Below are 452,936 nucleotides of genomic sequence, written 5' to 3'. Positions count from 1 at the left end.
AGGCCCCGGCACCGCGGACCGACCCGGCCGTGCCGCGCAACCGACCGGCACGAAGCCACTGCAACAGCCACTCACCGCCGAGCAGTGCTGCCGCCAGAAGGGCCAGCGTGAGAACGGAGACCCAGGGACCGGTGAACGGCGTGATGAGCGTCGACGAGCCGACCGCCGTCACCACCAACGAGCTGCCGAGGCTGCCGAGAAGCGCCAGCAGCGCCAGCACCCACAGCACGCGCGCAGCTGCCCGGCTCTTGCCGGGCAGGAACAGCGCCGTCGCGGCAAGCAGGAGCACCGGCAGCCCGACAAGCAGCGCAACAACAAGCGGCCAGGGCCCGTCGAACAGTTGAGGGAACGCGGCGAGCCGTCCGAAGGACGGGAAAGAGACCGGGTAACCCAGCAATTGCTGCCACAGCGGCGCGGCATCGGAAGGCAGCGGAAGGCCCGGATCCCCGAAGACTCCGTGCGGGCGCTCAACGGTGGACGCCGCGAACGGTATGAACAGCGCCAGCGGAGGGAGCAACGACCACCAGACGGTCTTGGCGCGGCGTCGGGCCACGAGGGTGATCATTACTACCGCGAGCACGAAAAACAGCAGCAGTGACGGTGCTGAAGCAACGACGACGGCGAGCAGCAGTCCTGCGGCGGCCGCCGCGGTCCAGCTCGGAACACCGTTGATGCCCGGCTTCAACATCAGCTGAAGCGAACGCTGGCGCGTGGAGGAGTCCACGGGATCGTTGCTCTGCGCGCCCGGGCGACCGGGAGCCTGGCCGACAGCACGAATGAGGGCCAGCGCCACGAACGGCAGGAGGATGTGCACCAGCAGAGCACCGAGCCTGCCGCTGCCCGTAGCCACCTGCAGAACGGGCAGGGATCCCCAGTAGAACGCGGCCCACAGCCGGAGGGACCGGCTGCGTATAAACGCGCCGGATCCGAACCACGCGCTGAGCCCCGCGAGCGGGGCAGCACACAGCATCAGTATGACGACGGCCGCGTTGCCGTTACCGAAGCCCAGTACTGACAGAAGCCACAGCACATAACTGAAGGGATCCCCGTGGCCGGCGAAACCGGCGCCGAGGTCGATCCACCACCGTGAGGCGTTGGACCAGATCTCCGCCAGGTCGGTCGACAGGGGCAGAAGGGATCCGCCGGCAAGCGCCGAGGCACCGACGAACCGGTGCAGCGCGACCAGCGAGACGCCGAGCAGGACAAGGGCCGCCGCTATGGCGCCCCACCCGAGCCAGATCCTCGACGGCCCGTCGAGCGCAGCGAAATCATCGTTGGCATCCCCGGAGGGAACATCGGCAGCAGTGCTCTGCGCATAGGACTCGTCCTCGAGCCCGCGCGCCGAGAACGCCTCCACGACTGATTTGCGGTGTGACCAGACCTCACGGCGCTCGGTACGCAGGGCGTTCACCACCGAGCGCGGCAGGCGCCGGGTCTGCGCTGCGGAACGCCGCGACCGGTACAGGTCGAAGGGCTTCAGCACCGCAGCGACACTGGCGGTCAGCTGCGCGACACCGTACCCCGGGTCCTTGGCGAGCAGGCCGAGGACAAACCGGGCGAGACCACCAAGAACGGCCCCTGCCGCGAGGAACGGTACCGTCCAGAGCGGTGAGTGCTTCAGGCGCAGATACACTTCAGCGCGCCGGGCAGCACCCAGGGTGGCAGCGTGATTGTCGCGTGAGCCTGCGTGCCGCATGACCGCGCGGGGTACCACTACCACGCGGTGGCCGGCGAGGCGGTTGCGCCAGCAGAAGTCGACGTCGTCGCCCGTTCCGGGCAGTGCCGGATCGAAACCGCCCAGCTTGTCCCAGATATCGCGGCGGATCAGGATGCCGGCCGAGTTGACTGCGAACATGTCGCTTCGGACGTCGTACTGGCCCTGATCCAGTTCATCCACGTCGATCAGCGTGAGCCGCTCCGCCCAGCGGCTGATGGACAGCCCCACGTCAACCAGTTTCCGACGGTGCTCCCACTCCACCTGCTTGGCGCCGGCCACGGTCACCGACGGGGCGAGCTCAACCGCGTGCAGGAGCTCCTGGAGCGCGGTGGGCTCCGGGGCGGAATCGTCATGCAGGAGCCAGATCCAGTCGTGGACACCGCTGTCAGGGTCTGCCCGGCGGCTGGCCGGAATCTCCGCGAGACCGGTTCGGACGGCGGCACCGAATCCGCCGCGGCCGGCTGCGCCCACTACGGGCGAACCCACCGGAAGCTGCAGTTGCAGCAGTGACGCCGATTCATCAGTTGAACCGGCGTCGACTCCTACATGGAAATCCGGGGGTCGGGTCTGCTGACCGAGTGCCTCGAGGGTGTCACGAAGATACTCGGCGCCGTTGTGGGCTACTACAACAGCTGTGACCCGTTGTTGGTGGTGAATCAGACCGCTCGCTTTCGCAGGCGGCGACGCTCACGCTCGGAGAGACCGCCCCAGATACCGAAGCGCTCATCATTTTCCAGTGCGTACTCAAGGCACTGCGCCTTGACGTTGCAGGCGCCGCAGACCTTCTTCGCGTCCCGCGTGGAACCGCCCTTCTCAGGGAAGAACGCCTCAGGGTCAGTCTGTGCGCAGAGTGCGTCCGCCTGCCAGCCAAGCTCGCCTTCGTCGTCGAAGTCGGAGCCGATGCCCGGAAGACCGATCCATACTGCCTGCTCAACGCGCTCCGGAGCAGCCTGTCGGCGGGGAGCCGACTTGGGGTCGGCGTCAAGGAAATTCTCGACGCCGGCACCCTCGCTCAGTGCCTCATGCGCTGCAAGGAAGGCTGTTGCCTCATCTTCCAGCGGCTGTGTCTGCTGCCTGTACCTTTCGGCAGCGTCCGGGTCTGCCGGATCTACGAACCAGTCCTGCGGAACGCCGCGCGATCCGTAGCGCGCAGACGCCTGGGCCGCGATGGACCTGCGGTCCTGAATGTGCTCTGCTTGCCCCATACCAGCCTCCCGGTGTTGCAGCTTCGGCCAGAAACTAGTGTGGGAGATGCGCTCCCAGCAAGTCGCCGAAAACCCCGAAATCCCGTCCGCCGAAGCAAATCCGATGACCTAATTACACGTGTGTAAGTCGCATCCAGTCAAGCGGCGAACGGAATCTTATAGAGTGAGTTTCTCGGATTGCGGCACGCCACGCGCAGCGCGCCTCACAATTGTGCAACTGAATCCGCAGGTCAGCGCGATTACCACCCGAAAGGCAGGCACCCGGTGGCCGTATCCACATCCATTGCAGGATTGCTCGACTCATTCCGGTCAGCCACCGGCGCGCCCCGCCTCATTTGGTACGGGCCCGGTCATGAACGCGTGGAACTCTCCGGCCGGGTGCTCGAAAACTGGGTCGCCAAGACGTCGAACATGCTCGTGGAGGAGCTCGACGCTGCGGCCGGCACCGCCGTCGCGGTCGATATGCCGCCGCACTGGAAGACGCTCGTCTGGGCGCTGGCGTGCTGGCAGGTCGGCGCAGTGACTTTGCTCGACGGCGACGCCCCCGCCGATGTGAGGCTCGCCCTGGAAGCGCCCGACGACGTTATCGAACGGGACGCTGAGGTGCTGGTCCTGGTAGCTCCCGGCGCGCTTGACATGCGCTGGTCCGGCACCCTGCCCGGCGAAGCCGTCGACTATGCGGCGACGGTTCGCTCGTTCGGTGACGTCTACCTGGACGAACCCGCGGCTGGAGGAGCCGAGCTCCTTCGGGCAGACGGCGCGAGCCACACCTTCACGAGCCTGATGGGTGAAGAGGGCGAACACGCGCCCGGCATCTGGCTGGTCCCGGCGTCGCTGCCGCTCCTGACCGTGCTGACGGCTTCCGTCCGCATCTGGGCCAACGGCGGAACCGTGGTTCTCGTCCACCCCAGCGTTGAGGTGACCGACCGGTTGCTGGAGGGCGAGCGCGTTACTGGTCGGTTGGCTGCTTAGCTGACGGAGCCCCGTCAGTGCCCAGCGGACCGGGCACGGCCGGCTTGGATGAACCGGCGCCTGCGGAGGTTCGTGCGTGCGGGTGGATAAGTTCATGGTCGTGAGCGAACGCGGGCTCTGCGTCGAGTTCCTCGTTGAAGACCCAGAACCGGTAGGCGACAAACCGCACAGCCGTTGCCAGCACCGTCCCCATGACCCCGGCGACGAACAACCCCGTACGGTCTGAAATGTCGAGCGGATACTTGGCCAGCCACACAAAGCCGGCTGCGATGCCGAGACCGATCGCGTTGATCAGCAGGAACATCACAAGTTCGCGGAGGACATTGGCCTGGCGACGGTGACGGAACGTCCAGTAACGGTTGGCAATCCAGGAAAAGACCGTGGCTATGGCAGCCGATACTACCTGGGCCTTGACCTCGCTGTTCGCCATTGTTCCGTGGATAAGCAACCAGAACAGGCCCTTGTCGATGACAAACGCCACACCGCCCACGGCACCGAACTTCGCCAGCTCCCTCCAAAAGAGAGATGCGAGAGCCCGCGACCGGTCGACAAGCGTGGTGATCATGACCCTCCGGTCTCTAGGACGATTCGCCGTAGCAGGACATCGCCGGAGCGAAGCTGATCAGCAGGTACTGCGGTTGCAGAACCCCACCGGCCAGCATAAAGACATTCCGAAGAACACTACGCCTGCAGGGCAGGCATCCTGAAACATCAGCACCTCAATTTCAGCACGACAGCCAAGGGTCCATTTTATCGAGCGACACTGGTTCTTTCCTAGGAAATCGCCGTTGCGAACGGGTCACGTCCAAGGGACCCCATCGGCAATAGGTACCCTGAAGGGGTGACTTTTCCCGTGATCGGTGTTGTGGGCGGTGGCCAGCTGGCCCGCATGATGGCACCCCCCGCTGTCGAACTTGGCCTTGAACTGCGTGTACTGGCGGAGGGTCCCGATGTCTCGGCAGTGGCCGCCGTCGCGACTTCCACGCTGGGTGACTACACCAGCCTTGAGGATCTGACCGCCTTCGCGAAGGGTGTGGATGTTCTCACTTTCGATCACGAGCACGTTCCCGAACAGCACCTCCGCACTCTTGTGGATGCCGGAGTGAACGTTCAGCCCCACCCGGACGCGCTGCGCCACGCACAGCACAAGCTGGTGATGCGGGCGGCCGTGGACCGGCTCGGGCTCCCGAATCCCCGCTGGAGCGCAGTCTCGTCCGTGCAGGACCTGCGGACCTTCGGCGAACAAATCGGCTGGCCAGTAGTCCTGAAAACTCCACGCGGAGGCTACGACGGCAAGGGCGTGCGGATCATCGATTCACCCGACGACGCCGCGGCGGCCGCAGACTGGTTCACAGGCTCCGCGCTGCTCGCCGAAGAGAAGGTGCCATTCACGCGCGAGCTGTCGGCACTCGTTGCCCGCTCCCCCAATGGCGAAGCACGGGCCTGGCCTGTGGTCCATTCGATCCAGGTCAACAGTGTCTGCGACGAAGTGATCGCACCGGCGCAGGACCTGCCTGCCGGCCTGGCCCGGGCCGCAGCCGAAGCCGCCCTGCGTATCGCCGAGGAGCTCGGGGTCACCGGTGTCATGGCGGTGGAGATGTTCGAAGTCCCGAACAGCGATGCCGGATTCCTCATCAACGAACTGGCAATGCGGCCGCACAACTCCGGCCACTGGACCATGGACGGTGCTGTGACAGGCCAGTTCGAGCAGCACCTGCGCGCCGTTCTGGGTCTTCCCCTGGGAGACACGTCCCTCACCTCAGGGGTGGTGGTCATGAAGAACATCCTCGGTGGAGAGAACGCAGAGCTGTATAGTGCCTATCCGACGGCGTTGGCGGCAGAGCCCGCCGCGAAGATCCACACCTACGGCAAGAGCGTGCGACCGGGCCGGAAGGTCGGCCATGTCAACGCCATCGCCCTACCAGGTGACACGACGGCACAGGTCAGGGAGCGCGCCGAGCGCGCTGCGGCAATCCTGCGGGACGGTCGCGATCCCCGGAAGGAAACATTGTGAATAACTCACCCACCGGTGCCCTCGTCGGCCTGCTCATGGGCTCCGACTCCGACTGGCCGGTCATGGAAGCTGCCGCTCTCGCCCTTGAAGAGTTCGGCATTCCCTACGAGGCCGACGTCGTCTCCGCACACCGGATGCCCGAGGACATGGTGGCGTACGGACGCGAGGCCGCGAGGCGCGGCCTGAGGGTGATCATCGCCGGCGCAGGCGGTGCCGCCCACCTGCCAGGCATGCTGGCATCGCTCACATCGCTGCCCGTCATCGGCGTTCCGGTGCCGCTCAAGCACCTCGACGGCATGGATTCCCTGCTCTCCATCGTCCAGATGCCCGCGGGCATTCCCGTAGCCACCGTCTCGGTCGGCGGTGCACGCAACGCAGGACTCCTGGCCGTCCGCATCCTCGCCTCCGGTGAAGGGCAGCACGCTCAGCAGCTCTCCGACAAGCTCTACGAATTCGCACAGGGCCTGCGGCAGACAGCGCTCGACAAGGGCGCCAAGCTGCGGGCGCGGGCCGGGACCCGCGATTCCCTCCGTGAAGGCGGCGCATGAGCCGGGCAATCCACCCCGGCAGGCCCTCCCAACGGACCATGCTCACCGATCCGGTGCGATACCCGGAGTCGGCGCCTTCCGACGTGCGTACCAAGCGTGCCTTCCTGCTCCTCCTGCTGACCCTGCTGATCCCCGGAGCCGCACAGGTTGTCGCCGGGGACCGCAAGCTCGGCCGCCGCGCGCTTCGCGTCACGTTCACCGTCTGGCTCCTGGTGATTGCCGCCGTCGTCATTACACTAGTGAACCGGCAACTGCTGGTGAACCTGCTTGCCAACGAGCTGTTCTCCCTCCTGCTGATCGTGGTGCTCGTGGCACTTGCAATCGGCTGGGCGCTGCTCTTCCTCAACACCCTCCGGGTCATCCGCCCGCCGTTGCTGGACCGCGGAATGCGTCCCGTTGTCGCCGCGTCCCTGGCAGTGCTGATGCTCCTGACCAGCGGCAGCCTGGGCTACGCCGCCTACCTGCTCAACGTCGGCCGCAGCACGTTCGGCAACATCTTCCAGACCGGCCCCGCTTTCGATCCGGTTGACGGGCGCTACAACTTCCTTCTCATGGGCGGCGACGCCGGCGAGGACAGGACCGGCCGCCGTCCCGACAGCATCTCCGTTATCAGTGTGGACGCCGACAGCGGCGCCACCGTTACCTTCAGCATCCCGCGGGACTTCCAGAACGCACCGTTCTCCGAGGACTCGCCGCTCTGGCAGGTCTGGCCCGACGGCTACAACTGTGGCGACGCCTGCATCATCAACAGCCTCTACACCGAAGTCACCGAGTCCCATGCCGACCTGTATCCGGAGTCCCAGGACCCGGGAGCCGAGGCCATGATGGACGCCGCCAGCGGCATCCTAGGCATTGAGGTACAGGCCTACGTCCTGGTGGACATGCAAGGCTTCGAACAGCTGATCGATGCCATGGGAGGCATCACGATCAACGCCGGCGGGTGGGTTCCGATTACCTCCACCGAAATTCCGGGCACGAGTCCGAAGCGGTTCTACCCGCCGTCGGAATGGATTGCCCCCGGCGTCCAGAAGCTCGACGGGTATCACGCGCTCTGGTACGCCCGTTCGCGCGAGTACGCCACCGACTACGCGCGCATCCAGCGCCAGCAGTGCGTGCAGGCGGCGATGATCGCCCAGCTCGACCCCGCAACCGTTCTGACCCGTTTCCAGGAGATAGCCGCTGCAGGGACGGAGATAGTCGAGACCGACCTCCCCCGGGACCAGCTCGGCAGCTTCGTGGACCTTGCCATGAAGGCGAAAGAGCACGACGTCGCGCGCCTCACCATTGGAGCGCCTGACTTCGGCGAGCCAGGCGACCTGTTCTCGACATTCCCCGACATCCAGCTGATTCACCAGCGGGTTCAGGAGACGCTTGCCGCCGCCTCCGGTGATGCCGAGGCCGCGCCCGCCGGCGTACTGAACCTGGACCATGCCGGGCTGATCGAGGCTCTACCCGCGCAGACCGTTCCGGGCGAGATCACCGAAGAGTACCTTCACCAGCTCGCGGTGAACCAGGACTGGACCACGCTCGAAGCACTCTTGGCCGACAACGGGGAATGCACCCCCGCCTAACGAACGGACACCTCCCGATGTACCAGCTGGACAACCCCTTGCGCCCCTACGAGTGGGGATCCACCACGGCCATCGCGGAGCTGCTGGGCCGCACTCCGTCCGGCGGTCCGGAGGCTGAACTGTGGATCGGCGCACACCCCGACTCCCCGTCGACGGTGCTGGGCCACGGGGACTCGGGTACTCCGCTGGACGCCCTGATCGACTCGGATCCTGACCGCGCGCTCGGCGTTCTCACCCGCGAGGCGTTCGGCGACCGCCTGCCGTTTCTCATGAAGGTCCTCGCAGCCGCGGCGCCGCTCTCCCTGCAGGTTCACCCCAGCCCGGAGCAGGCGCGCGCAGGGTTCGACCGTGAGAATGCCGCCGAGGTCCCCCAGGACACTCCGAACCGGAACTACCGCGACGCGTTCTCCAAGCCCGAACTGATCTTCGCCCTCACCGACTTCGACGCTTTGTGCGGCTTCCGTGCGCCGGGTGAAGCCGCACAGGTCTTCACCGCACTCGCCGGACTGGTCGAGAAGCAGAAGGAGTGGGCACCGGCCATCCTGCAGTCCGTCATCGCCGACCTCGGCATCCCCGACGAGGCAGCAGCGCTGCGCGAGGCTTTCACCCGGCTCCTGACCGGCGGAGCTGAGACACGGGCGGCCGTCGAGACCGTAGTCGAGGTTCTCGAGGGCGATAGCTCGACAGTCTCAGAGGACAACCTGCTCAGCGCAGCGGCCGCAACGGTCCTGCAGCTCAACGGACACCACGAGGGCGATCCCGGCGTATTGGTTGCGCTCCTTCTCAACCGGGTGACCCTGCAGCCGGGCCAGGCGCTGTACCTGCCGGCAGGCAACGTTCACGCCTACCTGGAGGGTCTCGGCATCGAGGTCATGGCGTCCTCGGACAACGTGCTGCGCGGCGGGCTGACCACGAAACACGTAGACACCGGCGAGCTCCTGAAAACAGTCGAGTTCGCGCCCCTCGCCCTCCCGCTGCTGGACCCGGAGTCGACGCCGCTGGGTCAGGAGCTGTATTGCCCGCCGTTCGACGAGTTCCAGCTGCAACGGCTGGAACTTCCCGTTTCCTTCGGTGACGACGCCGTCTCAGCAGACATTCCGCTCGCGCAGAACGGACCGACGGTGATCCTGGTGGTGTCAGGAACGGTGGTGCTGGACTCCCCCAAGGGCGACCTGATCCTCCACCGCGGCCAGAGCGCCTTCATCCCGGCGAACGAATCACCCGTGATGGCGCGGCTCGCGTCGGACACCACGGACACCTCAGACGACGACGGCGGCACCGCCGTCGCCTTCGCGGTGACCGTAGGTGCCGCCGGAGACGCTAATCCTGACGGATTAGGGCCTGTGCGCGGCCGGCACGAAGAGACGCAGCCTTAGCACGGAGGGCCGGCACCACCTTGGTTCGGACGGCGTCCACGGCGACGCGCGCCCCGGACACTCCGCGGCGGGCCAGCGGCATCGCCGTGGCGTAGGCGGGGTAAAGCGGCGAGAGTGGCTTGTCCCAGGTGCCCATCAGCTGGTTCTCATGCTTCGCCCAGCCCATCTTGAACTTCGAGACGCCGTCGTTCAGGAGCCCGTTGAAGTCATACCGCTGGACTCCGCGTTCCTTCATCGAGCGGATCGCGAGCCACTTCAGCGCGTAGTTGGCGCGTAGCCTCTCGCCCTCCTCAGTCATTCCGCCGTAGAGCTCAAACGCGGTGGAGTCGCTGGCCGACAGCCAGAGGAACGCCACCACCGATTCGCCTTGGAAGGCCGCGTAGACGGGTGAGGCAGCCTCGAGGTTGTTGTAGATGTCGAGGTAGTACCGGTCCTCATGGATTCCGAACCCTGCACGCTGGGCGGTTTCCCTGTAAACCGAGAGGCAGGCCGCCAGTTCGTCCCTGGTCACCTCGCGGAAGTCGAGCTCTTCCCGTCCGGACTTGCGGATGTACTGGCGGTGCTTCTTTGACATGTCCGCTAGCAGCTCATCCTCGGTGCGCGTCAGGTCGAGGATGAGGGTGCGCGGAATGAGGATGGTGTTCCGGGTGGGACGGAACCCTGCTTCACGGACCGCGCCGGCGAAGTCGGACTCTGCGTCCCAGTCAGGCTCGATGCTGAGCACGGTGCCTGCGTACGCGTCACGGGCGTAACGACCGAGTTCCTCGAGGACCTCCCGGGCATCCTCGGAACGGCACACCGGTCCGCGCGGAACGTAGACCAGGGCACGGAATGGCACTGGCAGCCGGCGGATCAGGATCTGTGCACAGGCTATGGTCTCGCCGTCCCGGTTCAGGAGAAGCCGTTCGGTCCGCCAGCCGTGGTCGCCCTTCGTCTGTCCCCAACCCCAGAGCTGCTGCGGGTGGCCGTTCAGGCGGTTGACTACGGAGTCCCATTCGGGCGCGTTCCAACACGGAGCAATGACGAGGTTCATGGTGACAAGCCTACTGGCCGAGGGACCCGCGCCGAGCGCTAGCGAGGGGTGGGAGGCCAGGAGGCGCTATCGGCCGGGAGCGGCGTTGCGTTCTGCGGCACCCCCGCGCCCACCGCCCACTGGGCAAGCCTGCGTGGACATTCCTCATCGAGGGACGGTCCGCTGCGCTCAGGATTGCCGGGAGGTTCACAGGTATTTACGCTGTCGCCCGGCGCATGGGCGCGCGACGCAAGGCGCGGGGTCTGTGGATAAGCCAGGTGGCGGCGTCGTACTGGGATGCCGTGTGCGTCCTCACCGGATAGCAGTTCGGCCAGGCGATAGGGGTTAACCGCTATCGCCTGGCCGAAGTGCTATCCGGGCGCAACGAACCTAGCTGAGGCGGGCGTAGCTCTCCCACTTGTGGGCCTGGTGTTCGCCGTCGACCACGCGGATGGTGCCCGACTTCGAGCGCATCACGATCGACTGGGTGAGCACCTTGCCGCCGTGGTAGCGGACGCCGCGCAGCAGGTCGCCGTCGGTGATGCCCGTGGCGGCGAAGTAGCAGTTGTCGCTGGTCACGAGGTCATTGGTGGACAGCACGCGCTCAAGATCGTGGCCGGCGTCGACTGCCTTCTGCTTCTCGTCGTCGCTGGTGGGCCACAGCCGACCCTGAATTACGCCGCCGAGCGACTTGATGGCGCATGCCGCGACGATGCCCTCCGGAGTGCCGCCGATCCCCATGAGGGCGTCAATGTCGGTGCCCTCACGGGCGGCCGCGATGGCGCCCGCGACGTCGCCGTCCATGAGGAACCGGGTGCGGGCACCGGCGTCGCGGATCTCCTGAACCAGCGGGCGGTGCCTGTCGCGGTCGAGGATCATGACGTTGATCTGGTTGACCTTCTTGCCCTTGGCCTTGGCGATCAGGTGCAGGTTCTGCTTCACGGGAAGGCGGAGGTCAACCATGTCTGCGGCTTCCGGACCGGTGACCAGCTTCTCCATGTAGAAGACGGCCGAGGGGTCAAACATGGTGCCGCGCTCGGCCACAGCCAGGACCGCGAGCGCGTTGTTGATGCCCAGCGCGGTCAGGCGGGTGCCGTCGATCGGGTCAACCGCGACGTCGCACTCGGGGCCGCTGCCGTCGCCCACATGCTCACCGTTGTAGAGCATGGGCGCTTCGTCTTTCTCGCCCTCACCGATGACCACGACGCCGTTGAAGTGCACGGTGGAGAGAAGGGAACGCATGGCGTCAACGGCCGCGCCGTCGGCCTTGTTCTTGTCGCCGAAGCCGACCCAGTGGCCGCCGGCGATGGCTGCGGCTTCGGTGACGCGCACCAACTCCAGCGCTAGGTTACGGTCCGGTTCGTCGTCTCCCACGGCGAGTGCGGGTGAAAGGGTGGAGTACTGCGCATTTTTAGCGTTGTTGGACACGTTTACCTCATCGTTGAATTAGCGGTTCCTTCTACGGGCAATCATAGTGCGGAGCGGCTGTCCGGCCATTTCCGTGACGCGACCGGCGTGAGGGACAATGGAGGGGTGAGCAGCACCCAGGAGAACCAGCAGGACGCACCGTCAACCCCGGTGCTCACCGCCAAGCAGGCAAAGCGAGCCAACGCCTCGTCGATCGGCATGTTCATTGCCACCGCCGTCACTCTGGGACTGGTTCTCTTTGTGGTACTGCTGAATCCGACCCACACGGCTGAGACCTATACCCGGGACATCGACGTCTCCACCGTCGCCTCGCAGGCCGAAGACGCCGCCGGATACTTGCCCGTCGCGGCTGACCTGCCGGACGGCTGGACGTCCAACTACGCCCGCTGGAACGGCTCCGCTTCCGACGGCGTGGCCTTCTGGGAAGTGGGCTATCTCACGCCTGAGCGCGAATTTATCCAGGTGACACAAACCAATAATTCGAACCCCACCTGGCTCTCGCAGCGCCTCGACGGCGCAGAACCGTCCGGACAGCGAGTGATCGACGGCGTCACCTGGGAACTGCTCGACAGCACTTCCGGCGATGCTTTCCTCACCACCGAGCAGGATGGCTTCACGCTCATCCTCAACGGCACGGCCGACCTCGCTCAGTTCGATGTTCTCGGCAGCGCCGTACTCGGGGAACTGAAGTAGCACTCCTCAACGTAGAGTCACCAAGCGGGCCGACTGGCCCGGGGCGCAGTACAGTGACACACGTGACAAAGCAACTGACTCCCGCTGAAGCATGGCAGAAACTGTGTGATGGAAATGCGAGGTTCATTTCCTCGACATCGTCGCACCCGAACCAGGACGCCTCCCGGCGCGCATCGCTGGTAAACACGCAGGATCCGTTCGCCGTTATCTTCGGCTGCTCGGACTCCCGCCTCGCTGCCGAGATTATTTTCGACGTCGGTCTGGGCGACATCTTTGTGGTGCGTACGGCCGGCCAGGTGATCGACGACGCCGTACTCGGCTCGCTCGAATACAGCGTGGGCGTCCTCAATGTGCCGTTGATCGTGGTCCTCGGACATGACTCCTGCGGTGCTGTCACCGCAACCGCCAATGCCATTGACTCCGGCACCATGCCGGCGGGCTTCATCCGCGACCTCGTCGAACGCATCACCTCGTCAGTGCTCACCTCGCGCCGCAACGGCTCCACCGACATCAACGATGCCGTCGAGGAACACATCCGGCAGACCACACAGCGGCTGGTCGATTCGTCCCGCGTCATCTCGAGCGCCGTCGAGAACGGATCCACCGCCGTCGTCGGCGTGACCTACCGGCTGGATGAAGGCAAGGCGGACCTCGTTTCGGAACTCGGCAGTCTCTGATTTGTGGCGCCCCTGATTTGTGGCGCCTAGCGCCACAGGTGAGAATTGGCGCATGACAATTGATTCCCAGGAGAACGTCGACTACCGCATAGAACACGACACCATGGGCGAGGTTCGCGTTCCCGCGAACGCCCTCTACCGCGCACAGACGCAGCGCGCCGTGGAAAACTTCCCGATCTCCGGCAAAACGCTGGAGCGGACGCACATCGAAGCCCTGGCACGGATCAAGAAGGCGGCCGCCACGGCCAACGCTGAACTGGGTGTGCTCGACGAAGAGCTCGCACGCGCCATCGAGTCCGCTGCGGATGAGGTTGCCACCGGGAAGTACGACGGCGACTTCCCCATCGATGTGTTCCAGACCGGATCCGGAACGTCCTCCAACATGAACACCAACGAGGTACTCGCCGAACTCGCCACCCGTGCGCTGAAGGACGGCGGCAGCGACAAGGTGGTCCACCCCAACGACCACGTCAACGCCTCGCAGTCCTCGAACGACGTCTTCCCGACGTCGGTCCACGTCGCCGCGACGTCCGCGCTGATCAACGACCTGATTCCCGCGCTGGAGTACCTGGCGGAGTCACTGGAGCGCAAGGCCGAGGAATTCAAGGGCGTGGTGAAGTCCGGCCGCACGCACCTCATGGACGCCACCCCCGTCACCCTCGGACAGGAGTTCGGCGGTTATGCGGCGCAGGTGCGCTACGGCGTCGAGCGCATCAATGCCTCGCTCCCCCGTGTGGCCGAGGTTCCCCTGGGCGGCACCGCCGTCGGGACCGGCATCAACACTCCGGCCGGCTTCTCGGCGCGGGTCATCGAGCTGCTCGCCGAAGATACCGGCCTGCCGCTCACCGAGGCGCGCAACCACTTCGAGGCGCAGGCCAACCGGGACGGGCTCATCGAGGCATCCGGGCAGCTGCGCAACATCGCGTACTCGTTCATGAAGATCAACAACGACCTGCGCTGGATGGGCTCAGGCCCCAACACCGGCCTCGGCGAGATCGCCATCCCCGATCTACAGCCGGGATCCTCGATCATGCCGGGCAAGGTCAACCCCGTGATCTGCGAGGCCGCGATCATGGTTGCCGCCCAGGTCATCGGCAATGACACGACGATCGCGCTGTCCTCGACGAACGGCGCGTTCGAGCTCAACGTCGGCATCCCGGTCATGGCTGCCAACCTGCTCGAGTCCATCCGCCTCCTCTCCAACACCAGCCGGGTCATGGCGGACAAGATGATCGACGGTCTCACCGCCAACGAAGAGCGTGCCCGCTTCCTCGCCGAGGCATCGCCGTCGATCGTGACGCCGCTGAACAAGTACATCGGGTACGAGAACGCGGCGAAGATCGCCAAGAAGGCCGTGGCCGAGGGACTCACCGTCCGGGAGGCCGTCGTCGCACTCGGGTACGTGGAGCGCGGCGAGCTGACGGAAGCGCAGCTGGACGAGGCACTCGACGTGCTCTCCATGACGCGCCCGCCGCAGTAAGCGCGCAGCCTTCCAGAAAGAGCGAGGGCCCGGACGGTACAACCGTCCGGGCCCTCGCTCGTTCTGGAAAGTCATCCTCCGTGAGTTGTCAGGACACGCCCCTTATGACGGAGCATTCGGGGCGTGTCCTGCCAACTCAACGGGGGTTAGCGGCCCGGTCCCACCACCTTCAGGCGGTCCCAGCCCAGCAGCTCCTCACCGGCGGTGTGGATCACCAAACGGTTGTCTCCCGGCCGGGTGTCTTCCGGCGTCGTGACGGTGACAGCGCCGTCGTCATTAACCAGGTGCCAGCCGAGCGCTGCTTCGCCGAGGTAGACGTGCACCCACTCACCTGCGGGCAGGTTCGAGAGGACAACCTCTGAAGCTCCACGGGGGAACTTCTGCTTCCCCAGGCCGAGATCGAGCTGGTTCTCGTCCGTCAGGTCATCCTTCACCGGTGCCTCCGGAGTGACCGACGGCTTGACGAGCTCACCCGGTGCCGGTTCCTCACCGGTGTAGGCGATGCTCGGCGCCTTCGGCTGCTCCATGCCTTCCCCGAGGAAGTACGAGGTGTGCGGAGGCTGGTTGTAGGAGGTGTTCTGCCAGGCAACCCCCAGGCGGTAGACCGGGTCCGACTGCAGGGTACGCAGCCGATGGTCCGTGACGTTCACCGTGGTGGCGATGCGCAGGGCGGTCGAATCATCGGTGCGGGTAACGATCTCCTCGCGCCAGTCTCCGAACAGGTCCGCCTGCAGTGCCGGCGTGCCCTTGGTGTCGTTGTTCGTCAGCGTCTCGTCGGCCCGGTAGATCTCCTCCTCGGTACTGGTTTCGTAGTTCCACTTCGAGATCGTCGGTACGCCGGTCCGTGTTTCTTCGGTCCAGTCGTGGTCCGTGATCTCACGCAGCAGGTCCCCGTCCCACCAGGTCAGGAAGTTCGCCGCCGGGATCTGCTCAGCGATCAGCTCGCCGTTGCTCGCCCGCAGCTGACCCACCGGCGAGTTCCACGCAGCGTCGCCGCCGACGGCCCAGCCCTCGGCGCCGGAATGCCGTGGGTCGATATCACCCATGGCAGCCCGGCCGGTGTCCTTGGTTGCCGGGATGGACCAGATCAGTTCGCCGGTAGCAGCGTCGCGGAAGGTGGCACCGGTGTTACCCGACGCACCCATGTCCTCATGCGCTGCGAACACCTCGAGGCCCTCGCGTGCCGGATCAAAGTCCGACACGTGCAGGGAGTCACCGTGGCCGAGGCCGGTGTTGTAAAGCGCTGTGCCGTCGTCGTCGATAGTCATTGACCCGAAGATGATCTCGTCCTTCTGGTCATTGTCGACGTCGGCAACCGAGAACTGGTGGTTGCCCTGTCCGCGGTACTCGTCCCCTGCCTCGTTCGAGTCGAAGGTCCACCGTGGAGTCAGCGTGGAGCCGTCGAAGTCATACGCGGCGATCACGGCCCGCGTGTAGTAGCCACGGCTGAAGATAACGCTCGGCTTCTCGCCGTCGAGGTACGCCACACCGGCCAGGAACCGGTCAACCCGGTTTCCGTAGGTGTCGCCCCACGAACCGACGTCACCACGCGCCGGGATGTAGTCGGTCGTGTCGACCGCCGCACCCGTGGCACCGTTGAACACCGTGACGAACTCCGGACCGGTCAGGACGTACCCGCCGGAGTTCCGGTAGTCAGCGCGGGCGTCGCCGATGACAGCGCCCGTTCCATCCACGGTCCCGTCGGCGGTCTTCATGGTGACTTCGGCTGTGCCGTTGCCGTCCAGATCGAAAACCTGGAACTGCGTGTAGTGCGCGCCGGCCCGGATGTTCTTGCCCAGGTCGATCCGCCACAGGCGTGTGCCGTCCAGCTTGTAGGCGTCAACGTAGACGTTCCCGGTGTAACCGGCACGCGAGTTGTCCTTCGAGTTGGTCGGATCCCACTTGAGCACGATCTCGTACTGCCCGTCGCCGTCGAGGTCGCCAATGGAGGCGTCGTTTGCCTGGTAGCTGTAAGGCTGACCGTCCTTGGTGACACCATCGGCGGGCTTGTCCAGCGGAACGTCCAGGGTCTGTGAATCCCAGACAGTGAACTCTTCCGTGGCCCAGCGTTCCGTTCCATTCACCACGGTGCTGATGCGGTATGTGGAATCAGCGGCACCTTCGGCGTCGAGCAGGTTGGTGCTCGAGGTAACCGGCTCAGCGGTGATGCGCTCGCCGTTGCGGTAGACGTGGAACCCGATCTCTTCGGGATCAAGGCCCAGCAGGCGCCAGCCAAGGTACACACCGCCGTCGGACACGACGGCCACCGGTGAACGGTCGAGGCGCTCGGCCTGGCGCACCAGCGTCGTGACGGCCGGCGAGGTAACGGTCTCCGACTTCGCCGAGACACCGCCCGCGTTGACGGCAGCCACCGCGTACACATACTCGACAGTGGTGAGCACGTCGGTGTCGGTGAAGGTTGGTTCCTCAGCCCGTCCCACCAGCTGCAGCTCGCCAACCGAACCGTCCGCCAGCGGATCGGCACGGAAGACATGGTAGAAGAGCGCGCCCTCGGAGGGCTCCCAGCTGATCGTGACGTCGTTCTTGTTCACTGCGCCCAGCGTCAGGCCGTTCGGGACCGGCGCCTTCTCGACGTCGGGATCCACTGTGGTCAGTTCGACGGCGTTGGAGGGCACGGACTCCGCCCCTGCCGCATCGAGCGCGACGACGGTGTAGGTGTACTCGAGCCCGATATCGGCCGTCGTATCCACGAAGGAGGTGCCATCGACGTCGCCAAGAGCCTCAGCCTTAGTGGCACCGGCGGACTGCCGGAAGACACGGTAGCCAACGGCGTCGTCATTGCCGGTCCAGCTCAGTGACACGGCCACGTCGCTGCCCTCGATTGTGACGTCGTCAGCGGCAAGCGCGGTGGGCGCAAGCAGCAGCGGGGTGATCTCGATGCCGTTGAGGCGCGACGAGCTGCCCGTCATCACGAGGTTGATCTGTCCGTCCGTCACCTGAACGGGCTGGCTGATCTTCTCGGATACCGAACCGCGTCCGGCGTTCGAGGAACCGAAGTCCTTGCCCTCGATCTGCACGTTGGAGCGGCTGGTTCCGATCCAGTCACCGTTGTACGTCTTGACGGCGTAGGTGCCGTTTGCGACGTCGACCGCGAACACGTGGTCAGGAGTCGGTAGAAGGAAGTCCCGCTCCAGGTCGTTCGGCGCAGGGTCGAAGTTGATACCGCGGTCACGGCCGGCCATGCCATCGGAGGCGAGCCAGCCCCAGCCGATCTCCGGAGTGTAGACCGAGCCCACGCTCACCTCGGTGTAGCCCGGCATGAGCGGATTTCCCGCCAGCTGCACGTCGAACTTGAACAGCGGCGCCTTGGTGGTGATCCGGACAGCGTCCGACGGCGCGGAGTCGCCTCGCCCGTTCACAGCCACCACGCGCAGGTCGTATGACTTGCCCTCTTCGAGGCCGCCGACCGAAGCCAGCGGCAGCGTGGAAGTGGTGATGAGCGCGTAGGCGTCCTCACCAGCCTCTGCGTCCTTGCCGAACACCTTGTAGATGTCAGCGCCCTCTACTGCGTTCCAGGTCAGCTGCGCTCCAGCGTTGGACACACTGCCGGCCACGACGCCGGTCGGTGCGGCCGGTACCTCGGCCGGCGGTTCGACGGACTGGACTTCCGAGGCAAGGGGGATGTCCAGCTTTGCGACATCGGTTGCCACGAGCCGCGCCATCTGGATGGCTCCGTACTCCTGGAAGTGGGTGTCGTCCACGGTGCCGTTCGGTCGGTTCGGGTAGACACCGGCCGGTACGTGCAGGAAGACGGACTTTGCTGCTTCCGGCCCAATCTCCGTGAGGTAGGCGCGGCTGGAAGCGGAAAGGTCAACGAGCGGGGTTCCGGTGTCGGCAGCGAGCTTCGATGCTGCTTCCACGTAGGCCGGGAAGGAAACGTTCGCCTCGCCCGTCTGTTCGTTGTAGGACCGGCGCGACACCGGCGTCACAATGACGGGCGTGGCACCGCGTTGGGTTGCGCCGTCGACGAAGGTGCGCAGGTACTCGTAGTAGTCACCCGGTGCTGCCCAGCGGTCGTCGACCCCGTAGCTGTTGTCGTTGTGGCCGAATTGAACAAAGAGGTAGTCCCCGGGCTTGATGTTGAGCAGTACCTCGTCCAGCCGTCCTTGGCTGATGAAGTTTTTGGAACTGCGTCCGCCGATGGCCTTGTTCTCGACGGTCACATCATCCGAAAGGAAGCGCTCGATCATCTGCCCCCAGCCGGCCTGTGGCACGTAGTCGGCGGTGTAGGTCTGGACGGTCGAGTCACCGGTGATCCACGCCGTCGGCTCGGTGCCTGCCTGGTTGGGCGTCTTCTGGGTGATGACGAGCGAGTTCAGGTTCGCCGCGGCGCCTGCGAACTCGAGGTTCAGCTGACCGTCCACAATGGCAATGTTGAAGGCCATCTCCAGGTATTCGCCGGCAACCTTCTCGGTGCGCTGCACCTTTGTCATCTGTTCTGCGGTGACCGCTATGTCGGTGCCGCCCTCGGCGTCACCGGCAATGAGGTCGACCGTGTAGTTGCCGTTCGGCAGGTCGACTACGAGTTCGGTGTCCCCGACAGTGACGAAGTCCGCCTTCGCGGCGTTCTCGCCACCCCGATCGGTGGCGGTGACCTGTGCAACGTCGACAAAGCCCACGCGGTTCCCGGTGGTGTATGTCGTCGTCTCGTCAATGCGCACTGCACCGGCGGCGGTCTGTCCGTTTCCGAGATCGAGCGAAAGCACGCCATTGTCGGGCAGTGCCGGCGCTTCGGTGCTCAGGCTTGAGACCGCAGCCGCCGACGGCGCTGAGAGGCCGTCCGCCCCGCGTGCCCGCACCTTGTAGTAGTGAGCTTTGGTGGTGTCCACGGGATCGGTGACGTGCACAACCCGTTCCGCTGTTTCGGCGACCTTCGTGTAGGTACCGTCGACGGTGTCGGACCGGCTTACAACGTAGCCCGTTGCTCCGCTGACTTCATTCCAGCGCAGCGTTACCGCTTCCGAAGTCACATGCGTCATACGCACGGACTGGGGGGCGGCGAGCGTGGAGACCGGCTCCTCCGGTTCAGGCTGTGGCTCCGGTTCAGCCGGTGGTTCAGTTTCCGTGATGACGATGCCGTTCACATAGGCGCCGGCTCCGTCTCCGGTGAGGTCTACGGTCAACTGGCCGTCCTCGACGGTTGTCTGCCAGGTCTGCTCCGATACAGCCTGGCGGGACTGGATGGTTCCCGCAGGAACTCCTTCGAGGCTCACGCTGGTTTTGGTGGTGCTGGTTCCGGTGAGTTCGTCACCCGACAGCACGCGCACGCTGTAGCTTCCGTTGGGAACGTCTGCAACAAATCCCCACGCCGTGCCGAGGACGAAGTCGTTGGCTACGGGGTCAGCTGCAGCGGATGTCCGGTGGCGGGATATGGGGGCTACTCCTTCGACCGGCACAATGCCGTATCCCGCCTCAGCGGAGTAGTTGGTGGTTTCAGAAACGCCGGTCCAGCCGTCCGCAACGGGACTGCTGGAGGTACCGAAGTCGAAGGATCGGGAGAGCGGCTCCTCAGCCGCTATAGCCGGCGTCGTCGCCGAGCAGAGACCGACAATAGCGGTTCCTGCGATGAGAGCGCGCACCGGATGCGGGCGCAAATTTCCGAGGGTCATGGCATCACACCTTGTAGTTTCGACGGTGAAATTCGGGGTGGTTCATGGGCCGACCGAGAGATAACAAGCTCAAGGACACATGGGTAATCCAAACGAGACAATGAAACGATTCACGGAGACCAACGAAGTCAGCCTAATGGTGAGAACGGTCACATTCAAGGGGTTTGGACATATTTCGGAAAGCGTTTCCCCATTGTGACTTCGCATTCGGCGGTTCTCCCCCCGAAAGGAGAAGACCGTACCGGGGTTTTTACCGCTCGAAGTCCGGCACACCCGTCGAGTAGCGGGCGTTCTCAGCATGGCGGCGGTGCAGCGGATTCAGCTCCGGCAGATCGTCGGGACTGAACCACCGCACATCCATGGACTCGTCGTCATTCACGCGGGCGTCACCCGAGACGTAACGGCACCGGAACACCAGGCTCAGGAAACTGCACACGTCCCGGTTCGGGAAGGTCATGGGCCCGACGACGTCGACACTCACAAGGTGCTCAACCTCGACCAACACTCCGGTCTCCTCCTGCACCTCGCGCACAATAGCCTGGGCGGGGTGTTCGCCGGGATCGATGATCCCGGTGATGAGCGCCCATCGGCCGTTGTCGACGCGGCGTCCGAGCAGGACGCGGCCGTCGTCGTCGTACACCACAGCCGCCGCTCCGGGGAGCCAGAGCGGATCGTGGCCGATCCTGGAACGGAGGGACTGGACGAAGTCTGGAGTGGGCATGATTCTCAGCCTAACGCGAGGACCAGGCCCGCCCCGATGATCATGAACGGCCCGAACGGGATGGCGGATTTGGCGGTGGCCCGGCGGCTGACGATGAGGATGACTCCCCACAACCCGCCGAGGAGGAAGGCTGCGAAGGTGCCCCACAGCAGGAATGACCATCCCACGAAGCCGAGGTACAGACCGAGCACACCGGCCAGTTTCACGTCCCCGAAGCCCATGCCCGCGGGGTAGATAAGCCGAAGGATGAAGTAGAAGACCCACAGCGCCGCCGCTCCCCCGGCAAGCGACACCAGCCGGCCCCAGTCCCCGGCAGCGAGCGCCGCAGCGATCAGGAGCATCCCCGCCGCCGGGTAGGACGGAAAGATGATGCGGTTGGGCAGGCGATGGGTCAGGATATCGATCACGCTGAGCCAGATCCCGACGACCCCGAGCAGCGTCAGCGCAACCGCACAGAGCCAGAATGCGACGGGCGCGGTGTCCCAGTACTCCCCCATCAGCGCCAGCATGTGCCTACCGTAGCCGAATCCCCGGCTGGGAACTCACATGCCGGGCTTACACTGTGGATATGTCCGCTTCCAGCGGTTCTAATCCCGCGAGCCTCTTTCGATCCCTGTGCCGTTCCTCGCCGTGGCGTTGGGAAACGGTCCGGTTCTCCGTGTTTTGGATCAGCACTGATGGAGAGTCTGATCCCCTGCGTGCCTGGGTGCGCCGCCCGGCAGCGCTCAGGGTGGAAACGATCGACGGTGCCCTCCTCCACAGCAGCACCGGTAACGAGCACTCCCGTGACTCCTTCTACGTCAGCGCGAGCAAGAACTCGTGGCTCGTGGCACCGAGCCTGGTCACCCCCGTCTACAACGAAGTGGGCTACGTCCATCGCCGCCCGAAGGCGGCCTATGGTGAACCGGCCTTCGGCGATCCGCGATGGGCAGCGATGCTCGACCCCGTGGAACTCGCCGGGGATGCACCGGTCCCGTACGAAACACCGTTCGCGAACCGCGTCGAACTCGAGGACATCGCAGAGGAGGTCCATGAGGGCCGCCGGGTACTTGCCGCCACCGCCACCCCGAACGTTTCCTATCAGCCCTTCACGCCCGGGCGCCCCCTCATCGGGTCAGGGCGCACGCGGGTGATGGTCGATGTCGCCACCGCCATTTGCGTTGCGACGACGGCGCTGGACGGTGAGCTTGAAGGGTGCGGTCACCGGCTGGCCATCAGCGGCGTGGACGAGTACATGGTCGATGATCTGTTCACCGATGCCCCGCCCACGCTCACTGATGTGCGTGACCATATCCCGTGGCAGGTCGGGTGACCCGCTAGATTTCAGCGCCCTCCAGCAGTTCAGTGACGAGTGCCGCGATCGGCGAGCGCTCGGAGCGCGTCAGCGTGATGTGCCCGAACAGCGGATGGCCCTTAAGCGTCTCGACGACGGCGGCAATGCCGTCGTGACGGCCGACCCTCAGGTTGTCCCGCTGTGCCACGTCGTGGGTGAGGACAATCTTGGAGTTCTGGCCGATCCGGCTCATGACGGTGAGGAGCACATTCTTCTCGAGCGACTGCGCCTCATCAACGATCACAAAGGAGTCGTGCAGTGACCGTCCGCGTATGTGGGTGAGCGGGAGCACCTCCAGCATGCCGCGGTCCATGACTTCCTCCACAACCTCCTGCGAGACCAGCGCGCCGAGCGTATCGAAGACGGCCTGCGCCCAGGGGTTCATCTTCTCGCTCTCGCTGCCCGGGAGGTAGCCGAGTTCCTGCCCACCCACCGCGTACAGCGGCCGGAACACCACAACCTTGCGGTGCTCGCGCCGCTCGAGGACCGCCTCGAGGCCCGCACACAGCGCCAGCGCCGACTTGCCCGTGCCGGCACGGCCACCGAGTGACACGATCCCCACCTCGGCGTCCAGCAGCAGGTCGATCGCAAGCCGCTGTTCTGCCGATCGCCCGTGCAGACCGAAGACGTCGCGGTCTCCCCGTACCAGCCGCACCTGCTTGTCTGCTCCCACGCGGCCGAGCGCCGAGCCCTTCCCGGAGTGGAGGATGACGCCGGTGTTGGCGGGCAGTTCCGCGGCGGCGGGCATGAAGACCGGTTCATGCGCGTAGAGGGTGTCGACGTCGTCGTCCAGGGTGTCCAGCTCAGCAACGCCCGTCCAGCCGGAATCCTTCACGAGCTCGTTGCGGTATTCATCGGCCTGCAGCCCCATCGCGGAGGCCTTCACGCGCATCGGCAGGTCCTTGGACACCACGGTGACGTTGCGGCCCTCGTCGGCGAGGTTCTTCGCGACCGCGAGAATCCGGGAGTCATTGTCCCCGCTGCGGAAACCAACGGGCAGCACCTCGGTGGAGACGTGATTGAGCTCAACGCGCAGCGTGCCGCCCTCGGGACCCAGCGGAACGGCCTGGTTCAGCCCGTTGTGTTTCACCCTCAGGTCATCGAGGAGTCGCAGGGCCTTGCGGGCAAAGTAGCCCAGCTCGGGATCGTGGCGCTTGCCTTCGAGCTCGGTGATGACCACGATCGGCAGGATCACCTCGTGTTCGGCGAAGCGGGTGATGGCCCGCGGGTCCGACAACAGCACGGAGGTGTCCAGAACATAGCTTCGGCTGCCGAGGCTTTCGACAACAGAAAGGCCCGCCGCTGCGAGAACTTGTTCGTCCTGCGCTGCCGGGCGGGCCTTGTTGGTGTCGGTTGCGGGTCGCTGGGTTGGGCGAGATGTGGCCACTTCAACTCCACTTCCCCGGGCGACGCGCGCCCGAGAATCATCTAGGGCTTGGGTGAGGCGGGCCGGCCAGAAGGCCGCGCACGGCCTCCCCTGTTCAGTGCATGTGCTGTTGGGCACGTTGCCTGCATAGGTGGCCTCCCCGATCAGCCGGCGGGTGCCAACTGATGCAACAGACATTACGCCCGGACGACGACGGCGGCACCTTGAGTGGGTGCGTGTCGCGTGAACTTCCGGTGACGGGAAGGAGGCCAGGTTCTAGCAGCCGAAGCGCCGCTGCCTGCGTCCGTAATCGCGAAGGGCGCGCAGAAAATCGACCCGCCGGAAATCGGGCCAGAGCGCCTCGCAGAAATAGAACTCGCTGTACGCGCTTTGCCACATCAGGAAACCGGAGAGCCGCAGTTCCCCGGAAGTACGGATCACGAGGTCCGGGTCGGGTTGACCGCGCGTGTACAGATACTCGGAGATCTGCCCCACCGAGAGGTTCTCGGCGACATCCGCGAGCGAGGATCCTTCAGAGTCCGCATGCAGCAGCAGTTCCTTGACGGCGTCGACAATCTCTCGGCGCCCGCCATAGCCCACGGCGACATTGACGTGGAGCCCTTCGATGCTCGCTGTGCGCTCGGCAAGCTCGGTGACCTTGGACGCCAGGTGCTCGGGAAGGAGGTCAAGTGCGCCGACCGGCTGCACCCGCACCTTGCGCGTTTCACCGAGGCGGTCGAGCGTGTTCCCGATGATGTCCAGAAGCTGCTCGATCTCCTCCGCCGAGCGGTTCATGTTGTCGGTGGAGAGCATGTAGAGCGTGACCATTTCGACGCCGAGCTCGCGGCACCAGCCAAGAAACTCGAGGATCTTGTCCGCACCGGCCTGGTGTCCGTGCTGCGTCGGGGCGCCGGCGAGTTTGGCCCAGCGCCGGTTGCCGTCCACCATGACCCCGATGTGGTGGGGGATCCGGTCAGCTGCCAGGGTTCGCTGGAGTTTGCGTTCGTAGAAGTTGTAGGCAAACCACGGAAACTTCACGGCAGCGCCCACCTGTCCTTCCGATCAGTAGCAGGGATTCATGTCCTACCGTACCGGCACCCATCCCGGGATAAAGCGTAAGCCTTTGTTACCCATTAGTAACTTATACGCGCGTCCATTAGAATTCCGGTCATGAGCCGAAGCGTTTCCCCACCGCCCGGTGCGCCCAATTCCCCGCGAAATCCGGACGAATCGGCTCGTGTTGACGGCCCGCTGGAATCCGCCGTCGAACGCGCTGCGGATGCACTGAACATCAAGCCCAAGTGGCGCGGATGGATCCATCTCGGAGCCACGCCGCTGGCCATCATCGCCGGAATCCTGTTGATTGTCCTCGCGCCAACCGCCGCGGGAAAGATCACCTCGGCCATCTACGCGTTCACCGGTACCCTGCTCTTCGGCGTCAGCGCCGTCTATCACCGCGGGAACTGGCAGCCGCGCACCAAGGTGGTTCTCAAACGGCTGGACCATACCAACATCATGCTGGTCATCGCCGGCAGCTACACGCCGCTCTCCTGGGCGCTGCTCCCCCAGGACAAGGCCGTCTTCCTGCTCTGGCTGATCTGGTGCGGCGCCATCGCCGGAGTCCTCTTCCGGGTGCTGTGGGTCAATGCGCCGAGATGGCTCTACGTTCCCATCTACATAGCACTCGGTCTCGCCGCGCTGCTGTACCTGCCCGATTTCCTTGCCGCCAGTGTTCCGGCCACCGTACTGATCTGCGTCGGCGGCGTGTTCTACATTGCCGGCGCAGTGATCTACGGGCTCAAGCGGCCGAACCCCAGTCCCCAGTGGTTCGGCTTCCACGAACTGTTCCACGCGTTCACCGTCGCCGCGTTCGCCTCCCACTTCGCGGCGATCGTGATCGCGGTCCTGAACCCGGTCCGCTGACCGCCCGCTGTCACCCGCGCAGCAGCGCGGTCAGCTCTTCGACGTCCGCGACCGGCCGCCGGCATACCATCGCCTCGCACACATAGGCCAGCGGGGCGCCGTCGTTCCCTGCCCTCCGGTCGGCCAGCAGCGGCACGACGACGTCGCCTGCCTCCCCGGCATCCGCCACCGCCAGCACAACGCCGGCCTTCGCCTCACGCCGCACGGTCGCGACGAGCGCGGCCCGTTCAGGCCCCCGGCGCCCGACGACTGCAACCTCCTGCGGACCGTTGACCACGGCCTGCATGACGGCGAGCGCCCAACCCGCCACCTGCGGGACCCGGGGTGCCAGCAGCGCGACGTGCGCGAGAAGGGCTTCGGCGCGGGCACGCCGCTCAGCCGACCCGGTGTAGGCGGCGGAAGTCACCAGCGCTCCGGCCAGCAGCGCCACGCCGGAGGGCGACGCGTTGTCGAACGGGTCTGCGGCGCTCTGATCGGCCTGCGCCAGACGCAGCGGCGCGTCCAGGTCCGCAGCGTCAACCACAGTGCCGTCCGCCCGGACGAACTTTTCGAGCGTAACCACCAGGATCTCCTCGGCCGCCTGGAACCAGTCCGCGTCTCCGGTCGCCGCGTAGAGCGCCTGCAGTCCGTCGACGACGCCGGCGTAGTCCTCCAGCAAGCCGTCCAGCTTGGCGGTACGTCCGTCGTGGGAAACCCGGCGCAGCACGGCGCCGTCCCAGTGGACCTGCAGCAGGTAGTGTGCGGCGCTTTCAGCCATCGCCAGCATTCCGGCGTCATCAAGAAGCGCACCGGCTTCCGCGAGCCCGCCGATGGCGAGGCCGTTCCAGCAGGCCACCACCTTGTCATCGCGGGCCGGCTGCGGCCGCTCCCGGCGCGAGGCCAGTAACGACGGCGCCGTCTCCCCCCAGAGAGCCTGTTCCGGAGCTGTCCACGGGCGGCCGGCATGCAGCGTGAAAGCACCGTCCTCCACGTGGCCCGTCTGCGGATTGAAGAGCTCCACTACAGCCTCGGTGCGGTCGCCCAGCACAGCCCGTAACTCCTCGACGGTCCAGGTGTAGGTTCCGCCCTCGACCCGCCTGCCGTCCATCACAGTGTCCGCGTCAAGCGATGAGGCGAACGCGCCGCCCGGCACCGTGAGTTCCGCTCTGAGCCACTCCGCAATGCCGCGCGTGGCCCGCTCTGCCAGTATCCGATCACCGGGCTCCTCAGCCTGGACCGCCCAGTGCGCGTAGACGCGGATCAATTGGGCGTTGTCGTAGAGCATCTTCTCGAAGTGCGGCACTGCCCAGGCCGCGTCGACGGCATAGCGGGCGAATCCCCCGCCCAGGACGTCCCGCATTCCCGAGACCGCCATCGATTCCAGGGTGCGGGCAGCCAACCCGGCGGAGGCGCCGCCGTCGTCGGTTGAGCGCGCTCTGGCAAGCAGGAAGGAAAGAACCGACGACGGCGGGAACTTGGGTGCACCGCTGAACCCACCGTAGGTGGGGTCCTCCTGCGATTCGAGCGCGGCCACCGCGGTGGCGAGAGTTTCCTCAAACGCGGGGCCGCCGTCGTCGATTTTGACAAGCAGCAATTGTGCGCTGCGGTGTTTGGCATCGCCCAGACTCTGGGCGATGTGTGCAGCGCTGCGTTCAACTTCCGCACGGTGTTCCGTCCAGGCTGTGGTGATCGCTTCAAGGAGCTGGACGAAGGATGGGCTGCCCCGGATCGGGATCGGCGGATAGTAGGTCCCCGCGAAGAAGGCACGCCCGTCGGGGAGCGTAAAGATGCTCATCGGCCACCCGCCCTGTCCGGTCATTGCCTGCGTGGCGGCCATGTAGACGGCGTCGACGTCGGGGCGTTCCTCGCGGTCCACCTTGACGGAGACAAAGTGACGGTTCAGGTATTCGGCGGTAGCGGCGTCCTCGAATGACTCGTGCGCCATGACGTGGCACCAGTGGCACGCGGCGTAACCCACCGAGATGAACACCGGGACGTCCCGCCGGGCGGCATCCGTAAAGGCCTCCTCGGTAAACGGCCACCAGTCGACCGGATTGTCGGCATGCTGACGCAAATAGGCAGAGGCCTCGGTGCGCAGCCGCTCAGCCATGGCCTATGGCGCGTCCGGGCCGTACTTGCCGCCAGGGGTCCGGCGCTGCGCCGGGTCTCCGTCTCCGGGCGGTGTTTCCGCCGTGTCGTTGCGAGCGGCACCCCGGTCCGCTGTTTCTTCACCGGCTGCCGCCTGCTCAGCCTCAAGGTTCGCCATCTCGCGGTAGCGCACCCGACGGATCCGGCGGGTCATGTCGCGAATCAGGAAGATCACGGCAATCACGAGGAACAGGGTTGCGAGGAATCCGAGGAGTCCGGGAGTAACCTGCGTGGGGTCCAGCCCGGGGCGCAGTGAGGCGTCATCACCCGGCGTGGGCGTCACGTTCGCGGCCAGGTTCAGCAGGGAGAACACTCCAGTGCACCACTTTCAGGATGATCTTCACGCGGATATTCACGAGGATTTATGGCGCAAATTCGCCATGGATCTATTCTATGCCCGCGAAGAAGTCCGTTTCAGGCAGTTGCTGCGGCACTCGGGACTGGATCAGGGAGTAGTCCTCCCACGGCCACACCTTGCGCTGCAGGTCTGAGGAGACAGCGAAGAAGAAACCGCCAGGCTCAACCTGCGTGCGGTGGGCCAGCAGCGCGCGTTCCCGGACTTCAAAGAAGTCGCCGCAGTCGATCTGCGTCGTCGTGGCATGGGTTGGCCGCGCAGGCTGGTGACCTTCGGCGTCGGCTTCCAGCCAGGCGGCGATCCGCTCAGCGTAAGGCGACTGCAGGCCCGCTTCCTCCAGCGCAAAGTGCAGGGCGCGGAACCGTTCCGGATTGAACGCTCGGTCATAGTAGAGCTTCGATGGACTCCACGGCTCGCCGAGGCCAACGTAACGGTCGGGGTCACCGGCGGCCTCGTAGGCTTCCACCGCTACCCGGTGCGCCATGATGTGGTCGGGGTGCGGGTAACCGCCGTTCTCGTCATAGCTGAGGATTACGTGCGGCCGGTATTCGCGGACCAGCCGCACCAGCGGCGCGGCGGCACGCTCAAGCGGCTGCAACGCGAAGCATCCCGGCGGCAGCGGCGGCAGCGGATCCCCCTCGGGAAGGCCCGAATCGGCGAAACCGAGCCAGCGGTGTTCAATGCCGAGCGCAGCGGCCGCCTCGGCCATCTCCAGCCGGCGCAGCCCGGGGAGGTCGCGGCGGGCGTGCGGGACTCCGGCCATCTGCGCGTTCAGGATGTCGCCGCGTTCGCCGCCGGTGCAGGTTGCCACCATGACGGACACTCCTGCCGCAACGTAGCGGGCCATCGTCGCCGCACCCTTGCTCGACTCGTCATCCGGGTGTGCATGCACTGCGAGGAGGCGGTAGCCGCCACCGTCCGCTGCGCGTGCTGAAGGAGTGTCGGGAATGTTCTCCGGGCTGGGCACTGAATGCTCCTGAATCTTTCCTGGTCTGACGAGACCCACGGTCCCGGCGGGGACACTGGCCATTGACTAAAGTACCGGTTGGTAAACTGGAACCGATGAGCACCGACCGCGCGCCAGTACCAAGAGTAGCCAATCGCTACGGTGCCCCCAAGCCGAAGCAGTCCGCCCCAGGGGGTCGCCGCTGGCTGATCTGGGCGGTGCTTACGGTCGCCGTCGTCGCCACCGGTATCTTCAGCCTCTTCGCCGGGACCCCGGAGGTTTCATCCAAGGACGTCGGCTTCAGCATCGAAGGTCCCGCCGTGGCCCGGGTGGACTATGAAGTCACCAAGGATCCGGCCGCAACAGCGCAGTGCGCCGTGCAGGTCCTGAGCGAGTCCTACGCCGTCGTCGGCTGGAAGGTCGTGACTATTCCCCCTGCCGGTGCAGGAGCGGACGGAGACGGCCGCACCACCTCCCACAGCACCACGGTCCGCACTGAATCCCAGGGCGTGAGCGGCGGGATCAACGCCTGCTGGATCGAAGGGGAATCCTGACCGTCCCCTGCCCCTGACCCGCGCCGTTATTGGGTTATTGAGGCATGCTGACTATAATGGACTGATACGTTCCGCCCCGCCCCGCCATTGGTTCTTTCTGGAACACTCCAGAACTGAGGCCATCACGCAGGCGGGGTCTTTGCTTGTTGATGCGTACATCACGGGCGAAGACCGCAGCCGAATCCCGCACAGGGCTTCGACGTCCCTAAGGAGATACCGTGTCCACGAACAGCGCATCAGTCGCCTGGCTCACCAAGGAGTCCTACGACCGCCTCAAGGCTGAGCTGGACCACTTGTCCGGCCCGGGCCGCACCGAAATCATTGCCCGTATTGAGCAGGCACGCTCGGAGGGCGATCTCAAGGAGAACGGCGGCTATCACGCAGCCAAGGAAGAGCAGGGCAAGGCCGAGGCCCGCATCCGGCAGCTCACCGAGCTGCTGAACAACGCACACGTCGGCGAGTCACCCGCGGACGATGGCATTGTTGAGCCCGGCATGCTGGTCGAGGCGAATATCGCCGGAGACAAGGAGACTTTCCTTCTCGGCAGCCGGGAGGTTGCGGGCGACACAGACATGGACGTCTACAGCGAGAAGTCCCCCCTTGGTGCAGCGATCCAGGGCCACAAGGCCGGAGACACCGTGAAGTACACCGCACCCAACGGCAAGGAAATCACCGTCGAAGTCCTGTCGGCCAAGCCGTACGCGGGCTGACGCGTATAGAGTCCCTAACGCTGATGCGGTAGACGGCGGTCGGTCCCGGCAGGGCCCGGCCGCCGTCTCAGTATCAGGGCCGCGAGCACTCCCCCGAGTGCGCCGAAAAGGTGGGCCTGCCAGGAGATGTTCGTTCCGAACTGGGGCAGCACACCCCAGAGCAGCGAGCCGTACATCAGGAACAGCAGAACGGCGAGCAGGATCTGCTTCCAGTCCCGGTTGTAGAAGCCGCGGACGAGGAGATAAGCAAACAGTCCGAAGACCACGCCGGACGCTCCGATGGTCACCCCGCCGCCGAAGATCCACACGCCGAGACCCGAGGCGAGCCAGCTCATGCCCACGGCGATGGCGAAACGCTTTGCGCCCTCGAGGAACGCCAGGAATCCCAGCACCAGCAGCGGCAGGGTATTGCTGAAGAGGTGGCCCGCATCCGCATGCAGCAGCGGCGCGAAGATCACGCCGTCGAGCCCTTCAACCTCCCGCGGCACAATGCCCAGCAACCGGATCAGGAAGAAACCGCTGAGCACGTTGACCAGGTGCACGGCCCAGAGCACAGCAGTGAAGACGACGACCGTCGTCAGCGCACTCTTTGCCCTCTTCGCCAGCATGTCAGCCCTGGATGACTACCGGCTGGAAACCCTCCGCGCGCAGGTTGTTGAGTACCTGCTCGCAGTGCTCCTCGCCCTTGGTCTCCATGTTGATCGTGATTGCCACGTCTCCCATGCTGATGGATCCACCCACCCGGGTATGGTCAACGCCGGTCACGTTGGCGTCGGACTCCGCGATGATGCGTGAAATCGTGGCCAGTGAACCCGGGCGGTCATCGAGCAGCATGCGCACAACGAGGTACCTGCCTGCCGCTGCGAGACCTCGCTGGATCACCTTCAGCATCAGCATCGGGTCGATGTTGCCGCCCGAAAGCACGACGGCGGTGTTCCCCGGGTTGGCACCGTTCTCGGTGAGCTTGCCGTCCAGCAGCGCCGCAACGCCCACCGCGCCAGCGGGCTCCACCACCATCTTGGACCGCTCCAGGAGGAAGATCAGGGCGCGTGCCAGCGAGTCCTCGCTGACGGTGACGACGTCGTCAACCAGTTCACGGATGATCGAGAACGGAAGCTGCCCGGGCCGGCCCACCGCAATGCCGTCGGCGATCGTGGAGACCTTCTTCAGTGGAACCAGGGCATCGGCGGCAAGCGACGGCGGGTAGGCGGCCGCATTCTCGGCCTGCACGCCGATGACCCGGATTTCCCGGCCGAGTTCACGCGCACGCGCCTTCACCGCGACGGCGACGCCGGCCAGCAGCCCACCGCCGCCCACCCCCATGAGGATGGTGTCGACGTCGGGAACCTGCTCGAGGATTTCCAGGCCGATGGTCCCCTGCCCTGCCACGACATCCACGTTGTCGAACGGGTGCACAAATACTGCACCGTGCTCATCCGCGTACCGCTTGGCCTCGGTCAGTGCTTCATCAACGTTGTGGCCGTGGAGCACCACCTCAGCGCCGTGCCCGCGGGTTGCCGCAAGCTTCGGCAGCGCCACACCGAGAGGCATGTAGATGCGCGCCTTGATCCCGAGCCTGCTGGCCGCCACGGCGACACCCTGTGCGTGGTTACCGGCCGAGGCGGCCACAACGCCGCGGGCGCGCTCCTCCGCGGAGAGCCGGGCCATCCGCACGTACGCGCCGCGGACCTTGAAGGATCCGGCGCGCTGCAGGTTTTCGCATTTGAGCGAGACTTTGGCGCCCGTCAGCCGGCTGAGGGCGCGGGAATCCTCGATCGGCGTGTACGCAATGACGCCGTCGAGCATTTTCTGTGCTTCGAGGACGTCCTCGAGGGTCACTGCCAGCTGGGCGAGATTGGTGGTCACGTTGAGGCTTCTTTCATGGAGGGTACCGGTTCGGTTGGTTCACCGGCCGGTGGAGGGTTGGAGGAGGCGGTGGCGCCGGACTCGGGTTGTCGGTCAGGCGCGCCGAGGGCGGGATCGGTTTCCCACCCCCGGGCCGCGATATAGCGCACCACGGTGTTGAGGATCGCCAGCACCGGCACGGAGAACAGCGCACCGGCGACACCGGCCACCAGTGAGCCGCAGGCAACCGCCAGCACCACGGCGAGCGGGTGCAGCGACACCGCCCTGCCCATGATGAATGGTTGCAGGATGTGCCCTTCCACCTGCTGTACAAACAGCACGATGGCGAGCATCACCAGGGCATTGACCCACCCGTTGGCTACCAGCGCCAGCAGGACGGCGACCAATCCGGTGAACAGCGCGCCGAGGATCGGAATGAAGGAGCCGAGGAACACCAGGACCGTCAGTGGAAGAACCAGCGGGACGCCGATGATAGCGGCTCCAAGGCCGATGCCCACTGCGTCGATGAAGGCTACGAGAATCTGCACGCGGACGTAGTTCGCCATGGAGGTCCAGCCCTGCTGGCCGGCGCCCATCACGGCCGCACGTGCACGCCGCGGCGCCAGGCCGGCGACGAATCGCCAGATCCTCTCGCCGTCGTGCAGGAAAAAAACCAGCGCGAACACCGTCAGCAGGAGTCCGGCCAGGAAGTAGCCGGCGCTGCTGCCGAAGGAGATGGCTCCGCTGACAATCATGCCGCTGTTGTTCTCCACGGCAATGACGACCTCGTCAACGAAGGTGTCAATCTGCGACGCCGTGAGATCCAGCGGGCCCTGGGAAAGCCAATCCTCCGCCGCGTCGAACTCCGCGCGCGCCTGGTCCCAGAGGGACGCGAAGCCGGCGGCGAGCTGTTGCCCGACGAGTGAAAGGGTAGCTGCGACGGCGAGCAGGAACCCGAGGACGACCATGGCCACCGCCAATCCGCTGGGAACCTTCAAGCGGCACAGGAACGTCACTGCCGGTGTGAGGAGACTGGAGAATAGACCGGCGATCATCAGGGAAATGACGAGCAGCGAGATGGGGCTCAGCATCCACACCAGCGCGACCGACACCACAAGCACGAGTCCCACCCGCCATGCCCAGGCGGCAGTGATGCGCAGCGCGTAGGGGACATCCTCGCTCATGGAGCGCCGCGTGGGCGCAACAAAATCACGCTGCAAGGCCTGGTGCGTTTCCCGCCGCGAGGGTGGCGTCATGAACCAATCTTTTCACAAGACGCTGGGAGTCCGACCTACGGCTCCTGTTTGAATATGTTCGAAAGCGTTGTATTTTGTTAAGCGTCAGTTGCCGCGCCTTCCAGACCGGAGTCCACCATGCTCGCCGCCGACCGGCATGCCGCGATCCTCGCCAAGCTCGGCGTTCAGCGCACCGTGCGTGTCGGTGAGCTGGCCGAGAGCCTCGGCGTCTCGGAAATGACGATCAGGCGCGACATCGACGGACTCGACGCGGCCGGCGCGCTCACCAAGGTTCACGGCGGCGCAGCCTCCCGGACGGCCCTCAGCGCACTCGAGCCCGGATTCGGCGCCAACGCGGACCAGCGCACCGATGCGAAAGAGTCCATAGCGGCGATAGCTGCAGCACTCATAGAACCGGGGATGACACTGGCACTTACCGGGGGCACCACCACCTACCGCCTTGTCGACCACCTGACCGGACCACTGACGGTGCTGACCAACTCCCTGCCCGCGGCGGAAAAGCTGCACCGCACCTCCCGGCCCGGCGTGACGGTCCTGCTGACCGGAGGCGAGCGTTCCCCCTCCGAGGCGCTGGTGGGGCCCATCGCCACATCAACCGTCCGGTCCTTCAACGTGGACCTGTGCTTCATGGGTGCCCACGGCGTCGATGCCGACGCCGGAATCACCACGCCCAACCTTGCCGAGGCCGATACCAACCGGGCATTCGCCGAGCAGTGCGGCCGACTGGTCGTCCTCGCGGACTCCACCAAGTTCGGCACCGTAAGCCTCGCCCGGATCGCCGGGCTCGACCAGGTTCACTGCATAGTTACCGACTCCCGGCCCGCTGACCAGCGCTACCCCCGCACCACCGGCATTCTCACCCCCACCGCAACCCACCTCCAGGACAGCCCATGACCCAGGTAACCCCGACCCGCCTCTCAGACGGGCGTGAACTGATCTACTTCGACGCCACCGCGGAAGCGGCTGCACTGCACCGCGACGCGGCCGCCGTCGTCGACCACCGCGGCCTGCCGCCGCGCGGCGGCACCGGCGACGTACGCTACGACCCGCTGACCGGTGAATGGACTGCCGTTGCCGCCCACCGGCAGACGCGCACCCACCTCCCGCCGGCCAACCAGTGCCCGCTATGCCCTTCCACCCCGGACAACCTGTCCGAAATACCCGCCTCCGACTATGAGGTGGTGGTATTCGAGAACCGCTTCTCCTCCTTCGGGCCGGACCTCGGCGGACTGCCCCGCCTCCAGCCCGCGAACACCGGCTGGGGTACGACGACGACGGCCTTCGGGCGGTGCGAAGTGGTCGCCTTTGACTCCTCCCACGAAGGCTCCTTCGGATCCCTGCCGCCGGAACGTGCGCGCACAGTCATCGACGCCTGGGCGCAGCGGACCGAAGCGCTCTCGGCGATGGACGGCATTCGTCAGGTCTTTCCCTTCGAGAACCGGGGCGAGGACATCGGCGTGACCCTCCTTCATCCGCACGGGCAGATCTACGCCTATCCCTTCGTCACGCCGCGAGCGGCGGTGATGGGCCAGGCGGCCCGCCGGTACTTCGACGCCGTGGACGGGCGGGAAACGCTCATGGGATCCGTGCTGAAGTCGGAGCGGGATGCCGGCGAACGCATGGTGCTCGAGGGCGAACACTTCAGCGCGTATGTGCCGTTCGCTGCGCGCTGGCCGCTCGAGGTGCATCTGGTGCCGCACCGCCATGTACCCGACATCGCCGCACTCACCGGTGAGGAAAAGGACGAGCTGACCATGCTCTACCTCGACCTGCTGGCCCGCGTTGACGGCATCTACAGCACGCCCACCCCATACATCGCAGCCTGGCACCAGGCGCCCCTGGTCCCCGAACTGCGTGAGGCCGGCTACCTCCACTTGCAGCTGACTTCACCTCGCCGGGCCGAAGATAAGCTCAAGTTCCTTGCCGGTTCGGAAGCAGCGATGGGCGCCTTCATCAACGACACCACTCCGGAGCAGGTCGCCGCTACCCTGCGCGCCGTGACACCCGCAGGTAAGGAAACACAGCATGACTCTCGCACAGCAGTTTGAGGATCGATTCGGGCACGCACCCGTCGGCATCTGGGCAGCACCCGGCCGTGTGAACGTGATCGGCGAACATACCGACTACAACGACGGGTTTGTCCTGCCCTTCGCGATCGACAGGGCCACCGTCGTGGCGGCGTCAGTGCGGGCGGATTCCACCGTCCGGGTCGGCTCGACCTTCTCAGACTCAGGCGAAATTGTTGTGAGCGACCTGGACGAACTGGCTGCCGGCGACGTGGACGGCTGGGCCGCCTATCCCGTGGGAGTGCTCTGGGCCCTTCGGCAGTCCGGCCACTCGATCCACGGCATGGACCTTCTGATCGATTCGCAGGTACCGGTGGGAGCAGGACTCTCGTCCTCCGCGGCCATCGAGTGTGCGGTGGCTGTCGCAGCCAATGACCTGTTCGAGCTAGGCCTGACCGGCTCCGAGCTTGCGCTCATTGGCCAGCGGGCCGAGAACGAGATGGTCGGTGCACCCACCGGCCTGATGGACCAGTCGGCGTCGCTCCTCGGCAAACACGGCCACGCTGTCTTCCTCGACTGCCGTAGCCAGCACGCCGAGCTAGTTCCCCTGCCGCTGGAGGAGAATGGCCTTGCCCTCCTGGTCATCGATACCCGGGTCAGCCATTCACACGCTACCGGCGGCTATGCTTCGCGTCGGAGTGCATGTGAGGTCGGAGCAGATGTGATGGGCGTTTCGGCGCTCCGGGACCTGACCGAGAATGATCTTGAAGAGGCTTCGGGACTGCTGGATGACGAGACTTTCCGCCGTGTCCGGCATGTGGTCACAGAGAACGCCCGGGTGCAGGCCGCCGTCCAACTTCTCCGCACTGAAGGCCCGCAGGCCATTGCACCGCTGCTGGACGCCAGCCACGTGTCCATGCGGGACGATTTCGAAATCTCGTGTCCCGAGCTCGACCTCGCCGTCGAGTCCTCCCGCGAGGCCGGTGCGCTGGGGGCGCGCATGACAGGCGGCGGCTTTGGGGGCTCGGCCATAGCCCTGGTGGAAGTCGAGGACCTTGACCGCGTGGCCTCAGCGGTGACAGCGGCGTTCGCCGAAGCAGGATTTACGGAGCCCGCCGTCTTCGCGGTGTCGCCGGCTGACGGGGCTGCCAGGGTTTCCTGAGGAACATCTTCTGAGAAGAACGGACTTAACCCAGCAAAACGATGAAGGCCCCCGGCAATCGCCGAGGGCCTTCATCATGCATACGTTCGAGCGACGGTTACTCGCTGCCGCGCAGGATGGCGATGAGACGGAGGAACTCGATGTACAGCCAGATCAGGGTGACAGTGAGCCCGAACGCCGCAGTCCAGGAGTACTTGCGTGCAGCGCCGTTGCGGACGCCCTCGCTGATCATCGTGAAGTCGATGACCAGGGAGAAAGCGGCGAGGCCGATGGCGAAGATACCGATCACCACGCCCCACGGGATTGAGGTGCCCGGAATCATCTCACTGCGGACACCAAACATGCTGTCCGTTACGCCGAAAAGCATCAGGCCCAGGTTCACGAGACTGAAGAGCGCGTAGCCGATGATCGCAATCATGAAGATCTTCATTGCCTTGGGCGTGGCGCGAACCTTGCCGCTCTTGAACAGCAGCAGGGTCACAGCGAACACCGACAGGGTGCCCAGGAGCGCCTGCATGGCAATGTTCGGGTACAGCGCCTCAAGGAACATCGTAATGCCGCCGAGGAACAGGCCCTGAAGGAAGCCGTAGGCGAGGATCAGCGCCGGAACGGGTTCACGCTTGAAGGCGTTCACCAGACCCAGCACAAAGCCGCCGATCAGGCCGACGATCATCAGGAGCGGCGCCAGCCCCGGGAACAGGAACACCGGAACCGCTGCGCCGATCAGCACCATGCCGATAGTGGCGATGGTCTTGACGATCACGTCGTCAAAGGTCATGCGCCCCGTCTCTGCGGGACCTGCCGAAGGCTGGTTGTAGAGGTGCTCCAGCTGCTGCTGGTTCATGACCGTCTGACCGGCCAATGCTGTTGAACCGTACGCTGCCGGATTGTTGCCGCGGGCAGCGGTACGGAAGTTTTTACCGTTGAAAACCGGGTTACCGCCGATTGCCATGTGTTGTAGTCCTCCATCTGGGGGCTGAGATGTTTCAACCCTACCAATATCAACGCATTTGGAGCTGTTTTGTTCCTGCTGCGTTGACACCGGTACCACCGGAAACGGCGCGTGCCGACGGTAGACTGTCCGGGTGCCGAAATCACCAGCCACCCTGCCCGACGCGCTGCCACTGAAGATGCTTCATGACCGCCTCCTGGTGATCCTGGACAAGGACAGCAGCGAGCGGCGGTCGTCGTCGGGCATTGTCATTCCCGCCACCGCGGTGATGGGCAAGCGACTGGCGTGGGCCGACGTCGCCGCTGCCGGTCCCAGCGTCCGTCAGGTTTCGCGCGGTGACCGGGTGCTCTTCGACCCGGAAGACAAGTCCGAGGTCGACGTCGGCGGCACGGACTACATCCTCCTCCGCGAGCGGGATATCCACGCCGTGGCGCAACCGGAGACCGACGACGCCGGCACCGGACTTTACCTCTAGTGGCATCCTGCGAGGCGATTTTCACGAGCCGGCGGGCCTGCGCTACCCGCCGGTAACCCGACCTGACCAGATGTTATGCAATCGCTATCTTCGAGCTTCCATATGGCGAAAAGTGGTAACACGGCGCAGGTAACATGATCTCCACACTGCGTGACTTCGATCACAGGCTATAGGGCCGTCGTAACCTCGACGGACAAGCCACCATCGTGGAGGTTCATAACTTGATAACCAAGCCGACGCCGGCATGGCACAGGAGGCTACTCCTCCTGACCGCCGGCCTCATGGCCGCACTGTTCATAGGCGCACCCGCAGCAGGAGCCTCAATACATGCTGTAGGAACCGCCGTGAACATGCAGGCGCCCGCCTCCGTCCAGGCCGGGGAATTCGAGAACCGGATCAGCGGCGTACTCAGGGGCGCCGACGGTCCACTGGAAGATGTCCGAATCACCGTCACGGGTGAAGGATTCGAAGGCGAAACCACCTCGAACGAGAACGGCTCCTGGACCATCGGGGTGCCGGAGCAGGGTACCTACGAGGTAGAGCTCGACGAGTCCACGCTTCCCGAAGGCGTTGAACTGGCTGAAGGCCAGCAGAATCCCCGCGATGTCACGTTCGCCGGAACAACCAACATCACCACGCTCTTCCTGTTCGGCGAGGGAATCGTCACAGGGACCAGCAACTTCGTCGACGTCCTGGTCGACCGGGCCGTCGCAGGGCTGAGCTTCGGACTGCTCCTGGCGCTCAGCGCTGTGGGCCTGTCCCTGATCTTCGGCACAACCGGCCTGACCAACTTCGCCCACGGCGAGATGGTCACCGCAGGCGCGGTCTTCGCATTCGGGTTCGCCGCTCTGGGGCTGCCCGCAATCGCTGCCATCATCCTCGCCGTCCTGGGCGGAGCTGCACTGGGCTTCGTCCAGGACGCCGGTCTCTGGAAACCCCTGCGCAAGCGCGGCACCGGCCTCATCCCGATGATGATCGTCAGCATCGGCCTCGCCCTTGCCCTGCGCTACATCATCCAGTTCAATTTCGGCGGCGCAACCCAGCAGTTGCCCGGAGCTCAGGGTCAGATGCTGAACTTCGGACTCGTGTCCATTACCCGGAACAACCTGACGTCGCTGGTCACAAGCCTCATTGTGATTCTGCTGATCGCGTTCCTTCTCCTGCGGACGCGTATCGGAAAGGCGACCCGCGCGGTCGCTGACAACCCGGCCCTTGCAGCGGCGTCAGGTATCGACGTTGACCGCGTCATCCGGCTGGTCTGGGTGATCGGCGGCGCACTGGCAGCCCTCGGCGGCATCCTGTGGGCGTACTACCGCCCAGGTGTTTCCTTCAACATGGGCCAGCAGATCCTGCTCCTGATCTTCGCCAGCGTTGTGCTCGGTGGACTGGGCACCGTCTTCGGCGCTTTGCTCGGCGCCATCATCGTGGGACTGTTCGTCGAGGTCTCCACTATCTGGCTGCAGGCGGACCTCAAGTACGTCGGCGCGCTGCTCATCATGATTCTTGTACTGCTTTTCCGGCCACAGGGCATCCTGGGCCGCCGAGAGCGCGTAGGTTAGGGGCCAACTGATATGGACTTCGGAAACATTCTTTCCCTCGCTTTCGGCGAGATGATCAGCCCGACGACGGCGGCCTACGCACTCGCCGCGCTCGGCCTGGCCGTGCACTTCGGCTACACCGGCCTCCTCAACTTCGGTCAGGCCGGATTCATGGCGATGGGTGCCTACGGTTACGCCATCTCGACCCTGACCTTCGGTGTCCCGGTTCCGGTGGCCATCCTGGTGGCGCTGACCGCCTCGGTGATTTTCGCCGTGATACTGGGTATTCCCACCCTCCGGCTGCGAGCCGACTATCTGGCGATCGTGACTATCGCGGCTGCAGAAATCATCCGCTACATCGTCACAACCAACGGTCTCACCGAGGTCACGGGATCAGCCAACGGCCTTGCCGGCGGCTTCGAGCGCGGCTTCTTCGCGCTGAACTTCGTCCCCGAGGGGACGTACAACATCGGCCCGGTCAGCATGAACCAGAACGGGCTCTACATCCGCATTGTGGCGTGGACCGTCGTCGCACTCGCCTGCCTGACCGTGTGGCTGCTCATGCGCAGTCCGTGGGGGCGCGTACTCAAGGGCATCCGCGAAGACGAGAACGCAGTCCGGGCACTCGGCAAGAACGTATACGCCTACAAGATGCAGGCACTCATCATCGGTGGTCTCATGGGCTCCATGGCCGGGATGATCTTCACGATCCCGCGAGGCGCTGTCCAGCCGGCCAACTACGCTACTGAACTCACGTTCTTCCTTTACACGGTCCTGCTGCTCGGCGGTATGGCCACGGTACTGGGCCCGGTCATCGGGGCGATGATCTTCTGGGTTGTCCTCTCGCTGACCCAAAGCCTGCTGTTCGGCGCCATCGAGACCGGCGCCATCACATTCCTCACCAACGTCCAGGCCGGTCAGCTCCGGTACATCCTGGTGGGTGTTGCGCTCATGCTGCTCATGATCTTCAGGCCGCAGGGCGTTCTCGGTAACAAGAAGGAGTTGGCGTTCGCATGAGTGACCCTACTGCGGAACCTGCAGCACAATCCCAGGGAAAGCCAGCCGGACGGCGTGCAGCTCACGCTGTTTCCCATTCAACGGAACCGGCCCCCGGCCGGACGGCTGACAGCATCGACTACATGACCGATTCACGGCCCATCACCGAGGACACCCCCGGACCGGGCTGCCGCAAGCGTGATCCCATTGTCACGGTCAAGAAAGTCACACGGAGCTTCGGCGGCGTCAACGCCGTCGATGTCGACTACCTCGAAATTCCCCGGAACAAGATCACCGCGCTCATCGGTCCCAACGGAGCGGGAAAGACCACCCTGTTCAATCTGCTCACCGGATTCGATACGCCTCAGAGCGGCGAGTGGGACTTCGATGGCAAGTCCCTGACCGGCGTCGCGCCCTACAAGGTTGCACGCCTCGGCATGGTTCGCACGTTCCAGCTGACCAAGGTCATGGGCAAACTCACGGTCATGGAGAACATGCGCCTGGGCGCTACCGACCAGCCCGGCGAAAGCCTGGCACGCGCCCTGTTCAAAGGTCTGTGGGGACGCCGCGAGAAGGAAATCACCGAACAGGCAGAGGTCCTGCTCAGGAAGTTCAAACTCGACACGAAGACCGATGACTACGCAGCCTCGCTCTCCGGTGGACAGCGCAAGCTCCTGGAGATGGCGCGGGCGCTGATGGTCAAACCACGCCTGGTGATGCTCGACGAACCGATGGCCGGCGTCAACCCGGCGCTGACGCAGTCCCTGCTCGACCACATCAAGAACCTCAAGTCGGAGGGCATGACCGTCCTCTTCGTCGAACACGACATGCACATGGTCCGGCATGTTGCCGACTGGGTGGTGGTCATGGCGGAAGGCCGCGTGGTGGCGGAGGGAACTCCCGACGTCGTCATGAAGGACAAGGCGGTGATCGACGCCTACCTCGGGGCGCACCACGACGTGGACCTCGGCGACTCGCACGGCTACGAGGACCTAGAAGCCGAACTCTCCCACGACAAGCAATCTGCCGCGGGAACCAGGGACACGGGTCTCCCGGACCATGCCAGGATCACCGAACTTGAGGGCACCCAGCCGGACAGAGGAACAGAGGAGAAGCGGCCATGAGCGAAGCATCGGAAACCGCAGGATCACACCGCGCCACCGGGGCCGGTGTCACGGGCTCGCCTGCGGCGCCGGGAAAGTCCGTCGTGAAGGTCACCGACCTGGTGGCCGGTTACCTTCCCGGGGTGAACATCCTGAACGGCTGCTCGATTGAAGCGCGGTCGGGTGAACTGATCGGAATTATCGGCCCCAACGGTGCCGGCAAATCGACCCTGCTCAAGGCGATGTTCGGACTGGTGAAAGTACACTCCGGCACCGTGGTGGTGCGGGACCAGGACATCACCGGCCTCAAAGCGAACAAGCTGGTCAGCAGGGGCGTGGGCTTCGTCCCGCAGAACAACAACGTCTTCGCTACCCTGACCATCGAAGAGAACCTCCAGATGGGCATGTACCAGCGACCGAAGGACTTCAAGGAACGCTTCGACTTTGTCACGAGCCTCTTCCCTGAACTCGCCAAGCGGCGTGCCCAGCGCGCCGGATCCCTCTCGGGCGGCGAGCGCCAGATGGTCGCGATGGGCAGGGCGCTGATGATGGAACCGGCGGTGCTGCTCCTTGACGAGCCGTCCGCGGGCCTCTCCCCCGTCAAGCAGGACGAGACGTTCCTGCGGGTGCACGAGATCAACCGGGCAGGAGTCTCGGTCATCATGGTGGAGCAGAACGCGCGCCGCTGCCTGCAGATCTGCGACCGTGCCTATGTCCTGGACCAGGGCAAGGACGCCTACACCGGGACCGGACGCGAGCTCATGAAGGACCCGAAGGTCATTCAGCTCTACCTGGGGACCCTCGCCGACACGGCGTAGGTGTAGACGCAGCAGGAACACCGTAGAGGCCCTCTCCGCTCAGGAGAGGGCCTCTACGGTGTCCAGGGCCCTGCACAACGACGACGACGTTCCCCGGACACAGAGGAGCCCCTCCCGGCTGGGAGGGGCTCCTCTGGCTGTGCGGGTGACTCAGATGGTGCTGAAGTTCCTAGAGCTGTCCTGACTCGGAGCGGTAAGGCTGCGGGACATTGTTCTCGTCGAACTCGTAGATGCCGATGAAGGCCTCGGTCGGGTCACCGTTCTCATCGAAGGTGATCGGGCCGGAAATGCCCTGGTAATCGATATCTTCACCGTTGCGCTGCAGGGTGACACAGCCCGCGTAGTCGAAGCACTCTGTGCCTTCCTTGGAAACTGCCTCGAGTTCCTCAGCGATTGCGGGTCCCTCAACACTGCCGGCTTTGTCTGCAGCCAGGGCGATGAGGTTGACGGCGTCGTAGCTTTCACCCGCGTAGTTCCAGACGTTCAGGCTGTCGTCGATCTCGGCGAGGTCTTCCTTGAACTGATCGCCGGCGAAGGAACCGGGCTGAGTGCCCTGCGCGCCTTCAAGGGTGCCTGGATCCAGGTCCGCGCTGTAGTCGGCGGTGTTGCCGTCAACGAAGAACATGGCGGACGGGTCAACGCCCTGACCGGTCATCAGCGGGATGATGCTGTTGGCCTGGTCGAAACTGATGACCACGTAGGCGTCAGGGTCAGCTGCGACGAGCGCGTCCACCTGGCTGCTGAACTGCGAGTCGCCCTCGTTGAAGAGCTCCTCGGCCACAACCTGGCCGCCAGCGCCCTCGACGGCTTCCTTGATGCTGGACTGGAGCCCGGTACCGTACGCGTCGTTAAGCACGATCATGCCCACGGTCTGTGCGCCACAAGCCATGATGTAGTTGCCGAGCACTCGACCCTGCAGTACATCGGAGGGCGCGGTACGCCAGTACAGACCGTCGTCGTCCCAGTCGGTGAAGTCCGGTGACGTGTTGGCCGGCGACATCTGGATAACGGCTGCACCGGTGATCTGGTTGATCACGGTCTGCGATACGCCCGACGACGCCGCACCGATGATCGCGCTCACGTCCTGGGACAGGAGGTCGGTGACGGACTGGGTAGCGATGTCAGTGGTTGTGTCGCCCGAGTCGCGGTGGATGATTTCAACGTCCTGGCCCAGCACGCCGCCGGCCTCGTTGATTTCCTGGACTGCCAGGTTGACGCCCGCGATTTCAGGGGGACCGAGGAACGCCAGAGCGCCCGTGGTGGGCAGGAGGGATCCGATTACAAGCGGTTCTTCGGATGTGGTTTCCGCCTCGGGTACTGCGCTCGGGTCGCCCTTCTCACCGGGCTCGGGGGCTTCGCCACCCTGACTCTCCGGACAGGTCAGTCCCGACGCTGCCGCTGCCGAAGTTGTTTCGCCGCCTTCTCCTTCGGGTGTGGGATTGCCACCGCAGGCAGATGCGAAGAGTGCGACACCCAGGCTGAGGGCGGCAATCTTCGCTGCGCGCGGAGCATTCTCCCCGATGCTGAGCCGCGCGGAGGTACGTGTTGCTGTCATGAAATTTATCTCCTCGATCGAAAGGCTCGGTCAGCCTTTGATGCGATCACCAGGTGTTCCTGATATACGAAAAAGCTAGTGCAAAAACGTGTCTAAGATAAGCAAATCTGGTTACATCCTTGTAACGCTGATCACACGGTTATCTCCGGGCCTGGCCCAGATCGGTTCGGCGTGCGTGGGGTTCGCGTATTCTTGATGGGACGCTCAGGCGGAGCACCCGCCCGTCGGCCGCGTCAGAAGTTACGCCCCAGTAGCCCAATGGCAGAGGCAGGAGACTTAAAATCTTCACAGTGTGGGTTCGAGTCCCACCTGGGGCACCGCTGCAGAAGGGATTCAGTTCGTCCCGAAGTACAGGTGCTTATGGAGCCGGCAGCCCGGGTTGAAGGGCGCCCCGCACGAGGAGCAGCAGTCGGCGTCGAGGTAGTTCAGGATCGTCATGGTTCCACCGCAGACGCCGCAGAGAATCGCATGCGTACCCTGCTCCCCCAGTGGCCACACGGACGCCTCATGGTCGGCCGTTTCCTCATGACAGAGGTGGCACGGGTAGAACTCGCCGCAGCACTTGAACCGGATGGCGACGACGTCGAGCTCGGTTTGGTAGTGCACACAACGAGTCTGGTCGTCGACTGTCTTGCCGAGGACGTTGATCACGATCCAGAACTATAGCCGCTTAAACCAGCGACGGCGGCACCCTTCGGGGTGCCGCCGTAGCTGTTCGAGGGCCTGGGCAGATGCTAGGCCTTTGCGTTGATCTTCTCGGTGTCCTCGGAACGATCCGCGTCGAGGGACGGGGCTACCTGCTTCCTCGGTGGAGGGGTAGCAGCCTCACGGAACTGGCGACGCGGGGTCTGCAGGTCCATCAGCTGCGTGGTGTCACGTCCGAAGACGAAGCTGATGAGCCAGTTGCCCACGACGCGCGCCTTGCGCTCGAACATAGGCATTGCCATGCCGTGGTAGCCGCGGTGTGCGAGCCACGCGGGTAGGCCGCGCATACCGAAGCCCATGATATTCGCGACGCCCTTGTACTGGCCGAACCCGGCAACCGCACCCAGGTTCTTGTGCTTGTACTCGCGGACGCGGCCCACACCGTACCGTTCGGCGTAAATGTTATCGGCGAGAAGCTTGGCCTGGCGTACTGCGTGCTGTGCGTTCGGGACGCAGAAGCCCCCCACACCGCCACCGGAGAGGTCAGGCACGGCAGAGACGTCGCCGGCGGTCCAGGCGCCGTCCAGCGGGCCGTCGTCGCCGGTGATACGCAGTTCAGCGCTGGCGCGGACACGGCCGCGCTCGTCGATCGGGAAGTCGGTGTTGCGGACCACGGGGTTGGCCTGCACGCCGGCGGTCCATACGAGGGTGTCGGTCTCGAACTCATCGGCCGCGGACTTGTCCGGCATGTTGATGAGCTTGAGCTTGCCGTCCTTGGCGCTGGCGAGCGAGGTGTTCAGCATGACCTGCACGCCGCGTGCACGCAGGTGCTCCACAACCCACACTGCCTGCTCTTCAGTGACCTCGGGCATGATACGGCCCATTGCCTCCACGAGCACGAAGCGGATGTCGGAACGCTTGAGGCGGGGGTTCTTCTTGACGGCAGCACGTGCCAGGTCTTCCATCTCGGCGAGCGCCTCGATACCGGCGAAACCGCCGCCGACGACGACGAAGGTGAGTGCGCGGTCGCGCTCGGGGCCGGGCTCCATCAGCGAACCGGTTTCGATGCGCTCCAGCAACTGGTTGCGCAGTGCGACGGCTTCCTCAATGGTCTTGAGGCCGATACCCTCCTCCGCGAGTCCCTCGATGGGGAACGTGCGGGTGATAGCGCCGGCCGCGATGACGATGTCGCGGTAGGTGAGCTCGAACGGCGCGCTGCCGTCGGAAGGTTCAACGGTTGCCGTGCGAGAGGAATGGTTCACGCCGGTCACCTTGCCCGTGATGAGCTCGGTGTCCGTCAGGTGCATGCGATGGGAGACGACAGCGTGACGCGCCTCGATGTTTCCACCGGCCACCTCGGGGAGGAAGGGCTGGTAGGTCATGTAAGGCAAAGGATCCACGAGCGTGACGATGCCGCCATGATCCTTCACCTTCTTCTGCAGCTTGTGGGCTACGTAGAGACCAACGTAGCCGCCGCCGACAACAAGGATCCGGGGACGATCAGAAAACTTGGAGGTTAGAGCCATAAGGCCAGCGTACCGGACTTTGTGAAAATCTTCACTAGCGCGGGTCGGAGGTTGCCGATCCAGTACTGTGCGAGTCTGGCGAGGCAGGATCCGCACCCGTGGAGCCGCCCGTTCCCGTCCCGTCCGACGGGTGAGGGCCGTGACCGTTTGCCGCACGGCCGTCCCGGTAAACGCGGACCACCTGATACGTCCCGCCAAGCAGGATGAAGAGGATCAGCACCCCGAATCCGACCACGATGACGGCAGGCAGCGAACTGGCGGTCGCGGCCCGCTCCTGCGCTGCCGGCACGGTGGGCTCGGGGATATCGGGCAGCGGCTCCTCGGCGGGGGCAGGTTCCGGCGGCGGAGGCGGAGGCACCTCACCACGTCGGTACGTCTCGATGTACTGCGCCATGCTCACCACCCCCCCGGCGCCCAGGAGACGCTCCTCCGGTACGGCCAGTTCCGCGTTGACCGCGGCATCGGCGTCGAGTATTCCGTGGCCGTAGATGGTGTCCTTGCCCGGTATCCCGGCGTCGTGCGCCGTCATGATGATCCGGTTGATCACCTGTGCGGCCGTCAGCTCCGGGTACTTGGCGCGGATGAGCGCTGCGACCCCGGAGACCAGTGGCGCAGCGCCCGAGGTTCCTGACCACTTGCTTGCGTAGAGTCCGCCCGGCAGATCGCCGACGAGGTTCTCGGCCGGTGCCGCAATGCCGATGCTGATGCCCTCGGAGGAGGACTCGCGGCTCGCCACTCCCGTGGTGTCGAGGCCGCCCACCGCGAGAACACCGGGCATGGTGGCCGGCGCGCCGACCTGCACTGATCCTCCGGCGCGGTTGCCGGCAGCGGCGACGATAACGACGTCGTGCTGTTCCGCATAGAGGAACGCCTCGTCCCAGCTTTCCGGCCAGGTGGGCGACGTGCTGCCCAGCGACATGTTGATCACTGAGGCACCGTTGTCCACAGCCCAGCGAACCGCGTTGGGGATTTGTTCGTCGATGCTCACTCCGGCCGGGTTGGGGCCGCTGGACTCGCCGCCGATCCAGAGCGAGACCGCGAGCAGCTCAGCTTCAGGGGCAACGCCGACGACGCCGTCCGGTCCGCGTCCCGCGGCCTGAACAGCGGCCTCCGCTGCTTCTTCCGCTTCCCTGGAAGCCTCAACCACGGACTTCTCCGGCGAGGCGGACTTGGTCGGCGAGGCGGCAGCGGAGGGAGAAGCGGACGGGCTCTCAACCGGTTCCTCTGCTTCATGTCCGCGGCCGGCAAGCAGGCTGGCCACGAGCGTGCCGTGTTCGGGCACCTCACCGATCCCACGCTGCCCGTTGGGCGCACCGGCACCGGAGACATCCGTGCCACCCGTAACCACTCCTCCCAGGTCGGGGTGGCTTCCGTCGACGCCGCTGTCGATCACCGCGACCGTCACACCTGCACCTTTGGTGTCTTTCCACGCTTCGGTGACGCCGAATTCCTCAAGCCAGTATTGACTGTCCCGGATCTCCGCGCCGTGCGCGCCGGCACTGTCAGCCGGACCGACGACGGCGGTTGCAAGCCCCAGCGACACCGCTACGAGGGCGGCGACGGACCTGGGGACGAGAGCGCGGTGATGCACGGAGGAAACTGTCATGGCGTCACTTCCGGGAGGCGGCGCTGAGGGCAATGCCGTCGAGAATGTCGTGTTCGCTTGCGACCGCACTGCTCACGCGTCCTTCAGTGGCCTCCGCGACCCGCCGGACGATAGTGCGCCAGATCAGGGCGCCCGCGCCGATGACATCCACGCGTCCGGGGTGCATGTAGGGCAGGGCCTTGCGTTCGGAAGGCGGCAGGTGCAGCAGCGAGGTGGCGGCGCCGTCGATCTCTTCAACACTGAGCTCAGAGCCGTGGATACGCTCGGACTGGTACTCGGGAAGCTTCAGCGCGTGTGCCGTAACGGTGGTGATGCTGCCCGCCACACCGATGATGCCGTGCACAGAGGCAAGGTTCACCTCGGCGTCCGCCTTCTCAATCATCCTGCCGATCTCTTCCTCGGCAGCGGCGACTTCCTCCTCAGTTGGCGGGTCAGAGAGAAGGAACCGCTCGGTGAAACGCACACACCCCATGTCCAGGCTCCGCCCAGCGATGACCTGGTTGCCGGTACCCACGACGAACTCCGTGCTTCCGCCTCCAAGATCCACCACGAGCACGGGAGCGTCGCTTTCCCCGGCCAGGACGCTGACGGCTCCCGAGAACGACAGTTCTGCTTCCTCGCTGCCGCTGACGACCTCCGGTTCAATTCCCAGACGATCCCGCACGCCGGAGACAAAGACTTCGCGGTTGCTCGCGTCCCGTGTGGCCGAGGTCGCCACGAAGCGGATGCGCTCGGCGCTGTGCTCCCTGATCAGCGCCGCGTATTCATCCACGGCCCCGAACGTCCGCTCGAGCGCCGCGTCGGAGAGCCTGCCTGTCGCGTCCACGCCTTCGCCGAGGCGCACCACGCGCATCAGGCGGACGACGTCGGTGAGACCGGCCCCGTCCTCGACATCCGCGATCAGCAGACGGATGGAGTTCGTTCCGCAATCGATGGCTGCAGTACGCATGTCAGGCCTTCCCTTCGCCCGTTCGGCGTTCGGCACGTTTTTTGTCCAGTTCTTCGGGGCTGAGTCCCTGGGTCTTCACATGGCGACTGAGGTCGCGGTTCGGCGCGTTCCCGCTGACGTCCCACGCGCCTTCGCAGCGGCACTCGTCTGCCGTCCACCACTCCGAGATGTCCGACAGCGCCTCATCGCCCAGCGGGTTCACTCCGGGACCCGCTGCGAGGGAATGGCCCACCAGAACATGGAGGCATTTCACCCGGGTAGGCATTCCGCCTGCGGACACGCCGTCGATCTCCGGCACCGGACCGATGCCGCTGCGTTCCCCGATCTCCAAGCGGGCACGCAGATACGCCTCGTGCGCCCGGCGATAGCGGGCGGCAAGATCGGCGTCGCGCTCAAGCCGCTCCGTCATGTCAGTCATGGTCCCGCCGGCTTCGAGGCGGGAAACCGCAGCGGTGATGACCGGGTGCGTCAGGTAGTAGGTAGTGGGAAAGGGGATGCCGTTGCTGAGCCGCGGGGCTGTGGTTGCCACCAGCGGATTGCCGCAGACACACCGGGCGCCGATTTCGACGACGTCGCGAACCGGGCGCCCCAACTGCCGGCTGAGCGTCTCCAGATCAGCTGGTGTGGGTGCAAGCGGGTTGCCTTCCGTCACTGTGGTCCTTCCTTTTCGAGTTTTTGTCGCCTATCTGTTGTCAAAACCGGGCTATAGCAGCAGATAGGCGGCAAAAACTTCCCGGGAACCAAGGTTAGTCGGTGGCAGCGCGCTCCACTGATTCCCAGAGCGCATCTGCCCACGGCAGGTCCTCCGGAGAAGCGGCTGACTGCTGGTCTTCGGAGGTCTCGACGGCTGTTCCACCCTTGACCAGGTACCGGGTTTCGCCGGGCATCACCAGGAAGAGCCGGTCCCGCGCCTGCTGCTTGATGTAGGCGGGATCCTCCCACCGGGCGATCTGCGTTTCCAGGGCGTCCTGCTCCTGCTGCAGTGCGATGATGCGGTCCTGCAGGGCAGCGGTCTCCGCCTGCTGCTGCAGGTAAGTGCGGATGGACGGCGCCAGCAGCACCGTGATGGTGACGAGCACGACGGCAAGTGCCAGCAACCGCCCGGAGAAGGCCTTGGCGGGGATCGGCTCTGCGTCTTCCGCCGGAACGATGAAGCGCTCCGATGACCGACGGAACGGAGAGCTCGCGGTTCGGATGGCTCCGGCCAACTGGGAGCGTTCCGCTGCCCGGGCCTCGGACGGGGACGTTTTCTTCCGTGGCGGAGTTGCCGCGGAGGACTGCGTCCGGGGAGCGTCCTGCTTTTCCGTCTTGTGGCTTGCGCTGGAGGGCGTCGGACGCGCTGAAGCGCCCTGGGTACCAGGGCGCTTCAGCGGCGGTGTCGGCTGCCTCTGCCCGTCCGTACGCGCTCGTGTTGTGCGCGGAACGCTAGGGCGTCGGGTGGACATCGGACTCCTCGCTCAAGCTTCGTTAGGCCGCCGGGCCGGGCGAAAGCCCACGGCCGGCGGTTACCTGCTTAACGAGGGTAACGCCCTAGCCCGGCGATCAGGCAGTGAAACGCGGGAAGGCGGAACGACCGGCGTAACGTGCGGCGTCGTCCAGTTCCTCCTCGATACGCAGCAGCTGGTTGTACTTGGCAACACGCTCGGAACGCGCGGGTGCGCCCGTCTTGATCTGGCCGGCGTTCGTTGCCACGCAGATGTCCGCGATTGTGGTGTCTTCGGTCTCACCGGAGCGGTGAGAGGTGATCGTGGTGTAGCCGGAGCGCTGGGCCAGCGAGATGGCGTCGAGCGTTTCCGTGAGCGTACCGATCTGATTCACCTTCACGAGCAGCGAGTTGGCCGTGTCCGCCTTGATGCCGCGCTCGAGACGGACCGGGTTGGTGACGAAGAGGTCATCGCCGACGAGCTGGACCTTGTCACCGAGGGAGTCGGTGAGTGCCTTCCAGCCGTCCCAGTCTTCCTCGTCCAGCGGATCCTCGATGGAGACCAGCGGGTAGTCGCGTACGAGCTCTTCGTAGTAGGCACGCATGGCCGCGGAATCGAGTGCCTTGCCCTCGAAGTGGTAGGCGCCGTCCTTGTAGAACTCGGAGGCGGCAACGTCGAGCGCGAACGCGATGTCGGTGCCGGGGGTGTAGCCGGCGCGCTCGATGGCGGTGGTGATGAGGTCGAGTGCATCCCGGTTGGAGGGCAGGTTGGGGGCGAAGCCGCCCTCATCGCCGAGGCCCGTTGCGAGGCCCTTTTCGTTCAGGACCTTCTTGAGCTCGTGGTAGACCTCAACGCCCCAGCGCAGGCCCTCGGAGTAGGACTCCGCGCCCAGGGGAACGATCATGAATTCCTGGATGTCGACGTCGGAATCGGCGTGCGATCCGCCGTTCAGGATGTTCATCAGCGGAACGGGCAGAACGTGCGCGTTGGGTCCACCCAGGTAACGGTAGAGCGGCAGCGCGGAAGACTCGGCGGCTGCGCGGGCGATCGCCAGGGAAACGCCGAGCATGGCGTTCGCTCCCAGGTTGGACTTGTTCTCGGTGCCGTCCAGGTCGATCATGGCCTGGTCAATGGCGCGCTGGTCGCCGGCATCGAAGCCGAGCAGTCCGGGCTGGATCTGCTCGATAACGGCTTCAACAGCCTGGAGGACGCCTTTGCCGAGGTAACGGTCCTTGTCGCCGTCACGGCGTTCGTTCGCTTCGAAGGCGCCGGTGGACGCACCGGAGGGGACGGCGGCGCGGCCGAAGGTGTCGTCGTCGAGCAGTACCTCGACCTCAACCGTGGGGTTGCCGCGGGAGTCAAGGATTTCACGTGCGTGGATGGCATCAATAATTGCCATGGAATGCTCCTGTTCATCAAGGGTGTATGCAGGTTCTGCATACGGACAGCGGAAAACGTGCTCAGCCCGGACGGGCTGATGCGTCTACGCGGGGATTCGTACTCAGCCTAATTCAAAGCGGCGCTCAATGACCGTCCGTGACGGCACTCTTTCCTTCCGGAATGCCGTGAGGAGCGTCGACCGTCGTCTCGGCGGGGACGCCCTCACCGGGGTGCGCCAGATGTGCATCCTGGTACTTGCGCACTGCAACGCGGAGCGCCCGCTCCGGATCCAGTCCGGCGTCGACAGCCTGTCCGACGACGGCAAGCAGCACCTCACCGAGCTCTTCCTCCGATGCCGGGCGCGCCTCACCGGTACGTACGACGCCGGCAGCCTCCCGTCGGACTGCTCCGTCGCGTTTTGCCCGCTTGAGCGTTTTCGCGGCCTGAGCGAGCGCCGGAAGACCCTGCGGGATGCTGGCGAACGGCGTCGAATCCGACGGCTGTTCCCGCCGCTTGATGCTGTGCCATGCCGCCTCAATCTCCTCGACGGACGCCGGAAACACCTCCCGCAGTCCGCCGTCGGCAGTGAAGACGTGGGCATTGCGCCGGATCATCTTGTCGGTGAGACCGTCAATGACCTCGGCCATCCCAAAGAAACCGTGTTCCTCCTGCAGGCGTGCGTGAAGCACTACCTGCAGGAGTACGTCGCCCAGTTCGGAGCGCAGTTCGTCGGCCCCTGCCGGCTCCTCCAAAGCATCGAGGAGTTCGTAGCACTCTTCGACGAGGTACTCGGCGAGCGACTCATGCGTCAGCGCGCCCATCCAGGGGCAATGCTCACGCAACTGGCGGGTCACCTCAAGCAGCCGCTCGAGAGAAGCTCCTGCGTGCTGCGCTCTTCCGGTCATGCTCCGCCGGTGCCGTCGTACCCCTGCGCAATGAGCTCGGCGAGCGCGGTGCGGCTGTCGAGGGGCAGGAACGCAGCCTCCACGGCGTTGAGGGTGAGCTCAAGGAGATCATCGAGATCGTAGTCGAAAGTCTCAACGAGAAGCTCGAATTCGTCGGTGAGCGTTACGCCGCTCATCAGCCGGTTGTCCGTGTTGACTGTGACGTTGAAGCCGAGCTGGTAGAGCAGGTCGATCGGGTGGCTGGCGATGTCCTTACCGAACGCCTCGATCGCTCCGGTCTGCAGGTTCGACGACGGGCAGACCTCCAGAGGAATCCCGCGGTCACGGACCCAGGCGGCCACCTGGCCGAGGCTGGCCATTCCGACCGGGGAGTCGGAGCCGCCGTCGTCATCGAACTCCACGGTGATGTCCTCGGCGATGCGCACGCCGTGGCCCAGCCGCTGTGCCCGCCCATTCACGAGGGCGTCCACGATGCTCTCGACGCCGGCAGCCTCGCCCGCGTGGACGGTCGCCGGGAACTGGTGCTGGGCGAGGTAGGTGAATGCGTCGGCGAACCGGGCGGGCGGGAAGCCGTCCTCGGCGCCTGCGATGTCGAAACCGACTGCGCCGCGGTCGCGGTGACGGACAGCCAGTTCGGCGATTTCCTGGCCGCGGTCAGCGTGCCTCATGGCCGTGATGAGCTGACCCACCTGGATGGTGCCTCCGCGTACTGCGACGGCCTCTACGCCCGCGTCGAGACCTTCCTGGACTGCCTCGACCGCCTCGTCGAGGGACAATCCCCTGGTCAGGTGTTGCTCAGGGGCCCAGCGCACCTCGCCGTAGACGACGCCGTCGTCGGCAAGATCCTCCACGAACTCCTGCGCAACGCGGGAAAGCCCTTCTCGGGTCTGCATGACCGCAATGGTGTGGTCGAACGTTTCCAGGTAGCGCACCAGGGAACCGGAATCGGCCGAGTCGCGGAACCACTGGCCGAGCGCAACCGGGTCCGTCGAGGGAAGCTGGTGGCCAACCGCTTCGGCGAGCTCAATGATCGTCGCGGGCCGCAGGCCACCGTCGAGGTGATCGTGCAGGGACACTTTCGGCAGGGCGCGAATGTCGAAGGAGATATCGGTGGCAAGGGAAGTCATTGGTTCAGTCACAGGCCAAGACTACGCGAGGCCAGAGGCTCCCCTGCGGGTTCCATAACGCTGTCCAGTTTCACGACCTGTGGTTGCAGCGGCTCCGGCCGCGGCCGCGTTGGGGGCGATCCCCGGACGGCGCTGATGACGCGGTCCACGATGAACCCGAGGATCACGGCCACTGTGATCGCGACGGTGACACCGAGCAGGTGATTGTCCGCGAACCAGGCTCCGGCAAGGGCACCGATGCCCACGGAGTAGCTGCCCCAGGCTATTGCCGAGATGCAGGTCAGCGCGAGGAACCGCCGTCGTGAATATCCGGTTGCGCCGGCGGTGAGGTTGACTGCAACCCGCCCGAACGGGACAAACCGCGCAACCAGGATCAGGGACGCCGCCCGTTTCTCCAGCTCGTACCCGGCCCACTCGAAAGCCTTCTGCGAGCGCGGGCGGCGCATCCACCGGAATCGCTGGGTGCCCACACCGCGGCCCATCGCGTAGGCCACGTTGTCGCCGATGAAGGCTCCGAGGGCAGAGACGAGCATCAGCAGCCAAACGTTGGGCACTCCCTGGGTGATCACCAGCGAGGCGAGACCCACCACCACTGACTCGCTCGGGAAGGGCGGAAAGAATCCGTCTACGGTGCAGCAGATGAACACCAGCAGGTAGACCCACGGCTGTTCGGCGGTACTGAGGATGAACTCACTCAGTCCATTCGTGACAGCATTGATGGCGTCCACTACCTGCGCTCCTTGGATTGTACGGATCGGCTCCCGAATGCCGCCGTCTCAGGTGGGTCAGTGACCACTTCAACCATGCCAGCAGCGAATCAAAGGGGTCCATGGGGTATACCCCTGTTGCTCCCCTGATCCAAGCTTTTTACAAGGTTAGGGTGCGGCGGGTCCCGAACGCGTCGCCCGAAGGGCTGATCTTCCCCCGGGGCCTCTCCGCCCCGGGTACTAGGGGATGCCCCTCCGTTGGTAGGGGATGCCCCCTACGGGTCAGGCGATGCGGTCGATAATGAGCTGTTGCGCCGGGCGTGAACCTTCCGGGGCAATGACGACGGCGGTTTCCAGTGCCTCGCGCGCGCGATCGAACTTCTCGGGGGTGTCGGTGAGCAGGGTCATCAGCGGTTCACCGGCACGCACCACCGCTCCGGGCTTGGCGTGTAGCCGGACACCGGCCCCGGCCTGGACCGCGTCCTCCTTGCGGGCCCGTCCGGCTCCGAGGCGCCAGGCGGCTACCCCAACGGCGAGGGCGTCAAGCTCAACCAGGACGCCGTCGGCCGGCGCGTAGACGGTCTCCGATTCCCTGGCCACGGGAAGCGCTGCGCGCGGATCCCCGCCCTGCGCCTCGATCATGCGGTTCCAGACATCCATGGCCCGACCGTCCTTGAGTGCCTGCGCGGGGTCCGCATCGTTGACCCCGGCGGCGCCCAGCATCTCTTCCGCGAGCCTGACGGTCAGTTCAACCACATCCTGCGGGCCTCCGCCGGCGAGTACCTCCACGGATTCCTCCACCTCGATGGCGTTGCCGGCGGTCAACCCGAGCGGCGTGGACATGTTCGTCAGCAGCGCTACCGTGTTCACTCCGGCGTCCGTTCCGAGTGCCACCATGGTCTCTGCAAGTTCACGGGCCTGCGCTTCGTCCTTCATGAACGCGCCGCTGCCGACCTTCACGTCGAGGACGAGCGCGCCAGTGCCTTCCGCGATCTTCTTGCTCATGATCGACGAGGCGATCAGCGGAATTGCCTCCACCGTTCCGGTGACGTCACGCAGCGCGTAGAGCTTCTTGTCCGCGGGAGCCAGCCCGGCACCGGCTGCGCAGATGACCGCGCCGACGTCGGCCAGCTGCGCCATCATTTCGTCATTCGAGAGCTGCGCCCGCCAGCCCGGGATCGATTCGAGCTTGTCCAGGGTTCCCCCGGTGTGGCCGAGGCCGCGTCCGGAGAGCTGCGGCACGGCGACGCCGAAGACGGCGACAAGCGGCGCGAGCGGGAGGGTGATCTTGTCGCCCACTCCCCCGGTGGAATGCTTGTCACTGGTCGGCTTCCCCAGGGACGAAAAGTCCATCCGCTCGCCGCTGGCGATCATGGCCGCCGTCCACCTCGAGATTTCCTCACGGTCCATGCCGTTGAGGAGGATCGCCATGTTGAGGGCGGCCATCTGCTCGTCGGCGATCGCGCCGCGGGTATACGCGTCGATGGTCCAGTCGATCTGCTCCGGGCTCAGCGTGCCTCTGTCCCGCTTGGTGCGGATGATGTCGACGGCGTCGAACTGCTCGCTCATGTGGTTAGTCCCGTCCGGGCACTGCCCGTCTCTGCGAGATCCTGCGGACCGAACGCGTCCGGCAGCACCTCGTCCATGGTTTTGATCCCGCTCACCGTCATCAGCAGCATCCCCGGAGCGCGGAATTCGTAGAGCAGCTGCCTGCACCGGCCGCACGGCATCAGCGCGTCACCGTTCCCGTCCACGCAACTGAATGCAACCAGCCGGCCGCCACCGGTCATCTGGAGCTGGCTCACCAGCGAGCATTCGGCACAGAGAGTGAGCCCGTAGGACGCGTTCTCCACGTTGCAGCCGGATACTATCCGTCCATCCTCCGTCATTGCCGCAGCCCCTACGGGGAAATTGGAGTACGGCACGTACGCCTTCCGCATGGCTTCGATAGCGGCTTCCGCGAGGCCCGCCCACGGGATCTCCCCGGCCTTGCCTGCGGTGGCGGCCGCCGTCATCGTCGTCGTGGGAGTTGTTGTTTTTGATTCATCCGATGCGCCCATGGTGCTACTCCTTGACGTACGGGATGCCGCCGGCGGCCGGCGGACGGGACCGCCCCACCAGGCCTGCGACAGCCAGGATCGTCACGATGTACGGCAGCATGGCCAGGAACTGGCTCGGGACATCCGTACCGATGATGGAAAGGACAAAACGCAGGTTCGTAGCGAAGCCGAACAGCAATGCGGCGAAGAACGCCCCGATCGGGTTCCAGCGTCCGAAGATGAGCGCAGCAAGGGCAATGTAGCCCTGGCCCGCCGTCATGTCGCGGGTGAACGTGCTCACCGAGACGAGTGTGAAGAACGCCCCGCCGAACCCCGCGACAGCACCGCCCAGGAGGACGTTCCAGAACCGGGTGGCGTTGACCTTGATGCCCATCGTGTCCGCGGCCTGCGGGTGCTCACCGACGGCCCGCACCCGCAGCCCCCACTTGGTGCGGAAGAGCCCGAGCCAGATCACGATCACGGCGATGTACATGAAGTACCCGACGATGGTCTGTTGGAACAGGATCGGCCCGATCACGGGGATATCCGCCAGGAGCGGGATGCGGATGTCCGGCAGCCGCGGTGGAGAGTTGAACGTTGCCGAGTCACGGCTGAGCAGCGTGGACGCGAGGAACCCGGTCAGTCCGGAAACCAGCACGTTCAGAACCACGCCGACAATAATCTGGTTCACGAGGTACTTGATGCTGAAGATCGCAAGGATGAGCGAGACCAGCATGCCCGCAAACGCAGCCGCGAACAGTCCAACGTAGACGTTGCCCGAAACCGATGCGGCGACGGCGGCTGCGAAAGCACCGGAGAGGAGCTGGCCCTCGATAGCGATATTCACGACGCCGACCCGCTCACACAGCACACCCGAGAGCGATCCGAAGATCAGCGGGATGGCCAGCGTGACCGAGCCTGCCACGAGGCCTGCTAGGGAGATGGACGGCCGATCGGCGATCCCTACCACCCAGGTCAGGAACCCTGCAACGAAGAGCACCGCATAGGCGATGCCGGCCCAACGGTTGATTTTCTCACCGCGACGAACCTGCAGAAACGCGTAGACCGTGATCGCAATCAATGCGAGGGCTACGACCCAGCCCACCACGTTTGCCGGCAGCTCAATGTCCGCGAGCCGGAAGCGGTCGGAATCATCCGAGACCCGGAAAATAGCGGTGGTTGCCGGTCCCCCGAGTGCGAATACAAGCAGCGCAACGAGTGCGCCGAAACCGAAGCCGATCGGTGCCTTCCAGTTCCGCCCGGAGGGTGCTGTTTCCCGTGTATCGGTCACGGTTGTCGCGATGCTCATGCTGCACCTCCCGATGCGGTGACCTTCCGGTCTTTGGCCGTCCTGCGCTCTTTGCGCGGCGTTTTCTTCCGGTCAATTCGGAAGATTGCCTTCACAAGCGGCGGCGCCGCGATGAAGAGGACGATGAGGGACTGGACCACAAGGACGATGTCAATCGGGGTACCGGTCAGGGTCTGCATCTGCACGCCTCCGGCACGGAACGCACCGAACAGGACCCCGGCGAAGAACACGCCCCACGGGTGGGAACGTCCCAACAGCGCAACGGTGATCGCATCGAACCCGAAGCTCGCGGCGATGCCGCTGGTAAGTACGCGTTCCGTTCCTGCCACCTGCGCAACACCGGCCAGTCCGGCGAGGCCGCCTGCAAGCATCATGACGATGACGTAACCCTTGGTCACGCTGATACCCGCGGTGCGTGCCGCGAACGGGTTCGCCCCCACGGCGCGCAGCTCGAAACCGATCGTGGAGCGGTTGAGCAGCCACCACACCCCGTAGGTCGCAGCGATCGCCACAAGGAAGCCGAGGTGCAGCCGGAACTGCGGACCGAGGATCTGCGGGAATACCGCCGTTTCGTACAGGCGGGGACTGATGGGGTTCGATGACCCGGGGTTCTGGAACGTGGGGGTGGTGAGGAGGTAACCGACCAGGTAAATGGCGATGTAGTTGAGCATGATGGTCACAATGACCTCATGCGCGCCGGTGCGTGCCTTCAGGATGCCGGGGATGAAACCCCACAGTGCTCCGCCCACGAACCCGGCGATGACCACGAACAGCAGGTGCAGGCCGAACGGCAGCTGCCAGGAGAAGCCGATCCACCCCGCGAACATGGCGCCTAGGATGATCTGCCCCTGGGCGCCGATGTTGAACAGTCCCGCGCGGAAAGCCACCGCCACGCCCAGACCGGCGAGGATCAGCGGCGTGGCCACGGTGAGCGTTTCAGTCAGCGGCCGGAACATCAGTGCGAGGGAGTCGGCGCGCGGGTTGAACACTGCCCCCTGGAACAGGGCCACGTAGGCCCCGCTTGCCGCTTCCCATGCCGCTGCGAGTGTGTCCCCCGGTCTGCTGAAGAAGTACGACGATGCTGCAGCCACGTCCTCGTCAGTCAGGGCAATCAGGATGCCGCCGAGAATTATTGAAAGCACGATGGCGAGGATCGCCACGAGCGATGATCCGGTGGCAATGCTCTTCAGGATGCCGCGGCCACGGTCCTCATGGTCTTCGGGCGCCGGCGTTGTGTCGCCCGTACCCGGGCTGGGCGGCGGGGCTGCTGACTCAGCTTCCGGCCTGTCGACGGCGCTCATCGGCTTTCCTCCCCGGCAACCCGGTCCTCGTGGGTGGTCCGGCCGCGTTCTCCCTGGACGGCTGTGTTCTGCCCCGGGCCTTGCCGCAACGCTTCCTCAGCGGTCGTGCCTGCCATCATGAGACCGAGCACGTCGCGGGACGTGTCTCCGGGGACCACACCCATGAGCTCTCCTCCGTGCAGGACCGCAATGCGGTCCGCGAGTTCACTGATTTCATCGAGTTCTGTGGACACAATCATGACCGGTGTGCCGCCGTCGCGCTCGGTGACGATGCGCTTGTGCAGGAATTCGATCGATCCCACGTCCACACCACGGGTGGGCTGCGAGGCAATGAAGAGGTTCAGCGGCCGTGAGAGTTCGCGGGCGAGGACCACCTTCTGCTGGTTGCCGCCGGAGAGCGTGCTGACAGGCGCTTCCGCGCTCTGCGTTCGAACATCGAACTCCGCGACCTTTGCACGCGCATTCTTGAGAACCACCGACGGTTTCATGGCGAGTCCCTTGGCGTAGGGAGGCTCGTTGTACCAGTTGAGGATCATGTTCTCAGCGATCGAGAAGCTGCCGACCAGTCCGTCCACTTTGCGGTCTTCGGGCACGAATCCCACGCCTTCGCGGATGATGTCCTTGACCTTCATCCCGAGGAGTTCCTTACCGTTCAGCTGAATCGATCCGGATGCGTGCGGGTGCAGTCCGAGGATGGCCTCGGTGAGCTCGGTCTGGCCGTTGCCCTGCACTCCGGCAACTGCGAGAATCTCCCCTTTGGATATCTCGAAGCTGACGTTGTCCACAAGGTTCTGGCCGCTGGGTCCGGGCACCGTCAGGTTTCGGACCTTGAAGGTCGTTTCACCGGGGGTGGCCGGCGCCTTATTGAGGTTGAGGCTCACCTGCCGGCCGACCATCATGGAGGCCAGATCACCTGTGCTGGCTGTGGGATCAACGGTTCCGACGACGGCGCCCCGGCGGATCACCGTGATGACATCGGACACTGCCTTCACTTCGCGCAGTTTGTGGGAAATGAAGACGATTGCAGTGCCGCCGGTCTTCAGTTCTTCGATGATCTGGATCAGCTCGTCGGTTTCCTGCGGGGTGAGCACGGCGGTGGGCTCATCCAGGATCAGCACTTCGGCCTTTCGGACCAGCGCCTTGATGATCTCCACACGCTGTTGCACGCCGACGGGAAGATTCTCCACGAGAGCATCGGGGTCGACGTCGAACCCGTAGCGGTCGGAGATCTCGCGGATACGTGCGCGGGTCTTGTCGAGGTCCAGGATTCCGCCCGCTTTGGTGTGCTCATCACCGAGCGCGACGTTCTCAGCGACGGTGAAGACCGGGATAAGCATGAAGTGCTGGTGCACCATGCCGATTCCCGCAGCCATCGCATCACCGGGCCCGCGAAAGGTAACGGGCCGTCCGTCAACGAGGATGCGCCCGTCGGTCGGTTCATAGAGTCCGTAGAGGACGTTCATGAGTGTCGACTTGCCGGCACCGTTCTCGCCGAGGAGGCAGTGCACCTCACCCGGATTCACAACCAGATCAATATTGTCATTGGCAACAAGAGAGCCAAATCTCTTGGTGATTCCCTGCAGTTCGAGCTTCACAACCCCAACCAACCTGTCCTTTGTGGGAGCCGGGAGTCCAGGATCCGGGCAGTTTCACCTGCCGGTTCGCGGACCGCCCGCGGATACAGATTTCTTCAACCGTAACGCGAACACGCCGCCCGCTCCGTAGGACGGTGGAACCATCCTGGGAGCGGGCGGCGCGTTACGCCGGGCTATTGCTGGGGACTGGCCTCAGACTCGACTGTGATATCGCCGGAAATGATGCCTGCCTTGATTTCCTCAAGTTCGGCCGCCATCTCGTCCGAGACGGCTTCTTCCTGATCGTGGAACGGCGCAAGCGCAACACCGCCGTTCTCCAGGGTGCCGACGTATGGCTCGTTGCTGAAGTTGCCTTCAACGTCTTCGGTGATGACCTGCTCCACTGCCTCGCCCATGAGTTTCATGACGGAGGTGAGGATGTACTCGGTTCCGCTTTCGACTGTCTCGAAGCCGTCGGAGTCAACCCAGATCACCTTGTTGCTGCCACCGTCTGCGTTGGCTTCCGCAACGGCCTCGATGGTGCCGAGCCCAACGGGACCGGCAACCGGCATGATGATGTCGGCGCCTTCATTGATGAAGTTCTGGGTGTTGGTTTTGCCCGCAGCCTGGTTCGAGAAGTCACCGACGAAGGTGCCCGTCTGTGCTTCCTTGTCCCAGCCGAGCAACTGGACGTCGGCGTCCTTCTGCTCGTTGTAGTAGGCGACGCCGTCCGCAAAACCATCCATGAAGATGGTCACGGTGGGAATCTGGATACCGCCGTAGGTAGCAACCCTGCCGGTTTCCGAGGTGCCGGCGGCCAGGTAGCCGGCCATGAAAGCAGCCTGGGCCGTGTCGTAGATGATCGGCTTCACGTTGGGAAGATCAATCTGGTTATCATCGACGATCGCGAAGTTGGTGTCCGGGTTGGCTTCCGCAGCTTCGGCCGTGGTGGCTGACAGCAGGAACCCGACGGTGACAATCAGGTCGCAGCCGGCAGAGACCATGGAATTGACGTTCGGCGTGAAGTCGGTCTCCGCCTGGGACTCGGCCTGCTTGACTTCAATCCCGAGGGACTCCTCCGCAGCCTGGATTCCCTCATAGCTGGACTGATTGAATGACTGATCGTCGAACCCGCCCTCATCGGAAACAATGCAGCCGGTGTAGTCGGTCCCTTCGGCAGCGGGATCGGATCCGCCACCGTCCGTCTCGGCCGGCGGCGCCCCGCAACCGGCGAGGATAAGGGCTGCTGCTCCCAGTGCTGCAACGGACATGCCGGTGCGGCGCCCTATCAAGCTCCGTGAATTCTTCAATGTTCCTCCGATAAGAAGTAAGCCCACGATCAAGAGATCAATGAGTGTCCGTTTGCGATCCCTTACCCGGAATACAAGCTCTGTTTTCATTGATGTTCGTGGCGCCGGTCCCGCCTCAATTCGGGACTCGATGACGATGCTTACTCTAGCGCCGGAGTGACCGGGCACACTACCAAAGCGCCGACCAGTTTCCACATTGTTCAGGTTTTGTTACCAACGGGTAGGTTGACCTACCGGACGGCGGAGGCGTCAGGCGTCGAAGCTTCCTGCAACTGCCCCCAGGCACCCGCGAGGTGAGCCAGCGAATCAATCCGGGAGCCGACGTCGTACGTGGTTCCTGTGACCATAAGTTCCTGCACCCCGGTGAGTTCCACCAGCTCCTCCAGGCGTGCGGTCACCTGGTCAGGCGTCCCGACGGCCTTGATCGCCGGCAGGTGCTCAAGCATCAACTGCTCCTGCTCCGTGAACAAACGCCCCGCAGCCTCCTCGGGTGACACGATCGGCGCGAGTCGGCCGGACCGCAGCGACAGGGCCATCACCTTTGCGGGGCCGGCGAGGTACTCGGCTTCCTCCGCCGTGTCTGCCGTGAGGGCGGAGGTGGCCAGCATGGCATAGGGCTCGGCGAGCGCAGGCGAGGCCTGGAAGTTGGAGCGGTAGAGGCGCATGACGGCCGCCGGGTCCTCGTTCCCGAAGTGGTGTGCGTAGCTGTACCGCAGGCCGAGCATCCCGGCCAGCTGAGCCGAGTAGCTGCTTGAGCCCAGCAGCCACACATCAGGGAACGACGACGGCGACGGCGTCGCCGCCAGCCGCACCGTACGGTCGGGTGTCCGGTTGTCGCCGAGGAGCGCGAGCACTTCGAGGACGTGCTGCGGGAACTCTTCCACGCCGAGCCCGTCGACCTGCCGGCGCAAGGCCATGGCGGTCATCTGGTCGGTTCCCGGCGCGCGGCCGATGCCGAGGTCAATCCTGCCCGGATGCAGGGCCTCGAGCAGAGCGAACTGCTCAGCGACCACGAAGGGCGCGTGGTTCGGGAGCATCACGCCGCCCGAGCCAAGGCGGATCTGTGCGGTGTGGGCGGCCAGATGTGCGATCAGCACGGCAGGACTGGTCGATGCGACGGCGGGCATGTTGTGGTGCTCGGCAACCCAGAAACGGGCCAGTCCCAGCCGGTCGGCGGCCTGCGCGAGCCTGGCGCTGTCGGCGAGCGCATCCGAACTGGTGCGGCCGGACCCAACAGTGGCGAGATCGAGGACGGACAGGGGTACGCGGGGGTTATTGGAGCTGCTCACGGAGATTTGCAACTGCCGCGGACGCGCCTGCATTCCCTGCTGCTCGCGGGCCGGCCGCTAGCGGGCCGGTTCTGACCGTGAAACTTCGGCCCTGGCCACTCCCAGTTAGTGTCTCAGGCCGAGAACGGCGCGCATCGCGGCAGCGGCCATCACGCGCACGCCGCATCCGATTGCCTGCTCATCGGGGTTGTAGTCGCCACGGTGGAGGTCATAGGTTTCCCCGCCAGGGGTGCGCGTGCCGAGCCGCATCATCGCCCCGGACACCTTCTGCGTCATCCAGGCGAAGTCTTCACCGCCCATGGACTGGGGAGTGAGGACTACGGCGTCCGGTCCGAGTTCGGCCCGGGCTGCGGCCTCGATCAGTCCGGTCTCCGCTTCGGTGTTCACCACGGGCGGCACTCCCCTGGTGTGCTCGAGCTTGACGTCGACACCGAACGGCGCGGCGAGCTGACGCACGGTCTCATCCATCAGGTCGCCAGCGGCTTCCCACGCCTCACCGTCGAGGCAGCGCATGGTGCCGGACATGAAGCCGTGGGCCGGGATGGCGTTCGGAGCCGACCCCGCGTGCATCTGTCCCCAGACCACGGAGACGGCGCTGCGCACGTCGATGCGGCGGGACAGGACTGCCGGGACGTTGGCCGCAATATGGGCCAGCGCGAACACCAGGTCTTCGGTGAGGTGCGGACGGGACGTGTGCCCGCCGCGCCCGCTCAGCTCCACGCGCACGGTATCGGAGGCGGAGGTGATGGCGCCGATGCGGGTTCCCACGAGGCCGACGTCGATGCGCGGATCACAGTGGAGGGCGAGGATGCGCGGAACCTCATCGAGTACGCCCTGGGCGATCACGTCCAGGGCCCCGCCCGGCATGGTTTCCTCAGCGGGCTGGAAAATGATCCGCACCCGCCCGTGAAGGGGAGATTCGGCGTCGATATTGGAGAGCACGAGGGCAACGCCGAGCATCACAGTGGTGTGGATGTCATGACCGCATGAATGCGCTATGCCCGTGGACGTTGAGGCATAGGGCAGCCCGGTCTCCTCGAGAACGGGGAGCGCGTCTATGTCCGCCCGGAGGGCGATCCTGATGTCGCCGTCTCCAACGTCCACGTACAGACCCGTGTTCTGGAGACGCTTGGGCTTCAGCCCTGCCGCTTCCAGCTGCTCCACAAGCCGGTCGGTGGTGCGGTATTCCTTGTGCGACAGTTCCGGATGTGCATGAATATCGCGCCGAAATCTCGTCAGCTCATCCAGCAGCGGAGCGACCCACACACCGATATGTGGGACGACCGGAGCTTCGGTGGTAGTTTTCTGCACGGCACAAGCCTAACGAACCTGTCCGCGGCCGCTCTAACCGGACGTCATTGAGCGACTCGCGGGCCCGCGGGCGCGCTCCTAGAGGACGTCGACGTCACCGCTTGCCCGCAGCGATTCAACGGCCTTTTTCACTTCCTGGGCATGTTCCTTGGTGGTGACCAGAAGCGCGTCGGGAGTATCCACAATTACGACGTCGTCAATCCCGATCAACGCGATTACCCGCTTGGTATCGGACACCACAATGCCCGAGGCATTCTCCGAGAAGACGCGCGCACCCTCCCCCATCACCGTGAGTTCAGAGTTTTCCATGGCTGGGTTCAGCCGGCCGATCGCAGCGAAGTCCCCGACGTCGTCCCAGCTGAAGTTTCCGGGAATCATGGCGACATCACCGGCTGCGGCCGCCGGTTCGGCGACTGCATAGTCGATCGCAATCTTCGGCAGGGTGGGCCACACCCGACGGGCCACCTCATTGCGGGAGCGGGTGTTCCAGGCGGCAGCGATCTCCATGAGTCCCGCGTAGAGGACGGGCTCGTTGGCTTCGAGGTGCTTGAGCATGAGTGCCACCGGGGCCACGAACATGCCGGCATTCCAGCTGTACTTCCCACTGTCGATGTATTCGCGGGCGACCGCTACCGACGGCTTCTCCACGAACTCGATGACCGAGTTCGCGCTGGGAGCCCCTGCGATATCCAGCGGCTCGCCGGCGCGGATATAGCCGAAGCCGGTGGACGGGTGGGTGGGCAGGATACCGATGGTCACGATGTAGCCTTCGGCCGCCGTATGGACTGCCTCGCGCACCGCTGCCTGGAAGTCCTCCACCGGGGCAATCACCTGATCCGCGGCGAATGACCCCATGATGATGTCCGGATCGCGGTGGTAAAGGATTGCCGCGGCGAGGCCGATCGCCGCACCCGAGTCCTTAGGTTCGCTCTCCAGGACGAGGTCGGAATCCTTCAGCTCCGGAAGCTGCGCCAGCACAGCCCGGCGGTGCGCCTTGCCGGTGACCACCATGATCCGCTTGCCGCTCAGCGGATGGAGCCGCTCGTATGTTGCACGGATCAAGGTGCTGCCGGAGCCGGTCAAATCATGCAGGAACTTCGGGGCTGCCGCACGGGACAGCGGCCATAGTCGGGTGCCTGTTCCACCGGCCGGGATCACGCCGTGAAAGCGGTCCAGGGGGCTTTGCTCTTGAGTACTCATCGCTCCCACATTAACAGCAGAGATTAATGCAGCGGTGTTACGTGGCCTGCCAAAGCCACAGGTTTCGGACAGAGGGGTTCGGAAACCGGGCCATCCGGACTAACATGAGGCCATCCGGATGGCCTCATGTTAACAAGGTCACAGTGAAGGGCGCCCTAAATTGAACCCCCCAACAGCCGCACCTAGATTAGGCTTGTTGAAAGAGTGCTCTCGCGGGGCGACATTCCAGCGTTGAAGACGCGCTAACGCCTCCGCGACACAGGGAGGTTTTTCAGTGTCGAAGACACCAGCAGGCACCCTCTACCGTGGCCGTGAAGGCCAGTGGTCCTGGGTAGCGCATCGTATTACCGGCGTCGTGATCTTCTTTTTCCTACTGGTGCATGTACTCGACACCTCGCTGGTTCGGGTATCCCCGGAGGCGTACAACATCGTCATCGAGTCCTACAAGAACCCCATCATGGGTCTCGGAGAGCTGGGACTGGTAGCCGCAATCGTCTTCCATGCCTTCAACGGCCTCCGCGTTGTCCTCGTTGACTTCTGGAAGAAGGGTCCCAAGTACCACCGGCAGATGCTGTGGGCCGTCATTGGACTCTGGGCAGTCACCATGATCGCTTTCTCCATCCGCCATCTCTCTGTTGTTTTCGGAGGTCACTAAGCCATGGCTACTCCCACTGTTGAATCTCCCCGCTCCGGCCGCATCTCACCGCAGTACCTGCGCAGCGGCGGCTCCAAGGGCAACTTCGAGATGTTCGCGTGGCTGTTCATGCGGCTCTCCGGCGTGGTCCTGGTTGTACTGATCTTCGTGCATCTCTGGACCAGCATGATCGCCGGTGAAGGCATTGAAGGAGTTGACTTCGGCTTCGTCGCCGGCAAATGGGCGAGCCCGCTGTGGCAGGCATGGGACCTCGTGATGCTCTGGCTGGCCATGCTGCACGGGACCAACGGCGTCCGCGTGATCATCAATGACTACGCCGAGAAGGACTTCACCCGGTTCTGGCTCAAGAACATCCTCTACCTTGCGGCGACCGTCATCATTGTGCTCGGCACGCTGGTGATCTTCACCTTCGATCCCTGCCCCGTAATCGACGGCGTTCCGCACGTCGCGGACTACTGCCCCGCACCCTAGGTCTCAAGGCGGCTAGTCGCGCGAGCAACAGATTCGGCTAGGTACATCTTTAGATTCAACAGAAAGAGCACAGTATGCAGGTCCATAAGTACGACGTCGTTATTGTGGGCGCAGGTGGCGCCGGCATGCGCGCCGCGATTGAATCCGGCCAGCGCGCGAGGACGGCTGTACTGACCAAGCTCTACCCAACCCGCTCGCACACGGGTGCGGCGCAGGGCGGCATGTGTGCTGCCCTCGCCAACGTCGAGGAAGACAACTGGGAATGGCACACCTTCGACACCGTGAAGGGCGGCGACTACCTGGTTGACCAGGACGCCGCCGAGGTCATGGCGAAAGAAGCGATCGACGCTGTGCTGGACCTCGAAAAGATGGGTCTGCCGTTCAACCGCACGCCCGAGGGCCGCATCGACCAGCGCCGGTTCGGCGGTCACACCCGCGACCACGGCAAGGCCCCCGTCCGCCGGGCCTGCTACGCCGCTGACCGCACCGGGCACATGATCCTCCAGACCCTGTACCAAAACTGCGTGAAGCACAACGTCGAGTTCTTCAACGAGTACTACGTGCTCGACATGATGTCGTTCGACGAAGAAGTGACCGTCGACGGCGTCACCCGCATCCAGAAGCGGGTTGCGGGCGTCGTCGCCTACGACCTCGCCTCCGGGGAACTGCACGTCTTCCAGGCCAAGTCGGTTGTGTTCGCATCCGGCGGCGTCGGCAAGGTGTACAAGACAACCTCCAACGCGCACACACTGACCGGCGACGGCATGGGCATTGCCTTCCGTCGCGGTATCCCCCTCGAGGACATGGAATTCTTCCAGTTCCACCCGACCGGCCTCGCCGGCCTGGGTATCCTGCTCTCCGAGGCCGCCCGCGGTGAGGGCGCGATCCTGCGTAACTCCGAGGGTGAGCGTTTCATGGAGCGGTACGCCCCCACCATCAAGGACCTCGCCCCGCGTGACATCGTTGCGCGCTCGATGGCCAACGAAGTACGTGAGGGACGCGGCGCCGGGCCCAACAAGGACTACGTCCTTCTGGACCTGACCCACCTGGAGCCGGCGCACATCGACGCGAAGCTGCCGGACATCACCGAATTCGCCCGCACTTACCTCGGTGTGGAGCCCTATACCGAGCCGGTGCCCGTTTTCCCGACGGCGCACTACGCGATGGGCGGCATCCCCACCAACATCAAGGCTGAGGTGCTGCAGGACAATGACACCGTTGTCCCGGGCCTCTACGCCGCAGGTGAAGTTGCCTGTGTCTCCGTCCACGGCTCCAACCGCCTCGGCACCAACTCGCTGCTGGACATCAACGTTTTCGGCAAGCGCGCCGGCATCGCAGCAGCCGAGTACGCCGTCACGGCGGATTTTGTCGAGATTCCGGAAAACCCGCTTGTGGAGACGCAGCGTCTTCTGGACACGATGCGCAGCTCCGAAGGCGGCGAGCGTGTGTCCCAGATCCGCCAGGAGCTGCAGGACGTCATGGACGCCAACGTCCAGGTGTTCCGCACTGAGCAGACCCTGAAGGAAGCCCTCGAAGTCATTGACAAGCTCGAGGAGCGCTACACCCGCGTTACCGTCCAGGACAAGGGCAAGCGTTTCAACCTTGACCTGCTTGAAGCCGTTGAGCTCGGCTTCCTGCTGGACATGGCCAAGGTCATGACGGCAGCTGCCCTGCACCGCAAGGAATCCCGCGGTGGCCACTTCCGCGAGGACTACCCCGAGCGTGACGACAAGAATTTCATGACCCATTCCATGGCCTACAAGGATCCCTCCGCTACTGAAACCAGCGGCGTGCGCCTTGAGACCAAACCGGTAGTCTTCACCCGTTACCAGCCCATGGAGCGTAAGTACTGATGAGCACCCCAACTGTCGAAAAAGAACCGGCCTCCAAGATCGACCTCGCGCCCGGAGTAGGCGGCGGTGGTGAGATTCCCACCTTCGACATCACCCTGAAGGTACGACGCTACAACCCTGAGGTCTCTGACGAGGCTCACTGGGATGAGTGGAAACTCACCATGTACGGCACGGACCGCGTGCTCGATGCCCTGCACAAAGTGAAATGGGAGCATGACGGCACCGTGTCATTCCGCCGCTCGTGCGCTCACGGTGTGTGCGGCTCCGACGCGATGCGCATCAATGGCCGCAACCGCCTGGCCTGCAAGACCCTCCTGAAGGATCTTGACACGTCCAAGCCCATCCTGGTGGAACCCATCAAGGGCCTGCCGGTGGAGAAGGACCTCATCGTCGACATGGAGCCGTTCTTCCAGTCGTACCGGGAGATCATGCCGTTCCTCGTCAACCGCGGCCACGAGCCCACCCGGGAGCGGGTGCAATCAGCCGAGGAGCGCGAGCGTTTCGACGACACCACCAAGTGCATCCTGTGCGCGGCATGTACCTCGTCCTGCCCGGTCTTCTGGACCGACGGACAGTACTTTGGCCCGGCCGCGATCGTCAACGCGCACCGTTTCATCTTCGACTCACGTGACGACGCCGGTGACATGCGCCTCGAGATCCTCAACGACAAGGAAGGCGTATGGCGCTGCCGTACCACTTTCAACTGCTCGGAAGCCTGCCCCCGTGGCATCCAGGTCACCCAGGCAATCGCCGAGGTCAAGCAGGCCATCCTGTCGCGCAAGCTCTAATATCCTGAGTTTCAGCACTACCGCACGAAAAACGGCGCGCGGCTATCGGAAGGTGGCCGCGCGCCGTCGTCGTTCTCTTCTCCCCCTTCGCAGGAAGGTCAAGGGGAGTTACTGGGCTGCCCTGCTGCGCTGGCGCAGCGACCGTGCACGGCCTCCACGCGCTTTGGAACGGGCGGTTTCGGCGTCGGCTGCGCCGATCGCGCCCCACGCCGTCGCCAGCAGGTAGATCTGGCTCAGCAGAAAGAACCAGACGAACAAACCGAGGATAACGGCGAAGGGCGCGAGCAGCGGGTTGCGGTCCACGCCCCCCAGCAGGACGGTGCTGAAGGTGCGAAGGACCGTGCTGCCCACTCCTGCGATCAGTGCAGATTGCACCAGAACCATCCGCGGCATCTGCACTGCAGACGCCGCCCGGAACAGGATCACCGCCACAAGCGTGTCAAGGAGGAGGGTTACCACGCTGCCGGCGATCTGCGTCAGCGGTCTGGCGGCGCTATCCAGGCCCAGCCACGGGAGAACCAGGTCAAGGATCGTGTTGGCCACGACCCCCACCACGGTGGTCACGATGAGAGTCACAGCGAGAACCAGCAGTATCACCAGGTCCTTGAGCTTCATCAGGATCGGATTCGTCTCGACGGGTGCCACGTTGAAAATACCGCGCATCCCTTCACGCACCCCGCCGATCCATCGCAATGAAGTGAACAGCATGATCGCCGTGGAAATGAGCAGCGTGACACTGAGGCTGGCTTCCAGATCGAACAATTCCTCAGGTGTGACTAAACCGTTTCCACCGCTTTCCCCATCTGTGTCGATGAGACCGGGGGTGGTTGAGTCCACCGAACGGACAATCATCTGCTGCAGATCCGTGTTCCCGGCGATGATCAGCCCGACGATCGAGAACCCGACGACCAGCAACGCAGCAACGGCGAAGAACATGTAGTACGCGATGCCGGCGGCCATCAGCGGCCCGTGGCGCCTCGTGTAGAGCTGGATCGCCCGCACGGGACGGAAGGCGTTCAGCTTGGCGATCAGGTACTGGACAGTAGCCAGGAGAACGGGAACTCCCCCGCCCTTTTCGCGCCTGGTGCGGCCAAGATTGCGGCGGGCCCGCAGCACCTGCAGTTTGAGCTTTACCCGTTCCGTGGGAAACGGTGTATCAGGCCCCTGCGTCTTCGCCGGCGGCAGCGTTCTGGCCAAATGTGAGCTCTTCCCGTAGTTTCCACACGCCGGTGACGTCGTGCTCGTACAGTCCCATGGTACGTACGGAGAAGGTGGCCTCGAAGTCATCGAGTTGCTGCTCGGCCGAATCCATGTTGGCTTCGCTGACGTCGTGGGCAACGGTGACGTGCGGATGGAAAGGGAACTCGAGTTCACGGGCGAGTGGTCCTGCCTGCAACCGGCGGTGCAGGTCCACGCAGGAATCAAACCCTTCGGTGACGTTCACGAAGACCACCGGAGTGAGCGGCCGGAACGTGCCCGTGCTTTTCAGGGTCACCGTGAACGGGCACTGGGCAGAGGCAACCTCGCGTACATGGCGAATAGTGGAGTGCCAGTCGGTTGAAGGGGTAGTGGTGATCAGCGTGATGTGGGGCGGAACGAGGGCAGCCATCGGATCTCCGAAGGAGGCACGCCAGCTCTCGAGTTCTCCGGCGATAGGCTCCGGGATTGCGATGACCACTCCCACGAGCTTGCCCTCGACAGCACGCCGACCCACTACGTAGGTCGGTTGACGCTGCTCGGTGTCGCTGATGGGCCGGCTCATGATTCTAGAGGGCACCCGCCGGTCCGCGGCCCCGCGCCGGGAGAAACCCTACTTTTGAAAACACATCAGCCAGCGTAACCGACGCGATCTCCTGCGCCTTGTCGGCGCCGACGGCGAGCAAGCGGTCGAGCTCCGCAGGGTCATCGAGCAGCTCCAGTGTCCGTGCCCGAACCGGCTCCAGACGGTCAACCACGATTTCCGCCAGCTCAACCTTGAGATGCCCGTACATGCGGCCCTCAAAGTGCCCGACGACGTCAGCCATGTCCTTGCCCGTCATGAGCGAATAGATGGAGAGGAGGTTGGATACGCCAGGCTTCTCCTCGCGATCGAAGCGGATCTCGGTGCCGTCATCCGTCACAGCGGACTTGATGCGCTTGGCGGTGACCTTCGGTGCATCCATGATGTTGATCAGGCCGGCGGCAGAACTCGCAGACTTGGACATTTTGGCGGTGGGGTTCTGCAGATCATAGATCTTCGCCGATTCCTTCTGGATGAAGGGCTTGGGCACAACGAACGTCTCGCCGAAACGGGTGTTGAACCGCTGTGCGAGATCCCGGCTCAGCTCGATGTGCTGGCGCTGGTCCTCCCCGACGGGAACGCCTTCCGGCTGGTACAGCAGGATGTCCGCAGCCTGCAGGATCGGATAGGTGTATAGCCCGACGGAAGTGGAATCGGCGCCCTGCTTGAGCGACTTGTCCTTGAACTGGGTCATGCGGGAAGCCTCACCGAAACCGGTGATGCAGTTCAGGACCCAGGCCAGCTGGGCATGTTCGGGAACGTGGGACTGCACGAAGAGAGTGCACTTATCCACGTCCACGCCGCCCGCAATGTATTGGGCGGCAGTGAGCCGCGTACGCTCCGCGAGTTCCGCTGGATTCTGCGGAACCGTGATGGCGTGCAGGTCCGGAATGAAGTAGATCGCGTCATAGGTGTCCTGCATCTTCACCCACTGCACAAGGGCGCCCAGGTAGTTCCCCAGATGAAGGGAACTGCCCGAGGGTTGCATACCGGACAGGACTCGCTGGCGAATTGTGGTGGAGGTGGTCATATCAATCCTGGGGTTGGAAGAGCTTGTAGTCGACGACGAGCGGTGCGTGATCAGAGAAACGCGCTTCCCATGAATGCGCGCGGTCGACGACGGCGGAGGTGGCGGCTGCTGCCAGTTCCGGGGTGGCAAGGTGGTAGTCGATGCGCCAGCCGGCGTCATTGTCGAAAGCCTTGCCGCGCCAGGACCACCAGGTATACGGGCCATCGAGTTCTCCGGCGAGATCGCGGTGCACGTCAACCCACCCCACGGCGTCGCTGAAGAAGTGGTCGAAGTAGGCCCGTTCCTCGGGCAGGAAACCGGCCTTCTTGAGGTTGCCCTTCCAGTTCCGGATGTCCAGGGTGGTGTGGCCGACATTCAGGTCCCCGACCACCAGTGCATGGTCCCGGGTGCTGCGAAGTTCGGTGAGGCGTGCCGTCATCAGTTCAAGGAACCGGTACTTGTCATCCTGCTGCGGCGAGCCGGCCTCGCCCGAGTGCACGTACGCGCTGACGACGCTCAGCGTGGTCCCGTTGAGATCGAAATCGGCTTCCACCCAGCGTCCTGATGACGCGAAGTACTCGTCTCCGATGTGCTCACGGGTTTCGGTGGGCGCTATGCGGGAGGCGACGGCGACGCCGGCACGACCCTTCGCCGACGCCTCAGCGTGCAGGATGTGCCATGAATCACCGAGGAGGTCGCGGACCACCTCGTCCGGCGCACGCACCTCCTGCAGGCACAGGATGTCGACGTCCCTGCCCACCAGCCACTCCTGCATACCGCGCCGGTAAGCGGCGCGGATACCGTTGACGTTCACGGTGGCGATACGGAGTGCTTCGGGGTGCTTGCTGCTTATCAGGGTTGGTGCCGAACTCACCCGATCAACCTTACCGGAGCCCTAATCGACGACCGTGCCTTCGACCGGGCCGTCGTCATTGTTTTTCATCATGCTTCTGGCGTTGTGGGAGGTGATTTCGATGGTTTCCAGTGCACGGTCCACCATGTCCTGGTCCTTGCCGAGGTGATCGCGGATGACACGCGCCTGCACCTGGACGATCTTGAAGCTGTGGTCGAGCTTCTCATCCCGCATGGCGGAACTGGTACCTGCCGGCCCCCGGCCGGCCATGCCGCCCCCCGCGGACCGGTTGAACTCCTCGATCCGGGCGCTGGCCTTCCGTGCCGCAGAGCGCACCGTGAAGACCACGAAGCTGAAAACCAGCAGCCAGCCAAGGGAGATAATCACTACGAGCCAGCCGACGACGTCGTTCTCATTGGCCGCGAACACCACGGCTACAAGGAATACGACCAGCATGATGGCCATCCCGACGCCGCCCATCCGCAGGCTCAGGCCCTTGCCCGCGGTTTTTCCAGAAGTTCCCAGTGGTTGCATTCCTCTATTGTCGCAAACCGCCAGAGCCGGCCGGACTGCTTCCACCACCGGCGAAAAGCTGAATGGGACACCAATCGAAGCCCGGAAAAAAATAAATCAATCTCACACCCATCCGTGACGTACCCCACGGCGAACTAGGGTTATGCGTGCCTCTCCGGCCCGCGTCCCATTCGCTCCATGGAGGAATCATGAACAAGAAAGCTCTTTTCGCAGTCCCCACTCTCGCTATGGGTTTGCTCGCAATGGGCGGCGCTCCCGCCATGGCTGATGGTGCCGACGGCACCTACTCGACCAACCTCGGCCAGATCAACGGCAGCTCCGGCGCCGGGTCGGTCTCGGTCACCCTTGAGGGCAACCAGGCGACAGTCGACCTGCAGGTTTCCGGCCTGGCCGAGACCTTCATGGACGCTCCGTACCCGCACGTCCAGCACATCCATGGTGGCGCTGAGGGTGTTTGCCCGACGCCTGCCGCTGATGCTGACGGCGACGGCGTCATCAGCACCACCGAGGGTGCTCCCGCCTACGGTGGCATCCTCACCACGCTGACGACCAGCGGTGGAACCAGCCCGGAGGAAGGCCTGAATGTTGAGCTGGGCGGCCAGGGTGGCAGCTACACCATCCAGCGCAGCTTCGACATCAGCCAGGAGACCCAGGATGCTCTCAAGGCCGGTACCGCGGTTGTCGTAGTTCATGGTCTGGACCCCGCGACCCTCTCCCCCGAAGCTCAGGAGAAGAACAGCGACCTGACCGACACCCTTCCGTTGGCAGCAACCTCACCCGCTCTCTGTGGCACCCTTGTCGCACAGCAGATGGGTGACATGCCTCAGGGTGGCGCTGACACCGGTGTCGAGCAGCAGACCGGCTCCAACCTGGGCATGATTGCCCTCGGTGGCGGCCTGGTTCTGGTAGCAGCAGCAGGCGGCACCTACGCCGTCCGTCGCTCAACCACCAAGTAGGGACTGACCTGATCTCATGATCAGCTCCAACTCCGGCCGCCGCAGAAACTTCGCAGTTTCTGCGGCGGCCGCCCTTCTGATCCTGACCGGTTGCGGCACTGGAACCGGCAGCGAGGGCGCTCAGACCCCCACTACGACGACGGCGCCCTCAACTACCGCGCCGGCCTCACCAACTGCTTCCCCAAGCCCAAGTGTTTCGGCGTCCGCGACGGCTGAACCCGCGCCCAAACCGTCGCTCCCGCCAGTTCTTGAAGCCTCTGCACCGGTTTCATTTACGATCCCGGCCATCGGTGCGGGATCCGAGTTACTCTCGCTCGGCCTTCGGGAAAACGGCAGCCTGGAAGTACCACCCGATGGTCCAGGTGCTCCAGCCAGCTGGTACAACCAGTCCCCCACTCCCGGCGAGCGCGGACCGTCAGTCCTGCTGGGTCACGTCAACGCCACCGGCGGCGGACCTGGCGTCTTCGCTGATCTGCGGAGCCTCAAGCCCGGTGATCGTATCGAGGTCATGCGCGCAGACGGGTCGTCTGCCACATTCGCGGTGACTGTCGGCGAACAGTATCCGAAGGACGAATTCCCAACCCAGAAGGTATACGGCAACACCGACGGCGCGGAGATCCGCCTCATCACCTGCGACGGCTACGACCCGGCAACCGGAGAGTTCGACGACAACTACGTGATCTTCGCGCAGCTCGTTCTCTAAGCGTTCGTCCCGCGATCGGGGTGCTAGACCTCACCTGTCGTGGTGAGAATCTGTGGCCCGTACTCTGTAATGGCTATGGTGTGCTCTGAGTGTGCTGTGCGTCCGCCGTTCGCGCTACGCAGCGTCCAGCCATCTGCGTCCATCCTGAGGTTCTTGGTGCCCGCCATCACCCACGGCTCAATTGCCAGGAGCATGCCCGGCCTCAGCGTGAATCCCCTGCCCGGGCGCCCGATGTTCGAGATGTGCGGGTCCTGGTGCATGGTGCTACCCACACCGTGCCCGCCGAACTCGGTGTTGACCTCGTATCCGGCGTCGGTCAGGACGGTTCCGATCGCGTAGGAGATGTCACCGATCTTGTTGCCCGGCTGCGCTGCTGCGATTCCGGCGGACAGCGCCGCCGTCGTTGTGTCAATCAGGTGTTGGTCCTGCTCGTTGACCGGCCGCCCCACAATAAAGCTGACAGCCGCATCGGCTACCCAGCCGCCCAACTCCACAGCGAAGTCGAGGGTGAGGAGGTCGCCCTGCCGGAGCGCATAGTCGTGCGGCAGGCCGTGCAGCACCGCGTCGTTCACCGAGGTGCAGACGACCTTGCCGAAGGGGCCGCGCCCGAAGGAGGGCGCGTAGTCGACGTAGCAGGAACGTGCGTGTGCCTCGTCAATCATTGCCCGCGCCCACGAATCGAGCTCCAACAGGTTGGTACCCGGCTGAGTGCGTCGCTCGAGCTCCTGTAGGGCCCGCGCCACCAGTTGTCCCGCGGGACGGGCTGCCTCGAGCTCGCGCGGGGTGAGTATTTCGATCACCACGACACGAGACAAAACGGGTGCCCTGCGGGATCGAGGTAGACCCTGAAGCTCCCGGTTCCCGAATCCATGCTGATGGCCCCCAGCGCGAGCACCTTCTGTTCGGCCACGTCCAGGTCGTCCACCCGAATATCGAGGTGCATCTGCTGGGGGATGTCCTGCCCCGGCCATTTGGGCGGCGTGTACCCGTCGACCTTCTGGAAGGCAAGCGCCGGACGGTCCGGGGCATCACCAATGGTGATCCACCCATTGTCCTCCTGCTGGACACGGATCATGCCCAACAGGTCCTCGTAGAAGGACGCCAGCTGGTCTGGATTTGAACAGTCGAACACGGTCGCATGCCATTTACCGATCATGGTTCCAGTATCTTCCCGGAAGTGCAGCGCAGGAAAGGAGACCAGGTCAACGGCTGTCCTACTTCAGGAACAGTTTCCGCAGACGCGTAGTGGTCAGGACCATCCCCACGAGGATCATCACGAGGTAATAGGCGACGTGAATCATCGTCGCCGGGGTGAAGATTCCGACGCTGAGCTGTCGGAGCAATTCGACTCCGTGCCAGAGCGGAAGCGCCTGGATGAACCACTGGATGGCCTGCGGGTACACGCTGAGCGGGTAGAAAGTCGCCGAAAACAAGAACATGGGCAGCATGACGAAATTGATCCAGTCCATCTGCTGGAAGGTCTTCATATAGCTGGTGATACCCATGCCGAACGAGGCAAACCCAAACGCGATCAACACCGACGCGGGCACCATCAGCAGCGCCCACGGCGTAGTGATCAGACCCATCAGTCCCATCACGGCCGTGAAGCCGGTGGCATAGAGCGCTCCGCGAAGCAGCGCAAGGAAAATCTCCCCGATTGCGACATCCAACGGCCCAAGCGAGGTGTAGAGCATGCCCTGGTACAGCTTCGCGAAGTTCATCTTGAAGAAAACGTTCCAGGTGGAGTCGTAGACCGCGCCATTCATGGCGGAGACCGCGAGGAGAGCCGGCGCAATGTAGGCGGCGTAACTGATTTCCTGCCCGCCGGGCCCGACGACGGTTCCCACCAGGGCGCCAAGTCCCACTCCCATTGAGATGAGGTACAGCACCGGCTCGAAGAATCCGGACACCATGACCAGCCAGTTGCTGCTCTTGGTCGCCCGGAGGCCACGGGCGATCACGGCTCTGGCGTTGCGGGCGTACAGCGCACTGAACGGGCGGTCTTTGACCTGCACCCGGTAGTCCTGGTCGGTCAGCACGTTGTTGCTCACTGACCCAGCCTCCGTTCATACACGCGGCGGGCCAGAATCCAGCCGAGAAGCGCGAGCCCTACGAGGTACAGCACGTGAACCGCCGAGAGCCAGAAGGGCTCGGCGTAGCCGTAGGTTAGCACCCGCCCGAGCTCCGTGCCGTGCCACAACGGGGAGATCCAGCCGATCCAGCGCAACCCCATCGGGAGAGTTTCCAGCGGGAAGAAAGTACCGGAGAACAGAAACAGCGGTGTCACGATGAAGCGCATGACCATCGCGAACTGGCCCTTGTCCTCGGTGATGCTCGCCGAGTAGGCCATAAGCGGAAGGCCGAAGGACAGTCCGCAGACCACGGCGACGACGATTGCCACCGAGCCCCATGCCGACGGGGACGCGCCAAAGGCTGCAACGATCGCGAAGTAGATCGCCGACATCAGGAAGAGCCGCAGGGAGATGGCGATGATGTATCCGTTGACGATCTGGTGCACGCCCAGCGGTGAGGCGTGCGGACCGTAGTACACGCGCCGCCACTTGAACCCGTCCATCACCGGGTACGTGAACTCGGTTGCCGCCGCCATGATCGTCGCAGAAGACAGGAGCGCCGGAGCGATGAAGACGAGGTAGCTGACACCGCCGAACGCACTCTCAGCGCTGTTCCTGTCCACGAGCGTGGCCAGGCCGACTCCCATCGCAAAGAGGTACATGACCGGGTTTCCCACGCTGTAGGCGAGGAGCGTCCACCGGTAGCCGTTCATCACCCTCAGAGCGTGCTCGGCGTAATACCAGGAGCCATACTTCCGGGCCCGCTGCGCCGAGACCAACGGTGAGTGGGCGGCAAGGGTGCCCGACGTCGTCCGTTGCGTTGTCTTGTGGCCGGTCGCCGGTTGGCCCGGCGTGCCGGTGTGCTGGCTAGTCAACGAGGCTCCTGCCGGTCAGGCGCAGGAAAACGTCCTCGAGCGAGGACCGGCGCACCAGGGATGTGATGGGATGCAGCCCGCGGGCAGTGACCTGCTCGAGGGCAGACTCGCCGTCGTGGGTGTAGATCAGGACACGGTCTGGCAGGGGCTCAAGACGTTCACCGATACCGGCGAGGTCTGCTGCCACGGTTGTGTTGCGCTCGGACCCGAAGCGCAACTCAAGCACCTCGCGGGTTGAGTGCTCGCGGATGAGCTTGGCGGGAGAACCCTCAGCCATGATCTGTCCCTTGTCAACGACGACGAGGCGGTCGCAGAGCTGTTCGGCCTCATCCATGTAGTGGGTCGTGAGGATCAGGGTAACCCCGGACTCCTTCAGGCGGAACAGACGGTCCCAGAGAATGTGCCGTGCCTGTGGATCGAGACCGGTGGTGGGCTCGTCCAGGAGGAGGATCTTCGGTTCGTTGATGAGCGACCGGGCGATCGTAAGGCGCCTCTTCATGCCGCCGGACAGCGAGTCCACCTTCGCCTTTGCCTTATCCGTGAGCTGTGCGAATTCAAGCAACTCGTCCGCTTTGGGCTTGAGGTAGCTCATCGGCAGCCCGAAGTAGCGGCCGTATACCAGGAGGTTGTCCCGGACCCGGAGTTCCTCGTCCAGATTGTCCTGCTGGGGCACGACGCCCAGGTGCGCCCGCACCTCAGGGCCGTGCTGTTCCGGGTCCAGCCCCATGATTGTCAGCTTTCCGGAGGTGCGCTGGGAGACGCCGCCGATCATCTTCATGGTTGTTGACTTGCCGGCTCCGTTAGGGCCGAGCAGGCCGAAGGATTCACCCGCGGGTACGTCGAAGGAGATGCCGTCTACGGCGGCGAAATCACCGTAGTGCTTGGTCAGCCGGTCGGCAGAAATAACGTAGCTCGGATTAGTTTGGTTGGGCACCAGATTAGCCTAGAGGATTTCTCCAATTGGCAAAAGCCAATCACTGTCATGTGAGGACAGCAGATGTCCGCGTCCATCCCCGTACCCATAATGCAGCCGACCGCCACCCTGATGGGCAGCGGCCGACAGACAAGCCGCCGCAAGGACTAGGAGCCGGCGATGCCCGCCTGCCGCTCTGCCGCCTCAACCACGTTGGCCAGCAGCATGGCGCGCGTCATGGGTCCCACTCCCCCCGGATTGGGCGAAAGCCAACCCGCGACATCGGACGCGCCCTTCGCCACATCACCGCGCAAAGTGGCCTTGCCCGTATCGGGGTCGACCACCCGGGTCACACCGACATCGAGGACGATGGCACCCGGCTTGAGATCTTCAGCCGTGATCATGCCCGGCATGCCGGCAGCTGCGACGACGACGTCCGCCTCGCTGAGATGCCTCGGCAGGTCCACCGTGCCGGTGTGCGCGAGCGTGACCGTTGCGTTGATTGAGCGCCGGGTGAGCAGGAGTCCGAGCGGCCGGCCCACGGTCACGCCACGGCCGACGACGAGGACGTTCTTGCCTTTGAGCTGAATGTCGTGACGCAGCAGCAGTTCAACGATGCCGTGCGGGGTGCAGGGCAGCGGCGAATCCATCGTGGCGTTGACGTTCAGGACGAGCTTGCCGAGGTTGGTCGGGTGCAGCCCGTCGGCGTCCTTTTCCGGCGCCATCCTTTCGAGGATGGCGTTCGCGTCAAGATGCGCCGGGAGCGGCAGCTGGACGATGTAGCCGGTGGTGGCGGCGTCGTCGTTCAGCTCGTCAATGACCTTCTCAAGATCCTCCTGGGTAATGTCGCCCGGGAGGTCGTGGCGGATTGAGTTGATACCGACCTGCTGGCAGTCGCGGTGCTTTCCGCCTACGTAGGAATGACTCCCCGGGTCGTCGCCGACCAGCACCGTACCCAGCCCGGGCGTGACCCCCCGGGCCTTCAACGCGCTCACGCGCTCTGTCAGTTCGCTGCGGATTGCGGCCGCTGTTGCCTTGCCGTCAAGAATCTGTGCGCTCATCTACGCGGCTCCTTTGTCGAGCTGTCCTGCATCCAGCTGTTCTGCGTCCAGCTTTTCCAGCAAATACGCCTTCCCGCGTTCACAGCACCCTGTGAAGCAGCATTCGTCCGTGGGTATCTCATATTCATCGGAGCGGGCTGCTTCCGATTCCAACGCTCCCGGCGGGAGGTCTTCTACCATTCCTCATGTCCGGGGTAGAGAGGGAAGTCGGCGGCGAGGCGGGATACGCGCGCACGCAGCGCTTCGATGTCGGATCCGGGCTTCAGCACCGCTGCGATGATCTCGGCGACCTCGGTGAACTCGGTGGCTCCGAATCCGCGGGTAGCCAGCGCAGGCGTACCGATGCGGAGGCCGGAGGTGACCATCGGCGGGCGCGGGTCGTTCGGAACAGCGTTGCGGTTGACCGTGATGCCGACCGAATGCAGGAGGTCTTCCGCCTGCTGGCCGTCCAGCTCAGAGTTGCGGAGGTCGACAAGCACCAGGTGTACGTCGGTGCCTCCGGTCAGAACCGATACGCCGTGTTCGGTGACGTCGTTGCCCATGAGACGCTCCGCGATGATGCGTGCACCTTCGAGGACGCGCTCCTGGCGCTCCTTGAACTCTTCCGTTCCGGCGATCTTGAATGCCGTTGCCTTCGCCGCGATGACATGCATCAGCGGTCCGCCCTGCTGACCCGGGAAGACGTTCGAGTTCAGCTTCTTGGCCCACTCCTCCTTCGCGAGGATCACACCCGACCGCGGCCCGGAGAGGGTCTTGTGCACGGTGGAGGTGACAACGTCGGAGTGAGGAACCGGGCTTGGGTGCAGGCCGGCTGCAACGAGGCCCGCGAAGTGCGCCATGTCGGTCCAGAGCAGCGCGCCGACCTCGTCGGCGACTGCGCGGAACGCCGCGAAGTCAAGGTGGCGCGGGTAGGCGGACCAACCGGCGATGATGACCTGGGGCTTTTCAGCAAGAGCCTGCTCGCGGACGCGGTCCATGTCGAGGCGGTGGGTATCGCTCTCCACGCCGTAGGCGGCGACCTCGTACAGCTTGCCGGAGAAGTTCAGTTTCATGCCGTGCGTAAGGTGACCGCCGTGGGCCAGCGAGAGGCCCATGATCTTCTCGCCGGGCTTGATCATCGCAGCGAGGGCGGCGGCATTTGCCTGGGCACCCGAGTGAGGCTGCACGTTGGCGTATTCCGCGCCGAAGAGGGCCTTGACCCGCTCGATGGCAAGGCTTTCCGCAACATCAACGTGCTCGCAGCCGCCATAGTAGCGGCGGCCGGGGTAGCCTTCCGCATACTTGTTGGTCAGGACCGAGCCCTGCGCCTCGAGGACTGAGCGCGGCGCGAAGTTCTCCGACGCGATCATCTCGAGGGTGTCGCGCTGCCGGGCCAGCTCATTGTCGAGGACCGCAGCGATTTCCGGGTCCACCTCGGACAGCGGTGCGTTGGTGACGGACTGGGTCACAGAGGGAGAGGATGAAGTCACGGGAGGCTCCTGGTGATGAGAGAGGGCGTTCTACAGGTCAGGCTACCTGTTGACCCGGGCGCACCCGAAGTTCCGGGTACGGGCAACAGAGAGGGGACATGACCCACGGCCCAGGCGTGCGATCCGTGGTCGGCGCTGCGCGCCGTCGTCGTACTTCCTTCTTTCAGTGAAGCCGCCCGACAGCGCATGCCGCTTCCTGGTGGTTGCCCACCTAACGCCAGTCGCGACTCAAGCCATTCTAGACGGTGACCGGCCGGTGCTTTCGACTGTGTCGGAGGGTGACGACCACGCGGGCTTTCGCCGCTTGCCAGCCCGGTAACCTTGGAGCGTGATTGAAGCTGTACAGGCCGGTGTTCCCGGCAACGAGCCGTCGTCGTTCATTCTGACCCTTTCGTGTGATGACCAGCCCGGCATTGTCCACGCCGTATCGGGCGCACTGGTGGCGGCTGACTGCAACATCACCGAATCTCAGCAGTACGGCAGCCCCGATTCCGGGACGTTCTTCATGCGCGTGGCCACCACTACCCGGTCCGATCGGAGCGCAGTTGAGGCACACCTTGCGCCGGTTGCCGAAGCGTTCGGTATGACCTGGGGACTGCACATCGAAGGGACTCCCGCGCGCACGCTGATCATGGCGTCCAAGTCCGCCCACTGCCTCAACGACCTGTTGTTCCAACAACGGGCGGGGATGCTGCCGATCGAAGTTCCCGTCATTGTCTCGAACCACACCGATCTGGCTGACCTGGCTGAGTTCTACGGCATTCCCTTCCAGCACGTTCCGGTGACGGGTGATGGAAAAGCCGCTGCAGAAGAACGCCTCCTTGAGCTGGTTGACGAGCACCAGATTGAGCTCGTGGTTTTGGCCCGCTACATGCAGGTGCTCAGTGACCGCCTCTGCTCGCAACTCATGGGACGTGCGATCAACATCCACCACTCGTTCCTGCCGTCATTCAAAGGTGCACGTCCTTACCACCAGGCGCATACCCGTGGCGTGAAGCTGATCGGCGCGACCGCCCACTATGTGACGCCCGCGCTGGATGAGGGCCCGATCATCGAGCAGGAAGTCATCCGGGTGGATCATGCCCGGACCGCCCCTCAGCTGGTTGCGATGGGCGCCGACGTCGAGAGCCGCACGCTGGCGCAAGCCGTGAAGTGGCACGCTGAACACCGCGTCCTGCTCGACGGAACGCGGACGGTCGTCTTCAACTGACATTGTCCATTTACAGGAGAGACCCATGAGTGATGAAGCACCCCTGCGCTACCGCGTACTGACCGGCCCCGACGACCGCGCCTTCTGCGCCCGGGTCAGCGAGGCGCTGGAGAGCGGATACAAGCTCCACGGCTCCCCTACCGTGACGTACAACGGCGAACGGGTGATCGTGGCGCAGGCGGTAGTGCTGGAGGACTGACAGGCTCCCCCTATACGCCGCGGAAGATTGAGCAATCCGAACCGTAAAGCGCGACTTCGCGCCACTCCGCCCGGTGAGCATTCGGTACCTGCCCTGGTCCGTCAACGCGTGCCAGGCTCCTGCGTTGACGTAGCAGCCCTGACGGGTACAACTAGCGCGCCAGTACGGGCGGCGCGAAATTCGCTCTCGGTGGGCAAGATTGAGCAATTTTCGGGGACTAGGCTGGACAGATGGGCCACATTATCGAGTTCGGCGGCCATATCCCCTCGATCCCGGAGTCGGTGTTCGTCGCACCAACGGCGTCCGTCATCGGCCACGCAACGTTCGGGGAGAACTCAAGCGCCTTCTACGGCGTGAGCGTGCGCGCCGATACCGAGGCTATCTCCATCGGCGAGGGGACGAACCTGCAGGACAACGTCGTCGTGCATGCCGATCCCGGCTACCCCGCCACGGTAGGAAACCGCGTCAGTGTCGGGCACAGCGCCGTCGTTCACGGATGCACGATCGAGGACGACTGCCTCGTCGGCATGAGCGCCACCATCATGAATGGGGCAACCATCGGGTCGGGTTCGCTCGTGGCGGCCGGCGCCGTCGTGCTCGAAGGAACGCAGGTGCCGCCGGGTTCACTGGTGGCCGGCGTGCCCGCGAAGGTGCGCCGCGAGCTGAGCGAGGACGAACTGCAGGGCGTCCGGGATAACGCTTCGCGCTATCAGGAATTGGCCGCACATCACCGCACTGCGTTTACTTCTTGACTACAACTGCCTTCATGTAGGAATCTGTAGGCATGCCCGTTGACTCTGCCGCTCCGTCGCGGCCCGCCCCGACCCGGGGCTCCCCCAAACCGGGCTCGCAGTCCGCGCTTCGGAAGCTGAATGAACAGCGCCTTGTTCAGGCTCTGGCCACCGGCGGCCCGCAGACCCAGGCCGAACTGGCCCGCCAGACCGGGCTTTCGACGGCGACCGTGTCCAACATCGTCCGCGGAATGGCCGATTCGGGCGTCGTGACCACCAGCCCCACCACCAGCTCGGGCCGAAGGGCCCTCTCCGTTGCGCTCAACGACAACGGCTCGGTTGCGGTGGGCATCGACATCGGCCGAAGGCACCTGAGGGTTGTCCTGACCGGACCTGACTACCGCGTTCTGCGTGAGGAAGCCATCCCCCTTACACCGGGGCACACCGCCAAAGAAGGACTCGACGCCGCTGCGAATCTCCTCGATCAGCTCCTCACCGATTCCGGTACTTCACGAAGTGCGGTCCTAGGTGCGGGCATCGGCATTCCCGGACCGATCGACCGCCGGACCGGCACCGTCGTACAGGGAGCCATCCTCCCCGAATGGGTAGGGATCAACATCCTCGAGACCTTCGGCGAGCGGCTGGGAATCCCCGTATTCATTGACAACGACGCCAATCTCGGGGCTCTGGCGCAGGTCACCTGGGGTCCGCACAGTTCGGTCGACAACCTGATCTTCCTCAAAGTCGGATCGGGCATCGGTGCCGGGCTGATCCTCAACGGCGCCCTGTTCTACGGCAACGTCGGAATCACCGGAGAACTGGGACACACCACCATTGACGAGCACGGTCTTATCTGCCGGTGCGGCAACCGCGGCTGCCTTGAAACCGTCGCCTCGGCATCGACCATGATCAGCCTGCTGGAACGCACCAGCGACCGTCCGCTCACCGCGCCAGACATTGTGCGGTTGGCCCTGCGCGGCGACACAGCCACGCTTCGCGTAGTTGACGACGCCGGCCTGGCCATCGGACGGGCCGTCGCCCATGTCGCGAACCTGATCAACCCGGAACTGATCGTCATCGGCGGCTCCCTCACCGGGCTCGGGGACATTCTCCTCGACCCGATCCGCCGCGGACTGCTGCGGCACGCAGTTCCCGTGGTCGGAGAGTCAACCACCGTCTGTATGGGATCCCTCGGGGACCGTGCGGAGGCACTCGGAGGCGCCGCCGTCGTCCTTTCCCAACCCAACCTGATCTCAAGATGACTCCTGATTTCCCGGTTAATTTGCGTCAAATTTGCGTTCAAGACTTGACTGCAACACACTGCAGAGAGTTAACTTTTTCTCCGGGGCCACTAATGGCCTGCAGACAGCGCAGTCAGTTGCGGGAAGGCCTCCATGGATAACCACATCATCCTCGAGATGCAGTCGATCACTAAGGAATTCCCCGGCGTGAAAGCGTTGGACAACGTCTCCCTCTCCGTTATGGCGGGCGAGATCCATGCGATTTGCGGCGAGAACGGCGCGGGCAAGTCCACCCTCATGAAGGTCTTGTCCGGCGTGTACCCTCACGGGACCTACGAGGGCCGGATCGTTTTCCAGGGCAAGGAAGTCCAGTTCAAGGACATCCGCTCCAGCGAAGCTGCGGGGATCGTTATCATCCATCAGGAACTCGCTCTCGTTCCCGAACTGTCCATCGCCGAGAACATCTTTCTTGGCAACGAGCCGACACGCTTCGGAGTCATCAACTGGGACAAGGTCAACCGAGACACCCTTGAGCTAATGGCGCGCGTGGGTCTGCGCGAGGAACCGACCACCAAGATCAAGGACATCGGCGTTGGCAAGCAGCAGCTGGTCGAGATCGCCAAGGCGCTGAGCAAGTCAGTTAAGATGCTCATCCTCGACGAGCCCACGGCGGCGCTCAATGAATCCGACTCCCAGCATCTCCTGGACCTGATGGCAGGGCTCCGTTCCAAGGGGATCTCGTGCATCATGATTTCCCACAAGCTCAATGAAATCGAGCAAATCGCCGACTCCATCACCATCATCCGCGACGGCAGATCCATCGAAACCCTCCATGTGAAGAACGACGGCGTGGACGAGGACCGCATCATCCGCGGCATGGTTGGGCGTTCGCTGGAGTCACGATTCCCCGAGCACACGCCGAAGATCGGCGAGGTCTTCTTCGAGGTCCGTAACTGGACCGTCGGCCATCCCGCCGTCGCGGATCGTCTGGTCTGCAAGAACTCGAATTTCACGGTCCGCCGCGGGGAAATCGTGGGAATAGCCGGCCTCATGGGCGCCGGACGCACGGAGCTCGCCCGATCGGTGTTCGGGCGGTCCTACGGGAACTTCAAGTCGGGACAGATCTTCAAGGACGGCAAGGAGATCCAGCTCCGCAACGTCGCGAAGGCCATCGACCACGGCCTGGCGTACGTCACGGAGGACCGGAAGTCGCTTGGACTGAACCTGCTCGATGACATCAAAGCCACTACCGTGGCCGCCAACCTGCAGAAAATCACCAAAGGTCTTGTCGTCGACCGGGACCAGGAATTCGCAGTTGCCGAGGAATACCGGAAGTCGCTCCGGACCAAAACTCCGAGCGTGAACGAGGGCGTCGCCAAACTGTCCGGTGGCAACCAGCAAAAAGTGGTTCTCGCCAAGTGGATGTTCACAGATCCAGACTTGCTGATTCTGGACGAGCCGACCCGCGGCATTGACGTCGGCGCCAAGTACGAGATTTACGGCATTATCCAGAAGCTCGCGGAACAGGGTAAGGGCGTGATTGTCATCTCCTCCGAACTTCCCGAGCTGCTGGGCCTCTCGGACCGCATCTACACCATCTTCGAAGGCTCCATCACCGGTGAGCTGACCCGCGAGGAAGCCAACCAGGAATCCCTGATGAAACTCATGACCGCCAGCAGAAAATCTGCCTGACCGAATCCCCTAGGACGCACCATGAATTCTCTCAAGCGAATGTTCGGCGGTAACACCCGGCAGTTCGGTATGATTTTCGCCCTGATCGCCCTGATTCTCTTCTTCCAGTGGCAGACCGGTGGCAACACCCTCACGCCGACCAACGTCATCAACCTGTTCAACGGCAACGCGTACATCCTGATCCTGGCAATCGGCATGGTGCTCGTCATCATCGCCGGCCATATCGACCTCTCGGTGGGCTCCGTGGCAGCCTTCGCCGGCGTCGCCGTCGCCATCGTCATCCGCGACTGGGGTATTCCCTGGTACCTCGGAATCGTGATCGGGCTTCTCCTCGGCGCACTGATCGGGGCATGGCAAGGCTTCTGGGTCGCCTACGTGGGTATACCCGCCTTCATTGTGACCCTCGCGGGCATGCTCCTGTTCCGCGGGGCAAACCAGTATGTGGGCGAATCGAACACCATCCCCGTGCCTGAAGCCTTCCAGTTCATCGGTGCTGGTTACCTCCCCGAGGTGGGACCCGTCACTGGTTACAACAACCTCACGGTGCTCCTCGGGCTACTCGCCGTAGCATTCTTCGTGTACCAGGAGTTCAGCAACCGGCGGCGCGCCGCGCAGATCGGCTCCGAGGTGCCGCCGCTGTGGACGTCCGTAATCAAGCTCGTCATTCTTGCCGCCGCCATCCTGTACGTCACGTCCCTGTTCGCCACCGGCCGCCCGGGAACCTCATTCCCCATCCCCGGACTCATCCTCGCCGTGCTGGTAATCATCTTCGCCTTCATCTCCAACAAGACCGTCGTCGGTCGCCACGTGTATGCGGTCGGCGGCAATCGCCACGCGGCGGAACTCTCGGGGGTGCAGAGCAAACGCGTGAACTTCCTGGTAATGATGAACATGTCTATCCTGGCCGCACTCGCCGGAATGATCTTCGTCGGCAGGTCCACCGCCTCGGGCCCCTTCGACGGCGTCGGCTGGGAGCTCGATGCCATTGCGGCAGTGTTCATCGGCGGTGCAGCAGTGACCGGTGGCGTGGGAACGGTGATCGGCTCCGTGATCGGCGGGCTCGTCATGGCTGTTCTCAACAACGGCCTGCAGCTGATGGGCATCGGCGCCGACATGACACAGATCATCAAGGGCCTCGTGCTGCTGATCGCAGTCGCGTTTGATGTGTACAACAAGAGCCAGGGCAAGCCCTCCATCACCGGTCTGCTCACCCGCAACTTCGGCGGCGGCCGGAACAAACCCGACGCGCCTGCCGCCGCGCCGGAGGAAAACCCCGCTGCCCGGGAGACAGTCGGCACCAAGCAGGTCCTCTAAACAGACGCCGCTGGTTCTGATCAGAACTTTCACTGACCAACAAAGCAAGATGCTAAAGAAAGAGAAATCGAATGCGCAACTTCGGAAAATCCCTTGCAGCACTCACTGCAATTTCAGCATTGGCGCTGACCTCTTGTGGCCGTGAGGATCCCGGCACGGCAACCGGGACCGGCGGCGGCACCGAGAGCACCTGCGAAGGCTTCGAGGAAGGTGCGGCCATCGGCGTAGCGCTCCCCCAGAAAACCTCGGAGAACTGGGTCCTGGCCGAGCAGCTGTTCAACGACGGGCTCAAGGAGTCCGGCTACGCGCCGTCCGTCCAGTTCGCCAACGGGGGCGTGTCGGAGCAGCAGGCCCAGATCAGCTCGATGATCACCAACGGCGTTGAGGTCCTCGTGGTCGGAGCGATCGACGGCGCTCAGCTGGGCAACCAGCTGCAGCAGGCCAAGGACGCCGGCATCACGGTCCTCGCCTATGATCGCCTGCTCACCAACACCGAGAACGTGGACTACTACGTGGCCTATGACAACTTCGAGGTGGGTGAGCTGCAGGGCCAGGCCCTGCTCGACGGGTTGGCGGAGCGCAAGGGTGAGGCTCCATACAACATCGAGCTGTTCGCCGGCTCCCCCGATGACGCGAACGCCCAGGTCTTCTTCGACGGCGCAATGAGCGTCCTCCAGCCCAAGATCGACGACGGCACGCTCAATGTCGTCTCAGGTCAGACCTCCTTCGATCAGGCGGTGACCCAGGGCTGGAAGGCCGAGAACGCTCAGCGCCGCATGGATACGCTCCTCAGCGGTAACTACGCCTCCGAGGAACTGCACGGTGTGCTGTCACCGAATGACACCCTGGCCCGTGCCATCCTCACGTCGGTCTCAGCTGCCGGCAAGGAAACCCCGGTCGTCACCGGCCAGGACTCCGAGGTGGAGTCGGTCAAGTCGATCATGGCCGGTGAGCAGTACTCGACCATCAACAAGGACACCAGCAACCTGGTGGAACAGACAATCACGATGGTCGAAGCCATGGGCGCCTGTGAAGAGGTCGAGGTCAACGACACCGAGTCCTACGACAACGGCGTGAAGGTTGTTCCGGCGTACCTGCTGGAACCGCAGATCGTCACCGAGGCGAACGCCGCCGAGGCCTACGCGGACGATCCGACCCTGTCTGAGATCGTTAAGTAACCAGCTCGATAAAGGATCCCCGGCCGCAATACTGCGGCCGGGGATTCTCTTTTGGTGCACAGCTCCCGCCGTAACGGGTGGACTGGCCCTTCTTCATTGGGAAGTATGAGGGAATGACGACAAACCACCGCTTCCCTGTGCCCCCCTGCGTCGCGCCGGACGCACCTTCACCATTCACCGCCACCGGTGCCCCCCTTCGCTGGGGCGTGGTCGCCACCGGCAGGATCGCCCAGAAGGTGACCGAGGACATCGCCCAGCTGGAGGATGCCGTCCTGCAGGCGGTGAGTTCGCGGCTGGAGGAGCGTGCACGCGCGTTCGCCGACACGTACGGCTTCGCCACCGCTCATTACGACGACGGCGGCGCCCGCGGGTTCGAGCTGCTGGCCCAGGACCCCGATGTTGACGTCGTCTACATCGCGACACCGCACGGTCAGCACTACGAGGTGTGCAAGGAAATGCTTTCGGCCGGGAAGCACGTCCTGTGTGAGAAGGCGTTCACCGTCAACGCGCGTGAAGCGGAAGACCTTATCAAGCTGGCGCGGGAAAAGGGTGTCTTCCTCATGGAAGCCGTATGGACCCGCTTCCTGCCGAGCGTGAACCGGGCCTGGGACATCATCCATTCGGGCGAACTCGGCGAAATCCGCTGGGTACAGGCGGACCTCGGATTTCCTGCCGTCTACAGTCGGGAAGCCCGCCTCTGGGACCCGCTCGCCGGCGGCGGTGCACTTCTGGATCTCACCGTCTACCCGTCCACGTGGGCGCTGGGCGCCCTCGGCTTCCCCACCTCTGTCGTTGCTGAAGGCACATTGAACGGTGACGGCGTCGATGCCCAGAACGCGCTGACCCTCACCTACACAAGCGGCGCTCACGCCCAGCTGTCGTCGTCGTTATTGGCCGCCGGACCGAGCCACGCTACGGTCGCCGGCACCAAGGGCTGGCTGCGCACGTCGGCTCCGCTGCACAATCCGCGGGAACTGTACGTGCATCCTCATGGCGGCGAAGCGCGCGTTGAGGAGTTCGACCAGGCTGGCAACGGGTACTCCTACGAGCTGCGCGAAACAACCCGCTGCATCCAGGAAGGCCTGACGGAGAGTCCGACCATGCCGCTGCAGCACACGCTCGACACCATGAGGATGTTCGACGGCGTCCGGGCGCAGCTTGGCGTGCGGTACGCCAACGACGACCGGTAAGCGGACGCCCTGAGGGCGGCCGCCTGGCCGCCGGGCTAACTGGCGACGTTCGCTTCCGGTGCCGACTGCGCTACATCGGCCAGGCCGCGGCGTCGCCAGTAGGCTGCCAGGAGCGCACCGGAGACGTTGTGCCAGACCGAGAAGATGGCCGCGGGAAGAGCTGATTCGGGCGTCATGTGCGTCCGTGCCAGACCGGCGGCGAGGCCGGAGTTCTGCATCCCGACCTCTACTGAAGTGGTACGACGGGACCGAATCGGGAGCTTGAAGAGCCGGGCTGCTGTGTACCCGAGGGCGAAACCGAGGCCATTGTGAAGGACCACTGCCAGCAGCACGAGCAAGCCGGCCGAGAAGATGGCCTCAGCGCTCAGGCCTACTACAGCTATGACTACGAGCGTAATCGCAGCGACCGATACCCAGGGCAGAACGGGCAGCGCAGCCGCCACCAGGCGAGGAAGGAACAGTCTGGCGGCCAGTCCGAGCGCCACCGGAATCAAAACGATCTGGACGATGGAGAATGCCATCGAGCCGGCGTCGACCGGGAGGTACTGGCCGGCAAGCCACAGGGCCAGCAGCGGCGTCAGCACCGGAGCAAGCAGCGTCGACACAGTGGTCATCGCGACAGACAGCGCTACGTCCCCCTTCGCAAGGTAGGACACCACGTTCGACGCGGTACCGCCGGGGCAGCAGCCGACCAGAATGACGCCGGCTGCAAGAGCTGCCGGAAGTCCGAGGATGGAAGCGATGAGCAGTCCCAGCAGCGGCATCACCAGGTACTGCGCAACAACTCCGATCACCACGGGGACCGGTCTCTTCGCAATCACCGCGAAGTCCGGCGGGGTCAGTGTGAGACCCATCCCGAACATAATCACTCCCAGAAGGGGGTTGATCGCTGGAGCCAATCCCGTAAAGGCTGTCGGCATCATCAGTGCTATGGCGCCACCGCCCAGAATAAGCAGCGGAAATATCGTGACTGCGATGCGGGCGTTACGTTCCTCCGAGGATGCAGCGGGGTGTTGCGATTTCATGCCTCCAGGAGTAGCACGAGCGCTTCTTCCCCGCTGCATCCAGCCCGGAACTGTTACAAAAGGTACCTATTCGGTGCCCCCCATGGGCGACCCTTAAACAGCTCATTGGCGAATCAGCGATGCGTTTCACCGACAAAAAGGCCCCGGACCCGCGCCGTGCGGGCGGGTTCGGGGCCTCTCAGCAGGAGACGCTTAGCCCAGAGTCGACAGAACCTCGGTGAACTTCTTCGACGGGCGCATCACGGCGACGACCTTCTCGATGTCAGGGTGGTAGTAGCCGCCGATGTCCACAGGAGATCCCTGGACTGCGAGCAGCTCCGACACGATGGTGTCTTCGTTGGAGGTCAGCTGCTCCGCAATATCGGAGAATGCGGACGCCAGTTCGGCGTCCCCGCTCTGCTCGGCAAGCTCCTTCGCCCAGAACTGCGCAAGGTAGAAGTGGCTTCCGCGGTTGTCGATCTCGCCGACCTTCCGGCTCGGCGACTTGTTCTCCAAAAGGAAGGTTGCCGTGGCGCGGTCCAGGGTGTCCGCGAGGATCTGCGCGCGAGCGTTTCCTGCGGTGGTGGCCAGGTGCTCGAAGCTGACGGCGAGTGCAAGGAATTCACCCAGGCTGTCCCAGCGCAGGTGGTTCTCGCGGACAAGCTGTTGCACGTGCTTGGGAGCGGAACCGCCCGCGCCGGTCTCGAAGAGCCCGCCGCCGTTGATCAACGGAACGATCGAGAGCATCTTGGCACTGGTCCCGAGCTCGAGGATCGGGAAAAGGTCGGTGAGGTAGTCGCGCAGAACGTTGCCGGTGACGGAGATGGTGTCCTCGCCCCGACGGATTCGCTCCAGGGTGAACGCCGTTGCCTTCACCGGAGAGAGGATCTCGAGCTGGAGGCCATCGGTGTCATGCTCCTTGAGGTACTCCTGCACCTTGGCGATGAGATTGGCGTCATGCGAACGCTCCTCATCCAGCCAGAACACGGCCGGCGTTGCGGATGCCCGCGCGCGGGTCACCGCAAGCTTGACCCAGTCGCGGATAGCGATGTCCTTGGTCTGGCATGCGCGCCAGATATCTCCCGGCTCTACGTCGTGCTCGATCAGGACGTTTCCGGAGCCGTCGACAACCTGGACCTTGCCCGGCGCGTCGATTTCGAAGGTCTTGTTGTGGCTGCCGTACTCCTCTGCCGCCTGGGCCATCAGGCCGACGTTGGGCACGGTTCCCATGGTGGTGGGATCCAATGCACCGTTTGCACGGCAGTCATCAATCACTACCTGGTAGATGCCTGCGTAGGAGCTGTCCGGCAGTACCGCAAGGGTATCCGCCTCTTCTCCGTCCGGGCCCCACATGTGGCCGGAGGTGCGGATCATCGCGGGCATGGAGGCGTCCACGATGACGTCGCTGGGCACGTGCAGATTGGTGATTCCCTTGTCGGAATCAACCATGGCCAGCTTCGGGCCGTCCTCGATGCCCTTGCGGATGGCCGCTTCGACCTCTTCACGGGTGCCGGACGGCAGCTTTTCGAGGCCGCTCAGAATGGAGGCAAGACCGTTATTCGGGCTGAGGCCCGCGGCCTGCAACTGCTCGCCGTAGGCCGAGAAGACCTCGGGGAGGAACGCGCGAACGATGTGGCCGAAGATAATGGGGTCAGAGACCTTCATCATGGTGGCCTTCAGGTGTGCGGAGAACAGGACGTCCTCGTTCTTTGCCCGCTCAACCTGCGCCGAGAGGAATTCATCCAGCGCCTCCGCCCGCATGACTGTTCCGTCGATGACCTCACCGGCCAGAACGGGGAAAGCCTTCTTCAGCACGTTCGCGGTGCCGTCCTGGCCCACATGCTGGATGGTCAGCGACTCATCCGAGTCCATGACGACCGACAACTCGTTAGACCGGAAGTCGCCGTCGCTCATGGTCGCGACGTTGGTCTGCGAATCCGGTGACCAGGCGCCCATGGAGTGCGGGTTCTTGCGGGCGTAGTTTTTCACCGACTGGGGCGCACGACGGTCGGAGTTGCCTTCGCGAAGCACCGGGTTGACCGCTGAGCCCTTGATCTTGTCATACCGCGCACGGACGTCGGCTTCCTCGTCGCTTGAGGGGTTGTCCGGGTAATCGGGAAGGGCGTAGCCCTGCTCCTGAAGCTCCGCCACAGCCGCCTTCAGCTGCGGAACGGAGGCGCTGATGTTGGGGAGCTTGATGATGTTGGCTTCGGGCTTGGTGGCCAACTCCCCCAGCTCGGCCAGCGCGTCACCGATGCGCTGCTCCTCGGTCAGATAATCGCTGAACGTCGCGATGATGCGTCCGGCCAGCGAAATGTCGCGGGTTTCCACCTCCACACCCGCCGTCGATGCGAAAGCCTCGATGATCGGCAGGAACGAATACGTGGCCAGCATTGGCGCTTCGTCGGTGTGGGTATAGATGATTTTAGCCATTGTTAGGCGTCTCCCTGGGGCTCTTCTTGTGCTGAATCTGTTGGTGCTTCAACGTCTCTAACGTACCGGTTTAGTGGAAGAAGTGGCGCGCACCGGTGAAGTACATGGTGACACCCGCGGCATTCGCGGCGTCGATTACTTCCTGGTCGCGTACGGACCCTCCCGGCTGGACAACCGCACGTACACCGGCGTCGATCAGGATCTGCACGCCGTCAGCGAACGGGAAGAACGCGTCCGACGCCGCCACGGAACCGCGGGCGCGCTCGTCACCCTCACCCGCGAGCGTGTTGGCCCGCTCCACCGCGAGCTTGCAGGAATCCAGGCGGTTCACCTGTCCCATTCCGACGCCGACGGCGGCACCATCGCGGGCGAGCAGGATCGCGTTGGACTTCGCAGCCCGGCACGCGGTCCAGGCGAAGGCCAGATCCGCCAGCGTTTCAGGATCCGCTGCCTCCCCTGCGGCGAGCGTCCAGTTCTCCGGATGGTCGCCGTCGGCGTTCACGGTGTCGGTGACCTGGATAAGGACACCGCCGGAGACCTGGCGGATCTCGGTCGGGTAGCGGTCATAGCCCTCGGGAAGGGCCAGCAGGCGGATGTTCTTCTTCTGGGAGAGGATCTCCACGGCTTCGGGCTCGAATCCGGGAGCGATGACAACCTCGGTGAAGATGTCCTTCACCGTCTGCGCCATCCCTGCCGTCACGGTGCGGTTGGCTGCGATGACCCCGCCGAACGCGGATACCGGATCGCACGCGTGCGCTTTGGCGTGGGCATCAGCGATGGGGTCAGCCGCGGCCGATGAACCGATAGCCACACCGCACGGGTTGGCATGCTTGATGATGGCGACGGCCGGCTCACTGAAATCGAACGCGGCACGCAGGGCGGCATCGGCGTCGACGAAGTTGTTGTAACTCATTGCCTTGCCGTGCAATTGGTCAGCCTGCGCGATTCCAACGGGTGCGGCCTGGTCAACGTACAGCGCTGCCTGCTGGTGCGGGTTCTCGCCGTAGCGCAAAACCTCGGAGCGCTCCAGCGCCAGGCCGGCGTAGGCAGGCCAGTCGATGATGCCGTCGTCGTCCTCGTCCTGGAACTGGGTTGCCGTCCAGGTGGCCACCGCGTTGTCATAGGCAGCGGTGTGCGCGAAGGCGCGGGCAGCCAGCCGCTGGCGGGTCTTCAGATCGAAGCCCCCCTCCCCGGCGGCACGGACAACGTTTTCGTAGAACGACGGATCCACCACGATGCTTACCGCGGCGTGGTTCTTCGCGGCCGAGCGAACCATGGCCGGACCGCCGATATCAATCTGTTCGACGACGTCGTCCGCTGAGGCACCGGACCGCACCGTCTCCACGAACGGGTAGAGATTCACCACGACCAGGTCGAAGGCTTCGATATCCATCTCGGTCAGCGTGTCCATATGGGCGGCGACGCGGCGGTCAGCGAGGATTCCTCCGTGCACCCGCGGGTGCAGGGTCTTGACCCTGCCGTCGAGCATTTCGGGAGAACCGGTGACTTCCTCGACCTGCTGCACGGGTATGCCTGCTGCAGCGATGGTCTTTGCTGTGGACCCGGTGGATACAATCCGCACGCCGGCGCCATGCAGCCCCTGAGCGAGTTCCTCCAACCCGGTCTTGTCATAGACGGAGATCAGCGCGCGGCGGATCGGAACACGGTCAAGGTTGGTCAGTGTCACGCAGGTCTCCAGGGGAATAAGTGCTGTGGGATCGTCCCCAGTCTAAAACACCGCGGCCTTGAGACCTCCGGACGCACAGCTCGGTTACGGTCCGTTCTGCATCGGGACCGGCCGGACATGGCGGCGGCGGTAAGGTGTTCGAGTTATTCGCAACGGGCGAGCTCGCGCCAGGCGGCGCTGTCAGGACGGAATTGTGAGCACTTCTACCGATCTTCCCACCGGCGACCAGGTGGTTCAGGACCTGCCGTGGCGGTGGCGTGTGCAGGGCAAGATCTTCCTGATCGGCGGTCTCGGGTTCATGTTCGACGCCTGGGACGTCACGCTGAACGGCTACCTCATCCCGCTGTTGTCCGAGGAGTGGGGACTGACGCGGGGCCAGGCTGCGTGGGTCGGCACCTCCAACCTGATCGGCATGGCCGTGGGTGCTTTCGCGTGGGGCTCGATTGCAGACATCATCGGCCGGAAGAAAGCCTTCACGGCAACGCTCCTGATCTTCTCCATCTTCACCGTGCTCGGCGCTCTGTCCGGGGACCTCGTGTGGTTCTGCATCTTCCGTTTCATCGCGGGCTTCGGCCTGGGCGGGTGCATCCCGGTGGACTACGCCCTGGTGGGCGAGTTCGCGCCGCGGAAGCACCGCGGCCGTGTGCTTACCGCCATGGACGGATGGTGGCCCATCGGAGCAGGACTGTGCGGTGTGGTCTCAGCGCTCCTGATCGGGGCGTTCGGTGACTGGCGCTACCTGATGCTGGTCATGGTGCTGCCCGCCCTGCTCGTATTCTGGGTGCGCCGTTCGGTTCCTGAGTCGCCGCTCTACCTCGTGCAGCGGGGACGCACCAAAGAGGCGAAGCTGGTGATTGACCGGCTGGTTGAGAGCACCGGCGCAACCGTACGCGAGTGGCGGCTGCCTGCCGCCGCTGATGATCCGCAGCTAACGCTCGGTGGACTGACAGGCCAGTTCACGGCACTCTGGCGCTTCAACTGGCGCATCACCCTCGCCGCGTGGGGCCTGTTCCTGTCAATCCTCCTCGTCTACTACGGCGCCCTGACGTGGATGCCGCAGATCCTCATCGCCTCGGGCTACCGCCAATCCGTCGCCTTCCTGACAACGGCAGGCATGACCGGGATCGGGTTCCTCGGGGTCGTTGCTGCCGCACTGCTCGTTGAACGGGTGGGACGGAAGTGGATCCTCGCGGTATCGGGCCCGCTGTCCGCCGTCGTGCTGGTGATCTTCGCCCTGACCGTCGATCTTCCTGCCGTAGCGACCGCGTGGCTGCTGGCATTCGGCTTCACCATCCAGGTGGCGATTCCGGTGCTCTACACGTATGTATCCGAGCTGTATCCCACGGAGCTGCGGGGCTCGGGGTTCGGCTGGGCATCGACAGTGTCGAGGGTGGGTGCAGGGCTGGTGCCGCTGATCTTCGGTTCCCTGCTGTGGCCCTATCTCGGACTGCCGCTGACCTTCGCGGTGACCGGTTTGCTGGTGCTTGTCGCCGTGCTGTGGATGGCCTTCAATGCACCCGAGACCCGCGGCGCCCAGATTTGATTTGAACCCTGATGTGGTCTGTGCCCAGTCATTTCCGCCGGCTCGACGGCGTTAAGGCGAGCTCGCGGAGAGTCTCGATGAGCAGGGCCCGCTCCTGGACCTTTATGCGTTCGTGGAGAGTGTCCTCGGTATCGTCATCGAGAACCGGCACCGCCACCTGCGCGAGGATGGGACCCGTGTCCACGCCGGCGTCGGCGATCATCACGGTGCAACCGGTCACCTTCACACCGTAAGCGAGCGCGTCGCGTACCCCGTGGGCGCCGGGAAAGCTGGGAAGCAGCGCGGGGTGCGTATTGAGGTACCGGTTGGGGAAACGGTCGAGGAAGCTCTGATCCACGATGCGCATGAACCCCGAGGATATGACGTAATCGGGTTCGAAGGCCGCCGTGCACTCGGTAAGTTCCGCGTTCCACTCCTCGCGGCTGCCGTACTGCTTGAAATCCACGACGAAGGTGGGGATGCCGGCGGCGGCAGCCCGTTCCACCCCGTAGGTATCAGGCCGGTCTGCGCCGACGGCAGCAATCTCCACCGGCAGATCCCCGGCCTTTACGGCGTCGATCACCGCCTGCAAATTGGAGCCTGTACCGGAAACGAGGACAACGATGCGCATGCATCCAAGCCTACTGGCCGAGGGGCCGGCGCCGAGCGCAACGAGGTGTGGGAGGCCGGCAGCCGCTACCGGGCGGTGTGGACGCGGTGGCACTGCCACTGTTCTAGGGTTGAAGCATGAAGAAACGCCCGTCCTCCGATCCTGCGGCAAGGCCTGCAAAGCCGTCGCAGCAGTCTCCACCGCCGTCGGAGAAGGAGATTGCATCCACCCGCACCCAGTTGCGTGCCTTCATGCTTCTGCTGCTTGGCGCCCTCCTCGGCGCCAACTTTCCCCTGCCGTGGAAGGTGCTCGGGCTCGTCTTTGCGCTGGCTGCCCTGACTGTCGGCATCATCGCGATGGTGGGAGTAGTCCGGCAGAAGGCCCCGGCCCTGGTTCGGATGTCGACGACGGTAGGCCTGATTGCCTCGCTCATGCTCACCATCGGAACCGGTGCCGCCATTGCGCTCTGGCCCCTCACGGAGCGCTACGAGGAATGCATGGCAACAGCGCTGACGTCCAAGGCGCAGCAGCAGTGCGAAGACGACCTGCGTAACCTCAGCGGTCTGCTGGAGCCGCGCTCCAGCCAGGAAAGCTAAGAGCCGACGTCGTAGCTTCCCATCAGCGCCAGCCGTCGCCGTCCGAACCGGTGGGCGGCTACCGCCGCTCCCGCTCGAGCAGCGGACCTGCTGCGTAACCGATGACGACGCCGGCCCCCACTTCCGCAGCGATCCACAGTCCCACCCACAGCGGGTCGGGACCGATATCGACGAAGCGGCCGACGCCCACCGAGGCGCGGGAAAGGAGTGCGAGCACGGCGGTGCCTGCTCCGGCCAGCACTCCCACGAACAACCCGAGTGCCAGGGTTGAAGCCGCCGCCGTGAACCAGCGCGTATCAACCTTCAGTTGCAGCCACTCATCGAAATGGTTCTCACCCTCACGGAAGAACCACCAGCCGGCCAGTATGCCCGCCACGACCGGCAGGGCGAGCGCGGCCATCCCGTAGTCGAGCGCTCCGGAAGGAACGGCTCCGAGGATGGGCAGCGCCGGCAGCGGTCCCGCCGTGGTTGCAAGCGGGCTGATGGAACTTCCGGTTCCCAGGGCGAACCCCGCGCCGGAAGACCACGCAAGCGTCCAGACCGCGAGGTTGGGAATGAACCCCAGTTGACCGATGGTGACGACGGCGCCGCCCACTATGCCCGCATCCAGTCTTTGGTAGATGGTGGCGATGGCGGCCCAGTGAATCGCCAGCGTTACCGCGAGCAGGAGCGCCGACAGGCCCAGCGCGGAAATTACGGCAAGGCACGCCGCACGCACCGCGGACCACACATAGGATCCCGCCCACCGGGAGTGCTGGCTTGTGGTGGCGATCCACTCCGCCAGATCCACGCCGATCAGACGTCCCCAGGATCCCGCCTCCCGGTACGCGCCGATGATCAGGCCCGTCCCGGCCGCGATGAGCGGCACACAGGCGCCGGCCACGAGCGGTGCCGAGGTGGCGCCGTCGTCCGCCAGGTAGGCGGCGCCGAGGCCGACGAGGGCATACACCGCGAGGGCGCCGAGGAGTGCCTGCCACAGCTGGTCCGTGTAGGAAGCGCGTGCCAGCCGCCGGCCCGCGCGCCAGGCAAGGAGGAACGGAATGAGCGTCAGTCCGAGGGGAACCGCCCACAGAAGGCCGGTACCGCCGTCGGGAAGTGCGAGCTGAAGCGGCGCACCGTGCAGCACCAGCCACGCCTGGGCAGCGAGCTGCAGCGTTCCCAGCGCGTCACGTCCGGCGAACCCGCCCGTCAGCCACACTGCGCCGAGGGGGACCAGGACAATCAGCGCGGAAATCGTCGCTGCCTGTCCCAGTTCGAAGGCGCCCTGCAGCCACAGGGGCATAGGCAGCGCTCGGAGCTTTGTGGGGAGTTTCATCCCCTCCATGGTGCCATCGGCGGCGGCATCAGCCTCTGAACGACTCGGCGAGGTAGCTCACGCTCGCACCCGGCGGCTCCGTGAGGCTCAGGCGAGCAGCTCAGTGAGGCCCTTGATCAGTGCCGTCGCCGCACCGAGAAAGGCAATGACGATGACGGCGAAGCGGGCGTGGCGATCATGGATGTACCGGGCGAGCCGCTCCGCCGTGAAGATTCCGATGACGATCGACACCGGGATGAGAAGCCACATCCAGGTCTCCAGCGGGGGCACCTGGCCGGGGTCAATGAGCAGCTTCACGAGCACCGTGACGGAATTGACCACGGCGAAGAACGGCTGCAGCGTGGCGGCGAACGAGCGCTGCGGCCACCGGGACATCAACGCATACGCGCTGATGGCCGGCCCGCCGACGCCGGCCATGGAGTTGGTCAGGCCCGCTGTTAGCCCAGCGATGACTTTGGAGCGGTTCCCGGTGGCCACCACCGAGGAGCGCTGGAGCAGGAGCGAGGCAGTGAGTCCGGTGAGCACGACGGCGCCGACCGTCGCCGCGAGCGGTGCGCTCGGCAGCCCGGCGGCTGCGAATGAGCCGCCCACTGATCCGAACACTGCTGAAGCGGCGAGCCAACGGAACATCGCCCAGTCAATGTCCTTCCACACGCGGGGCATGATGAGGGTGGCGGACACCACACTGCAGATGTTGACCAGGAGGACGCCTTCATGCGGGCCGAGGATCAACACCAGAAACGGCGAAACCAGCAGCGCAAATCCCAGCCCGGCGATGCGCTGGGCGACGGCACCCACCACAATGAGGCCGAGCACCAGGATGAACAGCGCGATTGTCACCCTAGATACAGTACGTCGGGCAACAGTTACGCTGGTGTCCATGTCGCATGCAGCAACGGCCCTGGACACCGCTGACTGGCGCCGGCAGGTGTTCACGCTTTACCAGGAAGTCCGCGATGCGGCGGCTTCTGGTTCTCCCGCGCTGGCCCACGCCCACTGGCGAACCGGCCGCGACAGGCTCTTCGCCGGCCACCCGGCGTCACCCCTTTCTCCCTCGGTGCAGCAAAACTTCGCCGGCCTGAACGTCGCCCCTTACAACTCGGACTTCCGCTTCGAGGCTGACATTGACGACGACGGCGCCGGCCAGCTTATGGAGGTGACCTCCGGTACCGACGGAGTGGTGCCGTTCGAGCGGCTCGGCACTGTGTCGCTCGACGGCGTCGGCCGCCTCGCGCTGTGGCGGCTGAAGTCCTACGGCGGCGGGCTGTTCCTCCCCCTCCGTGATGGTTCGTCCGGTGCAGAGGGTGGAAGCTACGGCGGCGGCCGGTACGTGCTCGACACGATCAAGGGTGCGCATCTCGGCGAGCGCGGCGGACGTCTGATCGTGGACCTGAACTTCGCCTACAACCCGTCGTGCGCCTATGACGAGGCGTGGGCGTGCCCGCTCCCCGGCACCGACAACCGGCTCGAGGTTTCCCTGCCGGTCGGCGAGCTGTACACCGCCTACTGAACCAGAGTTCACTCAGGCGCAACCTGCCGCTCGCCGGGTGCACAGACCGCGGTGCCAATATCGGTGTTGTGAGAGTTGCTGTGGTTGCCGAATCGTTCCTTCCGCACATGAACGGGGTGACCCACTCCCTGTTGAAGGTGCTGGCCCACCTCCGAAGCCGCGGTGATGACGTGCTGGTGATTGCGCCGTCGTCGTCGTGGCTGGACAAACCCGGCTCCTCGGCACATGAGGCACCTGCCTCCGTGGAGGGCTTCCCCGTCGTCACTCTGCCGTCGGTTCCGCTGACCGGTTACGCGAATGTTCGGCTCGCGGCCGGGACTGTGGCCAGGGTGCGGCGGATCCTCACCGACTTCTCGCCCGACATCGTCCACGTGGCTTCCCCATTCGTGCTCGGTTGGCGTGCGGTGCAGGCGGCTGCGCAGCTCGGCTTGCCAACCGTGTCCGTGTACCAGACTGAGATTCCTGCCTACGCCGCCCGGTACGGTGTGCCGTGGCTGGAGAACATGCTGTGGCAGCGCGTCGAGAACATCCATCAGGCATCGACGCTGACGCTCGCGCCGTCGTCGTTCGCGCTGAATCAGCTCGACTCCCGGGGTATCCCCCGGCTGCGGCTCTGGCGCCGCGGTGTTGACACCGCCCGGTTCACGCCCGCCAAGCGCAACGGCGACTGGCGCCGCAGCGTCCTGGCGGGACGGCCGCCCCGCTCGAAGATCATCGGGTACGTCGGCCGCCTTGCAGCCGAGAAACAGGTCGAGGACCTCGCCGGCCTCGACGCCATCCCGGGCACGAAGCTGGTGATCGTCGGCTCGGGGCCGGCGAAGGAGTCGCTGCAGCAGAAGCTTCCCGGCGCGCACTACGCAGGGTTCCAATCCGGGGAGGCGTTGGCGCGGATGATGGCGTCCTTCGATATCTTCGTCCACCCGGGCGAATCGGAGACGTTCTGCCAGACCATCCAGGAGTCGATGGCCTCGGGAGTTCCGGTTGTCGCCGTGGGGCGCGGCGGTCCACTGGACCTGGTGGATTCGTCCCGAACCGGCTGGCTGTACCCGCCGGGTGAATTGGACCAGCTTCACGCCGGGGTGATGGACCTGCTCGGTGATGACACGAAGCGCCGTGCGTTCGGGCGCGCGGCGTCCTCCGCGGTCCAGGGGCGCACCTGGCCGGTACTGTGCGAGCAACTCATGTCCTATTACACGGAGGCAATCGAGGTGCACCGCCGGACGCCGGTGAGCCGGCGGGGCACGTACGCCGTCCACTAACCGAACCGGCACCCGGACCGGCGGAGCAGGCAACTGAGGCCTCCCGAGCCGGGGAGCAGGCTCGGCGGATGTGGCACACTGGCCGCATGCAGACCTTCCTGCCCTATCCCGACTTCGCAGCCAGCGCCGCCGTCCTCGATCAGGCCAGGCTCGGCAAGCAGCGGGTTGAGACACTGCAGATCCTGCGTGCGCTGGTTCTGCCCGACTACGGCTGGCGCAGCCATCCGGTTACCCGGATGTGGATGGGATACGTACCCGCGCTCACCGTCTATGGGCTGGCGATGGTCCGGGAGTGGGTCTCGCGCGGGCACGCGGACAGCACGGCGGCGCTGATCAGCGAGTTCGCGCCCGATTCCGCTGCCGCGTTCGAGGCGGGCACCGGACCCGAACCTGCCCTCCCGCCGTGGATCGGAAACCCGGAGGTCCATCTCAGCCACCAGTCGAACCTGATTCAGAAGGCGCCCGAGTTCTACCGGGAACGCTTCCCGGGCGTCCCGGAGGACCTGCCCTACTCCTGGCCTGAGCCGGAGCTTGAACTCATTCCGGTCGAGCCGATCGGTGAACGGCTCTGGATCTGGCACGGTCCCCTCGACACTTCCGACGGCGATGCGCTGCTGCTTCCCGGACACCCGCCGGCCGGCCGCGCCGTGCCGAAATGGTCCCGCCAGTACGCCGCGTTCACTGAACTTGCCCGCGAAGGTGATGCAGCCGCCGTCGTGGTGGAGGGCGGTGCCCGCCTGCAGCGGGGCACGCTCGGTCCGCTGGCCATCGAGAACGCCGCGGACGACGACGACGTTCCCGGCACGGCGCGTCGCCCCATCTCCCTCTCGGGCTGGCTGCGGCGCAGCGACTTCGAGTATCCGGCCCTGCTGCAGGATCCCCGGCGGTTTTATGCGGTCGAAGCGCTGGCAACAAGGGGTTAGCTGTACTACAGCCCGTAGAGCTCCAATCCGACCGCGGGGCCCCCTTTGCCTCCGGAGTTCCGGCTGGTGGCGGAGCGGACCTGTTCGGTGGCCTGTTCCTCCACGGGCCGGCTGTCCAGTGCTTGCAGGTACTTCGAATGCGCGGCAAGGGACAGGATCGCTTTCTCAACGCTATCCTCGCTGACCGGCATGGCGTGCGTGGGGTTCATGCTGAGAATGGCCGTCCATTTCACCTGGTGCCGCGGGCCCTCAAGGTCCGGGAAGATCCATTCATTGGCTGCGTCGGAGACGGCGTTCAGGACCGACCGGCCCAGTGCCCGGTGATCCTCGGAGTTCCACATTCCCGGCCCCCACGTGTCGCCATGGTTCAGCGTCACGATGCCGTCGGGCTGGTGCCGGCGAATGGCCCGCGCCAGGTCGCGGCGAAGATCGAGGGACTCCGTCAGGCGTCCGTCCGGGTAGTCAAGGAATTCCAGAACGTCGACACCCACGCGGTCACACGCCGTGCGCTGCTCGCCCTCACGCAACGGCCCGCTCTCCTGCGGCGGGAGCCCCGCGATCCCGGCCTCACCGCGTGTTGCCAGCACGTAGCGGACCTCCTTGCCCTGCGAGATCCATTCGGCCACCGCGGCGGAGGTGCCGTACTCAGGGTCGTCCGGGTGTGCCATGAGCACCAGCGCACGCTGCCAGTCCGTGGGGAACGGTTTCAGAGTCACAGGGCGCCTCCGGCCGTGGGCGGCATGTTCGGGTCCTTGCCGGCGTCGCCAACGGTTTCGCGGGCAAGGAAGTTCTCGACGTCGAACAGGTTGTCCGCCCGCTCAACGATAGCCAGGAGGGTGGACATGGAGGCGACCTCCTCCACCTGTTCCTTCAGGAACCAGAGCATGAACTGTTCCCCGAGCGCGTCGGTCTGCGCCCGGGCCTGGGCGAACATCGCCTCGATGTCGGCGGTGACCTGCTTCTCCTGGGACAGCGCTAGCGCGATCGGTTCGACGACGGACGTGAAGTCATTCTTCACCGGTTCCACGCCGGGGATCTGCACATCCTGACCCCGGTCAAGCATGTACTGAACCATCATCAGAGCGTGATTCCGCTCTTCCAGTGACTGCCGGTAGAAGTGCGTGGCGAGACGCGGCAGGTCCTGGCCGTCGAACCACACGGCGATCGCCAGGTACTGTTGCGAGGCCGCAAACTCGTTTCCAATCTGCCGCCTCAACAGTGCAGTGAAACTCACGTCTGCCATGGTGTCCTCCGTTGCAAGGCACCCGCATGGGGTACGTCGGGATGGGTCGGGGTCCTTCTAGGCAGGCTTATCATTGGAGCAGCAGCCGTGCAAGCAATCTGCGAGTGCACCGGCACCACCGCCTTTGGAACAACCGTTGGAGGATCCCATTACAGATACTGCCGCCCAGCATGATGTGTATTTCGGCGCCCCGGAGGTCGAGAACGACACCGAGCTGCTTGAGTCCGCCTCCAGCGCTGCCGTTGCCAGACTGAGCGACCGCGATGACATCACCACGGTCAAGCGTAGGTTCGCCCTCATCAACATGCATACAACGCCGCACCAGGCGATGGTGGAGGACCTGTTGTTTGTCCGGGAGGCGCTTGAGCGTGCCGGTATCGAGTACTTGCTGGTCCGCGGCAATGATGAACGCCCCGTCGTCGCGGTTGACCTGAAGCACCGTGAACGGCTCCGGGAGGCGCTAGTGGAGGCGTGCCGCAACGAGCCGTTCTACTCGCGGACCGTGGACACGAAGCGGCGGACAACGCTGCTTGTGGCCGACGGCGCCCTTTCCCCGAGCGAGAAGGCCCGGATCTTCCGGTTGTTCCGTCCCCGCATCGAACCGATCGGCGGACTGACCTTCGGTCCTTCTGCCGGTGTGCAGATCGAGCTCTGGTCCCTCGACGGTGACCGCATCGAGCTCCCCATGGAGAACTCCCTCACGCGGCGCACCCTGCCCTCGAACGAAGTGGTGCGCGGCTCCGTGACCCGCCATGGGCTGGTCTGGCCGACGATCGACAACATGTTCGCGGACCATGCGACGGATATCGATTTCGAGATCGACCTGGTGTTCACGTGGGTTGACGGAAGTTCACCGGAATATCTGGCAGCACGCGCTGCCCGAATGAAGAACGCCGTCGTGGGCGAGGGGGATGATCACGAGGCGCGGTACCGCCAGATCAACGAGCTCAAGTACGCGCTGCGCTCCGTTTACATGTTTGCGCCGTGGATCCGCCGCATCTTCATCGCCACGGACTCGGAGCGTCCGGAATGGCTGGCTGATCACCCATCCGTGACACTGGTTCGTTCCGAGGAGCATTTCAAGGACCCCTCCGTACTGCCGACCTACAACTCACAGGCGGTCGAGTGCCAGCTGCACCATATCCCGGACCTGTCCGAGCACTTCCTCTACTCCAATGACGATATGTTCTTCGGCCGCCCGGTGGGACCGGACATGTTCTTCTCCCCCGGCGGCATCACGAAGTTCATCCAGGCGGACACCCGCATTGGGCTCGGCGAGAACGACGCCGAACGTAGCGGATTCGAGAACGCTGCACGTGTGAACCGTCGGCTCCTCCACAAGCGCTTCGGCCGGATCACCACACGCCATCTCGAGCACACGGCCGCTCCGCTGCGCAAGAGTGTCATGATCGAGATGGAGAACGAGTTTGAAGCGGAGTTCGCTGCGACGGCCGCGTCCAAGTTCCGTGCCAAGGACAACATCTCCGTCACCAATTCGCTGTACCACTACTACGCCCTGTTGACCGGCCGCGCCGTGACACAGGAATCGGCGAGGGTGAAGTACATCGATACCACCATGCGCTCCGGACTGCGCAAGCTTCACAAGCTGCTGGACAAGCGCAACATGGACCTTTTCTGCCTCAATGACGGCAGCTTCCCGGAGATTCCGGCCGAGGAGCGCGCCCGTGCTGTCACCGACTTCCTGGAGAAGTACTTCCCGGTGAAGGCTCCCTGGGAAAAATAGCCGAAGCAGCCGGTCAGACGCTCGTGAAGGCTCTCGCCGGCGATGCCTCCGCGATCTGCACACCGGCCGCTGCGAGGCGGCGGCGGGTTTCCTCGCGGGGGACGGTCTCGCCCACGGCGGTGTGCGTCCCGACGGGGACCACCGAGTGCACCACGGTGTCCTCGTACACGTGGACCAGGTTGTAGGCTTGGGCGCCGTCTCGACCGCGTGTGCCGCCGTCGTCGTACGTGAGGTCCTGCGTGTAGCAGGTGGCGGACGCCACCGACACCGGGATGCCCGCGAAGAGCGCGCTGGTTGAGTAGTGCAGATGCCCGGCGAGGATCGCACGGACATCGGTGCCGCGGATGACGCCGGCAAGCCGGTTCTGATCACGCAGTTCCACCAGGACCGCCAGGTCCTGGACACATGGGACCGGCGGATGGTGCAGAGCGAGGATTGTTCCGTATGGCGCCGGGGTGAGGAGTTCATCGGCGAGCCAGACGAGCTGCTCATGGCTGATCTCGCCGTGGTGGTGGCCCGGCACCGTTGAGTCGAGCGTGATGATCCGCAAGCCGTTGATCTCGTAGCTGCGGTCAAGTGGAGCGGTGTCCGCGGGCTCGTTGAGCAGCTCCGTTCGGAGAGTGGCGCGGTCGTCATGGTTGCCCATGGCCCAGATGACCTCGGCGCCGAGTTTTTGAGCTGCGGGGTCAACGATGTCCCGGAGCTTTGCGTACGCTTCAGCTTCGCCTTTGTCCGCGAGGTCGCCGGTGAAGACGATTGCGTCAGGTCGCGACCCGGACGCCTCCAGATCGGAGAAAATCTGCTGGAGCCGAGCCTCGCTGTCCACTGCCCCATACAGGGGTTCCGGACCGCCCACCAGGTGGGTGTCGCTCATGTGCAGGATGAAATGTTGCGGCCGTGGATGCTCGGCCGTCCGGAAGTTCATGATCGCCTTTGTCGATAGCTCGAATAGCTTTCACTTCATTTAACCCTCATCAAAGCAGAGGCATTCCTACCTTGAGATGAACGTCACACGGCGAGTCTGTTAAAACTTCCTCGTCCGTGACGGGACTCGATGAAGGGGATTCGTTGCCGCCTCAGGCGAGGATGGCCCTGTAGCATCCCAAGGTGGAATTAGTAGCGCAGTGGTGGGACCGGATCGTGGCCGGCTTCAGCAGGAGTCAGCCGCCGGAGCTGACGTTGACCGAGGTCGTGATCATCCTGCTGGCGGCCGCCGCCCTGTCCGTACCCAACGCAACCTGGCGCTACTTCGGACTCTTCAGCACGATCGTCCACGAGCTCGGCCACGCCTTCGCCGCGCTCGTCACCGGGAACCGGCTAGCCGGCATCCGGCTCAACTTCGACCATTCCGGCCTCACGACGTCGTTCGGTCGCCCCGGCTGGAGAACGGCGTGGACAACGTTCTGGGGGTACCCGGTTCCGGCCGTCGTCGGGTCCGTTCTGGTCTGGGCCGGTTTCGCGGGCTGGGCACAAGCAGCTCTCTCCGTCGGTGCGCTTGTGCTGCTGCTCTCCCTGCTGTTCATCCGCAATCCCGGCGGTGTGCTCATCCTGCTGGGCACGGTGGCGGTCTCTACCGTCCTGGTGGTCGCCGTTCCTGCCGAGTTCGCCGGGCACACGGTGGTTGCCCTCGGGATTGCACTGCTGGTGGGGTCCATCCGCGACCTCGGCAAAGTGGCCGCAGTCCACCTCCGACGACGGCGGAACCGCGGCCAGTCCGATGCCTATCTCCTGTATCGCTCCACCGGAATCCCGGCGGTAGTCTGGCTGACCCTGTTCACTGCAGTGATCGTGGGTTCGTTCGCCTGGGCGTGGACGGTCGTCAGTGCAGGGCTGGGACTGCCCTCCGCTGCCTAATTGCTTAGTCCGTGGCAGCGGACAATTGCGGCGGACAGTTGTGGCGGCGGACACGGGAATGGACGTAGGCTCGAAGCGGTCCATCCACTGTTCTCAAAGGAGCTCCGATGAAACTCAGCCACATTCCCCTCCGTCTCAGCACCGGCGCATTCATCCTCAATTCCGGCCTGAACAAGCAGGAGATCGACAGGGATACGGCTGCCTACCTGCAGGGAATGGCGGCCAACGCATTTCCGCAGGTCAAGGAGCTGGATCCCAAGAAGTTCGGCAAGGTGCTCTCCGCCGTCGAGATCGGGCTTGGCGCCGCGCTGCTGCTGCCCTTCATCCCGAGCCGCCTCGCCGGTCTGGCCCTCGCAGGGTTCTCCGGGGGACTGCTGGCCATGTACGTCCGCACACCCGGGATGACCAAGGAGGACGACATGGACATCCGCCCCACCCAGGAGGGCACTCCCGTTGCCAAGGATGTGTGGATGCTCGGAATCGCGCTCTCGCTCATCATGGACAGCCGTCGGAAGCGCTGAACCGAACGAATTGAGCACCGCTCACAACTCGCCATAGTCTTGCTCCTATGGAATCTCCAATTGAGGGCTATCTTTCGCGGATTCATCGGGAGATTTCGGAGCTGAAGGACGGAAAGCCGTACAGCACTATTCCGGCCATGGCCAACGTCAATCCGGACAATTTCGGGATCTGTCTCACAACTGTGGACGGGTACATCTACGAGATTGGGGATACGCGGGAAGAATTCAGCATCCAGTCCATCTCGAAGCCCTTCACCTACGGCCTGGCACTTGCGGACCTCGGCCTGGACAAGGTGGATGAGAAGGTCGACGTCGAGCCTTCGGGGGATTCCTTCAACGAGATTTCCCTCGCCCAAGGAACAGGACGGCCGGCGAACGCAATGATCAACGCGGGCGCCCTCACGGCGACCTCCCTGATCAAGGCATCGGGCGGCAACACCCGCATCAAGCGCATCGTCAATACGTACTCGGCCTTCGCGGGCAGGCAACTGTCCATCGACGAGGAGATCTTCTCCTCCGAGCTGGAGCATGGTCACCGGAACCGCGCCCTGGCGTACCTGCTGCGGTCCTTCGACATCATCGAGCATGATCCGGTGCCGGTCATCGAAGACTATTTCCGCCAGTGTTCCGTCCTGGTGAATTGTCTGGACCTCTCCCTCATGGCGGCAACCCTTGCCAACAGCGGCCGGAACCCCATGACAGGGAAGCAGGTTATGGAGATCGTGCCCGTGGAGCGGGTCCTCTCGGTCATGACCACCTGCGGAATGTATGACGACGCCGGATCCTGGATCAGTACCGTCGGGATGCCCGCGAAGAGTGGAGTAGGGGGCGGGACCATCTCCGTGCTCCCCGGACAGGTTGGCCTGGCCGTCTACTCCCCGCCGCTAGACGAGCACGGCAGCAGCGTGCGAGGCATGGCCACCAGCCAGCGGCTCTCGCAGGATATGGAGCTTCACTTTGTCCGCGCGGCCCGTGTCGGCAAGTCCGCGATTCGCTCGACCTACGACATCTCGGCGGCTCCCTCGGGTATCCGCCGCGGCGACGAGGCTATGGACCTCCTCCGCGACCATGGGCACCGCGCCCGCGTGGTTGAGCTGAACGGTGACCTCCTTTTTGCGGGCACGGAGTCGATGGTCCGGGAACTGAGCTCCCTTACCGATGAGGTGGAGCTCATCATCCTCGACCTGCGTCGTGTGGATGAGGTTGCGGACGTATCGATGCGCCTCCTCGCCGAGGTTCGCCAGAACCTGGTCGATGATGGCCGGGAGCTGGTGCTGATAGATGCGGAAGGCACGCTCGCCGATACTTTCCGCGACGTCGACCGTGAGGTCCCCACTTTTGATACGCGGACGGCGGCTGTCGAATGGTGTGAGAACCGACTGATCGAGACCTACGGCAGCGAGCTGGATCTGCCGAGCCGCGTCGACATCTCGCAGTGCCCTGCCCTGAGTCCGCTCAGCAATGAGGACATCCAAAAACTCGCAGAGCGGATGGAAGACCGAACCTACAACGACGGCGACGTCATCCGCCGCATCGGTCAATCCTTCGGCGGAGTGTTCTTCATCCTGTCCGGCGGCGTCACCACGTCGGTGGTCGGTCCCGCCGGGCACCGGGTGAAACTGACCACGCTGAGTGCGGGGATGACCTTCGGGGAACTCGCGCTGGGCAGCGATGATCGTCAGGAAACCACTGTGAAGGCCACAGGGAAGGTCACCATCAAGCTCCTCACTGCCGACGCGATAGCGCGGTTGGAGTCGGAGGACGAGCGGCTTGCGCTTGAACTATGGAAAGCCCTGACCCGTGACGCCTACACCCGGGTGGATCTCTATCTCAGGGAAACGGCGGTGCGAGTCCGGGACTGATTCCTGCGGCTATTGACGCCGATCCGAGGGGAGCATTCCCATCACTATGGCGTCAATCCACTCACCGTCCCAGTGCAGGGCGTCCCGCAGCCGTCCTTCAACCTGGAATCCGCACTTCTCGTAGACCCGTTGAGCGCGCTGATTGAATGCGTACACCTCAAGGCTGATGCGGTGCACCCCGATCACATCGAAAGCATAATCGACGACGGCGCGGGTCGCCTCGGTCCCATAGCCCCGCCCGAATCTTGAATCCGCGTTCAGACCAATCCGAAAGCCGATGGAGCTGTTGTCTGCGTCGTAGTCGTTGAGCACCACTTCGCCGATGTGGATCCCGCCGGAGTCCAGGATGATCGCCCAGTCGGCCCGCCCGTCCGCGGTCGCCAAGCCCGCAAGCCAGGCCTCGATCTGCGGTCGGGTGAACTGGGCGTGGGTCCCGGTCAGGCGCATTGACTCGGGATTCTGCAGCGCCGACCAGGTTCCCTCGAGGTGTTCCGGACCCAACGGTTCGAGCCGCAGGCTCGGTGTGGTCAGGACCTGCGGGGGCGTGAAGATCGACACTGGGCGGCCCTAGTGTGCCAAGGGAGCGGCAGCTACGTCGTCGCCGTCCTGCTGCGACGGTGACTTCGATGACGGTGATGATGAGGACACCGGCTCGGCGGGTGCCGGCTTGCGGATGAAGAGCGCCGCGACGACGGCGAACAGGAAGATTACTGCCCCACACATGAACGCCATGCGGATGCCGCCTGCCAGCGCAGGAACTTCTGCAGCACCGGCGGCCATGAGCGCGCCGGTTTGCAGCGTCATAACGGACACGAAGAGAGCAATGCCCGCAGCTCCTGCCAGTTGCTGCATGGTCCCGACCACCGCACTCGCGTGGGAGTACAGGTGCGGGCGGACAGAGCCGAGCGCGGAGGTGAAGAGCGGAGTGAACATTCCGGCCAGTCCAATGCTCAGCACCACGTGGCTGGCAAGCACCAGCGGAACCGGAGTGGCCGCGTCGACGAGCGTGAGCGCCCAGAACGCGGAGGCAACCAGTATGGATCCCGGAACTACGAGGATGCGGGGGCCGTGCCGATCGAAGATCCGGCCCACCACCGGTCCAAGGAGTCCCATTGCCAGTCCCCCGGGCAGCAGCATCAGTCCGGCGGCCGCAGGTTCGAGACCGAGCACGTTCTGCAGGTAGATGGGGAGCAGAATAATTGTTCCGAACAGCGCCATCATGCTGATGGCCAGCACGAGGATTGACACGGTGAAGGTGCGGGATTGGAAGGTCCGCAGGTCAAGCAGCGCCCGGTCACGGCGCTGCAGCACGATCTGCCGTGCAATGAAACACGCCAATCCTGCAAGTCCGACGGCAAGCGGAAGCCATCCTGGAATGCCTGAACCGCTTGCGGCAGCCTCACCGAACTGGCTCAGGCCGTAGACAATCCCACCGAACGCAAACGCGGAGAGGATGACGGAGAGTACGTCGATCGGTGTGCGGCGGGGCGTTGTCACGTTCTGGATCCGGATGCCGCCGAGCACCAGCGAACCGACCGCGATGGGAAGCACCAGCCAGAACATCCACCGCCAGTCCAGCACGCTGAGGATGACGCCTGAGATCGTGGGACCGATTGCGGGCGCCACTGAGATGACAATCGAGATGTTACCCATCGTCTTGCCACGGGACGACGGCGGCACAAGGGTCATGACGGTGGTCATCAGCAGCGGCATCATGATTGCAGTTCCGCCGGCCTGGATCACGCGGCCGACGAGGAGCATGCCGAACCCGGGCGCCATCGCGGAGACAAGGGTGCCGATGCTGAAGAGTGTCATCGCGGCGAGGAAGACCGGCCGCGTGTTGAAACGCTGAATGAGGAAGCCGGTGATGGGGATGACAACCGCCATCGTGAGCATGAACGCCGTCGTCAGCCACTGGCCGGCGGAGGCAGTGATCTGCAGGTCATCCATGAGGCGGGGCAGCGCCACGCCCATGATGGTTTCGTTGAGGATGACAACGAAAGCCGAGACCAGAAGCAGGGAGATGACCAGCCTGTCCCGGGGTGAGATGTAACCGGGATCGTTCGGAACGGTGCCGTCGTCTGCCTGTGTGCTTTTGTCCGTCTTGTGCGGCACGAAAATCCCCCTGAAGGTACTGAAGGGCGCGCAGAAACGTGCGCAGCCAGAAGTAAAAGCACCCGGCGCCGCTGCTTATTCCCGACCCGCCTTCTCGGGCGTACTGTTGCTCATGAGCCCCACTGATGGAGAGGAAGCTGGAATGTCTATCCCGCCGCCCCATGAACCGCATCCCGATCCTTCTCAGCCACGGCCCCCGGGTGAACCTGCACCGGAACCGCAGCCCTCGCCGTCCCCGTACCCTATCCCCGACCCGGGACCCGACACTCCGAACATTCCGCCGGAGCCCGGCCCCGGGCCCTCCCCCGACCGGCCCATCCCGGAACCGGGGCCGACCATTCCGCCCCTGCCCTGATCCTTGCGTGCGTCGGCGGTACTGTTGCTCCTGAGCGCCCAGTGAACGCCGGTCGCGCGGCGTGCAGGTCCGCGTCGGCTGACTGGACATCGTAGCCCGCCGACCAAATGGAGCCTGTTTCCCAGTGTCCGACCTCGCCGACATCGCGTCCGAGCTCTACTCGCGGCCCCTGGACGAATTCACTGCAGCCCGGAATGACCGCGCGAAGAGCCTCGACGACAAGGCGCTGGCCAAGGAAGTCCGTGCTCTACGCAAACCGTCGGCTTCAGCGTGGCTGCTCAATATGATGACCGCCCACCGCGGCTCGGAGCTGCGGAAAGCGCTGGAGCTCGGGGCAGCGATGCGCGAGGCGCAGGAACAGCTCGATCGGAGCGAGCTGAAGAAGCTCGGAACACAGCGCCAGCAGCTTATTTCGGCGCTGGTCAAGGACGGCGTCGCTCTCTCCGAGGAACTCGGACATCCGGCAAGCACGGCGGCGGCCCTGGAGGTGGAACAGACCCTGCGGGCGGCGATGGCCGACGCCGGTGCCGCGGCTGCCGTCTCTTCCGGCCGCCTCATTCGGCCACTGGAAGCCACCGGCTGGGAAGCCGTGGACCTCACGGGCGCTGTGGGCGGCCCCTTCGAGGCCGGCATTGACGGGGCGGGGTCCGATGCGCACGAAGGCGGGCACACTAAACCTGAGCCGGACCCGGCTGCCGAAGCGCGTGCCGAGTTGGAGGATGCCGAGGACAGGTCCGAGGAAGCTGAATCGGCCCTCAAGCGTGCCCGTGCCCGGGTGGACCAACTTGAGCGCGACCGCGAAGCACTCGTCTCCCAGGTGAGGGAACTGCGGAAGCGGATCCGCGCGCTGGAACAGGACATTGACGTCATCGATGACGACGCCGATGACGCTGTTCGCGAGCGCACGGAAACCGAGCGCACGGCGAGGGAGGCCACCCGCGAAGTTGAGCGGGCCCGGAAGACGGTCGAGAAGCTCCGCCGGTAACGCCGCGATAACGATCGGTACAGCCCAAAAAGGAATGACGCTCAGGAAGTGTTCCGTCGCCGTGAGGGATTCTGGCCCGGCAAGCGATTTCCTCGGGGGCTCCCCCAGAACACCTGCCGGTTCCTTCACCGACCGTTAGATCACGGAGGCATTACGGAACGTTGCGGGTTACGCGGGCCCGGTTTAGCGTCGAAGTTGGCGCTGGCGGTTACGGCCGCCGGCGGCCGCCACTCATACTGTCAAAACAATTGAGCCTGAACATTTGGGAGCGGGAAAAATGGCTAAGGTTCGAGCAGACAAGCGCAGGCACGCCGCAGCAAGCGGTCAGGACGACAGCAAGTCGCGCCGCCGTAATACCTGGCTGATCGTCGTGGCAGCCGTCGTGTCCGTGTTGTCACTCGCGCTCGGTTGGCTGCAGTTGCAGTCAGTGCAGCGTGCCATCGGCATGCCGGTCCCAGACCTGATGGTCGGAGGGTACGACGCCGCGTACCTCGAGTCAGTCCGTGCGGTCATGGACGAGCCGGTGATCGAGCGTTACCAGGCCGCGCACTACCTGTGGGACCTAATTTTTCCCGTGGCGTTCGCCGCTTTCATCATCCTCCTGGTCCACCGATTCGGCCGGCGCTCACCTCTCCGCTGGCTGTTCTACGCCGTCGCCGTTCTGTACGCTGTGGTGGACATCGCGGAGAATTTCGTGATCGAAGCCGCCTTTGCCTCCGCAGAGGTCACGGCCTCCCTAGTGATGTTCGCCAGTTTCCTGACGACGGCGAAGTTCGTGCTCTTCGCCGCTGCCATCCTGGCCTTTGTGCTGTCCTTCCTGTTGATCCCTACCTCAAGCCGGCAACGCACCGACCACTGACGGTCAGCCGGCCTGCGCGGGCCGCTCGGCGAGGGTGATTTCCACTTCCGCTATCGTGCTGTGACTTTGTGGAGGCGCACGTCCGTGAGGGCGCCGTCGTCGGCTTGAGCGGTGAGGAACGTACACGCGGGTTGCCTGCGGCGGTCCGTCGGCGAGCCGGGATTCACCAGCCGCATTCCCTTGGGTGTGGTGGTGTCCCAGGGAATGTGGGAGTGCCCGAACACCAGCACATCCACCTCGTCGAACGCGGCATCCATGCGCTTTTCCCGGCCGGGGGCTGCACCGGTTTCGTGGATCACGGCGAAGCGCACACCCTCCAAGGTCACCCGGGCGATTTCCGGCAGACGCTCCCGCAGGTCCGCGCCGTCGTTGTTCCCAAAGACGCCGATCACCCGCTGCGCGCGGCGCTCAAGCTCGTCGAGCAGCTCAACGCTCACCCAGTCGCCCGCGTGAACGACGACGTCGGCGGCCTCCGCCGCGTCCCAAACCTCCGGCGGGAGGTGCCGCGCACGCTTCGGCAGGTGTGTGTCGGCGATGATCAGTAACCGGGTGGCCATGGCCCCAAGTCTGGCACGACCCTTCGGGCCGGTCCTGTGTGGGAAGCTCGGAGGATGACTGTATTGATTGCGGGATGCGGGGACCTCGGCACGCAGGCGGGACTCTATTTTGCGGGCGCCGGGCAGCGGGTTGTGGGGTGGCGGCGGTCCGCTGAGAAGCTGCCGCCGCAGATCGAGGGCGAATCCGTCGACCTCAAGGGCGAACTCCCGTCCCTTCCCGAGGACACCGACGTCGTCGTCATTGCGTTGACGGCTGATGGGCGAAGTGAGGCCGCCTACCGGGCCACCTACTACGACGGCACAGCGAACCTGCTCGACGCCCTTGCCCGGGACGGGGTGACGCCGCGGAGGATCGTCTTTGTCTCCTCGACGGCTGTGTACGGCAACGACGACGGCGGCTGGATTGACGAAGGCACCCCGCCCTCACCCTCGACCGCCACCGGCGCGGTACTGCGGGAAACGGAGAAACTGCTGAGCAACCGCGCGCCCCAGGCGGTTCTGCTGAGGCTCTCCGGTATCTATGGACCCGGTCGCACACGGCTGATCGACCAGGTGCTGAACGGGATGGTACGAGCAGGCAGTGCACCGCACTGGACCAACCGGATACACCGGGATGATGCGGCGGCGGCCATCGTACACATCGCAGGGCTCGAAGCCCCCGCCGAGGCTTATCTCGGCACAGACCGTGAGCCGGCAATGCTTTCCCATGTGCAGGAATTCCTTGCGACGGAACTCGGCGTACCTGTTCCTCCTGCGAGTGCCGCTGACGATGCGCAGGCCACGGGAAAGCGCTGCAGCAACGCGCGGCTGACCGCGAGCGGATTCGAATTTACGTACCCGACCTACCGGAAAGGGTACCGGGCAGTTCTGCAGGGAACCGGCGTCCGGTACCCCTGACTACCTCCGGATCGGTTCGACCAGGCTCCGAAAAAGAAATACTAAGCATCCTTTCTATTTTCTCGATGTGTGCTTACTGTTGGAAGCGTGCAACCCGGCGGACAGCCGTCCCGCCGCCCTGACAGCTTCGTGAAGCCATATTGATGGAGGTTCCATGGAAGAAACACTGAGAAGCGGTCTCGCCTCGGTCATCGAGTTCCTACCAAAACTGTTGCTGTTCCTCGTCATCCTGGTGGTCGGGCTACTCATAGCGAAAGCGATCTCCAAGGCGCTGGACAAACTGCTCGAACGCCTGGGCTTCGACCGGGTCGTAGAACGCGGCGGCGTCAAGAAAGCACTCGCCAAATCGTCGCTGGATGCCAGTGACATCATCGCGAAGATTGTCTACTACACACTGGTGCTGTTCGTGCTCCAGTTCGCCTTCGGAGTCTTCGCGCCTAATCCAGTCAGCGACCTGCTCGAAGGCATCATCGCCTTCCTCCCGAAGATTATCGTCGCAATCATCATCGTCATCATTGCCGCTGCCATCGCAGCAGCGGTCAAGAGCCTGATCCAGAACACCCTTGGCGGGCTTTCCTACGGGAACATCCTCGCGAATATTGCAAGCATCTTCATTCTCGGCATCGGCATCATTGCGGCCCTCAACCAGGTGGAGATTGCAACCACCGTAACTACGCCGATCCTCATCGCCGTACTGACCGCGGTTGTCGGCGTCATTGTGGTGGGCGTCGGTGGCGGGCTCATCAAGCCCATGTCCCAGCGCTGGGAGCACTACCTCAACAGGGCAGAAGAAGAAGCGCCGCGCATCAAAGCTGAGGCCCAGTCCTCGCCGTCGGCCTCGGAACAGCTCAAGGGCGCAGCTCAGGGAGCCAAGGCGCGCACCCAGACCACGGAGACCGCCGGCAGCACCCAGGTGAACCGTGCAGACGATCCCGCCGCGCCGCGGTTCCGCTAGTCCATCCCCTCGTAACGAAGTCACCAATAGATAAGGAACACCTCATGAACATCGACAAGCAGCAGATCATCGACCTCCTGAAGAACCAAGGCAACCACGACAAGGCACAGCAGGCTGAGCAGGAACTGCCGAACCAGGTGGACACCGAGCGCGACTCCGGCCTGCTGGAAAAGCTCGGCATCAACCCGGCGGACCTCCTCGGAAAGCTCGGCGGCGGCGGCGGTCTGGGCGGCCTGCTCGGCTGATTCCCTGGACCGTCATGGAGGGTGCGCGTCGCGCACCCTCCATTTTTTGAGAGTTCGCACGCCGTCCTCTGGAGGTGGGAGTGTCATCAAAACCTGACGACCTACCTTGAGCCGGCGCTTTCATGAAGAGGACAGTGCACTTTCATGAATGGACGGCGACAACGGAGAATGAGGAGGTGCCTGACATGCAGCTACCCCCTCCGCCCGACAGAATGCCCACCCCAGCCGCCGGACCGAAACCTGGCTGGCAGGTCGCAGATGCCGCCGGCGAAGTACTCGACGGACGATACCTGGTTGGGGACCTGCTCGGCAGCGGTGGCATGGCGGAGGTCCGCAGAGGTCACGACCAGCTGCTCGACAGGGACGTTGCGATCAAGCTCTTCCGCGGTCAACCCGGGGCCCGACTCACAGAACGGGAGCGCGTCGAAGCGCAGCTGTTGGCCAGCCTGGATCATCCGGGCCTGGTCAAGGTGCACGACGTCGGCAACTCCGCCACCGCCGGCTGGGTGGTTATGGACCTGGTCGATGGGCCCGATCTTCACCGGTTGCTGCGCAACGGGCCGCTGGAGGCCGAGCAGATCTGGGCCATCGGACACGACGTCGCCCGGACCCTCGCCTACGTCCATGCGAAGGGAATCACTCACCGCGACGTCAAACCGTCCAACATCCTGACCCGCGATGCCGAGCCTTCGTCGGGCCGCTTCGGGTACGTCCTGACGGATTTCGGCATCGCCCGGCGCGCGGACGGCGACCGGCTCACCGCAACGGGTGAAACGATCGGCACCGCCGCATACTTCAGCCCCGAACAGGCACGGGGCGAAGCGGTCGGGGCAGCGACTGACATCTACGCCCTCGGCCTGGTACTGCTGGAGTGCCTGACGGGTGAGCCCGCCTTCGAGGGCCGCGGAATAGAGACCGCGCTTGCACGCCTGCACCGGGCCCCCGCAATTCCCGCCTCCGTCAATCCGGCGTGGCGCGACCTTATCGCTGACATGACCGCGGGCACGGCCAACGCCCGCCCCACCGCGGCGGAAGTCGCGGGGCTACTGGCCTCCGGACGGAATGCTTTTCTAGCTGACCACCACCCGGCCGAGGACACGGGTCCCGAGACCACTGTGCTGCCGGGTGCTGCCTATACTTCCCACTCCACCCGCCGCGCTTTCGTTCTCGGACTCAACGACGACGACGACGGCAGCAGCGGTGCAGCGGGAAGAGGCGGCGACCGCCGGACGTCCGTGGTCGGCTCCGGCTCAACCTCCGAGCGGGAACCGACGAAACGGTCTGCGCAGCCGCACGGTCCTGCCACGTCCGTGACCAGGGAGCCTTCACAGCGCAGGCGGCTCTGGTGGGTGGCGGCCGCCGTCGTCGTGGTGCTGGCACTGGTGTTGCTGGGTGTGATCCTGTCGGGCATCCTTACGCCGGCGCCCACTCCGGAACCGCTGCCGTCCGTGCCCGGGGTACCCGGGGAAAGACTGTCCGAACTTTACGAAAGTGTGCAGCCATGAGTTCGAAGCGATGGATTCTTGTACTGGCGCTCGCTGTTCCGGGCCTGGCAGCATGCGGCGGGCCCGAAGCCATTGAGCCGGGCACCGCCAAAGCACTTCAGCAACAGGTGAGGGACCTTGCCGCGGTGACGCAGGAGGGGAACTTTGAGCTCGCGCTTGAACGGGCCGAGGCACTGAAGGCCAACGTGCAGCAGGCTCAGGACGCCGGCACTGTGACACCCGGGCGGGCAGACCAAATCCAGGGCAACATCACCGCCTTCATCGAGTCCATCCAGCCGGAGGAGGCACCCGTGCCGGAGGAAACGCCTGCGTCAGTCACACCCTCGACCGAGCCCGCACCCGCTCCCCCTGCAGCCACGGTGCCGGGCGTAACGGAAGACAGTGCGGACCCGGAGAACACCCAGACGGACGTTGAGAGAGAAGCCGCGGAGGATGCGGCCAAGGAAGCACAGAAGCAGGCCGAAAAGGAAGCTGAGGAAGCCCAAAAACAGGCGGAGGAGGAAGCCGAGGAACAGCAGAAGCAGGAAGAGGAGAACCGCGAGCGCGAGGAGGACTAGCCTCAGCGCGATCGGTTGGGTCTGCCCTGGGCACAACCCGACGACCCGGGTTGCGGGCCTCTCCTGAAACACTTGCCATAAATCTGTCCGCCCAGGCGGCTGTGGGACTACGCTCATCTCACACCGAAACATGGAGCCGGTTGGACCGGCCAGGGCCAGAAGGGTGACGCTCATGTCAGAGCAGCAGATTTCCAGGGGCGCAGAGGACACGTCACTCCTGAAGGTCCTGGGAAACTGGGACGCCCTGGCGCTGGGGTTCGGGGCAATGATCGGTTTTGGCTGGGTGGTGCTGACCGGCGGCTGGATCGGTTCTGCCGGAACCATGGGTGCGGCGTTGGCCATGGTAACCGGCGGCATCATCATGGGAGTGGTCGGCCTGACGTATGCGGAGTTGACAGCCTCGATGCCCAAGGCGGGCGGTGAACATAACTTCCTCCTCCGCGGAATGGGGCCCCGCTGGTCCTTCATCGGTTCATGGGCGATCACCGGCGGGTACGTCACGATCGTTGCGTTCGAGGCTGTGGCCCTGCCCAGAACTGCGCTGTACCTGTTCCCGGGTCTGAACCAGATACCGCTGTGGGAAGTGGCCGGAAGCCAGGTGTACCTCACCTGGGCCCTTGTCGGTGCGATCGCCGCCGTCGTAGTTACCGCGATCAATATCCTCGGCGTGAAACTCGCCGGCGTCGCGCAAACCTTTGTGGTGCTGTTCCTCCTGCTCATCGGCCTCATCCTTATCTTCGGGTCCTTCACCGGTGGTTCCACAACCAACATGGAGCCGTTCTTTGCGGGCGGACTCGGTGGGTTCTTCGCCGTGCTCGTTGTGGTGCCGTTCCTTTTCGTCGGTTTCGACGTGATCCCCCAGTCGGCGGAAGAGGTGAACATCCCCGCCCGCCAGATCGGCAAGCTGGTTGTAGTCGCTGTACTGCTCGCAACTATCTGGTACGTCATGACTATCCTGACCACGTCCTCGGCCATGCCCGCGGACGATATTGCCCAGGCAGACATCGCCACCGCGGATGCGATGGGAGCCCTCTTCGGAAGCGACCTGATGGCCAAGGTACTGATTGCCGGCGGCATCGCCGGGATCCTCACCTCCTGGAACTCGCTGCTGCTGGGCGCCTCACGGCTCATGTATTCCATGGCCCGCTCCGGTATGCTTCCCTCCTGGTTCGGCAAGTTGCATCCGAAGTACCGCACGCCCGCCAATGCTCTGATGTTCATCGGCGCGTTGTCCTTCCTGGCACCATTTTTCGGCGTATCGATGCTCGTCTGGCTGGTTGACTCCGGCGCACCCAGCATTGTGATTGCGTACATTCTGGTGGCAGTGGTTTTCGTGATCCTGCGTCGGCGGGAACCTTCCATGGAACGGCCGCTTCGCGTCGGCGGACCGGGCAACGGCGGCCTGGTCATCGGGGTCGCCGCTGTAGTTCTCTGTCTTGCCCTCCTGAGCCTGTACCTGCCCGGAATGCCGGCGGCGCTCACTCCTCCGCCGTGGATCCTGTTCGGCCTTTGGTGGCTGCTCGGAATGTTCTTCCTGTTCCGGATCCCGCGCGGAATCGAACCGGGTGAGGACGCCGAGCACCGGCTCCTGGCGGCGCTGAACAAGCGTTAGGGGCGCAGCAGCCGGCGCCGGCGCCCTCCGGCGCCGGGTTCAGGTTCCGTCGCCTACTAGGCTTACCTGCATGCGCACTCTCCGCCGCCTTCAATTGCTCGACCTGACTCGTTCGCTGCTCTCCCGGGCGGCCATGGCGTTCGCAGCCGTGCAGGCGATGGTGATTGCCGTCATCGTTCTTGTTGATGCAGTGCAGAAGAAACGGCGCAGCAAACGTCCAGGGTTCCCCCACCCGGGCATCTTCGAATCCGAAGTGGCTGGGTCTGCGACCACGGTCTTCACCTATGGGCACGACCTCTACGAAGACATGCTCGCCTCGATCCGGAACGCCCGGCACACAATCATGCTGGAGACTTTCATCTGGAAGGGCGACGCCCTTGGACGCCAGTTCAAGGAAGCGCTCAACGAGGCCGCCGACCGGGGCGTGAACGTGTACGTGATCTATGACGGCTTTGCGAACCTCGTTGTACCGCCCACCTTCTACCGTTTCCACCCCAACGTGGCGGTGTTCCGGTTCCCGGTGGTGCGCCCCTCCATCGTGTTCACCAATATCCGGGGCACCGGGTTCGACCACCGGAAGATCCTGGTCGTTGACGATTCCGTTGGATACGTCGGCGGTTACAACATCGGCTCCGTTTACGCGTCCAAGTGGCGGGACACGCACCTGAAGCTTGAGGGAAGGTCGGTCTGGGAACTCCGCCAGGCATTCGTGTCGTTCTGGAACGCCGCACCCAACAAGCGCCACCGCCCGCTTGAGGAAAAGAGCGCAGAGTTCTGGGAACCGCGGTTGCGGGCCGTCAACAACGTCCCTGCGAACCTTGTCTTTCCGATTCGCGGCGTTTATCTGGATGCCATCAACCGCGCGCACAGCCACATCTACATCACCACGGCCTATTTCATCCCCGACCAGCAGATCCTGGACGCGCTCCTGCGGGCCAGCAAACGCGGTGTCGATGTGCGGGTCATCCTGCCCGAGGACTCAAACCACGTGGTCTCTGACTGGCTGTCACGTGGTTTCTACTCGTCGCTACTGCGCGAGGGCGTCAAGATCCTCCTCTACCAAAACGCCATGATTCATGCCAAGACCGCCACAGTCGACGGCAAATGGTCCACCGTGGGAACGGCGAACATCGACCGCCTTAGCCTGACCGGGAATTACGAGATCAACATTGAATTGTTCGATGAGGATCTTGCCGCCATCATGGAGCGCATCTACGAGATCGACAGCAGCAACTGCCGGGAACTCTCCCTCAGGGAATGGGAGAGCCGCCATATTGTGGCGCGGGTCAGCGAAGCGATCCTCGCACCGCTGCGTCCGTTCCTCTAACCTCGCGCAACGTCTTGCTCAGCGACGCCTTACTCAGCGGCCGGCTGCGTAACCCTGCGCTCCGCGCGGGTTAGCGGCGGCCATCAGGACGCCGGTCGAGGGGTCGCGAACAACCGACGACAGGCGGCCAAGTGCCCAGTCCCCCGCCCGAGTGATGATGTGTCCGCGCTTTTCGAGATCCGCGATCACGTCCTCCCTGAGCCGATCCTCCACGACGGCGCCGCCCGGTTCCCAGATGCGCGGGAAAAACGAGCCCGGGATCGACGTCGTATGCAGGGACGGAGCGTCAATGGCCTGCTGCGGCGAATACCCGCCGACGATCGTGCGGAGTATGTAGAGCAGCTGCCACTGATCCTGCTGATCGCCGCCGGGTGAACCGAGGGCGACAACCGGCTTGCCGTCCTTGAGGATCAGGGTCGGCGTGAGTGTGGTGCGGGGCCGCTTCCCGGGCTGCAATGACGACGGCGCACCCTCTTCAAGCCAGGTCATCTGCAGCCGGGAGCCCAGGCAGAATCCCAGTTCAGGGATGGTCGGGGACGACTGGAGCCAGCCACCCGAGGGCGTCGCGGAGACCATGTTGCCCCACTGGTCGACGACGTCGATGTGGCAGGTGTCGCCGCGTGTCTCACCGCTGCGGGAGACGGTCGGCTCCCCTACGCCGGCGAAGCCGTCCTTGCCTGCCAGCGCGGGCGGCGTGTATTCGGTGCGCAGCGGCGGCGTGAACGGCGTGTGTCCGGGAACCGTGCCCGGGCGGAAATCGGTGGACGCCTGGTCTGTGATGAGCGCCCGGCGCTCCGCAGCGTACTCAGCGGACAGCAGGTAATCCATGGGAACCGAAGCATCACCGTAGTAAGCCTCGCGGTCGGCGATGGCCAGTTTCTGGGCTTCCAGGATGGTGTGCGCTCCGAGAGCAGTGGACGGGTCCAGGCGGTCGTCGTCGAACCCGTCCAGGATGGCAAGAGTCTGCAGCAGGGCGGGGCCCTGGCCCCAGGGGCCGGTTTTGGCGATGGTGTATCCGCGGAATGTGAGAGTGGTCGCTTCCTCGTAGCCCGCCTGGAAGTTCGCGAAGTCCTCCAGGCTCATAACCCCCACGTGGTCCTGTCCTGAGGAGTGTCGGTGGGGGGCCTTGATAAATTCGACAGCGGCCTGCGCAACGAAGCCCGCGCGCCATTCGCGCCGCGCAGCGTCAATGCGCTGTTCGCGTCTGGATAAGGCACCATCAGCACTTCCGGCGTCAATGAGCCGGTCGAGGACAGAGGCATACGCCTCGTTTCGAACGATGTCACCGTTCTCGGGGATCTTGCCGTCCGGCATCCAGAGCGCCGCGGAGGTGGGCCAGTGGTCAGTGAACAGATCCTTCACTGCGTTGATGGTCGCTCCAACGCGGCCGACGATGGGGTGCCCGTTACGGGCGTAACCGACGGCGAAGGCCAGCACATCATTCAGTTCCCATGTGCCGTGGTCGCGCAGCAGCAGAAGCCAGGCGTCGACGGCGGCCGGGACGGCTGCAGCCAGCGCACCGGCGCCGGGGACCAGTTCAAGACCCTCGGCGAGGTAGTGCTCCCGGGTCGCAGCCGCGGGTGCGGGGCCCTGGCCCATCAGGATCACGGGCTCGGAAGGGTTCTCAGCGGTCGCGAAGACACCGGTCATGTCACCGCCGGGTCCGTTGAGATGCGGTTCAACCACGTGCAGAACAAACGCACCCGCGACTGCGGCGTCAAACGCGTTGCCGCCGCGTTCCAGGACAGCCTGTGCTGACGCCGTTGCGAGCCAGTGGGTTGAGGCCGTCATGCCGAAGGTGCCCTGAAGGGTGGGGCGCGTGGTGAACGAATCCGGTGTAACGAAAGCAGTCATCGAGGTCCGTTCATGGTGGCGTTGAGTGTGGTCCCGTTCTAGGCGTCGAAGTGCGTTGTCGGGGTCGTCTGATTGACCGATTCGACGACGGCAGCCGCGACGGCGTGGAGCTTGACGTTTCGTGCGCTGGAAGCTGCCTTGAGAATGTTCACGGCTTCTTCCTGCGTGCAGCGGTTCTGACCCATGACAATTCCGACTGCGAGGTCGATTGTGGTGCGGGTTTCCATCGCGGCGGTGAGATCGGCCCGGTGGTCCATCAGACCGGCGATCCGGACAGCGAGCCGAAGCGCGTTGGACGCATTGGCCGCAAATCCTTCGGCAGCCGCGATCACCTCGGGAGTGAAGACCATCGGCTTCTCGCAGTACAGGTTGAGTCCGGCGTCCGCATTGTCCTGAAGCAGTATGGGGACGCCGAGCGTCGAACGGATGCCGTGCTGTTCGATGGCCTTGCGGTAGTCACCGAACCGGCCCTCTTTTTCGTAGTCCTGGATTACTACCGTGTAATGCTCACGGGCGGCACGCAGGCAGGGGCCGTCGTCTAACGCGTACTGCACCTCGTCCATGTTTTTGGCTTGTTCGCTGCTGCTGGCGACGGTCGCTGCGCGTTTTGGACGCAGGAGTGTCACCGCGGAATAGACGGTGCTTCCGGTGGCTTGAGTGAGTTCGCGCGACGCGATTTCCACCATGCCGTTGAGGAAGACGTCGATCTCTTCACCGTTGAGGATCAAGTCCTGCAATTCGCTGCGGACTGAATCCTCACCGATATCACTACTCACGCCCGCACCCGTCTCTAAACTCGTGATGTCTCTGCACATTAGCAGAGCAGAAATCGCGCACAATCCTTCTGGCAGGATGAGTCGCTTGTGGCCCCGAGTCCAGCCCCGTAGCCTGAGGTGATAAACAGTCTACTTACTGTTGGAGGCCGATCTTGAATATCAGCGACGTCAAGTGGAACGAGCAGGCCCGCGAGAAGATCCTTTCGGACGCGGACAAGGCGCTGCAGGAAGCAGTGAAAGAAGCTGCGGCAACGCAGTCCGGTGCAGACCGGGACAAGGTTTATAAGTTCCTGTATGAAAAGCTTCAGCCCCAGTTCGTCGACTTCGAGCCCGGCCCCGACCTCAGCAAGTATGCGGATGCAATAGCCGACGGCGAATTTTCCGCGGAGTAGCAGCCAGGAGGCTAACGACGACGGCGCCACCACGGTGAGCGCCTGGCCTCCTCCTGCGGGGTGGCTTCCTCCTCAGCCCGGGCGGTTCGTGCCGCCCGGCGTTTGCGCCAGCGTTCGAGTTCCTTCTCCACGTCCCGGGTCTTCGTCACGACGGGCGGTCCGCCAAGAAGCTGCCTGCGGGCGTCGATGACCTGCCGGTTGAAGTCCTCGAGTATCTCCCGCGCCCTGCTTTCCATGTACTGCTGGTCGAGCTTGTCGTCGAGTTCGGCGTCTTCCTTGCGGAGGCGGAAGGGTGCCGGTGCGATGCCGGAGAGCTGCTCGCGTTCGATCAGTCCTTTGACCCACCAGTCAGGGTCAAGCGTTGCGCCAAGGCCGGGGATCGGTTTGCCCGCATACTTCAGGTTGTCGAAGTCACCTCGGGCGGTGGCCTGCCGGATCTCGAAATCGGCCTTGGCAGCGAAATCGGTGATTAAGTGCTGTTCTTCTTCATCATCCTCGACCTGCTCGATGGCCTCCGAAGCGCTGCTTCCGGACCGGCGGGCGGCACGGTACTCAGAGACCCGCTGCATTCGTCGGCCGCGCTCGCTTCTGTCGTTCATCGGTACCCCGCTCTCCCTGCTTCTGCTTCCAGTATTCCGACGTTCCGGAAGGCAGGGCAAGCGGCTTCCTTGCCGTTGAGGGGCGGTTGAGAGCTAGTCGCGCAGCCTCCGCAGGCGATACGTCAGCTTTGCGCGCCTGTTGCGGTCGTGGCCCAGTGGCTGGGTTTTGTCGATGTGCTCCTGGCCGTAGCGGACAAGCAGCAGATCGTCCGCGGCTCGGACGTGGCCGGGCGCAAACTTGTACTGGACCTTGCGGGCAATGTCATCCCAGTCGGCCGAAGCGATCAGCTCTGACGCCTGGGCAACCGTTGTGATGCCATGTGTCTCCAGCACTCCGCGCAACCATGCATACTGTTCGACGCGACTGCGCGGGTTGTTGGGGAGGGCCTGCTCGAGGATGCGTTCAAGCGCCTCGCTCGTGAGGTTCACCGGCAGAAGGTTGGCTGATTCCTCGGGGTTGGCTTTCTCCATCGCGACCACGTCGCTGATGGTGCTGAACTGGTTGTCGGCCAATTCGATCAACCCGGAGGCCAGCGTGAATGCGCGATTCACTTCGGGTGGCACGGGGCCGGCGCTCTTGTAGCGGATGTCATGCTCGAACTCCGCCCAGGCATGCTGCAGGATGGTCCGGAACTGCACTTCGAATCGTTCGCCGATGTGGTTACGGCACCCGTTCGGGGCAGCATCCTCGCTGATTTTCAGGATCAGGTGCTGACCGGAGTAGCCGAACTCGCCCTTCTCACGCTGCTCAGCGGTCTTGTCCACGTGGGTGATGACCTCGAATGAGTTGCGTAGCGCCGTGATTGCCCGTTCAACATCCAGCTGAAGGTAGGTGATGACCCGGACACCGATGACGTCGTCGATGTCGTTCAGTCCCTCCGCATACTTCAGGGTTCCATCAGGATTGCAACGCCGGAGCTTCTGTTCGAGCGACTGGTGGTCTTTCACCCGGTACTCGATGGCATGGTAGTTGAGGCCGTCGTCGTCGAGGCGTGCGGCGATGGAGTCCTGTATTGCATTCGCGGCTGCCCGCTTCTGGTGCTGGGACGCGGCATACTCTTCAAGCCATCGGTTGATGAGCCGGTCATGAGTGGGATCCGGGTCCATACGCCTCCTGCCTCCCCGCGGGTCGGTGAGTGCTTCCAATGTAGTGCTGACGGCCGGTCAGCGGGCGGGTGAACTGACGCTACTCGCAGCCGACGCCGTCGCCGTCCCTGTCCAGATGAGTTCCGTAGCCGGGCTGCCCGACATGGACCGGTGCCGCACCGGCCGCGCGGGCGGCTGAACAGTTCTGGTAATAGACCGCCGCCGGAGCGGGCGCGGGTGCGGGAGCGGGTGCGGGAGCGGGTGCGGGAGCGGGAGCGGGTGCGGGTGCGGGGGCTGGCGCTGGTGCTGGGGCAGGAGCAGGTGCCTGTGCCGGCTCGGGTTCCGGAGCTGGGGTGGGCGAAGGCTGACTGGTCGGCGCGAGCGTATCCGCGCAGTTGGACAGGACCTTGGCCATGGCGTCGTGCTCCGCCTGGGTGACCCAAAGGCTGTAGGTCGCCTTCACCGAGATTTGCCGGGCAACGTATTCGCACCGAAAGGAGCGGTTCGGCGGGAGCCAGGTTGCGGCGTCGCCCGCGCCTTTTTGAGCGTTTGTCGGTCCGTCCGTCGACTGAAGGTTCAGCGGGTCGTTGGCGAAGGCGACTCGCTGATCGTACGTGAGCTGCTGGGCGCCCTTTTGCCATGCGTCCGAGAGCGCAACCATGTGGTCGATCTGAACATCGCTGCTGGTGTCCTGGCCTCGGAGGAAGGGAATCGCGGTGCCAGTGTAGGGATCGTCGAGTGTGCCGGAGCGAACCTTGCACGGTACGGAGTTGGTGTGGACTATGTCCCGAAGGTCCCGGTTGAGCATGTCATTTCGCGTGTCGCAGCCGTTGCGGTCGACGTCGAGCCATGCCTGTCCGAACTGGTCGCGGTCGTAGCCGGTCTTTGGGGCGCGGCCCTTGACAGGCAACGTCTCGAGCAGCGCAAGTGCCCTGATGCCGTATTCCGGCTGTTCCCGGGGAGCGTCCGGGTCGCCTTCTGCCGGTGCAACTGTTTCACTGTCGACGGGGGCGACGTCGGGACTTGCTGACGGTTTGGGCGTAGCGGAGGGTGAAGGCTTGGGCGTTTCCGACTCAGTGGGCTGGGCAGACAGCGCCGGGGTAGCGTCTTCGGTTTGTTCGGCGGTCGCTGTCGGGACAACGTCTCCTGTGGGAGGCAGTAGAGCGCCACCCACGGTCACGGCGACAAGGCTGGCGGCCGTGACGATGGATCCGGCCTTTCGGCCGGCGAGTCGAGCCCAGGACGGGCGACCCGTCACAACCGTGTAAATCCCGGTAAGTAGCGTGAGGAAAGACGCCATAACGAGCGCGACGCCGACGCCGCCCGAAATCAGGCCGACGGCGAGAAGAAACAGACCGAACCCGCCCACGATCAGCGTTGATTTGTGGGCCTTGCCCTGCTTCTGACCCGGTACAGGGTTTTGGGCAGGCGGTAGCGGTGGCTGATTCAAGAGAGTCCCCAGAGAAGTGCGAGTAATGGTCGTTTCATCGTATCCGGGGCAAATAGCACACTGCGAAGGGTTTGTGCAGTCCTTGGACAAAGATGTGGATATCCTTGACGGCCTCTGAGCCACCTGCCTAGTCTCGTGTGACCCGCGTCTCATCACTCGCGGTATCTACATGAGGGGAAACCATGAAGAAGACAACAGCAGGACTAGCAGTAGCAGCAGCGGCAGGTTTCGTCGCACTGTCAGCGGCACCGGCAGCGGCGGTGACTCTGCCGTTCCAGAACTGCACAGAGGCAGCTTCGGTCGGTGTATACAACATCCCTCGAGGCACAGCGGGGTATGGACAATGGCTGGATCGTGACAATGACGGCTACGGTTGTGACGCAGCCGGAACGCCTGCGTACGACGCCGACATCGTTGCCGGCCTCGTGGGACAGCAGGTCACCGACGTCCCCACGGGAGGCGCCGAGACCGGCGTCGAGGTAACCGGCACCGACAACACGGCGGCCCTGGCATTGGGTGGAGGACTCGTGTTGGCCCTCGCCTTGGGCGGAACGTACGTCGTCCGTCGTCGCGCGGCGTAGCAAGGCGGGTTATCGAAAGTGTGGAGTGATCGGATACTTTCCTACACATGACTAGCCTTGTCCGGGACCGTTGCGGGAGCTTGCTGGCTGCTGCAACGGTCCCACTGCTGCTCCTCACCGGCTGTGCCGCACCGAGTCCTTCTGACGCCGCGGGAGCCCAACCCACTTTCACTGTCGCCGCGCCGTCTGCCGCCCCGGAGGACGAGCCGACGACGGCGCCCGCCCAATCCACCGCGCCTGCCGAGGCGGTGCCAGCTGAGCCGGTTTCACCGGAACCAGCCGACCCAGAAACACCGTCCGCTGAACCCGCGTCTCCCCCCGAGGCAAAGCCGCAGGTGTTCGAGCGTTCTTTGCCTGTCACGCTCTCAATCCCGACCCACGGGGTCCAGTCCGGGCTGTTGTATCTCGGGCTCCAACCGAACGGGTCGCTCGAAGTGCCGCCCGGACATCCCGGTGCGCCAGCAGCCTGGTACCGGAACTCCCCCACCCCCGGTGAACCCGGGCCTTCTGTCTTCCTCGGGCACGTCAACGCCAGCGACGGCGGCCCCGGTGTCTTCGCCTGGATCAAGCAGCTCAATCCGGGCGACACCGTTGAACTGACCCGTGAGGACGGCACTGTGGCGGTGTTCGTCGTCGAACGGGGTGAACAGTATTCGAAGCACGCCTTCCCAACCCAAGCCGTCTATGGGAATACCGAAGGTCCCGAGCTGCGCCTCATCACGTGTGACGGCTACGATCCGGCGACCGGCACCTTCAACGACAACTACGTGGTCTACGCCAAGCTCGTCGTGTAGCGGATATTCCTCCTCATTCACCGGCTTTTTGCAAGAACGACGGCGGCACGTCACCTAAGCCCCATAGCGTCGCCGATGGCGCCCCGCACTGAATGTGCAAGCGCCTGCTGTCCTACATGGCAGCCATCGAATCGCTATCGAGGAGAATCCGTGATCAAGAAATTGATGTCAATGTGCGCTGTCGCCGCCCTTGCTGCATGCGTGGGAGCAGCGCCGGCTACCGCAGCGCCCGAAGACACGGACGTTCGTGTCATGTCGTTCAATATTCACCACGGCGCTGACCCTGCCGACAACCTTGATCTGGAGCGCATTGCAACAGTCATCGAGGACTCGGGTGCCGAGATTGTGGGACTGCAGGAAGTCGACAACCACTGGTCTTCCCGCAGTGACTTCCAGGACCAGGCAGCATTGCTGGCCGAACGGTTGGGCATGCACTATGCCTACGCAGCCAACCTGGATCGCGAACCCGCCGCAGGACAAACCGAGCGCCGCCAGTACGGTACCGCTGTACTCAGCGAATACCCCATCATCAGCTCGGAGAACCATCTGTTGACCAACATCGAATACGTGCAGCGGCCAACAGAACAGCGCGGGCTGTTAGAAACCGTCGTCAACGTCAAGGGCAACCACATCAGCTTCTACAACACCCACCTCGATCATCAGCGCAGCGAACAGCGACAGTCCCAGGTGAAGGAGATCGTTGCCATCGCCGAAGGATCCAGCGGGCCCGCCGTCGTCGTAGGGGACCTGAACGCCGTACCGGGAACACCCGAAATGAATGACATCCTCACCCATTTCACGGATGTCTTCGCTTTCCTTGGCCAGGATGACGATTTTACCTACCCCGTCGAGAACCCGAACCGCCGGATCGACTACCTTCTCACAAAAGGGGACATCAAGCCGCGCTTCGCCAAGGTGATCGACACGGACGCATCGGATCACCTGCCCCTCATAGCCGACCTCAGCATCGTTCAGACCCCCAACGGCCTGAACCGCTAGCCATCCGCGTATCAGGGAGTGCCAGCATCAAATAACGACGGGTCCGGGGTCTGGCACTCCCTCCACGAATCTTCCAGTCACAGGAATAACCGACCCGCAGATCGGTTGTACTCGCCATGGAAACCAGTGCAGACTCAGGCGTTCAAACCATCGGCTTCATCGGCAGCGGGAATATCGGCTCACAGCTCGCACGGCTCGCGATCCAGAACGGGTACGACGTCGTTCTGAGCAACTCCCGAGGTCCGGAAACGCTCATTGGCCTCATCGACGAACTGGGCGATTGCGCGCGGGCGGCAACGCCGGACGAGGCAGCGGAAGCCGGTGACGTCGTCGTCGTAAGCGTTCCGCTGAAGGCGATCGATGCGGTGCCGGCCGCCCCGCTCAAGGGCAAGACCGTGATTGACACCAACAACTACTACCCGGAACGGGACGGGCAATTCCCGGAGCTCGACGACGAATCGACCACCACCAGCGAACTGCTCCAGCAACGGCTTCCCGGCACTCATGTGGTCAAGGCATTCAACAACATCTATGCAGCCCACCTCACCAGCAAGGGAACGCCGTCCGACACACCGGGGCGCCGCGCGCTTCCCATCGCAGGAGACGACGACGGCGCGAAGCGGAGTGTTGCGTCGCTGATCGACCAGTTCGGGTTCGATACGGTCGACGCCGGCCCACTCGCCGAAGGATGGCGGTTTCAGCGCGATACGCCTGTCTATGGACCGGAGTACCACGCTGATCTGGTACGCGAGGGTCTCGCTCAGGCGAAGCGCTACGCCGACATGGCTTAGCCCGTCAGCGTTGGCTGAATGGGTCAGAGGTCATCACGGAAATCCCGCAGGTAAGTGTTGATGCGGCGTGCTCTCTGCACCTCCGCTGCGTCGACCTGAGCGAACAACATCGATTCCTGGCGGTCAGCCTCCGCCAGGACATTCCCGTGCGGACCTGCAATACAGCTGAGTCCGGTGAAGTCCGGGCCCGCATGATTCGCATACGCGATGAACACCCCGTTCTCCATGGCCCTGCACGGGACCATGAGCGTCGAGATTCGGTCGGCGTTGTATGTCCGGTTTGTTGGCAGCCCGTCGACGTCTCCTGTTGTCGGCACCGCCGTGGGGATCAGCAGTGCCTCGGCCCCGCTGCGCGCTGCACCTCTCACGAACTCAGGGAACTCGACGTCGTAACAGATGCCGAGCGCTACACGCAGGCCGGCATAGTTGACGACCTCCGGCGCTGAGGAACCGGGCTGGAAAACCGATCGCTCCTCCTCTCCGAACAGGTAGGACTTCCGATACCGCGTTCTTTCGGTGCCTTCCGCATCGAAGAAGGACGCGCTGATGAACCGCTGGTCTCCGTCACGATCGACGGTGGATGCAACCAGAGCCAGTCCGGATGTGCGTGCGATGTCCGCTAGTTGACCCCGGATGGACTGACCGTCCGAATCGACAACCTTCGCCGGAGCATAACCGGTCGAAAACAGCTCAGGCGTGACCAGAATGTCGACTCCTTCGTCGCTCGATCTGGACGCCGCTGCTGCCAAGCGTTGCAGGTTTGCCTGCAGGTCGCCCACCACTCCAGTGGCTTGCCACGCTGCGATACGCACCACTCTTGCCTCCTTTGACGGCAGTTCTCCTGCTCGCCGGGTCTGTTGACAGAGCACCATCCTAGGCAGAAAATCATTGCGGAAACCGAAAGGTATTCGGTTATATGGCGAGGAGGCCATGATGAATCGTGACGCCGATTTGGTGCAGCAAGAACTGCGCCGACGGATCGGGATAATCAGGACGGAAGAGGCGGGGGACCCGGGACGCCGGGCACTATCGAACCGGGAGCTGCTGGTTTACGTCGGCACAACCTTGCTCATGTGCCTACTCGGGGTGTTGGTGATGGCCCTGTGAGCGCCTCAAAGAGCACTGCGGTAGAGGAAGTTGAGCACGCGAATACCTTCGGATCGCTGCCGCTGCTGAGGTCAGAGCGAGTCTGGAACGCGGTGGACTTCAGTTGGGTGAACGTTGCCCTCGCGATCGCCACCTGGGCCTTCCTCGTTGGTGGTGCGACGGCGTCGTTCGTTGGCTTCCAGCAGGGCGTTGCGGCGATGATCATCGGAAACGCGATTGGCCTGTGTTTCATGGTGCTGGCAAGCACGGTTGCCAGCCAGCGGTATGGGGTTGAGCAGTACACCATCCTGCGACCGGTTTTCGGTGTCGTCGGCGTTGGGGTGCTCGTGTTCAGCGTAGTCCTGATCACCGAGATGGGCTGGTCCTCCCTCCTCGGGATCATGGTTGGCCGCGCAACCACTCAGGTGGCGAACGTTGCGACCGGCGCTGATTTCGGTGAGTACGGCGTGATGGTCATCATTGGTGCCCTCGTCGCCATCGCAGTGGCCTGGTTCATTCTGTCCCGTGGCCCGGTGACTATTGGCCGGCTCAACAAGTTCATCGGACCCGGGCTGCTGGCCATTACCGCGTTGCTCATGATCTTCCTCGTGATCAACACATCATGGGCAACATTGCTCGACTCCGCCCCTCTTGCTCCCTTTGACGATCCTCAGCTGAACTTCGCCATCGCGGTCGAATTCAACGTAGGTGTGGGCGTTTCCTGGTATCCCGTGATGGGGTCCCTTGCACGCATGACCAACTCCCCCCGAGCAGCCATCTGGCCTGCCTATGGCGGACTGCTCATCGCCACGCTGCTGGCGCAGGTAGTCGGCATGGGTGCTGCGCTGACGCTGGGCGACTCAGACCCGACAGTCTGGATGATCCCCTTCGGAGGCCCCTTGCTCGGCGCTTTCATCCTGCTGTTCATCTGCTTCGCCAACATCACCAGCATGTCCTCAATCGTCTATTCCACCGTTCTCGCCCTGCGTCAATCGAGCGGAAATTTGTTGCGGGGGCTGCACTGGAAGTGGCTCTGCGCGGCGTTCTTCGTCCTGCCGGCGGCGCTGGCGTTCTTTCCCCAGTTCATGTACGAGCGCTTTGTCCTCTTCGTAACGCTGAGCGGTGCCTTCCTGGCAGCGATGTGCGGTGCGATCATCGCCGATTACTTCATCCTGCGTAGGCAGCGAATCGATCTGGCGGAGTTGTATGCCCCTGGATCGAGCAGCGCGTACCATCTGTCCGGTGGCGTCAATTGGGCAGGTATGGCAGCCGTCGTCGTCGGCGCAGCCTTCTACCTCTGGCTGTACAACCCGGTCACGCTTGAAACGCAGCTCGCATTCAACGTGATCACGGCATCGCTACCGGCGGCCATCGTTGGCGGGCTCGTCCATTGGGTCCTCGCAACAGTCCTGTACAAGAGGCGTGGTTTGGGTGCATTCGATGCCGGCGAGCCGATCACTGCGAAAGGAACCGGCAAGTGAGCCTAGTGTCCCGCGCCGCTATACACCGGAGTGGCTCCCAGCTGGAGATCAACGAGGTAGAAGTCGCCGAACCCGGCCCGGGAACCGTCCTGGTGCGTCTGGGTGCCTCAGGTGTCTGCGGTTCCGATCGCCACGTGCTTGACGGCGAGTGGGAATTGCCGTCTCCGACTGTCATGGGCCATGAAGGCGCCGGAGTCGTCGAGGCAATCGGCGATGGTGTGCGGGATGTCCGGATCGGGGACCACGTGGTGCTCAGCTGGTTCTACCCTTGCCGACGCTGCACCGCGTGCCTCTCGGGCCGGGCATTTGTCTGCACCGGCAGCCGCTCGGAAGAATGCCTGTTGCCGGACGGCACCACACCGCTCTCCATCAACGGTGCCCGGGTTTATCCGTATCTCGCTGTGGGCTCCATGAGCGAGTATGCGGTCGTTCCGGAATCGGCAGCGGTAAAGATTCCCTCGGAGGTTCCGTTCGACGTCGCCTCGCTCCTCGGCTGCTCTGTTGCTACCGGTGTGGGCGCGGTCGTCAATGATGCAGCAGTCTCGCCAGGCAGTTCCGCCGTCGTGGTGGGCGCCGGAGGTGTGGGGTTGTCAATCATCATGGGCCTCAACCTCGCCGGCGCTTACCCGATCATCGCCGTGGACCTCAGCAAGGAGAAACTGGAACTTGCCGCAAGGCTGGGCGCCACCCACACGGTGGTAGCGGACGCCAACACACGGCAGGAAATCCTGGGGATCACTGACGGCGGGGCAGACTTCGCTTTCGAAGCGATCGGTAGGAAGCAGACGATCGAATCGCTTCCGGGTCTGCTGGTGCGCGGTGGCACAGCCGTTCTCGTAGGACTCCCACCAGCTGATCAGTTGATCAGCTTCGACGGGCTTGCGTTGGCCGAAGGAGGCATTCGGATCATCGGTTCGAACTATGGATCCACAGTTCCGGGGAGAGATTTTCCACGCTTGGCTGCGCTTTATCTGGCAGGGAAACTGCCGGTGGATGAGCTGATCTCTGATCGCATCAGCCTTGACGACGTCAATGAAGCATTCGATGCCATGCGTCGTGGCGAGCGCGCCCGTAGTGTGGTTGTCTTCTAGCTTCCACCCAGACGAGGGAATCCGATGGTCCGGCCAACCAGTCCACTTCTGACGTCACAGAAGATCCACCGGGCTGCACTCGACTTGTTCGACGAGCAGCGCGGGTTCTCGATTCCCCGGCTGGCCAAAAAACTGGGGGTGAGTCCGTCCTCCCTTTATCACCATGTGAAGGGAGGACGGACCGAGATCATTCAGGGGATTCGGTCGCTGATCAGTCAGGATGCCAATAGCCGCGGAGATTTTCCTCCAGGTGAAGGCACCTGGCAGGAACAGGTCCGTCGTTGGGCCGTCAACTACCGTGATGCGATGCAGCGGCACCCCGAGGCTATTCCCGCGTTGGTCGGAGAACCGGTCGACGACGACGCAACACTGAATATTTACGAGAGCCTCGCACAGGTCCTCGCGTCAGCCGGATTCAAGGGACCTGCTCTCCTCGGCGGCCTTGCGATGGTGGACGTTCTGGTCCTGGGGTCGGCCATCGACGCCGCATCGCCTGAGCCGCTCTGGTCCGCATCAGAATCGCACCATCCGGCGCTTTCCGCAGCACTCGCTGCCCAGCCCACCGGGCGGCGTCAGGACCTCGCTTTCGAGCTGGGCCTCGACGCCGTGATCGCAAAACTGGAAGCGATGCTCACCTCTACAACCGGACCTGTTCGCGGTGTTTCCCGCGCACAATCACCCACGACCTGAGGGGATCCCTCAGATGCGGTGTAGTTCGTTGCCTCTCATGTGGAAGCACCCGCGGCTCGCGTGCCGTTCATGCAGCGAGCCCTGGCCGAGGTTCGTCAAGAGGACAGCGTCGGAGACCACCTCGGCCAAGCTCCCGGTCCGCGCGTAGACGGCGCGCTGGCGGTTGCACCCCGTCCCGCGGATAAGGGTTTGGCGGAGGAGGGACTCGACGGTGAGCTCCTCCCCCTGCTCTTCCAGGACTGGACGGACGTACTCGAACAGGCTGCGCGCAACCTGTCGAGCGTCGCGGAGGACGTTGAGTTGCGGATCGGGCAGTTGGCCGTCCAGCCCGAAGCGACTTGCACGCCACGCGGCGAGCCGCAGCTGTGCTGCGGGCATGGGAATGGGCGGAACGCCGTCGGCCCACTCCCTCGCTGCGGTCTCAACGAGCGCTCTCGTGAGCGCAGCCTGCAGGAGAGCATCATCGGCCTGTAGGCAGACGTCTGCAACACGGACTTCAACGGTGGGATGGTGGCGGCTCAAACGGGCGTCAAAGTAGATCTGCCCCTCGTCGATCGGAACCTCGGTGGCGAGCAGGGTCTCGACGAGGTCGCGGTAGGCCGCAGCCGAGCCGAAAATCTCGTAGACACCTGCGGTCGGCCAGCGACTCCAAGCCTGGCTTCGGTAGCTCGCGTAGCCGGAATCCTCACTACTCCAGAACGGCGAATTCACGCTCAGGGCTGCCAGCACGTGAAGCCAAACCCGGATGCGATCGAGGATGCCCACGCCTTCTTCATCGGACTCCACTCCGACGTGGACGTGACAGCCGCACGTCAACTGGTCCCGAAGGGTCGAACCGAACTGATCCTGCATCTCCAGGTAGCGCGGCTCGGGAGTAACTGCAGTGTTGGTCACCATCGGCGAGGTCGCAAGGGCTGCTATTCGGACGCCCGCGCGAGAGGCTGCATCATCGGCAATTGAGCGTTGTCGGAGGATATCCGCGCTCATATCCTCCAGAGTTGTTTGTGGCTCAGTGCCTGTCTCAATCTGTTCCTGCTTGCACTCCCGGGTCAGCGCGCCACCGCGCGCGGCTAGGAAGACGGCTTCGGCTGCTGCCTCAGGGCACAGCGACCAGGGATTGATCAGGAGGAATTCCTCCTCCACACCAAAAGTCCGCATGCAACCACCCGTCCATGAAGTCGCCCCAGAAGAGATACATGGCTCGCTGCTGAACTACTGTCAGGATAAGCAATGGACAGTTTGCTTATCAATAGGCGGCGGGCGGTGCCGCTCCTCCCTCCTGCCTAAGCGGAGAGAGGCCGTGCGGTGCGCATCGTCGTCGCACCCGCAACAATGAGCAGCACCAACAGACCCGCTGCCCAGGCAAGTCCGGCGTAGCCCACCATTGCCAGGACAAGGCCCGCCGCTCCTCCGCCTAATGCGCCGGCAAGGTTCATGGTCAGGTCAGTGCGGCCCTGGATGCGTGCGCGGGCACTACCGGTCGCGAGGTCTGTCACCAGAGCGGACCCTGAAACGGTGGACGCGCTCCAGCCGAGTCCGAGGAAGATCAGGCCGATTGTCACCATGACGGGGCTGGCTTCACCGAACGCCACGAACGCCAGCGCGACGGCGAACAGCGCCTGCCCGATGAGGATGGTTCCCACCCGGCCCACCCGGTCGCTCAACCAGCCGAACACCGGTGACAGGGCATACATGCCGGCGATGTGCAGGCTGATGGTGAGCCCTACGATGGTGAGCGTTACGCCGTGGTTCACCAGGTGCACCGGCGTCATGGACATCACAGAAACCATCACCGCGTGGCTGAGAGCCACCGCCCCGATGGCGAAGAGGAGCGCTCCCCTGCCACGCACTGATCCCGGGACGTCATCCCTGGGGTCCGGCGGCGTCGCCTTGCTCACGAGATACGGGTCCGGCCGCAGCGCAACCAGGTACACAGCCGCCGCCGCGATCTGTGCACCAACGGCGATGAGGAACGGGCCGGTCAATTCCGGCATGCCGAGCGTATCGGCCACTACTTCACCCGGGCCGATCAGGTTGGGCCCAAGCACTGCTCCGACGGTGGTGAACCAGACAACCAGTGACAGATCGCGACCCCTCCGCTCGGGGGTCGCGATATCAGTGGCAGCGAAGCGGGACTGGAGATTGACCGCTGTGCCTACACCGATCAGAGCGAACGCGAGGAGCAGGAGCGGGAAGGAACCGAGCGCAGCCGCGCCGATCACGGTGAGCGATCCCGAAGCTGCAATGAACGCTCCGGTAGACAGGGCGGCCCTGCGCCCCAGTCGCTGGGCGAGGCGCGCCAACGGAATGGCGCTCGCCGCGGCGCCGAGAGTACTCAAAGTGGCGGCAGTGCCGGACAGCGCCTCCGAGCCCGAAATTTCCGCGGCCATGACGGCACCGATGGAAAGCACCGATCCCATACCGATTCCGCCGAGGATCTGGGCCACGATGAGGACCCGGACGGTGTGGCGCTGGATGGCCGGGAGGTCCGGGGCCGTCGTCGTGCTGTTGGCGGCCGGAGACCTGCTGGAAGTGGGCATGAATTCAGGGTATTCCGGCGTCCCCCATCGGTATAGGGCCACGCGGAAGATCTGCCCATGAGAAGCTCCTGCTGTATATGGTAAGCAGTATGACTATCTCAGGATCGGACGGGCCGGACAGCAACCACCAGAGGCCTGAATCGGCTTCGGACAAGACAGTAGAGGCGCTCGGGAAGTTCTCCGAGGCGCTCGAAGTAGTGGAGCATGCCCGCGGACTCCTGTACGGATTCCACCGGTTGACGGGGACGGCAGACCTGGCCCTGGGCGAAGCTGTCGGCCTGTTGCGGGAGGCGGGGCATGACTCACTCGCGGATGAGGTGGACCGCGACGTTCTGGGCCGGAACGTCATCGAGGGGAGGTGGACCTTCCAGATCGTCGAGGACTATGACGACCACTACTACGCGCAATTCAAGAAGCTCGAGAAGCGCGCCCGTGACGAACTGGTGGAGGGCAAGCGCCACCTGTTCGAGGCGGAGATGAAGGAAGACCGTCGGACGCACGGCCGCCCCCACCACGAAGCACTGCCCCCGGAAGCAAGTCAGTAGTTCCCCGAACGAAGGAGCACGTTATGTCTGATGAAACTTTGGGAAGCCCGACGCCGGAGCCGCAGGGCGGTTTTGCACGTGACCCTGAGGACTGGGTCACCGGGGATGAACCCATGACCGATGCCCAGCGCAGCTACCTCGACACTCTTGCGCGGGAGGCCGGGGAGGAAATCCCAGCCGACATCACCAAGGCACAGGCCTCGGAGCACATCGACCGTCTGCAGAAGTCGAGCGGCCGGGTGTCCGGTGGAAGCGACGAAGCACAGACCGGCGGGTAGCCGCTCCGTCAGGATGGGAGGAGGGCCAGCCGGGTTGGCGGCCCTCCTTCTGTCATCTAATCCTCGGGCGCTTAATCAACCGGCGGGATTCGCCGGTCCCGGATTAGCTGCGAATACCAGCGCGAGCTGTCCTTCGGTGTGCGCTCCAGGGTGTCGTAGTCGACGTGCACGATGCCGAAGCGCTTGGAGTATCCGTAGCCCCACTCGAAGTTGTCCATGAGTGACCACACCTGGTAGCCGCGAAGATCAACGCCACGGTCCATCGCCCGGTGGGCAGCGGTGAAGTGGCGGCGCAGGTAGTCGATACGGCTGGGGTCGTGAACCCGCCGGGTTCCATCGGCACCGATCTCGACGGCGTCGGGGAAGGCCGCGCCGTTCTCCGTGATCATCAGCGGCAGCTCAGGCCAGCTTTCATGCAGCGAGACGAGCAGGTCCTCGAGCCCGGACGGCTCGATGTTCCACCCCATCTCGGTGTAGGGGCCGGGCTGCTGGAGGAACTCGACCATGTCTGCGCCCGGCCAGGCCGTGCCGGCGGCATCCCCGTGCCCGTCAGCGTTCTCCTTTTGACCTTCGCCGTCCCACATGCGTACGCGGTTTGTGGAGTAGTAGTTCACACCGAGGACGTCCAGGGGCTGATGGATGACTTCAAGGTCGCCATCCTGCACAAAGGACCAGTCCGTAAGACTCGCGGTGTCTTCCAGTACGTCCTCCGGGTAGACGCCCTTCAGCAGTGGGTCCAGGAACAGCCGGTTGGCAAGGCCGTCCACCCGCCGCACGGCTTCGGGGCCGGTCTCCCCCTCCGGTCGGAAGACGTGCAGGTTGAGGGTGATCGCGAAGTCCGGATTGTTCGTCACTACGTCCCGGAGCGCCAGGACGGCCAGGCCGTGGGCGAGATTGAGGTGGTGTACGGCGGCGAGCGCGGATGCCGGTTCTGTCCGCCCGGGTGCGTGCGCGCCGGAACCGTATCCGAGGTAGGCGCTGCACCACGGCTCGTTGAGGGTGGTCCATAGTGCGACCCTGTCGCCGAGACGTTCACCGACGATGCGAGCGTAGTCCCCGAAGGCGAACGCTGTTTCGCGGTTGGTCCAGCCGCCGTCGTCCTCGAGTGCCTGCGGCAGATCCCAGTGGTAGAGGGTGACGATCGGCTTGATGTCCCGGGCGAGCAGTCCGTCGACCAGCCGGTCGTAGAAGGCGAGCCCGGCCTCGTTGGCGGGGCCGCGACCGGTGGGCTGGATGCGCGGCCACGCGATCGAGAATCGGTAGGACTCCAGCCCCAGGTCTTTCATCAGGTCCAGGTCGGAGTCGAGTCGGTTGTAGTGGTCACAGGCGACGTCGCCGGTGTCGCCGTTCCACACTTTGCCCTCGGTGTGGCTGAAGGTATCCCAGATGGAGGGGCCGCGACCGTCGGCGTCGTGGGCGCCTTCAATCTGGTAGGACGCGGTAGCGGATCCGAAGACGAAGCCGGGCGGGAACTCGAGGCCGACGTCACGGTAATCGGGGCTGCCCGTCACTCGGGTGGCTGTCTCTTCACTGTGTTGGGTCATGCGTAAACACTGCCTTTCCGTTCGCGGTAATGCTAGTCATAATCTGTTGTTGAGAGGTCGATGGCGCCGGTTGTGGAGTTCCGCCGGAGCGTGGTTCTCTGTCCGAACCTGAGGGTCACCGGGTCAACAGCGCCGTTGATGGCGACCAGCCGCTCCCCCGCTGCCTCGGCATGCCGCGGAGTCAGCACGGCTTCGCCAAGCAGGCCATCCTTCCAGGTCACGTCGACGGTAATGCCGGGCCTGGCGATGAGGCCACGAACGCTGCCGCTCCGCAACTCCGCGGGCACTGCAGGGAGCAGGCGGATTACCCCGGAATGGCTCTGCACCAGGATTTCGGCCAGTGCGCCTACATGGCCAAAGTTCCCGTCGATCTGGAACGGCGGATGAGCGGCGAAGAAATTGTTGTAGAGTCCGCCGGCGTGTGGGCCGTTGGTTTCGTCCGCCGGCCGGAACATCAGCTGGAGCAGGTCCGCGACCTTTCCGGCCTGCTCCAGCCTTGCGCGCAGACAGATCTTCCAGATCAGCGACCAGCCGGTGGAATCGTCGCCGCGATGGTCCAGGGAGAGGCGAACAGCGTCGGCGAGCTCCGGCGTCGGGCCGTTACCGGGGTAGGCGAAAAGCAGGTGCGAGAGGTGCCGGTGCTCAGGTTCCGCCTCTTCCGCCTGGTGCCCCCACTCGAGGATCCTGCCGTCGGTGCCGACCTGTGGCGGCGCGATTCGAGGGAGGGCCCTGCGTACCTCATCCAGGATGGGGTGGGCGGTTTGCCCAACAAGCGGGGCCAGCGCGAGTACCGTCTCGAACAGTTCAGAGATAAGGGTGCGGTCCATGGCAGTCGACGTAGCGACGGCGGCCCGTCCCTGACTGCTCAGATAGCAGTTCTCCGGTGAGGTGGACGGTCGCGTTTCCAGGTGCGCACCGCCTTCGTCGATCAACCAGTCGCAGAGGAATTGCGCGGCACCGACCGCCAGGTTCCACAGCCGCTCGATCTGGTCAGGGGTGGCTGACCCGAAGCGCCGCTTCTCGTCGAGCTGCCGGACCAGCCATGGTCCGGCCATCGGCCATTGGGACCAGCTGGCGTGACCGGCGGTCGGCGAGCTGAATGCCCACGCGTCGGAGTTGTGATGCGCCACCCAGCCGCGTGCGCCATACAGAGTGGCGGCGGTACGCCGGCCTCGATCGGCGAGTGCTTCCGCAAGGTCAAAGAGCGGCTCGTGACACTCAGCCAGAGCGGCCGCTTCTGCACCCCAGTAGTTCATTTGAGCGTTGATGTTCAGCGTGTAGTTCGAGGACCAGGGAGGGCGCAGATCGTCATTCCAGATGCCTTGGAGCGTGGCCGGAAGAGTGCCGGGGCGCGATGAAGCGAGCAGCAGGTACCGCCCGTAGTCGAACAGCAGGGCAACCAGCGCCGGATCAGCGACGAGGACGCCGGCGGGATGCGCATTCGCCTCCCGCAGCCGCACGTCTGCCGGTACCTTGTCGCGGTCCGGCAACGCATCCGGACCCGGCTTCAGGGCGACCGTGACGCGGTCGAACAGCTCGCGGTGAGCCTCGGTGTGCCTGGCGTGCAGGGCGTCCCAGCCCCTGTCGAGGCCCGCATGGGCACGACGGCGCGCGGCCTCCGCGCAGTTCCCGGAGGAACCTTCCGGTGCACGGCCGATGCCGGTGAACGTGGTCTCGGTCGCGACCGCCATCACGAGCTCGCTAACGCCGGTGAGTACGGTGTCTCCTCCATCGTTCCGAGTAGCGATACCGTCATGTTTCATGGCGAGACACAACGCGCCTTCAAGCGGCTCAATGCCGTCGAGTTCCTCCTGGAGCGCCGGCTCGTCCGGTTCGTGCCCCGGCGCCACGTCAGCGGGCAGCCGCAGTTCCAGTACGACGTCGCTGGGCCTGGTGGTGCGCCCGGTTTCCCTCAGCGGCGTGGAGACGGCGAGGGCGACGTCAACCGGCGCGGTGGATTGAAGCCGGTGGACGAGTGCCCCATCCACCGCACTGATGAACGTCTCCTGCGTGATGCTGCCGCCGTCGATCTGCCCGGTGGTGCGGTGATTGGCGTCGGAGAGAGACAGCCTGCGCTCCTGCAGCTGAGTGCGTTGGTCCACCGAGATGACGACGTCGGCGAAGGGCAGATACGACTGCGAGTAGGTGGATTGCAGCCCTTCCAGGCTTCTTTCCGCGTCAACCGGCCTCCCCTCGGCGATAGCAGTCCTTGCCTCAGCGAGCACGCGCGAGGCCGTCTCCGCTGAGACGCCGCCCCACCGTTGCTCGCTGGCGGGGCTCCCCGACCAGGCTGTGCTGTCGTTCACCTGTAGCCGCAGCGTCGGACCGTCTGCCAGGACCATGGCGCCGATCCGGCCGTTACCCAGGGGCAAGCCGTCCAGCCAGGTATTTGCCGGGCTGGCGTAGAAGAGGGCGCTCACTGGTTTGAGTGCTCGCGCACAATCACCGCGGTGCCGGGAGCCAGGGTGGTGGCTCCCCGGACCGTTGTGTCGGTCAGGAGATCGTGACCGTGGACATCGACGTCGACCGCTTCGTCCGAGTGGTTGAGGAGGAACAGGTAGCTGGAATCGCCGGCATGGCGGCGGACTGCTTCGACACCGAACCCGGCTGCCGGGTGGTCCGGGTGGACGCCGGCGTCGTCGAGAATGCGACGGAGGTGTTCGCGCAGGGCATCCTCGGCCAGTCTGGTGGCGAAATAGTGGGCCGTGCCGGAACCGTATTGGTGAGTGGTGACGGCAGGATGCCCCGAGAGAGGGTGCTCGGTGAAGTCGGCAACGCTTGTCGCGCCGGCGAGGTCGACACTTTCTGCCCAGCAATCAGCGGTTGAACCGTCGCTGAGTTTCAGGGCTGTCTCCGCGAGCTGGGGAAAGTGCTCCTCGACCCGGATGCCGAGAAGTTCAGCGAATGCTCCGGTGAAGCCACCGAGGCGCACGTTGAGGTTTTCATCGGTGCTGCCCGAGAAGTACCAGATAGCGGTATGTCCACCGGCTGCCACGAAGCCCTGGAGCGCTTCAGCCTCCGCATCCGAGGCAGCCAGTTTGCTGGGAACCAGGATGAGGTCGTAACCGGTGAGGTCCTGGTCGAGCCGGACAAAGTCTGTATTGATACCAAGCCACCACAGCGCGCGGTGGACCGATTTCACGGCGGGCAGGAATGCGACGTCGGTGGACGGCAAGGCGAGCGTGTCCACCGACCACCAGGCATCGGAATCCCAGACGATCGCCACCCGGTTCTGGTTCACGCGACGCCCTGCCGCAGGCGCCTGTGCGAGTTCGCGCAGCCCCGAAAGACTGGTCCCGAGCTCTACAATCTCGCGGAACGTCCGGGAGTTCTCGCCAACGTGAGGAACCATCGGCGAGTGGAAGAACTCGGCGCCGGCGCGCGGCGACCGCCATTGGAAGAACAGGGACCCCGTGGAGCCGCGGGCAAGGTACTGGAGTGTATTGAACAGGAGCCTGCCCGGATCGCGGGCGAGGATCCGTCCCTGCGCATAGTTGTAGACCATGGTGGTGGCCTGTTCCATGAGCACCCAGGGGCGTCCGCCGTTGAAGGAGCGTGCAAGGTCGCTTCCAAAGGCAACCTGAACATCACCTTCGATGCCTGGCGTGTCCGGATAATGGTCGACGGAGACGTCGTCGATCTCAGCGGCCAGGTCCCACTGGTCGTAGTGGTTCCAGCTGGGAAGCATGAAGTTGGTGGTGACGGGTACCTCGGGTCGGATGCTGCGGACGATCTCGACCTGCTCCCGAAGACAGTCGCGCAGCAGGTCCGCCGAGAAACGCCTGAAGTCGAGAACCTGGGAAGGGTTCGGCAGGTACTGGGTGGCCTGTGGAGCGAAAATCTCCTCCCAGTCGCCGTAACCCTGGGACCAGAACGCCGTGTTCCAGGTGGCGTTCAACTGCTGGAGGGTCCCGTACTTGGTTCGGAGCCACTCGCGGAAGGCTGCATCGGCCTGCGGTCCGTAGGAGACCGTCCCGTACTCGTTGTGGAGGTGCCACATTGTGAGGGCGGGATGAGATGAGTAGCGCTCCGCTAGTGCTGCGGTCACGCGCTTCGCGGCGGATCGGTATGCGGGGGCTGCTGGGTTGTAGGTGTCCCGGCTGCCGTGAATGAGCCTTACCCCGTCCGCGGTCACTGGGAGTGCTTCCGGGTATGCCAACGAGAACCAGGGCGGTGGCGAAGCGGTGGGCGTGGCAAGGACAACGCCGATGCCGTTCTCGGCCATCAGGTCCATGATCCGGTCCAGCCACCCGAACTCGTATTCACCTTCCCGCGGTTCGATCGAGGACCAGGAGAAGACGCCGATGGTCGCCCGATTCACATGGGCTTGGCGCATAAGGCGCACATCTTCGTGCCACACGGACTCAGGCCATTGTTCGGGGTTGTAGTCACCTCCGAACACGAGTTCATCAGAAGACCGCAACGTCTCGTCAGTATGCATGGAGCGAGTCCCCTTTGAGCTGGCCTGGTAGTTGTCGAAGCGCTTCGACAACCTTATGGTCCTATGAGGTGACGCGCAACACTCTTCCTTCGGAGGCTTTGCTCTCAACCCCGCCGCTTCGTGCGTACCTCGTCGTGCCGACTGAACGCGGGCTGACCGGTGTCCTCCTGCGTGCACCGGACGGAGGCGCGAAAAAGAACCGATCGGTGCTCTGCGAGATATGCCGGGACGTCTTCTCGAAAGAGGATGTGCTGCTCTGGGTGGCTAAGCGAGCGGGACAGGCCGGACGCAACGGGAACACGGTCGGGACGCTGATCTGTGCCGACTTCATTTGCTCTGGCAACGTCCGTAAGGCTCCTCCAGCCAACGAAATCAATCCGGATCCCGCCGTCGTCGTGCGTCGCCAGATCGAGGAGTTGCGCGTCCGGATTGGGAAGTTCCGGAACCGGGTGGCCGAATAGCGGCGCGTGAAGGCACCCGGCTCTAGCCCGCCTGCTGCAGCACCTTCGCCAGGAGGGCCGGATCCACTGAACCACCGGAGACGACGGCGGCCACTGTGCCGCCGTCGTTCTGGCTGGGAACCACGTCGTGCATCCACGCAGCGGTGGCAACCGCGCCGGACGGTTCGACCACGAGCCTGCCGGCAAGTGTGAGGTGGCGCATGGCGGCTAGAATCTGCTCTTCGGTGACGGTAACGACGTCGTCGACGTAGCGCTTCACGTGCTCCCACGGGTGCACGCCGAGGGCGGGCGTCCGGAGCCCGTCGGCGATCGTGCGGTAGGTCTGTTGTTGCTCCCAGGTGACGCGGCGGCCTTCGCGAAAGCTCTGGGCGGCGTCGGCGGCGAGCTCCGGTTCGACGCCGATCACGCGCGTTTCCGGGTTCAGGGCTTTGACCGCCGTCGCGATGCCGGAGATGAGGCCACCGCCGGAAATGGGGACGAGGACGGTGTCGACGTCGGGCAGTTGCTGCATGATCTCCAGGCCGACGGTCCCCTGACCGGCGATGATGCGCGGGTCATCGTAGGGCGGGATGTGGATGTACCCGTGTTTGGCGACAAGTTCGTGGGCGCGGACGTCGCGCAGCGCGGACGGCACCACCTGGACTTCGGCGCCGAGCGCTCGGACGGCGTCAATCTTGGTGCGCGGGGCCGCCTCCGGCATGACGATGACCGCCCGCAGGTTGAGGCGATTTGCAACCCAGGCAACGGCTCGGGCGTGATTGCCTGAGGATTGCGCGACGATTCCGTGTTCGTGCGCCTGGTCCAGTACCTGCGCGATGGTGTTGTAGGCGCCGCGCAGCTTGAAGGCGCTGGTGGGCTGGAGTGATTCGGCTTTGCAGTGGAGGATCTCCTCCGGGCGCTGCGGGTGCGGGAGCTGGATGAGCGGTGTTCGCAGGACCAGGTCGTTGATGCGTTCGGCGGCGGCTTCAATGTCGCTGAGGGTGACCAGTGTGGTCTCTGCGGCAGACTCGCGGGTTTCCATGGCTCGATCCTAGCGATCTACATCAGCACCGTCAGCGCAATGAGGATCCACGATGGCAGAACCACGCCCGAGATGACAGTTTGGGCTGCGGTGATCTGTGCCATGAGGGAGGCGTCGCCGCCCAACCGTCGGGCGAAGACGTAGGAGCTAGTCGCAGTGGGTAGAGCCTGGAACACCACGCAGACCACGGCGGCCGGTCCGCTGAATCCGAGCAGGATACACAGTCCCAGCGTCGCTGCCGGCACCGGAACGAACCGCAGCAACAGTGCCGCCATCACGGGGCGCAGGGACTCGCGCGGGAAGAACCGTCCGCGCAGCCCGGCGCCTACGCAGAAGAGCCCGATCGGCAGTGCCGCTCCACCGAGCAGTCCCAGGACCGCAGCCATGAGCTGTACGACGGCGGCTGGTACCGGAGCGTCGAGCACGCCGTCCGCTCCCGGTGCGGAACCGATCAGATTTGCGGCAAGTCCGATTGCGCACGCGAGGATCAGCGGGTTTCCGAACACGGCGAAGACCAATGCGGAGCCGCGGAGTTTGTGGTGTCCGTAGTGGGCCAGCGCTATTGTCGACGCGAGATTGCCGAACGGCACAAGGACGGCGTTGGCGAGTGCTGCGATGGCGATGCCGTCGGCTCCGAAGAGTGCGGCCGCCGTCGTCACTCCGATGTAGGTGTTGAAGCGGACAGTGCCCTGGAAGACGGATGTGAAGGCAGGGCCATCACGGCCGGCTGCCGGGCGGCGGGCAGCGTAGGCGAGCAGGGTCGCGAAGGTGGCCGAGGCTGCCAGCACCAGGACCATCGGTCCGGGCTCGATCGATGCGAAGTCGGCTCCGGCGAGGCCGATTACGAGCAGGGACGGAAGGAGCACAAAGTAGGTCAGCTTTTCGAGCCCGGACCAGAACTCGGCACTCGGGATGAACTTATGCCGGAAAATCGAACCCAGACCGATCAAAACGACGGCGCCGACAAGGGCAATGACAACGTCTAGGTCGATGACGTCACGCCCGATCGTGGTGTGTTGCGAATGCCGTTAGTGGCGTTGATGCTCACGTGAGGAGCGTAGCAATCGCAGGTCGCGCCATGCGCCTGTAGACCACAGTGCCCAGAGCACCAGGAGCGGCTGGAAGAACAGTCGGATGAGTCGGGCGCGGTCGGTATTCAGACCAAATGCGTCCGTGCCTTCTACGTACTGGGCGATGTTGCCGGGGAAGATGAGGACGAAGAAGGCGGCGACAATCCAGCCCACCAAGACTCTCTGCCGCTGAAGGACAATCAGTGCCGCTCCAAGACCCAGTTCGACGACGCCGGACGCCACCACGACGACGTCCGTATCCAGTGGGGACCAGGACGGCACCTGTGCGGCGAACTCGGAACGGGCGACTGTCAGGTGGGCGGTGCCGGCGGCGAGCAACAATAACCCGAGAAGTATGCGCGCTGCTGTTCGAGCGGGAGATTTACGGGGTGGTTCTGCGGTGGCCGCCATTCGGCCCAGCCTAATGGGCAGGGTCGCGCTTTTCCTCTATTAGGATGATCGCAGCGCATTTCGCGCGGCTGGTGCGGGGTTGGGGATCCTTCATCATCCCCTGCACCCATGAAGGCGCGACGTTGCTGCACTTTCCTTCCACCAATTCGGCGGCGCACACTCCTGCACAGAAGGATGTGTCCCGGCTGGCGTCCCTGCTCAACGACGACGTCTGGGCCTTCACGAATTGCCGGGTCGATGCTCCAGGGTTCCCGGTCGCGGAGATCGACTGGTTCTTTTACAACACTCGGACTGGTTGCCTCATGGTCAGCGAGTGGAAGAGGTTTCCGTCCCGCGTCTCGTTTGCAGCAGACACGGGCAAGCCTTGGTTGCTCGCCGACGGAACCGGAGTGAGCAACCCCATCGAGCAGGTCACTAAGCAACACGAGGTCGTACGGTTGGCCATCCGCAGGTCGAGCATTTTGGCTGTGCATTTTCCCGGCCTCGACGACCAGCAGTTGAAGCTTGCACAGTGTGTCTATTCGCCACAGGTTGATACGGCGACTGTCGTGGAGCGCATCCGGTTCGGGAAGGTCTATGGAACGCTGGAGGAACTGGCATCCGTTGTGCAGACCCTTCCCAGCCCTGTGCCTCTTCACTTGCCCGACGACGACGGCGGCCGCCTTCCGCTCGCAAAAGCCCTGTGTGCCCTCTTCCGCTGCAGCATGTCGGCCGGAGTGGAAGCTAGGCTGCGCTCGACCGCCACCAAGACTCCCCCGACTCGTGCCGTCGTCGTACAGCGAATCGGTGAGATCCACCGGGAGATTGCGAAGCTTCACCTTGAACTCGCGGAACTGACTCTCGCTGCGGAGGGAGCCACGGGACCGGCCGCAACAAAACCGGTTCCAATGAAGCCGACAGCCCTTCAGGCAGTGCAGCCTGCCGCTCAGAAGCCGTCAGCTCAGTTGACCGAACATGCACGTATGGCAGCTCACCTCGCACGCGCCTTCAATAACGTCAATGGCAGTGCCGACGCGGCAAAGAAAGCATTGAGTAAGGCCCTGATCGCAGCCCTTCGGGACCCTGCTTTGCACGGGAAGAATGGCATCAGCCTGTCAGCCTTCGGCTCAGCAGCGACTCCATTGGTTAAGGTGAAGCACGAGTCCCTACAAAAGCTCGTCGGGATGCAACTGGCCAAGTGGTGCCTTCTCCAGGCGGAACAGTCCGGTCTGAAAGCGATGGCTGTTCCCGGGAGCCCCTCGAACATTCGGCTTCGGTGACTCAGAAGCGAGCCGCTCCCCGGGACATCTCCCGGGGAGCGGTTCGCTTCGAAGCGTGGGCGTACCTTCTACACCTCAGCCCAGGATCGCGTTTGCGATGAAGAGGAGCGGAATCGAGCCGGCCCAAACCGCCGTCGTAATGCCGGACCAGCCCTTCAGCGCTGCCGTCCCGTCGAGTCCGGCGAAGCGTGTGACCACCCAGAAGTAGGAGTCGTTGAAGTAGCTGAAGACCATCGAACCGGCGGTGCAGGCCAGTGCGGCAACGACCGGGTCGATGCCGAGCGAGGTCACCAGTGGTGCTGTTACCGAAGCCGCAGTGATCATGGCAACCGTGCCTGAGCCCTGGGCAATGCGGACGAAGGTGGCGATGAGGAAGGGAACCAGGAACGCCGGCAACGGCGTTGCGGCGATAGCCTCCGCGAGGGCATCACCCACTCCGGAGCTGCGAAGAACCTGGCCGAGTGCGCCGCCTGCGCCGGTGATAAGCAGGATGAGCCCGGCGGAAGCAGCAGCTTCACCGAACCAACCCTGTACTTTCGAGCGCGGCGTCCAACGCGGCAGCAGCATGTACACGGCGAGGATGACGCCGATGACAAGCGCGACTACGGGGTTACCGATGAAGGCGAACGGCACGGCCCACGCTGAGGGCTCGTACTCTCCAGTTCCGACCACGCCCTGGTTGTTCTGGTCGATCGCGCCGGTGACGGTGTTCAAGATGATGAGCAGCAGCGGAACGAGCAGCGGCAGGGAAGCGACGAACGCACCGACCTTATGCGGCTTGGCTCCTGCCGGCGGAGTGCCGAGATCAGCGTTGTCGACCTCGACGGATGATCCCTGGTGGACGTTTGCTGCGTCGGCGTCGCCCAGCGCGCCGTGGTGGTCGTCGTCGTCGCGGCTCGAACCGCCGTCGTGGTCAGCAAGCGCAGTACTCGTCCTACCGGCCGTCTGCACGACGGCCGATCCGTAGACCATTTCACGAACGGTCTCATTCATACCTGGCTCGATCTTGGGGCCGATCCACCGAGCGTAGATGACCACGATCGGCAACAGGATGACGGTGAAGACGAGGCCGGCGAGAATGAGAGCGCCCAGGTCCGCCTCGAGTATGCCCGCCACTGCTAGCGGTCCCGGGGTCGGTGGGACGAGGTGGTGGGTGAGAGTCATACCGCAGCCCAGAGCGAGCGCCAGAGTGATGTAGCCTGCCCGTTTCACCCTGGCAATGGAACGAGCCAGCGGGTTCATGATGACGTAACCGGAATCGCAGAAGACCGGAATAGACACCAGCGCGCCCACGCTTCCAAGCGCCCAGGGCTCGCGTCCCTTCCCAAAGAGTTTCAGGAACGCCAGGGCCAGAGAATTGGCGGCGCCGGAGACCTCGAGGATCTTGCCGATTCCAACGCCCAGGCCAATGACGATGCCAATGGACGCCAGTGTGTTGCCGAATCCGGTTGTAATGGCAGAAACGATGTCCAACGGAGCCTGCCCCGCCACAATGCCCGTAACCAGGGCGGCAATGAGCAGGGCGACGAACGCATCAAGTCGCGTTCTCAGCACAAGAATGATGATGGTGGCGATGCCAAGAACAAGCGCCAGAAGTAGTTGTAGATCCACGTAGTGCTCCTCGTCAGCTAAGCAAGCCTCGTTGCTCTCTTAGATCTGCACTTGCCCGCAAATTGCGTTGACGAGCAGTGTGCTGGATGTCACACTAGCACCGGACATATGACATCTGACAAGCTTTCAGCGAAGGAAGTTCGAATCGAGGATGGTGGTAGCAGCGTGCTTACTGCCGAAGACGGGAGGTGCTCGCAGTGCCACGCACTTCGCTGTCCGAGTCAGTATTTGAGGACATCCTTGAGCGCATTATCAGCGGAGTCTACGCACCCGGTCAGTCGCTTCCGGCGGAAGGTGAACTGGCTGCTGCGTCAGATGTGAGTCGGCTGACGGTGCGGGAGGCCCTGAAGAAACTCCAGGCGCAGAACATTGTGCAGGTCAGGCGTGGTCTCGGAACCTATGTGAATCCCAGTGCGCAGTGGAGCGATCTTCAGGCCATTCTGAGATCTGCGTCCGCGGCCTCCTCCTCCCCCGACGTCTCACTTCGGCTTCTTGAAATCCGTCGCATGGTCGAAATCGGCGCCGCTGAGCTGGCGGCAGTGCATGCTACGGAGGAGGACTTCACCCGTATGGAGTCCGCCAATGTGGCGTTGAGTCGGGCGCACCAGGCGGGCGACCTCGACGCCGTTACCGCCGCCGATCTGGCTTTCCACGACGCAGTCTTCCGCGCGTCCGCCAACCCCTTCATTCCCGTGATTCTCGGCCCACTCAGCAAGCTGCTTTACACGATGCGGCGGGAGACGTCGTCGTTCCTGGAAGTGCAGCGGCACGCCATGACGCACCATGCGCTGGTGCTTGATGCCCTCCGTACCCGCGATCCGGAGGTGGCCGGCAAGGCCATGCAAGCGCATATCAACCAGACCTACGACGACTATGAACACTTCATCCATCACAACGATCAGCACCAGGAGCAAATGTGACTGAACCAGCAGAATTTCCCTCTGAACGCACGGCCGTACTTACCGGCGCAGCTTCCGCCCGCGGCATCGGTCGGGCCACCGCGGATCGTTTGGCTGGCGAGGGGTGGCACATTGCGATCCTCGATATTGATGGCAGCGCTGCTGAGGAAGCAGCGGCGGATATCGCACAGCGCCACGGCGTGAAGGCCATCGGTGTCGCGACCGATGTCTCTGGCGAAGCATCCGTCGACGCAGCGATCAGCCGCGTTGAAGCCGAACTGCCGCCCATCGTCGCGTTGGCTAATCTGGCGGGAATCAGTTCGCCGACTGAATTCATGAAGGAGACGAAGGAGGCCTGGGAACGCGTATTCGCAGTCAACATGACAGGCACTTTCTTCGTCACGCAGCGTGTTCTGCGCGGAATGATCGATCGGAAGCTGGGTCGGGTAGTGAGCATTTCTTCCATCTCGGCGCAGCGCGGCGGCGGCACGTACTCCAAGGTTGCCTACAGCGCATCGAAGGCCGGGATCATCGGATTTACCCGCGCCTTGGCCCGGGAAATGGGGGAACACGGCATCACCGTCAACTGCATTGCGCCGGGCCCTGTCGACACCGACATCATGGGCGGCACCCTCACCGAGGAGCGGAAGCGCGAGATGTCGAAGGACATCCTGGTTGGACGCGTGGGAACGGTGGACGAGATGGCCGCCCTCATCGCCTTCCTCGTCGGTCCCGACGCCGGTTTCATCACCGCGGCCACGTACGACATCAACGGCGGCCTGCAGGTTTCCTGAGACCAGCGTCAGAACGGTGGCGGCACCTGGTCATGGGTGTGCGCGCGGGCATAAAACGGTTCGGGCACCGTGGTGTACGTTTTTCCCGCGAAGGACGTGGACTGCATGGTTCCCTCGACCGGTTGTCTGTGTTTCCAGAATCCGAGCGTCTTGAACATGTGGTGCGTCTTGCAGAAGGCCGCGAGGTTTCCCGCGCGCGTTTCTCCACCCTGGGACCAGGGTGTCGTGTGGTCGATCTCGCAACCCGCAGCCACTCGGTTGCAGCCGGGATGACGACAGGTCTTGTCACGGACCCGAACCCAGTCCTGCAGGTCTTTAGGCGGCTTGTACCTTGTCCTGCCGACCGACAGGACTGCTCCGGTTTCCGGGTGGGTCAGCAACCGCGTGAACGACGGCGCGTGACCGGCCAGCCTCCTGGCTGTTTCCGCGTCTATTGGTCCGTAGCCGTCCAGCTCCGCAGGTTCCTCACCGCCGAGCAGGGTTATAACCGGCACGGTCACGAACACGCGCGCGGCAACGCCCCGATAGCCGTCAGAGGCGGACTCACCGCCGGCGATACTCGTCGTCGGGTCGATGCCGCAGGTATGCGTAAGCAGGTCGGAGAAAACATCTGCGCGCAGTTGGCTGAGTGTTCGCTGCTCGTCTGGGCATTGCAGAGCCCTGGCAGTCACGTCGATACGGTGCGCGATCCCATACGCCTCTTCAGCGGGCAGGTAGGCGCTTAACCAGGCCATGCCGTCACGGTCGGGCTCCACGGTGACCGTACGCTCACGGACTTTCTTTTCCCGGCGCACGGCAAGCGACTGCGGGTGCAGACGCTCACGCAGCCGCCGGGCCCGGTTACTCAACTTCGCAACCGTTGTTCCCTGTGCGATATCGAGCAGCTGCATTTCGAAGTCCGGGATCTCCGACTCGGGGACACCGCAGCACTCCTGGGACACAGCCACCGCGTGCCGACGCGAGATCCTCCCTAGCTGAAGCGCTTCCACGGTGGAGGGGAAGAAGTTCACCAACAACTTCGACTGCTCAATCAACTGCCCTGCCGAGCGGTCCGGAATCCTCAGCATTGCGCCAATCTCAGCTGATGTGAGGCTCTCTCCATACTCCTCGGCGACGAGACCGCCATAGCCCTGCTCGGCGATGGCCCCTACAGAGAGTTCCGAAATGCGGGCCACCAGCTTGGTCTCCTGAGCATCCAGCCATGCCCGCAAAGAAGCGAGCTCGCCCAGACACTCCAGCGACGCCTCCAGATCCCGATTGATGACCGGGTGATGCGACAGCTGACCAGCCAACGGGCCCATGACGGAATCCGACGCCCACAGCGCCGTCTCCTCAGAAACCCAGGTTGAATGCTTCCCCGTCATGAATACATTCGATCATCCGGGTCTGACATTTCCGCAGGCTCACGATTGAGACGGCGGGCACGGGCGTCGAGAGACGAAGCGAAGAATCGAGACAGGAAGCGAGTCGCCGCCACCACTACCGCCACCGCCACCGCCGACACAAACTAACCGGCCGAAGCGAACATCCGCCCCTCGGGATCAAGCGTCTTGAGCAGCTGAGCTGCTATGGCGGACAGCTGGGACACCTGCGGCGGCGTGAGCTGATCAAACACCAGACTTCGTACATTCTCGACGTGACCGGGGGCAGACTTCACCACTTTGTCCCAGCCTGTGCTGGTGAGCGTGACGTTCTTCGCCCGGCGGTCTTCGTTGCACTCGCTACGCTCCACGAGCGACTTCTTCTCCAGGCCCGTCAGTACACGGGATATGCGCGGCAGCGTTGCATTGGTCATCGACGCCAGAGTTGTGATGCGCAGGGTGCGCCCGGGGGCTTCGGACAGCGACGCCAGCACAAAGTATTCAAAGTGCGTCAGGTCCTCATCCCGCACCAGCTGACCGTCCAGAGCCGCAGGCAGCAGCTCGAGCACGGCCGCCGTACGTATCCATGCTGTCTGTTCTTCTTCACTGAGCCATCGAGTCATACCTTCATTCTACGCAATAGTTGCAGCTACAACTAAACGGTGCTAGCTTGATCGTTGTACCTACAACAAATACCACCAAAGGAGTTCCACATGACTTCGTTCATCATTTTCGGCAAGGGCAACATGGGCAGCGCCATTGCAGACGTTGTTGCAGCCGGAGGCGCGTCAGTCCAGCACATCGACTCCTCCAGCACCGGGGCCACCATCAACGGCGACGTCGTCGTCCTCGCTGTCCCCTACCCCGCGCTCAAGGACATCGTCGCGCAGTACGGTGACCAGTTGGCCGGAAAAATCGTTGTCGACATCACCAACCCGCTGAACTTCGAAACCTTCGATTCGCTCGTGGTTGCCTCAGACAGCTCCGCCGCTGCCGAACTGGCGTCCACCCTGCCGTCGTCCAAGGTCCTCAAAGCTTTCAATACCAACTTCGCCGCAACACTCGGCTCGAAGAGCGTCGGCCAGAACCAGACCACCGTGCTGATCGCCGGTGACGACACCGACGCCAAGAGCACCCTCGCCGAGGCCGTCAAGGCGGGCGGAGTGGACGCCGTCGACGCGGGCTCACTGGCCCGCGCACGTGAGCTTGAAGCCATCGGCTTCCAGCAACTGACCCTCGCCGCCAGCGAGAAGATCCTGTGGACCAGCGGATTCGCTCTCGTCCGCTAAAACCCCATTACGACGGCGGTGCCCGCCTTGACGGACACTGCACCACCCGGACCCGAACGGAAAACTATGAACACCACCACCCTGACCACCATTGCCCGCACAATTCTTCGCGTCGTCGTAGGCTTCATTTTCGCCGCACACGGCTGGCAGAAGTACAACGAGTGGACCATTGCAGGCACCACCGCCGCCTTCGGCGACATGGGCATTCCGATGGCCGAGATCGCCGCTCCCGCCGTCGCCACGCTTGAGCTCGTAGGCGGGATCGCGCTGATGCTCGGTCTTCTCACCCGTCCCGTCGCCGCATTGCTGACCCTCGATATGCTGGGCGCCCTGGTTCTGGTGCACCTTCCCGCCGGCATCTTCGTCGCCAACGGCGGCTACGAGCTGGTACTCCTGCTCGGCGCTGTATCACTGGCCCTCGCACTGGTCGGCCCGGGCCGCGCTTCGGCCGACTACATGCTGTTCGGCCGCCGGAACTCCAAGGTGAGCGTACTCGCGTAAGCGTCACAAGACCTGAACGAGGGAGGGAATCCGGGAGGGGTCCCTCCCTCGACGATTCTCACCACCGCGCCTAGCATGAGTCATGGCCGACGTAGCCAATACCCCTTACCAAATCGAAGGCGTTGAACATCAATTTGTGCAGCTGCCCGGCTTGCGCATGCATGTGGCCGAAGCAGGACAGGGGGATTCCGTCCTTTTGCTGCATGGTTTCCCTCAGCACTGGTGGGAGTGGCGCGCAGTAATTCCTGAACTGTCAGAGCATTACCGTTTGATCTGTCCGGACCTTCGCGGCGCGGGATGGACCGACGCTCCTCCCGACGGCTATACACGCACTCAACTTCTCGCCGACGTCGTCAATCTGCTCGACACGCTCGAACTGGACCGTGTGCACTTGATCGGCCACGACTGGGGTTCCCTTCTCGGCTTTCAACTCTGCCTGCGGCATCCGGAGCGCGTGCGGAGCTTCCTCTCCCTCGCAGTCCCCCACCCCTACATGCGGTTCAATGCCCGCATGATTCCCTCGATGCGCCACGCCTGGTACCAACTGCCGATCGTGACGCCGGGGATCAACAGGCGCGTGCTGAGTGATGGAAAGCAACCACTGCCGCGACTTCTGTTCCGCGCCTACGCCTCCAACCCCGCACCGTGGAACGACGCCGACATCGAGTTCTTCCTCGCACCTCTCCGCAACCGGGACCAGGCCCTTGCGGCAGCGAAACTGTACCGGCACTTCATTCAGGCGGAAGCCCAGGCCATCATGACCGGCGCCTACCGGAATCAACGGTTGACCACGCCCACACATCTACTGGTAGGTGCGGACGACCCGGTGGTGAAGGCCGAGTTCCTCGGCGGCTGGGAAGAGTTCGCCGATGACATGGTCATAGAAGCGGTCGACGGCGCGGCCCACTGGATCGCTGATGAGCGTCCGGACGTCGTGGTGCAGCGGGCGCGGGAACTCTTCGCCAGATGCTGAGGCAGAGTCTTACCGCAGCGCGTTGAGCGACAACGATGCTTATGAAGTCCGCGCATCCTCCGGCACGAAAGCGGTGACGAGGGCGTCGAGGGACTTTTCGTACCGCTCCCGGACTATCTCGGCATGCAGCCATGAGTCGAGCGAAGCAACGGATTCCAGTCGGCGGAGGCCGGTAATGGACCGGTTGTATTCCCCCAGGGAGGCAACACCAATAGTCGCGATCAGGTTATAGCGCCCGATACATGTAGCGATGAACTCGACCCCCGGCAAGTTCTGCAGGTAGGCCACGGCCTCATCAGCCGAACCAGCCGTGGTCAATCCGAGCCCGAAAGCCATTGCCTGGGAAGTTTCAGTACGACGCCGGATGGCCCCGATTTGCATCACGCTGGCCTCCAGCAGCCGGTGCAGCCGCGCTCTGCACGCACTGACGGAGAGCCCCACCTCGCCGCCAAGCTCGACGAGGGACATCCGTCCGTTGTGCTGAAGCAGATTCATCAGCTTCAGGTCTGCCTCATCCAGGTCCAGATCGACCAACCGAGGCTCTGCGCCCAGGAAGAGGCTGCGTATCACCTGTTCATAGATGAGAACTTCAGCGGACACCACCTGCGGAAGAGAACGGATCGCCTCTATCTGCCGATACATTGACGGCAGGCTTGGCATCCGCAGTTCCGTCGCCAGCTGATTTGGTCCCGTTGTCTGCGATATGAACACGGGGCCTTCCAGCGCATCCAACGCATCAATCGCAGCAGCTGGGTCTCCTGACAGGCGGATCGCCACATGGGCCAGACAATTCAGTCCGAGCACCCGCGGATGGACTGCAGCGACCACACGAAGCTGCCCTGAATCGAGGAGCTCATTGATCCGGGTCGCAACAGCGGCACGGGTTGTGCCCAGTTCCTTGGCGATACCGCTATAGGAAGCGCGCCCATCATGCTGCAGTGCACGCACCAACTGCTCTTCGAAGTCATTCACACTTCTCTTTATACCAAGAACACTTCGTTGCGGATAGTCAATTTTGCTTTGGTGCTGCCAGGCAATGCGTTACACAGAGCACAAATGCGCAGGACGCCGTGCATGTTTGCGTAATACTCAACGTCTGACCGAAATATTGTTTGACGTTGTCACGTGATGGGGAGCACAATCGAAGCCATACCCGCTCGTCGGGCCTACCTCAGCAAAGTTGTATCGCTTTGCACTCAAAGGAGAGTCGCATGAAAAAGACCCTGCTCACCGCCGGAGCAACCTCATTTGTTCTCGCTCTAACCGCCTGTGGCGCCTCGTCCGGTGCCAGCGAAGAAGCGGCTGCGTCAGACAAAGCACCCGAGGGCCTGGTCGAAGCCGGCCGGGTGACGCTCTGCATCGATCCCGAGTACCCGCCTCTGGAGTACTACGAGGATGGCTCCGGCGGAGAAATTGTCGGCTTTGACGCGGACGCGGGACGGGCGCTGGCGGAACACTGGGGAGTCGACGTCAAGTTCGAAGTGACGGCATTCGACGGTCTGATGCCAGGCTTGCAGGGCGGTCGATGCGACATGATCCTGGGCGGCCTCTACATGAGTGAAGAACGTTTGCAGGTTGCAGATGCAGCACCGATCATGAACGCAGGACCAGCCGTGCTGGCCGCTCCGGACAAGGCACCGTCCTTCACCGAGCCAATGGATCTGTGCGGACAGACCGTCGCCGCTCAGGCCGCCTCCAGTAACGCAGCACGCGTAACGGCGCTAGCCGATGAGTGCACGGCGGCAGGTGAAGAGGCACCGAAGCTGACCGAATATCCCAAAACCGCCGAAACCGTCCTGGCTGTGCTGAACGGCAAAGCCGACGCCCTGGTTGAGACCAACGTCGCCGCGGCATACATGGCTACCCAAAACTCGGGGAAGCTCGAGGTCGCCGGCGGCGTCTTTGAAACGGACACCCAGTTCGGTGTGTTCACGCGGAAGGACGACAAACTGACGCCGGCCGTCGCAGAAGCTTTCAAAGCCCTGTACGACGACGGCACGCTGGCCGAGATCGCAACCGAGTACAACCTCGATCCGGAAATCCTGGACGTCTACTAATCCCACCGCCGGCGCTCTTCCAGTAGCGCCGGCGATCACCAGGAAGTAAATCCATGCTGTTTGATGCCGAGATCTTTTTTGAACAACTTGTCAGCACTGAGTACATGCGGGGAGCACTCATCTCCGTCGCGGTGGCGATTCTGTCGCTGATCCTCGCTACGGTGGTCGGCTTCTTCGTAGCCCTGGGACGCATTTCGAAGAAAAAGGCGCTCCAGGCGCCCGCAGGTACCTACGTCTGGTTCTTCCGGGCCATCCCGGCGCTCCTTGTTCTCCTGATCATGTGGAACGCGCTCCCGCAGCTGATGCCCATCCTGCGTCAGGACTGGTACTCGCCTTTCCTCGCGGCGGTGATCGGGCTCGGCCTGGTCGAAGCCGCTTTCATGGCGGAAATCATCCGGTCCGCATTGCTGAGCGTGGACGACGGGCAAGCGCTCGCGGCGCGCGCACTGGGCATGTCACCGACCAAGGTCATGCTCAAGGTAACCCTGCCTCAGGCCATCCGGGTGGCGCTTCCACCCACCAGCAATGAGTTCATCGGTCTGGTCAAATACTCGTCGCTCGCCTCGGTTATCTCGCTGCGTGAACTGCTCACCACTGCGCAGGTGGGAGTCAACATCACCTTCCGCTATGCCGAGTTCTACGCGGCTGCCATCATTTACTACCTCATCATCGTGACGCTCCTGACGCTCCTTCAGTCGTTCGTGGAGAAGAAGTTCGCCTGGACGTCCAAGGCGGCGGTCCGGAAGAACCGAGAGCTCACCCCGACAGCACCGGCAGGCCTTTCATGAAAACCCGTCCCGCGCCCCGTCAGGAGATCCACGCCGTGACACAGCCTGTTCTCAAGGTCAGCAACCTCCACAAGTCCTACCAGGGCAACCCGGTGCTCAAGGGCGTCGACTTCGACGTCCACAAGGGCCAGGTGAAGGCCGTGCTGGGGCCTTCCGGCTCAGGCAAGTCCACCATGCTTCGTCTGATGGCTCTGCTGGAGCCGGCAGACGAAGGCACTATCGTGCTCCGCGGAGAAACCGTCGGAACAGCGCAGCGCGGCGCGCGTACGGTTCATCTACCGGAGCGTGCGCTGGCAAAGCAGCGGCGTGAGATCGGCATGGTCTTCCAGCGCTTCAATCTGTTCCCCCACCTCTCCGCATGCCACAACGTCATGCTCGGCCTGACCTCGGTGCAGGGCCTTTCGAAACATGTTGCCCGGGACAAGGCAATGGAGATGCTCCAGCGGGTTGGCCTGGAGAACCGCTCGGACCACTATCCCTCCGAGCTCTCCGGCGGCCAACAGCAGCGCGTGGCGATTGCCCGGGCGCTGGTGCTCAATCCCTCGGTGATGTTGTTCGACGAGCCGACTTCCGCACTCGACCCGGAGTTGGTCGGCGAAGTACTCGAGGTGATGGAAAATCTCGCACGGGACGGAATGACCATGATTGTCGTCACGCACGAGGTCCGGTTCGCCAGCCGGGTTGCCGATCAGGTCACCCTGTTCGACGACGGAGTCATCGTTGAGCAGGCCGCACCCGACGATTTCTTCGGGAATCCGCAGCACGAGCGCACGAGGAAGTTCCTGAGCCATGTCCATTAACTCTCGGGCCGGGCGTCCGCTCGCCGTGTATACGGACATGGACGACACCGATTTTTCCGCCGGTGTGGCTCTCCTTGAATCAGCCGGCTTCGAAGTACGGTTCCTGGACTCACAGGACCCAGAGGTCATAGCACGCGGTGCCGCGCAAGCTGAAGCGCTTCTGGTCGGCTACGCAGCGATAGACGCCGGCTTGCTGGCTGCCCTGCCCAACCTCCGCATCATTGCCCTGATGTCCATGGGATACAACAATATTGACGTCGACGAAGCGCAGCGCCGCGGAATCTGGGTCACCAACATTCCGGGCGCAGCCACGGAAGAGGTCGCGTCGCACGCATTGGCGCTTTCCCTGGCCATGGCGCGAAACCTGCCGTTCTACACCGACGCCGTCCGCCGGCATCACTGGAACGTACGGGACACGCGGTCGCCCGTCCGACTGAGCGAGAAACGGCTCGGGATCATCGGCCTCGGACGCATCGGATCCAGACTCGGCCAACTCGCCGGTGAAAGCTTCGCGGAAGTAGTGGGTTACGATCCGCTGCTGCCCGATTCTCCGGAGACGACGTCGATGCTGGCAGACCATGGCATCAGGCGACGCGGTTTCGATGAGGTGTTGAAAACCTCCGACGTTCTTTCACTGCACGTGCCCCTCACGGCACAGACCAACCGTCTGATCGACGCCCGAACGCTTGCCCGCATGCCTCAGGGCAGTTATTTGGTCAACGTGAGCAGGGGCGCCCTCATCGACGTGAATGATGTGGCCGCCGCCCTGGACTCCGGACATCTGGCCGGCTATGGCGCTGATGTGCTCGACGAGGAACCGCCGCCTGCCGATCATCCGTTGACCGGTCATCCACGCGCCTTGATTACCCCGCACGTTGCCTACCTGTCCGATCGAACAGACGCGGAATACGTCCGACAGCAAGCCGAAAACGTGACCGCCTGGTGCACCTCCGGCCGTCCCAATACGCCGTTGTTCTCCCTGGAACCGAAACAGGCCCAAACTATCCAGGCCTAAGCCTGAACACACTCTTCACGCCTCAGGAGCAGTCTTTGCGTAAGCTAACCCACTTCGAGCAATCAGCCTTCGGGCATGCTCCGATCATTGTGACAGCCAAAACCATCCACACCCTCGATGTACGTCTTCCTGCACCGGAGGCCATGCTGATCTGCGGCGCGGACATCGTGACTACCGGAAGTGAGACCGACTGCCGTCGGGCAGCCGCAGCCATTTCCTCCGTTGAACCCCGGCTGAGTGACTTCGGTGACGCGACGGTCGTTCCCGGATTCATTGACCCCCACGCCCATCCCCTGATGTACGGGCAGATGATGAGCTGGGTCGATTGCGGCCCCGACAAGGCCGGTGACATCCCGCAGATGATTACATTGCTCCGGGAAGCCGCCGATTCGACGCCTGCCGGCTTGCCCGTGCGCGGCTATGGCTACGAACACCGCAATCTGGCCGAAGGACGACACCCCACCAGGGGCGAACTGGACCTCGTAGCCACAGACTGCGAGGTGTACGTCATGAACGCATCGGGCCACGGTGGTGTCGTCAACAGCTACACCCTGGAAACCCACGGCATCACCCGCGATTCACCCAACCCACCTGGCGGCGAATTCTTCAAGGACGCCTCCGGCGAACTCACCGGCGAGCTCTCGGACGCCGCCTGCAACATCCTCACAGGTTTGGACGGAGTGAAAGTCGGTCACCACGGACCGAACTTCCACCTGGCCGATGAACCGGAAGAACACCTCCGACAACTGCGTACTGCCCAGGAGAACTTCCTTGCCGGTGGCGTGACCACTATTGGAGACTGCCAGGTCTCGCGCAGGGAATTCGATATGTACCTGCGCCTCGCAGAAGAAGGACAGCTGAAGACACGCATCAGCATGTACCTCCTTTCGCATCTGCTGGACGAGGCACTGGAAATGGGGCTGCACGGTCAATTCGGGAACGCACACCTCAGCTTCGCGGGCATCAAGTTCTATGCTGACGGCACCCTCGGAGGCTGGACCGCCTACTTCCCCGACGGGTACGTGGGCGATCCATGCCGGACAGGGCAGCTCTACCATGAGCCCAAGGACTATGCGGAGCTAATCCGGAAAGCCCACGTAGCCGGCCTTCAGACAGCCACCCATGCCCAGTCCCCCACTGCACTTGAAATCGTGATCTCCGCCATCGAAGCCGCCCAGGAAGAGCGCCCTGATCCCGACGCCAGACACCGGATTGAACACTGCGGCCTTCCCACGCCGGACCAGATCCACCGCATGGCCGCGGCTGGCATCTACCCGGTCAATCAGCCCCAGCACTATTACAACTGGGGTGAAGGCGTCACAGCGGCAATCGGCACCCCGGGTGAACGCTTCAACCCGCTGGGCGAGTTCCTCGCCGCAGGAGTCACAGTCACACTCAGCTCCGACGCTCCCGTTGCGGATCCCCGTCCGCTCGAAGCCATTCAGGCGGCTGTAACCCGAGTCACCCGCCAGGGCCACCGGCTCGGGGACGACTCCTTGCGTATCCCCGCCTACGAAGCATTGGTCGGGCACACCCTGAACGGCGCGAGGGCCCTGGGCCGTGAGCACGAACTGGGTTCGCTGGAACGTGGGAAGCGGGCTGACTTTGCGGTCCTGGCGACCGACCCGCTCACATCGGAAATGAATGACATCGCCGCCATTGAGGTCCTGCAAACGTGGGTCAACGGCGTCTGCCAATACTCCGCAGCGTCGCCGGCCCCAGCCGACACGGCAGAGCTCACCACCGCGGCCGCACACTAGGAGATGCACGACATGCAGACACTTGATCATGAGGGAGCGGCACCCGATACGCTGATCCCCACTGACAACACCGGCCTGGCGGTCATGACCGTCCTGCGGAACTACGGCATTGACGCCATCTTCGGCATTCCGGGGACGCACAACCTCGAGTTCTACCGGCACCTCGAGCCACTCGGTATCCATCCGGTGACAAGCCGGCATGAGCAGGGCGCCGGCTATGCCGCTGACGGCTGGGCACAGCAGAAGGGACTGCCCGGAGTCGTCATCACCACCTCCGGTCCAGGTTTGCTCAACGCTCTCTCTGCCGCCGGGACGGCTTACTGCGAGTCACGGCCGCTGATAGTTCTCTCACCCGGCGTGTCCGAGGGCGAGGAATTCGCCGACGTCGGCTCGCTCCATGAGACGAAAGACGCCACAGCGGCGGCCGGAGCCATCATGGAGTGGAGTCGCCGGGTGTCCAGCGCTGAAGCCGCAGTGGAGGCCATTCATGATGCCTTCGAACTGTTCCGCTACGGTCGCCCGCGGCCGGTCCACATCGAGATTCCTTTGAACCTGCTCGAAAGCAGCCACGATTGCCCGCCGGAACACCTCCTGGCTCGCCCCATGAGAGAACCATCGGCGGCGAATCCGGATCAGCTCGAAACTGCGGCGGCCGCGCTGCGGTTCGCGGACACGCCCGTCATCCTCGCAGGTGGCGGTTCGCTGAGGGCCGGAACGTCACTGACGCAGCTTGCCGAGCTTCTCCAGGCACCCGTCGTCACCACGCTCAATGGAAAGGCCGCCATCCCGGAGGACCATGAGCTGTCCCTGGGCTCCAACATCAGGCTCACGGGCGCCCAGAATCTCTGCAGCAACGCCGACGTCCTTGTGGTCATCGGATCCAAGGTCGGCGATGCAGAGATGTGGGGTGGTCGGATCGTCCCGCAGGGCACCGTGATCCGCGTGGACATCCTCGAGACGCAGCTGGACAAGAATGTCCGTGCGGACATCCGCCTTGTCGGCGATGCCGGCGCCGTCGTACCTGCGCTGGTCGGGGCACTCAGCGGGCACAGCGCCGCTCCGAATGCCGTTACACCGCTCCGCGACACCCTGATGGCTGAGGCCAGGGAGGTCTCGCCACTGCTCTCGGAGACTGCGGAGACCATAGCCGCCGCCATTCCTGCTGACGTCATCATCGGCGGAGATTCCTCACAGATCACCTACTTCGGCACTTCCACTTTCATTCCCCAGCGCATCCCGCACAGCCTTCTCTACACGCCGGCCTATGCGACCCTCGGCTACGGGTTGCCGGCGTCAATCGGCGCGAAGATCGCCGCGCCGGATCGGCCCGTGGTGGCAGTAGTCGGCGACGGCGCTCTCATGTTCTGTGTCCAAGAGCTCGCTACAGCGGTGGAACAGGGGCTCGACCTGACAGTGGTCTGCGTGGACAACGGAGGCTACGGCGAGATCCGGCAAAACGAGGCCGACCGCGGCATACCGCCGGTAGGAGTGAACCTTGTTCAACCGGACTGGGTTTCGCTGGCCAACGCTTTCGGCGGGAATGGTCAGCGCGCCACCTCCCTGCCGGAGCTTCGGGAGGCGTTGGAGGCCGCCCAGCGCAACGGAGGCCTGCAACTGGTCCACCTGCCCCTGGCTGAACTCCAGGGTTCCTGAGACCTTCACCATCCCCTTTTTCCGATCTTCTAAGGAACGCAATGACAGAGACCCTGCCTCCCCTGCCTGCCACAGGTGGTCTGACTGACGGAGCCAAGGCCACCGCGCGGACATGGATCGACAACAATATGGACCGGCTGAGCCGCTGGCACCAGCACATCTGGGATCTCGCTGAGCCGGCCTGGCGGGAGCACCAGTCCGCGGCCTGGTACGTGGACTTGTTGCGGGCGGAGGGTTTCGAGGTGGAAGCCGGCAGCGGCGGCATGCCGACGGCGTTCGCGGCGGAATGGAACAACGGCGAGGGTCCTGTCCTGCTCACCTATGCCGAGTATGACGCTGTCCCCGGCAACTGCCAGGCTGCCGGACGGACGGAAGCGCCACGGGAGGGCCTCAGCGCCTATGCCCCGGGTCACACCGACCCGCACTCAGCGCTCGGCGTCTCGACGTTGGCGGGTTTGTTGGGCACCAAGCATGCCATGGAGACCCATGGCATCGCGGGCACCCTCAAGTACACCGGAGAACCAGCGGAGAAAGTGCAGGGATCCAAGGTGGTCCACGGGCTGCGCGGCTACTACGACGGCGTGGATGCGATTGTCAGCTTCCACCCGTTTTACATGCTTCCGCTGTGCAACACCGCGCGGTGGGACACCCAGTGCGGCAGTTATTACAGCAAGGTCTACACCTTCGTATGCGACCAGCCGGAAACCTGGCAGCTGTCGGCAGAGCCGAATTCGCCAATCCCCGCCTCACATTCAGCAGCACGGGCACCTGGCGCCAACGTCGCGCTGATGAGCATGTACACCTCGACCAGGGTGATGCAGGATGCCATGCTGCCCAGTTTCGGCGGCTGGTCCCTCTCCGATGCCATCTTCACGCATGGGCAGGCCACTGCGGACAACCTGCCCGCCCGTATTGCGCAGATCCAGTACTCCTGGCGTTGCCCCACCATTGAGATGGCTGACCGGGTGCTGGCTGTCCTTGACCGCAATGCCGAGCATGCCGCAGCCACCGCCCATTGCCGGCTGGATACTACCTGGGTTGCACGAAACCGCCCCGGCCGCACCAATCACGTCCTGGCCCAGGCGCTCTACGACAACCTGGCCGAGGTCGGTGCTCCCGAGTATGGACCGGCCGCCGTTGCAGCCGCCCAGGAGATCCAGCGGAATGTGGGACTGGAACCGATGGACGATCCGTTCCTCGACGAATGCCGGAAGCTGATCAGCCCACAGGCGGCTGAAGCGGCCCTGCGCGAACATCTGGCCCCGTGGCAGCAGAACTGGACGAGCGACGACTATGTGGAAATGACCCACTACGCGCCTACCGTCCGCTTCTATGTATCCCGCCCCGCGCTCAAGCCCGGGCCCGACGACGGCGCCTACCCCGGTTGGGTGATGAACGCCCTCGGTGGCATTCCCGAAACCATCGATCCAACTATTGAAACCGCGGGCAAGACGATTGCCGGCACGTTCATCGACCTGCTCACACAGCCGGATGTGCTGGCTGAAGCACAGGAAGAGTTTGCCCGTCGCACCGCTGAGAATCCGATGCCCGCCCTGCTGCCGAAGGACTTCATGCCACCCACCGAACTGCCTTGGCCTAACTACACAGCCGAGCCGTCGGGAGCACGGGTCTGGTACCCGAAGATCCCCTAGTTCCCGTATCGTCACTTCCCCAGATCGTCGTTTGCGACCAGGAGCCATGCCATGACAACCAGTACCACCGCAGATTCTTCACCCCGCCCCGGGTACCGGGTGGTGAACCCTGCTACTGGAGAGGTGGTGGAGGAGTTCACCACGGCAAGTTCGGAGCAGATCGAGCAGGCTCTGGCCGCTGCCCATTCGGCATTCGGGCAGTGGCGGACGTTGCCGATCGCTGAACGGGCCAGGGTGGCCGCCCGTTGTGCCGAGCTCTTCATCGAACGGGCGGAGGAACTGGCCCGGGTCATCACCGAGGAAATGGGTAAACCGCTGTCCCAGGCCAAGGAGGAGGTCGCGTTCTGCGCCGAGATCTTCAGTTACTTCGCCGAAGAGGGGCCGGTTCTGGCGGCAGATCAGCCCATCAATACGGTCCGCGGCAAGGCTGTGATCGAAAAGCGTCCGGTGGGCGCCCTGCTGGGCATCATGCCGTGGAACTACCCCTACTACCAGGTGGCGAGGTTCGTTGCGCCGAACCTCGTTCTGGGCAACACCATCATTCTGAAGCACGCGGAGATCTGCCCGCGATCGGCTTTGGCAATCGCGCAAATCATCGACGACGCCGGTGCGCCCGAAGGCGCGTATGTCAACGTCTTTGCCTCCCACGCCCAGATCGCCGACATCATCGCCGACCGCCGGATTCAGGGGGTATCGCTGACCGGGTCGGAAGCCGCAGGTGCAGCAATCGGCGCGATCGCCGGTCGGAACCTTAAGAAGGCGGTGCTCGAACTTGGGGGCTCTGATCCCTACGTTGTGCTGGACTCCACCGATGTGAAGGCATCCGCCGCCGCGGCCTGGACAACACGCATGGAGAACATGGGCCAAGCCTGCAACTCCAACAAGCGCATGATTGTCATGGAGGACATCTATGACGAATTCGTGACAGAGCTAGCGCAGCTTGCGGGGAATCTGAAGCCCGGAGACCCAGCGGAAGACGCCGACGGTACCTTCGCTCCGCTATCGTCCAAGTCCGCCGCAGTCGGCCTGGCGGATCAGGTGCGTGACGCCGTCGACAAGGGCGCAGTGCTGCACGTTGGAGGGCAGCTCCTGGACGGCCCGGGAGCGTTCTTCCAGCCGGCAGTGCTCACGGACGTCACATCTGATATGCGGGCGTACCGCGAGGAGTTGTTCGGCCCGGTGGCCGTGGTCTACAAGGTGGGCTCTGATCAGGAGGCTCTCGCCCTGGCCAATGACAGCGACTACGGTCTGGGAGGCGCTGTCTTCAGCGCTGACAAGGAACGGGCACAAAGCATCGCCGAGCGTCTGGAAAGCGGAATGGCTAACGTGAACACGGCCGCCGGCGAGGGCGCCAACCTGCCCTTCGGCGGGATCAAGCGGTCCGGGTTCGGACGCGAGCTTGGGCCGTTAGGTATGGAAGAGTTCATCAACAAGCGCCTGCTCTATATCGCGGAGTAGCACTGGCTGTGCGGCGAAGAACTCCTTCGCCGCACGGTCAGTTCCAGGGGTGAAAGCGCAGTTGGCCGCCCCTACCTTTCAAGCACCTCGGTGACCGCAGCCCCGAGTCTCCGGATACCTTCATGCAGACGGTCGGGGGTTTCGAAGGAGAATGCGACACGCAGGTGGTTTGCGCCGTCGCCGTCAGCGAAGAACGCACCCCCCGGAACGAATACCACCTTCTGTACGATTGCCCGCTTCATGACCTCTTCTGCCGAAGTGCGTCCCGGAAGCGTCACCCAGGTGAAGAACCCTCCCCCTGGCGTTGTCCAGCGGGTGCCCTCGGGCATGAACTGACGCAGTGCGGCCTGCACTGCCGCACTGCGCTCACGGTATAGCGCCACCGCCCGGCCGATTGTCTGTTGCCAGTCGTAGTCGCAGAGATACTTCTGGACGAACATCTGGCTGAGCACCGACGGGCAGATGGTTGTCGCTTCCGATGCGAGCTGCATCTGACGGCGTACGTCCCCCGGAACCACTGCCCAACCCAGACGCACCCCCGGCGAGAAAATCTTGGAGAAAGAGCCAAGGTAGAACACATTCCTCGGGTCCAGCTGGTGCAGGCTCGGCAGGTGTGAACCATCGAAGCTGAGCATGCCGTACGGATTGTCCTCGATGATGGGGATGCCTGCCTGCCGGCAAATAGCTACCACTTCGGCCCTGCGGTCCGCAGCGAGGGTGATGCCGGTCGGGTTGTGGAAATTGGGAATGGTGTACAGCAGCTTGGGCACGCGCCCTTGAGCGGTCAACTCTTCGATGTGCCGTCGCAGGTCATCCGGAACCAGGCCGTCGTCGTCCATCGCAACGTGGACAGTCTCCGCCTGAAGCCCCTCGAACACCCCTATCGCGCCAACGTAGGTAGGGCCCTCCGCCAGGATGACGTCCCCAGGATCGCAGAACAACTTGACCAGCAGTTCCAGCGCCATCTGCGAACCAGCCGTCACCTGGATTTCCTCGGGTTCGGCCGGATTCCCCTCCGCCGCCATCACCGAGCAGATTGCCCGCTGGAGCTCCTCCGTTCCAGCGCCGCTACCGTACTGCAAAGCATCAAGACCGTGCTCCAGAATCAGGTTCGAGGCTGTCTCGGCCAGCAGATCCAGCTCGAGCACACCCAGATCAGGATTCCCGCCCGCCAACGAGATCATGCCCGGCTGCATGGACAGCTCAAAGACATCCCTCACCGGCGACGGCCGATAGCCATCAGCGCGGGAAGCGAACCTGTCGGACGCGGCTGAACCTGCCGGTGTGGACGGTATTGTGCCGGTGATCATCATCTGTTTCCTCGCTGATTGTGCCGTAGCAGTGGTGGGGAAGTACGGGCTAGACCGGATGCGGAGCGGCAGCGGCGCGCCCGGAGACGCCGTCCGCGGACGCTTTCAGCACCGCAGCGTCGATGCCCAGCTGGGCGGCGGCAAACTGGAAGAGCAGCCGATGCATTTCCTCCGGGCTGCTTCCGTAGGTTCTGTTCACTGTCTGGATGGCAAGACCGTCGACGGCGGCAAGAAGCAGGCGGGCCTGGTCTCCGGGCGCATGCATCGGCCTGATGCTTCCTTCTGCGACCGCCTCCTCCAGAACGTCGACGAAGATCTTCCGCCAGTGCTCCAGCAGGGTGTTGACCTTGTGCCTCATCAGACCGTCCCGGTGCGAGGCAGCATAGAGCTCCAGCCAGAATCCCCAGGCATCCGCGAATGACTTCTCACCTTCCACCGAAAAGGTCAGAAGGTCCGAGATCCGATCAAGCGCGTTGGTGCCGCGGCTCGCAATGCTGTTCCACTCCTGCTCTGCCTCGCCGATCCGGTGTTCAACGGTAGCCAGGAGCAGCTTGTCCCTGGTGCGGAAGTAGTGCTGGATCATCCCGATGCTGAAGCCGCTGGCCTCCGAGACAGCGGCAAAGGAACAGCCATCCACCCCATGGACCGAGATGATCGCTGCCGTGTGGTTGAGAATGGCCGTTCGACGCTCAGCGATAGCTTCTTCCGTCACCGCGTTCTTTGTTCTCATGGGCTGGCCCTCCATTGGTTAGCAGCCGCGGATGGTGGAAGCGGCTTCTGTCCATCGTGACAAATCCCTTGACAGTGACTTGCAACACTCAAATAATAAGTTGAACATATTGAAAGATTCAACTCCTTTGGGGAGTCGATTTCGCTGCTTCTACCGGAAGGCACCATGAACAAGCTCCTCAAGAATCTCGTCATATCCGCCAGCGCCATAGCCCTGGCCCTCAGCACCGCAGCCTGCAGCAACACCGAGGGCGCGGCCACGGCGGCTCCGTCCGGGAGCGCGGACGCCTCCGGTGCGCTGGGGGCGGGAGGTCAGGAAGCTGCCGCCGCCGTCGAGGAAGACCCGGCAGTCAGCGCTCTGGTGCCCGCCGACCTCGCGGACAGGGGCACCATGGAACTGGTCACAGACCCTACCTATGCGCCCATCGACTTCACTGACTCCGAGGGGAATATTGTCGGCCTCGAACCGGACCTTGCCCTTGCTGCCGCCAAGAGGATGGGGCTGGACATCAACATCAGCAAGGGTGACTTCAACGGCATCCTCGCAGGGATAGAGGCTCAACGATACGACGCATCCTGGGCCGCCTTCTCCATCACGCCTGAGAGGCAGGAGCGCGTCACCATGGTCAGCTACATGCTTGGCGGCACATCGGTAATGGTCACGAAAGGCAATCCCGAGGGCATCAAGGACATCCTCGACCTATGCGGGATGACAATCACGGCGCAAACGGGCACTACCCAGGCCTTGGACGTGCTGCCCGGCTTCCAGGAGGAATGCGCAGCGGCCGGCGAGGCGGAGATCACCGAACTGATCCTCCCGCAGCAGGACAACGTCAATCAGGCGGTAGCTACGGGCAGGGCCGAGGCAATGGCGGCAGACAGCGCCCTTGTTGCCTACTACTCCCAACTACAACCGGATGTCTTTGCAGCAGTGCCCGAAATTCTGGTCGAACCCTCACTCGCCGGAGTTGTGGTGAACAAGGAGAACGAGGAGCTGGCCGAGGCTTTCGAGGCATCACTCAATTCGCTGATTGAGGACGGCACCTACCGGAAGATCATGGCGGCGTGGAGTCTCGAGAACACGGTGGTCGAGCAGGCAGAAATCAACCCCGCAAAGTAGCCATAACCGCAACCTGAAGAGGCTCCATGACCATGAAACAAACGCACAGCCCGACCCCCGGAAGCATTCCGGCGGTCGATTACCTCGCACTGTCCGGGAGACCGGTACTGCGACGCAGGCGTCCCGGGCAGGTGTTGGGCGCCGTCGTCGTTGCACTGTGCGTGCTGATGGCATGCTTCAGCGTAGTCACCAACCCCGGATTCGGATGGGACGTAGTCGGCAGATACTTCTTCGACACACGAATCCTCTCCGGACTCGGCACCACCCTGTACCTGACAGCAGTCGCCATGGCCATCGGCTTCCTGGTTGGCCTGCTCGTGGCCATCATGAGAATGAGCGACAACCGGCTCATCTCCGGCGTCGCGGGGATTTACGTCTGGTTCTTCCGGGGAACCCCGTTGCTGGTCCAGCTGCTGTTCTGGGGCTTCGCCGCGGCACTGTTCCCCACTATCGGGATCGGCATCCCGTTCATCGGACCCAACTTCGTTGAGTGGAACACGAACGACGTCGTTTCCCTGATGACCGCGGCAATCCTCGGGCTCGGATTGAACGAGGGCGCGTATATGGCGGAGATCGTGCGCGCCGGATTACTCAGCGTTCCGCATGGGCAGACCGAAGCGAGCCGTTCAATGGGATTCAATAAACTGGCGACCCTCTGGTACGTGGTTATCCCGCAGGCCATGAAGGTGATCATCCCGCCCGTGGGCAACAACGTCATTTCCATGCTCAAGACCACGTCACTGGTGATAGTGATCGGAGTCGGAGACCTGCTGTACAACGCGCAGCAGATCTACGCACAGAACCTGCGCCAGATCCCCCTGCTCATCGTCGCCAGCATCTGGTACATCATCCTGACCACGGTTCTCAGCTACTTTCAGGGCAAGCTGGAGCGGCGTTACTCCAGGGGCACCCTTCTCACTTCCGGAAAGGCTGGCCGCTGATGGCAACGGTCGAGTTCCTCAATGTCCATAAGAAGTTCGGCGAGACCGAGGTCCTCAAGGGGATCACCCTCAGGGTTCAACCACAGGAAGTCGTCTGTCTGATCGGCCCTTCAGGGTCAGGAAAGTCAACACTTCTGCGCTGCGTGAACCATCTGGAGGTGACCACAGTGGGCGCCATTCTCGTCGATGACCGGATGATCGGCTATGACGTGCGGGGCGATCAACTGGTGGAGGCCCCGGAAAAGGAGATCAATCGCAGACGGTCACGAATCGGAATGGTCTTCCAGAGCTTCAACCTCTTCGGACACATGACGGCCCTTGAGAACGTGATGCATGGACCACTGAAGTTGCTGAAGGTTTCACGGAAGCAGGCTGAAGCCGAGGCCCTGGAACTCCTGAACAAAGTGGGCCTGGGCGATCGGATACACAACTATCCCTCGCAGCTTTCAGGTGGCCAGCAGCAGCGCGTCGCCATTGCGCGTGCGCTGTCCATGAAGCCGGAGGTGATGCTCTTTGACGAACCTACGTCCGCCCTGGATCCGGAGCTCGTCGGTGAGGTTTTGGATGTCATGAAGGAGCTGGCCCGCAGCGGTATGACCATGATCGTTGTGACCCACGAGATGGGATTCGCCCGCGAGGTCGCGGACCGGGTGGTCTTCATGGATAACGGTGTCATCGTAGAGCAGGGCACTCCCGCGCAGGTGCTGGGGCAGCCACAGCATGAGCGGACCCGCAGTTTTCTCGCCCGGGTTTCCTAGGAAGAGTCGAATGAATTGTTGAACAATCGTATAATCTCGTGCATGCTGAAGGGACCACATAAACGAGACGAGGATCACCATGGCTTTCATCGACCTCAACAGCGACGTCGGCGAGTCCTTCGGTAACTGGACCATGGGTGACGACGCCGCCATCTTCCGCTCGGTTTCCAGCGCCAACGTGGCGTGCGGCTTCCACGCCGGTGATCCGTCCACCATCGCCCAGACCTGCCGCGATGCCGTTGCCGCCGGCGTCACCATCGGCGCCCACGTGGGTTACCGTGACCTCGCCGGCTTCGGACGCCGCTTCATGGACTGCTCCCCCACAGAACTGGCCGACGACGTCCTCTACCAAATTGGCGCCCTCGACGCGATCGCCCGCGCAGCCGGCGGCACCATCCGCTACGTCAAGCCCCACGGCGCCCTCTACAACACCATCGTCACTCACGAGGTTCAGGCGAAGGCAGTGGTCGACGGCGTCAAGGCCTTCGGCGGGGACCTCCCCGTGCTGCTCCTGCCCGGCTCGGTAGCGCTCAAGAAAGCCGAAGCCGCCGGACTCCGCGGGGTGTCGGAAGCCTTCGCCGACCGTGCCTACAACCCTGACGGAACGCTGGTCTCCCGCCGCGAGCCCGACGCCGTCCTCCATGACGAGGACACCGTCGCCGCCAACATGGTCCGCCTCGCCACCGAAGGCACGATAGTCGCCCGCGACGGGTCCACCATCAAGACGAACGCCGAAAGCATCTGCCTCCACGGTGACACCGACGGCGCGGTAGCGATGGCCGCTGCCGTCCGGCGGGAACTGGAAGCGGCCGGCGTCGGTATCCGGAGCTTCGTGTGAGCCCTGGCATCCCCCAAAAGGACATCAGATGGGCCGGGCCACGCGCCCTGCTGATTGAGCTTGCGTCGCTCGAATCCGTCCTCGCTATGCACGCGCAACTGGTGGAGCACCCGCTCGCCGGACAGGTGGACGTGCTTGCCGCAGCCCGGACGGTCCTGGCCGTCTTCGACTCTCGCTCCCACGCCCAAGCTGCCCGAACCACCGTCGCCGCTCTCGACACGACCCCGGCCACGGACGGGCTTGCGTCCGGTGACCCGGTGCGGATCGAGGTGGTGTACGACGGCGAGGACCTCACCGAAGTCGGCCGCCTCACCGGCCTCGGCCCCGACGGCGTCATCAAAACACACACCGACCAGCTGTGGACGGCAGCGTTCGGCGGTTTCGCCCCCGGGTTCGCCTACCTGGTGGGCGAGAACGAGTCGCTCAGCGTGCCCCGCCGCGACACACCCCGCACAGCCGTGCCCGCCGGCTCGGTAGCGCTGGCGGGCAACTTCTCCGCCGTCTACCCGCGACGTTCCCCCGGCGGCTGGCAGCTGATCGGCCGCACCGCCGCCCGGATGTGGGACCTGGGCCGCGAACAACCCGCCCTCCTGCGTCCCGGCACCACGGTTCAGTATGCGGCGGTGCGTGAACTGATCGAGCTTAACGAAAAGAAGCACGACGACGGCATTCCCCATCCTGCCGTTGGGTCGCCGTTCGTTGAGGTCCTCATGCCGGGACCGCAGTCCACTATTCAGGACCTCGGCCGGCCCGGGCTCGGTGACCTCGGCGTCTCTGCCTCCGGCGCCGCGGATACCGCGAGCGCCCGCCAGGCCAACCGACTGGTCGGCAACGAGCCGGGCGACGCCGTCGTCGAGAGCGTCCTCGGCGGACTCGCCGTCCGGGCTCATGGAGAGCTGACGGCCGCACTCACCGGCGCCCCGGCACCAGCCGAGATCCGCATCGAAGCCGGCACCCGGTCCGCCCCGATGAACGCACCCTTTCCCCTGCACGACGGCGAAAGTCTCCATCTCAATGTGCCCGACGCCGGACTGCGCACCTACCTGGCGGTCCGCGGGGGAATCGACGTTCCCGCTGTGCTCGACAGCCGTGCGACGGACCTGATGTCCGGCATCGGCCCTGGCGTCCTTGAGCAGGGCACGGTGTTACCGGTCGGCGAGGTGGAGCGCGGCCACATTGTCGGCACGCCCGAACCCTCGACGCTGCCGCAGACACTGCTGAAGCCGGGCAACGAGCCGGTGCAGCTTCGGATCACCGCCGGCCCACGCGAGGACTGGTTCACGCCTGATTCCCAAAAGGCACTCACCACGCAGGCCTGGACGGTCACGGCCGAGTCCAACCGCATCGGCGTCCGCCTCGGAGTCCAAAAAGGCCGGCCCCTCGAACGCTCAGTCACCGAGGAACTGCCCAGCGAAGGTGTGATGGCGGGATCACTGCAGGTGCCGCCGTCGGGCCTTCCCGTACTATTCCTGGCCGACCATCCGGTGACCGGCGGATATCCGGTGATCGGCGTCGTCGTGCCGGAGGATCTCCCCATTGCCGCCCAGCTGCCGCCCGGCACCACCGTGAGTTTCATCGAAATGGAGCCCTAGCCATGAAGAAGGTCCTGATCGCCAACCGCGGTGAAATCGCTGTCCGGATAGCGCGCGCGTGCGCCGATGCTGAGCTGGCTTCCGTTGCGGTGTACTCCGATCCCGACGCAGATGCCCTGCACGTCCGCCTCAGCGACGAGGCCTACGCGCTCGACGGCTCCACAAGCGCGGACACGTACCTCAATATCCCGAAGCTGCTCGACGTCGCCGCTCGTGCCGGCGCGGACGCAGTGCATCCCGGCTACGGTTTCCTCTCGGAGAACGCCGACTTTGCGCAGGCAGTGCTCGACGCCGGACTCACCTGGATCGGCCCGTCACCGGACGCGATCCGCAGCCTGGGCAACAAGGTGACCGCCCGGGAGATCGCGGTACGCGCTGGTGCTCCGCTGGTCCCCGGATCCGACGGGCCGGTTGCGGATGCCGACGAGGTCCGCGCGTTCGCGAAGCAGCACGGCGTTCCGGTGGCTATCAAGGCCGCGTTCGGCGGCGGCGGTCGCGGGCTCAAGATCGCGCACCGTCTCGAGGACATTGACGACGCCTTCGCGTCTGCGGTACGCGAGGCGACCATGGCGTTCGGTCGCGGCGAGTGCTTCGTCGAGCGTTTCCTCGACAAGCCGCGGCACGTCGAGGCGCAGGTACTGGCGGACACGCACGGGAACGTCGTGGTGGTCGGGACCCGGGACTGTTCGCTCCAGCGGCGGAACCAGAAGCTCGTCGAAGAGGCACCCGCACCCTTCCTGACCGACGAGCAGCGCACCCGCATCCACGAGTCAGCGCGCGCGATCTGCCGCGAGGCCGGGTACACCGGCGCGGGGACGGTCGAGTATCTCGTGGCACCCGACGGCGTGATCTCCTTCCTCGAGGTCAACACGCGCCTGCAGGTCGAGCACCCGGTGACCGAGGAAACCTCCGGCGTCGACCTGGTCCGCGAGCAATTTCGCATCGCCGCCGGCCTGCCGGTGTCCATCACCGAGGATCCTGGGCCGCACGGTCACGCCATCGAATTCCGGCTCAACGCAGAAGACGCCGGCCGCGGTTTCCTGCCCTCCCCCGGGCCGGTCGACGTGTTCGAAGCACCCACCGGGGCGGGAATCCGCGTCGACACGGGCGTCTGTTCGGGGTCGAGTGTGCCAGCCGAGTACGACTCCCTGATGGCCAAGCTGATCGTCCACGGCGAGGACCGTGCACAGGCACTGCGCCGTGCCCGCACCGCCCTCGACGAGCTGCGGATTGAGGGCGTGCCCACCGTCGTCCCGTTCCACCGGGCAGTGGTGCGGGATCCGGACTTCACGCGGACCGACCGGCTCGGCGTCTACACCACGTGGATCGAGTCCGAGTTCTCCGAGCGCCTCGCTGCGTCCTTCAAGAGCGGACTCGCCGGTCCCGTCGCGCGGCGGGAAACACTCACGGTGGAGATCGACGGCAAGGCCGTCCAGCTCGGCCTGCCGGGCCAGGTGTTTGCCGCGTTGATGAGCGGCGGAGGTGCCGCCGTCGTGCCGTCTTCCGTCACGGAAACACACAATAACGACGGCGCCGTCACCGCCCCGATGGGCGGCAACCTCGTGAAGTGGCTGGCCGACGACGGCGTACAGGTGGCAGCCGACCAGCCCGTCGCCGTGCTGGAGGCGATGAAGATGGAGACCGTGGTGTCCGCCTCGTCCGCCGGCACGTTCCGGCGCGGCGGGCAGGAGGCCGGTGCCGCCGTCGTGCGCGGTGAAGTGCTGGGCGAGGTGGAGAGGGCAGGGCAGGCGTGACTTCTGAGGTTGAGGGCGCGGCTGAGCACGCGCATACGACGGCGTGGATCGCATCGGTGCTGCGGGCACGGATCGCGGCCGGCCAGCTGACGCCGGGATCGAAGCTTTCAGAGCAGGCACTCGCGGAGTCACTGGGGGTTTCGCGGAACACGCTGCGCCAGGCGTTCACCACGCTGGCGGGCGAATCGATCGTGACGCGGATTCCGAACCGGGGCGTCTTCGTGGCGTCCCCCGGTGTGGAGGAAGTACGGGAGATTTACCGGGTCCGGCGGACTATCGAGCCTGCGGCAGTGCTGTGGTCTGAGCCGTCAGCGCAGGAACTCGATGCAATGGAATCGATCATCCGGCGGGCGAAGGCGGCCCGCGACGCCGGATCGGTCGCCGACATGGCCAACGCGAACCAGGCGTTCCACGAAGCGGTGGTGGGGCTGACCAGGAGCGAATTGCTGCAGGAACTCATGGGCCGGGTGCTCGCGGAGATGCGGCTCGTTTTCCACGCCATGGCCTCCGCGCCGGACTTCCATACCCATTACGCAGACCGCAACGCGCAGCTCGTGAAGCGGCTTCGCGCGGGCGAAAACGAGAAGGCCGCTGCCGAGCTGCGCGCCTACCTCGATGCAGCTGAGGCTGAGCTGCTGAGGCACCTCGAAGGGTAAACCCCGGAACGTTTGCGCACTTCCGGCGACTTCACGACGCCGGAAGTCACCCGAAAGTGCGCAGAAGTTCCGGGTGCAGCTCAGGGCACAAGGTAGTCGCTGTCCCGAGCATCGGTGATGAGCATGTGCCCGGGTGCGTGACCGATGGCCAGCGGCGGCCGTGACCGCATCACCGCTGCCTGGGTCCGCTGGTGAGTCCCTCACTCTAACCGATGGGCTGAACCTCGACACCGTCGGCTGTCGCGGCGAGCACCGAGTTATCGGGAACGCTGTGCCAGCCCGGACTATCGTCGGACGGCTCACTGGCCACGACAAACCCCTCCGGCCCGGAGCGCCAGTACAAAGTGTCCCCCACAGCTGTAGCCGTGATTGTTTTGCCGTCCGTCAGCAGCAGGTTCAGGCGCGCCTCGGCGTGCTCCAACACTGTTCGGGCGCTACCGGCGAGCGCCTGATCGGGCCCCTGTCCGGCCGCCAGGAACTCGAGCACCAGCGCCCAGACCAAGGCCGAATCGACATGTGCCTCCATGGTCAGCAGACGGGACGCAGGGATCGCGTCAACGATCCCCTCCACGGATCCGGGCCAACCGTTGATCCGCCCGTTGTGGCTGAAGAGCCAGGTGCCGTCCGTGTAGGGAGCTGAGGCCGATTCGTCCTGGGTGGTGCCCACGGTGGCGGACCGCACCGCGGCGAGCGCCGCCGTCGTCGTTGTGACCCGGGCGACGTCCGCGAAGGAAGGATCGGCCCACATCGGTACTGCGCGGCGGTAGCGTGCAGGTTTGGGGTCACCGTCCGCGTACCAGCCGACACCGAACCCGTCCGCGTTGACGGTGCCGTACTGCTGGAACCGCGGCGCCCAGGATTGCTTCAGCAGGCCGTGCTCGGGGGCGAGCAGAAGCGTGGCGAGGGAGGTGGGCGGCCCCAGGAAGGCCAGGTGCCGGCACATGCTAGACGGTCTCCGCTGGGCGGGCGTCGCGTGCGGTCCGGAAGCCTGAGAAAATCTGCCGGCGGATGGGATAGTCCCAGTTTCGGAAGGTCGCCCGGGCCGCGGCGGGGTCGGTGGCCCAGGAACCGCCGCGGAGGACCTTGTAGCCGCTTCCGAAGAACACCTGGCTGTACTCCTCGTAAGGGAAGACAGTGAAGCCGGGGTACGGCTGGAAATCGCTCGAAACCCACTCCCACACGTCCCCGATCAGCTGCCGGACACCCAGCGGCGAGGCGCCCTCCGGATAGGAACCGGCGGGCGCTGCGCGCAGGGCCGTTCCGGCGAGGTTGGCATGCTCGGCAGCGGGCTCCTCATCTCCCCACGGGAACCGGCGGGACCGGCCGCTGGCAGGGTCAAAGCGGGCGGCCTTCTCCCACTCGGCCTCGATCGGCAGCCGCCGACCGGACCACCGGGCGTAGGCGTCCGCTTCATACCAGCAGACATGCTGCACCGGTTCGTCCGCGGGGACGGGCTCGACGGCGCCGAACCGCTTGCGCATCCACTGCCCGTCGGCGCGGTGCCAGTATTTCGGCGCCTTCAGGCCTACCTCGTTCCGGTGCCGCCAGCCGTCCGGGTGCCACCAGGAGGATTCGTCATAGCCGCCGGCAGCGATGAACTGCTCATACATGCCGTTGGTCACCGGTGTTGTGTCGATCCAGTAGGCCGGCAGGTCCACCGAGTGTGCGGGCCTCTCGTTGTCCAGCGCCCATGGTTCGACCGACGTGCCCATGGTGAACGGACCGGACGGGATCAGCACTTCGGCGGGTAGCGGCAGCTTCGCACGGGTATCAGGCAGCGGTGTCTCCGGCAGGATCCTTTCACCGTCGCGGATCTGGTGGGTTGCGAGCATGGTTTCGGCGTGCTGCTGCTCGTGCTGGACGATCATGCCGAACGCGAACCCGTTCTCCAGCAGCGGCTTGCCCTCCAGCTGAGTGCGGTCCAGGATGTCCAGCGCCTTGTCGCGTACGTCCGCAAGGTAGCGTCGGGATTCGGCGGGCGAGAGCAGCGGAAGCGTGGGGCGTGTGCTCCGGGGGTGCTGGAAAGCGTCGTACATCTCGTCAAGATCGCAGCGCAGGGGCGGGCGTCCCCCAACGTCGCGCACGAGCCACAATTCCTCCTGGCTGCCCACATGCGCCAGGTCCCATACCAGGGGCGACATAAGGGGCGAGTGCTGCTTGACCAGTTCGCCGTCGTCGTAATCCGTCAGCGCCAGCGTCCGGTTCCGTGCACGCTCAAGCCGCCGGGCCAACTCCATCCGGAGCTGTTCGGTGTCTCGAGGTTCAACTGCTGCTGTTTCAGCGATGCTCATGGAGTCGCTCCTCAGGATGATTGGCTGGGTTCTCAAGGGTGAAGGCCGGAATGCGTCCCGTGCGCTGCCATTCGGCGAGTGAGACGTCTGCCGGGGTGAGGCCTCGGGCGGTATATCTGTCGATGAAGGCGGCGACCCGGGCCCGTGTTTGGGAATCCGCACCCAGCCGCGGCAGTGCATCGTAGGCCGCCTCGGCGCACGTCAGCGCAGCCTCGGCGAGCTCCGGACAGGACAACCCCTCACGGGCGGCGGCCAGCGGCGAGGCGGCGTCAGCAGGCAGAGCGCGGCAGGCGTCGCCCGCCAGTGCAGCAGCCTGGAGGTCTTCAATCAGGGCCGCGACGACGGCGGTTGGCACCTCCCAGTCCCCGCCTGCCTGCGCGTCAATCACCCGCAGTTCAAGAAAGCCGCGGGGCCGGACCGGCGGGAACAGCGTGGTCAGGTGGTAGTCGAGATCCTGCAGTGTCACCGTCCGGGGGCCGGCTCCGCGAAGCCAGTTCCGGAAGGTCAATGCCCGGGGAACGTACCAGTTGCCGTCGTCGTTGTCGGGTCTGATGCACAGGACGTTGGCGTCGAGCGCGTAGCGCGCCCAGTCGTGTCTGGGATCATCCGCGAGCCGCGCCGGCGCTGCGGTGCGGGTCGGGTCGATAGCGAGCCAGGCGGCCTGGCGGGTGCTGCGCCAGCCGCTCGGTTTGCCTCCGACAAACGGGGAGTTCGCGAACATGGCCGTCAACAGCGGCGCAAGGAGATGCAGGTGGCGCCAGCGTTGGAGTGCGCTGGCGCCACCTGCGCCGTCGGTGCCCGCATCGAGCGAGATCTGAAGGGAAGCGGTGGAGCACATCATGGTCCGGCCGGCTGGACCGGTGCGGTCGAATTGCTGCTCCATCGCTGCGTAGCGGGGTTGTTCCAACGTGCGCCGCGGCGGCCGGAACGGGTCGAGGGCCAGGTCGCCGAGGAGAAGTCCTGCTTCCGCCAGCCGTGTGCCGACCTGGCTGAGATCGGTGCGCATGGATGAGATCACTTCGGGGAGGCTCGGTGCGCACGCTGAGCTGATTTCCAGCTGGCCGCCCGGTTCGAGGGTGATGAGCCCTCCGCCGGGAAGCGGTTCCGATACGCTGCCGACAGCATCACGGACCTCTGGTACCGGAACCGGGACGGCGCCGTCGTCGATGCGGTGGACCGTGCGCTCAACTTCGATGCCAATCTTTCCGGGCGGTCCCGTCTTGAAGCAGACTGAAGCAACGTAGATCTCCGCCTCTTCCTCCGACAACGGCTTCACCGTCTGCGCAGACCGCATCTGCCTACACCGCCTTCGCCACCGTGACCGCATAGCGGTCCTGGGAGTCGCTCCATTGGCCCGCGATGTGGAAACCGGCAGCCTCGAGTTCAACTGCGATAGCGTTCCGGCTGAATTTCGTGGAGATCTCGGTTCTCAGTTCCTCGCCGGCATCAAAGTGGACCTGAAGATCCACGCCGGGCAACGTCACAAGCATGGGTCTCCGTGCGCGCAGGCGCATCTCAATCCAGCTCTTGTCCGGGACCCACTCCGCGACATGGTCGAATTCATCGACGTCGAAGTCCGCACCCAATTCACGGTTCAGCACCCGTAGGACGTTCTTGTTGAAGTCCGCCGTCACACCCTGGGAATCGTCGTAGGCCGGCACCAGTATCTCTGCCGGCTTCACCAGATCCGTTCCGACCAGCAGGGACCCGCCCCCGGGTCCCAGCAGTGCGTGGATATTTTCCAGGAACCGTGTGCGCTGTTCCGGCTCGAGGTTGCCGATGGTGCCTCCCAGAAAGGCAACCATGCGGTGGCCTTCCCGCGGCAGGACATGGAGTTGGTGCTCAAAGTCGGCAGCGACCGGGCTAAGTTCCAGCTCCGGGAATGTCTCGGAAAGGTGGTCTCCCGCACCCAGCAGTGCACCGTCGCTCACGTCGACGGCGACGTACCGCTGCAGATGGCCTTCCTCCTGCAGCGCCGATAACAGGAGGGGCGTCTTGCTGGAGGATCCGGAGCCGAGCTCGATGAGCGTTTCCGCGGGAGCTGCCGCGGCCATATCCGGTGCATACCGCTCAAGGATCTCGCGTTCGGCACGCGTCGGGTAGTACTCCGGCAGTTCCGTGATCTGCTCGAACAGGTGGCTGCCGCGATCGTCGTAGAACCACTTGGGTGGAAGCCACTTTGGCGTCGCGGTCAGGCCGGAGAGCACATCCTCGCGCAGCGCGGATTCCAGATAGTGCGGGGGCAGGTAATGAGCGATCTCCGCGGGACCGTGCACCGCGTCTTCAGCGCCTGTCAACAATTGATCACCTTCCAGCCGCTCCAGTGGGGTTGAAACTACCGTAAAGCATTTCCACCCCCGCCTGACCGGCACATCGCCTCGTTTCCCGTTTGGAATGCATTCGTAGCTGCGGCTGCTGTGGTTGTCTGTGGATGTCTATGCGCCCTGTCCGGCCTGCGCGTCCTCGGCCTGCGTGATCGCCCACGCCGCGTTGATCAGCCCGATGTGTGAGAGGCCCTGCGGGAAGTTCCCGATCAGGCTGCCGTCCCGGATGTCGATTTCTTCCGAAAGGAGTCCCAGATCATTGGCGTATCCGGTGACTGCATCGAAGATCTTCCGGGCCCGCTCCGGCTGGCCTGCCATGGCGCGGGCAGCGGCCAGCCAGTAGGAGCAAATGATGAAGGCGCCTTCGTCTCCCGAACCCGTCCACCGCTGGACCAGGTTGCCGGTGGTGAGTTCCCGTTCCACCGCGTCCAGCGTGGCCAGCATGCGGTCGTCACCAGCCGGCAGGAATCCCATGATCGGCATTAGAAGCACACCTGCGTCGAGATGGTCGGAACCGAAGGCTCCGGTGAAGGTCTTGGCGCTGCTGTCCCAGCCCTTTTCGAGGATTGCACCGCGAATCCTCTCCCGTTCGCGTTCCCAGGCTGGCACCTTCCGCGCGGCGCCGAGGCGGTCGGCGAGATTGACCGCCCGGTCCAGAGCCACCCAGCACATCAGCTTGGACGTCAGGTAATCCCGGGTTCCCTCTCGCCCTTCCCAGATACCGGAGTCATTCTCCTGCCACGTCTCCGCAGCCCGATCGGCAACAGCAACCAGGAAGTTCCGGGTCTCGGCGGGAAGTTCACCGAGTTGTTCGCGCAGAACCCACGCGCATTCGAAGACTTCGCCGAGGACGTCAAGCTGCTTCTGGTCCCAGGCGTCATTGCCCACGCGGACCGGCCGCGATCCCGCGTAACCCTGCAAATGGTCCAGCTCGTGTTCAGTGAGATCGTGCTCTCCGCCGACGCCGAACATGATCTGCAGGTGTCCGTCACCGAGTGCTCCGGCAGACGTGGTGATCCAGTCGAAGAACTGCTGCGCCTCATCGGGACAGGCCGCTACCCAGAGCGCCTTGAGGGTGAGGCTCCCGTCACGAAGCCAGCCGTACCGGTAGTCCCAGTTGTCGCTGCCCCCAGGCTCTTCCGGCAACGAGGTGGTCGGGGCCGCAGCGACCGCTCCGGTAGGACCGTAGGTGAGTGTCTGGAGTACCAGGGCGCTGCGGTGCACCTGTTCCCGGTACGCACCCCGGTAGCCCTGGTGCATCTCGCTCCAGGACCGCCACCCGGCAATGGTGTTCTCGAGTTCACCGGCGCCGTCGTCGGCCACGGGTGGGGAACCGACGGCGCCCCGGTGGCGGAGTGCGAAAACTGCAGCCTCCCCTGCCTCGAGCATGAAGGTTCCGCCGATGGACCCGTCCCCGGCGGTGAGGCTGAGTCCGGCGGTCAACGTCAGGCGGTCAGCACCGCCGCTGATCTCCCACCCGGTGGTGGTCTGCGTGAAGTGCGGCGTGATCAGGCCGTATTCCGGTCTTGGCACAAGCTCGACCGTCACCTCAACAGATCCACGGGTGACCTCGACCCGGCGAAGCAGCATATGAGGGGAACCATGTCCCACCTCATGCCCTCGTTCCCCTGGACCAAGCGCCAGCGCATCGGTCACCCGGGCCTCCCCGCCGTCGCACTCAAACGTCGTTTCGAGCACCATGGTGCCCGGGAGATAGCGACGGGTGGTCGTGTATTCGCTGGTCGGGCGGATTGTCCAGTGGCCGGCATCCGGGTCCAGCAGGCGGCCGAAGACGCTGGGGGCATCAAACCGCGGCGGGCACCACCAGTCGATGGATCCGTCTCGCGAAGCAAGGGCGGACCCCTGGCAGTCTCCGAGCAACCCATAGTCCGCGATCGCGGCCGCTTTGCCATCCGGTGTCTGCACTGTGCAACTTCCTTGTCGGTTCTCAAGCTAAACCCTCCCCAGAGGTCAGGGTCAAGGGTTCCGGTGCCCGTGCGACGTGACAGCAATGAACATAGCCAGTTGAAGCGGAGGTGGCGGCCGTCGTCGGCTTCTAGACTGAATCAATGACTGCAACACTCGTGGCCAAGGCGCTCTCCGGTGGCCACGCCCACCGCACCCTCTTCTCAAACCTGGATCTGACCGTCACGCAGGGTGACGTCGTAGGAGTGGTGGGAGCGAACGGTGCCGGCAAGTCCACCCTGCTTCGGCTTCTGGCAGGGGTCGATGAGCCGCTCGCCGGCACGGTGATGTGCTCGCCGAAGGACGCCTTCGTCGGTTGGCTCCCCCAGGAGCACGAGCGCACCCCGGGCGAGACCGTGGAAACCTACATCGCACGCCGGACCGGCGCCACCGCCGCAACAGAGGCCATGGAAAAGGCGGCGGAAGAGCTTGGCACAGAAATCAAGGGAACCGACGACCGCTACGCCTCAGCGCTGGAGCACTGGCTCGCGTCGGGCGCAGCGGATCTGGAGGACCGGCTCCCGGCGGTGCTGGCCGACGTCGCGCCCGGCGTAGCACCGGAGGCACCCGTCACCGGTCTCTCCGGCGGCCAGCTGGCCCGGGTTGCCCTGGCCACGCTGTTACTGAGCCGGTTCGACGTCGTCCTCCTTGATGAACCGACCAATGACCTGGACCTCGACGGGCTCGCCCGGCTGGAAGCCTTCATGCGCAACCTGCGCGGCGGGGCGGTGCTCGTCTCCCACGACCGCGAGTTCCTGGCGCGCTGCGTGACCACAGTGGTGGAGCTTGACCTGGCCCAGAACCAGGTCGCCGTGTACGACGGCGGCTACGACGCCTACCTCGAAGAACGCGCCGTCGCGAAGCGGCACGCCCGCGAAGCGTACGAGGAGTACGCCGAGAAGAAGCAGGACCTCGTGTCGCGGGCCCGGACGCAGCGCGAATGGAGCTCGCAAGGTGTCCGGAACGCCATGAAAAAGAACCCGGACAATGACAAGATCCGCCGTCGCGCCAGCATGGAATCGTCGGAGAAGCAGGGGCAGAAGGTCCGGCAGATGGAGTCGCGGATTGCCCGGCTTGAGGAGGTCGAGGAGCCGCGCAAGGAGTGGCAGCTGCAGTTCAGTATCGGGTCGGCGCCGCGCTCAAGCTCGGTGGTCGCCACGCTGAACGGTGCCGTGGCGAGGCAGGGCGACTTCACGCTGGGACCTGTCTCTGTGCAGATCAACGCCGGTGACCGCATCGGCATCACCGGCCCCAACGGCGCCGGAAAGTCCACGCTGCTGCGCCTGCTGCTGGGACATCAACAGCCCGACGACGGCGCCGCCTCCCTCGGTGCCAACGTCGCCGTCGGAGAAATCGACCAGGCACGCGGCCAGCTCGCCGAGGACGAGACTCTGGCCGCATCGTTCGAGGCGGCGGTGCCGGAGCTTGCCCAGGCAGAGATCCGCACCCTGCTGGCCAAGTTCGGGCTCAAGGCGGAGCAAACCTCCGCACGCGTCGGCATGCTCTCCCCCGGCGAGCGCACGCGGGCGGGGCTTGCGCTGCTGCAGGCCCGCGGGGTGAACCTGCTGGTGCTGGACGAGCCCACCAACCACCTTGACCTTCCCGCCATCGAGCAGCTCGAAGAGGCGCTCGAGGACTACACGGGGGCCCTCCTGCTGGTCACCCATGACCGCAGGATGCTCGCCAACGTCCGCCTTGACGCGCGGTGGGACGTCGACGGCGGTCAGGTGCGGGTGCAGTAGGGAACTCCCTGCTGCGTCGTGGATCCGCTGAGCCCAAGCCGAACGTGACTTGTATCACATTCGTGATTTCTTCTTTATCCTTTCTGTACATAGATCGACGCCCGACACCAACCGAAGGACTGCCCCAGCCGCACTAGCTCGATAAGGACAGACGCATGAGCCAGGATTCCGAGGGCGTCGTCGCCCAGCAAGGCCAGACGGGAGAACGACCAGAGGAAAGGTTGGGACCGCAGCGATCGGCCGGCCGGACATGGCTCTACCGAGGACTTGGATTGCTGCTGGCCGCCGTCGTCTGGCTCCTCCTTGGCAATACCAACGTCTCAGCGGATGCCCGGGTGGTCGGTGCGGTCGCCACCCTCATGGCCGTCTGGTGGATGACCGAAGCCATGCCCCTGTCGGTCACATCACTGCTCCCGATTGTCCTGTTCCCGGTGCTGACCGCGCTTGAGGTGTCCGAGGTTACGGCCCCCTACGCCAACCCGATCGTGTTCCTCTTCCTGGGCGGTTTCCTCATCGCAATCGCCATGCAGAAGTGGAACCTGCACCGCCGCATTGCCCTGCTGACCCTCCGTCGGGTCGGCACCCACCCGCGGCAGATCATCCTCGGAATGATGATCGCCACCGCATTCCTGTCGATGTGGGTGTCGAACACTGCGACGACGCTGATGATGCTGCCCATCGGACTCAGTGTGCTGACGCTCGTGGTGGAGAATAGCCGGCACGCCGGAGCCACAGCCGCAACCACGGCCACAGCCATAGCCGGGGCGGGATCCGGATCGACAGCTGTAACTGCAGCCGAGGACATGACGGAGCAGATCCGGTCGGGCAAGGCCATCAGCGACGTGATCGACGACCGCGATGTTCGCCTGTTCGGCGTGGCCCTTGTGCTGTCGATCGCCTGGGCCGCAACCATCGGGGGCCTCGGCACCCTGCTGGGTAGCCCGCCGAACGCCATCGTGGCCGGTTACATCAGTGAGGAACTGGGCCGCACGGTTGGCTTCGCCCAGTGGATGATGCTCGGCGTGCCGATCGTGATCGTCTTCATCGGGCTCGCGTGGCTGATCCTTACCCGGCTCATGTTCCGCTTCCATCTCGACGAAGTGCCCGGTGGCAAGGAGCTGATCAACAACGAGATTGCCGCACTGGGTCCCATGAGTCAGGGCGAGAAGATCGTTCTGGGCGTCTTCGCTGCCGCAGCGTTCTGCTGGATTGTCCCCGGTCTGCTCTCGGGCGTAGGCGACCTCGGCACGCAACTGCCCTGGCTCGACCTCTTCGACGACACCGTGGTCGCCATCGGAGCCGGGGTGGTGCTCTTCCTGCTGCCCGGGGACAAGCATGGAAATATGACCCTGGTGTGGAAGGACGCCGAGAGGGGCCTCCCGTGGGGCGTCCTTCTGCTCTTCGGCGGTGGCCTGTCGCTCGCCGCCGCCGTCGCCGGCACCGGCCTTGACGCCTGGTTCGGCGAGCAGGTCACCGGGCTCGGAGCCCTGCCCATCATCCTGCTCCTCGCCGCCGTGGTCACGATCGTCCTGCTCCTGACCGAGATCACCAGCAACACGGCCACGGCTGCAACCTTCATCCCGATCCTCGGTGGCGTCGCCGTAGGAATCGGCGTCGATCCCATGACGCTGCTCATTCCCGCGGCACTGGCTGCCACCTGCGCGTTCATGCTGCCCGTCGGTACACCGCCCAACGCAATCGTCTTCGCCACCGGCCAGGTCAAGATCACCGAGATGGTCCGCGGTGGCGCGGTACTCAACGTCGTGGGAGTCATCCTGATCACCCTCTTCACCGTCCTTATTGGCCCCTTTGCCCTGGGCCTGATCATCTAGCTGACCGCTGCAGGTGGGCGGCGAGACATCGGTTACCTCTGGTTCCAGCGGACAGATGGGAGTAGACAAAGATCCATGGTGAAGAAAAAGGGAGTGGCACCGCGCTTGGCCGAAGCACTCGGAATCATCCTCGGCACCGAAGAAATCCCCCTGCGGCTTCAGGCATGGGACGGGTCCGAGGCTGGACCCGCCAATGCCCCGGTAATTGAGTTCCGTTCCCGTCGCGGACTGCGGCGAATGCTGTGGTCGCCGAATCAGCTCGGGCTGAGCCGTGCGTACGTGGCCGGAGATATTGACGGTCCCGGCGACCTCTTCGAAAGCTTCTCCGTACTCAGTTCCGTCGGCAAGTTCGCCGAGCTGAAGGCCTTCCGCCCTCCCACCCTCGGCGAGCGCTGGAAGCTCCTCCGGACTGCCTTCCAGGTCGGTGCTATCGGACTCCCGCCCGCACCGCCGCCCGAGGAAATGGACGTCACCCGAAAGGGGCGCCTGCATTCCAAGAAGCGCGACGCCGCGGCAATCTCGCACCATTACGACGTCGGCAACGACTTTTATGCGCTCGTCCTCGGACCATCGATGGTTTATTCGTGTGCTGTCTGGGAGGACGAGAGCACCGGCCTGGACGCGGCACAGGAGGCGAAGCTCGATCTGGTCTGCCGCAAGCTCGGTTTGCGGCCGGGCATGAGGGTGCTGGACGTGGGCTGCGGCTGGGGCAGCTTCGCACTGCATGCGGCGCAGAACTACGGAGCCGACGTCGTGGGCATCACCCTCTCGAAAGAGCAGGCGACTTTGGCACGGAAGCGGGCGGCCGACGTCGGGCTTTCCGACCGGATCGAGATCCGGGTCCAGGACTACCGCGACGTCGATGACGGTCCTTTCGATGCGATCAGCTCGATCGGCATGGCAGAGCACGTTGGCGGGGAGCAGATCGGACGATACGCGTCCCATCTGAGTGGCCTGCTGCGTCCGGGTGGCAGGCTGCTCAACCACGCGATCTCGTGGAACGCCGGTGAGATGCCGCCGGATCCGGACTCGTTCATCCCCCGCTACGTTTTTCCCGATGGCGAGATGCTCAGCCTCACGGTGATGGTCGGGGCCCTCGAATCGGCCGGGCTGGAAGTGCTCGACGTCGAAGCGTTGCGCCGACACTACGGCCTGACATTGCGCGCCTGGGTGCACAATCTCGAGGAGAACTGGGACGAGGCGGTCCGGCTCACGAGCGAAGGACGGGCGCGGGTGTGGCGGTTGTATATGGCGTCGAGCGCGCTTGGCTTTGAGCGGGGGCTGAACGGCGTGAACCAGATCCTCGTGCAGCGTCCCGGCGGTGAGGAACCGCCGCTGCGGCGCAATTACTAGAGTGGGTGCATGACACCCCCTCCCACAGTGTTTCGGAACGGCCACGTCTTCGACGGCGAACGGTTCCTCGCCGGTCCCACCGACGTCATCTTCCGCGGCAACATAATTGAAGCGGTGGGCACCGGTGCCGGCGACTCCCCGGACTACGCCAACGCCACGCTGGTGGACTGTATGGGGCGAACTGTGCTTCCCGGAATGATCGACCTGCACATCCACGCAACCACCTCCAACCCGGGTTCCATCCAGGCCGTGGCAGAGCCGTTCTCGCTGCAGTTCTACGAATCCGTGCGCAATCTGGAAGCCACGCTCCGTGCCGGCATCACCACTGCACGGGACGCCGGCGGCGCTGACCTCGGCGCCAAACTCGCCATCGAGCGCGGCCTGGTGAAGGGCCCACGGCTTCGGCTTGCCATCAGCATCATGTCTCAGACAGGCGGACACGGGGACTTCTGGTTGCCGTCGGGCATCGACTCCCCTACCCTCGGGCCTCACCCCGGGCGTCCGAGCGGGATCGGCGACGGCGTCGAGGAAGTTCGGAAAGTTGCCCGACAGCTGCTGCGCGCCGGTGCTGACCAGATCAAGATTTGTTCCACTGGCGGAGTGCTTTCCCCCACCACCGATCCGCAGCACTCGCAGTTCACTGCTGCGGAGATTGCCGTCATTGTGGAAGAGGCTGAACTGCAGGGCAAGTACGTTATGTCCCATGCCCAGGGCACGCCGGGTATCGTCAACGCACTGCGTGCCGGTGTCCGAACCATCGAGCACGGCGTCTACCTCAATGACGAGGCGATTCAGCTGTTCCTGGACACCAACGCCTACCTGGTACCGACGCTGTCTGCGCCTCAGGCGGTCATCCACAAGGGCGAAAGCGGTACCAGCGGACTTCCGCCCCAGGTCATTGAGAAGGCGAAGCGGGTCGCCGAGGACCACCGCCGCTCGGTAGCGCGCGCCGTTGAGGCCGGCGTCCGAATTGCCATGGGAACCGATTCCGGCGTGGGTGTCCACGGCGAGAACCTTGAGGAACTTGCCTTGATGGCGGACGCGGGCATGAGTCTGGAACAGGTACTGGCCGCCACCACCTCCGTTGCAGGCGAACTCATCACGCCGGAACACTCCGTGGGCAGGCTCGCCCCTGATTACCGGGCCGACGTTGTCGTCCTGGAAGGTCTGCTGGAATCCGTCGAACAACTGCCGCGGCTGCGATCCATGATCGGGCAGGTCTACAAGGACGGCGAGTTGCAGTTCCCGGCGTGACAGGTGCTCAAGCTGTAACGAGTCCCCCGCCGGCCCACTCTCTTAGGGCCACAGTTTCGTCGGGATCGAGCTGCATGCCCGCGATGCGGCACATCGTCTCAACGTTGCGCACCCAGGCTGCGGCAAGCTCGGCCGCACTCGCGCCACCCGCGAGCGGAGCCTTCGCGTACAGTCCCTGAATCACGAAATTGATCGCAGACCGGGACACCGGTGTACCGGCCTCCACGCACTCGTCCCTGACCCGCTTTGCCAGTTCATCACGGTTAGTGGATTCCGTGGCCAGCGCCTCCATCGATACGAATATCTGCCGGTACTGCGCCGTCGACAGTTCGGGGGCGTCCGTAACACGACACACCTGCTGGCCGATCCGGGGCGCGGGCGATTCCGCGATGCGCGGCAGGTCGGTATGTGAGAACCGGCGGGAATCCCAGACCCAACCGGGTGCCGGCGTCGGAGAGTATTCGATGCCGCCACCGAGGTGCGAGACCCAGACACCAAATTTCCCGTGGCCGTCCCAGTCATTGGCCAGTAGCGGCTCGACCGCGGTCGCCCGGTGGGCGACAATCGCGCCGGTCACGGGCCCGGGAGCCTGCTTGACGAAACTTCGAACTGCGTCCGCCGCTGACTTGTGCGAAGTCTTCATGGTGACACGGGGAGCAGTCGGTGCCGCCTGACTCTCCTGGGTGGCTTCCACATCTGTCGACGCGTCGAGCATGGATACGAATTCGTAGGACTGAATGACTGCGTCCGCCATCTCACGGTACGCAGCTGCCACAGCGCCTGCGACGATGACGGTGGTCCGCCGGTCTGCCGCCCGGAAACGCTGCACCAGTGATGTGAAATCCGCATCGGCGGAGGCTATGAAGAACTCGTCAATGTGGGAAGCACTCGCCAGAACGTCCACCGCGTCGAGCACCAGGTTGATGTCTGTGCTGCTTTTTCCCTGCTGGGTCAGCGACGGACAGTCAATGACGCGGAAACCGGCGCGCGTCCAGAAAGAGCGGTATTTCGAGTAGATGGCCGGGTTCAGATAGCAATTGCGGATGAGGAAACGCATGCTGGCCCGGCCCTCGATGCCGTCTGCCGCCTCCGCGATCGCTGTGATCCAGTGGCCCGGGTCTGTGGCGAATCGTTCGGCCGCTGCAGGCTCGAGCATTTTCAGCCCCGTGTACACGTTGTCGAAATCCACGAAGATTGCGGCGCGCGACGGTGCGGGGCGGTTGAGCTGGGCAGTATCCGGCATGGCGTAAGTGTCCCAGCGGACTGGGGAGGTGACAATAGTGCCCGTCCGACGGCGGGAACAGAGGCTTCTAGAAGGGAACCAACGTCGCCATCAGCCCTTCCCCCGGCGCCCGTCGGGACAGGATTCGGCAGAACTCGACCGCATCGAGTTCGATCTCTTCCCCGCCGTCGCCCTCGCTCCACGTTCCGCCGGCCGGGCCGGTGAGCCGTAGCCGGTAGTGCTGGCCGTGCCGCGCCGCCCAGTCGCGGACGACGTCGTCGATCAGGACACCGTCGTGATCCTCCGTGAGAATCATCTCCTTGCCGGTGGCGTGGCTGAGGTCGACTCGGTGCATCCAGGGGTCACGCGTGAGGATGATGTCCGTCAGGTAGCCGATGGTCCACCATTCCGACATGCCCTCGGCGGACTGTTCCTCGGGCAGCCGGCGGTTGCGGATGAGGGATGGCGTCCGGCGCCGGCCGCGGGCGGCCTTCGGTCCGATCTTGTGCAGCTCGGCGGTGAGTGTCTCTGGCGTCTTATCCGCCCGCTCGGAGACCTGCAGACCGGTGAGCGCATCGATCGGTTCGACGCCGCTGCGCGCGACTTCCTTCTGCGCGGCCTTCATCTGGCGGTTTGTTTCCCAGGGAGTTGCTGCCATCGCGGCCATGCCGCAGATGTGGGCGACCATGGCGCGGACGTCCCACTCGGTGCAGTCTGTGGGCAGCGTCCACTGCTCGGGCGAGAGTCCGTCGACGACGTCGGCTCCGCGCTGGTATTCGGTGCGGGCCAGCCGCATGGCTGTTTTGTGGTCCAGGCCGGGGCGGCGAGGGTGTTCCCGGGTGCCGGTAGCAGCGGTTTGAGTGCTCATGACAATCAGTCCTTGCGTTTCAGGAAGGAGGTGAGGGTGCGGGCTCGAGCGCGTCGACGTACATGTCGACGGCCCGATCCAGCAGTTTCTCCCAGCGGTTGCCGCCGGGGTCGTTGGCCAGTTGGGCGTCGATGAGCCCGCCCAGCATCGCGGTATAGAGGTCGATGTCCTCGCGGCGGGTAACACCGTACGGTGCCAGTTCCTCGCGGAAGCGTTCCCAGGACGCAACGGACGGTGCATAGGAATCCGGCGTCGGCTCGAAGCCCGGGATGGTGCGCTGGTTCATCAGCTGGGCGCGAGGTGGATCGCTCACACAGAACTCGAAGAAGGTGCGCGAGTTCCACTTCAGGAATTCACGCAGGGAGTCTCGGGGCGCTGTGCGGAGCGCTTTTTCCATTTGGTCGTTGCAGTCGCGCCAGGCCTGCGCGAACATCGCGTCGAAGATCGCGTTCCGGGATTCGAAGTGGGTATACAGCGACGGCGCCCGCATACCCACGCGCGCCGCGACCTCCCGCAGGGTCACGGCAGCCAGTCCGTCCTCGCGCGCCACTGACCAGGCGGCATTGACGATTTCCCGGCGGGAAGCCTCACGCCGTTCGGATAACCTATTGCGAGTAGGATTTCCTAACACAGTTAGGATTCTCCTCCTGTGCGGGCGCTTGCGTCAATGGATTTTCTCGGCGCCTTATGGGCTGGGTCTTTTCCGACGGACCGCGGAGTGCTTCACTGGAACGCACGACGGCGGCCACGCCGCCTCTCGCCGCTGGAGGTAGCCGAATGCGCAAGATCATCCTGATGATGTCCGTGTCCTTGGACGGATTCTTCGAGGGGCCCGACCGCGACATCAGCTGGCATCGCGTGGACGAGGAACTGCACCGCTACTTCAACGAGAAGTGCCGGGAGATGGGGGCGTTCATGGACGGTCGCGTCACCCACGAGCTCATGGCAGAGTTCTGGCCCACCGCCGACCAGGATCCGGACAGTTCCCCGGTCGAGGTCGAGTTCGCCGGAATCTGGCGCGAGAAGCCCAAGTTCGTATTCTCACGGACCCTCACGAAGGCCGACTGGAACACCACGGTGATTCCCGACGTCGTACCTGAACAGATCGAAGAGCTGAAGGCCCAGACCGGAGGCGACATCGCGCTGAGTGGAGCCAACCTCGCCTCCACGTTTATGCGGCTCGGCCTGATCGATGAATTCCACATCTGCGTCCACCCCGTGGTGCTGGGCAAGGGCCGCCCGCTGTTCGAGTCCCGGGACATCATGCTTGACCTCAAGCTCGATGGGACCCGCACGTTCGGCAATGGCGTGGTTCTGCTCCAATACTCACGCGACGGCGCTTAAAGAGGGTCGAGCTCCCCAGACAGAGGTGCGGCACGCCGTCGGTGAGCTCTGTGGGCGCGACTTGCCCGCCGGTCCAGGGCGGACGCGCCGACAGCGGCAGTGATGAGGGTGACCGCCACCAATAAGGGCAGTTGAGTGGCATACAAGACGACGGCACCGGCTGAAGCGGTTCCTATCGATCCCGCAGTGATCTTCAAGGCACCGACCCACACAAACACCTGACCTCGTGCCGCCGGCGGTGCATACTCGCTGCGGGCAGCAAGGGTTGCAGCGAAGAAGTACGAATTTCCGATACCAGCCAGCGAATAGGCCACCACTGCGGCAGGGAAAGTTCCGGCAAACGCCGCTGCAGCCAGAGTTACAGCTACTCCAGCCGCAAGCCGCGTCATCAGCCGGTCAGCGTCGCCCCGCATCGGCCGAAGCATCACCCCCACTGAACCCGCAAGGCCTCCTAACCCATAGGCTGCGGCAAGAACACCTGCTGCGGCAGGTATTACCGCGAAATCACCAGTGGAGGCAACGGCCGTGATGGGCAGCACCGCAACCGATACGGCAACGACAACCGTCAGGTAGAGGGTCCGACGCAAAGGACCCGTCGAGAGCATCATGACCAGTGTCCGTGCCGGCTGAGGGACCTCCGACGCCGCAGCAGCAGGCGGCGAATATGGCAGGAGCTTGATCACCCCTGCCGCCACAAAGGTGGCCGCAGCCAGGATCAGTGCTGCCACCGCCGGTCCCCACCAGACCGATAATGCGGCGACAAGTGCGGGTCCGATCGTGCCCGCGATACCGTACGTGGCGACGTCCCAGCCCTGGGCACGGCGTTGGCTGGACAGCTCTGGGCCCGCTATGGCCGGCAACCTACTGCTGATACCCCCGGTCAGCAGCGGCCCAACAAGTCCCGAGGCAACCAGAAGGACTCCTGTAACGACAGGCCAGGTCACCGGAAACAACAGAACTGCCGCTGCCAGGGTTGCCCCGTGCACCATACAGGCGAACGCAATGACGGACCTGCCGTCGCGGGCACTGTCGAGACATCTGGCAATGAAAGGGCCCAGAAGATGGGGAGCGGTGATACACGCGCCCAGAAGGCCCGCCAACCATGGCGGCGCCCCACTAGTCATTACGAGAAGGACGATCGCAACCACGGCGCCTCCGTCCGCACTGCGGGCCAGGGTGGCCGCGACGACGTATCGGGCGAGCCCCATTGAGCCAGCGGGAAGCGCCGGCCTCACTCCTTTAGCCCGCATCGTTGGATCGCCTCCGCTACCTCGTCGCGGCCGTCACTGTCCAGACCGTGCAGCGGCAACGGCAACGGCAGACTGGATGATGCAACCAGTCCAAGCTCCTCGGCAATTGCCGCGATGACCCGCAGACTGCCGTATCTGCGAAAGAGGCCCCATACCGGCTCAAGATCTGCCGACAGCTCCCGGGCCAAAGCTTCACGACCGGCAAGTGAGTGGTCCGCGATCGCCTTGGCGTTGGCAGGAAGAACGCCTGCGATGACCGAATACCAGACGTCACAGCCAGCGAGCAGAGATTCAGCAGCTGCCCAGTCGCCGCTGACACCTATCGAAGTGCGTTCCGGCAAGAGCCCCCGCAACTCCTTGATTCGCTCGAATTCCCGCCCAGGCTCGGGAGGCGGGATCTTGATGGAAGCAATCAACGGCATGTCAGCGACTCGCGCATACAGGTCGTTTGAGAAAGTGAAACCCGTGGTGCCTGGGTTGTCATAGACGACGATGGGCACAGAAGACGCCTCGCAAACATCCTTATACAGGCCGTACGCTTCTGCCTCCGTCAGCCGCTGGTAAGACACCGGCGCTACCAGCAACGCGGAAGCTCCTGCAGCTTGAGCATCTTCAACATGCGAGAGCACATCCCGCGTGCGGACGGCACCCACCCCGGCGATGATCGGAACTCCGTCAGCCGCATCGACGGCGGACTCCAGTACGGTCCGGCGTTCATCGCGCGACAGGTATGCGTAGTTCCCGGTTGACCCAAGCACACCAAGGGAGTCCACTCCGGCTCTTGCGGCACGGGACACAAGCAGAGCCAGGGCTTGTGAATCGACGCGGTCATCGGCCATCGGGGTGAGGGGAAAAGCACAGAGACCGTTGAACATCAGCTCTACTTTCATAGTGCGCAGGCCCGTTGGAGGAGAGGCAGCGGCATTTTGTTTCTAGTTCCGTGTTCATGCTGGCAGCGCATTTGGTCCTACACTAGGTCCAACATGGGTCAGATCGGGAGGTCCAATTGGCGGAGTCTGAACTGCCGCTCGCCCTGGAACGGGGCGCAGCCGCCCCGCTTGCAGCCCAGCTAAGCGATCAGCTGCGTAAGGCCATCCTCGCCGGGTTGCTCCGGCCGGAACACAAGCTTCCGGCATCACGTCGGCTGGCCGCTGAGCTCGGCATTTCGCGCGGCGTTGTGGTCCGGGCGTTTGAGCAGTTGACGGGGGAAGGGTTCCTCGAAAGTTCCGGTGCGGGTGGAACACGGGTGGCGATTCGTCCGGACGTTCAACATCCTGTTCTCGAGCAACGCCCTGTCGCCCGCATTCAGAAGGGCAGACCGATCATCGATCTCACGCCGGGACGTCCTTCGGGCACCCCATTCAGCGACCGCGAGTGGCACAACGCCTGGCGCAGCGCGGTATCCGAACAGCCCCACACACAGCTCCCCCCGCCTCTTGGAACGGACGCGCTACGGAACGCTGTGGCCAGCCACCTGGCTGTATCCAGAGACTAGCTGTCGAACCCGATGACGTCATCATCACGGCAGGAACAAGCGACGCCTTGCATCTCATCGTCGCAGCCCTCAGAAGCCGCAGTCGGAACCCACGGATACTCATTGAGGATCCGGGTTATCCAACAGCACGACGGGTGCTGGTCGCTGCTGGTGCCGTGGTGGAACCAGTGCCCGTGGATGAAGACGGACTCAAAGTCGCCCAGCTGGCTGGCCTAAGGGAATTGCCGCACGCCGTGCTGATCACGCCGAGCCATCAGTATCCTATGGGAGGCCGGATGCCCGTTCAGGAACGGCTGGCTCTTTTGAGTTGGGCAGCAAAACATGGAGTGCTTCTTCTGGAAGACGACTACGACAGCGAGTTTCGCCACCGCAGGATGCCCTTGCCCGCCGTCGCTTCGCTTCCATCCACAGCTGGTGTTGCCCTGCTGGGTACTTTTTCAAAGTCACTTAGTCCATGGTTGAGGTGCGGCTACCTCGTGGTCCGCGGAGATTCAGGGCGCGCTATCAAGGCGATGCGTGAAGACCTTGACACACCGGTCCCCGGTCTCATGCAGTCTGCCCTTGCCTACTACATCGAGGCCGGAGGCCTTTCACGACATATAACCAGGGCCCGCCGCGAGTATGCGCACCGCAGGTCAATGCTTCTGGACCGTCTAGGTGCCCATCCAGAGCTTCACCTGGCGGCCCTTGACGGCGGGCTTCATGCGGTCTTGCGTCTGCAACGAAAGGACGCGAACGAACTGGCGGATGAGGCTCTACGGCGAGGAGTCCGTACGGCCACATTGGCCGCCTACTATGCCGACCGAGCGCCCGAAAACGGCCTCGTCATCGGTTACGGCGCCCCGAGCGACCTTCAACTCGCCAAGGCCCTCAACATCATCGTTGACCTGCTGGCATGAGTACGTGATACAGGGAGCGGACGGGTAGAGCGGGGGCCTCGCAGGTCGCGTTCCGGCTGGAGAAGCGGTTGCGCGGCGGGCTCGTCGCTTAAGACAAGCGGGAGAGCACGGCGGCAGCGAATTCCGCGGTGGTTGCGGTGCCCTTCAGATCCGGAGTGGCAGTGCCGTCCGCGAGGGTGCCTTCGAAGGCCGAGGTCAAGGAGCGGGCGGCGTCGGCCTCGCCCAGGTGGTCGAGCATCATTGCCGCCGCCCACAGCGCTCCGACCGGGTTGGCGATCCCCTTGCCCGCGATATCCGGAGCCGATCCGTGCACGGGCTCGAACATCGACGGGTACCGCCGCTCGGGGTTCAGGTTGGCGCTCGGCGCAATGCCGATGGACCCGGCAACACCCGCCACGAGATCGGAAAGGATGTCTCCGAACAGGTTCGACGCGACGATGGTCCGGATGCTCGTCGGCTTCATGACCACCCGGGCCGCCAGGGCGTCGATGAGTACCTTTTCGACGACGACGCCGGTGAACTCCTTGACCGTCTCGGCCACCACTTCGTCCCAGAACGGCATGGTGTGGATGATGCCGTTGGACTTCGTCGCAGAAACGAGCCGTCCGCCGCGTTCGGTGGCAGCGTTCGCGGCGTAACGGGCGGCCCGGGCGATGCCGCGCCTGGTGAAGACGCTTTCCTGGACCGCGAACTCGCCCTCGGTTCCGGTGCCGAATCTCCCGCCGATCTGGGAGTACTCGCCTTCGACGTTTTCGCGGACCACCACGATGTCCAGGTCCTCGATGCCGGGCATGGCACCGGTGACGCCGGGCAGCAACCGCATGGGCCGGAGGCTGATGTACTGGTCGAACTCGCGGCGGATGGGGATGAGCAGTCCCCAGAGGGTGACGTCGTCGGGCACGTTCGGGGTGCCTACCGCGCCGAGGTAGATGCCGTCGCCGTCGCTGAGCTGCTCGATTCCGTCGACCGGCATCATGCGGCCCGTTGTGCGGTAGAGGTCGCTGTTCCAGTCGCGGATCCGCCACTGGACGTCGAAGCCATAGATCCCGGCGACGGCGTCGACGCACTGCATTGCGACGTCGGTGACATCGACGCCAATGCCGTCGCCGGGGATCGAATCGATGACGTAACTGCGGCTCATGTGCATCCAATCGTTCGAACGTATTGGAAGAGCATATGCCGATCAGACCGGCAGGTTCAGGCGGGCCGCCTCAACGAAAGAGGCGGCCCGGTTCATACTCAGGCGTCGACGATGATGACCGTGACCACGGGCTTCCGGCGCAGCGAGCGATCGGACCAGCGGACCAGACCGTCAGCAATGGCACGCTCTGCATCCGGGCCCGTCTTTTCGCCCTTGATCCCGGCGAGAGTCTTCTCGACAATGTCGGTCGCCTTGCCCAGCTCGCCGTCCTTCGGGGCCCAGCCCACGGGGAAGAACTCGGGATCCTCCTCCAGGCGTCCGGTGTCCGGGTTGACGATGGCCAGCACGGTGAGCGCGCCGTCCTCGGCGAGGCGGATGCGGTCCTGGAGGGACTCCTCGGTCGCGGCGCCGGCCACCATGTTCTCGACGTAGACGTAATCGGCGGTGACCTTGCCGGAGACGCGCGCAACGCCGTCCTTGAGGTCGATCGTGGTGCCGTCCTCGACAACGAGGGTGTTCTTCGGCTCCACACCGGTCTTGATGGCCAGCTCGGCGTTCGCCTTCAGGTGGCGGTGCTCACCGTGTACCGGCATGACGTTGCGCGGCCGTACGAGGTTGTAGCAGTAGACGAGCTCACCGGCGCTGGCGTGACCGGACACGTGGACCTTCGCGTTGCCCTTGTGCACCACGTTGGCGCCGAGCTTGGTCAGGTCGTTGATAAGCCGGTAGATGGAGGTCTCATTGCCCGGGATCAGTGAGCTGGCCAGCAGCACGGTATCGCCCTGGGTCAGGTCGATCATGTGGTCCTGGCTCGCCATGCGTGCCAGGGCAGCCATCGGCTCGCCTTGTGACCCGGTGCAGATGATGACGGCCTTCTTCGGATCCATCTTGTCGAGTTCCTTGAAGTCCACCAGCAGGCCGCGGGGCACCGTCAGGTAGCCGAGCTCGCGTGCGGTCTTCATGTTCCGGACCATGGAGCGGCCCACGAAGGCCACCTTCCGCCCGTACAGGTGCGCGGCGTCGATGACCTGCTGGATGCGGTGGATGTGGCTGGCGAAGCTGGAGACGATGACCCTGCGAGGGGCAGTGCGGAGCACCTCGTCGATGGCCGGCGCGAGATCCTGCTCGGAGATCTGGAAGCCGGGGACGTCGGCGTTGGTGGAGTCGGGCAGGAAGAGGTCCACGCCTTCCTCGCCAAGGCGGGCGAAGCCGGCAAGGTCGGTGATCCGGCCGTCCAGCGGAAACTGGTCCATCTTGAAGTCGCCCGTCGCCAGAACAAGTCCGGCGGGGGTACGGATGGCCATCGCGAGACCGTCCGGGATGGAGTGGTTCACCGCAAGGAATTCCAGGTCGAAGGGCCCGAACTTCTTCCGGTCACCCTCCTTCACCTGCACGGTCTTCGCGGTGATGCGGTGTTCCTGCAGTTTGGTCTTGATGAAGGCCAGCGTCAGGCGCGCGGAGATGATGGGGATGTCGGCCCGCTCGCGGAGCAGGTACGGAACAGCGCCGATGTGATCCTCGTGCCCGTGGGTCAGCACCAGGCCGACGATGTCGTCGAGGCGGTCCCGCAGGTAGGAGAAGTCCGGAAGGATCAGGTCCACTCCCGGGTGGTGTTCCTCCGGGAAGAGCACGCCGCAATCCATGATGAGCAGCTTGCCGCCGTATTCGAACACGGTCATGTTGCGGCCGATTTCCTCGAGGCCACCAAGCGCAACGATGCGCATGGCACCCCTGTCCAGCTTGGGAGGTGTCTGGCCTGCTCGTCCTGAGGAGTGGCGTGAAGTCCTGGTCATGGGATCCGATCTCTATGTCGGGCGGCAAAGCCCGGAGCTCAAATACCGGCGGTAAGGTGCTTCGTGGCGTGGACGCCCTGCTGGGGGCCGATAGCCCGCGCTGGATCAGCGCCGGCGGGACGGCATTACTTTGTACCGACTTTATCAGTACGGGATGGGAAGCCGACGACGGCGGAGGCTGGTCTCCTCATCTCCTGGAAGGACGCTCCGGCATTTCGTAAGGTAGCCTAGTAATCAGCAGGCTTGCTATCTCACGAAGGAGACCATCATGATTTCCCAGGACAACATTTCCCAAATCCTCGAATCCGGCGGCAAAGTCATCGACAACGACGGCAGCAGCGTCGGCTCCGTCGGCCAGATCTACGTCGACGATCACACCGGCAACCCCACCTGGGCCACCGTCAACACCGGCTTCTTCGGCATGAACGAGTCCTTCGCACCGCTTGAAGGCGCCACACTTGAGGGCAACGACGTCCGCGTCGGATACTCCAAGGCCAAGATCAAGGACGCACCCAACGTTGCTCCTGACGGTCACTTGAGCGAACAGGAAGAGGCCGAACTCTACCGCTACTACGGCCTCTCGACCGGCAACTATGACACCGCCGATTACGGCACCGGAACCACCGGCGGCTACGAGTCTGACCGCGACACCGTCGGCCATGACACCTCCGGCCCGACCACGGACGACGCAATGACCCGCTCGGAAGAGCAGCTCCGCGTGGGCACCGAACGCCGTGAAGCCGGCCGTGCCCGGCTGCGCAAGTTCATCGTCACGGAGAATGTCACCAAGACGATCCCGGTCCAGCGCGAAGAGGTCCGCATCGAGCGTGAACCGATCACCGACGCCAACCGGGATGAAGCCCTCGCCGGCCCCGCTATCAGCGAGGAAGAGCACGAGGTCGTCCTCCACGAGGAGCGCCCCGTAATTCAGAAGGAAACCGTACCGGTCGAGCGGGTCCGCCTGGACAAGGAAACCGTCACCGAGCAGCAGACCGTCACCGAGGAAGTCCGCAAGGAGCAGATCGACACTGACGACGTCGAAGTCCGCAAGGGACGCTAACAATCGCTCCCCATCCCTCGCACGAAGACAGATTTTAGGAGAGACCATGAGCACCAGCGCAGGATCCGCCCATAGCGGATCAGACGGTATCGACCGGGACCACACCCGGCGTAATGACATCGACCGGGACCAGCGGGACCACCTGCTGGAACGGGAGAAAGAAGAATTCGGCGGCGTCAAGATCGGCTCGGCCTTCTTCGGTTGGCTCACCGCCACGGGAACCGGCGTGCTGTTGACCGCACTGGCCGCCGCACTCGGCGCAGTTATCGGCAATGCAACGAACACGAACGTGGCGGGCGAAGCCACGCAGGACCCGCAGACCGCCGGAATTATCGGGGCGATCATCCTGGCCGTGATCCTGTTCCTCGCCTACTTCTGCGGCGGTTACGTCGCAGGCCGGATGGCGCGGTTCAACGGTATGAAGCAGGGCATCGCCGTGTGGGTGTGGGCGATCGTTATTGCGATTATCGTCGGCATCCTCGGTGCGATCGCCGGCGACCAGTTCAACATCCTCGCCCAGCTCAACACGTTCCCGCAGATCCCCACCGCGGAGAACCTGACCACAGCAGGCATCATCTCGGCACTCGTTGCCGCGGTCGTAGCACTCGTCGGAGCGATCCTCGGCGGCCTGGCCGGCATGCGCTTCCACCGCAAGGTCGACAAAGCCAACCTCGTCGACAACCGGTAACCCTCAAGCTCCAGCTTGCCTTTCGGCCCACCTCCTTCCCAGGAGGTGGGCCGATTGCGTGTGTGGGAAATGCCAAATGGACTAACACTGATGCTTTGTGAGAACCTTCACAGGTTTTGGTGTGGTGCCCGCCACTACGTCCACCGACGACGGCGGCACCCACCGCATCATTCACGCTCTTTCCTGGAGGGATCCCACACTTATGAGCGATGTCCTATCGGCTATCAACGGCGTTATCTGGAGTGACTGGCTCGTCTATCTCTGCCTCGGGACCGGCGTCTACTTTTCCGTCCGCTCGCGCTTCCTGCAGGTGCGGCACGTCAAGGGAATGATCCAGCAGCTGGTTCGGGGTGAGCAGTCCCCCTCGGGCGTCTCCTCGTTCCAGGCCCTGGCGATGTCTCTGTCCGGCCGCGTCGGCACCGGCAACATTGCCGGGGTCGCCACCGCGATTGCCTTCGGCGGGCCGGGCGCCCTGTTCTGGATGTGGGTGGTCGCCTTCCTGGGCGCGTCGACGTCATTCATCGAGTCGACCCTTGGCCAGATCTATAAGACCCGCGACCCGCTGACCGGCGAGTACCGCGGCGGCCCGGCCTACTACTTCTCCCGCGCGTTCGCCCACACCAAGGGTGCCGGTTTCTTCAAGGTCTACGGTTACGTCTTCGCCGCCGTGACCGTTTTGGCTGCCGGCGTTCTGATGCCGGGTGTCCAGGCCAACTCGATGACCACCGCCATCGGTGGCGCATGGACCATCCCGCCGTTGGTCGTTGCCGTCGGTTCCGTCATCGCACTGGCATTTGTGATCATCGGCGGCGTGAAGCGTATCGCCAGTGTGGCGGCGTTCGTCGTACCGTTCATGGCTGTCGGCTACATCGTCCTTGCGTTGATCGTCGTCTTCATCAATGCCGCTCAGCTGCCGGAGATCATCTCCCTGGTGTTCCGCAGCGCCATCGGAATGGATTCGGCACTCGGTGCCGTCATCGGGCTGGCCGTGATGTGGGGCGTGAAGCGCGGCGTCTACTCGAACGAGGCCGGCCAGGGAACGGGTCCGCACGCCGCGGCCGCCGCCGAGGTGTCGCACCCGGCGAAGCAGGGGCTGGTGCAGGCCTTCGCGGTCTACATCGACACGCTGTTCGTGTGCTCGGCCACCGGCTTCCTGATTCTCTCGACCGGCGCCTACCGCGTCTTCTCCGGAGGCACCGAAGACGGTGAGGTTCTCGTCGAGGGCGGCCTGCTGTCGGCCACTGCCACTGTCGGGCCGCAGTTCGTGCAGACCGGGTTCGACTCCGTCTTCCCCGGTTTTGGCGCCGCGTTCATCGCGATCACGCTGATCTTCTTCTGCCTGACCACGGTCATCGCCTACTACTACATGGCGGAGACCAACCTGCGCTTCCTCGTAGGCAACGCCTCGAACACCATGATTCCCGGCCTCCGGGCCAGCGTCGGCCGCGTGACCACCATGGCCCTGCAGGTGACGATCCTCATCGCCGTAGCCTACGGCTGCGTGAATACGGCCGCCGACGCGTGGGCGATGGGCGACATCGGCGTTGGCCTCATGGCCTGGCTGAACATCATCGGCATCCTGATCCTGCAGAAGCCCGCCTTCAAGGCGCTCAAGGACTTCGAGGCGCAGCAGAAGCTCGGCCTCGACCCGGTCTTCGACCCGCGGCCCCTCGGCATCACCGGAGCCACCTTCTGGGAGTCCTACAAGCCCGCAGGCCGGGAAAAGGACGATCGCGAGAAGGAATCCGCGCGGAGCTAGTAGGTAGTGCATCGTGCGCCGCGTTGTTCGCGGCGCACGATGTCCTCAACTCACAAAGCCCACTCTGTGGCACGGCCCCACGCCACGAACAGCGCCAGCAGCAAAGCCGCGATGTTAATGCCGAACCCTTTCTCGCCACGCGAGATGTGAAAAGCAATCGAAAGAGCCATAATCAGCGCCAAGCCAATGGCTGCTGCCGGAATCAGGAAAGTGGCTGTCCGGAAGACCCCGGGAAGGATCAACCCCAGGGCACCAAGGATTTCAAACACTCCGGCAGTGCGCGCATAGCCGGGCTTGTCACTCGCCCAGGTGAGTCCCTGTGCCTCCAGTTTCTCAATCGGCAGGAACGTCTTCGATATTCCAGCGGCGAGAAAGAAGGCCGCGAGAGCACCGGCTATTATCCACAGCGCAATATTCATCTCTTCACTCCTGTGCCCCCGACACGGCAAGCATGCGCTCATTCGGCCGCTTTAGCCATGCATCGGCGGAGGGCGCGTAGACAGCCAACGACGGCGGCGAGAACCTACCGCTGGCCCGGCGAGGTGCCTGGTGACCGCTATGCCGTTGGAGGTTCTGGGGCCGGCTGCGTGCTCTAATATTGCTGACGACTTTTGGGGGAGATTACGAATGCACGGTGTTGAGCAGTGAGCGAGCTCGGTCGGATCTATTGGTCGAGAAAGCTCCTGAAGCTGAGTTATTCACTTGTCGTTCTCTGGCTCGGCTGGTCTATTGTCAGCCCGCTCCTCAGCGGCTCGTTGGTTTCCACGCCTCCCTCCGGTGCCTTGGGAGTTTCCGCTGCATCGGACGTTCTGCTTTCCCTCGGTCAGCAAGTGCTGGCAGCAGCTGCGACCCCTGGTCTAATCCTGCTAGGGCTCGGAATTACTGCGGCAATCATCACTTCCCGCGATGTGCGACGTCGCGATCCCGTTCGGCGCTTCACGAAGCAACAGCGGCGTGAAGGGATGGCCCGAGCGGGTGGGCAATGTGAGCTGGGCGTTGGCTCTCGCCGCTGTTCCCGTCCGGCTGAGCATGGGGACCACTTCTATCCGTGGTCCAAGGGTGGGTCGACCACCCTGCAGAACTTCGTCGCGGCGTGCAGCAGGTGCAACCGTTCCAAGGGAGCACGTATCCCCTCTCCGAGTGCGCAGCGAAGGATTGAACGACGACGCCTTCTCGCTGGTCTCGACTCCCCAGAAGCACTTGTAGGCCAACGCTCGCCGTAACCCGCAGCCGGCTTCACCGCGTTGGCTGAATCTCCTCCTCAACCAGGTCCACCAGCGCATCCACCCCGCGCGACGCCGTGATCGCCTTACCGATCCTGCCCGCCGCCTCACGGTAGGACGGATCGGCCAATACCTTACGCACTGCCTTGGCGACGTCGTCGGGCTTGGCACGGTTGGTGTGCAGATTGATACCGGCACCTGACCAAGCGACGCGGGCACACACCTCCGTCTTCTCCTCGCTCTGGCCGGCGACCACCAGGGGCACGCCGTGGCGCAGAGCGAACTGCACTCCCCCGTAGCCGCCGTTGGTCACGAGGACGCTGGTCTTCGGGAGGAGCTCGTCGTACGGGAGGTAGGAGGAGATGCGGACGTTGTCGGGTAGCGCTCCGGTGAGTGTGTCCTCGGGGCGGCCGCCGGTGCTGACGACCACGAGGACGTCGTCGTTCGCGAGCCCCTCGATGGTGGGGCGGATGAGGTCGTTGTAGTCGCGGTTGGCGACTGTTCCCTGGGTGACGTGGACGACCGGCCGACCAGAATCGAGATCGTCCCACCACTCGGGCAGCACCACCTCCGCGGATTCCTTCCCGCCGCCTTGCGATACCGGCCCGACGAAGTGAACATTGTCCGGTAGATCGGAGCGCGGGTACTCGAACTCGGGGACGGTGAACTGGGCGAGAATGTCGGCCCGGCGCGGCCAGTCCATGAAGAAGCCGGGAAAGCCCTTGCGTGTCACGCTGCGCGCCACTTCATTCGCATATTTCTGCACCGGCCCGAAGATGACCTTCTCGGTCACCCCTTTCATTGCGCGGTTGCGGATGCGGCCGATGGGTCCGGGCATGGGTCGGATGCCGAGGCCGAAGGGTGCGGTGTCGCGGCTCGTGAGGCTGAGAGGCGTAATGCCGCAGCTCACGATAACCGGGCGATTGGCTCGCGGCGTGTTGAGCATGAGGGCAGCACCCATGAAAAGGGGGTCGGAAAGCACAGCGTCGGTGGGCGTGGCGCCGAGGGCCGACTGGACGGCGTCGTACTGGGGTTTGCCGGGGCGCATAAAGATGTGGGTGAGGTCGTACCGGATGCCTTTCGGTCCTTTGAGGCCAACGCGGCCAGGGAATTCCTCGTCGGGGTTGGTGTCATCGAAGTCCGCTTCGGCCGGCAGCGGGAGAAACGTAGCTCCGGTGGCGGCGACGCGTGAAGCGTAACGCTGACCGGTGAGGAAACGCACGGTGTGGCCGCGGTTCACCAGCCCGGCGGCGACCGCGAGCATCGGGACGACGTGCCCGGTGACAGGGCAGGAACAAACGAGTACCGATGCCATGACGGACTCCTAAACAAGTGGATGCGTTGCATACCAGTAATCACCCGACCCCTTGGGAATTTCTGGTTATACGGCTCCCCCGAAGTACACCTCAACTTCGCGTACCAGTCCGTCCTGCACTCGGCTGGCTTCGACGTTGCGGTAGGTGCGTCCGGCGACGTTGTACTCGTACCGATGAAGCACGACGCCGTCAATCTCGACGATCTGCAAGGTTGTAGGCGGTGAATCGAAGTGGTCAGCCGTTGGGAAGCATCTCTCCAGCCAGGTGTCTCGATCGAGGTGGTCATCCTGCGGGCTGGTGAAGGTGAACTCATCCGACATCAGAGACAGAGCAAGGCCGGCGTCCTGCTCGCGGAAAGCACGAATGAATTCGAGAACGGTCCCCTGCAGCGAAAGAGTCATTCGCCGATTTTGTTCCCGGCAACCCCGCATGTCCAGTGCTACCGGCCAACGCCAAGGTCTGATCAATAAGGTTCGAGAGGCACAACCAGGATTTCAGGCCTTCGCGAGCACGATTGGCTGGTAGTAGCCGCTCACGTCGGGCATGAGCCATTCGACTGCGGTGAACCCGGCCCCGATCAGCAGGCTTTCGAGCTCCGTGCGTTGCAGAGCACGGTAACGGGTCGTACCTGAGCGAGCTTGCCATGATCCGGCCGCATCTTCGCTGAAGATGAACAACTCGATGTCCACGTACGCCGCATCCGGCGACCACCGCCAGGCCTGACCGGACCCATGCCGTGACCCAACCTCCCCGTGTACCGAGATCGGCACCCCGTCGGGCCAAGTGCGTCTCAGCGCGTCATAGTCGCGAAGGGAGACGAGCAATAGGCCGCCGGGTTGCAGGCACGCACGGACACTGTGCAAGCCACGTTCCAGGTGCTCGTCAGTCAGCAGGTGCGGTAGTGCGTTGTCGCAGGAAATGACCACGTCAAAGCTCCCTTTGACGTGGTCACGGACCTCGCGGACGTCGCATACCGTGAAATCGACGTCGATTCCCCGCCCGGCCGCCTCCACCCGGGCACGATCAACTGCCGCCTTGCTCACGTCGGTGGCTGTCACGGCGTATCCAAGCGACGCCAGCGGCAGGGCCTGGGTACCGATGCCGCATGTGCAATCCAACAGACGCCCCGCGATGATTCCCCGCTGCGCGAGAATGTCAGCTATGACTCGCCCATGCCACTGAGCCGCGGACCACCAGTCCTCGAAGAGCAGATGATACTCAGACGCGAGGCTGTCATAGAACTCCTCCGGGGTAGCCATCTACATGCGACCTCGCATTCTCAATGTGACTGGCCTGGGATGCGTTTCATCATTAAGCCTCGGCCGTCACGTGGCAATGCAGGTATAAGACTCAACCCGGCCGGGACCTCGCCGTGGCCGGGTGCCGGGTGCCGGGTGCCGGGAGCATACTGGTGGGATGAGCGACCGTGCCGATTTCCTGAACTGGGTGAAAACGGAGCTGCACGATGCCGAACTCGCTATGCACAACGGTGATGCCGCCCCACGCAGGGCGCTCTGGTCGCGCAACGAACCCGTGAGTGTCCTGGGCGCGTGGCGCAATGCCTTCGGACAGCAGGAACTAACCGAATTGTTCACCGGCCTTGCCGAGCAGTTCTCCGACTGCACCTCGTACAGATTCGAGCTGCTCGCCTACGACGTCGTGGGTGACATGGCATATACAGCCGGATTGGAACATACTTCAGCCTCCGTCGACGGCGAACCTCGCAGCTATGTGCTCCGGGCAACGCAAATCTATCGACGCGAGGACGGTGCTTGGAAGGTCGCCCACCGGCACGGCGATACGGTGGCTGGCTGATGGCGGCGAACAGCCGCCAACTTCGACTGGTAACAAGATAAGGGCAGCAGCACAACCAAGAGCCCTGTCGGGGTGCTGATGCTCCTCACGCCGGCGGAACGGCGAATTCACGCGTCCCTTCCATTTCCAATGTACCGCTGGCGAGGGGGCTTGCCGCAAGACCCGGGTCATGCCTCACACTGGCTCGGATGCACCGGGAAGCGGTGCCCTTGAACGGCTGTAGAGGCGGACTTGAAATGGCTGACGTAATCATTGCCGGAGGCGGTCCGACTGGGATGATGCTGGCCGGTGAGCTTGCCCTGGCGGGCGTGAATACAGCGATCGTGGAGCGCCGCCCGACACCGGAACTGGTGGGTTCGCGCGCGGGCGGCTTCCACTCGCGCACGATCGAGATCCTCGACCAACGCGGGATCGCTGACCGGTTCCTCGCCGAGGGCCAACCCGTCCAGGCGGCGTTCTTCGGGACCACGATGCTGGACATGAGCGACTTCCCAACCCGACACCCGTACACGCTCGGACTCTGGCAGAACCGTATTGAGCGGATCCTGGCCGGCTGGATCGAGGAGCTGGGCGTGCCTGTCCATCGCGGGCTGGAGGCGGCCGACTTCGCCCAGGATGACAGCGGCGTTGAGGTGCGCCTCTCAAACGGCGAGCCGATGCGCGCGCTATACCTGGTGGGCGCGGACGGCGGGAGAAGCGCTGTGCGCAAGGCCGCCGGAATCGACTTCCCCGGCTGGGATGCCACGAGGAGCAGCCTGATCGCCGAAGTGGAGGTGACCGAGGAGACACCGAAAGGCATGCGCATCGACGAGGTGGGCGTCCACGGTCTCCACCTGATGGAGGACGGGCAAACCACGCGGGTGGTCGTCACTGAGAAGCACCTTGGACCGGCGACCGAGCCCGTTCTCGCCGACCTCGCCAAAGCGCTGACCGACATCTATGACACCGACTTCGGAGTCCACTCCCCGACCTGGATCTCGCGGTTCACCGACGGCACACGGCAAGCCGCGGCCTACCGCAGCGGCCGCGTGCTGCTGGCCGGGGACGCCGCGCATATCCACTCTCCCTCCGGCGGTCAGGGAATCGGGCTCGGCATCCAGGACGCCGTGAACCTCGGATGGAAGCTCGCGCAGGTGGTCAAGGGGGTTGCTCCGGACTGCCTGCTGGACACCTATCACGCCGAGCGGCACCCCGCCGGGGCCCGCGCGCTGAAGCACACGATGGCGCAGGCCCTCATGCAACGGGCCGATCCGCGCGTCGGCGCGTTGACCGACACCGTAGCCGATCTGCTGACGATCGACGAGGCACGAAAACGGCTGGCCGGGCTCATTTCCGGCCTGGACGTCCGCTACGACCCGGGTGAGGGGCACCCGCTGCTCGGCCGCCGCATGCCCGACCTCGACATTGTCACCGCCAAAGGCCCGCAGCGCGTGTTCACCCTCCTGCACCATGCCGGTGCAGTACTCCTCAACCTCGGCGCACCGAGCAGCATCGACCTGGGACCGTGGGCTGGCCGGGTGCAGTTGGTGGACGCAACATACGACGGCGGTTGGGAACTCCCGGTGATCGGTTCAGTCAGCGCTCCTACCGCAGTGCTGATCCGACCCGACGGACATGTGGCATGGACGGGAGACGGAACTCAGGCAGGGCTGGAGGAAGCACTGTCCCGATGGTTCGGACCTGCGCTGCGCTAGCGAACCGCCGGCTCGAGCACCGCCGGAAGGTGGCCTGCTCCCGGCGACGTGGCAGGCGTGGGCGCGAACTACGCCCGATCCGCTGCTCGCGCCAGCGTATCCCCGGCCGAGACCACACCGGTTTCGTAACCGAGGACCACCGCGTGCACCCTGTCGCGAAGGTTCAGTTTCATCAGGATGTGCCCCACGTGCGTCTTCACGGTGGACTCGGACAGGAAGAAAGCACGGGAGATTTCCGCGTTGTTCAGGCCCCTGCCCATGGCGGCGAAGATTTCCAGCTCCCGCTCGGTGAGCACAGAGAGCCGTGCGTCCCTTCGCGGCGCGGCCTCAGGAACACCGTCCGGCAGTCGGTTCCCGAAAAGTTCCAGCATGCGCCGGGTGATGCGGGGAGCCACGACTGCGTCTCCGGCTGCCACTGTCCGGATCGCCTGGGTCAGCTCCGCGGGCCGGGCGTTCTTGAGGAGGAAGCCGCTGGCTCCCGCCCGCAGACCGGCAAAGGCGTATTCGTCCAGATCAAAGGTGGTCAGGATGATCACCCGGGTGGCGGTGCACTTCCGCACAATCAGCGACGTCGCCTCGATCCCGTCCATCCCCGGCATACGAACGTCCATGATGACGACGTCGGGCTGCAGCTCCACCGCGAGCGCCGCTCCCGCTGCACCGTCGTCGGCCTCGCCAACCACAGTGATTCCCGGCTCGCTGTCCAAGACCATGCGGAAGCCCATGCGGATGAGCGGCTGGTCATCGACCAGCAGTACGCGGATGTCGGCGTCGGTGTTCATGACTCCCCCATCAAAACTGGCAGCACCGCGTGAACCCGCCAGCCGCCGTCGGGAAGCGGCCCAGCCGACACATGCCCGCCATGCAGCGCGGCCCTCTCCCCCATCCCGATGATTCCCCGCCCCGTTCCCACGGAGGGTGCGGGCGAGGTGCGCTGGCGGCCGTCGTCGTGCACTGTGACAGTCGTTTCCGTGGCCAGGTAGACGATTGAGACGGACACGGTCTTCGGCTCGTTCGAGTAGCGCAGCACGTTGGTCAGCGCTTCCTGGACTATGCGGTAGATGGTCAGCTCGCGTGCGGGGTCGGACGGAGCGACGCCGGTCACCGAGTAGCGGATGGGTAGGCCAGCGGCTCGGAACCGCTCGATGAGCAGGGAAAGCTCGCGGGTTCCGGGCGCGGGTTCAAGTTGGCCGGTTGCCTCAGATGACTCGCCGAGGACGGACAGCAGACGCCGCATATCGCCGATCGCTGACCGGCCGGTTTCGCCCAGCTGCTCGAGTGCTGCCTTGGTGCGCGCTGGATCCCGTTCGGCGGTGGCGGTGGCGCCGTCCGCGAGCGCGACCATGACGGAAAGGCTGTGCGCAACGATGTCGTGCATCTCCCGGGCGATGCGGGAACGTTCGGCAAGCGTGGCAAGCTGCGCCTGGCTGTCCCGCTCGCGCGCGAGCTGCTCGGCGCGCTCCACAAGAGCTCGAACACGCTCGGCGCGGGCATAGGAGTATGAACCGAACATCACAGCGGCGGCCATGCACAGCGCGAAGATGAGCAGCAGATTCCACTCGTCGTAATTCTCGCCGACCTGGGCTACCACTGTGTGCAGCTCCGGAATCCACAGCTGCAAGCCGGCGAATCCGACGGCGAACGCTGCCGCCGTAGCGAGCCACGCCTGCCGGGGTGAACGGTAGACGGCCACTGCGTACAGCGCGATCGGCACGGCGAGGATGTCCACACCGGCATCGAGGGACCAGGTCAGCACGGTGGTCAAAACAACGACGACGGCAAGCACCGTCAGCGGATAATGTCGCCTGAACAGCAGCGCGCCTCCGGTCAACAGAGCGACAACGATGTGCCACGCGCTGATGCCAGGCACACCGGTTGCCAGCCCTATGGCCCGGCTGAGTACCAACGGCACCGTGTAGGCCAGGGCGACAATACTGTCCAGCAGCCAGGGTCTGGATTCAAGCAGGCGGCGTGCCCGCGGCACTCCCCCGGAGTGCAGGGCTTCCCCGGCCGGCAAGGTTTGGGCCCTGCCGACCGGGGAAATGCCCGCCTCTGTCATGCAATGTCTCTCTTCTTGAACAGCACTCCGGCGACAACGGCCGAGATGACTGCCCAGCCCAACAGGATGAGCAGACCGATAAGGACAGTGGGCCAGCCGATGCTCTCGACAGACTGGTACACCATCTTACCGGCGGCGGAGGGCAAAATCTGGGCGATAAAGCCTCCAATTCCGGGGACCAGGGACACCAGTCCGGGCGCGAAGAGGAGCAGGCCCAGCATCACGCCGCCACCGGAGGCGGTGCTCTTGAACAGCGATCCGAGTGCAGTGGACAGCACCGCGATCAGACCGAGGTACACGGAGCCACCGAGGATCACCTGGATGGTCTGGACATCCAGAATGTCGGCGCCAAGACCAAACCGCGCCAGGACGGGCTGGACACTGAAGAACGAGATCAGCGACGAAACCAGGCCCAAACCAAATCCGGCAACGGCGCTGACCAGCAGCTTCGCGGCATACACCGGGGTACGTTGCGGGACGGCGGCCAGCGTCATGTTGAGCAGGCCCGGTCCGCGCTCGGCGCTGATGATCAGCACCCCGAGCACGGCCACCACGTACTGGGCGAACGCGTAGCCGAACGCAAGGGACGTAAGACTGGGGTTCTCCCCTGCCTGGTCGAGAATCACGCCGCGGGGATCCGGGTTCACCTCCGCGGGAACCACCGCGAGCGCCAGAATGAGTCCGGAGGACAGCAGGAAGATCGATAGCACCGTCAGTCCTGCCGCCCAGTAGGTGGAGCGCAAGGAGCGGAGCTTGATCCATTCGGAACGCAGGAGGTGTCCCAGGGTCGGGCTCCGTCGGAGTGGAGGAATTGTGGTTGTCATGGTGTGCTGTTCTCCTTGCTGTCCAGCGGTGTCTGGTACTCGACGGCGCTGCGGGTGAGGGACATGTAGGCCTCTTCGAGTGAGGCTGTGTGGGTGGTGAGTTCGTGCAGGAGGATGCCCTGTGCTGCGGCGACGCCGGAGACGGCAACCGCCTCAAGCCCGGTGACTTCGAGGCCGCCGGAGTCGGTGCGGGTGACGGTCACGCCCGGCGCAGCCAGTGCCTCGGCCAGTCGGCTGGGATCGGTGGCCCTGACCAGCACCCGGCTCTGGTCCGTGCCCGCATCGAGGACCTCCGCCATGGAGGAGTCCCGGATGATCCGGCCGCGGCCGATCACAATCAGGTGGTCGGCGGTCTGCGCCATCTCGCTCATCAGGTGTGATGACAGGAAGACCGTCCGGCCCTCGTCGGCGAGCCTGCGCAGCAGCAGCCGCACCCAGACCACGCCATCCGGATCGAGCCCGTTGATGGGTTCGTCCAGAATGAACGACGCCGGGTCCCCCAGCAATGCTGCAGCGATCCCCAACCGCTGCCGCATGCCGAGGGAGAACGTCCCAGCCCTGCGGCCGGCGACATCTGCCAGACCCGTGGCGTCGAGTACTTCGAGCACCCGCGTGCGGCCGATGCCGTGGGTAGCGGCGAGCGCCTCAAGGTGCGCCTGGGCTGTCCGCCCGGGGTGGATGTTGTTCGCATCAAGCAGCACTCCGAGCTCATGCATGGGCGTTGCGTGCTGGTTCATCCGGTTGCCATTGACGGCGGTGCTTCCCGCCGTCGGCAGGTCCAGTCCGGCGATGGCGCGCATCGTCGTCGTTTTTCCTGCTCCGTTGGGACCGAGGAAGCCGGTGACCTTCCCGGGCTGCACGGTGAATGAAATGTCGTCGACGGCGGTGTTTGTGCCGAAGCGTTTGGTGAGGTTGGTGACCTCGATCATTGGATCGTCTTTCTCTTTCGTGATTCGTTACAGTGCGCTTGATCGCGTCTTGTGGGTACCCGCCGAATCGGACTGCGGGCGCGTGGCCCCATAGGCAATCCAGGCGCCTGCGGCGGCTATCACCAGTGCGCCGAGGACCTGGGTGGAGAGGCTGGCTCCGGTGATGACCATGCCCATGGCTCCGAGGACGTAGAAGGTGACGGTGCCGGCTATCCAGAGCCCGCCGGCCCAGGCAGGAAGCGTGTCTGATTTCCACACGGCCACTCCCAGCAGCACATTGCCTACGAAGGCGAGGAGAAGTCCGAGTAGATACGTGAACATCATGGCGTCGGGAAACTGCAGGTCCATGACCCCTGGCACTCCGTTCAGGTAAGCGCGCCCAACAGCAGGCGTTGTAAACGTCGAGAGGCTCGCAGGCACCATAAGCAGTGCGTGACCGAAAACGGTGGCCACCATTGCGGGCAGCCCCAGTCTGCCGGTCTTCCCGGCAGCGAGGTAGGCACCCAGCGCGAAGACGCCGAAGATCGCCAGGATCGTTCCGCCGGTGCTGCCGACCACATGGCTGACCAGGTAGGACGGCTCGCTGACGAATCGGGCCCACGCTTCGGGATCGGTTTCCTGGTCCGGCTGGGGCTTCAACGACGACCAGGCGGTAAGGAGTCCGTAGACGGGCAGGGCGAACAAACCTGCGCGGATCCAGTGGGTGGTGCTCATCAGATATTCCTTTCAGGGAGTGGAACTCCTTGATGAAGTTCCTCTTCGAGATTAGGAAGTCCGCGTGCGGGGGTCGTCGGACACAAGTGCCGTTGTTTTCGGGCGGGCGGTACCTGGGTACTAGGCCCTGTTTGCTTTGAGCCAGCTGGCGGTATTGACAGCTACGCCCCATAGGGGAGCATCAGAGTACGACCGATGCGGAGGACACCATGGCAGCGAACGACGGCGACGCGAACGTACCGATCCAGGTCGAGTTGGTGCCTGACGCTTCTACTGATCCCGCTGCCTCGCGGATCCCCCGCGCGGTTGCGGCAGCAGCGATCGCACCCGGTGCGGTGGCTGCGTTCTTCGCAGCCGACGACGCCGAGAGGTCGGTCTACAACGACCCTGCCGCTTTGCGCGCTGGTGGGTCAGGTGACACCTATACGGGCGCTGCGGCTCCCGGTCCCGAGATGGACTTTCCCGCGTCCTACGACAGCGGTGGTGCAGACGGCGGTGGCGAGTAGGTCTGTCGGGGGTCAGCACCCCAGACGTGAGTTCTGCAGTAGTGGCCCTTCAGATCCGGAGTGGCATGCCGTCCGCAAGCATGCCCCCGAAGTTCGACATAAGGGACCGCTCGCCGAGGTGATCAAGCATCATCGCCGTCGGCTACGGCTGCGTGAACACGGACGCCGACGCGTGGGCCACGGGCGACATCGGGGTTGGCCCCATGGAGTGCTTAACATCATCGGCATCCTGATCCTGCAGAAGCCCGCCTTTCAAGGCGCTCAAGGACTTCGAGGCGCAGAAGGAGCTCGGCTTTGACCCGGTGTTCGACCCGCGGCCCCTTGGCGTCACCGGGCCTATCTTCTGGGAGTCCTGCAAAAAGGCCGACCGCAAAAAGTAATCCGGGCGGAGCTAGTGCGCGCAACAGGGCGTGGCGCTATTGCGCGGCGCACGGTGCCCACGACGACGGCGGTGGTCCGATAGGACGGCCGCTCTTACGCCGTTCTTTTCTGAGCCGTAGTTTGCTTGGATCGCCAGGACTGCGTCGATGAGCGCCGCTTCAATCTGCGCTTTCCTTCCTCCGGACCAAGATTCCCACTCTTCCCGTGGCAGCTCAGCGTTCAATCCCTCAAGCAGTTTTTGCAGATCCTCATCCTTCACGGCATTCCCCATATCTCGTCCTCAAGAAGGCGTCATTGCCCCCTCTTCACCTTACTCACAGGATCAGGGGCCAAAAGGTTGACTTCCCGCACGGATCCTTTCCTGCTCGAACCAGCACATCACCGCGGTGGTTCCAGTGCCTCCACCAGCGCATCCACCCCACGGGAGCACCGCCCACGAGAGCGTCGGCCCTACTCCGTCAGTCGGCTGGAAACATCGAGCTCGCGGTACGGCCGATCAAACCGGTCATAGTCGCATCCACGCCTCCGCCGACTACTCCACCGACAAGGGGTACCCCCTTCACCAACGTGATCAGCGAACGCTTCGAACCATACTTGGCAAGGAGCATGAAGCCGACCTTCTTGTTTATCTCGCGAATGATCGCAATTGGTAGCTTCTTGATCGCATGAATCAGTACCTTCTCGCCTGCTTTGATGCCGATTGTCTTGGCGATGTTCTGCGCATTCGAACCTACCGCGATCAGGGTGGCGACCGTACGAACGTGCGGATCGCCGGGGTCGTATCCACGTAGATATGCGATGCCTGCGGCGAGACGTGCGTTAATTACAAGGGCACCAGCCATATTGGCAGGAATCATCACGGGCATCGCAATGAAGCCTCCCAGCCCGGTCAAGAAACCATTGACGCCGGCCGCTTCCACCGACTCGACAGTCAGCCTCTTAATTGCCTTTTCGACATCGTCTCGCTCTTCCGGAGAGAACGTCCTAGTGGGTCCCTCGTTCGGCTTGTAACGCGTCCCTTGAACACGAGCGAGCCTGTCCTCAGCCCATCTAACTGATCCCGTCAGCGGTCCGACGCCGGTGTCGATCACCTTTCCGACCAACGTCTGAAGCTGTTGAGACGCCTTTTCCGCAGCAGTTATCGGTGTTTCTTCGGGGTCAAGCTGGGTAGTGTCGCTCAAGGCGGTTCCTCTCGAATGTTCGTGCCAACTGGACACAAGGGGCAGCGCGCAGTTGTAGAGTGTCCTTCTCACCTGGTGTGATCGACAGTCTCATTCGCAGAGTGGCGAACCGCAGAATCGCGCGGCGAATGGGGACGGTAGCCGCTCGCAACCTCCCCCAAGTCAGGGAGCGTTCCATCATTGTATTCATCCAGGACGCTTGAAGAACTTCTGACTCACCCGTTCGCTCGGATCGCATGCTCCACAAGATCTATCAGTGCGTCGACGCCTCGCGATCCCCGACGGCCTTGCCGATGCGCTGCCCGTGCTGCCGGTAAGACGGGTCGGCGAGGACATTCCACACGGCTCTCGCGACGGATCCCGACCGGACCCTTGAGTTCGACACGGTCGGGGAACTCTTCGTCCTGTTTGGTGTCGTCGAAGTCGGCCTCGGGGTGGCAGATGTAGGAAGGTAACTCCGGAGACCGCGAGCAGCCGGACGACATGCCCGGTGATGGGGCAGGAACAAACGAGTACCGATGCCATGGCGGGCTTTGGGCGAGGAGGGTGCGTTGCAGCTCAGGTTTCGCCGAAGCCTTGGGAAGCCACGATCGGCAGCAAGAGGGTGGCCTGATGGTGAATCAGCTTCCTGGCCGACGATTTGCCCGAGGCAGAGGGCGAACATTCTGGTTGTCGAGCGTCTTCGCATCGTCGATGCGGACGGTCTCGGTCAACGTTCTCATCAACCAGACCAGGCGGACGGCAGCGGCGGCTAGGAGTAGGAACGCTGTTTCCATGAGCCATGGCCCGAACCATACGAGATTGAGAATGGGAGCGATCGCGGCGAGGAAGGCCAGGCCTGCTGCTCCGAATGAAACGGATATTACTGACGACCAGTTCCGCCGCAAGTATTTTCCGGACTTCGCACGGAACAGCCGTTGGGAGTTTCCTGAAGCGGTCAAGCCAAATACTACGACCACACCGGCAAACCCGGCGACCAGGCTCGCGGCTCCAGCAACACCAATGTAGAGCGTCAGCGCATCCCCGATTTCGGCGCTCTGCAGGTCAGACCAGATGTTGGGAATCACTCCGAAGTGTGTGGCTAGAAAGTGAGCGAGGCAGAGCACCAAGACGCTGAGGGTGACGAAACCCGGTTTGTCCTCAAGAAGCGCCCTGATCGTTTTCATGGCCTTCACGATACGACCGATCACCCCCATTTTATAGCTCGTTGTTTTGATACTTTTGGATGGCGGACTGAAGCGCCAACATCACCGAGTCCTGAGTCGGCTGGTCCTCGACCAGGTCTACTCGCTCCTTCGTGGTCACCTTATTGAAGATGAAGTCGACGGGCCTACGATCGTATGAGCCGTCGGGCCGAGCGAACATCAGGGTCGCGTTTGCCTTCACATGCCGATCTGCTCGGAGGAATCGCTCGAGGTCGATCTTCAGCATTTCGGCTGAATAATCTTCGGGCGTAACGTGCCCGAAGCTCAGTGTTAGATCCACACTGAGCCCGGCAGCGACCTGCCCGGCTGCCCGTATGGCTGAGCCGATGTGCCCCTGTTCATCCAGGTCCTGAAGATCATCCGAGGTTCCTTGTACATGCACCTTGGCGACACCGGCGCACCGCCGCAGCTCTTCAAACCCATCTCGGTTCATTACGGGACGCAATGCAACGCGTAGATCCTGATCCTGCGGCCCGAGGATACCGTTCAGCCAATCTTCGATTCCGGACCACGATGCGGCGCCCGAGGTCCGCACGAACGCGGCGACATTTGTTGTGCCCGACGCCGCAGCATAAGCCGGTTCGAATACGCCGTTTACATCCGGGCCATCCTCTATTGAGGCGTAGGCGCCGGCCGCATTGCGTGTGTGCGGGCGATCAAGTGGCGATCGAGAGCGAGCAATGTAGATGTAATCGAGCGATGTTCGGCGGTCCCTGCCCGCATGACCCTCCAAAGTCGCACCGTAGTAAGGTACCGCCAGCTCTGCTGGCGCCATGGTGCCCACTTGTTGAACGAGGTATCTCCAGAAGCCCGGCTCCATCGTCGTATGGGTGTCGTGCTGATCCTTCCAGCAGACCTCCATGAAGTGCACGGTCTTCTTCGGCATACTTGAGTAACCCCCGGTCGGCGTGTGGTATGTGATCACCGCGTGAGCACACACGCCACAATACAGGGGAGTACAGGCCGATGCCGGCACCTCACGGGAAGGTTTCTGAATGTCGTATTCCTCATGAAAGACCACAGGCTGTGCCATCCAAGAACACGGGTTGAATATGGTGAATCAGGTCCTCGTCGCCCGCGAATGGTTCATTCTTCAGGGATTAGAGACCCGTCCGGCTCACTCCGCGCTCAGCCTGATCCGGGGTGAAGCCCTCGTAGATGAGTTGCTCAACCACCAGGGTGCGAAGAAGCCATGTGCTCGAGGTAGGTCGCAGCCGACTTGGCCACGTGCTCGTTCCAGTCACCTTCACCCGATCCACGCCCCAAGTCGCCTCCTCCACCGAGAATCCTTCTTAGATTGATGGGTCAATCAGCCCTGTGCGCGAGAAAGCCATGTGGTTGCGGTAAATCCCGGCGGACCGCAGCGCGTTCTGCTGGCTAACCGTCCACGCTTCGGCCTTTGCCTCAGCAGCAGCCTTGGCTTCTGCTTCTGCCTCGGCGGCTTCGGCAGCGGCAATAGCACAAGTTACGGCGGCGGATTGAGTCTACTCATCGCGCAGTTGTTACGCGTTCGAAGCGGGGTTGCCAGTCCCGGGTCGATTCATAGCCGCAAGCCCCGCCACAGTAGACCGTCCTCCCTGAGACCCGTGCTATCGGTCATCCTCATTCGGCGCAATTCCCGCTCCCCCGAGCCCGACGTCTGTCCGGCGCTGCTGCTCCGGCATCCCGGCGTTGTAGCCAGGACCACCGGTAACCATGATGCTGCGCTTCCGCGAGTACAGGAAGTACACCGCGATGCCGATCGCCATCCAGACGAAGAACCGGAGCCATTTGCCGCCGGTGGGGTTGAGCATGAAAAAGAAGCACAGGCCGATAGCCAGGATCGGCAGCACCGGCACGAACGGTACACGGAAGGACCGCTTCAGGTCGCGATGGGTACAACGCAGGATGATCACGCCGAGCGCCACCAGCATGAACGCGAACAACGTTCCGATTTGACCAGCTCCGCCAGCGTAGACAGCGGCACGAAGGTGGGGATGATCGCCATGATGCTTCCGGCCAGCAGCGTGAACCGGTAGGGCGTTCCGAACTTCGGATGCACGCACCCACCGCCGGCGGCAGCAGCCGGTCCCGACTCATCGCGAAGCCCACCCGGGTCCGTCCGAGCAGCAGGATCATGGCGACGACAACAAGACCGATACACGCACCAGTCGCCACCACGTTGCCCATCCAAGTAACGCCGACGGCGGTGAAGGCTGTCGCCAGCGGGGCGCCATCGACCGGGTCGATGTCGGTCTGGGCGGATCCCGGTGATGATTAGGGAAACTGCCATGTACAGCACTGTGACGAGGGCGAGGGAGCCGAGACTGCCAATCGGCTTGTCAGCTGCGGGTTGCGGGTTTCCTCCGCGGTGGTGGCGATGACGTCGAACCCGATGAACGCGAAGAACACCAGCGCCGCCGCCGCGAGCACGCCGCCCAGCCCCTACACGGTGGGCTCGAGCCGGAGAAGGGCGTCCACGAGCGGTACGTCGAGGACGCCGGCTTCGGAAGGGTGCGGTGCCCTCGCTCGGCGGTATGAAAGGCGACCAGTTGGCGACGTTGATGAAGAAGAGGCCGACGATGATCACCAGCACCACCACAGCCACCTTGATCGCCGTCACCACCTGGTTGATGCGGCTGGAGAGCTTGATGCCGGTTATGAGCACGATGGTCAGCCGAGGATGTGCAGCCCGGCCGGCAGGTTCATTACGCCGGTGTCCAAGGAAGCGATGGCGTCAGGTATGGCGAATGGAGTGCCTTCGAGCACGACGCCGAGGTACTGGCTGAAGGACGTTGCCAGAGCGGCCGCCCCAACCGTGAACTCCAGAACGAGGTCCCAGCCGATGATGAATGCCACCAACTCGCCAAGCGTCACAAACGAGAAGGTATAGGCGCTACCCGCCACGGGGCCGGTCGAGGCCAGTTCGGCGTAGCAAATCGCACTCAGCCCGGCCACAACACCGGCAATCAGGAAGGAAAGAGCGACGGCGGGACCCGCGTTCGCGCCGGCGGCTTGCCCTGTGAGCACGAAGATCCCGGCACCGATGCACACGCCGACGCCGAAGACGATGAGGTCGAGCGCGCCCAGGCTCTTTTTGAGCTGATGCCCCGGCTCCTCCGTGTCGCGAATGGACTGCTCGATGGACTTGGTGCGGAACACACTGATGGCCTGACCCCTTGCTCGGGGACTGTGACTGACTCACTTGCGTCTGGCTTGAGCACGATTCTATGCCCGTCGACGGGGCTTACAACTGGTGGGGCGAGGAACCGGACGTACGGTTCGGGTGAGTGCCGCCACCTACCTTCCATTTCCAATGTACCGCTGAGAAGGGGCTTGCGGCAAGGCCTCCCTCATGCCTCACACTGGCTCAGATGCGGTGCGCTAGAAGGCGAAGGCGAGGCGGGGTTGAATGGCTGACGTGATCATCGCCGGAGGCGGTCCGACTGGGATGATGCTAGCCGGTGAGCTCGCCTTAGGCGGCGTGGATGCGGCGATCGTCGAGCGCCGCCCAACACCGGAACTGGTCGGCTCGCGAGCGGGCGGCTTCCATTCGCGGACGATCGAGATCCTCGACCAACGCGGCATCGCCGACCGGTTCCTCGCCGAGGGCCAGCCCGTCCAGGCGGCCTTCTTCGGAACCACGATGCTGGACAAGAGCGACTTCCCTACCCGCCACCCGTACACGCTCGGCCTGTAGCAGAACCAAATTGAGCGGATCCTGGCCGGCTGGATCGAGGAGCTCGGTGTGCCTGTTCATCGCGGGCGGGAGGTTAACGATTTCGCTCAGGATGACGACGGCGTCGACGTCCATCTCTCCGACGGCGAGTCGATACGCGCGCTGTACCTGGTCGGCGCCGACGGTGGGCGAAGCGCTGCCCGCAAGGCGGCCGGCATCGAATTCCCCGGCTGAGATGCGACGAGGAGCAGCCTATCGCCGAAGTCGAGGTGACCGGCGAGACCCCTTAGGGAATGCGCCTCGACGAGGTGGGCGTCCACGGACTGCAACTGATGGAGGACGGACGAACCACGCGGGTGGTTGTGACCGAGAAACACCTCGGACCGGCGACCGAGCCCACCCTTGCTGACCTCTCCAAGGCTCTGACCGACATCTACAACACCGACTTCGGTGTGTCCACTCCCCGACCTGGATCTCACGGTTCACCGACGCAACCCGGCAAGCCGTGACCCACCGCAGCGGACGCGTGTTGCTGGCCGGCGACGCCGCGCACATCCACTCTCCGTCTGGTGGTCAAGGAATCGGACTCGGAATCCAGGACGCGGTGAACCTGGGTTGGAAGCTCTCGTAAGTGGTCAAGGGCATTGCGCCGGACAGCCTGCTGGACACCTATCATTCCGAGCGACACCCCGCCGGTGCCCGCGCTCTGAAGGCCCAGTGCGCGTATTCACGCTCCTGCACCATGCCCGTCCGGTGCTCCTCAACCTCGGTGCGCCAGGCAGTATCGATGCGGGTCCGCGGGCAGACCGTGTGCAGTCGTTAAATGCCACGTACGACGGCGACTGGAACCTTCCGGTGATCGGTCCAGTAAGCGCACCTTCGCAGTGCTGATCCGACCCGACGGCTATGTGGCGTGGACGGGAGACGGGACTACGACAGGGTTGGAGGACGCGCTCGTAAAGTGGTTCGATCCCTCGTCGAGCTAACGCTCCGACGGCTCCAGCGTCTCGACCACATCAGCGTAGTACCTGCACCACGCCGGCCCGAAAGCTGCGATATCGCAGCTAGATTCTGATGTCCGAGTAAGCGATGATCTTCCCAGCCAGGTTCTGGACCTGTCTGAGTAACTCTTCTGGCCTCGCTTCAAGATCCAATGCGTGGCTGTAGATGCGAATGTTCGCGCCATCAATCTCGTGCAAGAGCTCATCATTCTCGGCCTTGGCGTATACAAGATGCCCTGCTTTCATCTTGAACCTCGTGCAGTAGGCGAGCATCTGGTAAAGGTCAGCGTTCGGAAACTGCTTGCTTTTTTCAGCCTTGTACTTCGCGTCCAGAATTGCGAGAACCACGTCGTCCTTCCGCCACACAATGTCTGGGCGCAGGGCAACTTTGGCTCCGACATCCAGGTGTTTTCCCGTGTACTGCAGATCGATTCTTCCGTCGCTGGAGCTCATGGCTTCCCGAAGGGCCACCGAGACGAAGTCCTCGAAGATCTCCCACATGTCGAAGAGGAACGACCTGGCAATGATATTCCCGGAAGGTTGTTCCAAAGAAGCTCGACGGAGGATGATCTGGGCCAGGATGACGGCCGGGCGGTAATGCGCGTTCAAACGGCTGAAACTGATGTCGGGAAGCGCGGCCCGCTCTGCAATGGTTGCCACGCCATCGAATCTCATAAGCAGTTTCCGTAGCGACTGTCGTTCCATCTCGGTTAGACGCGGAATTGTAAGGAGAGTCCTGGCAGCCGATAACAGGAGGCGGTTCTCGGTCACGTCTACTGTGTAATCGTCGTACGTGATCTCAGCTGGAAGAGGCAGGCCAGCCCGGCGTCCAATCTGGGCCGGCAAATCAAGCCTGCCTCGAATCGTGGGACCAGATTCGTGCACAGTCCTATATCCCTGAAGCAGCCCCTGAAGAGTAGCCTTCTTCACATGCCGGATGAAAGAGCTGGCAATGCTATTGACTAGCTCTTTATCAGAGGAAAGTGCAACGTCGTCGTCGCGCCAGTGATTCGGTGCCCGCGAGTATCCCATCAGATAAAACAGACGCGATATGGGCATCTTGGGACGGATACTAAGTTCGTCCTCTCCAACGGATATCACCCCGACTTTCGACACCGCAGACACTGTCCACCGACCGTTTCCCTCAGGAAGGGCAGTAGCAATACCTAGTGCGTTGATCACCCGGCCCATCTCGTCCGGCAACGCCAACGTCTGGCTGGCGCCGCTCTCACGGAATTCGAACGTCGCCAATGACTATTCCGCCGCGCCCGGTGGCGTGCTGTCTCCGGTCGTATCCTTGGAGGCCCCGTTCTCTTCGACGAGACGCTCCGCACGTAGAGTACCGAGACGATATTGCTTCAGCACATCCTTTCCTTCGCCGTAGTGATGTTCTTCGAGCAGCGGCAAGATCTCCGATGACCAGATGCGGTCGAGCACGTCATGGGTGAGTTCGCCGCTCTTAGGCATCAAATATGAGGGTCCGATGCTGAACGCCGGATCCTTGATTTTCGCATTTAGTTGCTGGAGCAGCTCGGCAGGCTCCTGGCCGAGCTGGTTCTGCTGGTGCGCGTCTAGCCAGGCCGCAAGCACCCCCTTGACAGGTTCTTGCGCGGGGTGGAGCTCGCGAAAGGCGAACCGGCGCCGCATCGCGGCATCCATAAGGGCGATGGACCGGTCGGAAGTATTCATGGTGCCGATGATGAAGAGGTTGTCCGGGAGCTCGAACGGATCTGCGCTGTACTGAAGATTGATTTTCCGGTGCCTGTATTCCAGCAGAAAATAGAGCTCGCCGAAGATTTTAGCTAGGTTGCCGCGGTTGATCTCGTCGATGACGAGCACGAAGTTCCGGTGCTTGGCCTTATTCGCTTTGTCCACGATCCTCCGGAGTGGTCCGTCTTTGAGTTCATAGCTGAGCGTTCCATTGACCGTGACGGGGCGGTAGCCCTGGAAGAAGTCTTCGTATGCGTAGCTCGGATGGAACTGGACCAGCTCCGCCTCATCCCGAGCGATGTGTTCGGCGAGGGCAAGGGCGACAAACGTCTTGCCGGTGCCTGGCGGCCCAAACAGTATCATTTGCCGCTTGGACTCCAACAGGTTCAAGCAGTCCTGCAGCCATCCTTGTCCGATGAATACCCGGCCACTTAGGGCTTCGTCGGCCAGCGGGAATGGTATCCGCTCGTTTCCGGGTGCTGGTAGTGGCTCGGGAGACGCATCTCCGGCTACCGCGCTGACGTAACTCGGCCTAGGGCTCCCTTTCTTCCATAGCGGCTTATGCTCCTCGTCATAAAAATCGACGTGATTGCCGCTCTCCTGCTGCATGCGCAGGGCAATGCTCAACAGGTCACGGTCAACATCGCCGGTGGAGTCCGCGTCATGGCTGATGAACGCGTTGCGTATCAGGCCTTTGTCCTCGTCCGAAAAGCTATCCGTGAAAGTCTCCGGATGGACCATGTAGAGCAGGGCATTGCGTTGCGTTGGGAAATTGCGGCCTTCTACCCCGAAGACAAATGATTTCCAGGCCCAAGGATTCTCCAGCAGTTCCTGCTGAGTCTCCGCGGTAGCCTGCAAGTAAGCCTCGACCACCGAAACCACGACGACCATCGCTTGAAAGGTGTTGCTGTTCATAGCTTGGCCGGGCATAACAACACCGTTCTTCAGCCCGCTCAGCACTTGTTCAGGAATAACGACTGGTTCGTCCATAGTCTGCAGAATTGCCGAAATCCGTTCCCGTTTCTTGCCAAATCCGATGGCCCGCTCGACCGAGGGGAGCACCTGCCACGTAACGAGCTCGGCCATCAACTGGCGAGCCTCATCGGAGGCTTCCGCCAACTGCTGGCGTAGCTTTCCAACAAACGTCCCCTCTCCCATGTCAGGTGCGTCGATAAACCTCCTTCGGAGTTCCGAAATCGCTTCGACGGTCCAGACGTCTCGGTCTGGATCGAACACGGAAGTACCCTCCCGAAGGCCCCTTTGCACGAACAAGGCAGTCGTGGTTCGAAAAACATCCTCTGCGGGGTTCCGGGAAACGAGAACCGTACGGAGTTGTTCTGTGCGGTTAGCCTTTCGGGCTGCTGTCCGGGCGGCGCTCAGCTTCGCCACTTGCCCGGACAGCTCGTCGGCACTTGGATAAAGATCTAAGGCCTTCAATCCCTCGGGTGTAATGCGCCAGATTCCGTCGGTCTTTGTGATCCATCCCGCAGCTACCAGCCCGATGGAATCAAAGGACAAACTCGCAAATCCGCGGATGAGGTTGCTCGCGTTGACCGTAGTTTCGTCCGCGCTGAGCGGGACGCGTTTGACGGCGAGCTGAAAGACGCCGTCTGGCTCCTTCGTATTCGCAACTCCTTCAGGGTGCGCAGACAGAATCTCCAGAACAGCCCTGATGCGCTTGCGACGGTTAGGCCCGGTGCTCTCGGACATGGTCTATCGACATCCTCTACGGTTTTACGGATTTGGACGACTAGCCTTTTTAGCTACTCCACGACGTCCGGAAGGGAACGACTTGGGACGATCCTATTAGTCTCCGTCGAAACTGTGGCAGGTGCTGCTCGTCAGCCCCCCAAAATGGCTGCCCTTTATTCGCTCCGGCGAGCGCGACCAACCATCATCGACTACACAAGGGGCATGTAATCACCGATCTTCCGGCGCGAGCACTGACGGTGGCAGCGGTGCTTACACCTCAGTCTTCTCCGGCGTTTGAGGATCCGAGCTCGAACACGGTCATGTTGCGGCAGATTTCCTCCAGCCCGCCGAGCGCGACGATGCGCATGACACCTTTGTCGAGCCGTGGGGGTGTGTGGGGCTGTGCGAGTTGAGGAGTGGCGTGACGTTCTAGTCATGGGATTCGAGCTCTACGTCGTCGGGCGGGAACCTGGAGCTCAAATACCGGGGGTAAGGTGCTCCGTGCCGGGGAGGCCCTGTTGGGGCCGATAACCGCGCTGATTCAGCGCTGGCGGGACGGCCATCGCTTTGAACCGCCTTCATCCACCGTGAGGACAGGGAACGACGACGGCGGCCGTCGCTTGAGGGGATATCACCTTAGCTCTGCCGGGTGCCGCCGCTGTGCACCAGCACCATCCGAAGTTCTCTCGGCAGGAAGCCAAGTTCATCGAGCTGACGGATGATGAACGGCGTCGGGTCACCAAGAGCCATTACAAGTCGATACGTCCTCTTGCCTTCCCGACCGGTTCAAGCAGATGACGATCGAGAAGCTTGCGGATCTGTTGGCTGCGTACCGCCGCTAACCGGGGAACGCGGACGCCAGATCGGCAGCCATCACTTCTGCTTGTTGCGCAGCGATCATCAGCGTCGACGCTTCCCGAACGCCTCCCGATAGGGTGGGAGTCGGCCCGTTCGGGTCAGAGAGTGCGAGGGATGATTAGCATGGCTGAACCGTGGCTGTCCGCGGATGACATCGCAGCGCACCTCGGGATCACCACAGACACCGTCTACAATCGGATCGCTGAGGAGGCGATGCCTGACCACAAGGTCGCCGCCTCTGGAAGTCCCATGCCAGCGAGATCGATGACTGCGCGCAAACACGCGGTGTCGCAAGGGACCACAGGTCGCCAAGCGATCCAGCGGTGAATGTCGGTGGTCACTACTACTTTGGCAACGACGGGAACTGAGAGGGACGATGATGACGTTGAGAAATGCCCACCGGTTGGTGAAATCCAAGCAAAGAATCGCCGACCACGGCGAGGTATTCACCCCGAGCTGGATGGTCGAGGACATGCTCGACCTGGTGAAAGCTGAGTCCGAACGGATCGACTCTCGGTTTCTTGAGCCGGCGTGTGGCTCCGGTCACTTCCTCATCCCGGTGCTCGCCCGGAAACTTGCAACGGTTCAAGCCCGGCATGGGAAAAGCGAATTCGAGAAGCGCCACTACGCCTTGTTCGCACTCATGTGCACCTACGGCATCGAGCTGCTCGAGGACAATGCCGAAGAGTGCCGCGACAACCTCGCCGCCGTGTTCATCAGCTACCTCGGTATCGACGAGACTGACGAGTGGGCACGTGCCGCGCGAGCGGTCCTCGCTGTCAATATCGTTCGCGGCGATGCACTCACGATGACGGTGCCGAGCGGCGAGCCGATCACGTTCCCGGAGTGGGGGTACCTGGGTAGGGGAAAGTTCCAGCGACGCGACTTCCGCTTCGATGACCTCACTCAGCGCGCCTCCTACGAAGGCACTCTCTTCGGCGAACTTGACGACAATGAACTCTTCATCCCGGCCCGAACCTACCCGACGACGACTGTCAGTCAAATTGCCGAGGCTGCTGCATGACACTTGCACCATTCACCCTCCGTAACCACAACCCTGATGTCCTGACTTGCATCGCGAATCTCTCCAACGACGAGGTGTTCACCCCGCCGGAGTTCGCGAACCAGATGCTCGACAGCCTCGCAGCAGCGTGGAAAGAGACCAACCATGGTGCCGACATCTGGGCAGACCCGACCGTCACCTTCCTGGACCCATTCACAAAGTCCGGGGAATTTCTACGCGAAATCGTGCGTCGGCTCACGGACGGACTCGCCGTCAGGATCCCCGACCTGGACGAACGCGTTGACCACATTCTCACGAAACAGGTCTTCGGAATCGGGATCACTGAACTCACTGCGTTGCTGGCGCGCCGGAGCGTCTACTGCTCCAAGTTCGCCAACGGGCCGCACTCGATCGCAAGGTCCTTCACCACCGAAGAAGGCAACATCCGGTTCGAGCGCACCGAGCACACCTGGGGCGGCGGCCGACAAGAGTTTCGCATAGACCCGTTGAACAACGCCGAGGTTACCGTCTTCGCGAACCGCAAGTGCGTGTACTGCAGGGCTGGCGAAGAGGATTACGGGCGTGGCGATGACCTCGAAACCCACGCCTACGCGTTTACCCACACTGACGACATCAAAGCTCGCATCGCCGAGCTGTTCGGAGACAACATGCATTTCGACGTCATCATCGGCAACCCGCCCTACCAACTCAGTGATGGAGGCGGCTCTGGCTCTAGTGCTCGCCCCATCTACAATGATTTCGTTGAGCGAGGAAAGGAGTTAGACCCGCGGTTTCTGGTCATGATCATTCCGTCACGATGGTTCGCGGGAGGAAAGGGGCTCGATAGGTTTCGTTCTGACATGCTGGGGGATCGGCGCCTTAAACGGCTTGTAGATTTCCCAAACTCGCGGGAAGTTTTCGCTGGCGTTGATGTCGCTGGTGGCGTGTGCTACTTCATCTGGGACCGCAGTTGGAATGGTCAGTGCGTGGTCGAGACTGTGGTGGACGGCATCCCCGTCGCTGCCGAACGGCGTCTCGATGAACATGAAGTTTTTATTCGTGACAATCGTGTGCTGAGCGTGGTGGATCAGGTCAGGAAGGCTGGTGGTAGAGCGTTCTCCGACCTGGTTTCAAGCAGGCGTCCTTTTGGCCTCGATGCTTCTCTTCGCGCCTCAACCAACGGCGACCTAATACTGTATTCGAGTTCAGGTGACGGTCGAATTGATCGTATCGACGTTCCGAAGGGCACGGAGCTCATCGACCGATGGAAAGTCCTCGTTTCCAAAACCTCTAGTGAGCACGCCGGTCAGACTGACAAAAGCGGGATGAAGCGTGTGCTTTCGCGAATCGAGGTCATGCCGCCCGGCTCGGTAGCTACCGAGTCCTACTTGATCGTTGGCCCATTCGAAACGGAGCTAGAAGCAGTGAGCGCAGCGTCATACCTACGGACCCGCTTCGCACGCTTTATCGTTTCGTCAATTCTCATGACACAAAATATCACCCGCAGTATGTTCAGATTCCTCCCGGCACCGCAGTTTAATTGCAATTGGACGGACGAAGCGTTGTACCGTGAGTACAAGCTGACGTCTGACCAGATAGCGCTGATCGAGCGCACCATAAAGCACATCTAGGAGGTTTAGAAATGTCACAACTTGTGTATGGCACGCAGGGTCAAGTTAAGTTCCTGAGCGAGGCAGAGAAGCAAGAAGCATTCGAGTACCTGATTAACTCTCCAGACGTCGAGTTCCGCGACGAGCAGAACCAGGAGCAGGGCGCTTGGGGTCCGGAGAAGCGCATTCACTTCTACTCAAGGACGGATGTGCCCGAAGGGCTCGTCCGGAATTGGACAGCGGGCCGCGGTAGTCGACTCGTAGGCCGTATCAACTGTGCCGAGCTCTACGACGAAGTGCTTCCACGGCGGAATGTCTAAGGCTCCTGATCGGCTGCTGCCACCGAAATCCAGTGAACGGCTACGTATCTACGCGTGGTCGCCAAACGATCCGCCAGTTGGGTACGAAGGTCTACTGAAGGTAGGACAGACTACCAAAGTGAACGTGAACGCGCGCATCCGTGAGTCGCAGGGGCAGATGCAGCAGGCGTACACGCTGCACGTTGACGAGCTGGCGGAACTCAGCGACGGTTTCGTGTTCCGTGATTCCGATGTGCGACAGCGGCTGATTGACAAAGGCTTCGAGAACCCGGTCTTAGGCTCCGCCCGTGAGTGGGTGCGTTGCACTCCAGCAGATGTGCTAACCGCGATAGCCGAACTGCGTCAGGGGGTCAGGCTCAGCGGCACCCATCACGAAACGTTTCCGATGCGCCCTGAGCAGGCGGGTGCGGTAGCGAAGACACAAGCCTACTTTGAGTCGATCTGGGCTGAAGACTCGACGACCGTGCCAAGGTTCTTGTGGAACGCGAAGATGCGGTTCGGAAAGACCTTCGCGTCGTATCAGCTTGCGAAGCGCTTGGGTGCTAAGCGTGTGCTCGTGGTGACCTTCAAGCCCGCGGTAGAGGATGCTTGGCAGACTGATCTGGAGTCTCACGCTGATTTTGACGGGTGGCAGTACTTCTCATCAGCCGCGGGTGGCAGCCCACAGGAAGCGAACAAGACCAAGCCGCTTGTGTACTTCGGGTCATTTCAGGACCTGCTTGGGCGTGACCGCAAAACCGGGCTTATCAAGTCGAAGAACGAGTGGATACACACGACGAACTGGGACTTAGTGGTCTTCGACGAGTACCACTTCGGCGCCTGGCGCGAGTCAGCCAGAGAGCTGTTCGAGGGCGAGGACGAAAAGGTCAAGCAGAAGGAGATCGCGGCCGAATACCATGACGGTCTCGTGACATTCGACGAAGAACTCGATGAACTAGGCAACGCCGAGGAGGACTTCCTCCCGATCACCACCCGCGCGTACCTGTACCTGTCTGGCACGCCTTTTAAGGCTTTGGCGACCGGTGAGTTCATCGAGGAGCAAATCTTCAACTGGACCTATACCGACGAGCAGCGCGCCAAAGCCGAGTACGCCGCCGCACACACGGACGTCTGGAACCCGTACGGGTCGTTGCCGCAGATGCGCCTGTTCACCTACCAGATGCCTGACGAACTGATCGCGGTCGCGAGCCAGGGCGAATTCGACGAGTTCGACCTCAACGCCTTCTTCGAGGCGAAGGGCACAGGGAGAAACGCCGAGTTCGTTCACAAGTCTGACGTGCAGAAGTGGCTCGACATTATCCGTGGCGCATACTTACCGACGCAAGTCGACGCGATGAGGATGGGCACCCGTCCACCGTTCCCATACTCCGACACGCGGCTGCTGCCATACTTGCAGCACTCGTTCTGGTTTCTGCCGAGCGTGGCCGCAGCTGAAGCGATGGCGAATCTGTTCACCGAAAGACAAAACACGTTCTGGCACGACTACCAAATTCTCGTAGTCGCTGGCACCAGAGCCGGTATCGGCCTAGACGCGCTTCCGCCGGTCCGGCAGGCGATCGGCAACGGTCATGACACCAAGACCATTACCCTCTCCTGCGGCAAGCTCACCACCGGAGTCACAGTCAAGCAGTGGTCGTCGATCCTGATGCTGCGCAACCTGAACTCGCCTGAGACCTACTTTCAGGCCGCGTTCCGGGTCCAGTCCCCTTGGGCCATCAAGAACCCCAACGGCGACGACCCGGCTGCAGAGGCCGTTCTGAAGCCTGTGTGCTTCGTTTTCGACTTCGCGCCCACACGTGCGCTACGTCAGATAGCCGACTACGGGGTGGGACTTTCGCCCGAGACTCCAAACCCGGAACAGTCCGTCGAAGAGTTGGTGAAGTTCCTGCCCGTTCTGGCCTATGACGGATCAAACATGACTCAGGTCGACGCTGGCGGCATCCTCGACATCGCCATGTCGGGCACCTCCGCGACGTTGCTGGCTCGCAAGTGGGAGTCGGTGATCCTCGTCAACGTCGACAACGACACGCTCCGCAAGATCATGAACAACCCAGATGCGCTCAATGCGGTCATGAACATCGAAGGGTTCCGCGCGCTCGGGGCGTCGGTCTTTGAGACGGTCGTCAACAAGAGCGATGCCGTGAAGAAGGCCAAAAAGGAGAGGGGCGAGGACGCCGCCCCGGCTGAGATGAAGCAACTCACGGCCGAGGAGAAGGAGTACAAGTCAAAGCGAAAGCAGATTCAGGAAAAACTAGTCAAGTTCGCCACTCGGATTCCGGCCTTCATGTACCTAACCGACTACCGCGAGAACACCCTCCAAGACGTCATCACTAAGCTCGAACCCGGCCTGTTCCGCGCCGTCACCGGCCTGACCGTGGAGGACTTTCACCTCTTGGTCAACCTCGGTGTCTTCAACGCAACGCACATGAACCAGGCGGTCTTCGCGTTCCGCCGCTATGAGGACTCGTCGCTGTCCTACACAGGCATAGAGTCTCACAAGGGACTGCGACACTACGGCCTCTACGACACTGTGGTTGCTAGGGAAGGGGGAAGCTTTGTTGACTGACTTACCTCTGGCGAGCTCCTTCTCTACATGCGTGATGATGGAATGCTTGCGATCGAGTTTTGCCTCGATCGCAAGACGGTTTGGGTTATGAGGGCTCAACTCGTTTGAGCTGTTTCAGTCGTCGAAAGCCAATATCAGCGAGCACATCGGTGAAGATGAAAACGTCCCAATGCCAGTGTTCGATGGGTGGGACGCCCCCGCGTTACGATCTCCGCGCGGACCTCGGACAAGCCGAGCGCATCTCCGACAGCGCCAAGATCAGGGCCGAGGTCGCCAACGGCGAGATCGGAATGGCCATATGGTGGGCCAGCAAAAAGGGTCTTAAGATTGAGTTATCTACTCAACCCGGCCTGCACTTCCTCTTCTGGGAATCCGATCTCAACGGCGACAACGAACGCGGTATCGAAGAACTCAAACTGGCCTATGGCATCACGGTTCATAAGTCTCAGGGATCACAGTTCGGCACCACCTTGGTCGTCATACCGGATCCCTGTCCACTTCTCTCCCCAGAGCTGCTCTACACCGCTATAACTCGTCACCAAGAAAGGTGTGTGCTATTTGTACGAGGCGACCCCATCCACCTCCGGTGGGTTGCCGGGCCACTCCAGTCCGAGACCGGGCGACGACTAACCCGATCGTTCCGACCACCATCGCCCTTTGAAGCGGCTGATGGACGACTGCGCGACGGTTCCCATGCCCATCGCACCGCAAATGGGGAGCTCGTCATCTCAAAATTGGAGGTGGTCGTCGCTAACACCTTACGATCCCTTGGCGTGGAGTATCTGTACGAGCAGCCCCTCGTGATGCCAAACGGCACCCGCCGCTTACCAGACTTCACAATCGACCATCCGGGGAGGCCAACGGCCTACTGGGAGCACCTGGGCATGTTGGATAAGCACGGCTATCGCGCCGACTGAGAGTCGTAGAAGCATTGGTACGCCGACCACGGGATCGCGCCTTGGACCGAGGGCGGAGACCCCAACGGAACTCTCGTCTGGTCCACGGAGGGTCATCGGTCTCCCGGCATCGACTCGACGGAGATCGAGCGGCCGGCCCGCGACGTGTTGACGTGACGAGAAGTGCAAAACGCACTTTGGAGCGGGTGTCATGTCCGCCCGGATGACAAAGGTAGATGAATCTATCGCGCCACCGCTGACGCTGTCGCATAAATATCCGCTGGCATCGCGCGGTGCAGCTTCCAGGTGAAGCCGATCGGCTTCTCCCCAGAATGCTGGACGTAGTCAACCTGTCCCAGACATGTGTACGGCACGGTCAGGCCGCTCTCGTCCTCCGCAGTGCCGCGGGTGAAGATCAGCACCTGAGACCCCCGCGACTTGTGGTTGAGATAGCGCTGCCCAACGGGACTAGTCGGTGTCGTCGTGTTCTGTGACTCCCAGTGGAAGAGGTCAGGACCGATGGCGTAGTCCTGGTACATGGTTGTCGCCGAATGGTTCTGCTCGTCCTTATTGAGGGTCACGAAGAAGGCATCAGTCGACGTCGCTGGACACCAAGCAACGCCTTCGCGGTGCTGCACGTTCTTGCCAAGCTCAAGGGATCCGTATTCCAGTGCGGCTAAAACCTCCTCGCGACGGTACGTCGCATGGGATAAGAGAGGAATATGTTGCAGCCCGGCGCCGAGGCTCCTTGCGGCGTGTCTTGAATTAGCGACACCTAGAGCTACGAGTTGGCGGATCTCCTCGCATACAGAAGGGAACCGGCGCAGATGGTCCAGGCCGTCGTCGTACGTTTGGAAACCGCCGCCGTCGCTCCACAACGTATAGAAAAGCATCCGGGCGAACGTCTTCTCGCGTGGCCCGAGGTCTTCGTACCGCGGAGTGTCTTGGCGGACGAGCATTGTGTAGGTGTCGGCTCGTTCGGGGTCGTCCACGTGAAGCAGCCGCACCATTCGCAGCAGAAGCTGATTCTCGTCCTTCAGATCCGCCAGACCCCCCGCGATTGCGTCTTCCCCCGGCGACATGCCCGTGATTAGGCCAGCCTGACGCAGGTACCCGGTCCAGGAGTCCTTCGTCGTGCGGTAGATGGTCTTCAGGTCATTGCCAGATCGCTCGAGGTACTCGGCTAGTACCGTTTCGCCATAGGAGGCGATGTCACGTACGAGTTGCGCACGGTTGAACCGCAGCTGAGCCCGGATGTTCTCCAGCACGACTCGCTGCGCCACACGGTCGAGAACGATCTGGGAACCAGAAGGCAGGAACGGGAAGTCGTCGTCCACCGCTTTCTCCAGCTGCTTCCGACCGAATCCCGTGAGCGCTCGATACCGCAGGTCGAAGCGGAACTCGCGGCGCTGCTGCCCGATGAAGTCCAGCACCGTGAGGACCGATTTCTCCTCAGCGCGCCGCAGCCCGCGGCCAAGCTGCTGGAGGAAGATCGTTGCGCTCTGGGTTGGGCGGAGCATGAGAATCGTGTCTACTTCGGGGAGGTCAAGGCCTTCATTGAACAAGTCAACGGTGAAGATGCAGTTGATCTGGCGGTCCCGCAGCTGTGTGAGCGCAAGCGCGCGTTCGTCGTCGTCCGTTCCACCATGCAGGGCTATCGACGCAATGCCTGCACGGTTGAAAACCTCGGCCATGTAACGGGCGTGCTGAACGGAGACGCAGAAACCGAGGGCACGCATCTGACCGGTTCCGGTGATTTTGTCCCTGAGTTCGCGGATGACCTTGGCTGCGCGGGCGTCGTTGCCGGTGTAGAGGCGGTCGAGCTGGGCTAGGTCGTAATTCCCACGCCGCCACTCCACCTGGCTGAGGTCGACGTCGTCGGATACACCGAAGTAGTGAAACGGCACCAGGAGGTCGGCGTCGAGGGCGTCCCAGAGTCGGAGTTCGCTCGCCGTGCGACCGTCGAAGAACTGGTCGGCGACGTTGACACCGTCACCTCGCTCAGGTGTCGCCGTGAGGCCGAGTAGCTGCTGCGGTGTGAGGTGGTCCAGAACGAGCATGCGGCTACCGGGTTTGTGAGCGGCCTGCGGCACGCGGGGATCGAGATTCCGCGCGACTTGTCCGTGTTGTCGGTGGGATCGTCCGCCGAGATGGCAGCGATGGCAGACCCGGAGCTGACGGTTCTGTCCTCCCCCAGCGTCGAGCTGGGCCGGATGGGTGTGGAGGCGCTGATCGACCAGTTGGAGGGCCGGGCGTCGGAACTGCGGCAGGAATTGGTGATGTGCACGCTGGAGGGCGGGGAGTCGACGGGGCCGGTGCCTGCGGTTTCCCGCTAGTCAGCACGCATAGTCCCGTTCCGGCACCGGCTTCACGTTGTCACATAGTTGTTCGTTCACGTGAATATCCAAGTTCGGTGTTATAAAGGATCCGGCATAAGCCACTGAGTGCGCCAGACATCCTGGGCGCGGGGGGACTAATTTTTCAGGGCTTCCCCATGCCCTCTCAGAACCGGCGCGAGTAGATCAACGCACGAGAAAAATTATGGGGCATAAATGAAGAAGAGCATTTCGCTGCTGGCTGTTGCCGCGGCAGTAGGACTTTCAGCGCTGACGGCAAGCCCGGCTAGCGCTCTGAGCTTTGAAAACTGCACTGAAGCCAAGGCCGCAGGCTATTACAACATCCCGGCTAGTTCACCCCTTTACCGCATCGATCTTGATGGCAACAGCGACGGCGTCGCTTGCGAGGACTCCAGCAAGCCCATCGGCACGGTACCCGCGCCAGCACCGGCTCCTGCCCCCGAAGCGGCACCAGCTCCCGTAGCGGTCGGCCCGGCAAACAGCGCCTTCGACAACTGCGCTGATGCGGCAGCAGCAGGACAGTTCAACATCCCGATTGGAACGCCAGGCTACGGCGCGCACCTCGACAGCGACAAAGACGGTATCGCCTGTGAGCAGTCCGGTGAATCGGTAACATCAGCACCGGAAACTCAGCCTGTTCCCAACTCCCCAGTAGCCCAGATCCCTCTGATGCCGGTAGGCGGAGCTGACACTGGCGTCACACAGCAGACCAACAACGGCGCGGAATTCCTTGCACTTGGTGGCCTGCTTGCCGCTGCTACAGCAGGAACCGTCCTCGTGGCCCGCCGTCAGGGCGGCCAGGCATAGTTCCGGATTGATCGGAAACGACACCCCGGATGACTAGCTCAACCAACGACCGCCGCAGAAGTTTCTTTGCTTCTGCGGCGGTCGCCCTGCTACTTCTCACTGGCTGCGCCGCCAGCCCTTCGGTACAGAACGCAGCCTTTCTTGGGTCTGCAGAACAACAGATAAAAACTGCTGCGCCAGAGCCCACCTCAAGTGAGGCTTCACCGACGTCAGTACCGACGGAGGTCATGGCGGCTTCCGTGCCTATCTCCATTCGCATCCCGTCCACCGGAACCGACTCCGAACTCCTTACTCTGGGACTACGCGACAACGGGACCTTGGAAGTACCGCCGGACGGCCCGGGGGCACCTGCCTCCTGGTTCAATGGCTCTCCCTCCCCCGGCGAGCTTGGCCCAGCGGTCCTCCTCGGGCATGTCAACGCGACCGGCGGCGGACCGGGGGTGTTCGCCGACCTTCGTGCACTCGGGCCTGGTGATCTGATCGAGGTCAGCCGCGAAGACGGTGCCACAGCCGTGTTCGCATTCGACCGCGGTGAGCAGTACCCAAAGGATGCATTCCCAACCCAGATGGTCTATGGCAACACGGAAGGGTCTCAGCTTCGTCTCATCACGTGCGACGGATACGACCCGGCGACGGGCGAGTTCGACGACAACTACATCGTCTACGCGAAGCTCGTCTCCTAGAAGCCAGTAAGTCAGCCTTCAACCATCGCGCTAACCCATTCGGGCGTACTGCGGCCCAGACGGCGGTCAAGAACAACCCGGAGTCGCGCGGCTTCCACTTTTGCCCGCTGTTCTGACTCCTTCAGAGGCGCAGCTTCCTGTGCTCGGGCACCGTGTGACTGAGCCGGAATTTCCCACTCGAGTTCGTCCCGCCAGGCGGCGTCCAGGAGCAGGATTTCCTCCTTCGTCAGCCACTCCGGCTCACTAAGCACCCGGATCATGGCTATCCCGGCTGCGCGCCGAACGCCGTCGTTCGAGAAGGCGGAGTCGAGTGCCCACTGGACGCATTGCCACCACTGGGCTTTCTGGTCGGCCAGTGCTCTCTGCTCGAGTTCCGACCGGTCGGCTTGTGCCTCCTGTTCGAGCACCCGCTGCGAGTGGCGCAGGCTCCTCCACCCGATCACACCGGTGATCACCGCAGCCAGGAGGGCAACGAACGGACCCAGTGCTCCAACAATCTCCCACCACTCCGCTCCCCCAGTGGAGTCCACAATCACTCGCGCAGGTTCGGGAAGCAGCTGGATCCGGGTCATGCTCTCATCCTAGGGAGCACCGTCCCATGATCGAACAGGCGCGCTCCCTCGATGCGGGCAGCCGTGAACCGTTATCTCAGAGGTGCAAAACTTCCCGGTTTTGGTGTCGGTAGTTATGAAGACTTCACCCAATAGGTCTTTGAGTAACGATGTTGTTGCAGCGCCCCCTGTGGTGGCATGAGTCCTTGAATCCAAATCATCAGTGTGCTTACGGTTATGAGGTACCCGCGCCGGGATTCGGAATGTTCAGGACCCCGGCGACCACCGATAGCACTCTGGAGGATCGCCATGAAGGCACGAAACAACCACAGTATGCGGCTGATGGCAGCAGGAATATTCACCGTCGCGGGACTGGGCCTCGCAGGCTGTAACACTGAAGGACCCGAGCAGGGCACCGATGTGGAGGACATCTCCGAGGGCGAGGTCGCGGAGACTTCACCGGCACCCGAGGAGCCCATGGAAGAGGTCACTGAAGACGCCGTCGATCCCGCTCTTGAGCCGTACGACGGCCCCTACGACCAGAACTTCTACGACGAAGCCGATGCCTATGTTGGCCAGGAAGTCACAATCTCCGCCGAAGTGACGGAAACCCTCTCGGATGACACCTTCGTGATCGCTGGTGCTGCTGGCACTGCCGTTGATCCGTTGCTGATCGTCGAGCTGGAGGAGATCCCGCCCCTGGATGAGGGCCAGGTCGTCCAGTTGACCGGCACAGTCCAGCAGGACTTCGATATCGCGGCCGCGGAAGAGCAGCTCGGGATCGATCTGGAGGACGAGCGGTACGCCGACTATGTGGGAGAGCCCTACGTTGAGGCCATGAGCGGGGAAATCCTCGAGGACTAGTCATCACCGTCCTGCCATCCCAGTACAAAGTGCACCACAACTGGAAAAGGAGAACACCATGATTTCCCAGAACGACATCTCCCGGATCCTCGAATCCGGCGGCAAGGTCATCGGTAACGACGGCGACAAGGTCGGCTCCGTCGGCCAGATCTACGTCGATGATCAGACCGGCAACCCCAGCTGGGTGACCGTCGACACCGGGCTCTTCGGCTCCAACGAGACCTTCATACCCCTCGAAGGCGCAACGCTTGAGGGCAACGACGTCCGCGTCGGATACTCCAAGAACAAGATCAAGGATGCACCCAACGTCGCTCCCGACCATCACTTGAGCGAGCAGGAAGAGGCCGAGCTCTACCGCTACTACGGCCTTACGACCGGTGGCTACGAATCGGACCGTGACACGGTCGGCCATGACACCTCCGGCCCGACCACGGACGATTCAATGACCCGTTCGGAAGAGCAGCTCCGCGTGGGCACCGAACGCCATGAAGCCGGCCGTGCCCGGCTGCGCAAATATGTCGTGACCGAGGACGTCACCCAGACGGTCCCGGTCCAGCGCGAAGAGGTCCGCCTTGAGCGTGAACCGATCACCGACGCCAACCGGGATGAAGCCCTTGCCGGCCCCGACCTCAGCGAGGAAGAGCACGAGGTCGTCCTCCATGAGGAGCGCGCAGTCGTGGACAAGGAAACAGTGCCGGTCGAGCGGGTCCGCCTGGACAAGGAAACCGTCACCGAGCAGCAGACCGTCAACGAGGAAGTCCGCAAAGAGCAGATCGACACAGACGACAACGGACGCTAATCCGTCTTCGCCCAGTCACTCACATCACATTCGACTTCAGGAGAGATCATGAGCACTAGCGCAGGATCAGCCCACAACGAGCCAGAAGACAACGACCGGGTCCACGACCGGCGTCTCGACGACGACCCTCGCATCGACGACACCCGTCGCATTGACGACACCCGGCGCCTCGATGACAGGGACCAGCGGGACCATCTGGTGGAACGGGAAAAGGAGAGGTTCGGCGGCGTCAAGATCGGCTCGGCCTTCTTCGGCTGGCTTACCGCCACCGGAACCGGTGTGCTGTTGACCGCCCTGGCCGCAGCAATATTCGGCGCGATTATCGGCAACCCCGCAACCACCAATGCAGATCCGCAGACCGCCAGTATCGTCGGGGCGATCATCCTGGCCGTGATCTTGTTCATCGCCTACTACTGCGGCGGTTACGTTGCCGGGCGAATGGCCCGGTTCGACGGTATGAAGCAGGGCATCGCGGTGTGGGTGTGGGCGATCGTCATCGCGATCATCGTCGGCATCCTCGGTGCAATAGCTGGCGCCCAGTTCAACCTCCTCGCCCAGCTCAACACCTTCCCGCAGATCCCCAACCCGGAAAACCTGACCACAGCAGGAATCATCTCCGCCATCATCGCCGCGATCGTATCCCTCGCCGGAGCGATCCTCGGCGGCAAAGCCGGAATGCACTTCCACCGCAAGGTCGACGAAGCCAACCTCGTCGACAACCGGTAACAACCGGTAACAACCGAGCCCCAGGGCTCACCAATCGGCCCACCTCCTACTCATGGAGGTGGGCCGATTGCGTACTAGGCTTGGCACCCCACCTCACCTCGCCCTGCAGCGCGGCAACGGAAGGACCATGATCTTCAATGTTGAACACCGAACGAAGCGGCTCCGGCAAACCACTCCTGCTCGTCCACGGGCTCGGGTCCAGCATCCGCAACTGGGATCCTGTCCTCCCCATGCTTCAGCAGCAGCGGGAGGTGATCGCCTTCGACCTTCCCGGTTTTGGCAAGAGCGATCCCCTCACCGGTGAGGTAACCATCGCCACCCTTACCGACGCCGTCGAACGTTTCCTTGGCGACGAGAATCTGGAAGACGCGGACATAGTCGGCAGCTCAATGGGAGCGCGCATGGTCGTTGAGATGGCTCGACGCGGGCACACGGGCAATGTGGTCGCACTCGACCCTGGTGGATTCTGGAATGACACCCAGGCGCGCATCTTCAACAGCACGATCACTGCGTCCGTCGCGCTCGTACGCCGCATTCAGCCTGTGCTGCCGTCGCTCGTGAAACAGGCCGCCGGCCGTACGGCACTCCTCGCCCAGTTTTCCGCTGCCCCGTGGAAACTCGACCCGGACCTCGTCCTCACTGAGCTCCGCGGATTCGCTACCTCCCCCAGCCTCGATGAAGCGCGCAGGTCACTCTCCCATGGACCGCGCCAGGAAGGCGCACCCCAGGGCAGCCTCAAAGGTAAACTCGCCTTCGGATGGGGCCGGCAGGACAGGGTCACGCCACTGAGCGAAGCCGCCGTCGCCATGTCGCTCTACCCGGACGCCACCCTCCACGTCTTCGAGGACTGCGGGCACTTTCCCCACTGGGACCAGCCGGAGGAAACCGCGCGCTTCATTCTCGATTCGACCGGCGGGCACGCTTCGTAATTCCGATAACGACGACGGCGGCAGCTCAGCCCGCCCTATGGCGATGAGGAACGTGAAGCTGCCTCGGCCCCCTCGTCCAGCAGATCCCGGATTGCTCGACGGAGTCCTCGTAGCTTGTGCGAAAGCATGACAGGACTCAGGGGAACCTGCTAGTCAGCCCTTGACCGCACCCTCCATGACACCGGCGACGAGTTGCTTGCCCGCAAGGATCAAAACCAGGAGTAGTGGTACCGCTATGAGGAAAACGCCCGCCATCACCAGTCCCGTGTCGGAAGTAAAGGCACCTCGGAGTTGAGGCACTACGAGCGGCATGGTCAGCTGTGATCGCATCACCACCGACGGCCAGAAGAAGCTGTTCCACGAACCGATGAAAGTGAACATGGCCAGCGTTGCCGCTCCGGGACGCGCCGCGGGCAACGCGATCGACCAGAAAATTCGAAACATTGATGCTCCATCTACCCGCGCTGCTTCGATCAGCTCGAACGGCAGAGCTTCCTGAAGGTACTGCGTCATCCAGAACACGCCGAAGGCGCCGATGAGCCCTGGGACGGTCAGCGCGAGGAGCGAGTCGATCCAACCGAACTCGTTCATCATGACGAACATGGGGATGGTGCCGATCTGGGCCGGGATCACCATGGTGCCGATGACCGCGAGGTAGAGCGCCCGCCTACCGCGGAACCTCAATTTGGAGAAGGTGAAGCCGGCGAGCGTCGCGAAGAACACCGTGGATGCGCTCACTGAGACAGCGACGAGCAGCGAATTCACGAATGCCACCCAGATGTTGAATTGTTCGGTCGAGAAAACCTGAGCGAAGTTCTCGAAGAGGGTCAATGTCGGTAGCCACGTCGGCAGGGTGCCGACCGATCTAGCAATCTCGGTGGTCGTCGATGAGCCGTACATAGCGGCGGCATAGAGCGGGAAGGCAGATAGGACGAAGGCGACGGCCAGGAAGGCGTATGTCACCCAGCCCGGCCGGCGGGCGGAAGGTTGGTTCGCGACGGCCCTGCCCTCGGCTTTCCGCTTCTTCGCGTACTTGGCGGCACCTCGGCCCGCCGTGTTCTCGACGTATGCCGCATTCATCGCTGGCCTCCTTCGCGTGACTGATCTGTGTTTGTTGGCTGCGCTTCGCGCCCCCTGGACGACGCCCGGATGAATCTGGGCATCCGGCTGGCACTGGCACTCGACGATGCGACTCTGCCCGTCAAGGCGATATTCAGCAGAGAAAGCGCCAAGATAATCAGGGCGAAGATCCAGCCGACCGCGGCAGCTTGCCCGAGTCGATCCTGCCACTCGCCAAATCCGAGGTTGTAGAGGTACAGCACCACAGTGGTCCACTGACTATCAGCGCCGCCGACGCCGCCGCCCGTTCCCCCACCATCGAACATCCGGGCCTCATCGAAGATTTCAAGGCCTCCGATCGTCATGGTCAGAACGACGAAGACCAACGTTGGACGGATGCTTGGAAGGGTCACCGAGAAGAACTGTCGCACACGGCCAGCACCGTCCACCGTGGCGGCCTCATAGAGGTCGCGCGGCACCGCCTGCATAGCAGCGAGAAAAATCAGCGCGTTGTATCCCGTCCAGCGGAAGACGACCATCGAGCCGATGGCGATGTGGGACAGCAATCGGTCCTGGAAGAACGGGGAGCTGTATTCGGTCCAGATACCGAGCTCTTGCAGGTTCGGCACGAGAAGACCGAACTGGCCGAAGACCTGACCGAAGATCATCGCGGTGGCCACCGGCATCACGACGAAGGGGAGGAGGACGCTCATGCGCCAGAACGTGCGGGCGCGAAGATTCTGGTCGAGGATCGACGCAATCAACAGCGCCACGATAATTTGTGGGATGCCACCCCACAGAAAGATAGAGAACGTGTTCCCGAGCGACCGCCAGAACAGCGGTTGGCTTAGCACCCAGGCAAAGTTGTCAAGGCCTACGAAGTCGCCCATACCTGAGCGGCGGTGCCAGTCATGGAGCGCGACGACGACATTGAAGGCGAGCGGGAACGCACCGAAGATCGCGAAGATGATGAAGAACGGCGAGATGTAGAGATAGGGCGAGACCTTGATGTCCCAGCGAGACAGCCGCTGCCCCCAGCCGACGCGACGCGTTGAGCGCGAATGGGCCAATGTAGTTGTAGCCATGGCTCGAGCCTTTCCTGAGTTCGAGGTGGTGGCCCGCCGGACGGCGGTCCGGTCCCCAGGAATTGAGGACCGGACCGCGATACGGGCGGGTTATTCCGCGGTGTCGAAGCCGAGTGCCTCGAACTCGCTGACGACCGACTGCCATGCCTCTTCCGGCGTAACACTGCCGGATTCCACGAGGGCGATGCCGTTCGTGACCAGTGTCTGGATGCCGGCGAAGTTTTCGCCGCGGAAGCCGCCTGCTGCCGAATCGCCGGCCGACGCGGCGAGACTGCCGTAGATCTGGCCGACGCGCTGGTTGCCGTAGAACTCGTTCTCGGTCTCGGTGATATCGGGGCTTTCGATGGCTTCGAGCTGCGAGGGGAACTGCCCGGTGGTGTGGAACCATTGCACGGCCGCCTCGGGGGACGTGAGGTGGTCGGCGAGTTTGACAGCCCACCCGGTGTTCTCGCCCGTCGCTGGGACGGAGAAGAACGAGCCGCCCCAGTTGCCGCCGCCGTCGGGGAAGGTGCTCGAGACGCGCCACCCCTCGATGCCGTCAGCGTTTTCGGCAATGATGCCGGTCATCCAGGCCGGGGTGACTACGGTTGCCCATTCACGGTTCTGGAAGCCTGCGCCCCAGTCCGCGTGACCGATCGGGATGCCTGCTGACACGCCGTCCGCGGCCGCATCAGCGAATGTCATGAACAGTTCCTTGACCTCGGCGTTGTCGGCGAGGTTGTACGGGTTGCCCGACTCTGGGTCCTCGAAAGCGTTAGGAAGCAGGTTGATTGCAGCCTGAAAGGCGCTCGACAGCGAGTCGATGAAATAATTGTCAGACGTCGCGACGTACTCACGGCCGGCGTCGAGGAACGACTCCCATGTGGCGGCGTCGCCACCAATGTACTCCCCGAACGCTTCAGGATCTGCAGCAACACCAGCAGCCGAGGTCATGTCCTGATTGAAGGCGATACCAAGCGGACCGATGTCCGTGCCGTATCCGGTTATGACGCCATCGACAGACCCCTGTTCGACCTTCCAGTCCACCCATCGACCGGGAATCGCAGGGAGCTCAGCCCAGTCTTCCGGCGCCGCCATCATCTCGCTCCACCAGTCGAGCTCAATCAGGTGGACGTCCGACAGACCGGCCCCTCCGGAGGAGAGACCGTTGCGCAGTACGGTCTGAGCCGAGGCGCCGTCGGGGAATGACTCCACGGCCACCTTGATTCCGTATTCCTCCTCAAACGACGCGAGCAATTCCGGAGGGAAGTCCATCCAAGCGGCGACTGTCAGCTGCTCGGGCTTGTTATCTTCGGACGCTGCCTTACCGCCTCCGCCTGCTCCTCCTCCTCCATTGCAGGCCGTGAGAGCGAGGGCTGTAAACGCCGCGAATGCGGTTACTCGTGCGGATCTCTTCGTGAATTTCATGATGCGGGTCCTTTCGATACTTCGTCGTATATGGGATTCGTCGGTGTCAGGGTGTGGGTGTGGAGGGGAAGATCGACATCACGGCCCAGGGTGCGAGCGACACATCGACTTTGAGCACGCCGTCGGTGTCGACGGTGAGCGTTCTACGGTCCAGGTCATCGGCGATCGTCGTGAGATCGGCGACGTCCTGGCGTGACAGGTTGAGCGGCTCCCCCATCCGGTGCCATGCGGATGCGACATCCCCGTGATCCTGGTCGAGGATTTCGACCTGATAGGCATCACCAGAGGGCAGCCCGGCTACGGTGTGGACGATGCGCCGGGCGGGGCCTTCCGCGGCGAGACGACGCGTTTGTGCGTAGGAGTCTGCAGCGCCTACAGACCTCGCGGCCATGGAATCCGGATAGTTGAAGAACAGCGCAGCGACGGCGTCATCCGCAGTGCGGGTGATGATGCCGTGCTCGGTTTGCAGCGCTATCCGGTCGCCGAGGCGGTTGAGCATCGCCATCGCGTGGAATGTGGGCTTATGGATGCCCTGTTCGTTGATGAAACCGAAGCCGCCGTGGAAGGGCCCGATCCCGCCGCCACCTTCCTCGAAAACGTCGGTGAATGCCCAGTAGGAGATCGAGTCGGCGAGGTTGTGACACTGGAGGAAGACGCGGGCAATGTAAGTCGCGGCGAACACCGTGTCGTGCATCCGGTCTCGACTCGATGGCGACGTGGACCACTCGGTGATGTGCAGCTCGGCGTCCGGGTATGGGGACTCGGTGATGATCTGCCGCATGACCGCCAAATCGCTGCGCGTTGCGTCGCGCTGTCGGCTGATGGGGCGACCCACACCCTGAGTGTCGAAGGCGAAATCTGTCGGATATAGGTGGGTGGAAAGGAAGTCGATGGGAAGGCCGCGTTCGGCGCAGTATGCGAGGAACTCGTGGATCCACACCGGCTTCCACGGAAGGAGTTCGGGATCGGGAGCTTCCGCCGTGGCTGCCTCAACAGACCTGTCGTGGTACTCGCCCTCGTAGCGGGCGTCGGGCACGAAAACCGACGATGAGGGGCCGCCCACCCGGAGACCGGAATCGATCGCCTTGATGGCCTTTGCGGTCTCCTCGTAAAGTTGGAAGTACTCCGTCCTGGTACCTGTCCAGAAGTGAGGCACGAGGTTCGGCTCATTCCATACCTCGAACGGCCAGGTGCGAACCTCCTCTATTCCATAGCGCTCGATCCAGTGCTCGACAGTCGCGGTGACGAGGTCGGTCCAAGCATCCATGTGCTTCGGAGGGCTACAGTGCGCCTTCCACCAGAACAGCGTCTCGGTCTGCGTGGCGAGTTCACGCGGCATGAAGCCGAGCTCCACGAACGGGCGAGCACCGGTGTCAAGGATGGCGTCGAACACCTTGTCCACATACGCGAAGGTGTAGACCGGTTCGGCGAGCGGTGTCGGCGGACCGAAACCACCACCGTTCGACGCGCGGTACACGAACATGTCGTCGTGAAAGAGGCCATGGAACCGCACGTAACGCGCACCAAGCACCTCAACGGTTTCGCAGAAATGTTGCTGCCAGTCGGCACGCAGTGCCTCGTTGGCGCGGCCTGCGCCGACGCATTCGCTCCACACGTGCCGCAGCTCGATATCGCTGCTCGGGCGCCCGTCAACCAAGACGCTTGCCGGTGGTACCACGGACATGACGGCTCCTTTGGTCGCGAAACGGCATGAGCCGATTCGTTTGCGAAATAGTTTCGCAACATGTATCGTAAATTTATAGTAGATTTCACCGTTCCGCCTGTCAATAGGTGCGGTGGTAGCCTAATTGGTGAGACGACGGGTGGTTACCTAACGAAATGTTTTCGAAGGGAAGGGCTTCATGACTCCTGATACCACCGGGCGGCGAGCAACTCTGGCGGATGTCGCCACGGCTGTGGGCGTCTCAAAGGCGACAGTCTCCAAGGCGCTCAACGGACGTAACGACATTTCGCCCAAGACCCGCGAGCGAGTCCTCGCTGCGGTCACCGCTCTGGAGTATCGGCCGACGACGCTTCCGATGCCTTTCGCTGCGCGTCGCGTGGTTGCCGTCGTCTTCGACCTTCCTGCCTCGCCCTACATCCTCGGCGTCCTGCAAGGTGCTTTAGCGGAGGCCGACAATTCCCACGTCGATCTCCTGACACGCCTTGCCCCTGAGCGCACCTCGCGCACGCATCGCGCGGTGGCGCGAGATTGGATCGCCGATCAGCGTAGGTCTGGTGTCGTCGGCATTATCGGCCTCACGCTTTCCGAACCCGACGGACTCATCGACGCGGCGAGCGACGTGGGCCTGCCGTTCATCATCGTCGACCCGGTCGATACGGGGCATCGCCGGATGGTGAGCGTTGGATCGAGCAACTGGGCGGGCGCGCGTACCGCAACCGAGCACCTTATCGGCCTGGGTCACCGACGCATCGCTTGGATCGGCGGCCCCGAGGCGTCCGATGCTGCCCGCGACCGACGGCTCGGATATCAGGCAGCCCTCGACTCAGCGGGCCTGGCGATCGACCCTGCCATCATTCGGTCCGGCCCCTTCGCGGTCGCCGCCGGGGTCGAGCATGCGCGCGAGCTGCTCACGTCTACGCACCCGCCTACGGCGATCATGGCGGCCAACGATGAGATCGCCGTGGGGGTGCTCACCGCGGCGCACGAGCTGGGCATTCAAGTGCCTGAAGGGCTCAGTGTCACCGGTTTCGACGACACTCCTCAGGCTGCATGGACGACGCCGCCGCTCACGACGGTGCACCAGAACCTCGAGGGCATGGGCGCAATGGCGGTCCAGACCATCCTCGTTATGGAGGAGGGCCGGCGCCCCTCCTCCCCGCATGTCGAGTTGGCGACCGCTCTTACGGTGCGCTCCAGCACGGCCGTCACCCGCGCCGACCACTGACTGTCGCAGCCTCCTCGCTCTCTACCGGAGGTGCGTAACGAGGAAAACTGCTTACGCTCGGAGCCGGCAGACGTTGGCTGCGGCCGTCAATGGGCAGGTGCCGGAACCCCGTCGCTGCTAAGCCGTCCTGGGCTCGTAGTCCGGGCCGCCTGCCGATGGTGTCAGGAGCGTGAAGCTGCCTCGGTCCCCTCGTACGCCGACGCATCGAGCAAGTCGACTTCCTCGTCCGTAAGCTTCAGATCGACGGCGCTGGCCGAGTCGCGGATGCTGGCGGGCCGGGAAGATCCAGGAATGGGAATGACCTGGGGCGACTTGGCCAGGTGCCAGGCCAGGCAGACCACTTGGGGGCTTACACCGCGCTCCTCGGCCACCTCTCGGAATGCGCTGAAGCGATCGCCCAGCGCGCCGGCCGAGGCGATGCCTCCCAGGGGGCTCCACGGAAGGAAGGCAATCCCAAGCTCGTCACACAACCGGAGCTCAGGTTCGCTGCTCCGGAACGCCGGTGAGAACTGGTTCTGCACCGAAGCGAGGCGTCCGCCTAGGATCTCCTGGGACAGCCGGATGCGCTCCGGGGTCGCATTCGAGATTCCCGCAAGGCGGATCTTTCCCTCGTCCAGCAAGTCCCGGATTGCTCCGACGGAGTCCTCGTAGGGAACCTCCGGGTCCGGGCGGTGGAATTGGTAGAGACCGATGGCTTCGATGCCGAGCCGTTTGAGAGACGCTTCCGCGGCTTTCTTGATGTATTCGGGCCTGCCGTTGAGGGTCCAGGAGCCGTCACCCGGCCGGAGGTGCCCGCCCTTCGTGGCTATCAGAACGTCCGAAGTGTCCCCGCCCCAGCTCGCGACCGCCCGGGCGATGAGGGACTCGTTGTGCCCCACCTCGTCCGCGTGGAGGTGGTACGCGTCGGCGGTGTCGAACAGGGTGATGCCCTCATCGAGTGCCGCGTGCACAGTGGCTATGGCCTGGGCTTCGTCCGGCCGTCCCTCAATGGATATCGGCATCCCGCCGAATCCGATGGCACTGACTTCGACGTCGGAAATTTTGCGCGTCTTCATATGTTCGGTTCCTTTGTTCGGTCGTTTCATTAATGGTTGCTCTTGGTCGAGTTTTACCGGATCAGCCCAGCGCCACCGCAGTCCAGGAGACAGGCGGCAGGGTCACTGTGAGGAGGCCTTCGTCGTACGTCGCCGTCGAATTTGGCTTGAGCTGCACTCGGTTCGGGGCGTCCTTCGTGTTTCTGGCGTACACGTCCGCATCGGAGATCATCTGCGATTCCAGCAGGGCTACATCACCGAGCTTGGCCAAGTTCACGGTGACCGTGATGGCATCGGAGAGGGACCGGTTGACGAGGAAAACCGCAGCACGTCCGCTCCCGGCGTCGTACGTCGCCCCGGCATCCACGAGCGGCACGCTGCCCAGCTCGTCCGTCTCATACTGCTCGCTTTCAACCCGGACGTCGAGGGCGACGCCGGCCGCGAGCCTGGACGTGACCGCAAACGGATAGTAGGTGGTCTGCCGCCAGGCGGGACCACCGGGCTCCGTAGTGATCGGTGCAATCACATTCACAAGCATTGACATAGCCGCCGACGTCACGCGATCGGCATGCCGAAGCAGGGAGATCAGCAGCCCGCCGACCACCACCGCATCCGCCACGGAGTAGACGTCTTCGGCGAGCCGGGGAGCCTCCGGCCAGCTATCACCCTCGATCTCGTCGGTGCGGTAGAACCGGTCTGCCTGACGCGGGAATCGCCGGAGGTTGTCGCCCAAGTACCAGACGTTCCACTCATCAAAGGAAATGTTGAGTGTCTTCTCACTGCGCTTGACCGCTTTGACGTGGTCAGCGGTCGCGATGACCACGTCAAGATACCGGTCCATCTTCACGGGGGCGGCCAGGAAAGAGCCGAGGTCTCCGTTCTTTTCCTCGTAGTAGCCGTGGCAGGAGATGTAGTCGACGTCGTCGTAGGCGTGCTCCAGTACCACCCGGTCCCAGACGGGGAACGTGGGCATTGTCGGATGGGAGGATCCTGAGGCCACGAGTTCCACCTCCGGATCCAACTGGCGCAGCGCTTTCGCTGTGCGCGACGCCTTCTTTCCATAGTCTTCAGCCGATGAGTGGCCGACCTGCCAGGGACCGTCCATCTCGTTGCCGAGGTACCACATCCTGATGCCGAAGGGGTCCGGCCGGCCGTTCGCTATCCGCTCTTCGGCCAGCGTGGAACCCTTCGGGATGTTCGAGTACTCGACCACATCGAGTGCGTCCTTCGTGTCGGCGGTGCCCAGGTTAACTGCGTACATGAGTTCACCGCCCACCTTCTCGACCCAGGAGGCGAATTCGTGCAGCCCCACCTGGTTCGTCTCACTCGATCGCCACGCCAGATCCAGCCGGCGGGGACGCTGGTCTTTGGGACCAATGCTGTCCCTCCACTGGAATCCCGAAACAAAGTTGCCGCCCGGGTAGCGGATGCCGGTAACGCCCAGTTCTTTCACCAGTTCGATGACGTCCCGACGGAAGCCCTCCTCGTCGGCGGTAGGGTGGCCGGGCTCGTAGATACCGGTGTAAACGGCGCGACCCATATGCTCGATGAAGGACCCGAAGAGCCGGCGGTTGATGGGGCCGATGACAAAGTTCGGGTCGACGGTCACACGGGCGTTAGGCATACTGCTCCTCAATGGTTGGTGGATGACGTTCAAGCGGTACCGCGACTACTTCAGGCTGCCGAGTGACAGTCCGCCCTGCCAGTACTTCTGCAGCATCAGGAAGGCGATGATGAGCGGTATCACGGAAATCAGGGCTCCGCTTGTCACCAGGTGCCATACCAGGCTGCTGGCGGTGGCGGAGTTCGACTGCACCTGCCAGGCGTTCAGACCCACAGTGACGGGAAGCAATGTCGGGTCTGAAATCATGGCGAGCGGCAGGAAGTAGTTGTTCCAGCCTCCGACGACGGAGAGCAGCATGACAGTCACAACGGCCGGCCGCATCAAGGGCAGCGCGATGGTGGCAAAGGTCCTGAATTCTCCTGACCCATCCACCCGGGCAGCATCCAGCAATTCGTCCGGGATTGCGTCCTGAACATAGACGCGCATCAGATACACGCCGAAGGGGCTCAACAATGATGGGAGGATCACCGCCCAGATGGTGTTGGTGAGGCCGAGGTTATTGAACAGCACGTACGTCGGGATAACCAGCGCCGTCGCCGGTACCATCACCGATGCCAGCAGGATCATGAAGCTGACTGTTCGCCCCCGGAAGCGGTATTTCGCGAACGCATAGCCCGCCAGGACGGCGAGGAGTGTTGCGCCGATACCTCCCGCAGTCGCGTACAGGAAGGAGTTCCCCAGCCATTTCAGGTAGATGCCGTTGTTGTAGGTCGTGAGCTGTGCGATGTTGTCGAACAGGGCGAAGTCCTGGTCAAACCACAGTGGTCCTCCGGTGCCGGTAAACAGCCCCTGGGTGCTCTTTGTCCCTGCAACAAAGAGCCACCACATGGGAAGGAGGAAATAGAGGGATGCGACGGCAAGGAGAATGTGCAGGCCGACCGACTTCTCGCGCCGGGGCTTGCCGCTGCCCCGTTTCTTTCGTGGACTCGAGGGGGTTACGGCGTCATCAAGGAGAGGTGCAGGTGAAGTTGTCATCAGCGGAGTCCGCTCTGCTTGCGAGTGGCGATCAGGAAAATGATGGAGGCGAGGAAGACCAGAAGCCCTAGCGCGAAGGAGATGGCCGACGCGTAGTTGAACTGCTGATACGAGAACGCCAGATTGTAGGCGTACAGGTTCGGGGTGTACGCGGCGTCGATGGCGTTGCCGGCCAGGGGTGCGAGCACCTGCGGTTCGGTGAAGAACTGCAGCGTCCCGATCAGTGAGAACACAACCACCAGCACGAGTGAGGACGCGACGATCGGCACCTTGACCTGCAGCGCTGTCTGCAGCTTCGACGCTCCGTCAATACGAGCGGCTTCGTAGATCGAGGGGTCAATCGACTGCAGCGACGCGTAGACGATGATCATGTAGTAACCCGTCCACTGCCACGTCACGATGTTGGTCAGCGACCAGAAAATCGAGTCACGGCTGAGCATGTCCGGCGCCTGCATCTGAAGGAACTCGAAGAATGTCACCAGAGGCCCGAACGACGGGCTATACAGGAACCCCCACATGAGTGCTCCAATTACTCCGGGGATGGCGTAAGGCGCGAAGATGAGGAGCCGCGAGAAACGGGACAGTCTGGTTCGAACGTCGTCGAGGATGAGCGCGAGGATGAGCGCCAGCCCGATCTGCAGTGGCACGAAAACGACGGCGAACGCGGCTACCCTCGCCATTCCCGCCAGGAAGCGCTGGTCGTTGAATGCAGTGACGTAGTTCGCCAGCCCGGCGAACTGCTCGCCTGCCGCAAGGGTGTTGGTGTGCAGGCTCATCCAGAATGCATAGGCGAGCGGCAGGACGAGGAAGACCAAAAACACGACCGCGAACGGAGCGAGAAAGACCCACCCGAATCGCGCGTGCTTCTGCTCCAAAGTAGTCCCCCGCTTCACAGCAGGGGGACGCCCGGATTTTTGTAGCGGTGTGGTGGCTGACATGTGTTACTTCCTTGGGACGCAAATGGGAGGACCGCTGTGCGGGCGAGGTGGTACCCCGCCCGCACAGGCCTGACTCATTTCAGGGTGAAACCCTGTTCTGTGGCATAGGTCTCAAGCGACGTCTGGAGCTCATCCGCGGCTTCAGATGCCGATATGTTGCCTGCAATCGCCTCGGACAGCAGACGCTGTGACTCGTCGTAGTAGTACTGCGAGAACGGCGAGAACGTCACACCCTCATAGGCGAGAGCAGCCGGTCCGAAGACCTCCTTGTTGATCTGCTGGCCGCCATAGAATTCGTACGGGCGGTCCTGGAAGTAGTCGGATTCGATCATCTCGGGATAGGCCAGGAAGAGCCCACCCACCTCGACCCCGAGTTCCTTGTTCTCCTGGGGAACATAGAGCTCGGCAGCGACCTTCGTGGCAAGTGCCGGATCATCAGCTTGAGCTGTGACGGCCAGCGTGCTGCCGCCCCAGTTCACCTGCTTGGGGTCGGCACCTTCCCACTGCGGAATCGGAGCGGCACGCCACTCGGCATCCGCCTCGGCACCTTCGAAAGCGGGGATGTGGATGTTGTACCAGACCGGGTAGATAGCGGTCGCATACCGGCCGCCGCCGAGAGCGGTATTGAACTCGGAGGTCCACGCCTGATCGGTACCTACAAGGTCGCGATCAACCAGATCGAGCCAGTAGTCGAAGACTTTCTTGCTTGCCTCGTCATTGTGGTTAATGCTGATTTCGGTCGGATTGCCGTTGTCGAACTCAAACGGTGCGGCGCCGGCCTGGTCGAGGAGAGCGTAATGCTGGCCCTGCCCATTGGGTGCGAAGTTGCCGATCAGAGTCTCTCCACCGGTAGCCTCGCTCAGCTGCTCGGCCGCTGCAGCGTACTCCTCCCAGGTGGTCGGAATCGCAATGCCGTGCTCCTCGAAAATGTCCGCCCGGTACCACATTCCGACCGGACCGAGGTCGACCGGCACGGCGTAGACGCCTTCGCCGCTCGAGACGTCGCGCCAGGCCCCTTCGGTGAAGTTGTCCTTGTACTCCTCAATCCCATGCTCGGTCATGTCGACCAGGCCGCCCTGGATGAGGAAGCTGTTCAGCCAGTCGTACTCGATCTGAACGATGTCGGGAGCCCCTGACTTGGACTGGAGCGAGGTCGAAAGCTTGGTGTACGCATCGGCGCCCTGACCGGCGTTCGTCCAGCAGATCTGTACGTCGTCATGGCTCTCGTTGAAATTGTCGACGGTCTGCGCAGTGTCCTCGAACCAGGCCCAGTACGTGACAACCGGAACGTCCTGCACCTTTATCTCGTTAGTGCAGTTGGTTTTGCTCGCTCCGGCGCCGCCTCCGCCACCGTTGTTATTGGTACAGCCGATCAGTGTTACGGCAAGTGCCGCAGACATCCCCGCTCCAAGCAGGGCTCTTCTCTTACTCATTGTGTTGCTGGTCCTTTCGCGGTGCAAAGACACCGTTGTCGGCGGCATGTGTGCCGCAGTTGCTGCGAGAGACATGTGCTTCTTCTGACGCGTTCATCCTCCTAGCCCGGGTCGGAAAAAATTTGCCAAGCCTCTACGCCACCGGCTGCGGCACCTCCGCCAGCGGCACTGCAGCAGGCCGATCCGCACGGCTCTTGAGGGGCACCGATGTACCGGTAGCCGCGGAGTTCAGCAGCGACTCCATAACGTCGAGCACGTGGTAGGCAAGGTTGCCGTTGGCGCGGTGCTGCTCCCCCTCAGGGGTCTCCGCCATGTCCCCGAGCCCGTACCCGCGACCCGAGTCCCGGTAGCCCGCGCTGACCGGCAGCACCTTGAAACCGGCGTCGCGCTCGGCAAGCGTGCAGATCTCCACATCACCGTCGAAGTAGTTGGGGTCAGGGACAATAAGGCTCGCTGTCTCGCCGTGAATCTCGATATTGGGCGACCGGGTCTGCACGGCATCGAAGCTCATCACCAGGGTCGAAATTGCACCCGACTCATGCACCAGCACGCCAGTCACATGGGTGTCAGTGGTAACGGGAACAGATTCCCCAGCCCGTGGCCCGGAACCGATCGTCCGTGACGTGCGGGTATGGCTCGCCGCCCCGATCACCGAGGAAACCGGCCCCAGAAGCGTGACGAGCGCCGTCACGTAATACGGACCCATATCGAGCAGCGGACCACCGCCGGGAAGGTAATAGAAGTCCGGATTGGGATGCCAGCGCTCGTGGCCGGGCGTGACCATGGTGGCCGTCGCCGAAATCGGAGCACCGATCAGCCCGTCATCAATCGCCTTGCGTGCCGTCTGGATACCGGTGCCCAGCACCGTGTCCGGCGCACAACCGACCCTGACGCCGGCCGCCTCTGCAGCGTCGAGCACCTCCCTCGCCTCCTCGGTGGTCGCGGCGAGCGGCTTCTCCCCGTAGACGTGCTTCCCGGCGTCGATCGCCCGCAGCGCCACCTCGGCGTGCGCAGCGGGAATGGTCAGGTTGAGGACGGCGTCCACGTCGTCGGCGTCCAACAACTCATCGACGCTCACCGCCCGCACACCGGGCTGTGAGTCCGCGACCGTCTGTGCGCGCGCAGGATCAAGATCGGCAACCGCGACCAGGTTCAAGGAATCCAACTGCGGGAATGTCTCCAGGTACTTCGCAACGATGGCTCCGCAGCCAACGATGCCGATGTTCAACGGCTTGCCCACAGCATGCCCCTTTCGATGATGGTGCGTACGTTCGGGTCGTCGAGGATTTCCACCCGGTGGCCGGGGGTGCTGACGAAGATGCGGCCTTTGCCCCACTGACGGGTCCAGATCGCAGGAGAAGTGACCGGGCGGTTCCAGGGGTCCCACTCGCGCACTGCCTGTGTGGTGGTGGCGAGGACGTCGATGTAGTCGTCCGCGAGCACCCAATACTGCTCGGTGACCAGGTCGAAGTCCCCGATCCCCTGGGTGATGGGATGGTCCGCCGCGGCGGGCAGCATGTTGACCCGGTACGGCACGTAGTTGTCGGATTGCTCGCCGGTGCACTCGTCCGGATGCTTGCCCGGATGGCAGGCGAACTGGCCGCCGATCAGGTGCAGGTAGTCGGACTCGTTCCGGTAGGAGTCGGCGATGCCGCCGTGCCACCCGGCCATCCCCGTTCCGGCTTCGATCGCCGCGCGCAGCCCGCGGAACTCGTCCTTCTCGATCGTGTTCATCGTGTTGCACTGAACAATCAGGTCCACGGTGGCCATGTACTCGGGATCGGCGTAGATCTTGGGGGATTCCTCGACACGGACGTCGTAACCGCTTTCGCGGAGGAACGGAATGAAGCGCTCGGTGGCTTCCACGGGCTGGTGGCCGTCCCACCCGCCGCGGACTATCAGGGCGTTCTTGTTTGTCATGTCACGTCTTTCTATTGGTAGGGGTCAGTGCCCGGTCGAGAATGCGGCGTCGAAGGCGGCGGCGGAAGGGGCTATCTCGCCCAGTTGGCGAACCAGCGCGAGTGCTTGCGGTGCGCCGACGAGCCGGTCCATGCCTGCGTCCTCCCACTCGACGCTGACCGGCCCGCTGTAGCCGATGGAGTTGAGCATCCGGAAAATCGGCTCCCACTGCACGTCGCCGTGTCCGGCGGTGACGAAGTCCCAGCCCCGCCGTGGATCACCCCACGGCAGATGCGATCCCAGCCGTCCGTTGCGCCCGTTCAGTTGGCGCACGGATTCCTTCACATGTACATGGAAGATGGAGTCGGCGAAGTCCTCCAGGAACATCACCGGGTCAAGGTCCTGCCAGATGAAGTGTGAAGGATCGAAGTTCAGCCCGAAGTTCTTCCGTCCGGCCATGACGTCCAGGGTCCGCCTGGCGCTCCAGTAGTCGTATGCGATCTCCGACGGATGCACTTCCAGCGCAAACCGCACGCCGGCGTCGTCGAACGCGTCCATGATCGGATCCCAACGGTCCGCGAAGTCCTCATAGCCGTCGTTGATCATCGAATTCGGAACGGGCGGGAACATGGCCACGCACTTCCAGATCGAGGAGCCGGTAAAGCCCGTTACCGTGCCGGCACCGAGCCGCGCGGCCGCGTGGGCAGTGGCCTTCATGACTTCGGCAGCACGACGGCGGACCCCCTCCGGCTCGCCGTCTCCCCACACCCGATCGGGGAGGATACCGCGGTGGCGTTCGTCGATCGGGTCATCGCACACGGCCTGCCCGGTCAAGTGGTTTGCAATCGCATGGACCTGAAGGTTATTCCGCTCGAGGATGTCGAGGCGGTCGCGGAGGTAGGCGTCGTCCTCGAGGACGCGCTCCGGATCGAGGTGGTCGCCCCAGCAGGCAATCTCCAGCCCGTCGAAGCCCCACTGGCCCGCGAGCCGCGCGACCTCCTCAAACGGCAGGTCCGCCCACTGGCCGGTGAACAGGGTTACTGGACGCATTCGGTTCTCCCTTTCTGTCATGACTCGATCCGCTGCCAGCGCGATTCATTGGTGGCGCTCTGCTCCACCGCGGCCAGCACCCGTTGGACCTGCAGTGCCTCAGGGAACGACGGCGACGGCTGCTTTCCGTCGGCCAGAGAGTTGATGAGGTCCACCACCTGGTGCGTAAACCCGTGCTCATAGCCGAGGCCGTGGCCCACCGGCCACCAGTTGCCCGTGTACGGGTGATCCGGTTCGCCGACCTGGATGCGCCGGAACCCGGAGGTGCGGCTGTCATTGGCGCCGTCGTAGTACTCCAGGACGTTCATGTCCTCGAAGTCGAACGCGATCGAGCCCTCGGATCCGTTGATCTCGAGCCGGATGGCGTTCTTGCGGCCCAGCGCGAACCGTGTTGCTTCGAAGACGCCGATGCCGCCGCCGTCGAACCGCGCGGTGAAGGCGGCGGCGTCGTCGACCGTTACCGGTCCGCGCTCCCCCGACTCGTCGCCGCGGCCGCCCAGACCAACCAGGTTCCCGCCGACAGGGCGCTCGGTCACGAATGTCTCCATCAGTGCCGAGACGCCGCTGATCTGCTTACCGGTTACCCACTGGGCCGCGTCGATGATGTGCGCCCCGATGTCACCCAGGGAGCCTGATCCGGCCTTCTCCTTATCCATCCGCCACGTCAGCGGGGTGAGCTCGTCTGAGAGCCAGTCCTGCAGGTACTGCGCGCGGACATGGCGGATGGTACCGATGCGCCCCTCCTGCACCAGTTCCCGTGCCAGGGTCAGCGCCGGCGTGCGGCGGTAGCTGTAGCCGCACATGGCCAGGACACCACGCTGGGCTGCCGCATCGGCGACGGCGACCATGCGTTCAGCCTCTTCCACCGAATTGGCCAACGGCTTCTCACACAGGACGTGCTTCCCGGCCTCGAGCGCGGCGATCGCGATCTCGGCGTGGGTGTCCCCGGGAGTGCAGATGTCGATGAGGTCGACGTCGTCGCGCTGGATCACTTCCCTCCAGTCGGTGGCGGTCTCGTTCCAGCCCATGCGTGAGGCAGCGCTGGCGGCGGCGTCGGCGTTGCGACCCACAAGGACGGAAAGTTCGGGCTGCAGCGGCAGGTCAAAGAACCGCGGAGCCGTGCGCCAGGCGTGTGAGTGGGCGGCGCCCATGAACGCGTAGCCCACCATGCCCACCCGGAGTGGAGGGGTATTGGAAGTCATGAAAGTCCTTCGTTTGCTCGATCATTCACTTGCTGAAGCCCGCTGTGAGCCCGCTGACCAACTGTTTCCGCGCCACCGCGTAGAGCACCAGCAGCGGCAGGGTTGCCAGCATGACGGCGGCAAGCACCGCCGGGATGTTGATCGTGTACTCGCCCTGGAACGCCCAGAGTGACAGCGGCAGCACGCGCTTGTCCGGACTCTGGGTCAGGATCAGCGGGAACAGGAAGCCGTTCCAGACGTGTAGGGCGTTGTAGATTCCGACGGTCACCACGGCCGGGCGGGTCAGCGGAAGGGCGAGACGCCACATCATGCTGAACTCGGAGCAGCCATCGAGCCTCATGGACTCGAACAGTTCCTTGGGCACGTTACGCAGAAAGTTCGAGAGAATCAGGACCGAAATCGGGATGGCGAACGCGATCGAGGGCAGGATCAAGGCCAGCAGGGTGTCATAGAGCCGGGCACGGGTGATCATGTAGTAGATCGGAATGATCGTCGCGTGCAGCGGAATCGCCAGCCCCATCAGGAAGAGCGTGTTGGTCCAGGTGATGAACCGGCCCTGCCCCCGCACGATCGCGTAAGCGGCCATGAAGGAGATAACGAGCGCCGGCAGCACAGTGCCCACAGTGACAATCGTCGAATTCACGAAGTACTGGGTGAAGCCCTGCTCCAGGACGAACGCGTAGTTGGCGAGCGTCGGATCCATCGGCGGAGCAAGCGGGTTGCTGCCAAAGAAGCCGGCCTGGTTCTTCAGGCTGGTGATCACCACGTAGTAGATCGGCAGGATGATGACCGCGAGCCAGATCCAGCCGCCCAGACCGCCGAGGATGTTGGGGCGGTGGCCGGAGCGCCAGCGTCGTCGTTGCTGGCCTGCTGAGCCGTGGCGTTTGGTTGTTGCCTGCGGTGTTTCCGTTGTGACTGCCATCAGGCACCTTCCAACTGGCTTGCAGAGCGGTTCCGGCCGCCGAAGCTCTGAACGAGAATCGCAAGGCCTAGCCCGACGACGACGAGGATGACTCCCAGCGCGCTGGCCGCACCCATGTCATTGGCCTGGAAACCGGTGAGGTACATGTGCAGGGGCAGCAGGCGGGTTGCGTAACCCGGACCGCCGGCCGTCAACACGAAGATGAGGTCGAAGTAGGCCAGCGACCCGACCACCATCAGCGTGGAGGATGTGATCATGGTGTACTTCAGTTGCGGCAGGGTGATGTGGAAGAACTGCTGGATCCGGCCGGCGCCGTCAATCTGTGCCGCCTCGTAGAAGCTGGCCGGGATCTGCCGCACACCGCCCTGGTAGATAAGGGTGTGGAACGGCACGAACTGCCAGGCGATCACGAAGACGACGACGAAGAGCACCAGGTCCGGATTGCCCAGCCAGTCCTGGGCGAGAATCGGAAGACCCAGGCCCGGGCCCATCCCGAAATTCGGGTCCAGCAGCGCCTTGTAGGCGATCGCTACGGCCGCCGAGGAGAGCAGCAGCGGAACGAAGTAGATCACGGCAAGCAGTGCACGGTAGCGCTGGGTGCCGGCAGTGAAGACTCCAAGCAGCAGGCTGATCGGAATCTGCACAATCAGGGAGAAGAACATGATCTTCACCGTTACCCAGATGGCGTTCATGGTGACCGGGCTGGTCAGGGCCGTGACCCAGCTGTCGAGACCGGTGAGGGTGATGTCGCCGAGACCATTCCAGCTGGTGAAGCTGAGGAAAACCACACCGATCAGGGGGATTATGGCGAAGATCAAAAAGAACACGAGGGCCGGGACGGCGAACCAGCCCAGGGAGGCCGCGCTGCGGCCTCCCCGCGCTGGTGACGCGGACCGGGTTTCGGTCTGCAGAGCCATTTACTGCTCCAAGGTCCCGTTCATCGTCTCCGCGAACTGCTCGGGAGTAATTTCACCGAGGAAGATACGGTCCAGGTTGGCGAGCATCGCGCTGCCCTGCTCAGGGCTGAGCGCCTGGTCCCAGGAGAGCTGGAAGTTCGGTGCGCCCGTCGCCATGCCGTAGAGCTGCGTGAGGAAGTCCTTGTCTTCGGACTCTGCAAGCAGGTCCTCCGCGCCGACCGTCGGCGGGATGGCGCCGGACTCGACGAGGTTCTGCGTGTACTCCTCGTTGTAGACGCCGTCCTTGAGGTACTCCAGGGCGGCTGCCTTCTGCTCCTCCGTAGCGGTCTCGGAGATCGACAGGAAGTTGCTCGGGTTGCCGACAATATTTTCCGGATCGCCCTTACCGCCCTCTACAGCCGGAAAGGTGCTGTAGCCCAGGTTTCCGGAGGAGACGAACTCCGGGGCATCGTTCTTCATCGTCTGGTAGACCCAGCCACCCTGAAGCAGCATGGCTGCCTTGCCGGTGTACATCAGAGCGGCGTCAGCACCGCCGTCGGCCGCTACGGAAGAGAAGCCGTTGACGAAGCCACCGGCGTCGACCAGCTCCTGAATCATGCTGAGGGCCTCGATAACCGCGGGATCAGACCAGGCTTCCTCTTCGCCGTCCAGGATTGCCTGGAAGACCTCCGGTCCGCCGACCCGGTCCACCAGGTAGGAGAACCACATCAGGTTGGGCCACTTGGACTGGCCGCCAAGGGAGAAGGGTGCGATGCCGGCCTCGTTGAACTTCGGCACGAGGTCCATCAGCTCATCCCAGGTCTGGGGCGGCTCCGCCCCGATCTGCTCGAAGACTTCCTTGTTGTAATACAGCACCACAGGCTGCATGCCGGTGTAGGGAAGGGCGTAGGTGGTGTCATCGATCACGCCGTTCTCCAAAACCGCGGGAATGTAGCGTTCCTTCACCTCGGGGTTCTCCTCGAGGAATTGCGTCAGGTCCATCACATGGCCCTCGTCAACGTAGGACTTCAGAACGCCGCCGCCCCAACCGTGGATGAGAGTAGGGCCTTCTCCGGCGCCGATCGCAGTGCGGACCTTGGTCTTGTAGGCGTCATTGGCGAAGAAATCCAGCTTGATTGCAGCGTCGTTATGTTCCTCGTTCCACGACTCGATGGAGGGCTCAATGATCGACTCGTTGGCACCGGTCAGCGCCCAGAATGTGGGCGAACCCGTGCTGGCGGTGGTGTCCTGGGGGCCGCTGCTTCCGCAGGCGGACATGGTCAGCGACAGTGTCAGGGCGGAGGCGACGGCGACGATGCCTGACAGTTTGCGGTGCTTCATTCGGTAATTCCTTCCTCGGATCCGGGCCCACGCTGGCACCGGTCGATAAGAACCTTCTATGTCCCGCTCTTTCGAAATGTTTCGAAAGATGTTTCGGTTGGTGTAAAGTTATCTGCATCACACCGGAGAGGTCAATGGTCTCGACGAAATAATCCGGTAGCATCTGGACCCACGGAGAAAGAGAGACGGGATGGCAGCTTCCAGCACGGTCAGGTCAAAGGCCACTCTGGCCTCGGTAGCCGAGGTTGCCGGTGTCTCCATCCCCACAGTTTCGAAAGTTCTCAATGGCAGGGATGACGTCGCTGCCGCCACTCGCGACCGTGTGCTTGAGGTGATGCGCACTCTCAATTACCGCTCTGCAACGCCGCGGCGACGCACCGATTCGGTCATGATCGACGTGGTCGTGGAAAGCGTTACCACCGCCTACTACGCCGAGGTGATGGATGGAATCCTTGAATGCACCAGCGAGAACGGTGCGGAAGTGGTGCTCTCCGCCATGTCGCTGGAGGCCGTCAGCGCGGCCCAAAGGGTACAGCGAATGCTCGACGCCGGCCGGCAGGGCCTGCTGCTCGTCACCTCGAAGTGGGGTGGCAGTGACCTGCTCACCTTCCAGGAACGCGGCATCCCCGTAGTCCTGGTGGATCCGCTTAACCCTCCCGGTGCCGACGTCGTCAGCGTGGGTGCAACCAACTGGGCCGGCGGCAAGGCTGCCACAGAGCACCTGCTGGATCTCGGACATCAACGGGTTGCCCACCTTGGCGGACCGCCTCGCGCCGAATGCAGTCAGGATCGTCAGCACGGGTACATGGCGGCCCTGCTGGGACGCGGACTCGAGGTGCGCCCCGAATACGTCATTCCCGGGGAATTCACCCGGTCCTTCGGCATGGAGGGCTTGAGCCGCCTGCTTGAACTGCCGGAGCCGCCCACCGCGATATTCGCGGCGAACGACACTATTGCGAGCGGAGTGTGGGAAGAGGCACGGCGCCGCGGCCTGGAGTTGCCGGCCCAGCTGAGCATCGTTGGATTCGACGGCACGTCCTTCGCCGAACAGGCGATGCCCCAGCTGACAACGGTGGAGCAGCCACTGAGGGAAATCGGCCGTTCCGCCGCCCGGGCGCTGCTGCGCCAGATCGACGGCCAGGAACCGGACTCATCCCGCATCGAGTTGGCCACCCGGCTGCTCGTCAGGGAATCGACGGCGCCCCCACAGTAGGCACGCGGCGCACTACACGTGAGCCAGCGCGCCCTTTTATCTCGAAAAAAATTATAGGAAATACGATTCACGAGGGAGTGCTTCATGGTTTATACCGCAGATACCTGGCCCATTACCGCCGCACTGCTGCAGTTCCCCCACCACGGAACGGACGGTGTCACTATGCAGGACGCTGAGCCGGCCGTGTGGGAGAACGTCTTCCGGGAGGTGCGGGATGCCGGCTTCAGCAACGTTGACCTCCTCGACAGCTGGATCCGCCCCGGTGATCTTTCCAGCGAGCGCCTCAACGAGCTCAAGCTTGCAGCTGACAATGTCGGCGTCGGAGCGCCCGCCATTTCGGCAATCCGCCGCAGCGTCATCGACGAGCAGAATTGGGAAGACAACCTCGCCTACAGCCATCGCACGCTGGAAGCCGGCGCACAGCTCGACTGCGAAGTTGTTTCCTTCGGGCTGCACCAGGCACTCACCCCTGAGCAGAAGAAACAGCTGTGGTTCTGGACAGTCGATGGTCATAAGGATCCCGAAGATGATCCCGAGCTGTGGCACAAGGCTGTCAAGAGGCTCCGGGAACTCGGCAACCACGCTGCGGACCTGGGGCTCCTGATGTCCCTCGAGATGTACGAGGACACCTACCTCGGCACCGGCGACTCGGCGGTCCGGCTTGTCCAGGAGATTGACCTGCCCAACGTCGGGCTCAACCCCGACCTCGGCAATCTGGTACGCCTCCATCGTCCCATTGAGCCCATCCAGGAGCTCGTCGCCAAGACCATGCCCTACGCAAACTACTGGCATGTGAAGAACTACAGCCGGGATGAGGACCTGGCGCTCGGGCAGTTCGTTACCGTGCCGACTTTGATGGAAACAGGCGTTATCAACTACCGGGAAGCAGTCCGCACGGCGCTCGCCTCCGGCTTCCAGGGCATTATCTGCACGGAGCACTACGGCGGAGACGGCCTGAGCATCTCGGCCAGCAACCAGGAATACCTGCGGAAGAAGATCCTTCCCAGGACCGAGGACTATGTCCTCGGCACGCCCCTCGTCGCGCAAGGCCGTCAGAAGGCGCGCCAGACCGCACACTGACGCAGCCGGCGAATCAACCGCGGGATTTACCCGCCTTCACGGATTCAATGAGGAAACGATGACACGCATTTTTGACGATCCCGCGTCCTTTGCCAATGATGCCCTCGACGGTTTCGCTGCCGCGAACCGCCGGTACGTGACCCGCGTCGACGGCGGTGTGGTCCGGTCCACCGAGATGGACGAGGGTCAGGTTGCCCTTGTTATCGGCGGCGGTTCCGGCCACTACCCCGCCTTCGCCGGCCTGGTGGGACAGGGGCTCGCCGCCGGATCAGCCTGCGGCAACATGTTCGCTTCCCCCGCCGCCGGTCAGGTCTACCGCGTTGCGAAAACGGCCAGCAACGGCGGCGGTGTCCTGCTCAGCTACGGCAACTATGCCGGCGATGTGCTGCACTTCGGGCAGGCGGAGCTCCGGCTAAACGCCGAAGGGATAGAAACCAGGACGGTGCTCGTTACCGATGACATCGCGAGCGCACCCATCGACCAACTGGAGAACCGCCGCGGTATTGCCGGGGACCTCACAGTCTTCAAGGTGGCAGGCGCCGCAGCCGAAGCCGGCCTCACCATCGACGACGTGGAGCGGCTTGCCCGGAAGGCCAACTACCGCACGCGTACCCTCGGCGTCGCCTTTGACGGCTGCACCCTGCCCGGTGCCGACCAGCCGCTGTTCTCCGTGGAACCGGGACACATGTCTCTCGGACTGGGCATCCACGGGGAGCCTGGAATCGCCGATCACCCCATGCCCTCTGCGTCGGAGCTGGCCGACCTGCTGGTCTCCAAACTCCTCCAGGACAAGCCCGACGACGCCGGCAGTCGCGTTGCTGTGATCGTCAATGGGCTGGGGACGGTGAAGTACGACGAACTGTTCCTTCTCTACGGCCGAATTGAGAAGCTGCTGGTCCAGGCTGGACTCGAGGTCATCGAACCTGAGTGCGGTGAGCTGGTCACCAGCCTGGACATGGCTGGCGTCTCCCTGACGCTGCTGTGGCTCGACGAGGAACTTGAGACCTATTGGTCCGCTCCTGCCGATACTCCAGCGTTCCGCAAGGGCAATGTTGCCGCCCGGGCCCACCGCGACGTACAGCAACTTGCGGCTGAGGCGGAAGCACCTGTCGAGGAGGCAACACCGGCGGCCGCTGCGCTGAGCGCGGGCGCGGTCGCACTGCTTGAGGCAGCGCGCGCGGTGGTCATGGAACACGAGGAGGAACTCGGCAAACTGGACGCTGCGGCCGGCGACGGCGACCACGGCATCGGTATGCGCCGGGGAATCGATGCTGCCGCCGATGCTGCGGGGCGGGCGGCCACCGCTTCCGCGGGCGTGGATCACGTCCTCACCGCGGCGGGTGAAGCCTGGTCGGAAAAGGCCGGTGGAACCTCGGGTGCACTGTGGGGTTCCGGCCTCATCGCGCTCGCGCATTCGTTGGGGAACCGGGAAACCTACGGGCCCGACGACGCCTTGGCCGCCGCCTCCGCCTTCAGCACCGCGATCCGCAACCTCGGTAAGGCGGAAGCCGGAGACAAGACCATGGTGGACGCGCTGATTCCCTACGTGGAAACCTTCACAGAGCGCGTCCACAACGGTGCAACCGTCACGGAAACCCTCATCGCTGCTGCCGGAGCCGCTACCACCGCTGCCGAAGAGACCGCTTCCCTCCGTCCGCGGAAGGGCCGCGCACGGCCGCTCGCCGAGAAGAGCATCGGCCATGCGGATCCGGGCGCCGTGTCCTTTGCCCTGATCGCCGAAGCGTTGGCACGTACTACCCAGGACCTGACTACTGAACTGGAGCCCACCCATGAGTGAGAAGTTTCGCATCGTCATCGGAAATGACGAAGCAGGAGTCGAATTCAAAACCGCTCTGAAGGTCCTCCTGGAGACGGACGATCGCGTGGAATCCGTGCTCGACGTCGGCGTCGGCAGCGACGACTCCACTGCATACCCGCACATCGCCGTCGACGCCGCCCGCAAAGTGGCGGCAGGCGAGGCGGACCGGGCGCTCCTGATCTGCGGGACCGGCCTCGGAGTCGCGATCGCCGCGAACAAAGTGCCGGGGATCCGTGCGGTCACAGCGCACGACAGCTACTCGGTGGAACGTTCAGTCCTGAGCAACAACGCACAGGTCCTCACCTTCGGCCAGCGGGTCATCGGCCTGGAACTCGCCAAGAAGCTGGTCAATGAATGGTTGACCCACCGTTTCGATGAAAACAGCTCCTCCGCCGCCAAGGTCGAGGCCATCTGCTCCTACGAACCGAAAGAGAACTAAGCGAATGACTCGAAAAGTTGCAATAGTCGGATCAGGTTACATGGGCGGCGGAATCGCCCAGGTTTTGGCGCTCTCCGGGGCCACAGTAGCGCTCTCTGATGTGTCGGCCGAGATCGCTGAAAAGAATCTACACCGCGTGATCGCTGAGGCGCGGGAGTTTGTGGCAGCTGGCCTCTTCCCCGAAGGCGCAGCCGAGACAATTGAGAAGAACCTAGCTGCCTCTGCCTCCGTCGAGGAGGCTGTAGCCGGCGCGGATTTCATTGAAGAAGCCGTACCCGAAGTCATCGAAATCAAACACGACATCCTCACACGCATCAGTGCTGCCGCCCGTCCGGACGCCATCATCGGCTCGAACACCTCCACCATCTCCATCGGGGAGATGGCCAAGGCGGTCAAGCACCCGGAGCGCTTCCTCGGCGTGCACTTCTCCAACCCCTCCCCATTCATTCCCGGCGTCGAAATCATTCCGCACGCGGGCACAGATGAAGCGGTGGTCACCGCCGCCCGGGAGATCGTGCACGCTACAGGCAAGGAAACCGCCGTCGTCAAGGACGTCACCGGGTTTGTACTGAACCGCCTGCAGTATGCCCTGTTCCACGAAGCTGCCCAACTTGTGGAGGAAGGCGTGGCAACACCTGACGACATTGACACACTGGTGCGCACAACCTTCGGTTTCCGGCTCCCGATCTTCGGGCCGTTCGCCATCGCCGATATGGCCGGACTGGACGTCTACAACTTCTGTTACAAATCCCTGCAGACGGACTACCCGGAGCGGTTTGCCACTCCGAAAATCCTTACGGACCTGGTGGATGCCGGGAAGCTGGGTACCAAGACCGGTGCGGGATTCCTCGACGTCCCTGCAGAGCGAACACCGGAACTCATCTCCTACCGCAACAAGGCCTACGTCCTGATGCAGAAGCTGATCGACGACCTCGGCCCGGCTCCGCTGCGCTGAGTGCCGAATGCCCCGCGCCCGCCCCTACCAAACACAGCACTAGGGCGTAGGATAGCCGGGAAAGCGCTCTCCCGACGGAAGGTACTCCGTGAAACAGTCGCAGCCCTCACGGGCGATCGCGGAGTCCAATAGCTCACCGGCAGGCTCGCGCCCCCGCGTCCTACTCCTCGTGGCCGCCCTCGCAATGCTGCAGGCGATCTGGCCTCTGACCATGGACCTGTATCTTCCCGCCTTTCCGGCAATACGGCGGGAGTTCGATGCCCCTGAGTCGGCGGTACAGCTGACCCTGACCGCCGCCTTCATCGGCATGGGCGTCGGCCAGCTGACATCAGGCCCGGTGTCCGACGCCGTCGGACGCGCCCGGCCCCTGACTGTGATGATCGTCGTTTACTGCGTCGCGACCACGTCGTGCGCCTTGGCACCGTCGATGGGATGGCTCATAGCAAGCCGCGCGTTCCAGGGCATGGGCTCAGCGGCATGCGCCGTCATCGCCCTTGCCATCGTTCGTGACCTTTACTCCGGCAAGAAGTTGCTCGTCATCCTCGCACGCCTGGCAATCGCGTCGGGAGTGTTCGTCGTCGCATCGCCCGCACTCGGCGCCCAGCTGCTCCAGATCGTCGGATGGCGCGGACTCTTCTGGGTTCTGCTGGGATACGGTCTGGTGCTGCTGTGCGTGGCGGGTGTAATCCTGCTGCGCAACGAAACCAATCCCCTGGAGCGCCGGCTGCAGCGAAAGGGCGTCCGGGTAATTGACAACTACCGCACCCTCCTCGCGGATGGGCGATTCCGCTCCGTTGCGCTGGCCGGCGGGCTGCTCTTCTCCGCCATGATGTCCTTCATGGCGGGGAGTGCCTTCCTGCTTCAGGAGGTCTACGGCCTGACCCCCACCGGTTACGCCCTGTTTTTCGGCGGGCAGGGTGCGCTCATGGTGACCGGCGCGCAGGTAGGTGGTCTTATTGCCCGGCGCACGTCTCCTGTGCTGGTGCTTCACATCGGCGCCGTTGCCCTTGTTGTCGCCGCGACCGTGACGCTGTTGAGCGTCAGCCTCACCCCACAGTTCGGCGTCTGGGGCCTGATGGCACCGATTATGGGATTCACGACGTCGTTCGGGCTCTTGAATCCGGCGCTACAGGCGACGGCACTTGAGCACCATGGCCTCCGTGCAGGTACCGCTGCGTCCCTACTCGGTGCAGCAAACATGACCGGTGCCGCGGTTATCGCGCCGGTGACCGGTGCATTCGGGCTCTCCTCTCCGGTGCCCACCGCCGTCGTGATGCTCTGCTGCGCAGTCGGAGCGGCCGTACTTCTGCTCACAGGAGTTCGGAGCACGCAGTCGGCGCCCTCGCAAATGCGCGCCGACACGAGCGCATAACCGTGAGCTTCCGTCCGTTTAGGCTGGTTCCATGGAATTTCTGCGTAACCTGCTTCTCGTCCTCCACTTCGTCGGTCTCGCCGCCATCCTCGGAGGCGTCATCGCACAAATCCGTAGCATGCGCACCGGCCGCGCCGTCGTTACCCCGGGCATCATGCACGGCAGCTGGCTGCAACTGATCACAGGACTCGGACTGGTTGGTGTCATTGAAGCCGGTGACCTCGCGGAAGTCGACAACATCAAAATCGGCGTCAAGCTCCTGGTGATGATCGCCGTCGTCGTACTGGCCTTCACCAACCGGAAGAAGGACGCTGTGGCGTCCGGGATTCTCGGGGCGGTCGGTGGTCTAACGCTGCTCAACGTCATCATCGCGGTGTTCTGGCAGTAAGGGTCAGGTAAGCGCCCACCTACGCTTCAAGGATCCGGAGGGCCATCAAGCAGGTGGCCTGGCCCTCCAACGTGTTCAGGGGAAGGTTCAGCAGCCGCTCAAGCTTCGCGAGCCGCTGGCCGAGCGTATTGCGGTGAATGAACAGGCTGGCACAGGCGCGTGATGGCTGACAGTCATGCGCCAGGTACGCCCGGAGCGTGTGCATAAGGTGGCCGGCATGCTCCTGGTCATAGGCAATTACGGGACTGAGCAGCTTCTGGGCACTTGTCCGGGCGCCCCGCGTGACGCTGGAAGCGACAAGCGCGCCGATCGTGAGCTCCGGAGCGAGCGTAGGCTGCTTTACGGTGTGCACCAGCTCACCCGCCTGGTACACGCCCAGCCGGAATTCGTCCACGCTGCTGCACGGACCCTTCAGCGCCAGCGGTTGGCGCGGCATCTCCTCCTGCAGGCGGCGAAACAAAGAAAGCACGACGTCGGCCGTAGCTTCAACACCCCACACCGGACCCTGAGCGAAGGCATACAGAACGCCTGATCTCACTACCAGTCGCATCTCACCGAACAACTCCTGAAGGATGAGTCGCAGCCGCCACGCGTGAGACAGATTGGCATGGCCCGCGGCCGCCGTAATCACGTAGGTGTCGGCCGCCGGATCCAAGCCGGTAGCGCTGAAGCCTCGGCTGAACTCCTCCAGCGCCACCCCGTTCCAGTCAGGAACCATGTCGAGCAGCCGCTCAAGCTCCTGCTCCTTGTGCGACGCCGCGCTCAGGGCCGCCTGCAACTGCACTGCGATAATGGAAGCCGCCGGACCCAGCAAAGTTGCGACCGGATGCTCCGCGGAACTGCCGCGGGCCACCAAATGGAACGAGTCCCCACCGCCCATCGGCAGTGGAACCACTCCTTCACGTCGGCCGGCCGCCACCCCTTCAAGGTCGGAATGTGTCCAGGCGGCATTCTCGGGACAACTGGCAATTACGGCCCCGCTGACATCGAAGATTGCCAACTCCGCCCCGGTCTCCTCCGCCAACGCACTGAGAATCTCACCGAGGCTTGCCCCTGACGACGCCAGCCCCGCACACATCTCCGCCAATTCCCACGAACGAGTGGTGGATGCGAAGTATTCGATCTGGAGCACATTGGTGACATGGCGGTGCACCTGCAGGAACGGCACGACCCGCGGTATCTCCAGCAACGGCAGTTCCTGCCGCGAGGCCGCCCGCACCAGCCCTGGCGGCACCAGTCTGTGCGCCGTCCCGGTACCGAAGGCGATAGCGGACACCCCCGCCTTCACCAGCCGTTCCACGTAGGCCGCCCACGTACGGTCATCCTCCACATTGAGGCCGATGCCGTTCGTCAACAGCAGCACGTTAGGACTGAGGAACGGAGTGGGATCCATGATCTCTGTGGGGGCGCACCAGCTGATCTCCTGCGCCAGCCGCTGCGCGCTCGACGGCGTGTGCAAACGCAACTGCAAGGAGTCGGCAGCAAGGAGGTCGGCGATGATCATAAAACTGGCCGGATAGGCATCTGCACATTTTACGACGGATGTAAGGGCTAGTTGCCTACTATATTGCGCGGGCCCGCAACCCTAGGCTGAACCGCATGACTGAAACTGTGAGCGGGACCACGCCGGCTTCACTGACGATCAACTCCGATATGGGCGAGTCTTTGGGCCTCCATACCTTCGGGAATGACGAGAACCTGATGGAAATCGTCGACGTCGCCAACCTTGCCTGCGGCTTCCACTCGGGCGACCCGGATGCGATGGCAGCAACCGTGGCATCGGCTCAGGAACACGGTGTCCGGGTCGGTGCGCACCCCGGCCTGCCTGACATCGTCGGCTTCGGCCGCAGGGAAATGAAGCTGACGCCGGCGGAAGTGGAGAACCTTCTGCTGTATCAGGTTGGAGCGCTCAGCGCGTTCCTCCGCAGTGCCGGCCTGGAACTGAACCACATCAAACCCCACGGCTCGCTGTACGGCATGTTGGCTCGTGACGCGTCGCTGATGGAAGCAGCCGCGAAGGTCGCCGCGCTCTATGAGGTTCCGTTCTACGGCCTGGCCGGCACCGAGCACCAGAAAGTCTGCGAGGGCGCCGGGGTGCAGTTTGTCGGTGAGCTGTATGTGGACCTGAACTATGGCCCGCACGGCGAACTGCTCATCCAGCGACGGCCCGAACCCACCGATCCCGCAGCGGCAGCCGAACGGGTGCGGCGCGTATTGGCGGACGGAAAGGTAGCGGCCTCCGACGGCACGCTCCTGAACATCGAGTTCCAGAGCATCTGTGTCCACTCCGACGCTCCGAACTCGGTAGCCGTAGCCGAAGCCGTCCGCGAGGCTCTCTCCGGCACCGGCAGCACCAACTGACCAAACCGACCGCAGCAACCCAGCCCTGTCCAGAAAGGACAACCATGCCTGACATCGTCTCTCCCCTGCCGGGAATCTTCTATCGCAAGCCCGGCCCCGACAAGGAGCCCTATGCCGAGGAAGGCCAGCGCATCGAAGCTGGTCAGACCATCGGCGTCGTCGAAATCATGAAACAGTTCTCCGAAATCCGCAGCGATGTCTCGGGAACCCTGGAAAAGTTCCTCGTCGAGGACGCCGGGACCGTGAACCCCGGCGCTGTGATCGCCACGGTCGCCTCCGAATGATGCAAAAGATACTGGTAGCGAACCGCGGTGAGATTGCGGTTCGGATCATCCGTTCCGCACGAAGTCTCGGCATCCAGAGCGTCCTGGCAGCCAGTGAGGCCGACGCGGAGTCGTACGCGGCCAAGCTCGCCGACGAAGTGCGCATCGTCGGCCCTGCACCCGCCAGCAAGAGCTACCTCGATACCGCCGCAGTGCTGCGCGCCGCTACGGAAAGCAGGTGCGACGCAGTGCACCCCGGCTACGGCTTCCTGTCCGAAAATGCTTCCTTCGCCCGATCTGTGACGGAAAGCGGTCTGACCTGGATCGGGCCTCCTGCCTCAGCGATTGAGCTCATGGGCAACAAAGCCAGGGCCCGGCAGGCGGCGAAGCAGGCAGGAGTGCCCACGCTTCGCGGCAGCGACGGCCCTGTGACGGAAGGCCCGGACGTGCTCGCCATAGCCGCGGAGGTCGGCTACCCACTGGTGGTCAAAGCCTCGTCAGGCGGCGGCGGACGCGGAATCCGGCTGGTCACGGAAGAGCAGGACCTGGAATCGACCATCAGCATCGCCCGCGCAGAGGCACAGGCAGCGTTCGGGGATCCGGCGGTGTATCTCGAACAGTTCGTTGCTCGCGCACGGCACGTGGAAGTGCAGGTGCTCGGCGATGGACAGCGCGTCATCCACATCGGCGACCGCGACTGTTCACTGCAGCGACGGCAACAGAAAATCGTCGAGGAGGCCCCTGCCCCCGGGCTGCCCGACCATGTGCGCACGACGATCCACCAGTCATCCATTGAGCTGGCCCTGGAGTGTGGTTACGAGGGCCTGGGCACTATCGAGTTTCTCTACGACCCGGATGCCGAGCAGGCAGCATTCATCGAAATGAACACCCGTCTGCAGGTTGAGCACCCGGTCACAGAAATGATCACCGGCCTGGATCTGGTCCGTGAACAGATTCTCGTGGCCCGGGACAAGTCCCTCCGCCTGCAGCAGGAAGACATCCGGTTCAACGGCCACGCCTTCGAATTCCGCATCAACGCGGAGGATCCCGACAACGGGTTCATGCCGAGCCCTGGGACGCTCCAGCGCCTTGACTGGCCCGGAGGGCCGGGCATTCGCGTCGATTCCGGGGTGGTGTCCGGCTCCGTCGTCGCGCCGTTCTATGACTCCCTGCTGGCCAAGCTCATTGTGTGGGACAGCAGCCGTGACGAAGTAATCGCCCGCTCAACCAATGCGCTGCACGAAGTGCACATAGAGGGAGTGAAAACGACGTTGCCGTTACTGAAGGCCCTGCTGGCACGCGACGAGGTCATTTCCGCCCAGCACCATTCGAAGTTCATCGAGTCCACGCCCGAGTTGTCAGGAGCGCTCACATGACAAGTGCCCCATCCGTCCCGCCGACAGCCCGCTACACGTGGGGAGGCGATGAGTTCCTTTTCGTAGAGATCGCCGAGGGGATGAGCCTGGCAGCGAACTTCAAGGCCACTGCCATGGCTGCCTCATTGGGAGAGGAGGACATCGCCGGTATCACCGACATCTGTCCCGCCAACGCATCGCTCCTCATCCGGTTCGACCCCGACATCATCCTCCCCTCCGATCTGGAGGCAGCCGTCCGGAAGCTGGAGGACAAGGTTGTCCATGCCTCCTCGCGGGTCCTGGAAACGCGCGTCATTGAGGTCCCCGTCTGGTACGACGACCCCTACACCAATGAAACGGGCGCCAGGTTCCGCAAAGGTCATCAACGACCCGAGGGGACTGACCTCGAATTCGCCGCCGAGGAAAACAACTTGGAGTCTGCGGCCGAATTCATCCGCCGGCACCACGAGTCCGCGTGGCTCGTGTCCATGGTCGGGTTTGTCGCAGGCCTTCCGTTCATGTTCCAGATCGTCCCGCAGGACCAGCAACTGGAGGTCCCCAAATATCTCAGTCCCCGCACCGATACTCCGGCACTCACCGTGGGACACGGAGGGTGCTTCGCGTGCATCTACTCTGTCCGCGGAGCCGGCGGCTACCAGATGTTCGGCATCGCAGCCGCACCGATATTTGATCCGGCCCAGCGGCTCGAAGACTTCAGCGATTTCATGATCTTCTTCCGCCCGGGAGACATCGTGAAGTTCCGCCCGATCGATGAAACGGAGTATCGGGAGATTCAGTCGCAGGTGGAAGCGGGCACCTTCCGCTACCGCCAGGCGCCGGTGACGTTCGATCTGGAGCGTGCGCTGGACAATCCGGCACAGTACAACAAGGACATCATGGAGCAGCTCAATGGCGTTTAACATCCTCGAACCGGGCCTGGCAACGACCGTGCAGGACAGGGGACGACCCGGGTATTACCATGTTGGAATCCCGCAGGGCGGCGCCATGGACCAGCTGTCCGCCGAGATGGCGAACTCGCTGGTGGGCAACACCGGGACGGAAGCAGTGCTTGAGTGCACCTACATCGGACCGAAGCTGGTGACTGAGGGGGACGCCGTCGTCGCTGTAACCGGCGCACCGGTGGAGGTTCGCGTCAACGACGCCGTCCAGGAACAGTGGACAAGGCTGCAGCTCAGCGCTGGTGATGTTCTTTCCTTCGGGATGCTGGCCGGCGGAACCAGATACTACATCGCGGTTCAGGGCGGAATAGACGTCCCCTCCGTGCTTGGCAGCCGCTCAACGTACACGCTCGGAGCCATGGGCGGATTGAAGGGCAGGGCGCTGCAGGCCGGGGATACTGTCCCGGTCGGTGCACAGCACACTCCGCTGGATGACATAGCCTCGTCCGCTCGGATCGAGGAGGAACAGCGGCCCAGCTTCGAACGGAACGTCACAGTGCGGGTACTTCCCGGTCTGTACGACCACCGGCTGACGGAGGAGGGCCTGTCCACGCTCCTCACTGCGGAATGGACCCTCACCCCGGTCGCGGACCGGATGGGACTGCGCTACGCCGGTCCGGAACTCACGTGGATACCCCGCCAGCAACCTTTCGGCGCAGGGTCAGATCCGTCCAACATCGTCGACGCCGGCTATGCCGTGGGATCCATCCAGGTCCCTGGCGGCAAGGAGCCAATCATCCTGCACAGGGACGCGGTCTCCGGGGGCGGCTATGCGATGGTGGCCACCGTGATCAGCGCGGACATGGACCTGCTGGCCAGAAGCGCACCGGGCACGACGACGGCCTTCCAGTCGGTCACGATGGATGAGGCACTGGCTGCGCGCCGTGAGATGAACGCCCGCCGGGCGAAGATCTGGGAGTGGGCACAGTGAGCAGCCGGCCTACAGGCGTGCGGGCACCGCCGTCGTCGTCGGTGTTGTTCCTGCGGCGCTGACCACCTGGGCGCTGCTCTCGCGGACCACCAGTTCGGGGCGCAGGGCGGCGGACTCAGGCGATTCGTGATGCAGCACGCGAAGCAGCATGTCGACAGCCTTTCGTCCGATGTCCATCATGGGCGAGCGGACTGATGAGAGCGGGATGGGCAGCCGGGCTGCCAGCGAAGTGTCGTTGAAACCAACGACGGCGATATCCCGGCCGACAACCAGCCCCGCCGCCCGCAGCGCTCCCATAGCGCCGATCGCGGCGAAGTCATTGACGGCGAAAATTGCCGTCGGGATTGGCCCTGAATCGCTGGTGATCTTTTCCGCGGCAGCCTGGCCACCCTCGGTGTCGAAGCGGGACCAGACGACGGCGTTTTCGGGCAGTGTTCCGCCCAGCTCCTCCCACCGCGACCGGAAGCCACCGGTCCGGTCGATCGCGGTGCTGGCGTAGGGCTCACCGGCGATGACGGCGACCCTGCGATGGCCCTGCTCCCACAGGTGATCTGCGACGAGGACGCCGCCGCGGAAGTCGTCGCAGGTGGACGAAGGGTATCCGGGATGCCTGCGGTTCATCAGCACGAAAGGCACGCCGCGTGTGGAGAGATCATGCACCAGTTGACTGTCCGCGTGCACGTCGCCGAGGATCAGCCCGTCCACGCGCCTAGCCAGCAGGATCTCAGCCTTTCGCCGCTGTTCATCCTGATTGTCGTGGGAGTTGGTGACGAAGGTCGAGTAGTTGTTGGCGGCTGCAGTTTCCTCGACGCCCTCGTACATCGTGGCGAGGACAAGGTCCGAGAGCCGAGGCACGATGACACCGATTGCGCGGGTTTTCCTGGTCCGCAGGCTGGCTGCCTGAGGATCCGGAGAGTAACCCCGCTGACGCGCCAGATCACGGATCTTCTCTGCCGTACCCGCGGATGCGGCTCGACGGGCTACCTCATCGGAGGAATGAAGCACCCGCGACACCGTGGACAAGTGCAAACCAAGCTCGTCCGCCAGATCCCGCAGGGTGACCGCCGACTGGCTCCGTCTGTCCTGATCCATCTCACCGCTCCCTATCGACTGGGAGTACCCAATCACGGAAACAGGAAAATAATCCACTTTTCCTTGACGTGGTACACGTCACATCATAAGGTCTTTCTCACACCTACCCAATCGTTTGGCCAACATTCTCCGCATCATCAACCCAAACGATTGGGCAACCTTCTAACCGAGGAGCGCCCGTGGACACGAATGTCACCACCCCCCACGTGGTCCTCCTTGCGACCGGCGGGACGATCGTCTCCCGCAACACCCCCGACTCCGGTGCCACGCTGGCGTCCGACGGCGGCGACGATTTGCTGGCCAGCGCCGGCCTGAAGACCGAACTGCCCGTTCGGGTTGTCGACGTCATGCGCGTCGGGTCCTACGCACTGACGTTCTCCGATATGTTCGGCATTTGCGCGGCCATCAGGGAAGCCCTCGCGGATGAAAACGCCGTCGGGGTGGTGGTGACCCACGGGACAGACACCATGGAGGAATCGGCTTACCTGGCGGACCTGCTGCACGACGACGAGCGGCCTGTTGTGTTCACCGGTGCGCAACGGCCGGCCGACCACCCCGATCCCGACGGACCGGAGAATCTCCGGCAGGCTGTCGCCGTCGCAGCGTCCAGCGACGCCCGCAGGCAGGGCGCACTGATTGTCTTCAACGGAGACATCTTCCGCGCCGCAGGCGTCCGAAAGATCCATACTTCGGATCTTCAGGCGTTCGGAGATCCCGACGACGGCCCCATCGGACGGGTGTCAGCCGACGGCACGGTGGAGCTTGCACCGTCGGAAGGCCGGCTGGTTCCTTTCCCCTGGACCGAGCCCGACTCGCGGCCGGAAACCCGGGTGGACGTCGTCGCCTGCCATCCCGGCGCCGACGGATCTCTCCTCCGCGCCGCGCTGGACGGCGGATCCAGGGGAATCGTGCTTCAGGCAACTGGGAACGGCAACTCGAACCGCCGCTTCGTCGCAGTGGTGAAACAGGCCGTTGCGGCAGGAGTTCCCGTGATCACCAGTACCCGGGTTCAAGCGGGGCCCGTCCTGCCCTTCTACGGCGGAGGCGGCGGCAAGGACCTGGAAGCGGCCGGGGCTATCCCGGCGGGCATCCTCAAACCGGCACAGGCGCTGGCACTGCTCCAACTGCTCCTTCGCCTGCACACGCCCCCAGCCCAGATCGCCGAAGTGTTCGCTGAGCGGGGCAACCCGCGCCAGACCAACTGAAAGTCAAGCAATACCGTCCATGAGAGGTGAATTCATGAGTAAAGAAATACAGGTAGCGTTCGGGGTCGACGTCGATGCCGTGGCCGGCATGCTCGGTTCCTACGGAGGAGAAGACTCTCCCTGCGATATCTCCCGGGGCCTCTTCAGTGGAGAAGTCGGCGGTCCGCGACTGCTCCGGCTCTTCGAGAAATACAGCCTCCCCTCAACCTGGTTTGTCCCGGGTCATTCAATCGAGACCTTCCCGGACCTCACCCGGATGATCGTCGATGCGGGACAGGAAATCGGGGTGCACGGGTACTCCCACGAGAACCCGATCGCCATGACCCGCGAGCAGGAAACGGCGATTCTTGACCGCTCCATCGAACTCATCGAGAAGGTCTCCGGCCAGCGACCCACCGGTTATGTTGCGCCCTGGTGGGAATTCTCGAACGTCACCAACGAGATCCTGCTCGAGCGGGGCATCAAGTACGACCACTCGCTCATGCACCGCGATTTCGAACCGTACTACGTCCGCGTTGGCGACAGCTGGACCAAGATCGACTACACCAAGCCCGCCGAGACCTGGATGAAGCCGCTGGTTCGCGGCGAGGAAACGGATCTGGTTGAAATCCCGGCCAACTGGTACCTCGATGACCTCCCGCCCATGATGTTCATCAAGGCGGCCCCGAACTCCCACGGCTTCGTCAGCCCCCGGGACATCGAGCAGATGTGGCGGGACCAGTTCGACTGGGTCTACCGCGAAATGGACCAGGCCACCTTCACCATGACCATCCACCCGGATGTCTCCGGCCGCCCCCAGGTCCTCCTCATGCTCGAACGCCTCATCGAGCACATCAACGGCCACGACGACGTGACCTGGATGAACTTCAACCAGATTGCCGATTCCTTCCTATCCCGCAATCCCCGAAAGGCAAGCGCACAATGAGCATCTCCACAGATCGGATCGACCTCACGACGCCGAGGGATGGCGAGCGGCGTCGACTGCCCGTCTTCACCAAGAAAAACACCACCATCGCCACCTGGCTTGCGCTGCTGGCGTGGACCATTGCCGTTTTCGACTACGGCCTGTTCGGGACCCTCCTTCCCGCCATGCAGGAGGAGTTCGGCTGGACAGAAACTGAGGCCTACGCGGTCAACACCTGGATAGCGGTCGGCACAGCCATCGTCTGTTTCGGCGTCGGACCTGTCATCGACCGGCTCGGCCGGCGCAAGGGCATGATGGTCACGGTCGGCGGAACGGCGATCGTGTCCGCTGTGACCGCCGCCATCCCCGCCACTCTGGGCTTCCTCAGCAACGCCATGCTCGTGATTGTCCGCTCCTTCGGCGGGCTTGGGTTCTCCGAGCAGGCAGTCAACGCCACTTACATGAATGAGGTGTACCAGGTCACTGAGGACACCAAGAAGCGCAAGCGCCCCGGCTTCTACTATTCATTCATCCAGGGCGGTTGGCCCCTCGGCTTCCTGCTCGCCAGCGCTCTTGCCTTTGCCTTCCTGCCCTCCCTTGGATGGCGCGCGCTCTACATCATGGCCGCAGTACCCGCCGCCATCACTGTCTGGCTGATCGCCAAGAAGCTCAAGGAAACCCCGCAGTTCGAGCTTCACGAAAAACTGACTGCCCTCGAAAAGCACGGCAAAACCGATGAAGCACACGCACTGGCCGGATCCTTCGGCGTTCAGCACTCTTCATCGGCTCCGCTCAAGCGCATCTGGGAGCCTGCCCTCCGCCGGAACACCATCGTCTTCTCGCTTGCCTGGATCATCAACTTCTTCGGCATCATGGTGTTCAGCATCCTTGGTTCCTCCGTTCTGGTGAACTCCCGCGGCGTCGAACTCGCCGACGCATTCTGGATGCTCATTGTCATCAATGCGCTGGCCTACTTCGGTTACGTCTTCCACGGCTGGTTCGGTGACGTCATCGGACGCAAGAAGACGATCATCATCGGCTGGATCATTTCCGGTATCTCCTTCGCCGTGATGCTGAGCCCCCTCGCATCGACTCCGACCCTCATCATCCTGAGCTACGGAACCGGGCTGTTCTTCCTCGTTGGTCCCTACGCCGCCATCCAGTACTTCATGGCCGAGTGCTACCCGGTGAGCTGCCGTGCCACCGGCCTGGCCTTCATCGGTGCCATGAGCCAGCCTGGCATCATTCTCGGCGGTGCGCTCTTCACCCTGGTGACGGCGGCCGCCGGGACCACAGCCGCCGCCCTGTGGGTCGGCGCGCTGGGCACTCTCCTTTCCGGGTTGCTCATGATTGCAGCCAAGCCCATCCCCCGCGAACTCCTTGAGGATCCCAGTGCCTGATTCGAAAGCCGCAATCATTACCGGCGCCGCGAGCGGCATCGGCCGTGCCCTCAGCGCACACTATGCAACGCAGAATGTGCAGGTGGTCATCGGGACGTTCCCCGGTGACCCGCACGATCCGGAGGAGACCCTGAAGCTGGTCGAAGACGCCGGCGGACGGGCCGTGATCAAGGAAGTCGACGTTCGCAGCACCGACTCGGTGGAGGCTTTCGCCGAGGAAGCGCTGTCGTCCTTCGGCCGCCTGGACTACGCCATAGCCAATGCAGGAATTCTTCGCAACGCGGCCCTGGATTCACTGACGGATGAGAAGTGGACCGACATGCTAGACGTCGATCTCACCGGTGTGCTGCGGACGCTGCGGTCCGGTGCCTCCCGGATGAACGACGGCGGCGCGATGGTGGCGGTGTCATCCATCGCCGGCGGTGTCTATGGCTGGGAAGAACATGCCCACTACGCGGCTGCCAAGGCCGGGGTGCTGGGGCTGGTCCGGAGCGTGGCGGTTGAGTTGGGCCCACGGCAGATCCGTGCCAACGCGGTGATCCCGGGACTCATCGAGACGCCGCAGTCACTCGATCCCGTCAACTCCCTCGGACCTGAGGGCCTCAAGCGGGCCGGCAAGGATATCCCGTGGGGTCGGGTCGGCCGGCCGGAGGAGGTTGCCAGCGTGATCGGCTTCCTCACCTCGGATGACTCCGTCTACATCACCGGTCAGTCATTGATCGTCGATGGCGGCCTGACAGTCAAGATGCGCGCCTAACCGAAAGGGTGGAGACCATGAGTGCTGGGGAGACAGAGATCAAACCCGGCGGACGTGCGGTAGTGGTCACTGGGGGTGGCAGCGGTATCGGTGCTGCCATCGCCAGTGCCTTCGAGGCCAACGGGGATTCAGTTGCCGTGCTGGACCGGGCGCCGGGACCGGACACCATCGCCGTCGACGTCGCTGATGAATCCAGCGTCCGGGCTGCTTTCGCCGCCGCCCGTGAGAGGCTCGGCCCGATTGACGTACTCGTCAACAGTGCGGGTCTCCTCACGGAGTCACCGTTGAAGGACATGTCCCTGGACCTGTGGAATGAAACTCTGTCTGTCGATCTCACAGGCATATTCCTTTGTTGCCGGGAGGTAATCCCCGACATGCAACAAGCGGGCTGGGGAAGGATCATCAACATCTCCTCCCAACTCGGCATCAAGGGAGGCATGGGACTGAGCCACTACAGCGCAGCCAAAGCCGGAGTGATCGGATTGACCAAATCCCTGGCCCTCGAACTGGCACCGAACAACGTTCTCGTGAACTCGATAGCTCCCGGCCCAATCGAAACGCCGCTGGTGGAAGGTATCTCCGCGGACTGGAAGGCAACGAAGATGCGTGAACTGCCGTTGGGTCGCTTCGGCACACCGTCCGAAGTGGCTCCTACTGCGCTTCTCCTGGCGAGCGATCCGGGTGGGAACCTCTTTGTCGGCCAGACTCTTGGCCCCAACTCCGGCGACGTGATGCCGTAGGAGGCAGTATGTGCGGTGCATGCGGCCGAATAGTGGTGGCCGACGAGGTGTTGGGAGCAGAACACACTCTTCGCTCTCAGCACATCGTCGCCCAGACGATCAATAGCCTCTGCAGGGCTGTCCCCGGTGCACCTTCTGTCCAGATAGCCGGGGACGGTTGGAGTCTCCGCTCAGCGACGGGTGCCGTTCAGAACTGCAGCACAGTCAAGGAGCTGTGGGAGGCTTGCGCCGGCAAGGTGGGAACCTCAGTACTGCCAGTCCTCCGCGCGCGTATTGACGGTGAGCTTCCGAATGCAAGCGGCCTGGGCAGAGCGGTCCTCATGGCAGGAGCGGAGACGCTGGGACGCACCTTCTGAGCTCGCGTACCGGCTCGGCTGCCAGAGGTAAAGTGTGATCGCCCTCTCAAACCTCCCGCCTGATAGCTATCACCGAAAGCATGCGACGACCGTGCACCTTGAATTCATAGCCGCATCCGAGGTCCTCAACCTGCTCAGCCCGGCTCAAGCAACGTCAGCCATCGTCGATGCGTTGGTCACCGGGTTGGATCCCGCAATGGATCCTGCCCGCAGCATCGTGCCTCTCACCGAAGGGCAGTTCCTGATCATGCCCACGGAAGGTGCCGGCTATACAGGGGTGAAGGTGGCCACCGTCGCTCCGGATAATCCTGACAGGGGCCTCCCGCGCATCCAGGCGGTCTACCTTCTCTTCGACGCAGACACACTCACCCCGCAGGCTGTCCTGGATGGGACGGCGCTGACCACCCTTCGCACGCCCGCGGTATCCATAGCCGGCATCCTTCCTCTCCTCACCCAGCGTTCCACGCCGCTGCGGGTGGCTGTGTTCGGTGCCGGACAGCAGGGCGTGGGGCACGTCAGCACCATCAGGGAAGTCATGCGAGGGCGGCGAGAAATCGAGAACGTCACCTACATCGTTCGCAGCCCTCACCGGGTGGACCTGCCGCCGTCGGCAGCAGGCGACGTTGTCGCTTCCGGTTCGCCGGCCGCAACAGCAGCAGTGGCTGCAGCCGACGTCATCGTGTGCGCGACGTCCGCGAGCGAGCCGTTGTTCGACTCCTCCCTCATACGCACTGATGCCATCGTCGTCGCGGTAGGCTCTCACGAACCGCACGTCAGAGAAGTGGATGCGGCGTTATGCGGCCGTGCGCAGGTGATCGTCGAAGATGTGGCCACCGCCCTGCGCGAATCCGGTGACGTCATCATGGCCATCGACGAGGGAACGCTGGACGCGAAAGACCTCATTCCGATGAAGGACGTTGCCAACGGGATAACCCAGCTCGATCCTGACCGTCCAGTCCTGTTCAAAAGCTCGGGAATGTCCTGGGAGGACCTTGTCATCGCGCGCGCAGTCGTCCAGGCCTTCCGGAACAGCGACAGCCGCTCGTTCGCTCGTCCGCATCAACCGAAAGTACGGTGAGGGGCCACCGAAGGAGCGGGCACATTCCGGCCTTTCGCCTGATGAGCTACCGCCGTCTCTGGGGCGAGACTTCTGTCATGACCATCCCCTCCCCCGCACCGTCTGCGGCGAGCAGCGCCCTTGAGGCGACTCGCCGACATCCAAGGAAGCGCTATTGGAAGGTGCCGACCGGACTGATCCTGCTCAGTCTCGTGCCGGTGATTGCCGGCGCAGCGCGCATCACTGAACTGACTTCCGGGGCCGAGATCACCGAGGCCAATGCGCGATTCTTCACGTCACCCGTCCCCGTTCTCATTCACATCGTCACCGCGAGTGTCTATTCAATCCTCGGAGCCTTCCAGTTCGTTCCGTCCCTACGCCGCGGGCGGCCAAACTGGCATCAGCGATCCGGCCGGCTCCTCGCCCCGCTAGGTCTCCTGGCTGCACTCTCCGGCGTGTGGATGACGATTTTCTACACCCACCCCGACGGCGCCCACGCCCCTCTCGCCACCTTAAGGCTGCTCTTCGCGCTGGCTATGGCGGTGAGCATCGTCCTGGGTGTCCTCGCCGTTCTGCACCGCGATATTCCCCGGCATAGTGCCTGGATGACGAGGGCGTACGCCATCGGGCTTGGTGCCGGAACCCAGGTATTCACCCTTCTGCCGTGGACACTCCTCATTGGCCCTCCCGACAGACTGACAACCGCGGTTCTGATGGGTCTCGGCTGGGTCATCAACGTCGCGATCGCGGAGTACGTCATTCACCGGCGAAAGCGGCCCCTGCCGCCTCGTACTTCCGGTGGATCCGCCTCGGCCCAACCCGCTCGTATGATGTGGACATGATGGCGCACCTGCGTTCGGTGTGGACCGCCCCGCCCGCTTCACCTCGACCTCCCGCGCGGGTGTGGCGCGATTACGCCCTCATCGGTGCGGTCGCGCTGGCCGCCTTGTTGGAAGGCTTGCTCAGTCCGAATGCGTCCTGGCCGATGCTCATCCTTGTTGTGGTGATCGCCCCGACCCTCCTGTGGCGCCGCACCAAGCCACTCGAAATGCTCATCACGGCAATGGCCGCCACCGCCCTGGGAGTAGTCATCCTGGGCAACAGCGAACCGATTGCCGCAGCCTTCTTCGTCGTCCTCCTCTACGCACTCTCGCGGTGGGGTTCGGGGCGCTCGATAGTGGTGGGTGTCGCCGTCGTCCTGGTGCATCTGTGGGTCACCGAAGTGGTGACCGGCTTCATTCTGGAAGATGTCATCGGAGCACACATCCTCATAATCACTGTCATCTCGTTGGGTCTTGCGGTGAGGTTTCGTGCCAGCGTGCGCTCGCGGGAGATTGAGCAGGCCAGGTTGCTCGAGCGGGAACGGCTCGCCCGTGACGTCCACGACACCGTCGCTCACCACGTCTCAGCCATAGCAATCCGGGCACAGGCAGGGCTCGCTACGGCGGCATCCGATCCTGAAGCCGCGACAAACGCCCTCCGGGTGATCGAATCCGAAGCATCGAGCAGTTTAGCCGAGCTACGAACCATGCTGCGTGTGCTTCGCTTCGACGATGCAACCGACATGCATCCGAGTCCTCGTATCGAGGATCTCGAACGTCTCACCCGGAGGGAGAATGGTGGCCCGATCGTGAACCTGCGACTTACCGGTCAGGTGAACGACCTTCCGTCGCCCGTCATGACCGCCGTTTATCGCATCGCACAGGAATCCGTGACCAACGCACGGCGCCATGCCACCCGGGCAACCCACGTCGATGTCGCCGTCGATGCGGACGAGCAGCAGGTGCGCCTGCAGGTGCACGACGACGGCGCTCGCGGCGCGCTGTCCACTCCCGGATTCGGAATAACAGGAATGAAGGAGCGAGCCGCGCTGCTTGGCGGTACCTGCACCGCCGGACCGACGAGCGAGAGCGGCTGGACCGTCGCAGCCGTACTGCCAAGAACGGGACGGCCGGCATGAGCATCCGTGTCCTCATCGCAGACGACCAGGAGGTCGTGAGAACCGGCCTGACCATGATCCTCAACGCGCAGCCCGACATTGAAGTGATCGGTGAAGCCGCTGATGGACGGCGGGCGATCGAACTGGCACGTCGCCTACGCCCCGACGTCTGCCTTTTCGATATCCGAATGCCGTTGATGGATGGTATCGAGGCGACTCGTGCGCTCGCGGGGCCCGACGTCGACGACCCGTTCGCCGTCGTCATCATCACAACGTTCGATCATGACGAGTACCTGTACGCAGCGTTGCGTGCCGGTGCCCGCGGTTTCCTCCTCAAGGACGCCGGCGCCGATCTACTGGCGCAGGCCATGCGCGCTGCCGCGAACGGAGATGCCCTCATCGCACCAAGTGTGACAGTTCGGCTGCTGGAAGCGTTCGCGGGCTCGGCCCCCGCCCCAGCGCCACCGGAACCTTTCGAGCCCCTCACCGCACGCGAAGAGCAGGTGCTGGCAACGGTGGCCCGGGGACGAAGCAACAGCGAAATCGCGAGCGAACTGCACATCACTCTCAGCACCGTCAAGACACACCTCGCGAGCCTCATGCAGAAGCTCGGCGCGCGCAATCGCGTGGAAGTCGCCAAGTGGGCTCACGACAGGAACCACTCGCGAGGCTGATCGAACCAGCCCGCCTTACGCGCCTTCGAGTGCGGGGACCCGTTGGCTCTGGCTCGCAGGAATCAGGCTGACGCCGGCAAGCGCTGCGGCGACGGCGAACGCGAGAGCCGGGCTCGTTGCGCCCAGCAACGCGCCGATCAGGATGGCTCCGCAGGCCTGACCGAGAGCCAGGACAATGAACAACACTGCCGTTCCCGCCGCCGCCCGTGCAGGGATTGCCTCCGTTGCCCAAACGATCAGCACCCCACTCAGCGCCACATAGCTTCCGCCGAACAGGGCTCCTCCGATATACACGGCGGGCCCGCTGAATGGTAGGGCACCGATAAGCACAGAAGCCAGGCCCATTCCCGCAGCGGTGCCGGCCCATGCCTTCCGCAATCCCCAGCGGACCACCAAATCTCCCGAGAACGCTCCGGCAATTCCAGCTGCTCCCAGGCAGACCCAGAAGATTGTCGCCGCGGACTCCGCCATGTGCCCTTCCGTAGTGACGAGTGATCGCCCGAAGGTCCACACAGCCGCGCTCGCAACACCGGCGAGGAGGGCCGCCGCCGCTGCCGGGCGCAGTGGACGCAGGTCCCGGAAGGCGAAGGCACCCGCAGGAGATGCCGCCGTCGTCGTGCCCCTGGGTGCTGTCAAGAGGACGCCAGTTACGGTTACGGCATTGAAGCACGCGATGATCCACCAGGCGGTGCGCCATTGCTCACTCAACAAGAGCGCGATGGGGCCGGCGATGACAACACCGAATCCTGTTCCTGAATTGACCACCGCCTGCGCCCGGGCCGCCGCGGTCTGCACTTTCTCCTCGACAAGAGTCACGAGACCCGGTGAAGCGAAACCGGCACCGGCTCCTGCGATCAACATGCTCAGCGCCAGCATCAACGGCGAATTCGACATGGCCACCCCGGCGCTTCCGCCCGCCGCCGTCATGCCTGCAAGGGTGACCGTGGCTCGGGGCGCCGACGCCGCGCGGTACGCGATGGCTGCGGCAACGCAGTAGGACACGAAGCTGCCGCTCGAGATGACTCCGGTCAGCGTCGGCGAGAGCGAGAAGGCCTCCGTGAACGAAGGAACGAACAAGCCGTAGCCGAACCGCGCCAGCCCGTACGTGGATGCGATGAGGGCAGTGCCACTGACGATAAATGGGAATGCGTGACGCACTGTACCTCCAAGTATAACGAGCGTTCTAGTAGAACCAACGTTATAGTTGATGTCATGGGAACACAACCGGTGAAAGCGTCGGCCCGCCAGCGTTTGCTCGATGCGGCCGATCGACTGTTTTACGTCAACGGGATTTTCAGTACCGGTGTGGATGCCGTGCTGGCCGAAGCAGGGGTTTCCGTAGCCACCCTGTACGCGCACTTCGGCAGCAAGGAGGGGTTGCTCAAGGCGAGTCTGCAATGCCGGCTGAACTCGTGGCAGGCGTGCTGGGATGAGGCGATCGGCGCGGCCGACTCGGACGAGGAGCGCCTGCTCGCGGTCTTCGACGCGCTGCACCTATTCCGCGAAACACAGCACAACGCCCGTTGGTGCGCATTCCTGGCGACGGCTGCGGAGACCCAGGGCTCGGACACCAGCGTTTCAGCGCTGATCGAAGCAGACACAGCCCTGCTGAACGAACGCCTGCACACCCTCGCACAGCCACTCGCCGGCCCCAAGGCCGACCAGCTCGCACAAGCAGTCCTGCTGATCTACAACGGCACACTTGCGAGCTTCCTTCGTGGCAACCCGGCTCATCCGATCGATATCGGCAGGAACGCTGCGGCCGCCGTCGTCAGCGGGTTGAAACTTCACCCGCAAGGGAAGCCCTAGAGGGTCATCCCGCTTTGGAACGCGGACGAGAAAGTAGCCGCGAAGAACATGACCCACGCGACGATGAGCACGATGCTCAGCACTCCCAGGATGATGGCGACCCATCCCAACAGGCGCCCTCCCGCTGCCGACTCGCCCATGCGCTCGGCCTTGTTCGCGCTGCTGATCGCCATCGGGCCGAAGACAAACCAGAACATGAACATTCCCAGGACGCCGAAGGCGAGCGAAAGCTGCGCAGCGCGCTTACCCTCATAGTCAGAACCGGCGTAATTCATGGCTGACGGCCTGCGGGCGCCCGTGCTCGCGAACGGCTGCTCGCTGGGATACGGGGCACGATATTGGCTGGAGTAACTCGACATGGGCATTCCTTCTGAGACAAGGTGGGTAGTCCGGGATTCTGTTGGTGAGTTACCGCCGATGCACCCGTATTGGAGCACATCCTATTCCACTTCAGACCCATCAAGGCGGCATGATGACAGAACAGAACGACGGCGGGGCCCGAGGCGTCCTCTTCGATGTAGACGGAACCCTTGTCGACACCAATTACCTGCACACCCTCGCCTGGTGGCAGGCTTTCCGGCGCTTCGGCCACGATGTTCCCATGGCGACCATCCACCGCACCATCGGGATGGGCGGCACCACCCTCATTGAGCACCTCATCGGCGAAGACCGGAACAAGGACCAGGACGAGGCCCTGGAGGACACACATGGCGCGCTGTTCTCGGCCCAGTGGCCGGCCCTGCGCTCGTTCGACGGCGCCCGCGACCTGCTGCAGCACTGCGCCGACGCGGGTCTCGCCGTCGTTCTGGCCACCTCCGCCTCGGAGGAGGAGCTCGGCGTCCTGAGGAAGGTTATTGGAGCCGACGGCGCCATCACCGGGGCCACCAACGCTACCGATACGGGCATCAGCAAGCCGGCCCCGGACATCCTCGAGTCGGCGCTGCGCGTTGCCGACCTCAAGCCGGAGGACGCCGTCTTCATCGGTGACGCCGTCTGGGATGTGGTTACCGCGAACAAGCTCGGCGTCCCCACCATCGCCGTCACCACAGGTGGCACGAGTGAAGCTGAGCTGCGCGACGCAGGAGCGGCTTACGTGTTCGAGAATGTTCGGGAGCTGCTGAATGCCATCATCGCCGGCGAGGTCCCGGAGCTGGGAAAGGGAAGCGGCCAGTGAAGCCTGACTACCCCGACGCGCTCACTTATGACCGCTATCGGGAGCTGATGGAGCGGGACTTCTCGCGCCTGCTGGAGCTCACCAGGTCCGCCGAATTTGCAGGTAAGGTCGGAGCGCGGGTGCCGGCGTGCCCGGAGTGGGACATCGAGAAACTGGCGCGCCACACCGCGCTCGTCTACCTACAGAAGGCCGAGACCATCCGCACAGGCGTGAAGCCGCAGGGCCGGTGGGTTCCTGACGAGATTCTGCAGCTTGGGCCGGTTGAGATCCTGAAGACCTGCTACGAGCGGCTCACCAGCGAGTTTGATTCCCACAGCCCGTCCGACGCCGCGGAGTCGTGGGTGAAGGAGGACCAGACCGTCGGGTTTTGGATTCGCCGGCTCACCCACGAAACGGCCATCCACCGTTACGATCTTGAAGCCGCCCTTGGCGACCCTCAGCCGGTGGAGACGGGACTCGCGCTCGACGGGATCGACGAGGTCCTCACCGTCATGTTCGAGCGTGGGCGTTCCGCCCAGGGCGCTGATGACGTTCCGGAAGGAGTCACCGGAAACCTGGTACTCGAAAGTGGAGGGAAAGCCTGGTCGGTGATCCTGCTGCCCCGCGACGTCGAAGTCTCCCGCGAAGCGGGCGGCTCTCCAGATACCATCATCAGCGGTGAGCCCCACGACATCCTGTTGTGGCTCTGGGGCCGCGAACCCCTGCCCACAGGGTCCGACGACGACGGCCTCGCCGCGGAGCTGCGTCGGCGTCTGGCCTCCACTACCTGACCCGTCGAACGAAAGCACTCATGAAAATCACTGGAGCGGTTCTTGAGGAAATCGGCCGGGAACGCCCCTACGCCGATTCCATGCCCATCAGCATCGGTGAGGTAGAGCTGGATGCACCGGGTCCCGGCGAAATCCTGGTACGGATTGAGGCGGCCGGCCTCTGCCACTCCGATCTGTCCGTTGTCGACGGCAACCGGGTTCGCCCTGTCCCCATGCTGCTTGGGCATGAAGCTGCCGGGCGGGTCGAACAGCTTGGCGACGGTGTCACCGGGATTTCCCTTGGTGATCGGGTGGTTATGGCCTTCCTGCCGCGCTGTGGGGAATGCAGGAACTGCCAGACGCACGGTACGCTCCCCTGCTCGGTTGGTTCCGCAGCCAATAACGCGGGTGTCCTGCTCGACGACGGGCAGCGCCTCCACCGCAACGGTGACGAGATCAAGCACCACCTCGGCGTCTCGGGATTCGCGACTCACGCCGTCGTCAACCGCAAGTCCGTAGTGAAGGTCGACGACGACGTCCCACCGGAAATTGCCGCCGTCCTGGGGTGCGCTGTGCTCACCGGCGGCGGCGCCGTCATCAATACCGGCAGGCCGGAGGACGGCGACACGGTGGTGGTCGTCGGACTGGGTGGAGTCGGCATGGCAGCGCTGATCACGGCGATTTCCCTGGGCAAAGGTGACGTGATCGGCGTCGACGCTGTACCCGCCAAGCTGGACGCCGCCAGGGAACTCGGGGCAACCGCCGTCTACACGCCGCAGGAAGCACTCGACGCCGGTCTGAAGGCTCCCGTAGTGATTGAAGCGGCCGGCAACGCCCGGGCGTTCGAGACCGCGGTGCAGATTACCGACGTCGGCGGCACTACCGTCACGGTAGGGCTCCCTTCGCCGGATGCGCGCGCATCCATTGCGCCACTCGGCATCACCGCTGAAGCGCGGACCATAACGGGCAGCTATCTCGGTTCCGCACTTCCGGAACGGGATATCCCGCGGTTCGCACAGCTTTGGCGGGAAGGGAAACTGCCGGTCGAGGCCCTGATTTCCTCACGCATTGAGTTGGAGGACATCAATGAGGCAATGGACCAGCTCGCCGACGGCAAGGCCATTCGGCAGGTAATCCTGTTCGATTCGCCCGGTCCCCGTCACGACCCGTCACTTTCTGATCGGCTGTCCTAGACTAAGCGTGCTTTGGCCGTTCACCCATTAAGGAGTGCGCCCTGATACGCGCAATCAGCTACAACCTTCGGGAGCATAAAGCCAGCGGGGAACTGGAATCTCTGGTCGAGGACTACGAGGTCGATCTGCTGTGCCTGCAGGAATGCGACGCGTCGGATCTGCCCGACATCGTCGGTAACCTTCAGATGGCCACCGCCACCAAGGAAAACCGCCTTGGACTCGCGATGTATTACAGCCGGGCCCGGTTCGACATGGTGCGAGCCGACGCATTCTCCCTGAAGAAGTCTCTCCACGACCGGGTGCTCACACCCGCTCACGAGCGACTGATCGGCGCGAAGTTCCTCGACCTGGAGACAGAGAACACGCTCGTCGCCGGCTCCTTTCACGCGGCCCCGTTAACCGCCTTGAACTCGCTGCGCAGGCACCAGATCAACGCCGCGCACGCCGAACTGCTCAGCATGGGGGACGGCTTCGCGACTCTGATGGTCGGCGACTTCAACTACCCGTTCTTCACGCAGAAGCTCACTGCGCACATGAGCGAATCCGGTTACGACCTCTCCCTCAGTGACCGTCGGACCTACACGAGGGGCATGGTGTTCCGCGGGCATTTCGACTTCGCGACGTCACGCGGCCTGGACATCGAGAAGGTCGAGACCCTGCCCCGCGGTGCCTCGGATCATTTGCCGATCCTCGTGCTGGCCGACTACCGGACGAACGGCGATACACCACCCGAGGAAACGGACGTTACTCGCCCAGCAGTTCCCTAACGGCGGGTCGGATCTGCCCTGTTTCGGCTGTGCGAGCCCGGGTGATCCGGAATGCCGGCGGCACATGGTTCGATAGATTCAAAGCCCAGTTCACGGAGGCGCCATGTTCCTGCTCGATCCCACTACCCCCGACGGTGAGCCGGACCTTGTCTTCTCGGCAACGGATCTGGTCAACGCCTCCGTGTGTGAGTACCGGACCCTGCGCACGCTCGATGAGAAGCTGGGACGCAGCGCGAAGCCGCAGTTCGAGGCCGATGAGATGCTCGAGCGCACTGCTCAGCTCGGTGACGTTCACGAGCGGAAGATCCTCGAACAATTCCTCGCCGAGTTCGGAGAGTGGGATCCGGCTCGCCGGCGTGGCGTTTACGACGTCGTACCCGCCGCAACCATGGAACGCTCCCTGCTGGTTCAGAAGCACGAGGAGTCCATCCAGGCCTTACGGAGCGGCGCGAACGTTGTCTTTCAGGCTGCCTTCTTCGACGGGAAGTTCCATGGGAGATCCGATTTCCTCGTCAAGGTTGACGGTGCGTATGCCGTCTGGGACACCAAGCTCGCCCGCCACGCAAGGGTAGGGGCTCTCCTGCAACTCGCGGCGTACGGCGACCAACTGCTGAAAGCGGGCATTGAGCCCGCCCCGCTGGTCACACTGGTGCTCGGTAACGACCAGCACAGTGACCACCGCCTGGCGGACCTTCTACCCGCATACCGGGAGCGGAAGGACCGATTCCTCGACCTGATGGAGCAACATCGGAGCCGGCAGGAGCCTGTGCAGTGGGGCAGCGGATCCCATGTGGCATGCGGGCGGTGTGAGTACTGCCAACTCAAGGTTGAGGAGACTCGGGACCTGCTGTTGGTCGGGCGGATGAGCACCACCCGGCGGGCGAAGCTGCACAAGGCCGGCATCTATACCGTTGACGATCTGGCCTCAATGGACGTTGCCGAGGAAGATGAAAGCCTTCTTGCGCTGCGCGACCAGGCCCGAATGCAGACCGGTGTATGCGACACCGACGGAAGCATCGCATACACGGACAAGCACGGCGGAACGCAAACCCTGAGCTACCGGGTGCTCGAAGACAACAGCCTCGGCAACCTGCCCGTACCCGATGATGGTGACATCTTCTTCGACTTCGAGGGCGATCCGCTTTGGCAGGACCCGCTCACCGGCCGCTGGGGCATTGAGTACCTTTTCGGCGTCGTCGAAAATTCTCCCACGCCCGGTGGTGAGCCGCCGTTCGTTCCGTTCTGGGCACACAACCGCGCCCAGGAACGCCAGGCCTTCGCAAGCTTCCTCGACTACGTAGCCGACCGCCGCCGTCGTTATCCGAACATGCACATTTACCACTACGCGGCCTACGAGAAGACTGCGCTGCGGAACCTTTCGCTTATTCACCTGATCGGTGAGGAAGCGGTGGATACTCTCCTTCGCGATGGTGTGCTCGTTGACCTGTATGAGACGGTGCGCACGAGCCTGCGGATCTCAGACCGCTCGTACAGCATCAAGAAGCTCGAGCCCTTGTATATGGGCAGCAACCTGCGGTCGGGAGACGTGACGGACGCCGGTGCCTCCGTGGTTGCATACGCCCAGTACTGCGAGGCTCGGGACAGTGGGGACGCCGGGGGCGCCGAGGAAATCCTCACCGGGATCAGCGACTACAACCGGTATGACTGCCTTTCCACCCTTGAACTGCGCAACTGGTTACTCGGCCTCGCTGCTGATCGGAGCATCGGTCTTGCGCAGCCGCAGGAGCCGAAGGTGGACAAGTCAGAACCGCCGTCGGCCGAAGAACGGGTGCTGCTGGATTACGTGGCGTCACTGCCAACTGACCGGGCGCGAACCGATGACGAACAGGCAATCGCCATGGTCGCTGCCGCTGTCGGGTACCACCGTAGGGAGGACAAGCAGTTCTGGTGGGAGCACTTCGACCGCCTGGGCTCCCCCATCGATGACTGGTCAGACACCCGTGACGTATTCATCGTGCGCCACGCGAGCATCAAGCAAGACTGGACAAGGCCAAACGCCCGAAGCAACCACGTCCGGGTCCTGGACGTCTGCGGAATCTCGTCAGAAGGCTCAGACTTCAAGCCCGGAAGCAAGTGGTTCCGCATGTACGGCGAACCACTTCCGGAGGGGCTGGAACCCTTCGATGGGAAGGTCGGCGGCAGGGAGGGCTGGTTCGACACGGAAGTCCTCGACGCTTACGCCGACCGGGACGGCGAGCACCTTATTGTGCGCGAGAAGCTCAAGCGCGGTGGCGAACCGTATAGCCAGACGCCAATAGCGCTGACCCCGGACAGGCCCATCCCCACCACCTCCATTCGGGTTGCCCTGGCCGATCTTGCGCGGCGCGTCGGATCCGCACTTCCTGAGCTTCCGAAGAGTCCGGGGCTCGAGATCCTCCGTAAAGCCCGTCCAAGGCTGACCGGCCGAGCCAGCCTTCCCGAAGTGGTCGACCACGAATACGTTCCGGCGATCACTGCCGCCGTTAAGCTACTCGATCACTCCTATCTTGCCGTCCAGGGGCCGCCCGGCACCGGCAAGACGTACGTAGGCTCCCATGTGATTCGCGCTCTCGTGGCCAGCGGCTGGAAGGTCGGCGTAGTGGCGCAGTCCCATGCCGTCATCGAGCACATGATCGACGCAGCGCTGGAGGCCGGCGTACCCGCCCACCAGATCGCCAAGAGAACCGACAACCCGGAGGCACCCTGGACCCGCAGGACGGACGACGACGTCGCCGCACTTCTCGACGGATCGGAAGGTGCGCTGGTCGGCGGCACGGCATGGACGATGACGGGGAGCAAGGTTCCGCCGGAATCGCTTGATCTACTGGTAATTGATGAGGCGGGCCAGTTCTCGCTCGCCAACACTCTGGCTGTGTCACGGGCAGCAAAGCGGTTACTTCTGCTGGGCGATCCGCAGCAACTGCCTCAGGTGACACAGGCGAACCATCCTGAGCCCGTCGATGAGTCGGCGCTGGGCTGGCTATCGCGGGGAAGCGCGACCCTGCGCCCTGAGCTCGGATACTTCCTCGCCGACAGTTGGCGAATGCACCCGGAACTGTGTGAAGCGGTGTCGCGACTCGCCTATGACGACAAGCTTGAGTCCGCAGTGCTCGCCACCAAGCGGGTTCTCGAGGGAGCTCCTGCAGGAGTTGAATGCATCCTGGTCGACCACGCAGGGAATTCCAGTGCTTCCTCCGAAGAAGCCGAAGAGGTAGTTCGCCAAATTCAGCGACACATCGGCCTGCGGTGGGATGACGCCGCAAACGCACCACGAGCTCTCACCGATGCAGACGTCCTGGTTGTTGCCGCCTATAACGCCCAGGTTCAAATGATCCGGCGGAAGCTCAAGGATGCGGGGTTCACCCGAACGCGGGTCGGCACCGTCGACAAGTTCCAGGGCCAGGAGGCTCCCGTCGTGCTCGTTTCGATGGCATGTTCAGCCGCTTCCGAGGCGCCCCGGGGCATTCAGTTCCTGTTGAACCGGAATCGAATCAACGTGGCCATTTCCCGAGGGCAGTGGCGTGCGGCCATCATCCGCTCCCCCAAGCTGACGCATCACTTACCGTCACGCCCTGAGCACTTCGAGGAACTCGGAGCGTTCATCGGTTTGTGCCAGGAGATCAGCTCTTCCCCTGCCGCCCGTACAGCGAAATGACCACGAGGATTATCACTCCGTAGATGAGCTGCTGGATGTTTGCTCCGAGGTTCAGTACAGCAACGAGCGTCGACACTTGCGCGAGCACAAGCGCTCCACCCACCGTCCCGACAACTGAACCACGTCCACCAAATATGGATGCACCGCCGACGACAACTGCGGCTACCGACGACAGCAGGTAACCAGCCCCCATCGTCGCAGACGCCTGCTGGTAGTAACCCACAATCACGATGCCGGCGAAGGCTGCCAGAACTCCACTCAGCACATACCCACCAATGCGGATACGGTCCACAGGCAAACCTCCGAGCCGGGCGGCCTCGGCTGCGGACCCTACAACGAATAGAGACCGCCCCCACCCGGTGAAGCTGAGCAGTAGTTGCAGGACCACCATCAGTGAAAGTCCAAGCGGAAGCACTGCGGCCATTTCCAGACCGAAAACCGAAACCTTCGCCGAAGTGATGGCGACTATGAACTCAGGGATCGCTGTCAGCTCGGAAAAGTTGAAGACCAGCAGTATTACACCGAACAGCAAGCCGTTCATCGCGATGGTCGTCACTATGGGCGTCAGGCCTAGCTTTGATATGACCACCCCATTGAAGGAACCGATGACCGCGCCCGTCAGCAATGCACCGGTGAATGCACCAAAAGGTCCCAGAGGACCGACGAGCCCCAGGAAAGCAAGTGCTGAGAACCCGATGGTGTTCGGTCCGGACGGTACGGCGCTGATGGTCATGCTCGGGTTCCCTTCACAGCGAATGCGACCTTGCTCCAGATGACCGGCAGCCCAACAACAGTGAAGATGATGAGCGCGCTGATCACGTACTGCCAGTAGGAATTGATACCGGCGAAGAAGAGCAGGTTCCCAATCAGCCCGAGGGTGCATGCAGCCAGGACGGTGCCGATGATGCTGCCCCTCCCACCAGTGAAGGCAGCGCCGGCGAGGGCGACGGCGGCGATCGAACTCAGCAGGTAGGCGTCCCCACTTCGGGGATCGCCGGTAACCGTGGAAGCGGCGAGCATCATGGCACCGACGGACGTAACCATTCCTGCCAGCCCGAACGCGATCAGTTGTGTGAGCCGCGCGTTGAGGCCCGCTGCTCTCACGCTTTCCATGCTCGATCCGATTCCGTAGATGTGCCGACCCAGCGCAGTCCGCTGCAACAGGAGCCAGAGGAGAACAGCAACCACCGCAAGATAGACGAGGGAGACAGGAAGGAACGGGACCAGTTCGCCGCTCGTGGCGAGGTAGATTTCCTTGGTCAATCCGCCGCCCGGCCGATCGAGCACTTCGCTTGCGAGTGATCCGAAGATGAATGCACTAGCCAAAGTCACCGCTATGGCCGGTAATCCGCCGTACGCCACCAAGAGCCCGTTGAATAACCCACATCCAAGGCCGACGCCGATGGACAGCAGAATTGCCACGTGAGGCGGGACTATCTCGAGCTGTGTCGCGAACACAACGTTGCAGAGACTCATGATGGCACCGATGGAGATATCGATGCCTCCGACGAGCACGACGAGGAGCTGCCCCAGAGCGACGAGAGCCAGAGGCACCACGAGATTTGCCGCCGTCTGCAGCTGGAACCGGCTGAGCAGCTCGGGGTTGATGATGACATAAACGAGAAAAAAGACAAGGAAAGCCGAGACTGGTGCAATTGCGCCTTCCCTGCGTAACCGGACGATGCTGGCCCCCGAGCGCAAGCGCTCCGGCGCGCGTACGGTAACACTCATGCGGCTGCCCTCAGTCCCATGGCTGCGCCGACCACCGCATCCCCTGTGAGCCGTCCGCCCTCCAGCTCGTCGTTGACGGCACCTTGATAGAGCACGACGACGCGATGGCATACGTGCACGAGTTCCTCCACTTCAGTTGAGAACCACAGGACACCAACGCCCTGCTCGGCCAGATCGACAATGGCCGCATACAGTTCCTGCTTCGCCCGAACATCAACACCGCGCGTTGGATCGTGCAGGAGAATCACGGTGCGTGATCGGTTCATCCAGCGACCAAAGACAAGTTTTTGCTGATTCCCTCCAGAGAGGGCACCAGCTGTCTCGTTCGGTCCGCGCGTGCGCACCGAGAGCGCATCGAGGATGCCACTGATCCAACCTCGTTCCCGCTCGAGCCGAGGCCGCCCGCCGAGCTGATGGGCTTTGAACCATGGAACAAGCAAGTTCTCCCCCACACTCATCTCCAGCGCCAGGCCCTCCCGCTTACGGTCTTCGGGCACGTAACCGATTCCGTGGCGCACCGAGCGCACAGGCGTAGTGCCTGAGATCATTCGTCCGGCGATTACCCAGGAATCCGCGGTGGCAGGAGCCGCACCGAAGAGGGCACGCAACAGCTCCGCCTGGCCGTGACCCTGCAAGCCGCCGATTCCAAGGATTTCTCCAACTCCGATGGAAAGGTCGACACCATGCACTCCGTCAGATCGGAGGTTAGTGACGGAGAGCGCAATCGCGTCCGTGGTCCGTTCGGGTGGGTCGGGAAAGAACCGCGCCGCCTCACGGCCCGCCATTAAGGAGACCAGTTCGTCATCTGTCCAACCGCCGCGAACAAACTCCCCCGCGACCTTCCCATCGCGAAGAACCGCTCCGCGGTCAGCAATCTCGGCGATCTCACCCAAACGATGCGATACATAGATGACGCTGCCGCCTTCTGCCGTGAGCTCGCGGATCCGTTGAAAGAGCCAGGTGACACCCGGCGGTGTCAGAGCGGATGAAGCCTCATCGAGAATGAGCAATTCCGGCCGGCCGGCCAAAGCCCTGGCAATCTCTACCAGTTGGCGATCAGCAAGCGATAAGGTGCCCACCGGTGCTCGGGGATCGATATGTGGGAGATCCAGTGAACGGAGCAACTCAGCGGCAGCCACAACCGACTTGTTCTGGGAGAACCGGCGGTAAGGTGCACCGTCAGGCAGGCTGAGGTTCTCGGCTACAGTCCAGTCGGGCACCAGTGCAAGTTCCTGAAAGGCACACCGAACACCCGACTGCCGCGACTTCTTAACGCTGCCGGAGGCAAGAGGCTCCCCGTTGACGACGATGCTGCCGGAGGTTGGAGCCACGGCGCCGGCGAGCATCTTCGCTACCGTGCTTTTACCTGCTCCGTTCTCACCGACCAGGGCGAGCACTTCGCCTTTATTGCATTGGAAACTCACTCCTTGCACCGCATGCACGGGTCCGTAACTCTTGACGAGGTCAGAGGCCACAAGAAGGGTTTCACCCTGCAGCGGGCGGTCTTCGCCCGAATCGGGATGGGCGAGCGCTGCCGGCGAACCGGCATCGCCGAGTGGTGCATCAGTCACTGCGATCTCCTAGGATCCGGAGTAGTACTGCATAACGTCCTCAAGCTTGAGATCCAGGCCGGGGAAGTCATATCCGAGCTGGAAATTGCTCGGCTTGTCTTCGAGACAGAAGTCTTTGGCGTTTTCATTGGTGATCTCAAGCGGTGGGAAGAACTGCTGCTTCTCGATCTCCTCGCCTTCGAGCAGTTTCACGGCCTGCTCAAGCCCTTTCGCGTAAATCGACGGTTGACCGAAGACCATATTCCCGGTCAGCCCCTCGTCGCCATACTCCACCAGGGCGCAGGCCTCGCCGTTGTACCCGGACCCTCCAACAACAGGCACGAACGGCAGCCCGGCTGAGACAAACGCCTCAGGGACACCCTGTCCTCCCGTAAGGAATGAGTAGACACCGCCGATGTCCGGATTGGAGCGAAGAATCTTCGACATCGATTCCTGTGCTGTTGCTTCATTCCAGCCGTTTGTATCCTGCGCCACGATGATGGCGCCGCCTTGCTCCAGGGTGTCAATCACGCCGGGCATCGATCCTTCATTCAGAGGCACTCCTGCGAGTCCTTCGAGCACTGCAATGTTCTTGTTGTCGCCAAGGTTTTCCAGCAACCACTCAGCGCCGATGGTGCCCGCGGTAGCCCAGTCGGTCGAAACCACGTAGACATCGTCGCTTTCGTATGGCCCACCGTTGGCAATCACGGGAATGCCCTGCGCCGATGCCTGCGTAATGGCAGCATCTGCTCCGCTTGAGGATGCAGGGTCAAAGAGAATGAGATCCACCCCGTCAGCAATGAGGTTCTGCATTGCCGCATTCTGCTGGGCAGCGTCGTTGTCGTTCGTGCGAACGATCTTGAGCTCGACCTTGTCCTTGTATTCGGGTGAGTTGGCCAAAGCCTGCAGCGATGCGAGACCCATTTCCCGCCAGGCCTGGCCGCCGAGGGGCTGTTCGAAGCCGATAACGAACTTCCCATCCTCCCCGGCGTCGGAGGCACCGCTGGAGTTCGCCGGCGCACTGGTGCAGCCAGCGACCAGAACGATGGCCGAGGCCGCTGCGGTCAGACCGGCTGCTTTGGTAAGCGAAGTTCTGAGTTGTGTCCTACCCATGATTTCTCCTTTGAAGTCTGGCTTTCCACTTCGCCAACCGGCGTCAGATGCTGCTTGAACTGTGGCGGGACCGTCGATGACGGGGGTGTATTCAGCGACACTAGCCTAAAAATGATAGCGCTACCAGTAGCGCTATCATCAATTTTTGATAGGGTGAGAAAACCAAGCTTCCCGATCCACACCAGATCTGAAAACAGGTCGTCGCAACGACGCGAATGGAGTTCATATGAACAGCACAACCATGGCGGAAGATCAGTCCGAGTTATCCCCGAATGTGGAAATCCGCTGCCGCAATTTCAAGGTGGGCTGCATCGGAGCCGGCATGATCATGTCGGATGTGCACCTCGAGGCATACCGCCAGGCATCGTTTCCGGTGGTGGCCATCGCCTCACGCACGCAATCAAAGGCGCGCGAGGTCGCCGAGCGTTATGACATACCGACAGTTCACTCAACACCCGAGGAGCTCATCGACGACGCGTCGGTGGAGATCCTCGACATTGCCTACCCGCCGGACCTGCAGCCCGCCCTCATTCGACGTGCTCTGGCGGCACCACATATCAAGGCGATTCTCGCCCAGAAGCCACTGGCGCTCGACCTCGACGAAGCAATAGCGCTGCGTGACGAAGCGGCCGCCGCAGGAAAAGTACTCTCGGTCAACCAAAATATGCGGTACGACCAGTCAATCCGGGTCCTTCACCAACTCCTTGAACGGGGCGACCTCGGCGAGCCGGTCCTCGCAACCATCGAGATGCGCGCTATCCCGCACTGGCAAGGTTTCCTGGAAGATTACGATCGACTGACGCTGGCCAACATGAGTGTCCATCACCTCGATGCACTCCGGTTCCTCTTCGGCGAGCCCTCCGAAATCATGACCGTAGCTCGCGAAGACCCCCGCACAGCCTTCGAGCACGAGGACGGCATCGTTGTGTCGACCCTCCGATTCCCGAACAACCTCCTTGCTGTATCAATGGAGGACGTGTGGAGCGGACCCCGCGAAGAGGGCTTCGACTCCGACATCTATATCAAATGGCGTGTCGAGGGAACTAGGGGTGTTGCTCAGGGCACGATTGGGTGGCCGACTGGAAAACCATCGACGCTTACTTATGCGTCCGCCCTCTCCACCGGCGGCGAGTGGGTCACGCCTGAGTGGGAAACCCACTGGTTCCCCCATGCCTTCATCGGCGTGATGGAGCAGGTGCAGTATGCAGTCCACACGGGCACCGACCCTGAGCTTTCGGTTGCAGACAACGTCAAGACGATGGCGCTGATCGAGGCCGGCTATCGCTCAATCGCAGAACGCAGGCCGGTGCTCCTGAGCGAGTTCGACCTCTGACCACACCAACCGCAAGTCCTCTTTCTGATTGTATTTCCACACCAAAAGGAGCAATGACGCCATGATTCAAGTCGGTATCTTCAGCGGGTACTTCCCCTATGAACTCGAAACCACGGCAAAGGCAATTCGCGATCTTGGTTTCAACACCGTGCAACTAGACCTGCATTTCAAGGACCTGGACCTTTCAGCCGGTCAGATCACCAAAGAGAAGGCGAAGCGGGTCAGCGACACCTTCCGCGACCATGACCTGCCGATCTGCGCCATCTCGGGATACACCAACATCGTCCACCCGGACCCGGAACGCCGCCAAGCCAACGTGGAGTATCTGAAGGAGATCCTCCGCAACGCCCGCTCCTTCGGTACTCCCTACGTCATCAGCGAATCGGGCACCTTCAATCCAGACAGCGAGTGGGACCACCACCCGCACAACCGGTCCGAGGATGGTTACGAACAAGTGCGATCCGTCCTCACGGATCTAGCCCAGACCGCCTACGACCACGGAGCTACTTTCCTGCTCGAAACCTACGTCAACAACGTCATCGGTTCGGTCCGCGAGACCGTCCGCGTGTTCAACGACATCCGATCGCCCGGTCTCGAGCTTCTGATGGACCCGACGAACTACTTCGACGGCACCAATATCGACAACATGGACGCTGTACTCAACGAGGTATTCGACACCTTGGGTGACCGCGTGCGGATTGCCCATGCAAAGGACGTGAAGCGGGCGGGTGAGGACAAGAGCGAGAAGCACGCGGACATCGGAGATGAGAACGCACTCGCTTCGCATACTTTCCGTGGGGTGGGAGAAATTGAGTTGCCCGCCGCAGGCCTGGGCTCATTGAACTATGACCTCTACCTCCAACGTCTCGCCGAGCGCAACCCGAATGTTCCGCTCATCATCGAGCACCTGGACGAATCGGACGTCCCACGTGCCAAACAGTTCATCGTCGAGACCCTCAAGAAGTACGGGATCTGACAATGGCGGGAAACGGCGTGCTGCATGAACGTGTTGCGGTGGTAACAGGGGCCGGAGGGGCGCTGGGGCGTGCCACAGCGCTTCGTCTAGGGGCGGACGGCTTCGCCGTCGGCGTACTGGGACGCAAGAGCCCCGAACTTGAAGAGACAGCCCTTCAGCTCGAAGTCGCGTCAGTACCGGTTCGCATACTGGAGGTCGACCTGCGGGAGGCCGATGCAATCGACACCGCGATCACCACCACTGACGAGACGTTCGGCCCGGTCGAAGCGCTCGTGAACAATGCCGCGATCTACCCCAGCACGCCGTTTCTCGACATCCCGCTCTCCGAATACGACGACGTCGTTACCGTCAACCAGCGAGCCTACTTCTACGCCGCACAGGTCGCGGCCCGAAAGATGGTTGAGCGTCGGTCCGGTGCGATCGTCAACGTTGGATCTATCACCTGGCACGGTGGCTGGTCCAACCTCGCCAGCTATGTATCGACAAAGGGCGCTGCCGTTTCGCTGACACGGGCACTCGCCCGCGAGCTGGGCGAATTCGGGGTCCGGGTGAATGCAGTCTCGCCCGGTGCTTTCCCAACGAAGGCAGAAGAGATCCAGGGTGACGCGGCGGAGTATTCCGCGCACGTCCTCGCGCATCAGGCGCTGAAGCGGCGCGGCACCGATGCGGAGCTGGCCGCGGTGATCTCCTTTTTGCTCGGTCCGGACTCGTCGTTCATCACCGGGCAGACAGTCAACGTCGACGGCGGATGGATCATGGAATGAGGAACCTCGCGTGAACATTTATGGGACAGAGATGTCGAGGGCAGACCTCGAACAGCGCACCGGTGATCTTTCCGCCGTGGCGGGAATTCGCCAGGTGGTGCTGGACAACGGAGTGGAACGAGGAGTGCGGGCGATTGATCTGCGCACCGCTGCAGGGCTCGAGCTCGAGGTGCTCGTTGACCGAGCCTTCGACCTCGGGTCCGCGAGGTATCGAGGTATGCCGCTGGGTTGGCGCTCGGGCAACGGCTTCCGCCACCCAGGTCTGCATGAGCACAACGATGAGGGAGGCCTCTCGTGGCTCCGGGCCCTCGACGGCCTCCTTGTGAGCGGGGGACTGGACCACACACTTTTCGGAGGCGAAGTAGACGCTGCCGGCTACGCCTATCCGCCCAAGCAGAAGGTTTCGCACGGACTGCACGGGCGCCTCACCGCCATCCCGGCGCGCCTGCTCGAAGCACGCGAGGTAGTCGGTAGCGATGATTCGTCCGTTCTTCGAGTGGTCGGGGAGGTTGTTCAGGCCACGTCGTTCGGCGAGCACCTTCGCCTCACCAGGACTATCGAAATGGACTTCGACGGTCGGGAGATCCGGCTGCACGATGTTGTAGACAATCTGGGGTTTGAGCGGACACCGCACATGTTCCTCTACCACCTGAACTTTGGATGGCCTCTGGTCGATGCGGGCACCGAATTTGTAGCCTCCATCGACTCGACGCTCTGGGCCTCTGAATCCGTTTCGTCGCAGGGCGTGTCCTACCGGAAGCTTCCCCAGCCCCAGAAGGGCTTTGTTGAGCAGGTCTTCGAGCATGACCTCGTGGCCGATGATGCAGGTCGCCACCGCGTTGCGCTGCTCTCGGCCGACAACCGGTTCGGTGTTGAAGTGTTCTGGGAGGCGGCAGGCATGCCGCGCTTCTTCGAGTGGCAGAATCTGCGAAGCGGTCAGTACGCAATCGGCCTTGAACCTTCCACGCACCACGTGGCCGGTGACGCAACGGCCCGCGATGACGGCTCGATGATCTGGCTGGAGCACGGAGAATCTCGTGAGTACCGCACCACTATCCGCGTCCTCGAGGGCGAGGACGCTGTGAACTCAGTGCGCAGCACCATCCGAGCGGTGAGCGACCAACCCGAGTAGCAAGCCGCCGTCGTCGTACATCACTCGCCCCTTCTTACACACAGTCAATACCGATCTGACAGACGGATGCTGGCTCACCGGATACGAGGAAACCACAATGAGTAACCCAATCGACGATGATGCGCCGGAAGTGCTTTCGGGCATTCGCGTGCTCGACTGCTCAATTGCCATGGCGGGGCCCTTTGCCGCGCAGCGACTCGGCGACCTGGGCGCTGACGTGATCAAGGTAGAGCCAACAACTGGAGAGTGGCAACGTCACGCCGCGGCCGGTGGAGCAACAGGCAATCGAATCAACGTGTCGTTTCTGTCGCTCAACCGGAACAAGCGTTCCATTGCCGTCGATTTGAAATCGCATGAGGGGAAGGATGTTGTCTACGACCTCGTCAAGACCGCTGACGTGTTCCTTCAAAACTATCGGCCGGGGGTCGCCGCCAGGCTCGGTGTTGACTACGAGACGATCAAGGCGATGAACCCTGGAATCATCTACGTGTCGATCTCGGGCTACGGCGAAGATGGCCCCTACCGCAATCGGCCTGGACAGGACCTCCTGCTTCAGGCAATGAGCGGTGCAATGCTCTCCGCGGGCCGCCACGGTGAACCTCCAGCAGCGGCCGGCCAGTACCTTGTTGATGCAGTGACGGCTTCAACGGCCTTTGAGGGAGTTCTGGCCGCCCTGTTTCACCGTGAGCGAACCGGGGAGGGGCAACTCGTTTCGGTCAACATGCTGGACGCGATCACCACTCTGCAGATGCAGGAACTGTCGGTTTTCACAGTTGGCGGAGTTCCGCAGACACGCGGCGCGCAACCCCACGCCCATGTCTACATCCGTGCACCGTACGGCACCTTCTCGACAGCGGATGGTTTTATCGCCCTGGCAATGCCCGACCTTCACGTCCTTGGTGACGTGATTGGAGAGCCCTCGTTCCTCGGGATGGACTCCGAAACCGACAGCTGGTCTGACCGCGATGAGATCTTCGAGAAGACCGCAGCCCGCCTTGTCACTCGCACCAGCGCCGAGTGGCTGGAACTACTGAGTGCTGCGGGCATCTGGGCCGGTCCCGTCTATGACTATCAGGACCTCGTTGATGACGAGCAAATCGCTCACAACGGCACGTTCATTGAGTACGAGCACCCTACGGAGGGTCTGATCAAAACGCCCGGGTTCCCATACCGGCTTTCCGCTACGCCTCCGCGGATCCACCGAGGTGCACCATCAGCCGGCGAGCACACACTTGAAATCCTGAAAGAGCTAGGTATCGCGGATGCCCGTGCATCGAAACTGGTCGAAGCGGGGGTTGTGGCAGATGAAGGGCCTGTCGCCGCAAGTCAGCTTCCAAACCCGGTGGGCGGCCGGGAATCAGCGTGAAGACGTTTCAGGGCATCACGTGGGATCACCCACGCGGCAAGAACGCGCTTCTGGCCGCAGCGAATGAGGAGCAATGCCGCGCCACCGGTATCCGTCTGGAATGGTCTGCTCACTCCCTTGAGCACTTCGAGTCGCACCCAATTGACGCCCTGGCACGAAAATACGACCTCATCATCCTTGACCATCCCCACCTCGGCGAAGCCATTGAGCATCACTCGTTGATCCCCCTGGATGCGGTGCTAGGCGCGGAACGCCTTGACCGGTGGTCGAGCCAGTCTGTCGGGCCTTCCTTTGATTCGTATTTTCTCGACGGCTCGCAGTGGGCCCTTCCACTCGACGCGGCTACACAAGTTGCAGTGCGAAAGCCGGCCCTAGTGCCTGACGCACCCATCACTTGGCACGACGTCGAGAATCTCTCGGCCAAGGAACCGGTAGCCCTGTCTCTCGCCGGACCTCATGCGTTCCTCACCTTTGCTTCCATGTGCGCTGCCTATGGTGAGCCGTTGAGCGATCCGGACGGGGTGAGCGCGGGCAGTAGAGCAACCAATCTGGTCTCGGATGAGACGGCTCTCCCAGTCCTGGAACTGATGCGATTAATCGGCTCACGCGCTCCAAGTGATTCGTTCGAGCAAAACCCAATCAGCTTGCTCCAGCGCATGACCGAAACCGACGACATAGCCTTCTGTCCCCTGGTGTACGGCTACGTCAACTATTCGAATCATGCTCTCCAATTTTCCGATGCTCCGTGTGTAGTCCCCGGAGGTCGCCACGGATCCACCATCGGGGGCACCGGACTCGCGATCAGCGCCCACGCCGAAGTCACCGGTGCGCTCACCGAACATATTGAGTGGCTCATGTCAGCAACCACCCAGCGCAGATTCATTCCCCAGCATGACGGCCAGCCGTCCAACCGTGATGCGTGGCTGGACGACGATGTCAATGACGCGTCCGCGGGGTTCTACCGCTCGACCCTTGCCACCATCGAAGACGCCTGGATGCGGCCACGGTTTCCCGGTTTTATCCCTTTCCAGTCGACCGCTTCGGCAATCATCCGCGCGATTGTTGCCGGGGACGAGCGACCGGTGAGCGGTCTTGCTCGTGTCCGCGCCGAATTCGCCAGCGCACTTCCCGCAACTATGGAAAGGGTCCAATCATGCTGTCCCCCATCGAACTCGAAACCGAGGAGATCATCGTCGATCACTCGGGACACGTCGTCACCATCACTTTAAACCGCCCACAGAAGCTCAACTCAGTCACGCAGGATATGTCCGACTCGCTGGTCGCCATCGCCGAATGGGCCAACGATAGCGATGAGGTGCGCGCCATCATCCTAACTGGCGCTGGGGGGCGCTCCTTCTGCGCCGGGTCTGACATCCGGCAGCTGGACAAGTACGCCACACCGTGGGACTTCCGTAATCGTGCAGACTACTGCGATGCGCTTCGTCTCCTGCGCAAGCCTGTGATCGCGGCGGTCAACGGTTATGCGTTTGGCGGGGGTTTGGAGACCGCGATGGCCTGCGACATCCGTATCGCGTCAACCGCAGCGTCCTTCGCCGCCCCCGAAGTGAAGCTGGGGTGGATCGGTGGCGGTGGGATGAGTACGTTCCTGGGGCACTCTGTCGGTGCCAGTAATGCCGCGCTTATGTTGATGACAGGGGACCCGATAGACGCTCATCAGGCACTGAGGTGGGGGCTTATCTCTGAGGTGATCGATCCGGATGGGCTGCTCCCTCGAGCGACGGAGTTGGCCTCGATCATTGCATCCCGCCCTCCGATTGCGGTGGAGACTGCCAAGACAAACCTGCGTGCTGCATTCAACCTGCCCCAGGATCAGGCAATCGCCTATGAACGGGATCTGCAGACGGTCGCGTTCGCTACTGAGGACGCGGACGAGGGCCGCGCTGCCTTCGCCGAAAAGCGTACGGGGATCTTCCGGCGCAGATGACCCATCCATACCGAGCGACCCTTTACCGCGATTGAGCAGATAACAATGGAGAATAGATGAGCATTCATGACACCCCCGGCAGCGACGAGGTCCGACAGGGATCAGCCGCTGCTCCCGTCGATGGAGCCACTACAGCGCTCCCCGCCGACCGGTATGCCGGAACACTCATTGGACGTGTCTGGGACCCGGCGGCGGGTGGACCCTCGCCGGTCATCATTCTGGAAGACGGCGTCTTCGATTTGTCGGGCTCTTTCCCCACCGTAAGTGCGCTATGCGAGAGCCTTGAGCCCGCAGCAGCCGCTCGTGCGGCCGTTGGATCGCGACTTGGTAGTTTCGAAGACATCTACGGGAACACTGTGTCTTCCACTCATCCGACCTCGGGACCGCGCCTCCTTACTCCGGTCGATCTACAGACGTTGCGGGCCGCCGGGGTCACTTTCGCGGTCTCAATGATTGAACGGGTCATCGAAGAGCGGGTGCGCGGAGACATCGAAGCAGCAGCCCGTATGCGTGAAAAAATCCTGGCGGAGATCGGGACCGATCTCCACGCCGTGCGGCCAGGATCCGCAAACGCCGACGCCCTGAAGAACTACCTCGTCGCTGAGGGGCTCTGGAGCCAGTATCTGGAAGTGGGAATCGGTCCTGACGCTGAGATTTTCACCAAGGGACCGACGCTCTCTGCGGTCGGCACACAAGCGCAGGTGGGGGTGCTCTCCAACTCTCTGTGGAACAACCCTGAGCCGGAGGTCGCGCTGATCATCAACTCAGAAGGGCGCATTGTGGGTGCCACGCTCGCCAATGACGTCAATCTTCGGGACGTCGAAGGAAGATCGGCACTCCTACTGCCCAAGGCCAAGGACAACAACGCCTCTTGTGCGCTTGGCCCGCTCATCAGGCTGTTCGACGGAACCTTCGACCTGCAGACAATCCGGCAAATGCAGGTGAACCTCGAAATCGATGGTCCCGACGGCTTCCATCTTGATGGGAGCTCCGAAATGGTACAGATAAGCCGTGATCCGCTGGACCTCGTCGCACAACTCACCGGACCACACCACCAGTACCCGGACGGCGCTGTCCTGATGCTGGGGACCATGTTCGCGCCGATTGTCGACCGTGACGCTAAAGACCGCGGCTTCACGCACAAACGGGGCGATGTAGTTAGGATCTCTTCCCGTGAACTCGGTACGCTGGTCAATTACGTTGAAGAGAGCGAAAGGTGCGAACCGTGGGAGTTCGGAATCGGCTCTCTGATGCGAAACCTCGCAGGCCGGAAGCTGTTGTGACAGGAGGAGGAACAGCGACTCCTGCAGATGCGCCGGATACCGCCATTGTGCACGCCACAGCTGACGAATATGACGACGAAACAGTCAGCCCGCGACAGACGCGTCGATCAACGAACACTGTAACTCTCTCCGACGTGGCGCTTCATGCTGGCGTATCACCCCAGACGGTGTCTCGTTCAATCCGTTCTCCCGAGTTGGTCTCGAAGTTCACCCTCGAGCGAGTGCGGCGGTCAATCGCGGCCACCGGCTATGTCCCCAACCTCGCGGCGAGCAACCTTGCATCGAACCGGAGCATGACGGTCGCCGCCATCATTCCCGCTATCTCGGCCTCGGTATTCGCGGATGCCCTTCACGGGCTCGATGAAGTCCTTGCCCCGGCCGGTTATCAACTCTTCATCGGATCAACGGACTATCGACCGTCCCATGAGGAGGAACTGGTAAGGGCGTTCCTAGGGCGCCGTCCGGACGGGATCTTCATTGTGGGTACTCATCACACACCCGTCACTGACCATCTGTTGCGGGAGGCTCAGGTTCCCGTCGTCGAGGCCTGGGATCTGACGGAAAACCCGATCGACAGCCTCGTGGGTTTCTCGAACGGAGACGCTTTGAGAGCTCTCGTCGAGTTCGCCGCAGAGCAAGGCTACGCGCATCCCACGTTTGCCGGCTCGTTCCAGAGCGGGGATTTCCGTGCGGTCGCCCGTAAAGTCAGTTTTGAGGACGAGGTACGCAAGCTGTTCCCCCGTGAGCCAGTACGAGTGGTCGATTCGGGCACCTCGAAAGTTGACTTCGAGACTGGACGTCAACTCCTTGACGAGACGCTGCGAACCCACCCAGAGACCGACGTACTGATGTTCGCGAGCGATGTGTTCGCTGCGGGAGCCCTCCTGGAGTGTGCCCGGCGTGGGATCCGCATCCCGGATGAAATTGCCATCACCGGTTTCGGTGACTTTGAAATCGCGCGTCATTTGGTTCCAACGCTTACGACTGTCTCAGTTCCCAACCGCGAGATCGGCACCACTGCGGGCCAGCTGCTCCTCAGCCGCATGACAGACAAACCAATGCTCGCCCGAACGGTCGATCTAGGTTTCTCGGTCGTTGCACGCGAAAGCGCCTGAAAGGGAGATGGTCTCCTAGGCACCGCCGCACGACACTGCCCCCGCACGAAACCGTGCGGGGGCAGCATCAGAACGACGACGGCGTCACACCACCTCAAGCGCCTCAGCGATCGGTGTCTCGCCGGAGTTGAACTGAATGAACTTCCCGACCGTACCGGGGTTGCTCAGCACAGCAGCCGCAACCTGCGCCACGTCTTCCCTGGCAACCGAATCCTGCTGAGGCTCACTCGAAACCTCGATCGCTCCCTGACCCGGATCCGTCGTGAGAGCGCCCGGGCCAAGAATCGTCCACGCCAGATCAGTCCCGCGGAGGTACTCATCCGCCGCAGCCTTCGCCTCCGCGTAGTGAAAGAACCCGCTGTCCTCGGGGACACCATGATCCTTACGCGCACCCATGTAGGAAACCATCACGTACCGGTCAACCCCGGCCTCCTTGGCCGCATCCATCGAACGGATCGCCGCATCCCGATCAATCGCATACGTGTCCTCCGGGCTGCTTCCGGCAGCTCCCGCCGACCAGACAATTGCGTCATGACCGCGCACGACGTCTGCCAGCTCGCCGACCGACAGCTGCGTAACGTCCGCCACAACGGGCTTCCCGCCTGCCTCTTCAATATCGCCGGACTGGTTCGGATTGCGGATGATCGAACTCACCTCGTGACCGGCACCGGACAGAATTTGCGACAGGTGCAAGGCCACCTTCCCGTGGCCTCCAATGATGGCAACTCGTGACATGACCGCTCCTTTTCGTTGGGTGTCTTGTTCGGCCCAACACCGAAAAGCCGCTTGTCATTCCGACACCAGAATTGAAGCGGGTACGAAGTCCGAACCCAGCGCTCAGCACGTTCCACCCCGCGGAGTGGAGGCAGCAGATACTCCACTGGGTACTCCCCCGCCCTCGACGGGGTCTACTCAATACACGCTTTTTCCCCACGGGGACCTCGACCAGGACTTCATCGCCTACGATCCCTGCCGTCCCGTGCACTACGTGGTCCGTCCCGACTTCGCACCTGCGGGCACAGATGGCTTGGTACAGGAAGCGGTTGCCGAAGTGGCTGCAGCGACCGGTCTGACATTCGTTTTCGATGGCCCGACTACCAAAGCTCCCAGTACGGAAGAACGCGACCCCTACCAGCCGGAGCTGTATGGCGAGCGCTGGGCGCCCATCCTGGTGACGTGGACCAGTCCTGCAGAGGTTCCGGAACTCGCTGGTGACGTCGCCGGTTTGGGAGGCAGCGAGATCGCGCAGCGGCCAGGGAAACCGGTGGTCTATGTAGCTGGCCAGACGATGCTCGATGCACCCGACCTCACCAACATCCTTCAGAATCATCCGAACGGTCGTAACCAGGTGAGGGCCGTCATCGTCCACGAGTTGGCGCACGTGCTCGGGCTGGACCATGTAGCCGATCCGACTCAGCTCATGCACGAGAGCAGCCCCATCACCGAGTTGGCCGACGGCGATCGTGCCGGTCTCGCGAAGCTCGGCGCCGGACCCTGCGTACCGGAACTCTGAATGGTCCCGCCCTCGACAACGACCGGAGGAACTCCTACGGCGGAGCATCCAGACCGAGCGCCGCTGCCTCCGCCTTCAACGCCTGTCGGATCGCCCCGATAGCCGGATCACCGGCACTCGAGCGACGCGCGGCTGTGAAGATGGTGCGCGTCGGCCGGCCGGGCAGTTCGATCAGGCGTGGCCGGTGCTCTCGCTGCGTCCACACCAGTTGCGGAAGGAACGCGACGGCGATTCCGGACTCCACCAAGCGGACATGAGTTTGCAGGTCTGCACTCTCGTAACGAACATCCGGTTCAAATCCCGCCAGGCGGCACAGCTGCTCCGCCCAGTGCCTGGAGGCAGCTCCACGAGGCTCCATCACCCACGGCAACCCCATCGCATCCTGCAGGTCCTGAACCCGGTGAAAGTCTTCGGGTGCCGCAGTCAGGTCCGTCGGCACCGCCAACCGAATGTCATCACGCGTCAACAGATCCCGATCGAGGCTCTCATAGTGAGGAGCGGCGTGCCCTGGATACTGTTCGGCAACCACTAGGTCGAACTCGCGCGCCCACGTCTCATGCAACGCAGTCTCCGGTTCATGCTGCACCATCTTCACCAGCACCAGTGGATGCGTCTCCCGAAGAGTGCGCAGCATGTTCGGCATGAGGGCAAGTGCCGCCGTCTGGAAAACGGCCACACGCACGGTGCCTGAAACGACCGGCCGGCTGACGGCCAACGCGGCCTCCGCACGCTCAAGTCCTTCGAGTAACTCCTCAGCATGCTCCACCAGGACCAGAGCGTGCGACGTGAGTTGGAGCCGCCTCCCACTCTTGCGGAACAGCGTCACTTTGGCTTCCCGCTCGAGCAGGGAAAGCTGCTGGGAAACCGAGGAAGGACTGTAGCGCAGGGCGGCCGCAACCTCAGCGATAGTTCCACGGATGCTGAGTTCCCTCAGGAGACGCAGCCTCTGAATATCGAGCATCTCAACCATTCGATTTTTCCGAAGCTTAAGTTTCGGAAAACGTTACTTTTCCTAAAAGTGGCGCAGAGTCATACTGAAAGTCAAGCCTCACGCGTTCCTCCAAAGACGTCAGGTCCGTGAAGCTTTCCCGGGACGCTATCCACTCGTGATGGCACCCAAACCAAATACACCCAGACCGAGCCTGAACGGGCAAAGTCAATAACCTTTACCTCACCCGCCCTAGCCCGGCCATGCGCCGAAACGCCATCTTCGAGGAGTACCCCCTATGACCGCAGCAACAGGGACCAGCAGCACCGAGCAGGTCCGCCCCGGCGACCTGGCAGAAGAAGCCGTGTCATTGGTCCGACACTGGTTGTCTGAGGGCGCCAAGGTTCCGGTTGACGCCGCCGCCGCCCAGTTGGCCGGTGTCCTGAAGGACCCGCACGGGCTCGAGTTCACCGTCGGTTTCGTTGACGGCGTCATCCGTCCCGAGGACAAAGCGGTTGCTGCGAGGAACTTGAAGACCCTGGTCCCGAAGGTCCCTTCCTTTCTGCCGTGGTACATGAAGTCAGCCGTCACTGTTGGCGGATATCTGGCTCCGGTGGTTCCCGGCGTCGTCATTCCTATTGCCCGCAAGGTACTGCGGGAAATGGTGGGCCACCTGATCGTGGATGCAACCGAGGCCAAGCTTGGCCGGTCGATCTCCAAGATCAGGCGGGAAGGAATCAGGCTTAATGTGAACCTGCTCGGCGAGGCAATCCTCGGCGAAGGTGAGGCATCGCGCCGGCTCGCGGGCACCCACAAGCTCCTCGCCCGTGAGGACGTGGATTACGTCTCCATCAAGGTCTCCTCCACCGTCGCACCGCACAACCACTGGGCCTTCGACGAAGCGGTCAGCCACATCGTGGAGACGCTTTGTCCGCTGTTCAGGCTTGCGGCCTCATCCTCCCCGCAGAAGTTCATCAACCTTGACATGGAGGAATACAAGGACCTCGCCATGACCGTCGCGGTGTTCACCCGCCTGCTTGAGAAGCCCGAGTTCCACAACCTTGAGGCAGGGATCGTGCTACAGACCTACCTGCCTGACGCTCTCGGCGCCATGATCGGGTTGCAGGAGTGGGCAGCGGCCCGCACCGCGAACGGCGGCGCCCCCATCAAGGTCCGCGTCGTCAAAGGCGCCAACCTTCCCATGGAACAGGTCGACGCCGACCTGCACGGCTGGCCATTGGCAACCTGGGGCACCAAGCAGGACTCCGACACCTCCTACAAGGCGGTCATCGACTACTCACTGACCCCGGAAAGGATCTCGAATGTCTGCATCGGGGTCGCCGGGCACAACCTGTTCGACGTCGCACTGGCCCATCTGCTGGGCAAGGCACGCGGAATCACCTCGGGCATCGAATTCGAGATGCTCCTCGGTATGGCCACCGGTCAGGCTGAAGCCGTCAAGCGCGACGTCGGATCTCTCCTGCTCTACACGCCGGTGGTGCACCCGGCCGAGTTCGACGTCGCAATCGCTTACCTGATCCGCCGCCTCGAAGAAGGCGCGAGCCAGGAAAACTTCATGTCCGCCGTGTTCGAACTGGACAAGAACGAAGCCCTCTTCGAGCGCGAGAAGCAGCGCTTCCTCGCCTCGCTCGCTGCCCTCACCGACACCGTCCCCGGACCCAACCGGATCCAGAACCGCACCCGGTTCGACGCCGAAGCTGCCCTGACCGAAGTGACTGCGCGCGCCGAGCTCGAAACAGGTGCTCCAGGGTACGGCGGGCCAACCGCCGGCTTCGTGAACACGCCTGACACCGACCCCGACCTGCCCTCGAACCGCGCCTGGGGCCGGGCAATCCTCGACCGGGTTCCCTCTTCCACGCTCGGCGAGGAAACAGCGGACACCCACGAGCTCAGCAGCACAGAAGAACTTGAAACCGTCATCCAGACAGCCCTTGCCCGCGGAACCTCCTGGGGCTCACTGACCGGGGCTGAGCGCGCCGCTGTCCTCCACCGGGCCGGCGTACGCCTCGAAGCGCGCCGGGCAGAACTGCTCGAAGTCATGGCAGCCGAGTGCGGGAAAACCCTCGACCAGGGCGATCCCGAAGTCTCCGAAGCCATCGACTTCGCCCACTACTACGCCGAGCTGGCCAAGGAACTGGACAACGTCGACGGTGCGGAGTTCGTCCCATCGAAGCTGACCGTCGTCACTCCGCCGTGGAACTTCCCCGTCGCCATCCCGGCCGGTTCCGTCCTTGCGGGCCTGGCCGCCGGTTCGGCAGTCATCATCAAGCCAGCGCGGCAGGCTCGCCGCTGCGGCGCCGTCATGGTCGAAGCCCTCTGGGAGGCCTTCGACGAAGCAGGGATCGATCGCGATGTGCTGCAGTACGTCCAGGTAGCCGAGCGCGAAGTGGGTACCGCACTGGTATCCCACCCGGCCGTTGACCGGCTCATCCTCACAGGCGGCTACGAGACCGCGGAGCTGTTCCGCTCCTTCCGCAAGGACCTGCCCCTGCTCGCGGAAACCAGCGGCAAGAACGCCATCATTGTCACCCCCAGCGCCGACCTTGACCTCGCCGCACGCGACGCCGTGCAGTCCGCGTTCGGGCATGCCGGGCAGAAATGCTCGGCCGCGTCACTGGTCATCCTGGTCGGATCCGTCGCCACCTCGCGCCGGTTCAACCAACAGCTCCTCGACGCCGCCCGGTCGTTGCACGTCGGGTACCCCGTTGACCCGCGGACCCAAATGGGACCGGTCATCGAACCGGCCAATGGGAAGCTGCTCGGCGGACTGACCGAACTCGGTGCCGGAGAGTCCTGGGTGCTCGAACCACGCCAGCTCGACGACAGCGGCAAGCTCTGGAGCCCCGGTGTGCGCACCGGCGTCAAGCGCGGAAGCGAGTACCACAAGACCGAATACTTTGGACCGATCCTGGGCATCATGACCGCTGACACGCTCGAAGAAGCCGTCAGCATGGTCAACGACATTGACTACGGGCTCACGTCTGGCCTGCACTCCCTCGAGCCCAATGAGCTGAAGTACTGGCTCGACAACGTCCAGGCCGGAAACCTCTACATCAACCGCGGCATCACCGGAGCGATCGTGCGCCGTCAGCCGTTCGGCGGGTGGAAGAAATCCGCAGTCGGCGCAGGCACCAAGGCCGGCGGCCCGAACTACCTGGTCGGCCTCGGCGAATGGAAGGATGCGCCGATCGAGGTAACTCCTGCAGCCACGCTCGCTGCACCGGCGCGGCAGGTCCTCACCGCAGCCGCTGAAGCGATCAGCACCGGAACCATCACCGCCGCCGATGTGGTCTGGCTCGAATCAGCGCTGGCGTCGGACGCCGTAGCATGGGAGAAGGAATTCGGCGCGGCCCGCGACGTCTCCGGACTCCACGCGGAGCGGAACATCTTCCGCTACCGGCCGCTACCGGTCACCATCCGCTACGAGGCGGCAACGTCCGGACGCGGTCTGGCCGAGCTGCTGCGCGTAGCCTCAGCAGGTGTGACCGCCTGGAACGGGCAACCGGCGCCCAGCGCACTCACAGTGAGCACACCTGAGCCGCTTCCCGATGTCGCGGCACGGGCACTTCGGGACTCCGGGATCGTCATCGTGGCAGAAGGTGCTGAGGCCTGGGCCACACGCGTCCAGCGTTACGCAGCCAAGACGGGACCGGAATCTGGAGTACGAATCCGCCTCATCGGGGCGCCCGCCATTGATACAGCTGAGGCCGCCGACGGCAAGCCCGACGTCGCCGTTTACGCGAACGACGTCGTGGCCGCCGGCCGGGTGGAACTGCTCCCTTTCCTGCGGGAGCAGGCAGTCTCCGTCACGGCGCACCGGTTTGGTACCCCGAGCAACCTCACCGGAACTCTGATCTAAAGCATCAGCCGGGTCCTTCCGCTACGGCACAGTGGATGGACCCGGCGGCACGATCCGTGACATATTAGTTACATAGCACGTTCGAAACCGACAACGAGGTCAGATTCAGCGATGAAGAAGCATTCCCCGCACAAAGTAGTGCACGACACGAGAACCCACAGGACCCGGCAAGCGAAGACCGGGGAGCACTGCCCCCTCAACGGATGGTGGGCACCCGCCGGCCGGGAAGAAGACGGACGCTACGTCATGCAGGGAAATATTCTGCCCGCGTACGACGGCAGCACCGTCACCTGGACACTGGTCGCAACCAGCTCCGGCTCACGCAGCCCAAAATACGTCCTTCCCCCGGCAGGGGTCTTCATTGACAACTTCTAACCCGCAGACGTCCCGCGTTGCGGTGCGGAAGTCTTCGCATGTCAGGCATGCCGGTGACGACGGCTGCTACTTCTGCGACGGCCCGGAAACCGACTGAAGCAGATCAGTGACCGTTCCTGATCCGGAAACCGAGACGGGGCCCGCAGACCTGCAGCATCCCCGTTTCGCCCGCGCTTATGCCCGAGCGGTCGAGGGGATAAACCGCAGGGGCGCGACCGAACACCGGCGTGCACTGCTTCAGGACCTCAGCGGCAAGGTGATTGAGATCGGCGCCGGCGAGGGATCAAACTTCGAGCATTACCCGCGCACAGTCACCGAGGTTCTGGCGGTGGAACCTGATGATCACCTCAGGTCCCTGGCTCGGAGTCGGGCGGAGTCCGCTGCGGTTCCTGTCCGAGTAGTCACGGGAACGGCGGAAAGTATCCCGGCCGCGGACGGCAGCGCCGATGCGGTGGTTGCCAGCCTGGTGCTGTGCAGTGTGTCGGACCAGTCCGCTGCCCTGGCGGAGGCGCGCAGGGTCCTGCGCCCGGGCGGAATGCTGGCCTTCTATGAGCATGTCCGCTCGGAACGTAGGATCCTCGCTGCCGTGGAGGATCTGCTGACGCCACTCTGGCAACGCGTTGCCGGAGGCTGTCACCCCAACCGGAATACCTTGGAGTCGATCATCGCTGCCGGGTTCGAGGTCCGCGATAACGAGCGGTTCGGTTTCTCGGTCCAACCGCTGGCGCCGCCCGTAGCGCACATCCTCGGGCACGCGTTTGCACCCTGACCCGGAACAACCCCTAGGTCGGAGGCTCCAGCCCCACCAGGGTGATCGCCAGTCCGTAGGCAGCCCCCATCACCACAAGTTCACCGCCGGCCAGTTTGCTGAAGTCTGCCCGGCCGAAGGAGTCCCCGGCAAGAAGCCGACGCCGATGCACCGCCCCGAACCCGATCAACACTCCCAGCATGGTCACCTTCAGGAGCAGGACCAGTCCATAGAGCGACGACGGCAACACCGTCAGATCGGGCACGCGCACCAGCGCACTCGCCACCCCGCTGACCGCCACTACGGCTGCACAGATCAGAGCGAGCCTGCTGAACCGCCGAGCGACAGCGTGCAGCCGGTCGCCGGCAGCTACCGCAAGCCAGGCCACACCTGCGAGCCCTCCCACCCACAGTGACGCCGCCGCGATGTGCGCCGTCATGCTGAACATCGCCAGGCTGTGACCGGTTTCGGAGGCGGCATGACCGCCGAGGGCCAGCGTCGTCGTGCCTGCCACCGCGAGAAACAGTGCCATCCGAAGGGCGGTGAGAGTCCGGGCAACCCACGCGAGCACAGCACTGGCGAGCAGAAAACCGATCTGTGCGACCAGCGCGCGTCCTGAGGCGAGCTCATTCAGGAAGGTCCCGAAGTCACCGAAATCCGCTTCCAGGGGACCGGCACCAACCACCTCGAAGTAGGTCCAGAGCAGCGACACAGAACAGGCGATGACGGCGGCGAGCGCAGCCACACTCCCCCGCCGCCCCAGCCGCTCGGCAAACGGGGACAATTCTTCTGCACCGTCCTGAACGGGCAGGAGAACGCCGACACAGAGAACCGCAATCGCTGCCAGGCTCGCAAGGTGCACCAGTCCCCGCGTCAACAGCAGCGTCCACCCGACAAACCCAGCCGCACCGGCGTCGTCGAACAGGGCCAGGATGACCAGCGGAATCAGCGCTACCAACAGCACCGGCAGCAGGACTATGGCTACGACCCGCCGGGAAGGCGCGCCGGCAGCAGGCCTTCTTCGGGACAACACGTGCATGGCTGCCTTCTTGAAAGTCAGGAAAAGATCGGTACAGCGATCCTAAGCCAGCTTCCCGCCACCCCGAGGACATCCGAGCACGCGGACAAGGATCGGCGCTAACCTAACTCCGTGACCGTTGTTATTGACCATGCCACCGCGAACGACGCCGGCCCGCTCGCCACCCTCGCGGCCGTCACCTTCCCGCTCGCCTGCCCGCCGACCTCCCGCCCGGAGGACATTGCGCACTTCATCGCCACGGAGCTCTCCGAGGAGCGGTTCAACCAGCACATCGCGGACCCGGACAAGATCCTGCTGTGCCTGCGTGAAGACGGGCACCTCCTTGCGTGGAGCATGCTCGTGAAGGCCTTACCGAAGGATCAGCAGGTGCGTTCCTCCCTGTCGATCTTCCCGACGATCGAGCTGAGCAAGTTCTATGTGCACCCGTCCCACCACGGGCAGGGTTCGTCGTCGCACCTGATGGAGGCATCGCTCGAAATCGCAGCGAAGGGAACCGACGCCAAAGGCATCTGGCTTGGCACCAATGACCGCAATGCCCGCGCCGTCCGCTTCTATGAAAAGCACGGGTTCGCCCGTGTCGGCGCGAAGACGTTCCAGCTGGGCAGCAACGTCGAGACCGACTTCGTGATGGAGCGCCCGCTCTCCTAAAACCGGCCTACGCATATTTCGGCCGTGACCACCCTAGGCGCCTTTTCCGCCTAGCGGAATATTCCTTCTGTTATAAGAAACTTATTTCCTAAATCCATTGACAGTGCGCTCCGTCACGCCTACTGTCGTTTTTGGGATCCCAAGTTCGATTGAGTGTATCCGCCGGACCACGAGTCAGTTGAGGCGGCGCGGCACCCAACACCCGTTCGCACGTTCTAAGGAATTCATGACATGGCCAATGACGACCATCTGACCTCGACGGTGGATCTGCCACCTCAGGATCTATCCGACACCTCGGGAGACGCGGCCCGCAGGACCACCGAAAGCAAAAAGCCCACGAAAATTCGGTGGAAGCTCTTCGTCCTACTGCTCATCCTCGTCACCCTCAACTATGTGGACCGCGGATCCATCTCCGTGGCCATGCCGCTCATCCAGGAAGAGTTCAACCTCTCACCGGAGTCCATCGGTGTTCTGCTCTCCGCGTTCTTCTTCGCCTACGCCCTCATGCAGGTACCCGGCGGCTGGCTCGTTGACCGCCTCGGTGCACGCAAGATGGTCACGGGCTCCTGCGTGGGCTGGGGCCTTGCCACGGCTGCCTCCGGCCTGGCGTGGAACTTCGCCAGCCTCTTCACAGCACGCGCACTGATCGGCGTCACCGAAGCGGCGATCATGCCCGCGGGCGGCAAGCTCAACGGCCAGTGGATGGCCACCGGCGAACGCGGCCGCGGCGCCACCATTCTCGACGCCGGCGCTCCCCTTGGCGCCGGCATCGGGGGCATCGCGATTGCCGGCCTGATCGGCCTCACCGGCGGCTGGCGCGGTGCCTTCCTCGCAGCCGGCATCGCCACCGCTCTCTTCGGCTTCCTCGCCTGGTGGTACATCCGCGACACCCCCCGCCAACACCGAAGCATCAATCAGGCCGAAGTGGACCTGATCGAAGCGTCCCACGCAGAGGAAGACGCGAAGGCAGCAGCCGCCGGAGCCCCCGGCAAGCGCGGCCTGCTCCCCTACCTGAAGTTCAAGTCCTTCTGGGCCATGTGCTTCGGCTGGTTCGGCTTCAACGGTGTCTTCTACGGCCTGCTCACCTGGGGCCCGCTCTACCTTTCCGAGGCCAAGGGCTTCAACCTCGCCGGAGTGGGCTGGGGAACCTTCGTCATCTTCGGCGCAGGCTTCGTGGGCGAAATCCTCGGCGGCAACATCGCCGACGCCTGGCGCGCCAAGGGTGCCTCGTCCAACAAGGTGATGCGCACGCTGCTCGGCTTCTCGAGCCTCGTGGTCGTCGCAGGACTGGTCGGCGTCACCCTCGTGAATGACCCGATTACCGCCGTCGTGCTCCTGTCCGTGGTGCTGTTCTTCCTGCGCTGGGTCGGCCTCTTCTGGAGCATCCCCTCCCTGCTCGGTGGCCGCGGCAACGCCGGCGTCCTCGGCGGTGCAATGAACCTTGCCGGCAACGTCAACGGCTTCATCACCCCCATGGCCATCGGTTTCATCGTCGGAGCCACCGGCGGTTACACCTGGGCACTGCTCTACTTCGTCGGTGCAGCCATCGTGATGTTCGTTTCGGTGATCACCCTCGACTACAGCCGCCGCCTGCCGGTCTAGGAACACACCATGAAACTCCTGGTCATCAATCCAAACATCAGCGAAAAGGTGTCCGCTCTGATCCTCGCTGAGGCACAGCGGGCAGCGTCACCCGGGACCGAAATCATCCTGCGGACGGCGCCCTTCGGCGTGGAATACATCGAAACCCGCATGGAATCGCTGCTCGCAGCGGGGGCTGTGGCGCAGGTGATCGCAGAGGAACACGAGAACGTGGACGCCGTCGTCGTTGCCGCTTTCGGCGACCCGGGCATGCCGGCGCTCAAGGAATTCGTGGACATCCCGGTCGTGGGAATCACGGAGGCCGCGCTCTACACCGCGGCCCTTCAGGGCACCCGGTTCTCCATTGTGGCAATCTCCCACCGGATCACGGCCTGGTACCGGGAGTGCGTGGAACGGAACGGTCTCGGGGGGCGGTTGGCTTCCATCCGCTCCCTGACCGACCCGCTCACCGGAATAGGTTCCGTCCAGGAGGACTTCACTCCCCATCTGCTCGAGCTCTCAGGCCAGGTGGTCCGCGAAGACGGGGCCGACGTCGTCATCCTCGCCGGCGCTCCGCTGGCCGGGCTGGCAAGGGAAGTAGGCAACCAGATTCCCGTGCCGGTTGTGGATGGCATTTCGGCCGGCGTGAAGCAGGCCGAAGTGCTCGTCGCCCTCGCAGGTGGAAGCCACCGTGCCGGCAGCTTCGCACCCCCTCCGCCGAAACCGAATGCCGGCTTATCAGTTGCCATTACCCGCACGCTTGCACGCGGGCACGAGATTCATGGAAAGGAACGTGGTCCGGAATGAGACTGGACTCGCTCATCACGAATGCCGTCATAGTCAACGCCACCCATACGGTCACCGGCCACATCGGCGTGCTGGACGGACGCATCGCCGCAATCTACGACGGTGCCACCCCTCCCGACGAACTCCCCGAGGCTGCCCGCATGATCGACGCGCGAGGCCGCACCGCCATTCCGGGCGGAGTGGATGGGCACTGCCACATCGAACAGGTCACCGGTGCATACTCATCACTGGACACCTTCGAGTCCGCAACCATCGCCGCGCTCTGGGGAGGCACTACGACGGTCATCGACTTCGGCATCCCGCGCTCACTGAACGAAACTCCCCTGCAGGCTGCGGAGAACAAGCTGCGCCTGGCACAGGTAGCGCGCTGCGATGTTGCGCTGCACGGTTCGGTCATCACCTGGGACGACACCGTCCCGGCCCAGCTTGAGCGGCTGTCGGAACTCGGCATCCGGTCGGTGAAGATGTACACCACCAATCGCGGTTCCACCATGGCGGATGAGGACACCATCCTGCGCGTCATGAAGGAAATGGTCCGTCTCGACGGGCTGACCTACATACACGCCGAGCACGACGCCATCATCGCTGACTGCACCGGTGACCACGCAGGCCGCGGAGAGACCGGGATCGAGAACCTGCACCGTACCCGGCCGGAACTGGCGGAGATCGCCTCTGTTCGCGAAGTCCTGGCCATGGCAGAGTACACCGGTGCACCGGTTTATTTCGTGCACCAGACGGTCTCCGAAGCGGTCGAGCTGGTACAGGACGCCCGGTCACGCGGGTTCAGCGCCTACTCCGAGACCTGCCCGCACTATCTGAGCCTTGACGAAAGCGTTTATGGCTCGGAGTTCCCCGAGCGGTTTGCCTGCTGTCCCCCGATGCGCAGCAGGGAGGCCGTGCAGGCGCTTGTCGACCGGGCTCTCGCCGGCGGAATCGACACCGTCTCCTCGGACCATTCGTGCTACGACATGGGTCAGAAGTCCTCACGCAAGGACGACATCCGGTTCATGCCGCACGGTCTTCCCGGCGTCGAGACCCGGATGCCGGCGACGTTCACCTCCCTGGTTACGGAGCGGGGAATGCCACTGCAACAGTTCGTGGAACTCTTCGCCGCCGCACCGGCGCGCATCAACGGACTGGCTTCGAAGGGAGTCCTGGCTCCGGGATACGACGCCGATATCGTTCTCTTTGATCCGAGGGAAGCCCGGACTGTCGATGGCGCCGCCCTCCACATGGGGACGGATTTCTCACCCTTCCATGGCCTGGAGCTCGCTGGCTGGCCATCGACGGTTATTTCCGCCGGCCGCGTAGTGCTCGACGACGGCGTGTTCAGCGACCCGGGACCCGTTGGCCGATTTATCCGGAGACAGGGACCGCGGGAAATGCAGGGCACCAGGCAGGAGGTCCTGTCGCATGCATGAGCTGGCTGAGACTTCACGGCCGACCCGCATCGGGATGATTGTCCCGTCGTCGAATACGTGCCTTGAACCGCAGACCTATCGGATACTCGGGGACCGCACCGACGTCACCGTGCACTTCACCCGTGTCGAAGTCACGCGGATTGCGCTGGACGACGGTTCGAACAAGCAGTTTGACCACTCCACGATGATTGCCGCGGCACGGCTCCTGCAGACGGCCGACGTCGATGTGATCGCGTGGAACGGCACCGCCGGATCATGGTTGGGCCCTGCCGCAGACCGCGAGATGGTGCGTCAGATCACCGCTGAAACCGGAGTACCCGCCACCACGTCCACCCTCGCGTACCTGGAGGCCCTCAAGGCGTTTGGGGCAGCGCGGATCGGACTGATCACGCCCTACACAGCGGACGTCAACGATGCAATCGCTCGACGGTATTCCACGGAGGGCATCGAGGTGGTGTCCGAGCGGCACCTCGGGCTGTCCGTGAACGAGTCCTTCGGGAGGGTTCCGCCGTCGGACCTGCTCGAACCGTCCCGTGACCTGGCATCGCGGCAGGACCGACCAGACGCTCTGATCTACCTCTGCACCAATCTGTACGGCGCGCCGGTGGTCGAGCAAGTCGAGGCGGAGACCGGCCTGCCCGTGCTCGACTCGGTGGCAGTGACGCTGTGGAAGACACTCACCATGGCCGGCGCTCCCGGCCTTGACCAGCGCTGGGGACGCCTGTTGCTCTAGTGCCTGCTCTGCCCCTGCGGTCAGCCGAAGAGGTGCTTCAGCGTCTGGTCCCGGTAGGACTGGACGTGGTGTAACGCCTCTTCGGCTGCTGCCGCCGGGTCACCGGAATTGATTGCCGCGCATAGGTCACTGTGCTCGTTGCAGACGGCATCGAGGTTGGATACCTGCCCGAAGAGCCAGTGCAGTCTCCCCATCAGGGGCGTCAGAATGTCACGCAGGGTCGCGCTGCCTGAGAAATCGATGATCGCGTCATGAAAATCCGAGTTCGCCGCGCGGGCGGCCTCCCGATCTCCCTCGGCGAGCGCTTCACGGGATAGCTCGACATACTTCTGGAGGTCGTTGGGCTCACCGGCAGCCACCCTCTCCGCCGCCAGCTTCGACGCCAGGCCCTCCAGCGCCTCGCGGATGTCGAAGATCTCCTCGACTTCCTTGCGCTCGAGCCGCTTGACCACGATGCCGCGGGTTGGCAGTGTCTCGACAAGGCCTTCCCGATGGAGGATCCGGATCGCTTCGCGGACAGGGAACCTGGAGACCTCAAACTCGGTTGCAAGGTCACGTTCCACCAGCCGCGTACCAGGCGGGAACGTTCCGTTGAAGATACGGCTGCGGATCTCGTTCCCGACGATCTCACGCAGAGGAAGGTCATGGCGATACAGTCCGCCCTGAACACTCATGTACTGTCCCTTCACCGCCGTCTTCGCGCGAAATCCACACTACCGGTTCATGGTGAATCCTCTGCCTCAATTCGTTGTCTTCGCCCGCAAGTGCATCCGCTCGCCCTGCCGCCCGAACAGGCTGAGGAACTCCACGGCGTGACGGTCCGCCTTCCCGAACCAGTGCGGTACCCGGGTGTCGAACTCCGCCGCTTCCCCGGCGGGCAGCACCAGGTCGAGTTCACCCAGGACCATGCGAAGGTTACCGTTCAGCACGTACAGCCACTCGTACCCCTCATGGACCTTGAGGTCAGGTTCCTCGAGCGGCATGTCGGCGTGCAGCACGTGCTTGTAGGCCTGGATGCCGCCCGGCCGGCGGGTCAGTGGTACCACCGTTCCACGCCCCATATCGATCGGACGCAGGTGTACGCGCGGGTCACCCGTAGTCGGTGCACCCACGAGTTCATCCAACGGCACCTGATGCGCCTGGGCCAGCGGGAGCAGCAATTCCAGGTTCGGTTTACGTTGTCCGGATTCAAGCCGGGACAACGTGCTCACCGAAATGCCCGTCGACTCGGACAGCGCCTGAAGGGTCACGTCCCGCTTCACCCGGAGCGCCCTAAGCCGGGGCCCCACCGCGGCGAGGGCTTCTCCAATCTCGTCACTCATACCCATATTTTGCCACTTCAGCAAGGTTCCTTGCTAGTCGCGTTTGCCCGTTCCATGCTGAAACCATGACACCTGAACTGAACTCTTTCGACGTCGTCGTGATTGGCGGCGGAGCCGCCGGCCTCAGCGCGGCACTGATGCTCGGGCGCACCCGCCGGAGTGTCGCCGTGGTCGACGCGGGCCACCCACGCAACTCCCCCGCCAGCGGCGTGCACGGGTTCATCACCCGTGAGGGGATGAACCCGCTCGACCTCGTGACCGCCGGTCAAGCCGACGTGCAGTCCTATGGCGGCGCCATAATCGCCGGCACCGTCGTTGACGCAGCCCGCACCGCTGATCCCCACCTCCGCTTCCGCACCACGCTCGACGACGGGACCGTGCTCTCCTCGCGCCGGCTGCTCCTCACCGCCGGACTGACCGACGTGCTGCCGGACATTCCCGGACTCCGCGAACGGTGGGGCCGGGAGGTCCTGCACTGCCCGTTCTGCCACGGGTGGGAAGTCCGCGACCAGCGCATCGGAGTCCTGGGTACCCGCGCCATGTCGGTCCACCAGGCGTTGCTGTTCCGCCAGTGGAGCAGCAGCATCACACTCTTCCTGAACGACACCGTTGAACCGACCGAGGAAGAGTGGGAGCACCTCGCCGCGCGCGGGATCGAGGTCGTGGACGGCGGCGTGACCCGCGTCCTCAATGAGAACGACGGCGGCGCCCTGAGCGGCGTGGAACTCACCGGCGATCTCGTGGTCCCGGTAGAGGCCCTGGCGGTTGCACCGCGCTTCGTTGCCAATACCGGGATCTTCACAGGCCTGGGTCTCAACCCGGTCCAGCACCCAGCCGGTGTCGGCGAGCATCTTGCGGTGGACGAGATGGGGGCCACCGACGTCGACGGCGTCTGGGCCGCCGGGAACGTGGCGAACCTGATGCTGCAGGTCCTGCCGTCCGCCGCAGCGGGCTCGGCAGCAGCGGTGGCCATCAATAACCACCTCATGGCCGAGGAACTCCAGCGGGATCTCGAGACTTACCGGTCCTCTTCCGCGGCCGCCCCCGCAGGGAGCAGGATAGGAGCGGAGGTTTCCTGATGCATACACACCACCAGGCCCACGATCACGGTCCCCGCGAATTCGACGAAGCGTTCTGGGACGCCCGGTACGCGGAGAAGAAGCGCATCTGGAGCGGACGCCCGAACCCGCAGTTGGTCGCCGAAGCCGAGGGCCTGCGTCCCGGTACCGCGCTCGACGTCGGCTGCGGTGAAGGCGCGGATGCGCTGTGGCTGGCCGCGCGCGGCTGGGAGGTCACCGGCGTCGACATCTCGAGGGTCGCTCTCTCCCGCGCGGCCGAGCACGAGCGGGAGCAGCGGGAGGGGCAAGAATCCGGCACTTCTCCGGTGCGCTGGGAACATCATGACCTCACGGCCTGGGCCCCTCCGTCGGGCTCCCTTGACCTCGTCACCGCCCAGTACATGCATCTGCCCACCGCCCAGCGTGAGCACCTGTTCCGGAACCTGGCCCGCGCCGTCGCGCCGGGTGGAACCCTGCTGATTGTTGGTCACCACCCGTCGGACCTGCAGTCCGAAGCATCCCGCCCTAACCTGCCCGACCTGTACTTCACCGCGGAGGACATCGCGGAGATGCTCGACGACGGCTGGGAGCACCAGGTCATTGAGGCACGTCCGCGTAAGGCCAGCGGTCCGGAGGGCGAAACCCTCGCCGTCGCCGATACCGTCTACCGGGGCCGGCGCCTGACGTAGACACAGCGGTCAGGAGACGACGAGCGCCTCCAGGTCGTCGAAGAACGCCTGATAGCCCGCAGCTGTCTGCTCGCGCTGCTCCGCGGAGAAGTCGGGGGCGTCCTGCACAAGGGTCATCTGCGTACGGCCGTCGACGTCGGCGAAGGTGACGCTGATGGGCGCTCCCGGGTCCGTGCCTGGCCGGTCGGTGATGGTCAGGCCCAACCGTTCCGGCGGGGTCACCTCGGTGTACTCGCCCTCCCAGTTGATGGTGTTGCCGTCCGGCAGCTCCATGACGGCGTGCCAACTACCGCCGGGGCGAACGTCGAGCACGAGGGAGTCACGTGGCACGTGGACCTGCGAACTTCCGAACCAGACGGCGAAGTCCGCGGGGTCAGTCCACGCCGCGAAGACGCGTTCCCTCGGGGCGGCGAAGGTGCGGGTGACAGTGATCTGGTGGGACATGCGGATCCTCTCTCCGTGATGGGGCGTCAGCGCTGAAAGCCTACGCCCGGCCCTTCAAGATGGCGTACCAGTACAACCGGATGAACCCGTACCGTTCCACCAGCCATGTCAGCCGCTTCTCCTTCGCGAGCCCCTTCCAACCGGGGACTGAAGGTTTGGGTGCGCGAGTGTCATCGAATTCGGCAAGCACCACTGTAGAGCGACTTACCGTGAAAGGACAGGCTCCGTAGCCGTTGTACTCCTGGCTGGGCTGACCGCCCTTGAGCACAGCTTTCAGGTTCTTCGCGAGGACCTTGGTCTGCTGCCGGAGGGCCGCACCCGACTTGGAGTTCGGGGTCCCCGCCGCGTCACCCAGCGACCACACGGTTGGGTGAGTGACGTGTCGGAGGGTCTTCTTGTCGACGGCGACGAAACCGTCGTCATCGGCCAGGCCGGTTTCGCGAATCCAGTCCGGGGCGGACTGCGGCGGTGCGGCGTGCAGGACGTCGTACTGGATCTGTTCCTCCGTGCCCTGGGCGGTGTCACGCAGGGTGGCCACCCGGTTGTCGGCGTCGACCGATGTGAGTTCTGTGCTGCAGCGCAGTTCGATGCCGTACTCGGTGATCTTCCGGTTCAGCTCCTCGTCCACAACTTCGACGCCGTAGACGGTCTTAGTCGGGACGGCGAGGATTACGCGGATGTTGTCGAGGACGCCCTGCGAGCGCCAGTAGTCGCATGCGAGGTACATGGGCTTCTGGGCGGCGCCGCCGCAGGTGATGGGGCCGTCGGGCATGGTGAAGACCACTGTTCCGGACCGGAGGTTGCTCAGCAGGCGCCATGCCTTCACGGCTAGGTCGAGGCTATAGTTCGTCGCTCCGTACGGGGAATCGTAGGCGTTCTGCAGACCTGGAATTCCGTCCCAGTTCTTCTGGATTCCAGGGCAGACAACGAGGTGTCCGTACGTGAGATTCCTGCCGGAGGCGAGCGTCACGGTCTTCGTTGCCGGGTCTATGGCTGTGGCAGAATCACGGTGCCAGGTGATGCCCTTCGGCATCACGGACTTCTGTGACCGCACGGCCATCTCCGCCTTGCCCGTACCGCCGGCAATGTGGGAGAAGAAGGGCTGGTATTGGTGCTGTTCAGTGGGATCGACGACGGCGATTCCCTTGACCTTGTAGCGCTTGAGGCGTGCCGCGAGGGAGATACCGGCGTTTCCGCCGCCGATGATCAGCACCTGGTATTGCAGGTCTCCCTGTCCCTGGGATTCTCCGCTGTCCTCAGACATGATCGCTCCTCTCGATGGTGAGCTCACCCATGCGGTTCCAGTTCGTGGCTGAGATCTGTTCGCTGATGATGTGCGGGGTTTCGACAAGCGCCTGCGGCATGTCCTTCATGGCCTGCTGGAAGTGGTCGCTGGTCACGTGGGCGCCGGCGGCATCGTCTTCAAAGGCCTCAACGAGGACAAACTCGTTGGGGTTATCCACGCTGCGCGACCAGTCGAACCAGAGGTTGCCGGGCTCGGCGCGGGTGGCTTCGGTGAACTCGCGGGTGAGATCGAGCCAGCGCTCGCTCCAGTCGGGCTTCACGTTGAATTTGACGACGATGAAGATCATGCTGATGCCTTCCGCTCGAGTGGTTCCTGCACCATGCTAGGCGTCCCGGGCGAGCGCCGCAGTCCCCCAGGAGTGATCAGCTTCCACCCGGAACCAGCAGCGTTGACGTCGGAGCCGGCAGCGGAGCCGGCTGGGAACGCTCCGTGAAGCCGTCCATGATGTTCAACAGAGTCATGATGCCGATCACCACCAGAGACAACCTGATCACAACTCCAGCAAGCCCGGGACGCTTCGATCTCCGGCGCGTGCTCCCCCGGCGGTTGGAGGTCGGCGGGCGGGCCGGGGACCGCCCCGTGGCCACCTGGTCGCGCATGCCAACCCGGCGTCGCTGGAGTGTCTGCGAGGCACCGCCGTCAGCTGCCTGCAGTTCCTGTGTAGTCCACAAGCCGGGGCTTCGTTCACCGGCCAGCATCTCCCTGAGATACTGCGCGATGACGTCGACTGCAACGATATCCAGCACGGTGGGCAGCGAGCGCAACGCCGGTATGAACGTCTCCGCCGCTTCAATGCGGACGCCGCTGTTCGAACGACCCGCAACATCGGGCTGTCCGATCAAGCAGATCCAGCCGACAGCGAGGTACCGATGCTGTGGTTCCAGCAGCGCTGCGACGGCGCTAGCCTGGTCCAGCACAGTGTCGATCCGCGCAGCTCGGTACCCGTTCTGCCGCAGTTCGCCGCCGCGCAATTCAACGGTGCCGGTCCAGTTCTTTGTGTCCAGAACGACGACGCCGCCCGGCCCAACGAGCACATGATCCAGATTCGCTTTGGGTCGACCCGGCCAATGGACATCGTGAAGGACGCGCCAACCCTCACCTTCGAGCTCGGCCAGCCGTTCAGCGACAAGTCGCTCTCCGAGCGCCCCCGCCTCCCAGGCGTGCAACTGCTGCTCGGCGCGCACCAATTCCTGCTTCAGCTTCTCGACCCGCTCCCGAGCCCGCCGCGCCTGTTCGGCAGCACCTGCTCCTGCAGCCGCATCTGTCGACATGTTCCCCCCATTCGATCCTTTTCAGACTAGGACCGCATTCCAAGGCTTGGACCAGGAAATCCGCAAAACTGGATCAGTTCTGGAGGTAGGGAGCCGCGCAGGAATGGCCCTGTAGGGAGGTGACCTAAGCCGTCCGCAGCTTCTCGGCGAGCTCCGGGAGACCGCTCGCCTCCAGGTGCGGGGTCTCGAAGTATGCCGGGTAAACCGTACGGGATCGGTTGATCCACGCCGTCTCCAATCCGGCCCGGTGCGCGCCGTGGATGTCCCAGGGGTGAACCGCAACCAACAGGAGCTCCCCCGGCTCCCGAACGAGTTCCGCCGCAGCATACTCGTAGGCTTCCGGAGCGGGCTTCCAACGGTCGGCGTCGGCGACGCTGAGCAGTCTGGCGAAGTGTTTGCGGATTCCTGCCCGCTCGAAAAGCGCTTCCGCCACCGACGTTGCGCCGTTGCTCAGGGTGACCAGCTCTGCAAGGCCGGCGAGCGCCTCAATGCCGGGGACGACGTCGTCGTGCACGGAAAGTGTTGTCAGCACGCCCATGATGTTGTCCACCGCGGCAGTGTGGTCCCCCGCGCCGAGCGTGTCAGCGCACAGCCGCTGGAGGCTGTCCTTGGCGAGGTCGGCGAAGCCGGGATGATCGTTCGTCACGGTGAGGGCGAAGCCGTCCCGCAGGATCCCCGCGAACCACACGCGCGCCGCCAGCGCGGGCAGCCCCTCGTCGTCGAACGCGTCGGCGAGCGGACTCATATCGGACAGGGTTTCATTGACGTCGAAGATGATGGTTCGTGGCTGATTGGTCATGGTGCAACCATGACAGGAGGAAGCGGCCGGGAACAGGCTTACGGCCGCCAGGTAGGAGAAATGCGACTGCGCCTGTCCGCCGGTGTGGAGTCCGGCGGACAGGCGCAGTCAGGGAAACGGAACCGCTAGTTCGCGAAGACGTCCTGCAGACGCGGGCCGATCCACAGGGCAACCGAATCGCCGCCGTTGTTCAGCACCGAAGCGCTGCCCCCGTTGTAGTAGGCCTCAGCCGAGTTCGTTCCGGGTCCCGTGTACACGCGAAACTCCGCGCCGGGCGCCAGGACATAGCCCTCGCCGATGGTCAGGATGTTATTCGCGGCATCCCGGATGATTGCGCCGCTCACGTCGATGCTCGCGCCTGAGGTGTTGCGGAGGACCACGTGCTCGCCGTTCTCGGGCTGCACATCGTTGCCGACCGGGTTGTTCACCGAGTCGGCGATTTCGACGCCGGCTCCCGGGAACACGGGCTGACCCTTGAGGAAACGGTGGTTCTGGATCGGGAAGTCTGTGGTCACCGCGTCGACGCCGAGATCCAGCGAGTACTGCACCGCCTCGGGCGAGTTCACCGTGTACACGCCGAGGATCAGTCCGGCGCCCTTCACGTCCGCAACGTTCTGCGGTGTCAGGGTCCGGTAGTTGGTACCCACAGAATCGGCGAAGGTCGCCCACGACTCAACAACCGCACGCGGCGGAACCACGCTGGTGAGCTGCTGCAGCTCGATGTCCGGAGCGATTGCTGCGAAGCGGCGGTTCGAAGCCTCATCAAAGCCGATGACCTGGATCTTGTCCGCGGCAACCAGCTGCGTCCACTTCGGGTCGTTGTAGAGTTCATCGGCGACAACCTGCTCGACGCCGGGCGAGTTCACGGGCGCCTTGATCTCGATGTACACACCGGTCTTGACGGTTGCGATCTCAGCCGCGTCGTCGAAATGCGGGATGCGCTCCCCTGCGTACTTGTCGCTGAAGTAGGAGCCGGCGTCGAGCTGCTGAAGTTCCGCCCAGGTGAAGGACGTGATCGGGTTGTTCTCGCGGCCGGGGAACACCTCTTCAACGTTGGTTGTGCGCGCAGGGGTGTTGTCGTGGAACAGGAACGGAACGCCGTCGGCGCTCAGCTGCACGTCGATCTCGAAGAAGTCGGCACCGGACGCACGTCCGTCCTTGAACGCGGCAACAGTGTTCTCCGGTGCGGTGCCGGCAGCTCCCCGGTGTCCGATGAGGATCGGGGCGTCGGTCGCCTTCTCGGCGGGCACAGCGTGTGCGACGGCGACGGGCACGGTGGCGAGTGTCAGTCCGGCAACGGTGGCGAGTGTCAGTCCGGCAACGGTGGTGGCAATGGTCCTGGTCAGGCGAAAAGCCATAAGGTTCAGTCCCTTTCGGATGAAGTGTGGGTGGTCCCCTCGCCCGATGTTTCATGGTGCTGTGGTCCACCTGGTCAACGCCGGGTGAACTGCGAGTGAAAGCCGCGCCCACACCCCGCGTTGAGTTGGCAGGACACACCGTGAAAGCCCGCGTAACGGGGTGTGTCCTGCCAAATCGACGGGTTAGTGGCGGGAGTAACGCCGCACGAAGTTGGTGAGGATCTGCGGCGGCCAGGTCACCGACGAGCCCTTCGCGCGCTGAATCACGGTTTCCGCCTGATCCGGCGGGAAGTAGCCGGCATGCCGGTAGATGCGGATGCGTTGAACGAGACCCTCTACGTCCAGTTCGGGGTGAAACTGCGTGGCATAGAGGTTTCTCTTCACCCGGAACATCTGCACTGGGCACGACGCCGACGACGCCAGCAGCACCGCGCCGGCCGGAAGCGTTGCGCAAGCCTCCTTGTGCCCAACGAAGGCATCGAAGCGCGGCGGGAGGCCGGCCAGTAGCGGGTCCGATGAGCCGTCGTCGTTCATTGTGATCTCCACCGAACCGATCGGTTCCGCGAAGGTTCGGTCAATCACCGCGCCCTGGTGCCGCCCCAGCGTTCCGACCCCGTAGCAGGCGCCCATGAACGGGAAGTCGGAGTCGACAACCCGGTCGAGCAACTCACCGAGTTCACGCTCCACACGATGCTGCGTGGAAGATTTAGCGTCCTCCGGGTCGGAAGAGTTGAAGGGGCTGCCGCCGAGGAAGATACCGGAATAGTCCTCGAGCCGGAGATCGGGCAGAGGTTTCTGCTCCACACGGATTCGATGAAGACTCGACGGCGTCAGCCCGGTAAAGCGGAGGAAGCTGCGGTATTCACCCTCGGCCGCCGTATCCTCGGCGCGGGTGCCCAGAAGCAGGAACGGTAGCACCCATTGATCGTACTGCCCGGCAGATTTTTCAGCCGACCCCTCGCAAAATGGTAAGCATGCTGATAGAAATTAACGGTGCCGTCTTCCCATTAATTCCTTGACGGTCTACGGCATCCCAAGTCTAAGGAGAGCATCATGGCAGGAAACACGCTTGTACGATCCCTTCACGATCTCAGTGCTGCGGCTTGGTTCGGCGGGTCGCTCATGGGCGCCGTCGGCCTGAACGGCGCGGCAGCCGAAGCCAAGGACCCCACGGAGCGCGCCCGTCTTTCCACGATCGGGTGGGCTCGCTGGACTCCGGTGCAGATTGCAGCGTTCGGCGCACACGCGATCGGCGGCATCGGGCTCATCGCCGCGAACAAGGGCCGCCTGGCCGGACAGTCGGGCGCCGTCGCCAATACCGTCGTCAAGTCCGCGATTACTGTCGTCGGCATGGCAGCGTCCCTCTACTCGGGCATGCTCGGCAAGAAGGTGGGCGAACTGAGCCAGCACGGTGCTGAAGGCTCAACAGAGCCCAACCCGGGAGCGCCCGAGGAACTTGCCAAGGCACAGCAGCAGCTGAAGATTCTTCAGTGGGTCCTGCCCGCCCTCAGCGGCGCAGTGATTGTGCTGGGTGCAAACCAGGGTGAGCAGCAGCGCCCCACGAACGTGCTTGGCGGACTCTTCAACCGCTAGACACCAAGAAGCAAGGCCCGTCGTTTCCCCCAAACGGCGGGCCTCTTCGGTTAACCCCCGTGGGACTTTCACGCAGCTCTGGTGGTTTCCGGCGTCGCTGGGTCGCCACAGGTGCACAAAAGTTCCGGATACCAACAGCGAGTATTTAGAGGAGAAACATGGGCCAGCCAAAGCAGCAGCAGGATGTACCCGGCGTTCAGTCGGAGATGGACCCTACGCCGGACTGCGGTGAGGAGAGCTACCGCGGGAGCGGCAAACTCACCGGCAAGGCGGCAGTCATCACCGGCGGCGACAGCGGAATCGGTCGCGCCGTGGCCATCGCCTTCGCGCGTGAAGGTGCCGACGTCCTCATCTCCTACCTCAGCGAGGACGACGACGCCGAGGACACGGCCCGCCACATCGAGGATGCCGGCCGGAGGGCGGTTCTGGTACGCGGTGACCTCTCGGATTCCGAACACTGCAGGGACATCATCGAGCTGGCCGTGCAGGAATTCGGCAAGGTAGACGTCCTTGTTAGCAATGCGGCGTACCAGATGAGCCACGAGAGCCTCGATGAGATCACCGAGGAGGAGTGGGAGTACACGTTCAAGGTGAACGTCGCGGCGATGTTCCACTTGGTCAAGGCCGCCCTGCCGCACATGGCGCCAGGTTCGTCGATCATCGGCAGCTCATCCGTCAACTCGGACATGCCGAGCCCCTCGCTGGCACCCTACGCTGCAACGAAGGCAGCCATCGCGAACTTCTCCGCAAGCCTCGCGCAGATGCTCGGCGAGAAGGGTATCCGCGTGAACAGCGTTGCTCCCGGGCCCATCTGGACCCCGCTCATCCCCGCCACCATGCCGCCTGAAAAGGTAGAGCAGTTCGGCGATGATACTCCCCTGGGCCGCGCCGGGCAGCCTGCTGAGCTAGCCCCGGCATACGTCCTCCTGGCGTCCGACGACGGCAGCTACATGTCCGGCGCGCGCATCGCCGTCACCGGCGGCCGACCCATCCTCTGACGCGCCCGGTTCGAACGGGTTTGAGTTGGCAGGACACACCGGTAATGGTCGGGCAGAAGGGGTGTGTCCTGCCAACTCAACGTGATGGAGGATGAACCATGGAATTCAACCGGCTGCTGCAGATTCGGCGCATCTATGCGCAGCCTGCTGCCCTGGAGTTGCCCCGCGGCAAGGAGATCGTGGAGCGGTGGCCGGATGCCGACGTCGTTCTGGTGGAAAACCACTGGAATATCCCTGAGGTGCACGGTGATGAGACCAACGTGCCCCGCTGGTCCCGAATCAAGACCGAGGCGCTGGTCCTCGGCGTCAAGAAGGCGCTGACCGTCAAGCCCAACGGGCGGTCCGCGGACTTCATTGCCCCCTCAACCGCCAACGGCTGCGCCATGGCGTGCGCCTACTGCTACGTTCCCCGGCACAAGGGGTACAGCAACCCGGTGACGGTGTTCGCGAACATCAACCAGATTGCCGGCACCCTCGAGCGGCATGCCACGCGCCAGGGCATGAAGCTGGAGCCCAACCAGTGTGACCCGGAACTCTGGGTCTACGACATCGGGGAGAACAGTGACTGCTCCGTGGACGCATTGATCAGCGACAACGTTGAGGACCTGGTCACTCTCTTCCGCGACCTCCCTACCGCCAAGCTGTCCTTCGCCACCAAGTACGTGAACCCCGCGATGCTGGACTGGGATCACGGCGGGCATACGAGAATCCGGTTCTCCCTCATGCCCGCGGACCTGGCGAAGTCGATCGACGTCCGCACCTCGGCCGTGGCCGAACGCATGGCGGCCATCAATGACTTCGTCGATGCCGGGTACGAGGTACACGTGAACTTCTCCCCCGTTATCGTCACGGACACGTGGCTCAGTGACTGGCACGAGCTCCTGCACCAACTCGACGCCATGCTGACGCCTGCGGCGAAAGCCCAGCTCGCTGCCGAAGTTATCTTCCTGACCCACAACGAACGCCTCCACGAGGTCAACCTGGGTTGGCATCCTCAGGCCGAGAGCGTGCTGTGGCGGCCGGACCTGCAGGAATCGAAGGTCTCCTCGAACGGTTTCACCAATGTCCGATACCGTTCAGGAACCAAGGCACGTTATGTCCGAGAACTGACCGCACTGATCGAAGAAATCGCACCGTACTGCCGGATCCGCTACGCGTTTTGACGCCCGGGAGAACGTGCCGTGAGGGTAAGCCGGCGAAGACGGGCTTACACCGCCAGCGCGAGCTCCGTCCCGGGGCGTGAGAGTGCAGCCACGGCGTTGGGGTTCGTCAACATTTCGAGCGCTTCGGCCGGCGTAGGGCGCAGGGCCGGGTCCATGGAGGTCATCGCGCGGATGAGGCGGCGCCAGTGGGTCGGGACGTGGTCGGGGATCACGGGGCTGCGCAGGGTACGGGCCACGAGCGATTCGACTGTGGGAAGGCTGAAGGCTCGGTGCCCGGAGAGGCATTCAAGCAGCACCAGGCCGAGGGAGTACATGTCACTTGGAGCGCCGACGCCCGTGCCGTGGGCTTGCTCCGGGCTCATGTAGAGGACGGTGCCCTGGGACGATGCGTCGTCGTCGCACTGCGGGCCGCGGGCAGCCGTTCCGAAGTCAACGAGCTTGGGCTGGGGCGACGGTGAGCCGCCGGCAGTAAGAGGGATCATGATGTTCGATGGCTTGATATCCCGGTGCACGATGCCCGCCGTATGCAGGGACTGCAGGGCGCGCAGCAGCCCGTACGCCCAGGCCGTCACATCGACGTTGTGCGGAGTGGTGCGTCGCAGTATGTCGCGCAGGTTCAGTCCGCCGACCAGTTCCTGCACGAGATACTCAACAGGTCCCTCGTCAGCGCAGTCAGTCACGCCGCAGTCGAGCACGCGTGTGATGTAGGGGGAATCCAGAGACATCTGGAGCTGAGCTTCTTCCGTGAAGGTGTGCCCACTGCGCCGGGCCACTTTCACGGCGACGTCGGTGAAAGTATCGAGGTCCGTGGCTGCCCACAGAACTCCGGTGGCGCCGGAGCCAATCGTTCGTTGTAGTTGCCAGCGGTCCGCGATATCCGATCTGCCGGGCATAGGGGGTGAGGAACTGCTCCCTGTGCCGCTCACGGTTGGCTGCGCTCGGAACGAGCGGCCCAGAGCATAGTGGCAACGTCTTCCTTGGTCAGCCCGGCAGACTCGGCGATCTTCTCGACGGACAAGCCATTGGATGCGGCTCGCTCGACTGCTGACGCGAGCGCGATCTGAGCCCGGTCCAGTTCCCACTCGAGTGACTCGACCGCTCCGGCGGCTGCGACGATCCGCTCAGTGTCGGAGGCGCCATAGTCGAACGCTGGGTCATTGAAGCTTGCGTCCATCCACAACTCGTCGACGAGCTGAACGCGGTTCGCCACTGCAATGGGGGCCGGGGCCACGGGCGGCTTCTGGGCGACAGTAGACATCGGCTGCTCCATCTCAGTAGGAAGAATAGTAACTAGTTCAACTAGTTATATACGACCTTATAACGTCCTGTCTACGTTGAGAAACCCGGGCAATACACGGTGATTCTTGAGATTCTCCTCAATTCTCAAGTCCTCCTTGAGAAAAGCTAGGTGACCTAGCTTGTAGTCGGACGATAAACTAGTCGTTATGGAACCCGCAGTGAACCCCGACGGCGCAGGCTATTGGTACGCCGACGAGGCGAACCCCGGCAGCGTTGAAGTGCTGAATGCCCTGCGCGTCTACCGGGCAGCGGAAGCTGAAATGCGACGCCGGACGCGCGACGCCATGAAAATGAACGAAACGGATCTTCTCGCCATCAGGTACGCCATGCGGGCTCAAAAGGCCGGCCATTGCATCAGCCCGAAGGACCTTTCACGCATGCTGAGGATCTCGACCGCGTCCACGACAGGGCTTATCGACCGCCTCGTTGCGAGCGGACACCTCCTCCGTCGGCCGCACCCTACGGATCGGCGTTCCGTCGAGATCATTCCGACCGGCAACGCAGATATTGAAGTGCGGGAGACGCTCGGCGAGATGCACCAGCGGATGCACGACGTCGCTGAATCGCTCAGCCCCGAAGAGGCGCTCCACGTCACCCGCTTCCTCCAACGCATGACGCAGGCCGTGGAGCAGCAGGACACCCCGCACCATTAGCCACAGGATTCGTCGCCCGGCGACCGGAAGAGACAAGCATCATGGATATCGCGCAGTGGCCAACAAACCGGCTTCTCAATATGGCCGCCAGGCTCAGCGCTAACCGCGAGAACGAGCTACTGCGCGAGCTGGGAACAACACACGCCGGGCTCCTGATGCTTCGAGTCCTGGGCCGAAACAGTTCCATCACCCAGGTGGAGCTGGCACGGGAACTGCGGGTTCAGGCGCAAACCGCCGGAAAGCTTCTCGAAAGGCTGGAGACCCGTGGCCTGATTTTCAGGACCCGGAGCGACGACGACCGGCGCGTCTTCATTGTCAGTCTCACCCCGGCGGGCGAGGCTACCCTGCGGAAGGCACAGACCCTGCTGGACGCGCAGGCACAGGCGCCGGACGGATCAGACGCCGCCCTGCGCCAGGAACTGATCGCCCACATCCGGGGCCTCGGCGGGATCGCTGACCCGGGTGACCACCGCCCCAGCCTGCGCATGATTTCCAGCGACCAACCGCATAATAAGCGAAGCGGACACGACCTTACCACCGGCTAAGGATCAGACTGCGAGCAGGCCTTCGGGCGTCTCAGAAGTAGAGTGAAAGGTGCGCGCCTCGAACAACCTGGCGTCGAGTTCCTCGAGATCTCCGACGGCCGCAGAGAGCAGTCGTTGCGCGTAGTTGGGGTCCTTGGCAGTCTCACAGGCTTGCTGAACATCCAGCAGCGTCCGCGCAAGCTCTGCTCGAACCCGCTCCAGATCACGGATCCGGCGGGCCGACTCCCTTATCTCTTCAGCAATGCCGAATCCGCCATCGTATCGAGCTATCGACCGGGGACTTGTTGAAGTTTGAAGCACCCGAAATAATAAGCAGGCTTGCTATTTCCGCGCAAGCCGAGACACCCTGGACTTGTTAGTGTTCAATCATGGGACGCAGTGAATCATCTCGGCACATCGCAACGAACCTGACTCCCCGGGTGGTCAGCGACTACCTGCGGACGCAGCTCTGGCCCGTGCCGCTTGCCGCGGTGGCTGTCTCTGTGATGCTCGCCCAGTTCCTGACGTGGTTGGATCACCAGCTCGACGACGAGATGCCACCCGCCCTGTCCGCGCTACTGTTCAGCGGAGGCGCGCCCGCTGCCCGTTCGCTGATGGAAGCGATCGCCGCGTCGACCATTACGGTCACTTCGCTCACCTTCTCCCTGACGGTAGTCACGCTGCAACTAGCCAGCAGCCAGTACTCACCACGGTTGCTCCGAACGTTCACGAGGGACCGTTTCGTCCACAACACCCTCGCCCTTTTCCTGGCAACCTTCGCCTTCGCCCTGACGGTCCTGCGGACAATCAGGGACGACATAGGGCAGTCCGCGATGTTCGTGCCGGAGATCGCAGTGACGCTGTCGTTCCTTTCGTCGCTGGCGACTGTCATTGGACTCGTCCTTTTCCTCGGTCATCTTTCACGGCAGCTGCGGGTGGAACGAATACTTGTGGATGTTCGCGACGACTTCCTGTCGATGGTGGGCGAGGAGGGATCGGATTCGGAGGCGTTCCACCACGAGCTCGATCCGCCGGTCGGTGCACTGGATGTCCAGGCAAGAAGCTCCGGCTTCATGGTGCAGGCCAACGAACCGTCGCTCCTGAAGGTTGCCGAGCGCTTCGACGCGATCATTGCCCTTTATGGGCCGCCGGGAACTTTCCTTGTCGAGGGAATCCCGTTCGCGCATGCCTGGAGACTTGATGGGACCCCGGTGAACGCCTGGAGTATGAAGGAGCAAGAAAGCCTCCGGCACGCGGTCACAGAATCGATCACAGTCGGTTTCGAACGGAACTCGGTGCAGGATGTCGGCTTCCCGATGCAGCAGCTTCTCGACGTGGCGGTGCGGGCGATGTCCCCCAGCGTCAACGATCCGACGACTTGTGTGCACGCTCTGGGGCACCTTTCGGCCGGCCTGTCCAAGCTTGCCCGGGAGGGCCAGGGGCACCGGGTGATGAACGATAGCCAAGGACGCGTGCGGGTGTTCCTCCCGAGGCGGACCTTTGGAGTGCTGCTGGAGCTGGTCGTGTCCCAGATCTGCACCTACGGCATGGATGATCCGCGCGTCGCCCGCCGCCTGGTGGAGCTACTGGATGAGGCAGACCAAAGCGATCCTTCAGGCCGGTACAGCGAGGAGATCCGGGAACAGCGACAGCGGGTCACCCGCGCCCTCTCCGGTAGCCAACTCGATCCCGTGGACAGGCAGGAACTCCTCGAGGAGTGCAGGGCGCTCGCTGTCTGACACCGCCCCGTCAGCCGACCTGAACGGGTGGACCGGCGATCAGGAGCGCGGCGAACACAACGCTGACGCCGACGATCGCCGCCAACACCGCTGTGAGCGGGTTGCGCAGCACCCACGCCTGCAGGTTCTCGACCGGACCGGACGGCCGTTCCTTTCCGGCCGCGAGGCGCCATCCGCCGTCGAGTTTTCCGCGGCGCTCAAGCTGCCAGTCAAAAAGAACGGTCGCGAAGGGAATCACGCCTGCAAGCAGTCCAAGAACGCCCGTACCTGCGCTCCATCGCTGGTTGACCCAGACAAATGTGGTGCTCACCAGGTACGCGAGGAACACGAAACCATGGAGCGCACCGCCGACGGAGACAAGCACATCCGTGGTTTGCGCCAAATACTTCAGGTACATGCCCGCCAGGAGGAGGGCCCACGTGATCGCCTCCGCGACGGCGACGCTGCGGAAGAGGATACGAGGGGTCATGGGTGTCTCCTGGTCAAGGGGGTGCGGTCCTTCAAATCTATCGCAGCGCCGGCCGGACGCAGACTACAGCGGACCGGCCAACGTCCGGCGCCGGTGTCCGTCGAGTGAACGGCGGACGCACACTGACCGCGAGAATGGATCCGAGGACCAGAAGGCCGCCGAGCCCCTGCAGCAGTGACAGCTGCTCGCCGAGCGCCAGCCAGCCAAGGAGCGCGGCCACCACTGGACTGAGCAGCCCCAGGAACGAGGGCGCTGTGACGGGCAGGCGCTGGATGCCGCGGAACCACAGCACGTAGGCCACCGCCGTGCCGACAACCGAGAGGTAGAGATAGCCGCCGAGGTTCACCGGGGACAGTGCCGGCGGCGGACCTTCCACCACCAGCATCAGTGGGACCAGGAGGAGTCCGCCGGCTACCAACTGCCAGGCCGTCATGGTCAGCGGCTTTTCAGCCTTGCCCCACTTCTTGGCGAGCACGACGCCGGTGGCCATCGACACGGCACCGCCGAGTGCTGCCAGCACCCCCACACCGTCCAGGCGAGCCTGGGACTGGAGAACCAGGAGGGCGACGCCGGCAGCTCCGGTGATGCCCGAAAGCACCACTTTCAGCGACAGCCGGTCCTTGAGCACCCACGTTGCCAATCCCGCCACAATGAGCGGCTGCACGGCGCCCACGGTGGCAGCAATCCCTCCGGGCAACCGGTACGCCGCGACGAAGAGCAGGGCGAAGAACACCCCGATGTTCAGACCACCCAGCACCATTGCCTTCCACCACCATGAGCCACGCGGGAGCCGCCGGACCAGCAGCAGGAGAAGCAGTCCTGCCGGGAGCGCCCGAAGCACCGTGGCGGTCAAGGGAAGACCCGGCGGCAACAGGGAGACGGTCACCAGATAGGTGCTGCCCCACACCATCGGCGCCAAGGCTGTGAGAATGAAGGTCCAACCGATTTTGCTAAGCACTTAGCAATTGTAGCTAAGTGCTTAGCAAACTGTCTAGAGTGGACCCATGAATGACCATGTCGATGACATCGTCCAGCAGTGGCAACGGGAACGGCCGGATCTCGATGTCTCCCCCATGCACGTCATCGGGCGTCTCTCCCGCGCCTCCCAGCAGGTAGAGCGCCGGCTTGAGGAGAACTTCGCGCGGCACGGGCTCGACTCCGGATCCTTCGACGTTCTCGCCACCCTGCGGCGGAGCGGCACCCCCTTCACCCTCAGCCCCAAGGACCTCGCTTCGACCGCAATGATCACCTCAAGCGCCGTCGCGCAGCGCCTGAACAGACTCGAGGAACGCGGGCTCATCACGCGGGCGAAGAGCAGTGTCGACGGACGCGGGACTGAAGTGACTCTCACGGGGAAGGGACGGGAAATCGTCGATGCAACCCTTCCGACTCACCTGGCTACCGAAGAAGAACTGCTAGCCCCGCTCTCCGGGAACGAACTCCGCACGCTCGCGAAACTGCTGAAGAAACTCGGGACCGGGCTGGCCGATTAGTCCTGCACATCCCAGTACACGGCGCCGTCCGCAACTCGGGCGCCGGCGGACGGCTCGTGCGGCGTCAACCGGCCGTCATGCATGAGGTGATGGACCTCGAACCCATGGAGCAGGACCAGCACGTCCGCAACAATGCGCCGGTGGCAACGCCACCAGACGCTTTCGCTGCACATGATCGCGGTGGAACGCTGCGCTGCGACGCCCCGCAGGTCCGCCAGCGCTGCCTCGAATTCCCTGGTCCGGGTATAGGCGGCATAGGCACGGAACTGCGCAACCCGCCACCACCCGTCCGTTTCCGGTTCACCCGCAGCATGACGACGGCGCCCGCCCAGATCCTCAAGCCACACATAGTCGATACCCTCGGACGGCAACCACTCCTCGAGGGCTTCCTTGCGGGTGTCGAGGTTGCGGCGGCTGCCGGGGAAGCGGCGGACATCCGCCAGCACCTGGACATCGGCGCCATGGAGCAAAGCGCCGAATTGGTCCCGGTCCGCTGTCCCGTGCCCGACGGTAAATAGCCGCATGGATCCAGTCTGTCAGGAGTGCGTGAGAGCATGAATTCATGCCCGAATCCCCTTATCCCATGATCGATGTCGCGGACATCATTCGCATGGTGGGCGGCGCCGCTTTCCAGCGGGGGCAGGGCTATGCCAAGGAGTCCCTGGTGCAGGGACTCACCTTCGAACCGGAGTCCAAGACCGTGCACGCGCGGGTCATGGGCAGCTCACCGGCGCCGTACCGCACGCAGCTGTATCTCGCCCGGAAGGGTGACGGCCGGTACCACCTTCGTGACAGTGTGTGCACATGTCCGGTGGGGCTGGACTGCAAGCATGTTGCCGCCGTCGCACTCCGTTCCAATATGGAGAACCTGCGCGCCAACCAGGAACTGACGGCACCGCCGTCGCCCGCGCGCCCTGCCGGGTGGCAGGAGTCGCTCTCGGGTTTGCTTTCAAACCATGAGCACGACGACGGCGCGCTCGCCGCCGTCCCGCCCACCGCCCTGGGCCTGCAGTTCGAACTGCGCCCCACCACGGGAGCCAAATGGGACCAGCGGCGGGCCTACCGGGGGTTCAAGCTCGGCGTCCGCCCGGTCATCCGGAACGTGAAGGGCAACTGGGTCAAAAACAACCTGGCGTGGGGAAACATCAGCTACCAGACGTACGGGCTGAAACTGGACCCCGATCAGCACCGCTGGTTCGCCCAGTTCCCCGCGCTGCACCGGGGAACCGGCGTCACCTACTTCGGTAATAATGACTCCTGGCTGTACCTGGACGATTTCAGCAACCCCCTGCTCTGGCAACTGTTGCAGGAGGCACAGCGGCTCGGAATCGCCTTCGTCGGGTCGAAAAAGAGTGTGACGGTTCAGCTCGCTTCCCAGGCGGTGCTGCTGCTCGATGCAACCACTGTCGACGGCGCCGTCCAGCTCTGCCCGGCCATTAACATCGACGGTGAGAACCACCCTCCGGACTCGGCGCATGTCATCTCCAACCACGGGGTGTACACCGCGTCGGAGGACGGCACCATCACGCTGGCACCGACCACCCGGAAACTCACCGACCACAACCGCGAACTCCTCGAGCGCACGCGGCCCGTCCGCATCCCGGAGACAGAGAAGCAGGAGTTCCTCGCGGGCTTCTATCCCCGGCTCATCCAGTCCATTGACGTGGTCAGCAGCGACGGCTCCGTCGTCTTCCCGGAGATCATCCCGCCGGTCCTGGTCCTCACCGCCACCTTCGACGAGGACCAGCTGGATCTTTCCTGGGACTGGGCGTACCAGGCCGGCAACACCGAAACCCGCAAACCGCTGAAAAACACCGAGGACGACGGCGGCTACCGTGACGTCGCAGCCGAAACCGCCGCCCTGCAGGCTGCACGGGAAGCCCTGGGCGGGCGCATGGTGAGGGAGCGGGTCTACACCGGCATGGAAATGGTGGATTTTACGGAGATGGTCCTCCCCCGCCTGGAGCGCCTCGATTCGTTGCGCGTGGACGTGGTGGGCAGCAAGCCGACGTTCGAGGAACTCACCGAAACCCCGCAGCTCCTGATCACCACGGTGGACACGGAAGACCGCGATTGGTTCGATCTTGGCGTGCTCGTCACGGTGCAGGGCCGGAAAATTCCGTTCGACCACATCTTCACCGCGCTGGCCAAGGGTGCCAACCGGATCAAGCTGGTGGACAACAGCTACCTGTCCCTCAACCAGCCCATCTTCGATCAGCTCCGTGAACTCATCGATGAAGCCCGGATGCTCAATGAATGGGAAACGGGTCTGCGGATCAGCCGTTACCAGGCCGGCCTGTGGGCCGAGTTCGAGGACCTGGCCGAGGAGACGGAGCAGGCCCAGGCGTGGCGATCGGCGGTCAACGGGCTGCTGGAGCTGACCGAGGTGGAACAGACTCCGCTCCCGGAAGGGCTCCACGCCACACTGCGTCCTTACCAGATTGATGGCTTCAACTGGCTCGCGTTCCTTTGGAGTCACGGCCTCGGCGGCGTTCTCGCCGATGACATGGGCCTCGGCAAGACCCTGCAGACTCTCGCACTGCTGCTGCACGCGAAGAACCAGGGCGAGCAGCGGCCCTTCCTCGTTGTTGCGCCTACCTCCGTGGTGCCGAACTGGATAGCTGAAGCGCAGCGCTTCGCCCCAGGTCTGACGGTGCGGGGAATCGCTGACACACAGGCCAAGAGCGGTACGCCGGTAGCCGAGCAGGTGGATGGCGCCGACGTCGTCATCACGTCCTATGCTCTGTTCCGGTTGGACAATGACGCCTACGGCAAGCAGGAATGGGCAGGCCTCATCCTGGATGAGGCGCAGTTCGTGAAGAACCACGCGGCCAAGGTCCACCGCTGCGCCAAGGACCTGGACGCGCCGTTCAAGCTGGCCATCACGGGTACTCCCATGGAGAACAACCTCATGGAGCTGTGGGCGATGTTCAACATCACGGCTCCGGGGTTGTTCCCGTCGTCGCGCGCTTTCACGGAGAAGTACCGCACTCCGATCGAGAAGCAGGGCAGTACGGAGCGCCTGCAGCGGCTGCGTCGCCGGATTCGGCCGCTGATGATGCGGCGCACCAAGGAGGCCGTCGCATCGGACCTGCCGCCCAAGCAGGAGCAGGTGCTGTCCGTCGAGCTCCATCCACGGCACCGCAAGATCTACCAGACGCACCTGCAGCGCGAGCGGCAGAAGCTGCTCGGTTTGATCGATGACCTGGACCGAAACCGGATGATCGTGTTCCGCTCGCTGACCCTCCTCCGGATGCTCAGCCTCGATGCCTCACTGGTGGAGCCTGAGTATGAGGGAGTGCCGTCGGCGAAGTTGGACGTCCTGTTCGAGCAGCTGGAGGACGTCCTCGCTGGGGGCCACCGCGCCCTGGTGTTCAGCCAGTTCACGTCCTACCTCAAGCTCGCGGCCGCTCGGCTGGAGCAGCAGGGAGTTGAATTCGCGTACCTTGACGGTTCCACCAGGAAGCGCGGTGAGGTCATCGATTCCTTCAAAAACGGAACCGCGCCCGTGTTCCTGATCAGCCTCAAGGCCGGCGGCTTCGGGCTCAACCTGACGGAAGCGGACTACTGCTTCCTGCTGGACCCGTGGTGGAACCCGGCCAGTGAATCGCAGGCGGTTGACCGGACCCACCGTATCGGCCAGACCAAGAACGTAATGGTTTACCGGATGGTCTCCGCGGACACCATCGAGGAGAAGGTGATGAAGCTGAAGGAGCAGAAGGCCAAGCTGTTCAGCTCGGTCATGGACGACGACGCCGTCTTCAGCTCAGCGCTCACGGCCGATGACATCAAGGAACTGCTCGCGGGGTAGCCGCGACGCATCGAGGCCGAAGGGCTCATAGAGATGGACCGTCCCCGGAAAGCATCATCGATCTCCGCTCTCTTGAGTGCCAGGCCCCGAGGGGAACCAAGCCGTGCGCCGGTTCCCGGGCAGCAGATTCTGGGCCTGGAACGTGCACGGGACGCGCTGCTCTACATCCCGCCAGGCCTGAAGCCCGGACAACAAGCCCCGCTCATTGTCCTGCTGCATGGTGCCGGGGGTGAAGCAGCGGGAGGACTTTCCCTGCTGGGCGGTCTTGGTGAGATGAGCGGGATCGTGATGGCAGCGCCGTCGTCACGGGACTCCACCTGGGACGGTGTTCGCGGCGGTTTCGGCCCTGATGTCCGAGTAATCAACCGCGCCCTGGAACAAATCTTCACGCTGGTTTCCGTGGATCCGCGCCGCATCGCGGTGGCAGGGTTCTCCGACGGGGCCTCCTACGCGCTGGCACTGGGCCTGGCCAACGGGGAACTGTTCTCCAACGTCGTGGCATTCTCACCAGGTTTCGTTCCTCTCGTACCGCGTAACGGCGAACCCCGTCTTTTCGTTTCGCATGGCGACGCCGACAGGGTTCTGCCGATTGACCGCACCAGCCGTCGGCTCGTGCCCACCCTCAGAGCAGAGGGCTATGACATCACTTACCGGGAGTTTCAGGGACCCCACGCTGTCCCCCGGCCCATCGTGCAGGAGGCCCTCGACTGGCTGGACTGGACGGGGACAGACCGGCATCGACACTCAGAGGCAGCATTGCCGGACCGCGACCTTCCCTAATTGGTTGCGAGATGCACTCATCCGGGTTTCGCAATAGTCTGGCCAAGTGGGTACAGACACCGTTAGATCCGGCGAACAGATTGACAGGCAGTCGCGCATTCTCGAAGCGGCGATGGATCTGCTGTCGCGCCACGGCATCTCAGGTGTCAACATGCGCGCCGTGGCGCGCGAAGCCGGCGTAGCACTGGGGCTCGTCAACTACTACTACGAAGACAAGTCCTGCTTGATCCGTGCCGCCTTGCATCGGATCGATGAGCACGACCTTATGCTGGTCGAGCCTGACCCGGATTCGCCCCCGGACGAACAGCTCCGCAGATCTCTCCGGCGCGTTGCGGGCGCGGAACTTTTGACCACGCGATACTTGTCTCTGCGTCTCCACCTTTGGGCTCTCGCCCAGGCGAGTGAAGACTTCGCACAGATCAATGCGGAGGCGTTCGAACGGTATCTCGATGGTCTCGCGACTCTGATAGGCAATGCGAATCCCAAGCTTTCCCGCGATGAGTGCAGGGAGCGGGCAGCGGACATCGTCGTCGTCCAGAACGGCATGTGGCTAACCGCTCTCCTCGGCGTGGACAAGGCATCAATCCAGAGGAATATCGCCCACACGGAGGACATCGCCTTCGCCCCTTCGCGCAAGAACGAGCGCGGTCTGGGCGAGCCCGAAGTGTCCTAAAGCTTGCCGCATCCGCGGAAGCGGCTTTGTGACTGTCATTGAACATTCGTTCAGATGTACCCTTGAACGTTTGTTCAATATCCCCTAATCTGAATTGTATGAGCTACGCCACACAGTCCAAAACGGATACCGCATCCACCCTGTTCATCAACGGCTCGTGGGAGCCGGCCGCGTCCAGCGCGGTGCGTGAGATTCGCAACCCGGCCGACGGCGAACTGGTCGCGACGGTCTCCGAGGCCGGCAGGGAAGACGCCGAGCGCGCCATTGCTGCTGCCCGTGCAGCCTTCGACTCCGGCGTCTGGTCTTCGGTCCCGGCGCCCGAGCGCGGTGCGTTCCTCCTCAGGGTGGCCGCCGAGCTGCGTGACCGCCGCGAGAAGTTCGCCCGTGCCGAATCGCTGGATACCGGGAAACGGATTATCGAAAGCCGGATCGACATAGACGACATCGCCGCCTGCTTTGAATATTTCGGAAGGCTGGCCGGGCAACAGTCGGGCCGCGTGGTCGACGCCGGGGACCCCGCCGTCGTTAGCAGGATTGTCTACGAGCCGGTCGGTGTCTGCGGCCTGATCACGCCCTGGAACTATCCCCTGCTTCAAGCGGCGTGGAAGATAGCGCCCGCATTGGCCGCCGGTTGCACCTTCGTCCTCAAGCCCTCCGAGCTGACCCCGTCCACTGCCATCCTGACCATGCAGCTGCTGCAGGACCTGGGCCTGCCGGACGGCGTCGCCAACCTCGTCACCGGTGCCGGCGCGGAGGCGGGCGCACCGCTCTCGGAACACCCCGACGTCGACCTGGTCTCTTTCACTGGCGGGCTGGAAACCGGCAAGCGCATTGCCGCGGCTGCCGCAGGCACCGTGAAGAAGGTGGCGCTGGAGCTCGGTGGCAAGAACCCCAACGTGATTTTCGCCGATGCGGACTTCGATGCCGCCGTCGACAATGCGCTGAACGGCGCATTTGTGCACTCCGGGCAGGTCTGCTCCGCCGGGGCGCGGCTGGTGGTCGAGGAATCGATCGCCGAGCGCTTCGTCAATGAGCTGGTCCGCCGCGCTGAAGGCATCAGCATCGGCGGCCCGTTCGATGAAACTGCCGAAACCGGGCCGCTGATTTCCGCGGCCCACCGCGAAAAGGTACACACCTACGTCCAGCGCGGAGTGGAGGAAGGCGCGCGGCTGCGGTGCGGTGGCGCGGCGCCTGAAGGAGAGCGGTACGACGCCGGTTTCTACTACCAGCCAACCGTCCTGGACCGCGTGCAGAAGGGGATGTCCGTCGTCGTCGATGAGGCCTTCGGTCCGGTAGTGACCGTTGAGACCTTCCGCACCGAGGATGAAGCGGTCGCGACCGCCAACGACACCATCTACGGGCTGGCCGGGGCGGTCTGGACCCAGGACGCCGGCAAGGCGCAGCGTGTGGCCGGCCGGCTGCGGCACGGCACCGTCTGGATCAACGACTACCACCCCTACCTCCCGCAGGCCGAGTGGGGCGGCTTCGGCCAGTCCGGCGTCGGCCGCGAACTCGGGCCGACCGGCCTGGCCGAATACCAGGAATCCAAGCACATCTACCAGAACACCAACCCGCAGGTGACGGGCTGGTTCGCTGAGCACGGCAAGGAGAGCTAGATGCATATCGACAACGTCGAGAACCTCAACGACCGAGAGTTCGACTACATCGTCATCGGCGGCGGATCCGCCGGCGCCGCAGTCGCCGCCCGGCTGAGCGAGGACCCGGCCGTGTCCGTGGCGCTGGTGGAGGCCGGCCCGGACGACCGCGGGATAGCCGAAGTACTGCAGCTTGACCGCTGGATGGAACTGCTGGAATCCGGATACGACTGGGACTACCCGATCGAACCGCAGGAAAACGGCAACTCCTTCATGCGCCACTCCCGCGCCAAGGTCATGGGCGGCTGCTCCAGCCACAACTCCTGCATCGCCTTCTGGGCACCGCGCGAAGACTTGAACGAGTGGGAGTCCAAGTACGGCGCCACCGGCTGGAACGCCGAGTCCGCCTGGCCGCTGTACAAGCGGCTGGAAACCAACGACGACGCCGGCCCGGACGCGCCGCACCATGGCGACTCAGGACCCGTGCACTTGATGAACGTGCCCCCGGCGGACCCCACCGGCGTCGCGCTCCTGGATGCCTGTGAGCAGGCCGGCATCCCCCGTGCCAAGTTCAACACCGGCACCACCGTGATCAACGGCGCGAGCTTCTTCCAGATCAACCGCCGTGCAGACGGCACCCGATCCTCCAGTTCGGTCTCCTACATCCACCCGATCATCGAGCGTGAGAACTTCACCCTGTTGACCGGCCTGCGCGCCCGCCAACTGGTGTTCGATGCGGACAAGCGCTGCACCGGCGTCGATGTTGTGGATTCGGCGTTCGGCCGGACTCACCGGCTCTCCGCGCGTGGCGAGGTGGTGCTGTCCACCGGGGCGATCGACTCGCCGAAGCTGCTCATGCTCTCCGGCATCGGCCCCGCCGCGCACCTCGCCGGGCACGGCATCGAGGTTCTGGCGGACTCCCCCGGCGTCGGCGAGCACCTGCAGGACCACCCTGAAGGCGTCGTGCAGTTCGAGGCCAAGCAGCCGATGGCACAGACCTCGACGCAGTGGTGGGAGATCGGTATCTTCACCCCCACCGAGGAAGGCCTGGACCGCCCGGACCTGATGATGCACTACGGCTCGGTCCCGTTCGACATGAACACCCTGCGGTACGGGTACCCGACCACGGAGAACGGCTTCAGCCTCACCCCGAACGTCACTCACGCCCGTTCCCGCGGCACCGTCCGGCTGCGCAGCCGGGACTTCCGCGACAAGCCGATGGTGGATCCGCGGTACTTCACTGATCCGGAGGGCCACGACATGCGCGTCATGGTCGCCGGTATCCGCAAGGCCCGCGAAATCGCCGCCCAGCCTGCAATGGTCGAATGGACCGGCCGGGAGCTTTCGCCCGGTATCGAAGCGCAGACCGACGAGGAACTGCAGGACTACATCCGCAAGACACACAACACCGTCTACCACCCCGTCGGCACCGTCCGTATGGGGCCGGCCGAGGACGAGATGTCGCCCCTCGACCCGGAACTGCGAGTCAAGGGTGTCACCGGCCTGCGCGTCGCCGATGCCTCTGTTATGCCTGAACACGTCACGGTGAACCCCAACATCACCGTCATGATGATTGGAGAGCGCTGCGCGGACCTCATCCGCGCCAGTCGAAACGGCGAAACGGCGGAGGCGGAGCTCAGCGCGGCCCTGGCCTGACTGCCAGCACGCCCCACAGCGGGCTCCAGAGCCGGATAGGCGAACCCGGTGGAGCGGTTCCTCATGCTCCCTCCACCAGGTCTTTCCACATCAGCTCGGGCCTGCCGCCCGAAGGGGATTATTCTTGAACATTCGTTATTCAGAAGTCTTGAACACATGTTCAATGTGAACTAATCTCCTCATATGACCTACGCCACACCCGGCGGAGTTGCTTGGACTGCTCTCACGGGGAAGCCGGCGTAGGCACAGCCAGACTAGGCAAAAACACTTGGGGGAAACGGCCGGGGGCCCACAAACGCTGCCCTGCCGCCGATTTCACCTGTGTCCAATGGCGGTCACGGGTAATCACCATCGTGCTTTCTGACTTAGGAGTCCAGAAATTGGAACGCAACAAGAGTATTGATTCAAGCGGCATGGCCGCCGCCCGAACGAAACACCGCCATAATGTGCGGGGACCAATGAGAGGGACGATATGAGTCAGATAGCCGACGCTCCGCCCGCAACAGTTACTGGAGGCGGTGATACGCCCCCCGCGGGTCGAACCCGCGTCAATTGGACCGTATTCATCGGATCGGCCACAGGGATCCTCGCGATCGCCATCTGGGCCATGAGCGACGCCGCTGGCGCCGAGGCCCTGATCGGGTCCATGGTCACCTGGGTATCCACCAACATGGGGTGGTACTACTTCCTGATCGTTACCGTCGTGGTGGTGTTCGTGCTGGTCATCGCCCTGACCCGGGTGGGCAAGACGAAGCTCGGCCCGGACCATTCGAAGCCGCAGTTCAGCATGTTCACCTGGGCATCGATGCTCTTCGCAGCGGGCATCGGCATCGACCTGATGTTCTTCTCGGTGTCCGAGCCCGTGACTCAGTACCTGGCTCCCCCGCAGGGTGACGGCAGCACCGTCGAGGCCGCCCGGCATGCCATGGTCCTCACCCTGTTCCACTACGGCATCACCGGCTGGGCCCTGTACGCGCTCATGGGACTGGCCCTGGGCTACTTCGCCTACCGGCATAATCTTCCCCTGAGTATCCGCAGCGCGCTGTACCCCATCTTCGGCAAGAAGATCAACGGTCCGCTCGGCGACGGCGTGGACATCGCAGCCCTCCTCGGAACCATCTTCGGCATCGCCACCTCCCTGGGCATCGGCGTCGTGCAGCTCAACTACGGCCTCAGCCTCATGTTCGGACTGCCCGAGAACGTCGCCGTGCAGATCGGCCTGATCGTGGTGGCCGTTGTCATGGCCACCGCATCCGTGCTCTCCGGCGTCGAAAAGGGAATCCGCCGGCTTGCCGAGCTCAACGTGCTCCTTGCCCTCGCCCTGATGGTGTTCATCCTCCTGACCGGCAAGACCAGCTTCCTGCTGGACGGGATCGTCCAGAACACCGGCGACGTGCTCAGCCGGTTCCCGGCCATGACGCTGGACGCCTTCGCCTATGACCGGCCCGGTGACTGGCTGCAGGGCTGGACACTCTTCTTCTGGGCCTGGTGGATTGCCTGGGCTCCCTTCGTCGGGCTCTTCCTCGCACGCATTTCCCGAGGCCGCACTATCCGCCAGTTCGTACTGGGCACCCTCATGGTCCCCTTCGCGTTCATCCTGGTGTTCATCTCAATCTTCGGCAACAGCGCCCTTGACATCGTGATGAACGGCAATGCCGCCTTCGGGGAGACGGCGATGGCCCAGCCGGAGCGGGCGTTTTACGGCCTCCTCGAGCAGTACCCCGCGGCTCCGCTGATCATCGGCGTGGCCACCTTCACCGGGCTGCTCTTCTACGTCACCTCCGCCGATTCAGGTGCGCTCGTCATGGCCAACTTCACGAGCCACCTGAAGGACGCCAATGCCGACGGGCCCAAGTGGCTGCGCGTCTTCTGGGCCCTGGTGACCGGACTCCTGACGCTCGCTATGCTGACCGTCGGCGGTGTGACGACGTTGCAGAACGCCACGATCATCATGGGTCTTCCGCTCTCTATCCTGCTGCTGTTCATCATGCTGGGCCTTTACAAGGCCCTGCGCGTGGAGAACTCGCTGGCCGACAGCTACCGTGCGAGCCTGCCGGGGATCATCTCCGGCCACAGCGGGGACGGATCGTCGTCGCGCAACTGGCGGCAGCGCCTCAACCGCGCCATGACCTACCCGGGGCCGAAGCAGGCGAACCGATTCGTGGACACCGTGGCGCTGCCCGCATTGCAGGAGGTGCACGACGAGCTGAAGGCGCAGGACGCCAATGTGACCCTGACGACCGGCGTCGTCGAGACCTGCGGCATCCGCCACGTCGACCTGCTGGTGAGGCTCTGTGACGAGCGCCCGTTCAAGTACCAGATCTACCCGGTCCAGTACGACACCCCGTCATACGCGCCCGGAAATGCCGGGCTCGAACCGAAGTACTACCGGATGGAGGTCTTCTCCCTCGAGGGCAGCCACAGCTACGACCTCGCCGGCTACAGCAAGGAACAGGTCATCACCGACGTCCTGGACCACTACGAAACCCACCTCGAATTCCTGCACCTGAACCGTGCCGTGCCCGGCACCACGGCCGTCACCGAGGACCAGGCTGCCAAGGACAACTGGGAATCCGACTTCGCTCACCCGGAGGAGACAAAGTGACCATCAGTCCGCTGAGTCCTGCTCTGCCGACGCCATAGGCGCATCGATCTGAGGGAGGCTGTCGACGCTGAGACGGCAGCCTCCCTCTGCGTTTGCGCGAAGTGCGCATACTTGGGGTCGCTCTTGATTCGAGGGGGTGTGCTCGCAAGCGGGCACCTCAGAAATGCGCGACTATGGCTTCCCCGCGTATGTGGCGAACTCAAGAAGGTTCCCGTCAGGGTCCCGGATGTAGACACTCGTCATCGGGCCGAGGGCACCCAACTGTTCACCGGGACCTTCCTCAATTGTGACTCCAGCGTCTTGCAGGAACGTCAGTATCTCGTGAGGCGGAGCGTCGACCACGAAGCAGAGGTCGTCGCTGCCAGGAGTTGGCGCGGCGGCTGCCGGTAGGTAGGGATGCGCCGCAGGATGCAGATTGATCTTGCTGTCGCCGAAGAAGAGACTGTGGCGACCATCGCTGGTGACGTGCTTGAAGCCAAGTCGCTCATAGAAGGCGATGCTCGTTTCGAGGGAACGAACTGTCAGAACGAAGTGGTCCAGCCGCGTGATGTGCATGCCTCCATCCTGCCGTAGAGCGCGTCGTGCTTATCGAGAAAGCTGGTCCAGCAACTCAAGCTCTTCCGATCGGCTCAGACCGGACCTACGTTCACGGTCAAGACCAAGCTTTCGCTCGAATTCCACGGTACGTTGCACGGTTTGACGGAGACCCTTTAGGACGCCGCCCGCAGCATGGAAGGCGGTGTTGTCTCGTTGTGCAAATGCGACATCAGCTTTTGGTATCCACAGCGGCATTGACCGGGGACCCGCCCAGAACCGGACATCGTGTTCCATGAGCCATTCGTCGTCAGCGGCCACTATGTCTCCGGTGAAGCCGGCAACATCTGCAGAAAGCGCGAGCACATCTGAGAGAGCATGCTGGTCACCGGTGGCGTTGATGACACCTCTGATCGGTTCTCTAGCGGCCTTGGCTATGAAGATGGCGAGATCCTCGACATCGATTACCTGTACCACTCGACCGTCAGTTAGAGGTGATAGCACCGGCCCGTCGCCTGCGAGAGCGAATCGTCCGACCCAGTAGCCAAACCTGTCGCTGCCATCTCCCGGGCCAGCAATCAGTCCTGGCCGGACTGTGAGAAGCCGATCACCCACGGTCTCCTGTGACTCCTGCTCAGCGGCGACTTTCGCTTGCCCGTAATCTTTTAGGTCTATCGGCTCGAGCAGAGGTGCGGATTCATCAGCACCAGCATCGGCATTCGTGGCATATACGGAGACTGATGAAACCAGAGTCCAGTGCTCTGCCCTTCCTGCGAGAGCATCGAGGGCCCCCTGCACAAGTCGGGGCTCATACGAAAGCTCCACCACTTCATCCCACGACTGATCGGCTACTGCCGCGTAGCCATCCGACGATTGCCGATCAGCCTGCACGAAGACCGCCCTAGCAGGTGCTTGACCGGACTTACCGCGTGCCGGGCAGGTCACCGCATCGCCGTTCGCCAACATCTGCTTGGCAATCTCAAACCCAAGCCAGCCAGTTCCCCCAAGCACCAGGACGTTTCGCATATGGCCAGTCAACCGACAGGGCAGGAAAGGTTCAACCAGTTCACCTGCGAGCCAGTCACTGTTCGGGATGATGCTCGCGATCGATAGCTGTGTCGTCTTCCTGGGCGGACTCTTCATCTTCGACGCGGTCGACCCACGGGCGGTTGACGTCCGGTACACCTGGCTGATCCTCGAAAGTCATGCGCATGGGATACGCCGGCGCGTAGGACCCGGAATAGTGCTGGGCATTAGGCACATATCCGAAGGAGGAGATGCTCTCCTCCCCTGGACCGTTTTCGGCTGGTTGTCGGTTGCTCCCAAGCAGGCTCCGAGTGAGGGCGGCACCGTCAGCCATGAGCTCATCCACTGCAGTCAGCAGGTGATGGTCGCCCAATGGCATTGCCTCGGATGCTGAAGCGAGGACTGCGCGGCGAACAAGTTCCTTAGTGAACGACGCCGTCGTTCCCTCAGTTGCTTCCGCTGCCGCGCGCAAACTTTCGACGCTAAATGCTTCGCTGGGCGCGTAAAGCTGCAATAGGGCAGCACGTTCACCCTCATCCGGAAGGGGAATCGCGACAGCAAGGTCCACACGGCCGGGACGCTGTGCGAGCGCGCGTTCGAGCGTGTCCACACGATTAGTCGTGAGCACGAACGTGACGTCGGCATCATCATCGAGGCCGTCCATGACGTCTAGCACTTCAAAGAGCAGGGGTTGCGGACCATGGCCGAAGCTGCGGTCTTCCGCAATGAGGTCGCAGTCCTCGAGCACCACGATGGACGGTTGAAGAGCTCGTGCCATCCGGGCTGCCTCACTCACGTGAGCGAGCGTGCCGCCGGACAAGATGATGGCCGTCGTCCCCTCGCTAGCGCTCAACAAGTAACGAACCGTGTGCGTCTTGCCCGTGCCAGGCGGGCCGTACAAAAGAATCCCCCGCTTGAGATGTTGTCCGGCTGCCACCAACTCGTTCCTGTGAGCGGCAATCCCGAGGGCATGGTCGCTGATCCTGGCGAGGAGACCCTCAGGCAACACGATCTGGCTCCTCGCCAGCTCGGGCCTCCTGTGAAAGGTCACCCCCGAGCTACTAGGACCGAACTCCTCAATCGTGAAGGACAGTATCTGTCCTTGAAGGACGCTTTCCCGCTCCATACGACGTCGGAATACGGCGAGGAAGTCCGCTGTGACCGCCGCATCCGCGCAGAGCGCTTCCAAGGAAGCAGCTTGCCGTCCATATCGGGGTTCCGCTTTGCGCTGTAGGAGCGCGATCGGTTCGCCGTTGTGGTGAAAGAGGCGAAGACCGAAAGCAACAGTCTGCCGCTGTTCGTCAGGACCGACTGGAAGATTTGCGTAGTCGGGCTGTGAAAGCGGGAAATTTGGGTAGATGTCGGATTGCTGGACCATGTCGCTCAGGGACATATGGTGCCGCTGGTCACCGCCCCCGATGCCGGTCAGCGTACTGCCCTCACCCACGAGCGAAGCGAGGATAATATCGGCGTCCATGAACCGGTGAACGGACACTTCCTCGACAACCACGGGAAGGGACGACGGCGGCGCGCCGAGGTGCGCAGCCAGGGTATTGACCAATTCCCGACCACGGTCAGAGGTAGGTTGAGCCGACTGCACAAGCCGCACCATCGCACCAAAATCACTGACAAACTTCGCCGCGTCTTCCCCCATGCTAGGAGGCTAACGGCCCCGTCAAGGACGCCTCCCTGCGTGCTTTCCATCCTTCGGACCGTCACCAACGGGGGTTCAACGACAGCTGAGCCCTGAGGCTTAGTCGCGCTTCTTGACGCGAGCGGCCAAAATGGTCCGTCCACGGTTGAGGATCTCCGCGACGAGGATACGCTCTTCATCCGTGAATTCTGGGCTGTAGCGCTCGCCAACGGGGGTGATATTTTCCAGGTTGGTGCCATAGAAGAGCTTGTCGTAGCACTTGGATGCTTCTGGTCCGCTGTCGTCTAGGGACGCACCGACGCTGCGGGCGATGTCGTTGAACAGGTTCCACGCGTTGAGTAATTCCGTGCAGATCCCATCGGATGCCGGCAACTCCAGCAGCCGTTCCAGTCCATCCAGGTTCTGAGGTTCGTCACTCCCCTCCTCCAGTTGCAAACCGTAATGCTGCGCCACGGTCGCGAACCCCTCCGGGCTGCGCACGGAAACTATGCGACCGTCATTGACAAGCACGCAGTCGGTATCTCCTTCGACTTGGCCGGTTCCATCATCGGTCTGCCATACAACGCCGAGCCTTTGGCCGCGAAACCGGAGCCAGTACGGGTAGGAGATCATCATTCCCCGGATCCTACCTACCAAGCGTTCCGACCGAGGTGATTACGTCATCGTCATCGAAGTTCTCCGCTCCGTCTTAAGAAGCGGGCAGACCGTCGTGGCGAAAATCGCTCCACACCACTTGATCGGCGCCAACTTGAACCCTCACACTGACTCCGCCGCACCCGTCTGCAACGGATCCAGCCCAGGAGATTTCAGTGATTGTCTTCGGGTCGGGCGGTGAGGATCCGTTTGGCGCTGACTTGCAGGATGCCGAGCGACTCCTTAATCAGGGGCGATGTGATGCTACCCCTGCGCACGGCAGCGACGATGCGGCGCGCGGGCTTCCCCTTGCCAGTAATGCGCAGTCGAACCACGTTTTCGGCACCATGCAGGGGCGCCAGTCGTGGCAGCAGGCCCACGCCCAGCCCCGCACCAACGAAGGCGATCTGCGTTTCCCATTCAACGGCCTCGTGGGCGATCCGCGGTGTCACCCCGACTGCCGTGAACGCCGCAGTGAATAGGGAATGGTAGGTGGAACCTGCGGCCTCGGTAATCCAGGGTTCCGACGCCAACTCTGGGAGCGTCACCGTTTCCCGCGATGCCAACGGATGGTCGGAGGGAATGATTACGTCCAGGGGATCGTCGAGGAGAACGGTCTGCTCGAAGCGCGGATCGTCCTCAACATAGGTATCGGATTGCATGGCGACGATGACCGCGAGGTCGATTCGCTCGGCGACCAACAAGTCGAAGCAGCGGGCCGGGTTGGCCTCGAGTACCTGCACCTCAAGCAGAGGGCGTGTTGCGTGCAGGGTGGCGGCCAGCGGAGCGAGCAGTTGAGCGGCCGCCGTGGAGAATCCGCCAAGGCCAAAACGGGACTGCACCTGGTCGCCGGCCTCCATGGCCGCGGCCCGTAGGCTCTCCCATTCCGCAATGAGTGTGTCCGAGCCCTCCACAAGAAAGCGGCCCGTGGCGGTCAGTCGGACACCCCGGCCATCCTTCGTCAGCAACTGCATTCCAAGCATGCGCTGGAGTTCCCGCAGTTGCGCGGAGACGGCCGAGGGAGAATAACCCGTGAGCTGCGCGGTTGCTCCAACAGTGCCGCACCGGGCAAACACCCGAAGTGTTATGAGCCGTGGATCGATCATGCACTAATGATGCACTGTTATCTCCGAAATCTTGCGCTTTTACTGCAGCCCAAACGTCCCTAATCTTATGAGTACAGTGATTTCGCTAACACGCCGGTTGGACTCCACCAGGCCGTGATCTCCACGTATCCCATACTTACCCATCCATCCCGGAGGAAACAGATGTCCGCTCCAGTGAACGTGCCCCTCAATTCACGAGGGAAGCTCGCTTCATCCTTGCCTGCCGAGCAGCTAGCGGAAATCACCGAGTTGTTCAATTTCCGGCGCGTGGGATACTCCCTCGATGCCCCCTTCTACACCGATCCGACAATCTTCAACGTCGACATGCAGGCAATCTTTGGCCAGCACTGGATCTTTGCAGCCAGCATCGCCGAGCTCCCGGAGCCGGGCGACTACGTCACCGTCGACTACGGGCCCTACTCCCTGATCGTGCTGCATAATGACGACGGCGGCGTGAACGTCCTGCACAACGTGTGCCGCCACCGCGGCGCTCGCGTCCTGACCGAACCCGCGGGGACAACGGGAAACCTGGTCTGCGGCTACCACTCTTGGACCTACTCGCCCGACGGCAATCTGATCCACGCCTCGGCACCTGGGGAAACGAAGTTCGACAAGGGCTGCTTCGGCCTCAAGCGCGCCCACAGCCGCATGGTCGCCGGACTCATCTTCGTCTGCATTGCGGATGAACCGCCGGCGGATTTCGACGAAACTTCTAAGATCTTCGAGCCTTACCTCGCGCCCCACGATCTGTCGAAGACGAAAATCGCCTACCAGCAGAACATCATCGAAGAGGGCAATTGGAAGCTCGTCATGGAGAACAACCGTGAGTGCTACCACTGCGACGGCCACCCGGAGCTCGCCTGTTCTCTCTTTCCCACCTGGGGCCTGACGGAGGGGCTGATCCCGGCCCATCTCGAGGAAGTGTGGGACCGCAACAAGGAAGCGCAGTCCTCGCTCGAGGAGCGTTGCCGCCGCTATGGCCTTCCCTACGAGGTCGTCGAGGAGCTTGACACGCGCGTAGCCGGAATCCGCATCTCACGGGAATCGCTCGACGGTGAAGGCGAATCGTTCTCCCCCGATGGGCGCAGGCTCTCCAAGAAGTTGCTGGGTGACTTGCGGGACTTCCGCCTTGGCCGCTGCTCGATGCACCTGCAGCCCAACAGCTGGTTCCATTTCCAGGGGGACCACGTCATCACGTTCGGCGCCTTCCCTGTCAACGAACACCAGACGCTGGTACGCACCACCTGGCTGGTAGCTGACGACGCCGAGGAAGGTGTCGACTACGACTTGGAGAAGCTCACCTACACCTGGAAGCAGACCAATCTGCAGGACAAGGCGTTTGTGGAGCTGTGCCAGAAGGGCGCCAGCAGCCCCGCCTATGAGCCCGGCCCGTACATGAAGAGCGAATACCAGGTCGAGGCGTTCATCAACTGGTACGTGAAGCGTGTGCAGGAGCACTTGGCATGATTGAACTCGGCACGGAGACGGCGATCCTGGAGCCACAGCGCATCCGCGGTCTTGAGATGCCGTGGAACAGGGTGATGGGCAGCAGCGAGGGACCAGCCCGCGCCGCCCACGCGTTGGGCCCTTGGCATCCGCAGGAGTTTATGGCCGAATGTGTCGAGATCGTTCCCGAGGTGGGCGGGATGATGACCTTCGTGTTCCGCCGCTGCGACGGTGCGCCCCTCGCGTTCCGTGCGGGCCAGTACGTGAACGTCGCTTTTCCCGTGAACGGCGAGGACCAGGATCCGGTGGACCGCAGCTACTCGCTGTCCAGTTCGCCCACGCAGCCGTGGACCTTCGACATCACAGTAAAACGAGACTCCACTGGGCTCGTCTCACCGTGGGTGCACGAGAACATCAAGCCCGGCACCGTCCTCGAGATGCTCGGACCGGTCGGGGCATTCCACCTGCCCGATGCCGACCGCCGGGCACGGTACCTCTTGTTGGCCGCCGGCGCAGGCATCACACCAATCATGTCGATGGTGCGGACCATCCATTCCCTGCCCGGAACGGCCGATGTCGTAGTGCTCTACCACGGAGCGGAGGCTGGAGGGTTTGCCTTCCACCAGGAGCTGGCCTACATTGCCTCGGTGGACTCGCGAGTCAAGGTCTTCTACGCGCTGGGCGACCGCAGTAAACCCGAAAAGTGGGATTGGCTCAGCGGAAGGCTGACGGCGGCCATGCTCGACGAGGTTGCCCCCGATGCCAACGGCCGCCAGGTCTATGCTTGCGGCCCCCAGGGCTACCTGAACACCGCCACCGAGCTCCTGCGGAAGGTCGGCGTCGACGACACCTCCATCTACATGGAATTCTTCACTGGAAACCGCCAGACGATCCTTGAATATCAGGCGGAAGTCGCGCTTGCGGTGGACATTGCAGAGGAAATCGCTGAAGAAATCGCTGATTCCGCCGAGGACTACTATGAAAGCCAGCCCACAGCGTTCGGGCTCTACGAGCCCAGCTATAACGCCGGGGGGCCCCTTGAGGCCACGGGGATGCCGCTGGAAACCGTGGACTCGGACGCGCCCTATTCCGAAGCCGCCGACGGCAGTTCGGCCGCGGGGCCGGAGGCCGTGTCCCCTGATGCTTCGGGCTTCGACACGGTCGGAACGGGAGACCTCACCCTGTCCTTCATGCGCACAGGCATCAACGTGCGCATCGACCCCACCGAACACATCCTCGGGGTCGCCCAGCGTGCGGGCGTCAGGATCAGCGCGAACTGCAAGGAAGGCATGTGCGGCTCCTGCAAGGTAGTGAAGCTTGCCGGCGAGGTCGAGATGAACCACCAGGGCGGGATCCGAGCACGGGAAATCGATGCAGGCAAGTTCCTGCCCTGCTGCTCTACTGCGCGCACCGATTTGGTGATCGATGCCTAGCCTCTTCCACCTGCTCTAAGGCGGACAGCATCAAGGGTGTTTACCGCCGTTGTTGCGGGCACTACTTTAGGAGCATCCGGGTGAGCCCGATTCTTTCCACAGCACTATGAACGGACCCTTCCGGTATCTGTCAGAACAGGCCACAGCACCCACCGCCCCGGTGGGTCGTGCAAGGAGGAACTCATCACCATGGCACCGAATCTGAATCAGCCCGTCACCGACGACAGCATCAAAGTCCGGCAGCTCAGCCACTATCAGTTCAGCTGGGTAGCCGGCGATCCGGGCCAGCCCGGATCATGGACTCTGCAACTGGTCCTTGACCAGGGAGCCTGGGAGGAAGTTCTCACTATCGACGCCGATGACGCCGATAATCTTCAGGACTTGCTCTCTTCAGCGGAGACCGTGTACTACGACGTTCCGCGCCGCACCCTGATGTTCGGCACAACGGAAGCCGGACACCACTGACCTTAGGCGCTTGCCCAAGTGTGAGAGGCGGGTGAAGACACCACGCTCACGTGGAGGGAGCGGACACTGTGTCCGTTCCCTCCACGGTTTTGCCTGCGTTCCCGAAGTCCACTCTTGAGATACCGGTGGCAACTATCTACCTCATGGACTGATTCCCCTCGCTTCCCGCTGCGGGCCACCGGACTGCGCCCGCTCGGGAACTAGTTAGCATGGCGTCATGGCCACAATTAGCAATGTTCGAACAGAACCGCTGTTAGGAAGCATCGTCCTGATGCTTGTGGTCGGCTACTTCTCGCAGACGTCTCCGTCTCCTTGGGTGGCGGTCCTGATGACACTGGTCGCCTTGGCATTCGGCATACAGATCGCCGTAGCAGTCCTCATGAACTCATCCGAGCAGGTCCAGGGTGCTAACCCTTCACCCCGACGGCGGACCGTGATGACACTGGCATCAGTAGTCGGTGTGGTTGCCGTGGCCCTATTCGCGTACGCGTCGTACACCTTGCTCGCATTTGCACATTACTTCTCGTTGGCTGCCATCGGTGTGGCTTTCTGCGGCGTAATCGTGGCTTCCATATCGATCCGCACCGCCAATCATCCAGCGCCGGGAAACTGATAGCAGCCACCTTGCTGCCACAGCAGCTAGCTGTACCCGGCCATCAAGTTGGTGCTAGTCGGCTGATCGGTGGTTTGCCTCCGAGTGCGCTGTGACTGCGTTCAGTGTTGTAGTGCTCGAGCCATGGCGCAAGCGCAGCTGTTCGTTGGTTGTTGCTGGTGTAGGCCTGGCGGTAGGCCCACTCGGTGGCCAGGGTACGGTTCAGCCTCTCGACCTTGCCGTTCTGCCATGGGCAGTGGGGTCTGATGAACTTTTGGGTGATGCCGTGCTCGGCGCAGAGCGCCCGCAGGGAGTATCGGTAGGCCCAGGCGTTGTCGGTCATCAACCGCTCGATCCGGGTGATCGCGAGCGGCGAAGTAGGTGATCGCGCGCTCGAGGAAGCCCGCGCAGCTGGAGCCCTTCTCGTCGGGCAGCACCTCGCTGTAGGCGAGGCGGGAATGATCATCGACCAGGGAATGGATGTAGTCGTATCCGGGTCCGCTGACACGGTCGCGTGGAATCGCCCGGCCGTGAACGCGCCAGCCCCCGCCGTCGGGGATCCGGCCGAGCTTCTTGACGTCCATGTGGACCAGCTCGCCGGGCCGGGCGCGCTCGTAGCGGACCGCGGTGGACTTCGAGGAACGGATGACATCGCCGGTCATCGGGTCGCACTCGCGCAGGCGGGGCACCGCGTGCCGGCGCAGTATCCGGGAAACCGTCCTGGCCGGGACACCGGTCTTCGATCCGAGCAGGTCCGGGCCCTGCCGGTGTTCGGCCCGGGCAGCCAGGACCTTCTGCTCCACCTCGGGCGCAGTCCGGGTGGGCACCGTGTGCGGCCGTGAAGACCGAGTTTCCAGACCGGTCTCGCCATCGGCCCCGTACCGGAGGATCCAGGTCCTGACACACTTGCGGGAGATGCCCATCGCCGCGGCGATGTGGGCCTGCTTCCATCCGGCCTGGTGCCGCTCGATGATCAGCTTGCGGCCATGGACAGTCAGACGGGCGTTACGGTGGAACACGAGAACCTCCGAGTTGGAGTGGGCCTTAGACAAGCCACATCCCACTCGGAGGTTCTCCCTAGTTCAACCAGACTCGCCGCTACCAATGTCCTGGCCGGGTACAGCTAGCTCCGGTGTGATCCCTCACCGTACCCTTTCTCGGGCGGGTCTCGCGCTATGCGCAGCTTTCATCAGCAGCAAGTAGGATTTTGTTCGTTATGTCAGCAGTGAAGTCGCGACTGCCGTCTGCATACGTCATCCGAATACCCTTGGCTTCTCCATCGGTCGCCGGGCTGGAAAGGCTCAGAGTAACTATGACGTTTGCGGATTCTCCTGGTCTCAGTGTGAAGTTCTCGAGAATCTCTCGCCGTTCCCAGGCTTCAGTCTCGGCTGGGCTAGCGGGAATGGTGCTGGCAGTTCCGAGTACTGCACCGGAATCCCTGTCGGCCGTTTCCTCGATTAGCATGATGTAGCTTTCCTCATGCTGAAGACCTCGTGACGTGATCAGGTTTGCGCCGGAGAGGACCAAATCTGTATCCCCGTCATTAGTGACTACTTCGCCAAATCATTAGTGACTACTTCGCCAAACGCTGCGAACCCTTCATCGGGGGTAGGCGTACATGTTTCTGATTCGCCTCCCACTGTAAGTGGCCCATTGGTACCCAACGCTGAACAAGCCGTGGTGAGAGCGGCTAGAGCAAACGCCGCGAGGAAAAGCCCGGTTCGGTTGCTCACCGCAAAATTGATTCGCTGGCGGAGGTCATCATCCTTCGGATACTACCTGCGAAGTCGAGGATCCGACCGCTAAGCGAGGAAGCAACCAAGAATCCTTCTCGCGCCGGAGTTCAGTGCGTCACTGAGCGGATCCCTCTCCGTGCTGGTTCTCAGCTGGTCCTAGATGTCGAGAACGCCGTTGACTGCGGCGGATCGGGGCGGGATGTTCCGGGTGTGGAGATCCTCGTCGAGGTGAACGGTGGCGTACGCCCATTCGCGCGAACGCCCGGCATCGTTGAATACGCGGTAGCGTCTGCGCAGGCGAAGGTTCGGCACCGTGATGTGCTCGAACGACACGACGATCTCGGTAGCCGGCCAGGTTCCTTCTACCGTGACGCTTACGTTCCGGTAGTCACTGCGCCAGAGGCGGAGTGACTGATGGTCATTCGTCCACACGATGTTGGGTTTCGCGAGAGTCTCAAACTGCTCCCGGCGTTTGGAGATAGCGCCGATGCGCGCTTCCTCGCCGATGTTATGCAGGGGCCATGCAGCGCCTCGAACGCCGTCCAGCTCGAGGCGATCCTGCCACCGAGCGGCGGCACCCTGTTGCCGCCCATATTCTTGTTCCCACTCTTCCTCGTCGTCCGGAGGTGCAGGTTTCGACGGTAGCTGCTCGGTCTCGATTTTCTCGGGCAACCCATCTGCGATGTCGATAACGACCTGCTTGGGTTCGTACACAACATCCCATCCGAGACCGCCATCGAGTGGAACCTGCCGCGGTCCGGTAGGAAAATACTGGAGCGTCAGAGTGTCCCGGGCGACATCTACTCGGTGCACGAGGTGATCAACCTGAATCACGGTCCTTTCACCGTCAGTGCCGATCCGCACGAGCTCGGTCGCAGGAGTCGACGATGGCGGGCCCGTCTCACCCCCAGGAGTGTCATCATCGGGAACAGCGCCGGCATGGATCGGATACTCGGTCCGTTGCCCTCCATCGCTTGTGCTGCCCGCGTCACTACGCGTTACCCCCGAGATCGGTGCCGTTCCCTCACCCCCAGCTTCGCCGGGCCAGAATGGTTCCGCCGGAACCCACTCCAAACCCTCGGCATTGAGGTCCTCCGCGTTCGCCCTCGCGGTCTTTGCGGAACCGGGCGTTTCCATCCATGCCGAAGCGTCCCGTGGATCACCCACCCACAGAGCGTCGGCATCAACACCCACCGGCCGGCCCTGCCCTAGATCGCACGCCGCCTTAACCCCACTCGGGGTGACGAAAACCGCCGTGCGCTGCACCAGATAATCGATGCTTTCTGTATCTTCAGCCTGGTAGATCACCCACGTCCCTCTCGACGTGGGCAAGAGTTGCACCTCGCCGATCGCACGGTCCGGCAACGGAGCGTCAGGCCAGGTGACCCACCTGACGGTCCGATCCTCGTCGACAATCGCTGCGACGGGCCTTTCCGCGTCCGGCACGATCACGGTCCTACCAATCACGACGGCACCGAGAGGCATGAGCGGGTTCCGGGGCGTCGACACGGGTCAACGCTACAACGGCACCCGCTCAACACGTCCGGACCAACGCCAGTACCGATCCCTCAACGAGCAGGCTCAAACTTGAGCTCTTCGATGACGAGTTAGATGTGCCGTAGGTATCTTTGAGGCGCGTCCAGGAACGACCGCCAATTTGTAACGAGATCAAGGTCTTCCCAGTGGCGGTCCCGCAAACCCCATGGGCCCACTTCGAGGATCCGCGCGCCTGGGAGAGCCGCTAGGAGTGGTGAGTGTGTTGACATGATGACTTGGGAGTCCCCTTGGGCTAAGAGGTCCTTCAGTACTGCAAGGAGAGTGAGGCAGCCGGTGAAGGACAGTGCGGATTCCGGTTCATCGAGAACCCACAATCCGTGCCCTCGGAAGCGATCGGCAGCCAGTTCTAGGAATGACTCGCCATGGGACATTTCGTGGAACGGGATATCCGGCCGGTCGGGAGGGCGGGGATTGGCTTCAAGGTAGGTGAAAAAGCCATGCATGGTTTCCGCGCGCAAGAAGTATCCCCGCCTGGTGGTGCCGGCATTCCTGACGAGCTGCAGGTGGTCGGCGAGTACGGACTCGCTGGACCTAGTGGTGTGCCGCGCACCTGTTGATCCGCCTTCGGGAGACAAACCGTAGGCCAGCGCAATGGCTTCCACGAGCGTCGATTTCCCTGACCCGTTCTCGCCGACCAGAATGGTGGCCGACGTCAAATCGAGGCCGTCGTCAAGCAGTTGAGCGACGGGTGGCAGGGTCGCCGGCCATCGTCCACGGTCAAGAACATTCCCAGGGTCCTCAGCCAACCGCCGGATTGGATACTTGTGGAGAGGCATGGGCCCATTCTCGCAGGCGCTCTACTCAGCACCCTGACAGTGCGCGCTCCGCGTTCGACTGTCCAAATCGATCGGCCTACGGAAGTCCACCCGCCCCAGTCACATTGGATGCACGGCACAACAAACGTTGGAGTTACTGGGCCCGCGGACGTCCGATACAAGTCACCAGTTACTTGCCGTGATGGAAACAATCCATTAGTCTTTCCATCATGGAAACTGACTCTCAAGGGCCCTCGCGCAACGAGGCAATAAATGCACTGCACGGGCTCGCAGCGGACCGCGACCGTCTTGCGGAAGGCATCCGGGTTCCCTGGTCGCTCCTTGCTGGTTTTGGAGGTGTGGCTGCGTGGTGGGTCAGCACAGCTGCTGCGACGTCTCCCGGCGAGACCTACGAACCGCCAGCGATAGGTGGGCTTGCCCTGGCCATAGTGCTCGTAATCATCTATCTGATCCAGCGAGAAACCGGTATCCGATTCGGGCGCATGGGGTTGCAGGCCGGACTTGCCTTGATTGGAATCGTCCTCAGCTGCCTAGCGCTGTTCAGCATGTCTCTGGGTCTGGTGTCCGTCGGCCTGCACTGGGCCGTCACCCTCACCAGCATCATGGCGTTCACCCTCACGACGTGGCTGACTGGAGTGGCCTATCGTTCCGCAGCCCGAGAACTCCGCCGTGGATGAGGCGCACTTCGATGAAGTCATACACGCTCCGCTACGGCTGCGGATCTGTGGACTTCTCCGCCCCGTCGACCGACTCGACTTTGCGGTTCTCCGGACCGCACTGGAAGTGTCAGACGCCACACTGTCCAAACACGTGAAGACGTTGATCGTGGCTGGATATGTTGTCTCTGATAAGACCGCGTCGGCGGACCGTGGTGATGCGCGTCGGGTCATGTGGTTGTCGCTCTCCGGTGCAGGTAAGTCAGCTTTCGATGCGCATATAAGGGCACTTCGGGAAATAGCCGGCGCCATCTAGTTCCATGCCAGCGAGGTGTTCCCTCTGACCGCAGACCTCGCATTCCCCGTTGCCTGTATGCGGAATCCCTCATCGCACACTCGATGCAAATGCGCTTGCGAAGTTGAAAGCGGAAAGGACGGCCCAGGAATTGGTGAGGAAGTTAGCGGCTCTTCGCGGCTGCTAGCTTCCAAACTCACCGGTCGAGGTGAAGTCCACGATTTGCCACACGCCGTCGGCGTTCCGCTTCAGCTTGTAGAGCTCCTGCCCAAAGGGGTCGTTCTGGAGGTATTCGCCATCGAGGTCGATGTAGACGTTCTGATCACTGATGGTCACAGAGCCGTCGGCGTCCTTCTGAATTCCGTCCCTCGCCACCTTCAACCCGAGGTCCTCAACTGCCAGACCGGTGATGGCCTGGGCGTTTTCATCGAGGAGATGCTGATGCTTGTCAGCTCCCAGGGCTTCAATGTCGATGTACGCGTGGGCGTTCGGGATATGAGTTTGATCGAGGCCGGCCTGGATAGTGTCATCGACGCGCTGATCCACCTCTTCGATTGCGGTGGACCAGAAATCCTCAAAGGCGAGGACGGATCCGTCAACATTGTCCGAGTAGACAGGTGCCCCACCTTGAATGGTTTTCGCCGACTCTCGCCAATTTCCAAGTTCCAGGGAGTTTGCGCCTTCGACCGCGACTATGTCACTGGCAGCCGACCCTCCAGCATTACCACCGGGCTGCTGGGAAGCGGCTTGGGATGAAACGGCGGTCGGCGCCGTCGGGGAGCCGGCGATTGGCGGCCCAGTGGCGCAGGCGGTTGCACTCAAAGATACAATGAGCCCAAACAGGACCAAGGACTTCTTCAATTCATTCCCCTCTGATGTCCCTTATTCTTCGCAGATTACATGCGAAGAGGCTAAGCCCAGTAAGCAGGCTCGACGAACCGCAGTGAGTTCCTCTCGGCTGTCCTTCTCCTCTTGGCCGGGTGAAGCTGCAATTCCGACGGCCTAGGCAACCTCGTTTGGGGCGGCCCATTTGTCGTTTCGCCAACGGCGGTCAGGGATTGCACTTGCGCCGTACACGTCTCTGCCATCGGAACTCTGGAAGCGCTGCCTGAAACAGCCGAGCGTTATCTAATCACTTTAGAGCGTGTCACCTCACTGACGCCGACCCGCAAGCGTGCGTGCGCCGCTAGGCGGCGGCTGCGGGATGGGGGGTGATCCTGCCTCGAGAATCATGATGATGACGTTGATGAGCCCGGCGATGGCTTCTTCGGTTGGAAGGGACTGGCGCGCGGCGGCTTGAGACAGTGCCTCCGCAGCTCCGACGATCGCAATCATGGAAGCGGTTGGAACCCTGCCGGTTGCCGAGAAGGGGTTCAGAGCATTCCGGCATAGGTCGATGTAGGCCGCCTCAGTATCACGCTTAAGCTGTTCCAGGTCGGGGGATCCTTCGAGCGCACCGAGGATGCCCGCTAATTCGCGTCCGTGCGCTCCGACACACGCCACGTGAGATTGAGCAATCGCCGTTGCCTGACCGCGCACAGTGCGCTCGGCGTCCGCAAGAGCCCGCTCGAGCTTTTGCGTCTGCAGAGCGTCGAACTCACGGTACATGGCTATAAGCAGGGCAGAACGTGAGGCGAAGTGGTCGTACACAACGGGTTTGGTGATGCCAGCTCGCTCAGCGAGACGGCCAAGAGTCAGGGAATCGGCTCCACCGACGTCGAGGACTGACCAGGCAACCGTCAATAGCTGTTCCCGACGTTCATCCTTGCGCATCTTTACTAACGCCATGACTAGCCTCCTCTCACGAAGATCTACCTACCAATAGTAGCCTACTGCTGGTAACCTACTTTTGCTAGCTCAGGATCGGTAGGTCCTTTTTCTTATTTCACCAGGAGATTTTGTGGCCAAAGCGCTGATCGTGATTGCCAATCCGGACCAGAACTCGTTGACCCATTATGTGGCGAAGGAGCTGCAAGGCGCCTTCGCTTTTCACGGGATCTCGAGTGAAGTGGCAGACCTTGCAGCGGAGAAGTTCGATCCGCGGTTCACTAAGGACGACCGCTCGTCATACCAGCGGGTGACACGGTTGCCAGTCGATGTAGTTGTTGAGCAGGAGCGAATCGATCGGGTTGATCACCTTATCTTGGTCTTCCCGGTCTATTGGTGGTCGATGCCTGCGCTGCTTAAGGGTTGGATAGACCGTGTCTTCGTCAGTGGATGGGCGTTTGAACAGCCCGAGGGGAGTTCGTTGAAGCCGAAGTTGGGCCGGTTGTCTATTCACCTCGTTCCCATCGCGGGAAGTGATGCTAATGCGTATGAGCGGCACGGCTTCCGAGCATCGATCAGCACACAGATCGAGCATGGGGTCATAGACTTCTGCGGGGCCAGACGTGGATCAACCACTTATTTCTATGATTCCGAGACAAAGGGGCCGTCCGTAATCTCCGATGATGTGAGCTCGCTCGCCAGGGACATCGCGATGGGAGTGAGCCAGAGACCGTTGAGTGCTGCGTCCTCCTCCAAGCCCTAACAATTGAAGAACGCTTTGCGGCCAAGAACTCCTCAACTATCTCGAATCACCAACTCCTTTCTTAGTCCCGGCGGCAGGAACATGACCCATGCTGTGAGTTCATAAGCCAATCCCTACCCGCGCTCCTCTCAACCGGTATCGCTACAGTGGGCAAGAACTCATATGAGCAGTTTCGGCAATCCAAGGGGAACGAGAGCCGATGCGCGAATCATCAGGCTCCATCTTGGACGTCATCGACCAGTTCCTGCCTCCTCGCTCCGGTGAGGAACTTTTTACGCTGCCCGGGACCGCTATACACGAATTCGGCGAGGATCGATCAGTTGAAGCTAGAACTAATGGAGAAACTCATAGATGATCCACTGCAGTACTCTGAGCGGTTTTCTCCACGGGATATTGCGGCTGGATCTAACGTCCGCGGGATGTTTGGGTCCGGACCCGGGCCGAATAGGGAAGCGCAAATCGTCCGCGCAATTGAGCACGGCCTTCGATATTTCTTAAGCGAATACTCCCTTGCCGTCCTCAACGGATCAACCTACACCGCTGCATTCGACCACGAGCTCTTTGTCTGTAGGGAGGGAATCAGTTGGATGAACGGTCCTTCTAGCCATGTCGCTCAAGCCATCTTGCAGTCCAAGTTGCAGAAGGGGCATATCGAGAATGTGAGTATGGGAGCGGGCGCAAGTTCAAGTTCTGCTGTAATGGTCTGCAAAAGTACAGACCGGAGTTTCTCCGAAGTTCAAATCATTTAGCTTTGACTCGATGAGAGCTGCCAATTCGACGAAACGTTCAAGGATACGGGCGACCACGGAGTACATTAGCCGAGCGCCGGCCGGTCCAGATTTTGGTCCATGTCACCTGCGGCTCGCTTTCGAGCCCGGAGTAGGGTACTGCCCAGTAGGATTCGCCGATAAGACGCCAAAACTATGACGCGTCCGATTCGTAAACCTGGGACTAGGAAGATAGCCGGAATGGAAGCAATCTATGAAGCAACTGAATCGTTCACCGTTCCTTGGACTCCCGCGGAAGCTCTTCAAATCCTCACGGACCATCTGAAGAGCAATGGCTGCAAGCCTCAGTCCGAACAGAACAGGGTAACTGTGCATACCGGGTCAAATTTCTTTCTCCGCATTTGGGGCACAATGCTGCCCTGGGGGCGTCGAAGCGTTCCGGTCGGAATGACAGTCGGTCTAGAGGGAACCGCAATGGGCAGCGTTGTGAAGGTCCACACTTACGATCGGCTGGGTTGGTATTTGGACGCCAGTACCAATTCAACTCTCAAAGGGGAATGCCACGGGAAAATGGCCGTCCTCTCCGAACTGGCCCGCAAAGCTCTGAACCAGCAAGCCTGACGGACCCCCTGCAGGTTAAGAAGAAGAACAGCGCTAAATGCGGTTCCTTTTGCTACGTGCCTGGTCAAGCCAGACGGAAATCGCATCGCGAAACCCTGCACACGATAGAGACTCGTTCTAGAAGAAGAACCCACTCCGCGCCCGGGAACTCAGGGTCGAAGCGGAGCAGATCTCGCAGAGCGTGGGGCCATCCCGGCGAGGAATTCCATAGCGCACATGTGTACGGCATGCCACCGACACTTCACCGACCAGCGTTAGCAAATCTATCCCGCCGTTACTGAATCGGTACCGGTGCGAGGTATGCAGGACGAATAGAACCGGAAGAATGAGGTTCATCCACTTCACGGCTTCGGGGGAACTCTCAATGACATTGATGTCCAAAATTTGGGTAGGGCTGCTTTCCGCCCTTGTCCTTTCCACCTCCTTCACTGCTCTTCCGGCGCAAGCTGAGCCGACGCCTCACACGGTTACTCCTTCCATCACCTCAGCCGATCTCGTAGCATACGACGCCAGCGGGACGCTCTGGACATATACCGCTCGCCCAGACGGCAGCTGGTACCGCCGGCAGGTCGGCACCGGCTGGAACTCCATCAGGGATCTCAAGATCACCGACTGGAACCAGGACTACATTCAGGACATCCTTGCCGTTGGCGATAACGGAAACCTCTACCTCTACTACGGAGCAAAGACCGGCGGATTCACCCGCATGACTATCGGAACTGGCTGGGGTGCATACGACATCGAGGTCGGCCAATGGAAGATGACGGATCAATACCCATCCATCATCGCCGCCAACCTCGAGACCGGAATCCTGTACAACTACCCGAACCCTTCCGGAACCACGTTGGCCCCCCGGATAGCCGAAGGCCGTGGATGGGGGGCTCCCCTGGAACACCACTTGACTGACTTCGATAGCGATGGCGCAGCCGACATTCTTGCCCAGCACGCCACGGCAGGAAGCATGCTCCTGTACAAAACGGACGGTGATGGGAACTTCACCGGAGATCAGGGAACGGCGGTTGGCAAAGGTTGGAACGCCATGAACGAAGTCGTCGCGATCACCGGATATTCAAGCGGGCACATGATCTGTGATTGCCCCGCTATATTCACCCACACCGGTCTTCTCGCTCGAACCAACCAGGGCGTTCTCTACCACTACGGCTTCACGAGCGGTAGCTGGACTTCCCGCGATCACGTGGGAACCGGCTGGAACAGTTACACCATTGCTGGAACCGAAAGCCCCCGCCGATACAGCCAGTAGAAGGACACAGGAAAGGGGTCGCCCGCCGGACGACCCCTTAGGGTCTGGGAGGCGGCCCGGGGAGGAGCGTCGGGTGAGGTGGTCCGGCAGTGCTGTGGCCTCAGGCGGTTTTCGGGTACAGGGCATGGATCTCCTCGTTCAGGGCCACCAGGCAGGCGGTGTCGGCCAGCCGCCCGCCACTGTTCTCGGTTGTCGTCGTTACCGCGGTCGGGCAGGTCATCCTCGCTGTCCTAGTCGGCCGCGTCAATGAGAATTTCGCATTCATCGTTCGGGGAAAAGTCATGCTCGGGGTTGGTGCAGTGCTTAACCTCGGCCATCTGGCGGCGCAAAACAAACGACTGTTCGTCCGCTATTGTCAGCGAATCATATTAGGCGGTAGCGTCCGCTGTGGGGATGCAGCACTGCAGCGTTCTTGCCAAGGCGATCTCCGCCAGTTCCCATCCACTTCTTTACGAAAGTACGCCCTTGTCCAAGCTGCCATCCGTCATCACCCTCGCCGTGATCGCCACCCTTCTTGCAGGCTGCGCGACCGAGCCCCGAGCCGTCACCTGAACCATCCCCCGAGCCGGTCGCGGAGACTCCCACGATCGTCTTCAAAGGGCTTGCTTTCAAATTCCTCGCCGTAGGTTCGTGGCCGATTCAGGTCTCGTCGGCGGGCTTGCCACTATCAGCAACCACTCCCCCATCGAGCCTGATTGCACGCGAACAGACAGCCTCAGCGAAAGCCTCGTCATGCGTCGCCATCACCAGGGTTCCGTCACCACCTACATGGCGCCGGATGAGACTCGCCAAGACGTCCCGTCCGCGTAGATCCAGGCCCACCGTCGGCTCATCGAGCACCCAAATGTCAGGTCCCCTCGCCATCAGCGATGCCAGCGCGAGGAGTCTCCGGTCGCGGAAGCAGAGATCGTGCGGATGAGCGTCGACGACATCCGCGAGCACGACGTCGTTCAAAGCCCCTAGCGAGAGCTGCCTCGCTTCCTTCGCCGATTTCCCGGCCGCTCGCGGTCCGTACGACACCTCCCGCAGCACCGTGCGCTCGAAGAGTTGCTGGTCACTGTCCTGAAAGAGGTAGCCGACGCTCGCAGCAAGAGACCCCGTGACTCGACCATAAATGTCCTGCCCGTCCACGTGCACCATGCCAGCCGACGGCTGCAGCAGTCCGTTCAGGTGCTGGAGGAGCGTCGACTTACCTGACCCGTTCGGACCGAGCACCGCCAGCGCCTCACCGCGGAGAATGGTCAGTTCCGCTATCGAAAGAACCGGCTCCGTGCCATAACCGAAGGTGAGGTCGCGGAGGCGAATGGCTGGCATCGCACCGGTCGCGGCCGGCGCACCCGATGGAGCCGGATCTGAAATCGTGCCTTCGGTCCCTACTCCGTACCGCCGCAGATCTGCCGCGCTCCCACCGTCAATGACCGCAGTGCCGTCAGAAAGCACCAGAACCCGGCTCCCGGGAGCAAAACCAGACGGAAGCATCGGCTCGAACTGCAGGAGAGCGGTCCCACTCTGCGCCACCTCGTTCAGCAGCGCCTCGATATCCCGGCGACCGGTAGCATCAAGCCCCTTGAACGGCTCATCCAGCACAAGAAGGCCGGGACCACCGACGACGGCGGCCGCAATACACACGCGCTGGAGCTCCCCGCCGGACAATCGCCGCGGATCCCGCTCGAGCAGATCACTCAAGCCGACCCGCTCGGCGGCACGCTCCACGAGCTGATGCATCTGCTCAGACGAAACGCCGCGGTTGGCAAGACCGAAGGCAATTTCCTCAGCGACCGTCGCGCACACCATCGACAACTGGGCGTGTGCCCGCTGCCCGACGAAACCTACGTGCGCAGCCCACGCGGCAGGATCAATGCGCGGATCGGAGTCCGAACCCTCAAAAACCAGACGCTCCCCCGCGACCGTCAGGGAGCCGACCAATCGATGTCCCTGGCCGCTATCGAACTGCCCCGCAACCACCCTCGCAAGGGTGCTCTTCCCGGAACCGGAAGCACCGACAACCAGTGCCCTCTCCCCCGCGCCAACGGTGAGGGAAATGTCAGCCAGCCCCGCGCCGTCGTCGTACGTGAAGCTACGCAGATCAAGAGAAATCACACCAGCCTCCCCAGATACCACCAGGCACTGAAGAGCACGACGACGGCAAGCATCGCCCAGCGAACTGTCCGTTGAGCTGCGGTGTCCGTGTCAGCGCGGTAGCTGGTGCGCGGCATGGTCCCGGCGAAACCGCGGGCCTCCAGGGTGCGGGTCCGGTCGGCGGCGTCCATCAGCAACCCGGCGATAAGCGGCCGCCCCACCATCACGAGCGCCCGCAGCTTCGACAGCGGGCTACGGGTAACCACGAGGCCGCGCGACTGCTGGGCCCTCGTGATCCGCGAGGCTCTTTCGGACACGAGCGGCGCGAGCCCCAGGGCTGCACCCAGCACGAACACCAGCTTGCGGTTCCAACCCCGATGGGTGAGGGTGCTCAGCAGTTCGGACACGTCCATGGACAGCACCGCGGTGAGGAACAAACCGGCGAAAGCCGCGATGCGGGTCCCCATGGACAACGCGAACTGGAGTCCCTCAGCGGTGACCGCGGCTATCCCGAGGTCGAGCAACACGGTGTCGCCCTCGGGATAGAAGAGCCCGTGGAGCAGCAGGACAAAGAGGAGCATCGGCCCCACCAGCACTCCGAAGACGACCGCGATGCGTTCTGCGCGCCCGGACGATGCCGCCGCGGGGAGGACCGCCAGCAGGAGGATCAGGAGCGAGAAACGCCAGTCGTCGACCACAAGCACCAGCACAACGAGCAGCCCGGCGACGGTCAGCTCGGTGAGCGGGTTGAAGATTCGGCGGCGGAACCGCAACCCTTACTTCCTTCCGGCCGTGCTTCCGCCCGGTACGCCTGCGTCAGCGGACTGGGCAGTCGGCGAGGGCTGACCGAGCAGCACCCGGTGGCGCCGCACAAACGGGAAGGCGTCGCGGGTGCGGCGCGGCAGCGCGTACACAATCAACGCCACGACCGTGAACACGATGAGCTTGTCGATCGTGTCCGACGTCAGCCCCTGCTTGGTAGCGGCGACCAGCAGGGTGTCGCCCATCGCACGGAAGGCCGCCACGATGGCGTTCGTGCCCATGGTCCCGGCCGCACCGAACATGAAGGCAGCAACGGGAGCAGCCAGCAGACCACCGACGACGCCGGTCAGCAGGCCGGCGATCGGCACCAGGTAGATGCGGCGGAACATACCCCACCGCGCAGCCAGACCGGCAAGCAGGCCTATAGCCGCGGAACCAGCCGCGAACGGCAGGGCGAACGGGTTGAACAGACCCCAGATGGCGTTGCTGAGCACACCGGTCGCCGCGCCCGCAGCTGGTCCGGCCAGTACGGCGACGAGCACCGTGCCGAGCGCATCGAGGTAGATCGGCAGTCCGAGGGTACCGGCAAGCTGGCCGAACGAGATGTTCAGCGCAATACCGATCGGCATCAGCACCACAGCCTGGGTGTTCAGCCCGGGCAGGATGCCGGCCACCAGCAGGGCGCCGCCGCCGAGGAATCCCACAAGGGTGATCAGCCCGGCAGGCGATCCTGCTCCCCCGGCAATCTCGGTGGGCTGGACCAGAACCAGGTACAGGTAGGTGGCTGCGATGACTACGGCGCCGGCAGCCAGGAGCATCCAGCGCGACGACGGCGCAGAGGCCTGGGAGGGCAGCGTCAGGGAAGAATTCATGGCGTTCCTTACGCACGGTAAAGCATTTACGTGGGAGCGCACCTCATGTCACCTCGGCGCAGGCCGGCGGGATCCACCGGCAGCTCACAAGTCTACCGGGCCTGGGCTGAAGCGACCCTCCGGGCCAGGGAAGCAATTCGCTCGATCATCAACTCGAAGACTTCGTCGGGGTTATTACCGGTGACCACACGGGCGTTCGGCGGGAGCTTGCGGAATCCCGCAAAGTCACCCACGGTCTGCGCGAACGTCAACGCTGACTCCGTTTCGACGTCCACATGCGCTTCCCGGGCGCTGTAGCTTGCCTCGCCCGTGGCGACCATTGCGGCGAAGAGATCGTGAAGGTGGGCGATGTAGCCCTGGTTGTACTGCCGGTGGAACTCCATGTAGAAGCGAAGGGCGTCGGAAAGGAACGCGATGACCGGGTTCGATGAGGAACTGCGCAACCCGTCGGCGTCGTCGGTGTGGAGCAATTCGGGCGGCACTCCGGCGGCGGCTGCCAACCGCTCGATGTGCTCAGGCCGGCACTCTATCCGCTCGGTGGTTTCCAGCGCGCAGATGATCGGCAGCTTCTCCGTGGGCACGCCATCGTACGCGGCGTAGACCTCGCGGGCGGCGTGGGGGTCAACATGGGTGTTCCATTCCGCAACGGGCGTGGTGTTGCCGCGGTAGTTGAAGGATCCGCCCATAATTACCAGCCCTTTGAGCAGGTGCGGCAGGTCTGGTTCCTGCCGGATCGCGAGCGCCAGGTTGGTGAGGGGACCGGTGACGAGCCCCGTGAGTTCCCCTGGATTCGCGCGGGCCGCCTCCACCCACAGGTCAATTCCAGACCGGCCGGACACAGCCTGCCTGGCCGGCGGCAGTACCGCATACCCGAGCCCCTGGTCGCCGTGGGTCTCCTCGGTGGTGACCAGCGGAATCTCCAGCGGGACTTCGCGGCCGAGGGCGACCTCGACGCCGGTGACCCCGGCCAGCTCAAGCAAAGCCAGGGTGTTCGCCGCAACCTGACGCGCAGATACGTTGCCGGCCGTACAGGTAATCCCCTCAATGTGCACATCGGGCACGCCCAGCAGGTAGAGGAGGGCGACGGCGTCGTCAATGCCGGTGTCGACGTCAAGGAGGAGCCGTGTGGGCTGGGCAGTCATGCGTTTACCGTAGCAACCCGGCCCCTCCTAGTTCGCCGACTCCGCGAGGATGAGCTCGAGGTTCCGCGGATCATGCGCGAACCGCCCGAGGAACAGTCCATCCACCTCAGGCCGCAGACGCGGCAACAACCCAGGGCCGGCACTACCGCCGTAAATCACCGCGACGCCGTCGGGCAGTTCAGCCTTCATCCGGGCCACCACTGCCCGCACATGATCGGCCCCTGCCGGTTCCGCAGCACCGATGGCCCACACCGGCTCGTAGGCAAGAATCGGTGCCGGGCCCGCAGCGCTGACACCGGCCGTCGCCACCTGATCGAGACAGAATTGGGCTGCGTCCTCCACTGACGTCCGCTCCAGCTCACCGACGCACAGCAGCGGCGTGAGCCCGTTCCGCTGCGCAGCCGCTACCTTCGCGGACGTCACGCCGTCATCCTCCCCGAAGTGCCGGCGTCGTTCGGCGTGGCCCAGCTCAACGAGCTGCACGCCCATCTCCGCAAGGAACGCAGGGCTCACCTCGCCGGTCAGAGCGCCGGTGTCCCGATCGCTGGCGTTCTGCACTCCGACTTTCACGGGTGTATCCCGCGTCAGCCGGAGTGCAGTCTCAAGCACCGGGAACGACGGCGCCACGAACAGTTCCACGTGTCCGTCCCGTACCGCCGGGCTGGCTTGCGCAATGCGCACCACCTCTTCGAGCCAGATGCACGAGGCGGCGTAGCCGAGGTACATCTTGGTGCTGATGCCGATGGTTATCATGTACGATTCTGGTCCGCGCGACACTTAGGCTGAAAGTCGCCTCTTTCCGGCCGCGTGTGCGGGGTGTTCAGAGCGGTCGGATTCGTGGACGGCGGAGGAGTTCCTGCGGGTGTGGTCCATGACCGGTCCGGTCCCAGCGATCTCGCGAATGGCGTCGATTCCCTCGACGGCCGCCTGCTTGGTGGGGAAATACGCGGAGACAGCCACCAGGGTGCCATCACCCGCCATAAGCTTCAGCCGGTACCCATGATCATGGGCGTCTACCAGTTTGAAAAATCCAGACATGTTCTTACCTCCCTGTAAGTACGTCTCGACCCTCCATGATACTAAGCTGGCTTGCAATTTGGTTAGTCGTCGCCGGTCACGATTCGGCGACGAGCACTTAAGAGTTCAACCTCCGGGCGCGCCGCAACGAATCGCTCAACCGCATCGAGGACCTCCACAACATGCCTGCGATCGCCCGAGACAAGGCCTACCCCAACCATCGCGCGGCGGTGCAGGTCCTGGGAGTCGACTTCCGCCACGGAGACGTCAAAGCGTCGCCGCACCTCAGCAACGAGCGGCCGAATCAGCGAGCGCTTCCCCTTCAGGGAGTGGACGTCGCCCAGCAGGAGGTCGAACTCGGTGAATCCCACCCACACGGCCGCTCACCTGCCGCGGGCGGCAAGGGGCGCCACCAACGACGACGGCGCGTTCCTCGCGATGAACGCCAGCACCTTGTAGCGCATGCTGGGAATGGACACGGCCTTGCCCGCGGAGAGATCCTTCAACGCAGCCTGAACGACCTCCTCGGCATTGAGCCACATCCACCGCGGAACGGACCCTTTATCCATGCCCATGCGCTGGTGAAACTCGGTGTGAACGAACCCTGGGCAGAGCGCCATCACGGTAACTCCACGCCTGCGATAGGCGAAGTTTGCCCATTGGCTGAAGTTGATCATGGCCGCTTTCAGGGCGCCATAGGTGCCGCGCGGCGTGAACCCGGCAACGCTCGCCACATTCACGATCCGTCCGGAGCCCCGGGCCAGCATGCCCTGCAGCGCAGCGTGGCTGAGCGCCAGAGGAACAGTGAGGTGGATTGCCGCATGGTTGAGCTCTTCCTCGAGCGGATTGTCTTCAAAGGATTTGGGAAGGCCATAGCCGGCGTTGTTGACCAGGGTTGAAACGGGGTCCTGCCCGGCCCGCAGCCTGCGGAGAACGCGGCGGACGCCGTCGTCGTCGTGCAGGTCCGCTACCAGCACCTCCACGGCGACGCCGAAGCGGGAGTGCAGTGCGGCGGCTTTTTCCTCCAGCCGCGCGGAGTTCCTGGCGACCAGCACGAGCGCATTGCCCTGCGCGGCGAGCTGCTCCGCGAACTCAGCCCCGAGGCCCGCTGTCGCGCCCGTGATCATTGCCCTGTCAGCCATTGTTTTCCCTTATCAGGTGGGTAATCCAGCAGTAAAATGAGAGTGCTGGTTGAGCGCGGTTTGCGCTCCTCCAACAGCGGTGCATGCGGTGCGCCTCTCCCGACGCCTCGCGGCACAGCGAAGAGTCATATTCACACATTAGGAGGGGAGATGACTACCGCATCACACCACGCGCATGATTTCCATGTAACCCGCGACCACGTTCGCAGTGCAGCGATGGGGATGGGAGTAGTTTTCCTGCTGATGGGGATTCTCGGGCTCATTCCGGGCATCACCACCTCATATTCGTCCATGGCATTCGCATTCGGTTCCGAGGCGATGCTTCTGGGCGCGTTCCAGGTCTCCGTGCTGCTCAACCTGGTGTACCTCGCCGTGGGTGCCGCCGGAATCTGGATGAGCCGCGGAGTTCTTTCGGCCCGCAACTTCCTGATCGGAAGTGGTGCCGTGCTGCTGGTCATGTGGCTCTACGGACTGATAGTCGGTAATTCTGCAGCCAACATCCTGTCCACGAACGCCGCGACCAACTGGCTGAACCTGATCCTCGGCCTCCTCGCCGGAGGACTGGGAGTCGCCTATGCCCTGCGACACCGGGAAAACCGCGCCATCCAGTAGCGCGACCGCAAGCACGCCCCGCCCGCAGAACGCGGCGGGGCGTCTTGTACGACTGGAATGTTAATGAAAACAGATGCCCTCCAGGGGGTCCCGGTCCTAGACTGACCGCGAGGCCTCCTGCTGACAGTTGGGGTCAGCCATGGCCTTGCGGAAGGGACGTTCGACGACGAACGACCGCCAACTCTGAAGGGATCACCATGTCAGGAAACAAGGCCGTGGCCTATAAAGGCCCCGGCAAGGTCGAGATCATTGATACCGATTACCCCACGTTCGAACTGAAGGACGGTCCGGGCGTCAACCCTGCGAACGTTGGTAGGCAGGTGAATCACGGCGTCATCCTCAAGACCGTAGCCACCAATATCTGCGGATCGGACCAGCACATGGTCCGCGGGCGGACAACCGCCCCGTCGGACCTCGTGCTCGGCCATGAGATCACCGGCGAGGTAGTCGAGGTTGGCAGCGACGTCGAGTTCATCAAGAAAGGAGACATCTGTTCGGTTCCGTTCAACATCTCCTGTGGCCGTTGCCGGAACTGCAAGGAGCGCAAGACCGGCATCTGCCTCAACGTCAACCCGGACCGTCCGGGCAGCGCCTACGGCTATGTGGACATGGGCGGATGGGTCGGAGGCCAGGCTGAGTACGTTCTGGTTCCCTATGCCGACTGGAACCTGCTGAAGTTCCCGGACCGGGACCAGGCTCTGGAGAAGATCCTGGACCTGACCATGCTCTCGGACATCTTCCCCACGGGCTACCACGGCGTGTACACGGCCGGCGTCACCACCGGCTCCACCGTCTACATCGCCGGCGCGGGCCCCGTCGGGCTGGCCGCCGCACTGTCCGCGCAGCTGCTGGGTGCCGCCGTCGTTATTGTGGCTGACCTCAACGAGGAGCGCCTTGCGCAGGCACGCAGCTTCGGCTGCGAAACGGTGGACGTCTCCAAGGGCGAGCCAAAGGACCAGATTGAGCAGATTCTCGGAGTGCCGGAAGTGGACTGCGGTGTCGACGCCGTCGGCTTCGAGGCACGCGGTCACGGCAAGGACGCCTCGCACGAGGCTCCAGCGACGGTGCTGAACTCGCTGATGTCCATCACCGCCGCCGGTGGCGCGCTGGGCATCCCGGGACTCTACGTCACGGGCGATCCGGGCGGAATCGACGAGGCTGCGAAGGTCGGGTCACTGTCCCTCTCCCTCGGCACCGGCTGGGCAAAGTCACTGTCCTTCACCACGGGCCAGTGTCCGGTCATGAAGTACAACCGTCAGCTGATGATGGCAATCCTGCATGACAAGGCGCACATCGCCAAGGCCGTCAACGCCAAGCCCATTCCCCTGGAGGAGGCACCGCAGGGCTACGAGGAGTTCGACAAGGGTGCAGCGACGAAGTACGTGCTGAACCCGAACGGATACATCGCCGCCTAGACGAGCCTCGTTGAGTCGGCAGGACACGCCCCTAATGAACCTCCAAACGGGGTGTGTCCTGCCAGCTCATTCGAGCGGTTTCACCTGAACAGCCCCGGCCCTATGTAAGGCGCCAGCTGCTCCTTCTGCTCGGCGGTAATGCGCAGCAGGGAGCCTGACTCGCCATCTATGAACGCCAGCGTGGACTGGGCCTTCACGCACACCCGATTCGTCACGGGATCCTGGATACGGTAGGCAATGTCGATGCTTGCTGCCTTCAGGTCTGCGATCCATACCTCGATTTTCAACGGCACGTTCCGGTAATCCAGCGTGGCCGTGTACCTGATGCGATGCTCCACCACGAGCGCCTGCACGTCTGATCCGATGGAGGAAAAGAGCGGCACCGGAGGATCCTCACCCGGCGCCCCCGTCCCCCCGGGTGGGCCGAACGCATGGATACGCGCCTCTTCCAGGAGCCGTGCCACCTGGACATTGTTGATGTGCCCATAGGCGTCCATATCCCCCCATCTCATGGAAATTTCACAGGTTACCGACTGGTACGCATCCATCCCTATGTTTTACAGTGGTCAACGGTGTTTACACCACTCCGATCGCGGAGTTCTCAGACGCTTTTCGTCAAGCACCAAAACGTCTCGATTTGGCAACGATTAGAAAACACTCTACGGTGGGGACGTACCCACTTTCGGGAATTCACAAAGCAGACTCCGTTTACGTCTGCCACATAATGCCCTGGTGCTGCCCCTCCACCGCACGTTGCTCGTCCGGCAGACACCACAGACAAGACCACTGATCAGTCAAGGGTGAGCAACGGCGCAAAGATGTCCGGGGACGGAACGAGTGCAGGTGGCCTTTTGGAGCATCGTACCCATGAAGAACCAGAAACTCAGCCTTAACGTGCGCCGCGGCTTCGCAGCTGCCGCCCTCGTCGGTATCGGTCTCGGTGCATCCGCTGGTGCAGCCAACGCTGCTCCGGCCAGCACCTGGGACGCCCTTGCACAGTGTGAAAGCGGTGGCAACTGGGCCATCAACACCGGCAACGGCTTCTCCGGCGGACTGCAGTTCACCCCGTCCACCTGGGCCGGCTTCGGCGGCCAGGGCCTGCCTCAAAACGCCAGCCGTGCAGAGCAGATCGCCGTTGCTGAGCGCGTTCTCGCAGGCCAGGGTTGGGGCGCATGGCCCGCATGCTCGGCCAAGCTCGGCCTGACCGCCGGTGCCAACCCGACCCCGATCCCCGCCGCTCCGGCACCTGCTCCCGTTCAGGCTCAGTCTGTTCCGCAGGTTCAGGCACCGGTCCAGGCCCCGGCTCCGGTTGCTCCGGCACCCGTTGTTGAGGCCCCGGTTGTTCAGGCACCCGTTGTTGAGGCCCCGGTTGTTCAGGCACCAGTCCACGCTCCGGCGCCCGTCGTTGAGGCTCCGGTTGTTCAGGCTCCCGCTGCTCCCGCCGTTGCACTCTCCGGTGAGACCTACACCATCCAGTCCGGCGATACCCTCAGCGGCATCGCTGCGAAGCTCGGCGTCGAAGGCGGCTGGCAGGCCCTTTACCAGGCTAACGCTGACACCGTCATTCACGCTGACCTCATCTTCACCGGTCACGTTCTGCAGCTGCCTGCCTAAGGCTTCACCTACGTACGAAAAGAACCCCGCAACATGCGCGTTGCGGGGTTCTTTTGCGCCTGCGCCCTCCGCTGAGTGCGGTGCGTTGGCCGGGCGGACTGGGTTCAGCGCGGCGGCACCAGTCCCGCAGCGCGCAACGCCTCCGCCATGGCGCTGTTGGCCGGAGCCTGATCTGCCCGGGGGCCTTGCTTGGAGCTGCCAGGCTTGGCATTGCCCCGCTGCTGCGGGGAGCCCGGCTTGGTAGTTCCCGGCTTGGCAGTGCCGGAAATTGGACTGCCGCCCTCCCCGCCGGATGAACGACGACGGCGGTCTTCTCCCGTGCCCGCACGCGCCTCCCGGGCGGGCTTGGCGCCACGCGGAGCGGCGTCGTCATTCAACCGCAGGCTGAGGGAGATCCGCTTGCGCTCAGGGTCGGCCTCCAACACCTTGACCTTCACCACCTGGCCCGACTTCACGATCTCGTGCGGGTCGCTGACGAAACGGTCAGCCATCGCCGAGACGTGGACCAACCCGTCCTGGTGCACACCGACGTCAACGAACGCGCCGAAGGCAGCAACGTTGGTCACCACACCGTCGATTACCATTCCGGGGCGCAGGTCCGAGATCTTCTCCACATCGGAAAACGACGCCGTGACAAACGCCGGGCGCGGATCCCGTCCCGGTTTCTCCAGTTCCGCGAGGATGTCCTGCAGTGTTGGCAGGCCGATGGTCTCGTCCACGTACTCGGCGAGATTCAGCGACCGAAGTGAGCCACCGGCGTCGTTCACCATCCGCCGGGCCACGGGGTAGGCCTCCGGGTGCACGCTCGAGGCATCCAGGGGTTCGTCACCGCCTGTAATGCGGAGGAAGCCGGCGCACTGCTCGAACGCCTTCGCACCGAGCCTCGGAACCTTCAACAGGTCGCGCCGGCGGGCAAAGGGCCCGTTGGCATCGCGATGGGCCACGATGTTCTCGCTGAGCAGGGGGCCCACGCCTGCCACCCGGGTCAGGAGCGACGGAGAGGCGGTGTTCACATCCACACCGACCGCGTTGACGCAGTCTTCGATCACCGCATCGAGCGAGCGCTCAAGTTTTACGGGGCTCACGTCGTGCTGGTACTGGCCCACGCCGATGGACTTCGGGTCAATCTTCACCAGTTCGGCCAGCGGGTCCTGCAGCCGCCGGGCAATCGAGACGGCGCCGCGCAGCGACACGTCGAGCTCAGGCAATTCCGCCGACGCCAGCGCCGACGCGGAGTACACGGACGCCCCGGCTTCGGACACCACGAGCTTGTGCAGGGTCCGGCCGGAGATCAGCGAGATCAGTTCAGACGCGAGCTTGTCTGTCTCACGGGAAGCGGTGCCGTTGCCGATCGCGATGAGGTCGACGTCGTGACTGGCCACCATGCGCGACAGCGTTGCGAGCGCATCATTCCACTTCTTTGCCGGAGCGTGCGGGTAGATGGTCGCAGTCTCGAGGACCTTGCCGGTTCCGTCCACCACCGCCACCTTGACGCCGGTCCGCAACCCGGGATCGAGACCGATCGTGGTGCGGCTGCCCGCGGGTGCCGCAAGCAGCACGTCGCGCAGGTTGGCGGCGAAGACCCGGACCGCTTCTGTTTCGGCCTCCATGAAGAGCCGGACGCGCAGGTCGATCGAGAGTTTCGCGAGCAGCCGGCGCCACGCCTGCTGGACAGTCGCCATCAGCCACGCATCCGCAGGCCGGCCCTGGTCTGCGACACCGAGGAATGCGGCTACGGAGTTCTCGAAGCGGCGCCGGGCACGGAGGGCGGCCTCGGCGTCGGTGCTATCGGCCTCGGCAAGGGCCAACTGCAGGACGCCCTCTTTCTCGCCGCGCAACAGCGCCAGGACGCGGTGTGAGGGCATGGCGGACGGCGCCTGTGAGAAGTCGAAGTAATCGGCGAACTTCTGACCCTCGGCCTCTTTGCCGGGTACCACCTGCGAGCGCAGCCTCCCCTGCTTCCAGAGCCGTTCCCGAAGGTCGGCGAGCAGGTCGGCGTCCTGGCCTGCTCGTTCCACGAGCAGTGCACGGGCCCCGGCGAGGGCGTCCTCGGCGGTGGCCACGGCGTCGTTCAGGTAGCGGCTCGCTTCCACGTTCGGGTCGAGCGACGGATCCGCGATCAGCGCTTCCGCGAGCGGCTCCAGACCCGCTTCGCGGGCAAGCTGCGCCTTGGTCCGCCGTTTCGTCTTGAAGGGCAGATAGATGTCTTCCAGGCGGGCCTTGGTGGTGGCACCGACGACGGCGGCACGCAACTCGTCGGTGAGCTTGCCCTGCGCCTCGATCGCTTCAAGGACAGCTGCCCGACGCTCCTCGAGCTCGCGCAGATACCGCAGCCGCTCCTCGAGCTCGCGCAGCTGGGCGTCGTCGAGGGTCCCGGTGACTTCCTTGCGGTAGCGGGCGATGAACGGCACCGTGGATCCACCGTCGAGCAGTTCGACTGCTGCCTTGACCTGCCATTGCTGGACGCCGAGTTCCTCAGCGAGTTGCTCGAAGATGGTGGGAGGGGTGCTGTTTGGTGCGGTCACGCCTGCCATTGTGGCATTGACCGGCGCGCCTGGCGCAAACAGACCGGGACCGGTCCTGCTGTGCGCAAGATGCTAGGAGCAGCTTTCGCGGTCCAGCTCGACCACCAGCGGGTGCGTCCCTGTGAATTCCTCGCCACCGGTTGAGTACGCGACCGTGACGCCCTGCGCAGTGCCGACGTCGGCGCCCTCCGCGATCGAAACGGCGACCACGAGGTTCACGTACTCGTGCGTGGTGATGTTGTAGCCCTCTGCGGGGACAGGCTCGACCGGGCCGGCGGGCTCGGCCTTGGCGGAAGGAGCTGCAGGTGCGGGTTCGGCGCTGTGCGTGCCATGAGCGCCGCCGTCGTCGTCGCCGTGGGCCTTGTGGTGACCGTCCCGGTTGGCCGTGGACACCTCGGCGCTCACGAGGGTGAGGTCTACCGGGTCCTGGAGAGTAACGTCGTCCAGCGTGAAGGTTTCGAGCGCCTCGTTATGGACCAGGACCGTGAATTCCTGGTAGCCGATGTCGGGCTGGGTGTAGCAGAGGGTGGCGCCGTTCTCCGCGAGGTTCAGGGGGTCATCGCCGAAGTCCGTTGTGGCCAGCTGGTTGCTGACGCTCTTCTGGGTGACGCTCTCCTGTGATCGGGGTGAGTTGACGTCGAGCGGGTTCTCCTCGACGGCCATGCATCCGCTGGTCAGGAGCGCAGCGATCATCGCCCCTCCAGCAAGTGCCGCCCGCCGAACCGCCATGTTCCACCATCCTCGTAAGACCCGTTTACCTGTGTTCGGCGACACAGCGTTTCCGGATGGGTCTTACAGGCAGGATCTACTCGTAGAGGACGTACTCGGGCTGAGGCGTCAGCGCCAGAATCTCTGGAGGTGTCATGAGCGGGCCGAGCACAACGTCCTCCTCGAAGAAGAGCTTGAAACCGGCATGGACCGTGGGCGGCATGTCCTCCATCAGGAGGTTGTAGGTCTCGATCTTCGAATTCGGAGCGCCAATGCCGTCAACGCTCCGAATCACCGCGACGCCCGGGTACTCCTCGATCGCGGCCACATTGGAGACGACGCCGGGAGCCACCTGGTGGAACACCAGCGCCTTCTGCGGGAGATTCTTCTCCCTCACGAGGGCATCGATATACGCCGCTATCTCGTTGATCTCCTCCCCGGTGGTGTGCCCGTAGGAATGGCCGGGAAGCTGCTCCGCCGTGATATCCCACTCGGGATCGATGGCCACGCCGACGTCGGGCTCCACCAGCCACTTCTCGAGCGCCCGCACTTCATTGGCCATGCTCGCCCGCCCGGGCTGGACGTTCAGCAGCAGCATCCCGTCATGCCGGCGGGCGGCTTCAAGGTATTCGCTGATGATGTCGTCGGATGCACGGGTCCGGTATGCACCGTCGGCGCCCGGGTCAGCCTGCACGACCACGGCAATCAGTTCCAGCACCGGCATCACCTTCCGTCCGCCGGCCAGTTCCGTCCCCAGTGCGTCGATCTCGGCAACCCGCTCATCGATCGCGCCGATGCCGAGCCTGCCGAGGGCTTCCGAATAGGGGTGTCCGCTGAACCCGACGAGCCGGTAGTCCGGAAAAAGTTCCATTCCGCCGCGGGGAAGCTCAACAGGTTCCGGCGTGGGCGTCGGTGACGGTGACGGAGAAGGAGACGGAGCAGGAGACGGAGACGGAGAAGGGGACGGAGTCGAGGACGCGGTTGAAGAGGCGGCGGGAGACGGGGTTGCCGAGGACGATGCTTCCGCAGATCCTGAAGCCGCCGTGCCACTGTCCGCGGGTGTTGTGCTGCAGCCGGCCAGCAGGACGGTTGAGGCCACCCACATCCCACTGAGTTGCAGGATTCGCGCCGGGCAGGAGCGTCGTCGTCGTACGCTCTGGTGCAGTGCCATACCTTCACGCTACCCCCACGTGCTGCGAGCGCTGGTAGGCACAACGGGCAGGCGGCACAACGATCCTCAGCCTGCTTCGTATTGTGTTCGGTTACTCGCTCACCTAACAATGAACTATGACAGTGCTGATGAGGTCCCTCGAAACCGCCGTACCGACTACCGTCATGGTGCAGTCCCAGGTGCGGGACGTCTTCGCTGCGCAGCCCGGGCTCAACCGGCTCGGCCAGCGGCTGGTCACCGCGGCGTTCGATTCGTCCGGCATTGACACCCGGTACACGGCGGTGGATGAACTGACCCTCGAACGGCACAGTGAGACTCCGCTGTTCTTCGATTCGGCGACCATGACGATCCTCAGCCCCGGCACGAAAGCCCGCAACGAGGTCTACGCCGAACAAAGCACCAAGCTGTTCATCGAGGCCGCGCAGAAGGCGCTCGATGCGGCTGAGGGCGTCGAAGCGGCTGACGTCACGCACGTGGTGACGGTGTCCTGTACCGGGTTCTTCAACCCGGGACCGGACTACAAGATTGTCCGGGCGTTGGGGCTTGACCCATCAGTGCAGCGTTTCCACCTCGGCTTCATGGGCTGCTACGCGGCGTTCCCCGCCCTGCGGGCAGCGAAGTCCTTCTGCGAGGCCGACCCCAAGGCCGTGGTCCTCGTGGTCAGCGCAGAACTGTGCTCCCTGCATGTGCGGTCCTCGAACAACCCCGACACCATTGTGGGTACCTCCCTCTTCGCCGACGGCGCTGCGGCCGCCGTCATCAGCGCCCGCACCGACCTCCCGCACCCCGAAGGCAGCGTGCTCAGCCTCGACTTCTTCGAGACCACGCTCACCCCGGTCGGCGAGGAGTCGATGGCGTGGAACATCGGCGACGAGGGTTTCGAAATGGTCCTCGGCACCTACGTTCCACACATCATCGACGAGCACATCGTCGGTGCACTGGCTCCGCTGCTGGAGCGGGACGATGACCTCATCGGGCTCGAGTACCGGGACATCGAGCACTGGGCCATCCACCCGGGCGGCCGCAGCATCCTGGACAAGGTGCAGGCCAAGCTGAAGCTCAGCGACGACCAGCTGATCCCCGCCCGCGAAACCCTCCGCAACTACGGGAACATGAGCAGCGCCACCGTGATGTTCGTCCTCAAGCACATCCTCGACCAGCCCGGCGGACAGGCCGATGAGCGCATCTGCTCCATGGCCTTCGGTCCCGGGCTCACGGTGGAAACAGCGCTCTTCACCAAGACAGCAGCCTGAATGGCCTTCCTCGCCCACCGCGACCTCACCGCAATCGAGGAGATGGACAAGCCGGACTGCGATCCTTCGACGCTCAACCGCACCTACGCCCAGTTCGGGCTCGTCAACCGCTCGGTTGCCGGCTGGCACCGCACCTGGGTGCGGTACATCCGGCCCGTGCTGTCGACGTCGCGCTCCAACACGCTGCTGGACATCGGCTCCGGCGGCGGCGACGTGCCCCGCGCTTTCGTTCGCTGGGCCGCCCGTGACGGATACGCGCTGGAGATTACCGCGATTGACCCGGACGAACGCGCGCAGGCCTTCGCAAGCAGCCAGCCGACGACGCCGGGACTCACCTTCCGGCAAGCCTTCAGTTCCGAGCTGGTCGAGGAGGGCGCACAGTTCGACGTCGTCACCTCCAACCATGTTCTCCACCATCTCTCCCCCGAGGAACTGCGCGGGCTGCTCAGCGACTCGGAGCGGCTGAGCACCCGGCTGGCCCTGCACAGCGACATCGAGCGGACCCGGCTGGGGTTTGTCCTGTTCTCCGTGGCCACCCTGCCTTTGCGCGGTTCCTACATCCGGGAGGACGGGCTGACCTCCATCCGGCGGAGCTACCTTGCGAAGGAGCTGCGCGCCGTCGTGCCCGGAAACTGGCGCGTTGAGCGGCAGGTCCCGTTCCGGAACCTGCTGGTGCACCGTGCCTGATGTCCTGATAGTCGGCGGCGGGCCGGTGGGGCTGTTCACCGCGATCCTGCTGGCGCAGGCGGGCGTTGAGGTGGAAGTCCTGGAGCGGCGTGCCGAGCGCAGCTCCCACTCGCGCGCCATCGGCATCCACCCGCCGGCCCTTGCGGCGCTGGAGCAGGCAGGGGTTGCGGATAGGTTGATTGCCTCGGGAGTGCAGATTCCGGGCGGCGTTGCACGCAGCCGCGGACGGACGGTGGCGGAGCTCTCCTTCGCCCGGTTGCCGGGCAGGCACCGCTACGTCCTCGCGATACCGCAGGAGCAGACGGAGCGCATCCTGTCGGAGCGGCTGGCTGAACTGGCACCCGCTGCCCTGCGCCGGGGTGAGACGATTGAGGCGGTCCACGACGTCGGGAACGAAGTTTTGGCCGTTACCGGGACCGGCACCCACCGTTCTGCGCTCCTGATCGGCGCGGATGGGGCCCGGAGCACGGTGCGCAGCGCTGCCGGGATCGGTGCAAGTCTCCGCCCGTATCCCGACGCCTACGTCATGGGTGATTTTCCGGACAGCACCGGCGACGGGAGCACCGCTGCACTCTATCTGGAGCCCGCCGGCATCGTGGAGTCCTTCCCGCTGCCCGGCGGGGTCCGACGCTGGGTGGTGCGGATGCCGTTCCAGGTGGAGCACCCCACAGCTGAGGCGGTTGCGGGTCTGGTGGCCGACCGGACGGGCGTCCCGGTGGATACCCGGAACAACACGATGCTCAGCTCTTTCACGGTACGCCGCAGGGTCGCCGACCGGTTCGTGCAGGGGCGCATCGCGCTGATCGGGGACGCCGCGCACGAGGTGTCGCCCATCGGCGGGCAGGGCATGAACCTGGGATGGCTCGACGCCGCGCAGCTTGTTCCGCTGGTGGTGGCTTCGCTGGCGGGCACCGACGTCGGGCTGGGGCTTCGCCGCTTCAACGAGGAGCGGCGCCGCGCGGCGCTGACGGCCTCGCGGCAGGCACACATCAACATGATCCTGGGCCGTCCCCTGCCCTCCGCGGTGTTGTCGGTGCGGAATCGCATCATGGGCAGGATCGCCGGGGTGCCGACCGTGCACGACGCCGTGGCCCGCACCTTCACCATGCACTAGGGGCGCCTCTCAGGATTTGCCGAGCTGCGATTCCGGCCGCAGAATATCGGGCACGACGCCGGACAGTGCGGTTTCTGCCAGTGCCTCCCCCAGTGCCGGCGCCTGTTTGAAGAGGTTGTGACCCGCTACGGCGCTAAGATTCCCCACCGACCAGACGCCGACGCCGTCGTCACCCCACGGCAGGCGCGTCACCCAGCAGTGGACGTAGCTGGCCGGCTCCGGATCCAGGCCGGGCAGCGCGTGCCGCACGTACGCTGATGCCCGGGCCGCGAGCGACTCCAGGGCAGTCGGGTCGACGACGCTCCCGTCCTGGCGCACCTCCGTGGTTTCGCTGAGGCCAACCGAGTAGGAACGGTCATCGGCGGAGGGCGCCGCGTAAACACCGGTCTCCCCGAACACCCCGCTGCTGTCCTGGAAGGTGGGCAGCGGAACCCCGGCGTCATCGCGCACCCGGAAGGTCACGCGGGCGTGCGCGGCAAGTTCAACGGGGATGTCCAGTCCCGCGCCGCGTGCCAAAGCAGCCGTGCCGCGGCCGGCGCACAGGACCACATGATCGAACCGGTCGACGCGGGTCCCGGTACGGATCTCCACATCTCCATCGGGGGTGTGCTGCACGGCCAGCACGTGGTCCGCCACGAGAGCATTTTCCAGCTTTCCGGTAAGTGCCCGGAAGGCTGCGTGGGTGTGGATCGCGCCGCCGTCGACGTCGAGCATGGCCTTGCCTGAGAAGTCCGCAAGGATCGGCAACGCAGGTGCGAGTTGTCCAGGGGCCAGCAGCGCCACGCGGATGTGTGGAAGGTCGCTGAGAACGCGGAGCTTGTCCTCCACGCTGTCGCCGATGGCTACCGCACCGGCAGCGGACACCAGCTCCACGCCGAACTCGTCCTCCCACTCACGCCAGAGTGCGCGGCTGTGGCTGACGAACGCGGCCAGCCGGACGTCATCGTGGGCATGCCGGAAAATCCGCGACTCCCCGGCTGACTGTCCTGAACCCGGCGTCCCGGACTCATAGACGGTTACGTCCGCGCCCGCCTTCTGGAGAGCATGGGCTGTAGAGAGCCCGACAATCCCTGCACCTACCACTGCGACACGTGTCATGGTCCCAGCAAAACACGTATGCGGCCCCCGGCGCAGCCCGCACCGCTGTTTGCGCCCGCGGGCACCGGCGGAAGCTAGCGGCCCTGCACCTGTGCGAGGAGCTCCTCAAACGGCGGGGACGCTTGCAGGCCACGGGGGCGGCGCGGCGTCGTCGTGCCTTCGATCATGCCGGCGAGTTCACCGGCGGCGCGGCTGATGCGCTGGTCCAGGGCGGGCGCACCGTTGGATCCGATCCCCCAGTCCTCGGGCCCGGCGTAGACGCCGGTGGACACAACGCGGGCGCGGAGGTAGCTGAACAGCGGGCGCATGGCGTGGTCGAGCATGAGCGAGTGGCGGACACTGCCGCCGGTCGCCGCGATGAGCACGGGCATGCCGTCCAATGCGGTGTTGTCGAGAACGTCGAAGAAGGACTTCAGCAGACCACTGTAGGAGCCGGAGAAGACGGGGCTGACAACGATGAGCGCGTCCGCATCCGCAACGAACTGCAGGGCGTCGGCGAGCGCAGGGGGAGCGAAACCTGTAACCATGTTGTTTGCGATGTCCACGGCCAGCTCACGAAGCTCAATGGTGGTGAGCTCGGCGTTCAGGTCGGCACGTTCGAGTTCACGGCGCGCTGCCTCGCCAAGCTGGTCCGCCAGCATTCGGCTCGACGACGGCGACCCCATACCGCCGGACACCACTACTACACGGCGTGTTTCCATTGCCGGTCCTCCAGTTCGCGACTATTCATGCGTTTGCATCTAGTTGAACCGGCAAACCCCGCAAAACATTCCCGTCACTGCTTGTCGAGTGCGCTTTCCTTGTGGGCGGCCTTCTTTCCCGTCTTCTCGCTCTCAACGATGTAGTACGGCTCGTCCTTCGATGCGTTGAACTTCTGGCCCTCGAAAGTGAACTCTTTGTCCTTCTTCTCAACCACCGTGCCGGACGTCTTTCCCTGGGACGTATTCCAGCTGACCTTGGTTCCCTTGCTGTATGCCATGACCCCAGCCTGTCATCCGCGTCCGGCGTACACCACCCCTGAACTGCCCAAAAGGGTGGCTGCCCTCGGGGTCGAATAGTCGCTACGCTGGTTTTCCGGCTTCCCGCGAAGGAGGTCGCGCTCTGATAGCCCGCTGCGAGGAGAGACCCATGACAGATGTCGCCAGCCAGCCGCCCGCCGAGGATGACGACCGCGCCATCCTGACGAACCGTCAGGGCCATCAGGTCTATGACAACCAGAATTCGCGCACGGTCGGCGCTCGGGGACCGGCCACCCTCGAGAACTACCAGTTCCTTGAGAAGATCAGTCATTTCGACCGGGAGCGCATCCCTGAACGGGTAGTCCACGCCCGTGGTGCGGTGGCGTTCGGTGAATTCGAGGCAACCGGCAAGTGGGGGGACGAGCCGATCGCGACGTACACACGGGCGAAGCTGTTCTCCGAGCCCGGCAAGAAGACCGACGTCGCCATCCGCTTCTCCACGGTCATCGGCGGCCGTGACTCGTCCGAGGCCGCCCGTGACCCACGCGGGTTCGCGGTGAAGTTCTACACGGAGGACGGCAACTGGGACCTCGTCGGCAACAACCTCGCCGTGTTCTTCATCCGCGACGCCATCAAGTTCCCCGACGTCATCCACTCCCTCAAGCCGGACCCCATCACGTTCCGCCAGGAACCCGGGCGCATCTTCGACTTCATGTCGCAGACACCGGAGTCAATGCACATGCTGATGAACCTCTTCAGCCCGCGCGGCATCCCCGCGGACTACCGCCACATGCAGGGCTTCGGCGTCAACACCTACAAGTGGGTCAACGCAGACGGTGATACGAAGCTCGTTAAGTACACGTGGCAGCCGCACCAGGGCGTGAAGAGCCTGACCGAGGAGGATGCCGCCAACATCCAGGCGACCGACCTCGGACACGCGTCCAAGGACCTCTACGAGGCCATCGAGCGCGGGGATTACCCGAAGTGGGACCTGTACGTGCAGTTGATGGATGACGGCGACCATCCCGAACTCGACTTCGATCCGCTCGATGACACGAAGACCTGGCCGGAACAGGATTTCGAGCCGAAGCTTGTGGGCACCATGACCCTGAACCGGAACGTGTCCGATCACCACAACGAGAACGAGCAGATCTCCTTCGGCACCGGCGTCCTCGTTGATGGGCTGGACTTTTCCGATGACAAGATGCTCGTGGGCCGGACCTTCAGCTACAGCGACACCCAGCGCTACCGCGTGGGCCCGAACTACCTGCAGCTGCCGGTGAACTCGCCGAAGAACGCGCCGATCGCAACCAACCAGCGCGGCGGCCAGATGTCCTATGGGACGGACCTGGGCCCGGGGCAGAACCCGCACGTCAACTACGAACCCTCCGTCACCGGCGGGCTTCGCGAGGGTCACTACCCCACGCACGACGAGCAGGGCCCCGAGATCACCGGGCGCCTGACCCGCCAGCGCATCCCGCTGACCAACGACTATCTGCAGGCCGGCCAGCGCTACCAGCTGCTCGAGCAGTGGGAGAAGGATGACCTCGTCGGCAACTTCGTGACGCTCATCGGGCAGGCTGACCGTGCGGTCCAGGAACGCATGCTGTGGCACTTCTACCTCGTCGATGACGAGCTCGGCGCCCGCGTCGGGGAAGGCCTCGGGATCGGGCTGGACGAGGTGAAGGACCTGTCGCCGCTAGCCAGCCAGACGCTGTCCGAGGAGGAACTGGCCCGGCTGAAGAATCTGGGCAACAACGGACCGCGCAACGTAGAAGGCCTGACGATGACTCACTGCGTGCCCAACGAGCACGTGGTGGTGACCCGCTAGTTCGGTTCCAGCACAGGAGGCGTCGGCATCATGCCGACGCCTCCTGCGCTCGCTATAGCTTGGTTAGAGCGTGGGGATCCAGACGCGCATGCCGCCCGGGCCGCGGTTGCCCCACCGGAAGTACGGCACCAGGTCGACGGCGAAGGACCCGGCCTGTTCAGGAGCGGACGTGCCCACCACCGGATACGGCTCCGACGACGACGGCGGCCGCACCGTCGCGCTGACGCTCACCTTCGGGACGCTGACATCGCCGGGGACCAGCGCCGCGGCGGCACCCACTTCGGGCTCACCTGAGGTTTCAAGCACCACATCCTCAAGCACGACGCCGTTCGGCAGGTCAGTCTGCTCCAGCGCGTACACGATCGGTCCCCGCGTCACGGCCACGCATCCCCGCGCGGCGTCAAGGTGCGGGTGCGGGGCATGGAGCCGGGCCGGCATGTCCAGCACCAGCTCTACGGTTCCGGGTCCGACGTCGGACAGCCGAAGGTAGCCGTCCACCGGCACCACGTGGTGCTCCGTTCCGTTAACCGACAGCGCATGGCGTTCGGCCCAGGCCGGTATCCGCAGTGCCAGCGAGGGCAGGGAACCCGAGATCTCGAGACGAACGCGGCCGTCGAACGGGTATCCTGTCGCGACGGACACGGACGCCTGCGGAAGCCGGATATCGGCGGATTCGAAGAGGTGGAGCTGGAGTCCGCCGTCGTCGTCGGTTGTTGCCGCGTAGGCGTGCAGCGACGAAAGCAACCGGGCAAGGTTCGGCGGGCAGCAGGCACAGTCATACCAGGGTGCCCGGCGTGCTGGCGCCTGCTCGTGTTCGCCGTCGCGCTCGGTCCGGACGTGCAGCGGGTTGGAGTAGAAGTAGTCTGTTCCGGCCGGTGAGGTGGAACCCGCAACCGCGTTGTATAGGGCGCGCTCGAGCTCGTCCGCGTACCGCGCCTCACCCGTGATCAGCAGCATCCGCCAGTTGAACTGGACACTGGAGATGGCGGCACAGGTCTCCGAGTACGCGCGGTCCGGCGGCAGTTCAAAGGGATCACCGAATGCTTCGTCACGGTGCCGGGATCCGAGGCCGCCGGTGATGTACATCTTGCGCAGGTGCACGTCGGACCAGATGCGCTTCAGCGCCGCGAGCAGGTCCTCGTCGCCGTCTTCGGTGTAGAGGTCGGCAATTCCGGCGGCCAGGTAGAGTTGGCGCACCACGTGTCCGGTGGCGCCTGGAACGTCGCGGACCGGCGTGTGGTCCTGGAAGTAGTGGTAACCGAAACGGTCCTCGCCGACGCTCTGGTGCCCGCGGGCGTCCACCATGCGGCGCGCAAGGTCCAGCCAGCGCGTATCGCCCATGTGCCGGTACAACTCCACGAGCGCCGTCTCGATCTCGGGGTGCCCGCACACCGGCGGCCGGCCGTCTGCCGGGAACGTACGCTCCACGAGTTCCGCAAAGCGGATCCCGATGTCCAGCAGATCCGTCCGACCGGTGGTTCGCGCCCAGGCAATACCGGCCTGCAGCAGGTGCCCAAGGCAGTACAGCTCGTGTCCCCACCGGAGGTCCGAGAACTGCCGGTCGGGTGTTTCGGCGTAGAAGGAGTTGAGGTAGCCGTCATCCTGCTGTGCCCGGGCAAGCAGGTCAACGGTCTCGTCGACGAACGGCAGCAGTTCCGGGATGTCGCTGCGGCCGGCCTCCCAGCCGATGGCTTCGAGCACCTTGTAGATGTCGGAGTCAGCGAAGTGGAAGCCCCTAAACTTACCCGGCTCGCGCGCTGCCGCCGCCCGCATGTTCGGCAGCGCACCCGACTCCTCGAGCCGCGCGATGCAGTGCTGGAGGCTCGCCCTGCGGTTGATCCGCTGCCAGGAACCGAGCATGCCGTCCGGCGCGAAGGTGACAGCGTCGAAGCCAAGGGGGCTCAGGGCCAGCCGGTCCGTTGAGCGCGGCGCGGCCGGTGCAACTTGAGCGGTTTCGGGTCTCATGGGCTGTTCCTAGTCCCAGCGCGCCGTGGGCCAGCCGTCTTCCCAGTTCAGTGGGACCAGGCCGAGCCGGAACGCGCCGTCGAGTGCTTCATCGTAGTAGTGGAAGGCCAGCATGTCGCCGGACACCGACTGCCCGCCCGGGCCCACGCGCGGTCCGTCGCTCGCCAGCAGCGGAGTGCCGCCGTCGTCGAGCATGGGCACGCCGTCGCGGTCCACGTAGGGGCCTTCGATGTCAGTGGACCGTCCCACCGCCATGTTGTAGGTGCTCTCAAGACCCTTGCAGCAGAAGTCCTTCGAGACGAAGAGGTAGTAATAGCCATCCCGTGCAACGAGGTAGGGCGCTTCGATTGCGTTGGGTGGGCTCTGCCGGTCAGCGATGGTTACCGGTTCAGCCGCGGGATCGGCGAGGAGTCCGGACGGCCATTCGAGTTCAACTATCTGCAGCCCTCCCCAGAAGGAGCCGAAGCTCATCCAGGGTGTGCCGTCCTCGTCCTCGACAATGCCGGCGTCGATCGCGTTGAAGTTCTTCCCCTCCGAGGAGATAACCTCCCCCTGGTCGACCCACTCGTAGGCGGGGTCATCGGGGTCGAGGGTGGTGTTCGTCGCCAGCGCGATCACCGAGGTGTTGCTTCCGAACGTGGACGCGGAGTAGTAGAGGTACCAGGTGCCGTCATGCTCGTAGAGTTCCGGGGCCCACAGATTGTCGACGCCGGGAACCGCCTCCGACAGCCATTCCGGCTTTTCCTGCCACACTTCTCCCGCGTATTCCCAGTGCTCGCCGTCCTCGGAGCGGCGGACCTGGATGTTGCCGTCCGCGGTCTGGCCGTCGCCGGTGGAGTAGACAAACCAGTCGCCATCTCCTGACCCGGCCACCAGCGCCGGGTCGTGGGTGAAGTAGTCGCCGGTCACCTCCTGCTCCCCCGCAGGCGGCGCGGCACAGCCCGCCATCCCGAGCACGAGGGTGATCAGGATGGCGGGCCGTGCCGCTGCGCGAACCTTCACTAGCCGAGCGCGATCGCTGACCAGGAAACCGGGGGCAGCGACACGGTGAGGATGCCGCCGTCGAGCACTGCGCCCTGGAGCTGCTTCAGGCCCACCCGGTTCTGGTCCTCAAGCGTGTTCTTGGCGTAGACGTCCTCATCATGCAGGGTGACAGCCTCGTTGATGAGCTCAACGCCCAGCTGGCTTACATCGATCGAAACGTCGATGGTATCGGTCTGGCTGCGGTTGACGAGGAACAGCGCCGCGTTACCGGCGTCAACCGTTGCGACCGCGTCAATCAGCGGCGCGTCGCCGTAGACCTTCGTCGAGTAGGTACCGGCGTCGATCTGCGGGCGCAGCACCTCGCCCTTCGCCAGCCGCGAAGTGACGGAGAAGGGGAAGAAGGTTGTCTGCCGCCAGGTGTCGCCGCCGGGCTCGGTCATGATCGGGGCGATCACGTTGACCAGTTGCGCGAGCGACGCCGAGGCTACCCGGTCGTGGTTCTTCAGCAGCGTGATCAGCAGATTGCCGAAGACCACCGCGTCGGCGACAGAGTACGTGTCCTCGAGCTGGCGCGGGGCAACGCGCCACTCGTCATTGACCTCGTCCGATGCCTGGTGCTCGTCGAGGTACCAGATGTTCCACTCGTCGAAGGAGAGCTTGATCGTCTTGTTGCTCTTCAACTTGTGCTTCACATGATCAGCGGTGGCGACCACGGTCTCGATGAAGTACTGCATGTCCAGCGAGGACGCGAGGTAGGAATCGAGGTCCCCGTTCCGCTCCTGGTAGTAGGCATGGCAGGAGATGTAATCCACGTAGTCGTAGCTCTGCTCGAGGACTACGCGCTCCCACTCGCCGAAGGTCGGCATGGAAGAGCCGGAGGAGCCACAGACCACCAGCTCGAGGTCCTTGTCCGCCGTCTTCATAGCGGAGGCGGTCCGGGCGGCGATCTTGCCGTAGTCCTCGGCGGACATGTGGCCAATCTGCCAGGGACCGTCCATCTCGTTGCCGAGGCACCACATGCGGATGTTGTACGGTTCCTTGGCGCCGTTGGTGATGCGCTGGTCGCTCAGCGCGGTTCCGGAGGGGTGGTTGGCGTATTCGAGCAGGTCAAGCGCCGCTTCAATGCCGCGGGTGCCCAGGTTCACGGCCATCATCAGCTCGGAGTCGGTGAGCTTGCACCAGCGGGCGAACTCCTCGAGGCCAACCTGGTTGGTTTCGAGGGAGTGCCACGCCAAATCGCGGCGGACGGGGCGCTGGTCGCGGGGGCCGACGCCGTCTTCCCAGCGGTAGCCGGATACAAAGTTGCCGCCGGGGTAGCGGATGGTGGTGGAGCCGAGTTCGCGGACGAGTTCGATGACGTCCATGCGGAAGCCGTCCTCGTTGGCGGTCGGGTGGCCGGGTTCGTAGATGCCGTCATACACGCAGCGGCCGAGGTGCTCAACGAAGGAGCCGAAAATTCGCCGGCTGATCGGCGCAACGACTGCTGACCGGTCAATGCGGATGGTGGTCGGCGCCTCCACGGGAAGGTCGGTGCCTCCGGCGGGCGTCGTGGCCGCCGTCGAGTCGGGCGTAGTGGTGGTGGTCACGGGTGATTCCTTATCTATGCAGTGGTCTGGGATGTAGGTAGAGCGGGTGGCAGGACGGAAGGCTAGATGGCTGGGGTCAGCTGACGTGACCTCCCCGGGCGGGTTCGGCGCCCGGAGGCACCGCCGTCGTTCTGGGCAAGTGTGTCCAGCCGGTGGCCGATGACGAGGCTGGAAACCAGCAGCGGCAGTGAGGCACCGACCAGCGGCAGCAGCGCGCTAACGCCGCTGAGCAGGATCGCGACACCGGCGACCGACACCAGCCAGGCCAGCGTCATTCCCGGCGATGCCAGCGGAAGCACCAGCGCGTAGCGCCAGGTCCGCCGCACCGAATCGCGGTGGCGGGAGCAAACAACGACGGCGGCACCCGCCGACACTGCCACCGCTGCGGAGACGACGACGGCGAGCGCGCTGAGCGCGACCTGCAGGCCTGCCGTCGCGCCGGGGAGGGTTACCGCGTTCAGCAGAGCCAGCAGTCCCGCGATCATGAACAGGCTGCCCACCTTGTTGGCATGAAGGAACTGGGCGCGGTAGGCGGTCACGAAGTCGCTGATCAGCCGGTCGCCCGGGTCTCCCGCGCGGAGCCGTGCGAGCAGCACGGTGGTCGCGACGGCGCTCGGAAAGATCCCGAAGACCACCAGCCCGGCCAGGGTCCCGGCGAGGAAGAGGAGATTCAGGAGTACCAGCTGCATGACGAACCGCAGCCAGTCCATGAGGCGTCCTGCCCATCCCGGGGTGCTGTTATCCATGCCTGTGCCCATCGTCAGGGTCCCTGGGTTCCGGCATAGACAACGCCGAACTGGTCGATTCCACTGAAGGACAGTGCGGCCCGGTTCCGGGAGAAGTCCCAGGAGCCGAAGACCACAGCGTCCAATCCGGTTCCGGCCACAGTAAGGCGCACCTGGCGGGGTTCACCGTCGGAGGTGGCGCCACGGAGGTCCTTCACGGTCATGGCCTGGGCTTCGACCAGTTCGGTCGACTCCGGGGCGAAGCGCACCACGCGCCAGGTGCCGCTGATCTCCGTAGGCTCCGGAAGAGTTTCCCGCTCCGGCCCGGCGTAGGGCTGCGGCGAGACGACCGGCCAACCGTTCGCGGTGGTGAAGACCCGCCGTAGCTGCACCATGTGCTGGGTGGGATCCTCGGCGAAGCGGACGTGGTGCACCATGAACTGCTGCTCACCCTTTCGCTCATCGGCGGGCACGGTGAGGACAGAGTTGTGGCCCGGCGCGAGCCAGGCGGTGTCGCCGTCGAACCGGTAGCTGCCCAGGATTTTGGTACCCACGCTGTGCGGAGCGGCGTCAATATCGGTCATTTCGGCGCCGTTCGCATCACGGTAGGGCCCGGTGATCTCGTCGGCTAGAGCAACCCGCACGTTGTAGGTGTTGAACAGGGAGTCGTAGGAGACGAAGAGGACGTAGCGGTCATCCTCCTGGCGGTACTGGACGAAGGCCCCCTCAATGGCCCGGTCGACGTCGGTATGCCGGCGGGCAATACATGTGCCGAGGTCGCCCTCCGTCAGTGCCAGCCCGGTTTCCGCGTCGAGGCGCAGAGTGTGGATACCCGAGAAGAAGGAACCGTAGGTCAGCCAAGGGTCGCCGTGCCGGTCGAAGGTGACCGCGGCGTCGATCGCATTTTGCGTGTCCCGTCCGGAGCGTGTGCGGACCACGAGGCCGCGGTCTTCCCAAGGCCCCGCAGGGCTTCCTGCCACAGCCAGGCCTATGGCCGAGGTGCTGGAGCCGAAAGTGGAGGCCGAGTAGTACATGTGCCACCGGGCCTCCCCTGCCGGCGCCGGCCAGCGCACAACCTCCGGCGCCCAGAGTCCCTTCGCGCCGCTCCACTCGAACGCCGCGGCCGGCACACCGTCGAGCGCGGTGCCGCGGTACGTCCATTCGATGAGGTCCGAGGAGGAGCGCACGTGCACTCCGGCCGGGATGTCGTGGAAGTTGGCGACGGCGTCGGTGGAGAACATGTAGTAGGTGCCGTCGTCGTCCCTCACCACGGTGGGGTCATGGGCGTGGCGGGGCCCCCAGGTCTCCGGTCCGGTAGTGGAAGCGGGCTTCAGGTTTTCCAGAAGAGACATCGGTCAGCCCTTCGAACCGGTGAGCGCGATGGATTCGATGATCTGCCGCTGGAACACGATGAACACGATCAGCACGGGAAGCAGCGCGACGAATGACGCAGCCATGATGAGCGGGTAGTCGGTCTGAATGGCGTACTGGGCGTTGAAGTTCGCGATGACCAGCTGCAGGGTCTGCACCTCGGGCGAGTTCAGGTAGATGATCGGCGCCAGGTAGTCGTTCCAGACGGCCATGAACCAGAGGATGAACTGCGCGGCGATCGCGGGTTTGATGACCGGGAAGATGAGGCGGAAGAAGATCTGCAGGTAGGAAGCGCCGTCGATCCTTGCCGCTTCGATGATCGAATCCGGCACCGAGGTCAGGTACTGGCGCAGAAAGAAGATCATGATGATGTTGCCGAAGATGAAGGGCACGATCAGCGGAAGCAGGGTGTCCACCCAGCCAATGGACGCGAACATCGTGAACTGCGGAATCATCAGGGTTGGGAACGGCACCATGAGCGCTGCGAGCAGACTCAGGAACACCACGTTCTTGTACGGCATGCGCATCTTCGCGAAAGCGAAGGCCGCCAGGGCGGAGAACAGTGTTCCGACGATGGTGACGGTGCACGCCACGATGAGGCTGTTCTGGATACCGCTGAGCAGAGGTCCGGCTGACCAGATCCGCAGGTAATTCTCCCAGACGAAGGGATCGGGAATCCACTGCGGCGGCAGTGCGAAGACGCCTTCGCGGGTTTTCAGTGACGTGGAGAACGTCCAGAGCAGAGGAGCAACCATCACGATGGCGCCAAGCGAGAGCACAATCGTCACGATGACGTTGATCAGTCGGTGCCGACGCTCCGAAGGTGAGAGACCGCGGGTCTTGGGCGACGCCGGCCGGTTGCGGGCGGACTTGCCGTCCGGGAGGCCTTGCTCGGGCTTGAGCGGCGGCGCGGTGGGGAGGACGCGTTGGGAGGACATGGTGACCTGCCTCAATCAATCGAGAACTGGTTGCGGCGGTTCAGCCGGAACTGGATGAAGGTAATGAGGAACACCATGAGGCCGAGCACAACCGACATGGCTGATGCGTAACCCATCTGCAGGTTGTCGAAGGCCTTTTGCCAGATGTACCAAACGATGGTGGCCGAGGAGAACTCAGGGCCGCCGGTCGGGGTCATGATGTTGATTTCGACGAACACCTGGGATCCGGCGATGACACTCGTGACCACCAGGAAGAAGGTGACCGGACGGACCATGGGAACGGTGATGTGGCGGAACTGCTTCCAGGCACCGGCACCGTCGAGGGCTGCTGCTTCGTAGAGGTGGCGCGGCACGGATTGCAGGGCGGCCAGATAGAGCAGCATCGAGAAGCCGAGGCCCTTCCAGATGGCCATGATGATCAGAGCGGGCTTGACCGTGGAGGTGTCCTGCAGCCAGTTGGGTCCGTCGATGCCGACGAGCGCGAGGATCTGATTGATCAGGCCGAAGTCACCGTTGAAGGCCCACTGCCACAGGATGGCTACTGCAGCGATGGAGGAGATCACGGGGACGTAGTACACGGTGCGGAAGAAGGTGGTGCCATGCATTTTCCGGTTCATGGCCAGCGCCAGGGCCAGTGAGATCACCAGCCCGATCGGGATCCCGATCATCAGAAAGAAGGTGTTGTACATGGCTTTCAGGAAGTAGGGGTCCTGAAACATGGCGATGTAGTTATTGAGTCCGCTGAACACCGGAGCCGTGAGCCCGTTCCAGTCGGTGAAGGAAGCGTAGATGGAAAACAGCATCGGGTAGAGGGTGAACAGCAGAAACCCGATGACCGGCAGGGCAACGAACGCCAGCGCAGTCAGGTGTTCCTGCCGGTGGAGCCGGGATCGGCGCGTGGTGGTGGACATCTGAAATCCTCGTTGATTCAAGCACGTGTGGGGTCGCCCGGCAGGAGCCTGGCTGGAAGGGTGCCGCGGCCGGTCTTCGCGCGGCCGCGGCACCCGGTCTGGTCAGCGGTTGGTCCGGTGTGCCCGGAAGCTAGCCACCGATGCCTGCCTGCTGGTTGGCTGCGTCGAGGAACTGCTGCATCTTGGGCTGCGCTTCCTTCACGTACTCGGCAGCTGTCTTCTTGCCATCCAGAACGGGCTGGATGTTGGTGAAGAATTCGTCATACCACTCGGCGTTGTAGGTGAGTTCACTCGGAAGCGGGCGCCCGTATTCACGGACAACCTCGAGGAATTCCTCCTTGTTGGCGGGCATGGTGGTGTCGTCGCTCGCCCACTCCTCGGCCATGTCCTCAAGGTTGGGGATCTGGACGCCGGCGTCGGTGAGGGTCTGCTGTGCTTCCTCATTCGCCGAGAGGTAGGTGGCGAGCTTCGCCGCTTCCTCAGGGTGCTTGCTGGCGTTGGATACCGCGATGCCGAGGGTTCCGGTGTAGGTGGCGGGTTCGCCCGTCGCGCCGACCGGGTAAGGAATCAGGTCGTACTCGAAGGGAAGTTCCTCATAGGTGGAGAGGTCCCACGGTCCCACGGGGAAGAAGCCGATCTCGCCCTTCATCCACCGCTGGTAGGTGTCGAGGGTCTGTGCTTCGCCTGCGGACGGAGTCACTTCGTGCACGTTCTGCAGGTCCGCGAACCACTGGAGTGCTTCGATGAATTCAGGGGTGTCGATGGTGACCTTGGTGCGGTCCTCGTTCAGCCAGTCGCCACCGTTGGACCATACGAACGCCGGGAGGTTCCAGACCACGTTAAGGCCGGTGCCCCACTGGTCCAGCTTGCCGTCACCGTCGGTGTCCTTGGTGAGCTGCTTGGAAACATCGACGAACTCTTCCATGGTGTAGGGCTCATCGGGATCGGGAAGGGGGATGCCTGCTTCCTCGAACATGGTCTTGTTGTAGCCGAACGAGAACGGTCCAATGTCCTTGGGCAACGCGTAGATGGCGCCCTGGCCGCTGAGTTCCCCGTCGAAGCGGTAGCTGTCCACACCGTAATCCCAGATGTTGTCGAGATCGATATTCTCTGAGCCCTCGACGTTCTCGGTGATGTCCTTGATGATGCCGTTCTTCACATAAGCCTGCACTTCACCCGGGCTGATGTAGAAAACATCAGGGATCTGCCGGCCGGAGATGGCTGCCTTGAGCTTGGTGCTGTACTGGTCGGCGGTGGTCAGGATCATGTTGACCTCAACGCCGTTGTCCTTCTCGAATTGGGAGACTGCCTGCTCGTAGGCCTTCTTGTCATCAGGCCCACCGCGGTACATGAAGGTGAGGGTTTTTTCGCCGTCTTCTCCGCCGCCCGCGGCAGCGGCGCATCCGCTGAGCAAGAAGCTTGCGACCGCTGCTGCTGCGATGGTCTTGCTGATGGTACGTGACTTCATCATCACGTGGTCCTTCCGGTTAGGGGTATGAGGGGATACCAGTCCAAACTGGTAGCAACGCTGCACTTACAACGTTGATTACAACGTTGAAAACGAGAATGACACAGATCACACCCGTCCGTCAATGGGCCTTTCTGAAAGTGTCCGAGCGTCCGCGTGCAAATCTGCACCCTCAGCCCTTGCTCCACCCCGGTGGCAGGACCACCAAAACTCAACCCTTGACGCCCACGGAACCACGTGTCATATTTTCAACGTTGTAATTCTGCAGCGCATCCTGACCGAAAGGACCGTGATAATGACGTCACGATCACCACAAAGCCAGCTCCGCCAACGCATTACCAAAGCAACCGCAGCACTCGGAATGAGTGTTGGGCTGATCCTGAGCGGGACAGCCACCGCACCGGCGGTCCTGGCCGACACCACCAAGAACGCTCCTCAGACCTGGACCGGGCAGGGCACTCCGTTCACCGAGGACCTGCCCGGCGGCAAGTCCGTGGTGGGAGAGACCTCCCCCATCCATGACCCGGCCCTCATCATTGACGACGACGGCACCTGGTACGTCTACTCCACCGGCCGAATCAACCGGGAGAACGGCGGAACAATCCAGATCTGGTCCTCTCACGATGAAGGCACCACCTGGGAGTACACCGGCACGGTCTGGGACCAGATCCCCGGCTGGATCGACGAACACTTCGCCGGCGGCGTCCTCCCTGACAACCTCTGGGCACCCGAAATCTACGAGAACGACGGCACGTATTACCTGTACTACTCCGCGTCCCAGTTCGGCACCAGCAACTCCCTCACCGCGCTGGCCACGAACACCACGCTCGATCCCGACGATCCCGATTACGAATGGGTGGACCAGGGGCTGGTGATCTCCTCCCCGGCAACCGGGCTGGACCCCAACAACCCGGGCAAGACCTTCAACGCGATCGACGCCGGCATCGTCGAGGGCGAGGACGGCAAGCCCTACATGGCCATCGGCTCCTTCTGGTACGGTATCTTCCTGGTCCCGATCGAGTGGCCCAGCGGAAAGCCCGTGGAGAACTGGCAGTCCCAGACCGTGAACATCGCTGACCGGTTCATGTGGGGCAACCCCATTGAGGCCCCGTACATCACCAAGAACGGCGACTACTACTACCTCTTTGTCTCCTTCGACTCCTGCTGCCGCGGCGGCGACTCAACGTACAAGATCGCCGTTGGCCGGTCAGAGTCGGTCACGGGCCCGTACCTCGACAAGGACGGCCGGGACATGTTCGGTGGCGGCGGCACGGTCGTGTTGGACGCCCACGGCGCCATCACCGGTCCGGGCGGCCAGTCCGTCTTCGGCGACTATCTCGCCTTCCACTATTACGACGGCGCCAACGAGGAGATCCCGTACTTCCCCACCCTGGGCCTTCAGAAGATCAACTGGGTTGACGGTTGGCCCGAGTTCAACCAAACGGTTGAGCTACCCAAGGTGACGCAGGCTCCCCAGCCAGATGCCGCCGTCGTCGGCGGTAAGGTGACCTTCCGCGCGGAGGCAACGGGCACTCCGGCGCCGGTGGCGCAGTGGGATATCTCCTCGGACGACGGCGCCACCTGGCAGCGCCTGACTGATCAGCCGGCCACCATCAACGCCGGCGACGGCCTGCGGCGGTCACAGCTGACGCTGAAGAAGCTCACCGCTGAGCAGGACGGTTTGCTGGTCCGGGCTGTCTTCTCCAACGCCCACGGAACCGCAACAACCGAACCCGTGGCGGTTGAAGTGCGGACACCGGGCGCGAGCGGCCGCTAGCCCCAACGCACTGCCGTGCGACCGAAGCACGGCAACGCGGTATTCTGCCGGTGGGACACGTTATCGCGTGTCCCACCGGTTCCAACACGAAAAGGACACTAGCAATGGCGGCGACCCTGCATGATGTGGCCCAGGTGGCCGGGGTGTCGTTCAAGACGGTGTCCAACGTCATCAACCACCACCCCAACGTTCGGCCGTCAACACGCGAGCGCGTGGAGAAGGCCATCGCCGAGTTGGGGTACCGCCCCAACCTCACCGCCCGGAGCCTGCGTTCCGGACATACCGGCGCCATCACGCTCGCCGTGCCCCAGCTACGCCTGCCGTATTTTGCCGAGCTGGCCGACGCCGTGATCAGAGCCGCAGAGGCGCGCGGCCTGGTGGTGCTCATCGAGCAGACCAGCGGCGAGCGCGACCGCGAACTGGAGGTGCTCAAGAGCCCGCGCCTACGTATGTCGGACGGACTGATCTTCAGCCCGCTCGGCCTGGGTGAAGAGGATGCCTCGCTGGTCACCGCGGAGGTGCCCATCGTGCTGCTCGGCGAGCGGATCTTCTCCGGCAATTGTGACCACGTGACCATGCAGAACATCGAAGGCGCCCGCGCCGCAACGGAACACCTGCTGGATACCGGGCGGCGGCGCATCGCCGTCGTCGGCGCCCATGAGGGTGAGATCATTGGTTCTGCCGGGCTCCGCCTCAAGGGCTACCGCGAGGCGCTGGAGGCGCGCGGAATGGAGTACGACGACGAGTTGGTCGCCTATGTCGGAACCTGGCACCGTGCCAACGGCGCCGAAGCGATGCACGACCTGCTGGACCGCGGCGTGGAGTTTGACGCCGTCTTCGGCTTCAATGACACGCTCGCGCAGGGCGCCATGCGGGTGCTGCAGGAAGCCGGGCGCCGCATCCCCGATGACGTGGCGGTGATCGGATTCGACGACCTCGACGAGACCCGCTACTCCATTCCCACACTCAGCAGCGTCAATCCCGGACGTGAAGAGATCGCCGAGACCGCGATCAAGGTGCTCATGGAGCGCATCAAGAACCCTTCGGGCCCCGCACCGCGCGAGATCCTGACGCAGTTCGAAGTGGTGGCCAGGGAGTCGACGGCAGCCTGAGCGCTGGTTGTACGCGACTTACGCCAGCGATTCGATGATGGCGTCCGCGGGTCCCGTCCGCGCCAAGGCGAATCCGCTCCCAGCCCAGAGGTGCGCGACGTCGGCATTACCCTGGGCGACGGCGGCCTTCCGCAGCGGCGCCGTTGCATGGTGCAGGTGCGGGTATCCCGCCGGCGCGTCCCGATGCTCGAGAATGAACCGGTTCGTAAGCCCGCGAGCGTACCGTCCCGTATAGGCCCGGGTGAGCGAGGTCCCCGGAAACAAACCCCCGCTCAGCGCCGCCCGGTGCACCGGATTGGTGCCCGCTTCGTCCGCGAGGAGGAGTGCGGTACCCACCTGAACCGCATCGGCGCCAGCCTTCCGCAGCCGTACGACGTCGTTGGAACCGGACACTCCCCCGCCCGCCGCGAACGGCACCGCCACGGTCGAACGGATAGCGGCCAGTGTGTCCTCAAGCGCCTGATCAATCGGCACCGCCCGCTGGTCAAAGGTTCCGCGATGCCCGCCGGCGCTCGGCCCCTGGACCGCGAGCGCTCGTGCCCCAGCGGCTGCAGCGAACTCCGCCTCGGCGGGATTGGTCACTGTGACTATCGGCAGGATCCCGGCAGCGGCCATGCTGGCAAGAACCGGAGCGTCCGGACACCCGAACGTGAAGGAGACCGCCGCGGGCCTGGCGTCCAAGACGATTTCAAGCTTGGCGTCCCAGCCGTCTTCGTCAGCGCGGGGTTCGCCCACTTGCACTCCGAGCACGGCGGCCTCGGGGCGCAGGGAGTCAAGGTAGGCATCGAGCAGTGCCGGTTCCGGCTGGAACGCATCGGGCACAAACAGGTTCACTCCCACGGGACCGCTGGTCAGCGCGGCCGTACCGCGCAGCTGCGCCTCGAGGTCCTCCGGCGTCCGGTACCCGGCGGCTAGGAATCCGAGGCCGCCTGCGTTGCTCACGGCGGCGGCAAGCTCCGGCGTCGTCGGGCCGCCCGCCATGGGCGCTCCGATGATGGGCCTGTCCAGCTCGCGCAGGTCGAACACGGCGGCTCCTCCATGGTCGCGGGTTCCTCCAAACCTACAGGTGCGTGGGAGCGAAGAGCTTCAACAGGGTCTCGACTACGACGACGTTGGGCCCCTCCGCGGCGAAGCTCGCCTCGAGCGCCTCCCGCACGTTTTCGGGTGCCACGCGAACCGCGGGAACGCCGAAGGATTCGGCCAGTTTCACGAAGTCCGGCCGGGTGAGCTCGGTTGCGGTGGCCTTGCCGAACGCGCCTTCCATGTATTCGCGGAGGATGCCGTAACCGCCGTCGTCGACAATCAGCCAGGTGACCGGCAGGTCGTGCTGGCGTGCGGTGGCCAGTTCAGCGATCGAGTACATGGCGGAACCGTCCCCGGACACCGCGAGCACACGCGCCGGCAGGCCCTTCGACGCCAGGCCGACCGCGCCGCCGATGGCTCCGGGGAAGCCGAAGCCGAGTCCGCCGGCCCCCTGCGCGGAGTGGAACTCCCCATCCCTCGAATCCCAGCAGCTCCAGGCCCAGTATGCGGCGATGGTCATGTCCCAGAAGGTCTGCATGTCATCGGGCGCGGCCGCGCGGATGTCGGCCATGAAGGTGCGTTCCTTGCCGAGATCCTGTGAATCGAGCCGGGCCTGCACCTTGGCGAGGGTCTCAGCCACGAGCTTCCGGGGATCGTAGTCGCCGGTGCGGCGCTCGACGGGTTCCAGGGCTTCATCCAGCGCTGCGAGTGCCTGCCCGGCGTCGGCCCGGATACCCAGGGCCGGCCGGTTGGATTCGAGAACCCTCGGTTCGGCGTCAATCTGAATGATGCGCCCGCGTGGCTCCAGGGTGAAGTAGTTGGAGGTCACCTCGCCGAGGGAGGACCCGATGACCAGCAGCACATCCGCGTCCTCCAGGACCTCGGTGACATAGCGGTCCTCAGCCCACGACTGAAGTGACAGTTCGTGGTTCCAGGGGAACGCGCCGTTGCCGCCGGGTGAGCACATGACCGGCGCGTCGAGCTTTTCCGCCAGTGAGAGCAGCCACTTCTCGGCCTTTCCGCGGCGGGCACCGCCGCCGGCCACGATCGCCGGCCGCTTCGCTTCCGAGAGCCACTTGACCGCCTCGCGGACCAGTTCCACGCGCGGCGGATTGTCGAACGGCTCGGCCAGTGCGTCCTCGACCTGGGGAACGACGACGGCATCCAGCAGGACGTTCTGCGGAACCTCTACCCAGACGGGCCCCTGGGGCGAGGAGACGGCTTCGGTCCACGCGTCCTGGATTGCCGACGGGATGCCGGAGGCGTGCTGGATCAGCCGCTGGCTCTTGGTGACGTTGGCGGCGGATGCCTTCTGGTCGTCGAGCTGGTGCAGCATGCCTTTACGGCGCGCGCCCAGTCCCTCCAGTGGGATCTGGCTGGCGATGACAACCATCGGTACACCGGTGGCGTAGGCCTCCTGCAGTCCGGCGAGCGAGGTGAGCGCACCGGGACCGGTGGAGAGGAAGAGCACGCCCACTTCACCGGTTGCACGCGAGAACCCGTCGGCGGCGAACGCCGAGTTGTTCTCCACCCGGGAGGACACGAACTGGAGGTCGGAGCGGGACAGCGCGTCGAACAGGCCCAGCGCGTGCTGACCGGGAATGCCGAACACCGTCGTCGCACCGAGCGCGCTCAGGGTTTCGACCACCAGGTCACCGCCGTTGCGCTGGCCTGAAAGCGGCTGTGGGGGAACTGTGGCGTCGCTGTCAACGGACTGCATTAGCTGTCCTTTCGCGTGGAAATTTTGTCAGCCATCAGACTCACCAGATCGTAGGCCACATGTGAGGCCGCCACGCCGGTGAGCTCGGCGTGATCGTAGGCGGGGGCAACTTCGACGACGTCGGCGCCGATCAGGTTCATCCCGCGCAGACCGCGCAGGATTTCCAGGAGCTCCCTGCTGGTGATGCCGCCGGCTTCGGGGGTCCCGGTGCCCGGCGCGTGAGCCGGGTCCAGCACGTCAATGTCGATGGAGACGTAGAGGGGGCGGTTGCCGATCCGGTCACGGAGCTTGGCAACGATCTCGTCGACGCCCTGGCGGAAGACGTCCGAGGAAGTGACGATCCCGAAGCCGAAGCGCCGGTCGTCCTCCAGATCCTTCACGCCGTACAGCGGTCCGCGCGTTCCGACGTGGGAAATGGCTTCCGTGTCCAGGATCCCTTCCTCGACAGCCCGCCGAAAGGGCGTCCCGTGGGTGTACTCGGCGCCGAAGTAGGTGTCCCAGGTGTCCAGGTGCGCGTCGAAGTGCAGCAGCGCAACCGGCTCCCCGGCACGCTCGGAGGCGGCGCGCAGCAGCGGCAGCGCGATCGTGTGGTCACCGCCGAGCGTGACCAGGCTGGCGCCGTCGCGCGTCAGATCCAGCGCATTCTGCTGGACCGTCTCAATGGCTTCATTGATATTGAAGGGGTTGACCGCCATGTCGCCGGCGTCAGCGACCTGCACCCGCTCGAAGGGCGAGATGTCCATCGCAGGGTTGTAGGGGCGAAGCAGCCGCGAAGCCTCGCGGACATGGTTGGCACCGAAGCGGGCGCCCGGCCGGTAGGAAACACCGGAGTCGAACGGCACACCCACGACGGCGATATCCGCCTTCTCCACCTGGTCGATCCTCGGGAGCCGGGCAAAGGTAGCGGCACCTGCGTAGCGCGGGATCCGGGCCGAATCAATCGGCCCAAGGTGGCCCCCTGCCGTGACGCGCAGCTCTTCCATATACTTCTCCCTCGCTCCACACTCATGCCGTCGTTGCTGCATAAGTTGCCCAATAGGCATCATCTGTTTAGCGCAAGGCTAATTTGTGGCGAGCGTCTCAGTCAAGGCAGAACGGTCTAGTAGCGCGGGATCAGTGGCTTTTTAGCTCGGGCCTTGATCTGCTGCACAGCCCAGGAGTTACCGTCGGGGTCATCGAAGCCGAAGAAGGTGCCGCCGTCGCGCTTGTCAAAAACGGTGATGTCACTGACATCGACGCCGCGGCCCAGCAACGCATCCCGCGCCTCGTTGATATCGGAAACCACCAACTGCAGGCCTTTGAGCGTTCCCGGCTGCATCGCGCCCATGCCCGGCCCGTTGCCGAACACGATGGAGCAGCCGGAACCGGGCGGGGTGAGCTGCGTGAAGTGCATGCCGCCGGTGTTGGTCTCGAAATCCTGAACGAATCCCAGCTTGTCGCGGTAGAACCCGATCGAGCGTGAGATGTCGCTAACCGGCACAATGACAACTTCCAGCGTCCAGTCCATGAGTGATCCTGACCGTCGAAGGGGTGGGGCTCACGCTACCGCGACGGCTCTCATGACGTATAGCCCATCGCTTCTCGAATTGGAGGATTTTCCCAACATACAAAGCATGCTTATGGCTTACCCTAGCTTCGGGAGGCCGCTGGAACCAGCGTCCACAGGACTATGGCTTCCTCACCGGACGGGTTCAGCCAGGTGTGCGGTTCCCGTCCGGGGAATGTGATCGTATCCCCCGCTTCCATCTCGTACCGGTCATTGGAGAAGATCAGTTCGAAGCGGCCGGCCACGATGTGCAGGGTTTCGACTTCGCAGTCCACGGAGTACAGGTCCGCTTCCCCCTTCCCATACGGCTCGATCACGGCACGGATCATTTGAAGGCGCCGCTCCGAGCGTGCGGTCATGAGCCGTTCATTGATCCCTTCGCCGCCAAGGCTGATCTTCGGAGCTTCGTTGAGTTTGGTGAGGTGTGTTTCAGGCACGGTGAAGAGATCCCCGATGGAGATGGACAACACCTGGCACAGCGTGACCAGCGACGCAACCGAAGGTGACGTCAGATCCCGTTCAACCCTGCTGAGGAACCCCTTGGTGAGGCCGGTTGAATCGGCCACCTGCTCGATCGTCATCCGCTGCGCCTGACGGGCTGATCGGATCCGTGAGCCAATAGCCACCGGCGCATTGCTTGGTTCTACTGGCAAAGCCTTCATGTGGAGTCCTTCCGGGGGCTGGTCTTTGAGCATACCGACGGCATCAGCATCGTCACAGTTGACCTGTTAGTTCCGTCACAGATAGCGTATAGGACAACATCTGTTGTCTATAGGTGAAATTTTCCGTCTTCAGGAGATCCATGGAATTCGTCAATATCACCATCGTGGTGGTCTATCTGGCCTCGATGCTCGCGTTCGGCTGGTGGGGCAAGTCGCGCACCAAAAATACCAGTGACTACCTGGTGGCCGGCCGACGGCTGGGGCCGGTGCTCTATACCGGCACGATGGCGGCAGTCGTCCTCGGCGGCGCGTCCACCGTGGGCGGTGTCGGGTTGGGATACCGGTTCGGGATTTCGGGTATGTGGCTCGTTGTAGCTATCGGCACCGGAGTCCTGGTGCTCAGCCTCTTCTTCGCGCCCACCATCCAAAAGCTGAAAATCTACACTGTCTCCCAGATGCTGACGCTGCGGTACGGGCATGAGGCAACCAAGATCGCCGGGTTTGTCATGCTCGCCTACACGGTGGTGCTGTGCGCAACCTCGACCGGAGCCTACGCCACCATCTTCGTCGTACTGTTCGGCCTGGAACGGTGGCTGGCCATCGCGCTCGGCGGAATCATTGTGCTGATTTACTCGACTGTCGGCGGCATGTGGTCCATCACTCTGGCCGACATGGCGCAGTTCGTCATCAAGACGATCGGCGTCTTCGCACTCATGCTCCCTTTCTCACTCTCGGCTGCCGGTGGATTCGACGGTATTCGTGAGCGCGCCGGAGAAGAGTTCTTCAGCATCACCGGCATCGGTGCGCAGTCCATCATCACCTACTTCGTGGTCTACACCCTCGGGCTGCTCATCGGACAGGACATCTGGCAGCGCGTCTTCACGTCCAGAACGCCGGGTGTAGCCCGGTGGGGCGGCACCACCGCGGGAATCTACTGCATCCTCTACGGCATCGCGGGCGCCATGATCGGCATGGCCGCCAGCGTACTGCTCCCGGTCCTCGAAAACACCGATGACGTCTACGCCCAGGTCGCCCTTGACGTGCTTCCGATCGGAGCCGGCGGCCTGGTCCTCGCCGCCGCGGTCGCAGCGATGATGTCCACTGCTTCGGGTGCGCTGATTGCCGCGGCCACAGTGGCAAGTTCCGACGTCGTTCCCTTCGTCCGCGGCTGGCGGCACCACGGTCTGCGCGGCGGCGCAACGGTCGCGGCGGAAGGCGGCAAGGGGTCCGACCCCGAGCACGATGTCGCGGGCAACCGCCTGTGGGTGCTCGGTCTTGGCATCCTGGCGGTGGGCATCGCGATTGTGCTGAACGACGTCGTCATCGCCCTCACCATCGCGTACGACATCCTGGTCGGCGGCCTCCTGGTCGCAATCCTCGGCGGCCTCGTGTGGAAGCGCGGAACGGGCCCGGGCGCCGCGGTGTCCATGGTCGTGGGCTCAGTGGTCACCCTCGGCACCCTCGCCGTCTATGCAGGCTTCGCAATCGGCGACGGGGTGTACGCGAACGAGCCGATCTACTTCGGGCTGATCAGCTCCGCTGTGTGCTACGTCGTGGTATCGCTTGCCACCAGACCGACGGACCCCGCAGTCATGACGGCGTGGAACAAGCGTGTGGCAGGCGAGGTCCAGGAAGAGGTCCCCCTCGAGGGACCTGCTACCGCCGTGCGCTGAGACAAGCCGCTGAGTGCGCAGATAACCGCCTTCCGGCGACGTCATTCCGTGGTTATCTGCGCACTCAGCGGGTCTCGGGGGACCCCTCCGTGACAGCCCGGGATGCGGCGGTGTTGCCGGCCTTGGTTTCATCCTGGGCGGTTTCAGGCTCCGACTCCCCCTCGACGGCTTCGGGTTCGTCGTCGCCATCGTCCTCTCCGGTCCACACCTTGATCGCGGCCCAGACCACCGCGGCTACCGGCACCGCGAGAATGGCGCCGATGATTCCCGCCAGGATGGTGCCGGCGGTCAGCGCAATCAGGATCACCAGCGGATGGATGCTCAGCGAACGCCCCATCACCACCGGCTGCAGAAAGTTCCCTTCCAGCTGATTGACCACGACGACGGCGAGGATCACCATCAGCGCCACGAACGGCCCGTTGGCCACCAGTGCTACCAGTGCTGCGAGTACACCGGCAACGGTGGCGCCCACCAGTGGGACGAAGGCACCGACGAAGACGATGACGGCGAGTGGGAGCGCCAGGGGCACGCCGAGGATGAACAGGGCAAGGCCGATGAAAATTGAATCGACCAGTGCAATGATGGCTGTCCCGCGTACATAGCCGCCCAGAACATCCAGGCTTCGGAACCCCACTAGACGGGCCTTGTGAAGCCGCTCGCCACGGAATCCACGCAGCATGAATGCCCAGATTTTCTCGCCGTCCTTGAGGAAGAAGAAGAGAATGACCGCCATCAGCAGGGCCCCGGTGAGGAACGTACCCGCCGCAGTAAGGCCTGAGAGCGCGGTGGACCCTGCCGTGGCGCTGGTGGCGAAGTCCACCACCGCCTGTCGGGCCTCCGCGATCTGGGCCTCATCGATCGGCAACGGTCCGGTCCGGATGAAGTCATAGACCTGGTCGAATCCCTCGTTGGCGCTCGCTACCAGCTCATCAAACTGGCCGCGAACCGCGAAGACGATTCCGGTGACCACGCCACCCAGGACACCCAGCAGCAGCAGGAAGGCGAATGCCGTTGCGAGCGCGCCCGGCCAGCCCTTGTGCCGCAGCATATTGACCAGTGGACTGATCGCGGCCGCCAGGATGAGCGCCAGCAGCAGCGGAATGACTACGAGGCGAATCTGGATCAATCCGTAGATTGCCACCACCAGCGCTGTGAGGAGCAACAGGAGCTGAGCGGCGCGGAGGCTCGCCCGGCCAAGACTGTCTCTCCACGGGCTCGCCTGGTTCTGTGTTGCACTGGTGTCGCGACGGTACTCCACGGGCGCTTCTTCCTTGCTGTTATTCGGCGGGTTTTCGCTTCTACCCTACGTGCACGCTCCTAGAGCGGCAGGAACAGCACGGTGTAAACTCCCAAGGCGCCCATCGCGAGGACCGCCGACGATGTGCACATCACCGCGACGACGTCCGCATCCACTCTGCCCCGTGAAACCCCGGCGACGCCTCTTGCGTACCGGCGTCGCTGGCTGAGGTAAATTCCGAGCGCCGCCCCCAATGCCGCGAGCACCAGGACCACGGCAAACAGGCCATGCCCGGGGACCCAGCGCAGGAACAGCAGACTCGCTCCGACCAGTGCGGTCATGGTTCTGCCCCAGGCAAGCGCCGTCCGCTCCGGCTGCAGTCCGGGGTCCCGGCCCAGGGCGGTCATTCTAGGCTCCCCGCACCAGAACAAAAACAACGACGACGGCGGCAACCACCGACCCGCCGAGCGCCAGCAGAGGCGCCAGGAACGGAAGCGGCAGGGGCGTTCCATGGCGCATGGCCCGTTCCACGTTGAGCCACCGGAAGCATGCCACCGACGAGATGATCATGGCGAGCAGCAGCAGTAAAACCGCGAGGGTGGTCCGGACCTGTGGAAGAAAGATGTCGGTGGTGAACGCCTCTACGGCGATGCCGCCGGCCATGAGTGCAAGCGACGTGCGGATCCACGCCAGGAAGGTTCGCTCATTGGCGAGCGTGAACCGAGGGTCCGGTTCACTGCCGCCGCGCAGAACGCGCCGGGCCAGGCCACGCCGGCCACCGTCGTCGTTGTCGTTCCCTGCATAATCCACCGCTTCATCCTAGCCAGTGCGACGGGACCGCCCGATGCGGGTACCATGGATGATTGCGAAGGGGAGTAGTTCCGGAGTGCTTGCGCTCCGCGGCCTGTCGACATACTGGCAATCAGCGATGATGCCCGGCAATCCACCGCACTGGCGGCGAACGAGACCTTCGGCCATGCATCAGTTAATGGCCGGAGCTCCGAATCAGCCCTGGCCGTGTGAAATCAGGAGCCGGCTTTGACCCCCGAAGGAACCCGAACACCCGCCGATATCAAGCGTTGGCGGCAGTATCTGGCCGACGAACGGGCGGAGGCCGCGACCTACCGCTATCTGGCACGCAAGCGCGGCGGTGAAGAGAAGGAAATCCTGCTCGCGCTCGCGCAGGCGGAAGGCCGGCACGAACAGCACTGGCTCTCCCTCCTCGGCGACGACGTCGACAAACCCCAGCGCCCCTCGCTGCGGAACCGGATCCTGGGCTTCCTCGCCCGGCGCTTCGGCTCGGTCTTCGTGCTTGCCCTGGCCCAGCGCGCCGAGGGCCGTTCCCCCTATGCAGCCGATCCGTTCGCGACCAATGCGATGGCCGCCGATGAACAGATCCACGAGGAGGTCGTGAGGGGCCTCGCGACACGTGGGCGCAACCGGCTCTCCGGCAATTTCCGGGCAGCAGTGTTCGGCGCCAATGACGGCCTGGTGAGCAACCTCGCCCTCGTCATGGGTATCGGCGCAACGGGAGTCTCCAGTGCGTTCGTGCTGTTCAGCGGGATCGCCGGGCTCCTCGCAGGTGCACTGTCGATGGGCGCGGGCGAGTACGTATCGGTGCGTTCCCAACGGGAACTGCTGACGGCGTCGCGCCCCACGCAGGTCACCCTGACGGCAGCCAAGGAACTCGATATCAACGCCAACGAACTGGTCCTGGTCTACCGCGCGCGGGGAATGTCCCCGGAGGCGGCCGAGCACCGGGCCGCTGAACGCATGGGGCAGTTCACCTGCGACTGCGACCCTAGCCTGTCCCTGCAACCGGAGCGCAAGGAAACCCGGGAGGACTACGAGAGCATCGGCACCGCCATGGGCGCCGCCGCCGCCAGCTTCTGCTTCTTCGCATCGGGTGCGGTGATTCCTGTCCTGCCGTATCTCTTTGGTCTCACCGGGATTGCCGCGGTTGTGACCGCCTGCACCCTGGTGGGGCTGGCCCTGCTGGCGACCGGCGCCGTCGTCGGCCTGCTCTCCGGCGCTTCCCCGCTCAAGCGCGCACTGCGCCAGCTCGCCATCGGCCTGGGGGCCGCTGCGGCGACCTACCTGCTGGGGTTGGTGTTCGGCGTCTCGGTCGCCTAGCGGTGGCTCATGGCACAGCCGTCGGCGCAGCCGGATGCTCAGTCGACGACTCTGCCGGAGCGCTCCGGATCCTCTCGACCATCGCCGTCGTCGACCGCTCGGGAACGTAGTCGAGGATGCGCACAACTCCTCCGCAGCGTTCCACCACCGGCGCTTCCTCGAGCATCTGCGAGGAGTAGTCACCGCCCTTGGCGTAGATATCCGGGCGCAGTGCCTCAATCAGCGGCACCGGGGTGTCAGTGTCGAAGGCCGTCACATAGTCCACGCAGCTCAGTGCCGCGATAACGCCGGCGCGGTCGGACAGGGCATTGATCGGCCGGTCCGGCCCCTTCAGGCGCCGCACCGACTCGTCACCGTTCAGGGCCACAACCAGCACATCGCCCAGCTGTTTGGCCTGCGTCAGGTAGCGGGTATGCCCGCGGTGCAGCACGTCAAAGCACCCGTTCGTCAGCACAATCCGCCGGCCGTGCTCACGCTCCCCCGCCACTTGCTGCAGCAGCTCATCAAGCGGCAGGATCGCCGACGAGAGGCCGCCGAGGTACTGCGCCAGATCCGCGGTGGAACACACGGAGGTCCCCGGCCGTCCGACCACAACGTCGGCCGCAGCCTGCGCAAGATCCAGCGACGCCGTCATGGGCATGCCCGCCGCCCGCGCCGCCGTCAGGCACGCCACGAAGGTGTCCCCCGCCCCCGATGCCTGTTTCTCCGACGCGGGCCGCGCCCAGGTGCGGTGCGCCTGCCCCTTCCCCGAGAGCAGGACCGTGCCGTCCCGATCAAGCGTGACGACGACGGCGCTCGCTCCCGTCGCCGCGAAAAGCTCCTCGCGGCGTTCGGTGACGAGCGCGGCGCGGTCCTCGGCAGCCGATGGGAAGCCCGTGCCCAGCAGACGCGCCGCTTCCTGCGCATTGGGCGTGACAATGCCGGGCCTGAGTTCGGACCACGGCCGCGGATTGTGAGCGTCGACGACGGTCAGCATCCCGCCGGCGTTGCCCCGCAGCGCCTGGCGTACGGAAGACCCCAGTGCCCCGGTGCCGTAGTCACAGACAACGACGGCGCTGCTACCCTGCAGTGCCACCGGAATCGCCGCGGCCAGTGCGGCGACCGACTCCTCCGGTGGCGCCCCGTCCTGATCATCAAGCCGCAGCATCACCTGATCGCCACCGATGATCCGGTTCTTCGTAGTTGTCCTGAATCCATCCGCGGCTACAAGTCCCGTAGTGTCCACGCCGGCGTCGTCAAGCAGCGCACGCAGGCGCGCTCCGGCGTCGTCGGTTCCCACGAGGCCCACCAGACGCACCCGTGCGCCGAGAGCAGCGAGGTTCATTGCAGTGTTCGCCGCGCCGCCCGGTGCGTACTCGCGTCGACGCACGTCCACCACGGGTGCGGGAGCCTCACGGCAGAACCGCTCGATGCTGCCGGTCCACCAACCGTCCAGGATTACGTCCCCGACCACCGTGACGACCGGGGCAACGCGGGCCAGTTCAACGGGCACCCACTCGGTCAGACCTCGGGTCTCCTGCAGCCCGCTCATGACCGGGAAGACTTCCCGGGTGCCTCGATGTGCACCACCTTCACCGTGCAGAACTCGTCCAGCAGTTCCGGTCCGTAGCCGAAGCCTTCTCCGCTCTCACCGCGCGGCTGCGCTGATCCGCCGGGAGCGCCACCAAAGACGGCGTTGACCTTCACCGTACCCACTTTCAGCGCTGCGACAGCCTTCTGCGCGTTGGTGATGCTTCCGGTCAGGACATTCGCGGCCAGGCCGTACCGACCGGCCGCGGCGAGCCTGAGCCCTTCGTCAAAACTGCCCACGCGCGTAACCGGCGCCACCGGGCCGAAGGTCTCCTCCGCCATGACATCCATCTCCTCGGTGCAGTTCACCAGGACGGTCGCCGGGTAGTGCGCTCCCGGCCCGTCCGGGATTGCGCCGCCTTCCACGGCTTCGGCTCCCATTCCGACGGCGGCCTGAACCTGGGAATCCACGGCGTCGCGCATGCGGCGGTCAACAAGCGGCGCGAAACTGCCGGACTCATTGCGCCGACCGGCTTCCGCCGCCAGCGCGTCGCAAAATTCGTCTGCGATCGCGTCGTGAACGTAGATGCGTTCCACGGCAGTGCAGATCTGACCGCTGTTGCTGAAGGCCCCTATGGCGGCTTGCTCTGCTGCCCAGACCGGGTCGACGTCGCGGTCAATCAACAGGGGATCATTGCCGCCGTTCTCCCGGATCACGTCGGCGCCGGTAAGTACAGCTGCGCGGGCGATGCGCGCCCCGGCAGCGCTTGACCCCACATGCGCGTAGACGTCGATGCCCTCTTCCGTGGTGAGCATGGCCCCGACATCGGGTCCTCCGGTAAGGGTGGTCAGGACTCCAGCCGGGAAACACGGCGAGAGCAGTTTCCCCAGCAGCAGGCCAAGGTGCGGACACCGTTCGCTCGGCTTGTGCAGGACGGTATTGCCGGTAACCAGCGCAGCCCCCAGTAGACCGCAAGCAACTGCCACAGGATCATTCCACGGTGTGAGGAGTGCCGCCACCCCTCTCGGCTCGGTAACGGTGTAGTCGGAGGCAAGGGCGGAGCCACGGAGACTGTGCCCGCGATGAAGCGGCCCGAGCTCCGCGTACTGTTCGAGCGTCGTAGCCCCTGCCTCGATACCGGCCAGCGCCTCCTCACGGGGACGCCCGGTCTCCCTGCTGTTCAGCTCTGCAAGGGAATCAGCACCCTCCCGCAGGAGGGCTTTCGCTGCGGTACAGACCATGCCTGCCCGGTCAGCGGGAGCCAGCGCGGCCCACTCAGGCTGCACCGATCTGGCCAGCTGGACGGCGAGCGCAACCTGCTCCCGTCCGGCCGATTCCACGGTCCCCACGGCGCTGCCATCCCGGGGATCGCAGATGGTCAGGTCCGACTCGGCGGCACTGCCGCGGATCATGGTCTGGGGCTCGCTCGTCATTGCGCTCCTTCTGGCTGGCGAATCGCTTCGTGCCAGAGGAGTACCCATCCGAGCAGCGGTTCACACAGCTTCTGCGGAACCTGTTTTGGGCGATCCGCCTTCGATCAGGAGCTGCCCGCGCTCCCCGTCACGGGTTCTGTCCGGAGGCTGCCGGGGTCGGACGCGGGCCGGATCTGGATCCGTCCGTCCTGGGTTCGGACCTCGAAGGTACGCTGGGGCCTGGTGGCAGGGCCCCGGTCGATCTGGCCGTCTGTCAGGCGGAAACGGCTTCCGTGCCAGGGGCACTCCACGCACCCGTCCTCGATGGTTCCCTCGTGCAGGGGTCCCCCGCGGTGCGTGCAGCGGTCGGAAATGGCCCGCAGTTCACCCGCGTGGCGGATAACCAGCACGGCCACTCCACCGGCGTCGACGCGCATGGGCTTGTCGCTGATGTCCTCCACAGCGGCTACATCGGTCCAGTCCGACGGCGGCACCTCGAAGGCCGTCGTGTCGGTTCCCACGCCACGGGCATAGGCAAGGTGCCCACCGAGCCATCCGGACGCCGACACCAGACCCATGCCCACGGCTGCCGTCAAAACCCCTACCCCTCTGGCGTTCGCGGCACGCGCAACCGCACTGGCCGAGAAGACGCCCACGGCAGCCACGTTCAGGCCTGCATGGACGAGCCCTACCCTGCGCTCTGCGCCCTGGGTGTCGGCCCAGTCGCTGAGCCCGGTCAGGGCTGCGGGCAGTGCGCTGAGGTTTCCCAGAACGATCAGGCGTCGCGCTGCCGTGGCAGTACCGGTGTCCTTCCCGCCGATGAAATCCAGGAAGAAGGCGGATGCCCATGATCCGAGCGGGACCAGGATCAGGATGGGGTGGGCGGGATGCCCGGTCCCGGTGCCGCTGAGCAGGTTTTTGATGGGGCCGGGCTTCAGCCATTTACCTACGAGGCCCGCAACTTTGTTGGCTGGGGCATCGAGGAACTCAGCGCGTTCCACGCGCCCTATGACGTGATCAAGCGAAGTGTTGATGGTAGCCATGTCCATGACGACCACTCCTTTCGGACGGTGGGTCAGTAAGACGGTGGGGCAGTGAATAGTCCGACGCTAGCCCAGCTCACGCGGAAGGGGAAGACGCAAGCACCCCTATTCTGCAGAGCTCCCTGCGAGCTCACGCCGAGCCTCGTCGACGTCGGCCTCAATCAGTTCGGCGTTCACGGCTACTGCCACCCGGTACGCGTCACCGGCAGCAACGATCACCTGGGCTGCCGGATCGGCTGCATTGCCTACGGCCCACACTCCCTCGACGGTGGTGCGGCCGGAGTCGTCGGTGGTGACGCAGCCGTTTTCCATCGTCTGGCAGTCCGGGACGCGCACGATCGACGTGTCAACGGTTGAGCCGGGTTCATAGAACAAGGCATCGCACGGCACGAGTTGACCGTCCTCCAGCCGCACGCCGGTCAGGGACTCACTTGCTGCGACCAGCGCCCGCACGCGACCCTCAACGACCTTCACGCCGCTTGATGCCAGGGACGCTGCCGCGTCGCCGTCGAGGGGATCCATTTCATGGGTGAACAGCGTGACGTCACTCGAGAATTGCCGGACGAGCAGCGTCTGCTGTACCGAGGACTCCGCAGTTCCGAGCACAGCCAGCGTCCGGTCCCGGTGCTCCCAACCGTGGCAGTACGGACACTGGAACAGGTCCGTGCCCCAGCGCGCGTCGGCACCTTCCACCTCGGGCAGAACATCCGTCAGCCCGGAAGCCAGAATGACCTGTCGGGCGTTCAGGACGCGACCGTTCGCAAGGCAGACCCGTCGATCCGGGTGGACCTCCTCCACCGTGGCATCGATCAGCTCAACGCCGTACCGTCGCACGTCCTCCCGCGCCAGCTCGAGGAACTTCGCCGGCGGGATACCATCACGGGTGAGATACCCATGAATGTGTTCCGCGCGAACATTGCGGGGCTTCCCGGAGTCAACGACGGCGACCCGGCGCCGCGCCCTACCCAGAAGGAGGGCGGCACTCAGGCCGGCCGCACCGCCTCCGATGATAACGACGTCGTAAGTGTCTGATGTGTTCACGCCGGGCGCCTCCCAGTCAGGGGCAGGCGCCTACGTGGAGACGTCATTTTCGATGTCTTCCGCAAGTTCGTCCACCTTCTCCGGGCGCAGGTGCACCCCAGCCTCTTCGAGCCGCTCCTCGAGGACATGGGTGACGTCGTCCTCCACATGGCCGAGCCGGATCTCGGACCTTACGTCCTCAGCGATCTCTTCGACGGTTTTTTCCTGCGTCTCGGCGGGGTCCGCCTCGCCGGGTTCCTGGTTGTCTGCGGTCATGGCTTTTCCTCCTGGCTCAGCGTGGCTGAGCCGGGTTGCTTGGGTCACCCTGGGAAGGCGGATTCACCGGCGGTCCGGAGGTTGCCGGGCTTACGGGCGATCCGCCCCTGTTACTGGTTCTTTCCGGGGTGTCCGGGTTCTCGGGCCCACTTGGCTCGGCGCCGTTGCGTAGAGCGTCCAACCGGTGCTCGAGAACCTGAACAACCGGAAGCCGGTCCCCGTGCGCACGCTCATACTCGAGCAGCTGGGCTACGGCCGGTTCGTCCAGTCCATTGATGCGGGTGGGCAGGGTACCCAGCGGGAGGTGGTCATAATCCGGCAGGGGAAGATCTTCGTGCCGTGGCGAGTCGCTCTGTGTCATGGGTTATCACTCCGAAGGTTCAGTAGCTACGTCGTCGGGCTGTCCCTCTTCGCCCGTGTCACCCTCGAGCTCATCTTCCCCGACGGAGTTGTCCTCGAGGTCGGTGTCGATTCCGACGTTGTCGTCGAATTCGGTGTCTTCGACCTCTCCCGGAGTGTCTCCCCCGCCCGGATCATCACACCCGGCCAGCAGCACGGCGCTGATACCTGCCGCAGCTGCCATTGCCCACAGCTTGTGCTTTGCCATGATCGGTCTCCTTCCGCTCGAACCGTGGGGCGGATTACCCCTCACCAATAAACAGTATGCTTACTATCTTCATCTTGTCGATCATTGTGGACCGCCGTCTTGGTAAGCGCACTGATAATCTACGGACAGCACAAACCACTCAGTCTGACGAAGGAGTCCTGACATGGCGGGCAAGTTCGAGCTCTACCTGGATGATGAGACCCGCTACCGGTTCCGGTTGACCGGAGACGACGGCGCAACCCTGATGACCAGCGAGTCTTACGACGACAAGCCGACAGCCGTGTCCGGTATCAACGGCATCCGCGACTGCGCATCCACTGCGCTGATCAAGGACCTGACCGACGGTGACGACAGCGAGTAACAACTCCCGATTCTGAGGTGACAATGGCCAACAGCCTGGCAGCGAACCGGCAATCTGCGGCGATGGGCACAGGGGTCGGCCCCCTCATGGAAAGGTTCCAAAACGTCGAGCGCATCGCCGTCCTGCGCGGCGGAGGTCTGGGCGACCTGCTCTTCGCCTACCCCGCGATGAGCGCCCTGGCCGCAGCATATCCGGAAGCGTCGATCACCCTCCTGGGAGTCCCGCTCCACGCCGAACTCCTCCGAAACAGACCCGGGCCGGTGTCCGGGGTGGAGGCGCTCCCCTACGCCTCAGGTGTGCGTCCCGGTCCCGAGGACGGTAGAGCAACTGCCGAATTCTTCACAGCCATGCGCTCCCGCGAGTTCGACCTTGCCGTCCAGGTTCACGGTGGCGGCCGGAACTCCAATCCGTTCCTCCTCAAGCTCGGCGCAAGGCATACCATCGGCACCAGAACACCGGACGCCGTGGAACTGGAACGCAGCCTGCCCTACGTCTACTACCAGAACGAATTTCTGCGAGCGCTCGAAGTGGTGGGCCTCGCCGGTGCTGCCCCGGTCTGCCTCGAACCGCAGTTCGCAGTCACCGAAGAAGAAGCGGTTGTGGGGCGTTCGCTTACCGGCGCCGGAATCCGGCCCCTGCTGGTGATTCATCCGGGTGCCACGGATCCGCGCAGGCGCTGGCCATCGTCGTCCTTTGCCACCATCGCCGCGCGGGCAGCGCGGGATGGCAGCGATGTGGTGCTTGTCGGCGACGACGGCGACGCACCGCTCGCGGCCGACATCGTCCGGCGCGCACAGGCGCAGGCCGGGACGGCCCAGGCCGGGACGGCCCAGGCCGGGCAAAACGAAGCTCGGATCCGTTCGCTCGCGGGGCAGCTGTCCCTCAGCGAACTGGCGGGCGTACTCTCGGCGGCGACCGTCGTCGTCGGCAATGACAGCGGGCCGAGGCACCTCGCTCAGGCGGTCGGTACGCCCACGGTGGGGATCTATTGGGCGGGTAACGTGATCAGCGCCGGGGCTATGGGACGCATGCTGCACCGCGTGCACCTGGCGTGGACCACGGAGTGCCCCGCATGCGGGGTGGACGTAACGCAGGTGGGCTGGACCGCGGAACGTTGCGAGCATGATGACTCGCAAGTCCAGCAGATCCAGCCCGACGCGGTGTACGAGGACGTCAGGGACCTTACGGCCACGACCCCTCTTCTTCGTGGCAGATAAGCATCTGCCTAACCTCGCAGCCACGCGGCTGTGACAGCGCGAAGAGAATTGCGTCAGCTACCCGGGTGGGGTCGTTGAGCCTTGAGTTGTCCTGCGGCTTGTACTTCTCATCGCGGTCGTCGAAGAACCTGGTCTCCATGCCACCGGGGATCATGGTGGTGACTCCGACCTCGCCCGCCATCTCCGCAGCCAGCGCATGGCTGAAACCAACCACGCCGAACTTCGAAGCGCAGTAGGCCGTGGCATCGGCGACCGCACGGATGCCCAACGTCGAGGCGATGGTTACCACCCGCCCGTGGCTGGTCTTCAGGTACGGCAGCGCGGCGCGCACGGTGGACACCGTTCCGGTGAGGTTGACCGCCAGCACCTTCTCCCACTCCGCCGCGGCTACATCCTCGAGCCGTCCGCACCGGTCGATGCCGGCGGCGGTGACGACGGCGTCCAGGCCGCCGAGCATGTCAGCCGCCTGCTGCACAGCCGCCGTCACTGCCTCCCGGTCTGCGACGTCGACCTCCAGCGCTTTCACGCCGGATACGCGGCTGTTGTCCCGGTCCAGCACGACGGGCGTACCGCCGGCGTCGAGCACGCGGGCCACGACCGCGGCGCCCAGCCCGGACGCTCCGCCCGTGACCAGTACGCGGCCGGGGTTGAAGGTGAAGGTGTTCGTAGAAGTAGTCATGTGATCCTCTCAGTGTCCTTTGCTGGTTACCCGACCTCGGCGAGGGCCGCGGCCAGGGACGTGGTTGAACGTGCAGGGATATACGGGACGGTGACGGTCTGCCCGCCCCAGGACCGCACGAGTGCGGATTCGGGGAGCTGGGCGGCGGAGTAGTCGCCGCCCTTGACCCAGATGTCGGGACGCAGGGTCGCGAGCGCCCCTTCCGGCGTGTCCTCGCCGAAGACGAATACGGCGTCGACGCATTCGAGCGCGGAGAGCAGTTCTGCCCGGTCCTCCTCGCCCATGATGGGGCGCTGCGGGCCTTTCAGCCGGCGGACCGAGACATCCGAGTTCAGGCAGACGATCAGGCAGTCCCCCAGCCGCCGCGCGGCAGAGAGCGTGCGCGCATGGCCGGCGTGCAGCAGGTCGAAGCATCCCCCTGTTGCCACCACAGTGCCGCCGGCCTCCCGGGTTTCACGGACAACGCGGAGCGCATCGACAGCGCGGCCGTGCAGCTGCGTCGGTTCCGGATCCTCCCCGAGGGCTGACACCCCGCCCCGGCCGAGGAACCCGGCCGCTTGCTGGACGGCCGAGTGGGTTGCCTCTTCCAAACCCGCGCCCGCGCCGAGTGCGAGCGCAAGCGCCGAACAGAAACGGTCACCGGCGCCACAGGGGTCTGTCGCGACGATCGCGGGAGCCGGAACCAGGTGCGGCAACTCGGCGCCCTCACCCTGACGGTGGACCAGGGCGCCCCGCTCCCCCAGAGTCACGATGACCGCCCTGCTCTTCCACCTCCGCTCCAGCAAGGCGGCGGCGTCCGCTGCCGCACGCACGACGTCGGTCCTGCCACCCGGCGATGCTCCGACCGCCTTCAACGCCTCGCTGAGGTTGGGGGTCACGGCGGCCACTCCCGGCACGGGGTCCGGCCCTGACGGGTGGGGATCCCAGACAACCGGGATGCGACCGGCGACCCGCCCCAGCACCTCCCGCAGTTGGTCGTTCACGGCAAGCCCCCGCCCGTAGTCGGAGACCAGCACGACGTCGGCCGTCTCCACCGCACGCAGCATGTCCCCTGTCACCGGCGGCACCGGCGCTTCCCCGCATCCTTCGTCGAACCGCACAACCGGGTGACTCCCAGCCCGGATCCGCGTCTTGACCGGAGTCGGCGCACCGGAGGGGCCGGTCACGAGCGTTATGCCGGCGAGCTCTTCGCGCAGGGTGGAAGCGGCGTCGTCGTCGGAGAGCACAGTGACGAGTTCAAGCGCTGTTCCCTGCCCACGCTCCTGCACATCCTGCTGCAGCATGCGTGCAACCAGGCCGGCACCACCGGCGCGGCGCTTCGCGGCAGCCACGTCGACCACGGGGACGGGCGCGTCGGGGCTCAGTCGGCTGGCTTCCCCGGACAGGTCGACGTCGAGGAGAACGTCGCCCACTACGACAATCTTCATGATCCCGCCTCCGTCGCCCGGCAGCGTGCTACTTCAGCGTCGAACGCCCGGCAGATCGCGTGGAGGGCAATGAGGTGGCCCTCCTGCGCGTTGGCCGACCGGGCGTTCACGGCCACATGGTCATCGCAAAGCGCGGTGAGCGGGTTCGGGCCGGGGCCTGTGAGAGCCCAGCTCGTGACACCGATCGTGCGTGCGGCTTCGGCGGCGCGCAGGAGATTCGGGCTGCTGCCGCTGGTGCTCAGCAGCAGCAGGATGTCTCCCTCCCGGCCGTGGCCCTGCACCTGACGGGCGAACATGTTCTCGTATCCATAGTCATTGGCGATCGCCGTCACAGACGAGGACTCAGCGTGCAGGGAGATCGCGGAGAATGCTTCACGGTCTCCGTCGAACCTGCCCACCAGCTCCGCCGTAAGGTGCTGGGCTTCAGCGGCCGAGCCTCCATTGCCCGCGGCGAGCAGTCGCTGACCCGCCATAAGACGTTCGGCGAGGTCCACACCCCATTCGGCAAGGTGGGCGGCAGAAGCCATGAGGGACTCAACTGCGGGGAGTACCTGCTCCAGGTGTCCTATTACCGCATCGAGGGCCCCGGATCCGGCTGCGTCGGGCGGCGCCGAAGGGGGATGCGGCGGAACTGCGATCAGCGGCTGCCTGCGCCCGGCCCGGACGGTGGCAAGGTGTTCAGCGCTCATCGTGCGCTCCTTCCTGTGCTTTGCAGATGTGAACTGGACGGCAGAGTTGCAGCCTGGGCCAACCGGGAAGCGCTGCGGCGGGACCGCGGGCTCCCGCCGGCCTGGTTGAGGGTGAGCTGGTAGGCCTTTTCGGTGTCAGCAGCGATGCGGTCCCAGGAGTAGCGGGCGTGGACCCGCGCCAGTCCCGCCTTCCCAAGCTCCTTTGCAGCCTCGGGGTTTTCAATGACCTGGCGGACGGCATCGGCGAGCGCACCCGCATCCCGCGGCGGCACGTGGAGTCCCGTCTGCCCGTCGACGACGGTGTCGATGAGGCCTCCCACGGCAGCGGCGATCACCGGAACACCGCAGGCCATAGCTTCGAGCGGGACAATCCCGAACGGCTCGTACCAGGGTGCACAGACCACGGCGTCAGCGCTGCGAAGCAGCTCCGGCATCCGTTCGCGGGGCACCTGGCCCTCCAGAAAAACCCGGTCCGCGACGCCCAGTTCCGTTGCCAGTGCCATCAACCGCCTGGCTTCCGGATCTTCTTCGAGGCGCTTGGCGTCACCTCCGCCGCCCGCGATGACCAGTTCGACGTCGAACACTCCGCTGTCCGCGAGTATCCGTAGGGCGCCGATCACCAGGTCCACGCCCTTGCGGGGAACCAACCGTCCGACGGTCATGATCCGATGTGCCCGGTGACGTGGTGCAACAGGACCGTTTGCGCCGAACAGCGTGAGGTCCACCCCGCATGGCGCCACCGATACCCGGGTACCCTCGACGCCCATCGCCTTCAACTCGAACACCTCATCCGAACAGGTCGCGATCACGCGGTCCACCTGCCGGCCCACGGACGGTTCCAACCAGGCGCGCTCCGACGGACTGGTGTCCTCCTTGCCCTGATGCCGCCGCTTGACGGTCCCCAGCGCGTGGAAGGTCTGAACCACCGGGACGGCGTAGCCCGAGTCTTCCCGCCGGGCCGCGTCGAGTGCCGCAAGTCCCGACATCCAGAAGTGGGCGTGCACGAGGTCCGGCGGGCGGGAGCCCCAGTCCGCCGCAATACCGTCGGCGAGCGCCCGCATGTAAGGCAGCAGCTCATCCTTGGAAATGGCGGCGGGCGGGCCGGCGTCAACGTGGACAACCTCGAGACCGGGCGCCGCCTGCACCCGTTCGGGCAGGTCCGTGCTGTCCCGCCGGGTATAGACGGTGATGCTGTGTCCGCGCCGGGCGAGCGCCAGCGACAGCGCAGCGACGTGCACATTCTGCCCTCCGGCGTCCACTCCGCCGAGCGCGGCGAGCGGGCTCGCATGCTCCGACACCATGGAAATCCTCATTGTGGTCTCCTCTCAGAAACTGCAAGGACGCGCATACGCTCCGTGGCCCGGCCCAGAACCTCGTCCCACGCTTGAAGGAACCCCGGTAGTCCGTAGCGCTCGAGCACTACCTGCCGCGCCACCTCACCGCGCGCGCGGGCCTCCTCCGGATCCTCGACCAGCAACCGGACCGCGGCGCAGAGTTCGTCGACGTCGGTGGAAATGGCGCCTGCCTCCGGCGGCACCGCGCGCGACGCTTCCGTGGTGGCCAGCACAACCACGGGCATCGCCAGATGCATGGCCTCCAGCAGCGCCAGTCCCAGCGAAGTCCACCGCAGCGGGTGGATGTACAGCCGGCGGCGGGCGAGCTCCGCGTGAAGCGTCGGCGTCGGGAGGTCACCGCAGACGGTGAGCTCGTCGGCGCCCAAACCGAGCGCGTTGGGCAGTTCCGCGGTTCCCATGCCGAAGACGTCGAGGGGAGCAACCCGCGTGAACCGTGCAAGGAGATCGGTTCCGGTCACCCGTCCGCGCCGCACGGGCTCGTTAACCACCACCGCGGCGTGCGCAATCTCGCCGGTGTAGAGCGGGCCCGGGTCCACAATGCCGTGTTCCACGACCATGGTGGGCGCCATGCCGTTGTCCCAGAAGAGCTGGTTGAAGTGGGTGACATGAACGATGGGGATTTCGCTCTGCCCAGCCAGCGGATGCAGCGTTGTCGGGATGTCGCCCTTGGGGGTGTTGTGCTCGAGGAAGACCGCGGGAATGTCGCGGCCGGGCCGGCGGCCGAGCAGCCGCTCCACTTCCTCGAGCTCTCCAAGCCGCTGCAGGACGACGAGGTCGGGGTTCCACTCGCGCAGGTCCTCCGGCGCCACTTCGCGGACGGAGTCGGGCCAGTCCCGGCCTGCCCGGCCCAGCCCCCACGGGCCGCCCTCCGGCGTGGTGGGCAACAGGTACTCGTGTGGTCCGCGCACAAAGGCATCGGTCCACCCGCCGTGCACGTGCCAGAGCAGTATTCTCATGCGTTCCTCGTTTCTCTTCTGCTGGCCAGGGACGGGACACCCGAGGTCAGCCGCAGCACGGCGGCGAAGGCCTCCTCGGGGCTTACGTTGGCGAGGCAGGGGTGCCCGGGAACGGGACATTCGCGGGCCCGGGTCAACCTGCAGGGCGCGTTCTGCTCCCCGAGCAGCTCGACCGGCACACGGTACGGCGCCCACCGGACCGCCGGCACCACGGGCGAGAACAGGCTGACCACCGGTGTGCCCACCGCCGCAGCCAGATGCGCCGGGCCGGTATTTCCGACGACGACGGCGTCAGCTCCGGCGAGTACGCCGGCCATGGTGGGAAGGTCGGTCTGCCCGCCGAGGTCGATGCCGTCAGGACCGGCCACAGTGGCCGTCAGTTCACGCTCGCTGTTTCCTCCGGTCACTACCACGCGGTACCCGCCGCCCGTGAGCAATTCGGCGAGCGCAGCATGATGCAGGGGCGGCCAGGCACGGGCAGGGACCGCGGCACCAGGGTGCAGAACGATGTATGGCTCGGCACCCATCAGCTGTGTCACGTCGGGGATATCGCATACGCGGAGCCGGCCGTCGTCGTCGTCGGGCAGGTGATGACCGGCGGCAGCGGCAATCCGCAGCGCACGCTCAGCCTCCGGCTGGTCCTCGGGAAAATCCTCGCCGGGTTTCAACCGGACATCGAGCAGGCTGCCCGCATAGTCGACGGAGGCGCCGGTGATGTGCCGGACACCGGCCAGCCGCAGCAGCAACGCCAGCGGCAGCGGCGACTGGTGAAACGAGGTCAGGATGACGGCCTCGGTGACACCCGCAGCTCTTACGTCGTCCTTCAGGGTCGACAGGTGCTGCTCGGTGACGCCCGGCGCCGGCGCTGTGATCCATGGACAGTCCCAGACGATCACGTCGGACACTCCCGGGAGCATCCTCGCCCCAGGCGCCCCCTGGGGGCCGCACAACATGACGACGCCGGCGGGATGGCTTGCTGCTACCGCCCGGACAGCCGGTCCGGACAGGAGCACGTCGCCCACGCTGTCCAGGCGGGCCACGAGGATGCGGCCCGTCATGTGGCCCCCCGGAGCAGTGCGACTGCTTCAGCAAGGCTGTGCGCAACGAGCGGTGCGGCGTCGATCTCTTCCTGCCGGGTGACCGGTGTGGGAACCAGGACACCTGTTGCTCCGGCAGCGGCAGCTGCCTCAACGTCGGAGCCGATGTCCCCGATGAAGGCGACCTCGGACGGGTGCAGGCCAAGCTTCCCGCACGCTCGCAGAATCATGCCGGGTGCGGGCTTGCGGCAGCTGCAGCCGTCGTCGGGCCCATGTGGGCAGATTTCCCAAAGGTCGAACGGACCGAGGACGTTTTCGACGCGCTGATTCACCGCCTCCACCTGGGCGGCGGTGAGCAGCCCCCGCGCGATTCCCGACTGGTTGGTGAGCACGCCCAGCGACACGCCCGCAGCACGAAGGGTGTTGAGCACTTCTTCCGCGCCGGGCATGGCCACAACGCGGTCCGGGTCGCCGTTATACGGCACGTCCACCACGATGGTGCCGTCTCTGTCGAGGAGAACGGCTTTGGGCTCGCTTCTCATACAGGCACTGTTCCCTGCGAAGAGGGAACCTAAACACTTCTCAGCGGAGAAGTTCGCTTGAGGTTCCCGGTTCACGCTTCCGCCCCGCGCGGCCAGTGCCTTCTGGCAGGATATTCCCATGTTGCCTGACACCGCCGTGGAAGCGCTCGAGCCGGACGGACGCCCCGAGGTACTGGCGCTTCGCGCACTGAAGCTGGGCGACCTGCTGGTTGCGGTGCCTGCGCTGCGGGGATTGCGCCGCGCGTTCCCGGAGCACCGCATCCTGTATGCCGCCCAGTCCTGGCTGGAGCCGATTGTCCGGCTGACCGGAGCTGTGGACGCGCTGCTGCCCACCTCCGGGCTTGATGAGCCGCTGGCCCTGCGCCCGGGCAGGGTCGACGTCGCCGTGAACCTGCATGGGAACGGTCCGGAAAGCCGCGGCAGGCTTGAAGCGCTGGATGCTGCCCGTCGGATCGGGCACCGCGCTCCGGGCTGGTCCGGACCTGATTGGGAAGACGGAGTGCATGAAAGATACCGGTGGGCCCGTCTCGTCACGGAGCACGGCATCAAGGCGGATCCACTGGATTATCGCCTTTTACAGCCGCCGGTCGAGAGCCCGGTGGCGGGCGCCGTCGTGATTCATGTGGGCGCCGCCTACGGAAGCCGTCTCTGGCCGGTCAAGCGGTTCGCGGAGGTCGCCCGTGCCCTCTCGGCCGCGGGGCATCGGGTGCTGCTGACCGGCAGTGCGGGCGAACGGGCCCGTGCCGAAGCCGTCGCTCAGACTGCAGGGCTTCCCGGCGAGAATGTTGTGGCCGGACGGCTCGGGCTGCTCGAGTTCGCGGCCCTGGTTTCCTCCGCTGCGCTTGTTATCTCGGCCGATACGGGTGCCGCACACCTTGCCTCGGCATATGCCCGGCCGTCCGTGGTGCTGTTCGGGCCCGCTCCCGTATCCGAATGGGGGCCGCCTCCCGGGCCGCACCTTGTGCTCACGGACGAGTCCGTGCGCCGCGGTGAAACCTTCGCGAGCGACCCTGACCCGGCAATTCTTGCGGTGACACCTGAGGACGTACTGCGCGCGGCTGCGGAGCTGGGCATTCCCCGGTAGGACATTCAGGCGATGCGGGCCATCTTGTCCGTTGCGGCCATCCGAATCACACCCGCTGCTTCCGCGCCCCGAGCACCGCCCTCATCAAGAAGTCGTTTCTGCAGTTTCACCAGTGTTCGGGACAGCAGACGCGAGACCTGCATCTGGGTCATCCCCAGCCGACGGGCGATCCGGTCCTGGGACTCCTCGTGGAAGTACCGCCGGTACAGCAGTTCCTTCTCCGGCGTCGAGAGCTCACGGACAGCGGCACGCAGGGTAAGCACGTCATCGCTGCGGGCATACTGGTCATCGTCAGCGGGCAGGATCTCCGCCCATACCTGTCCCTCCGCAGAAGTGTCGAGCGATTCGGGGCGTTGGCTTCCGCGACAGCTCAAAGCTTCACCCACAATCGCCGGATCCTTCTCAAGATGCTCGGACAATTCCCTCAGGGACGGCTCGCGACCCAGGCGTTGCGCAAGCTCCGATTCCGCCTTCATGGCCGCTGACTTCAGGTCCTGGAGTTCGCGAGGCGGCCGGACCATCCAGCAGCAGTCCCGCAGATACCGCTTCACTTCGCCCCTGATTGTTGGAACGGCGTAGGCAGCGAAGTCGATACCGAGTCCCGGGTCGAAGCGTCTTGCCGCCTTCATCAGGCCCTCATAGGCAACCTGACGGACATCAGCAGCATCCTTGGCGAACGGGGAATATCCCCTCGCGATTCCCTCAGCGATATGGAGGTGTTCCAGCGCGATTTCTTCCTGCATTGCCGCCTGTAGCCTGCCCTGGCACCGCGATTTCGTTGGGACATCGCGGGTGTTGATACTCCGTGTACGGGCGGCAGCGCGCATACTTTCACCTCTTGAAGAAGACGTGGGGCGGTTCTCTTCAGAAGAACATAAGCATGCTGTTAGGGCAACGCGTTTATCGGATTGTTATCCAAGAAATCTTCTAATCGTTTCTCGGCTAAGGTATTGACTACTTCTCTTCGACACTCTAGGGGTGCCGCTCCGCAACGTACTTCTCAAGGTTCTCGAGGGTGCGCTCAATGGACGCTGGATGTTTCCTCGTGAACCCGAGGAGTTTCAGAACCGGCCTGCCGGGCACACCGCGCGCGTCCCATTCCTCTATGACAAGCGTGCCGCCGTCGTGCTCCCGCAGGGTGTAGCGCCAGATATGGCGGGCGAAGTGGCGCCACGCGATCCGCTTTCCCTCTTCGAATTCGACGACGGTGTTGAGTATCTTGTAGGGCGCCCCGATTCTCATGTCCATCCCGAAGCGGGCGCCGGCGGAGAGCCGCTGCGGCCCGTTTGGTTGCTCGCCCGTAACCGTGCCTGAACCGTCGATGACGCTGTGCAGTGCCGGCGTGGCGAGCACGTCGAAAATCGCGGAGGGAGGGGCGGGGATGAACCGCTCGCGGCGGATCAGGTACGGGTTAGCCATGCCATCATTGTCCCTGCTGCGACCGCCCCTGCTGCGCCGGCTCAGCGTTTCGTCTCGACTGACTCGGGAGGAATACCCGCCTCACGCTCTACCCGGGTGTCCCGTTCGATGACGGTGGACAGCGCCTTCTCATGGACGAACGCGAGCAGGATTGCTGCGATCACGCCAAGCGGAGCCATGTAGAGGAACAGCGGCGTGAGGGCGTCGTTGTAGGACTGGATGATGGGTGACTGCAGAGCTTCCGGCAACGCGCTGACCAGTTCCGGGGTGAGCGAATTCGCGCCTCCCTCAAGTGCCGACCCGCCCGCAGGCAGCCGCTCCCTCAGCAACTCCGCCACCCGCGCGGTGAAGAGGCTACCGACAACTGCCGATCCAAGAGTTGCACCGATCTGCCGGAAATAGTTGTTGGAGGCCGTCGCCGTGCCGACCACGCGGTTCGGGAAAGTGTTCTGGACGATCAGCACCAGGATCTGCATGCTCAGGCCCAGCCCGGCACCCATGATTGCGATGAAGACGCAGATCCGCCAGACCGGCGTCGTCGGTGAAATGGTTGAAAGCAGCAACAGCGCCACGGTGACGCCGACGGAGCCCACGATCGGCATCCACTTGTAGCGGCCGGTTCTGCTGACCAGAAACCCCGAGCCGGTGGAGGTCAGGATCAGCGCGCCCATCATGGGGATCATGAGCAGTCCGGCGTTGGTGGCGCTCGCACCCGTCACCATCTGCAGGTAAGTAGGCAGGTAGCCGATGGCACCGAACATGGTCACGCCGATCAGCAGTCCGCCCGCGGTGGTGAGGACAAAGTTGCGTTCACGGAACAGGTTCATCGGCAGGATCGGCTCCTTTGCGCGCCGCTCCACCGCGACGAACAGCACTGCCGTCACGACGGCGAGAACAATCAGCCCGAGGATCGGCGCCGACAGCCACGGATACTCCGTGCCGCCCCACGTACCGACCAGAACCAGTGACGTCGTCGCAATGGCAAGCAGCACCATGCCGGCGGCGTCGACGTGCGGGTGCGCCCGCTCACGCGCCGGAAGGTGGAGGAAGAAGAAGACCACGAGCACCGCCGCAAGACCCAGGGGCATGTTGATCCAGAACATCCAGCGCCAGCCTGGACCCTCCGTGAACCAGCCGCCCAGCAACGGGCCCGCCACCGAGGCGAAGGCAAACACGCCGCCCATGGCACCCATGTACTTGCCCCGCTCCCGGGCAGGAACGACGTCCGCAATGATGGCCTGGGAGAGAATCATCAGCCCGCCGCCACCCAGGCCCTGAACCGCGCGTCCGGCGATCAGCCACTCCATATTCGGTGCGAGGCCGCCGACAATCGATCCCGCCATGAAGATGGCGATCGCGAGCAGCAGTAGGTTTTTCCGGCCGAGCAGGTCTCCGAGCTTGCCGTAAATGGGCATCACGATAGTCGCTGCGAGGATGTACGCGGTAATGACCCAGAGCATCTGATCGACGCCGTTGAGTTCACCGACGATCGTGGGCAGTGCCGTGCTGAGAATCATTTGGTTCAGGGCGGCAAGGAGCATCGAAAGCATCAGGCCGACAAACAGGAGCAGCAAACCTGTTTCCTTGCGTGGGACGGTGCTGGTCATCGGATCTCCTCAAGGACCTCTCGAAGCAGCACGGTGGCGCCGTCGAGTGCGGAGAACTGGTTTTCAATCGTGGGCGTATCCGCTGACTGCTGGAACGCGTACCGGGTCGGCGCTCCGGCCACGAGGACGATCATGCGCGCAACATCTTCGGCGGAATGGCGGCTCAGCGCGGCCTGCCACCGTCCGGAGCCGGTCAGCGCGGCGGCCACCACCTCGCGCACCAGTTGCTCCACGCGAAGAAAATAGGCGTACCGGCGCTGGCGCAGGACCGGATACGCGGTGAGCACTTCGGTGCGCCGGCTGGCGTCCGGCTCCCCGCCCTCTGCGGAATGCACGACGGCGATCAACAGCCGCGATACCTGTTGGATGAGGTCGTGTTCCGGAGAGAACTGTTCAAGCAGTCCCTCATCGATGCTCGGTTCCTGCAGCCCGAGGATCGCGTCTTCCTTGGTGCTGAAGTAGTTGAAGAACGTTCGCGGGGAGACATTCGCCTCGGCGGCAATCCGCTCGACCGTGACAGCCTCCGGACCCTTCTCCAGCGTGAGGCGCGTGGCGGCGTCGTGCAGGGCTGCCCAGGTCTCGGTGCGCTTGCGTTCCCGTAGGGAAATTAGTTGACTCACCAAACTATTCTGCCAGTTTCACCGGACTTGCACAACTGCAATCTTGCAGGGGTGCAAGTCCGTTTCCAGGAGGCTCTTGACTGTGACCCGAACCACATCTACGCTGGTGCAACAGGGTTGCACTGAATGCAACCCAACATGACTCCCCGTACTGCTTTCCAACTCCCCACATTTCAAAGGAGAAATCATGACCCTGAGCCCGTCTGTCATCAATGTCGCGGACCTCGATCGCCTGAAGGTCCTGCACAATGGCACCAAGCAGGCCCTGACGTTCTCGGACGCCGAGTTCGAACGCCGCCTTGCCGGACTGCGCCGGATCATGGCGGCTAAGGAGCTCGACGCCGTCATCCTCACGAGCTATCACGGCATCAAGTACTACTCGGACTTCCTCTACACGACGTTCGGCCGTAATTACGCTCTGGTTGTCACCGCCGATGCCTCGGTCACGGTCACCGCCAATATCGACGCCGGTATGCCGTGGCGCACCAGCTATGGCGAGAACATCGTCTACACCGACTGGAAGCGCGACAACTTCTACTTCGGACTGCAGGAGGCACTTCGCCAGCGTGGCGTCACGGCCCGTCGACTCGGAGTCGAGGATGACGCCCTGCCGACGATGACCCGCGAACGCATCCAGGCGGCATTCGACGGTGCGGAACTGCTCGACGTGTCCCAGGACGCCATGCGCCAGCGCATGATCAAGTCCGCGGAAGAAATCGAGGTCATCAGGCACGGGGCCCGGATCGGCGATCTGGGCGGCGAGGCTATCAAGGCTGCCATCCGGGAGGGCATCTCCGAGTACGAGGTCGCGCTCATCGGTACCGAGGCCATGGTGCACGAAATCGCCCGCACCTTCCCCCACCGGGAGGTACGCGACACCTGGGTGTGGTTCCAGTCCGGCATCAACACGGACGGCGCCCACAACTGGGCCACCACGCGCGAGCTGCAGCGCGGTGACATCCTGTCGCTCAACTGCTTCCCGATGACCAGCGGCTACTACACCGCCCTGGAGCGCACACTATTCCTCGGCCAGCCGGACGAGCGCAGCCTGGAGCTGTGGAACATCAACGTCGAGGTGCACCGGCGGGGACTCGAACTCATCAAACCCGGCGCTGTCTGCAAGGACATTGCCGCCGAGCTGAATGAGATCTACATCGGGCATGGCCTGCTCGCCAACCGCACCTTCGGCTACGGCCACTCCTTCGGCGTCCTCTCCCACTACTACGGACGCGAGGCAGGCCTCGAACTGCGCGAAGACATCGATACCGTTCTCGAACCCGGCATGGTTGTGTCCATGGAGCCCATGATCACCGTGGCCGATGGTCAGCCCGGCGCCGGCGGCTACCGCGAGCACGACATCCTCGTTATCGGGGAAGACGGGGCCGAGAACATCACCGGCTTCCCCTTCGGGCCCGAGCACAACATCATCGAGGCCTAAGCAAGCAGGTACGACGGCGGCGCCCGCATCCGGCGCAAGCGCCGCCGTCGTTCTTTTCAGATTTTGCCCACTAGCAGGAGACCGCACATGGCGCGCACCACCGTGTATATGGAAGAACTCGACGCTTTCACCTACTCCGAGAAGATCAGCGCCGAGGACGGGATCATTCTCATCCCCGCCGGCGCGGTTGAACAGCATGGACCGCATATGCCGCTGAACGTGGACGTACTGTTGTCGCGGGCGATGGCGGGTGCGGTCGCCGAACAGATCGGTGCGCTCGTCGCAGCGCCCATCATGTACGGCTACAAGTCCCAGCAGCGCTCGGGCGGCGGGAACCATCTTCCAGGGACTACGAGCCTCGACGGCGCCACCGTTGCCGCCATCGCGAAGTCGCTCACCCTGGAACTGGCACGCCACGGAGCCCGCAAGATCGTGTTCGTCAACGGGCATTTTGAGAACTACCAGTTCCTGTATGAGGGAGTGGACCTGGCTGTCCGCGAACTGCAGCTCGCCGGCATGGATGACCGCCGCGTCATGCTGCTGTCGTACTGGGACTTCGTCGACGAGGAAACGATCGGCGAGCTGTATCCGGAAGGGTTCAGCGGATGGGATGTAGAGCACGGCGGTGTGCTTGAAACATCCCTGATGTTGCACCTTTACCCGGAACGGGTCGATATGGGCAGGGTCGAGGATTTCCCTCCAGCCGTCCTGCCGAACTATGACCTCCTTCCGGTACGTCCAGAGCTCACTCCCGGCTCCGGATGCCTATCTTCTGCCGCCAATGCCTCAGCGGAAAAGGGAGAAATCCTACTAAAAAGGGCGTCGAGCAGCATGGCCGGCGCTATTACCCATGAGTTCAGGAGCGATCAAAGATGATCTGGAACAGGCAAGCGGCGGTCACCACGGCGCCGAACGAGGGCGTCCAAACCGATACCGAAGAGGAGGTGGAGACCCCCGCCCAGAAGAAGCGAAGGGCGGTGGATGACACTGTCATCAAATGGCTGGCAGCGGTTCTCGTGGTCGCTATCCTCGTTGGAACCATCGCCGCCCCCGACGCCGCGGCGGGAGCCATCGGCACCGCCCGGACCTTCGTCACTGAATACTTCACCTGGTTCTTCGTGCTCTTCTCGGTCCTTGCGCTCGGGATCTGTGCCTGGCTTGCCTTCGGTCGTTTCGGACATATCCGTCTGGGCGGCGCAGGCGCCAAGCCGGATTACAGCAAGTTCGCCTGGTACTCAATGCTTTTCGCCTGCGGACAGGGCATCGGGCTGATTTTCTGGTCCGTTGCTGAGCCGATCATGCTCAAGGAGGAGAGCCCGCTGTTCAGCGGGAGCGACGCCGTTGTCGCGCAGGACGGCGCCATGGCGTGGTCCTACTTCCACTGGGGGCTCACCGCATGGGCGATGTACTGCATCGTCGCAATCTGCCTGGCCTACTCACACTTCAACCTCGGCAAGAAACTCACCTTCCGCGACACCGTCGTCGACTTCTTCCCCGTGAAGTCGCGCAGGAGCATCGGGGTGGCCGTCGAGGTGCTCGCTATCCTGGCCTGCGTGCTCGGCCTGGCCACCTCGTTCGGATTCGCCACGCTCCAGTTCACTTTCGGCCTGACGTCCTTCACGAACATAAGCGGTGGCATGCCGGTCTGGATCGCGGTTGTCGCTGTCTTCGCCGTTCTCACGGCGATTTCGGTGTACTTCGGCATCAGCAAGGGCATGAAGCGCATCAGCGAGGTGAACTCGGTCCTGAGCATCGTGCTGGTCGGTTCGGTCCTGCTCTTCGGTCCTGCTGTCTACCTGCTGTCCTCCGTGCTGCAGACCTTCGGCGTGTACTTCCAGAATTTCGTCGCCATGAGCTTCTGGGCGGAGTCCGATGTCGCAAGTGCGGGCATCGGCAGCTGGCAGGACAGCTGGAATGGGTGGTGGACCGTATTCATCTGGTGCTGGGTGATCGCGTTCTCCGCCTTCGTTGGCCCGTTCATTGCCCGGATCTCCAAGGGCAGGACCATCCGGGAGTTCGTCATTGGTGTCACCGTCATCCCCTCCGTCATCGTGATGGTGTGGATCGGCGTGCTGGGTGGTGCAGCCCACTTTTACGACAACGCCAACAACGGTGCCATCTCGGGTCAGATCGCGGAAAGCACCGAAAGCGGCCTGTTCGCGATGCTCGATTTTGTGCCGGTTGTCGGAACGATCCTGATGGTCGTCTCCACAATTTTGGTGGCCACCTACTACATCACGTCACTGGACTCCGGAGTGCACGCCCTCTCAGGGTTCGTTGCTTCCTCAAAGAGCCCCAGCAAGTGGTTCCGGGTGCTGCTCGTGGCAGCTATTGCATCGGTCACCGTAGCCCTGCTGGTCCTCGGCGGAGTTTCGGTCATCGGGACGGTGCAGACCGGCACCATTATCGGCGCCTTCCCGCTGGCCTTCATCCTGATCATCATGGTCATCAACTTCATCAAGCGGCTTCGCCGCACTGAAACCATGACGGTTCCACCTTCTCTGGCGAAGTCCCGGCAGGAAGAAGCTAAAGCGCCTGCACTCGTAGCCTCTGACAGCAGTTCACATCTGAACTAGATGCGTCACTGTCCCTGTGGCCGACGGCGTCACCCAGATGGGTGACGCCATTGGCATTTCCGTCGAAGAAGTAACTGATAGGGGATGATGAAAGACATCATGACAGCACAACCAGAAACCAGGGACAGCAAGGGCGCCTCCGTCATTTCCAACGTGATCGACGTGCTGCGGTGCTTCAGCATAGAAGAGCCGCTACAGGGCGTAACTGAGATTGCGGTGCAGGTAGGCCTGCACAAAAGCACGGTTTCGCGAATTTTGGCGACCCTGGAGAACGAAAATATCGTCGAACGTGACCCGCTCTCGCGCCGCTTCCGGCTCGGACTGGGAATCATCACGCTCGCCGGTCCCCTTCTGGCGGATCTGGACGTCCGGAAAGTCGCCCACCCTGTCCTGAGCGAGTTGACCGGAGAAACCGGTGAAACATCAGCGCTGGTGTTATGGAACGGAACTGAGTCGATCACGGTGGAGCAGGTTGTCAGCAAAAACAACGTCAAGCACACCTCGCCGCTCGGCACCAGTTATGGCACCGCATACAGCGCCAGTGTCCAGGTATTCCTTGCGCTTGAGGAGGAGGACCGCGTTCGGCAGTTGCTGCTCAGCCAGACGGTTGTCCACCCCTCCCCGGACAAAGCCAGCCTCGACGCGTACCTCGCGCGGTTGCGGGACGTGCACCGTCAAGGCTATGCGGTGAACTACGGCGAAACCTCCGCCGAGGAGGTCGGGATCGCCGTCCCGGTTCACGACCACCGGGGAAACGTAGCGGCTGCAGTCCTGATTTCGGCGCCCCGCTTCCGGGTGGACCGGGATCAGCTCGGCGCTCTGGTGTCCGCTTGCGTACTGGCGGCAAAAGACGTGACGCGGAGACTCGGAGGCCGGGCCTCCCAGTGAGCCGGTGTGCCCGCTGCCCGGCGGTGAGCACGGGCATAGCGCTGCAACGCATCACTTGCCCGCAAGCCGCAGACAGCGTCCGGTCGGAAGCGGATACTAGGGGTATCCGCACACGTGAGGAGACTGGCAAATGAAGGCATCAATCGGCGACCGCATCCTTGTCCACGGCGTCCACGTAGATGACGCCGAACGGGAGGGTGAGGTACTGGAGACCCGTGGTGAGGGCGGAGCCCCGCCGTACCTGGTCCGTTGGTCGAACGGATCCCAGGGACTGGTCTTTCCCGGTCCCGGCACGGAGATTCGCTCCACCGATACATAACCGGTCCCGGCTGCCTTCGCGTTGGAGCGAGGATGAAGTAGGCGGGGCAGAGACCCAGACAACGACGGCGGCCGTCACCTTTCCAGGGAAAGGTGACGGCCGCCGTCGTGAAGGTTCTTTACGGGTCAAGCCCTTAGAGCGTCTCGTAAACCTCGCGCAGCAGGCGAGCGGTCTCGGACGGGGTCTTCCCCACCTTGACGCCGGCGGCCTCGAGGGCCTCCTTCTTCGCCTGGGCAGTGCCGGCGGAACCGGACACAATTGCACCTGCGTGGCCCATTGTCTTGCCCTCGGGTGCAGTGAAGCCTGCAACGTAGCCGACAACCGGCTTGGTTACGTTCGCCTTGATGAATTCGGCCGCGCGCTCTTCGGCGTCGCCGCCGATTTCGCCGATCATCACGATCGCCTTGGTCTCCGGATCCGCTTCGAACGCCTCGAGTGCGTCGATGTGGGTGGTTCCGATCACCGGGTCACCGCCGATGCCGATCGCCGTGGAGAAACCGAGATCGCGCAGTTCGTACATCATCTGGTAGGTCAGGGTGCCGGACTTGGAAACCAGGCCCACCCCGCCCTTGCCAGTGATGTTTGCCGGAGTGATACCGACCAGCGATTCGCCGGGGGTGATGATGCCGGGGCAGTTGGGCCCGATCAGGCGGGTAACCTGCTTGCCGTCGGCGTCCACGCGGGACTTCGCCAGCGCCCAGAATTCCGCGGAGTCCTGTACTGGTACGCCCTCGGTGATGATGACGACGAGGCCGATTCCGGCGTCGATCGCCTCAACAACGGCGTCCTTGGTGAACGCCGGCGGGACGAAAACGATGGAAACGTCAGCGCCGGTTTCGGCGATCGCTTCCTTCACGGTGCCGAAAACGGGCAGCTCCACGTCACCGTGGGTGACGGTGGTGCCGGCCTTGCGGGCGTTGACGCCACCGACAACCTGGGTGCCGGCCTTCAGCATCAGTGCGGTGTGCTTGGTGCCCTCGCCGCCGGTGATGCCCTGGACAATCACCTTGGAGTCTTTGTTCAGAAAGATAGACATGTCTGTTCCTTAGTCCTGTGGTCGCGACCGGTCAGCGAGCGGCGTAGGCCAGCTCGGCAGCCTTGTCGGCGCCTTCGTCCATGGTGTCGGCGATGGTGACCATCGGATGGTTGGCATCAGCGAGGATGCGGCGGCCCTCCTCGACGTTGTTGCCGTCGAGACGGACCACAAGAGGCTTATTCTCCTTGTCGCCAAGGATCTCCAAAGCCTTCACAATGCCGTTGGCTACCGCGTCACATGCGGTGATGCCGCCGAAGACGTTCACGAAGACGCTCTTGACCTGGCTGTCGTTCAGGATCACGTCGAGGCCCGCAGCCATGACCTCGGCAGAAGCGCCGCCGCCGATGTCGAGGAAGTTGGCGGGCTTCACGTTGCCGTGCGCCTCACCTGCGTAGGCGACGACGTCGAGGGTGGACATCACGAGCCCGGCACCGTTACCGATGATGCCTACTTCGCCGTCGAGCTTGACGTAGTTGAGGTCGTTTTCCTTGGCCTTGGCCTCCAGAGGATCGGTTTCGTCCTTATCCTCGAGGTCAGCGTGGCCCTTCTGGCGGAAGCCAGCGTTCTCGTCGATCGTGACCTTGCCGTCGAGAGCGAGGATCTCGCCCGAACCGGTCTTGACCAGCGGGTTCACCTCAACCAGGGTGGCGTCTTCCTTCGTGAACACATCCCACAGCTTCAGGATGGTGTTGGCGACACCTTCGCGGAGTTCCGGAGCAAACCCGGCGGCATCGATGATCTCGTCAGCCTTGGCGCGGTCAATACCAACCGCGGGATCAACCGCGATCCGTGCCAGCGCTTCGGGGCGCTCGACCGCGAGCTGTTCGATCTCCACGCCGCCCTCAACGGAGCACATGGCAAGGTAGTTGCGGTTGGACCGGTCCAGCAGCACCGAGAAGTAGTACTCCTCAGCGATGTCTGCGCCCTGCGCAATCATCACCTTGTGGACTGTGTGGCCCTTGATATCCATGCCGAGGATCGCGGATGCGTGCTCGTAAGCCTCATCCGGGGTCTTGGCTACCTTTACGCCGCCAGCCTTGCCGCGGCCGCCAACCTTGACCTGCGCCTTGACGACGACAACGCCGCCAATCTTCTCGGCTGCTGCTTTTGCTTCTTCCGGGGTCTGCGCCACGATGCCGGCAAGCACGGGAACGCCGTGAGCCTCAAATAGATCGCGCGCCTGATATTCAAACAGGTCCACTTATCTAGTGTCCTTCTACGTCGAAGTAGGTTTACACAGGGAACTCTAGCCCCTTGGCTCGGAACGCCTTTCACAGACTACCGGTTTCGTGAGTAAGCACACAGTTCTATGAGTTGTAGAAAAGTAACCCTTTCGGTTACCGTTCCGCGCCGCTAATAACGGCGCAGGGCGGCCAGCCCTGCCGTACGCACACCCCACACCCACGACGGCGGCGCTCATCCAGGCACGCCGCAACGCTCCACCGGTGCTGGCTGCACCCCCTGCTACCCGACTTTGGTCAGCGGAGCGTAACGGAGCAGGAGCCGCTTTTCCCCGATGTCGAACCGCACTTTGGCGACCATCTTGTCCCCGCCGCCTTCGACCGCAAGAACCGTGCCGTTGCCGAACGTGGTGTGGTTGACCTTGTCTCCCGCAGCGACAGCGACGACTTCTTTCTGGGGCTGCACCCTACCTGCGGCTTTCCCCGGAAGCCCGCGTCCTGACTCGTTGCCGGAGGCCGCGCCGGCGCCCCAGTAGGAGCCGCTGAACCGGGGCCCGCTGATGCTTTGGGTGCTGGTCCAGGCCGGTTTCGCGGCGCCCTCCCGTTTCCAGTGGATCAGGTCTTCAGGGACCTCTCCGACAAATTGGCTGGCCGGGTTGTACTGGCTCTGTCCCCAGAGGCTCCGGACCTCGGAGCGCGTGATGTACAGCCGCTTCCGGGCACGGGTCAGCCCGACGTAGGCCAACCGGCGCTCCTCCGCGAGTTCCTTGGGGTCTGTAGCGGAGCGCTGGTGCGGGAAGATCCCCTGTTCCATGCCGGTCAGGAAGACCACCGGGAACTCGAGGCCCTTGGCGGTGTGCAGGGTCATGAGGGTTACGACGCCCTGCTTCCGCGCTTCCTCCACGGCCTTCTCCACGTCCTCGCCCGCACCGGCCGGGGCGTCCGGGATCTGGTCAGCGTCAGCCACCAGGGACACCTGTTCCAGGAAGTCGCCCAGGGTCCCTTCGGGGTTGTCGATCTCATATTCACGAACCACCGCAACGAGCTCCGCAAGGTTCTCCACGCGCGACTCATCCTGCGGGTCGGTGCTGGTCCGCAGCTGCGCGAGGTATCCCGTCTGCTCGAGGACCGCCTCCAGCGCCGCGGACGCGCCGGACCCTGCTGACACCTCCGCGAGATCATCGATGAGCTTCACGAACGAGGCAACCGCATTGACGGAGCGCGTCGCCATGCCGGGTGCTTCGTCGGCCCGGCGAAGTGCCTCCATGAAACTCACGCGATCGCGTTCGGCGAGCGCCGCAATGGCGTACTCCGCGCGGTCACCGATTCCCCGCTTTGGTTCGTTGAGGATACGGCGGAGGTTGACGACGTCGTCCTGGTTTACCAGCACACGCAGGTACGCAAGCGCGTCCTTGATCTCTTTGCGCTCATAGAAGCGTGTACCGCCGACCACCTTGTACGGCAGACCGACGCGCATCAGTATTTCCTCTATGGAGCGCGATTGGGCGTTGGTTCGGTAGAACACGGCGACGTCTCCGGGCCGCAGGTTCTCCTCGTCCTGGAGCCGGTCGATCTCGTCCGCGATGAACCGTGCTTCTTCATGTTCATTTTCGCCGACGTAGCCAATGATCTTCTCGCCGTTGCCCTCAGCCGTCCACAACCGTTTCTCCGGTCGGTTGGGGTTGCGGGAGATGACTGCATTGGCCGCGTTGAGGATGTTCTGGGTGGAGCGGTAGTTCTGCTCCAGCAGGATGGTGCGTGCGTTGGGGTAGTCCTTCTCGAACTCCACGATGTTCCGCACGTCCGCACCGCGGAATGCGTAGATGGACTGATCTGAATCACCCACGACCGTCAGCTCTGCGGGCTCCTCCACGGTTTCTCCCGCGACGCCCACGATCTCCCGGACCAGCGCGTACTGGGCATGGTTGGTGTCCTGGTACTCGTCCACGAGGACGTGGCGGAAGCGCCGCCGATAGTAGTCGGCCACGCCGGGGAAGGCACGGAACATGAAGACGGTCTGTGCGATCAGGTCATCGAAGTCCATAGCGTTGGCCTGGCGAAGACGCTGTGCGTACCCCTTGTAGACCTCTGCGACCGCCTGCTCGAAAGGATCGGAGTAGTTGGCTGTGGAAGCATACTCTTCCTCGTCAACCAGCTCGTTTTTCAGCGCCGAGATCTTGTGCTGGATGGCCTTGGGTGCGAAGCGCTTGGGGTCCAGGTCCAGCCCCTTGGCCACCAGCGTGATGAGCCGAAGAGTGTCCGCGGAATCGTAGATGGAGAAATTGGAGTTCAAACCGATGGACGTTGCCTCACGGCGCAGAATGCGTACGCACGAGGAGTGGAACGTGGAGATCCACATGCGCTTCGCGACATCGCCCACCAACCCCTCGATCCGCTCGCGCATTTCCGCAGCAGCCTTGTTGGTGAAGGTGATCGCGAGAATCTGACCGGGATGTGACCGGCCGGTGGCCATCAGATACGCGATTCGGTGGCTGAGTACGCGCGTCTTTCCCGAGCCCGCTCCGGCCACAATCAGCAGGGGCGAGCCACTGTGCTTGACCGCTTCCTCCTGCTGCGGATTCAACCCCTCGAGCAGCTCAAGGGCGCGGCCTTCATCGACATGGCCGCCACGGCGTGGATGCTCCGTGGCGTCAGGAGAGGACGACGACGGCGCGCCGCGCCTGCCTGCGGAAGGGGTGCTGAGGTGCGGATCGAAAAGCAAGTCCATGGTGCTTTAAGTCTAGGTGCTGGCACGGACAGAACATGTCCGCCGTCGTCGTGCTGGTCTTTTTCCTCCGCCGGCCGGGGGCTGGGACGGGCGTGCGGAGGGGGGTGGACATGGCAGTGCCCGCCGGATCAAAGGATCCGGCGGGCACCGGTGGGGATGAGGAGCCGCTTACTTCGCGGTGGATCTCCGGTCCTCGGGCTCAATGCCCAGGTCCAGGAGCTTCCCGCTCTTGCGGTCAGCCAGGTAGTCCTTCATCTCCCGCTTGATCACAGGCAGGAGCATGTACACACCGAGCAGGTTCACGAAGGCGCAGACGAACAGCGCGGAGTCCGCGAAGCTGAGCACCTGCCCGAAGGTCAGCACGGTTCCGGTAACGGTGAAGAACAGGAAGATGACCTTGTAGAGAACCTCAGAAGCCTTGCCGCGACCGAAGAGGTACTCCCAGGCCTTCAGACCGTAGTAGGACCACGTGATCAAGGTCGAGAACGCGAAGAGCGCTACGGCTATGGCAAGTACGATCGGGAACCAGTCGATGACAGTCGCGAAGGCATCCGAGGTCAGGATGACGCCATCCGGGGCGCCTTCGCCCGCCTGTACCTGGTCAATCCCGGCCTGCAGGCTGGGAGCGTTCGCGATGACGATGGTCAGTGCGGTCATGGTGCAGATAATGACGGTGTCCACGAGTGGCTCGAACATCGCCACGAAACCCTCACTCACGGGACGGCGGGTCTTCACCGCGGAGTGAGCGATTGCAGCGGAGCCGAGGCCGGCCTCGTTTGAGAACGCAGCGCGCTGGAAACCGACGACCATGACACCGACGATGCCGCCCGCCATTCCCGCGGGTGCGAAGGCGCCTGCGATGATCGCTCCGAACGCCGCCGGGACCTGATCGATATTCACGATGATGACGAAAAGGCAGGCCGTGACGTAGACGATACCCATGGCCGGAACAAGCTTGCTGGTGGTGGCACCGATGGACTTGATGCCGCCCAGGATCACCAGGCCAACAAGGCCGGCAAGGACGAGACCGAAGATCAGGGCTGCACCTGCGCTTCCGAGGAAGCCATCCTCACCGCCGGTCACCTCCTGCACCTGCGCGAAGGTCTGGTTGGCCTGGAACATGTTGCCGCCGGCTACACCGAAGAACAGGATGGCGACGGCGAAGATTCCGGTCAGGATCTTTGCGGGCCACTTACCGAACTTCGTGAAGGCCACCGGCAGGTACTTGAACGGGCCACCGGATACGGTGCCGTCCTCGTGGACCTCGCGGTACTTGACGCCCAAGGTGCATTCCGCGAACTTGGTGCACATTCCGAGAAGTCCCGCGAGGATCATCCAGAAGGTTGCACCGGGTCCGCCCAGCGCCATTGCTGCGCCGACACCGGCGATATTTCCCAGCCCGACCGTGCCGGACAGCGCCGAGGTCAAAGCTTGGAAGTGCGGGACCTCCCCCGGATCATCCTTGGACGAGTACCGCCCGCGGACAACTTCGTAGGAAACCTTCAGTCCACGAAACTGGATGAAGCCGAAGTAGATGGTGAAGATGACGGCCGCGGCGATCAGCCACGCGACCACCACTGGGAAACTTACTTCGCCGATTGTGATCGGGACGAAGACGACGGCGGCGAACCAGGTAGCGATCGGTTCGAAGACCGCATCGATAGAGTCTTCGATGGCTGCGAGCCATCCCACCTCATCGGCCACGGAAGTCATGGGTAGTATTTGGTTGATTGCCATCCGTTAAAGAAACCCGGTTCGTGCTGTGATTGCAATCACAGCACACGGTGTGCGCTCATCGATATCAAATTGATACCAAATCCTGACTGGATTTTCAGGAAGTGTTGGTGCATGGTGACCGTCTACCATTGAGCCATGGGCAAAACGAGGGCACAGATCGCGCGCAAGCACGGGACGGCGGCAGCCGGTATGCCCGCTTCATCCAGCCAACCGGACGTCTCGCCCCGCCACAACGGCAACCTCATCCTCATACCGGCGGTTGCGGCGGCGTTCTTCCTGTTCTGGTACTTCCATTTGCTCACGCTCTCGCAGATGACGCAGCTGTCCGGCGGGCTCAGCATGCCCGACATGCTCATCGGTGGCTACGACGCGGCGTACATCGACCAGTTGCGTTCGGCGATGGACCCCGCTGCGCTCGGCCAGTTGAGCTACGTGCACAAGACTGCGGGCACACTGTTCCCATTGCTCTTCGGCTTGGCATGGCTCCTGCTGGTGCAGCTCAACGTCTCGCGGCGGTGGCTCCGCTGGGTGCTATGGAGCCCTGTGCTTCTGTTTGTGGTGGTGGACCTGTGGGAGAACGTTGCGATCGACTCCGTTCTTGCCGGACCCGACGCCGGTTCGGTGGCCCTCGCGTCCACCCTCACGGTTGCGCGGTGGGTGCTGTTCGCCGCGAGCTGCCTCGCTGGCCTGGTCGCGGTCCTGCTGCCCCGTAGTGTGCGGTCGGGGAGCTAGGAAGACTGTAAGCTGGTACCGCCTGCGGCACTGTTAGTGATCCGCAGTGCCCGCCTCTGTAGCTCAGTAGGATAGAGCGTCCCTCTCCTAAAGGGAAGGTCGTCGGTTCGATTCCGGCCAGGGGCACATTTGGTCCACATGGTTACACCTGCCCATTGCACTGTCTTTCCCGCTGCATCAGGACGCGGACGTAGCCGATACTTGGAGAATGTCTCTTCTCTGGGTGCGCCGCATCGTGCAGCTCCTCGTTGGCCTGTTCCTTTACGGGTTCTCCATCGGCATGATGATTCGCGCCGGGATCGGTGTATCTCCGTGGGATGTGCTGGGGCAGGGTGTGTCCGTCCAGAGCGGCGTCCCGTTCGGTCTGACCACCAACCTCATCGGGCTGGTGGTACTGCTCCTATGGATTCCGATCCGCCAGAAACCCGGATCGGGAACCGTGCTGAATGTCCTGCTGGTTGGACCGAGCGCGGAGGTTGGCCTGGCAGTGATCCCGCAGCAGACGGTCCTCTGGGTGCAGATTCTCCTGTTCACCGGCGGGCTGGTTCTTCTCGCGGTTGCCACGGGCCTTTATATCGGCGCGCGCATGGGCCCCGGCCCGCGTGACGGGCTCATGACCGGAATTCATAGGCGCTGGGGCTGGCCCATCTGGGCCGTGCGTACAGGCATAGAGGTCTCGGTCCTCGCCATCGGCTGGGTTCTGGGCGGCACCGTGGGCGTGGGCACCGTGGCGTTTGCGCTGTTCGTGGGGCCGCTCGTCAACCTGACACTGCCTCGCCTCCAGGTGCCGGAGGAACCGGGCGAACCACGGCTCGGCGGCCGTGCATCGCCATCCGGTGTGACGCCGTAGCCCCGCCGTTCCGGAAGGGACGGTGTATCAGGCTCCGGGTCCGGAGACCGACAGGGCTTCGGCAGGCTCGTCCGGTGCAACGGCTTTCTGCACGGCGAACTGGGTGCGGTGCAGTTCGGCGTACCGCCCACCCTCGGCAAGCAATTCCTCATGCGTACCGCGCTCGGCAATGCCTCCGTCTTCGACTACAAGGATCTGGTCTGCGCTGCGGATAGTGGACAGCCTGTGGGCGATCACCAGCGCCGTGCGTCCTTCCAGTGCCTCGGTGAGCGCCGCCTGGACTGCCGCTTCCGAGGTTGAGTCCAGTGCTGCGGTGGCTTCGTCGAGGATGACGACACGCGGTTGTGCGAGGAGGAGTCGTGCGATGGTCATGCGCTGCCTCTCACCGCCGGACAGCCGGTACCCGCGCTCCCCCACCATCGTGTCCAGCTGGTCAGGCAGGGAACGGATCAGCGTTTCCAGGCGGGCGCGGCGAACCGCGTCCCAGACCTCACCGTCGGATGCATCGGGGCGTGCCAGCCTGAGGTTGGAGGCAATGGTTTCATGGAAGAGGTGTCCGTCCTGCGTCACCATGCCCAGGGTGTGCCGCAGAGATTCGAACGTCACATCGCGGACGTCCTTCCCACCGATCCGGACCGACCCGGCGTCGACGTCATACAGCCGGGCCAGCAACTGTGCAATGGTCGATTTGCCGGCACCGGAGGTGCCTACCAGGGCCATGGTCTGACCTGGCTCGATACGGAAGCTGATGCCGTGCAGCACTTCCTCACCGCCGCGGGTATCCAGTGTCGATACCTCTTCCAGCGAGGCCAGCGAGACGCGGTCCGCCGACGGGTAGCCGAAGCGGATGTCGTCGAACTCCACTGCCACCGGACCGCCAGGAATAGTCTCTGCGTTCGGCTTCTCTTTGATGAGCGGGTCGAGGTCGAGCACCTCGAATACCCGCTCGAAGCTCACCAGAGCACTCATGATTTCAACGCGCGCGTTCGCAAGCGAGGTCAGCGGCGCGTACAGGCGCGTGAGCAGCAGGGCCAGCGTTACCACTTCACCGGTGTCCAGTGCGCCCCTGAGCGCCAGGGTGCCGCCCAACCCGTACACCAGGGCGAGGGCGAGCGCGGAAACAAGCATCAGCGCGGAGAAGAATACGAACTGCAGCATTGCTGTCCGGACACCGATATCCCTGACCCGGGCAGCGCGCACGCGGAACTCCTCAGACTCCTCGTCGGGGCGGCCGAACAGCTTCACGAGGGTGGCGCCGGGGGCCGAGAACCGCTCGGTCATCTGCGTGCTCATGGTGGAGTTGTAGTCAGCGGCCTCGCGCCGAAGCGACGCCAGCCTGCTGCCCATCCTGCGTGCGGGCAACAGGAAAATGGGCAGCATGATGATCGCGAGCACCGTGACCAGCACCGACGTGCTCAGCATGACTATCAGGGTGAGGATCAGGGCCACGAGGTTGCTGACCACCCCGGACAGCGTGCCGCTGAACGCCTGCTGCGCACCGATCACGTCATTGTTGAGTCTGCTCACGAGTGCGCCCGTACGGGTACGGGTGAAGAATGCGATCGGCATTTTCTGCACGTGGTCGAAGACCGCGGTGCGCAGATCCAGGATCACTCCCTCGCCGATCCGCGCTGAATACCAGCGGGTCAGCAATCCCACGAGGGTGTCAGCAACGGCGACGATCGCAATGACGACTGCGAGCCACACGATAGTGCTGGCTGCCTCTTCGGCGATGATGGCGTTGACTACCTGTCCGGCCAGAACGGGTGTGGCGACCGCCAGGAACGCAGACACCACGGACAGCGCGATGAACAGCACCAGCTTGAACTTGTAGGGTACGGCGAAAGAAAGGATCCGCTTCAGCGTTTCCTTGGAAAATTTGTTGTTGCCGTTCTTGGCGGAGGAGATCCGGTATAGGGAACTCCAGGCCGCGCCTTCCATGCTCATGGATGCCTCCCGTAGTGGATTCCAAGCTTAGGTCCCGCGACTGACACTTTCCGTCCGGGGTGCCGGATCGTCGCGGAGTTGTACGCCGAGGGCGTCATTAACAAGCGGCAATACCTCGGTTCCCAGCAGCTCGATTGATTCCAGGACCTGTTCCTGTGGAACGGATGAGAAATCGAGCTGGAGGATGTGCCGGTCGTGGCCCATGGCGGCGTGCGTCAGGACGATCTTCTCCGCCACCTCCTCCGGCGTACCAACGTAAAGCGCACCGGTCCGTGCCGTTTGCATGTTGTAGGTGACCCCGCTCGGTCTGGGGAAGCCGCGCTCGGCCGAGATACGCGTCATGCTGTCGAGCCAGTGCGGACGGAACGTCTCCTTCGCTCCGTTGCGGAGCACCAGCCCCACGCCGCTTACCCCGACCCGCGGCGCGCCTCCCCCGGCTGCGCTGAACTCTTCGCGGTACAGGGCGGCGTGCTGCGCGAAATTGCCGACGGCGCCGCCCAGCAGCGCGTAGATAACCGGCTTTCCGAGCCGCGCAGCGCGGACCGACGACGACGGCGTGCCACCCGTTGCGATCCAGATGTCCAGGTGCGCGCGGGTCGGCCGGGGCAGGATCAGCGCATCCTGGAGGGGCGGCCGGAACCGCCCGGACCAGGTAACCCGCTCCTCGGCGTCGATACGCAGCAGCAGGTCGATCTTTTCCTCGTAAAGTTCGTCGTAATCCTCGAGTGCGGCACCAAAGAGGGGGTAGGACTCAATGAAGGATCCACGTCCCGCTGTCAGTTCCGCCCGTCCGCCGGAGAGCAGGTCGAGGGTGGCGAACTGCTGGAATACGCGTACCGGATCCTCGGTGCTGAGCACCGTTACCGCTGATCCGACGTGAATCGTCCGGGTCTGAGCCGCTGCAGCCGCAAGCACGGGGACCACTGAGGACACCGCATAGTCAGGGCGGTGGTGCTCCCCGATACCGAAATAGTGCAGGCCTACCTCATCGGCGAGCCGCGCGCGCTCCAGGAGGTCGGCCATTCGCTGTTCGGGCGAAACCCTGGCGCCTGTGACGGGGTTTGGGTGAATATCGCCGAAGCTGAAGATGCCGAGTTCCATACTGGAGTGCAACCCCGGCCGCGGTGCCCCTATTCCGTATTAATGCGATGCGGGTGGGTGTAGCAATTCAGTGTCTGCCCGCGGCTGAAGCCGACAAGCGTGATCCCGGATTCTTCCGCCAGATCAGCAGCCAACGACGACGGCGCGCTCACCGCCGCGAGAGTCGGTATCCCTGCGAGGTGGGCCTTCTGAACCAGTTCGAACGAGGCCCGGCCCGAGACCTGCAGGATCATTCCCCGCAGCGGCAGCAGATCGGCGCGCAGCGCCCAGCCGACCACCTTGTCCACTGCGTTATGACGGCCCACGTCCTCGCGGAGGCACAGGAGCTCGCCCTCGCGCGAGAACAGGCCGGCGGCGTGGACACCCCCCGTGCGGTCGAAGAGCTTCTGGCTTGTCCGCAACCGATCCGGCAGGGAGGCAAGGACCGCGAGGTCCACCGTGCCGCCGTCGTCGTGCACGTCAAAACGGGCCGACTTCCGGACCGCATCGATCGAGGCCGTTCCACAGATGCCGCACGAACTGGACGTGTAGACATGGCGATCCATCGACGCGTCCGGCAGGGCAACGTCCGGCCGGAGCTGCGCCTCCACCACGTTGAACGTCTGCCGACCCTCCTCATCAACGCCCGCGCAGTAGCGGAGCGCCAGTACCTCACCCTGTTCGGCGACCACTCCCTCGGACACGAGGAAGCCTGCCACGAGGTCGAAGTCGTCTCCGGGTGTACGCATGGTGACGCTGAAGGCGCGGCCGCCCAGCCGGATCTCCAGCGGTTCCTCACCGGCCAGCCGGTCCTCCCTCTGGGTGACCGGGCCGTCAAGCCTGTAGCGCATGATTTTGCGCCGATCCATCACTCGCGTCATCGACGTGCCTTCCGAATAAGTTTGGGTCGAGCCTAGTTCACCGCTCGCCGCCCAGCCACCGGCACATCCGGTATACCGTGCGTGGCTTCTGAGCGACAATGGTCACGTAGGACCACTCAACGCTGAGAAGCGGCCTAGAAAGGATGCGCGATGACTCGCTCAAACCCTCCCGTCGAGGAAGCCGACGAGAACGATCTCGATGTTGGTAAGCCCAAGGACTGGGCCGCCGGGCTGCCGGGCGTCTATCACTCGATGCAGCCGGCAATCAAACATATGGGCCTCGATCGGAGCGCGCGCACCCTGCTCAGGATGAACCAGAAGCAGGGATTCGACTGCATGAGCTGCGCATGGCCGGACCCCTCCGACCACCGCAGCACCTTCGAGTACTGCGAGAACGGCGCCAAGGCAGTCACGTGGGAAGCCACCCCGGTGACGGTTTCGTCGGAGTTCTGGGCCGAGCATTCGATCAGCGAGCTGCGCGGACGTTCCGAATTCTGGCTAGGCATGCAGGGTCGGCTCACCGAGCCTGTGTACAAGACCGCCGGCGAGGACCACTACCGGCCGATCAGTTGGGATGAGGCGATCACCATCGTTTCCGAGAAGCTCAAGAGCCTCGCGTCCCCGGATGAAGCCGCGTTCTATACCAGTGGCCGTGCTTCGAACGAAGCAGCATTCATCTACCAGCTGTTCATCCGCGGACTGGGCACCAACAATTTGCCCGACTGCTCGAACATGTGCCACGAATCGTCCGGCGTCGCAATGGGCGAGACCATCGGAATCGGCAAGGCGACCGTTGCCTACAACGACTATCTCAACTGTGATCTGATGATTGTGATCGGGCAGAACCCCGGCACCAACCACCCCCGCATGCTGAGCGCAATGGAGAAGCAGAAGGAGAACGGTGGCCAGATCGTGGCCGTCAATCCTTTGCCGGAGGCAGGCCTGCGCCGGTTCAAGAACCCCCAGAAGCCCAAGGGCGTGGTCGGCCGTGGAACCGACCTCGCAGATCAGTTCCTGCAGATCCGCGCCGGTGGGGACATGGCTTTGCTTCAGGCTCTGTCCAAGCGTGTGCTTGAAGCTGAGGACCGGAATCCCGGTACCGTGCTGGACCACGATTTCATCGCTCAGTACACCGAGGGGCTGGACGAGCTGCGCGAACATCTGGCGAAGCTGGATGAGCAGACGGTGCTCGAGGCAACCGGGCTGCGTTCGGAGGAGATCGACGAGCTCGCCGACCGGTACATCAAATCCAAGAAGGTCATCATCACCTGGGCGATGGGCGTCACCCAGCAGAAGAACGGCGTCGGCACCATCAAGGAGATGATCAACCTGCTCCTGCTGCGCGGCAACATCGGCCGGCCGGGTGCGGGGGCCTCCCCGATTCGTGGGCACTCCAATGTGCAGGGCGACCGCACCATGGGCATCTGGGAGCAGATGCCGCCAGCGTTCCTCGACGCGCTCGGAAAGGAATTCCGGTTCGAGCCCCCGCGCGAGCACGGTGTCGACGCGGTGGCCGCCGTCAGGGGAATGCGCGACGGTGATATCAAGTTCTTCATGGCACTCGGCGGGAACTTTGTGGCCGCGATGTCAGATACCGCGGCGACGGAAGCGGCCATGCAGAACCTCGAGATGAACGTGCAGGTATCCACGAAACTCAACCGTTCACACACTGTGGTCGGTGAGGAAGCCCTGATTCTGCCGACGCTTGGCCGCACCGAAATCGATATTCAGGCAACCGGCCCGCAGTTCGTTTCGGTTGAGGACACCGTCAGCGCTGTTCACTCCTCCGAGGGCAGGGTTGAACCGGTAGCGCCCGGGCTGCTCTCCGAGGTCGCCATCGTAAGCCGCCTGGCGCGGGCCGCTCTTGGCGACCGCGTTGCCGCTGACTGGCGGGGCTTTGAAGACGACTACGACCGCATCCGCGACCACATCGCCCATGTTGTGCCGGGCTGCGAGAACTACAACCGGCGC

The 452,936-nt window shown here is 63.7% G+C and carries 426 protein-coding genes, 2 tRNA genes and 3 pseudogenes (2 of these 431 running past the window's edge); 208 read left to right on the top strand and 223 right to left on the bottom strand.

The genetic code is table 11. The features are described from left to right. Together AC4D1W_RS02455 and AC4D1W_RS02450 are read right to left on the bottom strand one after the other, a co-directional pair. Positions 1-2,374: the 5' portion of a glycosyltransferase family 2 protein gene (locus AC4D1W_RS02455; RefSeq protein WP_490897882.1), read on the bottom strand. The gene continues 1,109 nt to the left of window position 1, outside the view; 2,374 of the gene's 3,483 nt are visible here — the first part of the coding sequence; the start codon lies at positions 2,372-2,374; the stop codon falls past the left edge of the window. Further along, positions 2,374-2,922 (bottom strand): WhiB family transcriptional regulator, encoded by a 549-nt coding sequence (locus AC4D1W_RS02450; RefSeq protein ID WP_490890644.1) that lies wholly within the window; start codon positions 2,920-2,922, stop codon positions 2,374-2,376. Before AC4D1W_RS02450 ends, AC4D1W_RS02455 begins: the two co-directional genes overlap by 1 nt. Before the next feature lie 264 nt (positions 2,923-3,186). On the opposite strand from AC4D1W_RS02450, the gene AC4D1W_RS02445 reads away from it, so the two are divergent. Then, entirely contained in the window at positions 3,187-3,894 is a 708-nt protein-coding gene (locus AC4D1W_RS02445) for a TIGR03089 family protein (protein WP_490897678.1), read from the top strand. On the opposite strand, the gene AC4D1W_RS02440 is transcribed toward AC4D1W_RS02445, so the two are convergent. Then, entirely contained in the window at positions 3,872-4,459 is a 588-nt protein-coding gene (locus tag AC4D1W_RS02440) for a GtrA family protein (RefSeq protein ID WP_490897677.1), read from the bottom strand. The genes AC4D1W_RS02445 and AC4D1W_RS02440 overlap by 23 nt on opposite strands. Positions 4,460-4,735: 276 nt before the next feature. On the opposite strand from AC4D1W_RS02440, the gene AC4D1W_RS02435 reads away from it, so the two are divergent. From AC4D1W_RS02435 to manA, 4 genes are read left to right on the top strand one after another with little or no spacing between them, the layout of a single operon-like run. Next, on the top strand, positions 4,736-5,908 hold the full coding sequence (locus AC4D1W_RS02435; protein ID WP_490897676.1) for a 5-(carboxyamino)imidazole ribonucleotide synthase: 1,173 nt from the start codon (positions 4,736-4,738) through the stop codon (positions 5,906-5,908). Between the two features lie 35 nt (positions 5,909-5,943). Continuing rightward, positions 5,944-6,456, top strand: a complete 513-nt coding sequence (purE, locus tag AC4D1W_RS02430; protein ID WP_490890935.1) for a 5-(carboxyamino)imidazole ribonucleotide mutase — start codon at positions 5,944-5,946, stop codon at positions 6,454-6,456. After that, positions 6,453-8,027 (top strand): LCP family protein, encoded by a 1,575-nt coding sequence (locus AC4D1W_RS02425; RefSeq protein WP_490897675.1) that lies wholly within the window; start codon positions 6,453-6,455, stop codon positions 8,025-8,027. The genes purE and AC4D1W_RS02425 overlap by 4 nt, the downstream gene beginning before the upstream one ends. A gap of 17 nt (positions 8,028-8,044) precedes the next feature. Continuing rightward, the gene (gene manA, locus AC4D1W_RS02420) at positions 8,045-9,403 is read left to right on the top strand and encodes a mannose-6-phosphate isomerase, class I (RefSeq protein ID WP_490897674.1); all 1,359 of its coding nucleotides are present in this window, start codon (positions 8,045-8,047) and stop codon (positions 9,401-9,403) included. Here the strand turns inward: manA and AC4D1W_RS02415 are convergent. Both AC4D1W_RS02415 and glpX read right to left on the bottom strand, forming a co-directional pair. Then, positions 9,348-10,436, bottom strand: coding sequence for a lipid II:glycine glycyltransferase FemX (locus AC4D1W_RS02415; RefSeq protein ID WP_490897673.1), 1,089 nt, complete (start codon positions 10,434-10,436; stop codon positions 9,348-9,350). The two genes, manA and AC4D1W_RS02415, sit on opposite strands and share 56 nt — an antisense overlap. 369 nt (positions 10,437-10,805) lie before the next feature. Further along, positions 10,806-11,843, bottom strand: coding sequence for a class II fructose-bisphosphatase (glpX, locus tag AC4D1W_RS02410; RefSeq protein WP_490897672.1), 1,038 nt, complete (start codon positions 11,841-11,843; stop codon positions 10,806-10,808). Between the two features lie 105 nt (positions 11,844-11,948). Between glpX and AC4D1W_RS02405 the strand changes: the two genes are divergently transcribed. From AC4D1W_RS02405 to AC4D1W_RS02395, 3 genes are all read left to right on the top strand, one after another. Next, positions 11,949-12,536, top strand: a complete 588-nt coding sequence (locus tag AC4D1W_RS02405) for a DUF4245 domain-containing protein (protein ID WP_490897671.1) — start codon at positions 11,949-11,951, stop codon at positions 12,534-12,536. A 62-nt stretch (positions 12,537-12,598) separates the two neighbouring features. Further along, complete coding sequence (locus tag AC4D1W_RS02400; protein WP_490890635.1) at positions 12,599-13,213, top strand: carbonic anhydrase; 615 nt, start codon at positions 12,599-12,601, stop codon at positions 13,211-13,213. Between the two features lie 52 nt (positions 13,214-13,265). Next, the gene (locus AC4D1W_RS02395; RefSeq protein WP_490897670.1) at positions 13,266-14,693 is read left to right on the top strand and encodes a class II fumarate hydratase; all 1,428 of its coding nucleotides are present in this window, start codon (positions 13,266-13,268) and stop codon (positions 14,691-14,693) included. Positions 14,694-14,839: 146 nt separating this feature from the next. Here the strand turns inward: AC4D1W_RS02395 and AC4D1W_RS02390 are convergent, their stop codons facing one another. From AC4D1W_RS02390 to AC4D1W_RS02380, 3 genes are all read right to left on the bottom strand, one after another. Beyond that, the gene (locus AC4D1W_RS02390; RefSeq protein WP_490897669.1) at positions 14,840-20,323 is read right to left on the bottom strand and encodes a rhamnogalacturonan lyase family protein; all 5,484 of its coding nucleotides are present in this window, start codon (positions 20,321-20,323) and stop codon (positions 14,840-14,842) included. Positions 20,324-20,573: 250 nt separating this feature from the next. Next, complete coding sequence (locus tag AC4D1W_RS02385) at positions 20,574-21,044, bottom strand: NUDIX hydrolase (RefSeq protein WP_490897668.1); 471 nt, start codon at positions 21,042-21,044, stop codon at positions 20,574-20,576. A 5-nt stretch (positions 21,045-21,049) separates the two neighbouring features. After that, positions 21,050-21,553, bottom strand: coding sequence for a prepilin peptidase (locus AC4D1W_RS02380; RefSeq protein WP_490897667.1), 504 nt, complete (start codon positions 21,551-21,553; stop codon positions 21,050-21,052). A gap of 59 nt (positions 21,554-21,612) precedes the next feature. On the opposite strand from AC4D1W_RS02380, the gene AC4D1W_RS02375 reads away from it, so the two are divergent. Beyond that, positions 21,613-22,356, top strand: a complete 744-nt coding sequence (locus tag AC4D1W_RS02375; protein ID WP_490890630.1) for a hypothetical protein — start codon at positions 21,613-21,615, stop codon at positions 22,354-22,356. Between the two features lie 4 nt (positions 22,357-22,360). Here AC4D1W_RS02375 and phoH2 read toward each other — a convergent pair whose 3' ends face one another. After that, positions 22,361-23,764, bottom strand: coding sequence for an RNA 5'-3' helicase PhoH2 (phoH2, locus tag AC4D1W_RS02370; protein WP_490890629.1), 1,404 nt, complete (start codon positions 23,762-23,764; stop codon positions 22,361-22,363). A gap of 255 nt (positions 23,765-24,019) precedes the next feature. Beyond that, on the bottom strand, positions 24,020-24,781 hold the full coding sequence (locus AC4D1W_RS02365) for an isoprenyl transferase (RefSeq protein ID WP_490897666.1): 762 nt from the start codon (positions 24,779-24,781) through the stop codon (positions 24,020-24,022). Between the two features lie 132 nt (positions 24,782-24,913). On the opposite strand from AC4D1W_RS02365, the gene trhA reads away from it, so the two are divergent. Further along, positions 24,914-25,666, top strand: a complete 753-nt coding sequence (gene trhA, locus AC4D1W_RS02360; RefSeq protein ID WP_490897665.1) for a PAQR family membrane homeostasis protein TrhA — start codon at positions 24,914-24,916, stop codon at positions 25,664-25,666. Between the two features lie 10 nt (positions 25,667-25,676). Here trhA and AC4D1W_RS02355 read toward each other — a convergent pair whose 3' ends face one another. The 3 genes from AC4D1W_RS02355 to mca all read right to left on the bottom strand — a co-directional run bounded on the left by AC4D1W_RS02355 (position 25,677) and on the right by mca (position 29,097). Next, a complete protein-coding gene (locus AC4D1W_RS02355; protein WP_490897664.1) occupies positions 25,677-27,755 on the bottom strand; it encodes a thioredoxin domain-containing protein in 2,079 nt (692 codons plus the stop codon). A 3-nt stretch (positions 27,756-27,758) separates the two neighbouring features. After that, positions 27,759-28,106, bottom strand: a complete 348-nt coding sequence (locus AC4D1W_RS02350; protein WP_490890625.1) for a hypothetical protein — start codon at positions 28,104-28,106, stop codon at positions 27,759-27,761. Between the two features lie 73 nt (positions 28,107-28,179). Next, positions 28,180-29,097, bottom strand: coding sequence for a mycothiol conjugate amidase Mca (gene mca / locus AC4D1W_RS02345; RefSeq protein WP_490897881.1), 918 nt, complete (start codon positions 29,095-29,097; stop codon positions 28,180-28,182). Positions 29,098-29,210: 113 nt separating this feature from the next. On the opposite strand from mca, the gene AC4D1W_RS02340 reads away from it, so the two are divergent. Together AC4D1W_RS02340 and greA are read left to right on the top strand one after the other, a co-directional pair. Continuing rightward, entirely contained in the window at positions 29,211-29,648 is a 438-nt protein-coding gene (locus AC4D1W_RS02340) for a DUF4307 domain-containing protein (protein ID WP_490890624.1), read from the top strand. 218 nt (positions 29,649-29,866) lie between these two features. Next, a complete protein-coding gene (greA, locus tag AC4D1W_RS02335) occupies positions 29,867-30,358 on the top strand; it encodes a transcription elongation factor GreA (protein ID WP_490890623.1) in 492 nt (163 codons plus the stop codon). A 14-nt stretch (positions 30,359-30,372) separates the two neighbouring features. On the opposite strand, the gene AC4D1W_RS02330 is transcribed toward greA, so the two are convergent. The 3 genes from AC4D1W_RS02330 to AC4D1W_RS02320 are packed head-to-tail and all read right to left on the bottom strand — an operon-like array spanning position 30,373 to position 33,459. Next, positions 30,373-30,966 (bottom strand): rhomboid family intramembrane serine protease, encoded by a 594-nt coding sequence (locus AC4D1W_RS02330; protein ID WP_490890622.1) that lies wholly within the window; start codon positions 30,964-30,966, stop codon positions 30,373-30,375. Between the two features lies 1 nt (position 30,967). Next, positions 30,968-32,164: a threonine ammonia-lyase gene (ilvA, locus tag AC4D1W_RS02325; protein WP_490890933.1), complete on the bottom strand. Its 1,197-nt coding sequence runs from the start codon at positions 32,162-32,164 to the stop codon at positions 30,968-30,970. A 56-nt stretch (positions 32,165-32,220) separates the two neighbouring features. Next, on the bottom strand, positions 32,221-33,459 hold the full coding sequence (locus AC4D1W_RS02320; RefSeq protein ID WP_490897663.1) for an AI-2E family transporter: 1,239 nt from the start codon (positions 33,457-33,459) through the stop codon (positions 32,221-32,223). Between the two features lie 117 nt (positions 33,460-33,576). On the opposite strand from AC4D1W_RS02320, the gene AC4D1W_RS02315 reads away from it, so the two are divergent. From AC4D1W_RS02315 to galK, 3 genes are read left to right on the top strand one after another with little or no spacing between them, the layout of a single operon-like run. Next, complete coding sequence (locus AC4D1W_RS02315) at positions 33,577-34,353, top strand: DeoR/GlpR family DNA-binding transcription regulator (RefSeq protein WP_490897662.1); 777 nt, start codon at positions 33,577-33,579, stop codon at positions 34,351-34,353. Then, entirely contained in the window at positions 34,350-35,507 is a 1,158-nt protein-coding gene (galT, locus tag AC4D1W_RS02310) for a galactose-1-phosphate uridylyltransferase (RefSeq protein WP_490897661.1), read from the top strand. The genes AC4D1W_RS02315 and galT overlap by 4 nt, the downstream gene beginning before the upstream one ends. Further along, positions 35,485-36,627, top strand: a complete 1,143-nt coding sequence (gene galK / locus AC4D1W_RS02305) for a galactokinase (protein WP_490897660.1) — start codon at positions 35,485-35,487, stop codon at positions 36,625-36,627. Before galT ends, galK begins: the two co-directional genes overlap by 23 nt. Before the next feature lie 97 nt (positions 36,628-36,724). On the opposite strand, the gene AC4D1W_RS02300 is transcribed toward galK, so the two are convergent. Then, positions 36,725-37,579, bottom strand: coding sequence for a Bax inhibitor-1/YccA family protein (locus tag AC4D1W_RS02300; RefSeq protein WP_490890617.1), 855 nt, complete (start codon positions 37,577-37,579; stop codon positions 36,725-36,727). Positions 37,580-37,757: 178 nt separating this feature from the next. On the opposite strand from AC4D1W_RS02300, the gene AC4D1W_RS02295 reads away from it, so the two are divergent. The 5 genes from AC4D1W_RS02295 (at position 37,758) to AC4D1W_RS02275 (ending at position 42,509) form a co-directional block, all read left to right on the top strand. Then, positions 37,758-38,054, top strand: coding sequence for a GroES family chaperonin (locus AC4D1W_RS02295; RefSeq protein WP_490890932.1), 297 nt, complete (start codon positions 37,758-37,760; stop codon positions 38,052-38,054). A gap of 281 nt (positions 38,055-38,335) precedes the next feature. Continuing rightward, a complete protein-coding gene (locus AC4D1W_RS02290; protein ID WP_490897880.1) occupies positions 38,336-39,613 on the top strand; it encodes a branched-chain amino acid ABC transporter permease in 1,278 nt (425 codons plus the stop codon). Between the two features lie 12 nt (positions 39,614-39,625). After that, the gene (locus AC4D1W_RS02285; RefSeq protein ID WP_490890615.1) at positions 39,626-40,609 is read left to right on the top strand and encodes a branched-chain amino acid ABC transporter permease; all 984 of its coding nucleotides are present in this window, start codon (positions 39,626-39,628) and stop codon (positions 40,607-40,609) included. Positions 40,610-40,731: 122 nt separating this feature from the next. Next, positions 40,732-41,712 carry an ABC transporter ATP-binding protein gene (locus AC4D1W_RS02280; protein ID WP_490897879.1) on the top strand — a complete coding sequence of 327 codons (981 nt, stop codon included), beginning with the start codon at positions 40,732-40,734 and terminating at the stop codon, positions 41,710-41,712. Beyond that, positions 41,709-42,509, top strand: a complete 801-nt coding sequence (locus AC4D1W_RS02275) for an ABC transporter ATP-binding protein (protein WP_490897659.1) — start codon at positions 41,709-41,711, stop codon at positions 42,507-42,509. The genes AC4D1W_RS02280 and AC4D1W_RS02275 overlap by 4 nt, the downstream gene beginning before the upstream one ends. 169 nt (positions 42,510-42,678) lie before the next feature. On the opposite strand, the gene AC4D1W_RS02270 is transcribed toward AC4D1W_RS02275, so the two are convergent. Continuing rightward, a complete protein-coding gene (locus AC4D1W_RS02270) occupies positions 42,679-44,064 on the bottom strand; it encodes an ABC transporter substrate-binding protein (RefSeq protein WP_490890613.1) in 1,386 nt (461 codons plus the stop codon). A 244-nt stretch (positions 44,065-44,308) separates the two neighbouring features. Between AC4D1W_RS02270 and AC4D1W_RS02265 the strand changes: the two genes are divergently transcribed. Then, positions 44,309-44,381: transfer RNA gene (locus AC4D1W_RS02265), tRNA-Leu, on the top strand. A gap of 16 nt (positions 44,382-44,397) precedes the next feature. On the opposite strand, the gene AC4D1W_RS02260 is transcribed toward AC4D1W_RS02265, so the two are convergent. The 19 genes from AC4D1W_RS02260 to AC4D1W_RS02170 form a co-directional block, all read right to left on the bottom strand. Further along, positions 44,398-44,670: a CHY zinc finger protein gene (locus tag AC4D1W_RS02260; RefSeq protein ID WP_490897658.1), complete on the bottom strand. Its 273-nt coding sequence runs from the start codon at positions 44,668-44,670 to the stop codon at positions 44,398-44,400. Between the two features lie 128 nt (positions 44,671-44,798). After that, positions 44,799-46,235, bottom strand: a complete 1,437-nt coding sequence (locus AC4D1W_RS02255; protein WP_490897657.1) for an NAD(P)/FAD-dependent oxidoreductase — start codon at positions 46,233-46,235, stop codon at positions 44,799-44,801. A gap of 34 nt (positions 46,236-46,269) precedes the next feature. Next, entirely contained in the window at positions 46,270-47,841 is a 1,572-nt protein-coding gene (locus AC4D1W_RS02250) for a S8 family serine peptidase (RefSeq protein WP_490897656.1), read from the bottom strand. Between the two features lie 4 nt (positions 47,842-47,845). Then, positions 47,846-48,790 carry a Ppx/GppA phosphatase family protein gene (locus AC4D1W_RS02245; RefSeq protein WP_490897655.1) on the bottom strand — a complete coding sequence of 315 codons (945 nt, stop codon included), beginning with the start codon at positions 48,788-48,790 and terminating at the stop codon, positions 47,846-47,848. 1 nt (position 48,791) lies between these two features. Continuing rightward, positions 48,792-49,442 (bottom strand): DUF501 domain-containing protein, encoded by a 651-nt coding sequence (locus tag AC4D1W_RS02240; protein WP_490897654.1) that lies wholly within the window; start codon positions 49,440-49,442, stop codon positions 48,792-48,794. A 94-nt stretch (positions 49,443-49,536) separates the two neighbouring features. Continuing rightward, positions 49,537-50,235: an FtsB family cell division protein gene (locus tag AC4D1W_RS02235; RefSeq protein WP_490890607.1), complete on the bottom strand. Its 699-nt coding sequence runs from the start codon at positions 50,233-50,235 to the stop codon at positions 49,537-49,539. A 97-nt stretch (positions 50,236-50,332) separates the two neighbouring features. Beyond that, positions 50,333-51,613, bottom strand: a complete 1,281-nt coding sequence (eno, locus tag AC4D1W_RS02230; protein ID WP_490890606.1) for a phosphopyruvate hydratase — start codon at positions 51,611-51,613, stop codon at positions 50,333-50,335. 124 nt (positions 51,614-51,737) lie between these two features. Further along, positions 51,738-52,499, bottom strand: a complete 762-nt coding sequence (locus AC4D1W_RS02225) for a MazG nucleotide pyrophosphohydrolase domain-containing protein (RefSeq protein ID WP_490897653.1) — start codon at positions 52,497-52,499, stop codon at positions 51,738-51,740. Further along, positions 52,496-53,638: an adenosine deaminase gene (locus tag AC4D1W_RS02220; protein WP_490897652.1), complete on the bottom strand. Its 1,143-nt coding sequence runs from the start codon at positions 53,636-53,638 to the stop codon at positions 52,496-52,498. Before AC4D1W_RS02220 ends, AC4D1W_RS02225 begins: the two co-directional genes overlap by 4 nt. After that, positions 53,635-54,354: a DedA family protein gene (locus AC4D1W_RS02215; protein WP_490897651.1), complete on the bottom strand. Its 720-nt coding sequence runs from the start codon at positions 54,352-54,354 to the stop codon at positions 53,635-53,637. The genes AC4D1W_RS02220 and AC4D1W_RS02215 overlap by 4 nt, the downstream gene beginning before the upstream one ends. 261 nt (positions 54,355-54,615) lie before the next feature. Then, positions 54,616-55,902, bottom strand: a complete 1,287-nt coding sequence (locus AC4D1W_RS02210) for a thymidine phosphorylase (protein WP_490897650.1) — start codon at positions 55,900-55,902, stop codon at positions 54,616-54,618. Next, positions 55,899-56,348 (bottom strand): cytidine deaminase, encoded by a 450-nt coding sequence (locus AC4D1W_RS02205; RefSeq protein ID WP_490897878.1) that lies wholly within the window; start codon positions 56,346-56,348, stop codon positions 55,899-55,901. The genes AC4D1W_RS02210 and AC4D1W_RS02205 overlap by 4 nt, the downstream gene beginning before the upstream one ends. 49 nt (positions 56,349-56,397) lie before the next feature. Next, complete coding sequence (locus tag AC4D1W_RS02200) at positions 56,398-57,681, bottom strand: ABC transporter permease (protein WP_490897649.1); 1,284 nt, start codon at positions 57,679-57,681, stop codon at positions 56,398-56,400. After that, positions 57,678-58,982: an ABC transporter permease gene (locus AC4D1W_RS02195; protein WP_490897648.1), complete on the bottom strand. Its 1,305-nt coding sequence runs from the start codon at positions 58,980-58,982 to the stop codon at positions 57,678-57,680. Before AC4D1W_RS02195 ends, AC4D1W_RS02200 begins: the two co-directional genes overlap by 4 nt. Then, positions 58,979-60,577, bottom strand: a complete 1,599-nt coding sequence (locus AC4D1W_RS02190) for an ABC transporter ATP-binding protein (protein ID WP_490897647.1) — start codon at positions 60,575-60,577, stop codon at positions 58,979-58,981. Before AC4D1W_RS02190 ends, AC4D1W_RS02195 begins: the two co-directional genes overlap by 4 nt. A 173-nt stretch (positions 60,578-60,750) precedes the next feature. Beyond that, positions 60,751-61,827, bottom strand: a complete 1,077-nt coding sequence (locus tag AC4D1W_RS02185; protein ID WP_490897646.1) for a BMP family lipoprotein — start codon at positions 61,825-61,827, stop codon at positions 60,751-60,753. A gap of 269 nt (positions 61,828-62,096) precedes the next feature. After that, entirely contained in the window at positions 62,097-63,155 is a 1,059-nt protein-coding gene (locus AC4D1W_RS02180; RefSeq protein WP_490897645.1) for an LLM class flavin-dependent oxidoreductase, read from the bottom strand. A 105-nt stretch (positions 63,156-63,260) separates the two neighbouring features. Continuing rightward, a complete protein-coding gene (locus tag AC4D1W_RS02175) occupies positions 63,261-64,466 on the bottom strand; it encodes an amidohydrolase (protein WP_490897644.1) in 1,206 nt (401 codons plus the stop codon). A gap of 78 nt (positions 64,467-64,544) precedes the next feature. Then, positions 64,545-65,666: a mannose-1-phosphate guanylyltransferase gene (locus tag AC4D1W_RS02170; RefSeq protein ID WP_490890594.1), complete on the bottom strand. Its 1,122-nt coding sequence runs from the start codon at positions 65,664-65,666 to the stop codon at positions 64,545-64,547. A gap of 274 nt (positions 65,667-65,940) precedes the next feature. Between AC4D1W_RS02170 and sdhC the strand changes: the two genes are divergently transcribed. The 4 genes from sdhC (at position 65,941) to AC4D1W_RS02150 (ending at position 69,433) form a co-directional block, all read left to right on the top strand. Further along, complete coding sequence (gene sdhC, locus AC4D1W_RS02165) at positions 65,941-66,321, top strand: succinate dehydrogenase, cytochrome b556 subunit (RefSeq protein WP_490897643.1); 381 nt, start codon at positions 65,941-65,943, stop codon at positions 66,319-66,321. Between the two features lie 3 nt (positions 66,322-66,324). After that, complete coding sequence (locus AC4D1W_RS02160) at positions 66,325-66,792, top strand: succinate dehydrogenase hydrophobic membrane anchor subunit (RefSeq protein ID WP_490890592.1); 468 nt, start codon at positions 66,325-66,327, stop codon at positions 66,790-66,792. A gap of 74 nt (positions 66,793-66,866) precedes the next feature. After that, entirely contained in the window at positions 66,867-68,645 is a 1,779-nt protein-coding gene (gene sdhA, locus AC4D1W_RS02155) for a succinate dehydrogenase flavoprotein subunit (RefSeq protein ID WP_490890591.1), read from the top strand. Continuing rightward, complete coding sequence (locus AC4D1W_RS02150; protein WP_490890590.1) at positions 68,645-69,433, top strand: succinate dehydrogenase iron-sulfur subunit; 789 nt, start codon at positions 68,645-68,647, stop codon at positions 69,431-69,433. Before sdhA ends, AC4D1W_RS02150 begins: the two co-directional genes overlap by 1 nt. A 108-nt stretch (positions 69,434-69,541) precedes the next feature. Here the strand turns inward: AC4D1W_RS02150 and AC4D1W_RS02145 are convergent, their stop codons facing one another. The 5 genes from AC4D1W_RS02145 to AC4D1W_RS02125 are packed head-to-tail and all read right to left on the bottom strand — an operon-like array spanning position 69,542 to position 73,609. Then, entirely contained in the window at positions 69,542-70,630 is a 1,089-nt protein-coding gene (locus AC4D1W_RS02145) for a YihY/virulence factor BrkB family protein (RefSeq protein WP_490890589.1), read from the bottom strand. Beyond that, the gene (locus AC4D1W_RS02140) at positions 70,590-71,195 is read right to left on the bottom strand and encodes a 2'-5' RNA ligase family protein (RefSeq protein ID WP_490897642.1); all 606 of its coding nucleotides are present in this window, start codon (positions 71,193-71,195) and stop codon (positions 70,590-70,592) included. Before AC4D1W_RS02140 ends, AC4D1W_RS02145 begins: the two co-directional genes overlap by 41 nt. Before the next feature lie 4 nt (positions 71,196-71,199). Then, positions 71,200-72,243, bottom strand: coding sequence for a tryptophan--tRNA ligase (trpS, locus tag AC4D1W_RS02135; protein WP_490897641.1), 1,044 nt, complete (start codon positions 72,241-72,243; stop codon positions 71,200-71,202). A 1-nt stretch (position 72,244) separates the two neighbouring features. Next, positions 72,245-73,096: an exodeoxyribonuclease III gene (locus AC4D1W_RS02130; protein ID WP_490897640.1), complete on the bottom strand. Its 852-nt coding sequence runs from the start codon at positions 73,094-73,096 to the stop codon at positions 72,245-72,247. A 21-nt stretch (positions 73,097-73,117) separates the two neighbouring features. After that, positions 73,118-73,609: a hypothetical protein gene (locus AC4D1W_RS02125; RefSeq protein ID WP_490890585.1), complete on the bottom strand. Its 492-nt coding sequence runs from the start codon at positions 73,607-73,609 to the stop codon at positions 73,118-73,120. A gap of 188 nt (positions 73,610-73,797) precedes the next feature. Between AC4D1W_RS02125 and AC4D1W_RS02120 the strand changes: the two genes are divergently transcribed. Beyond that, on the top strand, positions 73,798-74,565 hold the full coding sequence (locus tag AC4D1W_RS02120; RefSeq protein WP_490890584.1) for a hypothetical protein: 768 nt from the start codon (positions 73,798-73,800) through the stop codon (positions 74,563-74,565). Positions 74,566-74,581: 16 nt separating this feature from the next. Next, complete coding sequence (locus AC4D1W_RS02115) at positions 74,582-75,268, top strand: class F sortase (RefSeq protein ID WP_490890583.1); 687 nt, start codon at positions 74,582-74,584, stop codon at positions 75,266-75,268. A gap of 23 nt (positions 75,269-75,291) precedes the next feature. Here the strand turns inward: AC4D1W_RS02115 and map are convergent, their stop codons facing one another. From map to glyA, 7 genes are all read right to left on the bottom strand, one after another. Continuing rightward, entirely contained in the window at positions 75,292-76,068 is a 777-nt protein-coding gene (gene map, locus AC4D1W_RS02110) for a type I methionyl aminopeptidase (protein WP_490897877.1), read from the bottom strand. Next, on the bottom strand, positions 76,065-76,424 hold the full coding sequence (locus AC4D1W_RS02105; protein WP_490897639.1) for a VOC family protein: 360 nt from the start codon (positions 76,422-76,424) through the stop codon (positions 76,065-76,067). Before AC4D1W_RS02105 ends, map begins: the two co-directional genes overlap by 4 nt. A 58-nt stretch (positions 76,425-76,482) precedes the next feature. Then, positions 76,483-77,319 carry an ABC transporter permease gene (locus AC4D1W_RS02100; RefSeq protein WP_490890581.1) on the bottom strand — a complete coding sequence of 279 codons (837 nt, stop codon included), beginning with the start codon at positions 77,317-77,319 and terminating at the stop codon, positions 76,483-76,485. Further along, a complete protein-coding gene (locus AC4D1W_RS02095; protein WP_490897638.1) occupies positions 77,316-78,215 on the bottom strand; it encodes an ABC transporter permease in 900 nt (299 codons plus the stop codon). Before AC4D1W_RS02095 ends, AC4D1W_RS02100 begins: the two co-directional genes overlap by 4 nt. After that, entirely contained in the window at positions 78,208-79,149 is a 942-nt protein-coding gene (locus AC4D1W_RS02090) for an ABC transporter ATP-binding protein (RefSeq protein WP_490890580.1), read from the bottom strand. The genes AC4D1W_RS02095 and AC4D1W_RS02090 overlap by 8 nt, the downstream gene beginning before the upstream one ends. 146 nt (positions 79,150-79,295) lie before the next feature. Beyond that, positions 79,296-80,189: a bifunctional methylenetetrahydrofolate dehydrogenase/methenyltetrahydrofolate cyclohydrolase gene (locus AC4D1W_RS02085; protein WP_490897637.1), complete on the bottom strand. Its 894-nt coding sequence runs from the start codon at positions 80,187-80,189 to the stop codon at positions 79,296-79,298. A gap of 173 nt (positions 80,190-80,362) precedes the next feature. Further along, on the bottom strand, positions 80,363-81,658 hold the full coding sequence (gene glyA, locus AC4D1W_RS02080) for a serine hydroxymethyltransferase (protein WP_490890578.1): 1,296 nt from the start codon (positions 81,656-81,658) through the stop codon (positions 80,363-80,365). 328 nt (positions 81,659-81,986) lie between these two features. Here glyA and purU point away from each other — a divergent pair, with 328 nt between their 5' ends. The 8 genes from purU to AC4D1W_RS02040 all read left to right on the top strand — a co-directional run bounded on the left by purU (position 81,987) and on the right by AC4D1W_RS02040 (position 90,413). Beyond that, the gene (gene purU, locus AC4D1W_RS02075) at positions 81,987-82,868 is read left to right on the top strand and encodes a formyltetrahydrofolate deformylase (protein WP_490897636.1); all 882 of its coding nucleotides are present in this window, start codon (positions 81,987-81,989) and stop codon (positions 82,866-82,868) included. 25 nt (positions 82,869-82,893) lie between these two features. Beyond that, on the top strand, positions 82,894-83,067 hold the full coding sequence (locus AC4D1W_RS02070) for a DUF1737 domain-containing protein (protein WP_490890576.1): 174 nt from the start codon (positions 82,894-82,896) through the stop codon (positions 83,065-83,067). Between the two features lie 230 nt (positions 83,068-83,297). Further along, the gene (locus AC4D1W_RS02065) at positions 83,298-83,819 is read left to right on the top strand and encodes a gamma carbonic anhydrase family protein (RefSeq protein WP_490897635.1); all 522 of its coding nucleotides are present in this window, start codon (positions 83,298-83,300) and stop codon (positions 83,817-83,819) included. Between the two features lie 32 nt (positions 83,820-83,851). Beyond that, a complete protein-coding gene (locus AC4D1W_RS02060; RefSeq protein ID WP_490897634.1) occupies positions 83,852-85,060 on the top strand; it encodes an ROK family transcriptional regulator in 1,209 nt (402 codons plus the stop codon). Between the two features lie 132 nt (positions 85,061-85,192). Beyond that, the gene (gene mmsA / locus AC4D1W_RS02055) at positions 85,193-86,731 is read left to right on the top strand and encodes a multiple monosaccharide ABC transporter ATP-binding protein (protein ID WP_490890573.1); all 1,539 of its coding nucleotides are present in this window, start codon (positions 85,193-85,195) and stop codon (positions 86,729-86,731) included. A 21-nt stretch (positions 86,732-86,752) separates the two neighbouring features. Continuing rightward, positions 86,753-88,045 carry a multiple monosaccharide ABC transporter permease gene (mmsB, locus tag AC4D1W_RS02050; protein ID WP_490890572.1) on the top strand — a complete coding sequence of 431 codons (1,293 nt, stop codon included), beginning with the start codon at positions 86,753-86,755 and terminating at the stop codon, positions 88,043-88,045. A 71-nt stretch (positions 88,046-88,116) separates the two neighbouring features. Continuing rightward, on the top strand, positions 88,117-89,223 hold the full coding sequence (locus tag AC4D1W_RS02045; RefSeq protein ID WP_490890571.1) for a substrate-binding domain-containing protein: 1,107 nt from the start codon (positions 88,117-88,119) through the stop codon (positions 89,221-89,223). A gap of 113 nt (positions 89,224-89,336) precedes the next feature. Next, complete coding sequence (locus AC4D1W_RS02040; protein WP_490897633.1) at positions 89,337-90,413, top strand: Gfo/Idh/MocA family protein; 1,077 nt, start codon at positions 89,337-89,339, stop codon at positions 90,411-90,413. Positions 90,414-90,448: 35 nt separating this feature from the next. On the opposite strand, the gene AC4D1W_RS02035 is transcribed toward AC4D1W_RS02040, so the two are convergent. The 3 genes from AC4D1W_RS02035 to purH all read right to left on the bottom strand — a co-directional run bounded on the left by AC4D1W_RS02035 (position 90,449) and on the right by purH (position 95,537). Further along, positions 90,449-91,438 (bottom strand): bile acid:sodium symporter family protein, encoded by a 990-nt coding sequence (locus AC4D1W_RS02035; protein ID WP_490897632.1) that lies wholly within the window; start codon positions 91,436-91,438, stop codon positions 90,449-90,451. A gap of 192 nt (positions 91,439-91,630) precedes the next feature. Continuing rightward, positions 91,631-93,850 carry an NADP-dependent isocitrate dehydrogenase gene (locus AC4D1W_RS02030; protein ID WP_490897631.1) on the bottom strand — a complete coding sequence of 740 codons (2,220 nt, stop codon included), beginning with the start codon at positions 93,848-93,850 and terminating at the stop codon, positions 91,631-91,633. A 70-nt stretch (positions 93,851-93,920) separates the two neighbouring features. Then, on the bottom strand, positions 93,921-95,537 hold the full coding sequence (purH, locus tag AC4D1W_RS02025) for a bifunctional phosphoribosylaminoimidazolecarboxamide formyltransferase/IMP cyclohydrolase (RefSeq protein WP_490890567.1): 1,617 nt from the start codon (positions 95,535-95,537) through the stop codon (positions 93,921-93,923). A 193-nt stretch (positions 95,538-95,730) separates the two neighbouring features. On the opposite strand from purH, the gene AC4D1W_RS02020 reads away from it, so the two are divergent. Beyond that, positions 95,731-97,080, top strand: a complete 1,350-nt coding sequence (locus AC4D1W_RS02020; protein WP_490890566.1) for an MFS transporter — start codon at positions 95,731-95,733, stop codon at positions 97,078-97,080. Between the two features lie 28 nt (positions 97,081-97,108). On the opposite strand, the gene purN is transcribed toward AC4D1W_RS02020, so the two are convergent. After that, entirely contained in the window at positions 97,109-97,690 is a 582-nt protein-coding gene (gene purN, locus AC4D1W_RS02015) for a phosphoribosylglycinamide formyltransferase (RefSeq protein WP_490897630.1), read from the bottom strand. Between the two features lie 116 nt (positions 97,691-97,806). Between purN and AC4D1W_RS02010 the strand changes: the two genes are divergently transcribed. Beyond that, entirely contained in the window at positions 97,807-98,265 is a 459-nt protein-coding gene (locus AC4D1W_RS02010; protein ID WP_490897629.1) for a hypothetical protein, read from the top strand. A 58-nt stretch (positions 98,266-98,323) separates the two neighbouring features. On the opposite strand, the gene AC4D1W_RS02005 is transcribed toward AC4D1W_RS02010, so the two are convergent. Next, entirely contained in the window at positions 98,324-99,580 is a 1,257-nt protein-coding gene (locus AC4D1W_RS02005) for a cell division protein PerM (protein WP_490897628.1), read from the bottom strand. Positions 99,581-99,667: 87 nt separating this feature from the next. Further along, positions 99,668-100,420, bottom strand: a complete 753-nt coding sequence (locus AC4D1W_RS02000) for a TSUP family transporter (RefSeq protein WP_490890562.1) — start codon at positions 100,418-100,420, stop codon at positions 99,668-99,670. A 40-nt stretch (positions 100,421-100,460) separates the two neighbouring features. Here AC4D1W_RS02000 and AC4D1W_RS01995 point away from each other — a divergent pair, with 40 nt between their 5' ends. The 3 genes from AC4D1W_RS01995 (at position 100,461) to AC4D1W_RS01985 (ending at position 103,272) form a co-directional block, all read left to right on the top strand. Then, positions 100,461-101,090, top strand: a complete 630-nt coding sequence (locus AC4D1W_RS01995) for a DUF1684 domain-containing protein (RefSeq protein ID WP_490897627.1) — start codon at positions 100,461-100,463, stop codon at positions 101,088-101,090. Between the two features lie 68 nt (positions 101,091-101,158). Continuing rightward, on the top strand, positions 101,159-102,349 hold the full coding sequence (locus AC4D1W_RS01990; protein ID WP_490897626.1) for a glycosyltransferase family 4 protein: 1,191 nt from the start codon (positions 101,159-101,161) through the stop codon (positions 102,347-102,349). A gap of 86 nt (positions 102,350-102,435) precedes the next feature. Next, positions 102,436-103,272 (top strand): MSMEG_6728 family protein, encoded by an 837-nt coding sequence (locus tag AC4D1W_RS01985; RefSeq protein WP_490897625.1) that lies wholly within the window; start codon positions 102,436-102,438, stop codon positions 103,270-103,272. A gap of 5 nt (positions 103,273-103,277) precedes the next feature. On the opposite strand, the gene AC4D1W_RS01980 is transcribed toward AC4D1W_RS01985, so the two are convergent. Further along, a complete protein-coding gene (locus AC4D1W_RS01980) occupies positions 103,278-103,988 on the bottom strand; it encodes a PIG-L deacetylase family protein (protein WP_490897624.1) in 711 nt (236 codons plus the stop codon). Next, positions 103,985-104,515, bottom strand: coding sequence for a ferritin (locus AC4D1W_RS01975; protein WP_490890557.1), 531 nt, complete (start codon positions 104,513-104,515; stop codon positions 103,985-103,987). The genes AC4D1W_RS01980 and AC4D1W_RS01975 overlap by 4 nt, the downstream gene beginning before the upstream one ends. Positions 104,516-104,819: 304 nt before the next feature. Between AC4D1W_RS01975 and AC4D1W_RS01970 the strand changes: the two genes are divergently transcribed. Continuing rightward, a complete protein-coding gene (locus AC4D1W_RS01970; RefSeq protein WP_490897876.1) occupies positions 104,820-106,259 on the top strand; it encodes a stealth family protein in 1,440 nt (479 codons plus the stop codon). A 13-nt stretch (positions 106,260-106,272) separates the two neighbouring features. On the opposite strand, the gene AC4D1W_RS01965 is transcribed toward AC4D1W_RS01970, so the two are convergent. Next, entirely contained in the window at positions 106,273-107,184 is a 912-nt protein-coding gene (locus AC4D1W_RS01965) for a phosphodiesterase (RefSeq protein WP_490897623.1), read from the bottom strand. Between the two features lie 182 nt (positions 107,185-107,366). Here AC4D1W_RS01965 and AC4D1W_RS01960 point away from each other — a divergent pair, with 182 nt between their 5' ends. The 3 genes from AC4D1W_RS01960 to glsA all read left to right on the top strand — a co-directional run bounded on the left by AC4D1W_RS01960 (position 107,367) and on the right by glsA (position 110,496). Then, positions 107,367-108,113 (top strand): M50 family metallopeptidase, encoded by a 747-nt coding sequence (locus AC4D1W_RS01960; protein ID WP_490890555.1) that lies wholly within the window; start codon positions 107,367-107,369, stop codon positions 108,111-108,113. Positions 108,114-108,220: 107 nt separating this feature from the next. Next, on the top strand, positions 108,221-108,634 hold the full coding sequence (locus tag AC4D1W_RS01955) for a hypothetical protein (protein WP_490890554.1): 414 nt from the start codon (positions 108,221-108,223) through the stop codon (positions 108,632-108,634). A 47-nt stretch (positions 108,635-108,681) separates the two neighbouring features. Further along, complete coding sequence (glsA, locus tag AC4D1W_RS01950; RefSeq protein WP_490897622.1) at positions 108,682-110,496, top strand: glutaminase A; 1,815 nt, start codon at positions 108,682-108,684, stop codon at positions 110,494-110,496. Positions 110,497-110,505: 9 nt separating this feature from the next. Here glsA and AC4D1W_RS01945 read toward each other — a convergent pair whose 3' ends face one another. Both AC4D1W_RS01945 and AC4D1W_RS01940 read right to left on the bottom strand, forming a co-directional pair. Then, complete coding sequence (locus tag AC4D1W_RS01945; RefSeq protein ID WP_490890552.1) at positions 110,506-111,054, bottom strand: GNAT family N-acetyltransferase; 549 nt, start codon at positions 111,052-111,054, stop codon at positions 110,506-110,508. Between the two features lie 9 nt (positions 111,055-111,063). After that, positions 111,064-112,611 carry an MDR family MFS transporter gene (locus AC4D1W_RS01940; RefSeq protein WP_490897621.1) on the bottom strand — a complete coding sequence of 516 codons (1,548 nt, stop codon included), beginning with the start codon at positions 112,609-112,611 and terminating at the stop codon, positions 111,064-111,066. 479 nt (positions 112,612-113,090) lie between these two features. Between AC4D1W_RS01940 and AC4D1W_RS01935 the strand changes: the two genes are divergently transcribed. After that, the gene (locus AC4D1W_RS01935) at positions 113,091-113,951 is read left to right on the top strand and encodes a transposase (protein ID WP_490897620.1); all 861 of its coding nucleotides are present in this window, start codon (positions 113,091-113,093) and stop codon (positions 113,949-113,951) included. 277 nt (positions 113,952-114,228) lie between these two features. Beyond that, positions 114,229-114,810, top strand: coding sequence for a hypothetical protein (locus AC4D1W_RS01930; RefSeq protein ID WP_490897619.1), 582 nt, complete (start codon positions 114,229-114,231; stop codon positions 114,808-114,810). A gap of 50 nt (positions 114,811-114,860) precedes the next feature. On the opposite strand, the gene AC4D1W_RS01925 is transcribed toward AC4D1W_RS01930, so the two are convergent. Then, on the bottom strand, positions 114,861-115,367 hold the full coding sequence (locus AC4D1W_RS01925) for a metallophosphoesterase family protein (RefSeq protein WP_490897618.1): 507 nt from the start codon (positions 115,365-115,367) through the stop codon (positions 114,861-114,863). Positions 115,368-115,421: 54 nt separating this feature from the next. Between AC4D1W_RS01925 and AC4D1W_RS01920 the strand changes: the two genes are divergently transcribed. From AC4D1W_RS01920 to AC4D1W_RS01890, 7 genes are all read left to right on the top strand, one after another. Continuing rightward, entirely contained in the window at positions 115,422-116,264 is an 843-nt protein-coding gene (locus AC4D1W_RS01920) for an SDR family oxidoreductase (RefSeq protein WP_490897617.1), read from the top strand. Positions 116,265-116,418: 154 nt separating this feature from the next. Beyond that, positions 116,419-117,219: a mechanosensitive ion channel family protein gene (locus tag AC4D1W_RS01915; RefSeq protein WP_490897616.1), complete on the top strand. Its 801-nt coding sequence runs from the start codon at positions 116,419-116,421 to the stop codon at positions 117,217-117,219. Between the two features lie 44 nt (positions 117,220-117,263). After that, positions 117,264-117,464: a hypothetical protein gene (locus tag AC4D1W_RS01910; RefSeq protein WP_490897615.1), complete on the top strand. Its 201-nt coding sequence runs from the start codon at positions 117,264-117,266 to the stop codon at positions 117,462-117,464. A 185-nt stretch (positions 117,465-117,649) separates the two neighbouring features. Then, entirely contained in the window at positions 117,650-118,969 is a 1,320-nt protein-coding gene (locus AC4D1W_RS01905) for a serine/threonine-protein kinase (protein ID WP_490897614.1), read from the top strand. Next, positions 118,966-119,526, top strand: a complete 561-nt coding sequence (locus tag AC4D1W_RS01900) for a hypothetical protein (RefSeq protein ID WP_490890543.1) — start codon at positions 118,966-118,968, stop codon at positions 119,524-119,526. The genes AC4D1W_RS01905 and AC4D1W_RS01900 overlap by 4 nt, the downstream gene beginning before the upstream one ends. Before the next feature lie 172 nt (positions 119,527-119,698). Then, entirely contained in the window at positions 119,699-121,138 is a 1,440-nt protein-coding gene (locus AC4D1W_RS01895) for an APC family permease (RefSeq protein WP_490897613.1), read from the top strand. Positions 121,139-121,208: 70 nt separating this feature from the next. After that, positions 121,209-122,465: a phospholipase D-like domain-containing protein gene (locus AC4D1W_RS01890; protein ID WP_490897612.1), complete on the top strand. Its 1,257-nt coding sequence runs from the start codon at positions 121,209-121,211 to the stop codon at positions 122,463-122,465. Positions 122,466-122,498: 33 nt separating this feature from the next. Here the strand turns inward: AC4D1W_RS01890 and AC4D1W_RS01885 are convergent, their stop codons facing one another. Together AC4D1W_RS01885 and AC4D1W_RS01880 are read right to left on the bottom strand one after the other, a co-directional pair. After that, entirely contained in the window at positions 122,499-124,319 is a 1,821-nt protein-coding gene (locus AC4D1W_RS01885) for a gamma-glutamyltransferase family protein (protein ID WP_490897611.1), read from the bottom strand. A gap of 38 nt (positions 124,320-124,357) precedes the next feature. Continuing rightward, the gene (locus AC4D1W_RS01880; RefSeq protein ID WP_490897610.1) at positions 124,358-125,095 is read right to left on the bottom strand and encodes a GAF and ANTAR domain-containing protein; all 738 of its coding nucleotides are present in this window, start codon (positions 125,093-125,095) and stop codon (positions 124,358-124,360) included. 152 nt (positions 125,096-125,247) lie between these two features. Here AC4D1W_RS01880 and AC4D1W_RS01875 point away from each other — a divergent pair, with 152 nt between their 5' ends. After that, positions 125,248-125,487: a hypothetical protein gene (locus AC4D1W_RS01875; protein ID WP_490890538.1), complete on the top strand. Its 240-nt coding sequence runs from the start codon at positions 125,248-125,250 to the stop codon at positions 125,485-125,487. Between the two features lie 11 nt (positions 125,488-125,498). On the opposite strand, the gene AC4D1W_RS01870 is transcribed toward AC4D1W_RS01875, so the two are convergent. The 3 genes from AC4D1W_RS01870 to AC4D1W_RS01860 all read right to left on the bottom strand — a co-directional run bounded on the left by AC4D1W_RS01870 (position 125,499) and on the right by AC4D1W_RS01860 (position 128,622). After that, the gene (locus AC4D1W_RS01870) at positions 125,499-126,086 is read right to left on the bottom strand and encodes a DnaJ family domain-containing protein (RefSeq protein ID WP_490897609.1); all 588 of its coding nucleotides are present in this window, start codon (positions 126,084-126,086) and stop codon (positions 125,499-125,501) included. 93 nt (positions 126,087-126,179) lie between these two features. Continuing rightward, the gene (locus AC4D1W_RS01865; RefSeq protein ID WP_490897608.1) at positions 126,180-127,193 is read right to left on the bottom strand and encodes a GTP pyrophosphokinase; all 1,014 of its coding nucleotides are present in this window, start codon (positions 127,191-127,193) and stop codon (positions 126,180-126,182) included. Between the two features lie 79 nt (positions 127,194-127,272). Then, complete coding sequence (locus AC4D1W_RS01860; RefSeq protein WP_490897607.1) at positions 127,273-128,622, bottom strand: GmrSD restriction endonuclease domain-containing protein; 1,350 nt, start codon at positions 128,620-128,622, stop codon at positions 127,273-127,275. Positions 128,623-128,804: 182 nt separating this feature from the next. Here AC4D1W_RS01860 and AC4D1W_RS01855 point away from each other — a divergent pair, with 182 nt between their 5' ends. From AC4D1W_RS01855 to AC4D1W_RS01840, 4 genes are all read left to right on the top strand, one after another. Then, the gene (locus AC4D1W_RS01855) at positions 128,805-129,203 is read left to right on the top strand and encodes an excalibur calcium-binding domain-containing protein (RefSeq protein WP_490897606.1); all 399 of its coding nucleotides are present in this window, start codon (positions 128,805-128,807) and stop codon (positions 129,201-129,203) included. A 47-nt stretch (positions 129,204-129,250) separates the two neighbouring features. After that, positions 129,251-129,997 (top strand): class F sortase, encoded by a 747-nt coding sequence (locus AC4D1W_RS01850; RefSeq protein WP_490897605.1) that lies wholly within the window; start codon positions 129,251-129,253, stop codon positions 129,995-129,997. A gap of 150 nt (positions 129,998-130,147) precedes the next feature. Continuing rightward, entirely contained in the window at positions 130,148-130,996 is an 849-nt protein-coding gene (locus tag AC4D1W_RS01845; protein ID WP_490897604.1) for an endonuclease/exonuclease/phosphatase family protein, read from the top strand. A 116-nt stretch (positions 130,997-131,112) separates the two neighbouring features. Further along, positions 131,113-131,787, top strand: a complete 675-nt coding sequence (locus AC4D1W_RS01840; RefSeq protein WP_490897603.1) for an NADPH-dependent F420 reductase — start codon at positions 131,113-131,115, stop codon at positions 131,785-131,787. Positions 131,788-131,810: 23 nt separating this feature from the next. Here AC4D1W_RS01840 and AC4D1W_RS01835 read toward each other — a convergent pair whose 3' ends face one another. Then, positions 131,811-132,602, bottom strand: a complete 792-nt coding sequence (locus tag AC4D1W_RS01835; protein WP_490897602.1) for a nitrilase-related carbon-nitrogen hydrolase — start codon at positions 132,600-132,602, stop codon at positions 131,811-131,813. Between the two features lie 115 nt (positions 132,603-132,717). Between AC4D1W_RS01835 and AC4D1W_RS01830 the strand changes: the two genes are divergently transcribed. Genes AC4D1W_RS01830 through AC4D1W_RS01815 form a run of 4 tightly spaced genes read left to right on the top strand, consistent with a single transcriptional unit; the run spans position 132,718 to position 136,135 of the window. Next, positions 132,718-132,894 (top strand): hypothetical protein, encoded by a 177-nt coding sequence (locus tag AC4D1W_RS01830; RefSeq protein WP_490897601.1) that lies wholly within the window; start codon positions 132,718-132,720, stop codon positions 132,892-132,894. After that, on the top strand, positions 132,891-134,354 hold the full coding sequence (locus tag AC4D1W_RS01825) for a purine-cytosine permease family protein (RefSeq protein ID WP_490897600.1): 1,464 nt from the start codon (positions 132,891-132,893) through the stop codon (positions 134,352-134,354). Before AC4D1W_RS01830 ends, AC4D1W_RS01825 begins: the two co-directional genes overlap by 4 nt. After that, positions 134,351-135,445, top strand: coding sequence for an alcohol dehydrogenase catalytic domain-containing protein (locus AC4D1W_RS01820; RefSeq protein WP_490897599.1), 1,095 nt, complete (start codon positions 134,351-134,353; stop codon positions 135,443-135,445). The genes AC4D1W_RS01825 and AC4D1W_RS01820 overlap by 4 nt, the downstream gene beginning before the upstream one ends. Positions 135,446-135,469: 24 nt before the next feature. Continuing rightward, on the top strand, positions 135,470-136,135 hold the full coding sequence (locus tag AC4D1W_RS01815) for a TetR/AcrR family transcriptional regulator (protein ID WP_490890527.1): 666 nt from the start codon (positions 135,470-135,472) through the stop codon (positions 136,133-136,135). Positions 136,136-136,144: 9 nt separating this feature from the next. Here AC4D1W_RS01815 and AC4D1W_RS01810 read toward each other — a convergent pair whose 3' ends face one another. Together AC4D1W_RS01810 and AC4D1W_RS01805 are read right to left on the bottom strand one after the other, a co-directional pair. Continuing rightward, positions 136,145-137,293, bottom strand: a complete 1,149-nt coding sequence (locus AC4D1W_RS01810) for a glutamate--cysteine ligase (protein ID WP_490897598.1) — start codon at positions 137,291-137,293, stop codon at positions 136,145-136,147. 125 nt (positions 137,294-137,418) lie between these two features. After that, positions 137,419-138,675 carry an MFS transporter gene (locus AC4D1W_RS01805; RefSeq protein WP_490897597.1) on the bottom strand — a complete coding sequence of 419 codons (1,257 nt, stop codon included), beginning with the start codon at positions 138,673-138,675 and terminating at the stop codon, positions 137,419-137,421. An 89-nt stretch (positions 138,676-138,764) separates the two neighbouring features. On the opposite strand from AC4D1W_RS01805, the gene AC4D1W_RS01800 reads away from it, so the two are divergent. Together AC4D1W_RS01800 and AC4D1W_RS01795 are read left to right on the top strand one after the other, a co-directional pair. Further along, positions 138,765-139,220 (top strand): hypothetical protein, encoded by a 456-nt coding sequence (locus AC4D1W_RS01800; RefSeq protein WP_490890524.1) that lies wholly within the window; start codon positions 138,765-138,767, stop codon positions 139,218-139,220. 23 nt (positions 139,221-139,243) lie between these two features. Then, a complete protein-coding gene (locus AC4D1W_RS01795; RefSeq protein ID WP_309071134.1) occupies positions 139,244-139,498 on the top strand; it encodes a DUF3072 domain-containing protein in 255 nt (84 codons plus the stop codon). Between the two features lie 71 nt (positions 139,499-139,569). On the opposite strand, the gene AC4D1W_RS01790 is transcribed toward AC4D1W_RS01795, so the two are convergent. Genes AC4D1W_RS01790 through AC4D1W_RS01780 form a run of 3 tightly spaced genes read right to left on the bottom strand, consistent with a single transcriptional unit; the run spans position 139,570 to position 145,483 of the window. Then, entirely contained in the window at positions 139,570-141,042 is a 1,473-nt protein-coding gene (locus AC4D1W_RS01790) for a GH1 family beta-glucosidase (RefSeq protein ID WP_490897596.1), read from the bottom strand. Between the two features lie 32 nt (positions 141,043-141,074). Beyond that, positions 141,075-143,462 (bottom strand): glycosyl hydrolase family 95 catalytic domain-containing protein, encoded by a 2,388-nt coding sequence (locus AC4D1W_RS01785; RefSeq protein ID WP_490897595.1) that lies wholly within the window; start codon positions 143,460-143,462, stop codon positions 141,075-141,077. After that, the gene (locus AC4D1W_RS01780; protein WP_490897594.1) at positions 143,459-145,483 is read right to left on the bottom strand and encodes a beta-galactosidase; all 2,025 of its coding nucleotides are present in this window, start codon (positions 145,481-145,483) and stop codon (positions 143,459-143,461) included. The genes AC4D1W_RS01785 and AC4D1W_RS01780 overlap by 4 nt, the downstream gene beginning before the upstream one ends. Before the next feature lie 68 nt (positions 145,484-145,551). On the opposite strand from AC4D1W_RS01780, the gene AC4D1W_RS01775 reads away from it, so the two are divergent. Further along, entirely contained in the window at positions 145,552-145,944 is a 393-nt protein-coding gene (locus AC4D1W_RS01775) for an FBP domain-containing protein (protein WP_490897593.1), read from the top strand. Positions 145,945-145,966: 22 nt separating this feature from the next. Here AC4D1W_RS01775 and AC4D1W_RS01770 read toward each other — a convergent pair whose 3' ends face one another. From AC4D1W_RS01770 to AC4D1W_RS01760, 3 genes are all read right to left on the bottom strand, one after another. Continuing rightward, entirely contained in the window at positions 145,967-146,965 is a 999-nt protein-coding gene (locus AC4D1W_RS01770; protein WP_490890519.1) for a threonine ammonia-lyase, read from the bottom strand. 17 nt (positions 146,966-146,982) lie between these two features. Further along, positions 146,983-147,915: an AEC family transporter gene (locus tag AC4D1W_RS01765; protein WP_490890518.1), complete on the bottom strand. Its 933-nt coding sequence runs from the start codon at positions 147,913-147,915 to the stop codon at positions 146,983-146,985. 78 nt (positions 147,916-147,993) lie between these two features. Beyond that, positions 147,994-148,446 carry a DoxX family protein gene (locus AC4D1W_RS01760; RefSeq protein WP_490890517.1) on the bottom strand — a complete coding sequence of 151 codons (453 nt, stop codon included), beginning with the start codon at positions 148,444-148,446 and terminating at the stop codon, positions 147,994-147,996. Positions 148,447-148,490: 44 nt separating this feature from the next. On the opposite strand from AC4D1W_RS01760, the gene AC4D1W_RS01755 reads away from it, so the two are divergent. Beyond that, positions 148,491-149,705 (top strand): hypothetical protein, encoded by a 1,215-nt coding sequence (locus AC4D1W_RS01755; protein ID WP_490897592.1) that lies wholly within the window; start codon positions 148,491-148,493, stop codon positions 149,703-149,705. Positions 149,706-149,780: 75 nt separating this feature from the next. Here the strand turns inward: AC4D1W_RS01755 and AC4D1W_RS01750 are convergent, their stop codons facing one another. After that, a complete protein-coding gene (locus AC4D1W_RS01750; protein WP_490890515.1) occupies positions 149,781-151,316 on the bottom strand; it encodes a GntP family permease in 1,536 nt (511 codons plus the stop codon). Between the two features lie 197 nt (positions 151,317-151,513). Here AC4D1W_RS01750 and AC4D1W_RS01745 point away from each other — a divergent pair, with 197 nt between their 5' ends. Beyond that, positions 151,514-152,236, top strand: a complete 723-nt coding sequence (locus AC4D1W_RS01745) for a FadR/GntR family transcriptional regulator (protein WP_490890514.1) — start codon at positions 151,514-151,516, stop codon at positions 152,234-152,236. After that, positions 152,233-153,009: an SDR family NAD(P)-dependent oxidoreductase gene (locus AC4D1W_RS01740; protein ID WP_490890513.1), complete on the top strand. Its 777-nt coding sequence runs from the start codon at positions 152,233-152,235 to the stop codon at positions 153,007-153,009. Before AC4D1W_RS01745 ends, AC4D1W_RS01740 begins: the two co-directional genes overlap by 4 nt. Positions 153,010-153,017: 8 nt before the next feature. On the opposite strand, the gene AC4D1W_RS01735 is transcribed toward AC4D1W_RS01740, so the two are convergent. Beyond that, positions 153,018-154,373, bottom strand: a complete 1,356-nt coding sequence (locus AC4D1W_RS01735; RefSeq protein WP_490897591.1) for an HNH endonuclease signature motif containing protein — start codon at positions 154,371-154,373, stop codon at positions 153,018-153,020. 143 nt (positions 154,374-154,516) lie between these two features. Beyond that, positions 154,517-154,993 (bottom strand): MarR family winged helix-turn-helix transcriptional regulator, encoded by a 477-nt coding sequence (locus AC4D1W_RS01730; RefSeq protein WP_490897590.1) that lies wholly within the window; start codon positions 154,991-154,993, stop codon positions 154,517-154,519. Between the two features lie 90 nt (positions 154,994-155,083). Between AC4D1W_RS01730 and AC4D1W_RS01725 the strand changes: the two genes are divergently transcribed. The 3 genes from AC4D1W_RS01725 to AC4D1W_RS01715 all read left to right on the top strand — a co-directional run bounded on the left by AC4D1W_RS01725 (position 155,084) and on the right by AC4D1W_RS01715 (position 157,133). Continuing rightward, positions 155,084-155,659 carry an NADPH-dependent F420 reductase gene (locus AC4D1W_RS01725; protein ID WP_490890510.1) on the top strand — a complete coding sequence of 192 codons (576 nt, stop codon included), beginning with the start codon at positions 155,084-155,086 and terminating at the stop codon, positions 155,657-155,659. Positions 155,660-155,725: 66 nt separating this feature from the next. Next, positions 155,726-156,160, top strand: coding sequence for a DoxX family protein (locus AC4D1W_RS01720; RefSeq protein WP_490897589.1), 435 nt, complete (start codon positions 155,726-155,728; stop codon positions 156,158-156,160). 82 nt (positions 156,161-156,242) lie between these two features. Next, a complete protein-coding gene (locus tag AC4D1W_RS01715) occupies positions 156,243-157,133 on the top strand; it encodes an alpha/beta fold hydrolase (protein WP_490897588.1) in 891 nt (296 codons plus the stop codon). A 39-nt stretch (positions 157,134-157,172) separates the two neighbouring features. Here the strand turns inward: AC4D1W_RS01715 and AC4D1W_RS01710 are convergent, their stop codons facing one another. Beyond that, the gene (locus tag AC4D1W_RS01710) at positions 157,173-158,105 is read right to left on the bottom strand and encodes an Lrp/AsnC family transcriptional regulator (RefSeq protein ID WP_490897587.1); all 933 of its coding nucleotides are present in this window, start codon (positions 158,103-158,105) and stop codon (positions 157,173-157,175) included. Between the two features lie 239 nt (positions 158,106-158,344). Between AC4D1W_RS01710 and AC4D1W_RS01705 the strand changes: the two genes are divergently transcribed. Genes AC4D1W_RS01705 through AC4D1W_RS01670 form a run of 8 tightly spaced genes read left to right on the top strand, consistent with a single transcriptional unit; the run spans position 158,345 to position 168,316 of the window. Then, positions 158,345-159,190, top strand: coding sequence for an ABC transporter substrate-binding protein (locus tag AC4D1W_RS01705; protein WP_490897586.1), 846 nt, complete (start codon positions 158,345-158,347; stop codon positions 159,188-159,190). Between the two features lie 53 nt (positions 159,191-159,243). Beyond that, entirely contained in the window at positions 159,244-159,978 is a 735-nt protein-coding gene (locus tag AC4D1W_RS01700) for an amino acid ABC transporter permease (RefSeq protein ID WP_490897585.1), read from the top strand. Next, positions 159,975-160,778: an amino acid ABC transporter ATP-binding protein gene (locus AC4D1W_RS01695; RefSeq protein WP_490897584.1), complete on the top strand. Its 804-nt coding sequence runs from the start codon at positions 159,975-159,977 to the stop codon at positions 160,776-160,778. Before AC4D1W_RS01700 ends, AC4D1W_RS01695 begins: the two co-directional genes overlap by 4 nt. After that, the gene (locus AC4D1W_RS01690) at positions 160,768-161,793 is read left to right on the top strand and encodes a C-terminal binding protein (protein WP_490897583.1); all 1,026 of its coding nucleotides are present in this window, start codon (positions 160,768-160,770) and stop codon (positions 161,791-161,793) included. Before AC4D1W_RS01695 ends, AC4D1W_RS01690 begins: the two co-directional genes overlap by 11 nt. A gap of 35 nt (positions 161,794-161,828) precedes the next feature. Further along, entirely contained in the window at positions 161,829-163,553 is a 1,725-nt protein-coding gene (locus AC4D1W_RS01685) for an amidohydrolase (protein ID WP_490897582.1), read from the top strand. Between the two features lie 12 nt (positions 163,554-163,565). Continuing rightward, positions 163,566-165,206 carry a thiamine pyrophosphate-binding protein gene (locus AC4D1W_RS01680; protein ID WP_490897581.1) on the top strand — a complete coding sequence of 547 codons (1,641 nt, stop codon included), beginning with the start codon at positions 163,566-163,568 and terminating at the stop codon, positions 165,204-165,206. A gap of 41 nt (positions 165,207-165,247) precedes the next feature. Then, positions 165,248-166,858, top strand: a complete 1,611-nt coding sequence (locus AC4D1W_RS01675) for a zinc-binding metallopeptidase family protein (RefSeq protein ID WP_490897580.1) — start codon at positions 165,248-165,250, stop codon at positions 166,856-166,858. Positions 166,859-166,909: 51 nt separating this feature from the next. Next, positions 166,910-168,316 carry an NAD-dependent succinate-semialdehyde dehydrogenase gene (locus tag AC4D1W_RS01670; RefSeq protein WP_490897579.1) on the top strand — a complete coding sequence of 469 codons (1,407 nt, stop codon included), beginning with the start codon at positions 166,910-166,912 and terminating at the stop codon, positions 168,314-168,316. Positions 168,317-168,387: 71 nt separating this feature from the next. Here AC4D1W_RS01670 and AC4D1W_RS01665 read toward each other — a convergent pair whose 3' ends face one another. Both AC4D1W_RS01665 and AC4D1W_RS01660 read right to left on the bottom strand, forming a co-directional pair. Beyond that, positions 168,388-169,626 carry an aminotransferase-like domain-containing protein gene (locus tag AC4D1W_RS01665; protein WP_490897578.1) on the bottom strand — a complete coding sequence of 413 codons (1,239 nt, stop codon included), beginning with the start codon at positions 169,624-169,626 and terminating at the stop codon, positions 168,388-168,390. A gap of 49 nt (positions 169,627-169,675) precedes the next feature. Continuing rightward, complete coding sequence (locus AC4D1W_RS01660; RefSeq protein ID WP_490897577.1) at positions 169,676-170,356, bottom strand: TetR/AcrR family transcriptional regulator; 681 nt, start codon at positions 170,354-170,356, stop codon at positions 169,676-169,678. A 165-nt stretch (positions 170,357-170,521) separates the two neighbouring features. On the opposite strand from AC4D1W_RS01660, the gene AC4D1W_RS01655 reads away from it, so the two are divergent. The 7 genes from AC4D1W_RS01655 to AC4D1W_RS01625 all read left to right on the top strand — a co-directional run bounded on the left by AC4D1W_RS01655 (position 170,522) and on the right by AC4D1W_RS01625 (position 178,014). Beyond that, a complete protein-coding gene (locus tag AC4D1W_RS01655; protein WP_490897576.1) occupies positions 170,522-171,475 on the top strand; it encodes an ABC transporter substrate-binding protein in 954 nt (317 codons plus the stop codon). A 26-nt stretch (positions 171,476-171,501) separates the two neighbouring features. After that, on the top strand, positions 171,502-172,416 hold the full coding sequence (locus tag AC4D1W_RS01650) for an amino acid ABC transporter permease (RefSeq protein WP_490897575.1): 915 nt from the start codon (positions 171,502-171,504) through the stop codon (positions 172,414-172,416). Continuing rightward, a complete protein-coding gene (locus tag AC4D1W_RS01645) occupies positions 172,416-173,174 on the top strand; it encodes an amino acid ABC transporter ATP-binding protein (protein WP_490897574.1) in 759 nt (252 codons plus the stop codon). The genes AC4D1W_RS01650 and AC4D1W_RS01645 overlap by 1 nt, the downstream gene beginning before the upstream one ends. A gap of 79 nt (positions 173,175-173,253) precedes the next feature. Continuing rightward, entirely contained in the window at positions 173,254-174,012 is a 759-nt protein-coding gene (locus AC4D1W_RS01640) for a LamB/YcsF family protein (RefSeq protein WP_490897573.1), read from the top strand. Then, complete coding sequence (locus AC4D1W_RS01635) at positions 174,009-175,604, top strand: 5-oxoprolinase subunit B/C family protein (protein ID WP_490897572.1); 1,596 nt, start codon at positions 174,009-174,011, stop codon at positions 175,602-175,604. The genes AC4D1W_RS01640 and AC4D1W_RS01635 overlap by 4 nt, the downstream gene beginning before the upstream one ends. A 2-nt stretch (positions 175,605-175,606) precedes the next feature. Next, a complete protein-coding gene (locus tag AC4D1W_RS01630; RefSeq protein ID WP_490897571.1) occupies positions 175,607-177,358 on the top strand; it encodes an acetyl/propionyl/methylcrotonyl-CoA carboxylase subunit alpha in 1,752 nt (583 codons plus the stop codon). After that, positions 177,355-178,014, top strand: a complete 660-nt coding sequence (locus tag AC4D1W_RS01625; RefSeq protein ID WP_490897570.1) for a GntR family transcriptional regulator — start codon at positions 177,355-177,357, stop codon at positions 178,012-178,014. Before AC4D1W_RS01630 ends, AC4D1W_RS01625 begins: the two co-directional genes overlap by 4 nt. A gap of 80 nt (positions 178,015-178,094) precedes the next feature. Here the strand turns inward: AC4D1W_RS01625 and AC4D1W_RS01620 are convergent. From AC4D1W_RS01620 to AC4D1W_RS01595, 6 genes and pseudogenes are all read right to left on the bottom strand, one after another. Further along, a pseudogene (locus AC4D1W_RS01620) lies at positions 178,095-178,196 on the bottom strand (DUF1445 domain-containing protein); the annotation flags it as partial. A gap of 23 nt (positions 178,197-178,219) precedes the next feature. Further along, a complete protein-coding gene (gene egtC / locus AC4D1W_RS01615) occupies positions 178,220-178,957 on the bottom strand; it encodes an ergothioneine biosynthesis protein EgtC (RefSeq protein ID WP_490897569.1) in 738 nt (245 codons plus the stop codon). Position 178,958: 1 nt separating this feature from the next. After that, a complete protein-coding gene (gene egtB, locus AC4D1W_RS01610) occupies positions 178,959-180,305 on the bottom strand; it encodes an ergothioneine biosynthesis protein EgtB (protein WP_490897568.1) in 1,347 nt (448 codons plus the stop codon). Beyond that, positions 180,292-181,599, bottom strand: a complete 1,308-nt coding sequence (gene egtA, locus AC4D1W_RS01605; protein ID WP_490897567.1) for an ergothioneine biosynthesis glutamate--cysteine ligase EgtA — start codon at positions 181,597-181,599, stop codon at positions 180,292-180,294. The genes egtB and egtA overlap by 14 nt, the downstream gene beginning before the upstream one ends. A gap of 4 nt (positions 181,600-181,603) precedes the next feature. Further along, positions 181,604-182,602: an L-histidine N(alpha)-methyltransferase gene (egtD, locus tag AC4D1W_RS01600; RefSeq protein WP_490897566.1), complete on the bottom strand. Its 999-nt coding sequence runs from the start codon at positions 182,600-182,602 to the stop codon at positions 181,604-181,606. Between the two features lie 138 nt (positions 182,603-182,740). Beyond that, positions 182,741-184,555, bottom strand: coding sequence for a glycoside hydrolase family 15 protein (locus AC4D1W_RS01595; protein ID WP_490897565.1), 1,815 nt, complete (start codon positions 184,553-184,555; stop codon positions 182,741-182,743). A gap of 143 nt (positions 184,556-184,698) precedes the next feature. Here AC4D1W_RS01595 and AC4D1W_RS01590 point away from each other — a divergent pair, with 143 nt between their 5' ends. The 4 genes from AC4D1W_RS01590 to AC4D1W_RS01575 all read left to right on the top strand — a co-directional run bounded on the left by AC4D1W_RS01590 (position 184,699) and on the right by AC4D1W_RS01575 (position 190,775). Next, a complete protein-coding gene (locus AC4D1W_RS01590) occupies positions 184,699-186,336 on the top strand; it encodes an ABC-F family ATP-binding cassette domain-containing protein (protein WP_490890498.1) in 1,638 nt (545 codons plus the stop codon). Positions 186,337-186,491: 155 nt separating this feature from the next. After that, the gene (locus tag AC4D1W_RS01585) at positions 186,492-188,168 is read left to right on the top strand and encodes an SLC13 family permease (RefSeq protein ID WP_490897564.1); all 1,677 of its coding nucleotides are present in this window, start codon (positions 186,492-186,494) and stop codon (positions 188,166-188,168) included. Between the two features lie 75 nt (positions 188,169-188,243). Then, the gene (locus AC4D1W_RS01580; protein WP_490897563.1) at positions 188,244-189,521 is read left to right on the top strand and encodes a class I SAM-dependent methyltransferase; all 1,278 of its coding nucleotides are present in this window, start codon (positions 188,244-188,246) and stop codon (positions 189,519-189,521) included. 9 nt (positions 189,522-189,530) lie between these two features. After that, on the top strand, positions 189,531-190,775 hold the full coding sequence (locus AC4D1W_RS01575) for a metal-dependent hydrolase family protein (protein WP_490897562.1): 1,245 nt from the start codon (positions 189,531-189,533) through the stop codon (positions 190,773-190,775). A 7-nt stretch (positions 190,776-190,782) separates the two neighbouring features. Here the strand turns inward: AC4D1W_RS01575 and AC4D1W_RS01570 are convergent, their stop codons facing one another. The 3 genes from AC4D1W_RS01570 to AC4D1W_RS01560 form a co-directional block, all read right to left on the bottom strand. Continuing rightward, positions 190,783-192,018 (bottom strand): NYN domain-containing protein, encoded by a 1,236-nt coding sequence (locus AC4D1W_RS01570; RefSeq protein ID WP_490897561.1) that lies wholly within the window; start codon positions 192,016-192,018, stop codon positions 190,783-190,785. Between the two features lie 67 nt (positions 192,019-192,085). Next, on the bottom strand, positions 192,086-192,865 hold the full coding sequence (locus AC4D1W_RS01565; RefSeq protein WP_490897560.1) for a maleylpyruvate isomerase family mycothiol-dependent enzyme: 780 nt from the start codon (positions 192,863-192,865) through the stop codon (positions 192,086-192,088). 19 nt (positions 192,866-192,884) lie between these two features. Then, complete coding sequence (locus tag AC4D1W_RS01560) at positions 192,885-193,496, bottom strand: TetR/AcrR family transcriptional regulator (RefSeq protein WP_490897559.1); 612 nt, start codon at positions 193,494-193,496, stop codon at positions 192,885-192,887. Between the two features lie 146 nt (positions 193,497-193,642). Between AC4D1W_RS01560 and AC4D1W_RS01555 the strand changes: the two genes are divergently transcribed. Beyond that, the gene (locus AC4D1W_RS01555; RefSeq protein ID WP_490897558.1) at positions 193,643-194,209 is read left to right on the top strand and encodes a dihydrofolate reductase family protein; all 567 of its coding nucleotides are present in this window, start codon (positions 193,643-193,645) and stop codon (positions 194,207-194,209) included. Here AC4D1W_RS01555 and AC4D1W_RS01550 read toward each other — a convergent pair. Together AC4D1W_RS01550 and AC4D1W_RS01545 are read right to left on the bottom strand one after the other, a co-directional pair. Beyond that, positions 194,206-195,417: an MFS transporter gene (locus AC4D1W_RS01550; RefSeq protein WP_490897557.1), complete on the bottom strand. Its 1,212-nt coding sequence runs from the start codon at positions 195,415-195,417 to the stop codon at positions 194,206-194,208. The two genes, AC4D1W_RS01555 and AC4D1W_RS01550, sit on opposite strands and share 4 nt — an antisense overlap. Positions 195,418-195,440: 23 nt before the next feature. Next, entirely contained in the window at positions 195,441-196,349 is a 909-nt protein-coding gene (locus tag AC4D1W_RS01545) for a dihydrodipicolinate synthase family protein (protein WP_490897556.1), read from the bottom strand. 116 nt (positions 196,350-196,465) lie between these two features. Between AC4D1W_RS01545 and AC4D1W_RS01540 the strand changes: the two genes are divergently transcribed. Next, positions 196,466-196,954 (top strand): GntR family transcriptional regulator, encoded by a 489-nt coding sequence (locus AC4D1W_RS01540; protein ID WP_490897555.1) that lies wholly within the window; start codon positions 196,466-196,468, stop codon positions 196,952-196,954. A gap of 47 nt (positions 196,955-197,001) precedes the next feature. After that, positions 197,002-197,853: an aminotransferase-like domain-containing protein gene (locus AC4D1W_RS01535; RefSeq protein WP_490897554.1), complete on the top strand. Its 852-nt coding sequence runs from the start codon at positions 197,002-197,004 to the stop codon at positions 197,851-197,853. Positions 197,854-197,941: 88 nt separating this feature from the next. Here the strand turns inward: AC4D1W_RS01535 and AC4D1W_RS01530 are convergent, their stop codons facing one another. Both AC4D1W_RS01530 and AC4D1W_RS01525 read right to left on the bottom strand, forming a co-directional pair. Further along, on the bottom strand, positions 197,942-198,994 hold the full coding sequence (locus tag AC4D1W_RS01530; protein WP_490897553.1) for an isocitrate/isopropylmalate family dehydrogenase: 1,053 nt from the start codon (positions 198,992-198,994) through the stop codon (positions 197,942-197,944). A gap of 98 nt (positions 198,995-199,092) precedes the next feature. Next, positions 199,093-200,787, bottom strand: a complete 1,695-nt coding sequence (locus AC4D1W_RS01525) for a ribonuclease J (RefSeq protein ID WP_490890490.1) — start codon at positions 200,785-200,787, stop codon at positions 199,093-199,095. 268 nt (positions 200,788-201,055) lie between these two features. On the opposite strand from AC4D1W_RS01525, the gene AC4D1W_RS01520 reads away from it, so the two are divergent. The 3 genes from AC4D1W_RS01520 (at position 201,056) to AC4D1W_RS01510 (ending at position 204,294) form a co-directional block, all read left to right on the top strand. Beyond that, on the top strand, positions 201,056-201,847 hold the full coding sequence (locus tag AC4D1W_RS01520; protein ID WP_490897552.1) for a YsnF/AvaK domain-containing protein: 792 nt from the start codon (positions 201,056-201,058) through the stop codon (positions 201,845-201,847). 46 nt (positions 201,848-201,893) lie between these two features. Further along, positions 201,894-202,535 (top strand): hypothetical protein, encoded by a 642-nt coding sequence (locus tag AC4D1W_RS01515; protein WP_490897551.1) that lies wholly within the window; start codon positions 201,894-201,896, stop codon positions 202,533-202,535. 202 nt (positions 202,536-202,737) lie between these two features. Further along, the gene (locus tag AC4D1W_RS01510; protein ID WP_490897875.1) at positions 202,738-204,294 is read left to right on the top strand and encodes an alanine/glycine:cation symporter family protein; all 1,557 of its coding nucleotides are present in this window, start codon (positions 202,738-202,740) and stop codon (positions 204,292-204,294) included. A gap of 50 nt (positions 204,295-204,344) precedes the next feature. Here the strand turns inward: AC4D1W_RS01510 and AC4D1W_RS01505 are convergent, their stop codons facing one another. Continuing rightward, positions 204,345-204,713: a DoxX family protein gene (locus AC4D1W_RS01505; RefSeq protein ID WP_490897550.1), complete on the bottom strand. Its 369-nt coding sequence runs from the start codon at positions 204,711-204,713 to the stop codon at positions 204,345-204,347. A 543-nt stretch (positions 204,714-205,256) separates the two neighbouring features. Here AC4D1W_RS01505 and AC4D1W_RS01500 point away from each other — a divergent pair. Further along, positions 205,257-205,517, top strand: coding sequence for an HNH endonuclease (locus AC4D1W_RS01500; RefSeq protein WP_490897874.1), 261 nt, complete (start codon positions 205,257-205,259; stop codon positions 205,515-205,517). 13 nt (positions 205,518-205,530) lie between these two features. Here the strand turns inward: AC4D1W_RS01500 and AC4D1W_RS01495 are convergent, their stop codons facing one another. The 3 genes from AC4D1W_RS01495 to AC4D1W_RS01485 form a co-directional block, all read right to left on the bottom strand. Beyond that, the gene (locus tag AC4D1W_RS01495) at positions 205,531-206,832 is read right to left on the bottom strand and encodes a nucleotide disphospho-sugar-binding domain-containing protein (protein ID WP_490897549.1); all 1,302 of its coding nucleotides are present in this window, start codon (positions 206,830-206,832) and stop codon (positions 205,531-205,533) included. A gap of 66 nt (positions 206,833-206,898) precedes the next feature. Further along, positions 206,899-207,234: a DUF4440 domain-containing protein gene (locus tag AC4D1W_RS01490; protein WP_490897548.1), complete on the bottom strand. Its 336-nt coding sequence runs from the start codon at positions 207,232-207,234 to the stop codon at positions 206,899-206,901. Between the two features lie 93 nt (positions 207,235-207,327). Further along, positions 207,328-208,092 (bottom strand): class I SAM-dependent methyltransferase, encoded by a 765-nt coding sequence (locus AC4D1W_RS01485; protein WP_490897547.1) that lies wholly within the window; start codon positions 208,090-208,092, stop codon positions 207,328-207,330. A gap of 157 nt (positions 208,093-208,249) precedes the next feature. Between AC4D1W_RS01485 and AC4D1W_RS01480 the strand changes: the two genes are divergently transcribed. Continuing rightward, a complete protein-coding gene (locus AC4D1W_RS01480) occupies positions 208,250-208,648 on the top strand; it encodes a nuclear transport factor 2 family protein (protein ID WP_490897546.1) in 399 nt (132 codons plus the stop codon). 236 nt (positions 208,649-208,884) lie between these two features. Further along, complete coding sequence (locus AC4D1W_RS01475; protein ID WP_490897545.1) at positions 208,885-210,342, top strand: FAD-dependent monooxygenase; 1,458 nt, start codon at positions 208,885-208,887, stop codon at positions 210,340-210,342. A gap of 68 nt (positions 210,343-210,410) precedes the next feature. Here the strand turns inward: AC4D1W_RS01475 and AC4D1W_RS01470 are convergent, their stop codons facing one another. The 5 genes from AC4D1W_RS01470 to AC4D1W_RS01450 are packed head-to-tail and all read right to left on the bottom strand — an operon-like array spanning position 210,411 to position 214,868. Further along, a complete protein-coding gene (locus AC4D1W_RS01470) occupies positions 210,411-211,124 on the bottom strand; it encodes a response regulator (RefSeq protein ID WP_490897544.1) in 714 nt (237 codons plus the stop codon). Further along, a complete protein-coding gene (locus AC4D1W_RS01465; protein WP_490897543.1) occupies positions 211,121-212,401 on the bottom strand; it encodes a sensor histidine kinase in 1,281 nt (426 codons plus the stop codon). Before AC4D1W_RS01465 ends, AC4D1W_RS01470 begins: the two co-directional genes overlap by 4 nt. After that, on the bottom strand, positions 212,398-213,225 hold the full coding sequence (locus AC4D1W_RS01460; RefSeq protein WP_490897542.1) for a hypothetical protein: 828 nt from the start codon (positions 213,223-213,225) through the stop codon (positions 212,398-212,400). Before AC4D1W_RS01460 ends, AC4D1W_RS01465 begins: the two co-directional genes overlap by 4 nt. Continuing rightward, entirely contained in the window at positions 213,222-214,154 is a 933-nt protein-coding gene (locus AC4D1W_RS01455) for an ABC transporter ATP-binding protein (protein ID WP_490897541.1), read from the bottom strand. Before AC4D1W_RS01455 ends, AC4D1W_RS01460 begins: the two co-directional genes overlap by 4 nt. A 27-nt stretch (positions 214,155-214,181) precedes the next feature. Continuing rightward, positions 214,182-214,868, bottom strand: coding sequence for a hypothetical protein (locus AC4D1W_RS01450; protein WP_490897540.1), 687 nt, complete (start codon positions 214,866-214,868; stop codon positions 214,182-214,184). Positions 214,869-215,077: 209 nt separating this feature from the next. Here AC4D1W_RS01450 and AC4D1W_RS01445 point away from each other — a divergent pair, with 209 nt between their 5' ends. After that, positions 215,078-215,374, top strand: coding sequence for a hypothetical protein (locus tag AC4D1W_RS01445; RefSeq protein WP_490897539.1), 297 nt, complete (start codon positions 215,078-215,080; stop codon positions 215,372-215,374). Positions 215,375-216,213: 839 nt separating this feature from the next. On the opposite strand, the gene AC4D1W_RS01440 is transcribed toward AC4D1W_RS01445, so the two are convergent. The 7 genes from AC4D1W_RS01440 to AC4D1W_RS01410 form a co-directional block, all read right to left on the bottom strand. Continuing rightward, positions 216,214-216,936, bottom strand: a complete 723-nt coding sequence (locus tag AC4D1W_RS01440; protein ID WP_490897538.1) for an EcsC family protein — start codon at positions 216,934-216,936, stop codon at positions 216,214-216,216. Between the two features lie 253 nt (positions 216,937-217,189). Beyond that, positions 217,190-217,321: a hypothetical protein gene (locus AC4D1W_RS01435; RefSeq protein ID WP_490897537.1), complete on the bottom strand. Its 132-nt coding sequence runs from the start codon at positions 217,319-217,321 to the stop codon at positions 217,190-217,192. Positions 217,322-217,556: 235 nt separating this feature from the next. Further along, a complete protein-coding gene (locus AC4D1W_RS01430) occupies positions 217,557-218,102 on the bottom strand; it encodes a hypothetical protein (protein ID WP_490897536.1) in 546 nt (181 codons plus the stop codon). Positions 218,103-218,133: 31 nt separating this feature from the next. Continuing rightward, entirely contained in the window at positions 218,134-219,174 is a 1,041-nt protein-coding gene (locus AC4D1W_RS01425) for a DUF6731 family protein (RefSeq protein WP_490897535.1), read from the bottom strand. A gap of 556 nt (positions 219,175-219,730) precedes the next feature. Beyond that, positions 219,731-220,054, bottom strand: a complete 324-nt coding sequence (locus tag AC4D1W_RS01420; RefSeq protein WP_490897534.1) for an amino acid permease C-terminal domain-containing protein — start codon at positions 220,052-220,054, stop codon at positions 219,731-219,733. 343 nt (positions 220,055-220,397) lie between these two features. Then, a complete protein-coding gene (locus tag AC4D1W_RS01415; RefSeq protein WP_490897533.1) occupies positions 220,398-220,553 on the bottom strand; it encodes a hypothetical protein in 156 nt (51 codons plus the stop codon). Between the two features lie 240 nt (positions 220,554-220,793). After that, the gene (locus AC4D1W_RS01410) at positions 220,794-221,282 is read right to left on the bottom strand and encodes an amino acid permease (protein ID WP_490897532.1); all 489 of its coding nucleotides are present in this window, start codon (positions 221,280-221,282) and stop codon (positions 220,794-220,796) included. 250 nt (positions 221,283-221,532) lie between these two features. Here AC4D1W_RS01410 and AC4D1W_RS01405 point away from each other — a divergent pair. The 4 genes and pseudogenes from AC4D1W_RS01405 (at position 221,533) to AC4D1W_RS01390 (ending at position 222,785) form a co-directional block, all read left to right on the top strand. Next, positions 221,533-222,033, top strand: a pseudogene (locus AC4D1W_RS01405) (FAD-dependent monooxygenase). A gap of 59 nt (positions 222,034-222,092) precedes the next feature. Continuing rightward, complete coding sequence (locus AC4D1W_RS01400; RefSeq protein WP_490897531.1) at positions 222,093-222,308, top strand: hypothetical protein; 216 nt, start codon at positions 222,093-222,095, stop codon at positions 222,306-222,308. Next, positions 222,305-222,430, top strand: coding sequence for an FAD-dependent monooxygenase (locus AC4D1W_RS01395; protein ID WP_490897530.1), 126 nt, complete (start codon positions 222,305-222,307; stop codon positions 222,428-222,430). Before AC4D1W_RS01400 ends, AC4D1W_RS01395 begins: the two co-directional genes overlap by 4 nt. 94 nt (positions 222,431-222,524) lie before the next feature. After that, entirely contained in the window at positions 222,525-222,785 is a 261-nt protein-coding gene (locus AC4D1W_RS01390) for an aromatic-ring hydroxylase C-terminal domain-containing protein (protein WP_490897873.1), read from the top strand. A gap of 78 nt (positions 222,786-222,863) precedes the next feature. Here the strand turns inward: AC4D1W_RS01390 and AC4D1W_RS01385 are convergent, their stop codons facing one another. Further along, on the bottom strand, positions 222,864-224,051 hold the full coding sequence (locus AC4D1W_RS01385; protein ID WP_490897529.1) for an McrC family protein: 1,188 nt from the start codon (positions 224,049-224,051) through the stop codon (positions 222,864-222,866). 3 nt (positions 224,052-224,054) lie between these two features. After that, positions 224,055-226,220 (bottom strand): McrB family protein, encoded by a 2,166-nt coding sequence (locus AC4D1W_RS01380; RefSeq protein ID WP_490897528.1) that lies wholly within the window; start codon positions 226,218-226,220, stop codon positions 224,055-224,057. A 1,246-nt stretch (positions 226,221-227,466) separates the two neighbouring features. Between AC4D1W_RS01380 and AC4D1W_RS01375 the strand changes: the two genes are divergently transcribed. From AC4D1W_RS01375 to AC4D1W_RS01355, 5 genes are all read left to right on the top strand, one after another. Further along, the gene (locus AC4D1W_RS01375) at positions 227,467-228,084 is read left to right on the top strand and encodes a DNA methyltransferase family protein (protein ID WP_490897527.1); all 618 of its coding nucleotides are present in this window, start codon (positions 227,467-227,469) and stop codon (positions 228,082-228,084) included. A gap of 74 nt (positions 228,085-228,158) precedes the next feature. Next, the gene (locus AC4D1W_RS01370; protein WP_490897526.1) at positions 228,159-229,694 is read left to right on the top strand and encodes an Eco57I restriction-modification methylase domain-containing protein; all 1,536 of its coding nucleotides are present in this window, start codon (positions 228,159-228,161) and stop codon (positions 229,692-229,694) included. Positions 229,695-229,705: 11 nt separating this feature from the next. Then, complete coding sequence (locus AC4D1W_RS01365) at positions 229,706-229,993, top strand: hypothetical protein (RefSeq protein ID WP_490897525.1); 288 nt, start codon at positions 229,706-229,708, stop codon at positions 229,991-229,993. Between the two features lie 118 nt (positions 229,994-230,111). Beyond that, on the top strand, positions 230,112-232,559 hold the full coding sequence (locus AC4D1W_RS01360; protein ID WP_490897524.1) for a DEAD/DEAH box helicase family protein: 2,448 nt from the start codon (positions 230,112-230,114) through the stop codon (positions 232,557-232,559). 182 nt (positions 232,560-232,741) lie between these two features. Beyond that, entirely contained in the window at positions 232,742-233,476 is a 735-nt protein-coding gene (locus AC4D1W_RS01355; RefSeq protein ID WP_490897523.1) for an ATP-binding domain-containing protein, read from the top strand. A 221-nt stretch (positions 233,477-233,697) separates the two neighbouring features. Here the strand turns inward: AC4D1W_RS01355 and AC4D1W_RS01350 are convergent, their stop codons facing one another. Further along, a complete protein-coding gene (locus AC4D1W_RS01350; RefSeq protein ID WP_490897522.1) occupies positions 233,698-235,515 on the bottom strand; it encodes a DUF3427 domain-containing protein in 1,818 nt (605 codons plus the stop codon). Positions 235,516-235,530: 15 nt separating this feature from the next. Here AC4D1W_RS01350 and AC4D1W_RS01345 point away from each other — a divergent pair, with 15 nt between their 5' ends. The 3 genes from AC4D1W_RS01345 to AC4D1W_RS01335 all read left to right on the top strand — a co-directional run bounded on the left by AC4D1W_RS01345 (position 235,531) and on the right by AC4D1W_RS01335 (position 237,302). Then, positions 235,531-235,791 carry a substrate-binding domain-containing protein gene (locus AC4D1W_RS01345; RefSeq protein ID WP_490897521.1) on the top strand — a complete coding sequence of 87 codons (261 nt, stop codon included), beginning with the start codon at positions 235,531-235,533 and terminating at the stop codon, positions 235,789-235,791. A gap of 216 nt (positions 235,792-236,007) precedes the next feature. Continuing rightward, a complete protein-coding gene (locus AC4D1W_RS01340; protein ID WP_490897520.1) occupies positions 236,008-236,619 on the top strand; it encodes an excalibur calcium-binding domain-containing protein in 612 nt (203 codons plus the stop codon). Between the two features lie 239 nt (positions 236,620-236,858). Beyond that, positions 236,859-237,302, top strand: coding sequence for a class F sortase (locus AC4D1W_RS01335; RefSeq protein ID WP_490897519.1), 444 nt, complete (start codon positions 236,859-236,861; stop codon positions 237,300-237,302). An 11-nt stretch (positions 237,303-237,313) separates the two neighbouring features. Here the strand turns inward: AC4D1W_RS01335 and AC4D1W_RS01330 are convergent, their stop codons facing one another. After that, the gene (locus tag AC4D1W_RS01330; protein WP_490897518.1) at positions 237,314-237,874 is read right to left on the bottom strand and encodes a hypothetical protein; all 561 of its coding nucleotides are present in this window, start codon (positions 237,872-237,874) and stop codon (positions 237,314-237,316) included. Between the two features lie 288 nt (positions 237,875-238,162). Here AC4D1W_RS01330 and AC4D1W_RS01325 point away from each other — a divergent pair, with 288 nt between their 5' ends. The 4 genes from AC4D1W_RS01325 to AC4D1W_RS01310 all read left to right on the top strand — a co-directional run bounded on the left by AC4D1W_RS01325 (position 238,163) and on the right by AC4D1W_RS01310 (position 241,171). Next, positions 238,163-238,717 (top strand): hypothetical protein, encoded by a 555-nt coding sequence (locus AC4D1W_RS01325; RefSeq protein ID WP_490897517.1) that lies wholly within the window; start codon positions 238,163-238,165, stop codon positions 238,715-238,717. A gap of 58 nt (positions 238,718-238,775) precedes the next feature. After that, positions 238,776-239,516, top strand: coding sequence for a DUF2382 domain-containing protein (locus AC4D1W_RS01320; RefSeq protein WP_490897516.1), 741 nt, complete (start codon positions 238,776-238,778; stop codon positions 239,514-239,516). A 48-nt stretch (positions 239,517-239,564) separates the two neighbouring features. After that, entirely contained in the window at positions 239,565-240,242 is a 678-nt protein-coding gene (locus tag AC4D1W_RS01315) for a hypothetical protein (protein ID WP_490897515.1), read from the top strand. Between the two features lie 137 nt (positions 240,243-240,379). Then, positions 240,380-241,171 carry an alpha/beta fold hydrolase gene (locus AC4D1W_RS01310; RefSeq protein WP_490892301.1) on the top strand — a complete coding sequence of 264 codons (792 nt, stop codon included), beginning with the start codon at positions 240,380-240,382 and terminating at the stop codon, positions 241,169-241,171. Between the two features lie 153 nt (positions 241,172-241,324). On the opposite strand, the gene AC4D1W_RS01305 is transcribed toward AC4D1W_RS01310, so the two are convergent. The 4 genes from AC4D1W_RS01305 to AC4D1W_RS01290 all read right to left on the bottom strand — a co-directional run bounded on the left by AC4D1W_RS01305 (position 241,325) and on the right by AC4D1W_RS01290 (position 246,406). Next, positions 241,325-242,251: a carbohydrate ABC transporter permease gene (locus AC4D1W_RS01305; RefSeq protein ID WP_490897514.1), complete on the bottom strand. Its 927-nt coding sequence runs from the start codon at positions 242,249-242,251 to the stop codon at positions 241,325-241,327. Continuing rightward, positions 242,248-243,315: a carbohydrate ABC transporter permease gene (locus tag AC4D1W_RS01300; protein WP_490897513.1), complete on the bottom strand. Its 1,068-nt coding sequence runs from the start codon at positions 243,313-243,315 to the stop codon at positions 242,248-242,250. The genes AC4D1W_RS01305 and AC4D1W_RS01300 overlap by 4 nt, the downstream gene beginning before the upstream one ends. A gap of 90 nt (positions 243,316-243,405) precedes the next feature. Beyond that, positions 243,406-244,722: an ABC transporter substrate-binding protein gene (locus AC4D1W_RS01295; protein WP_490897512.1), complete on the bottom strand. Its 1,317-nt coding sequence runs from the start codon at positions 244,720-244,722 to the stop codon at positions 243,406-243,408. Between the two features lie 46 nt (positions 244,723-244,768). After that, on the bottom strand, positions 244,769-246,406 hold the full coding sequence (locus AC4D1W_RS01290; protein WP_490892297.1) for a GH39 family glycosyl hydrolase: 1,638 nt from the start codon (positions 246,404-246,406) through the stop codon (positions 244,769-244,771). Between the two features lie 178 nt (positions 246,407-246,584). Here AC4D1W_RS01290 and AC4D1W_RS01285 point away from each other — a divergent pair, with 178 nt between their 5' ends. Then, positions 246,585-247,631, top strand: a complete 1,047-nt coding sequence (locus AC4D1W_RS01285) for a LacI family DNA-binding transcriptional regulator (protein ID WP_490892296.1) — start codon at positions 246,585-246,587, stop codon at positions 247,629-247,631. A gap of 161 nt (positions 247,632-247,792) precedes the next feature. Here AC4D1W_RS01285 and AC4D1W_RS01280 read toward each other — a convergent pair whose 3' ends face one another. The 12 genes from AC4D1W_RS01280 to AC4D1W_RS01225 form a co-directional block, all read right to left on the bottom strand. Then, positions 247,793-248,686, bottom strand: a complete 894-nt coding sequence (locus AC4D1W_RS01280) for an aldo/keto reductase (protein ID WP_490892295.1) — start codon at positions 248,684-248,686, stop codon at positions 247,793-247,795. Between the two features lie 61 nt (positions 248,687-248,747). Next, a complete protein-coding gene (gene arfA / locus AC4D1W_RS01275) occupies positions 248,748-250,289 on the bottom strand; it encodes an arabinosylfuranosidase ArfA (RefSeq protein WP_490897511.1) in 1,542 nt (513 codons plus the stop codon). A gap of 45 nt (positions 250,290-250,334) precedes the next feature. Next, positions 250,335-251,264, bottom strand: a complete 930-nt coding sequence (locus AC4D1W_RS01270; RefSeq protein WP_490897510.1) for a carbohydrate ABC transporter permease — start codon at positions 251,262-251,264, stop codon at positions 250,335-250,337. Further along, the gene (locus AC4D1W_RS01265; RefSeq protein ID WP_490897509.1) at positions 251,264-252,202 is read right to left on the bottom strand and encodes a carbohydrate ABC transporter permease; all 939 of its coding nucleotides are present in this window, start codon (positions 252,200-252,202) and stop codon (positions 251,264-251,266) included. The genes AC4D1W_RS01270 and AC4D1W_RS01265 overlap by 1 nt, the downstream gene beginning before the upstream one ends. 74 nt (positions 252,203-252,276) lie before the next feature. After that, entirely contained in the window at positions 252,277-253,635 is a 1,359-nt protein-coding gene (locus AC4D1W_RS01260; RefSeq protein WP_490897508.1) for an ABC transporter substrate-binding protein, read from the bottom strand. A gap of 133 nt (positions 253,636-253,768) precedes the next feature. Further along, positions 253,769-254,875, bottom strand: coding sequence for a Gfo/Idh/MocA family protein (locus AC4D1W_RS01255; RefSeq protein WP_490897507.1), 1,107 nt, complete (start codon positions 254,873-254,875; stop codon positions 253,769-253,771). Then, the gene (locus tag AC4D1W_RS01250; RefSeq protein WP_490897506.1) at positions 254,860-255,555 is read right to left on the bottom strand and encodes a ThuA domain-containing protein; all 696 of its coding nucleotides are present in this window, start codon (positions 255,553-255,555) and stop codon (positions 254,860-254,862) included. The genes AC4D1W_RS01255 and AC4D1W_RS01250 overlap by 16 nt, the downstream gene beginning before the upstream one ends. Positions 255,556-255,579: 24 nt before the next feature. Further along, complete coding sequence (locus AC4D1W_RS01245) at positions 255,580-256,584, bottom strand: sugar phosphate isomerase/epimerase family protein (protein ID WP_490897505.1); 1,005 nt, start codon at positions 256,582-256,584, stop codon at positions 255,580-255,582. A gap of 17 nt (positions 256,585-256,601) precedes the next feature. After that, complete coding sequence (locus tag AC4D1W_RS01240) at positions 256,602-257,786, bottom strand: Gfo/Idh/MocA family protein (protein WP_490897504.1); 1,185 nt, start codon at positions 257,784-257,786, stop codon at positions 256,602-256,604. A 25-nt stretch (positions 257,787-257,811) separates the two neighbouring features. Continuing rightward, entirely contained in the window at positions 257,812-258,708 is an 897-nt protein-coding gene (locus AC4D1W_RS01235) for a carbohydrate ABC transporter permease (RefSeq protein WP_490892286.1), read from the bottom strand. Beyond that, a complete protein-coding gene (locus AC4D1W_RS01230) occupies positions 258,708-259,625 on the bottom strand; it encodes a carbohydrate ABC transporter permease (RefSeq protein ID WP_490892285.1) in 918 nt (305 codons plus the stop codon). Before AC4D1W_RS01230 ends, AC4D1W_RS01235 begins: the two co-directional genes overlap by 1 nt. After that, entirely contained in the window at positions 259,626-260,945 is a 1,320-nt protein-coding gene (locus AC4D1W_RS01225) for an ABC transporter substrate-binding protein (RefSeq protein WP_490897503.1), read from the bottom strand. 190 nt (positions 260,946-261,135) lie between these two features. Between AC4D1W_RS01225 and AC4D1W_RS01220 the strand changes: the two genes are divergently transcribed. The 7 genes from AC4D1W_RS01220 (at position 261,136) to AC4D1W_RS01190 (ending at position 268,211) form a co-directional block, all read left to right on the top strand. Beyond that, positions 261,136-262,158: a LacI family DNA-binding transcriptional regulator gene (locus AC4D1W_RS01220; RefSeq protein WP_490897502.1), complete on the top strand. Its 1,023-nt coding sequence runs from the start codon at positions 261,136-261,138 to the stop codon at positions 262,156-262,158. An 84-nt stretch (positions 262,159-262,242) separates the two neighbouring features. After that, positions 262,243-263,238 (top strand): sugar phosphate isomerase/epimerase family protein, encoded by a 996-nt coding sequence (locus AC4D1W_RS01215; RefSeq protein WP_490897501.1) that lies wholly within the window; start codon positions 262,243-262,245, stop codon positions 263,236-263,238. Positions 263,239-263,296: 58 nt separating this feature from the next. Beyond that, on the top strand, positions 263,297-265,036 hold the full coding sequence (gene dhaL / locus AC4D1W_RS01210) for a dihydroxyacetone kinase subunit DhaL (RefSeq protein ID WP_490897500.1): 1,740 nt from the start codon (positions 263,297-263,299) through the stop codon (positions 265,034-265,036). Then, positions 265,029-265,496, top strand: a complete 468-nt coding sequence (locus tag AC4D1W_RS01205; protein ID WP_490892280.1) for a ribose-5-phosphate isomerase — start codon at positions 265,029-265,031, stop codon at positions 265,494-265,496. The genes dhaL and AC4D1W_RS01205 overlap by 8 nt, the downstream gene beginning before the upstream one ends. Positions 265,497-265,500: 4 nt before the next feature. After that, complete coding sequence (locus AC4D1W_RS01200) at positions 265,501-266,451, top strand: 3-hydroxyacyl-CoA dehydrogenase family protein (RefSeq protein WP_490897499.1); 951 nt, start codon at positions 265,501-265,503, stop codon at positions 266,449-266,451. 88 nt (positions 266,452-266,539) lie between these two features. Continuing rightward, positions 266,540-267,823 carry a multidrug effflux MFS transporter gene (locus AC4D1W_RS01195; protein WP_490892278.1) on the top strand — a complete coding sequence of 428 codons (1,284 nt, stop codon included), beginning with the start codon at positions 266,540-266,542 and terminating at the stop codon, positions 267,821-267,823. A gap of 31 nt (positions 267,824-267,854) precedes the next feature. Then, complete coding sequence (locus AC4D1W_RS01190) at positions 267,855-268,211, top strand: hypothetical protein (RefSeq protein ID WP_490897498.1); 357 nt, start codon at positions 267,855-267,857, stop codon at positions 268,209-268,211. 19 nt (positions 268,212-268,230) lie between these two features. Here AC4D1W_RS01190 and AC4D1W_RS01185 read toward each other — a convergent pair whose 3' ends face one another. After that, positions 268,231-269,715, bottom strand: coding sequence for a PucR family transcriptional regulator (locus AC4D1W_RS01185; RefSeq protein ID WP_490897497.1), 1,485 nt, complete (start codon positions 269,713-269,715; stop codon positions 268,231-268,233). 95 nt (positions 269,716-269,810) lie between these two features. On the opposite strand from AC4D1W_RS01185, the gene pxpA reads away from it, so the two are divergent. Genes pxpA through AC4D1W_RS01160 form a run of 5 tightly spaced genes read left to right on the top strand, consistent with a single transcriptional unit; the run spans position 269,811 to position 274,080 of the window. After that, the gene (gene pxpA, locus AC4D1W_RS01180; RefSeq protein WP_490897496.1) at positions 269,811-270,572 is read left to right on the top strand and encodes a 5-oxoprolinase subunit PxpA; all 762 of its coding nucleotides are present in this window, start codon (positions 269,811-269,813) and stop codon (positions 270,570-270,572) included. A gap of 44 nt (positions 270,573-270,616) precedes the next feature. Continuing rightward, positions 270,617-270,856, top strand: a complete 240-nt coding sequence (locus AC4D1W_RS01175) for an acetyl-CoA carboxylase (protein ID WP_490897495.1) — start codon at positions 270,617-270,619, stop codon at positions 270,854-270,856. Next, positions 270,853-272,211, top strand: coding sequence for an acetyl-CoA carboxylase biotin carboxylase subunit (locus AC4D1W_RS01170; RefSeq protein WP_490897494.1), 1,359 nt, complete (start codon positions 270,853-270,855; stop codon positions 272,209-272,211). Before AC4D1W_RS01175 ends, AC4D1W_RS01170 begins: the two co-directional genes overlap by 4 nt. Next, entirely contained in the window at positions 272,208-273,110 is a 903-nt protein-coding gene (locus AC4D1W_RS01165) for a 5-oxoprolinase subunit B family protein (RefSeq protein WP_490897493.1), read from the top strand. Before AC4D1W_RS01170 ends, AC4D1W_RS01165 begins: the two co-directional genes overlap by 4 nt. Next, positions 273,100-274,080: a 5-oxoprolinase subunit C family protein gene (locus AC4D1W_RS01160; protein WP_490897492.1), complete on the top strand. Its 981-nt coding sequence runs from the start codon at positions 273,100-273,102 to the stop codon at positions 274,078-274,080. The genes AC4D1W_RS01165 and AC4D1W_RS01160 overlap by 11 nt, the downstream gene beginning before the upstream one ends. 9 nt (positions 274,081-274,089) lie before the next feature. On the opposite strand, the gene AC4D1W_RS01155 is transcribed toward AC4D1W_RS01160, so the two are convergent. Further along, on the bottom strand, positions 274,090-275,172 hold the full coding sequence (locus tag AC4D1W_RS01155) for a LacI family DNA-binding transcriptional regulator (RefSeq protein WP_490897491.1): 1,083 nt from the start codon (positions 275,170-275,172) through the stop codon (positions 274,090-274,092). Positions 275,173-275,351: 179 nt separating this feature from the next. Here AC4D1W_RS01155 and AC4D1W_RS01150 point away from each other — a divergent pair, with 179 nt between their 5' ends. The 9 genes from AC4D1W_RS01150 to AC4D1W_RS01110 all read left to right on the top strand — a co-directional run bounded on the left by AC4D1W_RS01150 (position 275,352) and on the right by AC4D1W_RS01110 (position 284,204). Next, positions 275,352-276,377 (top strand): asparaginase, encoded by a 1,026-nt coding sequence (locus tag AC4D1W_RS01150; RefSeq protein WP_490897490.1) that lies wholly within the window; start codon positions 275,352-275,354, stop codon positions 276,375-276,377. Positions 276,378-276,411: 34 nt separating this feature from the next. Next, positions 276,412-277,302 (top strand): polysaccharide deacetylase family protein, encoded by an 891-nt coding sequence (locus tag AC4D1W_RS01145; RefSeq protein WP_490892268.1) that lies wholly within the window; start codon positions 276,412-276,414, stop codon positions 277,300-277,302. Beyond that, positions 277,299-278,681 carry an MFS transporter gene (locus AC4D1W_RS01140; protein WP_490892267.1) on the top strand — a complete coding sequence of 461 codons (1,383 nt, stop codon included), beginning with the start codon at positions 277,299-277,301 and terminating at the stop codon, positions 278,679-278,681. Before AC4D1W_RS01145 ends, AC4D1W_RS01140 begins: the two co-directional genes overlap by 4 nt. Then, positions 278,674-279,438 (top strand): SDR family NAD(P)-dependent oxidoreductase, encoded by a 765-nt coding sequence (locus AC4D1W_RS01135; RefSeq protein ID WP_490892266.1) that lies wholly within the window; start codon positions 278,674-278,676, stop codon positions 279,436-279,438. The genes AC4D1W_RS01140 and AC4D1W_RS01135 overlap by 8 nt, the downstream gene beginning before the upstream one ends. A 17-nt stretch (positions 279,439-279,455) precedes the next feature. Further along, positions 279,456-280,178 carry an SDR family NAD(P)-dependent oxidoreductase gene (locus tag AC4D1W_RS01130; protein WP_490897489.1) on the top strand — a complete coding sequence of 241 codons (723 nt, stop codon included), beginning with the start codon at positions 279,456-279,458 and terminating at the stop codon, positions 280,176-280,178. 447 nt (positions 280,179-280,625) lie between these two features. Continuing rightward, a complete protein-coding gene (locus AC4D1W_RS01125; protein ID WP_490897488.1) occupies positions 280,626-281,612 on the top strand; it encodes an ornithine cyclodeaminase family protein in 987 nt (328 codons plus the stop codon). Between the two features lie 77 nt (positions 281,613-281,689). After that, complete coding sequence (locus AC4D1W_RS01120; protein WP_490897487.1) at positions 281,690-282,433, top strand: DUF2306 domain-containing protein; 744 nt, start codon at positions 281,690-281,692, stop codon at positions 282,431-282,433. Further along, the gene (locus AC4D1W_RS01115; RefSeq protein ID WP_490897486.1) at positions 282,430-283,551 is read left to right on the top strand and encodes a sensor histidine kinase; all 1,122 of its coding nucleotides are present in this window, start codon (positions 282,430-282,432) and stop codon (positions 283,549-283,551) included. Before AC4D1W_RS01120 ends, AC4D1W_RS01115 begins: the two co-directional genes overlap by 4 nt. After that, positions 283,548-284,204 carry a response regulator gene (locus tag AC4D1W_RS01110; protein WP_490892261.1) on the top strand — a complete coding sequence of 219 codons (657 nt, stop codon included), beginning with the start codon at positions 283,548-283,550 and terminating at the stop codon, positions 284,202-284,204. Before AC4D1W_RS01115 ends, AC4D1W_RS01110 begins: the two co-directional genes overlap by 4 nt. A 15-nt stretch (positions 284,205-284,219) precedes the next feature. Here the strand turns inward: AC4D1W_RS01110 and AC4D1W_RS01105 are convergent, their stop codons facing one another. Next, positions 284,220-285,362: an MFS transporter gene (locus tag AC4D1W_RS01105; RefSeq protein WP_490897485.1), complete on the bottom strand. Its 1,143-nt coding sequence runs from the start codon at positions 285,360-285,362 to the stop codon at positions 284,220-284,222. Between the two features lie 54 nt (positions 285,363-285,416). Between AC4D1W_RS01105 and AC4D1W_RS01100 the strand changes: the two genes are divergently transcribed. After that, positions 285,417-286,013, top strand: coding sequence for a TetR/AcrR family transcriptional regulator (locus tag AC4D1W_RS01100; RefSeq protein WP_490897484.1), 597 nt, complete (start codon positions 285,417-285,419; stop codon positions 286,011-286,013). On the opposite strand, the gene AC4D1W_RS01095 is transcribed toward AC4D1W_RS01100, so the two are convergent. Next, positions 286,010-286,372, bottom strand: a complete 363-nt coding sequence (locus tag AC4D1W_RS01095; RefSeq protein WP_490897483.1) for a hypothetical protein — start codon at positions 286,370-286,372, stop codon at positions 286,010-286,012. The two genes, AC4D1W_RS01100 and AC4D1W_RS01095, sit on opposite strands and share 4 nt — an antisense overlap. 113 nt (positions 286,373-286,485) lie before the next feature. On the opposite strand from AC4D1W_RS01095, the gene AC4D1W_RS01090 reads away from it, so the two are divergent. From AC4D1W_RS01090 to AC4D1W_RS01070, 5 genes are all read left to right on the top strand, one after another. After that, positions 286,486-287,187, top strand: coding sequence for an HAD family hydrolase (locus tag AC4D1W_RS01090; protein WP_490897482.1), 702 nt, complete (start codon positions 286,486-286,488; stop codon positions 287,185-287,187). Beyond that, positions 287,184-287,957, top strand: a complete 774-nt coding sequence (locus tag AC4D1W_RS01085) for a maleylpyruvate isomerase family mycothiol-dependent enzyme (protein WP_490892256.1) — start codon at positions 287,184-287,186, stop codon at positions 287,955-287,957. The genes AC4D1W_RS01090 and AC4D1W_RS01085 overlap by 4 nt, the downstream gene beginning before the upstream one ends. 20 nt (positions 287,958-287,977) lie before the next feature. Next, positions 287,978-289,129 carry an alcohol dehydrogenase catalytic domain-containing protein gene (locus AC4D1W_RS01080; protein ID WP_490897481.1) on the top strand — a complete coding sequence of 384 codons (1,152 nt, stop codon included), beginning with the start codon at positions 287,978-287,980 and terminating at the stop codon, positions 289,127-289,129. Between the two features lie 44 nt (positions 289,130-289,173). Next, positions 289,174-289,896: an endonuclease/exonuclease/phosphatase family protein gene (locus AC4D1W_RS01075; RefSeq protein ID WP_490892304.1), complete on the top strand. Its 723-nt coding sequence runs from the start codon at positions 289,174-289,176 to the stop codon at positions 289,894-289,896. A gap of 103 nt (positions 289,897-289,999) precedes the next feature. Beyond that, positions 290,000-293,551 carry a TM0106 family RecB-like putative nuclease gene (locus AC4D1W_RS01070; protein WP_490897480.1) on the top strand — a complete coding sequence of 1,184 codons (3,552 nt, stop codon included), beginning with the start codon at positions 290,000-290,002 and terminating at the stop codon, positions 293,549-293,551. On the opposite strand, the gene AC4D1W_RS01065 is transcribed toward AC4D1W_RS01070, so the two are convergent. From AC4D1W_RS01065 to AC4D1W_RS01050, 4 genes are read right to left on the bottom strand one after another with little or no spacing between them, the layout of a single operon-like run. Next, positions 293,517-294,284 carry an ABC transporter permease gene (locus AC4D1W_RS01065; protein WP_490897479.1) on the bottom strand — a complete coding sequence of 256 codons (768 nt, stop codon included), beginning with the start codon at positions 294,282-294,284 and terminating at the stop codon, positions 293,517-293,519. The genes AC4D1W_RS01070 and AC4D1W_RS01065 overlap by 35 nt on opposite strands. After that, the gene (locus AC4D1W_RS01060; protein WP_490897478.1) at positions 294,281-295,282 is read right to left on the bottom strand and encodes an ABC transporter permease; all 1,002 of its coding nucleotides are present in this window, start codon (positions 295,280-295,282) and stop codon (positions 294,281-294,283) included. The genes AC4D1W_RS01065 and AC4D1W_RS01060 overlap by 4 nt, the downstream gene beginning before the upstream one ends. After that, positions 295,279-296,853: a sugar ABC transporter ATP-binding protein gene (locus AC4D1W_RS01055; protein WP_490897477.1), complete on the bottom strand. Its 1,575-nt coding sequence runs from the start codon at positions 296,851-296,853 to the stop codon at positions 295,279-295,281. Before AC4D1W_RS01055 ends, AC4D1W_RS01060 begins: the two co-directional genes overlap by 4 nt. Before the next feature lie 9 nt (positions 296,854-296,862). Continuing rightward, entirely contained in the window at positions 296,863-297,945 is a 1,083-nt protein-coding gene (locus tag AC4D1W_RS01050) for an ABC transporter substrate-binding protein (protein WP_490897476.1), read from the bottom strand. Between the two features lie 226 nt (positions 297,946-298,171). Here AC4D1W_RS01050 and AC4D1W_RS01045 point away from each other — a divergent pair, with 226 nt between their 5' ends. From AC4D1W_RS01045 to AC4D1W_RS01005, 9 genes are all read left to right on the top strand, one after another. Continuing rightward, on the top strand, positions 298,172-299,278 hold the full coding sequence (locus tag AC4D1W_RS01045; protein ID WP_490897475.1) for a Gfo/Idh/MocA family protein: 1,107 nt from the start codon (positions 298,172-298,174) through the stop codon (positions 299,276-299,278). Between the two features lie 61 nt (positions 299,279-299,339). After that, complete coding sequence (locus tag AC4D1W_RS01040) at positions 299,340-300,254, top strand: sugar phosphate isomerase/epimerase family protein (RefSeq protein WP_490897474.1); 915 nt, start codon at positions 299,340-299,342, stop codon at positions 300,252-300,254. A 2-nt stretch (positions 300,255-300,256) separates the two neighbouring features. After that, on the top strand, positions 300,257-301,018 hold the full coding sequence (locus AC4D1W_RS01035; protein WP_490897473.1) for an SDR family NAD(P)-dependent oxidoreductase: 762 nt from the start codon (positions 300,257-300,259) through the stop codon (positions 301,016-301,018). 10 nt (positions 301,019-301,028) lie between these two features. Beyond that, positions 301,029-302,150: an aldose 1-epimerase family protein gene (locus tag AC4D1W_RS01030; RefSeq protein ID WP_490897472.1), complete on the top strand. Its 1,122-nt coding sequence runs from the start codon at positions 301,029-301,031 to the stop codon at positions 302,148-302,150. 97 nt (positions 302,151-302,247) lie between these two features. Continuing rightward, positions 302,248-303,516, top strand: coding sequence for a CaiB/BaiF CoA transferase family protein (locus AC4D1W_RS01025; RefSeq protein WP_490897471.1), 1,269 nt, complete (start codon positions 302,248-302,250; stop codon positions 303,514-303,516). After that, complete coding sequence (locus AC4D1W_RS01020; protein ID WP_490897470.1) at positions 303,513-304,745, top strand: hypothetical protein; 1,233 nt, start codon at positions 303,513-303,515, stop codon at positions 304,743-304,745. Before AC4D1W_RS01025 ends, AC4D1W_RS01020 begins: the two co-directional genes overlap by 4 nt. Beyond that, on the top strand, positions 304,670-305,461 hold the full coding sequence (locus AC4D1W_RS01015; RefSeq protein ID WP_490897469.1) for an enoyl-CoA hydratase/isomerase family protein: 792 nt from the start codon (positions 304,670-304,672) through the stop codon (positions 305,459-305,461). Before AC4D1W_RS01020 ends, AC4D1W_RS01015 begins: the two co-directional genes overlap by 76 nt. A 56-nt stretch (positions 305,462-305,517) precedes the next feature. After that, complete coding sequence (locus AC4D1W_RS01010; protein WP_490897468.1) at positions 305,518-306,744, top strand: fumarylacetoacetate hydrolase family protein; 1,227 nt, start codon at positions 305,518-305,520, stop codon at positions 306,742-306,744. Further along, positions 306,678-307,859, top strand: coding sequence for a LacI family DNA-binding transcriptional regulator (locus AC4D1W_RS01005; RefSeq protein ID WP_490897467.1), 1,182 nt, complete (start codon positions 306,678-306,680; stop codon positions 307,857-307,859). Before AC4D1W_RS01010 ends, AC4D1W_RS01005 begins: the two co-directional genes overlap by 67 nt. An 84-nt stretch (positions 307,860-307,943) precedes the next feature. Here the strand turns inward: AC4D1W_RS01005 and AC4D1W_RS01000 are convergent, their stop codons facing one another. Next, the gene (locus AC4D1W_RS01000) at positions 307,944-308,594 is read right to left on the bottom strand and encodes an SDR family oxidoreductase (RefSeq protein ID WP_490897466.1); all 651 of its coding nucleotides are present in this window, start codon (positions 308,592-308,594) and stop codon (positions 307,944-307,946) included. 124 nt (positions 308,595-308,718) lie between these two features. On the opposite strand from AC4D1W_RS01000, the gene AC4D1W_RS00995 reads away from it, so the two are divergent. Further along, entirely contained in the window at positions 308,719-309,372 is a 654-nt protein-coding gene (locus AC4D1W_RS00995; protein ID WP_490897465.1) for a matrixin family metalloprotease, read from the top strand. Between the two features lie 34 nt (positions 309,373-309,406). On the opposite strand, the gene AC4D1W_RS00990 is transcribed toward AC4D1W_RS00995, so the two are convergent. Next, positions 309,407-310,333: a LysR family transcriptional regulator gene (locus AC4D1W_RS00990; protein ID WP_490897464.1), complete on the bottom strand. Its 927-nt coding sequence runs from the start codon at positions 310,331-310,333 to the stop codon at positions 309,407-309,409. Positions 310,334-310,598: 265 nt separating this feature from the next. Between AC4D1W_RS00990 and AC4D1W_RS00985 the strand changes: the two genes are divergently transcribed. From AC4D1W_RS00985 to AC4D1W_RS00975, 3 genes are all read left to right on the top strand, one after another. Further along, a complete protein-coding gene (locus tag AC4D1W_RS00985; RefSeq protein ID WP_490897463.1) occupies positions 310,599-314,180 on the top strand; it encodes a proline dehydrogenase family protein in 3,582 nt (1,193 codons plus the stop codon). A 111-nt stretch (positions 314,181-314,291) separates the two neighbouring features. Continuing rightward, positions 314,292-314,555, top strand: coding sequence for a hypothetical protein (locus AC4D1W_RS00980; protein WP_490897462.1), 264 nt, complete (start codon positions 314,292-314,294; stop codon positions 314,553-314,555). Positions 314,556-314,661: 106 nt separating this feature from the next. Beyond that, positions 314,662-315,324, top strand: coding sequence for a class I SAM-dependent methyltransferase (locus AC4D1W_RS00975; protein ID WP_490897461.1), 663 nt, complete (start codon positions 314,662-314,664; stop codon positions 315,322-315,324). Positions 315,325-315,337: 13 nt separating this feature from the next. Here AC4D1W_RS00975 and AC4D1W_RS00970 read toward each other — a convergent pair whose 3' ends face one another. Then, positions 315,338-316,342 carry a copper resistance D family protein gene (locus AC4D1W_RS00970; protein ID WP_490897460.1) on the bottom strand — a complete coding sequence of 335 codons (1,005 nt, stop codon included), beginning with the start codon at positions 316,340-316,342 and terminating at the stop codon, positions 315,338-315,340. Positions 316,343-316,453: 111 nt separating this feature from the next. Here AC4D1W_RS00970 and AC4D1W_RS00965 point away from each other — a divergent pair, with 111 nt between their 5' ends. The 5 genes from AC4D1W_RS00965 to AC4D1W_RS00945 all read left to right on the top strand — a co-directional run bounded on the left by AC4D1W_RS00965 (position 316,454) and on the right by AC4D1W_RS00945 (position 321,532). Then, positions 316,454-316,990: a GNAT family N-acetyltransferase gene (locus AC4D1W_RS00965; protein ID WP_490892246.1), complete on the top strand. Its 537-nt coding sequence runs from the start codon at positions 316,454-316,456 to the stop codon at positions 316,988-316,990. 231 nt (positions 316,991-317,221) lie between these two features. Then, entirely contained in the window at positions 317,222-318,592 is a 1,371-nt protein-coding gene (locus AC4D1W_RS00960; protein ID WP_490897459.1) for an MFS transporter, read from the top strand. A gap of 9 nt (positions 318,593-318,601) precedes the next feature. Beyond that, complete coding sequence (locus AC4D1W_RS00955; protein ID WP_490897458.1) at positions 318,602-319,378, top strand: aspartate/glutamate racemase family protein; 777 nt, start codon at positions 318,602-318,604, stop codon at positions 319,376-319,378. After that, positions 319,375-320,799 carry a dihydroorotase gene (locus tag AC4D1W_RS00950; RefSeq protein ID WP_490897457.1) on the top strand — a complete coding sequence of 475 codons (1,425 nt, stop codon included), beginning with the start codon at positions 319,375-319,377 and terminating at the stop codon, positions 320,797-320,799. Before AC4D1W_RS00955 ends, AC4D1W_RS00950 begins: the two co-directional genes overlap by 4 nt. Continuing rightward, positions 320,792-321,532, top strand: a complete 741-nt coding sequence (locus AC4D1W_RS00945) for a maleate cis-trans isomerase family protein (protein WP_490897456.1) — start codon at positions 320,792-320,794, stop codon at positions 321,530-321,532. Before AC4D1W_RS00950 ends, AC4D1W_RS00945 begins: the two co-directional genes overlap by 8 nt. 20 nt (positions 321,533-321,552) lie before the next feature. Here AC4D1W_RS00945 and AC4D1W_RS00940 read toward each other — a convergent pair whose 3' ends face one another. After that, complete coding sequence (locus tag AC4D1W_RS00940) at positions 321,553-322,206, bottom strand: GntR family transcriptional regulator (RefSeq protein ID WP_490892241.1); 654 nt, start codon at positions 322,204-322,206, stop codon at positions 321,553-321,555. Positions 322,207-322,272: 66 nt separating this feature from the next. Next, complete coding sequence (locus AC4D1W_RS00935) at positions 322,273-322,854, bottom strand: helix-turn-helix domain-containing protein (RefSeq protein ID WP_490892240.1); 582 nt, start codon at positions 322,852-322,854, stop codon at positions 322,273-322,275. Between the two features lie 65 nt (positions 322,855-322,919). On the opposite strand from AC4D1W_RS00935, the gene AC4D1W_RS00930 reads away from it, so the two are divergent. Then, positions 322,920-323,933 carry an NAD(P)/FAD-dependent oxidoreductase gene (locus AC4D1W_RS00930; RefSeq protein ID WP_490892239.1) on the top strand — a complete coding sequence of 338 codons (1,014 nt, stop codon included), beginning with the start codon at positions 322,920-322,922 and terminating at the stop codon, positions 323,931-323,933. Continuing rightward, positions 323,933-324,601, top strand: a complete 669-nt coding sequence (locus AC4D1W_RS00925; protein WP_490892238.1) for a class I SAM-dependent methyltransferase — start codon at positions 323,933-323,935, stop codon at positions 324,599-324,601. The genes AC4D1W_RS00930 and AC4D1W_RS00925 overlap by 1 nt, the downstream gene beginning before the upstream one ends. 9 nt (positions 324,602-324,610) lie before the next feature. Here the strand turns inward: AC4D1W_RS00925 and AC4D1W_RS00920 are convergent, their stop codons facing one another. The 7 genes from AC4D1W_RS00920 to AC4D1W_RS00890 form a co-directional block, all read right to left on the bottom strand. Next, a complete protein-coding gene (locus tag AC4D1W_RS00920) occupies positions 324,611-325,045 on the bottom strand; it encodes an SRPBCC family protein (RefSeq protein ID WP_490892237.1) in 435 nt (144 codons plus the stop codon). 40 nt (positions 325,046-325,085) lie between these two features. Continuing rightward, positions 325,086-326,309, bottom strand: a complete 1,224-nt coding sequence (locus AC4D1W_RS00915; protein ID WP_490897455.1) for an NAD(P)/FAD-dependent oxidoreductase — start codon at positions 326,307-326,309, stop codon at positions 325,086-325,088. Beyond that, positions 326,302-326,637 (bottom strand): putative quinol monooxygenase, encoded by a 336-nt coding sequence (locus AC4D1W_RS00910; RefSeq protein ID WP_490897454.1) that lies wholly within the window; start codon positions 326,635-326,637, stop codon positions 326,302-326,304. Before AC4D1W_RS00910 ends, AC4D1W_RS00915 begins: the two co-directional genes overlap by 8 nt. A 76-nt stretch (positions 326,638-326,713) precedes the next feature. After that, on the bottom strand, positions 326,714-327,622 hold the full coding sequence (locus AC4D1W_RS00905; RefSeq protein WP_490897453.1) for a nuclease-related domain-containing protein: 909 nt from the start codon (positions 327,620-327,622) through the stop codon (positions 326,714-326,716). Between the two features lie 124 nt (positions 327,623-327,746). Further along, the gene (locus AC4D1W_RS00900) at positions 327,747-328,421 is read right to left on the bottom strand and encodes a haloacid dehalogenase type II (protein ID WP_490897452.1); all 675 of its coding nucleotides are present in this window, start codon (positions 328,419-328,421) and stop codon (positions 327,747-327,749) included. Positions 328,422-328,546: 125 nt separating this feature from the next. Then, positions 328,547-329,779: a glycerophosphodiester phosphodiesterase family protein gene (locus tag AC4D1W_RS00895; RefSeq protein WP_490897451.1), complete on the bottom strand. Its 1,233-nt coding sequence runs from the start codon at positions 329,777-329,779 to the stop codon at positions 328,547-328,549. Positions 329,780-329,962: 183 nt separating this feature from the next. After that, a complete protein-coding gene (locus tag AC4D1W_RS00890; protein WP_490897450.1) occupies positions 329,963-330,697 on the bottom strand; it encodes a glutamine amidotransferase in 735 nt (244 codons plus the stop codon). A gap of 135 nt (positions 330,698-330,832) precedes the next feature. On the opposite strand from AC4D1W_RS00890, the gene AC4D1W_RS00885 reads away from it, so the two are divergent. From AC4D1W_RS00885 to AC4D1W_RS00875, 3 genes are all read left to right on the top strand, one after another. Then, positions 330,833-331,372 carry a hypothetical protein gene (locus tag AC4D1W_RS00885; protein WP_490892230.1) on the top strand — a complete coding sequence of 180 codons (540 nt, stop codon included), beginning with the start codon at positions 330,833-330,835 and terminating at the stop codon, positions 331,370-331,372. Between the two features lie 158 nt (positions 331,373-331,530). Then, positions 331,531-332,370, top strand: a complete 840-nt coding sequence (locus tag AC4D1W_RS00880) for a glucose 1-dehydrogenase (protein WP_490892229.1) — start codon at positions 331,531-331,533, stop codon at positions 332,368-332,370. Positions 332,371-332,468: 98 nt separating this feature from the next. Beyond that, the gene (locus AC4D1W_RS00875; protein WP_490897449.1) at positions 332,469-333,533 is read left to right on the top strand and encodes a spore photoproduct lyase family protein; all 1,065 of its coding nucleotides are present in this window, start codon (positions 332,469-332,471) and stop codon (positions 333,531-333,533) included. 44 nt (positions 333,534-333,577) lie between these two features. On the opposite strand, the gene AC4D1W_RS00870 is transcribed toward AC4D1W_RS00875, so the two are convergent. Next, complete coding sequence (locus AC4D1W_RS00870) at positions 333,578-334,426, bottom strand: serine/threonine-protein kinase (protein ID WP_490897448.1); 849 nt, start codon at positions 334,424-334,426, stop codon at positions 333,578-333,580. Positions 334,427-334,455: 29 nt separating this feature from the next. Continuing rightward, on the bottom strand, positions 334,456-334,791 hold the full coding sequence (locus tag AC4D1W_RS00865) for a hypothetical protein (protein ID WP_490897447.1): 336 nt from the start codon (positions 334,789-334,791) through the stop codon (positions 334,456-334,458). A 187-nt stretch (positions 334,792-334,978) separates the two neighbouring features. Here AC4D1W_RS00865 and AC4D1W_RS00860 point away from each other — a divergent pair, with 187 nt between their 5' ends. After that, positions 334,979-335,485 carry a MarR family winged helix-turn-helix transcriptional regulator gene (locus tag AC4D1W_RS00860; RefSeq protein ID WP_490897446.1) on the top strand — a complete coding sequence of 169 codons (507 nt, stop codon included), beginning with the start codon at positions 334,979-334,981 and terminating at the stop codon, positions 335,483-335,485. 41 nt (positions 335,486-335,526) lie between these two features. Continuing rightward, a complete protein-coding gene (locus tag AC4D1W_RS00855; RefSeq protein ID WP_490897445.1) occupies positions 335,527-336,030 on the top strand; it encodes a MarR family winged helix-turn-helix transcriptional regulator in 504 nt (167 codons plus the stop codon). Between the two features lie 3 nt (positions 336,031-336,033). Here the strand turns inward: AC4D1W_RS00855 and AC4D1W_RS00850 are convergent, their stop codons facing one another. Next, positions 336,034-336,330 (bottom strand): hypothetical protein, encoded by a 297-nt coding sequence (locus AC4D1W_RS00850; protein WP_490897444.1) that lies wholly within the window; start codon positions 336,328-336,330, stop codon positions 336,034-336,036. A 68-nt stretch (positions 336,331-336,398) separates the two neighbouring features. On the opposite strand from AC4D1W_RS00850, the gene AC4D1W_RS00845 reads away from it, so the two are divergent. Continuing rightward, positions 336,399-337,748, top strand: a complete 1,350-nt coding sequence (locus AC4D1W_RS00845) for a DUF2254 domain-containing protein (RefSeq protein ID WP_490897443.1) — start codon at positions 336,399-336,401, stop codon at positions 337,746-337,748. Between the two features lie 10 nt (positions 337,749-337,758). Here AC4D1W_RS00845 and AC4D1W_RS00840 read toward each other — a convergent pair whose 3' ends face one another. Both AC4D1W_RS00840 and AC4D1W_RS00835 read right to left on the bottom strand, forming a co-directional pair. Next, positions 337,759-338,217, bottom strand: a complete 459-nt coding sequence (locus AC4D1W_RS00840; RefSeq protein WP_490897442.1) for a DUF3817 domain-containing protein — start codon at positions 338,215-338,217, stop codon at positions 337,759-337,761. Between the two features lie 37 nt (positions 338,218-338,254). After that, positions 338,255-339,175 (bottom strand): EamA family transporter, encoded by a 921-nt coding sequence (locus AC4D1W_RS00835; protein WP_490897441.1) that lies wholly within the window; start codon positions 339,173-339,175, stop codon positions 338,255-338,257. A 46-nt stretch (positions 339,176-339,221) separates the two neighbouring features. Here AC4D1W_RS00835 and AC4D1W_RS00830 point away from each other — a divergent pair, with 46 nt between their 5' ends. Further along, entirely contained in the window at positions 339,222-339,710 is a 489-nt protein-coding gene (locus tag AC4D1W_RS00830; protein WP_490897440.1) for a MarR family winged helix-turn-helix transcriptional regulator, read from the top strand. On the opposite strand, the gene AC4D1W_RS00825 is transcribed toward AC4D1W_RS00830, so the two are convergent. Continuing rightward, the gene (locus AC4D1W_RS00825; protein WP_490897439.1) at positions 339,707-340,234 is read right to left on the bottom strand and encodes a DUF488 domain-containing protein; all 528 of its coding nucleotides are present in this window, start codon (positions 340,232-340,234) and stop codon (positions 339,707-339,709) included. The genes AC4D1W_RS00830 and AC4D1W_RS00825 overlap by 4 nt on opposite strands. Before the next feature lie 38 nt (positions 340,235-340,272). Here AC4D1W_RS00825 and AC4D1W_RS00820 point away from each other — a divergent pair, with 38 nt between their 5' ends. From AC4D1W_RS00820 to betT, 6 genes are all read left to right on the top strand, one after another. Beyond that, positions 340,273-343,521 (top strand): DEAD/DEAH box helicase, encoded by a 3,249-nt coding sequence (locus AC4D1W_RS00820; protein WP_490897438.1) that lies wholly within the window; start codon positions 340,273-340,275, stop codon positions 343,519-343,521. 33 nt (positions 343,522-343,554) lie between these two features. Then, a complete protein-coding gene (locus AC4D1W_RS00815) occupies positions 343,555-344,301 on the top strand; it encodes a hypothetical protein (protein ID WP_490897437.1) in 747 nt (248 codons plus the stop codon). 46 nt (positions 344,302-344,347) lie between these two features. After that, positions 344,348-344,974, top strand: coding sequence for a TetR/AcrR family transcriptional regulator (locus AC4D1W_RS00810; protein ID WP_490897436.1), 627 nt, complete (start codon positions 344,348-344,350; stop codon positions 344,972-344,974). Between the two features lie 98 nt (positions 344,975-345,072). After that, on the top strand, positions 345,073-346,590 hold the full coding sequence (locus tag AC4D1W_RS00805) for an aldehyde dehydrogenase family protein (protein ID WP_490897435.1): 1,518 nt from the start codon (positions 345,073-345,075) through the stop codon (positions 346,588-346,590). After that, on the top strand, positions 346,591-348,225 hold the full coding sequence (locus AC4D1W_RS00800) for a GMC family oxidoreductase (protein ID WP_490897434.1): 1,635 nt from the start codon (positions 346,591-346,593) through the stop codon (positions 348,223-348,225). A gap of 472 nt (positions 348,226-348,697) precedes the next feature. Beyond that, a complete protein-coding gene (gene betT / locus AC4D1W_RS00795) occupies positions 348,698-350,830 on the top strand; it encodes a choline BCCT transporter BetT (RefSeq protein ID WP_490897433.1) in 2,133 nt (710 codons plus the stop codon). A gap of 171 nt (positions 350,831-351,001) precedes the next feature. On the opposite strand, the gene AC4D1W_RS00790 is transcribed toward betT, so the two are convergent. From AC4D1W_RS00790 to AC4D1W_RS00770, 5 genes are all read right to left on the bottom strand, one after another. Then, entirely contained in the window at positions 351,002-351,385 is a 384-nt protein-coding gene (locus tag AC4D1W_RS00790) for a VOC family protein (RefSeq protein WP_490897432.1), read from the bottom strand. 30 nt (positions 351,386-351,415) lie between these two features. Next, complete coding sequence (locus tag AC4D1W_RS00785) at positions 351,416-352,507, bottom strand: Rossmann-fold NAD(P)-binding domain-containing protein (protein WP_490897431.1); 1,092 nt, start codon at positions 352,505-352,507, stop codon at positions 351,416-351,418. Next, on the bottom strand, positions 352,446-354,044 hold the full coding sequence (locus AC4D1W_RS00780; RefSeq protein WP_490897430.1) for an AAA family ATPase: 1,599 nt from the start codon (positions 354,042-354,044) through the stop codon (positions 352,446-352,448). The genes AC4D1W_RS00785 and AC4D1W_RS00780 overlap by 62 nt, the downstream gene beginning before the upstream one ends. 99 nt (positions 354,045-354,143) lie before the next feature. Then, positions 354,144-354,659: a hypothetical protein gene (locus tag AC4D1W_RS00775; RefSeq protein ID WP_490897429.1), complete on the bottom strand. Its 516-nt coding sequence runs from the start codon at positions 354,657-354,659 to the stop codon at positions 354,144-354,146. 191 nt (positions 354,660-354,850) lie between these two features. Next, positions 354,851-355,783: a LysR family transcriptional regulator gene (locus AC4D1W_RS00770; protein WP_490892207.1), complete on the bottom strand. Its 933-nt coding sequence runs from the start codon at positions 355,781-355,783 to the stop codon at positions 354,851-354,853. Positions 355,784-355,945: 162 nt separating this feature from the next. Here AC4D1W_RS00770 and AC4D1W_RS00765 point away from each other — a divergent pair, with 162 nt between their 5' ends. The 4 genes from AC4D1W_RS00765 to AC4D1W_RS00750 all read left to right on the top strand — a co-directional run bounded on the left by AC4D1W_RS00765 (position 355,946) and on the right by AC4D1W_RS00750 (position 359,740). Next, positions 355,946-357,250: an aromatic ring-hydroxylating oxygenase subunit alpha gene (locus AC4D1W_RS00765; RefSeq protein ID WP_490897428.1), complete on the top strand. Its 1,305-nt coding sequence runs from the start codon at positions 355,946-355,948 to the stop codon at positions 357,248-357,250. After that, the gene (locus AC4D1W_RS00760) at positions 357,247-358,662 is read left to right on the top strand and encodes a ferredoxin reductase (protein ID WP_490897427.1); all 1,416 of its coding nucleotides are present in this window, start codon (positions 357,247-357,249) and stop codon (positions 358,660-358,662) included. The genes AC4D1W_RS00765 and AC4D1W_RS00760 overlap by 4 nt, the downstream gene beginning before the upstream one ends. Positions 358,663-358,851: 189 nt before the next feature. Further along, on the top strand, positions 358,852-359,127 hold the full coding sequence (locus tag AC4D1W_RS00755) for a hypothetical protein (protein WP_490897426.1): 276 nt from the start codon (positions 358,852-358,854) through the stop codon (positions 359,125-359,127). 217 nt (positions 359,128-359,344) lie between these two features. After that, positions 359,345-359,740, top strand: a complete 396-nt coding sequence (locus AC4D1W_RS00750) for a hypothetical protein (protein WP_490897425.1) — start codon at positions 359,345-359,347, stop codon at positions 359,738-359,740. A 43-nt stretch (positions 359,741-359,783) separates the two neighbouring features. Here the strand turns inward: AC4D1W_RS00750 and AC4D1W_RS00745 are convergent. The 3 genes and pseudogenes from AC4D1W_RS00745 to AC4D1W_RS00735 all read right to left on the bottom strand — a co-directional run bounded on the left by AC4D1W_RS00745 (position 359,784) and on the right by AC4D1W_RS00735 (position 363,788). Then, positions 359,784-360,738: pseudogene (locus AC4D1W_RS00745) on the bottom strand (IS481 family transposase). Positions 360,739-361,611: 873 nt separating this feature from the next. Then, positions 361,612-362,964: a hypothetical protein gene (locus AC4D1W_RS00740; RefSeq protein ID WP_490897424.1), complete on the bottom strand. Its 1,353-nt coding sequence runs from the start codon at positions 362,962-362,964 to the stop codon at positions 361,612-361,614. A gap of 98 nt (positions 362,965-363,062) precedes the next feature. Next, entirely contained in the window at positions 363,063-363,788 is a 726-nt protein-coding gene (locus AC4D1W_RS00735; protein WP_490897423.1) for an AAA family ATPase, read from the bottom strand. A gap of 209 nt (positions 363,789-363,997) precedes the next feature. Between AC4D1W_RS00735 and AC4D1W_RS00730 the strand changes: the two genes are divergently transcribed. Both AC4D1W_RS00730 and AC4D1W_RS00725 read left to right on the top strand, forming a co-directional pair. Then, positions 363,998-364,465 (top strand): hypothetical protein, encoded by a 468-nt coding sequence (locus AC4D1W_RS00730; RefSeq protein ID WP_490897422.1) that lies wholly within the window; start codon positions 363,998-364,000, stop codon positions 364,463-364,465. Beyond that, positions 364,458-364,760 carry a transcriptional regulator gene (locus AC4D1W_RS00725; RefSeq protein WP_490897421.1) on the top strand — a complete coding sequence of 101 codons (303 nt, stop codon included), beginning with the start codon at positions 364,458-364,460 and terminating at the stop codon, positions 364,758-364,760. The genes AC4D1W_RS00730 and AC4D1W_RS00725 overlap by 8 nt, the downstream gene beginning before the upstream one ends. A 162-nt stretch (positions 364,761-364,922) precedes the next feature. On the opposite strand, the gene AC4D1W_RS00720 is transcribed toward AC4D1W_RS00725, so the two are convergent. Together AC4D1W_RS00720 and AC4D1W_RS00715 are read right to left on the bottom strand one after the other, a co-directional pair. Beyond that, positions 364,923-365,561: a hypothetical protein gene (locus AC4D1W_RS00720; RefSeq protein WP_490897420.1), complete on the bottom strand. Its 639-nt coding sequence runs from the start codon at positions 365,559-365,561 to the stop codon at positions 364,923-364,925. A 330-nt stretch (positions 365,562-365,891) separates the two neighbouring features. Further along, a complete protein-coding gene (locus AC4D1W_RS00715; protein WP_490897419.1) occupies positions 365,892-366,527 on the bottom strand; it encodes a TetR/AcrR family transcriptional regulator in 636 nt (211 codons plus the stop codon). A 112-nt stretch (positions 366,528-366,639) separates the two neighbouring features. Here AC4D1W_RS00715 and AC4D1W_RS00710 point away from each other — a divergent pair, with 112 nt between their 5' ends. Then, on the top strand, positions 366,640-367,269 hold the full coding sequence (locus AC4D1W_RS00710) for an NAD(P)H-dependent oxidoreductase (RefSeq protein ID WP_490897418.1): 630 nt from the start codon (positions 366,640-366,642) through the stop codon (positions 367,267-367,269). Positions 367,270-368,982: 1,713 nt separating this feature from the next. Then, positions 368,983-369,879, top strand: a complete 897-nt coding sequence (locus AC4D1W_RS00705; RefSeq protein ID WP_490897417.1) for a hypothetical protein — start codon at positions 368,983-368,985, stop codon at positions 369,877-369,879. Positions 369,880-370,518: 639 nt separating this feature from the next. Here the strand turns inward: AC4D1W_RS00705 and AC4D1W_RS00700 are convergent. The 8 genes from AC4D1W_RS00700 to AC4D1W_RS00665 all read right to left on the bottom strand — a co-directional run bounded on the left by AC4D1W_RS00700 (position 370,519) and on the right by AC4D1W_RS00665 (position 376,893). Continuing rightward, positions 370,519-371,979: an ABC transporter ATP-binding protein gene (locus AC4D1W_RS00700; protein ID WP_490897416.1), complete on the bottom strand. Its 1,461-nt coding sequence runs from the start codon at positions 371,977-371,979 to the stop codon at positions 370,519-370,521. Next, entirely contained in the window at positions 371,976-372,731 is a 756-nt protein-coding gene (locus AC4D1W_RS00695; RefSeq protein WP_490897415.1) for an energy-coupling factor transporter transmembrane component T, read from the bottom strand. Before AC4D1W_RS00695 ends, AC4D1W_RS00700 begins: the two co-directional genes overlap by 4 nt. Before the next feature lie 3 nt (positions 372,732-372,734). After that, positions 372,735-373,592, bottom strand: coding sequence for an ECF transporter S component (locus AC4D1W_RS00690; RefSeq protein ID WP_490897414.1), 858 nt, complete (start codon positions 373,590-373,592; stop codon positions 372,735-372,737). A gap of 92 nt (positions 373,593-373,684) precedes the next feature. Beyond that, complete coding sequence (locus tag AC4D1W_RS00685; protein ID WP_490897413.1) at positions 373,685-374,734, bottom strand: nucleoside hydrolase; 1,050 nt, start codon at positions 374,732-374,734, stop codon at positions 373,685-373,687. A 27-nt stretch (positions 374,735-374,761) separates the two neighbouring features. Continuing rightward, on the bottom strand, positions 374,762-375,487 hold the full coding sequence (locus tag AC4D1W_RS00680; RefSeq protein ID WP_490897412.1) for a triose-phosphate isomerase family protein: 726 nt from the start codon (positions 375,485-375,487) through the stop codon (positions 374,762-374,764). A gap of 24 nt (positions 375,488-375,511) precedes the next feature. Next, the gene (locus tag AC4D1W_RS00675) at positions 375,512-375,772 is read right to left on the bottom strand and encodes a DUF1508 domain-containing protein (protein WP_490892197.1); all 261 of its coding nucleotides are present in this window, start codon (positions 375,770-375,772) and stop codon (positions 375,512-375,514) included. Positions 375,773-375,834: 62 nt separating this feature from the next. Then, positions 375,835-376,128 carry a DUF503 domain-containing protein gene (locus AC4D1W_RS00670; RefSeq protein ID WP_490897411.1) on the bottom strand — a complete coding sequence of 98 codons (294 nt, stop codon included), beginning with the start codon at positions 376,126-376,128 and terminating at the stop codon, positions 375,835-375,837. Positions 376,129-376,134: 6 nt separating this feature from the next. Next, positions 376,135-376,893, bottom strand: a complete 759-nt coding sequence (locus tag AC4D1W_RS00665) for an SDR family NAD(P)-dependent oxidoreductase (RefSeq protein WP_490897410.1) — start codon at positions 376,891-376,893, stop codon at positions 376,135-376,137. Positions 376,894-377,043: 150 nt separating this feature from the next. On the opposite strand from AC4D1W_RS00665, the gene AC4D1W_RS00660 reads away from it, so the two are divergent. Together AC4D1W_RS00660 and fdhA are read left to right on the top strand one after the other, a co-directional pair. Continuing rightward, positions 377,044-377,505 (top strand): DUF4383 domain-containing protein, encoded by a 462-nt coding sequence (locus AC4D1W_RS00660; protein ID WP_490897409.1) that lies wholly within the window; start codon positions 377,044-377,046, stop codon positions 377,503-377,505. Between the two features lie 197 nt (positions 377,506-377,702). Further along, positions 377,703-378,920, top strand: coding sequence for a formaldehyde dehydrogenase, glutathione-independent (gene fdhA, locus AC4D1W_RS00655; protein WP_490897408.1), 1,218 nt, complete (start codon positions 377,703-377,705; stop codon positions 378,918-378,920). Between the two features lie 80 nt (positions 378,921-379,000). On the opposite strand, the gene AC4D1W_RS00650 is transcribed toward fdhA, so the two are convergent. Continuing rightward, positions 379,001-379,432 (bottom strand): acyl-CoA thioesterase, encoded by a 432-nt coding sequence (locus AC4D1W_RS00650; protein ID WP_490897407.1) that lies wholly within the window; start codon positions 379,430-379,432, stop codon positions 379,001-379,003. 355 nt (positions 379,433-379,787) lie between these two features. Between AC4D1W_RS00650 and AC4D1W_RS00645 the strand changes: the two genes are divergently transcribed. Next, a complete protein-coding gene (locus tag AC4D1W_RS00645) occupies positions 379,788-380,534 on the top strand; it encodes a transglycosylase family protein (RefSeq protein ID WP_490897406.1) in 747 nt (248 codons plus the stop codon). Positions 380,535-380,638: 104 nt separating this feature from the next. Here the strand turns inward: AC4D1W_RS00645 and AC4D1W_RS00640 are convergent, their stop codons facing one another. The 4 genes from AC4D1W_RS00640 to AC4D1W_RS00625 form a co-directional block, all read right to left on the bottom strand. Beyond that, the gene (locus AC4D1W_RS00640) at positions 380,639-383,059 is read right to left on the bottom strand and encodes a Tex family protein (protein WP_490897405.1); all 2,421 of its coding nucleotides are present in this window, start codon (positions 383,057-383,059) and stop codon (positions 380,639-380,641) included. A 72-nt stretch (positions 383,060-383,131) separates the two neighbouring features. Next, entirely contained in the window at positions 383,132-383,788 is a 657-nt protein-coding gene (locus AC4D1W_RS00635) for a hypothetical protein (protein WP_490892189.1), read from the bottom strand. A gap of 76 nt (positions 383,789-383,864) precedes the next feature. Further along, positions 383,865-384,638, bottom strand: coding sequence for a hypothetical protein (locus tag AC4D1W_RS00630; RefSeq protein ID WP_490897404.1), 774 nt, complete (start codon positions 384,636-384,638; stop codon positions 383,865-383,867). A gap of 16 nt (positions 384,639-384,654) precedes the next feature. Next, positions 384,655-384,870 carry a hypothetical protein gene (locus tag AC4D1W_RS00625; protein WP_490897403.1) on the bottom strand — a complete coding sequence of 72 codons (216 nt, stop codon included), beginning with the start codon at positions 384,868-384,870 and terminating at the stop codon, positions 384,655-384,657. A 184-nt stretch (positions 384,871-385,054) separates the two neighbouring features. Here AC4D1W_RS00625 and AC4D1W_RS00620 point away from each other — a divergent pair, with 184 nt between their 5' ends. Genes AC4D1W_RS00620 through AC4D1W_RS00610 form a run of 3 tightly spaced genes read left to right on the top strand, consistent with a single transcriptional unit; the run spans position 385,055 to position 387,992 of the window. After that, entirely contained in the window at positions 385,055-386,191 is a 1,137-nt protein-coding gene (locus tag AC4D1W_RS00620) for a type III polyketide synthase (RefSeq protein WP_490892186.1), read from the top strand. Beyond that, a complete protein-coding gene (locus AC4D1W_RS00615) occupies positions 386,192-386,878 on the top strand; it encodes a class I SAM-dependent methyltransferase (protein WP_490897402.1) in 687 nt (228 codons plus the stop codon). Further along, complete coding sequence (locus tag AC4D1W_RS00610; protein ID WP_490897401.1) at positions 386,871-387,992, top strand: FAD-dependent oxidoreductase; 1,122 nt, start codon at positions 386,871-386,873, stop codon at positions 387,990-387,992. Before AC4D1W_RS00615 ends, AC4D1W_RS00610 begins: the two co-directional genes overlap by 8 nt. 9 nt (positions 387,993-388,001) lie before the next feature. On the opposite strand, the gene AC4D1W_RS00605 is transcribed toward AC4D1W_RS00610, so the two are convergent. The 3 genes from AC4D1W_RS00605 to AC4D1W_RS00595 all read right to left on the bottom strand — a co-directional run bounded on the left by AC4D1W_RS00605 (position 388,002) and on the right by AC4D1W_RS00595 (position 390,069). Further along, entirely contained in the window at positions 388,002-389,090 is a 1,089-nt protein-coding gene (locus AC4D1W_RS00605; protein ID WP_490897400.1) for an NAD(P)/FAD-dependent oxidoreductase, read from the bottom strand. 74 nt (positions 389,091-389,164) lie between these two features. Beyond that, on the bottom strand, positions 389,165-389,791 hold the full coding sequence (locus AC4D1W_RS00600; RefSeq protein ID WP_490897399.1) for an FMN reductase: 627 nt from the start codon (positions 389,789-389,791) through the stop codon (positions 389,165-389,167). A gap of 74 nt (positions 389,792-389,865) precedes the next feature. Beyond that, the gene (locus AC4D1W_RS00595; protein ID WP_490892181.1) at positions 389,866-390,069 is read right to left on the bottom strand and encodes a hypervirulence associated TUDOR domain-containing protein; all 204 of its coding nucleotides are present in this window, start codon (positions 390,067-390,069) and stop codon (positions 389,866-389,868) included. Between the two features lie 149 nt (positions 390,070-390,218). On the opposite strand from AC4D1W_RS00595, the gene AC4D1W_RS00590 reads away from it, so the two are divergent. After that, the gene (locus AC4D1W_RS00590) at positions 390,219-391,880 is read left to right on the top strand and encodes a catalase (RefSeq protein ID WP_490897398.1); all 1,662 of its coding nucleotides are present in this window, start codon (positions 390,219-390,221) and stop codon (positions 391,878-391,880) included. A gap of 63 nt (positions 391,881-391,943) precedes the next feature. On the opposite strand, the gene AC4D1W_RS00585 is transcribed toward AC4D1W_RS00590, so the two are convergent. The 8 genes from AC4D1W_RS00585 to AC4D1W_RS00550 all read right to left on the bottom strand — a co-directional run bounded on the left by AC4D1W_RS00585 (position 391,944) and on the right by AC4D1W_RS00550 (position 401,831). Continuing rightward, a complete protein-coding gene (locus AC4D1W_RS00585) occupies positions 391,944-393,845 on the bottom strand; it encodes a glycoside hydrolase family 127 protein (protein WP_490897397.1) in 1,902 nt (633 codons plus the stop codon). A gap of 9 nt (positions 393,846-393,854) precedes the next feature. After that, positions 393,855-394,847 (bottom strand): arabinan endo-1,5-alpha-L-arabinosidase, encoded by a 993-nt coding sequence (locus AC4D1W_RS00580; protein ID WP_490897396.1) that lies wholly within the window; start codon positions 394,845-394,847, stop codon positions 393,855-393,857. Next, the gene (gene arfA, locus AC4D1W_RS00575) at positions 394,847-396,349 is read right to left on the bottom strand and encodes an arabinosylfuranosidase ArfA (protein ID WP_490897872.1); all 1,503 of its coding nucleotides are present in this window, start codon (positions 396,347-396,349) and stop codon (positions 394,847-394,849) included. The genes AC4D1W_RS00580 and arfA (AC4D1W_RS00575) overlap by 1 nt, the downstream gene beginning before the upstream one ends. Positions 396,350-396,477: 128 nt before the next feature. Then, on the bottom strand, positions 396,478-397,161 hold the full coding sequence (locus AC4D1W_RS00570; RefSeq protein ID WP_490897395.1) for a YesL family protein: 684 nt from the start codon (positions 397,159-397,161) through the stop codon (positions 396,478-396,480). Positions 397,162-397,175: 14 nt separating this feature from the next. Then, positions 397,176-398,492, bottom strand: a complete 1,317-nt coding sequence (locus AC4D1W_RS00565; protein ID WP_490897394.1) for an arabinan endo-1,5-alpha-L-arabinosidase — start codon at positions 398,490-398,492, stop codon at positions 397,176-397,178. Positions 398,493-398,495: 3 nt separating this feature from the next. Next, positions 398,496-399,449 (bottom strand): carbohydrate ABC transporter permease, encoded by a 954-nt coding sequence (locus AC4D1W_RS00560; RefSeq protein ID WP_490897393.1) that lies wholly within the window; start codon positions 399,447-399,449, stop codon positions 398,496-398,498. An 11-nt stretch (positions 399,450-399,460) separates the two neighbouring features. Next, complete coding sequence (locus AC4D1W_RS00555) at positions 399,461-400,360, bottom strand: carbohydrate ABC transporter permease (protein ID WP_490897392.1); 900 nt, start codon at positions 400,358-400,360, stop codon at positions 399,461-399,463. A 130-nt stretch (positions 400,361-400,490) separates the two neighbouring features. Then, positions 400,491-401,831 (bottom strand): ABC transporter substrate-binding protein, encoded by a 1,341-nt coding sequence (locus AC4D1W_RS00550; RefSeq protein WP_490892173.1) that lies wholly within the window; start codon positions 401,829-401,831, stop codon positions 400,491-400,493. 292 nt (positions 401,832-402,123) lie between these two features. Between AC4D1W_RS00550 and AC4D1W_RS00545 the strand changes: the two genes are divergently transcribed. Both AC4D1W_RS00545 and AC4D1W_RS00540 read left to right on the top strand, forming a co-directional pair. Then, the gene (locus AC4D1W_RS00545) at positions 402,124-403,605 is read left to right on the top strand and encodes a family 43 glycosylhydrolase (protein ID WP_490897391.1); all 1,482 of its coding nucleotides are present in this window, start codon (positions 402,124-402,126) and stop codon (positions 403,603-403,605) included. A 104-nt stretch (positions 403,606-403,709) separates the two neighbouring features. Continuing rightward, positions 403,710-404,717, top strand: coding sequence for a LacI family DNA-binding transcriptional regulator (locus AC4D1W_RS00540; RefSeq protein ID WP_490892171.1), 1,008 nt, complete (start codon positions 403,710-403,712; stop codon positions 404,715-404,717). Between the two features lie 18 nt (positions 404,718-404,735). On the opposite strand, the gene AC4D1W_RS00535 is transcribed toward AC4D1W_RS00540, so the two are convergent. From AC4D1W_RS00535 to AC4D1W_RS00515, 5 genes are all read right to left on the bottom strand, one after another. After that, on the bottom strand, positions 404,736-405,743 hold the full coding sequence (locus AC4D1W_RS00535; protein ID WP_490897390.1) for a nitronate monooxygenase: 1,008 nt from the start codon (positions 405,741-405,743) through the stop codon (positions 404,736-404,738). Positions 405,744-405,777: 34 nt separating this feature from the next. After that, on the bottom strand, positions 405,778-407,460 hold the full coding sequence (locus AC4D1W_RS00530) for a thiamine pyrophosphate-binding protein (protein WP_490897389.1): 1,683 nt from the start codon (positions 407,458-407,460) through the stop codon (positions 405,778-405,780). Then, a complete protein-coding gene (speB, locus tag AC4D1W_RS00525; RefSeq protein WP_490897388.1) occupies positions 407,460-408,443 on the bottom strand; it encodes an agmatinase in 984 nt (327 codons plus the stop codon). The genes AC4D1W_RS00530 and speB overlap by 1 nt, the downstream gene beginning before the upstream one ends. 116 nt (positions 408,444-408,559) lie before the next feature. Further along, on the bottom strand, positions 408,560-408,967 hold the full coding sequence (locus AC4D1W_RS00520) for a VOC family protein (RefSeq protein WP_490892167.1): 408 nt from the start codon (positions 408,965-408,967) through the stop codon (positions 408,560-408,562). Between the two features lie 122 nt (positions 408,968-409,089). Then, positions 409,090-409,668, bottom strand: coding sequence for a helix-turn-helix domain-containing protein (locus AC4D1W_RS00515; RefSeq protein WP_490892166.1), 579 nt, complete (start codon positions 409,666-409,668; stop codon positions 409,090-409,092). Positions 409,669-409,808: 140 nt separating this feature from the next. On the opposite strand from AC4D1W_RS00515, the gene AC4D1W_RS00510 reads away from it, so the two are divergent. Next, positions 409,809-411,341, top strand: a complete 1,533-nt coding sequence (locus AC4D1W_RS00510; protein WP_490892165.1) for a sodium:solute symporter family protein — start codon at positions 409,809-409,811, stop codon at positions 411,339-411,341. 64 nt (positions 411,342-411,405) lie between these two features. Here AC4D1W_RS00510 and AC4D1W_RS00505 read toward each other — a convergent pair whose 3' ends face one another. From AC4D1W_RS00505 to AC4D1W_RS00495, 3 genes are read right to left on the bottom strand one after another with little or no spacing between them, the layout of a single operon-like run. Beyond that, positions 411,406-412,599, bottom strand: coding sequence for an AI-2E family transporter (locus AC4D1W_RS00505; RefSeq protein WP_490892164.1), 1,194 nt, complete (start codon positions 412,597-412,599; stop codon positions 411,406-411,408). Positions 412,600-412,658: 59 nt separating this feature from the next. Continuing rightward, positions 412,659-412,985 (bottom strand): DUF202 domain-containing protein, encoded by a 327-nt coding sequence (locus AC4D1W_RS00500; protein ID WP_490892163.1) that lies wholly within the window; start codon positions 412,983-412,985, stop codon positions 412,659-412,661. Position 412,986: 1 nt separating this feature from the next. Further along, complete coding sequence (locus AC4D1W_RS00495; RefSeq protein ID WP_490892162.1) at positions 412,987-413,388, bottom strand: YidH family protein; 402 nt, start codon at positions 413,386-413,388, stop codon at positions 412,987-412,989. Positions 413,389-413,616: 228 nt separating this feature from the next. Between AC4D1W_RS00495 and AC4D1W_RS00490 the strand changes: the two genes are divergently transcribed. Then, positions 413,617-414,711, top strand: a complete 1,095-nt coding sequence (locus AC4D1W_RS00490; protein WP_490897387.1) for a VIT1/CCC1 transporter family protein — start codon at positions 413,617-413,619, stop codon at positions 414,709-414,711. Between the two features lie 7 nt (positions 414,712-414,718). Here the strand turns inward: AC4D1W_RS00490 and rfaE2 are convergent, their stop codons facing one another. From rfaE2 to AC4D1W_RS00455, 7 genes are all read right to left on the bottom strand, one after another. Further along, the gene (gene rfaE2, locus AC4D1W_RS00485) at positions 414,719-416,242 is read right to left on the bottom strand and encodes a D-glycero-beta-D-manno-heptose 1-phosphate adenylyltransferase (RefSeq protein WP_490897386.1); all 1,524 of its coding nucleotides are present in this window, start codon (positions 416,240-416,242) and stop codon (positions 414,719-414,721) included. Beyond that, a complete protein-coding gene (locus AC4D1W_RS00480; protein WP_490897385.1) occupies positions 416,239-417,654 on the bottom strand; it encodes an aldehyde dehydrogenase family protein in 1,416 nt (471 codons plus the stop codon). The genes rfaE2 and AC4D1W_RS00480 overlap by 4 nt, the downstream gene beginning before the upstream one ends. A gap of 104 nt (positions 417,655-417,758) precedes the next feature. Further along, entirely contained in the window at positions 417,759-418,682 is a 924-nt protein-coding gene (locus AC4D1W_RS00475) for a Rieske (2Fe-2S) protein (protein ID WP_490892158.1), read from the bottom strand. 99 nt (positions 418,683-418,781) lie between these two features. After that, positions 418,782-419,717 carry an NAD(P)/FAD-dependent oxidoreductase gene (locus AC4D1W_RS00470; RefSeq protein WP_490892157.1) on the bottom strand — a complete coding sequence of 312 codons (936 nt, stop codon included), beginning with the start codon at positions 419,715-419,717 and terminating at the stop codon, positions 418,782-418,784. A 30-nt stretch (positions 419,718-419,747) separates the two neighbouring features. Then, positions 419,748-419,972 (bottom strand): hypothetical protein, encoded by a 225-nt coding sequence (locus tag AC4D1W_RS00465; protein ID WP_490892156.1) that lies wholly within the window; start codon positions 419,970-419,972, stop codon positions 419,748-419,750. A gap of 16 nt (positions 419,973-419,988) precedes the next feature. Further along, a complete protein-coding gene (locus AC4D1W_RS00460; protein WP_490892155.1) occupies positions 419,989-420,333 on the bottom strand; it encodes a DUF8129 domain-containing protein in 345 nt (114 codons plus the stop codon). Between the two features lie 6 nt (positions 420,334-420,339). Continuing rightward, positions 420,340-420,579, bottom strand: a complete 240-nt coding sequence (locus tag AC4D1W_RS00455; RefSeq protein ID WP_490892154.1) for a hypothetical protein — start codon at positions 420,577-420,579, stop codon at positions 420,340-420,342. 163 nt (positions 420,580-420,742) lie between these two features. Between AC4D1W_RS00455 and AC4D1W_RS00450 the strand changes: the two genes are divergently transcribed. Further along, positions 420,743-420,940 carry a YegP family protein gene (locus tag AC4D1W_RS00450; protein ID WP_490897384.1) on the top strand — a complete coding sequence of 66 codons (198 nt, stop codon included), beginning with the start codon at positions 420,743-420,745 and terminating at the stop codon, positions 420,938-420,940. Between the two features lie 23 nt (positions 420,941-420,963). Next, entirely contained in the window at positions 420,964-422,157 is a 1,194-nt protein-coding gene (locus AC4D1W_RS00445) for a glycosyltransferase family 9 protein (protein ID WP_490897383.1), read from the top strand. On the opposite strand, the gene AC4D1W_RS00440 is transcribed toward AC4D1W_RS00445, so the two are convergent. From AC4D1W_RS00440 to AC4D1W_RS00410, 7 genes are read right to left on the bottom strand one after another with little or no spacing between them, the layout of a single operon-like run. Continuing rightward, positions 422,123-422,836, bottom strand: a complete 714-nt coding sequence (locus AC4D1W_RS00440) for an SDR family oxidoreductase (RefSeq protein ID WP_490892151.1) — start codon at positions 422,834-422,836, stop codon at positions 422,123-422,125. The genes AC4D1W_RS00445 and AC4D1W_RS00440 overlap by 35 nt on opposite strands. A gap of 26 nt (positions 422,837-422,862) precedes the next feature. Next, positions 422,863-424,263 (bottom strand): PfkB family carbohydrate kinase, encoded by a 1,401-nt coding sequence (locus tag AC4D1W_RS00435; RefSeq protein ID WP_490897382.1) that lies wholly within the window; start codon positions 424,261-424,263, stop codon positions 422,863-422,865. Further along, positions 424,260-424,952, bottom strand: a complete 693-nt coding sequence (locus tag AC4D1W_RS00430) for a D-sedoheptulose-7-phosphate isomerase (protein WP_490892149.1) — start codon at positions 424,950-424,952, stop codon at positions 424,260-424,262. Before AC4D1W_RS00430 ends, AC4D1W_RS00435 begins: the two co-directional genes overlap by 4 nt. Beyond that, positions 424,949-426,265 carry a glycosyltransferase gene (locus tag AC4D1W_RS00425; protein WP_490897381.1) on the bottom strand — a complete coding sequence of 439 codons (1,317 nt, stop codon included), beginning with the start codon at positions 426,263-426,265 and terminating at the stop codon, positions 424,949-424,951. The genes AC4D1W_RS00430 and AC4D1W_RS00425 overlap by 4 nt, the downstream gene beginning before the upstream one ends. Beyond that, the gene (locus tag AC4D1W_RS00420) at positions 426,262-427,263 is read right to left on the bottom strand and encodes a glycosyltransferase (protein WP_490897380.1); all 1,002 of its coding nucleotides are present in this window, start codon (positions 427,261-427,263) and stop codon (positions 426,262-426,264) included. The genes AC4D1W_RS00425 and AC4D1W_RS00420 overlap by 4 nt, the downstream gene beginning before the upstream one ends. Further along, on the bottom strand, positions 427,260-428,321 hold the full coding sequence (locus tag AC4D1W_RS00415; protein WP_490897379.1) for a glycosyltransferase family 9 protein: 1,062 nt from the start codon (positions 428,319-428,321) through the stop codon (positions 427,260-427,262). The genes AC4D1W_RS00420 and AC4D1W_RS00415 overlap by 4 nt, the downstream gene beginning before the upstream one ends. Further along, positions 428,318-428,842: a D-glycero-alpha-D-manno-heptose-1,7-bisphosphate 7-phosphatase gene (locus AC4D1W_RS00410; RefSeq protein WP_490892145.1), complete on the bottom strand. Its 525-nt coding sequence runs from the start codon at positions 428,840-428,842 to the stop codon at positions 428,318-428,320. The genes AC4D1W_RS00415 and AC4D1W_RS00410 overlap by 4 nt, the downstream gene beginning before the upstream one ends. A gap of 118 nt (positions 428,843-428,960) precedes the next feature. Here AC4D1W_RS00410 and AC4D1W_RS00405 point away from each other — a divergent pair, with 118 nt between their 5' ends. Then, on the top strand, positions 428,961-429,926 hold the full coding sequence (locus AC4D1W_RS00405; RefSeq protein ID WP_490897378.1) for a glycosyltransferase family 9 protein: 966 nt from the start codon (positions 428,961-428,963) through the stop codon (positions 429,924-429,926). 5 nt (positions 429,927-429,931) lie between these two features. Here AC4D1W_RS00405 and AC4D1W_RS00400 read toward each other — a convergent pair whose 3' ends face one another. The 4 genes from AC4D1W_RS00400 to AC4D1W_RS00385 all read right to left on the bottom strand — a co-directional run bounded on the left by AC4D1W_RS00400 (position 429,932) and on the right by AC4D1W_RS00385 (position 433,572). Next, positions 429,932-430,669, bottom strand: a complete 738-nt coding sequence (locus AC4D1W_RS00400; protein ID WP_490897377.1) for a sigma-70 family RNA polymerase sigma factor — start codon at positions 430,667-430,669, stop codon at positions 429,932-429,934. Between the two features lie 229 nt (positions 430,670-430,898). Continuing rightward, positions 430,899-431,345: an SRPBCC family protein gene (locus AC4D1W_RS00395; RefSeq protein WP_490897376.1), complete on the bottom strand. Its 447-nt coding sequence runs from the start codon at positions 431,343-431,345 to the stop codon at positions 430,899-430,901. 41 nt (positions 431,346-431,386) lie between these two features. After that, complete coding sequence (locus AC4D1W_RS00390) at positions 431,387-432,952, bottom strand: MDR family MFS transporter (RefSeq protein ID WP_490897375.1); 1,566 nt, start codon at positions 432,950-432,952, stop codon at positions 431,387-431,389. Continuing rightward, a complete protein-coding gene (locus AC4D1W_RS00385; RefSeq protein ID WP_490897374.1) occupies positions 432,949-433,572 on the bottom strand; it encodes a TetR/AcrR family transcriptional regulator in 624 nt (207 codons plus the stop codon). Before AC4D1W_RS00385 ends, AC4D1W_RS00390 begins: the two co-directional genes overlap by 4 nt. Before the next feature lie 187 nt (positions 433,573-433,759). Between AC4D1W_RS00385 and AC4D1W_RS00380 the strand changes: the two genes are divergently transcribed. The 5 genes from AC4D1W_RS00380 to AC4D1W_RS00360 all read left to right on the top strand — a co-directional run bounded on the left by AC4D1W_RS00380 (position 433,760) and on the right by AC4D1W_RS00360 (position 438,793). Then, positions 433,760-435,010, top strand: coding sequence for a M24 family metallopeptidase (locus tag AC4D1W_RS00380; protein ID WP_490892139.1), 1,251 nt, complete (start codon positions 433,760-433,762; stop codon positions 435,008-435,010). 87 nt (positions 435,011-435,097) lie between these two features. Further along, positions 435,098-435,886, top strand: coding sequence for a creatininase (locus tag AC4D1W_RS00375; protein ID WP_490897373.1), 789 nt, complete (start codon positions 435,098-435,100; stop codon positions 435,884-435,886). After that, positions 435,883-437,586, top strand: coding sequence for a BCCT family transporter (locus AC4D1W_RS00370; RefSeq protein WP_490897372.1), 1,704 nt, complete (start codon positions 435,883-435,885; stop codon positions 437,584-437,586). The genes AC4D1W_RS00375 and AC4D1W_RS00370 overlap by 4 nt, the downstream gene beginning before the upstream one ends. A gap of 99 nt (positions 437,587-437,685) precedes the next feature. After that, positions 437,686-438,474, top strand: coding sequence for an IclR family transcriptional regulator (locus AC4D1W_RS00365; RefSeq protein WP_490897371.1), 789 nt, complete (start codon positions 437,686-437,688; stop codon positions 438,472-438,474). Positions 438,475-438,604: 130 nt separating this feature from the next. Next, positions 438,605-438,793 (top strand): DUF1918 domain-containing protein, encoded by a 189-nt coding sequence (locus AC4D1W_RS00360; protein WP_490892135.1) that lies wholly within the window; start codon positions 438,605-438,607, stop codon positions 438,791-438,793. Between the two features lie 133 nt (positions 438,794-438,926). On the opposite strand, the gene sucD is transcribed toward AC4D1W_RS00360, so the two are convergent. The 4 genes from sucD to AC4D1W_RS00340 all read right to left on the bottom strand — a co-directional run bounded on the left by sucD (position 438,927) and on the right by AC4D1W_RS00340 (position 445,451). Further along, a complete protein-coding gene (sucD, locus tag AC4D1W_RS00355) occupies positions 438,927-439,829 on the bottom strand; it encodes a succinate--CoA ligase subunit alpha (protein ID WP_490892134.1) in 903 nt (300 codons plus the stop codon). Positions 439,830-439,860: 31 nt separating this feature from the next. Next, positions 439,861-441,030 carry an ADP-forming succinate--CoA ligase subunit beta gene (gene sucC / locus AC4D1W_RS00350; protein WP_490892133.1) on the bottom strand — a complete coding sequence of 390 codons (1,170 nt, stop codon included), beginning with the start codon at positions 441,028-441,030 and terminating at the stop codon, positions 439,861-439,863. A gap of 263 nt (positions 441,031-441,293) precedes the next feature. Beyond that, complete coding sequence (gene pcrA, locus AC4D1W_RS00345; RefSeq protein WP_490897370.1) at positions 441,294-443,738, bottom strand: DNA helicase PcrA; 2,445 nt, start codon at positions 443,736-443,738, stop codon at positions 441,294-441,296. Positions 443,739-443,906: 168 nt separating this feature from the next. Next, positions 443,907-445,451 (bottom strand): alanine/glycine:cation symporter family protein, encoded by a 1,545-nt coding sequence (locus tag AC4D1W_RS00340; RefSeq protein WP_490892131.1) that lies wholly within the window; start codon positions 445,449-445,451, stop codon positions 443,907-443,909. A gap of 159 nt (positions 445,452-445,610) precedes the next feature. Here AC4D1W_RS00340 and AC4D1W_RS00335 point away from each other — a divergent pair, with 159 nt between their 5' ends. The 3 genes from AC4D1W_RS00335 to yczE all read left to right on the top strand — a co-directional run bounded on the left by AC4D1W_RS00335 (position 445,611) and on the right by yczE (position 447,057). Beyond that, positions 445,611-446,207: a hypothetical protein gene (locus tag AC4D1W_RS00335; RefSeq protein ID WP_490897369.1), complete on the top strand. Its 597-nt coding sequence runs from the start codon at positions 445,611-445,613 to the stop codon at positions 446,205-446,207. 52 nt (positions 446,208-446,259) lie between these two features. Then, positions 446,260-446,333: transfer RNA gene (locus AC4D1W_RS00330), tRNA-Arg, on the top strand. An 82-nt stretch (positions 446,334-446,415) separates the two neighbouring features. Then, on the top strand, positions 446,416-447,057 hold the full coding sequence (gene yczE, locus AC4D1W_RS00325) for a membrane protein YczE (RefSeq protein ID WP_490892129.1): 642 nt from the start codon (positions 446,416-446,418) through the stop codon (positions 447,055-447,057). A gap of 27 nt (positions 447,058-447,084) precedes the next feature. Here yczE and AC4D1W_RS00320 read toward each other — a convergent pair whose 3' ends face one another. The 3 genes from AC4D1W_RS00320 to fdhD are packed head-to-tail and all read right to left on the bottom strand — an operon-like array spanning position 447,085 to position 450,965. Further along, complete coding sequence (locus tag AC4D1W_RS00320; RefSeq protein ID WP_490897368.1) at positions 447,085-449,004, bottom strand: ABC transporter ATP-binding protein; 1,920 nt, start codon at positions 449,002-449,004, stop codon at positions 447,085-447,087. A 27-nt stretch (positions 449,005-449,031) separates the two neighbouring features. Further along, positions 449,032-450,105 carry an LLM class flavin-dependent oxidoreductase gene (locus AC4D1W_RS00315; RefSeq protein ID WP_490892127.1) on the bottom strand — a complete coding sequence of 358 codons (1,074 nt, stop codon included), beginning with the start codon at positions 450,103-450,105 and terminating at the stop codon, positions 449,032-449,034. Between the two features lie 29 nt (positions 450,106-450,134). Beyond that, complete coding sequence (fdhD, locus tag AC4D1W_RS00310) at positions 450,135-450,965, bottom strand: formate dehydrogenase accessory sulfurtransferase FdhD (RefSeq protein WP_490897367.1); 831 nt, start codon at positions 450,963-450,965, stop codon at positions 450,135-450,137. A 150-nt stretch (positions 450,966-451,115) separates the two neighbouring features. Here fdhD and AC4D1W_RS00305 point away from each other — a divergent pair, with 150 nt between their 5' ends. Beyond that, on the top strand, positions 451,116-452,936 hold the 5' portion of the coding sequence (locus tag AC4D1W_RS00305; RefSeq protein ID WP_490897366.1) for an FdhF/YdeP family oxidoreductase. Its footprint extends 537 nt past the window's final position; only the first 1,821 of its 2,358 coding nucleotides appear in the window; the start codon lies at positions 451,116-451,118; its stop codon lies off the right edge, out of view.

The sequence above is a fragment of the Arthrobacter sp. TJ-170 genome (assembly GCF_058269305.1).
This window is presented reverse-complemented; position numbering and strand designations above follow the sequence as displayed.

Excerpts from the sequence above, each read along its gene's own strand:
- AC4D1W_RS02450 (WP_490890644.1), bottom strand. The coding sequence starts at position 2,922 with ATGGGGCAAGCAGAGCACATTCAGGACCGCAGGTCCATCGCGGCCCAG.
- AC4D1W_RS02440 (WP_490897677.1), bottom strand. The coding sequence starts at position 4,459 with ATGATCACCACGCTTGTCGACCGGTCGCGGGCTCTCGCATCTCTCTTT.
- purE (WP_490890935.1), top strand. The coding sequence starts at position 5,944 with ATGGGCTCCGACTCCGACTGGCCGGTCATGGAAGCTGCCGCTCTCGCC.
- AC4D1W_RS02425 (WP_490897675.1), top strand. The coding sequence starts at position 6,453 with ATGAGCCGGGCAATCCACCCCGGCAGGCCCTCCCAACGGACCATGCTC.
- manA (WP_490897674.1), top strand. The coding sequence starts at position 8,045 with ATGTACCAGCTGGACAACCCCTTGCGCCCCTACGAGTGGGGATCCACC.
- AC4D1W_RS02415 (WP_490897673.1), bottom strand. The coding sequence starts at position 10,436 with ATGAACCTCGTCATTGCTCCGTGTTGGAACGCGCCCGAATGGGACTCC.
- AC4D1W_RS02395 (WP_490897670.1), top strand. The coding sequence starts at position 13,266 with ATGACAATTGATTCCCAGGAGAACGTCGACTACCGCATAGAACACGAC.
- AC4D1W_RS02390 (WP_490897669.1), bottom strand. The coding sequence starts at position 20,323 with ATGACCCTCGGAAATTTGCGCCCGCATCCGGTGCGCGCTCTCATCGCA.
- AC4D1W_RS02385 (WP_490897668.1), bottom strand. The coding sequence starts at position 21,044 with ATGCCCACTCCAGACTTCGTCCAGTCCCTCCGTTCCAGGATCGGCCAC.
- AC4D1W_RS02380 (WP_490897667.1), bottom strand. The coding sequence starts at position 21,553 with ATGCTGGCGCTGATGGGGGAGTACTGGGACACCGCGCCCGTCGCATTC.
- AC4D1W_RS02375 (WP_490890630.1), top strand. The coding sequence starts at position 21,613 with ATGTCCGCTTCCAGCGGTTCTAATCCCGCGAGCCTCTTTCGATCCCTG.
- trhA (WP_490897665.1), top strand. The coding sequence starts at position 24,914 with ATGAGCCGAAGCGTTTCCCCACCGCCCGGTGCGCCCAATTCCCCGCGA.
- AC4D1W_RS02355 (WP_490897664.1), bottom strand. The coding sequence starts at position 27,755 with ATGGCTGAGCGGCTGCGCACCGAGGCCTCTGCCTATTTGCGTCAGCAT.
- AC4D1W_RS02340 (WP_490890624.1), top strand. The coding sequence starts at position 29,211 with ATGAGCACCGACCGCGCGCCAGTACCAAGAGTAGCCAATCGCTACGGT.
- AC4D1W_RS02330 (WP_490890622.1), bottom strand. The coding sequence starts at position 30,966 with ATGCTGGCGAAGAGGGCAAAGAGTGCGCTGACGACGGTCGTCGTCTTC.
- ilvA (WP_490890933.1), bottom strand. The coding sequence starts at position 32,164 with ATGCTCGACGGCGTCATTGCGTACACGCCGATCGAGGATTCCCGCGCC.
- AC4D1W_RS02320 (WP_490897663.1), bottom strand. The coding sequence starts at position 33,459 with ATGACGCCACCCTCGCGGCGGGAAACGCACCAGGCCTTGCAGCGTGAT.
- AC4D1W_RS02315 (WP_490897662.1), top strand. The coding sequence starts at position 33,577 with ATGCTCGCCGCCGACCGGCATGCCGCGATCCTCGCCAAGCTCGGCGTT.
- galT (WP_490897661.1), top strand. The coding sequence starts at position 34,350 with ATGACCCAGGTAACCCCGACCCGCCTCTCAGACGGGCGTGAACTGATC.
- galK (WP_490897660.1), top strand. The coding sequence starts at position 35,485 with ATGACTCTCGCACAGCAGTTTGAGGATCGATTCGGGCACGCACCCGTC.
- AC4D1W_RS02300 (WP_490890617.1), bottom strand. The coding sequence starts at position 37,579 with ATGGCAATCGGCGGTAACCCGGTTTTCAACGGTAAAAACTTCCGTACC.
- AC4D1W_RS02295 (WP_490890932.1), top strand. The coding sequence starts at position 37,758 with ATGCTTCATGACCGCCTCCTGGTGATCCTGGACAAGGACAGCAGCGAG.
- AC4D1W_RS02290 (WP_490897880.1), top strand. The coding sequence starts at position 38,336 with ATGGCCGCACTGTTCATAGGCGCACCCGCAGCAGGAGCCTCAATACAT.
- AC4D1W_RS02285 (WP_490890615.1), top strand. The coding sequence starts at position 39,626 with ATGGACTTCGGAAACATTCTTTCCCTCGCTTTCGGCGAGATGATCAGC.
- AC4D1W_RS02280 (WP_490897879.1), top strand. The coding sequence starts at position 40,732 with ATGACCGATTCACGGCCCATCACCGAGGACACCCCCGGACCGGGCTGC.
- AC4D1W_RS02275 (WP_490897659.1), top strand. The coding sequence starts at position 41,709 with ATGAGCGAAGCATCGGAAACCGCAGGATCACACCGCGCCACCGGGGCC.
- AC4D1W_RS02270 (WP_490890613.1), bottom strand. The coding sequence starts at position 44,064 with ATGACAGCAACACGTACCTCCGCGCGGCTCAGCATCGGGGAGAATGCT.
- AC4D1W_RS02255 (WP_490897657.1), bottom strand. The coding sequence starts at position 46,235 with ATGGCTCTAACCTCCAAGTTTTCTGATCGTCCCCGGATCCTTGTTGTC.
- AC4D1W_RS02250 (WP_490897656.1), bottom strand. The coding sequence starts at position 47,841 with ATGACAGTTTCCTCCGTGCATCACCGCGCTCTCGTCCCCAGGTCCGTC.
- AC4D1W_RS02245 (WP_490897655.1), bottom strand. The coding sequence starts at position 48,790 with ATGCGTACTGCAGCCATCGATTGCGGAACGAACTCCATCCGTCTGCTG.
- AC4D1W_RS02235 (WP_490890607.1), bottom strand. The coding sequence starts at position 50,235 with ATGTCCACCCGACGCCCTAGCGTTCCGCGCACAACACGAGCGCGTACG.
- eno (WP_490890606.1), bottom strand. The coding sequence starts at position 51,613 with ATGGCAATTATTGATGCCATCCACGCACGTGAAATCCTTGACTCCCGC.
- AC4D1W_RS02225 (WP_490897653.1), bottom strand. The coding sequence starts at position 52,499 with ATGACCGGAAGAGCGCAGCACGCAGGAGCTTCTCTCGAGCGGCTGCTT.
- AC4D1W_RS02210 (WP_490897650.1), bottom strand. The coding sequence starts at position 55,902 with ATGAGCGAGCAGTTCGACGCCGTCGACATCATCCGCACCAAGCGGGAC.
- AC4D1W_RS02205 (WP_490897878.1), bottom strand. The coding sequence starts at position 56,348 with ATGACGGCGGCCGCCACCGCAGGCAAGGCCGGGGAGATCCCGTGGGCG.
- AC4D1W_RS02200 (WP_490897649.1), bottom strand. The coding sequence starts at position 57,681 with ATGAGCATCGCGACAACCGTGACCGATACACGGGAAACAGCACCCTCC.
- AC4D1W_RS02195 (WP_490897648.1), bottom strand. The coding sequence starts at position 58,982 with ATGAGCGCCGTCGACAGGCCGGAAGCTGAGTCAGCAGCCCCGCCGCCC.
- AC4D1W_RS02185 (WP_490897646.1), bottom strand. The coding sequence starts at position 61,827 with ATGTCCGTTGCAGCACTGGGAGCAGCAGCCCTTATCCTCGCCGGTTGC.
- AC4D1W_RS02170 (WP_490890594.1), bottom strand. The coding sequence starts at position 65,666 with ATGAGTACTCAAGAGCAAAGCCCCCTGGACCGCTTTCACGGCGTGATC.
- AC4D1W_RS02160 (WP_490890592.1), top strand. The coding sequence starts at position 66,325 with ATGGCTACTCCCACTGTTGAATCTCCCCGCTCCGGCCGCATCTCACCG.
- sdhA (WP_490890591.1), top strand. The coding sequence starts at position 66,867 with ATGCAGGTCCATAAGTACGACGTCGTTATTGTGGGCGCAGGTGGCGCC.
- AC4D1W_RS02150 (WP_490890590.1), top strand. The coding sequence starts at position 68,645 with ATGAGCACCCCAACTGTCGAAAAAGAACCGGCCTCCAAGATCGACCTC.
- AC4D1W_RS02140 (WP_490897642.1), bottom strand. The coding sequence starts at position 71,195 with ATGAGCCGGCCCATCAGCGACACCGAGCAGCGTCAACCGACCTACGTA.
- trpS (WP_490897641.1), bottom strand. The coding sequence starts at position 72,243 with ATGACCACCTCCACCACAATTCGCCAGCGAGTCCTGTCCGGTATGCAA.
- AC4D1W_RS02125 (WP_490890585.1), bottom strand. The coding sequence starts at position 73,609 with ATGCAACCACTGGGAACTTCTGGAAAAACCGCGGGCAAGGGCCTGAGC.
- AC4D1W_RS02120 (WP_490890584.1), top strand. The coding sequence starts at position 73,798 with ATGAACAAGAAAGCTCTTTTCGCAGTCCCCACTCTCGCTATGGGTTTG.
- AC4D1W_RS02115 (WP_490890583.1), top strand. The coding sequence starts at position 74,582 with ATGATCAGCTCCAACTCCGGCCGCCGCAGAAACTTCGCAGTTTCTGCG.
- AC4D1W_RS02105 (WP_490897639.1), bottom strand. The coding sequence starts at position 76,424 with ATGATCGGTAAATGGCATGCGACCGTGTTCGACTGTTCAAATCCAGAC.
- AC4D1W_RS02085 (WP_490897637.1), bottom strand. The coding sequence starts at position 80,189 with ATGAGCGCACAGATTCTTGACGGCAAGGCAACAGCGGCCGCAATCCGC.
- AC4D1W_RS02070 (WP_490890576.1), top strand. The coding sequence starts at position 82,894 with ATGAGTGATGAAGCACCCCTGCGCTACCGCGTACTGACCGGCCCCGAC.
- AC4D1W_RS02065 (WP_490897635.1), top strand. The coding sequence starts at position 83,298 with ATGGGCCACATTATCGAGTTCGGCGGCCATATCCCCTCGATCCCGGAG.
- AC4D1W_RS02060 (WP_490897634.1), top strand. The coding sequence starts at position 83,852 with ATGCCCGTTGACTCTGCCGCTCCGTCGCGGCCCGCCCCGACCCGGGGC.
- mmsA (WP_490890573.1), top strand. The coding sequence starts at position 85,193 with ATGGATAACCACATCATCCTCGAGATGCAGTCGATCACTAAGGAATTC.
- mmsB (WP_490890572.1), top strand. The coding sequence starts at position 86,753 with ATGAATTCTCTCAAGCGAATGTTCGGCGGTAACACCCGGCAGTTCGGT.
- AC4D1W_RS02045 (WP_490890571.1), top strand. The coding sequence starts at position 88,117 with ATGCGCAACTTCGGAAAATCCCTTGCAGCACTCACTGCAATTTCAGCA.
- AC4D1W_RS02040 (WP_490897633.1), top strand. The coding sequence starts at position 89,337 with ATGACGACAAACCACCGCTTCCCTGTGCCCCCCTGCGTCGCGCCGGAC.
- AC4D1W_RS02035 (WP_490897632.1), bottom strand. The coding sequence starts at position 91,438 with ATGAAATCGCAACACCCCGCTGCATCCTCGGAGGAACGTAACGCCCGC.
- AC4D1W_RS02030 (WP_490897631.1), bottom strand. The coding sequence starts at position 93,850 with ATGGCTAAAATCATCTATACCCACACCGACGAAGCGCCAATGCTGGCC.
- purN (WP_490897630.1), bottom strand. The coding sequence starts at position 97,690 with ATGCGCATCGTTGTCCTCGTTTCCGGTACAGGCTCCAATTTGCAGGCG.
- AC4D1W_RS02010 (WP_490897629.1), top strand. The coding sequence starts at position 97,807 with ATGAAGAAACGCCCGTCCTCCGATCCTGCGGCAAGGCCTGCAAAGCCG.
- AC4D1W_RS02005 (WP_490897628.1), bottom strand. The coding sequence starts at position 99,580 with ATGAAACTCCCCACAAAGCTCCGAGCGCTGCCTATGCCCCTGTGGCTG.
- AC4D1W_RS01995 (WP_490897627.1), top strand. The coding sequence starts at position 100,461 with ATGTCGCATGCAGCAACGGCCCTGGACACCGCTGACTGGCGCCGGCAG.
- AC4D1W_RS01985 (WP_490897625.1), top strand. The coding sequence starts at position 102,436 with ATGCAGACCTTCCTGCCCTATCCCGACTTCGCAGCCAGCGCCGCCGTC.
- AC4D1W_RS01975 (WP_490890557.1), bottom strand. The coding sequence starts at position 104,515 with ATGGCAGACGTGAGTTTCACTGCACTGTTGAGGCGGCAGATTGGAAAC.
- AC4D1W_RS01970 (WP_490897876.1), top strand. The coding sequence starts at position 104,820 with ATGCATACAACGCCGCACCAGGCGATGGTGGAGGACCTGTTGTTTGTC.
- AC4D1W_RS01965 (WP_490897623.1), bottom strand. The coding sequence starts at position 107,184 with ATGAACTTCCGGACGGCCGAGCATCCACGGCCGCAACATTTCATCCTG.
- AC4D1W_RS01955 (WP_490890554.1), top strand. The coding sequence starts at position 108,221 with ATGAAACTCAGCCACATTCCCCTCCGTCTCAGCACCGGCGCATTCATC.
- glsA (WP_490897622.1), top strand. The coding sequence starts at position 108,682 with ATGGAATCTCCAATTGAGGGCTATCTTTCGCGGATTCATCGGGAGATT.
- AC4D1W_RS01930 (WP_490897619.1), top strand. The coding sequence starts at position 114,229 with ATGGCTAAGGTTCGAGCAGACAAGCGCAGGCACGCCGCAGCAAGCGGT.
- AC4D1W_RS01925 (WP_490897618.1), bottom strand. The coding sequence starts at position 115,367 with ATGGCCACCCGGTTACTGATCATCGCCGACACACACCTGCCGAAGCGT.
- AC4D1W_RS01920 (WP_490897617.1), top strand. The coding sequence starts at position 115,422 with ATGACTGTATTGATTGCGGGATGCGGGGACCTCGGCACGCAGGCGGGA.
- AC4D1W_RS01915 (WP_490897616.1), top strand. The coding sequence starts at position 116,419 with ATGGAAGAAACACTGAGAAGCGGTCTCGCCTCGGTCATCGAGTTCCTA.
- AC4D1W_RS01910 (WP_490897615.1), top strand. The coding sequence starts at position 117,264 with ATGAACATCGACAAGCAGCAGATCATCGACCTCCTGAAGAACCAAGGC.
- AC4D1W_RS01905 (WP_490897614.1), top strand. The coding sequence starts at position 117,650 with ATGCAGCTACCCCCTCCGCCCGACAGAATGCCCACCCCAGCCGCCGGA.
- AC4D1W_RS01900 (WP_490890543.1), top strand. The coding sequence starts at position 118,966 with ATGAGTTCGAAGCGATGGATTCTTGTACTGGCGCTCGCTGTTCCGGGC.
- AC4D1W_RS01895 (WP_490897613.1), top strand. The coding sequence starts at position 119,699 with ATGTCAGAGCAGCAGATTTCCAGGGGCGCAGAGGACACGTCACTCCTG.
- AC4D1W_RS01890 (WP_490897612.1), top strand. The coding sequence starts at position 121,209 with ATGCGCACTCTCCGCCGCCTTCAATTGCTCGACCTGACTCGTTCGCTG.
- AC4D1W_RS01885 (WP_490897611.1), bottom strand. The coding sequence starts at position 124,319 with ATGACTGCTTTCGTTACACCGGATTCGTTCACCACGCGCCCCACCCTT.
- AC4D1W_RS01870 (WP_490897609.1), bottom strand. The coding sequence starts at position 126,086 with ATGAACGACAGAAGCGAGCGCGGCCGACGAATGCAGCGGGTCTCTGAG.
- AC4D1W_RS01865 (WP_490897608.1), bottom strand. The coding sequence starts at position 127,193 with ATGGACCCGGATCCCACTCATGACCGGCTCATCAACCGATGGCTTGAA.
- AC4D1W_RS01855 (WP_490897606.1), top strand. The coding sequence starts at position 128,805 with ATGAAGAAGACAACAGCAGGACTAGCAGTAGCAGCAGCGGCAGGTTTC.
- AC4D1W_RS01850 (WP_490897605.1), top strand. The coding sequence starts at position 129,251 with ATGACTAGCCTTGTCCGGGACCGTTGCGGGAGCTTGCTGGCTGCTGCA.
- AC4D1W_RS01840 (WP_490897603.1), top strand. The coding sequence starts at position 131,113 with ATGGAAACCAGTGCAGACTCAGGCGTTCAAACCATCGGCTTCATCGGC.
- AC4D1W_RS01830 (WP_490897601.1), top strand. The coding sequence starts at position 132,718 with ATGATGAATCGTGACGCCGATTTGGTGCAGCAAGAACTGCGCCGACGG.
- AC4D1W_RS01815 (WP_490890527.1), top strand. The coding sequence starts at position 135,470 with ATGGTCCGGCCAACCAGTCCACTTCTGACGTCACAGAAGATCCACCGG.
- AC4D1W_RS01810 (WP_490897598.1), bottom strand. The coding sequence starts at position 137,293 with ATGCGGACTTTTGGTGTGGAGGAGGAATTCCTCCTGATCAATCCCTGG.
- AC4D1W_RS01805 (WP_490897597.1), bottom strand. The coding sequence starts at position 138,675 with ATGCCCACTTCCAGCAGGTCTCCGGCCGCCAACAGCACGACGACGGCC.
- AC4D1W_RS01800 (WP_490890524.1), top strand. The coding sequence starts at position 138,765 with ATGACTATCTCAGGATCGGACGGGCCGGACAGCAACCACCAGAGGCCT.
- AC4D1W_RS01795 (WP_309071134.1), top strand. The coding sequence starts at position 139,244 with ATGTCTGATGAAACTTTGGGAAGCCCGACGCCGGAGCCGCAGGGCGGT.
- AC4D1W_RS01790 (WP_490897596.1), bottom strand. The coding sequence starts at position 141,042 with ATGACCCAACACAGTGAAGAGACAGCCACCCGAGTGACGGGCAGCCCC.
- AC4D1W_RS01780 (WP_490897594.1), bottom strand. The coding sequence starts at position 145,483 with ATGCATACTGACGAGACGTTGCGGTCTTCTGATGAACTCGTGTTCGGA.
- AC4D1W_RS01770 (WP_490890519.1), bottom strand. The coding sequence starts at position 146,965 with ATGGAAACCCGCGAGTCTGCCGCAGAGACCACACTGGTCACCCTCAGC.
- AC4D1W_RS01760 (WP_490890517.1), bottom strand. The coding sequence starts at position 148,446 with ATGGCGGCCACCGCAGAACCACCCCGTAAATCTCCCGCTCGAACAGCA.
- AC4D1W_RS01755 (WP_490897592.1), top strand. The coding sequence starts at position 148,491 with ATGATCGCAGCGCATTTCGCGCGGCTGGTGCGGGGTTGGGGATCCTTC.
- AC4D1W_RS01735 (WP_490897591.1), bottom strand. The coding sequence starts at position 154,373 with ATGACGGGGAAGCATTCAACCTGGGTTTCTGAGGAGACGGCGCTGTGG.
- AC4D1W_RS01730 (WP_490897590.1), bottom strand. The coding sequence starts at position 154,993 with ATGACTCGATGGCTCAGTGAAGAAGAACAGACAGCATGGATACGTACG.
- AC4D1W_RS01725 (WP_490890510.1), top strand. The coding sequence starts at position 155,084 with ATGACTTCGTTCATCATTTTCGGCAAGGGCAACATGGGCAGCGCCATT.
- AC4D1W_RS01720 (WP_490897589.1), top strand. The coding sequence starts at position 155,726 with ATGAACACCACCACCCTGACCACCATTGCCCGCACAATTCTTCGCGTC.
- AC4D1W_RS01715 (WP_490897588.1), top strand. The coding sequence starts at position 156,243 with ATGGCCGACGTAGCCAATACCCCTTACCAAATCGAAGGCGTTGAACAT.
- AC4D1W_RS01705 (WP_490897586.1), top strand. The coding sequence starts at position 158,345 with ATGAAAAAGACCCTGCTCACCGCCGGAGCAACCTCATTTGTTCTCGCT.
- AC4D1W_RS01700 (WP_490897585.1), top strand. The coding sequence starts at position 159,244 with ATGCTGTTTGATGCCGAGATCTTTTTTGAACAACTTGTCAGCACTGAG.
- AC4D1W_RS01695 (WP_490897584.1), top strand. The coding sequence starts at position 159,975 with ATGAAAACCCGTCCCGCGCCCCGTCAGGAGATCCACGCCGTGACACAG.
- AC4D1W_RS01690 (WP_490897583.1), top strand. The coding sequence starts at position 160,768 with ATGTCCATTAACTCTCGGGCCGGGCGTCCGCTCGCCGTGTATACGGAC.
- AC4D1W_RS01680 (WP_490897581.1), top strand. The coding sequence starts at position 163,566 with ATGCAGACACTTGATCATGAGGGAGCGGCACCCGATACGCTGATCCCC.
- AC4D1W_RS01675 (WP_490897580.1), top strand. The coding sequence starts at position 165,248 with ATGACAGAGACCCTGCCTCCCCTGCCTGCCACAGGTGGTCTGACTGAC.
- AC4D1W_RS01670 (WP_490897579.1), top strand. The coding sequence starts at position 166,910 with ATGACAACCAGTACCACCGCAGATTCTTCACCCCGCCCCGGGTACCGG.
- AC4D1W_RS01665 (WP_490897578.1), bottom strand. The coding sequence starts at position 169,626 with ATGATCACCGGCACAATACCGTCCACACCGGCAGGTTCAGCCGCGTCC.
- AC4D1W_RS01660 (WP_490897577.1), bottom strand. The coding sequence starts at position 170,356 with ATGAGAACAAAGAACGCGGTGACGGAAGAAGCTATCGCTGAGCGTCGA.
- AC4D1W_RS01655 (WP_490897576.1), top strand. The coding sequence starts at position 170,522 with ATGAACAAGCTCCTCAAGAATCTCGTCATATCCGCCAGCGCCATAGCC.
- AC4D1W_RS01650 (WP_490897575.1), top strand. The coding sequence starts at position 171,502 with ATGACCATGAAACAAACGCACAGCCCGACCCCCGGAAGCATTCCGGCG.
- AC4D1W_RS01645 (WP_490897574.1), top strand. The coding sequence starts at position 172,416 with ATGGCAACGGTCGAGTTCCTCAATGTCCATAAGAAGTTCGGCGAGACC.
- AC4D1W_RS01640 (WP_490897573.1), top strand. The coding sequence starts at position 173,254 with ATGGCTTTCATCGACCTCAACAGCGACGTCGGCGAGTCCTTCGGTAAC.
- AC4D1W_RS01630 (WP_490897571.1), top strand. The coding sequence starts at position 175,607 with ATGAAGAAGGTCCTGATCGCCAACCGCGGTGAAATCGCTGTCCGGATA.
- egtC (WP_490897569.1), bottom strand. The coding sequence starts at position 178,957 with ATGTGCCGGCACCTGGCCTTCCTGGGGCCGCCCACCTCCCTCGCCACG.
- egtB (WP_490897568.1), bottom strand. The coding sequence starts at position 180,305 with ATGAGCATCGCTGAAACAGCAGCAGTTGAACCTCGAGACACCGAACAG.
- egtA (WP_490897567.1), bottom strand. The coding sequence starts at position 181,599 with ATGCGGTCTGCGCAGACGGTGAAGCCGTTGTCGGAGGAAGAGGCGGAG.
- AC4D1W_RS01590 (WP_490890498.1), top strand. The coding sequence starts at position 184,699 with ATGACTGCAACACTCGTGGCCAAGGCGCTCTCCGGTGGCCACGCCCAC.
- AC4D1W_RS01585 (WP_490897564.1), top strand. The coding sequence starts at position 186,492 with ATGAGCCAGGATTCCGAGGGCGTCGTCGCCCAGCAAGGCCAGACGGGA.
- AC4D1W_RS01580 (WP_490897563.1), top strand. The coding sequence starts at position 188,244 with ATGGTGAAGAAAAAGGGAGTGGCACCGCGCTTGGCCGAAGCACTCGGA.
- AC4D1W_RS01575 (WP_490897562.1), top strand. The coding sequence starts at position 189,531 with ATGACACCCCCTCCCACAGTGTTTCGGAACGGCCACGTCTTCGACGGC.
- AC4D1W_RS01570 (WP_490897561.1), bottom strand. The coding sequence starts at position 192,018 with ATGCCGGATACTGCCCAGCTCAACCGCCCCGCACCGTCGCGCGCCGCA.
- AC4D1W_RS01565 (WP_490897560.1), bottom strand. The coding sequence starts at position 192,865 with ATGAGCACTCAAACCGCTGCTACCGGCACCCGGGAACACCCTCGCCGC.
- AC4D1W_RS01555 (WP_490897558.1), top strand. The coding sequence starts at position 193,643 with ATGCGCAAGATCATCCTGATGATGTCCGTGTCCTTGGACGGATTCTTC.
- AC4D1W_RS01550 (WP_490897557.1), bottom strand. The coding sequence starts at position 195,417 with ATGGGGCTCGCCCGATACGTCGTCGCGGCCACCCTGGCCCGCAGTGCG.
- AC4D1W_RS01545 (WP_490897556.1), bottom strand. The coding sequence starts at position 196,349 with ATGAAAGTAGAGCTGATGTTCAACGGTCTCTGTGCTTTTCCCCTCACC.
- AC4D1W_RS01530 (WP_490897553.1), bottom strand. The coding sequence starts at position 198,994 with ATGAGCCGCAGTTACGTCATCGATTCGATCCCCGGCGACGGCATTGGC.
- AC4D1W_RS01525 (WP_490890490.1), bottom strand. The coding sequence starts at position 200,787 with ATGACCAGGACTTCACGCCACTCCTCAGGACGAGCAGGCCAGACACCT.
- AC4D1W_RS01520 (WP_490897552.1), top strand. The coding sequence starts at position 201,056 with ATGATTTCCCAGGACAACATTTCCCAAATCCTCGAATCCGGCGGCAAA.
- AC4D1W_RS01515 (WP_490897551.1), top strand. The coding sequence starts at position 201,894 with ATGAGCACCAGCGCAGGATCCGCCCATAGCGGATCAGACGGTATCGAC.
- AC4D1W_RS01510 (WP_490897875.1), top strand. The coding sequence starts at position 202,738 with ATGAGCGATGTCCTATCGGCTATCAACGGCGTTATCTGGAGTGACTGG.
- AC4D1W_RS01505 (WP_490897550.1), bottom strand. The coding sequence starts at position 204,713 with ATGAATATTGCGCTGTGGATAATAGCCGGTGCTCTCGCGGCCTTCTTT.
- AC4D1W_RS01500 (WP_490897874.1), top strand. The coding sequence starts at position 205,257 with ATGGCCCGAGCGGGTGGGCAATGTGAGCTGGGCGTTGGCTCTCGCCGC.
- AC4D1W_RS01495 (WP_490897549.1), bottom strand. The coding sequence starts at position 206,832 with ATGGCATCGGTACTCGTTTGTTCCTGCCCTGTCACCGGGCACGTCGTC.
- AC4D1W_RS01490 (WP_490897548.1), bottom strand. The coding sequence starts at position 207,234 with ATGACTCTTTCGCTGCAGGGGACCGTTCTCGAATTCATTCGTGCTTTC.
- AC4D1W_RS01485 (WP_490897547.1), bottom strand. The coding sequence starts at position 208,092 with ATGGCTACCCCGGAGGAGTTCTATGACAGCCTCGCGTCTGAGTATCAT.
- AC4D1W_RS01480 (WP_490897546.1), top strand. The coding sequence starts at position 208,250 with ATGAGCGACCGTGCCGATTTCCTGAACTGGGTGAAAACGGAGCTGCAC.
- AC4D1W_RS01475 (WP_490897545.1), top strand. The coding sequence starts at position 208,885 with ATGGCTGACGTAATCATTGCCGGAGGCGGTCCGACTGGGATGATGCTG.
- AC4D1W_RS01470 (WP_490897544.1), bottom strand. The coding sequence starts at position 211,124 with ATGAACACCGACGCCGACATCCGCGTACTGCTGGTCGATGACCAGCCG.
- AC4D1W_RS01465 (WP_490897543.1), bottom strand. The coding sequence starts at position 212,401 with ATGACAGAGGCGGGCATTTCCCCGGTCGGCAGGGCCCAAACCTTGCCG.
- AC4D1W_RS01460 (WP_490897542.1), bottom strand. The coding sequence starts at position 213,225 with ATGACAACCACAATTCCTCCACTCCGACGGAGCCCGACCCTGGGACAC.
- AC4D1W_RS01455 (WP_490897541.1), bottom strand. The coding sequence starts at position 214,154 with ATGATCGAGGTCACCAACCTCACCAAACGCTTCGGCACAAACACCGCC.
- AC4D1W_RS01450 (WP_490897540.1), bottom strand. The coding sequence starts at position 214,868 with ATGAGCACCACCCACTGGATCCGCGCAGGTTTGTTCGCCCTGCCCGTC.
- AC4D1W_RS01445 (WP_490897539.1), top strand. The coding sequence starts at position 215,078 with ATGGCAGCGAACGACGGCGACGCGAACGTACCGATCCAGGTCGAGTTG.
- AC4D1W_RS01430 (WP_490897536.1), bottom strand. The coding sequence starts at position 218,102 with ATGAAAACGATCAGGGCGCTTCTTGAGGACAAACCGGGTTTCGTCACC.
- AC4D1W_RS01425 (WP_490897535.1), bottom strand. The coding sequence starts at position 219,174 with ATGGCACAGCCTGTGGTCTTTCATGAGGAATACGACATTCAGAAACCT.
- AC4D1W_RS01420 (WP_490897534.1), bottom strand. The coding sequence starts at position 220,054 with ATGCTGGTGGCGCTCGGCGTGATCATCCTGCGTTGTACCCATCGCGAC.
- AC4D1W_RS01400 (WP_490897531.1), top strand. The coding sequence starts at position 222,093 with ATGCGCCTCGACGAGGTGGGCGTCCACGGACTGCAACTGATGGAGGAC.
- AC4D1W_RS01380 (WP_490897528.1), bottom strand. The coding sequence starts at position 226,220 with ATGTCCGAGAGCACCGGGCCTAACCGTCGCAAGCGCATCAGGGCTGTT.
- AC4D1W_RS01365 (WP_490897525.1), top strand. The coding sequence starts at position 229,706 with ATGTCACAACTTGTGTATGGCACGCAGGGTCAAGTTAAGTTCCTGAGC.
- AC4D1W_RS01355 (WP_490897523.1), top strand. The coding sequence starts at position 232,742 with ATGGGTGGGACGCCCCCGCGTTACGATCTCCGCGCGGACCTCGGACAA.
- AC4D1W_RS01350 (WP_490897522.1), bottom strand. The coding sequence starts at position 235,515 with ATGCTCGTTCTGGACCACCTCACACCGCAGCAGCTACTCGGCCTCACG.
- AC4D1W_RS01340 (WP_490897520.1), top strand. The coding sequence starts at position 236,008 with ATGAAGAAGAGCATTTCGCTGCTGGCTGTTGCCGCGGCAGTAGGACTT.
- AC4D1W_RS01330 (WP_490897518.1), bottom strand. The coding sequence starts at position 237,874 with ATGACCCGGATCCAGCTGCTTCCCGAACCTGCGCGAGTGATTGTGGAC.
- AC4D1W_RS01325 (WP_490897517.1), top strand. The coding sequence starts at position 238,163 with ATGAAGGCACGAAACAACCACAGTATGCGGCTGATGGCAGCAGGAATA.
- AC4D1W_RS01320 (WP_490897516.1), top strand. The coding sequence starts at position 238,776 with ATGATTTCCCAGAACGACATCTCCCGGATCCTCGAATCCGGCGGCAAG.
- AC4D1W_RS01315 (WP_490897515.1), top strand. The coding sequence starts at position 239,565 with ATGAGCACTAGCGCAGGATCAGCCCACAACGAGCCAGAAGACAACGAC.
- AC4D1W_RS01310 (WP_490892301.1), top strand. The coding sequence starts at position 240,380 with ATGTTGAACACCGAACGAAGCGGCTCCGGCAAACCACTCCTGCTCGTC.
- AC4D1W_RS01305 (WP_490897514.1), bottom strand. The coding sequence starts at position 242,251 with ATGAATGCGGCATACGTCGAGAACACGGCGGGCCGAGGTGCCGCCAAG.
- AC4D1W_RS01300 (WP_490897513.1), bottom strand. The coding sequence starts at position 243,315 with ATGGCTACAACTACATTGGCCCATTCGCGCTCAACGCGTCGCGTCGGC.
- AC4D1W_RS01295 (WP_490897512.1), bottom strand. The coding sequence starts at position 244,722 with ATGAAATTCACGAAGAGATCCGCACGAGTAACCGCATTCGCGGCGTTT.
- AC4D1W_RS01290 (WP_490892297.1), bottom strand. The coding sequence starts at position 246,406 with ATGTCCGTGGTACCACCGGCAAGCGTCTTGGTTGACGGGCGCCCGAGC.
- AC4D1W_RS01285 (WP_490892296.1), top strand. The coding sequence starts at position 246,585 with ATGACTCCTGATACCACCGGGCGGCGAGCAACTCTGGCGGATGTCGCC.
- AC4D1W_RS01280 (WP_490892295.1), bottom strand. The coding sequence starts at position 248,686 with ATGAAGACGCGCAAAATTTCCGACGTCGAAGTCAGTGCCATCGGATTC.
- arfA (WP_490897511.1), bottom strand. The coding sequence starts at position 250,289 with ATGCCTAACGCCCGTGTGACCGTCGACCCGAACTTTGTCATCGGCCCC.
- AC4D1W_RS01270 (WP_490897510.1), bottom strand. The coding sequence starts at position 251,264 with ATGACAACTTCACCTGCACCTCTCCTTGATGACGCCGTAACCCCCTCG.
- AC4D1W_RS01265 (WP_490897509.1), bottom strand. The coding sequence starts at position 252,202 with ATGTCAGCCACCACACCGCTACAAAAATCCGGGCGTCCCCCTGCTGTG.
- AC4D1W_RS01260 (WP_490897508.1), bottom strand. The coding sequence starts at position 253,635 with ATGAGTAAGAGAAGAGCCCTGCTTGGAGCGGGGATGTCTGCGGCACTT.
- AC4D1W_RS01250 (WP_490897506.1), bottom strand. The coding sequence starts at position 255,555 with ATGACAAACAAGAACGCCCTGATAGTCCGCGGCGGGTGGGACGGCCAC.
- AC4D1W_RS01245 (WP_490897505.1), bottom strand. The coding sequence starts at position 256,584 with ATGCGTCCAGTAACCCTGTTCACCGGCCAGTGGGCGGACCTGCCGTTT.
- AC4D1W_RS01240 (WP_490897504.1), bottom strand. The coding sequence starts at position 257,786 with ATGACTTCCAATACCCCTCCACTCCGGGTGGGCATGGTGGGCTACGCG.
- AC4D1W_RS01235 (WP_490892286.1), bottom strand. The coding sequence starts at position 258,708 with ATGGCAGTCACAACGGAAACACCGCAGGCAACAACCAAACGCCACGGC.
- AC4D1W_RS01230 (WP_490892285.1), bottom strand. The coding sequence starts at position 259,625 with ATGGCTCTGCAGACCGAAACCCGGTCCGCGTCACCAGCGCGGGGAGGC.
- AC4D1W_RS01225 (WP_490897503.1), bottom strand. The coding sequence starts at position 260,945 with ATGAAGCACCGCAAACTGTCAGGCATCGTCGCCGTCGCCTCCGCCCTG.
- AC4D1W_RS01220 (WP_490897502.1), top strand. The coding sequence starts at position 261,136 with ATGGCAGCTTCCAGCACGGTCAGGTCAAAGGCCACTCTGGCCTCGGTA.
- AC4D1W_RS01215 (WP_490897501.1), top strand. The coding sequence starts at position 262,243 with ATGGTTTATACCGCAGATACCTGGCCCATTACCGCCGCACTGCTGCAG.
- dhaL (WP_490897500.1), top strand. The coding sequence starts at position 263,297 with ATGACACGCATTTTTGACGATCCCGCGTCCTTTGCCAATGATGCCCTC.
- AC4D1W_RS01205 (WP_490892280.1), top strand. The coding sequence starts at position 265,029 with ATGAGTGAGAAGTTTCGCATCGTCATCGGAAATGACGAAGCAGGAGTC.
- AC4D1W_RS01200 (WP_490897499.1), top strand. The coding sequence starts at position 265,501 with ATGACTCGAAAAGTTGCAATAGTCGGATCAGGTTACATGGGCGGCGGA.
- AC4D1W_RS01190 (WP_490897498.1), top strand. The coding sequence starts at position 267,855 with ATGGAATTTCTGCGTAACCTGCTTCTCGTCCTCCACTTCGTCGGTCTC.
- AC4D1W_RS01185 (WP_490897497.1), bottom strand. The coding sequence starts at position 269,715 with ATGATCATCGCCGACCTCCTTGCTGCCGACTCCTTGCAGTTGCGTTTG.
- pxpA (WP_490897496.1), top strand. The coding sequence starts at position 269,811 with ATGACTGAAACTGTGAGCGGGACCACGCCGGCTTCACTGACGATCAAC.
- AC4D1W_RS01175 (WP_490897495.1), top strand. The coding sequence starts at position 270,617 with ATGCCTGACATCGTCTCTCCCCTGCCGGGAATCTTCTATCGCAAGCCC.
- AC4D1W_RS01170 (WP_490897494.1), top strand. The coding sequence starts at position 270,853 with ATGATGCAAAAGATACTGGTAGCGAACCGCGGTGAGATTGCGGTTCGG.
- AC4D1W_RS01165 (WP_490897493.1), top strand. The coding sequence starts at position 272,208 with ATGACAAGTGCCCCATCCGTCCCGCCGACAGCCCGCTACACGTGGGGA.
- AC4D1W_RS01160 (WP_490897492.1), top strand. The coding sequence starts at position 273,100 with ATGGCGTTTAACATCCTCGAACCGGGCCTGGCAACGACCGTGCAGGAC.
- AC4D1W_RS01155 (WP_490897491.1), bottom strand. The coding sequence starts at position 275,172 with ATGGATCAGGACAGACGGAGCCAGTCGGCGGTCACCCTGCGGGATCTG.
- AC4D1W_RS01145 (WP_490892268.1), top strand. The coding sequence starts at position 276,412 with ATGAGTAAAGAAATACAGGTAGCGTTCGGGGTCGACGTCGATGCCGTG.
- AC4D1W_RS01140 (WP_490892267.1), top strand. The coding sequence starts at position 277,299 with ATGAGCATCTCCACAGATCGGATCGACCTCACGACGCCGAGGGATGGC.
- AC4D1W_RS01130 (WP_490897489.1), top strand. The coding sequence starts at position 279,456 with ATGAGTGCTGGGGAGACAGAGATCAAACCCGGCGGACGTGCGGTAGTG.
- AC4D1W_RS01120 (WP_490897487.1), top strand. The coding sequence starts at position 281,690 with ATGACCATCCCCTCCCCCGCACCGTCTGCGGCGAGCAGCGCCCTTGAG.
- AC4D1W_RS01115 (WP_490897486.1), top strand. The coding sequence starts at position 282,430 with ATGATGGCGCACCTGCGTTCGGTGTGGACCGCCCCGCCCGCTTCACCT.
- AC4D1W_RS01110 (WP_490892261.1), top strand. The coding sequence starts at position 283,548 with ATGAGCATCCGTGTCCTCATCGCAGACGACCAGGAGGTCGTGAGAACC.
- AC4D1W_RS01100 (WP_490897484.1), top strand. The coding sequence starts at position 285,417 with ATGGGAACACAACCGGTGAAAGCGTCGGCCCGCCAGCGTTTGCTCGAT.
- AC4D1W_RS01095 (WP_490897483.1), bottom strand. The coding sequence starts at position 286,372 with ATGTCGAGTTACTCCAGCCAATATCGTGCCCCGTATCCCAGCGAGCAG.
- AC4D1W_RS01090 (WP_490897482.1), top strand. The coding sequence starts at position 286,486 with ATGACAGAACAGAACGACGGCGGGGCCCGAGGCGTCCTCTTCGATGTA.
- AC4D1W_RS01080 (WP_490897481.1), top strand. The coding sequence starts at position 287,978 with ATGAAAATCACTGGAGCGGTTCTTGAGGAAATCGGCCGGGAACGCCCC.
- AC4D1W_RS01070 (WP_490897480.1), top strand. The coding sequence starts at position 290,000 with ATGTTCCTGCTCGATCCCACTACCCCCGACGGTGAGCCGGACCTTGTC.
- AC4D1W_RS01065 (WP_490897479.1), bottom strand. The coding sequence starts at position 294,284 with ATGACCATCAGCGCCGTACCGTCCGGACCGAACACCATCGGGTTCTCA.
- AC4D1W_RS01060 (WP_490897478.1), bottom strand. The coding sequence starts at position 295,282 with ATGAGTGTTACCGTACGCGCGCCGGAGCGCTTGCGCTCGGGGGCCAGC.
- AC4D1W_RS01050 (WP_490897476.1), bottom strand. The coding sequence starts at position 297,945 with ATGGGTAGGACACAACTCAGAACTTCGCTTACCAAAGCAGCCGGTCTG.
- AC4D1W_RS01045 (WP_490897475.1), top strand. The coding sequence starts at position 298,172 with ATGAACAGCACAACCATGGCGGAAGATCAGTCCGAGTTATCCCCGAAT.
- AC4D1W_RS01040 (WP_490897474.1), top strand. The coding sequence starts at position 299,340 with ATGATTCAAGTCGGTATCTTCAGCGGGTACTTCCCCTATGAACTCGAA.
- AC4D1W_RS01035 (WP_490897473.1), top strand. The coding sequence starts at position 300,257 with ATGGCGGGAAACGGCGTGCTGCATGAACGTGTTGCGGTGGTAACAGGG.
- AC4D1W_RS01025 (WP_490897471.1), top strand. The coding sequence starts at position 302,248 with ATGAGTAACCCAATCGACGATGATGCGCCGGAAGTGCTTTCGGGCATT.
- AC4D1W_RS01015 (WP_490897469.1), top strand. The coding sequence starts at position 304,670 with ATGCTGTCCCCCATCGAACTCGAAACCGAGGAGATCATCGTCGATCAC.
- AC4D1W_RS01010 (WP_490897468.1), top strand. The coding sequence starts at position 305,518 with ATGAGCATTCATGACACCCCCGGCAGCGACGAGGTCCGACAGGGATCA.
- AC4D1W_RS01000 (WP_490897466.1), bottom strand. The coding sequence starts at position 308,594 with ATGTCACGAGTTGCCATCATTGGAGGCCACGGGAAGGTGGCCTTGCAC.
- AC4D1W_RS00990 (WP_490897464.1), bottom strand. The coding sequence starts at position 310,333 with ATGCTCGATATTCAGAGGCTGCGTCTCCTGAGGGAACTCAGCATCCGT.
- AC4D1W_RS00985 (WP_490897463.1), top strand. The coding sequence starts at position 310,599 with ATGACCGCAGCAACAGGGACCAGCAGCACCGAGCAGGTCCGCCCCGGC.
- AC4D1W_RS00980 (WP_490897462.1), top strand. The coding sequence starts at position 314,292 with ATGAAGAAGCATTCCCCGCACAAAGTAGTGCACGACACGAGAACCCAC.
- AC4D1W_RS00970 (WP_490897460.1), bottom strand. The coding sequence starts at position 316,342 with ATGCACGTGTTGTCCCGAAGAAGGCCTGCTGCCGGCGCGCCTTCCCGG.
- AC4D1W_RS00960 (WP_490897459.1), top strand. The coding sequence starts at position 317,222 with ATGGCCAATGACGACCATCTGACCTCGACGGTGGATCTGCCACCTCAG.
- AC4D1W_RS00955 (WP_490897458.1), top strand. The coding sequence starts at position 318,602 with ATGAAACTCCTGGTCATCAATCCAAACATCAGCGAAAAGGTGTCCGCT.
- AC4D1W_RS00950 (WP_490897457.1), top strand. The coding sequence starts at position 319,375 with ATGAGACTGGACTCGCTCATCACGAATGCCGTCATAGTCAACGCCACC.
- AC4D1W_RS00945 (WP_490897456.1), top strand. The coding sequence starts at position 320,792 with ATGCATGAGCTGGCTGAGACTTCACGGCCGACCCGCATCGGGATGATT.
- AC4D1W_RS00940 (WP_490892241.1), bottom strand. The coding sequence starts at position 322,206 with ATGAGTGTTCAGGGCGGACTGTATCGCCATGACCTTCCTCTGCGTGAG.
- AC4D1W_RS00935 (WP_490892240.1), bottom strand. The coding sequence starts at position 322,854 with ATGAGTGACGAGATTGGAGAAGCCCTCGCCGCGGTGGGGCCCCGGCTT.
- AC4D1W_RS00930 (WP_490892239.1), top strand. The coding sequence starts at position 322,920 with ATGACACCTGAACTGAACTCTTTCGACGTCGTCGTGATTGGCGGCGGA.
- AC4D1W_RS00925 (WP_490892238.1), top strand. The coding sequence starts at position 323,933 with ATGCATACACACCACCAGGCCCACGATCACGGTCCCCGCGAATTCGAC.
- AC4D1W_RS00920 (WP_490892237.1), bottom strand. The coding sequence starts at position 325,045 with ATGTCCCACCAGATCACTGTCACCCGCACCTTCGCCGCCCCGAGGGAA.
- AC4D1W_RS00915 (WP_490897455.1), bottom strand. The coding sequence starts at position 326,309 with ATGTCTGAGGACAGCGGAGAATCCCAGGGACAGGGAGACCTGCAATAC.
- AC4D1W_RS00910 (WP_490897454.1), bottom strand. The coding sequence starts at position 326,637 with ATGATCTTCATCGTCGTCAAATTCAACGTGAAGCCCGACTGGAGCGAG.
- AC4D1W_RS00905 (WP_490897453.1), bottom strand. The coding sequence starts at position 327,622 with ATGTCGACAGATGCGGCTGCAGGAGCAGGTGCTGCCGAACAGGCGCGG.
- AC4D1W_RS00900 (WP_490897452.1), bottom strand. The coding sequence starts at position 328,421 with ATGACCAATCAGCCACGAACCATCATCTTCGACGTCAATGAAACCCTG.
- AC4D1W_RS00895 (WP_490897451.1), bottom strand. The coding sequence starts at position 329,779 with ATGGCTTTTCGCCTGACCAGGACCATTGCCACCACCGTTGCCGGACTG.
- AC4D1W_RS00885 (WP_490892230.1), top strand. The coding sequence starts at position 330,833 with ATGGCAGGAAACACGCTTGTACGATCCCTTCACGATCTCAGTGCTGCG.
- AC4D1W_RS00880 (WP_490892229.1), top strand. The coding sequence starts at position 331,531 with ATGGGCCAGCCAAAGCAGCAGCAGGATGTACCCGGCGTTCAGTCGGAG.
- AC4D1W_RS00875 (WP_490897449.1), top strand. The coding sequence starts at position 332,469 with ATGGAATTCAACCGGCTGCTGCAGATTCGGCGCATCTATGCGCAGCCT.
- AC4D1W_RS00870 (WP_490897448.1), bottom strand. The coding sequence starts at position 334,426 with ATGCCCGGCAGATCGGATATCGCGGACCGCTGGCAACTACAACGAACG.
- AC4D1W_RS00865 (WP_490897447.1), bottom strand. The coding sequence starts at position 334,791 with ATGTCTACTGTCGCCCAGAAGCCGCCCGTGGCCCCGGCCCCCATTGCA.
- AC4D1W_RS00860 (WP_490897446.1), top strand. The coding sequence starts at position 334,979 with ATGGAACCCGCAGTGAACCCCGACGGCGCAGGCTATTGGTACGCCGAC.
- AC4D1W_RS00855 (WP_490897445.1), top strand. The coding sequence starts at position 335,527 with ATGGATATCGCGCAGTGGCCAACAAACCGGCTTCTCAATATGGCCGCC.
- AC4D1W_RS00845 (WP_490897443.1), top strand. The coding sequence starts at position 336,399 with ATGGGACGCAGTGAATCATCTCGGCACATCGCAACGAACCTGACTCCC.
- AC4D1W_RS00840 (WP_490897442.1), bottom strand. The coding sequence starts at position 338,217 with ATGACCCCTCGTATCCTCTTCCGCAGCGTCGCCGTCGCGGAGGCGATC.
- AC4D1W_RS00830 (WP_490897440.1), top strand. The coding sequence starts at position 339,222 with ATGAATGACCATGTCGATGACATCGTCCAGCAGTGGCAACGGGAACGG.
- AC4D1W_RS00825 (WP_490897439.1), bottom strand. The coding sequence starts at position 340,234 with ATGCGGCTATTTACCGTCGGGCACGGGACAGCGGACCGGGACCAATTC.
- AC4D1W_RS00820 (WP_490897438.1), top strand. The coding sequence starts at position 340,273 with ATGCCCGAATCCCCTTATCCCATGATCGATGTCGCGGACATCATTCGC.
- AC4D1W_RS00815 (WP_490897437.1), top strand. The coding sequence starts at position 343,555 with ATGGACCGTCCCCGGAAAGCATCATCGATCTCCGCTCTCTTGAGTGCC.
- AC4D1W_RS00805 (WP_490897435.1), top strand. The coding sequence starts at position 345,073 with ATGAGCTACGCCACACAGTCCAAAACGGATACCGCATCCACCCTGTTC.
- AC4D1W_RS00800 (WP_490897434.1), top strand. The coding sequence starts at position 346,591 with ATGCATATCGACAACGTCGAGAACCTCAACGACCGAGAGTTCGACTAC.
- betT (WP_490897433.1), top strand. The coding sequence starts at position 348,698 with ATGAGTCAGATAGCCGACGCTCCGCCCGCAACAGTTACTGGAGGCGGT.
- AC4D1W_RS00790 (WP_490897432.1), bottom strand. The coding sequence starts at position 351,385 with ATGCACATCACGCGGCTGGACCACTTCGTTCTGACAGTTCGTTCCCTC.
- AC4D1W_RS00785 (WP_490897431.1), bottom strand. The coding sequence starts at position 352,507 with ATGAAGAGTCCGCCCAGGAAGACGACACAGCTATCGATCGCGAGCATC.
- AC4D1W_RS00780 (WP_490897430.1), bottom strand. The coding sequence starts at position 354,044 with ATGGGGGAAGACGCGGCGAAGTTTGTCAGTGATTTTGGTGCGATGGTG.
- AC4D1W_RS00775 (WP_490897429.1), bottom strand. The coding sequence starts at position 354,659 with ATGATGATCTCCTACCCGTACTGGCTCCGGTTTCGCGGCCAAAGGCTC.
- AC4D1W_RS00770 (WP_490892207.1), bottom strand. The coding sequence starts at position 355,783 with ATGATCGATCCACGGCTCATAACACTTCGGGTGTTTGCCCGGTGCGGC.
- AC4D1W_RS00765 (WP_490897428.1), top strand. The coding sequence starts at position 355,946 with ATGTCCGCTCCAGTGAACGTGCCCCTCAATTCACGAGGGAAGCTCGCT.
- AC4D1W_RS00760 (WP_490897427.1), top strand. The coding sequence starts at position 357,247 with ATGATTGAACTCGGCACGGAGACGGCGATCCTGGAGCCACAGCGCATC.
- AC4D1W_RS00755 (WP_490897426.1), top strand. The coding sequence starts at position 358,852 with ATGGCACCGAATCTGAATCAGCCCGTCACCGACGACAGCATCAAAGTC.
- AC4D1W_RS00750 (WP_490897425.1), top strand. The coding sequence starts at position 359,345 with ATGGCCACAATTAGCAATGTTCGAACAGAACCGCTGTTAGGAAGCATC.
- AC4D1W_RS00735 (WP_490897423.1), bottom strand. The coding sequence starts at position 363,788 with ATGCCTCTCCACAAGTATCCAATCCGGCGGTTGGCTGAGGACCCTGGG.
- AC4D1W_RS00730 (WP_490897422.1), top strand. The coding sequence starts at position 363,998 with ATGGAAACTGACTCTCAAGGGCCCTCGCGCAACGAGGCAATAAATGCA.
- AC4D1W_RS00715 (WP_490897419.1), bottom strand. The coding sequence starts at position 366,527 with ATGGCGTTAGTAAAGATGCGCAAGGATGAACGTCGGGAACAGCTATTG.
- AC4D1W_RS00705 (WP_490897417.1), top strand. The coding sequence starts at position 368,983 with ATGACATTGATGTCCAAAATTTGGGTAGGGCTGCTTTCCGCCCTTGTC.
- AC4D1W_RS00690 (WP_490897414.1), bottom strand. The coding sequence starts at position 373,592 with ATGAATTCTTCCCTGACGCTGCCCTCCCAGGCCTCTGCGCCGTCGTCG.
- AC4D1W_RS00685 (WP_490897413.1), bottom strand. The coding sequence starts at position 374,734 with ATGACTGCCCAGCCCACACGGCTCCTCCTTGACGTCGACACCGGCATT.
- AC4D1W_RS00680 (WP_490897412.1), bottom strand. The coding sequence starts at position 375,487 with ATGATAACCATCGGCATCAGCACCAAGATGTACCTCGGCTACGCCGCC.
- AC4D1W_RS00675 (WP_490892197.1), bottom strand. The coding sequence starts at position 375,772 with ATGTCTGGATTTTTCAAACTGGTAGACGCCCATGATCATGGGTACCGG.
- AC4D1W_RS00665 (WP_490897410.1), bottom strand. The coding sequence starts at position 376,893 with ATGGCTGACAGGGCAATGATCACGGGCGCGACAGCGGGCCTCGGGGCT.
- AC4D1W_RS00660 (WP_490897409.1), top strand. The coding sequence starts at position 377,044 with ATGACTACCGCATCACACCACGCGCATGATTTCCATGTAACCCGCGAC.
- fdhA (WP_490897408.1), top strand. The coding sequence starts at position 377,703 with ATGTCAGGAAACAAGGCCGTGGCCTATAAAGGCCCCGGCAAGGTCGAG.
- AC4D1W_RS00650 (WP_490897407.1), bottom strand. The coding sequence starts at position 379,432 with ATGAGATGGGGGGATATGGACGCCTATGGGCACATCAACAATGTCCAG.
- AC4D1W_RS00645 (WP_490897406.1), top strand. The coding sequence starts at position 379,788 with ATGAAGAACCAGAAACTCAGCCTTAACGTGCGCCGCGGCTTCGCAGCT.
- AC4D1W_RS00635 (WP_490892189.1), bottom strand. The coding sequence starts at position 383,788 with ATGGCGGTTCGGCGGGCGGCACTTGCTGGAGGGGCGATGATCGCTGCG.
- AC4D1W_RS00630 (WP_490897404.1), bottom strand. The coding sequence starts at position 384,638 with ATGGAACTTTTTCCGGACTACCGGCTCGTCGGGTTCAGCGGACACCCC.
- AC4D1W_RS00620 (WP_490892186.1), top strand. The coding sequence starts at position 385,055 with ATGACAGTGCTGATGAGGTCCCTCGAAACCGCCGTACCGACTACCGTC.
- AC4D1W_RS00615 (WP_490897402.1), top strand. The coding sequence starts at position 386,192 with ATGGCCTTCCTCGCCCACCGCGACCTCACCGCAATCGAGGAGATGGAC.
- AC4D1W_RS00605 (WP_490897400.1), bottom strand. The coding sequence starts at position 389,090 with ATGACACGTGTCGCAGTGGTAGGTGCAGGGATTGTCGGGCTCTCTACA.
- AC4D1W_RS00600 (WP_490897399.1), bottom strand. The coding sequence starts at position 389,791 with ATGGAAACACGCCGTGTAGTAGTGGTGTCCGGCGGTATGGGGTCGCCG.
- AC4D1W_RS00595 (WP_490892181.1), bottom strand. The coding sequence starts at position 390,069 with ATGGCATACAGCAAGGGAACCAAGGTCAGCTGGAATACGTCCCAGGGA.
- AC4D1W_RS00590 (WP_490897398.1), top strand. The coding sequence starts at position 390,219 with ATGACAGATGTCGCCAGCCAGCCGCCCGCCGAGGATGACGACCGCGCC.
- AC4D1W_RS00585 (WP_490897397.1), bottom strand. The coding sequence starts at position 393,845 with ATGAGACCCGAAACCGCTCAAGTTGCACCGGCCGCGCCGCGCTCAACG.
- AC4D1W_RS00570 (WP_490897395.1), bottom strand. The coding sequence starts at position 397,161 with ATGGATAACAGCACCCCGGGATGGGCAGGACGCCTCATGGACTGGCTG.
- AC4D1W_RS00565 (WP_490897394.1), bottom strand. The coding sequence starts at position 398,492 with ATGTCTCTTCTGGAAAACCTGAAGCCCGCTTCCACTACCGGACCGGAG.
- AC4D1W_RS00560 (WP_490897393.1), bottom strand. The coding sequence starts at position 399,449 with ATGTCCTCCCAACGCGTCCTCCCCACCGCGCCGCCGCTCAAGCCCGAG.
- AC4D1W_RS00555 (WP_490897392.1), bottom strand. The coding sequence starts at position 400,360 with ATGTCCACCACCACGCGCCGATCCCGGCTCCACCGGCAGGAACACCTG.
- AC4D1W_RS00550 (WP_490892173.1), bottom strand. The coding sequence starts at position 401,831 with ATGATGAAGTCACGTACCATCAGCAAGACCATCGCAGCAGCAGCGGTC.
- AC4D1W_RS00545 (WP_490897391.1), top strand. The coding sequence starts at position 402,124 with ATGACGTCACGATCACCACAAAGCCAGCTCCGCCAACGCATTACCAAA.
- AC4D1W_RS00540 (WP_490892171.1), top strand. The coding sequence starts at position 403,710 with ATGGCGGCGACCCTGCATGATGTGGCCCAGGTGGCCGGGGTGTCGTTC.
- AC4D1W_RS00530 (WP_490897389.1), bottom strand. The coding sequence starts at position 407,460 with ATGCAGTCCGTTGACAGCGACGCCACAGTTCCCCCACAGCCGCTTTCA.
- speB (WP_490897388.1), bottom strand. The coding sequence starts at position 408,443 with ATGGAAGAGCTGCGCGTCACGGCAGGGGGCCACCTTGGGCCGATTGAT.
- AC4D1W_RS00520 (WP_490892167.1), bottom strand. The coding sequence starts at position 408,967 with ATGGACTGGACGCTGGAAGTTGTCATTGTGCCGGTTAGCGACATCTCA.
- AC4D1W_RS00515 (WP_490892166.1), bottom strand. The coding sequence starts at position 409,668 with ATGAAGGCTTTGCCAGTAGAACCAAGCAATGCGCCGGTGGCTATTGGC.
- AC4D1W_RS00510 (WP_490892165.1), top strand. The coding sequence starts at position 409,809 with ATGGAATTCGTCAATATCACCATCGTGGTGGTCTATCTGGCCTCGATG.
- AC4D1W_RS00500 (WP_490892163.1), bottom strand. The coding sequence starts at position 412,985 with ATGACCGCCCTGGGCCGGGACCCCGGACTGCAGCCGGAGCGGACGGCG.
- rfaE2 (WP_490897386.1), bottom strand. The coding sequence starts at position 416,242 with ATGAGCGGGCTGCAGGAGACCCGAGGTCTGACCGAGTGGGTGCCCGTT.
- AC4D1W_RS00480 (WP_490897385.1), bottom strand. The coding sequence starts at position 417,654 with ATGACGAGCGAGCCCCAGACCATGATCCGCGGCAGTGCCGCCGAGTCG.
- AC4D1W_RS00475 (WP_490892158.1), bottom strand. The coding sequence starts at position 418,682 with ATGGACATGGCTACCATCAACACTTCGCTTGATCACGTCATAGGGCGC.
- AC4D1W_RS00465 (WP_490892156.1), bottom strand. The coding sequence starts at position 419,972 with ATGACCGCAGACAACCAGGAACCCGGCGAGGCGGACCCCGCCGAGACG.
- AC4D1W_RS00460 (WP_490892155.1), bottom strand. The coding sequence starts at position 420,333 with ATGACACAGAGCGACTCGCCACGGCACGAAGATCTTCCCCTGCCGGAT.
- AC4D1W_RS00455 (WP_490892154.1), bottom strand. The coding sequence starts at position 420,579 with ATGGCAAAGCACAAGCTGTGGGCAATGGCAGCTGCGGCAGGTATCAGC.
- AC4D1W_RS00450 (WP_490897384.1), top strand. The coding sequence starts at position 420,743 with ATGGCGGGCAAGTTCGAGCTCTACCTGGATGATGAGACCCGCTACCGG.
- AC4D1W_RS00445 (WP_490897383.1), top strand. The coding sequence starts at position 420,964 with ATGGCCAACAGCCTGGCAGCGAACCGGCAATCTGCGGCGATGGGCACA.
- AC4D1W_RS00440 (WP_490892151.1), bottom strand. The coding sequence starts at position 422,836 with ATGACTACTTCTACGAACACCTTCACCTTCAACCCCGGCCGCGTACTG.
- AC4D1W_RS00435 (WP_490897382.1), bottom strand. The coding sequence starts at position 424,263 with ATGAAGATTGTCGTAGTGGGCGACGTTCTCCTCGACGTCGACCTGTCC.
- AC4D1W_RS00430 (WP_490892149.1), bottom strand. The coding sequence starts at position 424,952 with ATGAGCGCTGAACACCTTGCCACCGTCCGGGCCGGGCGCAGGCAGCCG.
- AC4D1W_RS00425 (WP_490897381.1), bottom strand. The coding sequence starts at position 426,265 with ATGAGGATTTCCATGGTGTCGGAGCATGCGAGCCCGCTCGCCGCGCTC.
- AC4D1W_RS00420 (WP_490897380.1), bottom strand. The coding sequence starts at position 427,263 with ATGAGAATACTGCTCTGGCACGTGCACGGCGGGTGGACCGATGCCTTT.
- AC4D1W_RS00415 (WP_490897379.1), bottom strand. The coding sequence starts at position 428,321 with ATGACGGGCCGCATCCTCGTGGCCCGCCTGGACAGCGTGGGCGACGTG.
- AC4D1W_RS00410 (WP_490892145.1), bottom strand. The coding sequence starts at position 428,842 with ATGAGAAGCGAGCCCAAAGCCGTTCTCCTCGACAGAGACGGCACCATC.
- AC4D1W_RS00405 (WP_490897378.1), top strand. The coding sequence starts at position 428,961 with ATGTTGCCTGACACCGCCGTGGAAGCGCTCGAGCCGGACGGACGCCCC.
- AC4D1W_RS00400 (WP_490897377.1), bottom strand. The coding sequence starts at position 430,669 with ATGCAGGAAGAAATCGCGCTGGAACACCTCCATATCGCTGAGGGAATC.
- AC4D1W_RS00395 (WP_490897376.1), bottom strand. The coding sequence starts at position 431,345 with ATGGCTAACCCGTACCTGATCCGCCGCGAGCGGTTCATCCCCGCCCCT.
- AC4D1W_RS00390 (WP_490897375.1), bottom strand. The coding sequence starts at position 432,952 with ATGACCAGCACCGTCCCACGCAAGGAAACAGGTTTGCTGCTCCTGTTT.
- AC4D1W_RS00380 (WP_490892139.1), top strand. The coding sequence starts at position 433,760 with ATGACCCTGAGCCCGTCTGTCATCAATGTCGCGGACCTCGATCGCCTG.
- AC4D1W_RS00375 (WP_490897373.1), top strand. The coding sequence starts at position 435,098 with ATGGCGCGCACCACCGTGTATATGGAAGAACTCGACGCTTTCACCTAC.
- AC4D1W_RS00370 (WP_490897372.1), top strand. The coding sequence starts at position 435,883 with ATGATCTGGAACAGGCAAGCGGCGGTCACCACGGCGCCGAACGAGGGC.
- AC4D1W_RS00365 (WP_490897371.1), top strand. The coding sequence starts at position 437,686 with ATGACAGCACAACCAGAAACCAGGGACAGCAAGGGCGCCTCCGTCATT.
- AC4D1W_RS00360 (WP_490892135.1), top strand. The coding sequence starts at position 438,605 with ATGAAGGCATCAATCGGCGACCGCATCCTTGTCCACGGCGTCCACGTA.
- sucD (WP_490892134.1), bottom strand. The coding sequence starts at position 439,829 with ATGTCTATCTTTCTGAACAAAGACTCCAAGGTGATTGTCCAGGGCATC.
- pcrA (WP_490897370.1), bottom strand. The coding sequence starts at position 443,738 with ATGGACTTGCTTTTCGATCCGCACCTCAGCACCCCTTCCGCAGGCAGG.
- AC4D1W_RS00340 (WP_490892131.1), bottom strand. The coding sequence starts at position 445,451 with ATGACTTCCGTGGCCGATGAGGTGGGATGGCTCGCAGCCATCGAAGAC.
- AC4D1W_RS00335 (WP_490897369.1), top strand. The coding sequence starts at position 445,611 with ATGGGCAAAACGAGGGCACAGATCGCGCGCAAGCACGGGACGGCGGCA.
- yczE (WP_490892129.1), top strand. The coding sequence starts at position 446,416 with ATGTCTCTTCTCTGGGTGCGCCGCATCGTGCAGCTCCTCGTTGGCCTG.
- AC4D1W_RS00320 (WP_490897368.1), bottom strand. The coding sequence starts at position 449,004 with ATGAGCATGGAAGGCGCGGCCTGGAGTTCCCTATACCGGATCTCCTCC.
- AC4D1W_RS00315 (WP_490892127.1), bottom strand. The coding sequence starts at position 450,105 with ATGGAACTCGGCATCTTCAGCTTCGGCGATATTCACCCAAACCCCGTC.
- fdhD (WP_490897367.1), bottom strand. The coding sequence starts at position 450,965 with ATGACGCGAGTGATGGATCGGCGCAAAATCATGCGCTACAGGCTTGAC.